This window comes from Variovorax paradoxus, assembly GCF_022009635.1.
In the GTDB taxonomy this organism is placed as follows: domain Bacteria; phylum Pseudomonadota; class Gammaproteobacteria; order Burkholderiales; family Burkholderiaceae_C; genus Variovorax.
The window spans coordinates 883,597-1,343,806 of the sequence record NZ_CP091716.1; the positions used below are offsets into that span (position 1 = coordinate 883,597).

Annotated in this window: 377 protein-coding genes, 5 tRNA genes and 2 pseudogenes (2 of these 384 running past the window's edge); 235 read left to right on the forward strand and 149 right to left on the reverse strand. The window is 68.8% G+C overall.

Annotation, left to right across the window (positions count from 1 at the left end):
- The 3 genes in view from L3V85_RS04385 to L3V85_RS04395 are tightly spaced (at most 58 nt apart) and all read left to right on the forward strand, a layout consistent with a single transcriptional unit that may run on beyond the window.
- Positions 1-247, forward strand: the end of a protein-coding gene (locus tag L3V85_RS04385; protein ID WP_237678185.1) for a S8 family peptidase. Its footprint begins 1,415 nt before the window's first position; only the last 247 of its 1,662 coding nucleotides appear in the window; its start codon lies off the left edge, out of view; it ends in the stop codon at positions 245-247.
- Between the two features lie 5 nt (positions 248-252).
- Positions 253-495 carry a hypothetical protein gene (locus tag L3V85_RS04390; protein ID WP_237678186.1) on the forward strand — a complete coding sequence of 81 codons (243 nt, stop codon included), beginning with the start codon at positions 253-255 and terminating at the stop codon, positions 493-495.
- 58 nt (positions 496-553) lie between these two features.
- Positions 554-1,468, forward strand: coding sequence for a DNA/RNA non-specific endonuclease (locus L3V85_RS04395; protein ID WP_237678187.1), 915 nt, complete (start codon positions 554-556; stop codon positions 1,466-1,468).
- Positions 1,469-1,479: 11 nt separating this feature from the next.
- On the opposite strand, the gene L3V85_RS04400 is transcribed toward L3V85_RS04395, so the two are convergent.
- The 6 genes from L3V85_RS04400 to L3V85_RS04425 form a co-directional block, all read right to left on the reverse strand.
- On the reverse strand, positions 1,480-1,737 hold the full coding sequence (locus L3V85_RS04400) for an acyl-CoA-binding protein (protein WP_007835415.1): 258 nt from the start codon (positions 1,735-1,737) through the stop codon (positions 1,480-1,482).
- 80 nt (positions 1,738-1,817) lie between these two features.
- Positions 1,818-2,660, reverse strand: coding sequence for a hypothetical protein (locus tag L3V85_RS04405; RefSeq protein ID WP_237678188.1), 843 nt, complete (start codon positions 2,658-2,660; stop codon positions 1,818-1,820).
- 6 nt (positions 2,661-2,666) lie between these two features.
- Positions 2,667-3,392 (reverse strand): TetR/AcrR family transcriptional regulator, encoded by a 726-nt coding sequence (locus tag L3V85_RS04410; protein WP_237678189.1) that lies wholly within the window; start codon positions 3,390-3,392, stop codon positions 2,667-2,669.
- 140 nt (positions 3,393-3,532) lie between these two features.
- Positions 3,533-4,000 (reverse strand): phasin family protein, encoded by a 468-nt coding sequence (locus L3V85_RS04415; RefSeq protein ID WP_237678190.1) that lies wholly within the window; start codon positions 3,998-4,000, stop codon positions 3,533-3,535.
- Positions 4,001-4,091: 91 nt separating this feature from the next.
- The gene (locus tag L3V85_RS04420) at positions 4,092-4,541 is read right to left on the reverse strand and encodes an acyl-CoA thioesterase (protein WP_237678191.1); all 450 of its coding nucleotides are present in this window, start codon (positions 4,539-4,541) and stop codon (positions 4,092-4,094) included.
- A gap of 60 nt (positions 4,542-4,601) precedes the next feature.
- Complete coding sequence (locus tag L3V85_RS04425) at positions 4,602-5,498, reverse strand: LysR family transcriptional regulator (RefSeq protein WP_237678192.1); 897 nt, start codon at positions 5,496-5,498, stop codon at positions 4,602-4,604.
- Between the two features lie 120 nt (positions 5,499-5,618).
- Between L3V85_RS04425 and gtdA the strand changes: the two genes are divergently transcribed.
- From gtdA to L3V85_RS04455, 6 genes are all read left to right on the forward strand, one after another.
- Entirely contained in the window at positions 5,619-6,680 is a 1,062-nt protein-coding gene (gene gtdA / locus L3V85_RS04430) for a gentisate 1,2-dioxygenase (RefSeq protein WP_237678193.1), read from the forward strand.
- A gap of 63 nt (positions 6,681-6,743) precedes the next feature.
- Entirely contained in the window at positions 6,744-7,448 is a 705-nt protein-coding gene (locus L3V85_RS04435; RefSeq protein ID WP_237678194.1) for a fumarylacetoacetate hydrolase family protein, read from the forward strand.
- Positions 7,449-7,478: 30 nt separating this feature from the next.
- Positions 7,479-8,702, forward strand: coding sequence for a 3-hydroxybenzoate 6-monooxygenase (locus L3V85_RS04440; RefSeq protein ID WP_237678195.1), 1,224 nt, complete (start codon positions 7,479-7,481; stop codon positions 8,700-8,702).
- Positions 8,703-8,755: 53 nt separating this feature from the next.
- On the forward strand, positions 8,756-9,742 hold the full coding sequence (locus L3V85_RS04445; protein ID WP_237678196.1) for a Bug family tripartite tricarboxylate transporter substrate binding protein: 987 nt from the start codon (positions 8,756-8,758) through the stop codon (positions 9,740-9,742).
- Between the two features lie 83 nt (positions 9,743-9,825).
- On the forward strand, positions 9,826-10,803 hold the full coding sequence (locus tag L3V85_RS04450) for a Bug family tripartite tricarboxylate transporter substrate binding protein (protein WP_237678197.1): 978 nt from the start codon (positions 9,826-9,828) through the stop codon (positions 10,801-10,803).
- Positions 10,803-12,152 (forward strand): FAD-dependent oxidoreductase, encoded by a 1,350-nt coding sequence (locus L3V85_RS04455; protein WP_237678198.1) that lies wholly within the window; start codon positions 10,803-10,805, stop codon positions 12,150-12,152. The genes L3V85_RS04450 and L3V85_RS04455 overlap by 1 nt, the downstream gene beginning before the upstream one ends.
- Before the next feature lie 28 nt (positions 12,153-12,180).
- Here L3V85_RS04455 and L3V85_RS04460 read toward each other — a convergent pair whose 3' ends face one another.
- Positions 12,181-12,741 carry a DsbC family protein gene (locus L3V85_RS04460; protein WP_237678199.1) on the reverse strand — a complete coding sequence of 187 codons (561 nt, stop codon included), beginning with the start codon at positions 12,739-12,741 and terminating at the stop codon, positions 12,181-12,183.
- Positions 12,738-14,999, reverse strand: coding sequence for an aminotransferase class V-fold PLP-dependent enzyme (locus L3V85_RS04465; RefSeq protein WP_237678200.1), 2,262 nt, complete (start codon positions 14,997-14,999; stop codon positions 12,738-12,740). The genes L3V85_RS04460 and L3V85_RS04465 overlap by 4 nt, the downstream gene beginning before the upstream one ends.
- A gap of 86 nt (positions 15,000-15,085) precedes the next feature.
- On the opposite strand from L3V85_RS04465, the gene L3V85_RS04470 reads away from it, so the two are divergent.
- The 3 genes from L3V85_RS04470 to L3V85_RS04480 all read left to right on the forward strand — a co-directional run bounded on the left by L3V85_RS04470 (position 15,086) and on the right by L3V85_RS04480 (position 17,324).
- The gene (locus tag L3V85_RS04470; RefSeq protein ID WP_237678201.1) at positions 15,086-15,562 is read left to right on the forward strand and encodes an Lrp/AsnC family transcriptional regulator; all 477 of its coding nucleotides are present in this window, start codon (positions 15,086-15,088) and stop codon (positions 15,560-15,562) included.
- A 53-nt stretch (positions 15,563-15,615) separates the two neighbouring features.
- Positions 15,616-16,305, forward strand: a complete 690-nt coding sequence (locus L3V85_RS04475; protein ID WP_237678202.1) for a hypothetical protein — start codon at positions 15,616-15,618, stop codon at positions 16,303-16,305.
- A gap of 119 nt (positions 16,306-16,424) precedes the next feature.
- Positions 16,425-17,324: an acyl-CoA thioesterase gene (locus L3V85_RS04480; protein ID WP_237678203.1), complete on the forward strand. Its 900-nt coding sequence runs from the start codon at positions 16,425-16,427 to the stop codon at positions 17,322-17,324.
- Here the strand turns inward: L3V85_RS04480 and L3V85_RS04485 are convergent.
- Positions 17,299-18,018: a GntR family transcriptional regulator gene (locus L3V85_RS04485; protein WP_237678204.1), complete on the reverse strand. Its 720-nt coding sequence runs from the start codon at positions 18,016-18,018 to the stop codon at positions 17,299-17,301. The genes L3V85_RS04480 and L3V85_RS04485 overlap by 26 nt on opposite strands.
- Positions 18,019-18,164: 146 nt before the next feature.
- On the opposite strand from L3V85_RS04485, the gene L3V85_RS04490 reads away from it, so the two are divergent.
- The 13 genes from L3V85_RS04490 to L3V85_RS04550 all read left to right on the forward strand — a co-directional run bounded on the left by L3V85_RS04490 (position 18,165) and on the right by L3V85_RS04550 (position 30,768).
- Positions 18,165-18,944, forward strand: a complete 780-nt coding sequence (locus L3V85_RS04490) for an SDR family NAD(P)-dependent oxidoreductase (RefSeq protein ID WP_237678205.1) — start codon at positions 18,165-18,167, stop codon at positions 18,942-18,944.
- A 43-nt stretch (positions 18,945-18,987) separates the two neighbouring features.
- Positions 18,988-20,205 carry an ABC transporter substrate-binding protein gene (locus L3V85_RS04495; protein WP_237678206.1) on the forward strand — a complete coding sequence of 406 codons (1,218 nt, stop codon included), beginning with the start codon at positions 18,988-18,990 and terminating at the stop codon, positions 20,203-20,205.
- Between the two features lie 13 nt (positions 20,206-20,218).
- Complete coding sequence (locus tag L3V85_RS04500; RefSeq protein WP_237678207.1) at positions 20,219-21,121, forward strand: branched-chain amino acid ABC transporter permease; 903 nt, start codon at positions 20,219-20,221, stop codon at positions 21,119-21,121.
- Positions 21,118-22,101, forward strand: coding sequence for a branched-chain amino acid ABC transporter permease (locus L3V85_RS04505; RefSeq protein ID WP_237678208.1), 984 nt, complete (start codon positions 21,118-21,120; stop codon positions 22,099-22,101). The genes L3V85_RS04500 and L3V85_RS04505 overlap by 4 nt, the downstream gene beginning before the upstream one ends.
- The gene (locus tag L3V85_RS04510; protein WP_237678209.1) at positions 22,098-22,862 is read left to right on the forward strand and encodes an ABC transporter ATP-binding protein; all 765 of its coding nucleotides are present in this window, start codon (positions 22,098-22,100) and stop codon (positions 22,860-22,862) included. The genes L3V85_RS04505 and L3V85_RS04510 overlap by 4 nt, the downstream gene beginning before the upstream one ends.
- Entirely contained in the window at positions 22,855-23,574 is a 720-nt protein-coding gene (locus L3V85_RS04515) for an ABC transporter ATP-binding protein (RefSeq protein WP_237678210.1), read from the forward strand. Before L3V85_RS04510 ends, L3V85_RS04515 begins: the two co-directional genes overlap by 8 nt.
- Before the next feature lie 24 nt (positions 23,575-23,598).
- The gene (locus L3V85_RS04520) at positions 23,599-24,348 is read left to right on the forward strand and encodes an SDR family NAD(P)-dependent oxidoreductase (RefSeq protein ID WP_237678211.1); all 750 of its coding nucleotides are present in this window, start codon (positions 23,599-23,601) and stop codon (positions 24,346-24,348) included.
- A gap of 24 nt (positions 24,349-24,372) precedes the next feature.
- A complete protein-coding gene (locus L3V85_RS04525) occupies positions 24,373-25,116 on the forward strand; it encodes an SDR family NAD(P)-dependent oxidoreductase (RefSeq protein ID WP_237678212.1) in 744 nt (247 codons plus the stop codon).
- Positions 25,116-26,840, forward strand: coding sequence for an FAD-dependent oxidoreductase (locus L3V85_RS04530; RefSeq protein WP_237678213.1), 1,725 nt, complete (start codon positions 25,116-25,118; stop codon positions 26,838-26,840). Before L3V85_RS04525 ends, L3V85_RS04530 begins: the two co-directional genes overlap by 1 nt.
- Positions 26,841-26,859: 19 nt before the next feature.
- The gene (locus tag L3V85_RS04535; protein WP_237678214.1) at positions 26,860-27,468 is read left to right on the forward strand and encodes a glutathione S-transferase; all 609 of its coding nucleotides are present in this window, start codon (positions 26,860-26,862) and stop codon (positions 27,466-27,468) included.
- A gap of 343 nt (positions 27,469-27,811) precedes the next feature.
- Entirely contained in the window at positions 27,812-28,264 is a 453-nt protein-coding gene (locus L3V85_RS04540; RefSeq protein ID WP_237678215.1) for a lysozyme inhibitor LprI family protein, read from the forward strand.
- A 74-nt stretch (positions 28,265-28,338) separates the two neighbouring features.
- Positions 28,339-29,052, forward strand: a complete 714-nt coding sequence (locus L3V85_RS04545) for an SDR family oxidoreductase (RefSeq protein ID WP_237678216.1) — start codon at positions 28,339-28,341, stop codon at positions 29,050-29,052.
- 252 nt (positions 29,053-29,304) lie between these two features.
- Positions 29,305-30,768 (forward strand): SulP family inorganic anion transporter, encoded by a 1,464-nt coding sequence (locus tag L3V85_RS04550; protein WP_237678217.1) that lies wholly within the window; start codon positions 29,305-29,307, stop codon positions 30,766-30,768.
- A gap of 63 nt (positions 30,769-30,831) precedes the next feature.
- Here the strand turns inward: L3V85_RS04550 and L3V85_RS04555 are convergent, their stop codons facing one another.
- On the reverse strand, positions 30,832-31,782 hold the full coding sequence (locus L3V85_RS04555; protein ID WP_237678218.1) for an AraC family transcriptional regulator: 951 nt from the start codon (positions 31,780-31,782) through the stop codon (positions 30,832-30,834).
- A gap of 76 nt (positions 31,783-31,858) precedes the next feature.
- Here L3V85_RS04555 and L3V85_RS04560 point away from each other — a divergent pair, with 76 nt between their 5' ends.
- The gene (locus L3V85_RS04560) at positions 31,859-33,067 is read left to right on the forward strand and encodes a multidrug effflux MFS transporter (RefSeq protein ID WP_237678219.1); all 1,209 of its coding nucleotides are present in this window, start codon (positions 31,859-31,861) and stop codon (positions 33,065-33,067) included.
- 7 nt (positions 33,068-33,074) lie between these two features.
- Here L3V85_RS04560 and L3V85_RS04565 read toward each other — a convergent pair whose 3' ends face one another.
- From L3V85_RS04565 to atpE, 6 genes are all read right to left on the reverse strand, one after another.
- Positions 33,075-33,794: an ABC transporter ATP-binding protein gene (locus L3V85_RS04565; protein WP_237678220.1), complete on the reverse strand. Its 720-nt coding sequence runs from the start codon at positions 33,792-33,794 to the stop codon at positions 33,075-33,077.
- Positions 33,791-34,546 (reverse strand): ABC transporter ATP-binding protein, encoded by a 756-nt coding sequence (locus tag L3V85_RS04570; protein ID WP_237678221.1) that lies wholly within the window; start codon positions 34,544-34,546, stop codon positions 33,791-33,793. Before L3V85_RS04570 ends, L3V85_RS04565 begins: the two co-directional genes overlap by 4 nt.
- The gene (locus L3V85_RS04575; RefSeq protein WP_237678222.1) at positions 34,543-35,532 is read right to left on the reverse strand and encodes a branched-chain amino acid ABC transporter permease; all 990 of its coding nucleotides are present in this window, start codon (positions 35,530-35,532) and stop codon (positions 34,543-34,545) included. Before L3V85_RS04575 ends, L3V85_RS04570 begins: the two co-directional genes overlap by 4 nt.
- Complete coding sequence (locus L3V85_RS04580) at positions 35,529-36,449, reverse strand: branched-chain amino acid ABC transporter permease (protein WP_237678223.1); 921 nt, start codon at positions 36,447-36,449, stop codon at positions 35,529-35,531. The genes L3V85_RS04575 and L3V85_RS04580 overlap by 4 nt, the downstream gene beginning before the upstream one ends.
- Before the next feature lie 130 nt (positions 36,450-36,579).
- Positions 36,580-37,785 carry an ABC transporter substrate-binding protein gene (locus L3V85_RS04585; RefSeq protein ID WP_237678224.1) on the reverse strand — a complete coding sequence of 402 codons (1,206 nt, stop codon included), beginning with the start codon at positions 37,783-37,785 and terminating at the stop codon, positions 36,580-36,582.
- 164 nt (positions 37,786-37,949) lie between these two features.
- Positions 37,950-38,189 carry a F0F1 ATP synthase subunit C gene (gene atpE, locus L3V85_RS04590; RefSeq protein WP_012745530.1) on the reverse strand — a complete coding sequence of 80 codons (240 nt, stop codon included), beginning with the start codon at positions 38,187-38,189 and terminating at the stop codon, positions 37,950-37,952.
- A gap of 207 nt (positions 38,190-38,396) precedes the next feature.
- Between atpE and L3V85_RS04595 the strand changes: the two genes are divergently transcribed.
- Both L3V85_RS04595 and L3V85_RS04600 read left to right on the forward strand, forming a co-directional pair.
- Positions 38,397-40,424 carry a sensor histidine kinase gene (locus L3V85_RS04595; protein WP_237678225.1) on the forward strand — a complete coding sequence of 676 codons (2,028 nt, stop codon included), beginning with the start codon at positions 38,397-38,399 and terminating at the stop codon, positions 40,422-40,424.
- Positions 40,421-41,134, forward strand: a complete 714-nt coding sequence (locus L3V85_RS04600; protein WP_237678226.1) for a response regulator transcription factor — start codon at positions 40,421-40,423, stop codon at positions 41,132-41,134. The genes L3V85_RS04595 and L3V85_RS04600 overlap by 4 nt, the downstream gene beginning before the upstream one ends.
- Before the next feature lie 28 nt (positions 41,135-41,162).
- On the opposite strand, the gene L3V85_RS04605 is transcribed toward L3V85_RS04600, so the two are convergent.
- The 6 genes from L3V85_RS04605 to L3V85_RS04630 all read right to left on the reverse strand — a co-directional run bounded on the left by L3V85_RS04605 (position 41,163) and on the right by L3V85_RS04630 (position 51,489).
- Positions 41,163-45,875 (reverse strand): Ig-like domain-containing protein, encoded by a 4,713-nt coding sequence (locus L3V85_RS04605; protein WP_237678227.1) that lies wholly within the window; start codon positions 45,873-45,875, stop codon positions 41,163-41,165.
- A gap of 126 nt (positions 45,876-46,001) precedes the next feature.
- Positions 46,002-46,856, reverse strand: coding sequence for a class I fructose-bisphosphate aldolase (locus tag L3V85_RS04610; RefSeq protein WP_237678228.1), 855 nt, complete (start codon positions 46,854-46,856; stop codon positions 46,002-46,004).
- Positions 46,857-46,896: 40 nt separating this feature from the next.
- Positions 46,897-47,901: an aldo/keto reductase gene (locus tag L3V85_RS04615; protein WP_237678229.1), complete on the reverse strand. Its 1,005-nt coding sequence runs from the start codon at positions 47,899-47,901 to the stop codon at positions 46,897-46,899.
- Positions 47,898-48,926, reverse strand: a complete 1,029-nt coding sequence (locus L3V85_RS04620; RefSeq protein ID WP_237678230.1) for an ABC transporter permease — start codon at positions 48,924-48,926, stop codon at positions 47,898-47,900. The genes L3V85_RS04615 and L3V85_RS04620 overlap by 4 nt, the downstream gene beginning before the upstream one ends.
- Positions 48,923-50,446, reverse strand: a complete 1,524-nt coding sequence (locus L3V85_RS04625) for a sugar ABC transporter ATP-binding protein (RefSeq protein ID WP_237678231.1) — start codon at positions 50,444-50,446, stop codon at positions 48,923-48,925. The genes L3V85_RS04620 and L3V85_RS04625 overlap by 4 nt, the downstream gene beginning before the upstream one ends.
- On the reverse strand, positions 50,443-51,489 hold the full coding sequence (locus L3V85_RS04630; RefSeq protein ID WP_237678232.1) for a substrate-binding domain-containing protein: 1,047 nt from the start codon (positions 51,487-51,489) through the stop codon (positions 50,443-50,445). Before L3V85_RS04630 ends, L3V85_RS04625 begins: the two co-directional genes overlap by 4 nt.
- 180 nt (positions 51,490-51,669) lie before the next feature.
- Between L3V85_RS04630 and L3V85_RS04635 the strand changes: the two genes are divergently transcribed.
- The 3 genes from L3V85_RS04635 to L3V85_RS04645 are packed head-to-tail and all read left to right on the forward strand — an operon-like array spanning position 51,670 to position 55,675.
- Positions 51,670-53,157: an FGGY family carbohydrate kinase gene (locus tag L3V85_RS04635; protein ID WP_237678233.1), complete on the forward strand. Its 1,488-nt coding sequence runs from the start codon at positions 51,670-51,672 to the stop codon at positions 53,155-53,157.
- A complete protein-coding gene (locus L3V85_RS04640) occupies positions 53,154-54,923 on the forward strand; it encodes a glycerol-3-phosphate dehydrogenase/oxidase (RefSeq protein ID WP_237678234.1) in 1,770 nt (589 codons plus the stop codon). The genes L3V85_RS04635 and L3V85_RS04640 overlap by 4 nt, the downstream gene beginning before the upstream one ends.
- On the forward strand, positions 54,920-55,675 hold the full coding sequence (locus tag L3V85_RS04645; protein ID WP_237678235.1) for a GntR family transcriptional regulator: 756 nt from the start codon (positions 54,920-54,922) through the stop codon (positions 55,673-55,675). Before L3V85_RS04640 ends, L3V85_RS04645 begins: the two co-directional genes overlap by 4 nt.
- 24 nt (positions 55,676-55,699) lie before the next feature.
- Here L3V85_RS04645 and uvrA read toward each other — a convergent pair whose 3' ends face one another.
- Together uvrA and L3V85_RS04655 are read right to left on the reverse strand one after the other, a co-directional pair.
- Positions 55,700-58,798 (reverse strand): excinuclease ABC subunit UvrA, encoded by a 3,099-nt coding sequence (uvrA, locus tag L3V85_RS04650; protein ID WP_237678236.1) that lies wholly within the window; start codon positions 58,796-58,798, stop codon positions 55,700-55,702.
- A 49-nt stretch (positions 58,799-58,847) separates the two neighbouring features.
- On the reverse strand, positions 58,848-60,227 hold the full coding sequence (locus tag L3V85_RS04655) for a chloride channel protein (RefSeq protein ID WP_237678237.1): 1,380 nt from the start codon (positions 60,225-60,227) through the stop codon (positions 58,848-58,850).
- Positions 60,228-60,334: 107 nt separating this feature from the next.
- Here L3V85_RS04655 and ssb point away from each other — a divergent pair, with 107 nt between their 5' ends.
- Positions 60,335-60,898, forward strand: coding sequence for a single-stranded DNA-binding protein (gene ssb, locus L3V85_RS04660; RefSeq protein WP_237678238.1), 564 nt, complete (start codon positions 60,335-60,337; stop codon positions 60,896-60,898).
- 75 nt (positions 60,899-60,973) lie between these two features.
- On the opposite strand, the gene L3V85_RS04665 is transcribed toward ssb, so the two are convergent.
- Together L3V85_RS04665 and L3V85_RS04670 are read right to left on the reverse strand one after the other, a co-directional pair.
- A complete protein-coding gene (locus L3V85_RS04665) occupies positions 60,974-61,393 on the reverse strand; it encodes a GFA family protein (RefSeq protein ID WP_237678239.1) in 420 nt (139 codons plus the stop codon).
- A 22-nt stretch (positions 61,394-61,415) separates the two neighbouring features.
- A complete protein-coding gene (locus tag L3V85_RS04670; RefSeq protein WP_237678240.1) occupies positions 61,416-62,129 on the reverse strand; it encodes a YebC/PmpR family DNA-binding transcriptional regulator in 714 nt (237 codons plus the stop codon).
- 169 nt (positions 62,130-62,298) lie between these two features.
- Between L3V85_RS04670 and L3V85_RS04675 the strand changes: the two genes are divergently transcribed.
- From L3V85_RS04675 to L3V85_RS04715, 9 genes are all read left to right on the forward strand, one after another.
- On the forward strand, positions 62,299-62,922 hold the full coding sequence (locus L3V85_RS04675) for an FMN-binding negative transcriptional regulator (protein ID WP_237678241.1): 624 nt from the start codon (positions 62,299-62,301) through the stop codon (positions 62,920-62,922).
- A gap of 91 nt (positions 62,923-63,013) precedes the next feature.
- Positions 63,014-63,748, forward strand: coding sequence for a helix-turn-helix domain-containing protein (locus tag L3V85_RS04680; protein ID WP_237678242.1), 735 nt, complete (start codon positions 63,014-63,016; stop codon positions 63,746-63,748).
- Positions 63,749-63,750: 2 nt separating this feature from the next.
- Positions 63,751-64,221 carry a hypothetical protein gene (locus L3V85_RS04685; protein ID WP_237678243.1) on the forward strand — a complete coding sequence of 157 codons (471 nt, stop codon included), beginning with the start codon at positions 63,751-63,753 and terminating at the stop codon, positions 64,219-64,221.
- Positions 64,222-64,276: 55 nt separating this feature from the next.
- Entirely contained in the window at positions 64,277-65,851 is a 1,575-nt protein-coding gene (locus L3V85_RS04690) for an ABC transporter substrate-binding protein (protein ID WP_237678244.1), read from the forward strand.
- A gap of 10 nt (positions 65,852-65,861) precedes the next feature.
- Complete coding sequence (locus L3V85_RS04695; RefSeq protein WP_237678245.1) at positions 65,862-66,884, forward strand: ABC transporter permease; 1,023 nt, start codon at positions 65,862-65,864, stop codon at positions 66,882-66,884.
- A complete protein-coding gene (gene nikC, locus L3V85_RS04700; protein WP_237678246.1) occupies positions 66,881-67,777 on the forward strand; it encodes a nickel transporter permease in 897 nt (298 codons plus the stop codon). Before L3V85_RS04695 ends, nikC begins: the two co-directional genes overlap by 4 nt.
- Positions 67,770-68,618 carry an ABC transporter ATP-binding protein gene (locus L3V85_RS04705; RefSeq protein WP_237678247.1) on the forward strand — a complete coding sequence of 283 codons (849 nt, stop codon included), beginning with the start codon at positions 67,770-67,772 and terminating at the stop codon, positions 68,616-68,618. The genes nikC and L3V85_RS04705 overlap by 8 nt, the downstream gene beginning before the upstream one ends.
- The gene (locus tag L3V85_RS04710) at positions 68,608-69,417 is read left to right on the forward strand and encodes an ABC transporter ATP-binding protein (RefSeq protein WP_237678248.1); all 810 of its coding nucleotides are present in this window, start codon (positions 68,608-68,610) and stop codon (positions 69,415-69,417) included. Before L3V85_RS04705 ends, L3V85_RS04710 begins: the two co-directional genes overlap by 11 nt.
- A gap of 13 nt (positions 69,418-69,430) precedes the next feature.
- The gene (locus L3V85_RS04715; protein WP_237678249.1) at positions 69,431-71,164 is read left to right on the forward strand and encodes a M14 family zinc carboxypeptidase; all 1,734 of its coding nucleotides are present in this window, start codon (positions 69,431-69,433) and stop codon (positions 71,162-71,164) included.
- Here the strand turns inward: L3V85_RS04715 and L3V85_RS04720 are convergent.
- A complete protein-coding gene (locus tag L3V85_RS04720; RefSeq protein ID WP_237678250.1) occupies positions 71,148-72,065 on the reverse strand; it encodes a LysR family transcriptional regulator in 918 nt (305 codons plus the stop codon). The genes L3V85_RS04715 and L3V85_RS04720 overlap by 17 nt on opposite strands.
- A gap of 103 nt (positions 72,066-72,168) precedes the next feature.
- Here L3V85_RS04720 and L3V85_RS04725 point away from each other — a divergent pair, with 103 nt between their 5' ends.
- The 7 genes from L3V85_RS04725 to L3V85_RS04755 all read left to right on the forward strand — a co-directional run bounded on the left by L3V85_RS04725 (position 72,169) and on the right by L3V85_RS04755 (position 80,134).
- Positions 72,169-73,581, forward strand: coding sequence for an aspartate aminotransferase family protein (locus tag L3V85_RS04725; protein ID WP_237678251.1), 1,413 nt, complete (start codon positions 72,169-72,171; stop codon positions 73,579-73,581).
- The gene (locus tag L3V85_RS04730; RefSeq protein ID WP_237678252.1) at positions 73,578-75,920 is read left to right on the forward strand and encodes a LamG domain-containing protein; all 2,343 of its coding nucleotides are present in this window, start codon (positions 73,578-73,580) and stop codon (positions 75,918-75,920) included. Before L3V85_RS04725 ends, L3V85_RS04730 begins: the two co-directional genes overlap by 4 nt.
- Positions 75,917-77,212: an MFS transporter gene (locus L3V85_RS04735; RefSeq protein WP_237678253.1), complete on the forward strand. Its 1,296-nt coding sequence runs from the start codon at positions 75,917-75,919 to the stop codon at positions 77,210-77,212. The genes L3V85_RS04730 and L3V85_RS04735 overlap by 4 nt, the downstream gene beginning before the upstream one ends.
- A 73-nt stretch (positions 77,213-77,285) precedes the next feature.
- A complete protein-coding gene (locus L3V85_RS04740) occupies positions 77,286-78,128 on the forward strand; it encodes an isocitrate lyase/PEP mutase family protein (RefSeq protein WP_237678254.1) in 843 nt (280 codons plus the stop codon).
- Between the two features lie 69 nt (positions 78,129-78,197).
- On the forward strand, positions 78,198-78,917 hold the full coding sequence (locus L3V85_RS04745; RefSeq protein ID WP_237678255.1) for an energy-coupling factor ABC transporter ATP-binding protein: 720 nt from the start codon (positions 78,198-78,200) through the stop codon (positions 78,915-78,917).
- Positions 78,910-79,503 (forward strand): energy-coupling factor transporter transmembrane component T family protein, encoded by a 594-nt coding sequence (locus L3V85_RS04750; protein ID WP_237678256.1) that lies wholly within the window; start codon positions 78,910-78,912, stop codon positions 79,501-79,503. The genes L3V85_RS04745 and L3V85_RS04750 overlap by 8 nt, the downstream gene beginning before the upstream one ends.
- A 40-nt stretch (positions 79,504-79,543) precedes the next feature.
- Positions 79,544-80,134, forward strand: a complete 591-nt coding sequence (locus L3V85_RS04755) for a biotin transporter BioY (RefSeq protein WP_237678257.1) — start codon at positions 79,544-79,546, stop codon at positions 80,132-80,134.
- Between the two features lie 6 nt (positions 80,135-80,140).
- Here L3V85_RS04755 and L3V85_RS04760 read toward each other — a convergent pair whose 3' ends face one another.
- On the reverse strand, positions 80,141-80,632 hold the full coding sequence (locus tag L3V85_RS04760; RefSeq protein ID WP_237678258.1) for a DUF6314 family protein: 492 nt from the start codon (positions 80,630-80,632) through the stop codon (positions 80,141-80,143).
- Between the two features lie 185 nt (positions 80,633-80,817).
- Between L3V85_RS04760 and L3V85_RS04765 the strand changes: the two genes are divergently transcribed.
- Together L3V85_RS04765 and L3V85_RS04770 are read left to right on the forward strand one after the other, a co-directional pair.
- On the forward strand, positions 80,818-81,198 hold the full coding sequence (locus L3V85_RS04765; protein ID WP_237678259.1) for a helicase SNF2: 381 nt from the start codon (positions 80,818-80,820) through the stop codon (positions 81,196-81,198).
- Positions 81,199-81,325: 127 nt separating this feature from the next.
- Positions 81,326-81,928 (forward strand): isochorismatase family protein, encoded by a 603-nt coding sequence (locus L3V85_RS04770; RefSeq protein WP_237678260.1) that lies wholly within the window; start codon positions 81,326-81,328, stop codon positions 81,926-81,928.
- Positions 81,929-81,938: 10 nt separating this feature from the next.
- Here the strand turns inward: L3V85_RS04770 and L3V85_RS04775 are convergent, their stop codons facing one another.
- On the reverse strand, positions 81,939-82,598 hold the full coding sequence (locus L3V85_RS04775; RefSeq protein ID WP_237678261.1) for a hypothetical protein: 660 nt from the start codon (positions 82,596-82,598) through the stop codon (positions 81,939-81,941).
- 216 nt (positions 82,599-82,814) lie between these two features.
- Between L3V85_RS04775 and L3V85_RS04780 the strand changes: the two genes are divergently transcribed.
- The 5 genes from L3V85_RS04780 to L3V85_RS04800 are packed head-to-tail and all read left to right on the forward strand — an operon-like array spanning position 82,815 to position 88,606.
- Positions 82,815-83,420 (forward strand): DUF6891 domain-containing protein, encoded by a 606-nt coding sequence (locus tag L3V85_RS04780; RefSeq protein WP_237678262.1) that lies wholly within the window; start codon positions 82,815-82,817, stop codon positions 83,418-83,420.
- Positions 83,417-85,219: a VanW family protein gene (locus L3V85_RS04785; protein WP_237678263.1), complete on the forward strand. Its 1,803-nt coding sequence runs from the start codon at positions 83,417-83,419 to the stop codon at positions 85,217-85,219. Before L3V85_RS04780 ends, L3V85_RS04785 begins: the two co-directional genes overlap by 4 nt.
- Positions 85,220-85,232: 13 nt before the next feature.
- A complete protein-coding gene (locus tag L3V85_RS04790; protein WP_237678264.1) occupies positions 85,233-85,832 on the forward strand; it encodes a hypothetical protein in 600 nt (199 codons plus the stop codon).
- 48 nt (positions 85,833-85,880) lie between these two features.
- On the forward strand, positions 85,881-87,563 hold the full coding sequence (locus tag L3V85_RS04795; protein ID WP_237678265.1) for an FxLYD domain-containing protein: 1,683 nt from the start codon (positions 85,881-85,883) through the stop codon (positions 87,561-87,563).
- 44 nt (positions 87,564-87,607) lie between these two features.
- The gene (locus L3V85_RS04800) at positions 87,608-88,606 is read left to right on the forward strand and encodes an LLM class flavin-dependent oxidoreductase (protein WP_237678266.1); all 999 of its coding nucleotides are present in this window, start codon (positions 87,608-87,610) and stop codon (positions 88,604-88,606) included.
- A 13-nt stretch (positions 88,607-88,619) separates the two neighbouring features.
- Here L3V85_RS04800 and L3V85_RS04805 read toward each other — a convergent pair whose 3' ends face one another.
- A complete protein-coding gene (locus L3V85_RS04805) occupies positions 88,620-90,347 on the reverse strand; it encodes a long-chain-fatty-acid--CoA ligase (RefSeq protein ID WP_237678267.1) in 1,728 nt (575 codons plus the stop codon).
- Positions 90,348-90,491: 144 nt separating this feature from the next.
- Between L3V85_RS04805 and mnmA the strand changes: the two genes are divergently transcribed.
- Positions 90,492-91,601: a tRNA 2-thiouridine(34) synthase MnmA gene (gene mnmA / locus L3V85_RS04810; RefSeq protein ID WP_237678268.1), complete on the forward strand. Its 1,110-nt coding sequence runs from the start codon at positions 90,492-90,494 to the stop codon at positions 91,599-91,601.
- Between the two features lies 1 nt (position 91,602).
- On the opposite strand, the gene L3V85_RS04815 is transcribed toward mnmA, so the two are convergent.
- The 3 genes from L3V85_RS04815 to L3V85_RS04825 all read right to left on the reverse strand — a co-directional run bounded on the left by L3V85_RS04815 (position 91,603) and on the right by L3V85_RS04825 (position 93,343).
- Positions 91,603-92,094 carry an NUDIX hydrolase gene (locus L3V85_RS04815; RefSeq protein WP_237678269.1) on the reverse strand — a complete coding sequence of 164 codons (492 nt, stop codon included), beginning with the start codon at positions 92,092-92,094 and terminating at the stop codon, positions 91,603-91,605.
- Positions 92,095-92,124: 30 nt separating this feature from the next.
- Positions 92,125-92,550, reverse strand: a complete 426-nt coding sequence (locus tag L3V85_RS04820) for a DUF4019 domain-containing protein (protein ID WP_237678270.1) — start codon at positions 92,548-92,550, stop codon at positions 92,125-92,127.
- Positions 92,551-92,626: 76 nt separating this feature from the next.
- Positions 92,627-93,343 carry a response regulator transcription factor gene (locus tag L3V85_RS04825; RefSeq protein ID WP_237678271.1) on the reverse strand — a complete coding sequence of 239 codons (717 nt, stop codon included), beginning with the start codon at positions 93,341-93,343 and terminating at the stop codon, positions 92,627-92,629.
- A gap of 443 nt (positions 93,344-93,786) precedes the next feature.
- On the opposite strand from L3V85_RS04825, the gene L3V85_RS04830 reads away from it, so the two are divergent.
- The 10 genes from L3V85_RS04830 (at position 93,787) to L3V85_RS04875 (ending at position 105,285) form a co-directional block, all read left to right on the forward strand.
- A complete protein-coding gene (locus L3V85_RS04830; protein ID WP_237678272.1) occupies positions 93,787-94,917 on the forward strand; it encodes a Re/Si-specific NAD(P)(+) transhydrogenase subunit alpha in 1,131 nt (376 codons plus the stop codon).
- 30 nt (positions 94,918-94,947) lie between these two features.
- Positions 94,948-95,286 carry an NAD(P) transhydrogenase subunit alpha gene (locus L3V85_RS04835; RefSeq protein WP_237678273.1) on the forward strand — a complete coding sequence of 113 codons (339 nt, stop codon included), beginning with the start codon at positions 94,948-94,950 and terminating at the stop codon, positions 95,284-95,286.
- Positions 95,283-96,782, forward strand: coding sequence for an NAD(P)(+) transhydrogenase (Re/Si-specific) subunit beta (locus L3V85_RS04840; RefSeq protein WP_237678274.1), 1,500 nt, complete (start codon positions 95,283-95,285; stop codon positions 96,780-96,782). Before L3V85_RS04835 ends, L3V85_RS04840 begins: the two co-directional genes overlap by 4 nt.
- 99 nt (positions 96,783-96,881) lie before the next feature.
- A complete protein-coding gene (locus L3V85_RS04845) occupies positions 96,882-98,561 on the forward strand; it encodes a long-chain-fatty-acid--CoA ligase (protein WP_237678275.1) in 1,680 nt (559 codons plus the stop codon).
- 51 nt (positions 98,562-98,612) lie between these two features.
- Complete coding sequence (locus L3V85_RS04850) at positions 98,613-99,617, forward strand: ABC transporter permease subunit (protein WP_237678276.1); 1,005 nt, start codon at positions 98,613-98,615, stop codon at positions 99,615-99,617.
- A gap of 4 nt (positions 99,618-99,621) precedes the next feature.
- Positions 99,622-100,527, forward strand: a complete 906-nt coding sequence (locus tag L3V85_RS04855; RefSeq protein ID WP_237678277.1) for an ABC transporter permease subunit — start codon at positions 99,622-99,624, stop codon at positions 100,525-100,527.
- A gap of 131 nt (positions 100,528-100,658) precedes the next feature.
- Positions 100,659-101,687: an ABC transporter ATP-binding protein gene (locus L3V85_RS04860; RefSeq protein WP_237678278.1), complete on the forward strand. Its 1,029-nt coding sequence runs from the start codon at positions 100,659-100,661 to the stop codon at positions 101,685-101,687.
- On the forward strand, positions 101,684-102,718 hold the full coding sequence (locus tag L3V85_RS04865) for a dipeptide ABC transporter ATP-binding protein (protein WP_237678279.1): 1,035 nt from the start codon (positions 101,684-101,686) through the stop codon (positions 102,716-102,718). Before L3V85_RS04860 ends, L3V85_RS04865 begins: the two co-directional genes overlap by 4 nt.
- A 36-nt stretch (positions 102,719-102,754) precedes the next feature.
- Positions 102,755-104,386 (forward strand): ABC transporter substrate-binding protein, encoded by a 1,632-nt coding sequence (locus L3V85_RS04870; protein WP_237678280.1) that lies wholly within the window; start codon positions 102,755-102,757, stop codon positions 104,384-104,386.
- A 161-nt stretch (positions 104,387-104,547) separates the two neighbouring features.
- Positions 104,548-105,285 (forward strand): 5'-methylthioadenosine/adenosylhomocysteine nucleosidase, encoded by a 738-nt coding sequence (locus L3V85_RS04875; RefSeq protein WP_237680491.1) that lies wholly within the window; start codon positions 104,548-104,550, stop codon positions 105,283-105,285.
- Here L3V85_RS04875 and L3V85_RS04880 read toward each other — a convergent pair.
- Together L3V85_RS04880 and corA are read right to left on the reverse strand one after the other, a co-directional pair.
- On the reverse strand, positions 105,278-106,036 hold the full coding sequence (locus L3V85_RS04880) for a YoaK family protein (protein ID WP_237678281.1): 759 nt from the start codon (positions 106,034-106,036) through the stop codon (positions 105,278-105,280). The genes L3V85_RS04875 and L3V85_RS04880 overlap by 8 nt on opposite strands.
- Before the next feature lie 65 nt (positions 106,037-106,101).
- Complete coding sequence (gene corA, locus L3V85_RS04885; protein ID WP_081270766.1) at positions 106,102-107,088, reverse strand: magnesium/cobalt transporter CorA; 987 nt, start codon at positions 107,086-107,088, stop codon at positions 106,102-106,104.
- A 227-nt stretch (positions 107,089-107,315) separates the two neighbouring features.
- Between corA and L3V85_RS04890 the strand changes: the two genes are divergently transcribed.
- From L3V85_RS04890 to hprK, 4 genes are all read left to right on the forward strand, one after another.
- Positions 107,316-109,445, forward strand: coding sequence for an ATP-dependent helicase (locus L3V85_RS04890; protein ID WP_237678282.1), 2,130 nt, complete (start codon positions 107,316-107,318; stop codon positions 109,443-109,445).
- A 332-nt stretch (positions 109,446-109,777) separates the two neighbouring features.
- Positions 109,778-110,107 carry a ribosome hibernation-promoting factor, HPF/YfiA family gene (hpf, locus tag L3V85_RS04895; protein ID WP_237678283.1) on the forward strand — a complete coding sequence of 110 codons (330 nt, stop codon included), beginning with the start codon at positions 109,778-109,780 and terminating at the stop codon, positions 110,105-110,107.
- 189 nt (positions 110,108-110,296) lie between these two features.
- Positions 110,297-110,764, forward strand: coding sequence for a PTS sugar transporter subunit IIA (locus L3V85_RS04900; protein WP_237678284.1), 468 nt, complete (start codon positions 110,297-110,299; stop codon positions 110,762-110,764).
- 95 nt (positions 110,765-110,859) lie between these two features.
- Positions 110,860-111,819, forward strand: coding sequence for an HPr(Ser) kinase/phosphatase (hprK, locus tag L3V85_RS04905; RefSeq protein ID WP_237678285.1), 960 nt, complete (start codon positions 110,860-110,862; stop codon positions 111,817-111,819).
- Positions 111,820-111,867: 48 nt separating this feature from the next.
- Here hprK and fur read toward each other — a convergent pair whose 3' ends face one another.
- On the reverse strand, positions 111,868-112,287 hold the full coding sequence (gene fur / locus L3V85_RS04910; RefSeq protein WP_237678286.1) for a ferric iron uptake transcriptional regulator: 420 nt from the start codon (positions 112,285-112,287) through the stop codon (positions 111,868-111,870).
- An 89-nt stretch (positions 112,288-112,376) separates the two neighbouring features.
- On the opposite strand from fur, the gene L3V85_RS04915 reads away from it, so the two are divergent.
- From L3V85_RS04915 to L3V85_RS04930, 4 genes are all read left to right on the forward strand, one after another.
- The gene (locus tag L3V85_RS04915; protein WP_237678287.1) at positions 112,377-112,943 is read left to right on the forward strand and encodes an outer membrane protein assembly factor BamE; all 567 of its coding nucleotides are present in this window, start codon (positions 112,377-112,379) and stop codon (positions 112,941-112,943) included.
- Between the two features lie 115 nt (positions 112,944-113,058).
- Complete coding sequence (gene dapB / locus L3V85_RS04920) at positions 113,059-113,907, forward strand: 4-hydroxy-tetrahydrodipicolinate reductase (RefSeq protein WP_237678288.1); 849 nt, start codon at positions 113,059-113,061, stop codon at positions 113,905-113,907.
- An 18-nt stretch (positions 113,908-113,925) separates the two neighbouring features.
- Entirely contained in the window at positions 113,926-114,621 is a 696-nt protein-coding gene (locus tag L3V85_RS04925) for a MotA/TolQ/ExbB proton channel family protein (RefSeq protein ID WP_237678289.1), read from the forward strand.
- A 31-nt stretch (positions 114,622-114,652) separates the two neighbouring features.
- Positions 114,653-115,123, forward strand: a complete 471-nt coding sequence (locus L3V85_RS04930; RefSeq protein WP_237678290.1) for an ExbD/TolR family protein — start codon at positions 114,653-114,655, stop codon at positions 115,121-115,123.
- Positions 115,124-115,247: 124 nt separating this feature from the next.
- Here L3V85_RS04930 and L3V85_RS04935 read toward each other — a convergent pair whose 3' ends face one another.
- From L3V85_RS04935 to L3V85_RS04970, 8 genes are all read right to left on the reverse strand, one after another.
- On the reverse strand, positions 115,248-117,731 hold the full coding sequence (locus L3V85_RS04935) for a glycogen/starch/alpha-glucan phosphorylase (RefSeq protein ID WP_237678291.1): 2,484 nt from the start codon (positions 117,729-117,731) through the stop codon (positions 115,248-115,250).
- 38 nt (positions 117,732-117,769) lie between these two features.
- Positions 117,770-119,260, reverse strand: coding sequence for a glycogen synthase GlgA (glgA, locus tag L3V85_RS04940; RefSeq protein WP_237678292.1), 1,491 nt, complete (start codon positions 119,258-119,260; stop codon positions 117,770-117,772).
- A 22-nt stretch (positions 119,261-119,282) separates the two neighbouring features.
- A complete protein-coding gene (gene glgC / locus L3V85_RS04945; protein WP_237678293.1) occupies positions 119,283-120,596 on the reverse strand; it encodes a glucose-1-phosphate adenylyltransferase in 1,314 nt (437 codons plus the stop codon).
- Positions 120,597-120,684: 88 nt separating this feature from the next.
- A complete protein-coding gene (gene glgX / locus L3V85_RS04950) occupies positions 120,685-122,787 on the reverse strand; it encodes a glycogen debranching protein GlgX (RefSeq protein ID WP_237678294.1) in 2,103 nt (700 codons plus the stop codon).
- A gap of 598 nt (positions 122,788-123,385) precedes the next feature.
- Entirely contained in the window at positions 123,386-125,560 is a 2,175-nt protein-coding gene (gene glgB / locus L3V85_RS04955) for a 1,4-alpha-glucan branching protein GlgB (protein ID WP_237678295.1), read from the reverse strand.
- Between the two features lie 5 nt (positions 125,561-125,565).
- The gene (locus L3V85_RS04960) at positions 125,566-127,254 is read right to left on the reverse strand and encodes an alpha-glucosidase (protein WP_237678296.1); all 1,689 of its coding nucleotides are present in this window, start codon (positions 127,252-127,254) and stop codon (positions 125,566-125,568) included.
- A 97-nt stretch (positions 127,255-127,351) separates the two neighbouring features.
- On the reverse strand, positions 127,352-128,422 hold the full coding sequence (locus tag L3V85_RS04965; RefSeq protein ID WP_237678297.1) for an NAD/NADP octopine/nopaline dehydrogenase family protein: 1,071 nt from the start codon (positions 128,420-128,422) through the stop codon (positions 127,352-127,354).
- The gene (locus tag L3V85_RS04970) at positions 128,415-129,389 is read right to left on the reverse strand and encodes a Bug family tripartite tricarboxylate transporter substrate binding protein (protein ID WP_237678298.1); all 975 of its coding nucleotides are present in this window, start codon (positions 129,387-129,389) and stop codon (positions 128,415-128,417) included. Before L3V85_RS04970 ends, L3V85_RS04965 begins: the two co-directional genes overlap by 8 nt.
- A gap of 148 nt (positions 129,390-129,537) precedes the next feature.
- Here L3V85_RS04970 and leuS point away from each other — a divergent pair, with 148 nt between their 5' ends.
- The 8 genes from leuS (at position 129,538) to gshB (ending at position 140,908) form a co-directional block, all read left to right on the forward strand.
- Positions 129,538-132,168: a leucine--tRNA ligase gene (leuS, locus tag L3V85_RS04975; protein ID WP_237678299.1), complete on the forward strand. Its 2,631-nt coding sequence runs from the start codon at positions 129,538-129,540 to the stop codon at positions 132,166-132,168.
- Between the two features lie 15 nt (positions 132,169-132,183).
- Positions 132,184-132,720: an LPS assembly lipoprotein LptE gene (lptE, locus tag L3V85_RS04980; protein WP_237678300.1), complete on the forward strand. Its 537-nt coding sequence runs from the start codon at positions 132,184-132,186 to the stop codon at positions 132,718-132,720.
- A gap of 7 nt (positions 132,721-132,727) precedes the next feature.
- The gene (gene holA, locus L3V85_RS04985) at positions 132,728-133,801 is read left to right on the forward strand and encodes a DNA polymerase III subunit delta (RefSeq protein WP_237678301.1); all 1,074 of its coding nucleotides are present in this window, start codon (positions 132,728-132,730) and stop codon (positions 133,799-133,801) included.
- Between the two features lie 70 nt (positions 133,802-133,871).
- Positions 133,872-135,164: a glutamate-5-semialdehyde dehydrogenase gene (locus L3V85_RS04990; protein ID WP_237678302.1), complete on the forward strand. Its 1,293-nt coding sequence runs from the start codon at positions 133,872-133,874 to the stop codon at positions 135,162-135,164.
- A 123-nt stretch (positions 135,165-135,287) separates the two neighbouring features.
- Positions 135,288-136,616, forward strand: coding sequence for a glutamate--cysteine ligase (gene gshA / locus L3V85_RS04995; protein WP_237678303.1), 1,329 nt, complete (start codon positions 135,288-135,290; stop codon positions 136,614-136,616).
- A 165-nt stretch (positions 136,617-136,781) separates the two neighbouring features.
- Positions 136,782-138,650, forward strand: a complete 1,869-nt coding sequence (locus L3V85_RS05000; protein WP_237678304.1) for a potassium transporter Kup — start codon at positions 136,782-136,784, stop codon at positions 138,648-138,650.
- 21 nt (positions 138,651-138,671) lie between these two features.
- Complete coding sequence (locus L3V85_RS05005; RefSeq protein WP_237678305.1) at positions 138,672-139,949, forward strand: benzoate/H(+) symporter BenE family transporter; 1,278 nt, start codon at positions 138,672-138,674, stop codon at positions 139,947-139,949.
- Positions 139,949-140,908 (forward strand): glutathione synthase, encoded by a 960-nt coding sequence (gene gshB, locus L3V85_RS05010; RefSeq protein ID WP_237678306.1) that lies wholly within the window; start codon positions 139,949-139,951, stop codon positions 140,906-140,908. Before L3V85_RS05005 ends, gshB begins: the two co-directional genes overlap by 1 nt.
- Positions 140,909-140,921: 13 nt before the next feature.
- Here gshB and L3V85_RS05015 read toward each other — a convergent pair whose 3' ends face one another.
- From L3V85_RS05015 to L3V85_RS05030, 4 genes are all read right to left on the reverse strand, one after another.
- Positions 140,922-143,138: a TonB-dependent receptor gene (locus L3V85_RS05015; protein WP_237678307.1), complete on the reverse strand. Its 2,217-nt coding sequence runs from the start codon at positions 143,136-143,138 to the stop codon at positions 140,922-140,924.
- 116 nt (positions 143,139-143,254) lie between these two features.
- On the reverse strand, positions 143,255-144,022 hold the full coding sequence (locus tag L3V85_RS05020) for a class II glutamine amidotransferase (protein ID WP_081270080.1): 768 nt from the start codon (positions 144,020-144,022) through the stop codon (positions 143,255-143,257).
- A gap of 39 nt (positions 144,023-144,061) precedes the next feature.
- The gene (locus tag L3V85_RS05025) at positions 144,062-145,207 is read right to left on the reverse strand and encodes an ABC transporter substrate-binding protein (protein WP_237678308.1); all 1,146 of its coding nucleotides are present in this window, start codon (positions 145,205-145,207) and stop codon (positions 144,062-144,064) included.
- 77 nt (positions 145,208-145,284) lie between these two features.
- Positions 145,285-146,787: a DHA2 family efflux MFS transporter permease subunit gene (locus tag L3V85_RS05030; RefSeq protein WP_237678309.1), complete on the reverse strand. Its 1,503-nt coding sequence runs from the start codon at positions 146,785-146,787 to the stop codon at positions 145,285-145,287.
- A 146-nt stretch (positions 146,788-146,933) separates the two neighbouring features.
- On the opposite strand from L3V85_RS05030, the gene L3V85_RS05035 reads away from it, so the two are divergent.
- The gene (locus L3V85_RS05035; protein ID WP_237678310.1) at positions 146,934-148,244 is read left to right on the forward strand and encodes a zinc-binding metallopeptidase family protein; all 1,311 of its coding nucleotides are present in this window, start codon (positions 146,934-146,936) and stop codon (positions 148,242-148,244) included.
- Here L3V85_RS05035 and L3V85_RS05040 read toward each other — a convergent pair.
- On the reverse strand, positions 148,235-148,474 hold the full coding sequence (locus L3V85_RS05040; protein ID WP_237678311.1) for a cysteine-rich CWC family protein: 240 nt from the start codon (positions 148,472-148,474) through the stop codon (positions 148,235-148,237). The genes L3V85_RS05035 and L3V85_RS05040 overlap by 10 nt on opposite strands.
- Positions 148,474-149,739, reverse strand: coding sequence for a 6-phosphofructokinase (locus L3V85_RS05045; RefSeq protein WP_237678312.1), 1,266 nt, complete (start codon positions 149,737-149,739; stop codon positions 148,474-148,476). The genes L3V85_RS05040 and L3V85_RS05045 overlap by 1 nt, the downstream gene beginning before the upstream one ends.
- Before the next feature lie 401 nt (positions 149,740-150,140).
- Here L3V85_RS05045 and L3V85_RS05055 point away from each other — a divergent pair, with 401 nt between their 5' ends.
- Complete coding sequence (locus L3V85_RS05055; RefSeq protein WP_337250112.1) at positions 150,141-150,587, forward strand: pilin; 447 nt, start codon at positions 150,141-150,143, stop codon at positions 150,585-150,587.
- Between the two features lie 121 nt (positions 150,588-150,708).
- Positions 150,709-151,185 carry a tetratricopeptide repeat protein gene (locus L3V85_RS05060; RefSeq protein WP_237678313.1) on the forward strand — a complete coding sequence of 159 codons (477 nt, stop codon included), beginning with the start codon at positions 150,709-150,711 and terminating at the stop codon, positions 151,183-151,185.
- Positions 151,186-151,389: 204 nt separating this feature from the next.
- Here the strand turns inward: L3V85_RS05060 and L3V85_RS05065 are convergent, their stop codons facing one another.
- The 3 genes from L3V85_RS05065 to L3V85_RS05075 form a co-directional block, all read right to left on the reverse strand.
- On the reverse strand, positions 151,390-152,193 hold the full coding sequence (locus L3V85_RS05065) for an enoyl-CoA hydratase-related protein (RefSeq protein WP_237678314.1): 804 nt from the start codon (positions 152,191-152,193) through the stop codon (positions 151,390-151,392).
- Positions 152,194-152,198: 5 nt separating this feature from the next.
- On the reverse strand, positions 152,199-153,377 hold the full coding sequence (locus L3V85_RS05070) for an acetyl-CoA C-acetyltransferase (protein ID WP_237678315.1): 1,179 nt from the start codon (positions 153,375-153,377) through the stop codon (positions 152,199-152,201).
- Between the two features lie 135 nt (positions 153,378-153,512).
- The gene (locus tag L3V85_RS05075; RefSeq protein ID WP_237678316.1) at positions 153,513-153,845 is read right to left on the reverse strand and encodes a DUF2917 domain-containing protein; all 333 of its coding nucleotides are present in this window, start codon (positions 153,843-153,845) and stop codon (positions 153,513-153,515) included.
- 82 nt (positions 153,846-153,927) lie between these two features.
- On the opposite strand from L3V85_RS05075, the gene L3V85_RS05080 reads away from it, so the two are divergent.
- On the forward strand, positions 153,928-154,854 hold the full coding sequence (locus L3V85_RS05080) for a LysR substrate-binding domain-containing protein (protein ID WP_237678317.1): 927 nt from the start codon (positions 153,928-153,930) through the stop codon (positions 154,852-154,854).
- Between the two features lie 7 nt (positions 154,855-154,861).
- Here L3V85_RS05080 and L3V85_RS05085 read toward each other — a convergent pair whose 3' ends face one another.
- A complete protein-coding gene (locus L3V85_RS05085) occupies positions 154,862-155,440 on the reverse strand; it encodes a fasciclin domain-containing protein (protein WP_237678318.1) in 579 nt (192 codons plus the stop codon).
- On the opposite strand from L3V85_RS05085, the gene L3V85_RS05090 reads away from it, so the two are divergent.
- Both L3V85_RS05090 and L3V85_RS05095 read left to right on the forward strand, forming a co-directional pair.
- On the forward strand, positions 155,427-155,741 hold the full coding sequence (locus L3V85_RS05090) for a hypothetical protein (RefSeq protein ID WP_237678319.1): 315 nt from the start codon (positions 155,427-155,429) through the stop codon (positions 155,739-155,741). The two genes, L3V85_RS05085 and L3V85_RS05090, sit on opposite strands and share 14 nt — an antisense overlap.
- Before the next feature lie 114 nt (positions 155,742-155,855).
- Positions 155,856-156,071, forward strand: a complete 216-nt coding sequence (locus L3V85_RS05095; RefSeq protein ID WP_237678320.1) for a hypothetical protein — start codon at positions 155,856-155,858, stop codon at positions 156,069-156,071.
- Here L3V85_RS05095 and L3V85_RS05100 read toward each other — a convergent pair.
- Both L3V85_RS05100 and L3V85_RS05105 read right to left on the reverse strand, forming a co-directional pair.
- Entirely contained in the window at positions 156,050-157,369 is a 1,320-nt protein-coding gene (locus L3V85_RS05100) for an MFS transporter (protein WP_237678321.1), read from the reverse strand. The two genes, L3V85_RS05095 and L3V85_RS05100, sit on opposite strands and share 22 nt — an antisense overlap.
- Before the next feature lie 138 nt (positions 157,370-157,507).
- Complete coding sequence (locus L3V85_RS05105; protein WP_237678322.1) at positions 157,508-159,682, reverse strand: malate synthase G; 2,175 nt, start codon at positions 159,680-159,682, stop codon at positions 157,508-157,510.
- A 205-nt stretch (positions 159,683-159,887) separates the two neighbouring features.
- On the opposite strand from L3V85_RS05105, the gene hisC reads away from it, so the two are divergent.
- Both hisC and L3V85_RS05115 read left to right on the forward strand, forming a co-directional pair.
- Entirely contained in the window at positions 159,888-160,865 is a 978-nt protein-coding gene (gene hisC, locus L3V85_RS05110) for a histidinol-phosphate transaminase (RefSeq protein WP_237678323.1), read from the forward strand.
- A gap of 56 nt (positions 160,866-160,921) precedes the next feature.
- Entirely contained in the window at positions 160,922-161,893 is a 972-nt protein-coding gene (locus tag L3V85_RS05115; RefSeq protein ID WP_237678324.1) for a Bug family tripartite tricarboxylate transporter substrate binding protein, read from the forward strand.
- A 46-nt stretch (positions 161,894-161,939) separates the two neighbouring features.
- Here L3V85_RS05115 and L3V85_RS05120 read toward each other — a convergent pair whose 3' ends face one another.
- Positions 161,940-162,680: an IclR family transcriptional regulator gene (locus L3V85_RS05120; RefSeq protein ID WP_237678325.1), complete on the reverse strand. Its 741-nt coding sequence runs from the start codon at positions 162,678-162,680 to the stop codon at positions 161,940-161,942.
- A gap of 126 nt (positions 162,681-162,806) precedes the next feature.
- Here L3V85_RS05120 and L3V85_RS05125 point away from each other — a divergent pair, with 126 nt between their 5' ends.
- The 5 genes from L3V85_RS05125 to L3V85_RS05145 all read left to right on the forward strand — a co-directional run bounded on the left by L3V85_RS05125 (position 162,807) and on the right by L3V85_RS05145 (position 167,409).
- On the forward strand, positions 162,807-163,745 hold the full coding sequence (locus tag L3V85_RS05125; protein WP_237678326.1) for a hydroxymethylglutaryl-CoA lyase: 939 nt from the start codon (positions 162,807-162,809) through the stop codon (positions 163,743-163,745).
- Positions 163,738-164,928: a CaiB/BaiF CoA transferase family protein gene (locus L3V85_RS05130; protein ID WP_237678327.1), complete on the forward strand. Its 1,191-nt coding sequence runs from the start codon at positions 163,738-163,740 to the stop codon at positions 164,926-164,928. The genes L3V85_RS05125 and L3V85_RS05130 overlap by 8 nt, the downstream gene beginning before the upstream one ends.
- 4 nt (positions 164,929-164,932) lie before the next feature.
- Positions 164,933-165,913 (forward strand): Bug family tripartite tricarboxylate transporter substrate binding protein, encoded by a 981-nt coding sequence (locus tag L3V85_RS05135; protein ID WP_237678328.1) that lies wholly within the window; start codon positions 164,933-164,935, stop codon positions 165,911-165,913.
- 51 nt (positions 165,914-165,964) lie between these two features.
- Complete coding sequence (locus L3V85_RS05140) at positions 165,965-166,891, forward strand: LysR family transcriptional regulator (RefSeq protein WP_237678329.1); 927 nt, start codon at positions 165,965-165,967, stop codon at positions 166,889-166,891.
- A gap of 65 nt (positions 166,892-166,956) precedes the next feature.
- Complete coding sequence (locus L3V85_RS05145) at positions 166,957-167,409, forward strand: DUF2214 family protein (RefSeq protein WP_237678330.1); 453 nt, start codon at positions 166,957-166,959, stop codon at positions 167,407-167,409.
- A gap of 62 nt (positions 167,410-167,471) precedes the next feature.
- Here the strand turns inward: L3V85_RS05145 and L3V85_RS05150 are convergent, their stop codons facing one another.
- Positions 167,472-167,804: a hypothetical protein gene (locus L3V85_RS05150; RefSeq protein WP_237678331.1), complete on the reverse strand. Its 333-nt coding sequence runs from the start codon at positions 167,802-167,804 to the stop codon at positions 167,472-167,474.
- A gap of 130 nt (positions 167,805-167,934) precedes the next feature.
- Between L3V85_RS05150 and argS the strand changes: the two genes are divergently transcribed.
- From argS to L3V85_RS05185, 7 genes are all read left to right on the forward strand, one after another.
- Complete coding sequence (gene argS / locus L3V85_RS05155) at positions 167,935-169,620, forward strand: arginine--tRNA ligase (protein ID WP_237678332.1); 1,686 nt, start codon at positions 167,935-167,937, stop codon at positions 169,618-169,620.
- Between the two features lie 11 nt (positions 169,621-169,631).
- Entirely contained in the window at positions 169,632-170,396 is a 765-nt protein-coding gene (locus L3V85_RS05160) for an SPOR domain-containing protein (protein ID WP_237678333.1), read from the forward strand.
- Positions 170,397-170,548: 152 nt separating this feature from the next.
- Positions 170,549-171,196 (forward strand): thiol:disulfide interchange protein DsbA/DsbL, encoded by a 648-nt coding sequence (locus tag L3V85_RS05165; RefSeq protein ID WP_237678334.1) that lies wholly within the window; start codon positions 170,549-170,551, stop codon positions 171,194-171,196.
- Positions 171,197-171,321: 125 nt separating this feature from the next.
- Complete coding sequence (gene lptA, locus L3V85_RS05170; protein ID WP_237678335.1) at positions 171,322-172,032, forward strand: lipopolysaccharide transport periplasmic protein LptA; 711 nt, start codon at positions 171,322-171,324, stop codon at positions 172,030-172,032.
- Positions 172,029-172,823: an LPS export ABC transporter ATP-binding protein gene (lptB, locus tag L3V85_RS05175; protein ID WP_237678336.1), complete on the forward strand. Its 795-nt coding sequence runs from the start codon at positions 172,029-172,031 to the stop codon at positions 172,821-172,823. Before lptA ends, lptB begins: the two co-directional genes overlap by 4 nt.
- Before the next feature lie 17 nt (positions 172,824-172,840).
- The gene (gene rpoN / locus L3V85_RS05180) at positions 172,841-174,442 is read left to right on the forward strand and encodes an RNA polymerase factor sigma-54 (protein WP_237678337.1); all 1,602 of its coding nucleotides are present in this window, start codon (positions 172,841-172,843) and stop codon (positions 174,440-174,442) included.
- Between the two features lie 20 nt (positions 174,443-174,462).
- On the forward strand, positions 174,463-176,142 hold the full coding sequence (locus tag L3V85_RS05185; RefSeq protein WP_414080185.1) for a phospholipase D family protein: 1,680 nt from the start codon (positions 174,463-174,465) through the stop codon (positions 176,140-176,142).
- 19 nt (positions 176,143-176,161) lie between these two features.
- On the opposite strand, the gene L3V85_RS05190 is transcribed toward L3V85_RS05185, so the two are convergent.
- Positions 176,162-176,806, reverse strand: coding sequence for a LysE family translocator (locus L3V85_RS05190; protein ID WP_237678338.1), 645 nt, complete (start codon positions 176,804-176,806; stop codon positions 176,162-176,164).
- Between the two features lie 145 nt (positions 176,807-176,951).
- Here L3V85_RS05190 and L3V85_RS05195 point away from each other — a divergent pair, with 145 nt between their 5' ends.
- Entirely contained in the window at positions 176,952-177,212 is a 261-nt protein-coding gene (locus tag L3V85_RS05195) for a hypothetical protein (protein ID WP_237678339.1), read from the forward strand.
- 33 nt (positions 177,213-177,245) lie between these two features.
- Here the strand turns inward: L3V85_RS05195 and L3V85_RS05200 are convergent, their stop codons facing one another.
- The 4 genes from L3V85_RS05200 to L3V85_RS05215 form a co-directional block, all read right to left on the reverse strand.
- A complete protein-coding gene (locus L3V85_RS05200; protein WP_237678340.1) occupies positions 177,246-177,881 on the reverse strand; it encodes a YceI family protein in 636 nt (211 codons plus the stop codon).
- 58 nt (positions 177,882-177,939) lie between these two features.
- On the reverse strand, positions 177,940-178,521 hold the full coding sequence (locus tag L3V85_RS05205; protein WP_237678341.1) for a YceI family protein: 582 nt from the start codon (positions 178,519-178,521) through the stop codon (positions 177,940-177,942).
- Positions 178,518-179,111, reverse strand: a complete 594-nt coding sequence (locus L3V85_RS05210; protein ID WP_237678342.1) for a cytochrome b — start codon at positions 179,109-179,111, stop codon at positions 178,518-178,520. Before L3V85_RS05210 ends, L3V85_RS05205 begins: the two co-directional genes overlap by 4 nt.
- Positions 179,112-179,210: 99 nt before the next feature.
- Positions 179,211-181,004: an ATP-binding response regulator gene (locus L3V85_RS05215; RefSeq protein WP_237678343.1), complete on the reverse strand. Its 1,794-nt coding sequence runs from the start codon at positions 181,002-181,004 to the stop codon at positions 179,211-179,213.
- 82 nt (positions 181,005-181,086) lie between these two features.
- Here L3V85_RS05215 and L3V85_RS05220 point away from each other — a divergent pair, with 82 nt between their 5' ends.
- Positions 181,087-182,316: a THUMP domain-containing class I SAM-dependent RNA methyltransferase gene (locus L3V85_RS05220; protein ID WP_237678344.1), complete on the forward strand. Its 1,230-nt coding sequence runs from the start codon at positions 181,087-181,089 to the stop codon at positions 182,314-182,316.
- Here the strand turns inward: L3V85_RS05220 and L3V85_RS05225 are convergent.
- Positions 182,302-182,805: a surface-adhesin E family protein gene (locus L3V85_RS05225; protein WP_237678345.1), complete on the reverse strand. Its 504-nt coding sequence runs from the start codon at positions 182,803-182,805 to the stop codon at positions 182,302-182,304. The genes L3V85_RS05220 and L3V85_RS05225 overlap by 15 nt on opposite strands.
- A gap of 118 nt (positions 182,806-182,923) precedes the next feature.
- On the opposite strand from L3V85_RS05225, the gene L3V85_RS05230 reads away from it, so the two are divergent.
- Positions 182,924-183,352, forward strand: a complete 429-nt coding sequence (locus L3V85_RS05230; RefSeq protein WP_237678346.1) for a putative toxin-antitoxin system toxin component, PIN family — start codon at positions 182,924-182,926, stop codon at positions 183,350-183,352.
- A gap of 176 nt (positions 183,353-183,528) precedes the next feature.
- On the opposite strand, the gene L3V85_RS05235 is transcribed toward L3V85_RS05230, so the two are convergent.
- Both L3V85_RS05235 and L3V85_RS05240 read right to left on the reverse strand, forming a co-directional pair.
- Positions 183,529-184,446, reverse strand: a complete 918-nt coding sequence (locus tag L3V85_RS05235) for a hypothetical protein (protein ID WP_237678347.1) — start codon at positions 184,444-184,446, stop codon at positions 183,529-183,531.
- Positions 184,443-186,140 carry an FMN-binding glutamate synthase family protein gene (locus tag L3V85_RS05240; protein WP_237678348.1) on the reverse strand — a complete coding sequence of 566 codons (1,698 nt, stop codon included), beginning with the start codon at positions 186,138-186,140 and terminating at the stop codon, positions 184,443-184,445. Before L3V85_RS05240 ends, L3V85_RS05235 begins: the two co-directional genes overlap by 4 nt.
- Positions 186,141-186,195: 55 nt before the next feature.
- Here L3V85_RS05240 and L3V85_RS05245 point away from each other — a divergent pair, with 55 nt between their 5' ends.
- Complete coding sequence (locus L3V85_RS05245; protein WP_237678349.1) at positions 186,196-186,981, forward strand: UPF0149 family protein; 786 nt, start codon at positions 186,196-186,198, stop codon at positions 186,979-186,981.
- A 46-nt stretch (positions 186,982-187,027) separates the two neighbouring features.
- Entirely contained in the window at positions 187,028-188,215 is a 1,188-nt protein-coding gene (locus tag L3V85_RS05250; protein ID WP_237680494.1) for an MFS transporter, read from the forward strand.
- On the opposite strand, the gene L3V85_RS05255 is transcribed toward L3V85_RS05250, so the two are convergent.
- The 4 genes from L3V85_RS05255 to L3V85_RS05270 form a co-directional block, all read right to left on the reverse strand.
- Positions 188,205-188,525 carry a GNAT family N-acetyltransferase gene (locus tag L3V85_RS05255; RefSeq protein ID WP_237678350.1) on the reverse strand — a complete coding sequence of 107 codons (321 nt, stop codon included), beginning with the start codon at positions 188,523-188,525 and terminating at the stop codon, positions 188,205-188,207. The genes L3V85_RS05250 and L3V85_RS05255 overlap by 11 nt on opposite strands.
- Positions 188,522-189,016, reverse strand: a complete 495-nt coding sequence (locus L3V85_RS05260; protein WP_237678351.1) for a nuclear transport factor 2 family protein — start codon at positions 189,014-189,016, stop codon at positions 188,522-188,524. Before L3V85_RS05260 ends, L3V85_RS05255 begins: the two co-directional genes overlap by 4 nt.
- A 65-nt stretch (positions 189,017-189,081) precedes the next feature.
- The gene (locus L3V85_RS05265) at positions 189,082-189,591 is read right to left on the reverse strand and encodes a CinA family protein (protein WP_237678352.1); all 510 of its coding nucleotides are present in this window, start codon (positions 189,589-189,591) and stop codon (positions 189,082-189,084) included.
- A gap of 50 nt (positions 189,592-189,641) precedes the next feature.
- Positions 189,642-190,169, reverse strand: coding sequence for a phosphatidylglycerophosphatase A family protein (locus L3V85_RS05270; protein WP_237680495.1), 528 nt, complete (start codon positions 190,167-190,169; stop codon positions 189,642-189,644).
- 184 nt (positions 190,170-190,353) lie between these two features.
- Here L3V85_RS05270 and L3V85_RS05275 point away from each other — a divergent pair, with 184 nt between their 5' ends.
- Positions 190,354-191,805 carry an MFS transporter gene (locus tag L3V85_RS05275; protein ID WP_237678353.1) on the forward strand — a complete coding sequence of 484 codons (1,452 nt, stop codon included), beginning with the start codon at positions 190,354-190,356 and terminating at the stop codon, positions 191,803-191,805.
- 7 nt (positions 191,806-191,812) lie between these two features.
- Here L3V85_RS05275 and L3V85_RS05280 read toward each other — a convergent pair whose 3' ends face one another.
- On the reverse strand, positions 191,813-193,525 hold the full coding sequence (locus L3V85_RS05280; protein WP_237678354.1) for an FAD-dependent oxidoreductase: 1,713 nt from the start codon (positions 193,523-193,525) through the stop codon (positions 191,813-191,815).
- Positions 193,526-193,553: 28 nt separating this feature from the next.
- Positions 193,554-194,573 (reverse strand): Bug family tripartite tricarboxylate transporter substrate binding protein, encoded by a 1,020-nt coding sequence (locus L3V85_RS05285; protein WP_237678355.1) that lies wholly within the window; start codon positions 194,571-194,573, stop codon positions 193,554-193,556.
- A gap of 98 nt (positions 194,574-194,671) precedes the next feature.
- Here L3V85_RS05285 and L3V85_RS05290 point away from each other — a divergent pair, with 98 nt between their 5' ends.
- On the forward strand, positions 194,672-195,568 hold the full coding sequence (locus L3V85_RS05290) for a LysR family transcriptional regulator (protein WP_237678356.1): 897 nt from the start codon (positions 194,672-194,674) through the stop codon (positions 195,566-195,568).
- A 64-nt stretch (positions 195,569-195,632) separates the two neighbouring features.
- Positions 195,633-196,313, forward strand: coding sequence for a DUF3053 domain-containing protein (locus tag L3V85_RS05295; RefSeq protein WP_237678357.1), 681 nt, complete (start codon positions 195,633-195,635; stop codon positions 196,311-196,313).
- 21 nt (positions 196,314-196,334) lie between these two features.
- On the opposite strand, the gene thiL is transcribed toward L3V85_RS05295, so the two are convergent.
- Genes thiL through phnF form a run of 4 tightly spaced genes read right to left on the reverse strand, consistent with a single transcriptional unit; the run spans position 196,335 to position 199,345 of the window.
- The gene (gene thiL, locus L3V85_RS05300) at positions 196,335-197,291 is read right to left on the reverse strand and encodes a thiamine-phosphate kinase (RefSeq protein ID WP_237678358.1); all 957 of its coding nucleotides are present in this window, start codon (positions 197,289-197,291) and stop codon (positions 196,335-196,337) included.
- Positions 197,273-197,866: a phosphonate metabolism protein/1,5-bisphosphokinase (PRPP-forming) PhnN gene (phnN, locus tag L3V85_RS05305; protein ID WP_237678359.1), complete on the reverse strand. Its 594-nt coding sequence runs from the start codon at positions 197,864-197,866 to the stop codon at positions 197,273-197,275. Before phnN ends, thiL begins: the two co-directional genes overlap by 19 nt.
- The gene (locus tag L3V85_RS05310) at positions 197,863-198,597 is read right to left on the reverse strand and encodes a DUF1045 domain-containing protein (RefSeq protein ID WP_237678360.1); all 735 of its coding nucleotides are present in this window, start codon (positions 198,595-198,597) and stop codon (positions 197,863-197,865) included. The genes phnN and L3V85_RS05310 overlap by 4 nt, the downstream gene beginning before the upstream one ends.
- Complete coding sequence (gene phnF / locus L3V85_RS05315; RefSeq protein WP_237678361.1) at positions 198,590-199,345, reverse strand: phosphonate metabolism transcriptional regulator PhnF; 756 nt, start codon at positions 199,343-199,345, stop codon at positions 198,590-198,592. Before phnF ends, L3V85_RS05310 begins: the two co-directional genes overlap by 8 nt.
- A gap of 77 nt (positions 199,346-199,422) precedes the next feature.
- Here phnF and phnG point away from each other — a divergent pair, with 77 nt between their 5' ends.
- The 11 genes from phnG to L3V85_RS05370 all read left to right on the forward strand — a co-directional run bounded on the left by phnG (position 199,423) and on the right by L3V85_RS05370 (position 208,550).
- Positions 199,423-199,926 carry a phosphonate C-P lyase system protein PhnG gene (phnG, locus tag L3V85_RS05320; RefSeq protein ID WP_237678362.1) on the forward strand — a complete coding sequence of 168 codons (504 nt, stop codon included), beginning with the start codon at positions 199,423-199,425 and terminating at the stop codon, positions 199,924-199,926.
- The gene (gene phnH, locus L3V85_RS05325) at positions 199,923-200,552 is read left to right on the forward strand and encodes a phosphonate C-P lyase system protein PhnH (protein ID WP_237678363.1); all 630 of its coding nucleotides are present in this window, start codon (positions 199,923-199,925) and stop codon (positions 200,550-200,552) included. The genes phnG and phnH overlap by 4 nt, the downstream gene beginning before the upstream one ends.
- Position 200,553: 1 nt before the next feature.
- Positions 200,554-201,651 (forward strand): carbon-phosphorus lyase complex subunit PhnI, encoded by a 1,098-nt coding sequence (locus tag L3V85_RS05330; protein ID WP_237678364.1) that lies wholly within the window; start codon positions 200,554-200,556, stop codon positions 201,649-201,651.
- Positions 201,648-202,520, forward strand: a complete 873-nt coding sequence (locus L3V85_RS05335) for an alpha-D-ribose 1-methylphosphonate 5-phosphate C-P-lyase PhnJ (RefSeq protein WP_237678365.1) — start codon at positions 201,648-201,650, stop codon at positions 202,518-202,520. The genes L3V85_RS05330 and L3V85_RS05335 overlap by 4 nt, the downstream gene beginning before the upstream one ends.
- Complete coding sequence (gene phnK / locus L3V85_RS05340; protein ID WP_237678366.1) at positions 202,517-203,305, forward strand: phosphonate C-P lyase system protein PhnK; 789 nt, start codon at positions 202,517-202,519, stop codon at positions 203,303-203,305. The genes L3V85_RS05335 and phnK overlap by 4 nt, the downstream gene beginning before the upstream one ends.
- Complete coding sequence (gene phnL, locus L3V85_RS05345; protein ID WP_237678367.1) at positions 203,302-204,015, forward strand: phosphonate C-P lyase system protein PhnL; 714 nt, start codon at positions 203,302-203,304, stop codon at positions 204,013-204,015. Before phnK ends, phnL begins: the two co-directional genes overlap by 4 nt.
- On the forward strand, positions 204,012-205,166 hold the full coding sequence (locus L3V85_RS05350) for an alpha-D-ribose 1-methylphosphonate 5-triphosphate diphosphatase (protein WP_237678368.1): 1,155 nt from the start codon (positions 204,012-204,014) through the stop codon (positions 205,164-205,166). Before phnL ends, L3V85_RS05350 begins: the two co-directional genes overlap by 4 nt.
- Positions 205,167-205,271: 105 nt before the next feature.
- On the forward strand, positions 205,272-206,129 hold the full coding sequence (gene phnC / locus L3V85_RS05355; RefSeq protein WP_237678369.1) for a phosphonate ABC transporter ATP-binding protein: 858 nt from the start codon (positions 205,272-205,274) through the stop codon (positions 206,127-206,129).
- Between the two features lie 55 nt (positions 206,130-206,184).
- The gene (gene phnD, locus L3V85_RS05360; RefSeq protein ID WP_237678370.1) at positions 206,185-207,135 is read left to right on the forward strand and encodes a phosphonate ABC transporter substrate-binding protein; all 951 of its coding nucleotides are present in this window, start codon (positions 206,185-206,187) and stop codon (positions 207,133-207,135) included.
- Between the two features lie 31 nt (positions 207,136-207,166).
- Entirely contained in the window at positions 207,167-207,970 is an 804-nt protein-coding gene (gene phnE, locus L3V85_RS05365; protein ID WP_237678371.1) for a phosphonate ABC transporter, permease protein PhnE, read from the forward strand.
- 10 nt (positions 207,971-207,980) lie between these two features.
- On the forward strand, positions 207,981-208,550 hold the full coding sequence (locus L3V85_RS05370) for a phosphonate degradation HD-domain oxygenase (RefSeq protein ID WP_237678372.1): 570 nt from the start codon (positions 207,981-207,983) through the stop codon (positions 208,548-208,550).
- 19 nt (positions 208,551-208,569) lie between these two features.
- On the opposite strand, the gene L3V85_RS05375 is transcribed toward L3V85_RS05370, so the two are convergent.
- From L3V85_RS05375 to apaG, 4 genes are all read right to left on the reverse strand, one after another.
- Positions 208,570-209,694, reverse strand: coding sequence for a YbdK family carboxylate-amine ligase (locus tag L3V85_RS05375; RefSeq protein WP_237680496.1), 1,125 nt, complete (start codon positions 209,692-209,694; stop codon positions 208,570-208,572).
- A gap of 92 nt (positions 209,695-209,786) precedes the next feature.
- A complete protein-coding gene (locus L3V85_RS05380) occupies positions 209,787-211,058 on the reverse strand; it encodes a cation:proton antiporter (RefSeq protein WP_237678373.1) in 1,272 nt (423 codons plus the stop codon).
- Positions 211,055-213,028, reverse strand: a complete 1,974-nt coding sequence (locus L3V85_RS05385) for a site-specific recombinase (RefSeq protein ID WP_237678374.1) — start codon at positions 213,026-213,028, stop codon at positions 211,055-211,057. Before L3V85_RS05385 ends, L3V85_RS05380 begins: the two co-directional genes overlap by 4 nt.
- Before the next feature lie 42 nt (positions 213,029-213,070).
- Positions 213,071-213,466: a Co2+/Mg2+ efflux protein ApaG gene (apaG, locus tag L3V85_RS05390; RefSeq protein ID WP_237678375.1), complete on the reverse strand. Its 396-nt coding sequence runs from the start codon at positions 213,464-213,466 to the stop codon at positions 213,071-213,073.
- Between the two features lie 60 nt (positions 213,467-213,526).
- On the opposite strand from apaG, the gene rpe reads away from it, so the two are divergent.
- On the forward strand, positions 213,527-214,222 hold the full coding sequence (gene rpe / locus L3V85_RS05395; protein ID WP_237678376.1) for a ribulose-phosphate 3-epimerase: 696 nt from the start codon (positions 213,527-213,529) through the stop codon (positions 214,220-214,222).
- Here rpe and L3V85_RS05400 read toward each other — a convergent pair.
- On the reverse strand, positions 214,212-214,466 hold the full coding sequence (locus tag L3V85_RS05400; RefSeq protein WP_237678377.1) for a hypothetical protein: 255 nt from the start codon (positions 214,464-214,466) through the stop codon (positions 214,212-214,214). The two genes, rpe and L3V85_RS05400, sit on opposite strands and share 11 nt — an antisense overlap.
- Before the next feature lie 160 nt (positions 214,467-214,626).
- Here L3V85_RS05400 and L3V85_RS05405 point away from each other — a divergent pair, with 160 nt between their 5' ends.
- From L3V85_RS05405 to ligD, 3 genes are all read left to right on the forward strand, one after another.
- Positions 214,627-215,631, forward strand: coding sequence for a succinylglutamate desuccinylase/aspartoacylase family protein (locus L3V85_RS05405; protein ID WP_237678378.1), 1,005 nt, complete (start codon positions 214,627-214,629; stop codon positions 215,629-215,631).
- A gap of 75 nt (positions 215,632-215,706) precedes the next feature.
- Positions 215,707-216,678, forward strand: a complete 972-nt coding sequence (locus L3V85_RS05410; protein ID WP_237678379.1) for a Ku protein — start codon at positions 215,707-215,709, stop codon at positions 216,676-216,678.
- A gap of 15 nt (positions 216,679-216,693) precedes the next feature.
- Positions 216,694-219,231 carry a DNA ligase D gene (ligD, locus tag L3V85_RS05415; protein ID WP_237678380.1) on the forward strand — a complete coding sequence of 846 codons (2,538 nt, stop codon included), beginning with the start codon at positions 216,694-216,696 and terminating at the stop codon, positions 219,229-219,231.
- Positions 219,232-219,363: 132 nt separating this feature from the next.
- Here the strand turns inward: ligD and L3V85_RS05420 are convergent, their stop codons facing one another.
- On the reverse strand, positions 219,364-220,185 hold the full coding sequence (locus tag L3V85_RS05420; RefSeq protein ID WP_237678381.1) for a transglutaminase-like domain-containing protein: 822 nt from the start codon (positions 220,183-220,185) through the stop codon (positions 219,364-219,366).
- Positions 220,186-220,470: 285 nt separating this feature from the next.
- Between L3V85_RS05420 and L3V85_RS05425 the strand changes: the two genes are divergently transcribed.
- Together L3V85_RS05425 and katE are read left to right on the forward strand one after the other, a co-directional pair.
- Positions 220,471-220,620, forward strand: a complete 150-nt coding sequence (locus tag L3V85_RS05425; RefSeq protein ID WP_172839840.1) for a hypothetical protein — start codon at positions 220,471-220,473, stop codon at positions 220,618-220,620.
- A gap of 35 nt (positions 220,621-220,655) precedes the next feature.
- Positions 220,656-222,851, forward strand: a complete 2,196-nt coding sequence (gene katE / locus L3V85_RS05430; protein WP_237678382.1) for a catalase HPII — start codon at positions 220,656-220,658, stop codon at positions 222,849-222,851.
- Between the two features lie 16 nt (positions 222,852-222,867).
- Here the strand turns inward: katE and L3V85_RS05435 are convergent, their stop codons facing one another.
- Genes L3V85_RS05435 through L3V85_RS05445 form a run of 3 tightly spaced genes read right to left on the reverse strand, consistent with a single transcriptional unit; the run spans position 222,868 to position 227,908 of the window.
- Positions 222,868-224,187, reverse strand: coding sequence for a DUF3396 domain-containing protein (locus tag L3V85_RS05435; RefSeq protein WP_237678383.1), 1,320 nt, complete (start codon positions 224,185-224,187; stop codon positions 222,868-222,870).
- Positions 224,187-225,254, reverse strand: coding sequence for a hypothetical protein (locus L3V85_RS05440; protein ID WP_237678384.1), 1,068 nt, complete (start codon positions 225,252-225,254; stop codon positions 224,187-224,189). The genes L3V85_RS05435 and L3V85_RS05440 overlap by 1 nt, the downstream gene beginning before the upstream one ends.
- Entirely contained in the window at positions 225,254-227,908 is a 2,655-nt protein-coding gene (locus L3V85_RS05445) for a type VI secretion system Vgr family protein (RefSeq protein WP_237678385.1), read from the reverse strand. The genes L3V85_RS05440 and L3V85_RS05445 overlap by 1 nt, the downstream gene beginning before the upstream one ends.
- Positions 227,909-228,298: 390 nt before the next feature.
- On the opposite strand from L3V85_RS05445, the gene L3V85_RS05450 reads away from it, so the two are divergent.
- The 3 genes from L3V85_RS05450 (at position 228,299) to L3V85_RS05460 (ending at position 237,717) form a co-directional block, all read left to right on the forward strand.
- Positions 228,299-230,419, forward strand: a complete 2,121-nt coding sequence (locus L3V85_RS05450) for a CHAT domain-containing protein (protein WP_237678386.1) — start codon at positions 228,299-228,301, stop codon at positions 230,417-230,419.
- Positions 230,420-230,566: 147 nt separating this feature from the next.
- Positions 230,567-232,276 carry a ShlB/FhaC/HecB family hemolysin secretion/activation protein gene (locus tag L3V85_RS05455; RefSeq protein WP_237678387.1) on the forward strand — a complete coding sequence of 570 codons (1,710 nt, stop codon included), beginning with the start codon at positions 230,567-230,569 and terminating at the stop codon, positions 232,274-232,276.
- A gap of 2 nt (positions 232,277-232,278) precedes the next feature.
- Positions 232,279-237,717: a filamentous hemagglutinin N-terminal domain-containing protein gene (locus L3V85_RS05460; protein WP_237678388.1), complete on the forward strand. Its 5,439-nt coding sequence runs from the start codon at positions 232,279-232,281 to the stop codon at positions 237,715-237,717.
- A gap of 9 nt (positions 237,718-237,726) precedes the next feature.
- Here the strand turns inward: L3V85_RS05460 and L3V85_RS05465 are convergent, their stop codons facing one another.
- Positions 237,727-238,359, reverse strand: a complete 633-nt coding sequence (locus L3V85_RS05465) for an isochorismatase family protein (protein WP_237678389.1) — start codon at positions 238,357-238,359, stop codon at positions 237,727-237,729.
- 100 nt (positions 238,360-238,459) lie between these two features.
- Here L3V85_RS05465 and L3V85_RS05470 point away from each other — a divergent pair, with 100 nt between their 5' ends.
- Entirely contained in the window at positions 238,460-239,437 is a 978-nt protein-coding gene (locus L3V85_RS05470) for a GlxA family transcriptional regulator (protein ID WP_237678390.1), read from the forward strand.
- 13 nt (positions 239,438-239,450) lie between these two features.
- Here the strand turns inward: L3V85_RS05470 and L3V85_RS05475 are convergent, their stop codons facing one another.
- The 3 genes from L3V85_RS05475 to L3V85_RS05485 all read right to left on the reverse strand — a co-directional run bounded on the left by L3V85_RS05475 (position 239,451) and on the right by L3V85_RS05485 (position 244,613).
- Entirely contained in the window at positions 239,451-241,433 is a 1,983-nt protein-coding gene (locus L3V85_RS05475) for a hybrid sensor histidine kinase/response regulator (protein ID WP_237678391.1), read from the reverse strand.
- Positions 241,430-242,434, reverse strand: coding sequence for an ABC transporter substrate binding protein (locus L3V85_RS05480; RefSeq protein WP_237678392.1), 1,005 nt, complete (start codon positions 242,432-242,434; stop codon positions 241,430-241,432). The genes L3V85_RS05475 and L3V85_RS05480 overlap by 4 nt, the downstream gene beginning before the upstream one ends.
- 286 nt (positions 242,435-242,720) lie before the next feature.
- The gene (locus tag L3V85_RS05485) at positions 242,721-244,613 is read right to left on the reverse strand and encodes an ATP-binding response regulator (RefSeq protein WP_237678393.1); all 1,893 of its coding nucleotides are present in this window, start codon (positions 244,611-244,613) and stop codon (positions 242,721-242,723) included.
- Positions 244,614-244,775: 162 nt separating this feature from the next.
- Between L3V85_RS05485 and phnD (L3V85_RS05490) the strand changes: the two genes are divergently transcribed.
- From phnD (L3V85_RS05490) to L3V85_RS05645, 32 genes are all read left to right on the forward strand, one after another.
- Complete coding sequence (gene phnD / locus L3V85_RS05490) at positions 244,776-245,813, forward strand: phosphate/phosphite/phosphonate ABC transporter substrate-binding protein (RefSeq protein WP_237678394.1); 1,038 nt, start codon at positions 244,776-244,778, stop codon at positions 245,811-245,813.
- Positions 245,813-246,877, forward strand: coding sequence for a phosphate/phosphite/phosphonate ABC transporter substrate-binding protein (locus tag L3V85_RS05495; protein ID WP_237678395.1), 1,065 nt, complete (start codon positions 245,813-245,815; stop codon positions 246,875-246,877). Before phnD (L3V85_RS05490) ends, L3V85_RS05495 begins: the two co-directional genes overlap by 1 nt.
- A gap of 130 nt (positions 246,878-247,007) precedes the next feature.
- Positions 247,008-248,339, forward strand: a complete 1,332-nt coding sequence (gene tssK / locus L3V85_RS05500; RefSeq protein WP_237678396.1) for a type VI secretion system baseplate subunit TssK — start codon at positions 247,008-247,010, stop codon at positions 248,337-248,339.
- Positions 248,336-249,664, forward strand: a complete 1,329-nt coding sequence (locus L3V85_RS05505) for a DotU family type VI secretion system protein (protein ID WP_237678397.1) — start codon at positions 248,336-248,338, stop codon at positions 249,662-249,664. Before tssK ends, L3V85_RS05505 begins: the two co-directional genes overlap by 4 nt.
- Positions 249,661-253,263: a type VI secretion system membrane subunit TssM gene (gene tssM, locus L3V85_RS05510; protein ID WP_237678398.1), complete on the forward strand. Its 3,603-nt coding sequence runs from the start codon at positions 249,661-249,663 to the stop codon at positions 253,261-253,263. The genes L3V85_RS05505 and tssM overlap by 4 nt, the downstream gene beginning before the upstream one ends.
- Positions 253,260-253,898, forward strand: coding sequence for a type VI secretion system-associated protein TagF (gene tagF / locus L3V85_RS05515; protein WP_237678399.1), 639 nt, complete (start codon positions 253,260-253,262; stop codon positions 253,896-253,898). The genes tssM and tagF overlap by 4 nt, the downstream gene beginning before the upstream one ends.
- 603 nt (positions 253,899-254,501) lie before the next feature.
- Positions 254,502-256,430, forward strand: coding sequence for a serine/threonine-protein kinase (locus tag L3V85_RS05520; protein WP_237678400.1), 1,929 nt, complete (start codon positions 254,502-254,504; stop codon positions 256,428-256,430).
- A gap of 60 nt (positions 256,431-256,490) precedes the next feature.
- Positions 256,491-258,092 carry a murein transglycosylase A gene (locus L3V85_RS05525; protein WP_237678401.1) on the forward strand — a complete coding sequence of 534 codons (1,602 nt, stop codon included), beginning with the start codon at positions 256,491-256,493 and terminating at the stop codon, positions 258,090-258,092.
- A 24-nt stretch (positions 258,093-258,116) separates the two neighbouring features.
- Positions 258,117-258,866 (forward strand): hypothetical protein, encoded by a 750-nt coding sequence (locus tag L3V85_RS05530; protein WP_237678402.1) that lies wholly within the window; start codon positions 258,117-258,119, stop codon positions 258,864-258,866.
- Positions 258,867-258,893: 27 nt separating this feature from the next.
- Positions 258,894-260,057, forward strand: coding sequence for a hypothetical protein (locus tag L3V85_RS05535; RefSeq protein ID WP_237678403.1), 1,164 nt, complete (start codon positions 258,894-258,896; stop codon positions 260,055-260,057).
- A gap of 155 nt (positions 260,058-260,212) precedes the next feature.
- The gene (locus L3V85_RS05540; protein ID WP_237678404.1) at positions 260,213-262,198 is read left to right on the forward strand and encodes a caspase family protein; all 1,986 of its coding nucleotides are present in this window, start codon (positions 260,213-260,215) and stop codon (positions 262,196-262,198) included.
- A 49-nt stretch (positions 262,199-262,247) separates the two neighbouring features.
- Complete coding sequence (locus tag L3V85_RS05545; RefSeq protein WP_237678405.1) at positions 262,248-262,805, forward strand: type VI secretion system tube protein Hcp; 558 nt, start codon at positions 262,248-262,250, stop codon at positions 262,803-262,805.
- Positions 262,806-262,833: 28 nt separating this feature from the next.
- Positions 262,834-263,658, forward strand: coding sequence for a type VI secretion system accessory protein TagJ (locus L3V85_RS05550; RefSeq protein WP_237678406.1), 825 nt, complete (start codon positions 262,834-262,836; stop codon positions 263,656-263,658).
- A complete protein-coding gene (gene tssE / locus L3V85_RS05555; RefSeq protein ID WP_237678407.1) occupies positions 263,651-264,166 on the forward strand; it encodes a type VI secretion system baseplate subunit TssE in 516 nt (171 codons plus the stop codon). The genes L3V85_RS05550 and tssE overlap by 8 nt, the downstream gene beginning before the upstream one ends.
- 8 nt (positions 264,167-264,174) lie before the next feature.
- Positions 264,175-266,067: a type VI secretion system baseplate subunit TssF gene (gene tssF, locus L3V85_RS05560; protein ID WP_237678408.1), complete on the forward strand. Its 1,893-nt coding sequence runs from the start codon at positions 264,175-264,177 to the stop codon at positions 266,065-266,067.
- Positions 266,064-267,089 (forward strand): type VI secretion system baseplate subunit TssG, encoded by a 1,026-nt coding sequence (gene tssG / locus L3V85_RS05565; RefSeq protein WP_237678409.1) that lies wholly within the window; start codon positions 266,064-266,066, stop codon positions 267,087-267,089. Before tssF ends, tssG begins: the two co-directional genes overlap by 4 nt.
- A gap of 39 nt (positions 267,090-267,128) precedes the next feature.
- Positions 267,129-269,858 (forward strand): type VI secretion system ATPase TssH, encoded by a 2,730-nt coding sequence (tssH, locus tag L3V85_RS05570; protein WP_237678410.1) that lies wholly within the window; start codon positions 267,129-267,131, stop codon positions 269,856-269,858.
- A gap of 25 nt (positions 269,859-269,883) precedes the next feature.
- Positions 269,884-272,259, forward strand: a complete 2,376-nt coding sequence (locus L3V85_RS05575) for a type VI secretion system Vgr family protein (RefSeq protein WP_237678411.1) — start codon at positions 269,884-269,886, stop codon at positions 272,257-272,259.
- A gap of 8 nt (positions 272,260-272,267) precedes the next feature.
- On the forward strand, positions 272,268-274,904 hold the full coding sequence (locus L3V85_RS05580) for a DUF2169 family type VI secretion system accessory protein (RefSeq protein WP_237678412.1): 2,637 nt from the start codon (positions 272,268-272,270) through the stop codon (positions 274,902-274,904).
- 2 nt (positions 274,905-274,906) lie between these two features.
- Positions 274,907-275,962 carry a pentapeptide repeat-containing protein gene (locus L3V85_RS05585; protein WP_237678413.1) on the forward strand — a complete coding sequence of 352 codons (1,056 nt, stop codon included), beginning with the start codon at positions 274,907-274,909 and terminating at the stop codon, positions 275,960-275,962.
- A gap of 13 nt (positions 275,963-275,975) precedes the next feature.
- Positions 275,976-276,608: a DUF3540 domain-containing protein gene (locus tag L3V85_RS05590; protein WP_237678414.1), complete on the forward strand. Its 633-nt coding sequence runs from the start codon at positions 275,976-275,978 to the stop codon at positions 276,606-276,608.
- 13 nt (positions 276,609-276,621) lie between these two features.
- Positions 276,622-277,017 carry a DUF4150 domain-containing protein gene (locus tag L3V85_RS05595; RefSeq protein WP_237678415.1) on the forward strand — a complete coding sequence of 132 codons (396 nt, stop codon included), beginning with the start codon at positions 276,622-276,624 and terminating at the stop codon, positions 277,015-277,017.
- 15 nt (positions 277,018-277,032) lie between these two features.
- The gene (locus L3V85_RS05600) at positions 277,033-279,411 is read left to right on the forward strand and encodes a type VI secretion system Vgr family protein (RefSeq protein ID WP_237678416.1); all 2,379 of its coding nucleotides are present in this window, start codon (positions 277,033-277,035) and stop codon (positions 279,409-279,411) included.
- 21 nt (positions 279,412-279,432) lie between these two features.
- The gene (locus tag L3V85_RS05605) at positions 279,433-279,915 is read left to right on the forward strand and encodes a DUF6484 domain-containing protein (RefSeq protein WP_237678417.1); all 483 of its coding nucleotides are present in this window, start codon (positions 279,433-279,435) and stop codon (positions 279,913-279,915) included.
- Between the two features lie 25 nt (positions 279,916-279,940).
- Positions 279,941-281,053 (forward strand): DUF2169 family type VI secretion system accessory protein, encoded by a 1,113-nt coding sequence (locus tag L3V85_RS05610; RefSeq protein ID WP_237678418.1) that lies wholly within the window; start codon positions 279,941-279,943, stop codon positions 281,051-281,053.
- Positions 281,050-282,087 carry a hypothetical protein gene (locus tag L3V85_RS05615; protein WP_237678419.1) on the forward strand — a complete coding sequence of 346 codons (1,038 nt, stop codon included), beginning with the start codon at positions 281,050-281,052 and terminating at the stop codon, positions 282,085-282,087. Before L3V85_RS05610 ends, L3V85_RS05615 begins: the two co-directional genes overlap by 4 nt.
- 3 nt (positions 282,088-282,090) lie before the next feature.
- Positions 282,091-283,221: a PAAR-like domain-containing protein gene (locus tag L3V85_RS05620; RefSeq protein ID WP_237678420.1), complete on the forward strand. Its 1,131-nt coding sequence runs from the start codon at positions 282,091-282,093 to the stop codon at positions 283,219-283,221.
- Between the two features lie 16 nt (positions 283,222-283,237).
- Positions 283,238-284,122, forward strand: coding sequence for a hypothetical protein (locus tag L3V85_RS05625; protein ID WP_237678421.1), 885 nt, complete (start codon positions 283,238-283,240; stop codon positions 284,120-284,122).
- A 12-nt stretch (positions 284,123-284,134) separates the two neighbouring features.
- The gene (locus L3V85_RS05630) at positions 284,135-285,427 is read left to right on the forward strand and encodes a TIGR02270 family protein (RefSeq protein WP_237678422.1); all 1,293 of its coding nucleotides are present in this window, start codon (positions 284,135-284,137) and stop codon (positions 285,425-285,427) included.
- A gap of 16 nt (positions 285,428-285,443) precedes the next feature.
- Positions 285,444-285,590 carry a hypothetical protein gene (locus L3V85_RS05635; RefSeq protein ID WP_237678423.1) on the forward strand — a complete coding sequence of 49 codons (147 nt, stop codon included), beginning with the start codon at positions 285,444-285,446 and terminating at the stop codon, positions 285,588-285,590.
- 83 nt (positions 285,591-285,673) lie between these two features.
- Complete coding sequence (gene tagH, locus L3V85_RS05640; protein ID WP_237678424.1) at positions 285,674-287,353, forward strand: type VI secretion system-associated FHA domain protein TagH; 1,680 nt, start codon at positions 285,674-285,676, stop codon at positions 287,351-287,353.
- 52 nt (positions 287,354-287,405) lie between these two features.
- Positions 287,406-288,209, forward strand: a complete 804-nt coding sequence (locus L3V85_RS05645) for a PP2C family protein-serine/threonine phosphatase (RefSeq protein ID WP_237678425.1) — start codon at positions 287,406-287,408, stop codon at positions 288,207-288,209.
- 31 nt (positions 288,210-288,240) lie between these two features.
- On the opposite strand, the gene L3V85_RS05650 is transcribed toward L3V85_RS05645, so the two are convergent.
- The 5 genes from L3V85_RS05650 to tssA all read right to left on the reverse strand — a co-directional run bounded on the left by L3V85_RS05650 (position 288,241) and on the right by tssA (position 292,978).
- Positions 288,241-289,110, reverse strand: a complete 870-nt coding sequence (locus L3V85_RS05650) for a hypothetical protein (RefSeq protein ID WP_237678426.1) — start codon at positions 289,108-289,110, stop codon at positions 288,241-288,243.
- A 94-nt stretch (positions 289,111-289,204) separates the two neighbouring features.
- Positions 289,205-289,678, reverse strand: a complete 474-nt coding sequence (locus L3V85_RS05655) for an Hcp family type VI secretion system effector (RefSeq protein ID WP_237678427.1) — start codon at positions 289,676-289,678, stop codon at positions 289,205-289,207.
- Between the two features lie 150 nt (positions 289,679-289,828).
- The gene (gene tssC / locus L3V85_RS05660; protein WP_237678428.1) at positions 289,829-291,322 is read right to left on the reverse strand and encodes a type VI secretion system contractile sheath large subunit; all 1,494 of its coding nucleotides are present in this window, start codon (positions 291,320-291,322) and stop codon (positions 289,829-289,831) included.
- A 41-nt stretch (positions 291,323-291,363) separates the two neighbouring features.
- A complete protein-coding gene (gene tssB / locus L3V85_RS05665; RefSeq protein WP_081268468.1) occupies positions 291,364-291,879 on the reverse strand; it encodes a type VI secretion system contractile sheath small subunit in 516 nt (171 codons plus the stop codon).
- Between the two features lie 58 nt (positions 291,880-291,937).
- The gene (gene tssA / locus L3V85_RS05670; protein WP_237678429.1) at positions 291,938-292,978 is read right to left on the reverse strand and encodes a type VI secretion system protein TssA; all 1,041 of its coding nucleotides are present in this window, start codon (positions 292,976-292,978) and stop codon (positions 291,938-291,940) included.
- Positions 292,979-293,049: 71 nt separating this feature from the next.
- Between tssA and tssJ the strand changes: the two genes are divergently transcribed.
- Positions 293,050-293,562 carry a type VI secretion system lipoprotein TssJ gene (tssJ, locus tag L3V85_RS05675; protein ID WP_237678430.1) on the forward strand — a complete coding sequence of 171 codons (513 nt, stop codon included), beginning with the start codon at positions 293,050-293,052 and terminating at the stop codon, positions 293,560-293,562.
- Between the two features lie 18 nt (positions 293,563-293,580).
- Here the strand turns inward: tssJ and L3V85_RS05680 are convergent, their stop codons facing one another.
- Together L3V85_RS05680 and L3V85_RS05685 are read right to left on the reverse strand one after the other, a co-directional pair.
- Positions 293,581-294,693, reverse strand: coding sequence for a type VI secretion system protein (locus L3V85_RS05680; RefSeq protein ID WP_237678431.1), 1,113 nt, complete (start codon positions 294,691-294,693; stop codon positions 293,581-293,583).
- Positions 294,690-296,033: a DotU family type IV/VI secretion system protein gene (locus L3V85_RS05685; RefSeq protein WP_237678432.1), complete on the reverse strand. Its 1,344-nt coding sequence runs from the start codon at positions 296,031-296,033 to the stop codon at positions 294,690-294,692. Before L3V85_RS05685 ends, L3V85_RS05680 begins: the two co-directional genes overlap by 4 nt.
- Before the next feature lie 240 nt (positions 296,034-296,273).
- Here L3V85_RS05685 and L3V85_RS05690 point away from each other — a divergent pair, with 240 nt between their 5' ends.
- Complete coding sequence (locus L3V85_RS05690) at positions 296,274-296,951, forward strand: response regulator transcription factor (RefSeq protein ID WP_237678433.1); 678 nt, start codon at positions 296,274-296,276, stop codon at positions 296,949-296,951.
- 11 nt (positions 296,952-296,962) lie between these two features.
- On the opposite strand, the gene L3V85_RS05695 is transcribed toward L3V85_RS05690, so the two are convergent.
- The 7 genes from L3V85_RS05695 to L3V85_RS05725 are packed head-to-tail and all read right to left on the reverse strand — an operon-like array spanning position 296,963 to position 302,735.
- Complete coding sequence (locus L3V85_RS05695; RefSeq protein ID WP_237678434.1) at positions 296,963-298,270, reverse strand: MSMEG_0569 family flavin-dependent oxidoreductase; 1,308 nt, start codon at positions 298,268-298,270, stop codon at positions 296,963-296,965.
- 37 nt (positions 298,271-298,307) lie between these two features.
- A complete protein-coding gene (locus L3V85_RS05700; protein ID WP_237678435.1) occupies positions 298,308-298,592 on the reverse strand; it encodes an MSMEG_0570 family nitrogen starvation response protein in 285 nt (94 codons plus the stop codon).
- The gene (locus tag L3V85_RS05705; protein ID WP_237678436.1) at positions 298,583-299,590 is read right to left on the reverse strand and encodes a sll0787 family AIR synthase-like protein; all 1,008 of its coding nucleotides are present in this window, start codon (positions 299,588-299,590) and stop codon (positions 298,583-298,585) included. The genes L3V85_RS05700 and L3V85_RS05705 overlap by 10 nt, the downstream gene beginning before the upstream one ends.
- Positions 299,587-300,147: an MSMEG_0567/Sll0786 family nitrogen starvation N-acetyltransferase gene (locus L3V85_RS05710; RefSeq protein WP_237678437.1), complete on the reverse strand. Its 561-nt coding sequence runs from the start codon at positions 300,145-300,147 to the stop codon at positions 299,587-299,589. The genes L3V85_RS05705 and L3V85_RS05710 overlap by 4 nt, the downstream gene beginning before the upstream one ends.
- Before the next feature lie 2 nt (positions 300,148-300,149).
- The gene (locus L3V85_RS05715; protein WP_237680497.1) at positions 300,150-301,232 is read right to left on the reverse strand and encodes an MSMEG_0568 family radical SAM protein; all 1,083 of its coding nucleotides are present in this window, start codon (positions 301,230-301,232) and stop codon (positions 300,150-300,152) included.
- A complete protein-coding gene (locus L3V85_RS05720) occupies positions 301,195-302,238 on the reverse strand; it encodes a Nit6803 family nitrilase (RefSeq protein ID WP_237678438.1) in 1,044 nt (347 codons plus the stop codon). Before L3V85_RS05720 ends, L3V85_RS05715 begins: the two co-directional genes overlap by 38 nt.
- Before the next feature lie 14 nt (positions 302,239-302,252).
- A complete protein-coding gene (locus L3V85_RS05725; RefSeq protein WP_081268458.1) occupies positions 302,253-302,735 on the reverse strand; it encodes an MSMEG_0572/Sll0783 family nitrogen starvation response protein in 483 nt (160 codons plus the stop codon).
- 354 nt (positions 302,736-303,089) lie between these two features.
- Here L3V85_RS05725 and L3V85_RS05730 point away from each other — a divergent pair, with 354 nt between their 5' ends.
- Complete coding sequence (locus L3V85_RS05730; RefSeq protein ID WP_237678439.1) at positions 303,090-304,481, forward strand: PLP-dependent aminotransferase family protein; 1,392 nt, start codon at positions 303,090-303,092, stop codon at positions 304,479-304,481.
- A gap of 27 nt (positions 304,482-304,508) precedes the next feature.
- Here L3V85_RS05730 and L3V85_RS05735 read toward each other — a convergent pair whose 3' ends face one another.
- Both L3V85_RS05735 and L3V85_RS05740 read right to left on the reverse strand, forming a co-directional pair.
- Positions 304,509-305,063 carry an Rrf2 family transcriptional regulator gene (locus L3V85_RS05735; protein ID WP_237678440.1) on the reverse strand — a complete coding sequence of 185 codons (555 nt, stop codon included), beginning with the start codon at positions 305,061-305,063 and terminating at the stop codon, positions 304,509-304,511.
- A 134-nt stretch (positions 305,064-305,197) separates the two neighbouring features.
- A complete protein-coding gene (locus L3V85_RS05740; protein WP_237678441.1) occupies positions 305,198-306,115 on the reverse strand; it encodes a bestrophin family protein in 918 nt (305 codons plus the stop codon).
- Positions 306,116-306,213: 98 nt separating this feature from the next.
- Between L3V85_RS05740 and L3V85_RS05745 the strand changes: the two genes are divergently transcribed.
- Positions 306,214-306,639, forward strand: a complete 426-nt coding sequence (locus L3V85_RS05745; RefSeq protein ID WP_237678442.1) for a hypothetical protein — start codon at positions 306,214-306,216, stop codon at positions 306,637-306,639.
- A gap of 309 nt (positions 306,640-306,948) precedes the next feature.
- A complete protein-coding gene (locus L3V85_RS05750; protein WP_237678443.1) occupies positions 306,949-307,650 on the forward strand; it encodes a phosphoglycolate phosphatase in 702 nt (233 codons plus the stop codon).
- A 14-nt stretch (positions 307,651-307,664) separates the two neighbouring features.
- On the opposite strand, the gene L3V85_RS05755 is transcribed toward L3V85_RS05750, so the two are convergent.
- The gene (locus L3V85_RS05755) at positions 307,665-308,267 is read right to left on the reverse strand and encodes a chalcone isomerase family protein (protein ID WP_237678444.1); all 603 of its coding nucleotides are present in this window, start codon (positions 308,265-308,267) and stop codon (positions 307,665-307,667) included.
- 348 nt (positions 308,268-308,615) lie between these two features.
- Between L3V85_RS05755 and trpE the strand changes: the two genes are divergently transcribed.
- The 30 genes from trpE (at position 308,616) to L3V85_RS05905 (ending at position 337,801) form a co-directional block, all read left to right on the forward strand.
- The gene (trpE, locus tag L3V85_RS05760) at positions 308,616-310,118 is read left to right on the forward strand and encodes an anthranilate synthase component I (RefSeq protein WP_237678445.1); all 1,503 of its coding nucleotides are present in this window, start codon (positions 308,616-308,618) and stop codon (positions 310,116-310,118) included.
- 2 nt (positions 310,119-310,120) lie between these two features.
- Positions 310,121-310,513 carry a GxxExxY protein gene (locus L3V85_RS05765; RefSeq protein ID WP_237678446.1) on the forward strand — a complete coding sequence of 131 codons (393 nt, stop codon included), beginning with the start codon at positions 310,121-310,123 and terminating at the stop codon, positions 310,511-310,513.
- The gene (locus L3V85_RS05770) at positions 310,510-311,094 is read left to right on the forward strand and encodes an aminodeoxychorismate/anthranilate synthase component II (protein ID WP_081268451.1); all 585 of its coding nucleotides are present in this window, start codon (positions 310,510-310,512) and stop codon (positions 311,092-311,094) included. The genes L3V85_RS05765 and L3V85_RS05770 overlap by 4 nt, the downstream gene beginning before the upstream one ends.
- Before the next feature lie 5 nt (positions 311,095-311,099).
- A complete protein-coding gene (gene ltaE / locus L3V85_RS05775; protein WP_237678447.1) occupies positions 311,100-312,158 on the forward strand; it encodes a low-specificity L-threonine aldolase in 1,059 nt (352 codons plus the stop codon).
- Between the two features lie 17 nt (positions 312,159-312,175).
- Positions 312,176-312,835, forward strand: a complete 660-nt coding sequence (locus L3V85_RS05780) for a LysE family translocator (protein WP_237678448.1) — start codon at positions 312,176-312,178, stop codon at positions 312,833-312,835.
- 21 nt (positions 312,836-312,856) lie between these two features.
- Positions 312,857-313,879, forward strand: coding sequence for an anthranilate phosphoribosyltransferase (trpD, locus tag L3V85_RS05785; RefSeq protein WP_237678449.1), 1,023 nt, complete (start codon positions 312,857-312,859; stop codon positions 313,877-313,879).
- Positions 313,880-313,910: 31 nt separating this feature from the next.
- Positions 313,911-314,711 (forward strand): indole-3-glycerol phosphate synthase TrpC, encoded by an 801-nt coding sequence (gene trpC, locus L3V85_RS05790; RefSeq protein WP_237678450.1) that lies wholly within the window; start codon positions 313,911-313,913, stop codon positions 314,709-314,711.
- Entirely contained in the window at positions 314,708-315,415 is a 708-nt protein-coding gene (locus L3V85_RS05795) for a uracil-DNA glycosylase (RefSeq protein ID WP_237678451.1), read from the forward strand. Before trpC ends, L3V85_RS05795 begins: the two co-directional genes overlap by 4 nt.
- 109 nt (positions 315,416-315,524) lie before the next feature.
- Positions 315,525-315,610, forward strand: a tRNA-Tyr gene (locus L3V85_RS05800).
- Positions 315,611-315,676: 66 nt separating this feature from the next.
- Positions 315,677-315,750 (forward strand) — tRNA-Gly (locus L3V85_RS05805).
- A 51-nt stretch (positions 315,751-315,801) separates the two neighbouring features.
- A tRNA-Thr gene (locus tag L3V85_RS05810) sits at positions 315,802-315,876 on the forward strand.
- 73 nt (positions 315,877-315,949) lie between these two features.
- Complete coding sequence (gene tuf, locus L3V85_RS05815; RefSeq protein WP_012745744.1) at positions 315,950-317,143, forward strand: elongation factor Tu; 1,194 nt, start codon at positions 315,950-315,952, stop codon at positions 317,141-317,143.
- Positions 317,144-317,164: 21 nt separating this feature from the next.
- Positions 317,165-317,240, forward strand: a tRNA-Trp gene (locus L3V85_RS05820).
- Between the two features lie 101 nt (positions 317,241-317,341).
- On the forward strand, positions 317,342-317,725 hold the full coding sequence (gene secE / locus L3V85_RS05825) for a preprotein translocase subunit SecE (RefSeq protein WP_081269555.1): 384 nt from the start codon (positions 317,342-317,344) through the stop codon (positions 317,723-317,725).
- A complete protein-coding gene (nusG, locus tag L3V85_RS05830) occupies positions 317,726-318,337 on the forward strand; it encodes a transcription termination/antitermination protein NusG (RefSeq protein WP_081269556.1) in 612 nt (203 codons plus the stop codon).
- A 144-nt stretch (positions 318,338-318,481) separates the two neighbouring features.
- Entirely contained in the window at positions 318,482-318,913 is a 432-nt protein-coding gene (gene rplK, locus L3V85_RS05835; protein WP_007831051.1) for a 50S ribosomal protein L11, read from the forward strand.
- Positions 318,914-319,612 (forward strand): 50S ribosomal protein L1, encoded by a 699-nt coding sequence (gene rplA, locus L3V85_RS05840; RefSeq protein WP_081269557.1) that lies wholly within the window; start codon positions 318,914-318,916, stop codon positions 319,610-319,612. It begins immediately after the preceding gene.
- 246 nt (positions 319,613-319,858) lie between these two features.
- Positions 319,859-320,398, forward strand: coding sequence for a 50S ribosomal protein L10 (gene rplJ, locus L3V85_RS05845; protein ID WP_237678452.1), 540 nt, complete (start codon positions 319,859-319,861; stop codon positions 320,396-320,398).
- A 41-nt stretch (positions 320,399-320,439) separates the two neighbouring features.
- Positions 320,440-320,814 carry a 50S ribosomal protein L7/L12 gene (gene rplL, locus L3V85_RS05850; RefSeq protein ID WP_237678453.1) on the forward strand — a complete coding sequence of 125 codons (375 nt, stop codon included), beginning with the start codon at positions 320,440-320,442 and terminating at the stop codon, positions 320,812-320,814.
- Positions 320,815-321,064: 250 nt separating this feature from the next.
- On the forward strand, positions 321,065-325,189 hold the full coding sequence (gene rpoB / locus L3V85_RS05855; RefSeq protein ID WP_237678454.1) for a DNA-directed RNA polymerase subunit beta: 4,125 nt from the start codon (positions 321,065-321,067) through the stop codon (positions 325,187-325,189).
- A gap of 21 nt (positions 325,190-325,210) precedes the next feature.
- Positions 325,211-329,446, forward strand: coding sequence for a DNA-directed RNA polymerase subunit beta' (gene rpoC / locus L3V85_RS05860; RefSeq protein WP_237678455.1), 4,236 nt, complete (start codon positions 325,211-325,213; stop codon positions 329,444-329,446).
- A gap of 102 nt (positions 329,447-329,548) precedes the next feature.
- On the forward strand, positions 329,549-330,139 hold the full coding sequence (locus L3V85_RS05865) for a lema family protein (RefSeq protein ID WP_237678456.1): 591 nt from the start codon (positions 329,549-329,551) through the stop codon (positions 330,137-330,139).
- 116 nt (positions 330,140-330,255) lie between these two features.
- Complete coding sequence (gene rsmB / locus L3V85_RS05870) at positions 330,256-331,587, forward strand: 16S rRNA (cytosine(967)-C(5))-methyltransferase RsmB (RefSeq protein WP_237680498.1); 1,332 nt, start codon at positions 330,256-330,258, stop codon at positions 331,585-331,587.
- A gap of 55 nt (positions 331,588-331,642) precedes the next feature.
- On the forward strand, positions 331,643-332,209 hold the full coding sequence (locus L3V85_RS05875; RefSeq protein WP_237680499.1) for a DUF4390 domain-containing protein: 567 nt from the start codon (positions 331,643-331,645) through the stop codon (positions 332,207-332,209).
- Positions 332,206-334,536, forward strand: a complete 2,331-nt coding sequence (locus tag L3V85_RS05880; protein ID WP_237678457.1) for a sensor histidine kinase — start codon at positions 332,206-332,208, stop codon at positions 334,534-334,536. The genes L3V85_RS05875 and L3V85_RS05880 overlap by 4 nt, the downstream gene beginning before the upstream one ends.
- A gap of 89 nt (positions 334,537-334,625) precedes the next feature.
- Positions 334,626-335,327 carry a response regulator gene (locus L3V85_RS05885; protein WP_237678458.1) on the forward strand — a complete coding sequence of 234 codons (702 nt, stop codon included), beginning with the start codon at positions 334,626-334,628 and terminating at the stop codon, positions 335,325-335,327.
- 25 nt (positions 335,328-335,352) lie between these two features.
- Positions 335,353-335,428 (forward strand) — tRNA-Phe (locus L3V85_RS05890).
- A 102-nt stretch (positions 335,429-335,530) separates the two neighbouring features.
- Entirely contained in the window at positions 335,531-336,433 is a 903-nt protein-coding gene (locus L3V85_RS05895; RefSeq protein WP_237678459.1) for a phytanoyl-CoA dioxygenase family protein, read from the forward strand.
- 128 nt (positions 336,434-336,561) lie between these two features.
- Complete coding sequence (locus tag L3V85_RS05900) at positions 336,562-336,747, forward strand: hypothetical protein (protein WP_237678460.1); 186 nt, start codon at positions 336,562-336,564, stop codon at positions 336,745-336,747.
- Between the two features lie 19 nt (positions 336,748-336,766).
- On the forward strand, positions 336,767-337,801 hold the full coding sequence (locus L3V85_RS05905; RefSeq protein WP_237678461.1) for a lysylphosphatidylglycerol synthase domain-containing protein: 1,035 nt from the start codon (positions 336,767-336,769) through the stop codon (positions 337,799-337,801).
- Here L3V85_RS05905 and L3V85_RS05910 read toward each other — a convergent pair.
- From L3V85_RS05910 to L3V85_RS05920, 3 genes are all read right to left on the reverse strand, one after another.
- Positions 337,764-338,174, reverse strand: coding sequence for a PaaI family thioesterase (locus L3V85_RS05910; RefSeq protein WP_237678462.1), 411 nt, complete (start codon positions 338,172-338,174; stop codon positions 337,764-337,766). The two genes, L3V85_RS05905 and L3V85_RS05910, sit on opposite strands and share 38 nt — an antisense overlap.
- Before the next feature lie 76 nt (positions 338,175-338,250).
- A complete protein-coding gene (locus L3V85_RS05915; RefSeq protein WP_237678463.1) occupies positions 338,251-340,542 on the reverse strand; it encodes a sensor histidine kinase in 2,292 nt (763 codons plus the stop codon).
- A 10-nt stretch (positions 340,543-340,552) separates the two neighbouring features.
- Positions 340,553-341,407 (reverse strand): response regulator transcription factor, encoded by an 855-nt coding sequence (locus tag L3V85_RS05920; protein WP_237678464.1) that lies wholly within the window; start codon positions 341,405-341,407, stop codon positions 340,553-340,555.
- A gap of 230 nt (positions 341,408-341,637) precedes the next feature.
- On the opposite strand from L3V85_RS05920, the gene L3V85_RS05925 reads away from it, so the two are divergent.
- Genes L3V85_RS05925 through L3V85_RS05935 form a run of 3 tightly spaced genes read left to right on the forward strand, consistent with a single transcriptional unit; the run spans position 341,638 to position 354,334 of the window.
- Positions 341,638-349,737, forward strand: coding sequence for an SdrD B-like domain-containing protein (locus L3V85_RS05925; protein WP_237678465.1), 8,100 nt, complete (start codon positions 341,638-341,640; stop codon positions 349,735-349,737).
- A 38-nt stretch (positions 349,738-349,775) separates the two neighbouring features.
- Positions 349,776-354,017: an OmpA family protein gene (locus L3V85_RS05930; protein ID WP_237678466.1), complete on the forward strand. Its 4,242-nt coding sequence runs from the start codon at positions 349,776-349,778 to the stop codon at positions 354,015-354,017.
- A gap of 14 nt (positions 354,018-354,031) precedes the next feature.
- Positions 354,032-354,334: a hypothetical protein gene (locus tag L3V85_RS05935; RefSeq protein ID WP_237678467.1), complete on the forward strand. Its 303-nt coding sequence runs from the start codon at positions 354,032-354,034 to the stop codon at positions 354,332-354,334.
- A gap of 10 nt (positions 354,335-354,344) precedes the next feature.
- Here the strand turns inward: L3V85_RS05935 and L3V85_RS05940 are convergent, their stop codons facing one another.
- The 3 genes from L3V85_RS05940 to L3V85_RS05950 are packed head-to-tail and all read right to left on the reverse strand — an operon-like array spanning position 354,345 to position 356,502.
- Positions 354,345-355,049, reverse strand: a complete 705-nt coding sequence (locus L3V85_RS05940) for an aspartate/glutamate racemase family protein (RefSeq protein WP_237678468.1) — start codon at positions 355,047-355,049, stop codon at positions 354,345-354,347.
- Positions 355,050-355,093: 44 nt separating this feature from the next.
- Positions 355,094-355,888: an ABC transporter permease gene (locus L3V85_RS05945; RefSeq protein ID WP_237678469.1), complete on the reverse strand. Its 795-nt coding sequence runs from the start codon at positions 355,886-355,888 to the stop codon at positions 355,094-355,096.
- Positions 355,885-356,502, reverse strand: a complete 618-nt coding sequence (locus tag L3V85_RS05950) for an ABC transporter ATP-binding protein (RefSeq protein WP_237678470.1) — start codon at positions 356,500-356,502, stop codon at positions 355,885-355,887. The genes L3V85_RS05945 and L3V85_RS05950 overlap by 4 nt, the downstream gene beginning before the upstream one ends.
- A gap of 352 nt (positions 356,503-356,854) precedes the next feature.
- Between L3V85_RS05950 and L3V85_RS05955 the strand changes: the two are divergent.
- Positions 356,855-358,581: pseudogene (locus tag L3V85_RS05955) on the forward strand (IS1634 family transposase).
- Positions 358,582-358,618: 37 nt separating this feature from the next.
- Here L3V85_RS05955 and L3V85_RS05960 read toward each other — a convergent pair.
- On the reverse strand, positions 358,619-360,934 hold the full coding sequence (locus tag L3V85_RS05960) for a TonB-dependent receptor (protein ID WP_237678471.1): 2,316 nt from the start codon (positions 360,932-360,934) through the stop codon (positions 358,619-358,621).
- A gap of 300 nt (positions 360,935-361,234) precedes the next feature.
- On the opposite strand from L3V85_RS05960, the gene L3V85_RS05965 reads away from it, so the two are divergent.
- The 12 genes from L3V85_RS05965 to L3V85_RS06020 all read left to right on the forward strand — a co-directional run bounded on the left by L3V85_RS05965 (position 361,235) and on the right by L3V85_RS06020 (position 396,593).
- Positions 361,235-361,744 (forward strand): sigma-70 family RNA polymerase sigma factor, encoded by a 510-nt coding sequence (locus L3V85_RS05965; protein WP_237678472.1) that lies wholly within the window; start codon positions 361,235-361,237, stop codon positions 361,742-361,744.
- The gene (locus L3V85_RS05970) at positions 361,734-362,747 is read left to right on the forward strand and encodes a FecR domain-containing protein (RefSeq protein WP_237678473.1); all 1,014 of its coding nucleotides are present in this window, start codon (positions 361,734-361,736) and stop codon (positions 362,745-362,747) included. The genes L3V85_RS05965 and L3V85_RS05970 overlap by 11 nt, the downstream gene beginning before the upstream one ends.
- Positions 362,748-362,884: 137 nt before the next feature.
- On the forward strand, positions 362,885-365,320 hold the full coding sequence (locus L3V85_RS05975) for a TonB-dependent siderophore receptor (protein ID WP_237678474.1): 2,436 nt from the start codon (positions 362,885-362,887) through the stop codon (positions 365,318-365,320).
- A 14-nt stretch (positions 365,321-365,334) separates the two neighbouring features.
- Positions 365,335-366,087: a DUF4198 domain-containing protein gene (locus L3V85_RS05980; protein WP_237678475.1), complete on the forward strand. Its 753-nt coding sequence runs from the start codon at positions 365,335-365,337 to the stop codon at positions 366,085-366,087.
- Between the two features lie 119 nt (positions 366,088-366,206).
- Positions 366,207-366,734, forward strand: coding sequence for a sigma-70 family RNA polymerase sigma factor (locus tag L3V85_RS05985; RefSeq protein ID WP_237680500.1), 528 nt, complete (start codon positions 366,207-366,209; stop codon positions 366,732-366,734).
- Entirely contained in the window at positions 366,731-367,717 is a 987-nt protein-coding gene (locus tag L3V85_RS05990; RefSeq protein WP_237678476.1) for a FecR domain-containing protein, read from the forward strand. The genes L3V85_RS05985 and L3V85_RS05990 overlap by 4 nt, the downstream gene beginning before the upstream one ends.
- Before the next feature lie 109 nt (positions 367,718-367,826).
- Positions 367,827-370,358 (forward strand): TonB-dependent siderophore receptor, encoded by a 2,532-nt coding sequence (locus L3V85_RS05995; RefSeq protein ID WP_237678477.1) that lies wholly within the window; start codon positions 367,827-367,829, stop codon positions 370,356-370,358.
- A 321-nt stretch (positions 370,359-370,679) separates the two neighbouring features.
- Positions 370,680-390,521, forward strand: a complete 19,842-nt coding sequence (locus tag L3V85_RS06000) for an Ig-like domain-containing protein (RefSeq protein WP_237678478.1) — start codon at positions 370,680-370,682, stop codon at positions 390,519-390,521.
- Positions 390,522-390,526: 5 nt separating this feature from the next.
- A complete protein-coding gene (locus L3V85_RS06005; protein ID WP_237678479.1) occupies positions 390,527-391,951 on the forward strand; it encodes a TolC family outer membrane protein in 1,425 nt (474 codons plus the stop codon).
- Positions 391,948-394,074, forward strand: a complete 2,127-nt coding sequence (locus L3V85_RS06010) for a type I secretion system permease/ATPase (RefSeq protein ID WP_237678480.1) — start codon at positions 391,948-391,950, stop codon at positions 394,072-394,074. Before L3V85_RS06005 ends, L3V85_RS06010 begins: the two co-directional genes overlap by 4 nt.
- A 4-nt stretch (positions 394,075-394,078) precedes the next feature.
- On the forward strand, positions 394,079-395,317 hold the full coding sequence (locus tag L3V85_RS06015) for an HlyD family type I secretion periplasmic adaptor subunit (protein WP_237678481.1): 1,239 nt from the start codon (positions 394,079-394,081) through the stop codon (positions 395,315-395,317).
- 7 nt (positions 395,318-395,324) lie between these two features.
- Positions 395,325-396,593: a tetratricopeptide repeat protein gene (locus L3V85_RS06020; protein WP_237678482.1), complete on the forward strand. Its 1,269-nt coding sequence runs from the start codon at positions 395,325-395,327 to the stop codon at positions 396,591-396,593.
- Positions 396,594-396,614: 21 nt separating this feature from the next.
- Here L3V85_RS06020 and L3V85_RS06025 read toward each other — a convergent pair whose 3' ends face one another.
- From L3V85_RS06025 to L3V85_RS06065, 9 genes are all read right to left on the reverse strand, one after another.
- A complete protein-coding gene (locus tag L3V85_RS06025) occupies positions 396,615-398,003 on the reverse strand; it encodes a coniferyl aldehyde dehydrogenase (RefSeq protein ID WP_414080188.1) in 1,389 nt (462 codons plus the stop codon).
- A 159-nt stretch (positions 398,004-398,162) separates the two neighbouring features.
- Entirely contained in the window at positions 398,163-398,843 is a 681-nt protein-coding gene (locus tag L3V85_RS06030) for a DUF2894 domain-containing protein (RefSeq protein ID WP_237678483.1), read from the reverse strand.
- A complete protein-coding gene (locus L3V85_RS06035) occupies positions 398,836-399,495 on the reverse strand; it encodes an OmpA family protein (protein ID WP_237678484.1) in 660 nt (219 codons plus the stop codon). The genes L3V85_RS06030 and L3V85_RS06035 overlap by 8 nt, the downstream gene beginning before the upstream one ends.
- Complete coding sequence (locus L3V85_RS06040) at positions 399,495-402,149, reverse strand: DUF802 domain-containing protein (protein WP_237678485.1); 2,655 nt, start codon at positions 402,147-402,149, stop codon at positions 399,495-399,497. The genes L3V85_RS06035 and L3V85_RS06040 overlap by 1 nt, the downstream gene beginning before the upstream one ends.
- A gap of 1 nt (position 402,150) precedes the next feature.
- Positions 402,151-402,870, reverse strand: coding sequence for a DUF3348 domain-containing protein (locus L3V85_RS06045; RefSeq protein WP_237678486.1), 720 nt, complete (start codon positions 402,868-402,870; stop codon positions 402,151-402,153).
- Between the two features lie 87 nt (positions 402,871-402,957).
- Entirely contained in the window at positions 402,958-403,815 is an 858-nt protein-coding gene (gene nadE / locus L3V85_RS06050) for an ammonia-dependent NAD(+) synthetase (RefSeq protein WP_237678487.1), read from the reverse strand.
- Between the two features lie 25 nt (positions 403,816-403,840).
- Positions 403,841-405,007, reverse strand: a complete 1,167-nt coding sequence (locus L3V85_RS06055) for a phospholipase A (RefSeq protein ID WP_237678488.1) — start codon at positions 405,005-405,007, stop codon at positions 403,841-403,843.
- On the reverse strand, positions 405,004-405,483 hold the full coding sequence (locus L3V85_RS06060) for a hypothetical protein (protein ID WP_237678489.1): 480 nt from the start codon (positions 405,481-405,483) through the stop codon (positions 405,004-405,006). The genes L3V85_RS06055 and L3V85_RS06060 overlap by 4 nt, the downstream gene beginning before the upstream one ends.
- On the reverse strand, positions 405,480-407,582 hold the full coding sequence (locus L3V85_RS06065) for an ATP-dependent helicase (protein ID WP_237678490.1): 2,103 nt from the start codon (positions 407,580-407,582) through the stop codon (positions 405,480-405,482). The genes L3V85_RS06060 and L3V85_RS06065 overlap by 4 nt, the downstream gene beginning before the upstream one ends.
- Positions 407,583-407,727: 145 nt before the next feature.
- Between L3V85_RS06065 and L3V85_RS06070 the strand changes: the two genes are divergently transcribed.
- Entirely contained in the window at positions 407,728-408,753 is a 1,026-nt protein-coding gene (locus L3V85_RS06070) for an AEC family transporter (protein WP_237678491.1), read from the forward strand.
- A gap of 14 nt (positions 408,754-408,767) precedes the next feature.
- On the opposite strand, the gene L3V85_RS06075 is transcribed toward L3V85_RS06070, so the two are convergent.
- Positions 408,768-409,457 (reverse strand): hypothetical protein, encoded by a 690-nt coding sequence (locus tag L3V85_RS06075; protein ID WP_237678492.1) that lies wholly within the window; start codon positions 409,455-409,457, stop codon positions 408,768-408,770.
- 269 nt (positions 409,458-409,726) lie between these two features.
- On the opposite strand from L3V85_RS06075, the gene L3V85_RS06080 reads away from it, so the two are divergent.
- Positions 409,727-409,936, forward strand: coding sequence for a hypothetical protein (locus L3V85_RS06080; RefSeq protein WP_081268301.1), 210 nt, complete (start codon positions 409,727-409,729; stop codon positions 409,934-409,936).
- A gap of 17 nt (positions 409,937-409,953) precedes the next feature.
- On the opposite strand, the gene L3V85_RS06085 is transcribed toward L3V85_RS06080, so the two are convergent.
- The 3 genes from L3V85_RS06085 to hemE form a co-directional block, all read right to left on the reverse strand.
- Positions 409,954-410,865: a hypothetical protein gene (locus L3V85_RS06085; RefSeq protein WP_237678493.1), complete on the reverse strand. Its 912-nt coding sequence runs from the start codon at positions 410,863-410,865 to the stop codon at positions 409,954-409,956.
- Between the two features lie 49 nt (positions 410,866-410,914).
- Positions 410,915-412,990 carry a replication restart helicase PriA gene (gene priA, locus L3V85_RS06090; RefSeq protein WP_237680502.1) on the reverse strand — a complete coding sequence of 692 codons (2,076 nt, stop codon included), beginning with the start codon at positions 412,988-412,990 and terminating at the stop codon, positions 410,915-410,917.
- Positions 412,991-413,464: 474 nt separating this feature from the next.
- Positions 413,465-414,574 carry a uroporphyrinogen decarboxylase gene (gene hemE, locus L3V85_RS06095; protein WP_237678494.1) on the reverse strand — a complete coding sequence of 370 codons (1,110 nt, stop codon included), beginning with the start codon at positions 414,572-414,574 and terminating at the stop codon, positions 413,465-413,467.
- Between the two features lie 140 nt (positions 414,575-414,714).
- On the opposite strand from hemE, the pseudogene L3V85_RS06100 reads away from it, so the two are divergent.
- From L3V85_RS06100 to L3V85_RS06145, 10 genes and pseudogenes are all read left to right on the forward strand, one after another.
- A pseudogene (locus tag L3V85_RS06100) lies at positions 414,715-416,307 on the forward strand (GMC family oxidoreductase); the annotation flags it as partial.
- An 85-nt stretch (positions 416,308-416,392) separates the two neighbouring features.
- Positions 416,393-417,202: an SDR family NAD(P)-dependent oxidoreductase gene (locus tag L3V85_RS06105; protein WP_237678496.1), complete on the forward strand. Its 810-nt coding sequence runs from the start codon at positions 416,393-416,395 to the stop codon at positions 417,200-417,202.
- 10 nt (positions 417,203-417,212) lie between these two features.
- Positions 417,213-418,019, forward strand: a complete 807-nt coding sequence (locus tag L3V85_RS06110) for a MoaF C-terminal domain-containing protein (protein WP_237678497.1) — start codon at positions 417,213-417,215, stop codon at positions 418,017-418,019.
- Between the two features lie 41 nt (positions 418,020-418,060).
- The gene (locus L3V85_RS06115; RefSeq protein WP_237678498.1) at positions 418,061-418,450 is read left to right on the forward strand and encodes a nuclear transport factor 2 family protein; all 390 of its coding nucleotides are present in this window, start codon (positions 418,061-418,063) and stop codon (positions 418,448-418,450) included.
- A gap of 46 nt (positions 418,451-418,496) precedes the next feature.
- On the forward strand, positions 418,497-419,999 hold the full coding sequence (locus L3V85_RS06120; protein WP_237678499.1) for an aldehyde dehydrogenase family protein: 1,503 nt from the start codon (positions 418,497-418,499) through the stop codon (positions 419,997-419,999).
- A gap of 39 nt (positions 420,000-420,038) precedes the next feature.
- A complete protein-coding gene (locus L3V85_RS06125) occupies positions 420,039-421,307 on the forward strand; it encodes an ABC transporter substrate-binding protein (RefSeq protein WP_337250113.1) in 1,269 nt (422 codons plus the stop codon).
- 12 nt (positions 421,308-421,319) lie between these two features.
- Positions 421,320-422,189, forward strand: coding sequence for a branched-chain amino acid ABC transporter permease (locus tag L3V85_RS06130; protein WP_237678500.1), 870 nt, complete (start codon positions 421,320-421,322; stop codon positions 422,187-422,189).
- A gap of 29 nt (positions 422,190-422,218) precedes the next feature.
- Entirely contained in the window at positions 422,219-423,259 is a 1,041-nt protein-coding gene (locus L3V85_RS06135) for a branched-chain amino acid ABC transporter permease (protein ID WP_337250120.1), read from the forward strand.
- Positions 423,256-423,963, forward strand: a complete 708-nt coding sequence (locus tag L3V85_RS06140; protein ID WP_237678501.1) for an ABC transporter ATP-binding protein — start codon at positions 423,256-423,258, stop codon at positions 423,961-423,963. Before L3V85_RS06135 ends, L3V85_RS06140 begins: the two co-directional genes overlap by 4 nt.
- A 7-nt stretch (positions 423,964-423,970) precedes the next feature.
- Entirely contained in the window at positions 423,971-424,681 is a 711-nt protein-coding gene (locus tag L3V85_RS06145) for an ABC transporter ATP-binding protein (protein ID WP_337250121.1), read from the forward strand.
- 20 nt (positions 424,682-424,701) lie between these two features.
- Here the strand turns inward: L3V85_RS06145 and L3V85_RS06150 are convergent, their stop codons facing one another.
- From L3V85_RS06150 to L3V85_RS06195, 10 genes are all read right to left on the reverse strand, one after another.
- A complete protein-coding gene (locus L3V85_RS06150; RefSeq protein ID WP_237678503.1) occupies positions 424,702-425,004 on the reverse strand; it encodes a hypothetical protein in 303 nt (100 codons plus the stop codon).
- A 107-nt stretch (positions 425,005-425,111) separates the two neighbouring features.
- Entirely contained in the window at positions 425,112-426,611 is a 1,500-nt protein-coding gene (locus L3V85_RS06155; protein WP_237678274.1) for an NAD(P)(+) transhydrogenase (Re/Si-specific) subunit beta, read from the reverse strand.
- Positions 426,608-426,943: an NAD(P) transhydrogenase subunit alpha gene (locus L3V85_RS06160; protein WP_237678504.1), complete on the reverse strand. Its 336-nt coding sequence runs from the start codon at positions 426,941-426,943 to the stop codon at positions 426,608-426,610. The genes L3V85_RS06155 and L3V85_RS06160 overlap by 4 nt, the downstream gene beginning before the upstream one ends.
- A 30-nt stretch (positions 426,944-426,973) precedes the next feature.
- The gene (locus L3V85_RS06165; RefSeq protein WP_237678505.1) at positions 426,974-428,104 is read right to left on the reverse strand and encodes a Re/Si-specific NAD(P)(+) transhydrogenase subunit alpha; all 1,131 of its coding nucleotides are present in this window, start codon (positions 428,102-428,104) and stop codon (positions 426,974-426,976) included.
- A gap of 151 nt (positions 428,105-428,255) precedes the next feature.
- A complete protein-coding gene (locus L3V85_RS06170) occupies positions 428,256-429,239 on the reverse strand; it encodes a helix-turn-helix domain-containing protein (protein WP_237678506.1) in 984 nt (327 codons plus the stop codon).
- A 160-nt stretch (positions 429,240-429,399) separates the two neighbouring features.
- Positions 429,400-430,740: an MFS transporter gene (locus L3V85_RS06175; protein WP_237678507.1), complete on the reverse strand. Its 1,341-nt coding sequence runs from the start codon at positions 430,738-430,740 to the stop codon at positions 429,400-429,402.
- 84 nt (positions 430,741-430,824) lie between these two features.
- Positions 430,825-431,430, reverse strand: a complete 606-nt coding sequence (locus L3V85_RS06180; RefSeq protein WP_237678508.1) for a class I SAM-dependent methyltransferase — start codon at positions 431,428-431,430, stop codon at positions 430,825-430,827.
- A gap of 17 nt (positions 431,431-431,447) precedes the next feature.
- Positions 431,448-432,140: a thioredoxin family protein gene (locus L3V85_RS06185; RefSeq protein ID WP_237678509.1), complete on the reverse strand. Its 693-nt coding sequence runs from the start codon at positions 432,138-432,140 to the stop codon at positions 431,448-431,450.
- A gap of 97 nt (positions 432,141-432,237) precedes the next feature.
- The gene (locus tag L3V85_RS06190) at positions 432,238-434,469 is read right to left on the reverse strand and encodes a protein-disulfide reductase DsbD family protein (protein WP_237678510.1); all 2,232 of its coding nucleotides are present in this window, start codon (positions 434,467-434,469) and stop codon (positions 432,238-432,240) included.
- A 43-nt stretch (positions 434,470-434,512) separates the two neighbouring features.
- Positions 434,513-435,286: an alanyl-tRNA editing protein gene (locus tag L3V85_RS06195; protein WP_237678511.1), complete on the reverse strand. Its 774-nt coding sequence runs from the start codon at positions 435,284-435,286 to the stop codon at positions 434,513-434,515.
- Between the two features lie 208 nt (positions 435,287-435,494).
- Between L3V85_RS06195 and L3V85_RS06200 the strand changes: the two genes are divergently transcribed.
- Positions 435,495-436,820, forward strand: coding sequence for an IS1182 family transposase (locus L3V85_RS06200; RefSeq protein WP_237674909.1), 1,326 nt, complete (start codon positions 435,495-435,497; stop codon positions 436,818-436,820).
- 202 nt (positions 436,821-437,022) lie between these two features.
- On the forward strand, positions 437,023-438,342 hold the full coding sequence (locus L3V85_RS06205) for a PQQ-dependent sugar dehydrogenase (RefSeq protein WP_237680504.1): 1,320 nt from the start codon (positions 437,023-437,025) through the stop codon (positions 438,340-438,342).
- Positions 438,343-438,358: 16 nt separating this feature from the next.
- Here L3V85_RS06205 and L3V85_RS06210 read toward each other — a convergent pair whose 3' ends face one another.
- A complete protein-coding gene (locus L3V85_RS06210) occupies positions 438,359-439,399 on the reverse strand; it encodes a LacI family DNA-binding transcriptional regulator (protein WP_237678512.1) in 1,041 nt (346 codons plus the stop codon).
- Positions 439,400-439,547: 148 nt separating this feature from the next.
- Between L3V85_RS06210 and L3V85_RS06215 the strand changes: the two genes are divergently transcribed.
- The 3 genes from L3V85_RS06215 to L3V85_RS06225 are packed head-to-tail and all read left to right on the forward strand — an operon-like array spanning position 439,548 to position 443,078.
- Complete coding sequence (locus L3V85_RS06215) at positions 439,548-440,888, forward strand: uracil-xanthine permease family protein (RefSeq protein WP_237678513.1); 1,341 nt, start codon at positions 439,548-439,550, stop codon at positions 440,886-440,888.
- Between the two features lie 52 nt (positions 440,889-440,940).
- A complete protein-coding gene (locus L3V85_RS06220) occupies positions 440,941-442,368 on the forward strand; it encodes an amidohydrolase family protein (RefSeq protein ID WP_237678514.1) in 1,428 nt (475 codons plus the stop codon).
- The gene (locus L3V85_RS06225) at positions 442,365-443,078 is read left to right on the forward strand and encodes a sulfite exporter TauE/SafE family protein (protein ID WP_237678515.1); all 714 of its coding nucleotides are present in this window, start codon (positions 442,365-442,367) and stop codon (positions 443,076-443,078) included. The genes L3V85_RS06220 and L3V85_RS06225 overlap by 4 nt, the downstream gene beginning before the upstream one ends.
- On the opposite strand, the gene L3V85_RS06230 is transcribed toward L3V85_RS06225, so the two are convergent.
- Positions 443,070-443,648, reverse strand: a complete 579-nt coding sequence (locus L3V85_RS06230; protein ID WP_237678516.1) for a GNAT family N-acetyltransferase — start codon at positions 443,646-443,648, stop codon at positions 443,070-443,072. The two genes, L3V85_RS06225 and L3V85_RS06230, sit on opposite strands and share 9 nt — an antisense overlap.
- A gap of 74 nt (positions 443,649-443,722) precedes the next feature.
- Here L3V85_RS06230 and L3V85_RS06235 point away from each other — a divergent pair, with 74 nt between their 5' ends.
- A complete protein-coding gene (locus L3V85_RS06235; RefSeq protein ID WP_237678517.1) occupies positions 443,723-444,148 on the forward strand; it encodes a MarR family winged helix-turn-helix transcriptional regulator in 426 nt (141 codons plus the stop codon).
- A gap of 5 nt (positions 444,149-444,153) precedes the next feature.
- A complete protein-coding gene (locus L3V85_RS06240) occupies positions 444,154-445,923 on the forward strand; it encodes a chloride channel protein (RefSeq protein WP_237680505.1) in 1,770 nt (589 codons plus the stop codon).
- A gap of 1 nt (position 445,924) precedes the next feature.
- Here the strand turns inward: L3V85_RS06240 and L3V85_RS06245 are convergent, their stop codons facing one another.
- Positions 445,925-446,935 carry a zinc-binding alcohol dehydrogenase family protein gene (locus L3V85_RS06245; protein ID WP_237678518.1) on the reverse strand — a complete coding sequence of 337 codons (1,011 nt, stop codon included), beginning with the start codon at positions 446,933-446,935 and terminating at the stop codon, positions 445,925-445,927.
- A gap of 85 nt (positions 446,936-447,020) precedes the next feature.
- On the opposite strand from L3V85_RS06245, the gene L3V85_RS06250 reads away from it, so the two are divergent.
- Positions 447,021-447,929: a LysR family transcriptional regulator gene (locus tag L3V85_RS06250; protein WP_237678519.1), complete on the forward strand. Its 909-nt coding sequence runs from the start codon at positions 447,021-447,023 to the stop codon at positions 447,927-447,929.
- Between the two features lie 92 nt (positions 447,930-448,021).
- Here the strand turns inward: L3V85_RS06250 and L3V85_RS06255 are convergent, their stop codons facing one another.
- From L3V85_RS06255 to pgaA, 5 genes are all read right to left on the reverse strand, one after another.
- Positions 448,022-448,819, reverse strand: a complete 798-nt coding sequence (locus L3V85_RS06255) for an SDR family oxidoreductase (protein ID WP_237678520.1) — start codon at positions 448,817-448,819, stop codon at positions 448,022-448,024.
- Between the two features lie 108 nt (positions 448,820-448,927).
- On the reverse strand, positions 448,928-449,512 hold the full coding sequence (gene pgaD / locus L3V85_RS06260) for a poly-beta-1,6-N-acetyl-D-glucosamine biosynthesis protein PgaD (protein WP_237678521.1): 585 nt from the start codon (positions 449,510-449,512) through the stop codon (positions 448,928-448,930).
- Positions 449,502-450,779, reverse strand: coding sequence for a poly-beta-1,6-N-acetyl-D-glucosamine synthase (gene pgaC / locus L3V85_RS06265; RefSeq protein WP_237678522.1), 1,278 nt, complete (start codon positions 450,777-450,779; stop codon positions 449,502-449,504). Before pgaC ends, pgaD begins: the two co-directional genes overlap by 11 nt.
- Positions 450,776-452,845: a poly-beta-1,6-N-acetyl-D-glucosamine N-deacetylase PgaB gene (pgaB, locus tag L3V85_RS06270; RefSeq protein ID WP_237678523.1), complete on the reverse strand. Its 2,070-nt coding sequence runs from the start codon at positions 452,843-452,845 to the stop codon at positions 450,776-450,778. The genes pgaC and pgaB overlap by 4 nt, the downstream gene beginning before the upstream one ends.
- Positions 452,845-455,475, reverse strand: a complete 2,631-nt coding sequence (gene pgaA / locus L3V85_RS06275; protein ID WP_272934772.1) for a poly-beta-1,6 N-acetyl-D-glucosamine export porin PgaA — start codon at positions 455,473-455,475, stop codon at positions 452,845-452,847. Before pgaA ends, pgaB begins: the two co-directional genes overlap by 1 nt.
- A gap of 263 nt (positions 455,476-455,738) precedes the next feature.
- Here pgaA and L3V85_RS06280 point away from each other — a divergent pair, with 263 nt between their 5' ends.
- On the forward strand, positions 455,739-456,569 hold the full coding sequence (locus L3V85_RS06280; protein WP_237678525.1) for a creatininase family protein: 831 nt from the start codon (positions 455,739-455,741) through the stop codon (positions 456,567-456,569).
- A gap of 13 nt (positions 456,570-456,582) precedes the next feature.
- Here L3V85_RS06280 and L3V85_RS06285 read toward each other — a convergent pair whose 3' ends face one another.
- The 5 genes in view from L3V85_RS06285 to L3V85_RS06305 are tightly spaced (at most 21 nt apart) and all read right to left on the reverse strand, a layout consistent with a single transcriptional unit that may run on beyond the window.
- Complete coding sequence (locus tag L3V85_RS06285) at positions 456,583-457,554, reverse strand: threonine dehydratase (protein WP_237678526.1); 972 nt, start codon at positions 457,552-457,554, stop codon at positions 456,583-456,585.
- A 21-nt stretch (positions 457,555-457,575) separates the two neighbouring features.
- Complete coding sequence (locus L3V85_RS06290; RefSeq protein WP_237678527.1) at positions 457,576-458,208, reverse strand: LysE family translocator; 633 nt, start codon at positions 458,206-458,208, stop codon at positions 457,576-457,578.
- A 5-nt stretch (positions 458,209-458,213) separates the two neighbouring features.
- Positions 458,214-458,906, reverse strand: coding sequence for a VOC family protein (locus tag L3V85_RS06295; protein WP_237678528.1), 693 nt, complete (start codon positions 458,904-458,906; stop codon positions 458,214-458,216).
- A gap of 15 nt (positions 458,907-458,921) precedes the next feature.
- Positions 458,922-459,845, reverse strand: a complete 924-nt coding sequence (locus L3V85_RS06300) for a PhzF family phenazine biosynthesis protein (protein ID WP_237678529.1) — start codon at positions 459,843-459,845, stop codon at positions 458,922-458,924.
- 5 nt (positions 459,846-459,850) lie between these two features.
- Positions 459,851-460,210, reverse strand: partial view of a glutathione S-transferase gene (locus L3V85_RS06305; RefSeq protein WP_237678530.1) — the 3' portion only. It continues 282 nt past the right edge of the window; 360 of the gene's 642 nt are visible here — the last part of the coding sequence; the start codon falls outside the window, past its right edge — the gene reads right to left on this strand; it ends in the stop codon at positions 459,851-459,853.

Below are 460,210 nucleotides of genomic sequence, written 5' to 3' on the forward strand. Positions count from 1 at the left end.
TTTCATCGGCCCCGGCGTGGCCGTACTGTCGACCTTTCCGGGCGAAAAGTACGCAATGATGTCCGGCACGTCGATGGCCACGCCGTACTCGTCGGGCATGGCAGCCCGTCTGTTGTCAGGGAACTCGAAGCTGCTTAACATGCCCAAAGGCCCTGAAAGGGCCGACGCCATCATCGAAATGCTGTCGCAGGCAGCGCAAAAGGTGGGTTGGCCAGCCGAGTACGAAGGTTTTGGAGTTCTGAAGTGACAAGCGTGGTGTTGACCTACACAGGCAGTCCCGGCAAGAAATTGCTGGCGGAAGCGCGGCTGCGCCGCTGCGTGCCGGGTGTGGTGCTGACACCGAAGACCAGCACGCTGCTAGAAGCCCAGCTCGACGATGAGCAGCTCGCGGCACTCGCAAAGAACCCTGAGTGGGCCGTCTCCCAGCCCACCTTCGCGGAAATCCGCAAGCCTGTCTTCAACCTGAAAAACGCTCGCGCCAAGCTCGCGAAGTAGCCGCAAGGCACCCCCCGGCCGCTGGTGGCCGGGGCGTTTTTCAGGAGGGAGATTCTTCATGTCCGATGCAGACATCCAGGTCGTGAGCGATTCCTGGGCTGGAATCCAGCGCGTCGCCACAACGCCCAAACCCGCGGAATTCTTCAGAGGCCGGGAGGGCTACCTACCGGGCTTCTTCGGGGAAGCCAACCACGTGGACCTGCCGCTCATCAGCGATGCGATCTCCATGGACGACATCGCCAGGCTCGAGGACGGCTCCTTCGAGCTCAAGTACCAGCACTTCAGCACGGTGCAATGCATTTCCCGGCGCGTGCCGCTTTATTCCGCGTGCAACGTCGACGGCTCGAAGTCGAAGAACGTGCCGCGTCACGACACCTGGAACTACGACGGCCGCATCAAGAAGGAATACCAGATGCTGCGGGAGGCCTACGGCCCCGGGCAGGACAGGAAGTTTTCACGCGGCCACATGACGCGCAGGCAGGACCCGAACTGGGGCTCGCTGGCAACGGCGCAGAAGGCGAACGTCGACACCTTCTTCGCCACCAACGCCTGCCCCCAGTGGCAGCCGTTCAACGACGGGCTCTGGGGCGACCTCGAGGACTACATCCTCGGCAACGCCCAGGGCGACGACAAGCGCATCAGCGTCTTCACCGGCCCCATCCTCCGCTCGGACGATCCGGAGCGGTTCGGCATACGGATACCCAGGGATTTCTGGAAGGTCGTCGCCTTCATCAGCGAGACCACGGGCGAACTGAGCGCCATCGCCTACCTGATGAGCCAGGGCACCTATCTCGATTCCGGCGTGGCGCAGGACCTGGAAGACTTCGGCACTTCGCAGCGTCCGCTGGCGTTCATCGAGTCGGAGACCGGCCTTCGGTTCGAAAGCCTCGAAGGACGCGACGTGCTGGACGGCGCGGACCTCGCGTTCGTCCAGCCCATCCGGCGCTTCACCGACACGAAGCTGCCGGCTTGAACCGAGGGCGATCAGCCGCGCAGCGACTCGATCAGGTCGATGTACTTCTGCTTGGCTTCATCGGCGCTCGCGCCTTTCTGGGCGGTCCAGGCGTCCCACTTGGCGCGCGCGACGATGTCGCTGAAGCTCGGCTTCTTGGCGGTGTTGTCGCCTTCGGTGGCCTGCTTGAACAGGCCGTAGATCTTCAGCAGCGTCGGGTTGTCGGGGCGCTCGGCGAGCAGCTTGGAGTTGGCCTGGGCGGCTTCGAATTGGGCGTTGAGATCGGACATGGGCGTGGTCTGGTCGAAAAGCTGAAAACGCGCATCTTAAATCGCGTGGTACTTGCAAGTACCTTGGCAGGCAGGGGAAATCAGTCCCGCAGCCCCGCGCGCGCCAGTTCCACGTCCAGCCGCTCGCGGGCATCGGCCGGCTTCAACGCAGCCGCTTTCTCGAACCACTGCGTCGCCTCGCGCATGCGCGACTCGCCGTGCAGCATCAGCAGCGCGCGGGCGTATTCCATCATTCCGGCGGCCGAGTCGGGGTGAAGCTCCAGGCCGCGTTCGAACAGCTCGATCGAGGTTTCGGCCCGCACGCCGTAGGTCATGCGTCCGACCAGGGCACCCACCTTGTCGATCACCTCGGCGTGGAATGCCGCCAGCGCGACGTGCGCGTCGGCGTGCTTCGGCTGAAGCTCGATCACGTTCTCTAGCGCGCCCTTGAGCTTGCTGCCCAGCCCTTGCGCCAGCGCGCGCGCCACGCTGATGCCCTGGCTGTAGCGGCCAAGCGCATAGGCCTGCCAGTAAAGGGCCTGGCAGTTGCCGGGATCGGCCAGCGCCTGCGCGCCGGCGCGCTCGATCACCTGGCGGAACATGGTGAGCCGCACGGCCTCGCGCGGCTCCAGGTAGTTGGCATAGATGGCGGTGGCCTGGTTGGCCAGCACCATGCCCTCGGCGCCGTGCAGAAGGCCGACCGTTGCGGCGCGTTCGAATTCGCCGCTGTGGTACAGCGCCCAGCCCTCGGCCAGCGGCGTGCCCTCGGCGGGCGGCGGCATGTGGTCGTGGCCGGCGTGCAGGCGCGGCCAGTGCGACAGCACGCTGCGCGCGTCGTAGCGGGGCGTGTCGGCGTAGGGCAGGGGCGTCCACGGTTCCGCGGTGGCGGCGGCCGTGGTGCCGGCGGACATCAGCGAGAGCGGTTTGAAATCGGAGTGGGGCATGGTTGTCTAGGCCGCCATATCGACTGGGGACGTCACGTTGCCGGGTTTGCCTGGGGCGTTGCCGCCGGTGGCGGCATCTTCCGCGCCGTAGGCGTTGCTCAATGTCAGCAGATGCCGTCTTTGCTCGGCGCCGAGGTACGGCGCCAGCAGGTGCAGCGTGTGCTGGCCGCCGCGCATCAGCGCGCCCTGGGCATGCGCCGGCTCCAGCGCTTCGCGCGGGTTGCGCACGTACTCGTAGCTGAGCCAGTAGGTCAGCACCACCACCATGCTGTGCGCGAGGGTGCCGACCTCGCGCGCATCGATCTCCAGGTGGCCGGCGCGGCTCAGGCCGGCGATCAGCTGGCGGATGGCGCGGGCCTTGTTCTCCAGCACCAGCTGGAACTGGGTTTCCAGGTGGCGGTTCTTGCTCAGCAGGTCGTTGAGGTCGCGGTACAGGAAGCGGTAGCGCCAGATCAGCTCGAACAGGCTGTGCATGAAGAACCAGGCGTCCTCCACGTCGTGCACGCCTTCGCTCGCGTGCAGCAGCTCGTTGAGCTCGGCTTCGTAGCCTTCGTAGAGCTTGTTGATCAGCTCTTCCTTGGCCGGGTAGTGGTAGTACAGGTTGCCCGGACTGATGTTGAGCTCGCCCGCCACCAATGTGGTCGAGACGTTCGGCTCCCCGAAGCGGTTGAACAGGTCCAATGCGGCTTCGAGGATGCGTTGCGCTGTGCGGCGTGGCGCCTTCTTTGCCATGTCTCGGTGCCCCCGGTTGTCTCTTGAAGGCACTCTAGCGCATGTGCACCGCACCATGAATGGCGCGGGCCATGATTTGCGGGGCTGTTTTCTTGTGCGGTGCCGCAATATCGGCCGGCAGGTCGAGGCCCGCGCGAGGGTCAGCCGGCCTTGCTGCGGCGCAAGGTGGTCTTCTTGGCGGCGGGCGCCGCCGTCTTGCGGGCCGCAGCCTTGCGCGGAGCCGCGGCCGACTGCTTCTTCAGCTGGGCCTCGAGCGCATCGACGCGCGCCTGCAGCGCGGCCATGTCGGCGGCCGATGGAGCGCCGAGCTTCTCGAGCGCGCGCGCCACGCGCTCTTCGAAGATGTTCTCCAGCTTGCCCCACTGGCCGGCGGCCTTGGTGCCGAACTCGCTCGCGAAGCCGGCCATGCGCTGCTGGGCCTGGGCCAGCGTTTCCTCTGCGGCCTGCTGGGTCTTCTTCTGCATGCCGGCGCCGTCCTTGACCAGCGCCTCGAAGGCCTTGCTGCCTTCCTGCTGCATCTTGGCGAAGGCACCGAGCCCGGCCAGCCAGATCTGCTGGGCGGAGTCCTTGATGCGGTCGGCGGCTTTGTTGTCGTCCTGGGAGGCCATGCGAGGTGTTCCTTGAAAGGGGTCGAATCGATCGCAGGACTCTAGCCGCCCGCGGCCCCCGCAATTAGAGCTTTCCGTCTAGAGCGCGGCTTCAGGCTGTCGTGCCGGCGGCGCGGCTGGCGTCCAGGTGGGCCTTGGCGCGCTCGGCCAGCGCCATCTCGCCAGGGGTGCCGGGCACGAAGCTCTCGACCGGCAGCGGCCGCCCGTGCGAGTCGACCGACACGAAGACGATCAGGCATTCGGTGGTCTTCTCCATCACGCCGCCCTTCATGTCGCCGCTGCGCACCTCGACCGCGATGTTCATGCTTGTGTTGCCGGTGTAGGCAAGGCGGGCCTCCACCTCGACCAGGTCGCCGATCATGATCGGCCGGTGGAAGCGGATGCTGCCGATGAAGGCGGTGACGCAGTAGCGCTTGGCCCAGCTGGTCGCGCAGGCGTAGCCGGCCTCGTCGATCCACTTCATGACCGTGCCGCCGTGGACCTTGCCGCCGAAGTTGACGGTGTTCGGCTCGGCAAGAAAACGCAGGGTGATCGAAGACATGATTCGCCTTTTCTGAAGTGGCTGGGGTGGGGTTGTTCGATTATGCGAGCGCGTTTCGGTTCAGGCGCCGCTGAACAGCTGGGCCAGCGTGCGCCGCAGCCAGGCGTTGCCGGGGTCGGCGTGGAAGCGCTCGTGCCAGTGCTGCTTCACCGCGTAGTCGGGCAGGGCGAAGGGCGGCTCCAGCAGCTTCACCGGCTCCTGCGTGGCCAGCACCCTGCCCAGGATGCGCGGCACCACCACCAGCAGTTCGGTGTGCGCCACGATGCGCGCCACGCTCAGGAAGCTCGACAGCCGCACCACCACGTTGCGCTTGAGCCCCAGCCGCGCGAGCGTGGTGTCGACGATGGCATGCCCCGTACCGGACGTGGACACCACCGCGTGCGCCTCCGCCTCGAAACGCTTGCGCGTGAGCCGCGCGCCGATGCGCGGATGGTTCTGCGCCGCCAGGCACACGAAGTTCTGCATGAACAGCGTCTGCTGGTAGAAGCCCGCGTCCAGCTGCGGCATGAAGCCCACGGCCAGGTCGACCTCGCCGTCCTGCAGGCGGCGGCCGCTGAGGGTGGAGATGATCTCGGTCTCGATGTGCACCCCCGGCGCCGCGTGTCGCAGGTGGTCGAGCAGGCCGGGCAGCAGCACCACCTCGCTGATGTCGGTCATGCAGATGCGAAAGCGCCGCTGCGCCTGCGCGGGGTCGAAGCTGCTGCGGTTGCCCTGTGCCTGCGCCAGCTGCGCCAGCGCCTCGCGCAGGTTCGGGTAGATGCGCTCGGCATGCGGCGTGGGCTGCATGCCCTGGGCGGTGCGGGTGAACAGGCGGTCGTCGAAGTGCGCGCGCAGCTTGTTCAGCGCGGTGCTGGCGGCGGCCTGCGCCATGCCCAGCCGCTCGGCGGCCTTGGAGACGTTGCCGGTCTTGTAGACCTCGTCGAACACGGCGAGCCATTCGAGATCGAGCTTGGACATGGGTGTTTCTCTGGAGCGAAAGGCGCCATTATCGAAATTTCGAATTCCGTGTATTGGCTACCGGGCTTGAGGAAATAGTGGTGCGGCTCAACAATGCCCGGCCACGGAGACACCCACGCCATGAAACCCGTTCCCACCAACGCGGCCGAGCGCCGCGACTACTACGCCCGCATCGGCCCGCTGCACCTCACGCCGCTGTGGGAATCGCTGCACGCCCTCGTGCCGCGCGAACCGCAGACGCCCTGCGTGCCCGCGCTCTGGCGCTACGACGAGATCCGCCCGCTGCTGATGGAGTCGGCCGACCTCATCACCGCCGAAGAAGCCGTGCGCCGCGTGCTGGTGCTCGAGAACCCGGCGCTGCCCGGCAATTCGTCGATCACGCAGTCGCTCTATGCCGGCCTGCAGCTCATCATGCCGGGCGAGGTGGCGCCTTCGCACCGCCACGTGCAGTCGGCGCTGCGCTTCATCGTCGACGGCAAGGGCGCCTACACCACGGTGGGCGGCGAGCGCACCACCATGTACCCCGGCGACTTCATCATCACGCCATCTTGGGCCTGGCACGACCACGGCAACGAGGGCATCGGCGGCACGGTGGAGCCGGTGGTCTGGCTCGACGGCCTCGACATCCCGATGCTGCGCTTCTTCGACGCCGGCTTCGCCGAGAACGACGATTCCAAGGTCCAGCATGTGTCGCGCCCCGAGGGCAACAGCCTCGCGCGCTTCGGCCACAACATGGTGCCGGTGCGGCACGACCATGCATCGGCCACCTCGCCGATCTTCAACTACCCCTATGCGCGCAGCCGCGAAGCACTGGCCCTGTTGCAGAAGCAGGAAGCGCCCGACGCCTGGCTGGGCCACAAGCTGCGCTACGTCAACCCGCTGACAGGCGGCTCGCCGATGCCGACCATCTCGACCAACCTGCAGCTGCTGCCCAAGGGCTTCGCGGGCAAGACCCACCGCGCCACGGACGGCGCCGTCTACAGCGTGGTCGAAGGCCGCGGCACGGCCGAGATCGCCGGCCAGCGCTTCGCGTTCGGTCCGCGCGACACCTTCGTGGTGCCTTCGTGGGCGCCGTTGAAGCTGTCGTCGCCGAACGAAGACGCCGTGCTCTTCAGCTTCTCGGACCGCCCCGTGCAGCAGGCCATGGGCATCCTGCGCGAAGCCTTCCTTCAAGACGCCTGAAGCCCGGCGTCCGTTCCTTTTTTCTCTTTGATCGTGTGCCGCCCCGCGCGGCAGGAGCCCCCCATGTCTTTCGTTTTCACGCCTCCTTCCATCGTCGGCCTGCCCATCGCGGATTCCGACAAGCTGTTCCCGGTGCGCCGCGTCTACTGCGTCGGCCGCAACTACGCGGCCCATGCGCGCGAGATGGGCTTCGACCCCGACCGCGAACCGCCGTTCTTCTTCTGCAAGCCCAATGACGACGCCTCGGTGGTGCCCGTGGCCGAAGGCCAAACGGTCGGCATTCCGTACCCGCCGCTCACGAGCAACTATCACTACGAAGCCGAGCTGGTCGTGGCCATCGGCAAGGGCGGCAAGGACATCAAGGTCGAAGACGCCGCCAGCCACATCCACAGCTATGCCGTGGGCCTGGACATGACCCGCCGCGACCTGCAGATGAAGATGCGCGAGCAGGGCCGCCCGTGGGAAATCGGCAAGGCCTTCGACTTCTCCGCGCCCATCGCGCCGCTGCGCACGCTGGCCGACGTGGGCGAAATCAACGGCGGCGCCATCACGCTCGAAGTCGACGGCCAGGTGCGCCAGAGCAGCGACATCACGCACCTGATCTGGTCGGTGAACGAGGTCATCGCCAACCTGTCGACGCTCTTCGCGCTGCAGCCCGGCGACCTGATCTTCACCGGCACGCCCGAAGGCGTGGGCGCGGTGAAGGCCGGCCAGACCATCAAGGTGAGCATCGAGCGCCTGCCCTCGCTCACGGTCCGCATCGACTGAGCCTTTTTCCCGATCGCACAGGCCCGCGCCATGACCCTTTCGAAGAATCCCCCCTCCGTGCTGCTGGTCGGCGGCGGCATCGGCGGCATGGCCGCGGCGCTGGCACTGGCGCGCCTTGGCGTGTCCATCGACCTGCTGGAGCAGAGCGCCACCATCGGCGAGATCGGCGCCGGCCTGCAGCTCGGGCCCAATGCCTTCGCGGCGCTCGACGCGCTGGGCGTGGGCGAGGCGGTGCGCCGGGGCTCGGTGTTCACCGACCGGCTGGTGATGATGGACGCCGTCGACTGCGGCGAAGTGGCCTCGGTGCCGGTGGGCGAAGCCTTCCGCGCGCGCTTTCGCAATCCGTATGCGGTGAGCCATCGCGCCGACCTGCACGGCGCCATCCATGAAGCGGTGAAGCAGCATCCGCTGATCCGCTTCCACACCTCCGCGCAGGTCGAGTCGATCGACACCGGCGCCCAGAGCGTGACGGCCGTCACCACCGACGGCCGCCGCTTCAAGGCCGATGCCATCGTCGGCTGCGACGGCGTGAAGTCGGTGGTGCGCGCCAGGCTCATCGGCGACGCGCCGCGCGTGTCGGGCCACGTGGTCTACCGCGCGGTAGTGCCCGCCGCCGACATGCCGGCCGACCTGTGCTGGAACGCGCCGGTGGTCTGGGCCGGCCCCAACTGCCACCTGGTGCACTACCCGCTGCGCCACGGCGAGCAATACAACCTGGTCGTCACCTTCCACAGCCGCGAGCGGGAAGAGTGGGGCGTGACCGACGGCAGCAAGGAAGAAGTGCTGTCGTACTTCGAGGGCGTGCATGCGCGCCCGCGCCAGCTGCTCGACCGCCCGACCTCGTGGCGCCGCTGGAGCACCGCCGACCGCGACCCCGTGGAACGCTGGAGCGACGGCCCTGCCACGCTGCTGGGCGACGCGGCGCATCCCATGATGCAGTACCTCGCGCAGGGCGCCTGCATGGCGCTCGAAGACGCGGTGACGCTGGGCGAAGCCGTGAAGGCCTGCGATTTCGACATGGTCGCCGCGTTCAAGTTGTACGAAGCAGCGCGCGTTGCCCGCACGGCGCGCGTGGTGCTGTCGGTGCGCGAGATGGGCCGCATCTATCACGCCAAGGGCGTGGAGCGGCTGGTGCGCAACAGCCTCTGGACCGGCCGCACGCCCGAACGCTTCTACGATGCGGTCGAGTGGCTGTACGCATGGCGGCCCGAGCATTGCCTGGACGATGCGCCCCCGGCGCTTTCGCCGCGCTGAAACCTGTTCCCTTCATCATCACTATTCGAGGCCAAAGGCCCAGGAGACAAAGCATGAATTTCTCGCGCGCACTGCTGACCGGCGCCCTTGCCGTGACCGTCGCCACAGCCGCCACCGGCGCGCTGGCACAGGCCGGCGATTTTCCGAACAAGCCCGTGACGCTGGTCACGCCCTTCGCGGCCGGCAGCGGCCCCGACGCGGTGCTGCGCCTGGTGTCCGACAAGCTCGCGCGCCTGTGGGGCCAGCGCGTGCTGATCGACAACAAGCCTGGCGGCGGCGGCTTCATCGCCATCGACCAGGCACGCCGCGCCGCGCCCGACGGCTACACGCTGCTGCAGCTGGACAGCGAGCACATCGCCGCGCTGCCGCACCTGTACAAGTCGAAGAACTTCGTGACGCTGCAGCACTTCGACCCGGTGGCTTCGCTGTTTCGCACGCCCTTCTTCGTGGCCGTGGGCACCGACTCGAAGTGGAAGAACATGGGCGACCTGATCGCCGCCGCCAAGGCCGACCCGGATGCCATCGTCTATGGCTCGTGGGGCGTCGGCAGCCCGGGCCACCTGGGCGCGCAGCAGCTCGAAGCGCTCTCCGGCATCCGCATGCGCCACGCGCCGTACCGCGAGGTGTCGCAGCTTTATTCCAACGTGGGAACCGGCGAGGTGCCGTGGGCCTTCGCCAGCATTCCGTCGAGCCAGGGCATCTACAAGGCCGGCAAGCTGCGCTACCTGGCCGTGGCCGCGCCCCGCCGCATTCCGCAGATGCCCGACGTGCCGACCATGGCCGAGGCCGGCGGCCCGGCCTCGCTGGAAGTCAATTCCTTCGTGTCGCTGCTCGCGCCCAAGGGCGTGTCGGCGGCCGTGAAGGCGAAGATCAACGCCGACGTGGCCAAGGTCATCGCCGATCCAGAAATCCGTGCCCGCTTCGACACCTTCGCCTTCGAGCCGCTGGCCTGGTCGCCCGAGGAAATCGAGCGCAATGCCGAGGCCAAGTCGAAGGTGTACGGCGAGCTGGTGCGCAGGGGCAACATCAGCCTCGATTAGCAAGCCCGCGTCTTGCCCGGTGTTCCCCCAGGCAGTTAAGCTGGCCCTCTTTGCCTTTTGATAACTTTTTCACACTTTTCTCCATGTCCGTCACCAAGAGAGCCCTCCTGATCGCCTGCGGCCTGGCCGCCGCCTCCGTGCTGCCGATGACCGCCAGCGCACAGAACGCCGCCTGGCCGAACAAGCCGATCCGCCTGCTCGTGGGCTTCCCCGGCGGCTCCACGCCCGACATCGCCGCGCGCACCATCGCCGAGCCGCTGTCGAAGGCGCTGGGCCAGCCGATCGTGGTGGACAACAAGGCCGGCGCGTCGGGCAACATCGCCGCCGACCAGGTCGCCAAGGCCACCGACGACCACACGCTGGGCATCGTCATCAACGGCAACCTCACGTCGTCGAAGATGCTGTACGCCAAGCTGCCGTACGACCCGGTCAAGGACTTCACCTACCTGTCGCTGATCGCGACCGCGCCGCTGGTGCTGGTGGCGCAGAACAACCTGCCCTCGGGCGCCGCCTTCTTCGAGGAAGGCCGCAAAGCCGGCGACAAGTGGAACTACGGCTCGGTGGGCATCGGCTCGGTCGGCCACCTGGGCATGGAACTGCTCAAGACCCGCGTGCCCGGCTTCAAGCCAGAGCACGTGCCCTACCAGGGCAATCCGCAGGTCATCACCGCCATGCTGGGCGACCAGGTGCAGATGGGCCTGATCCCGCCGGGCGTGGCCATGCCGCAGATCAAGGCCGGCAAGCTCAAGGCCATCGGCCTGACCGGCGGCCGCAGCGCGCTGGTGCCCGAGATCCCGCCGCTGTCGGACGCCGGCGTGAAGGACTTCAACCTCGAAGTGTGGGTGGCGCTGCTCGGCCCGGCCAACCTGTCGAAGACCGCGCAGGCGCGCATCAGCCGCGAGCTCGAAGTGGTCATGAAGGACCCGGACGTGCGCCGCAAGCTCTTCGAGCAAGGCTGGCAGGCCGTGGGCACCTCGCCGGACGGCATGCGCACGCGCGTGAACGAAGAGGCGGCCATCATGACCAAGATCATCAGCGCCCGCGGCATCAAGCTCCAGTAATGCCAGTCCAGACCCTGCACGAACCGGCGCGCGAGCTGCCGGTGTTCGGCACATACGACGTGGTGGTGGTCGGCGGCGGCCCCGCCGGCATCGCCGCTGCCGTGAGCGCCGCGCGCCACGGCGCGAATACGCTGCTGGTCGAGCGCTACGGCTTCCTCGGCGGCATGGGCACCGCGGGCGGCGTCACCAACTTCGCGGGCCTGTACGGCAAGCGCAAGGGCGAGATGACGCAGCTGGTGCACGGCGTGGTCGACGAACTCATCGACCGCATCGCCGGGCTCAACGGCATGAACCAGCCGCAGAACGGCATGGGCGGGCGCATCTGCGTGCGCTCGTACGACACCTCGGCGTACAAGCTCGCGGCCGACCAACTGCTCGAAGCGGCGGGCGTGAAGCTGCTGTTCCATGCATACGCTGCCGCGGTGGTTCGCGACGGCAGCCGCATCGCGGCGCTGGTGGTCGAGACCAAGTCGGGCCGCCAGGCCATCCGCGCCAACGCCTTCATCGATGCCAGCGGCGACGCCGACGTGGCCGCCTTCGCGGGCGTTCCCTTCGAGGTGGGCGACGGCCACGGCAGCGGGCTCTTTCCGACCACCATGTTCCGCATCGGCCAGGTCGACGCGCCGGCCGCGCTGGAAGCGGTGGGCGAGTTCAAGGCCATCAACGACTTCATGGCCCGCGCCGAGCAGCAGAAGCCTGGCGTCTACAAGTTCCCGCGCGAAGGCGCCATCCTGCGGCCCAACAAGGACCCGCGCGAATGGCGCGCCAACGTCACGCAGATCCGCAACGCCCAGGGCCGCGCGATGAACGGCGTCGACGCACGCGAACTCACCGAAGGCGAACTCGAAGGCCGCCGCCAGATCAGCGAATACTTCAAGTTCCTGAAGGCCGAGGTGCCGGGCTTCGCGCAATCGGCCATCGTGGAGATCGCGCCGCAGGTCGGCATCCGCGAGACGCGGCGCATCCGGGGCCTGTACGCGCTCGAGCGCGAGGACATCCTGTCCTCGGCCAAGTTCGACGACAACATCGGCCTCAATGCCTGGCCGATGGAAATGCACGCCGACGGGCGCATCGAGTGGGCCTTCCCGCGCGACGAAGACAACGCCTACAACCACCTGCCTTGGCGCATGCTGGTGCCGCAGACGGTCGACAACCTGCTGGTGGCCGGCCGCTGCGCGTCGATGACGCACGAAGGCCAGTCGGCCGCGCGCGCCAGCGGCGGCTGCTTCGTCATGGGGCAGGCGGCGGGCACGGCGGCGGCGTCGCTGGGCGGAGATGCGTTCGCCGGCGTGGACGTGCCGGCGCTGCAGCGCAAGCTGGCGGCCGACGGCGCGGACCTCGACCGCTGAGCGTTGTCGCTGCTCGGCAGCAGGGCGTTTATCGCCGCTCGGCAGCGGCGAGCAGCGTCTCGATCCATGCGGCGGGAATCGCGCCCGGCACGAAGGTGCCGTCGCTGAAGATCAGCGCCGGCGTTCCGTTGATCTTCAGCTTCCGGCCCAGCGCGGCGTTGCGTTGCAGTGCCGCCGCATCGCAGGCGCCCATGGCTTGCGTGGGAGCCACGCCGGCCTGCATCCAGTCTTCCCAGCGTTTCGCGCTGTCCTTGCCGCACCAGATGTCGCGCGCCTTGCGCGCCGAATCGTCGCCGAGTACCGGGTAGGGAAAGATGTAGACGGTGACGTTGCCGATGGCCTTCAGGTCGCGGTCGACGCGCTTGCAGTGGCCGCAATTCGGATCGGAGAACACCGCGATGCGGCGCTGGCCGGCGCCGTGCACGATCCGGATCGCGTCCTGCAAGGGCAGCTTGTCGACGGTGAAGTCGCGGAGTTTCTCGAAGCGTCCTTCGACGGGGTCCTTGCGGTTTTCGGCCACCGCGGCGGCTGCGGCGCTCAGCACGCCGAGCGAGCAACCGGCCAGGAGAAGTGTGCGTCGCGGATTCATGGACGGATCGCCTTTTCCGATTGCGCGGCGTGTGGCCACAGCGCCAGGCCGCCGGCAAGGCTCCAGGCCTGCGCGCGGCCAAGGCGGCGCAGCGCCCTGGCTGCCTGTGCGCTGCGGTTGCCGCTGCGGCAGAAGAACAGCACCGGTGTTTCCTCCGGCAGTGCCAGCCAGCCGGGCAGTGCGTTGAGCAACCCCGACAGCGGCACGGCCCGCAGGCGAGCGTCGGGTGCCGATCCGGGTGGCTGCCCGAGCCGTTGCTCATAGGGTTCGCGCACGTCGACCAGCAGCATGTCGGGTTGCTGCAAGCGCAGGGCCGCGAAGGCCTCCTGCGTCAGCTCCGGCGTCGTCTCGGCGGTGCTGCGATCCACCCGGGCGCCGCAGGCCATGGTCCGGTATTCGGTGAGGCCCAGGTCGCGTTCCAGCGTTTCCTTGGCACTGGCGAAGCCGGCCGCGTCCAGGCTGCCGCGCAGAACGCCGTCCAGCAGCGGCTGGGCCGCGCTCTCGATGTCCAGCGTGGTGGCGAAACGGTCGTCGTAGTCGTGGCCGGGCAGCATCAGCGTGCTCGGCGCGAGCGCCTGCGCCAGCACGCGGAGCGAGGGGCCGAATGCCGACGGCGCGCTTTGCGCGAAGTCGCTGCGCCCCAAGGCGCCCGGCATGACCGTGTCGCCGACGAAGGCCAGGCACAAGCCGTCGGTGTCGTGCAGCAGGTAGGCGGTGGAGTCCGCGGTGTGGCCGGGCGCGGCCAATCGGGTGAGGCGCAGCGCCCCCAGCACGATCTGCTGCGTGCCCAGAGGCCAGCCGAGCGCGTCCACGGCGCCCGGCTCGACCTGCTGCGCGGGCACGGCCGCGCGGAGCTCGGGGCCCGAGGATGCATGGTCGCCGTGGCTGTGGGTGTCGAGCACCGCGGCCAGCGTGTAGCCGTGGCAGCGCAGCCATTGCGTCAGTTGCCCTGTCAGCTCGGGCAGCGGATCGATGACGACGCAGCGCCTGCTGGCCGCATCGGCCAGCAGGTAGCAGCAGGCACCGTCCACCACGAAGCGGGTCAGCCGATCGGGCGGCAACGCTGAAACTTGCGGCACGGAGCCCAGGCAGCTTGCGCGCAACGATTCGCCGCAGGCCCGGATGCGGGCGCAGGCCTCGTCGATGAAGTCGCTGTCGGCGGCCGGGCCGAAAGACAGGCGCACCGCCGAGGCCGCCTGCCATCCGGGCAGCCCCATGGCTTCCAGCACATGGCTCGGCTGCGCCTTGGCGGCGCTGCAGGCGGAGCCGCCGCTCACGCGCATGTCGGCGGCATCGAACAGGTCCAGCAGCAGCTTAGAACTCAAGCCCGGCACCGAGAAATTGAGCGTCGTCGGCAGCGACAGCGCCGGCGGTGCGTTGAACACCAGGCCCGCAAAGGCGTCCCGCAGCGCCGCCGAAAGGCGCTCGCGGTAGCCGTGCAGCGTGTCGTGGTCCCTGAAGGTCCGGCCTTCTTCCAGCGCCGCCAGCACGGCGCCGAGGGCGGCGATGCCCGACATGTTCTCGGTGCCGGAGCGCAGGGCGTCTTCCTGGCCGCCGCCGGCCATCAGCGGCGTGAAGGGCGCGCCCTGCCGCACATAGAGCAGGCCGATGCCCTTGGGGGCGTAGAGCTTGTGGCCCGAGAACGGGGCGTAGTCGATCGGCAGTTCGCCCAGCCGCAAGGGCAGCTTGCCGAGCGCCTGCACGCTGTCCACCATCCACAGCGCGGGGCTGTGCGCGAGCGCCGCGGCGATGCCGTCGAGGTCGCTCACGACGCCGGTCTCGTTGTTCGCCGCCATCGTGCAGACCAGTCCGGCGCGCGGCGCATGGACACGCAGCCAGTCCAGGTCATGGCGGCCATCGCGACCGACGGGGATGGCCAGCACCCGCAGGTCCAGCCCCAGCAGCGCATTCCAGTGCTTCAGCGCCTCGGGCACGGCCTTGTGTTCGGTCGCGCCGTAGAGCAGGAGGTCCGGCCCCGCGTCGCCGGCCCGGCGCCGGGCGCGCAGCGCGCTCAAGGCGGAAAGCACGGCGGTCTGGATTCCCTCGGTCGCGCCGCTGAGGAACAGCAATTGCCCGGTGGGCGCACCCGTCACCCGCCGGGCGCGCACGCGCACGGCGTCCATCAGCGCGCGGGCTTTCAGGCCGGTGCTGTGGATGCTGCTGGGGTTGCCGAAGTCGCCTGCCATGGCCTCCAGCGCAGCGGTGCGCGCCTGGGCGAGAACGGGGGTGGTGGCGTTGGCGTCTAGATAGATTTCCATGCGCAAATTCTGCGCAGTCGCATGTAGAAGGAGCTTGCGTACTAGACTCGGAATCAGTAAATAAATAGAACGAAATTCTATTTTTCATGAAGAAGATAAAAATTGATTCCATAGACCGAAAGCTCCTGGAACTGCTGCAAACGAATGCCGAACGGCAGGTCGCCGATCTCGCCGCGCAGGTCGGGCTGTCGCAAACGCCTTGCTGGCGGCGCATCCAGCGCCTGAAGGAGGCCGGGGTGATCACCAGGAGCGTGACGCTGCTGGACCCGCAGAAGGTGAACGTGGGCGTGACGGTGTTCGTCGCCGTGCGCACCAGCACGCACACGCAGGCCTGGTTCGACCGGTTCAAGGCCGCGGTGGACGTCATTCCCGAGGTCGTCGAGTTCTACCGCATGAGCGGAGAGATCGACTACCTGCTGCGCGTGGTCGTCCCGGACATCGGCGCCTACGACAAGGTCTACAAGCGCCTGATCGCCGACACGCACCTGTCGGACGTCAGTTCCAGCTTTGCGATGGAGGAGATCAAGTTCACCACCGCATTGCCGCTTTCCTATGCGGAGTAGGCCAGTGGCGCGCTAGAGTCCGGGGCTTGATGAACTCGAACCCCGGACGAACCGTGCACTTCCCTTCGCTGTCGACACCCGCGCGCCGCACCCTCCTGGCGCTGTCTTGCGCCGCCATCGGCCTCTCGCTGGCCGGCTGCGCCAGTACCCCCGAAGGCGAGCCCGTGCACGGCAAGGACCGGCTGCTGAGCTTCTTCGCGGCCAAGGACGGCCGCAAGGTGGCCATCGCGGGCGAGAACTACCACTACGTGTTCGACGGCGACCCTTCCGTGGCGGCGCTGCTGCGCTGGGACGGGCGCACCAAGGTCACGCCCGCGCTGCTGGGCGAGTTCAAGGTGGCGCGCAACCAGAGCTTCGAGGGCCAGTACGTGCTGATGGCTTTCGACGCCGACCTGACGCCCGAAGACCGCGCCTTCCTGATCCAGACCGGCTTCGCCAAGGCCGACGCAAAGTACGGCGACCGCACCGGGCCGGCGCTGCGCTACTTCGGCACCGTCTACGGCAAGCGCTATGCGGCGGTGCCGCTGAAGTCGGCCGACACGGTCGACTTCTCCAGGCGCCAGTACCTGAGCTACGTCGAGCAGGAAACGCTCAGCGCCCCCTTCAGCAAGGCCGCGCCTTCGCCGCTGGTGTATGCCGACGACGGCTCGCTGCTCTTGGCCGGCGTGCCGGTGCGCGTGGTGCAGGGCGGCACGGACTACGGCTGCCGCGCCCGGCTCATGGGCATGTGCTTCTACAAGTAAGCACCAGCAGAAGCGGCGCAGGCTGCTGACCGGCCCGCGACAGCCGCCGGGCCCCGGCTTTGCTATGGTGGAGGGTTGCTTCCAGCCCGCTTCGACAGCCTCCAGCGCTTTTCCCCCCGATGACCACCGATCCCGCCACCGCCTCCCGCCTCGTCGACGAACTCGTCGCGCTCATGCAGCTAGAACCCCTGGGCGGCGACCGCTTCCGGGCCCAGAGCGAAGACATCGGCACGCCAGCCGTCTTCGGCGGCCAGGTGCTCGGCCAGTCGCTCATGGCCGCCAGCCTCACGGTCGGCGCCGAGCGCCCGGTGCATTCGATGCACGCCTACTTCCTGCTGCCCGGCGAGCATGCGCCCATCGAATACAGCGTCGACCGCGTGCGCGACGGCCGCAGCTTCACCACCCGCCATGTGGTGGCGCGCCAGCAGGAGCGCATCATTTTCGAGATGTCGGCCTCGTTCCAGACCGTGGACGAGGGCGTCGAGCACCAGTTCGACATGCCCGCCGTGGCCGGCCCCGAAGGCCTGATCAGCGAGCTCGACCAGCGCATCGCCCTCGGCGACCGCCTGCCCGAGCCCTGGCGCACCAAGGCGATCCAGCCGCACGGCATTGAATACCGCCGCGTCGACCCCGAGGACCTGATGGCGCCGCTGCCGCGCCCGACCTCGGCGCAGAGCGCCATCTGGATGCGCGCCATCGCGCCGCTGCCCGACGACCCGATGGTGCACCGCGCGCTGCTGGCCTATGCCTCCGACCACGGCCTGCTGCGCGCCGCGATGCTGCCGCACGGCCTGAGCTTCATGAGCGGCCAGGTGCGCCCCGCCAGCCTGGACCACGCGATGTGGTTCCACCGCGATTTCCGCATGGACGACTGGCTGCTGTACGTGCTCGACTCGCCCAGCGCCGGCGGCGCGCGCGGCCTGTGCCGCGGCAGCCTCTATGCGCGCGACGGCCGGCTCGTGGCCTCGGCCGCGCAGGAAGGCATGCTGCGCATCAGGAAGCAGCCGGCTCGTTCATGAGCGTGGGCGGCAGCCCGTCGCGGCTGCGCTCGTCCAGCAGCCGCTGGTAGTTGTCGCGCAGCAGGATGCCGGCGTAGTACACATGCTCGCGCATCAACTGCTCCGCGCGCGCCGCGTCGCCTGAAATCACCGCCTGCACGATGCGGTGGTGGTCGTCGTGCGAACGCAGGATCACGCCGTGGTCGTGCCACAGCATGATGCGGTCCGACGCGAACGGCACCGCCTGCGCCTGCGCGCCGAAGCGCACGATCCACTGGTTGCCCGCGCCGTGCATCAGCGCGTTGTGCAGCCGCACGTTCATCTGCTGGTAGGGCGCGAGGTCTTCGACCAGCAGCTGCCCCTTCGCAAGTATTTCGTCGCCTTCGCGCAGGCACTCCTGCAACAGCGCGGCGGTCGGCTTGTCCACGCCCAGCGCGGCGAAGCGCCGGCAGGCCAGCCCTTCCAGCACCGAGCGCACCTCGTAGGCCGCCAGGATGTCCTCGAGCGCGAACGAGCGCACCAGGTAACCCTTCTTCGGCTGGTGGTCGATCAGCCCCTCCATCGCCAGCGCGGCCAGCGCGGCGCGCACCGGCGTGCGCGACACCTTGAGGGTTTCGGCGATCGGCACTTCTTCCACGCGCATGCCCGGCTGCAGCCGGCCGTGAAGGATCCAGGTGCGCAGCGTCTCTGTGACTTGTTGGGAGAGTGTGTCCATGTCAGGTATACATGATGCCAGTGAAAGTCAGAAATAAGGCGTGATATCAGGGAAAACGAGGACTGCAAAAAGTGTTCATGTATACACAATGCGGCCCTCGATCAACTTTCATGCCGCCTCGGCGCGGCCCGGAGACCTTGCAGCCCATGGCGGAACATCATGCACAACCTCACGGCCGGCTGGCCCTCGTGACCGGCGGCGGCCGTGGCATCGGCGAGGCCGTGTGCCGCCGTCTCGCGGCCAGCGGCTTTCGCGTCGTGGTGGCCGATATCGACGGCGACAACGCGCGCAACGTGGCGCAATCGATGGGCGAGGGCCATCACTTCCGCCAGTTCGACGTGAGCCAGGAAGCCGCCGTCGAAGCGGCGTTCGACGACATCGAGAACAGCATCGGCCCGGTCGCCGCGATGGTCTGCGTGGCCGGCATCCTGCTGATGCCGGGCGGCGAGCGCTCGCCCATCAAGGACACCACGCTCGAGGACTGGGAACGCACCTTCGCCGTCAACGCGCGCAGCGTGTTCCTCTGCGGCCGCGCCTACCTGCGCCGGCGCGAGGCACTGCCGGTGGCGCACGGCCGCATCGTCACTTTCGGCTCGGTGGCGGCGCAACTGGGCGGCTACCGCTCCAGCGCGACCTACATCGGCGCCAAGTCGGCAGTGCTGGGCCTGACGAAGGCGATGGCGCGCGAATCGGCGCACCTGGGCGTCACGGTCAATTCGGTGGCGCCGGGCCTCATCGACACCGACATGCTGCGCGGCACCGTGCGCAGCAGCGGCGCGCTCGACGCGGCGGCCGCCAACATCCCGCTCGGTCGCATCGGCACGGTGGACGACGTGGCCGGCGCGGTCGACTACCTGGTCTCGGAGCAGGCGGCGTACATCACGGGCAACGTGATCGACGTCAACGGCGGCTACCGCATGCAGTAAGCGGGCAGCGCCTTTCACTCACTCACACCAACGGAGACAGCTCATGAAAAAGAACTTCCTGATTTCGGCACTGGCCCTGGGCGTGGCGCTCTGCGCAACGGCGCCCGCCGCGCTCGCGCAGGCCGAACCCGGCCTGACCGACAAGACCATCAAGATCGGCATGTTCTCGCCGATGTCGGGCGCGTCGATGAACTACGGCTTCGACGTCATCAACGCCGCGAAGATGTACTACGACAAGATCAACAAGGAAGGCGGCGTGAACGGCCGCAAGATCGAGCTCGTGGTGGAAGACGACCGCTGCAACGCCAACGACCTGCTGGCCGCGGTGAAGAAGCTCACCGAGCAGGACCAGGTGTTCCTGCTCAACGGCGGCTCCTGCTCGGCCGCCGTGGTGGGCGCGCGCGAATACGTCGAGCGCGCGAAGATCCCGCTGGTCATGCTCAACGCCTCGGGCGACGGCGCGCTGTATCCGCCGTCCAAGTACATCTACGGCGCGTTCTCCATCTCTCAGCACGCGGTGGGCGGCTCGATGGTGCAGTTCGCGAGCGAGCACCTCAAGGCGAAGAAGATCGGCTACATCAACCACGACGACGCCTACGGCGGCTGGAACCTGGAGTCGGCCCAGGCGCAGGCCAAGGCGCTCGGCGGCATCGACCTGCAGGTGCAGTCGGTCAACCCGAACATCACCGACGTCACGGCGCCCATGCTCAAGATCAAGGCCGCCAACCCCGACGTGCTGCTGCTCACCACCTATGCGCGGCCGGTGAGCCTGATCGTCAAGCGCGCCTTCGAGCTGGGCTTCAACAAGCCCATCGTGCTGGCCGTGAACTCCACCGCCGACCTCAAGCAGTTGGTGGAGAACGTCGGCAACAAGGATGCGTTCAAGAACGTGTACATCCAGGAAGTGCTGGCCGACGTGCCCGGCGGCCCCAAGCTGAAGTGGGTGTACGACATGTACAAGGCCGCCTACCCCGACCTGGCTTCCAAGCCCGGCCACCCGCAGGCCTACATGCCCTACGGCATTCCGCCCGCGATGGCCGTGGTCAATGCGCTGAAGGCCGCCGGCCCCAACCCGACGCGCGAGAAGGTGCTCGCGGCGCTGTCGACCATGAAGTTCGACTCCGGCGTGATGGCCGGCCCGATCGAATTCGGCCCCGACGACCGCGCGGCGCAGGAGTCGGCCATCTACATCAAGTTCGACGGCAGCAACATGGCCCTGGTGCCCGGCAGCTACAAGAGCGTGTGGAAGTACAAGCCCTGAGGGCCGACGCGACATGAGCCTTTCCGACATCTGGCTGTTCGTCCAGCAAGGCGTGCTGTCCGGCATCGTCACCGGCAGCGTCTATGCGCTGCTGGCGGTGGCGATCGTCATGGTCTTCAAGACCACCGACGTGCCGAACTTCTCGCAGGGCGAGATCTTCATGGCCGGCGGCTACGCCGCGCTCTTCCCGCTGGTGGTGTGGGGCTGGCCCTATTGGGGCGCGGTGCTCGCGAGCATCGCGGTCACCGCACTGCTGGCGGCGCTGTTCCAGCGCGTGGTGATGCAGCGCGTGACCGCATCGCGCGGCGTGGGCGTGCAGCTCGTCATTGCCACGCTCGGCTTTGCGTACCTGCTCAAAGGGCTGGTGCGCAAGACCGGCCTGGGCGACACGCCGCGCTCGCTGCCATCGCTGGTACCGCAAGACCCGATCATGATCGGCCAGGCCTCGCTCACGCTGCTCGACCTGGCCATCTTCGGCTCGGCCGTGGTGGTGATGGTGCTGCTGTACCTGATGTTCACGCGCACCCGCACCGGCCAGGCCATGCGCGCGGTGGGCATGAACCCGCGCGGCGCGCAGATCGTGGGCGTCAAGCTCGGCAGCATCCGCATGAAGATCTGGGCGCTCACGGGCGTCATCTCGGCCATCTCGGCACTGCTCATCACGCCAAAGATCCTCATCACGCCCGACATCGGCCACATCGCGATCCTGGCCTACGCGGCCGCCATCGTGGGCGGCTTCACCAGCCTGCCGGGCGCGGTGGTCGGCGGCTTCATCATCGGCATCGTCGAGAACCTGGTGGGGCTTTTCATTTCGTCCAACGCCATCGTGGTGGCGCCCTTCGTGGCGATCATGGTGGTGCTGCTGGTGCGTCCGCAAGGGCTGCTCGGCGGCAAGCCTCAGGTGAAGAAGGTATGAGCGCTTCGACAGTTTCGTCCCCGTGGTGGGACCGCGCGGTGCTGCTCGGTATGGCCGTGGTGCTCGCGGTCTTGCCCTTCACCACCAGCGGCTACGTGCTGTACGTGGTCAACCTGCTGATGGTGTTCTCGGTGCTGGCGCTGGGCATGCACCTGGTCATCGGCGAGACGGGCCAGTTCGCGCTGTCGCACGCGGCCTTCTTCGGCATCGGCATCTACACGGCCGGGCTCATCAACAACCAGTGGCAGCCGCCGTTCTTCGTGTCGATCCTGGCGGGCGCGCTGCTCTCGGCCGCGCTGGGCTGGGTCATCGGCCTGCTGGCGCTGCGCATGCGCGACATCTACCTGGCGCTGGCCACCTTCGCCTTCGGCGAGGCCATGCAGTGGGTGTTTTTGAACTGGGAGTCGGTGACCAACGGCTCCAACGGCCTGCAGATGAAGCCGGCCTCGCTCGGCGGCTACCAGCTCATGAACGACCTGCAGGCTTATCCCTTCGTGATCGCCATCGCGGCGCTGATGCTGTGGCTCACGGTGACGCTGTCGCGCTCGCGGCTGGGCTCGTCGTTCCGCGCGGTGCGCGAGAGCGACGTGGCGGCGGTGGCGATGGGCGTGAACACGCGCACGGTGAAGGTCACGGCCTTCGTGCTGTCGGCCGCCTTCGCGGGCGTGGCGGGCGGCATGTACACGCTGTTCACCTCGTTCATCCATCCGGAGAGCCTGGGCTTCCAGACCACCATCCTGATCCTCACGATGGTGGTGGTGGGCGGCCTCGGCTCGGTGCGCGGCGCGGTGGCCGGCGCCATCGTGTTCGGGCTGGCGTCGGAGCTGCTGCGGCAGGCCCCGTCGTACCAGGAAATCATCTACGGCGGCATCCTCATGCTCTTCATGATGTTCCTGCCCAAGGGCATGGCGTCGCTGTTCGCGGCACGCCGCAAGTCGCAGCGGGCGGCTTCCGTCAAGGTCGTGGAGAAGCACGCATGAGCGCCACGGCATTCCTCGACGTGCGCGACATCAGCGTGGTGTTCGGCGGCCTCAAGGCGGTGAACGGCCTCTCGTTCGAGGTGGAGCAGGGCCGCATCCATGCGCTCATCGGGCCGAACGGCGCGGGCAAGTCGACCACCTTCAACTGCATCTCGCGCTTCTACACGCCCAGCAGCGGCAGCGTGACCTTCGAAGGCCGTGAGCTGACCAGCGTGTCGCCGCACCGCATGGCCTCGCTCGGCATTGCGCGCACCTTCCAGAACCTGGAGCTGTTCGCAGAGCTGTCGGTGCTGGAGAACGTGCTGCTCGGCACGCACTCGCGCGGCGCCGCCACGCTGGGCCGGCTGCTGCGCCGTCCCGACCGCGAAACCGAAGACTTCGCGATGCATCTGCTGGAGCGCGTCGGCCTGGCCGACGAACGCCACCAGCCGGCGCGCGACCTCGACTTCGGCCGTCAGAAGCTGCTGGAGCTGGCGCGCGCGCTGGCCATCCGCCCCAAGCTGCTGCTGCTCGACGAGCCCGCGGCCGGCCTGCGCAACCGCGAGATCGAAAGCCTCGACCGGCTGCTCAAGGAACTGGTGGCGCGCGACGGCATCACCGTGCTGCTGGTCGAGCATGTGATGCAGTTGGTGATGTCGATCTCGGACCGCATCACCGTCATGGCCTTCGGCGAAAAGATCGCGGAAGGCACGCCTTCGGAAATCGGCAGCAATGCGCGCGTGATCGAAGCCTATCTTGGGAAGGGAGCCGCGCATGGCTGAAGCATTGTTGTCCCTGCGCGCCATCTCGGCCGCCTATGGCCGCATCCAGGCGCTGTGCGACGTGTCGGTCGACGTGCCCGAAGGCGAGATCGTCGCGCTGCTCGGCAGCAACGGCGCGGGCAAGACCACCACGCTGAACTGCATCTCGAACCTGGTGGACTGCACCGAGGGCGAAGTGCGGCTCGACGGCGAGCGCATCGACCGGCTCGGCTCCGACGCGCTGGTCAGGCGCGGCATCGTGCAGGTGCCCGAAGGCCGCCAGGTGTTCCGCGACATGAGCGTGCGCGAGAACCTCGACCTGGGTGCCTACCTGCGGCGCGACCGCGCGGGCATTCGCAACGACCTGGAGTCGGTCTACACGATGTTCCCGCGCCTGAAGGAGCGGCATGGCCAGATGGCGGCCACGCTCTCGGGTGGCGAGCAGCAGATGCTGGCCATCGGCCGCGCGGTGATGGCGCGCCCGCGCGTGATGCTGTTCGACGAGCCGTCGATGGGCTTGTCGCCGCTGCTGGTGGAGCAGATGTTCGAGATCATCGAGCGGCTGCACCGCGAACAGAAGATCACGATCTTGCTGGTGGAGCAGAACGTGCAGCTCGCGCTGGCGGTGTCGAGCTACGGCTACATCCTGGAGAACGGCGAGATCTCATTGCACGGCCCGGCCGCGCAGCTTGCGAACGATGAAGCGGTGCGCCGCGCCTACCTCGGCGTCTGACGCCGCTTCCCCGAAAGAAAGTTCATGCTCCTCAAAGACAAACTCTCGCTCGTCACCGGTGCCGCGCGCGGCCTGGGCGAAGCCATCGCGCACCGCATGGCGGCCGAAGGCGCGCACGTGCTGGTGGTGGACCGCGACCTCGACGTCGCGCAAAAGGTGGCCGCGTCGATCCGCGAAGCCGGTGGCCGCGCCGATGCCGAAAGCGTCGACGTGAGCGACGCGGCGGCGGTCGACGCGCTTGCGGTGCGCGTCGCGGCGTCGCATGGCGACATCGATGTGCTGGTCAACAACGCGGGCATCTCGGCGCGCTCGAAGTTCGACGAGCCCGGCGCGCGCGAAGCCTGGGACCGCGTGATGTCGGTCAACCTGCAGGGCGTGTTCAACGTCACGCAGGCCTTTGTGCCGGCGCTCAAGCGCACGCAGGGGAACATCGTCAACCTGTCGTCCATCGTGGCTTTCGGCGCGGGCATCTCGTCGGCCGGCTACGTGGTGGCCAAGGGCGGCGTGCGTTCGCTCACGCAGGTGCTGGCGCGCGACCTGGCGCCTTTCAACGTGCGCGTGAATGCGGTGGCGCCGGGCCTGATGGTCACCGACATGACGGCCGGCCAGCGCGAGACCGAACACGGCACCGACTGGTATATGAGCCGCGTGCCCATCAAGCGGCACGGCGAGGCCGACGAGATCGCGGGGCCGGTGGTCTTTCTTGCGTCCCCGATGGCTAGCTATGTCAACGGCGTGGTGCTGCCGGTCGACGGCGGCTACCTGGCGGTCTGACAACCGATCTTCAACGGAACAAACATGAACAACAGCAGTGAAGAGAAGCGGCTCGTCCTCGTGACGGGCGGCGCCAGCGGCATGGGCCGCGCCATCGTCGAGCGCATGGCGCAGGGCGGCTGGCGCGTGGTCATGGCCGACTACAACGGCGAGCTTGCCGAGCGCGAGACGCAGGTGCTGCGCTCCGCCGGCCTCGATGTGGAGTGCCGCGCCATCGACCTGACCGACGAGGCCGCCGTGCGCGCGATGGTGCAGCAGCTGCCGCCGCTCACCGCGCTGGTCAACAACGCAGGCATCTTCGACGAGCGTGCTTTCCTCGACGTGACTTCGGCGGACTTTCGCCGCATGTACGAAGTGAACCTGCTGGCCGTGGCCACGCTCACGCAGGAGGCCGCGCGCAAGATGGCGAGCGGCGCGCGCATCGTCAACATCGCATCGCGCGCCTACCTGGGTGCGAAGAACCATGCGCACTACGTGGCCTCGAAGGCCGCGCTGGTGGGCTACACCCGCGCCAGCGCGATGGAGCTGGCGGCGCGCGGCATCATGGTCAACGCCATCGCGCCGGGGTTGATCGACACGCCGTTGCTGCGCGCGCTCTCGCCCGAACGCCTGGCTGCGCAGCTCGCGCTGCAGCCCACGGGCGCCGCCGGCAAGCCCGAGGACATCGCGAATGCGGTGGCCTTCTTCGCATCGCCATCGACCTGCTTCGTGACCGGCCAGGTGTTGTTCGTGGACGGCGGCAAGTCGCTCGGCGGCTCGGGGTCCTGATGGCACAGCAGCAACAACAGGAAAAAACCGAGTACGACGTCGTCGTCATCGGCAGCGGCGCGGGCGGCCTTTCCGCCGCGCTCACCGCCAGGCTCGAAGGCCTCGATGTGCTGGTGGTCGAGAAGACCGACCGCATCGGCGGATCGACCGCCATCTCGGGCGGCGCCGTGTGGGTGCCGCTCAACGACCAGGCCGAGGCGGCGGGCCACCCCGACACGCGCGGCAAGGCCTGGACCTACCTGCAGAACACCGTGGGCGCGGCCGGCGACGAAGAACTGCGCCACGCATTCCTCGATGCCGGCCCGCTCGCGCTGCGCTACCTGCGCGAGCGCACCGACGTGCAACTGGCCGCGCGCACCTATTCGCCCGACTACTACCCCGACCGCGAAGGCGCCGCGATGGGCGGGCGCTCGCTCGATCCCATCGAATTCGACGGCCGGCTGCTCGGGCCGCACTTCAAGACGCTGCGCGACCCGCTGCCCGAGTTCTGCGTGCTCGGCGGCATGATGGTCAACATGACCGACGTGAAGCACCTGCTCGGGGTCTGGCGTTCGTTCGCGTCGTGGAAGCATGGTGTGAAGCTGGTGCTGCGCTACTTCGGCGACCGTCTCGGCGGCCACCACCGCGGCACGCGGCTGCTGCTGGGCAATGCGCTCGCGGCGCGGCTCTTTCACAGTGTGCTGAAGACGGGCATTCCGTTCTGGCTGAATACCCCGGCACTGGGGTTGGAGAAGGATGCGACAGGCGCGGTCACCGGCGTGCGCCTGCGCCGCGACGGCAAGGAACTGACCGTGCGCGCGCGGCGCGGCGTGGTCATCGCCACCGGCGGCTTTCCGTGGAATGCCGCCATGCGCGGCCAGCACTATCCGGCGCCCACCGGGCCGTATTCGATGTCGCCTCAAGACAATGCCGGCGAAGGCATCGCGATGGCGCAGCAGGCCGGCGGTGTGCTCGGCACGGGACACACGGGGCCGGCGCTGTGGGCGCCTGTCTCGTTGCTCACGCGGCCCGACGGCAGCGTGCTGCGCTATCCGCACCTGGTGTGGGACCGCGCGAAGCCCGGCCTCATTGCGGTCGATGCGCGCGGCGAGCGCTTCGTCAACGAATCGACCTCGTACCACGAGTTCGTGCGCGGCATGTACCGCGCGAACGCCAAGGCCGCGAGCATTCCCGCTCTGCTGGTGTGCGACAGCGCCTTCATGGAGAAGTGGGGCCTGGGCCTTGCGTTGCCCGGCGGCCGTCCGCGCGAGCATCTGGTGCGCGCCGGTTATCTCTATCGTGCAGACACGCTCGAAGCGCTCGCGCAGCAGGCGGGCGTGGACCCGGCCGGGCTGGCGCGCAGCGTCGCGAAGTTCAACCCGCTGGCGGCGCAAGGGCAGGACCCGGTGTTCGGCAAGGGCGGCGATGCCTACAACCGCTACCTGGGCGACCCGGACCATCAACCCAACGCCTGCCTGGCGCCGGTGAAGCAGGCGCCGTTCTATGCGGTGAAGGTGTACCCCGGCGACATCGGCACCGCGCTGGGCATTCGTGCCGACGGCAACGCCCGTGCGCTGGATGCGCAGGGCGAGCCCATCGCCGGCCTGTACGTGGCCGGCAACGACATGCACTCCGTGATGGGCGGCGAGTACCCTGCGCCGGGCATCACGCTCGGACCCGCGCTAACCTTCGGCTGGGTGGCTGGCATGCACCTGGCACGCGGCGCCGCCGCCGAACACCATTGAAAGACAACCGCACCTCGTCATGAAAATCTTCTTTTCTCCCGCATCCCCGTTCGTTCGCAAGTGCATGGTCGTGGCGCACGAGCTCGGCATTGCCGATCGCATCGAGAAGCTGCCGAGCGCGGCCGGCCCGGTGAAGCGCGACGCCACCATCATCCCGAAGAACCCGCTCGGCCAGGTGCCGACTTTCCTCACCGACGACGGCCAGGTGCTGTTCGACAGCCGCGTGATCTGCGAATACCTGAACGCCGTGCAGTCGGGCAAGCTGTTCCCGGCGGAAGGCGCGGACCGCTGGGCGCGCCTGACGGAGTTGTCGCTGGCCGATGGCATGACGGGGGCGGCGCTGCTCGCGCGCTATGAAAACGTGCTGCGTCCCGAGGCCTTGCGCTGGGCAGACTGGACCGACGGCCAGTTGTCGAAGGTGCGCACCGGCCTCGAATGGCTCGAGACGGCCGCGCCTTCCTTCGGCGATCGCGTCGACATCGGCACCATCGCCTTCGGCTGCGCGCTGGGGTACATGGACTTCCGCTTCCCGGATGTGAACTGGCGCGCGGAGGCGCCGAACAGCGCGAAGTGGTTCGAGGTGTTCAACCAGCGTGCTTCGATGCAGGCTACTTTGCCGACTGCCTGAGCTGTTATTTGAGGCGCGGCTGTTCGGGGCTCGCTCACGCCGACGGGGTACCTTGCTCCGCGAATGTCCTCCGGCCTTCGGGCTATCGCACCTCCCCCTTTGTTTCGCTGCGCAAGGCACCCCGCCAGCGTGAGCGTTCAGCGCACTTGTTGATCGACCCGCGCAAGAGCAGTGCTCGTTGTGCTTGGTCACTGGATGCCACGTCATGAGGCGCTGGTAGAACGCGGACCTTCAAGGCACAACAAGGGGTTTGAGTGGCCATAACGGAAGCGCAGCCGGACGCTCAGTTGGTGGATCGCCTTCACATGCCTGCGCGACCAGCGGCGCAGGGGCGGCCCGCACGATGAAGCACATATTCGTTTCCCTGCTGGCAGCGTTCGCGGTCTCGGGTGCATTCGCAGCTTCTCCTGCGAAATATGAACCCGATCCCCAGGAGGTAATCACCGCCTTGGCGCAACGCTCCGGGATCTCCGAGGACGAATTGCGCGGTCTTCTGTCTCGCTGCGAGGCGAGTCAATCCGCGATGAATATCTGCGCATATCGCGATGCCGTTGCGGCCGACTTGAAACTGAAGCACGCGCTAGCCAGCAAGGTGCAGCAGTTGCCGGCCTGCAAGGAGAGCCTCGAAGCCAGGATCGCCCGGTGGGAAAAAAAGCGCGACCAAGGCTGCGAGCGCAGCGCGGCGAAGGACTATGGCGGAGGATCAATGGCGCAGATGGCACGGTCCATGTGCGTCGAGCACGAGATCGTCCAGATGACAAAACAGGTCGAGCGTCAGCGCACCTGCGAGAAGTGATCCGGGCCCGTGCTTGGCAGGGGAACCCGATCCTTGGCTAAATGCAGGCTTCGCATGACCCAAGGAACCTTCGCATGTCTTCTGAAGCACAGAAAAAAGTAGCCATCGTCACCGCCGGTGGCAGCGGCATGGGCGCTGCCGCGGCCCGCAAGCTCGCGGACGATGGTTTTCGCGTCGCCATTCTTTCGTCGTCGGGCAAGGGCGAAGCGCTGGCTGCCGAGCTGGGCGGCATCGGCGTGACGGGCTCGAACCAGTCGAACGACGACATCAAGCGCCTGGTGGACAAGGTCACCGACCAGTGGGGCCGCGTCGATGTGCTGGTCAACAGCGCCGGCCACGGTCCGCGCGCGCCCATCCTGGACATCACCGACGAAGACTGGCATCGCGGCATGGACGTCTACCTGCTGAGCGCGGTGCGGCCCGCCCGCCTTGTCGCACCGCTGATGGTGGCGCAGGGCGGCGGCAGCATCATCAACATCTCGACCTTCGCCGCATTCGAGCCCGACCCGGTGTTTCCGACCTCGGGCGTGTTCCGCGCGGGCCTCGCGGCCTTCACCAAGCTCTTCGCCGACAAGTACGCCGCGCAGAACGTGCGCATGAACAACGTGCTGCCGGGCTTCATCGACAGCCTGCCCGAGAAGGCCGAGTTCCGCTCGCGCATTCCGATGGGCCGCTACGGCAAGAGCAGCGAGATCGCGGCCGTCATCGGCTTCCTGGCGTCTGAAGGCGGCGGCTACATCACGGGGCAGAACCTGCGGGTGGACGGCGGCATCACGCGCTCGGTGTAACGGCCGCCGAGGGTGGGCTGCCTACAATCGCAACCCATGTGTCCAAGGATGCCCCGCTTTCCCATCCGCCGCCGGCAGTCAGGCTGCTCGCGGCCGACGCCTCCTTGAAGGCTGCGCAGTGACGCGCGGCGGCCTCTGCGGCCGCCACGAAACCCCGGGGAGCCGCAAGCAAGCCGGCTTCCTTTTCGCCTCCTGCCCGTGGCCCGCATCGCCCCCTCGGCCGATGCGGGCAGCCTTCTATTTCTTCTTCTCATGTCTTCTTCCCCGCACAGCCGCCTGCGCGCCGAATGGTGCCCGAGCATTCCCCGCGAACTGATGGCGGGCGCCGTCGCCACCTTCGCGCTCATTCCCGAGGTCATCGCTTTCTCTTTCGTGGCCGGCGTCGATCCGGCCGTGGGTCTGTTCGCCTCTTTCGTCATCGGCATCGTCATCGCCTTCACGGGTGGACGCCCGGCGATGGTGTCGGCCGCCGCCGGTTCGGTGGCGCTGGTGGCCGCGCCGCTGGTGCATGCGCACGGCCTGCCGTACCTGCTGGCGGCGGGCGTGCTCGCGGGCCTGATGCAGATCGTGTTCGGGCTGCTGCGGCTCGGGGTGCTGATGCGCTTCGTGTCGTCGTCGGTGCGCACGGGGTTCGTCAATGCGCTGGCGATCCTGATCTTCGCGGCGCAGATGCCGCACTTCATCGGCGCCAACATGGCGACCTGGGCCATGGTGGGCCTCGGGCTGGCCGTCATCTACCTGCTGCCGCGCATCACCACCGCCGTGCCGTCGCCGCTGGTGTGCATCGTGGTCGTGACGCTGGTGGGCCACTGGCTGGACCTGCCGCTCAAGACGGTGGCCGACCTGGGGCAACTGCCCGGCGCGCTGCCGGCCTTCGCGCTGCCCGATGTGCCGCTGACGCTGGAGACGCTGCGCATCATCGCGCTGCCTGCCTTCGCCATTGCGATGGTCGGCCTGCTCGAATCGATGATGACCGCCAGCGTGGTCGACGAACTGACCGACACGCCGAGTTCGAAGAACCGCGAATGCAGCGGCCTGGGCGTGGCCAACGTGGCGGCCAGCTTCTTCGGCGGCATCGCCGGCTGCGGAATGATCGGCCAGACGGTGAGCAACGTGCGCTACGGTGGGCGCGGACGCCTGTCGACGCTGTTCGCGGGTGCCTTCCTGCTGATCCTCATGGTGGCGCTCAAGCCCTGGGTGTCGCAGGTGCCGGTGGCGGCGCTGGTGGCGATCATGGTGATGGTCTCGGCCTCCACCTTCGACTGGGGCTCGCTGCGCGCGCTGGTGCGCCACCCGCGCATGTCCAGCGCGGTGATGCTCGCGACGGTGGCCGTCACCGTCGCCACCGACAACCTGGCCGCGGGCGTGGCCACCGGCGTGATGCTCAGCGGTGTGTTCTTCACCTTCAAGGTCGCGCGCCTGCTGCATGTGGATGCGCAGCCGGGCGAGGAGGGCGCGGCGCGGGTCTATCGCGTGCGGGGCCAGGTGTTCTTCGCGTCGGCCGACATGCTGGTCGATGCCTTCGACGTGCGCGAGATCGACGGCGCGCCGGTACGCATCGATGTGTCGGCAGCGCATTTCTGGGACGTGACGGCGGTGGCCGCGCTCAGGAAGGTGGTCGAGCGGCTGCGCAAGCATGGCAGCACGGTGGAGGTCACCGGCATGAACCAGGCCAGCCGGGATCTGGTGCTGCAGCTCGACGCGGCACCCGAATAAGGGTGCATGTTCGCCTTCTGACTTCGGCGCGCCGGCCATGGCCGTGCCGGCGGCAGGAACACCCTAGAGCCCGGCCGAGCGCTCGCTGCGGCTGAGCGTACGAAAGCGCCCCGGGCTTTCGCCCACCATGCGCCGGAAGGCCGCGCTGAAGGCGGTCTCCGACTGGTAGCCGATGCGCTCCGCGATGCGTGCGATCGCCTCGTCGCTGTGCCGCAGCGCATTGCGCGCGACCGTCATGCGCCAGCCGCCCAGGTAGTCCAGCGGCGTGGTTCCCGTCAGTGTCTTGAAGCGCACGGCGAAGGCCGTGCGCGACATGCCCGCCGATTGCGCGAGCCGCTCCACGGTCCATGGTTGCGCGATGTCGCCGTGCATGCGCGACAGTGCTTCGCCGATGCGCGCATCCGTCATTGCGCCGAGCCAGCCTTCGGGCTGCGGCGCGTTCGCCAGGTGCACGCGCAATGCCTGCACGAGAACCAGCGCGGCAAGGTGCGTCTGCGCGATCGAAGCGCCCGGCCGCGGCTCGGCCGTTTCCCAACCCAGCAGGTCGAGCAGGCCCCGCAGCGGCGTGGCGCCGGGGTCGCTCGCGCGCAGGTGAATCAGCGGCGGCAGATGGCGCAGCAGCAGTTCGCCCGCCTCGCCGGTGAGCGCGAACCGGCCGCTGGCCAGCACCACGAGCGGGCCGTCTTGCGCGCCCTGGCCGTCGTAGCGCAGCACGCCGTCGGGTCCGCGATGGTCGCGGTTGAGTTGCGTGCCGTCCCGCAGCGGCCCGGGCGGGTCGCTCGACGCCGAGAAGGGCAAGCCGTTGGTCAGCAGAAAGAAGTCGCCGGCCTCCAGCACGACGGGCACGGCCGCGCCGTCGACATGCAACTGGAAGCGGCCGGTGAGCACGCAGCCCAGCTTGATGTGCGAGGCGTACTGCGAATAGCGGAAAGCCCAGCGCCCGCGCGCCTCGAAGCGCGACGAGAGCGTGCTGCTCACTGTGAGCATCGACAGCACATCGGACAGCGGGTCCATGATTTCCGTACGAATGAATAAGAAAAGCGGCCTCTCGATTATTCAATCATTCAGGCCGAAGCGCGACCATTGGCGCATGTCCTCTTCGAACGCTCAAGTTTCCCGCTACGCCATCGTGCTGGGCCTGCTCACCACGATCGGTCCTTTCGCCATCGACATGTACCTGCCGGCGCTGCCCGCCATCGGCCACGCTCTGGGGGCAGATCCGCATGCGATGCAGGCCAGCCTGATGGCCTTCTTCATCGCGGTCGGTGCCGGCCAGTTGGTGGCGGGGCCGCTGTCGGACATGTTCGGGCGCCGCAGGCCGATGGTCGCGGGCCTCGTGCTGTTCATGCTCGCGAGCATCGGCTGCGCGCTGGCGCCGGACGTCGGCGTGCTGATCGCGCTGCGCTTCCTCCAGGGGCTCGGCGCCTGTGCCTGCATGGTGACGCCGCGCGCCGTGGTGCGCGACCTGTACACCGGCCCCGAAGCGGCACGCATGATGTCGCTGCTGCTCATGGTCTATAGCGTGTCGCCGATCCTCGCGCCGCTGGTCGGCAGCTTCGTGGCCGAGTCGGTGGGCTGGCGCGCGGTGTTCGGCGTGGTCGCGGCGCTGGGGCTCGCGGGCCTGGCGATGCTGATGGCCTTCCTGCCCGAGACGCGGCCCGCCGCCGCACGCCTGTCGAGCAACTTCCGCAGTGCGATGGCCGGCTACGGCTTGCTGCTGCGCGACCGCCGCTTCATGGCGCTGGCTTTCATGGCCTCTTTCACCGTATCGGCCTTTTTCGTCTATGTGGCCAATTCGCCCTTCGTGATGAGCGCGCATTACGGCGTGTCGCCGAGGCAGTACGCGCTGCTGTTCGCGCTCAATGCGGTGTCGCTGCTCGCGCTGTCCCAGGCCAACGGCTGGCTGGTTACCCGATTCGGCATCCGGCGCGTGCTGCGCACCGCGGTGATGGTGCAGGCCGGCTCCATAGGCTTGCTGCTGGTGCTGACGCTCGCGGGCATCGACCGGCTTGCGGTGATGGTGGTGCTGCTGATGATCGGCTATGGCGTCAACGGCCTGATCGTGCCCGCGACCTTCGTGCTGGCGATGGAGGGGCATGCATCGCTCGCGGGCACCGCGTCGGCGCTGATCGGCACGATGAACTTCGCCGGCGGCGCGTTGATGGTGGCGTTGGTCGCGCCCTTCGCCAATGGGAAGCCATTGCCGATGGTGGCTGGCATCGCGGCCTGCGCGGCGGTGGTGTTCGTGCTGGCGATGCGTTCGCCGGGTGTACGGCACCCGGCCGCGGTGGCGGCGTGAGCCTCCTCTAGACGCCCAGGTAGCGCGTCCAGAGCGACCGGTCGGCATCCAGCGCCGCCGAGTCGCCCTGCCACACCACGCGCCCGCGTTCCAGGATCACATGGCGGTTGGCCAGCGGCAGCAGGCGCTGCACGTACTTGTCGACCACCAGGATCGCTTCGCCCTCGGCCTTGAGCGTGGCGATGCAATGCCAGATTTCCTCGCGGATCACCGGTGCGAGGCCTTCGGTGGCTTCGTCGAGGATCAGCAGGCGCGGGTGCGTTGAGAGAGCCCGCGCGATGGCCAGCATCTGCTGCTCGCCGCCGGAGAGCTGGTTGCCCGCGTTGGCCTTGCGCTCCGACAGGCGCGGAAAGAGGCCGTAGAGCGCCTGCACCGTCCAGCGTGGCGCGCTGCCGGGGCGCGGCCGCGCGAAGGCTCGCAGGTGCTCGTCGACGCTGAGGTTCGGGAACACATGCCGCCCCTCGGGCACGATGGCCACGCCGCGCCGTGCGATGGCGTCGGGCTTGTGGCCGCCGATGGCCGCGCCGTCGAAGCGCACGTCGCCGCGCATCGGCGCCAGCGTGCCGGTCAGCACCTTCAGCAGCGTGCTCTTGCCCATGCCGTTGCGGCCGAGCAGCGCGAGCACTTCGCCGGGGCGGATCTCGATGTCGATGCCGAACAGCACCTGGCTCGCGCCGTAGCCGGCCTCGATGGCCTTCGCTTCGAGCAATGTCGTGGCCGTGTTCATGAGTGGCCTTCCGCTTCGGTGCCGAGGTAGACGGCCTGCACATCGGGGTGGCCCCGCACTTCGTCGGCCGTGCCGCTCATCAGCACCTTGCCCTGCACCAGCACCGTGAGCCGGTTGGCCAGGCGGAACACGGCGTCCATGTCGTGCTCGATCAGCAGGATGGCCATCGACGCGCGCAGCGATTCGATCAGCTCGACCATGCGCGCGGATTCGTCGGGGCCCATGCCGGCCATCGGCTCGTCGAGCAGCAGCAGCTTGGGTTCGGCCGCGAGCGCGAGCGCCACGTCGAGCGCGCGCTGAGCGCCGTGCGGCAGCGTGCCCGCGATGCGGTCGCGTTCGCCGCCCAGCCCCACGCGGTCGGCCAGTGCCACTGCGCGGTCGATCAGGTCATGCTCCTTCGCGCGCGGCGCCATGAAGCGCAGGCTGCTGCCCGCATGGGCCTGCGCGGCGAGCATGAGGTTGTCGTGCACCGTTTCCTTGGCGAACACGCGCGTCACCTGGAAGCAGCGCGACATGCCGGCGGCCACGCGCTGGTGGTCTTTCAGCGAGGTGATGTCTTTCTCGTCGAGCAGCAGGCGGCCGGCGTCGGCCTTCAGCAGCCCGGTGATGAGGTTCACCAGCGTGGTCTTGCCCGCGCCGTTCGGCCCGATGAGCGCATGCACTTCGCCGCGCTCCACCGTGAGGTTCACATGGTCGGTCGCCAGCAGGCCGCCGAAGCGCTTGACCAACCCTTCGATTCTGAAAAGGCTCATGGTGTCGTCTTGCTCCCTTGCCCCTCAGGGGAGAGGGTCGGGGTGAGAGGCAAGCGGCGCCTGTACAACGCGGCCAAACCTTTGGGCGCCCACAACGCAACGGCGATCAGCAGCAACCCGAGCGGCATGTGCCAATGCTCCGTGTGCTGCTTGAGCACTTCCTCGAGCACCAGCCACACGACAGCCCCCACGGGCCCGCCCCAGCTGCGCCCCAGCCCGCCGATGACCACCATCACCAGCAGCGTGGCCGACTGCGTCCAGTGCATCGTCGCCGGGCTCACGAAACCGTTGCCGCCGGCCAGCAGCGCGCCCGCCAGCCCCGCGATGGCACCGGCAATCGCGAACGCCACCAGCTGCAGCCGGAACACCGGATAGCCCAGCGCCCGCATGCGCGTCTCGTTGTCGCGGATGCCCATCAGCGCATGGCCGAAGCGCGATCGGGTCGCGCGGTGCAGCCACCACAGCGCGAGCGCGACGATCGCCAGCACCACCCAGTAGAAGTTCGATTCGTTGCCCAAGTCGAGGCCGGGCAGCAGCGTGGGGCGCGACATCAGCGTGTAGCCGTCGTCGCCGCCATAGCGGCGCAGCGACACCACCACGAAGTACAGCATCTGCGCGAAGGCCAGCGTGGTCATGATGAAGTACACGCCGCGCGTGCGCAGCGCCACCGTGCCGATCAGCGCCGCGACCAGGCCGGCCACGAGCGCGGCCGCCGGCCACATGATCCAGCCCGACATCACGCCCGCGTCGCTGAGCGCCACCACCGTGTACGCGCCCATGCCGATGAAGCCCGCATGCCCGAGCGCGACCATGCCGCCGAAGCCGAGGATGAAATTGAGGCTCGCGGCAGCCAGCGCCACGATGAGCACGCGCCGCACGAAGCCGATGTAGAACTCGAGCCCGAATAGAGGCGCGATCAGTGGGAACGCCGCGAGCAGCACAAGGAGCAGCCCGAGGCCGATGTAGCGTGAGGGTGAGGTCTTCATGCGCGTGCCGAGAAGAGCCCGGAGGGCCGGAAGATGAGCACCACCACCATCAGCGCGTACATCGCGACCTCGGCGAACAGCGGCCCCAGGTCGGCCGCCGTGGCCGGCGGCAAGGTGGCGCGCAGCAGCATCGGCACGAAGGCCCGCCCCACGGTATCGACCACGCCCACCAGCAGTGCGGCCACGAAGGCGCCGCGCACCGAACCGATGCCGCCGATCACCAGCACCACCAGCGCCGGGATCAATATGGCTTCGCCCATGCCGACCTGCACCGCGACGATGGGGCCCATCAGCGCGCCGGCCAGCGCCGCCAGCGCGGCACCCAGCAGGAACACGCCGTTGAAGATGCGGCCCACGCGCACGCCCATCAGCTCGGCCATCGGCCGGTCGGACGCGCCCGCGCGCACCCGCATGCCGATGCGCGTGTGGTTCACCAGCAGGTACAGCGCCAGCGCCACCAGCAGGCCGCCCGCCAGGATCACCAGGCGGTAGGCCGGGTAGGGCAGCCCGTCCATGAGCTGCACCGGACCCGAGAGCGCGGCCGGCGTCGGCGCCATCACCGGCGACGGGCCCCAGGCCATCGTCACGATGTCGTCGGCCACCAGGATCACGCCGAAGGTGGCGAGCACCTGCGCCAGATGGTCGCGCGTGTAGAGGCGACGCATCAGCAGCACCTCGAGCAGCAGCGCCACCACCACCGTGACCGCCACCGCGATGACGATGGCGGCGGCGAACGAGCCGGTGCGCGTGTGCGCCTCGGCCGCCACGTAGGCGCCCGCCATGAACAGCGAGCCGTGCGCCAGGTTCAGCACGTCCATGATGCCGAACACCAGCGTGAGCCCGGCCGCCAGCAGGAACAGCATCAGCCCGTAGCCGAGGCCGTTGAGCAGCTGCTCGAGAACAAGAATTCCACTCATAGGATCAACAGGGTTGCCCGCATTTCATTCGGTGAACACCGAGGAACCGGCTTCGCCGGGCCTCAGGTGTTGCCCCCGGCAGGGGGAAGGCGAAGCGGACACGAAGTGCCGCGCAGCCTGGGGGCGAGCCTTATTTCAGCGGGCACTTGTCGGCGTAGCTGTCGCCGTAGTTGGTCAAGACCGTGTTGATCAGCTTGTTCGTGACCTTGCCCTGCGCATCCTTGCCGATCACGCGCAGGTAGAAGTTCTCGATGGGGTAGTGGTTGTTGGCGTACTTGAAGCTGCCGCGCGTCGAGGCGTAGTTGGCTTTCTTCAGTGCGGCGATGACGGCTTCGCGGTTCTGCGCGTTGCCGCCGGATTGCTTCACGGCCGCGTCCATCGCGAGGATGGCGTCATAGGCCTGCGCCGCGTACACCGACGGATAGCGGCCGTTGTATTCCTTGCGGAACGCGGCCACGAAGGCCTTGTTGGCGGGGTTGTCGAGGTCGTGCGCCCAGTGCGATGTGTTGAACAGGCCGAGCATCGGCTCGCCCACGGCGCCGATCACGTCTTCGTCGGCAGAGAAGCCGCTGGTCACCAGCGTGATGTCCTTCGACAGGCCCGCGCCCACGAACTGCTTGATGAAGTTGATGCCCATCGCGCCGGGCAGGAAGAAGTAGATGGAGTCGGGCTTGGCCGCGCGCAGCTGCGCGAGCTCGGCGGCGTAGTCGATCTGGCCGAGCTTGGTGTAGAGCTCGTCGGCCACCTGGCCCTTGAACTGGCGCTTGAAGCCGCCCAGCGCGTCCTTGCCGGCCGGGTAGTTGGGCGCGATCAGCACGATCTTCTTGAACGCGCGGTCTTGCGCGAACTTGCCCGCGGCTTCGTGGAACTGGTCGTTCTGGTAGGCGGTGCCGAAGAAGTAGGCGTTGCACTGCGCACCCGCGAACTGGCTGGGGCCCGCGTTGGCCGACAGGTACGGCACCTTGGCGTTGAACAGCGTCGGGCCCACGGCCAGCGCCACGTTGGAGCCGATGGGACCGCTGAAGAGGTCGATCTTGTCGCGCTGGATCATGCGGTCGACCAGCTGCTTGGCCTGGTCGGGGCTGCCGGCCATGTCGGCCTGCACGAACTCCACGTCCTGTCCGCCGAGCTTTCCGCCCAGCTGCTTGATGCCCAGCGCGAAGCCGTCGCGCGCTTCGGCGCCCAGCGCCGCGAACGGCCCCGAGATGTCGAGGGCCAGGCCCACCTTGACGGGCGCGGCCACGGCCTGCACGGCGGTGCCAAGGGCGGCGCCGCAGAGCAGCAGCGACAGCAGGGTGCGCGGCAGCGCGGGCGACTTCGGGGACAGATGGCTCATGGGTTCTCCGGCGTGGAAGGATGAAACGACGCACCGGCGCCGCGTTGGCGGCAGCGGAGGCATCGAACCGTTGATAGCTAAATACTTTAGCCATAAACAATTCGGTGTCAACGGTACTAGCACGAATGGTGCCAGTGCGCCGTGTCCCTTCGCCTTGCTTCCCTTCAGCCGAAGGGGTTGGCCGTGGCGAACCACAGGCCGATGCCGGTGGCGATGATGAAGGCGCCGTCGGTCACGCCGGCCACCAGGAAGAACTTGGTCTGCAGCGTGTCGACCAGCTCGGGCTGGCGCGCGGTGCTTTCCAGGAACTTCTGCCCGACCAGCCCGATGCCCAGGCAGGAGCCGAGGGCCGCGACGCCGATCAGCAAGGCGACTGCGAGGGGAAGGATGTTGAAGCCGGTCATGGTGTTTTCTCCTGGTTGGTTGATGGATCGATGGGTCGATGGAGGTACTTTCCCAGAGCGGGTGCGCGCGGTCCATGACGTCGCAGGTCATGGTCCCGGTGTGAGAATCGCCGGCTTGTCGTTCATGCCGGAGGCAGAGCCATTCCCCCGATCGATCCCGCCCGCTTTGCCGACTGGCTGCGCCGCCTGCCGCTCGCGTCGTGGCTGTTGTTGTTGCTGCTGCTCGGCATGTGGGCTGCGCCCGCCTTTCCCGCGCATGCCGCGCGCGTGGACGACGGCGACGGCCTCGCGCAGCCGTTCAGCCTCGCGTCTTCGCTCGAGGTGCTGCGCGGTCCGCGCGACGCGCTGCCCGAGCAGGAGGTGCTGTCGGGTCGACGCGATGCCGACTTCACCCCGGCCGACCCGGACGCCGGCCCGCTGGCATGCGCGCAGGGCACCGTGTGCTGGGTCCGCTTCTCGCTGGCCCGCACCGACCTGGCGCCCGACGACTGGCTGCTGCGCGTGCGCACGGTGCGCCCGGGCTCGGTGGAGCTGTACGAACCGAAGGAAGCCGGCGCTTACGAACAAAGCCTCACCGGCCGGCAGTTCCCGCTGAACTGGCGCTTCGCGACCACCGATCTGTTCTTTCCGCTGAACCTGCCGACATCGCCGACCACCTACTACCTGCGGCTGGACGACACGCCCAGCGCCGACGGCTTTTCGCTGTTCCAGAGCGGCGGCTTCGAGCGCCAGCAGCGCCAGTACGGCGCCTACCTCAACATCAGCATGGGCGTGGCCTTCGCGCTGCTGGTGATCAACCTGGTGTTCTGGCGCTGGCTGCGCGACACACTGTTCCTGCACTTCGCGTTCGTCATGTGCGCGGCCGTGCTGCTGCATGCGTGGCAGACCGTTCCGTCGACCTGGGAGCCGCAGCGGCTTGGCGACCTCGGCCTGCGCGCGGCGCTGCAGGGGCTGATGCAGGCGGCCATCGTGCTGTTCGTCGCGCGCCTGTTCGAGCTGAGAAGGCACATGCCGGGTGCATGGTGCACCGCGCAGGCCTTTGCGGTGCTCAACCTGCTGATAGGCGCCACCGCATGGGCCGGGCATCACGAGCCGCTGGAATTCTGGGTGGCCGTCATCGATCTTGCGGGGCTGGGCGGATCGGTGCTGGTGGCGGGCTGGTTGCTGTTCGTGCGGCGGCAGTGGCAGTTCGCGTGGCCGGCGGTGCTCACGCTGTTCCTGGCCTTTTCCAGCGGGCTCGGCCGGCTGCAGTGGCTGGGGTGGGTCGATGTCGGGCCCGACGAAGGGCTGGGCGTGACCTGGGCCGCGGTGCGTCTGGCCTACATGCTGCTGCTCGCCATCGTGGTGGCCGACCGCACCCGCCAGGCCGAGATGCTGTTGCGCGCCGCGCGCGGCCGCGCGCTCGAAGACGCCCTGCGCGCCGAGCGCCAGCTCGAAGACAAGGTGCATGAGCGCACCCAGGCGCTGGGCCGCAGCAATGCGCAGCTCGCGGCCGAGATCGAGGGCCGCCGGCTCGCCGAGGCCAGCCTGCAGCGCGCGCTGGCCTCGGAGCGCGAGGCCATGCAGCAGCAGCGCCAGTTCGTGTCGCTGGTGTCGCATGAATTCCGCACGCCGCTCGCGGTGATCGACGCCACCGCGCAGTCGATCGCGTTGCCGGGCGTGGAGATCCAGCCCCGCCTGGCCAAGATCCGGCGCGCGGTGCAGCGGCTCACGCTGCTGGTGGTCAACTGCCTGGCCGACGACCGCTTTCATGCCGAGGGCGCGGCGCTGAAGGTGGAGCGCGTCGACCTGCGCGCGCTGGTCGAGCGGCTCGTGCAGGCCTTCGGGCCGACCGACCGCGCGCGCATCCGCTTCTCGCTGCCCGCGTGCGAGGCCTGGACCGACGGCGACGCCGCGCTGCTGGAGATCGCGCTGCACAACCTTGTGCAAAATGCCGTGCACTATTCACCCGCCGAGTGCGACGTGCGCGTCAGCCTCGCACTGGTCGAAGGCGGCATGGCCCGCGTGGATGTCGAGGACTTCGGCAGCGGCATTCCGCCGGATGAGCAAGCCAGGATTTTCGAGAGATTTTTCCGTGGAACGAGTTCGAGAAAAGCGAGCGGCACCGGCCTGGGGCTGTTCCTGTGCAGCGAGATCGCGCGCGCGCACGGCGGTTCTGCCGTGCTGCTGCGCTCGGGGCCGCAAGGCAGCGTCTTCCGTGTCGAGGTGCCCATGAGCGGGGCGCGTTCCACATGAAGCCGCTGCGCGTCTACCTGGTCGAGGACGACGAAGACCTGCGCGAAGAGATGGTGCTGCTGCTCAGCCGAACCGGCCTCGAAGTGCAGGGCGTGGCCGACGCCCCGGCCTTCTACAAGGCCCATGCGCTCGCGCCCTGCGACGTGGCGGTGCTCGACATCGCGCTGAACGGCGAGGACGGCCTGTCCATCGCGTCGAACCTGCGTGCCACCGGGCCCATCGGCATCGTGATGGCGTCCGCCCGCGGCGCGGTGCATGACCGACTCGAGGCCCTGCACGAAGGCGCCGACGCCTACATGGTCAAGCCGATCCACATCGAGGAGCTGGTCGCGACCGTCCGCACGCTGGGCAGCCGCGTGCGCGCGATGATGCCGGCGCATGCCGAGCGGCCCGCGGCGGTGAGCGCGCCGCCGCCTCCCGCGCCGCCGCGCTGGCAGCTGACCGAAGGCGACTGGGTGCTGTGCGACCCGGCCGGGCGTGCGCTGAAGCTCACCACCACCGAGCGCGCCTTCCTCGCCTGCCTGCTGCGCGAAGACGGCAAGGTCGTGAGCCGCGAAGAACTGTTCATCGGCATGGACGTCGCACCGCACGACACCGACCCGAAGCGGCTGGACGTCATCGTCAGCCGCCTTCGCCGCAAGGCCATGCAGGCCGGCCTGCGGCTGCCGCTGCACGCGGTGCGCGGCGCCGGCTTCCAGTTCATCCGGTAGCCGGCGCGCGCCGCGCGGCCGCGGCCCGTCAGGGCATCTGAGTCCAGTTCTGGTTGTTGCCGCCGTTGCAGGTCCAGGTGATCAGCGCCGTGTCCTGCGCCGTCGCGCTGTTCGGGATGTCCAGGCACGAGCCCGATGCACGGTTGCGGATGGTCGAGCCGATCACGTTCCACTGCGTCGTGTTGCCGGCCGAGCAGGCCAGTTGCACCACGGGCGCGTTGGTCGTCGCCGTGCCGTTCTGCGCCAGGCACAGGCCGCTGTGCTCGGCCACGAACTGTACGTAGCCGCCCGTGAGGGTGGTGATGGTGAACTTCTCGTTGTTGGCGTTGCCGCAGGGCCATTGCACCGCGGTCGTACCGCTGGTGTTGAGCGCGCCCTTGATGTTCACGCACATCGTCGGGTTCAGGTCCGAGCGGATGCGCGTGACGACGGCCGGGGCCGTGTCGAGCGAACGCACGTACTCGCGCAGCGCCACCACGTCGTTCGGCGGCAGGCTCGACGCGTTGCCGTGCCCGCTGGCCAGCACGTCCTGCAGCGTCGCGGCCTGGCCGTTGTGGAAGAACGCGGTGGTGTTCCAGGTGCCCGACAGCGTCGGCGTGTCGAAGCCCACGCCCGCCAGCGGCTGGTTGCTGCCCTTGCCCGACGAGGCCTGGATGGTGCCCACGTCGTGCCGCAGTCCGTCGCGGAAGGTGCCGCCGCTGTGGCAGGTCGCGCACTGGGCCGTGGTGTTGAACAGCGTCTGTCCGCGCACCGCGTCCGCGCTCAGGCTGCCGTCCGCGTTGCGCGCGGGGCTGCGCATGAACTTGCTCAGCGAGTTCAGGTAGGCCGCCATGTCGTCGAGCTGCGCGTTCTTGCCGGCCTTGGGCGCGCCCAGCGGGTCGGAGGTGGCCGCGAAGTCGGCGTTGCTCAGGAAGCCGGTGCCGCCGAACTCGTTGCGGATGTCGTTCTCGAAGTCCTGCACCTCGTCGAAGTTGGCCGTCCAGTGCAGCTTGCCGTGGCCGGTGCCGCGCCGGCCCTGCAGGCTGATGGTGCGGCGCAGGCCCTCGCCGCGCTGGGTGAAGTCCCACACCATGCCGTCGTCGCCGCCGTCCGCGTGGCAGCTCGCGCAGGACAGGTAGTTGTCCTTGCTCATGCGGCGGTCCGACGCGTTGTAGAACACCTGCTTGCCGCGAAGCGCCGCGGCCGCCAGCGGCTCCACCGCCACCGTCTGCACGTTCTGCAGGAAGCTCGGGGCATTGGTCTCCGACGACAGCACGGAGGCCACGTCGTGCACCGACACCGAGCGCGCCAGGAAGTTGTTGACGAACAGCCGCTTGCGCGCCGCGTCCAGGTACAGGCCGTGCGGCGCGCTGCTGGCGTTGATCTCGCCGCGGATCGAGCGGCTGTAGGTGTCGACGATGGCCACGCGGTTGCCTTCCATCTGCGCGACGAAGATGTAGTCGCCGGCCGGAGAGAACAGCGCGGCGCGCGCCGGTGCCCGGTCGTCGAAGTCGATCTGCTCGTCGAACTTGTGCGCCGCCGCCTGCAGGTCGACCTGCGACAGGATGGAGCGCACCGTCTGGTCGTGCACGAGGTTCGTGCCGTCGCGGAATTTGCCGCGCACGATGTTGTCCTTCTTCGAAGGCAGCACGGCGCGCGTGCCGTCGGGCGAGATCACCACCTGCGCGGTGTAGTTGGCCACGCCGCGCGCGCGGCTCTCGGTGTCGACCGTGGTGGTGTCCACCGGCAGCGCGATGGCGCCCATGCCGCTCATGCTCTGCAGGTTCACCTTGTGCAGCTGGTTCCCCGTCATCTTCGACTTGAAGCGCGTGACGTAGGCCACCTGCGAATCGGCCGCGACCGCGATGCCACGCAGGTCGCCCTCCAACGCCACCGCGCCCGTGGTGTTGCCGTTGGCCGGGTCGAAGCTCATCAGCACCGACCTGCTCTCCAGCGTCAGCAGGCCCCGGCCGCCGTCGGGCGTGAAGACCACGCCGTAGGGGCCGCTGCCGTAGGCCAGCGCCACGGTGGCGGAGACGGTGCCGTCGGCCGGGTTGAGCGCCACCAGCTTGTCTTCGCCGTGCACCGGCACCCAGATGCGGCCGTCGGGGCCCACGGCCAGCGTCTTCGGCTCGTCGCCCACGCGCGTCTCCCAGCGCTTGGCCAGGGTCTGCGCGTCGATGGCGGCCACCGTGCCGCTGTCGGGGTTCACCGAGTACACCGAGTTGGCGTCGCCCGCGATGTTGGTGGTGTGCGTGGGCGCGCGCGCGGTGACCGGCGCGATCACCGTCAGGTTGTAGGTGTAGTAGGTCTCGCGGCCCTGGGCGTCGCGCACCGTCAGCGTCACGGTGTAGTGGCCGGGCGTCGTGTAGGTGTAGGTGTAGTTCGGCTGGTTCGAGAAGCTCGTCTGCGTGCCGTTGCCGAAGTTCCAGCGGTACTGCGCGCCGCTCGCGCCCAGCGTGGCGGGGTTGAACACCAGCTGGCCGTTGACCAGCTTCGGTCCGCCGCCGATGCCGGGGTCGCCGATGACGGCCTGGCCGCGCAGCGTGGCCACGTCGGCGTCGCTCAGCACGCGGCCGTACACCCGCACTTCCGCCAGCGTGCCCTTGAAGAGCGCGGCGTTGCCCTGGATCTGCCCCAGCAGCTGGAACTTGTTCGCGAGGCCCTTGGTGCCGGTGAGCCCGGCGGAGGTGGTCTTCACGCCGTCGACGTACACGGCCTGCGCGCCGGAGGCGGCGTCGCGCGTCAACACCACGTGGTGCCAGTTGCCGTCGTTCACCGCGGCCGAGGAGGCGGTGCCCGCGTCGTTGCCGACCGACAGCTTGATGCGCCCGCTGCCGTCGAGCCAACCCCAGAACACGTCGTCCGCGCCGCCCGACTGGTCGCGCCCGAAGATGCCGGGCGCGGTCCACGAGTTGGCCGCGCCGGCCTGCGTGGTCTTCATGTAGAAGCTCAGCGAGGCGGTGCCGCCGAGCACGGTGGCCACGCTGTCGTTCTTCAGCGGCACGCCGGCCGTGCGGTTCGCGAAGTTCAGGCCGATGCTCTCGAAGGCGTCGCCGGTGGCCGGCGTGCCGTTGTTGGCGCCGATCTGGTCCGACAGGCTGCCCGCCAGCGTCCAGTGGTGCATGAGGCTGATGTCGCTTGCGTTGCCGGTGTGGAACACCGACTTGTAGTCCGCCGCGATGGCGTTGCCCGCATAGTCCTTCACGCCGTTGGCGGGCAGGAACACTTCATAGCTGGTGCCCGGCTGCAGCGGCTGGTCGGGCGAGAAGTTGATGATGCCCAGCTGCACGCTGTAGGTGCCCGCCAGCGTGTTGCCGCCCACCGGCCGCACGATGAAGGTGTTGGCGTTCACGCTCTCGGGCCGGATGTTGTCGGTCATGCCCAGGCCGATGCGCGAGGTCAGCGCCTGCTGCTTCGCGCCGCTGGCGGGCGAGACCTGCTTCACCTCGGGCTTGGTGGTGTCGGGGTCCACCGAATGCACGATGAAGCCGCTGCCCGAGCCGTGGTCGTTGCCCACGAAGACGAGGTTGCCGAACATCGCGACCTGCCCGTTGTCGGAGTGCGAGAAGTTCGGGTCGTCCTCGCGCAGGATGCTGCCGCGGCCCACTTCCACGTGGTTGAGCGGGTTGCTCACGTCGACCTTGTGGATGCGGGTCTGCGCGCCCTGGATGACGTAGTTGTCCTGCGTGGCGCAGTACAGCTGCTCGTCGATGACCAGCCGGTTGTCTTCCGCCACGAAGCGCGAGCGGTCGCTCAGGTCGTAGCTGTACATCTTGGCGCCGCTGTTGCGCGTGGAGACGTGCAGGTTCCTGCCGTCGAAGCAGGTCGCGTAATAGAAGGGCGTGGTGCCCACGATCGAATCGAGCACCTTGGGGTTGAGCGGGTCCGAGATGTCCAGGCTCGCGAAGCCGCCGTTGCTTTCCATCGCGGTCAGCACCATGTGGTTGCCCATGGTGAAGATCGGGCCGATGCGAAAGCCGCCGAGTTCGCCGGTCGGCACCGGGTTGGGCTTGCCCGCGCCGCGGTTCGCGATGACGGCGTTCGCGGGATCCGTGGCGTCGACGATGAACACGCCGCGGCCCGCCGAGGCCACGTACAGGTAGGGCGCCTGCCACCACAGCTGCCAGGCGACGTTCTCGTAGTCGCCGCCGCTGACGCCGGGCAGCGCCAGCTTCTTGATCTGCTTGACGTCGTTGATGTCGGTGAAGTCCCAGAACTCGACGCCGTTGATGCTGGGCAGCACCACGTAGGTCTTGCCGGCGATCTTCGCGGTGCCGAAGGAATGGGTCTCGCGGAACTCCTTGGTGCGCCCCTCGGGCTCGTAGATCTTCTTCACGAGCTGGATCTGGCGCGGGTTCGACACGTCGTACAGCAGGAAACCGCCCGGGCCCAGGCCGCTGTCCGGCGCGAAGGAGGTGAGGAAGTAGCCGTTGATCATGATGCCTGCGTTCATGCCGTAGTCCTTGCGGCCCGGGTAGGTGGCGGGCACCTCGCGCGATTCGTAGGCATTGCTGTGCGCCGGATCGAGCGGATGCGCGGCGCTGGTGATCATCGACACCGGCTTGAACAGCTCCGCCGAGGTGTAGGTGAGGTTGCCCAGGCCCGGCCCCTGCAGCGGGAGCGGGTCGGCCACGGCCGCGGAAACCGCCGCCGCCATGTTGTTCAGGGTCGTCACCGGACTGACCCCGGTGAGTGCGGCGTGCGTCAGCAGCGTGACGAACGGCAGCAGGAACGCCATCAAGTAATACCGGATTCTCATCGTCGCCTCCAGGTTGTTGTGTCGGTCACTTGCAAAAATGCGCGCGCAGGCGCACCCCCGGCCGGCGACTCGCGCCGCCGGCCGTACAGCCTCTCCCTCTCTTTTTTTCTCGGGGCGTCGCCGTCGCTACTTCTTCGCGCCGCCCGATTCGTAGATGTCCCATGCCTCCTTGGCGCTGGCGCCGCGGTGGATCATGGCCATCAGCGCATCCACCACCGCCGACGGGTTGGCATGCTGGTACACGTTGCGTCCGTACACCATGCCGACCGCGCCCTGGTCCATCAGCACGCGCGAGCGCTCGAACACCTGCTGCAGGTCTTCGCGCCCGCCGCCGCGCACGAGCACGGGGCAGCGCGCGGCCTGCACCACGCGGTGGAAGTCGGCGGGGTCGGCGGTGGGGTCGGCCTTGACGATGTCGGCGCCCATGTCGCGCGCCAGGCGCACCAGCGTGACGATCTTCTCGGCGTCGCCGTCCACCGCGTAGCGGCTGCCGGCCGAAGGCGCCTGCATCACCAGCGGCTCGATCATCAGCGGCATGCCGTAGCGGTCGCAGTCGGCGCGCACGCGGGCGATGTTCTGCACGCACTGGCGGAACAGGTCGGGTTCGTCCGGCAGCATGAAGAGATTGACCACCACGCAGGCCGCGTCGCGCTGCACCGCCGGCAGCACCGGGTCGTGCTCGTTCTGCAGCACGGCCCACATCACGCGGTGGCGCGTGGCGTTGTAGGGGTTGCCCATGTCGATGCGCATCACGAGGGCCGGCTTGTCGCGGCCCGGGCGGTCCTGCAGCAGGTCGGACTGGCCGTAGTTGAGCTGGATCGCGTCGGGGCGCGCGGCCAGCAGGCGGTCCATCACCGAGGGCATGTCTTCCAGGCCTTCGAGGAAGCTGGGCTCGTTGCACACGCCGTGGTCCAGCGCGATGTCCAGGCAGCGCCCGTTGTTCAGCAGCCGGTTCAGGCGTGCGGTCTTGTCCTTCGACATACGAAAGAGATCCTTGTGTTGAGATGGGATGGAAGGGGCCTCAGGCCAGTGCGGCCAGGTGCCGGGCCGCGGCGGCGTCGATGAGTGCCAGCGCGTCGCCTCCGAGGTGCACGGAGCCAGCGGCCGCGTTCTCGACGGCCTGCTTGCTCACGCGGGCGCCGCATAGCGCCACGGAAACGCTGCCGCGCGCCAGCGTCCACGCGATCATCATCTGGCCGAAGGAGCATTCGAGTTGCCCGCGCAGCGGCTCCAGCTCTTCGAAGAAGGCCTTGAGCTTCGCGCGGTTCTGCGCGCTGAAGCGCGGGTTGCTCGCGCGCTGGTCGTCGCCGGTGAACTGGCGTTCGGGGTCGATGGGGCCGGCCAGCAGGCCGAGCGCCAGCGACGAATAGCCCAGCACCGCCACGCCGTGCTCGGTGCACAGCGGCACCAGCGTCTCTTCGATCTCGCGGTCGAGCAGGCTGTAGCGCTCCTGCGCCGCATCGACCGGGCCATGCCGCAGGTACTCCGCCAGCGTCTCGGGGCTCACGTTGCTCACGCCGATGGCGCGGATCTTTCCCTGCTTCTTCAGTTCGAGGAGCGCGTCCATGGTCTCGGCCACGGGCGTGGTGGCGTCCTGCCAGTGCGTGATGTACAGGTCGATGTAGTCTGTCTGCAGGCGCTTCAGGCTCTCTTCGCATTCATGGAAGATCGATTCGCGCCCGAGGTAGCGGTACACCGGGTGGCCGTCTTCTTCGAAGAAGTGCGTTCCCTTCTGGGTGTGCCACACCAGCCCGCACTTGGTGGCGATCACGGCCTCCTGGCGGCGGCCTTTCAGCGCGGCGCCGACGATGCTCTCGGAGCGCCCCAGGCCGTAGGCCGGCGCGGTGTCGATCAGGTTCACGCCCGCGTCCAGCGAGGCCTGGATGGCCAGCACGGCGGCCGCGTTGTCCCCGCCGCCCCACATCCAGCCGCCCATGGCCCAGGTGCCCAGGCCGATGGCCGAGCACTCGATGCCCGAGGGGCCGAGCTTTGTCTTCTTCATCGATGCGTTCTTGTTGCTGCTCATCGCTTGGTCTTCCTCGTGTTCATGATGTGGTCGATGGTCACGGCCGCGAGCAGGATCAGGCCCTTGATCACGTCCTGCCAGTAGGGCGACACGTCGAGCAGGATCAGCGAGCTGGTCACCACCGACAGCAGCGCCAGGCCCAGCACCGCGCCAAGCACCGTGCCCGATCCGCCCTTGAGGCTGGCCCCGCCGATCACCGCCGCGGCTATCACGTTGAGCTCCATGCCCATGCCGAAGGTGGGCGTGGCCGCGCCGAAGCGCGCGGTGTAGATCACGCCGGCCAGGCCCGCCGATGCCGAGCACAGCACCGTGACCCAGAACTTCACGTGCCCCACGCGAATGCCCGAGTACAGCGCGGCCTTCTCGTTGCTGCCGGTGTAGAACACGCGGCGCAGCAGGGTGGAGCGGCGCAGCACGAAGTCGCTCACCACCACGATCAGCAGGAAGATCAGGATGACCGCCGGAATGCCGAACAGCGTGCCCTGGCCGATGAACTTGAACTCCGCCGGCAGCGAGAACAGCGACTGCGGCGTGCCCTGCGTGAGCGCCAGGCACAGCCCGCGCACGATCACCATGAAAGCCAGCGAGGCAATGAAGTGATTGAGCCCGATGCGCGTGACGCAGCCGCCGATCATGGCGCCGATCAGCGCGCTCGCGCCGATGGCCACCAAACCCGCCGTCCACGGATCGAAGCCCATGAGAAAGAGCTTGCCCGTGACCACCATCGCGAAGCAAACCACCGAGCCCACCGACAGGTCGATGCCGCCGACGATCAGCAGGATGGTCATGCCCACCACCACGATGCCTTCGATGGAGAACGACAGCAGCATCGCGCGCACGTTGTCCCACGTGAGGAAGTAGGGCGACGCGAAGCTCATGCCCACGCACAGCGCGGCGATGATGAGCAGCAAGCCCATCTCGCGCATGCTGCCGAGCTTGCTGGCGGGTTTGACGGGGCCTCCCCCCGACTGGTGTGGCTGGAGGCCCGGTGCGGCCCCCGCGTCGAGTTGTGCCGGGTAGTTCATGCTGTCGCTTCCTCTTCGCAAAGTCCGGAGGCCAGCCGCAGCAGCGCCTCTTCCGTCATTTCGTTGTCTTGCACTTCGCCGGCCAGCCGGCCGTCGCGTATCACCAGCGCGCGGTCGCACAGCCCGATGATCTCGGGCAGCTCCGAGGAGATCACCACCACGCCCACGCCCTGGCTGGCCAGCTCGCGCAGGATGTGGTGGATCTCCGACTTGGCGCCCACGTCCACGCCGCGCGTGGGTTCGTCCATCAGCAGCACCGAGGGGTTGGTGGCCAGCAGCTTGGCGATGGCCACCTTCTGCTGGTTGCCGCCCGACAGGCTTGCCACATCGATGTCGACCCCGTCGGACTTGAGCTTGAGCTTGCCGCCCAGGTCGAGCGCCAGCTTGCGTTCGGCCGCGCGCTGCAGCAGGCCGAAGCGCGAGCTCACGCGCCTGAGCGCCATCGACGCGATGTTCTGCGCGATGGGCAGGTCGAGGTACACGCCCGCCGCCTTGCGGTCTTCGCTGAGGTAGGCGATGCCTTCGCGCAGCGCGTCGCTGTACTTGCGGATCGCCAGCGTCCTGCCGCGCAGGCGCACCGCGCCGCGCGTGGCGGTGCGCAGGCCGCACACGGTCTCGGCGAGTTCGCTGCGCCCGGCGCCCATGAGGCCCGCGATTCCGAGGATCTCGCCGCGCCTGAGCGTGAAAGAGACGCCGTGCACGCGCTCGCCGTCTGCGATGTCGCTCACTTCGAGCACCGGCTCGCCGTGCGCCGCGTCGCCGTGCTTCGGCGGGTAGTAGTTGCCCAGGTCGCGCCCGACCATGCGGCGCACCAGCGCGTCGGCGTCGAGTTCGGCCAGCGGCCCGCAGTGCACGTTGCGCCCGTCGCGCAGCACCGTCACGCGCGAGCAGTGCGCGAATATCTCGGCCATGCGGTGGCTGATGTAGATGATGCCGATGCCCTGCGCCTTCAGGTCGTGCAGCACCTTGAAGAGCGCGGCCGATTCGTTGTCGGTCAGCGCGGCGGTGGGCTCGTCGAGGATCAGCACCTTGCAGTCCAGCGTGAGCGCCTTGGCGATCTCGATGAGCTGCTGCGTGGAAATGCTCAGGTCCTTCACCAGCGCGGCGGGGTCCACGTCCTGCCCCAGCCGCTGCAGCACGCGGGCCGCGCGTTCGTTGAGGCTCGCGTAGTTCATCCACGCATGCTTGCCGGCGTTGATCTCCGGCATGAAGATGTTCTCGGCCACCGTGGCGTCGCCGCACAGGGCGATCTCCTGGTGAACCAGGCCGATGCCCAGGCGCATGGCATGCGCCGGGCCGTCGATGACCACCTTGCGGCCGTCGAGCGAGGTCTCGCCCTCGTCCGGCTGGTGAATGCCATCGATGATGTTCATCAGCGTGGACTTGCCCGCGCCGTTCTCGCCGCACAGGGCGTGGATCTCGCCGGCGTGCAGCGTGAAGTCCACGCCCGTGAGCGCGCGCGAAGCGCCGAAGCGCTTGCTGATTCCCTTCAGTTCGAGCAACGCGCTCACTGCGTTCACTCGCCGATTCCCTTGGTGCCGCGGCGGGCGAGGTACTTGTCCCAGTAGAAGTCGTCGGCGTTGGCCTTGCTGACCACCGCCAGGCCGTTGTCCAGGAAGGGCACTGCCATCGGGTTGGCGCCGTTGCGCTTGGCGTCGTTCATCGGGTCGATGAGCGTCGGGTTCTTGGCCAGGAACAGCATCATCATGCCCATGTAGCCCTGCATGCCCTGGTTCGGGTTGATGGAGCCGAACACGTCGCCCGACTTGATCATGTCCAGGATCTTGGCGTTCACGTCGCAGCACATCACCTTGATGTTCTTCTTGGTCTCGACCTTGGCCTGCGCCGCGCCCAGCGCCGAGTTGGCCTCGGGCATGAACAGGGCGCCCAGGTTCGGGTTGGCCTGCGCCAGGCTCAGCACCGCCTGGTAGGCCTTGTTCGGGTCCTGGTTGCTGGCGGCGCGGCCGACCAGCTTCATGCCCGGGTGCTTGGTCTTCATGCGGTTGATGAAGGCGGCGATGCGGCGGTCGTGGTTGTCCTGGCCGGGGTTCTCCAGCACCGCGTATTCGCCCTTGCCGCCCATCGAAGCCGCGATGGCGTCGGCCGCCTGCGTGCCTTCGCGGTCGTTGTCCGAGGTGATGAACGAGGTGCGCTTGGAGTTGGGCGAGTCGGCCGCGAAGGTGACGACCGGGATGCCCATCGCCGCCGCGCGGTTGATGGGTTCGATGAACGGGTCGGGGTTCATCGGATGCAGCAGGATGCCCGCCGGCTTGCGCGCCAGCTCCTGCTCGAAGGACGCGAGCTGCTTGTTCACGTCGTACTCCGGCGTGCCGGTGTAGCGCGTCTTCACGCCCAGCGTGCGGCCGAGCTGCTTCATCATTTCGTAGACCGGAAACCAGTACTCCACGCCCGACACCATCACGTTCATCACGTAGACGTCGCTGGCGTTGCCGCGCAGGCCGGCGCCCGCCGCCGGTGCCGCTTGCTGCTGTTGCGCGAATGCGCTCGCGCCCGCCAGGCCGATACCGGCGGCCGCGGCGGACTTCAGGAAATTACGCCTCATTTTTGTCTCCTCACGTTGTGTGGCACAGCTTGCCGATGCTGCTTTTCAAGGCAGCCCTCTGATCCTCGTTGTCACGACAGTTGTTATGACAGGCTAGAATGTACGCGCTGGCCGTTTGACGGGATAACTAGGGGAAACGCTACTGGCAACGGGCTTTTGTTCCGCCGAAGCTGTTATGACATGAAGCCAAAAATACTGATCGGCATCGACATGGGGTCGAGCAGCCTGAAAGCCCTGGCCCTCGAAGCCGGGAGCGGCCGCTGCGTCGCCCTGTCCCGCATGCCACTGCCGCACGACCGGCTGCCCGGAGGGGGATGCGAAGTGGGGGCGGCCGCCATCCGCTCGGCCTTGACCCACGTGCTGCGCGACGTCGCCCACCAGCTCGGAGATCGCGCGGCCGAGGTCCGCGCCATCGGTTGCACCGGCCACGGCGCTGGGCTCTATGCGCTCGACGCGCGCAACGAACTCGTCGGCGGCAGGGCCGTCGCCTCGACCGACCAGCGGGCCGACGCGCGTGCGCGTTCGCTGTCGCTGAGCCACGGCGATGCGCTGTTCGCCGACGTCGGCTGCAGGCCCTGGCCGGGCCAGCCCACGGTGATCGCGGCCGAGTTGCTGGGCACTGACGCCGTGCAGCGCGGCGCGGTGCGCCGTCTGCTGTTCGCCAAGGACTACCTCGGCTTCCTGCTGACCGGCGAGATCGCGACCGATGCGAGCGACGCCAGCACCGCCGGGCTGGTGTCGATTGCCACCGGCACGTGGTCGCAGGCGGCCTTCGACGCCTCGGGCATCGCGGACCTCGGCCCACGCGCCTTCGGTCCGCTGGTGCCGAGCGGCGAGGCGGTCGGCCGGCTGCTGCCTTCCGAAGCCGCGCTGTGCGGCCTGCCCGCCGGCATTCCGGTGGCGATGGGCGCCATCGACCTGCTCGCATCGATGACGGCGATCTGCGCCGAAGGCCGCGAGCGGGCGGTGTCGGTGTTCGGCACCTGGTGCGTGAACGCGGTCATCGGTCCGGTGATCGAGCCCAAGCCCGGCGTGGCGGCGGTCGTCAACTTCGGGCGCGGGGACAGGCGGCTCTACATGGAGAACAGCCCCTCGTCGATGGCCAACATCGCATGGCTGGCCGGCGTGCTGGGCCTGGCCGATTCGCGCGCCGTGGTCGACCTGGCAATGTCTGTGCCGCTGGGCGCGGGCGGACTGCGCTTCCTGCCGTTCGTGAACGGCGGCGGCGGCGTGACGGCGGGCTTCGTCGGCCTGAAGAGCCACCACACGCGCGGCGACATGGCGCGTGCCGTGGTTGACGCGGTGGCCGCGCTGCATGCGCGGCACACGGCGCGGCTCGCGGCCTGCGGGCTGCCGGTGTCTGCATCGACCGTGCTCGGCGGCGGCGCGAGCGACACGCGACTCGTGCGCCTGCTCGCGGGCTTTCTCGGCCACCCGGTGGAGCGCTGCGCCGACGATGAAACGGGCGCGCGCGGCGCCGCCATCTACGCCGCCATGTCGCAGGGCATCGACCGCGCGGAGCAGGGCAGCGCCTTGCTCGCGCCCTGCGACACCGTCGAACCCGATGCCGCGCAGGCGCGCGCCCATGCCGGCTTCATGGCCGGCTTCAACGAACTGATCGACACCATGTCTCCTGTGTTTTCCCATCTGGCGGGAGGCGAGAAATGAGCGCCTGGCAACTGCCTTTCGTGCGTCCGGCCTCGCTGGCGGACCGTCATTTCTCGACCGTGATCGTCGGCGCCGGCATCAACGGCGTGGGCGTGTTCCGCGACCTGTGCCTGCAGCGCGTCGACTGCCTCATCGTCGACAAGGGCGACTTCAGCGCCGGCGCCAGCAGCGCGCCTTCGCGCATGATCCACGGCGGCCTGCGCTACCTGGAGAACGGCAGCTTCTCGCTGGTGGCGGAGGCCACGCGCGAGCGCAACCTGCTGCTGCGCAACGCGCCGCACCTGGTGCAGCCGCTGAAGACGGTGGTGCCGCTGTCGAGCTTCTTCGGCGGCCTCATGAGCAGCGCGCTCAAGTTCTTCGGCCGCACGCCGCCGCAGCGCACGCGCGGCCTGCTGGCCGTGGCGGCGGGCCTGCGCCTGTACGACCTGCTGGGCCGCCGCCAGCGCGTGATGCCCAACCACCGCATCAGCCGCGTGCCGCAGAACGACCGCAACCTGTTCCGCGCCGCGGTGCGCTGGACCGCCACTTTCTTCGACGCATGGATCAGCCATCCCGAATGGCTGGTGCTCGAGCTCATCGGCGACGCCTGCCGCGACCAGCCGCGCTCGGCCGCCGCCAACTACTGCCGCGTGATGGGCTGCGCGGGCAATATCCTCACGCTGCGCGACGAGATCACCGGCGCACTGGTGCGCGTGACGGCCGACACCGTGGTGAACGCCAGCGGCGCATGGCTGGACCGCAGCACCGCCGTGCTCGGCGGCGCGGGCTCGCGCGTGATGGGCACCAAGGGCTCGCATCTGGTGCTCGACCACCCCGCGCTGCGCGATGCGCTCGAAGGCCGCATGGCCTACTTCGAGGCGGTGGACGGGCGCGTGTGCATCGTCTATCCCTTCCTCGACCGCGTGCTGGTGGGCTCGACCGACATCCCGGTGGAAGACCCCGACCAGATCGCCACCGAGCCGGCCGAGGTCGACTACCTGCTCGAGGTGCTGACCGAGGTGTTCCCGAACCTCGCGTTCGGCCGCGGCGACGTGGTGTACACGTACGTCGGCGTGCGTCCGCTGGCGCGCTCCGACGCCGACAAGCCGGGCCAGATCTCGCGCGACCATTCGGTGGTGGTCGACCTGCCGAGCGCGACGCGCGACATTCCCATCGTCGGCCTGGTCGGCGGCAAATGGACCACCTTCCGCGCGCTGGCCGAAGAGGCAACCAACGAAGTGCTGAAGCAGCTGGGCCGCCCGCGCACCGCGTCGACCGAGCTGATGGCCATCGGCGGCGGCGCGGAACTGCCGGCCGATGCGCAGGCCACGGAACGCTTTGTCGACCGCATGGTGACGGCGTCGGGCATGGACCGGGTGCGTGCGCGTGCATTGCTGCGCCGCTACGGCTCCAAGGCGCTGCCGTTGGCACAGCGGCTCGGTGCTTCCGGCGACGTGCCGCTGCGGCATGCGCCCGATTACTCCGTGGCCGAAATCTCGTATCTCTGCCTCGAGACCGGCGTGGCGCACCTCGACGACCTGGTGATCCGCCGCACGCTGCTGGCGATTCGCGGCCTCGTCACCGACGCCGCGCTGGCCGAAATGGCGGGCATCGCCGCCGAGGCGTTGGGCTGGGACGCGGCCCAGGAACGCAGGGAACTGCAGGCCTGCGCGCGGGCGCTGCGCGAGCGCCACGGTGTGCGGCTTTCGCCCGTGGCCACCGAAGCGCCCGCATCTTTCGATGCATCATTGACGACTCCTCAGGCCCTGGGCCAACCCTCGACGTGAACTCTCCGACCGAAATCTCGACCGTGCTCGACCGTGGCTCCGAATCGCCCCTGTGGGCCCAGTTCCGCGACGCGCTGCGCCTGCAGATCCTGCAGGGCGTGCTGCCCATCGGCGCCAAGCTGCCGTCCGAAGCCGAGTTGGGCGAGCAGTTCGGCATCTCGCGCATCGTGGTGCGCGAGGCGCTGGCCGACCTGGTGCGCAACAACCTCATCTACAAGATCAAGGGCCGCGGGGCCTTCGTGTCGGCGCGCGAGCGGGATGAAGATTTCGTCTCCACCGTGCTCGGCTTTTCCGACGAGATGGAGCGCAAGGGCCGCTCGGTGCGCACGCAGATCCTCACGCAGGAGCTGCGCGCGCCCACCGAGCAGGAGGCCGCCTCGCTCGGGCTGACCGACGACACGCAGGTGGTGGCGCTCAAGCGCCTGCGCAGCGTGGACGGCGAACTGCGCCTCCTGGTGGAAACCGTGGTGCCCGCCGACCTGGCGCCGGGCCTGCACCGCACGCGCCTGGACGACCGCTCGCTGTACGACGTGCTGCGCCGCCAGTACGGCCTGCGCCTGGTGCGCGCCGAACGCTGGATCGACGCGGTGCTGCCCGACGCCGACACCTGCCAGTTGCTGAACCTGCCCACGCCGGAGCCGCTGCTGCGCATCGAGTCGATCGCCTACGGCGCCAACGGCAGGCCGCTGGAGCACTACCGCGCGCTGCACCGCTGCAAGACCAGCCGCCTGCACGTGCAGACGACGACCTGAGCGTCTTTCCGGGCCCGGAGGCGGCTACAGCAGCCGCTTCAGATACCGCCCCGTGTGGCTCGCCTCGTTCGCCGCGATGTCTTCCGGCGTGCCTTCGCCCACCACCGTGCCGCCGCCGGCGCCGCCTTCGGGGCCCATGTCGATCAGCCAGTCGGCCGTCTTGATGACGTCGAGGTTGTGCTCGATCACGACGATGGTGTTGCCCGCGTCGCGCAGCTGGTGCAGCACCTTCAGCAGCAGCTCGATGTCGGCGAAGTGCAGGCCGGTGGTCGGCTCGTCGAGGATGTACAGCGTGCGGCCGGTGTCGCGCTTGCTGAGTTCCAGCGCGAGCTTCACGCGCTGCGCCTCGCCGCCCGACAGCGTGGTGGCCGACTGGCCGAGCTTGATGTAGCTCAGGCCCACGTCCAGCAGGGTGCGCAGCTTGCGCTCGATGGTCGGCACGGCCTTGAGGAACTCGTGCGCGGTCTCGACCGTCATCTCCAGGATCTGCGCGATGTTCTTGCCCTTGTAGAGCACCTCGAGCGTCTCGCGGTTGTAGCGCTGGCCGTGGCAGACCTCGCAGGGCACGTACACGTCGGGCAGGAAGTGCATCTCGACCTTCACCACGCCGTCGCCCTGGCAGGCCTCGCAGCGCCCGCCGGCCACGTTGAAGCTGAAGCGGCCCGGGCCGTAGCCGCGCTCGCGCGCGGTGTTGGTCTCGGCCATCAGCTCGCGGATGGGCGTGAACAGGCCCGTGTAGGTGGCCGGGTTGCTGCGCGGCGTGCGGCCGATGGGGCTCTGGTCGACGTTGATGACCTTGTCGAAATACTCGATGCCTTCCACCGATTCGTGCGCGGCCGGTTCTTCATGCGCGCGGTACAGCGTGCGCGCCACGGCGGTGTAGAGCGTGTCGTTCACCAGCGTCGACTTGCCCGAGCCGGAGACGCCCGTCACGCAGGTCAGGAGGCCGACCGGGAAGGCCACGCTCACGTTCTTCAGGTTGTTGCCGGTGGCGCCGACCACGCGGATCTCCTGCAGGTCGGTCTGCGTGGCCAGGTGGGCGGCCTCGCGCGCGGCGCGGCGCTCGGCGGCGGGGCTCTGCGGAAAGCGCGAGGGCTTCTTGCCTTCGTTGAAGGCGGGCTTGCTCACCACCGGCAGCCATGCGGTGCGGTGCCTGGGCACCTCGATCTTGCGCGTGCCCGACAGGTACTGGCCGGTGAGCGAGTCGGGGTTGGCCGACACCTCGGCATAGGTGCCCTGCGCCATCACGCGGCCGCCGTGCACGCCGGCGCCGGGGCCCATGTCGATCACGTGGTCGGCGGCGTGGATCATGTCCTCGTCGTGCTCGACCACGATCACGCTGTTGCCGATGTCGCGCAGATGCTTCAGCGTGCCGATGAGGCGGTCGTTGTCGCGCTGGTGCAGGCCGATGCTGGGCTCGTCGAGCACGTACATCACGCCGGTGAGGCCCGAGCCGATCTGCGACGCGAGGCGGATGCGCTGCGCCTCGCCGCCCGAGAGCGTCTCGGCGCTGCGGTCCAGGCTCAGGTAGTTCAGGCCCACGTCGTTCAGGAATTTCAGGCGCAGGCCGATTTCGCGCACCACCTTGTCGGCGATGTCGGCCTTGGCGCCGCGCAGCTTGAGCGTCTGGAACCAGGCCAGGGAGTCGCGCAAGGTGAGGTGGCTGAGCTCGAAGATCGCCATGCGCGGCGGCTCGCCGCCGTCGGCGGGACGTGCCGATTCATCGACCAGGAACACGTTGCGCGCTTCGCGCCGCAGCCGCGAGCCGCCGCAGTCGGGGCAGGGCTGCAGGTTGCGAAAGCGCGCGAGGTCTTCGCGCACCATCACCGAATCGGTCTCGCGGTAGCGCCGCGCCATGTTCGGGATGATCCCTTCGAAGGGATGCTTCTTCGTGAGCTTCTTGCCCGCGAAGTTGCCCGACTCCATGGTGTAGTTGAACTTGATCTCTTCGGCCGCCGAGCCGTGCAGCAGCACCTGCTGCACCGATGCGGGCAGCGACTCGAAGGGCGCGTCGACGTCGAACTTGTAGTGCTTGGCGACGCTCTCGATCATGCTGAAGTAGTAGCCGTTGCGGCGGTCCCAGCCCTTGATGGCGCCGCTGGCCAGCGACAGCGACGGGAAGGCCACCACGCGCGCCGGGTCGAACACCTCGCGGTGGCCCAGGCCGTCGCAGCTGGGGCAGGCGCCCACCGGCGAGTTGAACGAGAACAGGCGCGGCTCCAGCTCCGACAGCGAGTAGTGGCAGATCGGGCAGGCGAACTTGGCGTTGAACAGGTGTTCCTTGTCGGGCGCGCCCTCGGCGCCCAGCTCGAGCGCGATGGCGCGGCCCTCGGCCATCCGCAGCGCCGCCTCGAAGCTCTCGGCCAGGCGCTGCTGCATGTCGGGGCGCGCGCGCAGGCGGTCGATGACGATGTCGATGTCGTGCTTCTCGGTCTTCTTGAGCTTGGGCAGGTCGTTGTATTCGTAGGTCTGCCCATCGACGCGAAAGCGCACGTAGCCTGCGGCCTGCATCTCGGCGAACAGCTCGACGAACTCGCCCTTCTTCTCGCGGGCCACGGGCGCCAGGATCATCAGGCGCGGCTCGTCGGGGATGGCGAGCACGGCGTCCACCATCTGCGACACCGTCTGCGCCTGCAGCGGCAGGTGATGGTCGGGGCAGTAGGGCGTGCCGGCGCGCGCGTACAGCAGGCGCAGGTAGTCGTGGATCTCGGTCACCGTGCCCACGGTGGAGCGCGGGTTGTGGCTGGTGGCCTTCTGCTCGATGCTGATGGCGGGCGACAGGCCCTCGATCACGTCGACATCGGGCTTGTCCATGAGCTGCAGGAATTGCCGCGCATAGGCCGAGAGGCTCTCGACGTAGCGCCGCTGCCCTTCGGCATACAGCGTGTCGAAGGCCAGGCTCGACTTGCCCGAGCCCGACAGGCCGGTGATGACCACCAGCTTGTTGCGCGGAATGTCGAGGTCGACGTTCTTCAGGTTGTGGGTGCGCGCGCCGCGGATGCTGATGCGCTGCTGCGCCAGCACCGCGCCGAGGTAGGCGTCGCGTTCGCGTTCCGCGTCGCGGGCGCGTTCTGCTGCTTCAGCGGCTTCTGCCGCGGCTAGTTCAGTGGCTTTGGAATTCAAAGGGGGCGATCGTCCGAGGGCAACCGGACATGATAGACCGCCGGAGAATTCATGGCGAGCGGGCGGGTTCCGGCGGCCTGGGCGCGGGGGCTTCCGGCGGCGGGTGCACCGGTTCGGCGGCTCCGATGGCCCGCCCGACCATGTATTCGGCCAGGGTGTCGTACAGCGGGCGGCTGATCATGCGGGAGACCAGGCTGGCCAGCATGGCCGCGGCCATCAGGCTCAGAACCATCGAATGGCCGTCGACCATTTCCATCACGATGATGAAGGCGGTGAGCGGCGCCTGCGTCACCGCCGCCAGGAAGGCGGCCATGCCCAGGGCGATGAGCGCCGGGCCGAGTTCGCTGCTGCCCAGTTGCGACACCGCGTCTCCGATGCCCGCGCCGATGGACAGCGCCGGCGCGAAGATGCCGCCCGGCACACCGCACCAGGCCGTGAGCCAGGTGGCGACGAACTTGAGCACCGTATAGAGCGGCGTCAACTCGTCGTGGCCCTGCAGCATCTGCTTGACCGCCTCGGAGCCCGCGCCGAAGGTGACGCCGCCCGTGACCAGCCCGATGACGGCCACCGCCAGCCCGCCCGCTGCCGCGAAGCGCACCGGGAAACGCGCCCGCCAGCGGTTGAAGCGCCCCGGCGCGCCGGTGAGCGAGGCGGTCAGCAGTCGCGCGAACAGCCCGCCGGCCGCGCCGCTGAGCAGCGTGACCAGCAGCCCGGGGCCGAGCGCGTCCCAGCCCAGCCGGGGCACGCGGATCACGCCGAAGTAGCTGGTGTTGCCGAAAGCCGAGACCGCCACCAGGCCGGCCAGCACGATGGCCGTGATGATCAGCCCGCTGGAGCGGGCCTCGAGCCGGCCCGACAGCTCCTCGATGGCGAACACCACGCCCGCCAGCGGCGCGTTGAAGGCCGCCGCGATACCGGCCGCGCCCCCGGCCACCAAGAGCGCGCGGCCGTCGATGGTGGTGTTGGGCGAGAGCCAGCGCCGCGCATGCTGCATCACCCCGGCCGCGACCTGTACCGAAGGCCCCTCCCGCCCGATCGACAACCCGGCCGCGAAGCCCGCCGCGCCCAGGCCGATCTTGGCGACCGTGAGCCGCAGCGACGCGAAGAAGAAGCGGCGCTCTTCCGGCAGGGCGGGGTGCAGCGCCGCCTTGATCTGCGGAATGCCCGAGCCGCCCGCGCCGGGGAAGAAACGCAGCGTGAACCACACGATGCCCGCCGTGAGCAGCGGCGTCGTCAGCAGCACGGCCCAGGGCCAGGCGCGGTAGAAGCGGTGGAACTGGCCGAAGACCCAGTCGCTGGCGAGCGTGAAGCCCACCACGAAAAGCCCGGCCGCGATGGCGTAGCCCAGCACGATCGCCCGGTCGAGCCAGACGCGGCCGCTGGAAAGTTCGGCGCGCAGGTGCTCGAGGAAGTCGGGTTCGCGGTTCATCGGAACGGCCATTCTGGCACCGATACGGAATCCGGCCGGTCGCCTTCGGGCACAATGGAGGGTTCCTCTCAACCTTCTCCTTCATCTACTTATCAGGGGCAGTGCATATGGCATCGGTCAATAAAGTCATCGTCGTCGGCAACCTGGGGCGCGACCCCGAAATGCGGACCTTCCCGAGCGGCGATCAGGTCGCGAACGTCACAGTGGCCACCACCGATCGCTGGAAAGACAAGCAAAGCGGCGAAATGCGCGAAGCCACCGAGTGGCACCGCATCGTCTTCAACGGCCGCCTGGCCGAAATCGCCGGCCAGTACCTGCGCAAGGGCTCGCAGGTGTACGTCGAAGGCAGCCTGCGCACGCGCAAGTGGACCGACAAGGACGGCATCGAAAAGTACACCACCGAAATCCGCGCCGACCAGATGCAGATGCTCGGCAGCCGTCAGGGCCAGGGCGGCCCGTCGGGCGGTCCCGAGGACGACGGCGGTTACTCGCAAGGCGGCGGTGGCGGCGGCTACTCGCAGGGCGGCAATGGCGGTGGCGGCGGCGGCGGCGGCGGATACGCACCCCGCGCACCCGCGGCGGCACCGCGTGCTCCGGCACCGGCTCCGCGCCAGGCACCGGCCAAGTCGTCGTCGGGCTTCGACGACATGGACGACGATATTCCCTTCTGATTCGTCCCCGACGCGGTTTCGTTGTCGCAAGGCCTCTGCTCTCTCCGGGCAGGGGCCTTTTTCTTTGCCCGCCGGTCAGGTCGGGTCGCCGCGCGGCCTGGTGTCCACGACATGGCCTTCGTACTGCGGCAGGTCGTCCGTGATGGTGAACCAGGGCGCCTTCGAGCCTACGAAGATGTGCGCGGTCGGCCGGATGGAGGGCGCGTCGACCAACGTGCCCAGCGTGACGTGCACGAACCGCCCGTCGCGCACCACCGAGCAGAGCAGCGAGCCGCACCTGACGCAGTGCATGTCGCCCGCATCTTTATCGCCGTAGATCATCAACGCGTCTTCGCCTTGCGTGATGGCGAACTTGCCGCGCTCGATGCCCGCGAAGGGCTTGAAGGCAGAGCCGGTGGCGCGCCGGCAGTCGCTGCAGTGGCAGTTCAGCGCGTAGCCGAACTCATCGGCCACCGCATAGTGGACGGCGCCACAGAGGCATCTTCCGGCAAGCATCCGGAGCAGGAAAAAAGCGGCCTCAGCCCGCCAGCCCCACGAACACGTTCTGCACGTCGTCGTTCGCGTCGATGGCGGCCAGGAAAGTCTCGACCTCTTCCAGGTCTTCCGCGCTCAGGCTCGCCGGGTCGACCGGGTTCTTGGGCTTGTAGCCCAGCTTGGCCGACAGCACGGTGAAGCCCTGGGCCGGCAGCGCGCGGCTCACCAGGTCCAGGTCGGTGGGGTCGGTCAGGAAGATCGACGAATTGCCTTCGCCGGCCGGTTCGAAATCTTGCGCGCCGGCTTCGATGGCGGCCACTTCGGGGTCGGCGTCGGGCTTGGCGGGTTCGGCCTCGATCATGCCGACGTGGTCGAAGTCCCACGACACCGAGCCCGAGGTGCCCAGTTGGCCCTTGCGGAACAGCACGCGCATTTCGGGCGCGGTGCGGTTCACGTTGTCGGTCAGGCATTCGACCATCACCGGCACGCGGTGCGGCGCGAAGCCTTCATAGATCACATGCTCGAAATGCACCGCCTCGCCCGTGAGGCCGGCGCCTTTCTTGATGGCGCGGTCGAGCGTGTCCTTGGGCATCGAGACCTTGCGGGCCTGCTCCACCACGAGGCGAAGGCGCGAGTTGCCGGCCGGGTCGGCGCCGTTGCGCGCGGCCATCATGATTTCCTTGGCGAGTTTGCCGAACAACCGGCCCTTGGCATTGGCTGCCAGGTCCTTGTGTTTCGCTTTCCATTGGGCGCCCATGGCTGATTCCTTCTCGAGTGTGTGTTCGCGGCCGTGTCTGGCTCTCCGCAGAAGGGCTGGATGACCGGTTGGGGCAGCTACTGTAGCCGGAGCGTGCACGGGTGGGAACCGAGGCGCCGATGACCTGGGCGCGACAGCGGCCGCAAGGGCGGGCGGAGATACTTTTCGCATGCACACACAGCCTCTCTTCGCGATCGAGGAGCGCGCGGAACTCCTGCGGCTCATGCGCGCCTATCCGCTGGCCACCTTGTTCACCGTCTCGGACGGCACGGCGCAGGCGAACCTGCTGCCGCTCGAGGTATGCGACATCGGCCCCTTCGGCACGCTGCGGGGCCATGTCGCCAGGAGCCATTCGCTGTGGGGCAGCATGCCGGACGGCGGCGGCGCGACCGTCGTCTTCCAGGGGCCGAACGCCTACATCTCGCCGCGCTGGTACGTGAACGGGCAGCGCAGCGGCCGGGTGGCACCGAGCTGGAACTACGTGGCCGTGCAGGCGCAGGGCACGCTGCGCTTCATCGACGATCCGGCCTGGGTGGTGTCGCACCTGGCCGCGCTCACCGCATCGCAGGAAGAAGGGCGCGACCCTGCATGGTCCCTGGGCGACGCTGCGCCCGAGTTCGTCGACGGCGCCGCGCAGCGGCTCGGCGGCTTCGAGATCGAGATACGCACGCTGGCCGGCAAGCGCTTCCTGTCGCAGCAGCGCACGGAAGCCGACCGGCGCAGCCTGATCGAGCACCTGGGGCGCGAGGCATCGCCCTCGGCGCGTGCGCTGGCGGCGTTGATCCGGCCCTGAAGGCCGGTCGTGCCGCGCCGCACGAATCGCTAAAAAGAGGTGCTAAAAAAGTAAAATAATTTTACTGAGACTGCTACACTTTTTCATAAAAATGAAAAAATCGCAGCCTCCCAAAGAGCCGCCGACGGCAAGCGCCGCACCGGACGGCCGCGAAACCGGGGTTCTCGCCGACATCGGCGAGGCCCTGCGGGCGCGCCGCCGGCTGCTGCACCTGAGCCTGGCGGAAGTGGCCGAGCGCAGCGAGCTCAGCATCGGCTACATCTCGCTGCTGGAGCGCAATCTGGCCTCGCCCTCGCTCACCGCGCTGATGCGCATCGGCCAGGTGCTGGGCCTGGAGCTGGACTACTTCTTCCAGGCGCGCAACGCCGCTGGCCATCACTTTCCGCAGAGCGCGCGCTCGCCGTTCCAGCTTCAGTCGGGCGGCATGACCTTCGACCGCATCAGCGGGCAGTTTCCGGGCAGCGTCGTCAACGGCCTGGTGGTGACGATTCCCGCCAAGCACAAGTCCACGCCCATCACCCATCCCGGGGAAGAGCTGGTCTACATCCTCAGCGGCAGCCTGCGCTACACGCTCGGCGGCCGCAAGGTGCAGCTGGACGAGGGCGACTCCGTGCACCTGCCGTCCACCACGCCGCACTGCTGGGAGAACCCCTTCGCCCAGCCCGCCAAGGCGCTGTGGGTCGGTACCGCGCCGCTGTTCAAGACCGACGGCGACGACCCCCATGCCTCGGACGACCTCCAGAGCCACGGCTCCCCGGCCAGGGTGTCCGGGCCGCCCGCCAAGGCCAAGGCAAGAACCCGACCCTCCAGGAAGAAAGACGCGTGAGCATGAACGCCCATTCCGTTCCCGAACACGAAGCCGCCTTCGCCGCCGTGAGCGACCTGCTCCAGCGGCGCATCGGCCACAAGCTGCTCACCGTGAGCCGGGTGCTGCCCGATGAAGCCAGCGTCGAGCGCATCTTCACCACCCAGCCCGAGGCCTATCCTGTGCACGGCAAGAAGCCGCGCGACCACACCGAGTGGACCGCCCTCATGGAGCGCGGCGAATGCTTCGTGGCCAGCCGGCCCGAGGACTTCGGCCCGCACTTCTCCGACCTGCCGGCCATCGTGCGCAACGGCCTCGGCGCGGTCATCAACATCCCGGTGCTCGACGGCTCCCGCATGCTGGGCACCCTGAACCTGCTGGACGCAGCCGGCGCCTACACCGGCCCGGTACTCGACGCCTGCATCGAGGCGCGCGCGCTGGCCGCCGAGGGCTTTGCCCTCTACGAGCAATGGCTCGCGCGGCGCGCAGCCTGATTCCACGGTCCTTTTTTCCTTCCTTGCCCCTTCTCATCCTCTCCAGGAGCGAATCTTGAATCCTCGAATTTGCGCGGCAGTCGCAGGCATCTTCCTCTCGTTGTCCGCGTGGGCCGCCACGCCCAAGGACACGCTGGTGGTGGTCAAGAACATCGACGACATCGTGAGCCTCGATCCGGCCGAGGCCTTCGAGTTCTCCAGCGGCGAGGTGGTGACCAACATCTACGAACGGCTGGTGCAGTACGACGCGAAAGATCCGACGCTGCTCAAGCCCGGCCTGGCCTCGGCCTGGAAGCCGGCCGCCGACGGCAAGAGCATCGAGTTCACGCTGCGCAAGGGCGCCGCGTTCGAGAGCGGCAATCCGGTGCGTCCGGACGACGTTGTGTTCTCCTTCAAGCGCGTGCTGAAGCTGAACAAGGCGCCGGCCTTCATCCTGAGCCAGCTGGGCTGGACCGCCGACAACATCGACCAGATGGCGCGCAAGGGCGCCGCGCCCGACACGCTGGTGCTGGGCTGGAGCGGCGACTTCGGCCCCGCCTACGTGCTGAGCGTGCTGGCCGCGCGGCCGGGCGCCATCGTCGACGAGAAGCTGGTGCTGGCCAACGAGAAGGCGGGCGACCTGGGCAACCAGTGGCTGAACCGCAATTCCGCCGGCAGCGGCCCCTACAAGCTGAAGCTCTACAAGCCCAAGGAAGTGCTGTTGCTCGAGGCGAACAAGAAGGCCGCCAACCCGCCCAAGACCGGCAACGTGCTGATCAAGAGCGTGGCCGAGTCCGCCACGCAGCGCCTGCTGATCGAGTCCGGAGACGCCGACATCGCCCGCGACCTCGCCTCCGACCAGCTCGACGCGCTGAAGACCCGCACCGACGTGCGCATCGAGGAATTCCCCGCGGCCGCCGTGCACTTCATCGCGCTCAACCTCAAGAACGAGAAGCTGCGCAACCCGGCCATCTGGGAAGCCATGCGCTACCTGGTGGACTACGACGGCATCTCCACGCAGCTGCTCAAGGGCCAGATGCGCACGCACCAGGCCTTCCTGCCGGTGGGCTTCGCGGGCGCGCTGACCACCAACCCCTACAAGGCCGACCCGGAGCGCGCCAAGGCCATCCTCGCCAAGGCGGGCATCAAGGGCCTGGAAATCGACATGGACCTGATCAACGCGCAGCGCTTCATGGACATGGCGCAGTCGATGCAGGCCACCATGGCCAAGGCGGGCATCAAGCTGAACCTGCTGCCCGGCACCGGCGCCCAGGTGCTCACGCGCTACCGCGCCCGCAAACACGAGGCCATCCTGCTGTACTGGGGCCCCGACTTCTTCGATCCGCATTCGAACGCCAAGTCGTTCGCGTACAACGTGGACAACAGCGACAGCGCCTACCAGAGCACCACGACGTGGCGCAACTCCTGGCTCGTTCCGGAGCTGTCGGCCAGGACCATGGCGGCGCTGAAGGAGGTCGACCCCGTCAAGCGCGCCGCGGCCTACCAGGACCTGCAGCGCGAAGTGCAGGCCAGGTCGCCGTTCATCATCACCTTCCAGGAACAGAACCGGGTCGCCTTGCGCAGCAACGTCAAGGGCTACGTGCAGGGCACGGTGGCCGACCTGATCAAGTACGACGCGGTCACCAAGTAGCGGCACGGCCATGCGCAAGCTCGTCGCTCCGGCCGCGCTGCTGCGGTCCGGCCTGTCCTTTGCCCTGATGTTGCTGGTGCTGCTGCTGGTCACCTTCCTGATCGGCAAGGCGGCGCCCATCGATCCCGTGCTGCAGGTGGTCGGCGACCGCGCCTCGCCCGAGGCCTACCAGGAAGCCCGCCAGCGCATGGGCCTGGACCAGCCGATCGCCACGCAGTTCGTGCGCTACGTGGCCGACGCGGCAAAGGGCGATCTGGGTCGCTCGACCACGACGGGCCGCGCGGTTCTGGAAGACCTGCGCCAATATTTCCCGGCCACGCTGGAGTTGGCCACGCTGGGCATCTTGCTGGGCGTGGTGTTCGGCGTGCCGCTGGGCATGCTGGCGGCGCACCAGCACAACCGGTGGATCGACCAGCTGCTGCGGCTGGTCGGGCTGCTGGGCTACTCGGTGCCGGTGTTCTGGCTCGGGCTGGTCGGCCTGCTGATCTTCTACGCCAGGCTGGGCTGGGTCGGCGGGCCGGGGCGGCTGGACGACATCTACCAGTACACGGTCGACAGCTGGAGCAACCTGGTGCTGGTCGACACGCTGCGCGCCGGCAACGGCGAAGCCTTCCGCAACGGCCTGTCGCACCTGGTGCTGCCGGCCGCGCTGCTGGGCTATTTCTCGCTGGCCTACATCTCGCGCATGACGCGGGCCTTCTTCCTCGAGGAGCTGGGCAAGGAATACGTGCTCACGGCGCGCGTCAAGGGCGCGTCGGAGCTGCAGGTGCTGGTGCGCCACGTGCTGCCCAACGTGGCCGCGCCGCTGGTCACGGTGATCGCGCTGTCGTATGCGGTGCTGCTCGAAGGCGCGGTGCTGACCGAGACGGTGTTCTCCTGGCCCGGCATCGGGCTGTACGTGACCAACGCGCTCTTCAGCGCCGACGTGGCCGCCGTGCTCGGTGGCACCTTGCTGGTGGGCCTGTGCTTCGTGGTGCTCAACACCGCGTCCGACGTGCTCGGCTATCTGATGGACCCGAGGGCCAGGTCATGATGCTTCGACAGGATTGGTGGCTCAGCGAGGCGCCCGCGTCGGCCTTCCAGGCGCGCTGCGGGCGCTGGTATCGCATGGGGCTGCGCACGGTGCGCAGCCCGGCCATGGTGTTCGGCCTGGTCATCCTGGCCGCGATGGTGCTGGCGGCGCTGTTCGCGCCGTGGCTGGCGCCCTTCGATCCCAACGCGCAGAACGTGCAGCAGCGGCTGCTGCCGCCGGGCGCCGCGCACTGGCTGGGCACCGACCAGCTCGGGCGCGACCTGCTCAGCCGCGTCATCTACGGCACGCGGCCCACGCTGCTGATCGTGTCGCTGGTGGCGCTGCTGTCGGCGCCGCTGGGGCTGCTGCTGGGCATGTGCGCGGGCTACTTCGGCGGCTGGATCGACACGCTGCTGATGCGCGTCACCGACATCTTCATGGCCTTCCCGCGGCTGGTGCTGGCGCTGGCGCTCGTGGCGGTGCTGGGGCCGGGCATCGTGAACGCGGTGATCGCCATCGCCATCACCGCATGGCCGGCCTATGCGCGCATCGCCCGCACCGAGACGCGCACCGTGCGCGGCAGCGACTTCATCCAGGCGGCCAGGGTGCAGGGGCTGCGCCCCGCGCGCATCCTGTTCGGCCACCTGCTGCCGATCTGCCTGCCCTCCACCGTGGTGCGCGTCACGCTGGACATGGCGGGCATCATCCTCACGGCCGCCGGCCTGGGCTTCCTGGGCCTGGGCGCGCAGCCGCCGATGTCCGAGTGGGGCGCCATGATCTCCACCGGCCGGCAGTACATCTTCGACCAGTGGTGGGTGGCGGCCGTGCCCGGCGTGGCCATCCTGCTGGGCAGCCTGGCCTTCAACCTCGTGGGCGACGGCTTGCGCGACGTACTGGACCCGAAGAATGGCTGAGCTCCTCATCGAAGATCTCACGGTGACCTACCCGACCGCCAGCGGGCCGGTCGACGTGGTGAAGTCGCTGTCGCTGCGGATGGGCGCCGAGCGCATCGGCATCGTGGGCGAGTCGGGCTCGGGCAAGTCGATGACCGCGCGCGCCATCCTGGGCCTGGTGCGTTCGCCCGGCCGCGCCACGGCAAGCCGCATGGCCTACGACGGCGCCGACCTGCTGCGGCAGACGCCTTCGGGCTGGCGCGCGATTCGCGGGCGCCGCATCGGCATGGTGCTGCAGGACCCGAAGTTCTCGCTCAACCCGGTGCTGCGCGTCGGCAGGCAGATCGCCGAGGCGGGCCTGCTGCACGGCGTGTTCAAGCCCGCACAGGCGCGCGACCGGGTGCTGGAGATGCTGCGGACCGTGGGCGTGGACAACCCCGAGCGCGTGCACGACGCCTATCCGCACCAGCTGTCCGGCGGCATCGGCCAGCGCGTGATGATCGCCGCGATGATGATCGCCGAGCCCGGCCTGCTCATCGCCGACGAGCCCACCTCCGCGCTCGACGTGATGGTGCGCGGCCAGGTGCTGGAGATGATGGATCGCGAGATCCGCAAGCGCGGCATGGGCCTGCTCATGATCAGCCACGACCTGAAGATGGTGGCGCACTTCTGCGACCGCGTGCTGGTCATGTACCGCGGCCAGGTGGTGGAGTCGTGCGCCGCGAAGGACCTGTTCCGCTCGCAGCATCCCTACACGCGCGGCCTGCTCAACTGCATGCCCACCGGCCAGAACCCCGGCCAGCCGCTGCCCACCATCGACAGGCAGCTCATCCAGGAAACGGTGGACCGCCATGCAAAGTGACACCCGGGTCGATGCCGCCGGCGAGACGGTCATCCGCTGCCAGGGCCTGGACGTGTTCTACGGCCACGGCGCGCAGCGCCATCACGCGGTGAAGCAGGCTTCGTTCGAGGTGCTCAGGGGCGAGTCCTTCGGCATCGTCGGCGGCTCGGGCAGCGGCAAGTCGACCATCCTGCGCGTGCTGGCGGGGCTCGACGGCGACTGGCAGGGCGATGTCGACGTGCTGGGCCACCGTCGCGCGGCCGGCGTGGCGCCCGGGCGCGCCTATCGGCTGAAGGTGCAGATGATCTTCCAGGACCCGTTCGGCTCCCTGCACCCGCGCCACACCATCGACCGCTGCCTGAGCGAGGCCATGCGCTTTCACGGCTTCGACCGCATCGAGCAGCGCGTGGTGTCGGCGCTCGACCGCGTCGGGCTGGGCAAGAGCTTCCGCTTCAGGTTTCCGCACCAGCTCAGCGGGGGACAGCGCCAGCGCGTGGCCATCGCGCGCGCGCTGGTGCTGGAGCCCGAAGTGCTGCTGCTCGACGAGCCGACCTCGGCGCTCGACGCTTCCATCCAGGCCGAGGTGCTGAACCTGCTGATGGAAGTGCGCCGCGACCTGGGCACCACTTTCCTGTTCGTGAGCCACGACCTCGGCGTGATCGCCCACATGTGCGACCGCGTCGCGGTGATGCGCCAGGGCGTCGTCGTCGAGACGCTGGCCGCGGCGCGCATCACCGCCGGGCAGGTGGCGCACCCGTACACCCGCGAGCTGCTGGCGAACTGCTACGCCGCGCAGCCGCTCGATCCTGTTGTCGCATGAACGGAGTTCTTTCATGACTGCCACGCCAGACACCCTGTACCGCACGCCCTTCGAATCCGGCAACGGCAACCGGACCGCCACCTGGGCCGAATGCATCGCCTTCTACGAGCAGCTGGCCGCGCGGTTCCCGGGCGTGCTGCAGTGGCGTCGGATCGGCGTGTCGGACACCGGCGTGCCGATGCATGCCGGCGTGGTCACGGCCGACGGCGTGTTCGACCGCGAGACCCTGCAGCGGCAGCGCCGCCCGGTGTTCTTCAACAACAACGGCATCCACCCCGGCGAGCCCGAGGGCATCGACGCCTGCATGGCGCTGGTGCGCGACTTCTGCCTCCAGCCCGAGCGGCTGGCGGCGCTGGGCGACACGGTGTTCCTGTTCATTCCGGTCTACAACGTGGACGGCTGCATCGACCGCCAGAACACCTCGCGCGTGAACCAGCTCGGGCCCGAGTCCTTCGGCTTTCGCGGCAACGGCCGGCACCTGGACCTGAACCGCGACTTCATCAAGTGCGACAGCCTCGCCGCGCAGGTGTTCAACAGATTCTTCACCGCGTGGGACCCGGACGTGATGGTCGACACCCACACCTCCAATGGCGCGGACTACGCCTGCACCATGACGCTGATCCCGACGCAGCCCGACAAGCTGGGCGGGGGGCTGGGCGACTTCCTGCGCGAGCGCATGCTGCCCGCGATCTACGGCGGCATGGACCGGCGCGGCTGGCCCACCTGCCCGTACGTGAACCTGCTGGCCGAGACGCCGGACGACGGCATCGAGGACTTTCTCGACCTGCCGCGTTTTTCCACCGGCTACGCAGCGCTGCATCACACCATCGGCTTCATGCCCGAGACCCACATGCTCAAGCCCTTCGCCGACCGCGTGGCGTCGATGCGCACGCTGGTCGAGGTGGTGCTGGAGTTCACCCTGGCGAATGCCGCGCGCATCCAGTCGCTGCGCCGAGACGCCCGGGCCGCCGCCGCGAAGCAGGCACGCTGGCCGCTGACATGGCGCAACGACCACGACCGGCCGGCCAGCCTGCGCTTCAGGGGCTACCAGGCCGTGCGCACGCCCAGCAAACTGGGCAACTACGAACGCCTGGCCTACGACCGCAACCAGCCGTGGGAGAAGGACATCGTCCACTTCGACCGCTGCGTGGAAGACATCGCGGTCACCGCGCCCCGTGGCTACCTGGTGCCCCAGGCCTGGCGCGAAGTCATCGAGCGCCTGCAATGGAACGGCGTCGCGATGCAGCCCCTCGAAGCCGACCAGCTCTTCGACGCGGCCCGCGTGTACCGCGTGCAGGACGTGGCCTCGCGCCCCAACGCCTACGAAGGCCACATGTTCCATGACCGGGTGACGCTTGCATCGCACACGGAGCCCTTCCAGGCGCGCGCGGGCGACATGTGGGTGCCGCTGGACCAGCCCGGTGCCCGCTACGCGGTCGAGACGCTGGAGCCCGAGGCCCACGACAGCTTCTTTCGCTGGGGCTTCTTCAACAGCGTGCTCGAGAAGAAGGAAGCCTTCTCCGCCTACGTGTTCGAGGACACGGCGCTGCGGATGCTGCGGGACGAACCAGAGCTCAGCCGCCGCTTCGAGGAATGGAAGGCCGCGAACCCCGGCAAGCTGTCCGACCAGGGCGCCGTGCTGGGCTTCCTGTTCGCGCATGGCAAGCGCCATGCGGAGGCGGGGTGGCGGCGGTATCCGGTGGTGGCGCTGATGCAGTCCGTGCCGCTGCTCACTGCGCGACCCTGAACCCCGGCAGCGCGTGCATGCGCGCGCGCAAGGCTTCCACGAACGCGGTGACGCGCGCCGGCCGGTACAGCCCCGGCGGCAGCGCGACATGCACGCCGATCGGCTCCAGCCACCAGTTCGGCAGCACGCGCTTGAGGCGGCCGGCCTGCATGTCGTCGTGGCACATCCACGGCGCCGCCGCGCCGATGCCCGCGCCGTTGAGCACCGCGCGATAGCTCGCCAGCAGGCTGTCGGTGCGGATGGGCGTGTCCAGCGCCACGATGCGTGAACGCCCGCCGCGGTCGATCAGGCGCACATTGCCCGTCACGTAGGGCACCAGTCCCACGCACGGCAGCTGCGGCAGCCGCGCCAGCGTGACCGGGCCGGTGCGCTTGAGCAGCTCCGGCGTGGCGATGAGCACGCGCTCCATGCGCCCGAGCGGGCGGCACACCAGCCCGGGGTCGCGAACCTCGCCCACGCACACCCAGCATTCGGCGCCCGAGGCCGCGAGATCGACCACGCGGTCGGTCAGCGTGAGCTCGACCCGCAACTGCGGATGCGCGGCGCGCAGGTCGGTCACCGCGTCGGTCAGGAAGCCGGTGCCGTAGCCCGAGGGGCCGATGACGCGCAGCGTGCCTTCGGGCCGGCTCTGTCCGCCCAGCAGCCGCTGCGACAGGCCCGACCAGCGGTCGGTGAGGTCGTGCGCCTCCGCCAGCAGCGAGCGGCCCTCGTCGGTGAGCGAGAAGTTGGCGGTGTTGCGGATGGCCAGCTTGCAGCCCAGCAGGCGCTCCAGCTCCAGCAGGCGGCGGCTTACCGTGGGCTGCGTGGTGCCCAGCAGGCGCGCAGCCTTGCTGAGCGATCCGCTCTCGCCGATCTTGATGAAAGTGTCCAGCAGGTCGAGCCGGTCGTGGGTGTTCTTCATGCGCCATACGTATAGCACTTCATCGTTCCATACGTCTACCCATGTCGGCGGCCTCTGCCTATCGTCGGGCCCGTTCAAGACACATGCGAATGGATATTCCCCGATGAGCGCCACGATCGAAGACACCGCCCGCACCGTGGGCGACACGCCCAAGGGCGGCTCCGTGCTCGGCTTCTATGCCGCCAAGGGCACGCCCCGGCCGCCGCGCATCGCGCGCGGCGAAGGCATCTACCTGTGGGACGCGGGCGGGCGCCGCTTCCTCGACGCCACCGCCGGCGCGGTGGTCGCCAACATCGGCCACGGCAACCCGCGCGTGCTGGCGGCCATGCAGGCGCAGGCCGCGCAAGTCACCTTTGCCTATCCGCGCTTCTTCGAGAGCGAGCACAGCATCGAGCTGGCGGACCGCGTGTGCGCGCTGGCGGGCGAGGGCTTCGACCGGGCCTTCTTCGTTTCCGGCGGCTCGGAGGCCAACGAGTCGGCCATCAAGCTGGCGCGGCAGTACGCGGTGGTCTCGGGCCAGCCGCGCCGCGCCAAGGTCATCTCGCGCAACCCCAGCTACCACGGCTCCACGCTCGGCGCGCTGGCCGTCACGGGCGACGCGCACACGCAGGCCATCTACGGCCCGATGGTGCGCGAGATGCCGAAGGTGCAGGCGCCGCTGTCGTACCGCGTGCCCGATGGCCACACCGCCGAGTCGCACGCCGTGGCCTGCGCCGACGAACTCGAGGCCGCCATCGTGCGCGAGGGGCCCGACACCGTGCTGGCCTTCATCCTGGAGCCCATCGGCGGGCTGTCGACCGGCGCGGTGGTGTCGCCGGCGGCTTACTTCGAGCGCGTGCGGCAGATCTGCGACCGCCACGGCGTGCTGCTGATCTACGACGAGATCATGAGCGGCGCAGGCCGCACCGGCGCCTTTCTGGCCGCGCACCACTGGGCCGGCGCGCGGCCCGACCTGGTCACGCTGGCCAAGGGCCTGGCGGCGGGCTACACGCCGCTGGGCGCGCTGCTGGCGCCCGACCGCATCGTCGACGCTGTCGCGGGCAGCGGCGGCTTCGTGCATGGCCACACCTACTTCACCAATCCGCTGTCGTGCGCGGTGGCCAACGCGGTGGTCGGCGAGGTGATCCGGCAGGACCTGGTGAGCCGCGCGCGCGACATGGGCGAGCTGCTGATGGCCCGCCTGCGCGAAGTGGCCGAGCGCTCCCCCATCGTGGGCGACGTGCGCGGCAAAGGGCTCTTCACCGCCATCGAGATCGTGGCCGACAAGGCGACGAAGCGGCAATTGCCGGCCAGCTTCAATGCGCCGGCGCGCCTCACCGAGCACGGGCTGAAGCACGGCATCGCGCTGTACAACCGGCGCGCGAACCTGGGGGCGTTCGGCGACTTCCAGATGATCACGCCGCCGCTGACCATCACGCCCGCCGAGATCGACGAGCTGGCCGACCTGCTGGCGCTTTCGCTGCGCGGCCTGGCCGACGAGATCGCGGCCAAGGGCCTGGCCACCTCGGCGCAATGACGCAAGCCGCGATGCCGCAACCGATTCCGCCGCACCGCGCGCTGCAAGTGCCCGGCGTGCATGGCTACACCGACCGCAAGAGCGTGGCCGCCGGCGAGGTGGTGCGCTTTCACCTGAGCAGCGACGTGCCCTATGCGCTGTCGGTGTGCCAGCTCGGCCCCGATGTCGAAGGCCGCACGGCCGACACCGTGCTGCACGCCTTCGCGCCTTCGGCCGCGCGCGCGCATCCGATCCACCCCGGCTCCTACGTGCAGGTGGCGCGCGGGCTCGACCAGCCGCTGCGCGCGCTCACGCTGGAATGCTGGGTGCAGCCGTGGAGCATCGGCGCGCGGCAGAGCGTGATCGGGCAGTACGACCTGCCGGGCGCGTGTGGCTACGGCCTTTTCATCGACGAAGCCGGGCGCGCGGTGTTTTACCTGGGCGACGGCGGCGCGTTCCGCGCGCAGGGCCAGCTCGCGGGGGGCACGCTGCGGCCCAAGCGCTGGCACCACCTGGTCGCCACGTGGGACGGCGAAGAGACCGTGCTGTGGATCGACGGCGAAGCGGTCGCGCGCGGCCGGTGGACCGGCCCGCTGCAGCCGGGCCGCGCCCCGCTGCGCCTGGGCGGCAGCGGCATCGACGGCCTGGCGGATGCGTTCCTGGAGGGCGACATCGTCATGCCCGCGATCTATTCGCACGCATTGCAGCCGGCCGAGGTGCGGGCGCGTTTCGCCGACCGCGGCCTGCACACGCCGCGCGGGCGCACGGTGCTGGCCTGCTGGCCGCTGCGCGAGGAGCGCGGCGACACCGTGGCCGACGCCAGCGGCCACCAGCGCACCGGACGCATCGTCAACCACGGCACCTGGATGATCGTCGGCCCGGCCTTCGAGCCGCGGCGTGTGAACGAGTTCTCCGACGAAGGCTACGACCCGCTGGCCGATCCCACGCGCGGCCACGGCCTGCGGCTGGCGAGCGACGACCTGTACGACTGCCGCTGGCCCGAGAGCCATGCCTTTCGCATTCCGCCGGATGCGAAGTCCGGCGTGTACGTGGGCCGCGTGCGCTACCTGCTGGACGGCGAACCCGCCGAGTACGACATCGCCTTCATCGTGCGCCGCGCCGCGCACCGGGCTCCCGCGCCGGTGCTGGTGCTGTGCGCCACCAACAGCTGGCTGGCCTATGCCAGCACGCCTTTCGCGAAAAACACGGCCAGCGACCCGGTGTGGCCGCGGCGCTCCACCGGCCTGGAGAACAGCCACCCCGAGGCGCCGGCCTACAGCAGCTACACCTACCACCGGGGCGGCCAGCCGACCTACCAGGTGGGGCTGCGCATGCCCTGGCCCAACGCCAGCCCCAACGCCCTCTACGACCCGGCCGACGCGGGCTTCTGCCAGTGGACCCGGCTGGAGCGCCGGCTGCACGTGTGGCTGGACCAGGCAGGCTACGACCACGACGTGGTGAGCGACCTCGACCTGCACCGCGACCCGGGCCTGCTGAAGGCCTACAGGACCGTGATCGTCAACGGCCACAGCGAGTACTGGTCGCTGCCCGCCTGCGACGGGCTCGACGACTACCTGTGCGGCGGCGGCACGGCCATCGTGCTGTCGGGCAACACCATGTACCTGCGCGTGAGCTACAACGAAGAGGGCACGGTGATGGAGCAGCGCAAGGTGCTCGGCGCGAACGACGAGGACAGCGAGGAGGCCGCCAGGGTGCGTCCGCCCGCCGGCCCGTACGGCGAGCAGTACCACTCGCAGGACTGGGCGCGCGGCGGCCACTTCAGGCAGGCCGGGCGCTCGTGCGCCGAGCTCATCGGGCTGGAGTCGGCGGGCTGGGCCTTCGCCGACGGTGGCGACTTCGGCGTCTACCACGCCACGCAGCCGGAGCACTTCCTGTTCACGCAGCCGCATGCGCTGGGGCTGAGCGAGGGCGCGACCTTCGGCCACGGGCCGGGCGGCGGCCTGCCGCGCGCCATCGGCCACGAGTGGGACCTGAGCGTGGCGACGCTGCGCCGCATGACGCATGCGCTGCCGGAAGGCCAGCAGCTGCCCGAGCCGCAGCGCGGCATCGAGGTCATCGCGCAGGGGCGGCGCCACCGGCCGGGCCGGCTCGACGCCTATCTCGACTACTTCTCGAACGTGACCGAGTCGCTGGACGGGCTCTCGGCCGAGATGATCTATTGGGAACGCCCCCGGGGCGGCCGCGTGTTCAACGCCGGCGCCGTGGGCGCGAGCTGGGTGCTCGGCGTCGATCCCTGTTTCGAAGGGGTGCTGCGCAACGTGCTGCATCACTTCGGCGTTCGCCCCGCAACGGGCGCGGACCTTGCAGTTCAACCATCCCTGGAGCACGAAGCACCATGAGCACACTCGCCCCACGCGCCGCCGAGCTTTCCGACCCCGCCGAGCCTGCCTCCCGGCAGAGCACGCTGCGGGTCATCACCGCCATCTCCATCGGCAATGCCCTGGAATGGTTCGAGATCGTGATCTACGGCTTTCTCGCCGTGACCATCTCCAAGCTGTTCTTTCCCGCCGAGAACGACACCGTGTCGCTGCTCATCACGCTGGGCACCTTCGGCGTGACCTTCGTGATGCGCCCGGTCGGCTCGCTGGTGCTCGGTGCCTATGCCGACGCCAGGGGGCGCAAGAACGCGCTGACGCTGTCGATGGCGCTCATGCTGCTCGGCACGCTGCTGATCGCGGTGTCGCCGACCTTCGCGCAGATCGGGCTGTGGGCGCCGGGGCTCGTGATCCTCGCGCGGCTGCTGCAGGGCTTCGCGGCCGGCGGCGAGTTCGGCAGCGCCACCGCGCTGCTGGCCGAGCAGGACCCGCGCCGGCGCGGCTTCTTCTCGAGCTGGCAGTTCGCGAGCCAGGGCATCACCACCTTCCTGGCGGCGGGCTTCGGCATGGGGCTCAACGCGCTGCTCACGCCCGAGCAGCTGCTGTCCTGGGGCTGGCGCATTCCGTTCTTCTTCGGCCTGCTGATCGGGCCGGCGGGCCTGTACATCCGCCGCCACCTGGACGAAGGCATGGAGTTCAAGCGCGCGGCCCAGGAAGCCACGCCGGTGCGCACCACGCTGGTGGACCAGCGCGGGCGCACGCTGGCGGCGATGGGGCTCATCATCCTCGCGACCATCGTGGCCTACACGGGCCTGTTCATGCCGACCTTCGCGGTGCGCCAGCTGGGCCTGCCGCCGTCGATGGCCTTCGCCGGCACCTTCTGGTTCGGCGTGCTGCAGTTCGCGCTGGTGCCGCTGTTCGGCAGCATGTCGGACCGGGTGGGGCGCGTGGTCATCATGCGCGGCGCCGCGCTGGTCATGCTGGTGATGATCGTGCCGCTGTTCTACCTGCTGGTGAACCATCCGTCGGTGCCGGCGCTGATGCTGGCGCTCACCGCCATGGGCGTGGTGGCCTCGGCCTACTGGGGCCCCATTTCCGCGGCCATGTCGGAGCTGTTCCCGGCGGCCACGCGGGGCACCGGCCTGTCGGTCAGCTACAGCTTCGGCGTGGCGATCTTCGGCGGCTTCGCGCCCTTCATCAGCGCCTGGCTCATCACCGCCACGGGCAGCAAGATCGCGCCGGCCTTCTACGTGGGCTTCGGCGTGCTGGTGAGCCTGGCAGCGCTGCGAGCGGCCCGCCGGTACGGCGTGAAATAGCAGTTTTCTCCAAGTCGCGGCGGCGCGCCGTGCCTACGCTGCGGTCATCCCACGACTTTCCGAACGGATGACCATGCGAGCCAGCGACGACCGACGACAACAGAAGACCGAAGCCTTTCACCGGCTCCATGCGGGGCCCGCCCCGCTGGTTCTCGTGAACGCCTGGGACGCCGCCAGCGCCCGCATCGTCGAGCGGGCCGGCGCGAAGGCCATCGGCACCACCAGCGCCGGCATGGCCTGGTCGCTCGGGTATGCGGACGGCGAGCGCATGCCCGCGAATGAACTGATCGCGGCCTGCGCGCGCATCTGCCGGGTGGCTTCCGTGCCGGTCAGCGTGGACATCGAGCGCGGCTTCGACGACAGCGCGCGGGCGGTGTGCGAGGTGGCCGGCGCGCTCATCGGCATGGGCGCGGCCGGCATCAACATCGAGGACGGCACGCGGCCGGGCACGCGCGAACTGGCGACGCCGGAAGTACTGTGCGAGCGCATCGCCGCGATACGCAAGCTCGATGCGCGCTTTTTCATCAACGCGCGCACCAACGCCTACTTCGTGCCCTGGGACGACCCGGCGGCGCGCTTCGACGAGGCGCTGCGCCGCGCGCGGCTCTACGCGGCGGCGGGCGCGGACGGCATCTTCGTGCCCGGCATGTCCAGCCCCGACGAGATCGCGAAGCTGGCCGACGCCGTGCGCCTGCCCTTGAACGTGTACGCGGGCCATGCGGGCGCGCCACCTGTCGATGCGCTTGCGCGAGCCGGCGCGCGGCGCATCAGCCTGGGCTGCGGCCCGTTGCAATCGGCGCTGGGGCTCGTGGGCCGCATCGCCGGCGAAGCCTTCGCGCAAGGCCGCTTCGACGCGATGGGCGAGGGCATGCTGTCGGTCGGCGAGATCAACGGGCTCTTTCCCGCGACCTCCTGAGGCGCCTGCCGCCGGGGCGGCTTCGGGTACAGTGGGCGCCCCTTGCCGCAGCCGACCCCGCCCGAAACCATGTCCACGCACAGCATCCGCCTCGAAGCGGTGACGCTGGTGCGCGGCAGCCAGCGCGTCTTCGAAGGGCTGACGCTCGGCCTGCAGGAAGCGCGCATCGGGCTGATCGGCGACAACGGGGCCGGCAAGAGCAGCCTGTTCCGCCTCATCAGTGGGCTCGACCAGCCGCAGCAGGGGCGCGTGACCGTGCATGGCCTGGACACGCAGGCCGACCGCAAGCAGCTGTCGAAACACGTCGGGCTGATGTTCCAGAATCCCGACGACCAGATCATCTTTCCCACCGTGGCCGAGGAACTGGCCTTCAGCCTCACCGCGCGCGGCGAAACCCGCCAGGCGGCGCGACAGCAGGCGCGCGAGTTCCTGGCGCGGCGCGGGCTGGAAGCCTGGGCAGCGCGCGCTGTCGGCGAGCTGAGCCAGGGGCAGCGCCAGCAGGTGTGCCTGCTGGCCTTGCAGATCAGCGAGCCCGCCACGCTGCTGCTGGACGAGCCCTTCGCCAGCCTCGACCTGCTGAGCCAGGCTCGGCTGGCCGCGCAGCTCGAAGACACCGACCACCAGATCGTCGTGTCCACGCACCTGCTCGAACACGTTTACGACTTCGAGCGCGTGCTGTGGCTGGAGCAAGGCAAGGTGCGCGCCGACGGGCCGGGCCGCGAGGTGTGCGAAGCCTACGCGGAGAACGTGCGCGAGCGCGCCGCGCTGGAGCGGGGGCGCCGTGCGTAGCCTCTATTCGGAACAGCCGACGTGGATGCATGCGATTGCGGCGTGGGCCAAGCTCGCGGTGCTGTCGGTGTGCGGCACGCTGCTGGTGCTGGTCGAGCGGCCTTTGACGCTGGCCGTGGCCTGCGTCGTGGTGCTGGGCATCTTCGCGTCGCTCGGGCCGCCTGCGTGGCGCCGCGTGCGCATGCTGCTCGGCGTGGCCATCGCCGGGGCCTTGATCGTCGGCTTCCACTGGGCCATGGGCACGACGCCATTGGGTGTGGCCAGCGCGCTGCGGCTCGCGAGCGCGGCCACGCTCGCGCTGATGCTGACGCTGACCACGCGCTTCGAAGACCTGCTGGCGGTGCTCGAAGCGGTGCTGCATCCGCTGCAGCGCATTGGCGTGCCCACAGAGCGGATCGCGCTCGGCCTTGGCCTGATGCTGCGCTTCGCCGAAAATTTCTATGTGCAGTGGCAGCGTCTGGACGACGCCTACCGCGTCCGCGCGGGCCACGGCGGCGGCCTGCGGTTGCTGGCGCCCCTGACCATCCGCACCCTGCAGACCGCCGAGCGCGTGGCCGACGCGCTGGCCGCACGACTCGGCCGCTGACTGAGCTTCTTCTCTCTTCTTTCGATTGCGATTGACCGCCATGACCACCACCGGCTCCCTCACTTCGTCCCGTTCCCTGTCGTACATCGCGTTGTTCGCGGCGCTGATGGCGGTGTTCGGCCTGATCCCGAAGATCGACCTGCCGTTCGGCGTGCCGATCACGCTGCAGTCGCTGGGCGTGATGCTCGCGGGCTGCCTGCTGGGGCCGCGCCGCGGCTTCCTGGCCATCGCGCTGTTTTTGCTGGCCGTGGCGCTCGGGCTGCCGCTGCTGCCGGGCGGACGCGGCGGGCTGAGCGTGTTCGTGGCGCCCGCCGGTGGCTTTCTCTTCGGCTGGATGTTCGGCGCCTTCGCCTGCGGCCTCTTGATGCGCCTGGCGATGCGGCGCATGGCCGGTGCCACGGGCCTGCCATTGCTGGCGGCCGCCTTCCTGTCGTCGGTGGTCGGCGGCATCGGCGTGGTCTACGCCTTCGGCATCGTCGGGCTTTCGCTGATCGCCCACATGTCGCTGTCGCAGGCGGCGCTGGCGATGCTGGTCTTCATTCCCGGCGACCTCATCAAGTGCGGCATCTGCGCGATGCTGGTGCAGACGGTGATGCGCGGCATGCCGGGCTGGCGGCTCGACCGCGACTGATCTTCCTCAACCGGTCCGCGCGTCTTTCCGGGTGAAGACGGTGGCCGAGAGGTAGTCCTTGCGCGGGCCGCGCACCGTGTGCCGGATCTCGAACGAGCCGTCGGGCAGGAAGCGGTAGCTGCTGTCGTAGGTGTCGGGCGTGCACAGGTGCGTGGCCGAGCCGGTCAGCGCCTCGCCGTCGCGCAAGATGCCGATGGCGTGGAACAGGCGCGGCGGGGTTTCGGCGAAATGCACCACGAAGCCGCCGGGGGAGCGCTCGAAGAGGTATTCGCGGTGCCCGTCGAATTCCTTGCCGTCGGCCAGCCGGATGCGGCCTTCCTCGCGGTACTTGAGCATGTGCGGCGCGACAGGGGTGAACACGGCCATGCCGGTCATGGACGCCTGGCCCTCGATGGTTCGCGCCAGCGTCCACGCGCCTGCCAGCGCGTCGAAGACGGTGTCCGGGTTGCCCCACGGAGCCAGGGGCGCAAAAGAGGAAGACGAGGACTGCACGCTCATCCGGACACTCTACGACAAGCCGCTTTGCCCTTTTCTGAGCCGTGATTGTTTCCGCCGTGTGAACACCGCGGTTCCAATCGCTAAGGGTTTTTACTTAGATAACGGCGCACAATTCTTCCCATGGACCAGCCCTTCAGCTGATCCAGACCAAGAAACAAGAACCGAACCAATTGAAGGACATCCAAATGACCGCCTCGAAGCTCCTCTCCGCCATCTCCATCGCCCTGCTGGCCGCCGCCGGTGCCGCCCACGCCGAAACCTACGAAGGCGTGCATCAACTGACCTCGGCCGCCAGCCGCGCCGAAGTCGCCAGCCAGGCCGTCGTGGCCGCGCACAGCGCCAACCCCTACGCCACCGGCGCCAACTCCGGCCCGGCCCAGGTGATCGTGTCGAACACCAGCCGCGCCGCCCTCCGCGCTGAAGCCGTTGCCGCCGCGCACAGCGCCGACCCGTACGCCGAAGGCGCTTCGTCGGGCGTGGCTCCCGTGGTGGCCAGCACCGTGGACCGCGCCGCAGTGCGTGCAGCAGCCCGCGCCGCAGCTCGCGGTGACGCCCTGCCGCTGTAATCGACCGCAGCATGCCCGCTTCGGTGGGCATCTTTCGATAAAAGGCCGGACCATGCTTTTGCATGGTCCGGCCTTTTCGCATGCGGCGCTCATTGCCGGCTCATACGGCGTCCGTATCATGGTCTGCATGCAAATCCAACTTCCAGACCTCGATCCTCGTCAAACGGCGCTCATCTCCATCGATCTGCAGAACAGCAACGTGGCCAGGCAGCTCGCGCCGCATTCCGCCGCCGAGGTGGTGCAGCGCGGCAAGCGCATCGCCGACAGCCTGCGCGAAGCTGGGGGCACCGTGGTCTGGGTGCGCGTGGACGTGACCGCGCTGCTGAGCCTGCCGGCGGATGCCTCCATCAGCCGCCCTGCCGGTTCGCCCGTGCCGCCGCCCGAGTTCTCCGAACTGGTGCCCGAACTCGAGGTGCAGGCCGCCGACGTGCGGATCACCAAGCGCCAGTGGGGCGCCTTCTACGGCACCGACCTCGACCAGCAACTGCGCCGCCGTGGCATCAAGACGCTGCTGATGAGCGGCATCGCGACCAACTTCGGCGTCGAGTCGACAGCGCGTGCTGCCTTCGACCGCGGCTATGAACTGGTGTTCGTGGAAGACGCGATGACCTCATTGGCTGCCGAGCCGCACGACTTCGCGAACAAGCAGGTGTTTCCGCGCATGGGCCGCGTGCGTTCGACCGACGTCGTGCTGGCCGCCATCGCGGCGGCCGCCGGCCAGCAGCGCTGATTGATTCAGCTCAACGCGGGGGCAATAGCCGCAGCGGCGCGACGATGAAGGGCTCGCCGTCCGTGTCGTGGACCGTGACGAACCACAGCGCCGTGCCCCCATTCTTGTCGGGCCGCGCGCAGAGCGTGCCCATGTAGAGCAGCCGCGCCGCCTGCATGCTTTCGCATTGCATGACGGCCTCGTCGCAGCAGGTGTCGGGCATCGAGGCTTCGCCGCGCTTCATCAGCCGCAGCGTGAGGCGCGCCGGCGCCGTCGTGCGTTCGCCCTTGCCGGCAGCAGGCACCGTCGCGCGCAGCCGCAGCTCAAGCGGCTCGCCGGGGCGCAGGCCCTCGCCGCGCTCCAGCCGGATGTCCGCCAACGCCACGCGCACGCGCCGCCGCTCGCGCAGCGTGGTGTAGACGAACACCACGGTCAACACCGAGAACATCGCGAACACGGGCAGGCCGACCGGCATCCAGAGCCATTGCCAGCCGCCGGCCAGCGCCCAGGTCATTGCCTGGAAGCCGAAGACCGCGAAGAAAACCAGCACCGCGAGAGCAACCAGCCAGCCGGCCCAATCGGCGAGCGACTTCGGTGCGTGTTCGCTCGCCTGCGGCGCGCCCGAGGTCCATTCGGCCGGAAGCCGCTCGTCGATGGGCGGCAGGTCGAGGGCGGGCGGGTGTTGGAGCATGGAAGGCGCCGAGGATAGCGGCCGACTCCGCCAAAAGGCGCATTGCCTTGCCGCTGGGCATCCCGCATGATGGCGCGGCGCGGAAGGGCAGGCCGCAAGACCTCATGCTTTCGCATTAACGCGCCATCGTGGTGCAGTCGGGCGAAAATACGACACGCTCCTGGCAGGAAAAAGAAAGCACGATCCGTCGCCGCCGCGAAGCGGCAACCCTTACGCATGGCCCTTACTCTCGACCCCGAAGACACGCGCGGACGCATCCACGATCTCGTGTGGTGCGGCTTCTATCCCGATGCCGACGTCGAATGGATGATCACCGACGAGTACCTCGACCCCGACGAGCTCACGGCCGAAGACCGTGCATGGGTCAAGGCCGAGGCCGAGAGCGCATGCGCCGCCAAGCGCGCCGCCGAGGCGGGTTGGCCCGCGCAGACCGAATACGAGCGGCTCGAAGCCGTGTTCGCGCAGTTGCGCGGCGAGAAAATCATTGCGCTGCACCGCGCCGGCAACACGCTGGCCGACGGGCATGACGACGTGCGCGAGCAATGGCGCGCCGCGGGCCGACTGGCGTCGGGCATTCGCGGCTGCTGCTTCTATCACTCGCAGGACCTCGACACGGCGGTGCGCACCGGCCGCCTGCACCTGGCGTTCAGCGGCGGCATGATCCCCGAGATCGAACAGCGCGAGGCCAACACCGTCGTCGTGGGCCGCCGCATCGTCGAACTGCTGCGCGCGGCCGGCTTCGGCGCGCATTGGAGCGGAGACATCAACGAGCGCATCGAAGCCGACCTCGGCCAATGGCGCAAGCGAGGCCCCTCCGCGTGAGCGTGCAGGCCTGGCAGCCGCCGCGCCGCGTCGACGCGATCGATTTCTGGCTGCGCTCGCGGCTGCTGGCCGCGGCCCATGCAGTGCGCGAAGCACTGCGGCCCTCTGCCCGGCGCTGGCACTGCGGCAGTCACGCGCTGGCCGATGCGCCCGTCATTGCGCAACATCGCACGTCCCTCTGGTCCGACGGCCGCGCCGACGAATTCCCGCTGGTGGCCGGCAAGGTTCAGAACCTGCGCGTGGCGCGCCGGGCCTTCGATGCGATCGAGGTGCCGGCCGGCGAGCTGCTGAGCTTCTGGCGCCAGCTCGGGCGGCCGAGTGCCTGGCGCGGCTTCGTGGTCGGGCGCGAAGTGCGCGGCGGTTGCGTGGTGCCGACCCTGGCCGGCGGGCTCTGCCAGCTGTCGAACGCGCTGGCCACGGTCGCCGCGCGCGCGGGTTTCGAGCTGGTCGAGCGGCATGGGCACACGGCGCGCATCGAGCAGTCGGGCGACACCGACGGCGATGCGATCGACGCGACGGTGTTCTGGAACTACGTCGACCTCAAGCTGCGCGCCAGGCATGCATGGCGGCTGGAAGTGGAACTGACGGATAGCGAGCTGGTACTGCGCATCCGCGCGCGCTCGCCGCTCACGGCCGCCGCCGTGCCGCTCGTGCTGCGGCGCGCGAACGATGTGGACCCGCCTGCCGCATTGCCCCTGGCGCGCGGCTGCCTGAGCTGCGACCAGGCCGCGTGCTTTCGCCATCGCCCCCGCATCGGCATCGAGCCGCAAGGGCGCACCGCCGTGCTGGTGGACGGCTGGACGCCCGAGTTCGCGCGCTACCTGAGCGCCGCGCATCCACATGCCGAACGCATGCAGCCGGTGCCGCTGCGGCTCGCGTTCTGGCGCAGGCCGTCGACCGGCTGGCATCGCGAGGCCCTTGCCGAAGGCATGCCGCCCGCGCAATCGCCGTGGGCCGCGAGCCTGCGACGGGCGCTGTGGCAACGGCTCTGGGCGCGGCACGCGGGCCGGCGGCAGGCGAGCCTGATCGACGGCCAGCGCTGGCTGGCGCTCGCATTCGCCGCGCGGCTGAAGCCGGCGCACACGCATGTGGTGGTCGAGCAATCGCTGCTGCCGCATCTGCAGCGCATCGGCGCGCTGGACGGGCGCCGCGTCACCGTGCTGGCCGGTGCGTTGCCGATGGCCGAGATCGAACGCCGCCTCGATGCCGCCGCACACCGATGGCCCGGCGACGAGACGCTGCGCGATTTCCGCGCCGACCCGGCACTGGCGCGTGCCGAGACGCAGGCCTTCGCGCGTGCGGCAACCGTCGTCACGCCGCATGCCGAGGTGGCTGCGCATGTCGAACGGCTTGCCCCGCAGGCCGCGGTGCAGCGGCTCGACTGGGTGCTGCCCGAGGCCAAGGCCGCCGCCTGCGTGCGAGCCGGCCCACCGCTCGTCGTGTTCGCCGCGAGCGCATTGGCACGCAAGGGCGCGCGCGAACTCGCCGCCGCGCTGCAAGGCTGGCCGTGCCGCCTGCGGGTGCTGGGCACGCAGTCGAGCGACGAACGGCTCTGGCAGGGCATTGCGCAGGTCGAACACATGCACTGGCGCGGCGATGCGCTGGCCGGCGCCAGCGTGGTCGTGCTGCCGGCGCACGTCGAGCATGCGCCGCGCGCCGCCTTGCGGGCGGTGGCGGCCGGCGTGCCGGTGGTGGCCTCGGCCGCCTGCGGCCTCGCGGCCTTGCCCGGCGTGCAAGAGGTCGCGCCGGGCGACGTGGAATCGCTGCGCGCGGCCTTGCGGGCCGCCTGCAGCCCCTGAACGGAGAACACACTTGGCATCGATCGAACAGGCCCGCGCGGCCCTGGCTCCGCATGGCGCGCTGGCGCCGCAGTCCGCGGCCGAACACTGGCGCGGCGACATCGCGCTGCCGCCCGCCATCGAGGTCTTCTACGCGCAGGTCGGCCCGCTCGGCAACTGGATCAACGACCGCGTGGGCCATGCGGGCCTGTCGATCCCGACCGCCGGCAACGACTTCAGCATTCCGCCGCTGGCGCGCCTGTGGCAGCTGCAGGCCGGCTACCGCTGGCACGGAATCACCGGCGAGCGCCTGGCCGAATGGCCCGATCACTGGCTGGTGGTGGCCGACCAGGGCGCGGACCCGTTCATCTTCGACCTGCGCACCGGCGCGATACAGTTCGCCTTCCACGGCGCGGGCGCGTGGCAGGACGACGAGCCGATCTTTGCCGACATCCTCGAGATGGCCGCCTGCCTGGGCACCATGGGCCAAGTGTGGGAAGAGGCGGGCGACGACATCTTCCTGGACGACGACTCCGTCAATCCGCTGTACCGCGCGCGGCTGGTCGAACGGCTGACGCCGCTGCTCGGCGATGCCGGGGCGGCAGGTAGCCTGGCGGATGCGTTCGACTGGTAGCGGCGCCGCGCAAGCAGGTAATCAAGAAAAAGAACACGGAAGCACTTCATGACCATCGACCTTCAGACGCTCAAGTGCGGCGAATGCGGCAGCAGCGTGCTCAAGCGCACGGGCCTGAACGAATACACCTGCGAGCACTGCGGCTCGGTCACGCTGGTCGAGGACAACGTGTCCGACCGGCTGGAGCGCGTGCTCGACCAGGTGAAGAACGAGGCCGGCCGGCGGCTCGCGGCCGAAGAGGCGCTGAAGCAGAAGCTGATGCTGCGCAAGATCGGCATCGGCGTGATTGCGGTGCTCGGCGTGGTGCTGGTGGGGCGCATCGTGGGGCTGCTCCTGGGCTCGGGCAAGCCATCGCCCGATGCGCGGCCTGCCTCGGTGGCCGCGGCCGTGGTCGACCGCACCATTCCCCCGGACGGACTGAAGCTCGGCGAGCCGCGCCAGGTGCTGGTGGGTGTCGGCAGTTCGGCCATGCCCAAGCTGCTGGTGGTGGCGCGCAACGAAACCGGCAAGCCGCTGTCGCGCGCCGGCGTGCGCGCCGTGTACTACGACGGCGATTCGCGGCTCGACGAGCGCAGCGAGATGCTGCCGGTGTCGGTGCTGCAGCCCGGCGAAAGCGCGCCCGCGCTCATCGACATGCCCAGCGGCAAGAACGTCACGCGGCAGGAACTGCGCGTGCAGAAGCTGGCAGAGCCCTACAACGCGACCGAGGGGCCGCGCATGACCTTCTCGCGCGCGCGGCTGGTGCAGCAGGGCGAGCGCGTGCGGCTGGTGGGCCGCATCGCCAACGCGCGCACCGACGGCGTGGTGGTCGGCGGCATCGAAGTGCTGGCCACGCTGTACGACGACGCGGGCCAGGTCATCGGCATCGGCCACGGCTACGGGCAGGCCAACGAGATCCAGCCGGGCGCGCAGACCTCGGTGGACGTCAGCATCGCGCGCTTCGGTCGCGCGGCGGCCATCGCGGCGTGGGACTACCGCATCGGCTACAGCGTCGTCGAGGCCTCGGGCGCGCGCACGCCGGTGCTGAGCGCCGACCGAGTGATTCGCGCCACCGGCGGCCCGGAGAACTTCAATCCCGAGCTGCGCCTGGGCACCGACGACCTGCTGGCCGGCGACAGCGAGCGCTTCGACGCGAAGCAGCTGGAGCTGCTGCCGCTGATCGACGGGCGCAACAACATCCAGCAGCGCCTGTTCCTGACCGAGCTGGTCAACCGCAGCGCCGACGCGATCGTGCTGGCGCCGGGCGGCGTGATCTCGCGCTTCAGCGGCAGCAAGGCGCGCGGCACGACCAACATCTCGGGCCTGGCCTACCTGTATCCCGGCGAGCGTTTTCCCATCTTTCTCGAGCCGGAAGACATGGAGAAGCTGACCGAGACCCGCATCGAATGGAAGCCGATGCGCCGCGCCGCCATGCCCGGCCCGCGCAAGCCGCTGGAAGTGCGGGTGACGGGCACCAAGGCCCAGACCGGCAGCGTGCTGCTGAACTTCAGCCAGCGCTTCACCTACAAGAGCGTGGAGGTGACGGGCAGCGTGAAGAACCCGGGCAACGGCATCGTCGGCAAGGTGCGGCTGTGGGTGAGCCTGCGCGACCACGGCGGGCAGCTCACGGGCTTCAAGCTGGTGGAAAACCTGCCGGCCATCGCGCCGGGCGAGAGCGTGCCGTTCCAGGTGAACGTGGAGCAGAACGGCCGCGACTTCGCGAGCGTGACCACGCTATACCAAACCGAATAGCCCCTCGCGCCACGGCGGTGGGCGGTTCGCGCCATGATCGCGCCATGATTCCGTTATCGATCCTCGACCTATCCCCGATCACCGAGGGAAGCGACGCCGCGCAGTCGTTCCGTAACTCGCTTTCGCTGGCGCAGCATGGCGAGAAGCTCGGCTACACGCGCTACTGGCTGGCCGAGCACCACGGCATGCCGGGCATCGCGAGCGCGGCCACTGCGGTGTTGCTGTCGCACGTGGGCGCGGGCACTTCGACCATCCGCATCGGCGCCGGCGGCGTGATGCTGCCGAACCATTCGCCGCTGGTGATCGCCGAGCAGTTCGGCACGCTCGAATCGCTGTACCCAGGGCGCGTCGACCTCGGCCTGGGCCGCGCGCCCGGCTCCGACCAGCGCACCGCGCGCGCGCTGCGCCGCAACCTCGAATCGGATTCGGACCAGTTCCCGCAGGACGTGATCGAGCTGATGGACTTCATGTCGAAGAACCCGCAGCAGGCGGTGCGCGCGGTGCCCGGCGCGGGGCTCGAGGTGCCGGTGTGGATCCTCGGCTCCAGCACCTTCGGCGCGCAGCTCGCTGCGCACCTGGGGCTGCCCTATGCCTTCGCCTCGCACTTCGCGCCGCAGCAGATCATGCAGGCCATCCAGATCTATCGCGAGACCTTCAAGCCTTCGGCGCAACTGCAGAAGCCGTACGTGATGCTGGGCTTCAACGTGTTCGCGGCCGACACCGACGAGGAAGCCGAATTCCGCGCCACCTCGTGGCAGCAGGCCTTCGTGAACCTGCGCAGCGGCCGGCCCGGCCGCCTGCCGCCGCCGGTGGAAAACTACCGCCAGAAGGTGGGGCCGGCGGAGAACGCCTTGCTCGACTCCGTGCTGTCGTGCTCAGCCGTCGGCTCGGTCGAGACGGTGAAGAAGGGTGTCGAAGCCTTCGTGGCGCGCACCGGCGCCGACGAACTCATGATCACCTCGCAGGTGTTCGACCACGCCGCGCGGCTGCGCTCCTACGAGCTGCTCGCCGCGGCCTTCGGCCAGACGGCGAAGCAGCAGTAGTCGCGCCAGGGGCTCAGGCCCTCTTGCGGGCTTCCTCGTCCACGAGGTCTTTCTTCGAGAGCTTGCCCACGGCGGTCTTGGGCAGCTCGGCGCGGATTTCGAGCGCGCCGATCATCTCGTGCTTGCCCAGCCGGTCTTTCAGAAAGGCCTTGAGCGCATCGAGCGTCAGCTCGCCCGCTCCTTCCTTCAGCTTCACGAAGGCCTTGGGCGACTGGCCGCGGTATTCGTCGGGAATGCCGATCACGCAGACCTCGGCCACGGCCGGGTGCTCGTACACCGCCTCTTCGAGCACGCGCGGATAGACGTTGTAGCCGCCGCACAGCAGCATGTCCTTGGTGCGGTCGACGATGTAGAAGTAGCCGTCGGCGTCCATTTTCGCGACGTCGCCGCTGCGGAAGTAGCCGTCGGGCGTCATCGACTCGGCGGTGGCCTTGGGGTTGTTCCAGTAGCCCTTCATCACGTTCGGGCCCTTGATGCAGAGTTCGCCCGCTTCGCCGAACGCGGTGACGTCCTTCGACGGGTCATCCAGGCTCACCAGCTTGATGCGCACCTGCGGCAGCGGCATGCCGCACGAGCCCGCCTTGCGCACGCCGCGCGCGGGCGTGAAGGTGCCCACGGGCGAGGTCTCGGTCATGCCCCAGCCTTCGTTGAGATGGCAGCCGGTGAGCGCGAAGAAGCGCTGCTCCACCTCCACCGGCAGCGGCGCGCCGCCCGAGCCGCAGAACTTGAGCGAGCGCAGGTCCATCTCCTTCGCCTTGGGGTGCGAGAGGATGGCGGTGTACATCGTCGGCACGCCGGGGAACACGCTGATCCTGCTGGCCGCGAGCTCGTTCATCACCGCATCCACGTCGAAGCGCGTGTGCAGCACCAGCGCCGCGCCCAGGCGCACGCCGAGCAGCATGGCGGCGCTGAGCGCGAAGATGTGGAACAGCGGCAGCACGACCAGGAAGCGCTCGCTGCCTTCGTCGAGGATCGGCGGGTCGCCCTTGGTCGACTCGTAGTACTGCGCCGAGGCCGACGTGAGGTTGGCGTGCGTGAGCATCGCGCCCTTGGGCAGGCCGGTGGTGCCGCCGGTGTACTGCAGCACGACGATTTCTTCGGTCAGGTCACCGAGCGGATGCGTCTGGTGCGTGCCTTCGCTCTTGAGCAGGTCGGTGAAGCGCAGGTGGCGGTCGTCGGTGGGCACGGGCGCGATCTGGCCGGCGCCCTGCAATTGGGCCTGCACCTTGTCGCCCGCAGCGCCGTAGTCGCCGAGGCTGCCGACCACCAGCTTGCGCAGGCGCGAGCTGTCGAGCAGCCGAGCCATCTGCGGATACAGGTTGACGAGGTCCAGGGTGATGAGGATGTCGGTGCGGCTGTCCTCGATCTTGTGGGCCAGCACGCGCTCGGCGTCGAGCGGCGAGTAGTTCACCACGGTGCCGCCGGCCTTCAGCACGGCGAAGAAGGCGATCGGGTAGTGGGGCGTGTTCGGCAGGTACAGGCCCACGTGCACGCCGGGCTTCACGCCCAGGTCCTGCAGGCCCTTGGCGGCCCGCTCGACCGCGGCGCCGAGCTGGCGGTAGGTGATGACCTGGCCCATGAACTCCACGGCCGAATGCTCGGGCCAGCGTGCAACGGCTTCGTCGAGCATCTGCTGCACCGGCTTGACCGGCAGCTCCGCGTCCCAGCGCATGCCGGGCGGGTAGTGGTGCGTCCAGGGGGTGTCGTTGCCGGCCTGGGCGGCGGGGGAGGGGGTGGCCATGCGTCTTGTCTCCGCGGTGTTTTCGGCACTTTAGCGCCGGCCTTTCGCATCGTGGCGCGGCAGCTGACAAGCCGGCGACACGGGTTTTCCCGATTTCCCACACGCCGAAAGCCGCTACCGCAAGGCTGGGACAATGGCGGGCTTATGGCAAAGCAACGGATCGTGGTGGGACTGAGCGGCGGGGTGGACTCCGCCGTCACGGCGCACCTGCTCAAGCAGCAGGGGCACGAGGTGGTCGGCATCTTCATGAAAAACTGGGAAGACGATGACGACAGCGAATACTGCTCGTCGAACATCGACTTCGTGGACGCGGCCAGCGTGGCCGACGTACTGGGCATCGAGATTGAGCACGTCAACTTCGCGGCCGACTACAAGGACCGCGTGTTCGCCGAGTTCCTGCGCGAATACAAGGCCGGCCGCACGCCGAACCCCGATGTGCTGTGCAACGCCGAGATCAAGTTCAAGGCCTTTCTCGACCACGCCATGCGGCTGGGCGCCGAAAAAATAGCCACCGGGCACTACGCACGCGTGCGCCGCAACGACGCCACGGGCAAGCACGAGCTGCTCAAGGGGCTCGATCCGTCGAAGGACCAGAGCTACTTTCTGCACCGCCTGAATCAGGCGCAGCTGTCGAAGACGCTGTTCCCGGTCGGCGAGCTGCACAAGACCGAGGTGCGCCGCATCGCCGAGGAAATCGGCCTGCCCAACGCGAAGAAGAAGGACTCGACGGGCATCTGCTTCATCGGCGAACGGCCGTTCCGCGATTTCCTCAACCGCTACATCTCGAAGGAGCCGGGCCCGATCAAGGACGACCGCGGCCGCAAGCTGGGCGAGCACCAGGGGCTGAGCTTCTACACGCTGGGGCAGCGGCAGGGTCTGGGCATCGGCGGCGTGAAGGAAAAGGGCGCGCAGCGCGGCTCGGGCGACCATTCGCCGTGGTTCGTGGCACGCAAGGACGTCGAGAAGAACACGCTGTGGGTGGTGCAGGGGCACGACCATCCGTGGCTGCTGTCGTCGGAACTGAAGGCGGACGATGCGAGCTGGGTCTCTGGCGAAGCGCCTGCCGCCGGGAGCTACGGCTCGAAGGCGCGCTACCGGCAGGCCGACGCGGCCTGCGAAATGGGCGCTGGTGAAGGTGGCAACCAGGCGGCGTTCAGCCTGCGCTTCGGCGAGCCGCAGTGGGCGGTGACGCCGGGCCAGTCCGCGGTGCTGTACGACGGTGAACGCTGCCTGGGCGGCGGCGTGATCGTCTGATTCACGGAACCGAGTACACCGATTCGTCGACCTGCACGATTTCGAGCGGGTAGCGCTTGCCGGCGAGGTAGTCCTCGACGCACTGCAGTAGCAGCGGGCTGCGATGCCGCGCCACGCTGGCGCGGATTTCTTCCGGCGTCATCCAGAGGGTGCGCACGATGCCGTCGTCCAGCGCGCGACCTTCCTCGAAGGCGCCCAGCGTGCCGGTGAAGCAGAAGCGCATGTAGGTCACGTCTTCGCCGCGCTCGGCCAGCGGGCGCGAACGCGCCATGTAGACGCCGACGAGCGCCGTGGGCGTGAAGTGGTGGGCGGTTTCCTCGAGTGTTTCGCGCACGCAGCCTTCCGCGGGTGATTCGCCGGGGTCGAGATGCCCGGCGGGCGTGTTCAGCCGCAGGCCGTCGCCGGATTGCTCCTCGACCAGCAGGAAGCGTCCGTCGCGTTCGATCACCGCGGCCACGGTGACATTGGGTTTCCAGCGTGTTGAAGCAGCCATTCGCGGTTCGTCTTTTTTGTATCTACTAAGCTAGCGCAGCACGTAGCCGCTGAAGCGCCATATGCGGTCGCGGTCGAGGTGAAAGCTCACGAGTTCGCGCAGCGTGCTGTCGGGCCTGTTGGAAAAGCGCGTCTCGTATTCGATGCTGACGTATTGGCCGGCGGTGTCGTCGTCGGGATCGGTCACGACCTGGCGGTTGACCGCGACCCATGTGCGCATGCGCGGCGTGCCGAACGGCGCCCGGCTGCTGGCGACCTGGTTGATGAAATCGGCGCGCTGCACGCGCTTGCGGGTGGCCGCCGTGGCGCCGTCCCAGAGTTCGCCGGCCTTGCCCTGGTCGATCATCTGGATCGCCTGCATCCCGCCCCGCACCATGTCGCCGGCCTCGACCTCCTGCGCGGCGGCCGGCCCGATCCAGCTCCAGAGCAGCGTGGCGGCCAGCAGCAGCCTGATCATGGGTTTCATTCGTCTCGTTTCGGTACGTCCAAAGACCGTTGGAGACTTTAGCGTGGCAGAGATTCCCACCAACTTTTCAGCGCATGTTGCCGACCTTGAGCATGGTGTTCTCGTCGATCGTCTCCAGCCGGTAGCCCAGTCCGTAGATGGCCAGCAGCAGGAAGCCATTGGCGGGGCGCAGGTCAAGCTTGGTTCGCAGGCGCGAGACGTGCGTGTCGAGCGAACGCGACAGCGCCTCGATGCCCAGCCCCCACACGGCTTCGTGCAGGTGCTCGCGCGACAGCAGCCGCCCGAGGTTCTGGAACAGGAACAGCGCCAGTTCGTACTCGCGGTTCTTCAGTTCGACCGGGGTGCCCCGGACTTTCAGCGTTCGTGAAGGCGGGTAGAAGTGATAGGGCCCGAACACCATTTCGGCCTCTTGGCGGCCGGGGTAGGAGCGGCGGAACAGCGCGTTGACGCGGGCTTCGAGTTCGCCCGCCCGTATGGGCCTGGCCATGAAGTCGTCGGCGCCGGCGTTGAGCCCCTCGACCATGTCGTCCTCGTCGCGACGGTCTGTCACGAAGAGGATGGGAAGCCGGCTCTTCAGCTCGAGCCGGATGGTCTTCACCACGTCGGGGCCCGCCATGTCGGGCAGATGCCAGTCGAGTATGAGCAGATCGAAGGTTTGCCGGCGCAATGACTGCAGCAGCGTCCTTCCTGCGGTGAACGTGTGGCACTCGTGCCCCAGCGCCACCATGGTTTGGTTGATCAGCCTGCGTTGGTCCGGGCCGTCGTCGAGTACAGCAATACGCATTCCATCCCTCTTTTTCCTCCCTTCGCCGGCCTCCATGAGCCGGCGATAGGAGTCAAAGTCTATCCACCCGCAACTGGCGCGAGAAAATCGAGATGCAACTAATGCACGCTATTCCGATTTTTCTAAATCAATCTAATAACATTTAGCTACTGTTGAATGCAAATGCCGATTTATTAAATCAACGGTTCTATTGACTTGTTAGTCGACTTGTTAATTCCCGGCGGTTTGCCGCAGGCCTTTGGGGCTGCTCAGGCCAGCCCGAGGGCTTGCGCACAGGGCTATCGAATACCCGAATTTGCTATCAATTGAATAGCTGCTATGCCAGCAGGCACAGGCCTTCCAAAAGAAAGCAGGAAGGGAATTTACGCGACATCGGACGCCTGTAATCTTGCTGTAAGCTCTGCCCGCATTCCGTGTGCCCCCCTTGCTCTGAGGAGATCTCTATGCTGATAGGCGTGCCTGCCGAGACCGTGGCTGGCGAAACCCGAGTGGCCGTAACACCCGAGACGGTGAAGAAACTGTCGGCCTCCGGGCACACGGTGCACGTGCAGTCGGGGGCCGGCATTGCGGCCAGCGTGACCGATGCGGCGTACCAGGCGGCGGGCGCGCAGATCACCGACCAGGCAGGCGCCTTCGGTGCCGACATGGTCCTGAAGGTGCGCACGCCCACCGACGCCGAGACCGCGCTGCTCAAGCCCGGCGCCGTCGTCATCGGCATGCTCAACCCCTTCGATGCCGCCGGCCTGCAGCGCCTGGCCTCGGCCGGCGTCACCGCCTTCGCGCTCGAAGCGGCGCCGCGCACCACGCGCGCCCAGAGCATGGACGTGCTGTCCTCGCAAGCCAACATCGCCGGCTACAAGGCCGTGATGATCGCGGCCGACAAATACCAGCGCTTCTTCCCCATGCTCATGACCGCTGCCGGCACCGTGAAGGCCGCGCGCGTCGTCATCCTGGGCGTGGGCGTGGCCGGGCTGCAGGCCATTGCCACGGCCAAGCGCCTGGGCGCCGTCATCGAGGCGTCCGACGTGCGCCCCAGCGTCAAGGAGCAGATCGAATCGCTGGGCGGCAAGTTCATCGAAGTCTCGTACGACACCGATGAAGAAAAGGAAGCCGCCGTCGGCGTCGGCGGCTACGCCAAGCCCATGCCCGCGAGCTGGCTGGCGCGCCAGCAGGTCGAAGTGGCCAAGCGCGTGGCGCTGGCCGACATCGTCATCAGCACCGCGCTCATCCCCGGGCGCGCCGCGCCGACGCTGATCACCGAGGACATGGTCAAGGCCATGAAGCCGGGCTCGGTCATCGTCGACATCGCCGCCGGCAAGGGCGCCGATGGCATCGGCGGCAACTGCCCGCTGTCGGAGGCCGACAAGACGGTGGTCAAGCACGGCGTGACCATCGTGGGCGAGACCAATCTTGCCGCGCTCGTGGCGGCCGATGCCTCGGCGCTGTATGCGCGCAACGTGCTCGACTTCCTCAAGCTCATCGTCACCAAGGAGGGGGCGCTGAAGATCGACCTGGAAGACGACATCGTCGCTGCCTGCCGCATGACGCAGGACGGCCAGGTCACCCGCAAGTAGACACAGCGATCACGCGAGGAGAAGAACCCCATGGATCCCGTATCCCATACCGTCATCAACCTGATCATCTTCGTGCTGGCCATCTACGTGGGCTACCACGTGGTGTGGACCGTCACGCCCGCGCTGCACACGCCGCTGATGGCGGTGACCAACGCCATCTCGGCCATCGTGATCGTGGGCGCCATGCTGGCGGCCGCGCTGACCACCACGCCGCTGGGCAAGACCATGGGCGTGCTGGCCGTGGCGCTGGCCGCGGTGAACGTCTTCGGCGGCTTCCTGGTCACGCGCCGGATGCTGGAGATGTTCAAGAAGAAAGAAAAGAAGACTGCCCCAGGTACAGCCAAGGCTGAAGAGGGGGCCGCCAAGTGAGCATGAACCTCGTCACGCTGCTGTACCTCGTTGCCAGCGTCTGCTTCATCCAGGCCCTGAAGGGCCTGTCCCACCCCACCACCTCGATCCGCGGCAACATCTTCGGCATGACCGGCATGGCCATTGCCGTGCTGACCACCATCGCGCTGATCCACGGGCTGACGGGTTCGCTGGGCGTGAGCTTCGCCACCGGCATCGGCTGGGTGCTGGCGGCCGTGGTCGTGGGCGGCGGCCTGGGCGCCTTCATGGCCAACAAGGTCGAGATGACCAAGATGCCCGAGCTGGTGGCCTTCATGCACAGCATGATCGGCCTGGCGGCGGTGTTCATCGGCGTGGCCGCGGTGGCCGAGCCCTGGGCCTTCGGCATCACCGCCGCGCCCGTGGCCGCGCTCATCGGCGCGCAGACGCCCGATGGCGCCGTGGTGCTGGACGGCTTCGTGCGCTATGCCATTCCCTACGGCAACCGCCTGGAGCTGTTCCTGGGCGCGGCCATTGGCGCCATCACCTTCAGCGGCTCGGTCATCGCCTTCGGCAAGCTGTCGGGCAAGTACAAGTTCCGCCTGTTCCAGGGCGCGCCGGTGCAGTTCAAGGGCCAGCACATGCTGAACTTGGTGCTGGGCCTGCTGACCATCGCGCTGGGCCTGCTGTTCGTGGCCACCGAGAGCTGGGGCGCGTTCTTCGCGATGCTGGCGCTGGCCTTCGTGATGGGCGTGCTGATCATCATCCCGATCGGCGGGGCGGACATGCCGGTGGTGGTGTCGATGCTCAACAGCTACTCGGGCTGGGCGGCCGCGGGCATCGGCTTCAGCCTGAACAATGCGATGCTGATCGTGGCGGGCTCGCTGGTGGGCTCCTCGGGCGCGATCCTGAGCTACATCATGTGCAAGGCGATGAACCGCTCGTTCTTCAACGTGATCCTGGGCGGCTTCGGCGGCGAGGCGGCCACGGCCGGCGGCGCCGCGAAGGAGCAGCGCCCCGTCAAGACCGGTAGCGCCGACGACGCGGCCTTCGTGCTGGGCAATGCCGAGACGGTGGTCATCGTTCCGGGCTACGGCCTGGCGGTGGCGCGCGCACAGCATGCGGTCAAGGAACTGGCGCAGAAGCTCACCGACAAGGGCATCACCGTGAAGTACGCGATCCACCCGGTGGCCGGCCGCATGCCGGGCCACATGAACGTGCTGCTGGCCGAGGCCGAGGTGCCTTACGACCAGGTGTTCGAGATGGAAGACATCAACGGCGAGTTCGGCCAGGCCGACGTGGCGATCATCCTGGGCGCCAACGACGTGGTGAACCCCGCCGCCCACACCAAGGGCAGCCCCATCTACGGCATGCCGATCCTGGAGGCCTACAAGGCCAAGACCGTCATCGTCAACAAGCGATCCATGGCCGCCGGCTATGCGGGCCTGGACAACGAGCTGTTCTACATGGACAAGACCATGATGGTCTTTGGGGATGCTAAAAAAGTAGTGGAAGATATGGGCAAGGCCATCGAATAGGCCCAAGGTTCTTGCCGCGCCGAGCGGCAGTTCCTCGCGGCGCCACCTCGTGCGCCGTTTTCGTTTTCAACAGTTCGACCCCCGGAGGAGACAAATCCAATGACCGACCGTCCCTGGCTCAGCAGCTACCCGCAGGGTGTGCCCGCAGATATCGATGCATCGCACTACCCCTCGCTGGTCGCGCTCATGGAAGAGAGCTTCTCCAAGTACGCCGACCGCACGGCCTACAGCTTCATGGGCAAGGACATCAGCTACGGCGAGACCGACAAGCAGAGCAAGGCCTTCGCGGCCTACCTGCAGGGCCTGGGCCTGGTGAAGGGCGATCGCGTCGCCGCGATGATGCCCAACTGCCCGCAGTACCCGATCGCGGTCGCGGCCATCCTGCGCGCCGGCCTGATCCTGGTCAACGTGAACCCGCTGTACACGCCGCGCGAACTCGAGCACCAGCTCAAGGACTCGGGCGCCAAGGCCATCATCATCATGGAGAACTTCGGCACCACGCTGCAGCAGTGCATTGCGTCCACGCCGATCAAGCACATCGTGCTGGCCTCCATGGGCGACCGCCTCGGCTTCCTGAAGGGCGCGCTGGTCAACTACGTGGTGCGCAACGTCAAGAAGCTGGTGCCCCACTTCAGCCTGCCCGGCGCGGTGCGCTTCAACGACGCGCTCGACAAGGGCGCGAGCGGCTCGGTCAAGCCCGTGGCCATCGGCCCCGACGACGTGGCCGTGCTGCAGTACACCGGCGGCACCACCGGCGTGTCCAAGGGCGCGGTGCTGCTGCATCGCAACGTGATCGCCAACGTGCTGCAGTCCGAAGCCTGGAACGAGCCGGCCATGGCCAAGGTGCCGGCCAACGAGCAGCCCACCGGGGTGTGCGCGCTGCCGCTCTATCACATCTTCGCGTTCACGGTCGGCATGATGCTGAGCATGCGCACGGGCGGCAAGCTGATCCTGATCCCGAACCCGCGCGACATTCCCGCCGTGCTGAAGGAACTGTCGAAGCACACCATCCACAGCTTCCCGGCCGTCAACACGCTGTTCAACGGGCTGGCGAACCACCCCGACTTCAACACCGTCAACTGGAAGAACCTCAAGATCTCGGTCGGCGGCGGCATGGCCGTGCAGGCCGCGGTCGCCAAGCTCTGGCTCGAGAAGACCGGCTGCCCGATCTGCGAGGGCTACGGCCTGTCGGAGACCTCGCCGTCGACCACCTGCAACCCGACCAACAGCACCGCCTACACCGGCACCATCGGCCTGCCGCTGCCGGGCACCTGGCTCAAGCTGCTCGACGACGAAGGCAATGAAGTGCCGCTGGGCGAGCGCGGCGAAATCGCCATCAAGGGCCCGCAGGTGATGGCCGGCTACTGGCAGCGTCCCGACGAGACCGCCAAGGTCATGACGCCCGACGGCTACTTCAAGAGCGGCGACATCGGCGTGGTCGACGAGCGCGGCTACTTCAAGGTGGTCGACCGCAAGAAGGACATGATCCTGGTGTCGGGCTTCAACGTGTACCCGAACGAGGTGGAAGACGTGGTCGCGCTGATTCCGGGCGTGCTCGAATGCGCGGCGGTCGGCGTGCCCGACGAGAAGACCGGCGAGGCCGTGAAGCTCGTGATCGTGAAGAAAGATCCGTCGCTCACCGAAGCGCAGGTGCGCGAATATTGCCGGGCAAATCTAACGGGTTACAAGCAGCCGCGAATCGTAGAGTTTCGTACCGAGATGCCGAAGACGCCGGTCGGAAAGATTCTTCGCCGCGAGTTGCGAGACTCCAAAAAGTAAGGGTTCGGCCCGGGTAGGGCCACGGCATCGATCTTGCATATTCGCGGGTCGATGTTTCGATTCATTCTGACCCGTGTGAGCCTGTTGGTGCCGACCTTCATCGGCATGACACTGCTCGCCTTTTTTCTCATCCGGCTCGTACCCGGCGACCCCATCGAGACGATGGCCGGCGAGCGTGGCATCGACCCCGCGCGCCACGCCGAACTGCGCACCGCCTACGGTTTCGACAAGCCGGTGATCGTGCAGTACGGCATCTACATCGGCCGCGTGCTGCACGGCGACCTGGGCAAGTCGATCATCACGCAGGACACGGTGATGAGCGAGTTCCTCGCGCTCTTCCCGGCCACCGTCGAACTCGCGGTCTGCGCCATTCTTTTCGCGCTGCTGCTGGGCCTGCCGGCCGGAATCCTGGCGGCGGTGCGGCGCAATTCCATCTTCGACCACGGCGTGATGGCCACGTCGCTCACCGGCTACTCGATGCCCATCTTCTGGTGGGGGCTGCTGCTGATCCTGTTCTTTTCGGTGCAGCTCGGATGGACGCCTGTGTCGGGGCGCATCGCGGTGCAGTACTACATCGAGCCCGAGACCGGCTTCCTGCTGATCGACTCGCTGCGCGCCGGCGACACCGGCGCGTTCTGGTCGGCGCTGCATCACCTGATATTGCCGGCCGTCGTGCTCGGCACCGTGCCGCTCGCGGTCATCGCGCGCATGACGCGCTCGGCCATGCTCGAGGTGCTCGGCGAAGACTACATCCGCACCGCGCGCGCCAAGGGCCTCTCGCGCCTTCGCGTGGTCGGGCTGCATGCGCTGCGCAATGCGCTCATTCCGGTGGTCACGGTGATCGGCCTTCAGGTGGGCGTGCTGTTCACCGGCGCGATCCTCACCGAGACCATCTTCTCGTGGCCGGGCGTCGGCAAGTGGCTCATCGAGGCCATCGGCCGGCGCGACTACCCGGTGCTGCAAGGCGGCATGCTGCTGCTCGGGGGCATCGTGATGCTGGTGAACCTGCTTGTCGACGTGGCCTATGGCGTCATCAACCCGCGCATCCGGCGCTGAGCTCATGGCCTCGACTCAAACAGTTTCCGCCGGTGCAAAAAGCACCGCCCCTCCCGGCCCCTTGCGCGAGTTCTGGGCGGCCTTCTCGGCCAACCGTGGCGCGGTCATCGGGCTCGTCACCATCATCCTGCTGATGCTGGTCGCGATGTTCGCGCCGTGGATCGCGCCGCATGCGCCGAACGAAACCAACAGCGCCGTCTTCCTGCAGCCGCCGGCGTGGCAGCAGGGCGGCTCCACGAGCTACCTGCTGGGCACCGACGCGATCGGGCGCGACATTCTTTCGCGGCTCATGTACGGCGCACGGCTGTCGCTGTCCATCGGCGTGGCGGTGGTGGCGCTGTCGGTGGTGGTGGGCGTGGTGCTCGGGCTGATCGCGGGCTTCTTTCGCGGCGTGCTCGAGATCGCGATCATGCGGCTGATGGACATCGTGCTCACGCTGCCCAGCCTGCTGCTCGCCATCGTGATCGTCGCCATTCTCGGGCCGGGGCTGGTCAATGCAATGCTCGCGGTGGCCATCGTGGTGCTGCCGCACTACGTGCGCATCACGCGCGCCGCCGTCATCGCCGAGGTCTCGCGCGACTACGTGACCGCAGCGCGCGTGAGCGGCGCCGGCACGCTGCGCCTGATGTTCCGCGAGGTGCTGCCCAACTGCGCCGCGCCGCTCATCGTGCAGGCTTCGCTCGGCATCTCCACGGCCATCCTCGACGCGGCGGCGCTCGGCTTCCTCGGCCTCGGCGCGCAACCGCCTTCACCCGAGTGGGGAACCATGCTGGCCGACGCGCGCGAGTTCGTGCTGCGCGCCTGGTGGGTCGTCACCTTCCCAGGGCTGGCGATCCTCATGGCCGTGCTGGCTTTCAATCTTCTGGGTGACGGCCTGCGCGATGCACTCGACCCCAAGCTCAAGCGCTAGCATGAAGCACACCCCCAGGCTTGCCCACTTCGTGTGGCCTCCTACCCCCTTGCAGGGGGCAACACCAGCGGCCCGGCAAAGCCGGTTCCGCGGTGTTCCTGGAACAGGCCTTTCGGGACGGAGCCACTGATATGCCTTTGCTTGATATCAAGGACCTGCACGTCGAGTTCCCCACGCAGGGCGGCGTGCTGCACGCAGTCGACGGCGTCAGCCTCACGCTCGAAGAAGGCGAGGTGCTCGGCATCGTCGGCGAATCGGGCTCGGGCAAGAGCGTCACCATGATGGCGCTGATGGGCCTCGTCGGATTTCCCGGCCGGGTGCGCGCGGAGCACATGCGCTTTGCGGGCAAGGAGCTGCTCGGCATCTCCGACAAGGCGCGCCGCTCGCTGGTCGGCAAGGAGGTCGCGATGATCTTCCAGGAGCCGACCACCAGCCTCAACCCCTGCTTCACCATCGGTTTCCAGCTGATGGAAACATTGCGGCTGCACCTGAAGCTCGACAAGCGCGAGGCGAAGCGCCGCGCGACCGAGCTGCTCGAGCAGGTGGGCATTCCCGCCGCGTCCTCGCGCCTGGGCAGCTATCCGCACCAGCTCTCGGGCGGCATGAACCAGCGCGTGATGATCGCGATGGCCATCGCCTGCAACCCGCGCCTGCTGATCGCCGATGAGCCGACCACCGCGCTCGACGTCACCATCCAGGCGCAGATCCTCGACCTGCTGCGCGACCTGCAGAAAGAGCGCGGCATGGCGCTGGTGCTCATCACGCACAACATGGGCGTGGTGAGCGAGATGGCGCAGCGCATCGCCGTGATGTACGCGGGCCAGGTGATGGAGCACCAGCGCGTCGACCACCTCTTCGCATCGCCGCAGCACCCGTACACGGAAGCGTTGCTCGCGGCATTGCCCGAACGCGTCGCGCCCGAGGGTCGGCTCGCCACCATCAGCGGCATGGTGCCCGGCGTGCACGACCGGCCGGCGGGTTGCCTGTTCGCGCCGCGTTGCAGCTACGTGACCGAGCGCGCCTGCCATGTGCGCCCGGCGCTGCGCGAATGGCAGGGCGCGGAGGTGCGATGCCACTTTCCGCTCGGCGAACCGGGGCGCAAGGCGGCCATCGAAAGCGATCCGCCGCGGCGGCGTGCGACCGACAAGGTGCTGCCATGAGCGAGGCATCGACCGGTGTGGTCGTCGAGGCGACCAACCTGCAACGCACCTACGACATCCGCCGCGGGCTGTTCCGTGCGCCGTCGCATCTGCGCGCGGTGGGCGACATCTCGTTTCGCATCGAACGCGGCCGCACGCTGGCCGTGGTCGGCGAGTCGGGCTGCGGCAAGTCGACGCTGGCGCGCATGGTCGCGCTGATCGAGAAGCCGACGGCGGGCCAGCTCACGCTGGTCGGCACCGATGCCGTCGATACGCCGGCCGAGCGCAAGCGCGAGCTGCGCCAGGCCGTGCAGTTGGTGTTCCAGAACCCGTACGGCTCGCTCAATCCGCGCAAGAAGATCTCGGCGGTGCTCGAAGATCCGCTGGCCATCAACACCACCATGGGCAAGCAGGAGCGCGCCGCCAAAGCCCGCGAGATGCTGGCACGCGTGGGCCTGCGGCCCGAGTACGCCAACCGCTATCCGCACATGTTTTCCGGCGGCCAGCGCCAGCGCATCGCCATTGCGCGCGCGCTGATGCTGAACCCGCGTTTGCTGGTGGCCGACGAGCCGGTGTCGGCGCTCGATGTGTCGATCCAGGCGCAGGTGCTGAACCTGCTGGCCGACCTGCAGGCCGAATTGGGGCTGGCGTATCTCTTCATCTCGCACGACCTTGGCGTGGTGCGACACATCGCGCACGACGTGCTCGTGATGTACCTCGGCCATGCGGTGGAGCAGGGCCCGAAGTCGCGCATCTTCTCGCGACCGCTGCATCCCTACACGCAGGCGCTGCTGGCCTCGACGCCGGGGCTCAGCAGCCAGCGCATCGTGCTCAAGGGCGAGCTGCCGTCGCCGCTGAACCCTCCCGCCGGTTGCGTGTTCAGCACGCGCTGCCCGCACGTGGCCGAGCGCTGCCGCCAGGAGCGCCCGCTGCCGCGCATGCTCGACGAGCGGCTGGTGGCCTGCCACTACTCGGAGAAGTTTCTCGACGGCGCGCCGCTCGTGCGCGCCGATGTTCCGTCGGCCGCCATCGCGATGGCGACGAATCTCTAGCAACCTGCTTTTTCAACCGTGTCCCAAGGAGTCCAAATGAAGACCCAGTCCACCGTTTCGCGCCGCTCACGAAGCCTGGCGCTCCTGGCACCGACAGCGATTGCGGCCCTTACCCTGGCCTGCGGCGCCGTGTCAGCCAAGACGCTGGTGTATTGCTCGGAAGGCAGCCCGGAGAATTTCTATCCGGGCATGAACACCACCGGCACCTCGTTCGACGTGACCACGCAGGTCTACAACACCATCGTCGAGTTCGAGCGCGGCGGCACCAAGGTCGTGCCGGGCCTGGCCGAGAAGTGGGACATCTCCGCCGACGGCACGGTCTACACCTTCCATCTGCGCAAGGGCGTGAAGTGGCACACCACGAGCAAGAGCTTCAAGCCCACGCGCGACTTCAACGCCGACGACTTCATCTTCATGCTCGAGCGGCAGTGGAAGGAGAGCGACCCCTTCTTCAAGGTCACGAGCCAGAACCACTCCTACTTCAACGACATGGGCATGCCCAAGCTGCTGAAGACTGTGGACCGCATCGACGACTACACGGTGAAGATCGTGCTCAACCAGCCCGAGGCGCCGTTCCTCGCGAACCTGGCGATGCAGTACGCGGGCATCCAGTCGAAGGAATACGCCATTGCCATGCTGAAGGCCGGCACGCCCGAGAAGGTCGACCAGGACCCGATCGGCACCGGGCCCTTCTACCTCGTGCAGTACCAGAAGGACGCGGTCATCCGCTTCAAGGCCTTCCCGCAGTACTGGGGCGGCAAGGCCAAGATCGACGACCTGGTGTTCGCGATCACGCCCGATGCCTCGGTGCGCTGGGCCAAGCTGCAAAAGGGCGAGTGCCACGTCATGCCGTACCCGAACCCGGCCGACCTCGACGCGATCCGCAAGGACCCGAACGTGCAGGTGCTGGAGCAGCCCGGCCTGAACGTGGGCTACCTCTCGTACAACACCACGAAGAAGCCCTTCGACGACGTGCGCGTGCGCAAGGCCATCAACATGGCGATCAACAAGAAGGCCATCATCGACGGCGTGTACCTCACGACCGGCGTGGCCGCGAAGAACCCGATTCCGCCGACCATGTGGTCCTACAACGACGCGGTGAAGGACGACCCCTACGATCCCGAAGCCGCGAAGAAGCTGCTGGCGCAGGCCGGCTACCCCGACGGCTTCTCGACCGACCTGTGGGCCATGCCGGTGCAGCGCCCGTACAACCCGAACGCCAAGCGCATCGCCGAGCTGATGCAGGCCGACCTGGCCAAGATCAACGTCAAGGCCGAGATCAAGAGCTTCGAGTGGGGCGAGTACCGCAAGCGCCTGCAGGCCGGCGAGCACCAGATGGGCATGCTGGGCTGGACCGGCGACAACGGCGATCCGGACAACTTCCTCTACACGCTGCTGGGCTGCGCCTCGGCCAAGTCGGCCAGCGGCAGCAACATCTCGAAGTTCTGCTACCAGCCTTATGAAGACCTCGTGGTGAAGGCCAAGAGCACCGTGAAGCAGGCCGACCGCGATGCGCTCTACAAGAAGGCGCAGGTGATCTTCAAGGAGCAGGCGCCGTGGTTCACCATCGCGCATGCGGTGCAGCTGAAGCCGGTGCGCAAGGAGGTCGTAGACTTCAAGCTCAGCCCCTTCGGGCGCCACACGTTCTACGGCGTGGATATCAAGTAACCCCCCAGGCTGCGCGCACTTCGTGTCGCTTCGCCTTCCCCCCTGCCGGGGGCAACACCTGCGGCCCGGCGGAGCCGGTTCCGCGGTGTTTCTGGAATAGAGAGAGTTTCGTTTTGAGTTCTGTCGTGTTGCCCTCCAGGCCTATCGCCATCGTTGCGGCCATGCACGAGGAACTGAGTGCGCTGCTTGCGCAAATGCCCGACGAGCAGCGTGTGCGCGTGGCGGGGCGCGACTTCTGGGTGGGGCACCTGCACGGCCAGCCGGTGGTGGCGGTGCTGTCGCGCATCGGCAAGGTCGCGGCGGCTGTCACGGCCACGGTGCTGCTCGAGCGCTTCGGCGCGCGGGCCATCGTGTTCACCGGTGTCGCGGGCGGGCTCGCGCAGGGCGTGAACGTGGGCGACGTGGTGGTGGCGACCGAGCTGCTGCAGCACGACATGGACGCCTCGCCGCTCTTTCCGAAGCACGAGATTCCATTGATGGGCTTGTCGCGCTTTGCCGCGGACCCGGACATCGGCCATGCGCTGGCGGCCGTCGTCGCCGATGTGCTGCGCGATCCGGTGGCGCTGATCGGGCAGGAAGGCGTCGACGAGTTCGGCCTTCAGGCGCCGAAGGTGCATCGCGGCCTGCTGATCAGCGGCGACCGCTTTGTCTCGACAACCGCCGAGAGCGCCGCGCTGCAGCGCGAGTTGCCCGACGCGCTCGCGGTCGAGATGGAAGGCGCGTCGGTGGCGCAGGTGTGCCACGACTACGGCGTGCCCTTCGCCGCGATGCGCACGATTTCCGATCGCGCCGACGACGCGGCGCATGGCGACTTCGCGCGCTTCGTTGCCGTGGTCGCGAGCCGCTACAGCCTGGCGCTGGTCGGCGCGTGGCTGGCCGGGCTGCCCGCCATCAACTGACGGAAGAAGACGCGCGACGCCGCGGAATATCGCGCAGCAGCGGCGGTATCGACAGCGCGAGCAGCAGTGCCGCCAGCGGCACGACGCAGACGAAGCCCACGTACTTGAAGCCGAGCGCGCCCACCGCGCCGCCGAGCACGAACATGCCGACCAGGCCGCCCGCGCGGCGCATGCGGGCGCGGTCGTGTCGCACGGCCAACGCGGCAGGCCTGGCGCGGCCGTTCCAGTAGAGCATCTTGCCGATCTCGATGCCCATGTCGGTGATGTTGCCGGTCATGTGGGTGGTGCGGATGCTGCCGCCCGAGGTCTTCGAGGCCACCGCGTTCTGCAGGCCCATGATGAAGGACAGCAGCAGCACGGTGAGAGGCACGGCGAACGGCGTGGCCCATGTCAGCGTGATGGCGCCCATGAGCCCGAACGGAAACATCAGCGCGGCCTCGAGCACCAGGGGCAGCGCATAGACGCCGTGCATGCGGTGCTGCCGTCCCCAGTTCACGAGCATGGCGCAGACCGCTGCGCCGGTGAGGAACGCCAGGATCGCGCCCAGCGCGTTCAGCAGCAGCGTGACGTTGCCCAGCACCATGCCGTCCGCGAGCTGCGACGCGAAACCGGTCATGTGCGAGGTGTACATGTGCAGCACGAGGAACCCGCCCGCATTGACCGCGCCGGCATTGAAGGCCAGCAGCAGGCCCAGCGCGGTGTTGGTCGACGGCGCGCGGTGGCGGTTGGTGAGGAAGCGAAGTCTGCGCACTGTGGCTCTCCGGTCAGCGCCTGGCTGACAGCCACTCTAGCACCGGGGCCTGCCCCGGTGCCCGCTCACTTGAGCCAGCCGCGCCGGCGGAAGTACCACATCGGCACCAGCGCGCTGGCCGCCATCAGCACGATGGCGTAGGGGTAGCCCATGGCCCAGTCGAGTTCGGGCATGAACTTGAAGTTCATGCCGTAGATGCTGGCGATCAGCGTGGGCGGCAGCAGCGCCACGCTGGCCACCGAGAAGATCTTGATGGTCTTGTTCTGGTTGATGTTGATGAAACCGACGGTCGCATCCATCAGGAAGTTGATCTTGTCGAACAGGAAGGCCGTGTGGTTGTCCAGCGACTCGATGTCGCGCAGGATCTGGCGGGCTTCCTCGAACTGCTCGGCGTTGAGCATCTTGCTGCGCATCATGAAGCTGACCGCGCGGCGCGTGTCCATGACGTTGCGTCGGATGCGGCCGTTCAAGTCTTCCTGCCGCGCGATGGCGCCGAGCACCTCGCCGGCCAGCTCGTCGCTCACGTTGCCCGACAGCACCTTCTTGCCGGCCACTTCGAGTTCGTCGTAGATGTTCTCGAGCGTGTCGGCCGAGTATTCGGCGTCCGCGTCGAACAGCTTGAGCATCACTTCCTTGGCGTCTTCGATCAGGCCCGGCGCGCGGCGCGCGCGCATGCGCAGCAGGCGGAACACCGGCACGTCTTCGTCGTGGATCGAGAACAGCACGCCGCGGCTGCGCAGGTCGGTGTTGTGCTGGTTGAGGATGAAGGCGACGCGCACCGTGCGCGGGTTCTCGTCGTCGTCGATCAGGAAGTCGGAGCGGATGTGCAGCTCGCCGTTGTCTTCCTCGTAGAAGCGGGCGGACTCCTCGATGTCCTCGTCCATCGCGTCTTCGGGGATGGACAGGCCGTAGTACTGCTTGATCCAGCGCTTTTCTTCGAGCGTGGGCGATTCGAGGTCGACCCAGATCGGCTGGAATTTGGAAAGCTCTTCGAGCGCCTCGATCTCTTCCTGGACGAGGCGGCCGTTGGCGAGCGTAAAGATGTTGAGCATTGGGCTCACTCCCGGGGGTGACTGGACGATGGGCGAGGGAGGGGCGCTTTCAATTCCCGGGCCCGACGCGAGCGATCAGTTCAAGCCGTCAGAAAGGGAGTTGAAAGCTGCCGAGACGGGGCGGTTTCCATGGGAAGAGTCTCCGGTTGCAGCGAGGCGCGATTATGTCACCGGCCACATGGCGGCAAGGCAGCCGGACTGGACGGGCATACAGTAAAGTGGCGGCCATGCAGACCGCTGCGCTCCCCGTTTTTTCCACCGCCCCGAAGACCCAGGCCGAGCGCCTGGCGGCCGCGCTGGCATCGCTCAATGAAGCGCAGCGTGCCGCGGTGGAGCACGGGGTCGGCGCGGCTGTCGGGGCAGGCGCGCAGGCCGACCAGCGGCCGCTGCTCGTCATTGCCGGTGCCGGCTCCGGCAAGACCAGCACACTGGCGCATCGCGTGGCGCACCTGATTGCCGGCGGCGTCGATCCGCAGCGCCTGCTGCTGCTGACCTTCTCGCGCCGCGCCGCGCAGGAAATGGGGCGACGCGCCGGCCAGGTGCTGACGAAGGTGCTGGGCCTGAAATCGGAGGCGCCGCCTTCGCTGCCGTGGGCAGGCACTTTCCACGGCATCGGCGCGCGGCTGCTGCGCGAATACGCCGCGCAGATCGGGCTGGACGAGAACTTCACGATCCACGACCGCGGCGACGCCGAAGACCTGATGGGACTGGCGCGCCACGAGCTGGGCCTGTCTTCCACCGTCAACCGCTTCCCGCGCAAGGGCACCTGCCTGTCGATCTATTCGCGCTGCGTGAACACGCGCGCGCCGCTGGCCGAGGTGCTGCGGGAGTCGTTTCCGTGGTGCGGCGAATGGGAGGCCGAACTCAAGACGCTGTTCGGCGCCTACGTCGAGGCCAAGCACCGGCAGAACGTGCTCGACTACGACGATTTGCTGCTCTACTGGGCCGGCATGGTCGCCGAGCCCGAACTGGCCGCGCACGTCGGCGCGCGCTTCGATCATGTGCTGGTCGACGAATACCAGGACACCAACCTGCTGCAGGCCTCGATCCTGCTGGCGCTCAAGCCCGACGGGCGGGGCGTGACGGTGGTGGGGGACGACGCGCAGTCGATCTATTCGTTCAGGGGCGCCACGGTGCGCAACATCCTGGACTTTCCGTCGCAGTTCACGCAGGACGCGCGCGTGGTCACGCTGGAGCGCAATTACCGCTCGACCCAGCCGATCCTCGACGTGTCGAACCGCGTCATCGCGCAGGCGGCCGAGCGGCACGCCAAGACGCTGTGGACCGACAAGCCCTCGGCCGGCAAGCCGCTGCTGGTGCTCGTGCCCGACGAGGCCGGGCAGGCGCGCTGGGTGGCCGACAAGGTGCTGGCGCACCGCGAGGGCGGGCTGGCGCTGAAGTCGCAGGCGGTGCTGTTCCGTACCTCGACGCACAGCGCGGCGCTCGAACTCGAGCTGGCGCGGCGCAACATCCCGTTCGTGAAGTTCGGCGGGCTCAAGTTTCTGGAGGCCTCGCATGTGAAGGACCTGCTCGCGGTGCTGCGCTTCGCGCAGAACCCGCGCGGCCGCATGGCGGGCTTTCGCGTGACGCAGCTGATCCCGGGCATCGGACCCGTCACCGGAACGCGGCTGCTCGACGCGATGGACCAGGCCGCCGACCCGGTGGCCGCCGTGCGCGACTTCGTGCCGCCCTCCGCGGCGCGCGCGCAGTGGGCCGACTTCGCCACGGCCTACGAGGCGCTGCGCTCGCCTGCGCTCGAATGGCCGGCCGACGTGGAGGTGGCGATGGCGTGGTATCAGCCGCACCTGGAGCGCCTGTACGAAGACACCTCGGGCGTGCGGCGTGCCGATGTCGAGCAGCTCGCGCGGCTGGCCGCCGGCTACGGCTCGCGGGAACGCTTCCTTACCGAACTGACGCTCGACCCGCCCGAGGCCACCAGCGACCGCCCGGGGCCGCCGCTGCTCGACGAGGACTACCTCATTCTTTCGACCATCCATTCGGCCAAGGGGCAGGAGTGGAACTCGGTGCACGTGCTCAACGTGGTCGACGGCTGCCTGCCGGCCGACGTGGCGCAGAGCGCGCACGAACTCGAGGAAGAACGCCGCCTGCTCTACGTGGCGATGACCCGCGCGCGCGACCACCTGCATCTGCTGGTGCCGCAGCGCTTCTATGTCACGCAGCAGGCGGTGCGCGGCGACCGGCATCTGTACGCCAACCGCACGCGCTTCATCACGGATGCCGACCTCGCGGGCTTCGAGCAGCAGACCTGGCCGCCTCCGCCGGAGCGCCCGCCGGCCGTACCCCCACCGACTGCCGTGATCGACCTGCGCAACCGCATGCGCGCCGCCTGGCGCTGAGCCCGTTCACTGGCCCTTGCGGTGGCAGGGTCTCGGGGTCTTTCCTGCTGAAACACTTTTGATCGAAACGCGGCGGCGCCTGTCCCGTGCGTGGGCACTGCTATCGATTCGCTAGCGTGACGACAGAGGCACGCGATACGGCCGCCGCTTGGGGCAACCCTGGTATTGCAATACCGTGACAGCTTGGGCATAGTGAATCGACCTTCCCAGCTTTCTTCTTCTCCCCCTCAGTCTCTTTCTTCTCCCCCGATTCCCCAGACAACTGTTTCGCCGGCCAAGCTCCATTCCGGAGTGCGGTCATTTCCCCAACCGTCAATTCCAGGAGGTCATTCATGAATTTGACGATCAGCGGTCATCACCTCGACGTCACACCTGCCTTGCGCACCTACGTCACGAGCAAGCTGGACCGGATCACGCGACATTTCGACCAGGTAGTCGATGTCAAGGTGATCCTCACGGTGGAAAAGCAGAAGGAAAAGGAACGCCGCCAAAGGGCGGAATGCAACATCCACGTCAAAGGCAATGACATGTTCGCGGAGTCGAGCCACGCTGATCTCTACGCTGCGGTCGATGAACTGGTCGACAAGCTCGACCGCCAGGTGGTTCGCCACAAGGACCGGCTGCAGGACCATCATCACGCGACACCCAAGCGCCTGATGTGAACGACGAGCCCTCCGGCTCACCCACAGGCCGCCTCCGGGCGGCCTTTTGTTTTCCGACTATTGCGCTAGGGCATTGCGCGCTCCCAGAGGGCGGGCGAGGCCTCCGGACAACATGTAGACAGAAAGTAAATAGGGGGACTGGGGGTTTTTACCAAGCGGGTGCATAATCGCCCCCGCTCTGCACCCACCATGAATCGCCTCGCGTCCATCCTGCCGCCCGCTCAAGTGCTCGTGAGCGTTGACGCTACTAGCAAGAAACGTGCTTTCGAAGAAGCAGGTCTGCTGTTCGAAAGCCTTCACGGTCTGGGACGCGCCCTGATCACCGACAGCCTGTTTGCGCGCGAGCGCCTCGGCTCCACCGGTCTGGGCCACGGTGTCGCCATTCCGCATGGCCGCATCAAGGGCCTGAAGGCGCCGATGGCCGCCGTGTTCCAGCTGGCCAACCCGATCGGCTTCGACGCCCCCGACGAACAGCCTGTCGCTTTGCTGATCTTCCTGCTGGTGCCCGAAGCGGCCACGCAGAAGCACCTCGAAATCCTCTCTGAAATCGCCGAGCTGCTGAGCGACTCCAGCCTGCGCGAACAGATCAAGTCCAGCACCGACGCCGCCGCCCTGCACGGCCTCATTGCCGGCTGGCACTCCACCCAGGTCGCCTGAGCGCATGCGTCGGCACGCGCGGCTGCTGATAAGCTGCGCGGCTCTCTCCGTCACTCCAACGCAATGCTGGCGCCGCCGCGCCGGCTCCTGAACGCATGAAGCCGACCGTCATCAGCGCCGATGCCATGTTCGAGGAGTTCCGCGGGTCGCTCCGCTGGGAATGGCTCGCCGGGCTCGGGGCGTCAGAGCGCCAGTTCGACCCCGAAGTCATCAGCCGCGCGCAGTCGGCCGCCGACCTGGTCGGCTACCTCAATTACATCCATCCGTACCGCGTGCAGATCCTGGGCGCGCGCGAAGTGGCCTACCTGACGCGCGGCAGCCAGGAAGACTGCGCCCGCCGCATCGCCCGCATCGTCACGCTGGAGCCGCCGATGCTGGTGCTGGCCGACGGCCAGGCCGCGCCCGACGAACTGCTGTCGATCTGCGAGCGCGCCCAGTTGCCGCTCTTTGCCACGCGCGAATCCTCGGCCTTCGTGATCGACCTGCTGCGCGCCTATCTGTCCAAGCACTTCGCCGAGCGCACCTCGATGCACGGCGTGTTCATGGACATCCTGGGCATGGGCGTGATGATCACGGGCGAGTCGGGCCTGGGCAAGAGCGAGCTGGGCCTGGAGCTGATCTCGCGCGGCAACGGCCTCGTGGCCGACGACGCGGTCGACCTGTACCGCATCAACCAGAACACCATCGAAGGGCGCTGCCCCGACCTGCTGCTGAACCTGCTGGAAGTGCGCGGCATTGGCCTCTTGGACATCCGCGCGATCTTCGGCGAGACGGCGGTGCGCCGGAAGATGCGCCTGAAGCTCATCGTGCATCTGGTGCGGCGCGACAGCTTCGAGCGCGACTACGAGCGCATGCCCTCGGCGCCGCTCACGCAGGACGTGCTGGGCATTCCGGTGCGCAAGGTCATCATCCAGGTGGTGGCGGGGCGGAACATCGCCGTGCTGGTCGAGGCGGCGGTGCGCAACTCCATCCTGCAGCTGCGGGGCATCGACACCTATGCCGATTTCGTGGCGCGCCACCACAAGGCGATGGAAAACGCCCGCGACAGCGACTGAAAGCAAAAAAGGGGCTTGCGCCCCTTTTCTCTTTCTTCCTGTTGCCGTTCAGCGCTTCTTGACGCAATCCCCGCAAAGACCGTACAGCGACATGGCGTGATCCTGCAGGATCCAGCCCTTGTCCTTGGCGATCATCTGCTGGCGGCGCTCGATCTCGGCGTCGTAGAACTCCTCGACCTTGCCGCACGAAGTGCAGATCAGGTGGTCGTGGTGCGTGCCTTCGTTGAGTTCGTAGACGGCCTTGCCGCTTTCGAAGTGGCTGCGCTCGAGGATGCCGGCCTGCTCGAACTGGGTCAGCACCCGGTAGACAGTGGCCAGGCCGATGTCCGAATGCTCGTTGAGAAGCACGCGAAACACGTCTTCAGCGGTCATGTGCCGCTGGGTGCCGGTCTGGAAGATCTCTAGGATCTTCAAGCGTGGCAAGGTGGCCTTGAGGCCGGTATTCTTGAGTTCGTCGATGTTGGCCATGTTGATTCCTGCGCCCTGGGCTGCGGCAAAGGCCCTGAAAAGGGCAGCCGCTACAATGGCCGATCATATCGCTACCCCCTCCTCCTCCCATGCCTGCCATTCTCCAACGCCGTCCCTGGCTGCTGGTCGCCGCCATTGCCGCGACGCTCGGCCTCGGTGCCTGCAGCGGTTTCAGCGAGCGCACGCGTGTCGCCCTGACGGCCGTCACTCCTTACAAAGTCGAAGTGGTGCAGGGCAATTTCGTCTCGAAGGAACAGGTCGCGGCGCTCAAGCCCGGCATGTCGCGCCAGCAGGTGCGTGAAATCCTCGGCACCTCGCTGCTGAGCGACGTCTTCCACAACAACCGCTGGGATTACGTCTTCACCATCCGCCGCCAGGGCGTGGAACCGCAGGAACGCCACTTGACCGTGTTCTTCAACGGCGAACTCATGGACCGCTTCGAAGGCGACGAGATGCCGAGCGAGCAGGATTTCGTCGCCACGCTGGATACCCGCAAGAAATCCAGCAAGGTGCCCACGCTCGAGGCGTCGGAGGACGACCTGAAGAAATTCGCCCCCTCCAAGGACGAGAAAAAGGCCGACAGCGCCACCTCGTCGCCGTCGGCCAGCCTGCCGCCGCTGCCGGCCGCGTACCCTCCGCTCGAAGCCGCGCGCTGAGCGCGCTTCGGCAACGAGCCGAAGCAAAAGAAAACAGCGGGCGGCGCCCGCCGAGTCAGGCGGCGTCCGTCCCGAGTCCATGCATGCCATTGGCCATTTCGAAGACTGAATCCGCGTGACCGAATCCATTTCCACTTCTTCTTCCAGCAATTCCGCCTCCGCGCCGCGCCGCGTCGCCATCGCCGGGGCATCGGGCCGCATGGGCCACATGCTCATCGAGGCCGTGCGCAACGCGCCCGACCTGCGCCTGGCCGGTGCCCTCGACATCGCGGGCAGCCCGGCGCTCGGCACCGATGCCGGCGCCTTCCTGGGCTTCAATAGCGGCGTGTCCATCGTGTCGGACCTGCGCGCGGGCCTGAAGGACGCGCAGGTGCTCATCGACTTCACCCGCCCCGAAGGCACGCTCGCGCACCTCGCGGTGTGCCGCGAGCTGGGCGTGCAGGCCGTCATCGGCACCACCGGCTTCAGCGACGCGCAGAAGGCCGAGATCGCCGAGATCGCCAAGGACATCGCCATCATGATGGCGCCCAACATGAGCGTGGGCGTCAATGTCACGCTCAAGCTGCTCGAGATGGCCGCCAAGGCCATGTCGACCGGCTACGACATCGAGATCATCGAGGCGCACCACCGCCACAAGGTCGACGCGCCCTCGGGCACCGCGCTCAAGATGGGCGAAGTCATCGCCCAAGCGCTGGGCCGCGACCTCAAGAACTGCGCCGTGTACGCCCGCGAAGGCATCACCGGCGAGCGCGACCCGTCCACCATCGGCTTCTCGGCCATCCGCGGCGGCGACATCGTGGGCGACCACACCGTGCTGTTCGCGGGCACCGGCGAGCGCATCGAAATCACCCACAAGTCGTCGAGCCGCGTCACCTACGCCCAGGGCAGCCTGCGCGCGGTGCGCTTCCTGGCCGAACAGCGCTCTGGCCTGTTCGACATGTACGACGTGCTGGGCCTGCGCTAAAAAACCAAAGGACCGCCGATGAGCGTGCTCGAACTGCTGACCCATGGCGACGGCGTCAGCCGTTCGGTGGCCGCGCTGCTGCTGGCGATGTCGATCGCGAGCTGGGTCGTGATCCTCTGGAAGGCCTGGCTGCTGCGCGGCGGCACGCGCGACGTGCTGCGCAGCATCGCCGCCTTCTGGCAGTCGGCCACGCTGGCCGACGCCGAGGAGAAGCTCCGGGCCTTCGACCGCGCGGCGCTGGTGCTGCCGGCCGTGTCGGCCATCCGCGGCGTGGCCGCCGGCGCCCCCGAGGGCACGCTGGGCGCCGCGGTCGACCGCAACCAGCGCCTGACCCGCGTCCTGCGCGACGCGCTGCACGGCGCGCTGCGCCGTCTGCAGGCCGGCCAGATCCTGCTCGCGACCGTGGGCGCCACCGCGCCTTTCGTGGGGCTGCTGGGCACGGTCTGGGGCATCTACCGGGCGCTGTCGGGCATCGCGGGGCAAACGGGCGGCTTCACCATCGACAAGGTGGCGGGGCCAGTCGGCGAGGCGCTGGTCATGACGGCCTTCGGCCTGGCCGTGGCCATTCCGGCCGTGCTGGCCTACAACGTGTTCGGCCGCGTCATCGGCCGCGTCGAAGCCGAGCTCGAGGGCTTCGCTCACGACCTGCTGGGCAGTTTCGGCGAGCCGCCGAAGCCCGCCGCGCCGCCACCCGCGCGGCCGATGCCGGTCTGACCTGCAAACAACCCAAGCACGAGGCACCACCATGGCCTTCGGTCGCACATCCCTGGGCAGCAGCGCCGCCGGCGGAGGCCGCGCAATGGGCGGGGGCGCGCAGCGCCCGCTGTCCGACATCAACGTGACGCCGCTGGTCGACGTGATGCTGGTGCTGCTGGTGATCTTCATCATCACCGCGCCGCTGATGGCCAGCTCGATCAAGCTCGACCTGCCGCAGACCGACGCGGGCCAGCCCAACGACACGCCCAAGTTCGTGAGCGTGTCCGTCGACGCCTCCGGCAAGGTCTTCTTCAACGACCAGGCTGTGACCGACGAGGAACTGGCGGACCGCTTCCAGAAGGCCGCGGCCGACAGCAAGGACACCGAGGTGCAGCTGCGCGCCGATCAGACCGTGCCCTACGGCAAGGTGGTGGTGCTGATGGGCATCGCGAACAAGGCCGGGTTGAGCCGCATCGGGTTCGTGACCGATGCGGAGCCGGCGCAGCAGAAGCCGCGCTGACTTGTCTTGCTCCTTCCCCCGCTGGGGGAAGGCTGGGATGGGGGCGGGCAGGGCGCCTCCATTGAGCGCTGCCTGCCCCCACCCCGACCCTCCCCCGGGAGGGGAGGGAGAAATGCAAGGGCGCTCAGCCTAGAACTACAGGCTTCGTATGCCAGATCTCATGCGCGTACTGCGCAATCGTGCGGTCCGATGAAAACGCGCCCATGCCCGCCACGTTCAGAACAGCCATCCGCGTCCACGCATCCGAGTCGCGATACAGCGCATCCACCTCGGCCTGCTTCGCCACGTAGCTCGCGTAGTCCGCCAGCAGCAGGTAGTGGTCGCCCCAGTTCACCAGCGCGTCGTAGATGCCCTGGTAGCGCGCCGGCTCGCCCGGCGAGAACGCGCCGTCTCGGATCGCGTCGAGCACGCGCTTGAGTTCGGCGTCGCCTTCGTAGATGTCGCGCGGCTGGTAGCCGCGCGCGCGGATGTCGGCCACCTCGGGCGCGGTGTTGCCGAAGATGAAGATGTTCTCCGGCCCCACGTTCTCGCGCATTTCCACGTTGGCGCCGTCCAGCGTGCCGATGGTCAGCGCGCCGTTCAGCGCGAACTTCATGTTGCCGGTGCCCGAGGCCTCCGTGCCCGCGGTGGAGATCTGCTCCGACAGGTCGGCCGCCGGCATGATGATCTCGGCCAGGCTCACGCTGTAGTTCGGCAGGAACACCACCTTCAGCAGCTTGCCCACGCGCGCGTCGGCGTTGACGATGCTGGCCACGTCGTTGATGAGCCGGATCACCAGCTTGGCCATCACATAGGCCGAAGCCGCCTTGCCGGCGAACACGACCACGCGCGGCACGATGTCCACGGCGCCGCCCGCCGCCTGCGCGTCGAGGATGCGGTGATAGCGCGCCACCACGTGCAGCACGTTGAGCAACTGCCGCTTGTACTCGTGGATGCGCTTGACCTGCACGTCGAACATCGCGTCGGTGTCCAGGTCGATCTTCAGGTGCTGCTCGACCCAGTTGGCCAGCCGCAGCTTGTTCTCGCGCTTGGCATGGCGGAAGGCGCGCACGAAGGCCGGCTGCACGGCCATCGGCTTCAGGGCCTCCAGCTGCGACAGGTCGCGCCGCCAGCCCTTGCCGATGCGCTGGTCCAGCAGCGCCGCCAGCGGCGGGTTGGCCTGCGCCAGCCAGCGGCGCGGCGTGACGCCGTTGGTCTTGTTGTTGAAGCGCTCGGGAAAAAGCTTCGCGAAGTCCGAGAAGATCGACTGCTTCATCAGCTCCGAGTGCAGCCCCGACACCCCGTTGACCGAGTGGCTCGCCAGCACCGCCACGTAGGCCATGCGCACGCGCCGTTCGCCGGCCTCGTCGACCAGCGACAGCCTGCGCATCAGCTCCACGTCGTTGCCCAGCTTCTGCGTCACGGTGGCCAGGAAGCGCGCGTTGATGTCGTAGATGATCTGCAGGTGGCGCGGCAGGATGCGCCCCAGCATCTCGACCGGCCAGGTCTCCAGCGCCTCGTGCATCAGCGTGTGGTTGGTGTAGCTGAACACCTTCTGCGTGTGCGCCCAGGCCTCGTCCCACGGCATGCCGTGCTGGTCCAGCAGCAGGCGCATGAGCTCTGGCACGGCGAGCACCGGATGGGTGTCGTTCAGGTGGATGCTGACCTTCTCGGAGAGCTGGTCGAAGGTCTTGTGGTTGCGCAGGTAGCGGCGCAGCAGGTCCTGCACGCTGGCGCTGCAGAAGAAGTACTCCTGATGCAGCCGCAGTTCGCGCCCGGAGGGCGTGGAGTCGTCGGGGTAGAGCACGCGCGAGACGTTCTCCGACTGGTTCTTGCTCTCCACCGCGCCCATGTAGTTGCCGCGGTTGAAGGCCGAGAGGTCGATCTCCTCGGTGGCACGCGCCGACCACAGCCGCAGCGTGTTGGTGGCCTGCGTGCCGTAGCCCGGGATGATGGTGTCGTAGGCCACGGCCAGCACGTCGTGCGTGTCGACCCAGTCGACCGCGCCGGGCGGCACGTTGGCGCCTTCGCGCTTTTGCACGTGGCCGCCGAAGCGCACGCGGTAGTTCACCTCGGGCCGCTGGAACTCCCACGGGTTGCCGCGCGTGAGCCAGTAGTCGGGCGTCTCCACCTGCTGGCCGTCGACGATGCGCTGGCGGAACATGCCGTATTCGTAGCGGATGCCGTAGCCCATGCCCGGCACGCCGAGGGTGGCCATCGAATCGAGAAAGCAGGCCGCGAGCCGGCCCAGGCCGCCGTTGCCCAGGGCCGCGTCGGGCTCGCGCTCGGCCAGCGCGTCCATGTCGACGCCGAAGTCGGCCAGCGCCTCGCGCACGGTGTCGTACAGGTCCACGGCCAGCAGCGCGTTGGTGAAGGTGCGCCCGATGAGGAACTCCATCGACAGGTAGTAGACGCGCTTGAGGTCCTGCGCGTAGTTGGCGCGCGTGGTCATCATCCAGCGCTCGACCAGCTGGTCGCGCACCGCCTGCGAGGTGGCGTTGAGCCAGTCGTCCTGGCTGGCGGCGACCGGGTCCTTGCCGACCGCGTAGATCAGCTTGTTGGCCACCGCGCGCTTGAAGGCCGCGACGTCGCGGTCGGGGTGGTCGTAGGCGAAGTCCTTGATCGTCATGGCTTGTTTCCGTGAAAGTTTGAAGGGCGTCGCGGCGGTCAGGCCGCGGCGGCGGCAAGGGCCTGCCGGTAGACGTCGATGTAGCGGGCGGCGGCGGTGGCCCAGTCGGCGGGGCGGCGCATGGCATTGCCGCGCACTCGCCGCCAGTCGGGCGCGCGCTGGTAGAGCGCGAAGGCGCGGCGCACGGCGCGCTGGTAGTCGGCCACCTCGAAGCGATCGAACACGAAGCCGGTGGCCTCGCCGCCGGCCAGGTCCTCGAGCGTGCTGTCGACCACCGTGTCGGCCAGTCCGCCGACGCGGCGCACCAGCGGCAGGCTGCCGTACTTCAGGCCGTACATCTGCGTGAGGCCGCAAGGCTCGAAGAGCGAAGGCACCAGCGTCACGTCGCCGGCGCCGAAGAGCTGGTGCGCGAGCGTCTCGTCGTAGCCGATGGTCACGCTGACCGATTGCGGCGCGGCCGCGGCGCGCTGCCTGAAGGCGTCTTCGAGCCAGCCCTCGCCGCTGCCCAGCAGCGCGAGCTGGCCGCCCTGCGCGAGCAGCGCATCGAGGCCGTCGAGCACCAACCCCAGGCCCTTCTGCTCGGTGAGACGGCTCACCAGGATGAACAGCGGCGTGTCCGGCCGCTCGGCCAGCCCCAGCTGGTGCTGCAGCACCGACTTGCAGCGCGCCTTGCCGGCCATGTGGCGGCCTTCGGGCGTGTGATAGCCCTGCACCAGCGCCGGGTCGGTCGCCGGGTTCCAGACTTGGTCGTCCACCGCGTTCAGGATGCCGCTGAGCACGCCGCTGCGCTGGCGCAGCAGGCCGTCGAGCCCGCAGCCCTGCTCAGGCGTCTGGATCTCCAGCGCGTAGGTCGGGCTCACGGTGGTGAGCCGGTCGGCGTAGCACAGGCCGCCCTTCATGAACGAGACCTGGCCGTGGTACTCCACGCCGTTCATCTGGAACGCGGGACCGGGCAGGCCGAGTTCCGCGAAGTTCCAAGGCGCGAAGAGGCCCTGGTAGGCCAGGTTGTGCACGGTGAACACGCTGCCCACGCGCGACGCGCCCGGCTGGCCGGCTTCGCGCGCGAAATGCAGGTAGGCCGGCGCGAGCGCGGCATGCCAGTCGTGCGCATGCACCACCTCGGGCTGCCAGGATGGATCGAGCCCCTGCGCGAGCCGCGCCGCCGCCCAGCCCAGCAGCGCGAAGCGCCGGTGGTTGTCGCCGTAGGGCTGGCGCGAATTGTCTTCATACGGGTTGCCGGGCCGGTCGTAGAGCGCCGGCGCATCGATCACATAGGCCGGAATGCCCGGCGTGCCATCGACCGCCACATGCCCCAGCCGCAGCGCGAAGCGCTCGCCCCAGGGCGCGTCGAACTCGGCCACGGGCGCGAGTTCGCGCACGCCCCGGGTGATCGCCGGAAAGCCCGGCAGCAGCACGCGCGCGTCCTGGCCCTCGGCCATGAGCGCCAGGGGGAGGGCGCCGGCGATGTCCGCCAGTCCGCCCGTCTTCAGCAGGGGAAAGAGTTCGGCGCTGACTTGCAGGATTCGCATCGTGGCTATCTGTATCTGTCCATCAGTCGGCCGCGAGCCGCTTGAGCATTTCGCGCGTGACCAGCACCACGCCGTTCTCGGTGCGCTCGAAGCGCGCGGCGTCGGCCTCGGCGTCCTCGCCGATCACCATGTCCTCGGGAATCACGCAGGCGCGGTCGATCACCACCTTGCTCAGGCGGCAGCCGCGGCCCACTTCCACGTCGGGCAGCAGCACCGCCTGCGAGATGGTGCAGAACGAGTGGATGCGCACGCCCGAGAACAGCACCGAGTCGCTCACCGACGACCCCGACACGATGCAGCCGCCCGAGACGATGGTGTTGGTCGTGAGGCCGGGCTTGCCATCGCGCCCGAACACGAACTTGGCCGGCGGCAACTGGCGCTGGTAGGTCCAGATGGGCCAGTTGGTGTCGTAGATGTCGAGCTCCGGGGTGATCGAGGCCAGATCGAGATTGGCGGCCCAGAAGGCATCGATCGTGCCCACGTCGCGCCAGTAGGTCGGGCTGTCGCCACCGCGCATGGCGCGGGTCACGCACGACATGCCGAACGGATGCGCCAGCGCGCGGCCCTCGGCCACGGCGCGCGGAATGATGTCCTTGCCGAAGTCGTGGTCGGAGTCCGGGTCCTTGCTGTCTTCCTCCAGCAGGCGGTAGAGGTAGTCGGAATCGAACACGTAGATGCCCATGCTGGCCAGCGCCACGTCGGGCTTGCCGGGCATGGCCGGCGGGTCGGCGGGCTTTTCCAGGAAGGCCGTGACCTTGCGGTCGCCGTCCACGTGCATCACGCCGAAGGCGGTGGCCTCCATGCGCGGCACCTCGATGCAGCCGACGGTGCAGCCCATGCCGTGTTCGGCATGGTCCTTCAGCATGATCGAGTAGTCCATCTTGTAGATATGGTCGCCGGCCAGCACCACGACGTAGTCGTGCGGCGTGGAGCGGGTCTGGATGATGTCCAGGTTCTGGAACACCGCGTCGGCCGTGCCGCGGTACCAGTGCTCGTCGCCCACGCGCTGCTGCGCGGGCAGCACGTCGACCATCTCGTTGAGCTCGGCCCGCAGGAAGCTCCAGCCGCGCTGCAGGTGTCGCATGAGCGAATGCGACTTGTACTGCGTGACCACCGCCATGCGCCGGATGCCGGAGTTCAGGCAGTTCGACAGCGCGAAATCGATGATGCGGAACTTGCCGCCGAAGTACACCGCCGGCTTGGCGCGCCGGTCGGTCAGCTGCTTGAGGCGGGAGCCGCGCCCGCCGGCCAGCACCAGGGCGATGGTGCGGCGCACCAGTTGATGGGCCTGCAGCTCGTGCTGCTGCTGCGGTGCTTTGGGTGCGAGGTTGTCCATCCTGAAGTCTCCGTTCGTTCGTTTGCTGGAATCCGTCCGCCGTCAGAGTTTCTGCATCGAGACTAGCACCGCGCCCCGCGGCTGGCTTCTACGTTCTTGCAATCCCGAGGCTCGAGGAAGGCACTGGCACCGTGCCGTCCAGCGGTCGGGTCACGTTCCCCGGGTCGTGCCCGGGGTCGCTCGACAGGCACAGGCGCCAGGCGCCTGCGGGCAGCCTGAACTGCACCGTGTCCGGCCCCGCGTTCACCATCACCAGCCATGCGCCTTGCTTTCTTTCGCCTGCGTCATCCGTTGCATCGCTCCCGGCAAAGAGGATTGCAAGGGCCGTGCCCGTCTGCCAGTCGGCGGGCGCCATCGGCTCGCCGTTGGGGCGCAGCCAGCGGATGCCTGGCGGGGTACCCTCGGGCGGCTCGGCCGGCCACCAGCGCGCGCTGCGCAGCGCCGGGGCTTCGCGCCGCAGCGCCGCCAGCCGCCCCACGAAGGCGCTCATGCGGGCCGCGTCGCTCGAGGGATCGGACGCCGCACCGATCCAGGCGAGCCAGGTGGTCTCGTTGTCCTGGCAGTAGGCGTTGTTGTTGCCTTGCTGGGTGTGGCCCAGCTCGTCGCCGGCCAGCAGCATCGGCGTGCCCTGGGACAGCATCAGCGTGGCCAACAGCGCGCGCCGCAGCCGCTCGCGCCGCGCCAGCACGGCGGGGTCGTCGCTCGGCCCCTCGACGCCGCAGTTGTTGCTCATGTTGTGGCCGTGGCCGTCGCGGTTGTCTTCGCCGTTGGCGAGGTTGTGGCGCTCGTTGTAGCTGACCAGGTCGCGCAGCGTGAAGCCGTCGTGCGCGGTGACGAAGTTGACGCTGGCCGTGGGCGCGCGGCCGTCGTGCGCGAACTGCGTGCTCGACGCCGTGAAGCGGTGCGCGAAGTCGCCGAGGCCGGCCTTGTCCGCCTGGTCCTGCCGCAGCCAGAAGCCGCGCTGGGTGTCGCGGTAGCGGTCGTTCCACTCGAGCCAGCCCGGCGGGAATTCGCCCAGGCGATAACCGCCCGGGCCAAGGTCCCAGGGCTCGGCGATAAGCAGCGTGCGCGACAGCACCGGGTCTTGCGCGATGGCCGCGAAGAAGGGCGCGCGCGGGTCGAAGGCGTTGCTGCCGGCATCGCGGCCGAGCACCGGGGCCAGGTCGAAGCGGAAGCCGTCCACGCCCATCTCGCAGGCCCAGAAGCGCAGGCTGTCCATCACGAGCCGCAGCACGCGCGGCTCCGTCAGGTCGAGGCAGTTGCCGGTGCCGGCCCAGTTCTCGTAGAGCGCTCGGTCGTCCGGGCGCAGGCGGTAGTACAGCGCGTTGTCGATGCCGCGCAGCGAGAGCGTGGGGCCGAACTCGTCGGTCTCGGCGCTGTGGTTGTAGACCACGTCGATCACCAGTTCCATGCCGCGCGCGTGGATGGCGTCGGCCATCGCCCGGAACTCGCCGGCGGGCGTGGTGCCGGGGCGGCCGCTCCAGTAGCGGGGCTCGGGCGCGAACCAGCCGATGGTCGTGTAGCCCCAGTAGTTGCTCAGGCCCATGCGCAGCAGGCGCTGTTCGTCGGCGCGGTACTGCACGGGCATGAGGCTCAGGGTGGTCACGCCCAGGCGCTGGAGGTGGTCGAGCATGGCGGGTTCGGCCAATCCCGCATAGCTGCCTCGCAGGGGGGCGGGGATGGCTGGGTGGAGCTTTGTCTGGCCTTTGACGTGCAGTTCGTAGAGGACGCGGTCGGTTGCTGGTATGCGGGCGTGGCCTGCTGATGGGCGTTCGTTTGCTGCTGTTATCCGGGCCTTGAGGGCTGCGGCTGCGTTGTCTCGGGTGTCTCTCTTGTCCGGGTTCGCGGGGTCGTGACCCAGGAAGATGTCGCTGCCGTCGTACGTGCCGACGATCTCGCGGGCGTAGGGGTCGAGCAGGAGCTTGGCGGGGTTGAAGCGCTTTCCCTCTTTGGGGGACCAGGGGCCGTGGACTCGGTAGCCGTAGACGAGGCCCGGCTTGCCGCTGGGGAGATGGCCGTGCCAGATGCCGTCCGTCTGTTGCGGCAGCCTCAGGCGCTGTTGCTCGTTCTTGCCTGTGGTGTCGAAGATGCAGAGGTCTACGGCTTCTGCTGTGGGTGCGGCCAGTGCGAAGTTGACGCCTTGTTGCATGGGCGTTGCGCCCAGGGGGAAGGGCTTGCCTGGGCTCAGCATGGTTTTTGCCTTGCGAAGGGATTGCTTTCCGGGGCCGGGTCTCGCCCCGGCAGGCGACCTACTTTTCTTTGCTTCGCCAAAGAAACGTAGGCAAAAGAAAGGCGACCCCACTGTCTGCGACCCCTTCGCTGCGCTACGGGGCAACCTGCGGTGCTCGCGTTTCGCGGGGTCTCGCAGAACTCGCTTCGCTCAAACAGCTGCGAGCCCTGATCCGCGAAACGCTCCGCTCCTCGGCGCAGCCAGAGGGGAGGGGAGCCCACTCGGGCCTTTGCTTCGCTCGGCGCGGGGCTGCAGCAGGCGCTGCGCGCCTGCTGCAGCATTGGGGGCCGAGCGCAGCGATGGCGCGTTCGGTTCCCAACTCCCTTCTGGCTGCGCCGAGGAGCCCAGACGTAGGCGGGATCAGGGCCGCAGCTGTTTGAGCGAAGCGAGTTCTGCGGACCCCCGCCGGAGTCGAGCACCGCAGGTTGCCCGTAGCGAAGCGAAGGGACGCAGACAGCAGGGTCGCCTTTCTTTTGCCTACGTTTCTTTGGCGAAGCAAAGAAAAGTAGGTCGGCCGCCGGGCCGAGACCCGGCCCCGGGAAAGAAACACCCAAAAACATCAAACCAACACCCACATCAAAGTAGCCAAAGGCGGCAAGCTGACAGACAAGGAGTCCGCCTTCCCATGCCAAGCAACAGCCGAGCTTTCGACAACGCCGTTGCCAACCCCGCTCCCCCCATAAACAACCCCATCCGTATTGATGATCTCCCGATAAGAACCAGCACAGGGAACCCCCAGCCGGTACCCATGCCGAGGCACAGGCGTGAAGTTGCAGACAGCGACAACAAACGCCCCGTCACGCGAACGTCGGACAAAAGCAAAAACCGACTGATCCGAATCGTCATGCACGATCCACTCGAACCCGTCCCCGTCATGGTCGAGCTCATGCAGCGCCGGAAAGTGCCGGTACACGTTGTTCAGGTCGCGCACCAGCCTCCGCACGCCTTGATGCGCCGCATGCTCCAGCAGATGCCAGTCCAGGCTGCGGTCCGCGTTCCACTCTGCGTACTGCGCGAACTCGCCCCCCATGAACAACAACTTCTTTCCCGGATACGCCCACAGATAGCCATACAGGTTGCGCAGCCCGGCAAACTTCTGCCATTCGTCGCCCGGCATGCGCCCGATCAGCGAGCCCTTGCCGTGCACCACCTCGTCGTGCGACAGCGGCAGCACGAAGTTCTCGCTGTGCGCGTACATCAGGCCGAAGGTGATCTTCTGGTGGTGGTGCTTGCGGTAGACCGGGTCGGTGCCGGCATAGGCCAGGGTGTCGTTCATCCAGCCCATGTTCCACTTGTAATGAAAGCCTAGGCCGCCGTCTTCAGGCGGGCGTGTCACGCCGGGGAAACTGGTCGATTCCTCGGCCAGCGTCACCGCGCCGGGCCGCTCGACGCCCACCACGCGGTTCATGCGCCGCAAGAAGTCGATCGCTTCGAGGTTCTCCCGCCCGCCGAGCGAGTTGGGTACCCACTCGCCCGGCTTGCGGCTGTAGTCGCGGTAGAGCATCGAGGCCACCGCGTCCACGCGCAGGCCGTCCACGCCGTAGCGCTCCAGCCAGTAGAGCGCGTTGCCGACGAGGTAGTTGCGCACCTCGGTGCGCGCGTAGTTGAAGATCAGCGTCTGCCAGTCGTTGTGGAAGCCCTCGCGCGGGTCGGCGTACTCATAGAGCGCGGTGCCGTCGAAGCGGCCGAGGCCGTGCGCGTCGGTCGGAAAGTGCGCGGGCACCCAGTCCAGGATCACGCCCAGCCCCGCCGCGTGCGCGGCCTCCACGAAATGCCGGAAGTCGCCCGGCGTGCCGAAGCGCGAGGTGGGCGCGTAAAGCCCGATCGGCTGGTAGCCCCAGGAGCCGTCGAACGGATGCTCGCTGATGGGCAGCAGCTCGATGTGCGTGAAGCCCATGTCGCGCGCATAGGGCACCAGGGTGTCGGCCAACTCGCGGTAGTCGAGCCACTCGTGGCCGTTGTTCTTGCGGCGCCATGAGCCCAGGTGCACTTCGTAGATGCTGACCGGCGCGTGGCGCCCGTTGGCCTCGGCGCGGCCCTCGGGCATCTTCACGGCGGCCGGCAGCGGCTGCACCACGCAAGCGGTGTCGGGGCGCAGCTGCGCCGAGAAGGCAAACGGGTCGGCCTTGCGCAGCACTTCGCCGTGCGCCGACAGAATCTCGAACTCGTAGGCATCGCCCACCGCCACGTGCGGCGCGAAGATCTCCCACACGCCGCACTCGCGGCGCAGCCGCATCATGTGGCGCCGGCCGTCCCAGTTGTTGAAGTTGCCGACCACCGACACGCGCCGCGCATTCGGCGCCCACACCGCGAAGGCCACGCCCTTGACGCCGTTCATCTCGCGCAGGTGGGCGCCCAGCCGCTCCCAGGGCCGCAGGTGCGTGCCCTCGGCCAGCAGCCAGACGTCGGTGTCTCCCAGCACGAACGGAAAGCGGTAGGGGTCCTCGAGCCGCGAGGTGTGGGCGTCCCAGTCGATCTGGAACGAATAGCCCATGCGGGCCTCGGCCGCCGGCACCAGGCCGCTGAAGATGTCCGACTCGCCGAGCCGCGAGAGGATCGACAGCGGCCAGCCGGTGCGCGAATGCACCACCGCCACGCGCTGCGCGCCCGGCAGCAGCGCGCGCACTTCCAGGCCCTCGGCAGTCTCGTGCGGACCCAGCACGGCGAAGGGGTCGCCGTGTTCGGCGCGCATGAGCGCGCGGATTTCGGATTCGGACAACGGCTTCAGGGGCATGGCGGTCAGCTCGTTCCTTCTTCGTCGGCAAGCATGCCGATGAAGACGCCGTAAGGCGCCAGCACCAGCATGCGCTCATCGTTCACTGTCTGCACGACGGCAGTCGGCGCGAGCGGTTGTCCGACGAGAGGCTGCAATGACCGCCATCGTTCGGGCAAGGGCATCGACACCGGCGCGCTTCCCAGGTTGAAGACCGCGTGCAGCGATTGGTTCCCGTCGCGTCGCTCGAAATGCAGCAGGGGCTCGGGCGCGTCGATGAAGGCGATGCCACCGGTGCGCAGCAGCGGCTGCGCGCGGCGCCAGCGCAGCAGGGCGCGGCTGAAGGCGAGCATCGAGTCCGGGTCTTCGGCTTGCCGCGCAACGGCCAGCGGCAGGTGCGGGCCGTACACCGGCAGCCAGGGCGTGCCGGTGGTGAAGCCGCCGTGCGGGGCGTCGGCGGTCCAGGGCATCGGCGTGCGGCAGCCGTCGCGGCCCTTGAACTCGGGCCAGAACGCGCGGCCATAGGGGTCCTGCAGCAGCTCGAACGGCACCTCGGCTTCGGGCAGGCCGAGTTCCTCGCCCTGGTAGATGCTGGCGCTGCCGCGCAGCGTGAGCAGCAGCATCAGCCAGAGGCGGTCGCGGCGCGTGTCGGCGGGTGCGCCGTTGCTCCAGCGCGTGGCGACGCGCGGCACGTCGTGGTTCGACACCGCCCAGCAGCCCCAGCCGCCGGTGGGCGCCAGCGCGCCGTCGAGCGCCTCGACCTGGTGGCGCAGGTGCGCCGGGCTGTGGTCGGCCGTGAGCAGGCTGAAGCTGTAGGCCAGGTGCAGGCGCTTGCCGCTCTCGGTGTATTGCGCCATGACGGGCGGCGCGTTCTCGTCGCCGACCTCGCCCAGCGCCACCGCGCCGTAGCCGTCGAGCAGCCGGCGCAGGCTCTCGAGAAAAGCCAGGTTCTCGTGCTGGCTCTTGTCGTAAAGATGCTGCTGCATCGCATACGGGTTGTCGGCGCGCACCGTGCTCACTTCGTCGATCGACGCGAGCGAGGCCGGCGGGTTGTCGCGCAGCAGCGCGTCGTGGAACTGGTGGTTGCAGGCGTCGAAGCGGAAGCCGTCGACGCCGCGCTCGCACCAGAAGCGCACCTCGCCCAGCAAGGCTTCCTGCACCTCGGCGCAATGGAAGTTCAGGTCGGGCTGCTCGGCGAGGAAGCTGTGCAGGTAGTACTGCCGCCGCCGCGAGTCCCATTGCCAGGCCGAGCCGCCGAACACCGACAGCCAGTTGGTGGGCGGCGTGCCGTCGGGCCTGGGGTCGGCCCACACGTACCAGTCGGCCTTGGGGTTGTCGCGCGAGCTGCGGCTTTCGGCGAACCAGGCGTGCCGGTCGGAGGTGTGCGAGAGCACCTGGTCAATGATGAGCTTCAGGCCCAGCGCATGCATGCGCGCGAGCATGGCGTCGAAGTCGGCCAGCGTGCCGAACAGCGGATCGACCGCGCGGTAGTCGGACACGTCGTAGCCGAAGTCCTTCATCGGCGAGCGGAAGAAGGGCGAGACCCAGACCGCATCGACGCCGAGCGCCGCCACGTGCTCGAGCCGGGCCGTGATGCCGGGCAGGTCGCCGATGCCGTCGCCGTTGCTGTCGCTGAAGCTGCGCGGGTAGATCTGGTAGATCACCGCGCCGCGCCACCATTCGCTGTTGCTGCTGCCATTGTTGCTGCTGCCCATGCCGGTCCCTGTGGTCGGAAAATCATTGTGGCATGCGAGATCCGGGCCAGTGATACGCGCCGCGGCGGCGTCGGTACGCGGCCTCCGGCCGCCGCCTTCACAGGCGCGCGAGCAAACCCGCGACGCTCTCGCGGGCCAGGCCCAGCGGTTCGAGCAGGTCGTTCTCGCGGCGGTAATCGATGCCGTTGACCAGCGAGGCCGCGTCCACGATGGTGCGGGTCGCGGGCGTCGGCACGCCGGCGATGGCGCCCAGCGCTTCGACGAAAGCCAGGCCGTAGGGCATGTCTTCGCTCACATAGCGGGTGTCGACCTGCGTGGGCCCCGGCGGGCCGCCGCGCTTGGCGTGCAGTTCGGCGGCAATGTCCTCGAGCTTTTCCGCCGTGGTGCCGAAGGAGCGCGCGAAATGCGCCTCGATGGGGCCGACCTCTATGCCGAAAGCTTTCGCCACGGCGCGGCGCTCCCGGTCCAGCGCCTCGATGGCGCGCGACACGCCCGGCGTCATGCAGTGGTACTGCGGCCAGTTCTCGGCGCGCTCGATGCGCGTCCAGTTGAAGACCGCGAGCGGCCCGTGGGACTGCGGGTTGACGTTGGCCAGGGCGCTGGCGAGCGCGCTTTCCTGCGGGAAGAAGCCGTCGCCGAAAAGCTCGGCGCACAGCGCAACGGCTTCGCCGACCCTAGCGCCGGGCAGGGCGGACACGCCCACCGCCTTGCGCCGCGTCATCACCCGGACCTGCGTTCCGGACTCCCGGCGCGCCGTCAGCACGGTGGTGCCGAAACTGGCCACGGTGATCTGCCGGCCGGCGCGGTGGGCAGCTTCATGAAGATAGAGCGAGGACAGCGAGGCCATCGAACTCACGATCACGGTCTGGCCGTCGCGCAGGAAGGGCAGCAGCGCGTCCATCACCCGCCTGTGGCCGTTGACGGGCAGGGCGAGCAGTAGCACATCCGACGCCGCGCAAAGGCCGGCCGGGTCGTCGGCAACCTCGACGTTCACCGAAAACGACTGGATGCCGCCGGCCTCCAGCGCCTGCGTTCGCAGGGCCTGGGCGCCCTGGCCGCCCGGGGACCACACGGTGACACCGTGCCCTGCCTGCCGCAGCCAGGCCGCGCTGGCCAGCGCGATCGCCCCGGTGCCGGCGATGCCGACGCGGTATGCCGATTTATTCAACCTTGATCCCGCCTTGCTTGATGACCTTGGCCCAGCGCTGGCTGTCTTCCGCGACGACCTTGCCCAATGCGGCTGGGCCGCCGCAGGTGTTGACCGCGCCCAGCTGGGCGAAGCGCTGCTTTGTCTCAGGCAGGTTGCACACCTCCACCAGCGCCGCCGACAGCTTTTCGATGGCCGCCGCCGGCATCCGCGCCGGCGCCATCACGCCGACCCAGACCGGCACTTCCATGCCCGGCAGACCGGTGGCCTCGCCAATGGTGGGCGCCGAGCCCATGCTGGGCAGGGACACGCGAGAGAAGGTGCCCAGCACGCGCGCCTTGCCGCTGGCGACCATGGGCTCGATGGAGGCCACGCTGGTCACGATGGTCGCCACCTGTCCGCCCAGCAGGTCGGTCATGGCGGGCGCCGCGCCCCGGTAGGGCACATGCAGCAGGTTCACGCCGCTCGCCTGGGCCAGCAGCGCCCCGGTCAGGTGCGAAACGGTGCCGTTGCCGGTCGAGGCGTAGGTCACCAGGCCGGGCCGGGCCTTGGCGTCGCGGAGCACATCGGCCACGGTCTTGTAGGGGCTTTCGGTGCGCACCGACAGCGTCATGGGCGTGTCGGCCACCAGCGCCACCGGCACCAGCTCGTGCACCGGGTCGTAGGGCAGCCTGGCCTGCAGATGGGGCGCGATGGTGACCGCGCCGCCCGTGGCCAGCAGCACCGTGGCGCCGTCGGTCGCCTTGGCCACCGCGTCGGCGGCCACGATGCCGCCGGCGCCGGCCTTGTTGTCGATGATGACCGGCTGGCCCAGCTTGTCGGTGAGCTTGGCGCCCAGGTAGCGGGCGATCACGTCCTGCGCGCCGCCGGTGGCGAAGGGCACGACGAGGCGCAGGGGCTTGTCGTTGTGCTGTGCCCACAGCGGCGTGGTGGCGAGTCCGGCGGCGGCCGCGAGGGCCAGGGCGAGGTGTTTCAGGCGCAATTTCATGGTGCTCCGGGCGGTTCGAAAGCGGGCGTTACCCGCGCAACACGCAGGTTACGTGCCCCAAGTCTAGAGTCCGCGGGCCGGGGCTTTCGCCCGGGCGCGATAATCCCGCGTTCCCGGCCGCTCCGAGCCGGGCTCTTGCCGAACCGCCATGAATCCCAGCTACAAACCCAGCGACGTCGAGTCCGCTGCCCAGGCGCAATGGAGCGCCGCCGATGCCTACCGCGTCACCGAGGACGCGAGCCGCAAGAAGTACTACGCCTGCTCGATGCTGCCGTATCCCAGCGGCAAGCTGCACATGGGCCACGTGCGCAACTACACGATCAACGACATGCTCACGCGCTACCTGCGCATGAGCGGCTACAACGTGCTGATGCCCATGGGCTGGGACGCCTTCGGCCTGCCGGCCGAGAACGCGGCGCTGAAGAACGGCGTGCCGCCGGCCAAGTGGACCTACGAGAACATCGCCTACATGAAGGGCCAGCTCCAGGCCATGGGCCTGGCCATCGACTGGAGCCGCGAGATCGCCACCTGCGACCCCAGCTACTACAAGTGGAACCAGTGGCTGTTCCTGAAGATGCTCGAAAAGGGCATTGCCTACCGCAAGACCCAGGTCGTGAACTGGGACCCGGTCGACCAGACCGTGCTGGCCAACGAGCAGGTGATCGACGGCAAGGGCTGGCGTACCGGCGCCACGGTCGAGCGCCGCGAGATCCCCGGCTACTACCTGAAGATCAGCGACTACGCCGAAGAACTGCTCGAGCACACCCAGCACAAGCTGCCGGGCTGGCCCGAGCGCGTCAAGCTGATGCAGGAGAACTGGATCGGCAAGAGCGAGGGCCTGCGCTTCGCTTTCACGCATGACATCAAAGACGCCAGCGGCAAGCCGATCCAGGACGGCCGCATGTACGTGTTCACCACGCGCGCCGACACCATCATGGGCGTGACCTTCTGCGCCGTGGCCCCCGAGCATCCGCTGGCCGCGCACGCCGCCACGCTCGACCCCAAGGTCGCTGCCTTCATCGAAGAGTGCAAGAACGGCGGCACCACCGAGGCCGAGCTGGCCACCCAGGAGAAGAAGGGTGTGCCCACGGGCCTCACGGTAACGCACCCGATCACCGACGAGCAGGTGCCGGTGTGGGTCGGCAACTACGTGCTGATCGGCTACGGCGACGGCGCCGTGATGGGCGTGCCCGCGCACGACGAGCGCGACTTCGCCTTCGCCAACAAGTACGGCATCGAGATCATCCAGGTGGTGCTGGTCGACGACGAGCCGCACTTCGACTATCACAAGTGGCAGGACTGGTACGGTGACAAGCAGCGCGGCGTGACCATCAACTCCGACAACTTCAGCGGCATGACCTACAAGGAGGCCGTGGCCGCCGTGGCGCATGCGCTGGGCCAGAAGGGCCTGGGCGAGCTGCAGACCACCTGGCGCCTGCGTGACTGGGGCGTGAGCCGCCAGCGCTACTGGGGCACGCCGATCCCGATCATCCACTGCGAAGAGCACGGCGCGGTGCCGGTCCCCGAGAAGGACCTGCCCGTGGTGCTGCCGACCGACTGCGTGCCGGACGGCTCGGGCAACCCGCTGCACAAGCACGAAGGCTTCCACGCCGGCGTGGTCTGCCCGGTCTGCGGCAAGCCCGCGCGGCGCGAGACCGACACCATGGACACCTTCGTGGACAGCTCGTGGTACTTCATGCGGTACTGCGACCCGAAGAACGACGAGGCCATGGTGGCCGGCGGCGCCGACTACTGGATGCCGATGGACCAGTACATCGGCGGCATCGAGCACGCCATTCTTCACCTGCTGTACGCGCGCTTCTGGACCAAGGTGATGCGCGACCTCGGCCTGCTGAAGGCCGACGAGCCCTTCAGCAAGCTGCTGACGCAGGGCATGGTGCTCAACCACATCTTCTACAAGCGCAACGAGAAGGGCGGCAAGGACTACTTCCCGCCCACCGAGGTCACGACCGTGCTCGACGCGCAGGGCCGCATCGTCGGCGGCACCACCGCCGACGGCACGAAGGTCGAGTACGGCGGCGTCGGCAAGATGGGCAAGAGCGAGCGCAACGGCGTCGACCCGCAGGACCTGATCGAGAAGTACGGCGCCGACACCGCGCGCCTGTACACCATGTTCACCGCGCCGCCCGAGGCCACGCTCGAGTGGAACGACGCGGCCGTCGAGGGCAGCTACCGCTTCCTGCGCCGGGTGTGGAACTTTGGTGCCGCGCAGGCGGACGTGGCACCGGTGGCGGCCGCCGGCCAGGCCTTCGGCAAGGGCGCCCAGGCGCTGCGTCGCGAGGTGCACACCGTGCTGCGCCAGGTCGACTACGACTACCAGCGCATGCAATACAACACCGTGGTGTCGGGCGCGATGAAACTGCTCAACGCGCTGGAAGGCTTCAAGCCCGACGGCAGCGCGGGCGACGCCGCCGCGGTGCGCGAGGGCTTCGGCATCCTGCTGCGCTGCCTGTACCCGGCCACGCCGCACATCGCGCAGCAACTGTGGAACGAACTCGGCTACGACAAGGACCTGGGCGGGCTGCTCGACGCCCCGTGGCCCACGGTCGACGTCGGTGCGCTGGTGCAGGACGAGATCGAACTCATGCTGCAGGTCAACGGCAAGCTGCGCGGCAAGCTCAGCGTGCCGGCCGGTGCCTCGAAGGACGAGATCGAGAAGCTCGCGCTGGCCTGCGACGATTTCGTCGCCTTCGCGGAAGGCGCGCAGCCCAAGCGCGTGATCGTGGTTCCCGGCCGTCTGGTCAACGTGGTTCTCTGAACGAACGACTCAAGCATGAACAATCGCAATGTCTCGCTGCCGCGCCGCGGCCTTCTCCTCGGACTGGCGGTGGCCGGTGCCTCGCTGGGCCTGGCCGGGTGCGGCTTCGAGCTGCGCAAGGCGCCGGTCTTTGCGTTCAAGTCACTGTCGGTGGAAGGGTCCGAGGCCCTTCTCAAGTCGGCCATGATCAACCAGATCCGGCGCGAGCTGCGGGCGACCGGCTCCGTGACCGTGCTGCCGGCGGAAGACGCGTCCAAGGCCGACGTGATCCTCGAAATCCTGGGCGAAGACCGCAACCGCATCGTGATCTCGACCAATTCGGCGGGCCTGGTGCGCGAGCTTCAGCTGCAGCTGCGCATCCGCTTCCGGCTGCGTACGCCGGGCGGCAAGGACCTGCTGCCCGCCTCCGAGGTCTCGCAGACGCGCGACCTGAGCTTCAACGAAACCAACGCGCTCGCCAAGGAAGGCGAAGCCGACCTGCTGTTCCGCGACATGCAGTCGGACATCGCGCAGCAGTTGATGCGCCGTATCGCCGCGGTCAAGTCGCTGTAATCCGTCGATGCAACTCGCCAGCGCCTCGCTCGGGGCCCATCTGCAGAAGGGCCTGAAGCCGCTCTACACGATCCACGGCGACGAGCCGCTGCTCGCGCAGGAAGCGGCCGACGCCATTCGCACGGCCGCGCGCGCGCAGGGCTACACCGAGCGCAGCTCGTACACGGTGGCCGGCGCGCATTTCGACTGGAGCGCGGTGCTCGCGGCTGGCGGCTCGCTTTCGCTGTTCGCCGACAAGCAGATCGTGGAGATCCGCATTCCCTCGGGCAAGCCCGGCAAGGACGGCAGCGCGGCGCTGCAGCAGCTGGCCGAATCGGCACCCGGCAACGACAGCACGCTCACGCTGGTGATGCTGCCCCGGCTGGACAAGGCCACGCGCACCGGCGCCTGGTTCTCGGCGCTGGAGAACAATGGCGCGAGCATCCAGGTCGACCCGATCGAGCGCAATGCGCTGCCGCAGTGGATCGCCCAGCGCCTGGGCCAGCAGGGCCAGCGCGTGATGCCGGGCGACGAAGGCCAGCGCACGCTGCAGTTCTTTGCCGACCGCGTCGAAGGCAACCTGCTCGCGGCGCACCAGGAAATCCAGAAGCTCGCGCTGCTGCATCCGGCGGGCGAACTCAGCTGGGAGCAGGTGGAAGGCGCGGTCAACAACGTGGCGCGCTACGACGTGTTCAAGCTTTCAGAGGCCGTGTTGGCCGGCAATCCGCAGCGGGTGGCGCGCATGCTCGACGGCCTGCAGGCCGAGGGCGAGGCCGAAGTGCTGGTGCATTACACGATTGCCGAGGACATCCGCGCACTCAAGCGCGTGAAGGACGCGATGGCCTCGGGCCGTCCGCTGCCGATGGCGCTGCGCGAAAACCGCATCTGGGGCCCGCGCGAGCGTGCCTTCGAGCGTGTGCTGCCGCGCCTGGACGACCGCATGCTGACCCGCCTGCTGCGCGCCGCCCATGTGGTGGACGGCATCGTGAAGGGCCTGAAGCAGCCCGACTGGCCCGCCAGCGGCTGGCAGGCGTTGCAGCGGCTGGCGCTGATGCTGTGCCGCGCCTGCAGCAGCGCGGCGGCCGCGCCAAGACGCGCCTGATCCGTGGTGGCTTCGGCCATCAAAAGGCCCGCCGTATCCTGGTCGAGGGGCGGCATGGGAAAATGAGTGCATGAACGCGTTCAACGTCAGCGAGCACATGCAGACCTTGGGTCTGCAAGCCAAAGCCGCTGCATTCCTCATGGCCCGTGCGGATGCAGCTACCAAAAACATAGCATTGAAGGCGCTGGCCCGGCGTCTGCGCGAAGCCGGCCCGGTGCTGGCCACGGCCAACCAGAAGGACCTGGAGCGCGCCACAGCCGCCGGCCTGTCGGCGCCGATGGTCGACCGCCTCAAGCTCACGCCCAAGGTCATCGAGACCGTCGCCCTGGGCTGCGAGCAGCTCGCCGGCATGGCCGACGTGATCGGCGAGATCATCGGCATGAAGCAGCAGCCCAGCGGCATCCGCGTGGGCCAGATGCGCGTGCCGATCGGCGTCTTCGGCATGATCTACGAGAGCCGGCCCAACGTGACCATCGAGGCCGCGAGCCTGGCCATCAAGAGCGGCAACGCGGCCATCCTGCGCGGCGGCTCGGAAGCCATTGAATCGAACAAGGCACTGGCGCTGCTGGTGTCGGAGGCGCTGGCCGAGGCCGGCCTGCCGGTCGATGCGGTGCAGCTGGTGCAGACCACCGACCGCGAAGCCGTCGGCCAGCTGATCGCCATGCCGGAGTTCGTGGACGTGATCATTCCGCGCGGCGGCAAGGGCCTGATCGAGCGCATCAGCCGCGATGCCAAGGTGCCGGTCATCAAGCACCTGGACGGCAATTGCCACGTGTACGTGGACGACACGGCGGAGTTCGACATGGCGCTGCGCATCGTCGACAACGCCAAGACCCAGAAGTACAGCCCCTGCAACGCCGCCGAAGGCCTGCTGGTGTCGGCCACGGTCGCCGAAGACTTCCTGCCCGAGATTGCCGCCATCTTCGCCGCCAAGGGCGTGGAAATGCGCTGCGACCCGGAAGCCGCCCGCATCCTGCGCGCCGACGGCGCCATCGACCCGCAGGCCAAGGTGGTCGATGCCGTGGAGTCCGACTGGTCCGAGGAATACCTGGCCGCCGTGATCAGCATCAAGGTGGTGGCCGGCGTGGACGAGGCCATCGCCCACATCAACCGCTACTCGAGCCATCACACCGACGCCATCGTCACGCGCGACCATGTGCATGCGCAGCGCTTCCTGCGCGAGGTCGATTCGGCCAGCGTCATGGTCAATGCGAGCACCCGCTTCGCGGACGGGTTCGAGTTCGGGCTGGGTGCCGAAATCGGCATCAGCACCGACAAGTTCCATGCCCGCGGACCGGTCGGCATCGAAGGACTGACCTCGCTCAAGTACGTTGTGCTCGGGCAGGGCGAAGTCCGGAGTTGAGAAGCCGTGGAGAGCGGATTGGCTGAACCAAGTCCGCTTTCTCCAGTCTTGTCATTGGGGCGGCCATCCCCAAATCCTACAATTCCGCTCCACCTTTAAGCACAAAACCAACAAGGCCGCCGCATGGTTCCGCATCTCGTCACCGCCCTGACCGGCCCGATCAACGAACTGGAGCAGCGGGTCCTGGACTCGATGCCCGCCATCGAGCGCTGGTTCAGGCTCGAATGGATGGAACACACGCCGCCGTTCTACAGCGCCGTGGACATCCGCAACGCCGGTTTCAAGCTTGCGCCGGTCGACACCAACCTGTTCCCCGGCGGCTGGAACAACCTCACCAAGGAAATGCTGCCGCTGGCCGTCCAGGCGGCGCAGGCAGCCATCGAGAAGATCTGCCCGGAGGCGCGCAACCTGCTCGTCATTCCGGAAAATCACTCGAAAAACACCTTTTACCTCGCCAACGTCGCGCAACTGGTGCGCATTTTCCATATGGCGGGGCTCAACGTGCGCATCGGGTCGATCGACCCGGCCATCAAGTCGCCCAAGAAGATCGAGTTGCCCGGCGGCGACGTCGTCACGCTGGAGCCGGTGGTTCGCACCAAGCGCCGGCTGGGGCTGAAGAACTTCGATCCCTGCACAATTCTGCTCAACAACGAGCTTTCCGCGGGAACGCCCGGCATCCTCGAAGACCTGCACGAGCAATACCTGCTGCCCCCGCTGCACGCGGGCTGGTCGGTGCGCCGCAAGAGCAACCACCTGCACAGCTATGAAGAGCTGTCCAAGCGCTTCGGCAAGCTGCTGGGCATCGACCCCTGGCTCATCAACCCGATCTATGCGCGTGCCGAGGGCGTCGACGTGGCAGAGGGCCGCGGCATCGACGTGCTGACCAGCCACGTGGACGCGGTGCTGACCAAGGTGCGCCGCAAGTACAAGGAATACGGCATCAACGAGAAGCCGTTCGTGGTCGTCAAGGGCGGCCACAGCGACAGCGGCAGCCCGGGCGTGGTGACGGTGCGCGACGTGAAAGACGTCGAGGCGCTGATCGGCAAGCAGCGCGGCGCCTCTGCCGCCAAGGCTGCCAACAGCCGCGAGGCGCGCGAGTTGCGCGACCTGCGCGAACCCACCGAGCTGATCGTCCAGGAAGGCGTGCTTACCAACGAGCGCGTGCACAACGGCGTGGCCGAACCGGTCGTCTACATGATGGACCGCTACGTGGTCGGCGGCTTCTACCGCGTGCATGCCGAGCAGGCGCCCGACGAGAACCTGAAGCTGCCGGGCGCGAGCTTCGTGCCGCTGGCTTTCTCCGAAAGCGCGCACCTGCCGCAGCCGGGCGCCAAGCCCGGTGCCAGCGCGCCGAACCGCTTCTACATGTACGGCGTGGTCGGCCGGCTGGCCATGGTGGCCGCCAGCTACGAGATGGAAGCCACCAACCCGGACGCCGAAATCTACGAATGATTGTGGGGGCCGGCTTGCGGCGGCGGCGGGCGGCGGCAAAATAGCGGCCCCACATCAACGGAACCCAAAGGGCGGAGGGGATGCATGGCGCCGGAGCGGCTGCCATGGATCCTTCGCGTGTCTGACGCGTCGATTGAAGCAGCCAGCCCTTTTCCCATCGACCTCGTGTCAGCCCCCAAAACCATCTCCGCCGGCCTGATCGTCGGCGCCATCGGCGTCGTTTACGGCGACATCGGCACCAGCGTCCTGTATGCCGTCAAGGAAGTGTTCGGCCACGGCCATGTGCCGTTCACGGTCGAAAACGTCTACGGCATCCTGTCGATGTTCTTCTGGACGCTCACCGTCATCGTCTCCATCAAGTACGTGGTGCTGGTGCTGCGCGCCGACAACGAAGGCGAGGGCGGGCTGGTCGCGATGCTCGCGCTGGCCTCGCGCGCGGTGGCCGACAAACCCAGGCTGCGCCACCTGCTGCTGGTGGTCGGCATCTTCGGCACTTCCCTCTTCTACGGCGACGGGGTCATCACGCCGGCCATCTCGGTGCTGTCGGCGGTCGAGGGCCTGGAGGTGGTGTCGCCGCACTTCACGCACTACGTCATTCCGCTCACGCTGGTCGTTCTGTTCTGCCTGTTCGTGGTGCAAAAGCGCGGCACGGCGGGCATCGGCAAGTTCTTCGGGCCGGTCACGCTGGTGTGGTTCCTGTCGATCGCGGTGCTCGGCGTGTCGCAGATCGTGCACCACCCCGAAATCCTGAAGGCGCTGAACCCGTTCTATGCGCTGAAGTTCATCTGGGACAACCCCGGCACCAGCTTCATCCTGCTGGGCGCCACCGTGCTGTGCGTGACCGGGGCCGAGGCGCTGTACGCCGACCTGGGCCACTTCGGCAAAAGCCCGATCCGCATCGCGTGGTTCTCGGTCGTGATGCCGGCGCTCACGCTCAACTACTTCGGCCAAGGCGCGCTCCTGCTGGAGAACCCTGAAGCGGTGAAGAACCCGTTCTTCATGATGGCGCCCGAATGGGCGCTCATTCCGCTGGTGCTGCTGGCCACGCTGGCCACGGTGATCGCGTCGCAGGCGCTCATCACCGGCGCCTTCAGCGTCACGCGCCAAGTCATCCAGCTGGGCTACCTGCCGCGCCTGAACATCGAGCACACCAGCGTGCGCACGGCCGGCCAGATCTACATTCCGCTGGTCAACTGGGGCCTGTTCGTGGCCATCGTTCTGGCGGTGGTCATGTTCCGCTCGTCGAGCAGCCTGGCCGCGGCCTACGGCATCGCCGTGACCACCGACATGCTGATCACCACGGTGCTGACCTTCTTCGTGATCCGCTATGCATGGAAGCTGCCGCTGCTGCTGTGCATCGGATCGACGGCGGTGTTCTTCTTCGTCGACTTCATGTTCTTCGCCTCGAACCTGCTCAAGCTGTTCGAGGGCGGCTGGTTCCCGCTGATGATCGGCGGCTTCGTCTTCACGCTGATGATCACGTGGAAGGAAGGCCGCCGCCTGATGGGCGAGGCGCAGCATGCCGACGCTATCGACCTGAAGTCCTTCCTCGACTCGGTGTTCGTGAGCCCGCCGGTGCGCGTGGACGGCACGGCGGTGTTCCTCACGGCCGAGCCGGGCGTGGTGCCCAACGCGCTGCTGCACAACCTCAAGCACAACAAGGTGCTGCACGAGCAGAACATGTTCGTCACCGTGCGCAACCACGAGGTGCCCTGGATCCCGATGGACAAGCGCATCGAGATCGAGGCGCTGGGCCACCACTGCTGGCAGATCACCGTGCACTACGGCTTCAAGAACGACATCGACCTGCCGCGCGCGCTCGAGCATGCACGCATGCGCGGCTGCCAACTGGAAGCGATGACGACCAGCTACTTCCTGTCGCGCGACGTCGTGATCCCCACGCTGGGCAGCGGCATGGCGCCGTGGCGCGAGAAGCTGTTCGCGCAGATGCACCACAACGCGAGCGGCGCGGCGGCTTTCCTCGGGCTGCCGAACAACGCAGTGGTGGAGCTGGGGTCCAAGATCGAGATCTGACCCCGGCGGCACAATCGCCCGATGTCGTTCTTCAAAGACCTGAGCCTGTCGGCCTTCACCGCGGGCTTCGTCGCGGTGCTCGTGGGTTTCACGAGTTCGGTGGCCATCGTGTTCCAGGCCGCGCAGGCCTTCGGCGCCACGCCGGAGCTGGCGGCCTCGTGGATGTGGGCGCTGGGCATCGGCATGGGGCTGGCCTCCGCGCTGCCCTCGCTGTGGTGGAAGAAGCCCGTGATGATCGCCTGGAGCACGCCCGGCGCCGCCGTGCTGGCTGTCGCCGGCATGGGCTACGGCATGGGCGAGGCGGTGGGCGCGTTCATCGTCTGCGCGGTGCTGATCGTGCTGGCGGGGGCCACCGGCTGGTTCGAGCGGGTGATGAACAGGATTCCGATGGCGATCGCCTCCGCGCTGCTCGCGGGCGTGCTCGCGCGCTTCGGCCTGTCGGCCTTCATCGCGGCGCAGACCGCGCTGCCTCTGGTGCTGCTGATGCTCGGCACCTACCTCGTCGGCAAGCGCCTGCTGCCGCGCTATGCGGTGCCGCTCACGCTGCTGGTCGCCATCGTGTACGCGGCGGCGCGCGGGCAACTGGCGTGGTCGGCAGTGCATTTCTCGTTCACCTGGCCGGTGTTCACGATGCCGGTCTTCAGCTGGCAGGCGATCGTGAGCCTGGCGCTGCCGCTGTTCGTCGTAACGATGGCCTCGCAGAACCTGCCGGGCGTGGCCGCCATCCGCGCTTCGGGTTATGGCGATCTGCCGGTCAGCAAGCTCATCACCATCAGCGGGCTGACGACGCTGGTGCTCGCGCCCTTCGGCGCCTTCGCGCTGAACCTGAGCGCCATCACCGCCGCCATCTGCATGGGCCGCGAGGCGCATGAAGACCCGGCGCGGCGCTACACGGCGGCGGTGAGCTGCGGCGCGATCTACGTGGTGATCGGGCTGTTCGGCGCTGCGGTCACCGGGCTGCTCACGGCGTTTCCGAAGGAACTGGTCGCGGCCATCGCCGGGCTGGCGCTGCTGGGCACCATCGGCGGCGGGCTCGCGGCGGCAGTGCGCGACGAGTCGCACCGCGAGGCGGCGTTGATCACCTTCCTGGTCACGCTCTCCGGCGTCACGCTGGCGGGCATCGGCTCGGCGTTCTGGGGCGTGGTGGCCGGGGCGGTGGCGCTGGCCGTGCAGCACGTCGGGCGCGCATCGCCCCCGGAAAAGGCCCCTGCCGGCAAGGACATCGCCGCTTCCGGCAACATCGCGCCCGATACCCAAGTGCAAGTGGCCGCCGCTCCCGGCGCCGGAAAGAACGCCTGATGAAAAACATCCTCTTCGTCGCCGACCCGCTCGATCATTTCAAGATCTACAAGGACACGACCTTCTCGATGATGCGCGAGGCCCAGCGCCGCGGTCATCGCATCGCGGCCTGCCTGCCGCAGGACATCCAGTGGAAGTCGGGCGGCTTCGTCACCGCCACGGTGCAGCAGATCACGCTGACGGGCGACGCCAAGGACTGGTATCGCGTCGACATCACCGAGTCGAAGGCGCTGAAGGACTTCGACGCGGTGCTGATGCGCAAGGACCCGCCCTTCGACGCCGAGTACATCTACGCCACGCACCTGCTGGAGCAGGCCGAGCGCGAAGGCGGCCGGGTGGTCAACTCGCCGCGCGCGCTGCGCGACCATCCGGAAAAGCTCGCGATCATGGAGTTTCCGCAGTTCGTCACGCCCACGCTGGTCACGCGCAGCGCGCAGGCGGTGCGCGACTTCCATGCGGAGCACGGCGACATCATCCTCAAGCCGCTCGACGGCATGGGCGGCATGGGCATCTTCCGCGTGAAGCAGGATGCGCTGAACCTGGGCTCCATCGTCGAGACGCTCAACAAGGACGGCGCCGAAACCATCATGGTGCAGCGCTTCGTGCCCGAGGTCGTTCAGGGCGACAAGCGCATCCTGATCATCGCGGGCGAGCCGGCGCCCTTCGTGCTGGCGCGCATTCCGCAAGGCACCGAGGTGCGCGGCAATCTCGCGGCCGGCGGCAAGGGCGTGGCCCAGCCGCTGACGGCGCGCAACCGCGAGATCGCCGAGACCATCGGCCGCGTGCTCGCGCCGCGCGGGCTGCTGCTGATCGGGCTCGACGTGATCGGCGACTCGGTCACCGAGATCAACGTGACCAGCCCGACCTGCTTCCAGGAAATCACCGAGCAGACCGGCTTCGACGTGCCGGCCATGTTCATCGACGCGCTGGAAGCGACCCTGCGGGCGCAGGGCCGCTGACTCAGGCCGATCCTCAGAAGTCGATGGTGCCGCTCAGCGAGAAGGTGCGCGGCGCGCCCAGCACCAGGTAGTTGCTGCCCTGCGTGCCGCCCACCGAGGCCCAGTACGATTTGTTGAACAGGTTGTCGATGCGCGCGCGCAGCGTGAGCGCACGGCCGTTGCCCAGGTCGACCAGGTAGCGCGCGCCGATGTCGAAGCGCGTCCACGACGGCACCGACTGGGTGTTGGTGGCGTTGGCGTATTGCTTCGAGGTGTAGAGCACGCGGGCGTTCAGCGACAGATTGCGCAGGCCCGGCACGTCCCATTCGGCGCCCAGGTTGGCTTGTTGCTTGGCCACGCCGATGGCGGTGAGGCCGTCGGTGGCGCCGCCTTGGGTGTTCTTCTGCTTGGCGTCGAGCAGCGTCAGGCCACCGAGCAGGCGCAGGCCCTTGGTCGGCTGGCCGAACACCGAGAACTCCAGGCCCTGGTTGCGCTGCTTGCCGTACAGGCCGTAGGTCTGGCCCGAGTAGTAATACGTCGGCTGGTCGGTGGTGAAGAACGCGGCGCTGGCGCCGAGCGTGCCGCCGTCGTACTTGACGCCGACTTCCTTCTGCTTGGCCTGGTAGGGCGCGAAGATTTCGCCGGCATTGGTGACGGGGCGGTTGTTCACCGTGGTGCCCGCCACGTTGCCCTTGACCAGGCCTTCGATGTAGTTGGCGTAGGCCGAGACTGTCGGCGTGATCTTGAACACGACGCCGGCCACCGGCGTGGTCTTGCTCTTGTCGTAGTAGCTGGTTTGCTTGAGCGTGTTGTAGGCGTAGCTGGTCTGCTCGATGGTCTGGCGGCGCGCGCCGAGCGTGACGAGCAGGCGGTCGTCCATGAAGGCCATGGTGTCGGCGATGGCCACGCTCGCGGTGTCGATGCGGTCGGTCAGGCGCGGGTTGTCCAGCGTGTTGCCCACGAACGCGCCGTTGGCGATCGGGTTGGGCGACGCGTACGGCGTGTAGATGTTGTTGCGCACGCTCTGCGCCGAGATGGCGTAGGCGTTGTCGCGATCGTTGCTGTACTTGGCGGCCGAGGCCACCAGCGTGTGCTTTACCGGGCCGGTGGTGAAGTTGCCGCGCACGCCGATCTCGCCGGTGCCGATGCGGTCTTCGCGGGTGTTGCTGAAGCGCGTGTTGCTGGTGTTGCCGAAGGCGTCGGTGAGCGTCGGGTTCGACAGCACGTTGTCTTCGCTGCTGCGGCGCACGCCGCCGGCGGCCCAGGCCGTGATGTTGTCGGTGATGTCGACTTCGCCGCGGAAGGTGGCGAACTTGTCCTTTTCCTTGGAGTAGGTCCAGGGCTGGGCGAAGTTGGTGCGGGCGTCGGGCGCGCGCGGGATCGGCAGCGTGGAAGAGGGCGTCAGGCTCGGGCGGCCGTCCTTCAGGTCGTAGTCCTGATAGCCGAAGTCGGCCGACAGGCGCACGTTGCGGTTGTGCCAGTCGAGCCCGATGCCGAAGGCGCTGAGCTGCTGGCTTTCCTTGTTCACGCCGGTGCCGCCTTCGCGGCGCACCGCGTTCACGCGCACGCCCAGGCTGTCGTCGGGGCCGAAGCGGCGTGCCAGGTCGAGGTTGACGAAGCCCTGGCCGCCGCTTTGCACGCCGAAGCCGACACGCGTGAGCGGCTCGTTGGGCGCGCGCTTGGGCAGCAGGTTGATCGCACCGCCGATGCCGCTGCCGCCGGGGGCCGCGCCGTTCAGGAAGGTGTTGGCGCCGCGGAACACTTCCACGCGCTCGAAGAATTCGGAGGCGATGTACTGGCGCGGCAGCATGCCGTAGAGGCCGTTGTACGAGACGTCGTCCGAGTACACGGGGAAGCCGCGCACCACGTACAGCTCCTGGAAGTTGCCGAAGCCGCGGGCCTGGCGCACCGACGGGTCGTTCAGCAGCACGTCGGCCACGCTCTTGGCCTGCTGGTCCTGGATCAGCTCGTTGGTGTAGTTGGTGCTGGAGAAGGGCGTGCTCATCATGTCCTGGTTGCCCAGGATGCCGACGCGCCCGCCGCGCGCCACCTGGCCGCCGGCGTAGGGCTTGGTCAGGCCTTCGGCCGATGCGTCGGCGCTGGCTTCCACGTTCACCGTGGCCAGGGTGCCGCTCGATGCCGCTCCGGCGGCCGGTTCGGCCGTGGTGTTCTGGGCCAGTGCCGCCACGGCATTGAGCGTGAGCAGCGTTGCGACCACGGTTGGCCGAAGGTAGAAATGAGGTGCGGGCATGGGCGGTTCGAAAAGATGCAAATGAGAACCGTTATTGTTCTCTCTCTTGCACCCGCCCACCGATACTTTATTGCACTGTTGCGAAAATGTGTCAGTAAAAAGATTGCAATGCCGGCCTAGTACCCCGAAAGCCGCCCATCCACGAACACATGAAGCTCGCCCGGCGCGAACTGGGTCCAGGTTTCGTTGGTCGTGAGCGGGGCCGTCACCACCACCGCCACGCGGTCGCTGGGCGTGGTGTGCTGAGCGAAGTCGATCGCCAGGTCTTCGTCGGAGAGTTGCGCGGTGACGAAGGGGTGCTGGCGCTCCACGTACCAAAGGTTGGTGGAGGCATGGGCCCACAGCGCCTGTCCGTTGGACAGCATGAAATTGAAGGTGCCGTGGCTCGCCAGTTGCGGTGCCAGTTCGCGCAGCGTGAGCGTCAGTTCTTCGATGCTCGGCACGCCCGCGTGCGACTTGGCCAGCTCCTGCATGATCCAGCAGAAGGCGTGCTCGCTGTCGGTGTTGCCCACCGGGTGGAAGTTGCCGTGCAGGCGCGGGCGGAATTCCTTCAAATCGCCGTTATGGGCGAACACCCAGTAGCGCCCCCACAGCTCGCGCACGAACGGGTGGCAGTTCTGCAGGTTGACCTCGCCCTGCGTCGCCTTGCGGATGTGCGCGATGACGTTGCGGCTCTGGATGGGATAGCGCCGGATCAGCTCCGCCACCGGCGATTCGCACGCCGGCTGGTGGTCCACGAAGTGGCGCAGCCCGCGGTCCTCGAAGAACGCGATGCCCCAGCCGTCGGCATGGTGATCGGTGCGGCCACCGCGCTGCGCGAACCCCGTGAAGCTGAAGGTCACGTCGGTCGGCGTGTTGCAGTTCATCCCTAGCAATTGACACATGCCCGCAATTAGACCGCGATTCGCGCGGCCGGGCGCCCGCTAGCGCAGGAACTTGCCTTCCTTGGTCACCCGCACCATCTCGATGAAGCGCGAGCCGGTGTTGCTGGCGCCGGTGAAGTCGATTTCCATGTTGTTTACCCGCAGCTTCATCGCCTTGAGCGTAGCGTGCAGCTTGGCGCGCGTCAGGTCGCGCCCGGTGCGGCGCAGCGCCTCGATCATCACCAGCGCGTTCACGTAGCCTTCGTAGCTCAGATAGCCCACGTCGACCTTGGCGCGCTCGGCCTGCTGCCGATACTCTCTTGCGCCGGCGTCCACTTCGCTCCACGGGTAGGGCACGATCTGCGAAATGGCGAGCCCGCTGGTCTTGTCGCCCACCAGCTTCGCGGTGACGTCGCCCGGCACGATCGACATGCCGTAGAACATCTGCCGCCCGCCCGCGGCCCAGGCGCTCTTCATCACCTCGCCGCCGATGCCGCCGCCCAGGTACATGATCACCGCCTGCGCCTTGCTGTCCGCCAGCGCCTTGCCCGAGGCCTCGTTGGCCGAGCCGTCGCCCTTCACCGGCACGGCGGCCACGGGCTTGAGCTGCAGCGTGGAGAGCGCGGCCTCGACCAGCTTCGCCACCTCGGCGCCGCCGGGGTTGTCGAGATAGGCCACCGCGATCCGCGAGACGCCGATGGTCGTCAGGTGCTGCACCAGCGCCTGCGCCTCGCGCGCGAAGGTGGCGCGCACGAAGTAGCCGGAGCCCGCCACCTTCTCGCGCGCCGAATCGGACACCGCGTAGCCGCCGACCATCGGCGCGCCGCTCTGGTTCAGCACCTTGGCCGCCGCGGCGGTGGTGCCCGAGCCCACGCAGCCGAAGAAAGCGAAGGCGTGGTGTTCGCCGAGCAGCTTCTCGTAGTTGGCCACCGCCTTCTCGGGCACCAGCTCGTCGTCGAGCGACACCAGCCGGATCTTGCGGCCCGACAGGCCGCCCTGCGCATTCACAGCGTCGAAAGCCAGCCCCGCGCCGGCCACCACCACCTTGATCGGCGCCCCGAGCGGACCGCTCAGGATGCCGGTGTGGCCGAGCACGATTTCTGTGTCCGTCACGCCACTCTCGGCGGCACGGGCCGAAGACATGAAGCCGAGCGCGGGCGCGGCCACGGCGGCCGCCGAGGCGGCAATGAAGTTTCTGCGGTGCATTGGGATGGGGCTCGCTGGCGATATCGATACAACTGATAACAATTGAAAGCGAAAGCCCCGCCTTCCGCCGCCGGGGTTTACCCCGTCTTGTGCGCCGTCTCGGCCGGCCCCTGCCGCAGCTGCCAGGCCGCGCAAATGGCCAGCGCGCAGAGCCCCGCCAGCATCGCGAACACCTCGTCGAAGGCCGCCAGCCGCGCCGGGCTGCTCATCGGGTTGGCCAGCGAATCGCCGTGCGCCGCCAGCCGCCACTCGAGCACGATGGCGCACAGGCTCACGCCGGCCGCGCCGCCCAGCATGCGCACGAAGTTGATGGCGCTTGCGCCTTGCGGAATCAGCGGCTTGGCCAGTGGCCGCATCGAGCCCAGGTTGAGCGAGGGCAGGATGAAGCCCAGCCCGATGCGCCCGATGATCGCGAACGCCACCAGCAGCCACAGCGCGCTGTCCAGCCGCAGCACCATCATCAGCGCGAACGACGAAGCCAGCAGCGCGAGGCCGATGGTCACCAGCACCCAGGTCGGATGCCTGTCGGCCAGCCGGCCCACGCCGGCGATGGTCACTGCCAGCACGATGCCCGCCGGCAGCAGGATGGTGCCCACGTGCGAGGCCGACAGATGCAGCCCCACCTGCATGTACACCGGCAGCAGGTAGGTCGAGCCGAACAGCGCCGTGCCGTAGATGAATGCCACCACGCTGCCCATCGCGAACTGCCGGTATTGGAACAGCGCCAGGTTCATCAGCGGCGTGCCGCCCGAGGCAGCCAGCCGCCGCTGCCACCACACGAAGGCGCCGAATGCCACCAGCGCGCCGGCCAGCAGCAAAGCGGCCTGCAGGGGCGAATCGCCGCGCAGCGCCACCAGTCCGTTCAGCAGGCACAGCGTGCCGATGGTGCCCAGCGCCAGCCCGCGTCCGTCGAGCCCGCCGCCGCGCACGGCCGCCACGCCGCCGGGCGCCGTGGTCGGCACGAACTTGTAGGCCAGCCAGAGCGAGGCCAGGCAGAACGGCACCACCATGAAGAAGATCGAGCGCCAGCCGAACAGGTCGACCAGCACCCCGCCGATGCTCGGCCCGATGGCCGGCGCCAGCACCACGCCCATGCCGAAGATGCCGCTGGCGCGCCCCTGCTCGTGCGGCTCGAAGGCGCGCAGGATGATGATGGCCGGAATCGGCTGCACCACGCCCGCCGCCAGCCCTTCGGCCACGCGCGCGAACAGCACCAGCGAGAAGTCGTTGGCCACCCCGCCCACGATGCCGCCCACCAGCAGCAACAGCATGGTGCCCACGTAGGTGCGCCGGTAGCCGTAGCGCGACAGCAGCCAGGGCGTGGTGAGCATCGACACCGTCATCGCCACCATGAAGCCCGAGCTCACCCACTGCGCCCGCTCCTGGCCGAGCGAAAAGTGATGGCTCATGCCGGGAATCGCCACGTTGACGATGGTCGAGGACATGATCGACGCCATCGTCCCCACCATGACCGACAGCAGCAGGTACCAGCGGTAGCGTTCGCCATAGCGCTGGCGCATCGAGCCGATGGAAGGCGGGGCCGGCGCGACGGCGGCTTCTGGTGTCTGTGGGGATGTCATGGGGCGGCGGAATGTCTCGGGGTCCGTCGTCCTACAAGCATATCGGTCTTTGCGCGATGAAGCGCATGCCCGCGGGTCGCACAATGGTCCGGCTGTCCCCTCCGCGTCTTCCAAGAGACGTCTTCCAGAAGATCAAGACAACGAACATGGACTCTCATCCCGAAGCCCAGGATCCGCAAGCCACCGAGCCCGAAGGCGCGCCCACGCTCGCCACCGAACTCGCCGCGCCCACCGTCAGCCGTGCCTACCGCTGCCAGTGCGGCCGCCCTGTGTTCCTGCGCAACAGCGAATGCCTTGCCTGCCACACGCCGCTGGGCTACGTGATCGATCGCCTCGGCGTCGTGCCGCTCGCGCCGGCCGAAGGCGAGGGCGCGCAGCCCGACACCTTCACCGTGTTCGGCGACCCGCACGGGCTGACCTACCGCCGCTGCGCCAACCTCATGACGCCCGCCGCCTGCAACTGGATGGTGCCGGCCGCGCGCGAGGGCGAGGAGCCGCCCGCTGACCCGCACGGCCTGGCGCCCGGCTACTGCCTGGCGTGCAGCGTCACCCGCACCATTCCCGATCTTTCAGTGGAGAGCAACGGCGAACTCTGGCGCAAGCTCGAAACCGCCAAGCGCCGGCTCATCTCGCAGTTGCTCGCGCTCGGCCTGCCGGTGGTGAGCCGCCATGCCGACCCGGTGCACGGCCTGACCTTCGACTTCCTCAGCAACATGCCGGGCGGCCCGCACGTCATGACGGGCCACCAGCACGGCGTGATCACCCTCAACGCCGAAGAGGCCGAGGACGCGGTGCGCGAGCGCATCCGCGCCGAGATGCGCGAGCCCTACCGCACCCTGCTCGGCCACTTCCGCCACGAGATCGGCCACTACTACTGGGACCTGCTGGTGCAGCCCACGCCGTGGATCGACGACTTCCGCGCGCTCTTCGGCGACGACCGCGCCGACTACGCCGCCGCGCTGCAGACCCACTACGAGCAAGGCCCGCCGCCCGACTGGACTGACCGCTTCGTCAGCAGCTATGCCAGCACGCACCCATGGGAAGACTGGGCCGAGACCTGGGCCCACTACCTGCACATGGCCGACACCGCGGACACCGCGATGAGCTTCGGCGTGGACGCCGCCAATGTCGAACTCACGAGCGACCTCTTCACCCTCGACGACCTGTGGCAGCCGGACCACCCCGACGCCGGCCAGTTCCTGGACTTCATCAACGGCTGGGTGCTGCTCACCAACGTGCTCAACGAGCTGTCGCGCAGCATGGGCCAGCCCGACTACTACCCCTTCGTGCTGCCGCGCGCGGCGGTGGGCAAGCTGCAGTTCATCCACCGCGTGATCACGCAGCAGCGGCCGGGGGACGCGCCGTCGATGGTGGTGTCGGGCGACGTGGCGGCGCAGGAGGCGGTGCAGCCCCAGGCGCAGCCGCAAGCGCAATCGCAGGACGCCGCTCAGTCCTGACGCCGCGGCGCGGCGCCTGTTCCACCCGTGGCGCAGCGCACGCAGATGCATGCCAGCCCGCGCATCTCTTCCGGCAGGTTGGTCAGCGGCGCATTGCTGAAGTCGACCTGCATGCACCAGCAAGGTGGTTGCGACTGACCCGTCTCGCGTTCTATTTCCATCGCGCAGCGGTTCGGCTCGCCGCACAGCGGGCAGCGTGTGGCGTCGATGACTGCCGTACCCGTTGCCATCATGCGATCTCGAAGGCCGGCAGCTTCTTCGCGACGGCCAGGTTGCGCAGCGTCGCGTACACCGGCAGGCCGCCGCTGTAGGGGGGATAGTCCTCGCCCTCGATCAGCGGCAGCAGGTAGCGGCGGCATTTCTCGGTGATGCCGTAGCCGTCGTCCGAAATGAAATCGCGCGGCATCGGCTTCTCGACGTTCGCGACCGCCTCCAGCGGCGCGCTGCCGATGCGGTACGCATACGGTACGTCGGACGTGCGCTCGATGGTCGGCATCACCGCATTGCGGCCTTCGAGCGCAAGCTCCACCGCGCGCTGGCCCAGCTCATAGGCCTGCTTCACGTCGGTGGCCGAGGCGATGTGCCGCGCCGCGCGCTGCAGGTAGTCGGCCACGGCCCAGTGGAACTTGTGGCCCAGCGCGTCCTTGACCATCTGCGCCACCACCGGCGCCGCGCCGCCCAGCTGCGCATGGCCGAACGCATCGCGCGTGCCCTGTTCGGCGAGGAAGGTGCCGTCGGGGTGATGGCAGCCTTCGGACACCACCACCGAGCAGTAGCCGTGCTGTTTCACCAGTTCGTCGACACGCGCGAGGAAGCGCGCCTTGTCGAACTCGATCTCCGGGAACAGCACCACCACCGGAATGCCCTGGTCCGCGGCGAGCCCGCCGGCCGCGGCGATCCATCCGGCATGCCGCCCCATCACTTCGAGCACGAACACCTTGGTGGAAGTGGCCGCCATCGAGCGCACGTCGAACGAGGCTTCGATGGTCGACACCGCCACGTATTTCGCGACCGAGCCGAAACCCGGGCAGCAGTCGGTCAGCGGCAGGTCGTTGTCGATGGTCTTGGGCACGTGGATGGCCTGCAGCGCATAGCCCATCGACTGCGACAGCTGGCTCACCTTGAAGCAGGTGTCGGCCGAATCGCCGCCGCCGTTGTAGAAGAAGTAGCCGATGCCGTGCGCCTTGAACACCTCGATCAGCCGCTCGTACTCGCGGCGGTTCTTCTCCAGCGACTTGAGCTTGTAGCGGCAGGAGCCGAACGCGCCCGATGGCGTGGTGCGCAGCGCGGCAATGGCCTCGGCCGGTTCGGCGCCGGTGTCGATCAGCTCCTCGGTCAGCGCGCCGATGATGCCGTTGCGCCCGGCGTAGAGCTTGCCGATGCGGTCGGGGTGCCGGCGCGCCGTTTCGATCACGCCGCAGGCCGACGCGTTGATGACCGAGGTGACACCGCCGGACTGGGCGTAGAAGGCGTGGGTCACGGTGCTGTTGCTCATAGGGTGAGTTCCTCGGTCAGTGAAGCAGCGGCGCAGCGCACGCAGTTGCTAGCCAAGCCGCACGTTACGCGTTCGCGCAGCAATTCGCGTCGCCGAAGATTGGCCAGCACGCGGGTACAGCGATAGTGGAGCGCATGCCCTGATTCTGCGGCAGCGGCAAGTCAAAAGCCAAATCGGATGGCAGCGCGTATAGGAACGCGCCAGAGAGTATGGGTTTGGCACACCATGGCGCAGCCGCTTTGGTGGCATGGCACACCTCCGTTGCGCGCCACAAATGTTAATTTCCAAATCAAATGCTATTGATTTGTTAATTTTACTCAAATTCAGGGCAGGCCTGTGTGTTGCTAGATGTAATTGAGCTTCGATGGGTCTGAGGCTCAATTTACATAAAGGTAATTTACATGAACCGTTCAACGATGCGCATTGCGCAAAATGGCTTCACTTTGATCGAATTGATGATCGTCGTGGCAATCATTGGTATTCTTGCTGCTGTTGCGCTGCCTGCCTATCAAGACTACACAGCGAAGTCGCAAATCGCGGCTTCGCTGGCAGAAATCACGCCTGGCAAGGTGATGGTCGAAACAAAAATTACTGATGGCGAAGCCGTAAGCACTGCCACCGCGATTGGCCTCCAAACCGCTACAAAACGTTGTACTGCAATTACCCCCACGTTTACTGTTGCGAATAAGGGTGCTGGCACTATTTCGTGTTCAATGATTGGAGGCACACAAGTGAATGGTAAAACAATCACTTGGACGCGATCGGCGGATGACGCTACCACCAATCCAGGCTCGTGGGCGTGCACGACTACCGTCGATGCGAAGCTTAAGCCAAAGGAATGCTCTTGAACTGAAATACTGCTCGCATAAAACGGCCATTTGGCCGTTTTATGATTTAAGAATAGGTCTGTATTCGCTTGGAGAATTTTCCTGTGGTCTAGAATAATGAAAATCGAGGGAGCGAGTTTTCATGAATAGTGTGCCGATCAGCATTACTGCATCGGTCGTCGTTACCGAGCGCAGTCGACGTACTTGGTGGCGGCGAATTGGGGATGGAACGGTGACCCGTTTGGTCAATGACGCAAGGGGCAGGGCCATGGTCAACTTGGCAGAGGTTGCGCCGCTCATTTGCGTTCCGCTCAATCGAGAAGATCTCGATTTTCTTGTGAAGGCCGATGCGGGTAGTGCCGACGCGCAGAACGACATCGGACAATTGTTTTCGAACGCTGGCAAGCCGAAGATTGCCCTCTACTGGCTTGAGCAGGCTGCACGTCAAGGCCACGCGGACGCCATGCAATGGTTGGGCCGATGCTACATCGGCGGCGAAGGCGTTCCAAAAAACAAAAATATCGGCTTCATGTGGATTGCCAAGGCGGCCGCGCACGGCCATGTCATCGCACAGGCTCAAATGCAAGACTCGTTCACATTTCGCCTGCAGCAGGTCTGACGCTGCATTAGCCGAAAACTCAAGCCAGTTCGCGCTATATGGCGCCACGATCTCGCGGCGCGGCTTGAACGCGAACCAATGGGCCCCTATTCTGCTCACTCCTTCTGAGAAGGCGTGACCTTATCCATGAAGTGGCGGCAGTTATCGCTGTTGGTTTCGTGGTCAGCACTGAAGGTGTCGAACAGCGTGCGTTCGATGGTGCTGTCAGCGGCTCCCGAAGACCGGCGCGCGCTTCTGCAGGAAGGCGCTCACGCCTTCGCGAAAGCTTGGCCGGTCGATCAGCTCGCGCTGGCGTTCGCTCTCGTAGTGCAGCTGTTCCCCCAGCGAGTGGCGCTCCGAGGCCTCGAAGGCTTCGCGCGCCTCGACCACCGCATGGGCCGGCAGCCGGGCAACGCGCTGCGCGATGCCCGTGGCTTCTTCCTGCAGCTTCGCGTCGTCCACGCAGGACCAGATCAGCCCCCACTGCACCGCGCGCTCCGCATCCACGCGTTCGTCGAGCAGCGCCATGCCCATGGCGCGCGCACGGCCGGCGCGGCGCGGAATGGCCCAGGTGCAGCCCAGGTCGGGCACGATGCCGAGCTTGGGCAGGAAGGGCAGGTAGAAGTAGGCGCTGCGCGCTGCAATAGTCACGTCGGCCGCCATCGCCAGGCCCACCCCCGCGCCGGCCGCCGGGCCGTTGACGGCAGCCACCACCGGCACCGGCAGGGTGCGCAGCGTTTCGATCAGCGGGTTGCTCAGCGACTGCATCCATTCGGCGGTCTGCGTGCCGAGCGACTTGCCGGTTTCGCCGGGGGCCATCGCGCTCAGGTCGGCACCCACGCAGAAAGCCTTGCCGGCGCCGGTGAGGATCACGGCGCGCACCGCGCGGTCGTCGCGGATGCGCTCCAGCGCGTCGCGCAGTTCGACCTGCAGCTCGCGCGCGATCGGGTTCAGCTTGGCCGGCAGATTCAGCGTGAGCGTGGCGATGCCGTCGTTCAGCTCGTAAAGGATGAAGGATTGGTCGCTCATCTTCTTCAAAGCCTTTCCACGATGGTCACGTTAGCCATGCCGCCGCCTTCGCACATGGTCTGCAGGCCGTAGCGCTTGCCGCGCTTGGCCAGCGCGTGGATCAGCGTGGTCATGAGCTTGGTGCCCGAGGCGCCCAGCGGATGGCCCAGCGCGATGGCGCCGCCGTTCACGTTCAGCCGCGCCGGGTCGGCGTCGAGCGCCTGCAGCCATGCGATGGGCACGGGCGCGAAGGCTTCGTTCACTTCGTAAAGGTCGATGTCGGCGATCTTCATGCCGGCCTTCTTCAGCGCGCGCTGCGTCGCGGGCAGCGGGGCTTCGAGCATCACGACCGGGTCGTGCCCCATCACGCTCATGTGGTGGATGCGCGCCAGCGGCTTCACGCCCAGCGCCTTCAGGCCGCGCTCGTTCACCACCAGCACGCCGCTCGCGCCGTCGCAGATCTGGCTCGCGGTGGCGGCGGTGCAGCGCCCGCCCTCGGCGATCAGCTTCACGCCCGCGATGCCCTCGAGCGTCGCGTCGAAGCGGATGCCTTCGTCCACCGTGTGCGCTTCGCCGCTGCGCGTGCCGTCGGCCAGCAGCACGTCGACGGGCACGATCTCGTCGTTGAACGCTCCCACGCGGGTCGCGGCAATCGCGCGGTGATGGCTTTCGAGCGCATAGCGGTCGAGCGCGCTTTTCTCGATGCCGTAGTTCCTGGCGATCATTTCCGCGCCGGTGAACTGGCTGAACTCCACGCCGGGGTAGCGCGCCTTCATCGCGGGGCTCATGTAGGTGCCCAGCCCCGCCTTCGCGGGCAGCACGTTGGGCGTGAACATCGGCACGCGCGTCATGCTCTCGACGCCGCCCGCGATCACCGCGTCCATGCTGCCCGACATCACGGCCTGCGCCGCGAAGTGCAGCGCCTGCTGCGACGAGCCGCACTGCCGGTCGACCGAGGTGCCCGGCACCGACTCGGGCAGTTTCGACGCCAGCACCGCGTTGCGCGCGATGTTGGTGGCCTGCTCGCCGACCTGGCTCACGCAGCCGAGGATCACGTCCTCCACCGCCGCCGGGTCGATGCCGCTGCGCGCCACCAGCGCGTTTATCACCTGCGCCGCCAGGTCCGCCGGATGCCAGCCCGCGAGCTTGCCGCCGCGCCGACCGCCGGCCGTGCGCGCCGCGGCCACGATGTATGCCTCTGCCATGTTCATGTCCTTCGTTCAGGAAGCCTGTGAAATGCCGGACGCCCCAAAGCAAAAAAGCCGCCCGTCGGACAGCGGCGGCAATCGGGATGCGTCGGGGCTCATGGGCATCGATGGTTCGACGCCCATGGTGCACGGTCAAGCCGGGGACAACCCGTGTGGCAGGAGTCGCCAAGGCGACCGCGCGCCGGCGCGCTTGGCGAGGGGGATCGCGGCCGGCTGCGCATCCGACACGGTGATGCAAGACGACTCCAGCGCCGACACCAGCACGCGCCGGTGCTCGGCGCTCTGGAAGCGCTCGCCGGGCGCCAGCACGATGTCGCGCGCATCGCGGTCCACCGTGACCCAGACCGAGCCGCTGCGGCATTCGATGCCCACGCCGGCGCCGTCGGGCACGGCAAAGACGGAGCGGGTCGACAGGCTGACGTGAAAGCGCGGGGTGGCGCCCGATTGGCGGGGAAGTGTGCTCATGGCAAGCTCCATTGCATTCGTGATACGAATGAATATAGTGAGCCGCCCGTGCCTTTACACGCGGTCATTCGGAACTCGTTGCATGCATCCAGAGAATGCGAAAGCCCCTGCCGGCGAGCTGCCGCCCCTCGAATTGCTGCGCACCTTCGAGGCCGCGGCGCGGCGCCTGAGCTTCACGCTGGCGGCCGGCGAACTGCACCTGACGCAATCGGCGGTGAGCCGGCAGATCCAGCAGCTGGAGGCCAGCCTCGGCGTGCTGCTGTTCGAGCGCCGCCACCGCGCGCTGTCGCTCACGGAGGCCGGCGGCGTCATGCAGCGCGCCGTCACCGACAGCCTGGAGCGGCTGCGCGACGCCACGGCGCGCGTGCGCGCCAGCTCGGCGCCGCGCCAGGTGGCGATCACCACCACGCCGGGCTTCGCATCGCTCTGGCTCATTCCGAGGCTCGCGCGCTTCACCGGCACCCATCCGCAGGTCGACGTGCGCGTGTCGGCCACGCTGGACGTGCTCGACCTGGAGAGCAGCCGCATCGACATCGCCGTGCGCTTCGCGCCATTCAGCCGCGGCGTGGGGCCGGCGCTGTTCGAGGAGTCGGTGGTGCCGCTGTGCGCGCCCAGGCTCGCCGAGGCCTTGCATGCGCCGTCGGACCTGTCGGGTCTCACGCTGCTCACGGTCGACTACGCCGATCCGAGCGAGACCGCGACGACCGACTGGGAGCCTTGGCTGCGCGTGATGGGGCTGGCCGACCTGCGCATGAAGAGCACGCTGCGCTTCACCCACTACGCGGACGCGGTGGCTGCGGCGGTGGCGGGGCAGGGCGTGGTGATCGGCCGGATGCCGCTGCTGCGCGAACTCGTGAGAGACGGCCGCCTGGTGGCGCCGCTGGGAGAAGGCGTCGTGTCGCGCCGCGCCTACTTCATCGAAATGTCGAAGCGCGCCGCGGGCAACCGCGACGCGCAGGATTTCGCGCAATGGCTGCGCGACGAGGCCGAAGCCGCGCAGCGCGCCTGACCGAGGATCAACCCGGCAGCAGCACCTTGTTGATCACGTGGATCACGCCGTTCGACTGGTACACGTTGGCGATGGTGACCATCGCGGTGCCGCCCTTGGCGTCTGTCACCCACACGTTGCCGCCGTTCATCGTGGCAACCAGCGTGCCGCCGCTGGCGGTCTTCAGCACGGCCCTGCCGCCGCCGGCGTTGATCGCGCTCATCAGCGCGGGGCCGTCCATGCGGCCGGGCACCACGTGGTACGTGAGCACCTTGGTCAGCGTGGGCTTGTTCTCGGGCTTGAGCAGCGTGTCGACGGTGCCGGCCGGCAGCGCGGCGAAGGCCTCGTTGGTGGGCGCGAACACGGTGAACGGTCCGGGGCTCTTCAGCGTGTCGACCAGGCCGGCGGCCTTGACCGCGGCGACCAGCGTCGTGTGGTCCTTCGAGTTCACGGCGTTGTCGACGATGTCCTTCGTCGGGTACATCGCGGCGCCGCCGACCATCGGGTTCGACGACATCCCGCTGCTGCCACTGCCGCTCATGCCCATGCCGCCAGCGCAAGCGCCGAGCAGGACCGAAACGCCGACTGCAATCATGAGTTTTTTCATTGAAGGCTCCTGGAAAGAATGGTTCTTGAGGTGTCTGTGGAAACCGCCAACAGCTCGGGGGCGCGATGCGCTTGGATCGAATACGGGGCCGCTTCGCTTTTGGATTCGCGCCCGGTTTCAGATTTGTCTGCGCCGCGTAGGCTTTGCGCCACAGCCGCGCATGCAAGCCTTGCGGTTCGTGCAGGCGCTCGCCAGAATCCGCCCTTCGTTTTTCGGCAACAGTTTCTTTTTCACCGCGCCCGGTGACGACCAACCTCCCGGGCGACAACACCCTTCAATGAAGCTTTTCCTGAACACCTGACCCGCACACCGACCGCCCCGGCCGGACGTGCATCCATGCACCCGCCGAGGCCCATCGACAAAGGCCCCGCGCAGCCATTCGCCGGGGCTTTTTTGTTTTTCGGAGTGTGCGCACATGAGTGCTCAACGAAAGGCCCGTGACGACGACAAGCGTCTGGGCCGGTTCTACTTTTCGGTGCCGGCATCGGCACCTCGCAACCCCGTGGTGGCCGCGATGGCGCGCGGCGAATCCAACCAGAAGGCCGGGCGCCACCTGCGCACGCATCGCGCGGAACGGCGCGCGCAGAAAGTGGCCTTGAAGAAGGCCGACTACCGCTTCACGGAGGACTGACCGCCATGCGAACGCGGCAGCACGAGAAACGCGAGCGTTCCCACGGCCAGCATGCCGGCCACCGTGAGGAACACCGCGCGGAACGGCTCCGCGCCGTGCGTCACCGCCCATGACGCGGCCACGCCGGTGGTCCACTGCATCAGCGACACGCCGAGGAACATCGCCATGTTCAGCAGCGCCATCGCGCGCCCGGTCATCTCCGCCGGATAGGCGTTCTTGGTGTACGCGTACTGCAGCACGCTGTAGCCCGAGAGCAGGCCGTAGATGATCGGCAGGCCGATGTCGATGGCCGCCGAATGCGTCAGCGCCATCGCGCCGAACATCAGCGCGCCGGCGACGGCGCAGCCCATCATCCAGCGGCCGCGCCGCGCGCCGCCCGGGTCCATGCGGCCGAACAGCGCGGGGCTGATCATGCCGGCCACCGTCATCACCAGCGCCACGTTGCCGCTGGCCACCAGCGACAGGCCGTGCCGCTCGTGCAGCACCGGGCCCAGCCACAGGCCGCGCAGCGTGATGAAGGCCGCGTAGGACACGCAGGCAAAGCACAGCAGCCCCAGCGTGTGGGGCATGGCGAACAGCGGCAGCAGTTCGCGCACCGCCTTGCGCAGCGACTGGCGCTCCGCCGGCGCCGGCTGCATGCCGTCATGCACCACCGTGCGCGCAGGTTCGCGCACGCGCCAGAAGATGACCAGCCAAGAGAGCACCGCGAACCCGGCCAGCGCCGCGTAGCCTGCACGCCAGGAGGCGGCCTCGATCAGCAGCGCCAGCGGCGTGCCGGTGAACAGGATGCCCATGCCGGCCATGCTCATCACCAGCCCCGACATCGCGGTGAAACGCGCCGCATCGAAATGCCGCGCGATGAACACCGTGCAGGCCAGGAACGCGGGCGCGCAGCCGACGCCGATCAGCGCCTGCCCCAGCAGCAGTGCGTGGAAGCTCGGCGCCATCGTGCACAGCACGGCGCCCGCGATGGCCAGCGGAAAGGCGCTCAGCACCGTGCGGCGCACCCCGAACATGTCAATCGACACGCCCATGCCGAGCTGCATCACGCCGAAAGTGAAATGGAAGGTGCCGGCCCACATGCCGAGCTGCTGCGGCGTGAGCCCGAAGTTCTGCGAGAGCGGCGTGGCCATCATCGCGCCGACGGTGCGGAAGGCCTGGCTCAGGGCGAAGGCCGTGGCCAGGGCGACCAGCATCGCCGTGGTGGAAGCGGACCAGTGGGAGAAACGGGAAAGGCGTGAGCGCGGCGCGGCGTCGCCGGTGCGCTCCGCGGGCTTGGGTGCCGCGTTCGGATTCATGAGGGGGAAAGGCCGGGAAGGATGAGGCGGCCTGAATGCTAATGGATCGCCGCAGCGGCGCCCGCGCCTCGCCACAAATGAAAAAGCCGGGCTGCGGGAGCCCGGCTTTCACTGTTGTTCAGTCGCGGGTGCGAAGACTCAGGCTTCGCCCTTGACCTTCAGCCGCCACGCATGCAACAGCGGCTCGGTGTAGCCGCTGGGCTGCTCGATGCCCTTGAACACCAGGTCCTGCGCGGCCTTGTACGCGGCCGAGGTCGCGAAGTTGCCGGCCATCGGCTGGTAGAGCGCATCGCCCGCGTTCTGCTCGTCGACCACCTTGGCCATGCGCTGGAAGGTCTCGTCGACCTGCGCCTTGGTCACCACGCCGTGCAGCAGCCAGTTGGCGATGTGCTGGCTGGAGATGCGCAGCGTGGCGCGGTCTTCCATCAGGCCGACGTTGTGGATGTCGGGCACCTTCGAGCAGCCCACGCCCTGGTCGATCCAGCGCACCACGTAGCCCAGGATGCCCTGCACGTTGTTGTCGATTTCCTGCTGGCGCTCTTCGGCGGTCCACTTGGCTTCGGCCGCGATCGGCACCTGCAGCAGCGCGTTGAGGATGTTGTCGCGCTCCGCGTCGGCGTCGATCTTTTCCAGCTCCTGCTGCACCGCGGTCACGCTGACCTGGTGGTAGTGCAGCGCGTGCAGCGTGGCGGCGGTGGGCGAGGGCACCCAGGCGGTGTTGGCGCCGGCCTTGGGGTGCGCGATCTTCTGCTCGAGCATCGCGGCCATCAGGTCGGGCATGGCCCACATGCCCTTGCCGATCTGCGCCTTGCCGCGCAGGCCGCACGACAGGCCGACCAGCACGTTGTTCTTCTCGTAGGCGCCGATCCACGCGCTGGACTTCATGTCGCCCTTGCGGATCATCGGGCCGCCCTGCATGGCGGTGTGCATCTCGTCGCCGGTGCGGTCGAGGAAGCCGGTGTTGATGAAGGCCACGCGCGCGGCGGCCTCGGCGATGCAGGCCTTCAGGTTGACGCTGGTGCGGCGCTCCTCGTCCATGATGCCGAGCTTGACGGTGTTGGCGGGCAGGCCCAGCAGCTGCTCGACGCGGCCGAACAGCTCGCTGGCGAAGGCCACTTCGGCCGGGCCGTGCATTTTCGGCTTCACGATGTAGATGCTGCCGGTGCGCGAGTTGCCCTTGCGCTTCAGGTCGATGGTGGCGATGGTGGTGGTCACCACGGCGTCGAGGATGCCCTCGGGGATCTCCTTGCCGCCCGCGTACAGGATGGCCGGGTTGGTCATCAGGTGGCCCACGTTGCGCAGGAACATGAGCGAGCGGCCGTGCAGCTTCACGGGCTGGCCGTCGGCGCCGGTGTATTCGCGATCGGGGTTCAGGCCGCGCGTGAAGGTCTTGCCGCCCTTGGCGACTTCTTCCGTCAGCGTGCCTTCGACGATGCCCAGCCAGTTCGAGTACGCGACCACCTTGTCGGCCGCGTCGACCACGGCCACCGAGTCTTCCAGGTCGAGGATGGTCGAGAGCGCGGCTTCGAGCACCAGGTCGCTCACGCCGGCGGCGTCGCTCTTGCCGATGGGCGTGGAGCGGTCGATGCGGATGTCCAGGTGGATGCCGTTGTGCTTGAGCAGCACCGACGATGGCGCGGCGGCATCGCCCTGGTAGCCGATGAACTGCGATGCGTCGGCCAGGCCGGTGCTGCTGCTCTGCAGCGCGACGACCAGCTTGCCGTCCTTCACGCTGTAGCCGGTGGCCTGCTTGTGCGAGCCGTTGGCCAGCGGCGCGGCCTGGTCGAGCACGTTGCGCGCGAACTCGATGACCTTGGCGCCGCGCGCGGGGTTGTAGCCCTTGCCTTTTTCGGCCCCGCCGGTTTCGGGAATGGCGTCGGTGCCGTAGAGCGCGTCGTACAGCGAACCCCAGCGTGCGTTGGCGGCGTTCAGCGCGTAGCGTGCATTGAGGATCGGCACCACCAGCTGCGGGCCGGCCTGCAGCGCGAGTTCGGAGTCGACGTTGGCCGTGGTGGCCTTCGCGCCCTGGGGTTGCGGCAGCAGGTAGCCGATCTTCTCGAGGAAGGCGCGGTACGCCGGCATGTCGGCGATCGGGCCGGGGTTCTTCTTGTGCCAGGCGTCGAGTTCGCTCTGCAGGCGGTCGCGCTCGGCGAGCAGGGCGATGTTCTTCGGCGCGAGGTCGCTGACGATGGCGTCGAAGCCCTTCCAGAAGACGTCGCTGGCCACGCCGCTGGCGGGCAGGACCTTGTCCTCGATGAAGCGGTGGAGCTCGGTCGCGACCTGGAGTCCGTGGGCGGTGGTGCGGGCGGTCATGGGGGTTCTCCTTGAGAAAGATGCAATCCTGGGATGAACTTTATTCGATACTTTGCTGGTGAGTAAGAGCCGCAAGCGGGATTTATCTGTGACAAAAGTGAAGGTAATTGGGCGGCGGCAATGCAAGGCGCAAAGGGTAGGCACTGATAAGAGCGCGCCTACCGGCGGATATATTTAACTTCTTAAATAAATCCCCACCCGCTCCATGATCCTCCTGGCCTCCAACGAAAACCCCCTCGGCATGCCCGAATCGGCCCGTCGGGCCGCCGCCGCAGCGCTCGAGGGCGCGGGCAACTACCCCGACAGCAACGGCACGGCGCTGAAGAACGCCCTGGCCGCGCGGCTCGACGTGCCGGCCGACTGGCTCACGCTGGGCAGCGGATCGAGCGAGATCCTCGAGCTCGCGGCGCAGGTGAGCCTGAAGCCGGGCGAAGGCGTCGTCTATTCGCAGTACGGGTTCATCGTCTACGGGGCAGCCACGGCGCATGCCCATGCACGCGCCACCGTCGTGCCCGCGCGCGAGTACGGCCATGACCTGGACGCCATGCGCGCCGCCATCGGCGACGACACGAAGCTGGTTTTCGTGGCCAACCCCAACAACCCGACCGGCACCTTCATCGACGCCGCGCCGCTGCTGGCCTTCCTGCAGTCGGTGCCCGCGCACGTGACGGTGCTGCTGGACGAGGCCTACACCGAGTACCTCTCGCCCGCGCAGCGCTACGACAGCATCGAATGGGTGCGGCGCCTGCCCAACCTGATCGTGGCGCGCACCTTCTCCAAGGCCTTCGGCCTGGCCGGGCTGCGCATCGGCTACGGCGTGTCGCAGCCGGCGCTCACCGCGCGCATGAACGCGCACCGCCCGCGCTTCAACGTGACGACGCCGGCCCAGGCCGCCGCGGTGGCCGCGCTGGGCGACGCGGACTTCCTGGCCCGCACCTACGAACTCAACACGGCCGGGCGCGACCAGCTCGCAGCCGGCTTCAAGGAACTGGGGCTGGCCTTCGTTCCTTCTTCCGGCAACTTCCTGATGGTGCAGGTCGGCGACGCGCAGGCCGTGCATGCGCGCCTGCTGACGGCCGGCATCGAGGTCTCGCTGCTCGGCCCTTACGGCCTGCCGCAATGGCTGCGCGTCAGCATCGGATTGCCCGAGCAGAACCGCGCGGTGCTCGCCGCGCTGCGCTGACTCGGGGCGCGTCTTTCCCTGATTCTTTCTTCACCACGACCCGAGGAGACAAGACCATGAAACGCCGTCAGTTCGCAGCGCGTGCCGCTGCCGCCCTTGCCGCCACGGCCGCCGCGCCGCTGGTGTTCGCGCAGCAGGACCGCACCGTGCGGATCCTGGTCGGCTTTCCGCCGGGCGGCTCGGTGGACGTGGTGGCGCGGGTGCTGGCCGAGAAGATGCGCGTGTCGCTGGGCCAGAACGTGATCATCGACAACAAGCCCGGCGCGGCCGGCCGGCTCGCGCTGGGCGAACTGCGGCGCGCGGCGCCGGACGGCCACACGCTGGCCTTCTCGCCGAGCGGCGCGATGGTGATCCACCCCTGGCTCTACCCCAACCTCGGCTACGACCCGGCAAAGGACTTCACCCCGATCGCGCTCGGCAGCACCTTCGACTTCGCGGTGACGGCGGGCCCCGGCGCGCCGCCCGGCGACCTGAAGACGGTGCTGGCATGGATGAAGGCCAACCCCGCCAAGGCCAACTACGCCACTTCGGGCGCGGGCACCGTGCCGCACTTCGCCGGCCAGTTGATCGCCCAGGCGGCCGGCGTGCCGATGACGCACGTGGCCTACCGCGGCGGCGCCCCGGCCGCGCAGGACCTGATCGGCGGGCAGGTGCCGCTGATGGTCGACACCGCCTCGGAAACCATCGAGCACCACCGAGCGGGCAAGGTGCGCATCCTCGCGGTGACGGGCGAGCAGCGCAGCCGCGCGCTGCCCGACGTGCCGACGCTGAAGGAGGCGGGCATCAACGTGACGGCCGATGCATTCTTCGGGCTCTATGGGCCGCCGGGCATGCAGCCCGAGCTGGTGGCGCGCATCGACAAGTCGGTGGCCGACGCGCTGCGCATGCCCGACGTGCAGGAAAAGATCTATTCGCTGGGGCTCGTGCCCGCGCATGCGGGGCCGGCCGAGCTCGCGGCCATACAGGCGGCGCATCTGAAGCGCTGGGAAATGCCGATCAAGAACTCGGGCTTCAAGGCAGAGTCCTGAGGCTCCCGCGTTTCTCCCTCCTCCGGAAGGGGAAGGAGCAAGACCGTCAGACCTGGCCGCTCAGTTCCCGCGCCGCGGCGCGCACCGGCTCGATGTAGCGCTCGTCGTACCGATGCGTCGGCATCGTCAGCGTGACGGCCGCGGCCAGGCTGCCGTCCGCATGGAACACCGGCGCCGAGATGCCGGCCAGTTCCGCCGTTCGGTCGCCCACCAGCGCGCACCAGCCTTGCGCGCGAATGTCCTCGTACAGCTTGCGTTCCTCGGCGCCGCGCGGCAGTTCGCTCTCCGGGCCGAAGGCGATGAGCACGCGCGCGCCCGCGCCCCGGTCGTTGGGCAGCAGGTCGCCCACGCGCACGTGGTCGCGCACCACGTGCGACGAATCGATGCGGAACTGGCACAGCCGCACCCAGCTGTCGCCCTGGTCCTGCCGCACGTGATAGGCCGCACTCTCGCCCGTGGCCGCGACCAGCGCGCGCAGCACCGGCAGCACGATGCGGTCGAGCGACAGCGACGCCGCATAGAGCCCGTGCAGCCGCGCGATCTCCATGCCCAGCGCATAGCGGCCGTCTTCCTGGCGGCGGATCAGCCGCGCATGCTCGAGCGACGCCAGCAGCCGCAGCACGGTGCTCTTGTAGAGCTGCGTGCGCTCGGCGAACTGCGCGAGCGACAGCGCCTCGTCGCCCGGCTGGAAGGCCGAGAGCAGGCTCAGCGCGCGGTCGACCGCGGCGGCGCCGCCGGGTGCGGCATTGAGGTCGGAGACGGATTCAGTCTGGGCTTTGCGTGGCATGGGCGGGAATGGCTCGGCTTGACAGCCGGGGCGAATCGGCGGTCTAATTCTGTTTAACGGAATATAGTTCTGTAAGATAGAACAGTCAAGCGGCTTCAAGCAATTCCAGCACAGGAGACAGATTCGATGACACCCCCCGACGTCCTCATCAGCGAGGTCGGCCCGCGCGACGGCCTGCAGTCGGTCAAGGCCACCATGCCCACCGACGACAAGCTGCGCTGGATCGACGCGCTCTACGCCGCCGGCGTGCGCGAGATCGAGGTCGCTTCCTTCGTGCCCGCGAAGCTGCTGCCGCAGATGGCCGATGCCGCCGAGGTGGTGCGCCACGCCGTCACGCTGCCCGGCCTGGTGGTGATGGCGCTGGTGCCCAATCGCAAGGGCGCGCAGGCCGCGCTCGAGGCCGGCGTGCACAAGCTCACCATGCCGGTGTCGGCCAGCGTGGCGCATTCGCTGGCCAACGTGCGCAAGACGCCGACGGAAATGGTGGAAGAAGTGCGCGCCATCGCCGAGCTGCGCAACGCCATCGCGCCGCGCGTGAAGCTCGAGGCGGGCATCTCCACCGCCTTCGGCTGCACCCTGCAGGGCCTGGTGCCGGAAGACGACGTGATCCGCCTGGCCGCGCAGTGCGTGGAGGCCGGCGCGGACGAGTCGGGCCTGTCCGACACCGTGGGCTATGCCAACCCCGCGCAGGTGCGCCGGCTGTTCAGGCGCCTGCGCGCGGAAATCGGCGTGCACGCGGGCGCCGCCCACATGCACAACACGCGCGGCCTCGGCATCGCCAACTGCCTGGCGGCCTGGGACGAGGGCGTGCGCACCTTCGACGCATCGCTCGGCGGCCTCGGCGGCTGCCCCTATGCGCCCGGCGCCTCGGGCAACGCGGTGACCGAGGACCTGGTCTTCATGTTCGAGGCCATGGGCGTGCGCACCGGCATCGACATCCAGAAACTCATCGCGGCGCGCGCGCCGCTCATGGCCGGCCTGCCGGGCGAGCCGGTCTACGGCATGACGCCGGAAGCCGGATTGCCCAAGGGCTTCGTCCAGGAACACATCGAACAACATGTCTGAAGCCAATCCCCTGCCGTACGCCGGCGTCCGCGTCGTCGAGTTCACCCACATGGTCATGGGCCCGACCTGCGGGCTGCTGCTGGCCGACCTCGGCGCCGAGGTCATCAAGGTCGAGCCCATCGAGGGCGACAACACCCGCCGCCTGCTGGGCTCGGGCTCGGGCTTCTTCCCGACCTTCAACCGCAACAAGAAGAGCATCGCGCTCGACCTGAAGAAGCCCGAGGGCGTGGAGGCCGCGCTGCGCCTGATCGCCACCGCCGACATCGTGAGCGAAAACTTCAAGCCCGGCACCATGAAGAAGCTGGGGCTCGACTACGACACGTTGGCCAAGCTCAACCCGCGCCTCATCTACGTGAGCCACAAGGGCTTCCTGCCCGGCCCTTACGACCACCGCACCGCGCTCGACGAGGTGGTGCAGATGATGGGCGGCCTGGCCTACATGACCGGCCGCGCCGGCGACCCGCTGCGCGCGGGCACCAGCGTGAACGACATCATGGGCGGCATGTTCGGCGCCATCGGCGCGATGGCCGCGCTGCGCCAGCGCGACATCACCGGCAAGGGCTGCGAGGTGCAGTCGGCGCTGTTCGAGAACAACGTGTTCCTGGTGGCGCAGCACATGATGCAGTTCGCCGCCACCGGCAAGGCGGCCGACCCGATGCCCAGCCGCATCTCTGCCTGGGCCGTGTACGACGTGTTCACCGTGAAGGACGGCGAACAGATCTTCCTTGCGGCCGTGAGCGACAAGCAGTGGGCCATCTTCTGCAAGGCCTTCGGCCTGGAAGACATGCTGGCCGATCCGCGCCTGAAGACCAACAACGACCGCGTGCTGGCGCGCGAATGGATGATGCCCATCCTGCGCTCGCACCTGGCGAACCGCAGCGCCGCCGAGCTGGCCGCCGTGTTCGAGCAGAACGAGCTGCCCTTCGCGCCCATCACCAAGCCGCAGGCGCTGTTCGACGACCCGCACCTGAACGCCACCGGCGGCCTCGCGCCGGTGCGCATGAACGACGGCAGCACGGCCAAGGTGCCGCTGATGCCGTTCACGCTGGACGGCGAACGCCCCGGCATCCGGCTGCAGCCGCCGCGCATCGGCGAGCACAGCCGCGAACTCCTCAAGGAAGTGGGCTACAGCGACGAACAGATCGCCGCGCTCGCGACACACAACATCACCCTCGGAGACTGAACCCATGCAATCGATCACACGGCGCGCACTGCTCGCCTGCGCCGCGGCCGCGGCATGCCTGCCCGCCGCATCCGCCCTGGCCGACACGGCCTGGCCCGACAAGCCGGTGCGCCTCGTCGTGCCCTACACGCCCGGCGGCGCCACCGACATCGTGGCGCGGCTGATCGCGCAGAAGGTCATGGACGACACCAAGTGGACCTTCATCGTGGACAACCGCGCGGGCGGCAACGGCAACATCGGCATGGACGTGGTGGCCAAGGCCAAGCCCGACGGCTACACCATCGGCCTGGGCCAGACCGCGAACCTCGCGATCAACCCGACGCTGTTTCCCAAGATGCCCTACGACGCGCTGAAAGACCTGGTGCCGGTGGCCGTCGTGGCTTCGCAGCCGGTGGTGCTGGTGGTGCGCACGGAGGCGCCGTACAAGTCGCTGGCCGAACTGGTCGCCGCCGCCAAGGCCAAGCCCGGCGAGATCAAGCAGGCGCTCGCGGGCACAGGCACGCTGGGCCACATGGCCGGCGAGGTGCTGGCCAAGCGCGCCGGCTTCAAGGTGCTCAACGTGCCGTACAAGGGCGCGGCGCCCGCCATCACCGACCTGCTCGGCGGCCAGACCGACTACATGTTCGCAACGCCGCAGGGCGCGCTCTCGATGGTCAAGGGCGGCAAGCTGCGCGCGCTGGCCGTCACTTCGGCCAAGCGCCTGCCGGTGATGCCCGACGTGCCGACGGTGGGCGAGAGCTACCAGGGCTTCGAGGCGGTGGACTGGAAGGCCATCGTCGTGCCCACCGGCACGCCCGCCGACATCGTGAAGAAGCTCAATGCCGCCATCGGCAAGGCACTGGCCAAGCCGGCGACCATCTCGCAGCTGCTGGCCGAGGGCAGCACGCCCGGCGGCGGCAGTCCGGAGCAGGCGGCGCAGTACATCAAGGCCGAGCATGCGCGCTGGGGCGCGGCGGTGCGCGAGGCGGGCGTGCGGCCCGAATAAGGCCGCGCCCTTCGTGCGGCGGGGGGGACGGGGGATATAGTTCCGCCCGCCATGGACCGCCTCAAGCAGCTCGAATCCTTCGTTTCCGTCGCGACCCGGGGCGGCCTCACCGCCGCGGCCAAGGCCGAGGGCGTGGCCCCGGCCATCATGGGCCGCCGGCTCGACGCATTGGAGGAGCGGCTGGGCGTCAAGCTGCTGGTGCGCACCACGCGCCGCATCACCCTCACGCACGAGGGCAGCGCCTTCCTCGAAGATTGCCAGCGCCTCCTGACCGAGTTCGCCAATGCCGAGGCCAGCGTGAGTGCCGGCGGCGTCAAGGCGAGCGGCCATCTGCGGGTGACGGCGCCGGCCGGCTTCGGCCGCCGCCACGTCGCGCCGCTGGTGCCGCGCTTTCATGCGCTGCACCCGGAAGTGACGATTTCGCTGAACCTCAGCGACCGCGTGGTCGACGTCACCGGCGAGAGCTTCGATTGCGCGGTGCGCGTGGGCGACCTGCCCGACTCGTCGCTGGTGAGCGTGCGCCTGGCCGACAACCGCCGCCGCTGCGTGGCGACGCCCGACTTCGTGCGCCGCCACGGCAAGCCGAAGCATCCGGGCGAGCTTTCGCGCTTTGCCTGCCTCACGCTGTCGAGCGACGCCTCGCAGACGCGCGGCTGGGCCTTTCGCATTACCACCGAGGCCGGCGTGCAGGAGCTGATCCACCTGCGCCCGAGCGGCCCGCTCGATTGCTCCGACGGCCAGGTGCTGCACGACTGGTGCCTGGCCGGCCACGGCATCGCCTGGCGCAGCACCTGGGAGGTCGAGGCCGAGATCGACGCCGGGCTGCTCGTGCCGCTGCTCGACGAGTTCGCCGCGCCGCCCAACGGCATTTACGCGGTCTTCGCGGGCGCCAAGCACCTGCCGCTGCGGGTGCGACTGTGGCTTGATTTCCTCAAGGAGCAATACGGGAACCCGGAATTCTGGGGAGGCAGGGCGTAGGTGGCCTTCGCGGCGGCACAATCTCTGCGCAATTGCAACCCACTGCATAGAGAAGAAAGCCATCGATGACCCTCGAAGCCATCCTCGCCTACCTGCACATATTGGCCATCCTGACGATGGTCGTGTTCATCTCCAGCGAAGCGGCGCTGTGCCGGGTGCAGTGGCTCAACGCGGCGGTGGTCGAGCGGCTGGCCCGGGTCGACATGGTCTACGGCATCGCGGCCATCGCGGTGCTCGCCACCGGCATCGCGCGCACCTGGTGGGGCGTGAAGGGCACCGCCTGGTACTGGACCAACCCGCTGCTGCACGTGAAGCTGGGGCTCTTCATCATCGTCGGCGTGCTTTCGATCTTCCCGACGCTCACCTACTTCCGCTGGCGCAAGACGCTGCGCGCCACCGGCAAGCTGCCGGACGAGGCCGACATCAAGAAGACGCGCAAGCTGGTGATGGTGCAGGCGCACCTGATCGCGCTGATTCCGCTGGTGGCGGTGTTCCTGGCGCGCGGCTTCGGCAAATAAGAAGAAAAGCCGGGACGAAAAAAAGCCCGCGCTCGGCGGGCTTCTTCGGCGTCAGTGGCGCATCAGCCCTTGGCTGCGTCCGCTTCGCACTTCTTCATGAAGCTGGTCTTGGCGGCACCGGCCAGGGCCTTGCCGTTCTTGTCGACGGCCTTGGTCGCGCAGGCGGGTGCAGCGGCGGCCTTGGTGTCCTTTTCGCACTTCTTGACGAAGCTTGTCTTGGCGGCGCCTGCCAGGGGCTTGCCGTTCTTGTCGATGGCCTTGGCATCGCAGCTGGCGCCGGCGGCCGGTGCGGCCATGGCAGCGGGAGCGGCTGCCGGTGCGGCGGCCTTGTCTTGCGCGTAGGCGCCGAAGGAGAGACAGGCGCCCAGGGCTACCAGGGAAAGGAACTTCTTCATGGTGATATGTCCTCGCAAGGTTGGTTGTGACAGGTGCCCCGCCCCGGGGCCGACCATCCTAACGGGCCAAGTTCATGATTGGATGACCATCGTCAACAGCGTCCGGGTTTGCCCCCGGTAAAATTCACAGATGCTATTGGTCAAACAGGAGCTGCTCGCGGCGCTCGCGAACACGCTCGAATCCCTCTCGCCCGGCGCTGGCTCCAAAGCCGCGTTCGAGTCGCCCAAGGTGGCCGCCCATGGCGATTTCGCCAGCACGGCAGCCATGCAGCTCGCCAAGCCGCTCGCGCGCAAGCCGCGCGATCTGGCCGAGCAGCTCAGCGCCGCCTTGCTCGCAACCCCCGCTTTCGGCCAGTGGGTCGAGGCGATCGAGATCGCCGGCCCCGGCTTCCTCAACATCCGCCTGAAGACGGCGGCCAAGCAGCAGATCGTGCGCGAGGTGCTCTCGGCCGGCGAAAGCTTCGGCCAGCAGCCCGCCACCGGCGAGAAGGTGCTGGTCGAGTTCGTCTCCGCCAACCCGACCGGCCCGCTGCACGTCGGCCACGGCCGCCAGGCCGCGCTGGGCGACGCCATCTGCAACCTGCGCGCCTCGCAGGGCGAGAGCGTGTGGCGCGAGTACTACTACAACGACGCCGGCGTGCAGATCCAGACGCTGGCCAACAGCACCCAGCTGCGCGCCCGCGGCTTCAAGCCCGGCGACGCCGAATGGCCCAGCGGCGAAAAGGCTCCGGCCTACAACGGCGACTACATCGCCGACATCGCCGAAGACTTCAAGGCCAAGAAGACCGTCAAGTCGGAAGACCGCGAAGTCACCGCCACCGGCGACATCGCGGACATCGAAGCCATCCGCGAATTCGCCGTGGCCTACCTGCGCCGCGAACAGGACCTGGACCTGCAGGCCTTCCGCGTGCACTTCGACCAGTACTACCTGGAGTCGAGCCTGTACACCAGCGGCCGCGTCGAGGCCGCCGTGCAGAAGCTCGTGGCCGCCGGCAAGACCTACGAGCAGGACGGCGCGCTGTGGCTGAAGTCGACCGACTACGGCGACGACAAAGACCGCGTGATGAAGAAGCAGGACGGCACGTACACGTACTTCGTGCCCGACGTGGCGTATCACATCGCCAAGTGGGAGCGCGGCTTCCACAAGGTCATCAACATCCAGGGCACCGACCACCACGGCACCATCGCGCGCGTGCGCGCCGGCCTGCAGGCGGCCGGCGAAGGCATCCCAGAGGGCTACCCCGACTACGTGCTGCACACCATGGTGCGCGTGGTCAAGGGCGGCGAAGAGGTCAAGATCAGCAAGCGCGCCGGCAGCTACGTCACCCTGCGCGACCTGATCGAGTGGACCAGCACGGACGCCGTGCGCTTCTTCCTGCTGAGCCGCAAGCCGGACACCGAGTACACCTTCGACGTCGACCTCGCGGTCACCAAGAACAACGACAACCCGGTGTACTACGTGCAGTACGCGCATGCGCGCATCTGCTCGGTGCTCGCCGGCTGGGGCGGCGATCGCGCCACGCTGGCGGGCGTCGACCTGTCGCCGCTGGAAAGCCCGGCCGCCCAGGCGCTGATGCTGCTGCTGGCCAAGTACCCGGCCATGCTCACCGCCGCCGCCCGCGATTTCGCCCCGCACGACGTCACCTTCTACCTGCGCGAGCTGGCCGCCAGCTACCACAGCTATTACGACGCCGAACGCATCCTGGTCGACGACGAAAAGGTCAAGCTGGCCCGCCTGGCGCTGGTCGCCGCGACCGCGCAGGTGCTGCACAATGGCCTCGCGATTCTCGGCGTCAGTGCGCCGAGCAAGATGTGAACTCCCTCACCATGAAGAAGACAACCAGACAACGCGGCAACATCGTCATCGGCCTGATCATCGGGCTGGTGCTCGGCCTTGGCGTCGCGCTGGGCATCGCGGTCTACGTGACCAAGGTGCCGATTCCTTTCGTGACCAAGACGCAGCGCGGCGGCGCCGAACAGGACGAAGCCGAAGCCCGCAAGAACCGCGACTGGGACCCGAACGCACCGCTGGCCGGCAAGGCCGGTGCCGCCAAGCCGGCGCCCGCCGCGACCGGCCCGGTCAACCCCGTCACCGGCGAGCCGGCGACCACCGCCGTCGCTCCCGCCACCGCCGGGCCGACCACCGCGCCGCCGGTGCCCGTGGTGGTGCCCCCCACGGCCGTCAAGCCGCGCACCGCGCCCGTGCCGGCCGAGGCCAACGCGCTGCCGCCGTCGAACGACCCGCTGGGCGACCTGGCTCGCGCCCGCTCGGGCGGCGGCTCCGGCAGCACGACCACCGCGTCGGCCGCGCCCAGCAGCAACAGCGGCGCCGCCAGCAGCAACTCGGGCGCCGATCCGTTCATGTACTTCGTGCAGGCCGGCGCCTTCCGCACCACCGACGACGCCGAGGCGCAGCGCGCCAAGCTGTCGCTGATGGGCGTCGAGGCCAAGGTCACCGAGCGCGAACAGGCGGGCCGCACCGTCTACCGCGTGCGCGCCGGCCCGTTCAACAAGAAGGAAGACGCCGACCGCCTGAAGGAACGCCTGGACGGCGGCGGCCTCGATTCGGCGCTCGTGCGCGTGCAGCGCTGATGCCGCCGCGGCAATCGATTGCCACCAATAGCCCTTAAGCTTCGCCGCGCGGCGTTTGCCGCCACCATTCATCGCCTTGGGCGCGCCGCGGGCGGGGGAACTCCCCGCCGCGTGCCGGCTCAGTCTGCCGTACCAACTGGAGAACCCTTTCAATGAAACGTCGTGACTTTTCGCTGGCTGCCACCTCGCTCGGGCTGCTGTCCCTGGCCGCCAACCCGGCCCACGCCCAGGCGCGCGTGCCCAAGGCCGGCTCGGAGTACCTGGTGCTCGACAAGCGCGTGCCCGTCGATGCCCCGGCCGGCAAGGTCGAGGTGGTCGAGTTCTTCTCGTACAACTGCCCCCATTGCAACGACTTCGAACCGACGCTCGAAGCCTGGGTCAAGTCGGCACCGAAGGAAGTGGCCTTCCGCCGCATTCCGGTGCCTTTCGTGGGCAACGACGTCGAAGCCAAGCAGCGCCTGTACTACGCGCTCGAAGCCATGGGCAAGGTCGACGAATACCAGCCGAAGGTGTTCAACGCGATCCACGCGCAGCGCCAGAACGTGAACGGCGACGCCAACATCATTGCCTGGGCCGCGGCCAACGGCCTCGACGGCGCCAAGTTCAAGGAAGTCTTCACCTCGTTCGGCGTGGCCAGCAAGGCCAAGCGCGCTTCGCAGATGACCGACGCCTACAAGGTGGCGGGCGTGCCGGCCATGGCCGTCGCCGGCCGCTGGTACGTGGACGGCGAAACCGCCGGCAGCATGAGCAAGGTGCTGCAGGTCGTGAACTATCTGGTCGGCGAAGCCAAGAAGGGCTGACCCCAGGCTTCGCGACACTTCGTGTTGCTGCGCCCATCACCGGCCCGCTTCGGCGGGCTTTTTCATCTGCGCGTGCGGGCTGACGCAATCAGCCGCATACAATGCCGAGCAAGTTTCGTGCCTCTATGACATTGCATTCTTACTCCACCACCCCCTTCCTGCGCCGCGTCGGCCGCCTGGCTGCCGCCGCGCTGTTGCTGGCCGGCCTTGCCTCGGGCGCCCTGGCCGAGACCGCCGACCGCAGCAAGCCGATGAACATCGAGTCGGACGCCATGCGTTACGACGACCTCAAGCAGACCAGCGTGTTCACGGGCAACGTGCTGGTAACAAAAGGCACGATCATCATCCGCGGCGCCCGGCTCGATGTGCGCCAGGACGCCGAGGGCTACCAGTACGGGGTGGTCACCGCGGCGCCCGGCAAGCGGGCTTACTACAAGCAGAAGCGCAACGCCCCTGACGAGTGGATCGAGGGCGAGTCCGAAGTCATCGAGTACGACAGCCGCGCCGACAACGTCAAGTTCATCCGCAACGCGGAAATGCGCCGCCTGCTCGGTTCCACGCCGAACGACGTGAGCACCGGCGCCCTGATCGTCTACGACCAGAGCAACGACACCTACACGGTCAACGGTTCCACCGTGCCGCCGAACACCGCGGTCAACGCGTCGTCCCCGAGCGGCCGCGTCAAGACCATCCTGACACCCAAGGCCGCCACGGCACCCGCGCCCGGCGCTCCGGCCGGGGCCAAGCCCGCGGCGCCGGCCGCGCCCACGCCGGCACCCGGCGCGGGCCTGCGTTCGACCACCACGCTCGGTGGCGATGGAGATACCCGCAAGTGATCGAAACCGCTGGAACCCAGGAAGCCAACGGCGCACCGGGCAGCCGCCTGGTCGCGCGCGGCCTGAAGAAGAGCTACGGCAGCCGCACGGTCGTGAAGGACGTCTCGCTCGACGTGCAGAAGGGTGAAGTCGTCGGGCTGCTCGGCCCCAACGGCGCCGGCAAGACCACCTCGTTCTACATGATCGTCGGGCTGGTGCGCGCCGACGCCGGCGACATCACCATCGACGGCGAGCCCATCGCGCACATGCCCATCCACCGCCGCGCGCGCATGGGCCTGAGCTACCTGCCGCAGGAAGCCTCGATCTTCCGCAAGCTCACGGTCGAGGAAAACGTGCGCGCCGTGCTCGAATTGCAGCAGGAGCCCGACGCGAGCGGCAAGCTCATGCCGCTGTCGAAGCAGCACATGGAAGAGCGCCTGTCCGAGCTGCTGGCCGACCTGCGCGTCGACCACCTGCGCGATTCGCCCGCGCTGGCGCTGTCGGGCGGCGAGCGCCGCCGCGTCGAGATCGCGCGCGCGCTGGCCACCCAGCCGCGCTTCATCCTGCTGGACGAGCCCTTTGCCGGCATCGACCCGATCGCCGTCATCGAAATCCAGCGGATCATCAGCTTCCTGAAGGAACGCGGCATCGGCGTGCTCATCACCGACCACAACGTGCGCGAAACGCTGGGCATCTGCGATCACGCCTTCATCATCAGCGACGGGCATGTGCTGGCACAAGGCACGCCTTCGGAGATCGTCGACAACGCCGAGGTACGCAGGGTGTACCTGGGCGAACACTTCCGCATGTAAGGGCGGGGGCGTTCTCCATGAAGCAGGGGCTGTCCCTTCGCGTCTCGCAGCATCTGGCACTCACGCCGCAGCTGCAGCAGTCGATCCGGCTGCTTCAACTTTCCACGCTCGAACTGAGCCAGGAAGTGGAGCAGATGCTCGACGAGAACCCGTTCCTCGAGCGCACCGCGGAAGAAGCGGCGCGCGAGGAATTCGGGCTCGATGCCGTCGACACGCCGGTCCAGCGCGATGAGGTGGCCGAAGCCGGCGAGGGCGACTTCACCCCGCCGTCGGCCAGCACCTCCACCGCCTCGACCGAGACCAGTACCACCGCGGCCGATTCCGACGGCCCCGCCGCCGAGATCGCCGAGCGCGAGCCCGACTGGGAAGGCGACGGCACCGTCGACATGGCGCCCGACGACAGCGAGTGGGGCAGCGATGCCCCCGCTCGCCAGAACAACCTGGGCGACGACGAGCGCGCCGATGCCACCGAGCTCGCGCGCAGCCAGGAATCGCTGCAGTCGTTCCTGCACCGCCAAGCGCTGAGCCTGCGCCTGAGCGAAAACGACAGCGCCGCGCTGCGCTTCCTGATCGAGTCGCTGAACGACGACGGCTACCTCGAAGACTCGCTGCCCGCGCTGGCCTCGGGCCTGGCCGGCGACGACAACGACCAGTTCGACGACCTCGTGCACCACTTCCAGGTGGCGCTCGGCCTGCTGCAGAGCCTGGAGCCGGTGGGCGTGGGCGCGCGCGACCTGGGCGAATGCCTGAGCATCCAGCTGCGCGCGCTGGCCGCCGAGGACGAAGATGGCGAAGAAGAAGACCGCGCGCAGGTCTACAAGACCGCCATCGCCATCTGCAAGCAGCCGATGGAGCTGCTCGCGCGGCGCGACTTCAAGCGCCTGGCCACGCTCACCCGCAGCAACGAAGAGCTGGTGCGCCTGGCGCTGCAGGTCATCGCGCGGCTGGAGCCCAAGCCGGGACGGCGTTTCGTCGATGTCGAACGCAACATCGTCATTCCCGACGTGATCGTCACCAAGACCGGCCGCGGCACCAACGTCAAGTTCCGCGTCATGCTGAATCCCGAAGTCATGCCACGCCTGCGAGTGCACGACATCTATGCCGGCGCGCTCAAGTCGCACAAGGGCGAGGGCAGCCAGGCGCTGTCGCAGCGGCTTCAGGAGGCGCGCTGGTTCATCAAGAACATCCAGCAGCGCTTCGACACCATCCTGCGCGTGAGCAACGCCATCGTCGAGCGCCAGAAGAGCTACTTCGTGCACGGCGAGCTGGCCATGCGCCCGCTGGTGCTGCGCGAGATCGCCGACGAACTGGGCCTGCACGAATCCACCATTTCGCGCGTGACCACCGCCAAGTACATGGCCACGCCGTTCGGCACGGTCGAGCTGAAGTATTTCTTCGGCTCGGCGCTGGGCACCGAGACCGGCGGCAATGCGTCGAGCACCGCGGTGCGCGCGCTGATCAAGCAGTTCGTGAGTTCGGAGAGCATCAAGAAGCCGCTGTCGGACAGCCAGATTTCCGAGATGCTGAAGGAGCAGGGCATTGAGTGCGCACGCCGCACCGTGGCCAAGTACCGCGAGGCGCTGCGTATCGCGCCCGCCAATCTGCGCAAGGCACTGTAGCTCGGCTACACCCCCAGGCTATGCGCACTTCGTGTCGCTTCGCCAACCCCCTTGCAGGGGGCAACACCGGCGGCCCGGCAGAGCCGGTTCCGCGGTGTTCGCCGCCTGGCCGTGAATGGCGAGCGAGTCTGGCCTTGGTGTTCGCTCTGGCCGTGTTGCTCGTCACCGGCTGCGCCACCCTGCCCGACGAGGCGCCGCGCCCACCCACCAGGGCCATGGCGGTGTCGGCCGACACCGCGCTCGGCAAGCTCGCGCTGGCCGCGCAGCCCGACCCCGACCTGAGCGGTTTTCGCCTGATGCCCGGCGGCGACTTCGCCTTCGACACCCGCATCGAACTGGCGCGCCGCGCACAGCGCACGCTGGACGTGCAGTACTACCAGATCGAGAGCGACGAGACCGGCCGTTACCTGCTGCGCACCCTGCGCGACGCCGCCCTGCGCGGCGTGCGGGTGCGCGTGCTGATGGACGACCTCTACACCTCCGGCGAAGACGAACTGCTGCTCGGCTTCGCCGCCACGCCGAATGTCGAGCTGCGCCTGTTCAATCCTTTCCCGGCCGGGCGCGGCAGCCTGGTCAGGCGCTTCGCTGCGTCGCTGTTCGACTTCAGCCGGGTCAACCGCCGCATGCACAACAAGCTGTTCATCGCCGACGGCGCGATGGCGGTGGCGGGCGGGCGCAACATCGGCAACCAGTACTTCACGCGCACGGCGGGCGAGAATTTTCTGGACCTCGACACCTTCGTGACCGGCGCGCTGGTTCCCCGGCTCGGCAGCCTGTTCGACCAGTACTGGAACAGCACCTACGTGCGCCCCGTGCAGTCGGTGGTGACGAGCAGCATCGCGCACGAGGAACTGCGGCGCCGTTTCGATGCAGCCACCGGCCCCGATACCACGCCGCCACCGCCGCCGCCCGCACCGAACGACCTGCTCGGCTACAGCCCGATCGCCGACGACCTGAACGCCGGCAGGCTGGGCCTGATCTGGACCCTGGCCGAGGCCTACGCCGACTCGCCCGACCGCGTGATCGGCAAGACCGCCTCGTACGGCGGCGTGCCGCTGCTCGACGTCGACAGCGTGCGCTACAACGTGGTCGAGCAGATGCGCCGCGCGCGCGCCGAAGTGACCATCGTCTCGCCCTACCTGATTCCGGGCGCCACGGGGCTGGAGGTGATGCGCGAGATCCGCGGGCGCGGCGTGAAGATCAGCGTGGTCACCAATTCGCTGGCCGCCACCGACGAACCGCTGGTGCACACCGCCTACCGCCGCTACCGGCCCGACATGCTCAAGCTCGGCGCCGACCTGTATGAGCTGAGCTCCACGCGCACCCGGCGCAGTGTGCGGCTCGGCCTTTTCGGCACCACGGTCGGGCGGCTGCATGCCAAGTCGGCGGTGATCGACCGGCGCACGCTGTTCGTGGGGTCGATGAATTTCGATCCGCGCTCGGAATCGCAGAACACCGAGATCGGGCTGATCATCCACAGCCCCGAGATGGCGCAACAGATGCTCAAGCTGCTCGACGTGCTCAAGCAGCAGGGCGCCTACCGGCTGCGCTTTGCCGAGGGCAGCAACGACAGCCGCATCGAATGGGTCAGCGACGACGCCGGCAAGATCACGGTGCTGCACGAGGAGCCCGATTCGGGCTTCTGGGACCGCACCATGCTCGAACTGCTGGCGCCGCTGACACCCGAGAGCCTGCTGTAGCGGCCCGACGGGTATTCGGTCAGTGGCCGCCGCGCAGGGCCGACCAGACCAGCCGAACGCCCAGCAGCCCCATCACGCCACCGGCCGCGCGGTCGATCCACGCCTTGTAGCGCAGGTAGGCCGAGCGCGGCGCCGCCGACGAGAGCGCCAGCGCGACGATGGTGTACCAGCCGGTCTCGATGCAGAAGATCACGGCCGGCACCGACAGCGCCAGTACCAGCGGCACCTCGCGCGGCAGGAAGGCCGCGAAGATGCTGGCGTAGACCACCGCCGTCTTCGGGTTGCTGACCTGGGTGGCCAGGCCCAGCAAGAAGGTGCGGCCGCCGCGGCCCTGCCGGACGGTAGAGCTACCCACTTCAGGTGTAACAGCCAGTGGCTGGCGCGCACCGCGCCAGATGCGAAAACCCAGGTACACGAGGTAGGCGCCGCCGAAGCCCTTGATTGCCAGATAGAGCCCCGGCACCGCCAGGAACGCCGCCTGCAGGCCGGCCAGCGCGGCAATGGCGAAGACCAGTCCGCCCGCGCCCATGCCCAGCGCCGCCGCCAGCCCGTCGCCGCGGGAGGCCACGGCCGTGCGCGCCACCATGACGAAACTGGGGCCCGGGCTCATCGCGCCCACGGCCATCGCGCCGGCGATACCCAGCAAGGAAAGGGTGTTGTCCATCGGGCATGCCTCTTCGGGAAAATTTGAAATGGTTGAATAACGTGCACAAATTCACGCTGATCAAGGATTGAAAAGTAAACTATAAGTAGTACTCGAATTACTTTTTCGTTTACATTTTGTGTACCGACTTCCGCGGTGCACAAAGATGAAAAATCTCTACCTCCTGATCATTTGGGCGTTGATCTTGTCGTTTTTGCTGAGCTTCTTCTACTGGAGCGATGCACCGCTGGCCGAACAACTGTTGTTCGGTGCGGTGATGACTGTCGCGATGGGCGCCTGGATGCTGGTATTGCTGAATCTTCCGCGTGCAGTGATGGCGGCCCGCAACTGGCTGAAATCCCCCAAGAACGATAGCGAGGAGCCGCTGGCCGCGAGCAGCAGCCCCCGCAAGACCATCGTCAGGTAGGCCGGCAGGGCCAGCCAGTGGCGCCGGAAGCGCCTACGGCTGGACGTTGACCGCCTCCACCTGCACCAGCAGCTTCACCTTGTTCTCGAAGCCGAAGTTCAGTCCCCAGGTAATTCCCCAGTCGCTGCGTTCCACCGTGGTCTCGAAGTCGCCGCCGCACACCTGGCGGTTGATCAGCGGGCTCAGGTAGCAGTTGAAGCGCACCGCCTTCAGCGTCACCGGTTTCGTCTGCCCCATCAGCGTGAGCGTGCCCGGCACGTCGACCACCTTGTCCCCGCTGAAATCGATGCGCTCGGCCACGAAGCGGCCGGTCGGGAATTCCGCCACGTTGAAGAAGTCCTTGCTCTGCACATGACGGTTGAGCAGGTCGACGCCGGTGTTGATGGAGCTGATGTCCATCGTGATGTCGACCTTGCCGCTGGTGCCGGTGCCGTCGATCTGCACCGAGCCGTCCTTGGTGCTGAAGCGCCCCCGGTTGGTGGTGGTGCCGTAGTGGCCCATCTCGTACATCACGAAGGTGTGCGTCGGGTCGACCACGTAGTTCGCATTCTTCTTCGGCCCGCCGGCGGGCTTCACTGCCACCGGCGGCGCCGTGTATTCCTGCGCCGTGGCTGCGGTGGAAAAGGCCGCGGCCGACAACAGGGCGGCAAGGATGAGCGTCGTCTTCATGGCGGAGGCTGGGTGTGTCATGAACGTGGGAGTGTGAGCAGCGCGGCCCGGTGATTCTTCAAAGCGGCCCGAGGCCCGCGATGGTGAGCTTGAAGCGCACCTGCACTTCGTTGGCGACCATCGAGGTGTCGGTCCATTCGCCGTCGCCGATCTTGTAGTCGAGCCGCTGGATCGTAAGGCTTCCGGTCGCGACCGCCTGGTTGCCGCCGGCGGGGGCGATGCCGACCGGCACCGTCACCGATTTCGCCGTGCCCTTGATGGTGAGCTTGCCCGTCATCTCGAACTTGCCGTCGCCCAGCGCCTTGATCGCGCTCGACTGGAAGGTGGCCTGCGGAAAGTGCGCGGCGTCGAACCACGGCGCCTTGGGCAGTTCGGCGTCGCTCATCGGAATGCCGAAACCGGCGCTGGCGGTGTCGATGCGCAGCACGACGCTCCCGCCCTCGGGCTTCTTCGGGTCGAACGCGACCTGGGCGTCGAACTTCTTGAACGTGCCTTCCACCGGCACGCCCATCTGCTTGCTGACGAACACGATCTGGCTCTTGTCGGCGATCAGCTTCGCGGCCGGCGGCTCGGTGGCGGCCATGCCCGGCGCGAGCATTGCCAGCAAGGCGAGGGGAATGAAAAGATAGCGGCGCTTCATCCGGCGGATTCCTTGCGTGGCGCGGGCCACATGCGTTTCAACAGACCGTCGCGGTCGATCCAGTGGTGCTTGAGCGCCGCCGCCACATGCAGCAGCGTGACGCCCGCCAGCGTGAAGGCGCAGCCCTTGTGCAGCGGCTGCAGCACCGCTTCGGCAAAGGGTTGGTCGACCGGCATGAAATCGGGCAGCGGCAGCGCGCCGAACCACACCACCGGCACGCCCATCGACGAGCTGTAGGCCCAACCCGAGAGCGGCACCGCGAAGAACAGCAGGTACATCAGCGCGTGGCCCGTGCGGTAGGCCGCGAGCTGCCACGCCGGCGTCGCGGCCGGCAGTGGCGGCGGCCGGTGTCCGAGCCGCCACGCCAGCCGCAGCGCCGACAGCAGCAGGATGGTGACGCCGGCCCACTTGTGCCAGCTGTAGAGCTTCAGGCGCAGGGGCGAGAACGGCAGCCCGGTCATGTAGAGACCGACGCCGAGCGAGGCCGCGATGAGGGCCGCGAGCAGCCAGTGCAGGGCGATGGCGACGCCGCCATAGCGCAGGTTGCGCGGATCGGCGGCAGGGGAAGGAAGAGAAGTGTCGGCGGACATCGGGGCAGGACCGGCGGCCTGTGCGCGGAGCATATATCGGAAGCAGTGACACCGTTGCACGGCCCGTGCCAGCGGCGCCAGGGGCCGCGTGGGACTGCTTCAGCCCCGCGGCAACGCCTTCAGCAGCACGCCGTGCAGCTCGTCCGGCTGCACCGGCTTGCGCAGTGCGTGCCAGCCGCGCTCCAGCGCCAGCCGCTGGGTGGCCTCGTTGATGTCGGCCGAGATCAGCACGATGGTGAGCGAGGGCTTCTGCCGCTGCAGCCGCTCGGCCAGCGCGATGCCGTCGAGCGCGCCGGGCAGGCGGATGTCGCACAGCGCCGCGTCGAGCGCGTGCAGGTCGGCCAGCGCCAGCGCCTCGGCCGCGCTGGCGTAGACGCGCGGGGCCACGCCCCATTGCCGCAGCAGCGCCAGCAGGCTGTCGGCCACCACCGCGTTGTCTTCCACCACCAGCACGGCCAGCCCGGACGGCAGCGCGTGCGACGCGCCGGTGCCGGCCTGCGGCAGGGGCCGAATGCGCGCCACCGCCGCGCCCTCCGGCGCCGCCGGCAGCTCGAAGCTGAACACCGAGCCCCGGCCCGGCGCGGAGCGCAGCGCCACCTCGATGCCCAGCTGCGCCGCCAGCCGCCGCACGATCGCCAGGCCCAGCCCGTGGCCGCGCTGCAGGTTGCGCTCCACGTTGCCGATCTGCTCGAAGTCGTTGAACACCCGCTCCTGCGCGTCCGCCGGAATGCCGATGCCGCTGTCGCGCACCTCGATGCGCCAGGCGCGGCCGGACTCGCGCTCGCGTGTCCGCACCGCCAGCAGCACGCGCCCGCGCGGCGTGAACTTGACCGCGTTGTCCACCAGGTTGGCCAGCACGCGGCGCAGCGACACCGTGTCGGTCCAGGCGACCGCATTGGTCGGGCAGCGCACGCCCACGCGGCCATTGCCCGCCTGCCGCGCCAGTTCCTGCAGCAGCGGGGCCAGCGCCACCGCCTCGGGCCTGAGCGGATCGACCGCGGCCTCGATTCGGCCGATTTCGAGCAACTGATTGGTCAGCCCCTCGAGCGCCTGTTGCGCGCGCGCGAGCGAGGCCACGGTGTGCTGCACCGCGTGCGTGTCGGCGCCGCTTTCCAGTTGCTGGCGCAGCACCTCGGCCTGCAGGCCGATGGCCATCACCGGCTGGCGCAGGTCGTGGTTGGCGGCCGAGAAAAAGCGCAGCCGCTCGGCCTGCGCCTGCTCGGACGCGCGCAGCCCGGCCAGCGCCTGCTCGCGCAGCGTGCGCTCGTTGAGCCGCAGGCCGATGTTTTCCTCGAGCTGGCGGGAGCGCTCGGCCACCAGCTTCCACATCATCGCGGTCAGGCCGATGCCGATGACGGCCACCGCCACCATCTCCGGCGCGCCCATCCACAGGCCCGTGACGATCACCGGCGCCAGCAGCAGCGTGATCGCCAGTTGCGTGGCCGGCGTGTAGAACGACACAGAGAAGGCCGACGACAGCGTCATGCCCATGAGGATCAGGCCCAGCAGCAGTTGCTGGTCGGCGCGCGCGGGATTGAACAGCAGCACCCCCGCCAGCCCGTGCGCCAGCTCCCAGATGCCGGTGCGCAGCGTGTGCAGGCGCTGCGCCGCGCGCAGCGTGACCGGGGTGAAGGGCTCCGGCAGGCGCTGCGGGAAGAAGCCGCGCAGCGCCGTCACCATGGTGATCAGCACAATCCACACCAGCGCGCGCGCCAGCGAGTACTGCCAGGCGAAAAGCGCCGCCACGCCGCAGTTGAGCAGGTACTGCACCAGCAGCACCGGGCCGATGGGCCGCACCGACAGCCGCAGCACCTCGCATTCGATCGCGAAACGGTCGCTTCCGGCGGCGGCCGGCGCGACGGGTGCTGTCGGTGGGACGAGGATGGGGTTCATCGGCGAATCGACTATATAGAGAAGGGCCGTGACAAGGCGACAATGGAGTCCCCTAGTCGGGCTTCCCGATGGCCAACTTTCAGTGAACGATCTTTCCTTTTTCCTGCCTTGCGCCGCCGGCGTCGAGGAATTCCTTGCCCAGGAGGTGCACGCCCTGACCGGCCGAGCCGGGCAAGACCTGCTCACGCTGCGCGGCGGCGTGCGGGTGCGCGCCGACTGGCGCGACGCCCTCAAGCTCAACCTGCACAGCCGGCTCGCGCAGCGCGTGCTGGTCGAACTGGCCCATGCGCCCTACCGCAGCGAGAACGACCTCTACGCCATCGCCAACGGCGTGGCCTGGGAGATCTGGTTCACGCCGAAGCAGACCTTCAAGATCGAGACCACGGCCCAGCACAGCCCGCTGCAGAGCCTGAACTTCGCCACCCTGCGCATCAAGGACGCCATTGCCGACCGCTTCCGCGCCAAGGCCAACGGCGTGCGCCCGAGCATCGAGACCCAGTGGCCCGACTGCCGCGTGTTCGCCCACCTGACCACCGACACCTGCACGCTGTACATCGACACCTCTGGCGAGCCGCTGTTCAAGCGCGGCTGGCGCCAGGACAAGGGCGATGCCCCGCTGAAGGAAACCCTGGCCGCCGCCATGCTGGCCGCCAGCGGCTGGTGGAACCCCGAAACCGGCGAAGTGTCGGCCCAGCCGCTGTACGACCCCTGCTGCGGCAGCGGCACCATCGCCATCGAGGCGGCGCAGATCGCGCGCGGCATCCCGGCCGGGTCGCTGCGGCGCTTCGGCTTCGAGAAGCTGCTGCCGTTCCAGGCGCATGTGTGGACCGCCATCAAGAAAGAGGCCGAGGCCGGCGTGGCGGACAACGGCGTCGCCATCTTCGGCTCCGATGTGTCGCACCGCATGGTCGACTTTGCCGAGCGCAACGCCGAACGCGCGGGCGTGGCGCAGGCCGTCGAGTTCCGCGGCGGCGACGCCCTGCAGCGCATGCCGCCGGTCGAGGCCGGCGTCATCATGCTCAACCCGCCGTACGGCGAGCGCATCGAGGTGGGCGGCGTGGCCGGCACCGGCCGCTCGGGCGCCCGCGAATCGGCACAGACCGAGCAGGGCGACGGCGGGGAGTTCTTTCCCCAGCTCGCCGCCCACTGGAAGAAAAACTACGCCGGCTGGACTGCCTGGGTGCTCACGCCCGATTTGAAGCTCCCCAAGCAGATGCGCCTGAAGGAATCGCGCCGCGTGCCGATGTGGAACGGCCCGATCGAATGCCGGCTGTTCCGCTTCGACATGGTCGCGGGCTCAGCGCGGAAGTGAATCTCCGGCGCCCTCGGGCCTGGGCGCTTCCTTGGGCTGCTGTTGCTGCTGCTGATCTTTCGGCGGCTCCTTCGGCCGCACCGCGCAGGCGGCATTGACAGTGCGCGCGGCCAGCTCGCGCGGCGCGCCGGGCAGGGTCACCGGGCGCACATCGCCTTCCTCGAAATGCTTCACCAGCACCGGGTCGCCCACGAAATTGGGCTCTGCGAAGTAGCTTGCGCTCACATAGCGGGCACTGCGGGCGTCGCAATCGACGTTGGCAAGGGCCTGGAACGAGCGGAACCGGACGCCGTCGCGGTTGATGCGGTCCGCCTGCATGTTCATGCGCAGCGCCACGATGCGGTGCGTGCCGTCCACCTCGATGCTGGTCGGATCGACCTGCACATAGCTGCTGGTGGCGTCCCCGGGCGTGCCCGTGAGGGTCAGCCACTCGGCCCGGACACCCGCCGAGGCGAGCAGGACAAGGCAAAGCAGCGGTATTCGTTTCATGAAGAAGGGCGTGTCGAAGGGAGGGCGTATGCCGGGCGGAATTCTCGCGTACCGAGCCGACGCGGGCCTGACGCCGACCCCGCATGGTGCAACATCGGCCTTATTCCCTGAACATTCCATGACGTTGACAGAACCCGGCCCCGTCGTCATCGACACCAACATCGCACTCGACCTGCTGGTCTTCGAAGACCCTGCCTGGGGCCCCCTGACCGAGCGGCTGGCCGCGGGCCAACTGCGCTGGCTGGCCACGGCCGCCATGCGCGTCGAACTCGAGCGCGTGCTGGGCTACCCGCTGATCGCCAGGCGCATGGCGCAACGGGAACTGCAGGTGCCGACGGTGCTGGCCGATTTCGACGCGCGCGTGCGCATGGTGGAGGGCGTGCCGCCGCGCGCGCCCTGCGTGTGCAGCGACCCCGACGACCAGGTGTTCATCGACCTGGCCGTGGCGCACGGCGCCCTGCTGCTGAGCAAGGACAAGGCGGTGCTGTCGATGAAGAAGCGGCTGGCCCTGCGCGGCGTGGCGGTGCAGGCGGCGTTCGCGGCCTAGCGGCTTCTGTCCGTAAGCCTGCTAATCCCCCTCAGGCAGTGGTATGAAATGAGCTGGGCCCGGTGCTTCGATGACGTGTCCGACGCTTATGTTCTTTCTCTCGCTATACAGGCTCTTTGCGCCATCGCTGGCGGCTGGCTCGGCTACCGACTGTCTCGTGGCAAGCGCCGCAGCGGCTAGTTCTGCAGTACAGCCGGGGCCGCCAGGTGCCACCGCCCCAGCAGCCGCGCCACAGCCCGCACGCGCTGCGTATCTCGCCCCCAGCGCCGGCTGGCCGGCAGCTTCTGCGCCCACTTCATGCGGCGCGCCGCGTTCGCGATGCGCTCGCGCACTTCATCGCTCACGCCGGCCAGCGCCGCATGCCAGTGCTGCCCCGCGGCCTGGGGCGCTGCTGCTTCGAGCATCATGGCCGTCGAGTGCAGGTAGCTCAGCCAGTCGCGCGCCTGGCATTCCGCCAGCGTCATGACTTCGGCCGGGTCGTCCTCGAAGTCGATGTAGCCGATCACCCCGTCGGGGCATTGCACGAGGTTGCGGTCGAAGGCCTGGCTCAGGTGCTGGCCGCGCACATGCACTGCGGCGATGGCGGCCAGGCCCTCGCGCCACACCGCCAACAGCGCTGCGGGGCCGGCGGCGGCGGCCTGGTCGAGGCGCTCCTGCAGCACCACGGTCGCGCGGCCGCTTTCGCCGAGGTCGGAGATCAGCAGGCCGTCCGCCTGCTGGGCCAGCACGGCCGGCACGCGCAGGCCGGCCGCCGCCAGCGTCTTCAGGCGCCGGGCCTCGGTCGCGATGGCTGCTTCGCCGCCGGGGTTGGGCACCGGCTTGATGATGTCCAGCCGCGCCATGCGGGCCACGGCGGCCATCACGCGGTAGCCCCATTTGCCGTGCCGCGGGCCGGCCTTCTTGAGCCACACGCGTTCGCTGCCGAAGCGGTGGCTGGCCACGTTCTTTTCCTGTCGGGGCAGGGTGATGCGCAAAAACTCGGCGTAGTCGCCGGGAGCCGGCGTGCGCGCAAGCGCATCGAGGGGCGCGGGCGCCGAAGCTGCGCCCTTGCGCGATTGCAGGCGCGCGTTCGCGCCTCGTTTCAGTGGATTCATGCGGCCATTGCGAAGCCCGTCACCAGCCCTTGCGGGCCCTGCGTCACGGGCTGGAAACTCTCTGCACTGGCCAGCGGCCAGTAAGTGCGAAAAACATTGTGCTGCGCGTCGAGCGGGCCGAGCAGGGCGCCGGGCTGCACCTGCATCACCAGGTTGCTCAACAGGCGCACTTCGGTGTCGGAAATGCGGCGCACGATGTGGTGCGCGGTGATCTGCTGCGGATGGTCGAGGCCGGCGGCCTGCACCAGTTCCTGCAGCGCATGCAGCGTGCTGCGGTGGAAGTTACGCACGCGGTCGGCCTTGGTCGGCACCACCAGCGCCTGCTGGCGCACCGGGTCCTGCGTGGTCACGCCCGTGGGGCAGTGGCCGGTATGGCAGCTCTGTGCCTGGATGCAGCCCAGCGCCATCATGAAGCCGCGCGCCGCGTTGCACCAGTCGGCGCCCAGCGCCATCATGCGGGCCACGTCGAAGGCGGTGATCACCTTGGCGGCGCAGCCGATCTTGATGCGGTGCCGCAGGTTGACGCCCACCAGCGTGTTGTGCACCAGCAGCAGGCCCTCCTGCAGCGGTGCGCCCACGTGGTCGCTGAACTCGACCGGCGCAGCGCCGGTGCCGCCCTCGGCGCCGTCGACGACGATGAAGTCGGGCGTGATGCCGGTGGCCTGCATCGCCTTGACGATGCCGAACCATTCCCACGGGTGGCCCAGGCAGAACTTGAAGCCGGTCGGCTTGCCGCCCGAGAGTTCGCGCAGCCTGGCGACGAAATGCATCATTTCGGTCGGCGTGGAAAACGCGCTGTGCGAGGAGGGCGAGATGCAGTCCACGCCCACCGGCACGCCGCGCGCCGCCGCGATCTCGGGCGTGACCTTGGGCGCCGGCAGCACGCCGCCGTGCCCGGGCTTGGCGCCCTGGCTCAGCTTGATCTCGATCATCTTCACCTGCGGGTCGCGTGCATTGGCGGTGAAGCGTTCTTCGCTGAAGGTGCCGTCGTCGTTGCGGCAGCCGAAGTAGCCCGAGCCGATTTCCCAGATCAGGTCGCCGCCGTGCACACGGTGGTGCTGCGAAATCGAGCCCTCGCCGGTGTCGTGCGCGAAACCGCCCATCTTGGCGCCCTGGTTGAGCGCGAGGATGGCGTTGGCCGAGAGCGCGCCGAAGCTCATGGCCGAGATGTTGAACACGCTGGCGCTGTACGGCTGGGTACAAACCTGGGCCAGGTTCGCGTCGGCCGGCTGCTGCGTGCCGCCGATCACGATGCGGAAATCGTGGTTCGCGAGCTTGGTGGGCTGCATCGAGTGGTTGATCCACTCGTAGCCGGCGGCGGTCACGTCGAGCTGCGTGCCGAAGGGGCGGTTGTCGGGGTCTCCCTTGGCGCGCTGGTACACCAGCGAGCGCTGGGCGCGCGAGAAGGGCGCGGCTTCCGAGTCGCTCTCGATGAAGTACTGCCGCATCTCTGGCCGGATGAATTCCAGCAGAAAGCGCAGGTGGCCGATGACCGGGTAGTTGCGCAGGATGGCGTGGCGGGTCTGGCGCAGGTCGTGTATGCCGGTACCGGAAAGTACCGCAAAGACGGCCACGCCGATCCAGGCGAGCCACAGATGCGGCGAGACCAGCACGAAGGCAAGGCACGCCACCAGACCGACCACGCACAGGGCGAAGGCGCTGTAGCGCGTCGGAAACGGAATAATCGTGGGCATAGAAATAGTGTCGACCGGAGCCTGCTGCATCATAGAGGGCTGTCCCGACCTTGCCATGACGACCATTCCCGACCCCACACCGGCCGCTTCGGCCACCCCCGCACCCCTCGGCCCCGACGATTTCGACGCCCTCGACCAGGCGCTCGACGCCATGCGCGAACACGACGAGGAAATTCCCCAGTGGGAGTTCTGCGAGGGCTTCATGGCCGCGCTGATCTGCACCCGCCGCCCCATCATGCCTTCCGAGTACTGGCCCGTGCTGCTGGGCGACAGCTTCTCGTCGGCCAAGCACATGGAGTTCGTCTGGAACTGGAAGCGCCGCTGGATCGAGATCGAGGAAGGCCTCGACGCCCCCGTCGAGACGCTCGACGACGAGCGCAGCTGGCAGCCCGAGGTGCTCGACACCCGCGGCGCCATCGCCTCGCTGCCCGAGGAAGAACGCGCCGAAGTCGCCGGCGAGGCCATTCCCTCGTTCGCCCAGGTTTGGGCGCTGGGCTTCATGTACGCGGTCGAGAACTGGCCCGAAGACTGGGCCGCGCCGCGCGACAAGGATGCCGCGCAGATGCTGAACGACGCGCTCGACAACATCGTCGCCCTGACCGAGGACGACAACGCCAAGCCCACGGTCTCGATGTACAGCGAAGACGGCCCGCCCAGCGTGAGCCAGCAGCGGCTGGACGATTTCGGCGCCGCCATCTGGGCCGTTTACGACCTGCGCCAGCTCTGGAAGAGCTTGGGCCCGAAGGCCGAGACGATCCGCAAGGAAGCCACGCCGGGCCGCAACGACCCGTGCCCCTGCGGCAGCGGAAAAAAATACAAGAAGTGCCACGGTGCCACCTGACAGCGGCACTGGCAAAGCACCCCTGACGCCCCGCGCGGCATGGGCCATGGTCCTGGCGCTGTGCGCCGGGGTCGCGCTGAGCCAGGCGTTCCGCACGGTCGGCGCCATCATGGCGAGTCCGCTGCAGGCCGACTTCAGGCTGTCGGCCCAGGCCCTCGGGATTTTCTCGGGGGCTTTTCATTTTGCGTTCGGTGCGATGCAGCTGTTCATGGGCATCGGCATCGACCTGCACGGCGTGCGGCGCACGGTGCTGGTGGCGTTCCCCATCGCCATCGCGGGCGCGCTGTTGTCGGCGGTAGCGCCCAACTACCTCGTGCTGGTGGCGGGGCAGGCGCTGATCGGCGTCGGCTGCGCGCCGGCCTTCCTGGTGTGCACCGTGTTCATCGCGCGGCACTTTCCGGCGGCGCGCTTCGCCACCGTGTCGGGCATGGTGCTGGCCATCGGCGGGCTGGGCATGCTGGCCACCGGCACGCCGCTGGCGTGGCTGGTGCAGGCCTATTCATGGCGCGCGGGCTTCCTGGTGCTGGCCGTGGCGGCCGCGCTGGCCTGGCTCGCCATCTGGTATTGGGTGCACGAGCCCGCTGCGGCCGTGCCGCAGGTGAAGGAATCGATCCCCGAGGCCATCCGCCAGTTCGGCGCGCTGTTCGCGATGCCGCACACGCTCGGCATCGTGGTGCTGGGCGCGGTTACTTATGCGGCCTTCATCTCGCTGCGCGGCCTGTGGCTGGGCCCGCTCATGATGGGGCGGCACGGCTATTCGCTGGTGGAAAGCGGCAACGTCGCGGTGGCGGTGTCGGTGATCTCGCTGTTCGGCGCGCCGCTGTTCGGCCGGCTCGACCGCGACGGTGCGGGCCGCCGCCGCTGGATCGTGATCTGCGGGCTCGGCTATGCGGGGCTCTTCGCGCTCATCGCGGTGCTGCACTCGGCCTGGCTCGACATCGCGGGCATGGTGCTGATCGGCGTGCTCTCGGGTTTCATCGTCTGGCAGTACGCCGACGTGCGCGGCGCCTACCCCGCCACGCTCACTGGCCGTGCGATGGCCGTGTTCACGATGGCGATGTTCCTCGGCGTCGCGCTCATGCAGTGGGGCACCGGGGTCGCCGCATCGGTGGCGTCGGCGCACGGCGGCGACCCGCTGACGGCCGTGCTGGCGACCATCGCCGTGCTGCTGGTGATCGGCATCGCGGCCTTCGCGTGGCTGCCCGCGCCGAAGGCCGGCGAAATCAGATCTTGAAAGCGCGCTGGATGTCCGGCCGCACGAGGTCTGCGTATTCGCGGTGCTTGCGGATGTAGCCCGCGATGAACTGGCACACCGGAATCACATGCAACCCCTTCGCGCGCGCCTCGTCAAGCACGTGCCGCGCAATGCCGGAGCCCACGCCCTTGCCTTCATGCTCGGGCAGCACCTCGGTGTGGGTGAACATGATGGCGTCGGTCAGCAGGTTGTATTCGGCATAGGCCGCGAGCTTGCCGTCCAGCGCGGCTTCGTAGCGGTGCTGCGCTTCGTTGTTCGAGAAGACGAGGGCGGTGGCGTTGTCGGTCATGGTTGGCGGGCCAGGTAGGTTGCGAGATTGGCGGCGGCGGTGGCGCGCACCTTCTTGCGCAGCGCGGGCGTCCAGCCCAGCAGCAGGCCCGGCGCGCCGAGCGCCTGGCGCGACCAGGTCCAGAACGGGAAGCTGTCTCGGTGCGTGGCGATCAGGCCGTCGGGCGTGAAGGTGAAGCGCGCGTCGATGCTGTTGTCGACGATGCGGCCGGTGGCGCTGAAGCGGTAGTGCGCGTCCCAGTGGGCGCTGCCGCTGCGCTCGTCGGCCTGCACGTCGCGCCAGGTCAGGCGCCACACGTCGGCGCCCTTGGCCTGCGTGGCGCTCGCCAGCATGCGCCACATGCCGCCCACCTGGCGCCGCCCGCGCAGCGAGAAAGCCTCGTCGTCGAACGCGGCATCGGGCGCGTAGCAGGCCTCCATGGTCGGCGCGTCGAGCTTGGCGAACGCGCTGTAGAAGCGCTCGATGGTCTGGGCATTGGTGGCTGCGGTCATGAGGCCTCTTGTCTGGGATGTTGCGGGCCGCGAAATCATAGCCAGCCGGGCGGCCGGGGCCGCCGCTAAGGCGCGGACAGCAGCTCGACCAGCGTCTGCAGCGCGTAGTGCACCGTGGCCGCGCGCACCGTGGCGCGGTCGCCGTCGAAGCGGCGGCGCTCGGTGCGCACCTGGCCGTCGACCGACCAGCCGAACCACACCGTGCCCACCGGCTTGTCCGGCGTGCCGCCGGTCGGGCCCGCCACGCCGGTCACGGCCAGCGCCACGCGCGACGGCGCCGAGTGCGCGATGGCGCCCACGGCCATGGCACGCGCCACCGGCTCGCTGACCGCGCCGTTGGCGGCGATCAGCGCGGCGTCCACGCCCAGGATCTCGGTCTTGGCCTCGTTCGAATACGTGATGAAGCCGCGCTCGAACCATGCGCTGGAGCCCGCAAGCTCGGTGCAGGCCGCGCCGATCAGGCCGCCCGTGCAGCTTTCGGCGGTGGCCAGCATCCAGCCCTTTTTCTGCAGCAGGCCGGCCGCGGCCACGACCAGCGCGGGGGTGTCGAGGTCCGCGAGCGTTGTTGTCGCCATCGTTGTTGCTGTCGTCGTGGTCGAAGAAGAGTCCATCGCTTTCACCATGCTTACCAGGCGCGCCACAGCGCAATGACCAGCAGCGTGCAGAAGGCCGCCACCAGGTCGTCGAGGATGATGCCGAAGCCCGCGCGCCACCAGCGCACCTGTGCCGCATCGCGCTGCTTGAACAGCGCATCGGCCCAGGCCACCGGGCCGGGCTTGGCGGCGTCGAAATAGCGGAACAGCGCAAAGGCCACGGCCTGCGCCAGCAGCCCGGCCGGCGTCACCAGCCAGAGCACGATCCAGAAGGCGACCACCTCGTCCCACACCACGGCGCCGGGGTCGGCGACGTTCATGTCGCGCGCGGTCACGGTGCAGGCCCACCAGCCCACCGGCAGCGCCGCCAGGATGATCCAGCCGATGGTCGCGGGCGTGAACCACAGCTGCATCACCGCGAAGGCCACCCAGGCCCACAGCGTGCCCACGGTGCCGGGCGCGAAGCGCGGCAGGCCCGAGCCGAAGCCCAGCGCGATGAAGTGCGCGGGGTGGGAGAGCATGAAGCGCAGCGTGGCGCGGCGCATCGAGGGCACGGGCATGGCGCCGGACGGGGAGGCGGTGAAAGAAGAAGAGGAAGAAGCGGTTTGCATCAGGGGCAGGAGTGTCGCGCATCTGCGGCGCGGCCTTCGCGCCGACGATTTTATTTATCAAAGCAATAGCTTGTTTAATTGAGATGCGCGGCCTACCATCCAGGCTTCTTCCAGACCCTCGCATCCTTTTTCCATGTCTTCCTCTTCAGCCGCCTTGCGTCCTCCTCCGCCTACCGCCGGATGGGGCGAACTCTTCAGCGGCCGCAACGGCTGGCGCGCGCTCGCGCTGACCGGCGGTGTCGCGCTGCATGCCATCAATGTCCACATCGTGACCACCGTGCTGCCGTCGGTGGTGCGCGAGATCGGCGGCCTCGACTGGTACGCCTGGAGCACCACGCTTTTCGTGGTCGGCTCGATCCTGGGCGCCACGCTGTCGGTGCGGCTGCTGGCGGTGCTCGGCCCGCGCGGCGCATGCCTTGCGGCGCTGGCGGTGTTCAGCGCCGGCTCCATCGGCTGCGCGCTGGCGCCGGCCATGCCGTGGATGCTCGCGGGCCGCACGGTGCAGGGGCTCGGCGGCGGCTTGCTCGCGGCGCTGAGCTACGGGCTGATCCAGCTGGTGTTCGAGCAGCGGCTGTGGCCGCGCGCGGTGGCGCTGGTGTCGGGCATGTGGGGCGTCGCCACGCTGTGCGGGCCGGCCGTGGGCGGCCTCTTCGCGCAGGCCGGGCACTGGCGCTGGGCCTTCTGGTTCCTGCTGCCGGTGGCGGCCGCGCAGGCCGTGCTGGTGCTGGTGCAGCTGCGGCCCTCGGCCGGCGTGACGCACACGCGGCCCGCCACCATGCCGCGCGTGCCGGGTCCGCAGATCGGGCTGCTCGCCGCCTCGGTGCTGGTGATCGCGGCCAGCGGGTTGCTGTCCGACCTGCTCTGGCAGGCCGTCGGCGTGCTGTTGGGTCTGGCCATCGGCTTTGCCGCCACACGCATCGACCGCGATGCCGTGGTGCGCGTGCTGCCGACTGGCGCGTATTCGATGCGCGCGCCGCTCGGCGCCATTTACGCCAGCGTGGCGCTGCTGCTGATCGGCACCACCACCGAAATCTTCGTGCCGTATTTCCTGCAACTGCTGCACGGCCACTCGCCGCTCGCGGCGGGCTACCTCACGGCGGCGATGGCCGGCGGGTGGAGCGCGGGCTCGCTGCTGTCCTCGGGCCGCAGCGGCGCCGGGGCCGACCGCATGCTGCGCGCAGGACCGGTGATCTGCACGCTGGGGCTGATGGCGCTGGCGTGGCTGCTGCCGTCGCCGGGCGTGTTCGGCGCGGGCCTGGAGACCCTGGTCGTCGCGGTTGCGCTGGCGGCCGTGGGCCTCGGCGTGGGCATCGGCTGGCCGCACCTGCTGACGCGCGTGATGTCGCTGGCGCCCAAGGGCGAGGAAGGCCTGGCCTCGGCCTCGATCACCACGGTGCAGCTCTACGGCATGGCCGTGGGCGCTGCGGTGGCGGGGCTTGTGGCGAATGCGGCGGGGCTCACCACGCCGGGCGGCGTGGAGGGCGCGCGCTCGGCGTCGGTCTGGCTGTTCGCGAGCTTCGCGCTCGCACCGGCGCTGGCCGTGTGGCTGGCCTACCGGGCCGTGGCTGCCAGGCGCGGCTGGTGAACGACTCTCAGGCGACCACGCCTTCCCAGGCCAGGGCCCGACGGCGCGACAGTATCCGGCGGCCCTCGCCGCGCAGCATGCCCACCAAGTCGTAGACCTCGGCCGGCAGGTGCGCACCGCGCCAGGCCACGTGCTGATCGGCGCGGCACAACACCAGGCGGTGGGTGTAGGCGCGAGGAACTTCTTCGGTCTCGATGTCCAGCACGGTGAGCGGCATGCTGTAGGCCGCCGCGGCGCGCTCCAGCGGCCGCACGTCGACGCTGCGGTCGAAGCGCAGCATCGTGTAGCCCGGCCCGAAGGCGTCGTACAGCGAGCGGCCGTCGGACAACCAGAAGTGCGGCGCGCGGCAGCCCGGCACGGTGGAGGGCGTGAACTCGCCCATCGAATAGGCCGGCGCCGTGTGCTCGCCGTCGGCGACGATGATCGGCGAGCCGCTGTAGAAGTAGCCGAAGTTCAGCCCGGCGCAGCAGAACTGCTGCACGTTCAGGTCGTAGGCCTCGCTGCCGATCTCGGCGCGCAGCGCGTCGCCGGCGCGGCCCGGCTCCTCGATGTTCGGCGGCACCGCGCGGCGCGCGCGGATCATCTTCTGCGCATGGTCCATCGCGAAGCGCGAGACCTGCTCGGTGATCGGCAGGCGTTCGGCCTCGTAGGCGTCGAGCATGGCTTCGTCGCCCCAGCCCTGCACCACGGCGCCCAGCAGCCACGAAAGGTTCAGCGCGTCGGCGATGCCGGCGTTCATGCCGTAGCCCGCGTACGGCACCCACAGGTGGGCCGCGTCGCCGGCCAGGAACACGCGCCCTTCGCGGAAGCGGTTGGACACGAGGCGGCGGCCGACCCAGTCTTCCTTGCTGATGATCTCGTACTCGAAGTCGGGCCCCACGCCGAGGATGGCGCGCAGCGAGGCGTCGCGGTCGACCGAATCGAACTCGGGCTCTTCGGCGTTCAGGTGGTTGTGCACCAGCCAGGTCTCCTGGCCGTCGATGGCGAACATCGTGCCGCAGCGGCGCGGGTTCATCGCGTAGTAAGACCACGCCGGCTTGCCGGGCAGCATGGCGCGCAGCCGCGGCGCGCGGATGAAGGTCGACTGCACGCGCTGGATCACCGCCGTGCCCTCGAGCTTGGCGCCGATCTGCTTGCGCACGCCCGAAGCGCCGCCGTCGCAGCCCACCATGTAGCGGCAGCGGATGGAGCGGGTGACGCCGCTGTCCATGTCGGTGGCGATCGCGGTCACGCCGTCGTGGTCCTGCGTGAAGCCCGCGAACTGCGTGCGGTTCAGCAGCTGCACGCCCGGCAGCGCCGCCGTGTGCTTCAGCAGGATGGGCTCCAGGTAGATCTGGTTGATGCGGTGCGGCGGCTCCGGCGTGGGCCACCAGCCGTCGGGGCCCGAGGTGTCTGTGTAGCGGTCGCGCCGGCACGGGATCGGAATGCGCGTGAGTTCGGTGCCGGTCACGGTGGTGCGGAACACCACGTCGTTCGGATAGTCGGCCGGCAGCCCCGCATCGCGCAGCTTCCGGGCCACGCCCAGGCGGCGGAACTGCTCCATCGTGCGCGAGGCCACGTGGTTGCACTTCACGTTCGGCGGTTCGGCGAAGCGGCGGGTCTCGCAGATGACCACGGAGACGCCGCGCGAGGCGAGGTCCATGGCCAGCGTGAGCCCCACGGGGCCCGCGCCGACGATCATCACGTCGGCTGTCAGAGCTGCTGCGGTGTGGTCGGTCATGTTCACTGGAAAAGAAAAGGCTTGTGTGTCAGTCGAGCCGGATGTGGGCGGTCTGGATCACCTTGGCCCACTTCTTCGTCTCGGATTGGATGTACGCCTCGAAGGCCTCGCTCGAGGCCGGCGCGGGCTCGGCGCCCAGGTTGCGCATCGAGGCCTTGATCTGCTCGTCGCCCAGGGCGGCGTTGATCTCGGCGTTGAGCCGCGCCACGATGGGCGCGGGCGTGCCGGCCGGCGCCACCACGCCGAACCAGCCGGTCGAGTCGTAGCCGGGCAGCCCGGCCTCGGCCACCGTGGGCACGTCGGGCAGCATGGGCACGCGCTGCGCGCTCGTCACCGCGAAGGCGACCAGCTTGCCGGCCTTGATCTGCTGCAGCGAAGCCGGCAGGTCGACCAGCGCGAGCGGAATCTGCCCCGCGATGGCGTCGAGCGCCGCCGGGCCCGAGCCGCGGTAGGGCACCTCGACCAGCTTCACGTCGGCCATCTGCGCGAAGAGGGCCGCCGACAGGTGCATGGCCGTGCCGTTACCGCCGTGCCCGATCGACAGCGTGCCCGGCCTGGCCTTGGCCAGCGCGATGAGTTCGCGCAGCGTGCGCGCCTGGATGGAAGGGTGTCCCACGATCACGAAAGGCGTGGCCGCGACCATCGCCACCGGCTTGAAGTCCTTCACCGGGTCGAAGGGCATCTGCGGATAGAGGCTCACGTTGGCGGTCAGCGCGCCGGCCGCGCCCAGGCCCAGCGTGTAGCCGTCGGCCGGTGTCTTGGCCACCAGCGACAGGCCGACATTGCCGCCCGCGCCGGGACGGTTGTCGACCACCACCGGCTGGCCCAGCTTCTCGTTCAGGCGCGGCACCAGCATGCGTATCACCGCGTCGGCGCTGCCGCCGGGCGGAAAGGTCACGACCATGCGGATCGGCTTGTTGGGAAAGTCTCCGGTGACAGACGTTGCCGGCGCTTGCGCGAAGGCCGCACTGCCCAGCAGGCCGCAGGCGGCCGTCAGCATCAACTGCCGACGTAGCGCACTGGGCCCGCGGGCGAGAGGTGCTGTCATCGAAATTCCTTGGGTGCGATGGGTGTCCGGCATGGATTGAACGATGGCAGGATTCATCGGTAAATCAAGAAATTTCGAATCAAATATCATCTTTGCTGATGAATGCGAACTTCAGTCCTACGATTCGTCAACTGCGTGCATTCCTCGCTGTTTACCAGCTGCGCAAGCTCAGCACGGCGGCTCAGCGGCTGTTCGTCACGCAGTCGGCGGTGAGCATGCTGATCCGCCAACTCGAGGACGGGCTGGACACGCGCCTGTTCGACCGCACCACCCGTTCGCTCAAGCCGACCGCGGCGGCCGAGCAGATGATGGTCACGGTCGAGCGCATCCTGCGCGACGTCGATTCGCTCTCGGCCGACTTCCGCGAACTGGCCGCGCTGGAGCGCGGTCGCGTCACGCTGGCCATCACGCCCACGCTCGCCGGCTTCCTGCTGCCCGACGCGATCCGCGCGTTCGCCGAAAAGCATCCGGGCGTGCGCGTGCTGGTGAACGACTGCGCGCCCGACCAGTTCATCTCGCGCATCATCGGCGAGCATGTGGACTTCGGCATCGGCACGCCCGAGCGTCCCGGCGCCGAGGTGGAAGTGCAACGCTTCATGCGCGACCACCTGGCGCTGGTCTGCCGCATCGACCATCCGCTGGCCAAGGCCCGCGTGGTGCGCTGGAGCGACCTGGGCGGCCACCCCGTCATCACGGTGCGGCCGGGCTACGGCGTGCGCCCGCTGATCGACGGCACCGCGGCCGACGCGGGCGTGGCGCTCGACGTGGTGAACGAGGTGTCGTTCCTGTCGACCGCCATCTGGATGACCGCCGCCGGAATGGGCGCGTCGATCATGCCCTCGGCCTTCGCGCGCGCCGAAGCCGATCCGTCGCTGGTCATCAAGATCCTGAGCGCGCCGCGCGTGGCGCGCGATATTTCCATCGTCACCAAGCGCGGCCACTCGCTCTCGGCAGCGGCGCGCGCCTTCATCGAGGCATTGAAGCGCTCCCTATAATTTTTTTCCGATAACAACAGAGAGGGCCTTGCCCGTGAGAACTTTCATTCGACGTCTCGGGGCCATGTCGCTCCTGCTCGCCTTCAGCTTCGCACTGGTGGCCTGTGGCAACAAGGAGGCCGAACAGCGCAAGGCCTTCATCTCGTTCCTGCAGACCCGCGTGCTCGACAAGCCCGGCCTGCGCGTGCCGGTGCCCACGGCGGAAGAAAAAGCCTCGTTCGGCGACTACGCGCAGCACTATGCGGTGATCACCGATTTCAACGAAGGCATGAACCAGTCGGTGAGCAAGCCGATGGGCGAAGTCATGGCCAAGGGCGCGCTGCGCTCCGTTGCCGACCTGGCCTCGCGCCGCGACGACCTCAAGGCCGCGAAGGACGGCCTCAACGGCCTGCGCACCGCGCTCGACCGGCAGACCGCCAAGGCCGACGCCGCGCATGCGCAGCTCAAGCAGCCCGACGACCTGAAGCAGGTCTACGACAAGGCATACGAAAAAACCGTGACAGTGCCCGCCGCCACCTTCAGGGAAGTGTTCCCGGCGCTGGACAACGTGTTCGACAGCGCGCTGGCCGTCGGTGCGTTCATCGACCAGAACAAGTCGAAGATCCAGGTCGTGGGTTCGAGCGTCACCGTGACCGACGCCGCGGTGCAGGCCGAACTCAACAAGATGCTGCAGCAGCTCAACGGCCAGTCGAGCGCCATCAACGCCGCGCAGCAGAAGATGCTGGCGATGGTGCGCGGCTCCTGAGCGGAACTGCGCACCCCCGCGTCAGACGAAGTGGTCGAACGAGCCGAAGCGCTGCGACACCGGCGCGCCGGCCGCATCGACGATGCGCAGGCCGGCGTCGGCCTCGATGCGACCGATGCGCGCCACGGGCGTCGCGCTGCTGAGGCCCGCTTGCTCGACCGCGGCGCGCGCTGAAGGCGGTGCGGTGAAGACCAGTTCGTAGTCGTCGCCGCCCGAGAGCGCGCAGGTGCGCAGGATGGCGGTGCTCAGGCCCGGCGCCTCGGCGGCGATCAGGGCCGTGGCCGCATCGGCGTCCAGCGTGGCGCCGACATTGCTCGACGCGAGGATGTGGCCCAGGTCGCCGATCAACCCGTCGCTCACGTCCACCGCCGAAGACGCGATGCCGCGCAGCGCCTGCCCCAGCGCCACGCGCGGCGTGGGTTGTTCCATGCGTGCGCGCGCCGACTCGAAGGCCTCGGCCGACAGCGACACCGTACCGCGGAACACCTCCAGCGCCAGGCGTGCGTCGCCCAGCGTGCCGCTGACCCAGACGTCGTCGCCGGCCCGCGCGCCGGAGCGCAGCAGCGCCGCGCCGGCAGGCACTTCGCCGAACACCGTGATGCAGATGTTGAGCGGGCCGCGCGTGGTGTCGCCGCCCACCAGCTCGCAGCCGTGCGCGTCGGCCAGCGCGAACAGGCCGCGCGAGAAGCCTTCGAGCCAGGGCTCGTCGACACCGGGCAGCGCCAGCGCCAGCGTGAAGGCCAGCGGCTTCGCGCCGCAGGCGGCCAGGTCGCTGAGGTTCACCGCCAGCGCCTTGTGGCCCAGCCGCGCCGGATCGACGGTCGAGAGAAAGTGCCGGCCCTCGACCAGCATGTCGGAGGACACCGCGAGCTGCATGCCCGCGGCGGGCGCGAGCAAGGCGCAGTCGTCGCCCACGCCGAGCGGGGAGCGCGTGGCGGGGCGCTTGAAGTAGCGTGTGATCAGGTCGAATTCACCCATGGAGCGAGCATAAGCGGTGCGCGGCCCGTGTCGATCTGCAGCGCGCGGACCAGTTGGGCGCCCGCGTCCGCGAGGGTGTGCTCGTTGTGGATCTCGATGGCGGCCAGCCCCGGCGGTATGCGGAAATCGAGCGCGCGGCGCACGCGCGCCTCCACCATCTCGGCCGACTCCCGCCCCCGCGCCATCAGCCGGCGGCGCAGCGTGTCGACGCTGGCCGTGACGTGGACGACCGTCATGTCGGGAAAGCGTCGCGCGGCCTCGGGCAGGTAGGCGCGCGATCCGTTGACGACCACGACGCCGCCCGCGCGCGGCGGCGACAGCTCGGCATGGCGCACGCCGTAGCAGAGCCCGTTGGCCTCCCAGTCGAGCCCGAAGGCGCCGGCTTCGCGCAGTTGCAGGAAGCCCGGCACGTCGATGCTGTCGTGCTGTTCGCCGTCGGCCGTCGCGGGGCGCGTGATGGTGCGGCGCGCGAAAGTCACGCCCGCCTCCTGCGGCAGGTGGTTCCTCAGCCAGTCGAGCAGGCTGTCCTTGCCGGCACCCGAAGGGCCGGCGACGTACACCAGGCGGCCGCTCACAGGCCCAGCTCCATCTGCGCGAGGCACACGAAGTCGGCGCCCGGCGAGGGTTCGGCGAAAAGGCTGATGGCCTCGAAGCGCGGCGGGGGCAACGCCAGCAACGGCGCGAAGTGCCGTTGCGCCGCCGCCTCCAGTGCCGCCACAACTGCAGGCTCGACGCCGCGCAGCGAGCCGGTCAGCGACATGTGGAAGCGGAACCGGTCCAGCACGAAGGGGTAGCCCCAGCGCAGCAGCAGCGCGTCTTCCTCGGGCGTGAGCCCGGCCGCGCGGCGCCGTTGGAGCTCGGCGGGCGAGAGCGGCTCGGCAAAGGCGTGCAGCCCTGTCACGCAGGCATCGGCCACCGCGCGCAAGGCGGTGCTCGGCCCGGCGGGCACGAGCGCCAGGAAATCGTCGAGCAGCGCGACCTTCAGCGCCGGCATGTCGAAAGGCTTCCAGGCCTGGCAGAGCATGCGCAGGCCGGCGCGCAGGCCCGATGCCTCGATCTGCGGGCGCAGCGTGAAGGGGGCGGTGAGCGTCGCATGCCAGCCGTAGCGCCGGGGCGCGGCCATGAGCCTGCGCAGCTGCTCGGGCGGCACGCCGTCGATGTCGGACTGCGGCCATGTGCGCCCGCTCGCCGCGCAGCGGCCCAGCCAGCGGCTGCCGGCTTCCCACCAGTCGCTTTCGACCGGCGGCGCGAAGTAGGCCGCATAGCGGTGCGCCCGGCCGGGCTCCGCGGCGTGGCGTTCATTCATCGTGGGTCACCGTCAGCGTGATGCGGTCGCCGGCGAACCAGGTGCGCGCGTATTCGATGGGCACGGCGGCGGTGTCGACGTTGACGCTCTCGACGAAGAGCACCGGCCGGCTCACCGGCTGGCGCAGGTGGGCGGCCACCGTGGGCTCGGGCATCTGCGCGGTGATGCGGCTGTCGCGCCGCGTGTAGTCGTCGACGCCGTGGGCCGCGAAGCCGGCGGTGATGGAGCCGGTCTCGCGCACCACCGCTTCGAGCCCGGCGAAGCGCGGCAGCGGAAAGAGGCGCTCGCTGAAGTGCAGCGGCTGGCCTTCGGCATCGCCGACGACGTTCAGGCACAGCAGCGAGCTGCGCGCCGGCACGTCCAGCACGCGGGCCTGCGCGGCCGTGGCGCGCACCGTGCTGGCGGCCACCACGTGCAGCGCGCCGCGAAGACCGGCCAGCGCCATGCGCTGGTGATGGCGCGGGCGCTTGACCAGCGCCAGGTCCATGGCGAACTCCTCGACGTAGGTGCCGCTGCCCTGCGTGACGCGCAGCAGGCCCTGGCTCGTGAGGTCGGCCAGCGAGCGGCGGATGGTGTGTCGATTGACGCCGAACTGCTCTGCCAGTGCGTGCTCGGAGGGCAGCCGCTGCCCCGGGGGATAGACGCCGCGCGCGATGGCGTCGGCGATGTCGGCGGCGATGCGGGTCCAGAAACTGTCGCGTGGGGAACGGGCCGGAAGCGATGCGGGAGAGCTTGTTGTGCTTGTCATGAACTTGTCTTGGGCGCTATCTAAGCTCGCGCCGGTTGTCGAATTTGTCTATACAACTTTCTCAGAGTATCACTTCGATGTTTCATGCTTTTGACACGGAACCGGCCGGGCGTCCACTCGACCGCGCGCAGTGGATGGCGACGCTGGCGCGCGCCCCGCTCGAGCTGCTGGAGCCGGCGCTGGGCGCCCATGCGCAGAGCGCGCCGCACTGGCTGCGCGCACCCGAGACCGGGCTGATGATGGTGCAGGGTCGCGCCGGTGGTTCGGGCGAGCGCTTCAACCTCGGCGAAGTCACGGTCACCCGCTGCGCGTTGCGGCTGGGCGAGGTGGGCGCGCCGGTCGGCGTTGCCTACGTGATGGGCCGTTCGCACCGGCATGCACAACTGGCGGCCGTGGCAGACGCGCTGCTGCAAGACCCGGCGCAACAGGCATCGCTGGACGCGCAAGTGCTGGCGCCGGTGCGCCGCCATCTCGAACTGCAGCGCGCCCGGCGCCATGCCCGCGCGCAGAGCAGCAAGGTCGAGTTCTTCACCGTCGCGCGCGAAGCCGGCGGCACCGACGGCGAGGAAGACACCGAATGACCGCGCACGATCTCTCCGCCCTCGGCGCCGGTTTTTCCGACGCGGCGCTCGGCAGCCAATCGGTGTTCCGCGCGGCGCTGCATGCGCTGTCGCATCCCGGCCGCGTGGTCGAGCTGCCGCACGATGCGCAGACGCCGTCGCGCGGCCACGCCGCATCGGCCGCATTGCTGCTTGCGCTGCTCGACCCCGACTGCACGCTCTGGCTGTCGCCTTCCCTTGCCGGCAGCGACGCGGCCGCATGGCTGCGCTTTCACACCGGCTGCGTGCTGGTCGATGCGCCCGAGGCCGCGCAGTTCGCATGGGTGGCCCAGGGCGACGAATGCCCGCCGCTCGAACGCTTCGCCCAGGGCAGCGACGCCTACCCCGACCAGTCGGCCACCTGCGTGCTTGACGTGGCCGCGCTGGGCGAGGGCGGTGCCGGTGCATGGACGTTGCGGGGCCCTGGCATCCGCGACAGCGCGTCGATCGCCGTGCAAGGCCTGCCGAGCGATGCGGACGCAGCGGCATTCACGTCGCAATGGGCCGCCAACCACGCCGCCTTCCCGCGCGGCATCGATGTGTTCCTGGCCGCGCCCAAGCAGATCGTCGGCTTGCCGCGCACCACGCGCATCGAACAGGAGGCTTGAGATGTATGTCGCAGTCAAGGGCGGTGAAGCCGCCATCCTCAGCAGCTACCGGCTGCTGGCCGAACAACGCCGCGGCGACGCGGACACGCCCGAGCTGTCGGTGCGGCAGATCCGCGAGCAGCTCAAGCTGGCCGTCGACCGCGTGATGACCGAAGGCTCGGTGTACGACCCCGAGCTGGCCGCGCTCGCCATCAAGCAGGCGGCCGGCGACGTGGTCGAAGCCATCTTCCTGCTGCGTGCCTACCGGGCCACGCTGCCGCGCCTGGGCACCAGCGTGGCGCTCGACACCGCGCGCATGCAGCTGGACCGCCGCATTTCCGCCACCTTCAAGGACCTGCCCGGCGGCCAGGTGCTGGGCCCGACCTACGACTACACCCAGCGCCTGCTCGACTTCACGCTGCTCGCGAACGGCCAGCACGGCCAGCAGGAAGACACCGCGCCGGTCGCGCCGCCGCAGGGCGAGGCGCCCACCTTCACGCCGCGCGTGGTCGACCTGCTGAACCACGAAGGCCTGATAGAGACCCACGATGTGCCGCCCGGCGACCCGGCCCCCGTGGACCTCACGCGCACGCCGCTGCGCTTTCCCGCCGACCGCGCGACGCGCCTGCAGAACCTGGCGCGCGGCGACGAAGGCTTCCTGCTGGCCATGGCCTATTCGACGCAGCGCGGCTATTCGCACAGCCATCCCTTCGTCGGCGAGATCCGCGTGGGCACCGTGGAGCTGGAGATCGCACCGGAAGAGCTCGAATTCACCATCTCCATCGGCGACATGGCGCTCACCGAATGCCAGATGGTCAACCAGTTCGCCGGCAGCAAGACCGAGCCGCCCAAGTTCACGCGCGGCTACGGCCTGGCCTTCGGCCACAGCGAGCGCAAGGCGATGGCCATGAGCCTGGTCGACCGCGCGCTGCGCGCCGAGGAGCTGGGCGAGCCCGTCGAGGCGCCGGCGCAGATGCAGGAGTTCGTGCTCTCGCACAGCGACAGCCTGGAGGCCTCGGGCTTCGTGCAGCACCTGAAGCTGCCGCATTACGTCGATTTCCAGTCCGAACTCGAGCTCGTGCGAAAGATGCGCGCCAACGGCGCGGGAGACCCGCAATGACCACCGCCACCACCTACAACTTCGCCTACCTCGACGAGCGCACCAAGCGCATGATCCGCCGCGCCATCCTCAAGGCGGTGGCCATCCCCGGCTACCAGGTGCCCTTCGGCTCGCGCGAGATGCCGCTGCCCTACGGCTGGGGCACCGGCGGCATCCAGGTCACGGCCGCGGTCATCGGGCCGAAGGACGTGCTCAAGGTCATCGACCAGGGCTCGGACGACACCGTCAACGCGGTCAACATCCGCCGCTTCTTCCAGCGCACCACGGGCGTGGAAACCACCACGCGCACCGGCGACGCCACGCTGATCCAGACGCGCCACCGCATTCCCGAAGCACCGCTGGCCGAAGGCCAGGTGCTGGTCTACCAGGTGCCCGTGCCAGAGCCGATGCAGCGCCTGGAGCCGCGCGAGACCGCCACCCGCACGCTGCACGCGCTGGCCGAGTACGGCCTGATGCACGTGAAGCTCTACGAGGACATCGCGCGCTACGGCCACATCGCCACCACCTACGACTACCCGGTGCTGGTCAACGGCCGCTACGTGATGTCGCCGTCGCCGATCCCGAAGTTCGACAACCCGAAGCTGCACATGAACGCCGCGCTGCAACTCTTCGGCGCCGGCCGCGAGAAGCGCATCTACGCCGTGCCGCCCTACACGCCGGTCGAGAGCCTGGCCTTCGACGACCATCCCTTCGAAGTGCAGCGCTGGGACGAGCCCTGCGCGCTGTGCGGCGCGACCGACAGCTTCCTCGACGAAATCATCACCGACGACCGCGGCACCCGCATGCACGTGTGCTCGGACTCCGACCACTGCCAGTCGCGCCAGCAGGCCGCGACGCCCCGGCCCGAAACCGAACAGGCGCTTGCATGAATCCGCTGAACTCCCCATCCCCCCTGCTGCGGGTGCGCGGCGTCGGCAAGCGCTACGGCGAACGCGTGGCGCTGCACGGCGCATCGTTCGACCTGTGGCCCGGCGAGGTGCTGGCCGTGGTCGGCGAATCGGGCTCCGGCAAGTCGACGCTGCTCAACGCCATTGCCGCGCGCGACCGGCCCGACAGCGGCAGCGTCGAGTTCCAGGTGCGCGGCGGCGGCCTGCAGGAAGTTTTCGCCATGACCGAGGCCCAGCAGCGCCTGCTGGCCCGCACCGACTGGGGCTTCGTGCACCAGAACCCGGCCGACGGCCTGCGCATGGACGTGTCCGCCGGCGCCAACGTGGGCGAGCGGCTCATGGGCCTGGGCGAGCGCCACTACGGCCGTCTGCGCGCCACCGCCGCCGAATGGCTGCAGCGCGTGGAGATCGACCCAGCGCGCATCGACGACGCGCCGCGCACCTTCTCCGGCGGCATGCGGCAGCGCCTGCAGATCGCGCGCAACCTGGTGACGCAGCCGCGCCTGGTCTTCATGGACGAGCCCACCTCGGGCCTGGACGTGTCGGTGCAGGCGCGCCTGCTCGACCTGCTGCGCCAGCTCACGCGGCAGATGCAGCTGGCGGCCATCGTCGTCACGCACGACCTGGCGGTGGCGCGCCTGCTCGCGCACCGCATGCTCGTGATGCAGAACGGCCACGTGGTCGAGGCCGGCCTCACCGACCAGGTGCTGGACGACCCGCAACACGCCTACACGCAACTGCTCGTTTCCTCGGTACTGCAACCATGACGCTTCCAATGCTTCAACTCCAGGGCGTGGCCAAGCGCTTCACGCTGCATCACCAGAACCAGCTCGAGCTTTCGGTGTTCGACGAGGTCGACCTGAGCGTGTCCGCCGGCGAGTGCGTGGTGCTCGACGGCGCCTCCGGCCTCGGCAAGAGCACGCTGCTCAAGCTGGTCTATGCCAACTACCGCGCGAGCGCCGGCCGCATCACCGTGCAGTCGGCCACCGGCCCGGTCGACGTGACCGAGGTAACGCCGCGCGAGCTGGTGCAGCTGCGCCGCGACACCATCGGCTACGTCAGCCAGTTCCTGCGCGTGATCCCGCGCGTGGCCGCGCTCGACGTGGTGGCCGAGCCGCTGGCCGAAGACGCCGGCGACGACCCCGCCGGCATCGAGGCCGCGCGCGAGGAAGCACGCCGCTGGCTCACGCGCCTGCGCATCCCCGAACGGCTCTGGCACCTGCCGCCAGCCACCTTCTCGGGCGGCGAACAGCAGCGCATCAACATCGCCCGCAACATGATCAAGCCCAAGCCGCTGCTGCTGCTGGACGAGCCCACCGCCTCGCTCGACGCGGCGAACACCGACACCGTCATCGCGCTCATCCGCGAAGCCACGGCACGCGGCGCCGCCACGGTCGGCATCTTCCACGACGCGGAAGTGGGCGCGGCGGTGGCAACGCGGCGGGTCAACGTCGGCGAATTCAGGAGCCAGCCATGAGCGCGACGACGGTGTTCTCCAACGCCCGCATGGTGCTGGCGGACGAAGTGGTCTCCGGCGCGCTGTCGGTGGCCGGCGGTCGCATCGCCTCCATCGACAGCGGTCCCACCGCCGAGGGCGCCATCGACCTCGACGGCGACTTTCTGCTGCCCGGCCTGGTCGAAGTGCACACCGACAACTTCGAGCGCCACCTGATGCCGCGCCCCAAGGTGCATTGGGCACCGCTGCCCGCATTGCTGGCGCACGACGCGGAGATGGCCGCCGCCGGCATCACCACGGTGTTCGACGCGCTCGGCGTGGGCGAGGCCGACCCCGAGAGCCTGCGCGGCAGCACCTGGGGCTCCACGCTGGCCGCGCTCGATGCCTGCGCGGCGCAAGGCCTGCTGCGCGCCGACCATCACCTGCACGTGCGCTGCGAGCTGCCGGCGCCCAACACCGTCGAGCTGTTCGAGCCGTTTCGCGGCCACCCGCGGCTGTCGATGATCTCGCTGATGGACCACACGCCGGGCCAGCGCCAGTGGGAGAACATCGAACTCGCACGCATCTACTACACCGGCAAGAAGGGCTGGAGCGACAGCAAGTTCGAGCAGCGCGTGGCGCAGGCCGGCATGCTGCAGGCCGAATACGCGCAGCCGCACCGCCGGCATTTCGTCGACTACTGCCGCACCCACGACATCGCGCTGGCGAGCCATGACGACACCACGGTGGCGCATGTCGAGCAGGCCCATGCCGAAGGCGCCAGCATGTCCGAGTTCCCGACCACGCTGGATGCCGCGCGCGCGGCGCGAAGACTGGGTCTGTCGAACATCATGGGCGGGCCGAACGTGATGCGCGGCGGATCGCACTCCGGCAACGTGGCCGCATCCGAACTGGCGCGCCACGGCCTGCTCGACATCCTGTCGTCCGACTACGTGCCGGGCAGCCTGCTGGGCGCGGTGGTGCGGCTGGTGGACGAAGAGATCGTCACCTTGCCGCAGGCCGTGGCCATGGTCACGCGCACGCCGGCGCGCGCCGCGCGCCTGCTCGACCGCGGCGCGCTGGAGAGCGGCTTGCGCGCGGACCTGGTGCAGGTGCGTGTGTGCACGCTGTCCGACGGAGCAAGGCATCCGGTGGTGCGCGGCGTCTGGCGCGAAGGCCGCCGGGTGCTCTGACCCGGGCCGGCACAACCAGGCTGACATTCCGTCGTCGCCGAAGTGTCTCCGCCTCGTCACACGAGCTGCCGAAACTGCATTTGTCTAGACGACTTCAGGCCCGCCATGAACACCCTCCTGCGCATCCGTCAGCTCAACAAGCACTTCGCCAACGGCCGGCATGCGTTGCGCGACATCAACATCGACGTGGCGCGCGGCGACATGGTCGCGCTCATCGGCGCGTCGGGCTCCGGCAAGTCGACCCTGCTGCGGCACATCGCCGGGCTGGTCGCGGCCGACGGCAGCTCGGAGTCGCTGGTGGAAATCGACGGCCGCTGCGTGCAGAAGGGCGGCCGCATCGACCGCGACATCCGCAAGGTGCGCTCGCAGGTCGGCTTCGTGTTCCAGCAATTCAATCTCGTGGCCAGGCTGCCGGTGCTGGTCAATGTGCTCGTGGGTTCGCTGCATCGCATGCCGTGGTGGCGCAGCTGGATGCGCCTCTTCACCGCACAGGAGCGTGCGCTGGCGCTGGAAGCGCTCGCTCGCGTGGGCATTGCCGACTGCTACGCGCAACGCGCCTCCACCCTGTCGGGCGGCCAGCAGCAGCGCGCCGCCATCGCGCGCACGCTGGTGCAGGGCGCCAAGGTGGTGCTGGCCGACGAGCCCATCGCCTCGCTCGATCCGGAGTCGTCGCGCAAGGTCATGGAGATCCTGGCGCGCATCAACCGCGAAGACGGCTGCACCGTCATCGTCTCGCTGCATCAGGTCGACATCGCGATGAAGTACTGCCCGCGCGTGGTGGCGCTCAACCAGGGCCAGGTCGTGTTCGACGGCCCGTCGTCCGCGCTCACGCCCGAGCTGCTGCGCGAGCTGTACGGCGTGCAGGCCGAAGAGCTGTTGCGGCCGGAGGGCACCGCCGTCGTGCCCGCGCCCGCGCAGCCGGTCGCCGGGCCCTGGGCGCAGCTTCCGGTGCAGGTCGCCTGAGCCGCACTTCTTTCGTCCCTGTTTTTCCTTCCGTCATTCCACCTCGGAGTCATCCATGATCAAGAAACTTCTCGCCGCCCTGGCCATCGGCCTGGGCATGACCGCCGCCGCACAGGCGCAGGACGCCATCAACTTCGGCATCATCTCCACGGAGGCGACGCAGAACCTCAAGGGCGACTGGCAGCCGCTGATCGACGACATGAGCAAGCAGACCGGCCTGAAGGTCACGGCCTTCTTCGCGCCCGACTACGCCGGCATCATCGAAGCCATGCGCTTCAACAAGGTGCAGCTCGGCTGGTTCGGCAACAAGTCGGCCATGGAAGCCGTGGACCGCGCCAGCGGCGAAGTGTTCGCGCAGATGGTCAATGCCGACGGCACGCAGGGCTACTACTCGCACCTGATCGTGAACCGCGAGAGCCCGCTCAACACGCTCGACGACGTGCTCAAGAACGCGAAGAACCTGAGCTTCGGCAACGGCGACCCGAACTCCACCTCGGGCTACCTCGTGCCCGGCTTCTACGTCTTCGCGCAGAACAAGGTGGACGCCAAGACCATCTTCAAGATCACGCGCAGCGCCAACCACGAGACCAACGCGCTGGCCGTGGCCAACAAGCAGGTCGACGTGGCCACCAACAACAGCGAGAACCTGGAGAAGGTCAAGGAGCGCTTCCCCGAGAAGTTCAAGGACATCAAGATCGTCTGGACCTCGCCGCTGATTCCGCTCGACCCGCTGGTCATGCGCAAGGACCTGCCCGAGGCGACCAAGGCGAAGCTGCGCAACTTCTTCTTCAACTACGCCAAGACCGATGCGCGCGAGAAGGAAATCGTCATGAAGATTTCCAAGCTCTCGGGCTTCAAGGAATCGAGCGACAAGCAGCTCCTGCCGATCCGCCAGATCGACCTGTTCGGCCAGCGCACCAAGATCGAAGCCGACACCGTGCTGAGCGACGCCGACAAGAAGGCGAAGCTCGCCGACATCGACAAGAAGCTGGCCGCGCTGAACTGAGCACCCGCCGCCCGCACGCCGATCGCCTGACATGCAACCCACGGTTCAGATTCCCCGCATGCCGCCAGCCTCGGCGGCCCCCAAGCGCAACCTCGCGTGGCAGCTGTCGTGGGCCGCACTGCTGATCGTCCTGGCCGCCTCCTGGAACGGCGCCGACATGCGGCCGCTCGACCTGTGGCGCGACAGCGGCAACATGGCGACCTACGCCGCCGAGTTCTTTCCGCCGAACTTCACGCACTGGCGCATGTACCTGCAGGAGATGGTGGTCACGCTGCAGATCGCCCTGTGGGGCACGGTGCTGGCGGTCGTCACCGCGGTGCCGCTGGCGCTGCTGGCTTCGGCCAACATCGTGCCGTGGTGGGTCTACCAGCCGATGCGCCGGCTGATGGACAGCTGCCGCGCCATCAACGAGATGGTGTTCGCGATGCTGTTCGTGGTGGCCGTGGGCCTGGGGCCTTTCGCCGGCGTGCTGGCTCTGTGGGTGCACACCACCGGCGTGCTGGCCAAGCTCTTCGCGGAGGCCGTGGAGGCCATCGATCCCCAGCCGGTGGAAGGCATCCGCTCCACCGGCGCCAGCGCCCTGCACGAGATCGTGTACGGCGTGCTGCCGCAGGTGATGCCGCTCTGGATTTCCTACGCGCTGTACCGCTTCGAGTCGAACGTGCGCTCGGCCTCGGTGGTGGGCATGGTGGGCGCGGGCGGCATCGGCGTGGTGTTGTGGGAAATCATCCGCGGCTTCCAGTACGCCGAGACCTGCGCGGTGATGCTCATCATCGTTGTCAGCGTCAGCGTGATCGACCTGGTGTCGGCGCGCATCCGCAAGCTGCTGATCTAGGAGCGTTCCCGTGGCATTGACGCTCGACGAAATCGCGAGCCTGCTGGCCGGACCCGGCCAGCGGCAATACGGCCGCGAAGCCGTGAGCCAGCTGGATCACGCGCTGCAGTGCGCGGCGCTGGCGGAAGAAGCCGGCGAGAGCACGCAGACCGTGGTGGCGGCGCTGTTGCACGACCTGGGACATCTGCTCGCCCCCGGCAACGAGCAGCAGGAAAAGACCGATGCACCGCGGGCGCGCGACGACCTGCATCAGTACATTGCGCTGCCTTTCCTGCATGGCGTGTTTCCGTCTGGCGTGCTGGAACCGATCCGCCTGCATGTCGAGGCCAAGCGCTGCCTGTGCGCCTTGGATGCGGGTTACTGGGACACCCTGTCCCCGGCCTCGAAGCACAGCCTGGTGCTGCAGGGCGGCCCCTGCACGCAGGAAGAAGCCGAAGCCTTCATGCGCGCGCCGTTCGCCGAAGAGTCGCTGCGCGTGCGCCGCTACGACGATCTGGCCAAGGTGAAGGACAAGGCGACACCGCCGCTTGCCCACTATCTGCGGAAGATGGCGCAGGTCGCGCTTCAGCAGCCGGGGTGACTGCTCAAGGGAGGCTGCCTCAGGCCTCGCCCCTGAACCGCAGCGCAGCCTGCCGCACCACCTCCGCCAGCAGCCGCTCCTTGCCCTGCTTCTCGCGCAGCCACCGCGCATCGTTGCGATTGGCTTCCACGCTGGTGCGCAGTTCACCCAGCGCCTGCGTCGCGTTGAGCGCCTCGCTGTGCCATTCGAGCTGCGTCATCGTCATCAGGATGTGGTCGCGCAGCGGCATGTGCTGGCCGCTGGCCGGGTCGACGTACACCGCGTCGAGGCCGAAGCGGCAGGCCTGGAAGCGGTTGTAGGTGTAGACGAGGTAGTCGTCTTCCGTGGGTTCGAAGGGCTGCTCCTGCAGGAACCATGCGGCCAGCGACTGCACATAGCCCGCGAGCGCGGCGGCGCGCTCGACGGTGAGCGGCGTGTCGAACACGCGGATCTCGATGGTGCCGAACTCGGGCTTGGGGCGGATGTCCCAGTAGAAGTCTTTCATGCTGCGCACGACGCCGGTGCGGGTCATGCGCTCGAAATACGCCTCGAATTCCTTCCAGCTCAGCGTGAAGGGCGCGCGGCCGGACAGCGGGAAAGCGAACACCGAATTCAGCCGGGCGGAGTCGAACTGCGTGTCCTGCCCCTGCACGAAGGGCGAAGACGCCGACAGCGCGATGAAGTGCGGTATGTAGCGCGACATGCGGTGCAGCATCAAGAGGGCCGCGTCGGCATCGGGGCAGCCGATGTGCACATGCTGGCCGAAGATGGTGAACTGCTTGCTCAGGTAGCCGTACAGCTCCGACAACTCGCGAAAGCGCGGCTTGTCGTAGATGCGCCGTTCGTGCCACTGCTGGAACGTGTGCGTGCCGCCGCCCACCACCGCGATGTTGAGCTTGTCGGCGTTGCGGATCAGCGCCTCGCGGATGGGCGAGAGCTGCGTGATCACGTCCTGTGCCGAATGGCAGATGTCGGTCGAGATCTCGATCATGCTCGAGGTCATCTCGGGCACCACGCTGCCGGGCAGCGGGGTCTGGGCCATCAGGCGCAGCATGTCTTCGGCGTAGGGCGCGAGGTCGTAGTCGTGCGTGTTCACGAGCTGCAGTTCCAGCTCCACGCCCAGCGACAGCGCCTCCGACTTGTTGAAGGGCTCCAGCTTGACCATGCGGCTCTCGGGGTCCGCAGGCAGCGGGGCGGAGCGCACGTCGTCGCTGTCCGGATCGACTGGGGTGGCTGCGGTGTTGCTGTTGCTGCTGCTCATCGCTGCGTGTCCTCGGTGGTGCTGAAGGCCTGGGGCGCCCAGGGCACCGAACTTTCTCCGACCGCGTGGATGGCCACGGTGGCGAGCACCGCGCCCACCACTTCCATCAACAGGATCGAGGGCAGGGCCACCTGCGTGATCATGGTGCCCAGCAGGGGCGAGGCGGTGGCGAAATTGGAGGCGATGAGCAGCGCGATCGACGACAGCGGCGACATCGCGCAGCCGACCCAGAAGGCCTGCTTCCAGCTCGCGCCGCTGCCGGGGTTGGCAATGGCCACGCCCGCGATCTTGGTCAGCAGGCGCACGCCGATCACGGCCACCACCACGCTGGCCACCGGCAGGGTCCAGTCGGCCTGCGCGGCCACGATCGACACCAGCACGAACATCAGCATGGTCAGCAGCGACGCCGCCGTGCCGAGCTGGCGTTGCCAGGCCCAGGGCTTGGGATTGAGCGTCTTGAGCAGCACGCCGCCGATCAGCGCGGCCAGCGGCGCAGAGCCGCCGATGTGCGCGGTGAGCGCGGCGCCCGCCGCGATGATGGCTAGAAGCAAGATCGAGGTGTTCTCGCTGGTCGGGCTCATCACCCGCAGCGCCGAGCGCAGCGCCAGCGCCATGATGCCGCCCACCACGAACGACAGGCCCAGCACCACGGCCACCGGATAGAGCTGCTGCAGCACGGTTTGCGGCGCGCGTTCGATCAGCCCGGCCTGCGCATAGCCCAGCGCCAGTGCGTAGAAGGTGTTGAGCGTGGCCAGCGTCATGGCGCGCTCGGTCACCGGGCCGGCGGCGCGGGTGTCGATGATCACGCGGCTGAGCACCGCCGGCGAGGCCACGATGGCCATCAGCGCGATCGGGTTGGCCACCGGCTCGGGCAGGCCCAGCAGCGTCAGGATCCAGTACACGCCGAAGTAGGTGAGCGTGGCTTCGAGCAGGCTCTGCACCAACACCATCGGGTTGTGGCGGAACCAGCGCAGCGGCAGCCGCCCGCCCGCCTCGAACAGCACCACGGCCGCGCCCAGCTCCAGCAAAAAGAGGCTGATGCCGCGCAGCGGCCAGATCGCGCCCTCGAAGCCGGCAAAGCCCACCACAGCCCCCACCAGCGAATAGCCGATCACCTTGGGCAGCCCCAGGTAGCGCTGCACCAGGTGGCCGGAGGCTGCGGCCGCCGCCAGCAGCAGCGACCACAGCACGGTGGGCAGGCCGGCCGAGGGGCGCACCCATTCGGACCAGAAGCCCAGCAGATCGTTGAGGAAGCTCGTCAGGTTCATGCAGGTAGGAAGAAGCTCACCGGCCGGCTGCGCCAGCGTGCCCAGATCGCGCTGCGGATGCGCGCGCGGTCACTGAGGCTCACGCTGTGCGCGCGCAGCGCCAGCCGGAAAGCGAAATAGAAACTCACGCTCACATTGAGCGCGCCGATCACCGGGATGGCCGCCACCGCCCACCACAGCGCGGGCTGCTGCAGCACCGCCAGGCCCGTGGACGCCGCGGCCGCGGCGATTTGCCCGGCCGACAGTGTCACGTGGCGCACATCCAGCCCGAGCCCGAAGAAACCCGCGAACGCGGGCAGGAGGCCGAGCATGAGGCCGAGCGAGATGTTGGAGGCGAAGCCCGAGATGTGTGTGCGCATGAAGTCGGCCCAGCGGCGAGCCCGTGCGGCACCCAGAAAAGCGCCGATGCGAGGGTTGTAACGCATGGCGGAGTCCAGTCTGTGCAGGACAAAGGCGTTTTCTGTCCATCCGGCGATGATGCTGGCCGAAAACAGCAGGATGCCGGTGAATGCCGCATAAAGCGCGGTCGGCCCGGCCAGCGACAGCGAATTCAGCGTGGCCGAGGCATGCGCCGCGTCGAGCAGCGGCCGGCCCAGCGCCAGCTGGATCAGCAGCGCCACCGCCGCCATCGCCGGCACCACCACCAGCACGTTGCCCAGCACCGCCGCCACCTGCGAGCGCACCAGGTTGGCCACCTCGTCGACGAAGCCGTCCACCGCCCCGTCCGACTTGATGTCGCGCAGCCGCGCCGCCAGCGCCGGCGCCGTCATGGCGGGCTGCTTGGTGGCCAGCGTCAGGTGCAGCAGCTGGATGGCGACGAAGCTCGCCGCGTACATGAGGCCCGCTGCCAGCCCGCTCCAGAAGGCCGACAGGCCCAGCGCGTAGATGCCGAACTTCAGCAGCACCGTGATGGAGGTGAGCGCGCCGCCGCCGGCGGCCTTCTTCACCATCCGCGCATAGCTGGCGCGGTCGCGGGTGATGTAGTGCTCGCCGGTCTCGGCGCTGCGCTCGGTCACCTTGGCGGCCAGCATCGACGAATTGGAGGCGATCAGCGCGCGGATGCTGTTGCGCTCGCCGCCCGCCAGCACCAGCCGGCCGACCAGCCGAGCCACGCTGGGCCCGGCGCTGGGCGACATCAGGCAGTCGAGCAGTTCGCGGATGCGCAGCACGCGCTCGCGCAACTGGCGCAGCCGGAACACCAGACCCACCGAGATGCCGTTGTCCTCCAGGTGCGTGTAGACCGACGAAGTCACGGCGCGGCAGGCGTCGAGCCGGTCGCGAAACACCACGAAGGCGGCCTGCAGCGCCTGGTCGTCGCGCGGCTGCGCGAACATCTGCTCGCGCAGGCCGTCCAGGTCGGCCATCAGCGCGTGGAACGGGCGCCCCGCGCCGAGCTCGGGGCTCATGCGCAGCCGCAGCTCGGGCGAAAAGCCGGTGGCCACCACCTGGCTGGCGCAGTAGGTCACGGCGTCCATCACCGTGTGGCGCCAGCGCGGGGCGCCGTCCTCGTCGATGGCGGCGTCGGCCAGCAGCGCGCCGATGCGCGCGAGCTGCGTCTCGTCGAGCAGCGCGATCCAGCCGGCGTCGAACACGCCGGGCAGCACCATGCGGAACAGGTCCGACGCGTCGGTAGTCTCGGGCGTGCCCGGCAGGATCTTGCGGCGCAGCCGCTCGCTCAGCTCGCTGGCGAAGGCGGTGCGCGGCGCGAAGCCGTAGTCGGCCAGCAGCGTGGTCAGGTCGACCGACTGCGTGAAGGCGCGCCACCAGGCGCGCAGGCGCTCGCGCAGCTCCGGCCGCGCCTCGATGGCGTCCAGCAGCAGCTGCACGCGGCCCATGGCCGCCTGGGGCGAGGCGCGGTCGCCGCGCAGCCAGTCGAAGATATTGATGAGCCAGATGTGGCGCTGCGCCACATCGGCCGTCGGGTCGAGGCCGGCAAGCAGCCCCTGCAAGTCGCGCGATGCGGCAGCCATGTCGGGGGGCGGGGGAGAAAAGGGGAAGAGGGTGCGCCGTGCTCAGTGCAGTACGCGGGAGACAGGGGCGCCGCCGATGTCGGCTTCGAGCACGAACATGGGAATCGGAACGTCGAAGCGCTCGCCTTCCTCGCTCACCACGAAAAAACTGCCGTGCATCGTGCCGCTGGGCGCCTGCAGGCGGCAGCCGCTCGTGTAACGGAAGGATTCGCCGGGCGCCAGCAGCGGCTGCTGGCCGATCACGCCCAGGCCCTTGACTTCCTGGGCATGGCCCGAGGCGTCGTTGATCAGCCAGTGGCGCGCGATCAGCTGGGCGGCCACCGAACCCGTGTTCGTGACCGTCACCGTGTAGGAAAAGGTGTAGATGTTGTCCTTGGCGGACGACTGGTCGGCCAGGAAGCGCGGTTCGACCTGTACGCTGAAGGGGCTGTGTGACATGGGGCGCATGGTAACGGAGGCCTTTGGTCGGACTTCCGCCGGCTGCGAGAATCCAGGGTTATGAGCACCCCGTTCCGCATCGCGCCATCCATCCTGTCCGCCGACTTCGCGCACCTCGGCAAAGAACTGACCGACGTGATCGCGGCCGGCGCCGACTGGATCCACTTCGACGTGATGGACAACCATTACGTGCCGAACCTGACCTTCGGCCCGATGATCTGCCAGGCGCTCAAGCCCTATGCCAAGACCGCCGACGGCACCCCGGTGCCGATCGACGTGCACCTGATGATCCAGCCGGTCGACGCGCTGGCCGCCTCCTTCGCGCAGGCGGGCGCCGACTACATCAGCTTCCACCCCGACGCCTCGCCCCACGTGCACCGCAGCATCCAGGCCATCAAGGCCGCCGGCTGCAAGGCCGGGCTGGTGTTCAACCCGGGCCTGGGCCTGGAGGCGCTGGACTGGGCCATCGACGACATCGACCTGATCCTGATCATGAGCGTGAACCCCGGCTTCGGCGGCCAGAGCTTCATCGACTCGGCCCTGCGCAAGATCGAGATGGCGCGCAAGCGCATCGAGCAGAGCGGCCGCGACATTCGCCTCGAAGTGGACGGCGGCATCAAGGTCGACAACATTGCGCGCGTGGCCTCCGCCGGCGCCGACACCTTCGTGGCGGGCAGCGCGATCTTCAATGCCAAGGACTACGGCGCCGTCATCGGCGACATGCGCAAGCAGCTGGCCGGCGTGGTCAGCGGCTGATCTTCCCGCTCTTGTAGACGCGGTTGGCTTCCAGCCCGCGGTCGGTATCGACCAGGCCGCGCTCCACGTCTTCATGGGCCTGGCGGCCCACTTCGGGCGGATGGCCGTCCCGGGTCTGCTGGCTGTCCGAGGACTGATCGTGCTCGTGCGGCAGGCGCGGCGCTTTTTCACCGTCCTGCGCCACCTTGGTCTTGCCGCCTTCCGCGTCCTGCTTCTGCGGCGCGGCCTTGCTGCTCTTGTTCATGTGAGCTCCTTCGCTTGGATGAAGTCCGAGCCTGGGCCGCGCCCGTGTCCGGCCTGGTAGGACAGGCAAGGCAGCCCCTGTAGGCGGCCATGGCCCGCATCCTGCTATGAAATGAGTAGCGCCTTTGCGCGCAGGGAAAGGGCTCCGCAATAATCCCCGGATGTCCTCCGATCCATTCGACGGCGCAGCCACCGACAGCCTGCGCATCCATGCCTTCGCCTCGCTGAATCCCGGTCCCCGCCTGCTCGTGCTGGGCGGTGTGCATGGCGACGAAATCTCCGGCACGCTGGGCATCGAGCGCATCCTGGCCGAGCTGGAGGCCGGCACGCTGCGCCTGCAGCGCGGCGAACTGACCCTGGTGCCGGTCGCCAACCCGCTCGCGCGCCGGCGCCTGCAGCGCGAGGGCGAGCGCAACCTGAATCGCCTGTTCCGGCCCACCGAAGCGCCCGCCGACTACGAAGCCCGCGTGACCAATGCGCTGGCTCCGCTGATCGCGCGCCACGAGGTGTTGCTCGACCTGCATTCCTTCCAGAGCGAGGGCGAGGCCTTCGCCATGATCGGCCCGCGCGACAACACCGGCACGCTGGAGCCCTTTGCCCGCTCCTTCGAGGAAGGCCAGCTCGCGCTGCACATCGGCACGCCCATCGTGGTGGAAGGCTGGCTCGACATCTACGCCGCGGGCCTCGCGCAGCGCGCGGGCGGCACGCCGGCCGACGAAGCCGCCATCGATTTCGGCCGGGGCACCAACGAATACATCCGCAGCCGCGGCGGCTACGGCGTCACGCTCGAATGCGGCCAGCACCTGGACCCGCAGGCGCCCGAGGTGGCTTGGCGCGCCATTCGCCGCACGCTCGCGCTGCTGGGCATGGCCGCGCTGCCGCCGGGGCTGTCCGCCGGCCCGGCGCAGCCACCCCGGCTGCTGCGGCTGGCCAGCGTGACCGACCGCCTGCACGAGGACGACAGCTTCGTGCGCGACTGGGCCACCTTCGACGAAGTGGCGCGCGGCGAACCCATCGGCATGCGGCACGACGGCACCCTGCTGAGCGCACCCGAAGACGGCTTCATCGTGTTCCCCAACGCGCTGGCGCTGCCGGGCGCCGAATGGTTCTACTTCGCGCGGCCCAGCGAGCGCCAACTGGGCCCGGTGGCCGGCGCCGTGGCCTGACGGCGGCTGGGGCCGCGCTCCTACATCGCCCGCACGGGCGGGCGGCGCACATTCCAAGCCTGAAGGAGTGTGCCCATGCCAGTCTCTAAGAAAGCCCCCGCGCCGCGCGTCCTGTGGAAGGGCGCGATCAGCTTCGGCCTGGTCCACATTCCGGTCGCGCTGTATTCGGCCACCACCGACCACGGCATCGACTTCGACTGGCTCGACAAGCGCACCATGGACCCGGTCGGCTACAAGCGCATCAACAAGAAGACCGGCAAGGAAATAGCGCGCGAGCAGATCGTCAAGGGCATCGAGTACGAAGACGGCGAGTACGTCGTGCTCAGCGACAAGGAAATTGCCGCCGCCTACCCCAAGACCACGCAGACCATCGAGATCGAGACCTTCGTGCCGGCCGACGGCATTCCCTTCGTCTACCTCGAGCGGCCTTATTACGTGGCCCCCATCAATCGCGGCGCCAAGGTTTACGCGCTGCTGCGCGAGACCCTGCAACGCAGCGGGCGCGTGGGCGTGGCGCGCGTCGTCATCCAGACCAAGCAGCATCTTGCAGTGCTGGTGCCCGCGGGCCCCGGCCTGGTGCTCAACCTGCTGCGCTGGGGCGCCGACATCCGCCCCTGGACCGACCTGCCGCTGCCCTCCGAAGACGCGAAGAAGGCCGGCCTGAGCGAGCGCGAACTCAAGATGGCCAAGGAACTGGTCGACGACATGAGCACCGACTGGGACCCCGACGAATTCAAGGACGAGTTCAAGGACGAGATCCTCCGGCTGGTCGACAAGAAGGTGAAAGCCGGCCAGACCGAGACCGTCACTCAGCCCGAGCCCGAGGAATCGCAATCCACCGAGGGCCGCGGCGCCAAGATCATCGACCTGACCGAGCTGCTGCAGCGCAGCCTGCGTGGCAAGGGCGGCAAGACGGCCAAGGCCGCGGCCGCCGATGAGGAAGACGAAGAAGATGAGGCACCTCCTCCCAAGGCCGCGGCGAAGAAGCGCAAGCCGGCCGCCAAGGCCGCGCGCAAGGCGCCGGTGCGCCACCGCAAGGCAGCCTGACGGAGCACGGCGGTCATGGGCACGACGGCATCGACGGCGCGCAAGGCACTCGCGCGCTACCACGGCAAGCGCGACTTCTCGCGCACGCCCGAGCCCAAGACCGGCGGCCGGGCGGGCAAGGGCGTGCTGTCCTTCGTGATCCAGAAGCACCACGCGAGCCATCTGCACTACGACTTCCGGCTCGAACTCGACGGCACGCTCAAGAGCTGGGCCGTGCCGAAGGGGCCGTGCCTCGATCCGGCCGTCAAGCGCATGGCGGTGCATGTCGAGGACCATCCGATTTCCTATGCCGGCTTCGAAGGCACCATCCCGCCGAAGCAGTACGGCGCGGGCACCGTCATCGTCTGGGACCGGGGCGACTGGCTGCCCGATGGCGACGCGCGCAAGTCGCTCGCGGCGGGCAAGCTCAAGTTCGAACTGCGCGGCGAGAAGCTGCACGGCCACTGGACGCTGGTGCGCATGCACGGCAAGGGCGATGAGTCGCACGAGCCCTGGCTGCTCATCAAGGAGCGCGACGCCGAGGCGCGCGCGCTCGACGACTACGACGTACTCGAAGAGCAGCCCGCGAGCGTGCTGAGCGGGCGCGGCGTGGACGATGTGGCGCAGCCTGCCAAAAAGATGCCGGCCAAGGCGCCCGCAAAGGTACAAGCAAAGGCACCGAAGAAGGTCGCGCTCCCCGCCACCCTGCAGCCCCAGCTTGCCACCCTGGCGGCGTCTCCGCCCGCATCGCCCGGCGACTGGCTCTACGAGCTCAAGTTCGACGGCTACCGCCTGCTCGCGCGCATCGACAAAGGCAAGGTCCGCTGCTTCACCCGCAACGGGCACGACTGGACCGCGAAGCTGCCCGCGCTCGCCGAGGCGCTCGCGAAACTGTCCACCGGCGCGGCATGGCTCGACGGCGAGATCACCGTCGAAGGCGAGAACGGCGCGCCCGACTTCCAGGCGCTGCAGAACGCCTTCGACCGCGGCGCGACCTCGGCCATCGTCTACTGGCTGTTCGACGCGCCCTTTCTAGACGGCGAAGACCTGCGCGAACTGCCGGTCGAGGAGCGCCGCGCGCGGCTCGCGAAGCTGCTCGGCAAGAAGCCGCCCGCGCCGCTGCGCCTGAGCGAGGCCTTCGATGCCGCGCCGCGCGACCTGCTCGCGTCGTCCGCGCGCATCGGCTTCGAGGGCATCGTCTGCAAGCGCAAGGGCTCGCCCTATGTGCCGCGCCGCTCGCCCGACTGGATCAAGCTCAAGAACCAGCAGCGCCAGGAGTTCGTGATCGGCGGCTACACCGCGCCCAAGGGCGCGCGCGCCGGCTTCGGTGCCTTGCTGCTGGGCGTGCACGACGAGGCCACCGGCCGGCTGCGCTACTGCGGCAACGTCGGCACCGGCTTCGACGCGAAGCGCCTGGCCGACATCAAGGCCAGGCTCGACAGGCTGGCGACCGACGACTGCCCGTTCTCGCCGCAACCGCGCGGCGTCAAGGCGCAGTGGGTCAAGCCGTCGCTCGTGGCCGAGGTCTCGTTCGGCGAATGGACGCGCGAAGACCGGGTGCGCCAGGCGGTGTTCCAGGGCCTGCGCGCCGACAAGCCCGCGCGCGACATCCGGCGCGAGCGGCCGAAGGAAGCTGGCGAGATCGAAGCCGACGCTTCATCGCCAGCGAAGAAGAAAGGAAAACCCGCGCCCATGGCCCAGAAGATCACCCATGCCGACCGCGTGATCGACAAGCACAGCGGCATCACCAAGGGCCAGCTCGCGGCCTACTACGACAGCGTGGCCACGCTCATGCTGCCGCACCTGCGCGGGCGGCCGGTGTCGCTGGTGCGCGCGCCCGAGGGCGTGGGCGGCGAGCTGTTCTTCCAGAAGCACGTGCAGAACCGCGAGATCCCCGGCGTGCGCCTGCTCGACCCCGCGCTCGACCCCGGCCACGAGCCGCTGCTGCAGATCGACACCCGGACGGGCCTTCTGGGCGCCGCGCAGATGAACGTGATCGAGCTTCACACCTGGAACGCCACCTCGCGCGCCATCGGCAAGCCCGACCGCATGACCTTCGACCTCGACCCCGGCGAAGGCGTCGCCTGGCCCCGGATCCAGGAGGCGGCCATGCTGGTGCGCACCCTGCTCGACGAACTGGGCCTGCCTTCGTTCCTGAAGACCAGCGGCGGCAAGGGGCTGCACGTGGTGGTGCCGCTGCGGCGCCAGTACGACTGGGACGCCGTCAAGGGCTTCTCGCAGGCCGTGGTGGCGCATCTGGCCGAGACCATTCCATCGCGCTTCGTGGCCAAGAGCGGTCCGCGCAACCGCGTGGGCAAGGTCTTCGTCGACTACCTGCGCAACGGTTTCGGCGCGACCACGGTGAGCGCATGGTCGGCGCGCTCGCGGCCGGGGCTCGGCGTTTCCGTGCCGCTCGCGTGGGAAGAACTGCCCGTGGTGACGGCGGCCGACCAGTGGAATGTCGGCAACGCGGCCGAGCGCTTCGCAATCGGCAACAAGCCGTGGGCCGCCATGGAGCGCAGCCGCAAGGGCTTGGCCGCGGCGATGAAGCTGCTCGGCTACAGCAGCAAATAAGGTATTTCTCCCTCCCCTTCCGGGGGAGGGCCGGGGTGGGGGCACGACGGCGTTCAAAACGGCGCGGCGCTCAATAGAAGGCCTGCCCCCATCCCAACCTTCCCCCAGCGGGGGAAGGAGCAAGACAAAGGCCTACTGCAGCACTTCTTCCGTCGTCACATCGAAACGCTGCAGCGTGTTCGCACCGAACACCATCGTGATCGGCACGTCCGCCGCGTCGCGTCCGCGCGCGATCACCACGCGCCCGATGCGCGGCGTGTTGTGCCGCGCATCGAAGGTGTGCCAGCGGTTGCCCAGGTACACCTCGAACCAGGCGCTGAAGTCCATGGGATAGCGCACCGGCGGAATGCCGATGTCGCCCAGATAGCCCGTCACGTAGCGGGCGGGAATGTTCATGCAGCGGCACAGCGTGATCGCCAGGTGCGCGAAGTCGCGGCACACGCCCGTGCGCTCGCGAAAACCCTCCAGCGCGGTGCGCGTGGCGCGCGCGTTCTGGTAGTCGAAGCGCAGGTGCCGGTGCACGAAGTCGCAGATGGCCTGCACGCGCGACCAGCCCGGCGTCACGCTGGAGAAGTTGGCCCATGCGAAGGCCAGCAGCTCGCTGTCGACCTCGCAGTAGCGGCTGGGCAGCACGAAGGGCAGCGTCTCCACCGGCAGGTCGGCGGCGCTGTGCTCGGCCGCGCCGAAGTCGACGGCGTCGGGCCAGCCGGTGTCGTACACCGTCGCATGGTTGCGCAGCCGCACGCTGCTCACGCCCATCGGCACGTGCACCCGCGCGCACTGGTTGCCGAAGGCGTCCGCGTAGTGGTCGGTCGGCAGCGGCGGGCTGATGGTGAGGTGCTCGCCGCCGCCCTGCAAGTCGCCGGCGCGCGACGGATGCACCTGCAGCATGTAGATCAACGCCGTGGGGGCGGTGACGCCGAGTTCGATGTCGAAACCGATCCTGATCTGCATGGAGTTCTTTCTTCCCTGGGGTGACACGGGCCAAGAGGTGGCAAGCACGATGGGTGCCACCTTCGGCCCATGCTATGCGACGCGGGTTGCAAGGCCACGCATCCAGGATGCGCGACCCCGCGTAGGCCGCCGCGATGCGCTGTCGGCGCGCTCCTACCGCGTGCGCACTTGTTCTCCCACAGAGTAGGGCGGGGCGCCACTACGGGTCGCGGCGCGCGCCAAACATAACCTTGTGCTCCGTTCGCACCCTGTCTACGCCCCAGTACTTGTTCCTTGGAGGGAATCATGGAGTTTTCAACGCTGTTCGACTCGCTCACCGGTGCCTGGGGAGACGAGATCCTCGTGTGGGCCGTCGCCGCGGTGGCCGGATGCATCTGCCTCATCGCCCTGGTGAACGTGCTCGACATGTTCCTGGACAACAACGAAATGGGCTGAGCGCCCTCCCCATGAAAGATTCCAGCAAATCCCCGATGACGCCACAGAACAAGGCCGCGGCCGGCCGCCGCGCGAGCGCCAGCAAGGCGGGCGACGGCAGCAACGCCAAGCAGCAGCAGCTCGAAGGCTTCACCGTCGAGCATCCGCCGACCCTCACGACCAACCAGGGCCTGCAGATTCCCGACAACCACAACTCGCTGAAGGCGGGCGTGCGCGGGCCCACGCTGCTCGAAGATTTCATCCTGCGCGAGAAGATCACCCACTTCGACCACGAGCGAATCCCCGAGCGCGCGGTGCATGCGCGCGGTTCGGCCGCGCATGGCTACTTCCAGGTCTACAAGTCGATGTCGCAGTTCACCTGCGCCGACTTTCTCCAGGACCCCGACCAGAAGACGCCCGTTTTCGTGCGCTTCTCGACCGTGGCCGGCTCGCGCGGCTCCGCCGACACGGTGCGCGACGTGCGCGGCTTCGCCGTCAAGTTCTACACCCGCGAAGGCAACTACGACCTCGTGGGCAACAACATCCCGGTGTTCTTCATCCAGGACGCGATGAAGTTCCCCGACCTCATCCACGCCGTCAAGCCCGAGCCGCACCACGAGATGCCGCAGGCCGCGAGCGCGCACGACACCTTCTGGGACTTCGCCTCGCTCATGCCCGAGAGCACCCACATGCTGATGTGGGCCATGAGCGACCGCGCCATTCCGCGCAGCCTTCGCATGATGGAAGGCTTCGGCGTGCACACCTTTCGCTTCATCAACAGCCGCGGCGAGAGCCACTTCGTCAAGTTCCACTGGAAGCCCAAGCTCGGCATCCACGGCCTGGTGTGGGACGAGGCTCAGAAGATCGCCGGCAAGGACGCAGACTTCCACCGCCGCGACCTGTGGGAGGCCATCGAGAACGGCGACTTCCCCGAATGGGAACTCGGCGTGCAGATGATTCCGCAGGACAAGGAACACTCGCTGGGCTTCGACCTGCTCGACCCCACCAAGCTCATTCCCGAAGAGATGGTGCCGGTGCAGAAGATCGGCAAGCTGGTGCTCAACCGCAACCCCGACAACTTCTTCGCCGAGACCGAGCAGGTGGCCTTCCACCCGGGCCACGTGGTGCCGGGCATCGACTTCAGCAACGACCCGCTGCTGCAAGGGCGCCTGTTCTCGTACACCGACACGCAGATCTCGCGGCTGGGCGGCGCCAACTTCCACGAGCTGCCGATCAACAAGGCCGTGTGCCCGTTCCACAACATGCAGCGCGACGGCATGCACCGCCAGACCATCGCGCGCGGCCAGGTGGCCTACGAGCCCAACACGCTGGGCAGCGGCGCCGAGTTTCGCGTGGACGGCGGCAGCCACGGCTTCCAGTCGTTCCCCGAAGAGATCGATCCGCCGAAGGTGCGCCGCCGCAGTGCCTCCTTCGACGATCACTTCACGCAGGCGCGGCTGTTCTTCAACAGCCAGAGCGCGGCCGAGAAGGAACACATCATCGCGGCCTTCCGCTTCGAGCTGTCGAAGCTCGAAGTGCCCGCCATCCGCCAGCGCATGGTCGACAACCTCGCGCACGTGGACGAGAAACTCGCGCGCCGCGTGGCCGAGCCGCTGGGCATCGGCGAGCCCGACGCCAAGGCGGCGGCAGGCCGCGCGGGCTTTCGCGAACACCGCATGACGCTGCCCATCGACGAGTCGCCCGCGCTCAGCATGGCCGACACCGGCGACGGCACCATCCGCACGCGCAAGATCGCGATCCTGGTGGCCGACGGCGTCGACTCGGCTTCGCTCAAGCCGATCCGCGACGCGCTCGAACAGGCCGGCGCCCAATGCAAGATCGTGGGCCCGAGGCTGGGCACCGTGGCCAGCGCGTCGAAGCGGCAGATCGATGTCGACATGACCTTCGCCAACACCCCGTCGGTCATGTTCGACGCGGTGCTGGTGCCCGCGGGCAGCGAAAGCGCCGCGGCCATGGCCGGCATCGGCGACGCGGTGCACTTCGTGCTCGAGGCCTACAAGCACTGCAAGGCGATCTGCACCGTGGGCGAAGGCGTGCGGCTGCTGTCGACACTCGGCATCGCCGCCGACCTGCCGCAGGCCGATGCGCCCGCCGGCGTGGTGGTGGCGGCAACGCCCGTCACCAACATGGGCGACACCACGGCCGCCACGCAGGTGGCGAACGACTTCATTGCGGCGATTGCCAAGCACCGGCACTGGGACCGGGCGAACATCGACGCGGTGCCTGCGTGACGGGCGGTGACTGTCGTCAGGCCGGCTTGTCTGGATCGTTCAGGCGTTGCCAGTACGTATCGCCGAACGAGCTGCCCTTGATGATCGGCATGACCTCGCCTTTCTCGAAGTAGCGCCGGCTGTCCGATTGCGCCAGGGTGAACCACCAGCCGGCCTGCGGGCAGGGTTCGCCGCCCGGGACATAAGACAACCTGGCCGAGGGGTCTCGACCTTCATCAGGCGATGGCTTGCGGCGCTGCTCGGCGCTGGGCCAGTCGCTGTCTTCGTCGAAGCGGCGCATCCAGCGCAGCGACGTGTCATACCCGAACCGTGGATTGGGATCGCCATCCCAGGCGTCCAGGGTGTTGAGGTTCAGGTCGTCGCAACGGATCGGGCGGATCAGGCGATTGGCCTTGACCAGCACGTCGGGCACGCCGTCTTCCACCGGGTAGAGATCGAGGTCGCCCAGCTCGATCCAGAGACCGTTCGCGCCGTCAGGGTTGAGTGCGTTCCTCGGGTAAGGCACGGCCGTGATTTTGATGCGCGGGTCAGCCAGTTCGACACGGATCTGGTGTTCGGGCTTGCCCAGCTTGCGTTGCCAGACCGGCGAAAGCATGAAGCACCATGTCGGCGGCCGAAGGCCCGCGCCAAGCCGAGACGGGTTCACGTATCCATCGTTGCTGGCATCGTGATAGTGAAACCCCATGCTCGACGGATGATCAATGTCCAGGCCGTAGAAATAGTCGGCACATATGCGTTCCAGCACATCGGCCTCGTAGGCCCCCATCACGCCGAGGCCACCGTTTCCCACCTCATATCCCATGTACGCCTGTTCGGGCCGAAGCGAACTGATGCAATCGCGCACGAAGTCGCTCCACCTGGTTTCATTGCCGTCCTGATACCAGTCGTAGCAGAAGATCAGTTTGAGCGTGCTGTAGCACTGCTGGGGCACGTGATCCACACGGGCGGCATAGGACCATAGCGGTGAAGCATCGGGCGACTCCATGTCCGTCGCCATCAAATAGTAAGTCTCAAACTCCTCTTGATGGTGCTCCGCTTCAGCCCGCAGATCTTTCGGAAACCGAGCATCCCCTGCATCGAGCCACACCTGCGTGCGTGACTTGAACACCTTCTTGATGGGCTCATCGACGAGTCGACCGAAGCGCTCCCAGATGTCGATGAACTTGTTCGCCACCGACATGTAATCCTGAGGCTGGTGATAGATGTAGAAGGTCACGTACGGGCAGATGCCCAGTGCCCGACCCGGATAGCCGTAAAACCACTGTGGAGCGATCTTGCTCTCACGGATGAATTTCTCGATCTCCTCGGGCTCGAGGAACAATTCCGCTGTGCTCATCAAATACCTCGTTTCCTGCTATGCCGCGACTTGCCACTGGAGTGCTCCGACTTCTGCGGCTTGGATTCTTCTTTCTTGTCATGCTCGGCTGGTTTGTCGGACTCCTTGTGACCATGAACTGCAATGTCCTCCGGGTATCGGAACAGTGACAGCCGCCCGCCGGAGCTGACAGGCTTGTTCTGGAACCGAATTGGTGCCCTTTCAGTCTTGACCTTTGCAGCCCGATCAAGCATCCGCTGATAAGCATCCAACTGCTTCGCCTCAATCCGATCCCCCGGAAACTTGATCTCCACGATGGCGAAGATATTGCCCTTGTCCGGCTTCTGGTGCCGATACTCCTGAATCACCAAGTCGGCCGAGATGCCGCCTTTGCGGTACTGGTAGGGCGAAGGATAGAAAGGATTGATCGTGCCCAGTCGCTTGAGCCGGGTTACTCCCTCCACAGGATGATCGTCATAGCTCGGCGGTGGCCCGAAAGCCTCCTCACATTTCAGCGGGCTGGCCCAATCCAGACACTCATCCACGAACTCGAAAAGCAGGTTGACCGCCAGCTGCTTGAGCTTGATGACGAAGAACTCCTCAAGCTCCACATCGGTCAGTTGCTCGACCGACATCGCCAACAGTTCCTCAATGATTTTTCGCTTGGCATGAGGCAGGTCCTTGATCGACACACCTTTCTTTCGCCGAAGACTCAGAACGGGCATCCGGTCGGCCGCCACGCACACCTTCGAGATGGCGTCGCGAAACGGAATCTTCTGCTCGATGGCCGCGTTGATGGTGGTCTCGCCCGCGCCGCGTCCCGTCGCCTTGCGGGTGTTCTGCCCCTGCGGATCGGCTGCGGCCAGCGCCAGCAGGATGGCGACTTCCTCACGGTCTTCGATCTTCCGGGCGATCTCGTCCTTGATGCTCTGGATGACCTTGCGCACCTCTTCCTTGGCCTTCTCGATGTCCGTCCCGTATTTCTTGACGCCGTCATACAGTTCCTCGGCCAGTTCCCCGAGTTCATGGATCGTGATGGCAAGGGCGACCAGTTCGAGTACGCCCCAGACAACGACTGGTATGGGCATTACGCGCTCCCGGCTTCTTCAGCGCCGCCCTGTGCCGGCGCGGCCCGCGATATCTGCAAATTCCGGAAAGCGACCTCGCGGGCCTTGGCATTCAATCTGGACTCCCAGCTCTCGGTGATCCGTTCGCTCTCGCGCGTGATCTGCTTGTAGCCTTTCAGTCCAATCGATACATCGCTGTTGACCCGCCGGGTCTGCCCCGCCTTGGAGGTGTCGCCGCTTTCCAGCATCTCGCGGTGAAGGTCGTGAATCTCGTATGCGTAGTGCTCGAAGGGGCGGTTGTCGGTCTTGAAGAGCTGGTAGTCGGCTTTGCAGGGCCCGTGATCCAGGTTGGGGAAGAGCGCATCCATGGGTGGCACCGGCAGGCTTTTCGGGCCGACCAGGCTGTGCGTGGCCGCATGCTCACGCCGCTGGCCATCGGTGCCGTGCTCGATTCCCGACGAGTTCCAGCGGCTGAAGCTCGAGCCGCCGTTGATGAGCACTTCTTCCCTGGCCGTGATGGCGATCCGGTCGGCCTCCAGCTTGATGTTCAGCCTGGCCAGCACGTTGATGCAGTGCTTGAGCGCCGAGATGTCGATATCCGCCGCCGCGGCGGCCATGCGGATGCCTTTGTCCAGAGCCACCATGCGCACGGCGCTCCTGGCGGATACGAGAAAACTCTTGCCCGCGCTGACGCTGGTATGGGCGCCGCTGGTGAGTGCGTTGTGCCCGTCGCTGACGATGTGCGTGGAGCCTTCGGCGGCAGTCTGGATGCCCGCGGGGCTGGCAAGGACCAGATGTGGCGCCTGGAGTTCGGGGAACACGCCTTGTGCCGGGTCGCCGCCGCTGCCCCTGATCTCGTCGTGTTGAGCCTTCAGTTCCATGGCAACCGTGTCCTGGTCGCCCGCTTCGTGCGCCTTGGCCTCCCTGGCGGCCTTGGAAAGGCGCTCGTGCAGGGCCTGCCCATCGGCAAGCCGGGCGACGGTCTCGCCCATGTCGATGATGTGCGCCTGTGCGTTCCCCCGCGCCTCGGTGGTGATGAGCAGTCCCTCGCTGGCCCGTATCGCGCCATGCCCGTCCGTGCGGAGTTCGAAGCCCTGGCCCCGGTCTTCCTTGCGTCCCGCTGTGTCTTCGATGCGCGCTATGTGCCCCAGGCCCAGGCTCGAACTCTGGTGGTCGCTCCTGAGCTGCGCCTGCACCTTGCCGTTGGTGTCGTCGAGCGCCAGATGATTGCTCCGGCCTCCGCCCGGTTCGCGGCTGCGGATGCCCGAGAGATGCGCCTGGCCGGGCAACTGCCATGCAGGCATCTCGTCGGCGTTGTGCACCCGTCCCGTGATGATCGGGAAGTCCGGATCGCCATTGAGGAAATCGACGATCACTTCCTGCCCGATGCGCGGCAGCGCGGCCGCGCCGAAGGCGGCGCCGGCCCAGGATGTCGACACGCGCACCCAGCAGCTGGCATGTTCGTCGTGCCGGCCGAGGCGGTCCCAGTGGAACCGCACCTTCACGCGTCCGTAGCGGTCGGTCCAGATCTCCTCGCCTGCCGGCCCGACCACCAACGCGGTCTGGGGGCCGTCCGTGCGCGGCTTGGGCGTGGTTCGCGGCGGACGCCATGCGCAGCTCGTGGGCAGCGCGTCGAAGGCGAAGCGCTGGAAAGAGCCTTCCGCATGGCCCGTGCCCTCGCTGGCTTCCAGGTTCTCCCGCAGGTGGTAGCTCACGCCGAGCAGCAGGTATTGCCGGTTCTGGTCGGCCCTCGGATGCCCGGTGAGCCGCATCGTGTGGCCCGGAGCCAGCTCGCGCAGGTTGGAGCGGCCTCTCGCGCGGCTGCGACCGCTCAGTTGTTCCTCGTTGCGGATGCGCGCACAGGTCTCGCCGTCGTCATGCCGCACATGGTTGCCGGGCCACTCGTACAGCTCGTGGTCGTCATGTTCATGGCCGGGAGATGCCCGGCGCATGAAGGACAGATCGGCTCCCGGGTGCTCGAAATCGAAGTGGCTGCGATAGTGCCGGCCCGAGCGCACTTCCTCGACGAGTTCCCATTCATGGATGCGCTCGCCGGGCTCCGGGCCTCCGGTCATGCCGGATTGTTCGTGCGGGTGGTAGCGCACGGTCTCGCCGCCGGGCAAGGGGCCGTGCGAGCCGGCGATGTCGTCGGCGAAGACCAGCACATGCCGATCGGCTTCGTGCCGGAAGTGGAAATGGATGCCCTCGTGTTCGCATAGGCGGGCAATGAAGGAGCAGTCGTCTTCGCCGTATTGAACGCAGTAGTTCCAGGCCCTGTAGCTGTGCCGGAGCTTCTGCTCCATCGGGTAGCCGTAGCGTGCGAGCACCGCCGTGATGATCTCGGGGACGGTCCGTTCCTGGAACACCCTGAAGTCCGAGCGCCGGGTTGCAAGCCACAGCCAGGGGCGCAACCGCATCTTGTAGAAGGACCGGCGGGCATCTTCTTGCGCAAGGCCGAAGCTGGTGACGATGCCGCCCAGGTATCGCCTGCCGGTCTCCGTTTGCATCGAAACGGTCGCGCCCTTTCCGAGCAACGCTCGGGCGTCGATGGCGTTGCTGTTGGCCAGCAGATCGAGGTCGAGCGCATGGACCTGGCTGAGCGCTTCGCGTCCAACCAGGCGGTGAAACTTCAGCGCATCGCCCAACGGGGTCGTGATTTCGACGCGCCGTTTCATGCGAATGCGCGGGCGCTCGCAAGCGCCCGACGATGGTTTGACATGGAGCTCCCTGATACGGCCTGCTATTGACGTGCGGGCTCGGTTGCTCGGATTATGGAAATCCATGTGTCGATGCCGAGACGCCTTTGATGCCTCTTGCGGGATGCGTGACCAAATGCGCATGACTGGCGCTTTGGCCGTCTGTTATTTCTTTAGCCGTAGACCGTATTGCGAATAGGCGCGGCACAGACCCGCTCCTAGACTCCGCCCCGAGGCCTGAACGGCGCCCACTTCCGAGGCGCCGGCCGCCCGCTTGCAGCGGGTGCATGGGCCCGACGCGGGGGTCCAATGGCTTGGTTTTCCAGATGGGGATGGGAGCGTCCCGCATGTCGTCGTGCGGGCTTTGCGATGGCGCTGGGCCTTGCGGGCGTGCTCGCAGCGGGCTTCGGTTCCCCGGCATCGGCGCAGCAACAACAGCAGCAACAGCAACGCGCCCCGGCCCCGACCAACGCCGAAGCCGCCGCCGACCGCATGGAGCAGTCCCGCCTCGACGACACCGACACCCTGCTCGCGCTGACCCGCGACGGCGCGGTGCTCTACGGGCAGGACAACGTCAAGCTCTCGGGTTACCAGTACTGCAGCCAGGCCGTGGCATTGGCCGAGGCCGGCGAGTTCCGCCAGAGCGTGCGCGCCGCGAGCAAGGCGCTGCACCTGGCCAACGCCACCAACGACCCCAACCTGATGGCCATGGCCAACCGCGACCTGGCCATCGTCTACAGCTACTCGGGCCAGCTCGAGAAGGCCGAGGAGTTCGCGCGCGAGGCGCTGCGCCACCCGGCGCGCGACCCGAAGCTGGTGGTCGGCCCGGTGCATAAGGTGATCGGCGACGTGCGCACGCGCCGCGGCGATTTCTCCGGCGCGGTGCTCAGCTATGACGAGGCACTGGCCAACAGCTCGTCGCGCTATGCGCCGCTGGTGCAGGCCTCGCTGGTCAATGCGCTGATCGAGTCGGGCGATGCCGCGCGGGCGCGCGAGGTGCTCGGCACCATGGCGCCGCCGAAGGACGCGCCGCTCACCGCGCAACTCGACCGCACGCGCGCCCGTCTGCTGCTGGCCGAGAACAAGCCGGCCGAGGCGCGCGATGCCTACCGCGCGCTCACCGCGCGCCAGGTCGGCGCCGACACCGAGTACTACCGCCTCTGGGCGTGGGACGGCGTGGCCCGCAGCGAACTGGCGCTGGGCCGGAAACAGGCCGCCGCCGAGGCCGTGGGCCGCGCGCTCGGCGACGTCGACAAGGTGCGTGCGAAGTTCCGCAGCGAAGAATTCAAGATGGGCCTGTTCTCGGACCTGCAGACGGTGTTCGAGCGCGGCGTGGCCGTCTACAGCGACGCAGGGGACGCGCGCCAGGCCTTCGAGGTGAGCGAGCACAGCCGCTCGCGCGCGCTGCTCGATGCCGTGCGCGGCCGCGCGAAGATCAACGAGCAGGCCGCCAGCACCATCGACCTGCCCGCGCTGCAGGCCACGCTGGCGCCCGACGAGCGCGTGGTGCAGTTCCACTCGCTGCCCGACCGGCTGGTGGTGTGGGTGGTGAGCGCGAACAGCATTACCGAGAAGACCGTGGCCGTGAAGCGCGACGAGCTGAACGAGCTGGTCGAGACCTTCCGCAACTCCATCGTGCGCGGCCGCCGCACCGCCATCACCAACGCCGACAAGCTCGGCGCCGCGCTGCTCGGGCCGCTGGGCCTGGCGCCGGGGCAGCGGCTGATCGTGGTGCCGCACGGGCCGCTGCACTACCTGCCGTTCCAGGCGCTGCGGCTGGACGGCCGCTACGTCATCGAGACGCACCCGGTGGCGGTGGCGCCGTCGATCAGCATCGCGGTGCAGCTCGCGCAGCGCACGCCGCGCGTGAACGCATCGCTCACCGCCTTCGGCAATCCGCGCATCGAGGACAAGTACGACCTGCCCGGCGCCGAGACCGAGGTGAAGCAGCTCGCTCAGCTGTTCCCGCGCAATACGCTGTACATGGGCGCCGCCGCCACCAAGACGCAGTTCCGCGAGGTGGCCGCGCGCTCGCCGCTGATGCACGTGGCCGCGCATGCGGAGGCGGACGCGGTCGATCCGCTGTATTCGCGCATCCTGCTGGCCAACGAGGGCGGCAAGCAGAACTTCCTGGAGGCGCACGAGATCCTCGGCATGCCGATGGACAGCACCGCGCTGGTCACGCTGTCGGCCTGCGAGTCGGGGCTGGGGCGCATCGCGCAGGGCGACGAGGTGCTGGGCTTCACGCGCTCGTTCCTCTCGGCCGGCAGCTCGAGCCTGATCGCGTCTTTGTGGCCGGTGTCCGACGACGCCACGGCCGTGCTCATGAGCACGCTCTACGGCGAGCTTGCCAAGGGCCGCGACATACAGAAGGCGATGCAGGCGGGGCAGCTTGCCGTGTTGAAGGACCCCAAGATGTCCCATCCCTTCTTCTGGGCGCCGTTCAACCTGATCGGCAACTGGCGTCTTACGGTGGGGGGGGCGACATGAAGCCTTGGTTCCTGTTCGATGTTCTTTGTTCGGGGCGCGCTCACGCCGACGGGGTACCTTGCTCCGCGAATGTCCCCCGCCCTTCGGGCTCCTCCTTTATTTCGCTGCGCAAGGCACTCCGCCGTCGCGAGCGTTCAGAGCACTGAGATGCAAGCCCGCCACTCCCTGACCCCTACGGCCTTCGCAGCCGCGACGCTGGTGAGCGCGGCGCTGCTGCTGGCAACCCAACGCACGCACGCAGCAGAGGCCGTACCCGACACGCTGCTCTCCACACAAGACCCCTGCGGCACTTGCGATCGGCCCCTGGCACAAGCACCAGGCACGGTCGCACCGCAAAGCCTGCCCGCACCGCCGAAACCCGCCGGCGCATCGTTCAGGCTCAACGACCTGCGCCTCAACGGCGTCAAGGCGCTGAGCAACGAAGAGCTGCAAACCATCACCTCGCCCTACATCGGCCGTGAGGTCACGCTTTCCGACCTGGAAGAACTCGCCAAGGCCATCACCGCCCGCTACAAGGAACGCGGCTACTTCCTCGCGCAAGCCGTGGTGCCCGTGCAGACCGTGCGCGACGGCATCGTCGAGATCAGCGTCATCGAAGGGCGCCTGGGCAAGGTCGACGTCGTCGTCGCGCCCGATGCGCCCATCGCCGAAGCACGCGTGCGCGGCTTCCTTGCGCCGCTGCAGCCTGGCGAAGCCGTCAGCGCGCCGGCCTACGAACGCGCGATGCTGCTGCTGTCCGACCAGCCCGGCATCAAGGTCTCGTCGGGCCTGCAGGAAGGCACGCAGGCCGGTACCACCGACCTGTCGGTCGAGGTGGCGCCCGCGCCGCGCTGGGCCTTCACGGCCGAGGGCGACAACTACGGCACCAAGGAATCGGGCCGCTACCGCGTGGGCGGCACCGCGCGCTGGCTCAGCCCCTTCGGCATCGGCGACAACCTGGACATGCGCCTGATGGTGTCCGACAGCAACGCGCTGCAGTTCGGCCGCATCGCCTACGAGGCGCCCATCGGCACCAGCGGGCTGCGCGCGGGCGTGGGTCTGTCGCGCGTGAGCTACGAGCTGGGCGGGCAGTTCGTCGACCTCGACGCGCGCGGCCGCGCCGACGTGCTCGACTTCTCGCTGAGCTACCCGGTGATCCGCCAGCGCCAGCAGAACCTGTTCCTGCGCCTGGGCGTGGACGTGAAGGACCTGACCGACGAGCTGCGCGCGGCCGACTTCACGTCGAAGAAGCGCGTCAACGGCCTGAGCCTGGGCTGGACCTGGGAGCGCCGCGACGAGCTGCTGGGCGGCGGCTACTGGGCCAGCTCGGGCACGCTGTACCACGGCAACCTGTCGATCCGCGATCCGGAGAGCCGTGACTTCGACCGCGGCATCACCGGTCACCACACCGAGGGCGGCTTCACCAAGCTGAGCTTCCAGTTCTCGCGCCTGCAGGCCATCGTGCCGCGCCATTCGCTGTACCTGTCGCTGGGCGGCCAGTGGGCCAGCAAGAACCTCGACGCTTCGGAAAAACTCGCGCTCGGCGGCGCGCGCGCCGTGCGTGCCTACCCCTCGGGCGAACTGCTGGTGGACCAGGGCCTGATCGGCACCGTGGAGTGGCGCTGGTCGTTCAACGAGGAACTCACGCCCTTCGTCTTCTACGACGCCGCGCACGGAAAGATCGTGCGCAACCCGACGCCCTACGACGGCATCAACAGCCACAGCCTGCGCGGCTACGGCGTGGGCCTGAGCTGGTCGCGCCCGGGCAATTTCTCGATCAACGCGACGCTGGCCTGGCGCGCCGGCACGCCGCCCGCGCTGACGGACGGCGGCGGGCGCAACCCGCGCCTGTACGTGCAGCTCATCAAGGCGTTCTGACCATGAAGCAACGCAACCGGTTTTCTCAACGGCGGCTTCAGTTGCGCCCGCTCGCGCTGTCGCTCGTCTGCGCGGGTGTGGGCGCGGGCGCCGCGCCGGCCATGGCCCAGGTGTTGCCCTCGGGCTTCACGCCCATTGCCGGCGGCGTCACGATGACGCAGGGCGTCGGCACGATGAACATCGTGCAGCCGCTGCAGCGCGGCATCGTCAACTGGCAGAGCTTCTCGATCGGCGCGGGCGGCCTGGTCAGCATCTCGCAGCCGAGCACCTCGGCCGTGCTGCTGAACCGCGTGGTGGGCGACGGCATGAGCATCCAGGCCTCGCGCATCGACGGCGCGCTGCGCACCACGCTCGCGGGCAACCCGAACCTGCCGGGCGGCAGCGTGTTCCTCATCAACCCGAGCGGCATCGTCTTCGGCAAGGGCGCATCGGTGAACGTGGGCGGGCTGGTGGCGTCCACGCTCGACATCGCCAACAGCAACTTCATGCCCGCCGGCTCGGAGGACAAGGCCATCGGCAGGAACGAGCAGCTGCTCTTCTTCGGCCCCGAGGGCAGCATGGCCCAGGTGAAGGTGGAGGGCGGCGCGTCGATCACCACAACCTCGCCCGGCGGCACGGTGGCGCTGCTGGGCGGCGTGGTGCGCAACGAGGGCGAGATCAACGTCGCGCGCGGCTCGGTGGGTCTGGTGTCGGCCAGCAAGGTGACGCTGAACCTCGACTTCGACGGCGACGGCCTCACCACCTTCAACATTCCGGCCGACGGCCAGACCAAGTTCAAGCTCGCCGACCTGCAGGCCGCCGACCCCACGGCGGTGGCGCAGTTGGCGAACAGCGGCAAGGTCGCGGCCGACGGCGGGCGCGTGGTGCTGATGGCGGCGGCGAACGTCGACGCGCGCCAGCTGGTGGTGAGCCAGACCGGCGTGATCCAGGCGCGCTCGCTGTCCACCCGCAACGGCGAGATCGTGCTCGACGCCAGCCGTGCGCCCGGCGGCAACAACGAGGTGCGGATAGGCGGCACCATCGACGCCGGCACCGGCGCGAGCGAGGCGGGTGCCTCGGGCAGCACAGGCGGCTCGGTGACGCTGCGCGGCGACTACATCCGGCTGGCCAGCGGCGCCAGCGTGGACGCCAGCGGCACCGGCGGTGGCGGCACGGTTTCCGTGCAGGCTTCGCGCGCGGTGAGCATGGCGCCCGACGCCGCCATCTCCGCCAACGCCACGGGCGCCAACGGCACCGGCGGCAGCATCGGCATCGACGCTTCTTCCACGCACATCTCAGGCAGCCTTTCCGCGCGCGGCGCGGGCAGCGGCAACGGCGGCGCCATCGCCACCTCGGGCGACCAGCTCGAAGTGACCGACACCGCGCGCATCGACGCGGCGGGCGGCACGGGCGGCGCCAACGGCAGCTGGACGGCGCTGGCGCGCGGCACGCTGAACGTGGACGGCAACGCGGCCGCCTATGACCCCAACGGCTACGCCGACCTGGGCAACGGCACGCACGTCAGCGCATCGGCCATCGGCGCCACGCTGGGCCGCGCGACCGACGTCAACCTGCGCACGGCGCTCTCCGAGGGCAGCTCCGACGTGGTGTTCCAGGACGGCGTGCAGGTCCTGAAGTCCGAAGGCCGCGACGCGCGCCTCACGGTGGATTCGGCCAACGGCATCGCCATGAACAGCGGCGCGTCGATCCAGTCGACCGCCGGCGCGCTCGCGGTCAACTTCGACGCCAATGCCGACGCCAACGAGATCGGCGGCGCCATCCGCATGGACAACGCGAGCATCGCCACCAACGGCGGCAGCATCCGCTTCTACGGCCAGGGCAATGCCGACACCGGCCGCGCGGTCGGTGGCATGTCCGTCGACGACGGCGGCAACAGCAGCGGCGTGGCCGGGATCACGCTCACCGACAGTTCGCTCTCGACCTGCGCCACCGGCGCGGGCGGATGCGGAGGCAGCGGCGTCATCGTGCTGCGCGGGCAGGGCGCGAGCCGGCAGGCCAACGGCACGGCCGACTACTACGTCAGCTCCGACGGCGTGGAGGTGCGCGGCAGCAGCCTGAGCACCGGCGCCGGCGGCATCGCCATCGACGGCCAGAGCGGCATCGGCGCCAACGGCGTGCTGCTGGCCGGCACCGAAGGCGGTGCGACGCAGCTGCGCACCGGCAGCGGCGACGTCAGCGTGATCGGCAGCTCGCGCAGCTGGACGACCGACGACCCGGGCGCCGTGTACGGCAGCACAGTGACGCCCTACGGGCCCGACGGCAGCATGTCGGCGCCTGACGTGACGGTGGCCGTCACGGCCGGTGTGACGCTGCGCGGCGCGGTCATCGACGCCGGCGGGCGCGTGGGCATCGACGGCACCGGCGCCAACCTGCAGGGCCTTGCTGCGAGCGACGCCTTCATGACTTCCGCTCAGGCCGCCAACAACGGCACCGGCGTCGGCTACGGCGCGGGCGACGGCGTGGCCATCAACGGCGGCAGCATCACGGCCGGCAAGGGGCGCGACATTTCCATCGCGGGCACCGCGGGCGGCCAGGGCTTCAGCGTGCGCAACGGGGGCGTGACGCAAGGGCAGGCGCCCTCGGCGGTCAGCATTTCGATGGAGGCCGGCGAGACGGTGCGCGCCGAGGGCGGCAGCGTGTCGATCGACGGCCGAGGCGGCGACGTGACCGTGGCGCGCGTGCTCAGCCGCGGCGACCTTCCGCCCGGCGCGACCAACGCGCTGATCGACACCTCCAGCACCACCGGCGCCGGCGGCACGGTCACCGTCACCGGGCGCAACGTGCTGGTGAGCGACGTGTACAGCGACCTGACCACCATCGACGCGGGCGGCGCCGGGCAGGCCGGCACCATCGACATCCGGGGCAGCAACGCCATCGCCATCGACGCATCGGCGAGCCTGCGCGCGGATGCGAATTCGGCCAGCGGCAACGGCGGCACGGTGCGCGTGATCGCGGGCGACACGCTGCGCGGCTATGGCAGCCTGTCGGCGCGCGGCGGCAGTGCGGGCGGCAACGGCGGCACCATCGAGACCTCGGCGCCGCACTTCGAGCTGCTGGGCCTGCGCGTCGACGCCTCGGCGCCGATGGGCACCGCCGGCTCATGGGTGATCGACCCGTACGACGTGACCATCGCGCACGGCACCGCCTCGGGCAGCCTCACGGGCAACCCCTTCGATCCGCTGGCCAATTCGACCGTGCAGGACGGCGACATCAACGCCGCGCTGGACGGCGGCACCAGCGTGACCATCACCACCGGCACCGGCGGCAACCCGGCGGCCGGCAACATCACTTTCGCGGCCGGCGCGTCCATCGTGCGCAGCAAGGGCGCCGCGCCGCTGACCTTCGAGCTCGACGCGGCGCACAGCATCGGCACCAGCGGCGGCGCGAGCATCCAGTCGAACTCGGGCGCGCTCGACGTGGTGTTCAACGCGGGCGTGGGCGGGCAGGGCGGCGCCATCAACTACAACGGCGTCATCAACACCAACGGCGGCAACGTGACGATGAACGCCGATGCCGGCGCCAGCAGCACGCCGGCCATCACGATGAACGGCACCAGCATCGACACCCGCACCACCGCGCTGGGCGACGCCGGACCCGGCGGCTCGGTGCGGATCAGCGGCAGGCGCACGCTGCCGGCCTCCATCTTCAACACGCAGGCCACGGTCGACCTCACGGGCATCAGCATCCAGAGCAGCACCGGCGACGTGTCGATCTCGGGCGTGGGCCAGCACGGCGACGGCGTGCGCATCCAGGGCGGCTCGACGCCCAGCCAGATCCTCACGACCAGCGGCGACATCGACATCCTCGGCGTGGGCGCGAGCTACACCTACAGCCAGTCGCAACTGGCGGTGCAGAGCGTGGAGATCAACGGCGCCACGCTGCGCAGCGTGGACGGCAACATCGGCATCCGCGGCCTCGTCACGCCCGGTCCGCAGGACGCATCGTCGGGCGGCGTGCTGCTGGCGGGCAACGCGCTGGTGACGACGCTGGGCGTGGGCAACATCGACATCGCCGGCGAGTCGCAGGCCAACGGCACGGGCGTGAACATCGTCAAGGGCGCGCAGGTGATCGGCAACCGCGACGTGGTGCTGCGCGCGAGCAACGACGGCACGAGCGACGCCATCGCCATCGGCGGCAACGTGCATGCGAGCGGGGTGCTCAACCTGCGCCCCGGCGGCGTGGACGCGGCCAGCGGCAACGCGGTGGACCGCACGGCCAACCCGGTCACGCTGGGCGGCACGGCGGCCACCGGCTTCGCGCTGTCGGCCGACGAGTTCGGCCGGCTCGACGCGCCCACCATCGTGGTGGGCAGCAACGCGCATGCGGCGGACATCGACGTGGTGGGACCGCTGTCTCTGTCCTCGGCGCTCACGCTGCAGAACGAGGGCGGCGGCAACATCAACCTCGGCGGCGCGCTCACCGCGCCGAAGATCGGCCTGCTCTCGCGCGGCAGCATCACGCAGACCGCCGCCGCGCCCATCACGGCCGGCACGCTCATGGCGCGCTCCACCGGCGGCAGCGTGCTGCTCGACCAGGCCGCAAACAACGTCAGCGCGGCCACCGTGGGTGGCGGCGCGGCGGGCGCCTTCCGCTATGTCGATGTCGACACGGTGCAGCTGGGGTCGGTGTCCGTCACCGGCTTCGATGCGGCTGGCAATGCGCCGCAGGTGGCGTCGGCCACCTCGATGGCTGCGGACACCGTGTTCGTTCGCACGCTCAGCGGCGACCTGCTGTTGGGCACCAACGTGAGCAGCACCAACGGCACCGACCTGGTGGCGGGTTCACGCCTGCAGAACCTGGGCGGCTACACCATCACCGGCGCGCCCTGGCGCGTGTGGGCCGACACCTGGGTGGGCGAGACGCGCGGCGGCCTGCAGGGCTCGGGCATCTACCCCAACCTGTACCACTGCGCCTACTCGGGCCTGTGCGCGGTGAGCATTCCCGCCGGGGCCAACCATTTCATCTATGCGCAGCAGCCGGTGGCCACGGTGGTCATCGGCGACGCGAGCCGGCCCTTCGGCTTTCCGAACCCGCTGTTCAGCTACGGCATTGGCGGGCTGATCCTGGGCGACACCGGGCGCGGCTTCGCCGGCACCATGAGTTCGCCGGCGTTGCCGGGCAGCCTGCCGGGCCTGTACCCGATCAACGGCACGTTCACGTCGGCGGAAGGCTATGCGGTCAACGTGGTGCCGGGCAACCTGCTCGTCACCGCGGCGCCCAACCTGCAGCTGCCCGACGTGGTGCGCGAGCTGCCCAGCACCTGGCTGTACGACCGCAACATGGGCCCGCCGCCGATCTGCTTCGCAACCGGCCCGCTCGACGGCGACCGCGCCGCGCAGGGCGGCGACGTGCTGGCGCGCGAATGGTCGCGCGTGCGTTCGCGGCCCAACCTCTCGAGCTGCGTCGACACCGACAAGCGCAACGGCTGCTCGGACTTCTGAGGCCGCCGCTCAGAGGCCGCGCGCGCGGCGGTTGGACATGACGACGTTGTCCTTCGCCAGCGGCTGGCCCTCGCGCAGCGCGGAGATCCACGCGGCGGTGGTGGTCACGGCCGCGAAGTTGCTGTGGAACACCACGCTGAAGACGCGGTGGATCTCCTCGGCGCTCGCCTTGCCCGCCGCGTTCTCGTAGGGCAGGGCGCCGCTGGCGTCCGACAGGAACTCGACCGCCAGGCCGCGGTGCAGGGCTTCGTACACGGTGGAGGCGTCGCAGTTCTGCGTCATGTAGCCGGCCACGCTGAGCGTGTCGATGCCGTTGCGGGCGATCCAGTCGGCGAAGTCGGTGCCGGCGAACACGCTGGGCAGGCTCTTGGTCACGAGGTGGTCGTGCGGGCGCTTCGCGACCTCCGGGTGCAGCTGGCCGTTGTGGTTGTCGGCCTGGAACACCGGCGCGCCCTTGGGTGCATGGTGGCGTACCACCACCACGGGCGTGCCGGCGGCGCGGGCGGCGTCCATGGCGGCGGTCACGTTGGGCAGCGTGTCCTGCACGGGCGGGTACTCGATGGGCAGGCCGCCGCCTTCGAAGTATTCGTTCTGCACGTCGATCACGACGAGGGCGCGGCGCGGGGCGGTGGTGGCGGTCATTGAGGCTCCTTGGGTGGCTGTGCTTGGGATGGCCCGATTCTTCGTGCCCGGCCCGCTTCCGGAAAGTGGCCCGAAAGCCATTCGTCGATAAGATCGGGCCATGCCCAGCACCGCCGCCGAAACCATCGCCGTCGTCGCGTTCGACGGCATCAGCCCCTTCCACCTGTCCGTGCCCTGCATGGTCTTCGGCGAAGACCGCACCGAAACCGGCGCGCCGCGTTTCCGGCTGCGGGTGTGCGCGCCGGAGCCCGGCGCGCTGCGCACCAACGCGGGCTTCACGCTGGGCGTGGAACACGGGCTGGAAGCCATCCGCCATGCGCGCATCGTGGTGGTGCCGTCATGGCGCGACGACTGCGCGGCGGCACCGCCCGCGCTGATCCGCGCGCTGCAGGCGGCGCACCGGCGCGGCGCCACGGTGGTGGGGCTGTGCCTGGGCGCCTTCGTGCTGGCCGAGGCGGGCCTGCTCGACGGGCGGCCCGCCACCACGCACTGGAAGCTGGCGCCGGCCTTCGCAAGGCAGTATCCGAAGGTGCGGCTGCAGCCCGAGGTGCTGTACGTGGACGACGGCAGCGTGCTCACTTCCGCCGGCACGGCCGCTGGCATCGACTGCTGCCTGCACCTGCTGCGCGTGCGCCACGGCGCCGAGACTGCCAACCGCGCCGCGCGCCGCATGGTGGTGGCGCCGCACCGGCAGGGCGGCCAGGCGCAGTACATCGAGCAGCCGGTGCCCGCCACCGGCGAGCGCGACCGGCTCGCGCCGCTGCTGGAGTGGCTCGGCAAACATCTCGACAAGCCGCACGAGCTCGACGACCTCGCGCGCCGCGCGCTCATGAGCCGGCGCAACTTCACGCGGCGCTTTCGCGAATCCACCGGCACCACGGTGGGCCAGTGGGTGCAGAACCAGCGCCTGGCGCTCGCGCAGCGGCTGCTGGAGACCACCGACGAGCCGGTCGAGCGCGTGGCCACCGGCGCGGGCTTCGGCTCGGCGGTGTCGCTGCGCAAGCATTTCCTGTCGGCGTTCAAGGTGTCGCCGATGGCGTACCGCCGGCAGTTCTCGCAGGGCGAAGCAGCCGCCTGAGCTGTGCCCCGGCTCAGCTCGCGTGCACCTGCCGCCGCGTGGTGAGCAGGGCGCGCAGCTTGGCCGGCGCCACCGGCTTGGTCAGCAGCATCACGCCGCCCTGGCGCAGCCGCTGCAGCACCTCGGGCCCGGTCGCGCCCGACACCAGCACCGCGAGCGCATCGGGCTGCAGGCGCTTGGCGGCGTCGAGCACGTCCACGCCGTCGTCGTCGCCGGCCAGCTGCAGGTCGCACAGCACCGCGTCGTAGTGCACGTCGCCGCCGCCCAGCCGTGCGATGGCCTCGGCGCCGGTGGTCACGCACTCGGCCTGGCAACCCCACTGCGCCAGCAGCGTGCGGCTGCCGTCGAGGATGGCCGGGTCGTCGTCCACCACCAGGCAGCGCAGGCCGGCCAGCGGCGTGGGCGCGAACTGCGGCGGCTCGGGCTGCACCGCGTCGGCGGCGCGCGCGGCGGGCAGGGTGAAGGCGAAGGTGCTGCCGGCCTGCAGCGCCGAGCGCACGGTGATGCGCGTGCCCAGCAGCGTGGCGATGCGCGCGCAGATCGCCAGGCCCAGCCCGAAGCCTCGGCGGCGGTCGCGCTCGGTGTTGGCCACCTGGTAGAACTCTTCGAAGATGCGGCCCTGGTGGATGGGCGCGATGCCCACGCCGTTGTCGCGCACCTCGATGCGAACGCCCGCCGCGCAGCGCCGCGCGGCCACCAGCACGGTGCCGCCGTCGGGCGCATGGCGCAGCGCGTTGCTCACCAGGTTGCCGACGATGCGCCGCAGCATCGCCGCGTCGGTGCGCACCGCCAGGCCCCGGTCGCTCCAGTGCAGGCGCACGCGCGCCTCGGCCGCGGTGGCGGCATGCTGCGCATCGATCTGGTCGAACAGCGCGGCCAGCGAGACCTTGGTGATCGCGGGTGTCAGCACCTGCGCGTCGAGCCGCGAAATCTCGAGCAGGTCGTCCAGCAGCACGCCCATGAACTCGGTGCTCTCCTGCAGCCGCAGCACGGCCGGGCGCTGCGCCGGCGTGGCGCCCGGCAGCAGGCCGTCGATGAACAGGCCCATGGCATGCAGCGGCTGGCGCAGGTCGTGGCTCGCCGCGGCCAGGAAGCGCGCGCGCGACAGCGCCGCCTGTTCGGCCTCGGCCATGCGCTGCAGCGCCACGGCGGTGGCCTCGCGCACGCGCTCCTCGCTGACTTGGCGGTTGTGCTGCAGCCGTTCGGCCAGGCGGTCGATGTCGTGCGCCAGCACCGCCAGCTCGTGCGTGCCGCGCGTGCCGCCCTCGACCACGCCGCAGCGCACCTCAAACTGCCCGGCCTCCAGCGCGGCCACGGTGCGCGACACCCGCCGCAGCGGCCGCGCCACCGTGCGCGCCATGTGGCGCACCGAGGCCCAGGCCGCGATCAGCGCCACCATCGCGATGCCGATGCCGGCAATGAGCGAGCGGCTGCGCTCGCGCGTGTAGGCGGTGGTGTCGCGGAAGGTCTGCACCAGCCCGATGGGCGTGTCGCCCGCCGCGGTGGAGCCCGCGGGCGCGAAGGCGCTGGCGCGCGAGGCCTCGCGCAGCGTGACCGGCGAGGTGAACATGCGCAGCCGCGCGAGCGAGTTGGTCTTGGGCCCGGCCGTGACGAACACGCCCGCGCTGTTGCTGATTTCCACCCGCGTCACCTGCCCGCCTCGCAGCGCGGCGTTGGCCACGTTCTGCAGCGCGGGCACGTCGCCCGCGTACAGGCTCAGGTCGGACATGGCGGCCACCTGCCGCGCCACGGCCTGGCCTTCGGCGTCGAAGGCGGCCTCCAGCGTCTGCAGCCGGCTGTGCGTGAACCAGCCGGTGAGCGCCAGCGCCACCGCCGCGCAGGGCACCACGCCGAGGCGGAACAGGTCGTTCTGCAGGTTGCCGCGCACGATGAGGGTGTGCGGCGGCGGCAAGGCGGCGGGCACCGCTTCCGGCGCGGCGTCGTCCACCACCACGGCCTGCGGCGTGCCTTCGGAGGGCCTCGCGGCGGTGCTCATCGGGGCGCCGCGATTCGCTCGGTCAGCTCCCGTTCCTCCGGCAGACGCAGGCCGAGTCCGCGTGCCACGGTGGCGTTGATGCGCACGCTGGCGGGCGTTGCCGCTTCCACCAGCGGGCCGTTGTTGTTGTTTCCGTTCGCGTTCGCGGCCGCCACCTTCTGGCCGAGCAGCCTTGCCTGATGCGCGAGCTGCGAGGGCGTCGACACCGCGGCCGCGAGGCCTCCCGAGCGCACCAGCCCTTCGCTGGTGCCGAACACCGGAAGGCCCGCGCCCGCGCCCGCGCGCAGCACCGACAGCGTGGCCGCCTGGTTGTCTCCGATCAGGTCGGGCAGCACCATCAGCGCGTCGCTCTGCGGCACCACGGTGCGCAGCGCGGCGGCCAGCGAGCGGGCGTCGGGCGCGTATTCGACGCGCACGTCCCACGCCGGGTTGGCCACTTGCGCTGCGCGCTGAAGCTCGCGCACCAGCGGCTCCGATTCGGGCGTGGCCACCACGCCCACGCGGTGCTTCTGCGGCAGCACCGCGCTCATCAGCGCGAGCTGGTCGGTCATGGCCGGGTCGCGCAGCAGCACGCCCACGCGGCGGTCGCCGCGCCGCAAGGCGGCAGGGCTCGCGGCCTTGAGCGTCTCGTAGTCGAGCCGGCTCAGCATCGCGAGCACCAGCGGCTCCTGGCCCGGCCGGTCGATGGCCGCACGCGCGGCGGCGGGGCCGATGGCCATCGTCAGCGGGGCGTCGGCCGATGCGCCGCGCAGGCCGCGGGTGCGCACGCCGGCGTTGGCGGCGCGCTCGGGGTCTGTGCCGGCGTCCAGCGACAGTTGCGGTTCCGCTGTGGAAGAAGGAGGCGCGGCCCCGCTGGACGGCAGCCGCACCAGGTCGAAGCGGCTGCCGGGTTCCTGGTCGGCGCGCAACTGCTGCACGAACTCCGAGGACGCCGGAATGTCGTCGCCCATCAGCACGGTGAGGCTCGAGGCGGCCGCGAGCCCTGTCGCCGATGCGAGCACGAGCGCCAGCCCGGCTTGGATCGACCCGCGCCCACGCGGCTTTCCGTGGCGTCCTGGACGTCCTCGGAACAGCGCAAAGATGTGGGGCACGACAGCGAACATGGACTGCATCCGCAGCAAGGGGCGATGATCCAATGTAAGGACGGCCCCTGCTTCTTGCGATAAGGCGGAGGGCTTATGTCAGGGCCCGCGGCGGCCTGCCCGTGTGACGAATTTCACTGTGCGGCAGCCGCACGGCCTATGTCCGATGGACTACCCGGACACCTACCCCGGGCTTGCCGTCACGTCAGACGTCCGCCAGCAGCGCCGCCGCGGCCGCGCGCTGCGCCTGGATGGCCTGGCGCAGCACGCGCGGCGACACCGGCTTGTAAAGCACCGTGATGCCCGCGTTCGCCACCTCGCGCAGCCGGTCGGGCTTGGTCTCGCCCGTCACCAGCAGCCGAGCGGTGCCGGGGCCGATACCGTGCGGGTGGCGCTCCAGCGCGGCGATCACGTCCAGCCCGTTGTCGCCGCCCTGCAGCAGCAGGTCGCTGATGACCACGTCGGGCGGCTGCGCCCAGCCGTCGGCCAGCGCCAGCGCCTCGGCGCGGGTCTGCGCGGGCAGCACCTCGGCGCCCCAGTTGGCGAGCACCACGGCCAGGCCTTCGAGGATGGTGCGCTCGTCGTCGATCACCAGGATGCGCACGTTGGCCAGGCTTTCTTCCTCCTCGATGCCGGCCAGGGCGGCCGACAGGGCCGGCGCCGGCAGCGCGGCCGGCGCCGAGCGCACCAGCACCCGCACGCAGGTGCCCTTGTGCAGCTTCGAGCTGAGCTCGACGCGCGTGTTCAGCAGGTCGGCCAGCCGCTGCACCGTGGCCAGGCCCAGCCCCATGCCGCGCGCGCCGCGCGCCGCCTGCCGGCCGGTGGGCTCGACCTGGTAGAACTCCTCGAACACCCGCGCCTGGTGCTGCGGCGCGATGCCCACGCCGGTGTCGACCACGTCGATGCGCACGCCCTTGCCGCGCCGCCGCGCGCCGATGAGCACGCCGCCCTCGATGGTGTGGCGCAGCGAGTTCGACACCAGGTTGTTCAGGATGCGCGAGAGCATCACGTAGTCGCAGCGCACCCAGACATCTGTCTTGCGCACCACCAGCCGCAGCCCCTGCTGCTCGGCCACCGGGCGGAAGTTGCGGCTGATCTCGTCGAACAGCCGGTCCAGCGGAAAGTCGGCCCACTGCGGCTGCAGCACGCCGGCGTCGAGCTGCGACAGGTTCAGCAGCTCCGAGAACAGCCGGTCCAGCGAATCCACGCACTCGCGGATGTGGCCGATGCGCTGCAGCTTCAGCGGGTCGGTCTCGCCGTTGGCCAGCCCGTCGGAGAACAGCGTGAGCGCATGCAGCGGCTGGCGCAGGTCGTGGCTGGCGGCGGCCAGCAGGCGGGTCTTGGCCTGGCTCGCCACTTCCAGCTGCTGGTTCTTGCGCGCCAGCTCGGCGGTGGCCTCGTTGATGCGGCTTTGCAGCAGCCGGTGGCTTTCTGCCAGCGCGCGCGCGGCCTGGTTGAAGCCGTGCTGCAGGTGGCGCACCTCCGACGTGCCCTCGACCACCACGCTCGCGTCCTCGCCCGCGCCCAGCCGGTCGACCGCCTTGCCCAGCGCGCGGATCGGCTCGCTGATGCGCCGGGCCGCCCACCAGCCGGCCAGGCCCACGCCCACCAGGCTGAAGGCCAGCACCAGCGTCACGTTGAGCCAGACCGAGCGCCGCGCGCTCTGCACCGCGCCCAGGCTGATCTCGACCATCACCTTGCCGTTGTGGCGGCCGTCGTCGCCGACGATGGGCACCACCACCTGCAGGCCCTCGCCGCGCGCGCGGTCGGTGGTCTCGGAGTTGGCGACGATCTCGCCGTCCTCGGTCCAGATCTGCACCTGCTGCACATGCGGCTGGTAGGTGCCCGACTGGGCGGTGCGCTGCAGCGCGCGGCGGTCCATGCGCGCCAGCGGGGCCTGCGCCACCGTGGCCACCTGCAGCGCCACCGTCTGCGCATTGGCCCGCATCAGCTCGGTGAGGTTGCCCAGGTGCTGGCGCGTCAGCACCGCGATGGCCGCCAGCGTGGCCAGGGCCGCCGGCACCAGCGCCAGCAGGATCAGCTGCTGCGCGAAAGTGAGGCGGGCCAACCCGCGAAGGACGCGGAAGTTCCAGTTCATGAGGGCTTCGGACGCATGGGGGTCCGAGCTTAGGGGCGACGGAGCGAACAGGGAAGCAGGAAAAACATCACGAAAGTTGCTCGCAATTGCTATTTAATGGCGTCCGCACAGCCCGAGTCAGACCCGCCGCGCGTCGGCGCATCCATGCCATCCGGTCAAAAAATGCTGGTTTCATTGCGCCTTACTGCCCTGTTTCCAGTTGCCCTGCGCGCAGCGGCCATGGCCCTGCTTGCAAGCCTCGTGCCGCTGCTGGCCTGCGCCCAGGGCACCGCGCGCGAGCCGCCCATGCGCTTCGGCATCCTGCCGCTGGGCGGTGCCTTCGAGTCGCGCAGCGACTGGGACCCGCTCCTGGCCGAACTCAGCCGCGCCATCGACCGGCCGGTGAGCGTGCTGTCCGTCAATTCGTACGAGGCGCTGGAGCAGGCCATCCAGCGCGACGAGGTCGACATGGCCTTCCTGTCCGGCAAGATGGCGCTGGACGCCGTGACCCAGCGCCGCATGAAGGTGGTGGCGCAGGTGGTGCGCCACGACGGCCTGCCCGGCTACCGCGCGCTGCTGCTGTCGCGCAAGGCGCCGCCCTTCAATTCGCTGAAAGACCTGCTGGCACAGCCCGAGCGCTGGCGGCTGGCGCGCGGCGAGAAGCAGTCGGTGTCGGGCTTCATCGTGCCGCAGCTGCAGCTCTTCCTGCCGAACCACATCGCGATGGAGACGCGATTCCTCAGCGAGATCGTCGGCACCCACCAGGCCACCGCGCTGGCCGTGGCCAACAGCGAGGCCGACGTGGCCACCAACAACACGGCCGACTTCGAGCGCTTCAAGCAGCGCTTTCCGGCCGAGGCAGACCGGCTGCAGGTGCTGTGGCAGTCGGACCTGATTCCGCATGCGCAGATCGTGATGCGGCGCGAATACCCGCCCGAGCTGCGCAAGCGCGTGCAGGTGTTCCTGACCAGCTATGGCCGCGCCAAGGGCCCGCGCGGCGACACCGAGCGGCTGGTGCTCAAGTCGCTGCACGACCTGGCCGGCTTCGTGCCGGCCGACAACAGCTCGCTGCAGCCCGCCGCCAAGCTGGCCTGGCAACTGGCCCGGCAGAACGCCATGACCGCGCAGTGGGTGAACGACGCCGCGCGCGAGGCCCGGCTGCAGCGCATCGACGGCGGCTACGCCGAGCAGGTCGGCGTGCTCAAGGACGTGTCGCCCTGATGTCCCGCCCGGCCTCGCGCTTCCTTGCCGCGACGCTGCTGTTCGCCGCGTCGGCCGCGCTGCTGGCCATGCCTTCCGCGGCGACGGCGCAGGGCGCCGCCGCGGCGCCGCCGGCTCCCGGCAAGGGCGTGCCCGGCGTGGTGCGCGAGGTGCGCTTCGGCGTGCTGCCGCTGGGCGGCACCGTCGAGTCGCGGGCGCTGTGGACGCCGCTGATCGCCGACATGAGCCGCGCGCTCGGCCTGCCCGTGAGCGCTTATTCCGTGCCCTCGTACGAGGAACTCGACCGCGCCATCGGCCGCGACGAGATCGACATGGCCTTCCTGTCGGCCAAGATGGCGCTCGACGCCGTGATGCAGCGGCGCATGAAGGTGGTGGCGCAGATCGCCAAGCAGCCCGGCATTCCGCAGCACCGCGCGGTGCTGCTGATGCGCAAGGCCGGGCCCTTCAACACGCTGGCCGGCCTGCTCGCCGAGCCGCAGCGCTGGCGGCTCGCGCGCGGCGACAGCCGCTCTGTCACCGGCTTCATCGTGCCGCAGAGCCAGTTCTTCTTGCCGAACAACATCGAGATGGAAACCCGCTTCCTCGGCGAGTTCGTCGGCACCCACCAGGCCACCGCGCTGGCCGTGGCCAACGGCGACGCCGACGTGGCCACCAACAACACCACCGACTTCGAGCGCTTCAGGCAGCAGTTCCCGGTCGAGGCCGAGCGGCTGCAGGTGGTGTGGGAATCCGAGCCGCCGCCGGGCGCGCCGATGGTGGTGCGGCGCGGCTACCCGCCAGAGTTCCAGGCGCGCCTTCAAGCCTTCCTCACCGGCTACGGCAAGGCCAAGGGACCGCGCGGCGATGCCGAGCGCGAGGTGCTGAAGAACCTGCGCGCGGCCTACGGCTACGTCGGGGCCGACGACACCGCGCTGCTGCCGGAAGCCCTGCTGGAGTACCAACTGGGCAAGCAGCGCGCCAAGGCCGCGTCGTGGGTCAACGAGGCCGCGCGCCAGCAGCGGCTGCAGCGCATCGAGAAGATCTATGCGGAGCAGGTCGAGACCTTGCGCGCGCCGGATCGCTGAGACAGGCCCTAGTCCCTTCGCCGTACCACCAAACCCCCGAGCCTAGGCCTTAAGGCGGATTTGCCCGCCGCTTCCCGCGCCTGAAACTCCGTGCTTCTTTTCCGGCACCCTTGCCGTTGACGGAGCGCGGATGAGTTGGCGAACAAAAGTGGTGTGGAGCGAGGGGATGCTGCTGCAGCCTCAGCACCTGCAGCAAAGCGAGCGCCATGCCGACCATGCGCGGCATGTGCTGCTGCGCACGACCACGCCCTATGCCTGGGGCTTTGCCGAACTGGAGATCGACGCGGCCGCGCTCACGCTCGGCAAGCTCGCGCTGGTGCGTGCGGTGGGCGTGTTCGGCGACGGCACCGTGTTCGACATGCCGGCGGTCGATCCGCTGCCGGAGCCCATCGACATCCCTTCGGGCATGCGCGACGAGGCCGTGGTGCTCGCGCTGCCGCTGCGCCGCGCCGGCGCGCGCGAGGCCGACGCCGAAGACTACGAGGAGCTGGTGCGCCACCGCGTGCTCGAGTCGGAGGTGCCCGACTCCAACACCGCCGGCGAGCGCACCGCCATGCTGCAGCTGGGCCAGCTCCACACGCGGCTGATGCGCGCCGGCGAGGCCACCGACGCCTGGACCACGCTGGGCATCGCGCGCGTGCTCGAGCGCCGCGTCGACAACCAGGTGCTGCTCGATCGCGCGATGCTGCCGCCGCTGCTCGACGTGGCGGGCCATGCGGTGATCCGCGCCTGGCTCGACGAGCTGCTGGGCCTGCTGCGCCAGCGCGGCGAGGCGCTGGCCGGCCGCATGACGCAGGGCGGCACCGGCGGCGTGGCCGAGATCGCCGACTTCATGCTGCTGCAGGCCGTCAACCGCAACGAGGCGGTGTTCGCGCACCTGGCGAAGAGCGCAATGCTGCATCCGCGGAAGTTCTTCGAGCAGGCGCTCGGGCTGGCCGGAGAGCTGGCGAGCTTTCGCGACTCGCGCCGCGTGGCGCGCTTCGGCCCCTACATCCACGACGACCTGGCGATGAGCTTCCGCCCGGTCATGGACGACCTGCGCCGCAGCCTGTCGATGGTGCTGGAGCAGTCGGCCATCCGCATCGACCTGCACGACCGCAAGCACGGCGTGCGAGTGGCGGTGGTCACCGACGTGGAGCTGCAGCGCAACGCCACCTTCGTGCTCGCGGTCAACGCGCACATGCCCAGCGAGGCGCTGCGCGCGCGCTTTCCGACGCAGGTCAAGATCGGCCCGGTCGAGCGCATCCGCGACCTGGTGAACCTCGCGCTGCCTGGCGTCACGCTCACGCCGATGCCGGTCGCGCCGCGCCAGATTCCGTTCCACGCGGGCGCCAACTACTTCGAACTCGAAACACGCAACAGCGACCTGTGGCGGCAGCTCGAGCAGTCGGGCGGCATCGCGATGCACATCGCGGGCGACTTCCCCGGCCTCGATCTCGCTTTCTGGGCAATACGCGCATGACCAATCCAGACCCCTTCGCGGCGTTCGAATCCGAGCGCACGGTCATCAAGCCCAAGCCGCGCACGCCCGGCGGCGCACCGAGCGCGCCGGCACCGGCGCCGTTCTTCGGCGGCGCGGACCCGACGCCCGCGGCCGAGGTCGGCGAGCTGGGGCTGCTCAATCCGCTGGTGTCGGCCGCCGGCAAGCTGCTGGTGCTGATCGGCAAACTGCGCAACCTCGCACAGCCGCCCAGCGTGCCGGCGCTGCGCGCTTCCACCGCCGACGCGGTGAACCAGTTCGACGCCAATGCGCGCCGCGCCGGCGTGAGCAACGAGTCGGTGCTGGCGGCGCGCTACGTGCTGTGCACAGCGCTCGACGAGGCCGTGGCCAACACGCCCTGGGGCGTGCAGGCCGGCTGGAACAAGCAGAGCCTGCTGGTGCAGTTCCACAACGAGACCTGGGGCGGCGAGAAGGTGTTCCAGCTGCTGGCCAAGCTCGCGCAGGACGTGCCCACGCACCGCCAGCTGCTGGAGCTGATCTACAGCGTGCTCGCGCTCGGCTTCGAGGGCCGCTACCGCGTGGTCGACAACGGCCGCGCGCAGCTCGACTCGGTGCGCCAGCGCCTGGCCGACCTGATCGCGAAAGACCGCCCGCCGGTCGAGCCCGAGCTTTCGCCGCACTGGCGCGGGCAGGGCGCGGGCACGGTGCGGCTGCGCGAGTCGCTGCCGCTGTGGGTGTTCGCGGCGGGCTTCGCGCTGCTGCTGGCGCTGGCATGGTTCGCGCTGCGGCTCACGCTCAACTACCGTTCCGACACCACCTATGCCGCGGTGTCCAGCCTGCGCGCGCCCAACATCCAGATCGCGCCGCCGGCCTTGCCCGCGAAGACGCCACGCCTGGCGCGCTTCCTGGAGCCCGAGATCAAGCAGGGCCTGGTCACGGTGACCGACGAGGCCGACCGCAGCGTGGTGCGGCTGCGCGGCGACTCCTTCTTCGGCTCCGGCAGCGCCGAGCCGATGGCGCAGTCGCTGCCGGTGCTGCGCCGCATCGGCCAGGCGCTGGCCGAGGTGAAGGGCGAGGTGCTGATCACCGGCCACTCCGACAACCAGCCGATCCGCTCGCTGCGCTATCCGTCCAACTGGCACCTGTCGGCCGCGCGTGCCGACGCGGTGAAGGGCGCGCTTTCCACGCTGGTCGACCCCGCGCGCATGCGCTCGGACGGCAAGGCCGACGCCGAGCCCGTGGCCGCCAACGACACGCCGGCCAACCGCGCGCGCAACCGGCGCGTCGACATCGTGCTGCTGACCGAGCCCGAACGCGTGGCCGCCAACGCCGGAGCGGCGAAATGATCAAGAAAATCTTCGGCTTCCTGTTCAGCCCGCTGCTGCTCACGCTGCTGGCGCTCATCGTCGTCGCGCTGCTGGTCTGGTGGATCGGCCCGCTGGTGAAGATCGGCGCTCTCGCGCCGCTGGAGAGCGAACTCACCCGGGCCATCGTCATCGGCGTGATCGTGCTGGCCGTGCTGCTGCGCGCGCTGTACCGCCGCTGGCGCGCGCGCCGCGCGAGCCGCCACCTGACGGACGGCCTCATGAAGGCGCCCGCCGCGCGCGCCGACGCGCCTGTCGACGGCGAACAGAAAATCCTCGACACCCGCTTCAGCGAAGCCGTCGCCACGCTCAAGCAGATGCGGCTGCACGCCGCGGGCAAGAAGCCGGGCTGGCGCGACTGGCTCTCCATCTCGGGCGGCAGCTATCTGTACGACCTGCCGTGGTACGTGTTCATCGGCGCGCCGGGCGCGGGCAAGACCACCGCGCTGGTGAACTCGGGCCTGAGCTTTCCGCTGGCCGAGAAGTTCGGCCCCGGCGCCATCCGCGGCGTGGGCGGCACGCGCAACTGCGACTGGTGGTTCACAGACGAGGCGGTGCTCATCGACACCGCCGGGCGCTACACCACGCAGGACAGCCACCAGTCGGAAGACAAGAGCGCATGGGAAGGCTTCCTGGGCCTGCTGAAGAAGGCGCGCCCGCGCCGGCCGCTGAACGGCGTGTTCCTGACCGTGAGCGTGGCCGACCTGCTGAGCCAGGGGCCGGAGGCGCGCAGCCAGCTCGCTGCGTCGATCCGCGCGCGGCTGCTGGAGCTCGACAGCAAGCTCACCACGCGGCTGCCGGTGTACGTGCTCGTCACCAAGAGCGACCTGCTCTACGGCTTCACCGACTACTTCGACGACCTGGGCAAGGAGCAGCGCGCGCAGGTCTTCGGCTTCACGCTGCCGGCGGAAGAGAACCTGCAGGTCGAGGAGAAGGGGCTTTCCACCGCCTTCAACCGCGAATTCGCGCTGCTGCACAACCGCGTGAACGACGGCCTCATCGCGCGCATGCAGCGCGAGACCGACGGCACGCGCCGCGCGGCGATCTTCGGTTTTCCGGCGCAGTTCGGCTCCATCGGATCGCTGCTGTCCGACCTGCTGGAGCAGGTGTTCACCGGCTCCCGTTTTGCACAGCCGCCGTGGGTGCGCGGCGTGTACTTCACCAGCGGCACGCAGGAGGGCAGCCCGATCGACCGCGTGATGGGCAGCCTGGCGCGCAGCTTCGGCATCGAGCGCGCGATGCTCGCGCCGCAGAAGAGCAGCGGGCGCAGCTACTTCCTCACATCGCTGCTGCGCGAGGTGGTGTTCCCCGAGCAGCGCCTGGCCGGCGCCGACGTGAAGCTGGAGCGCCGCCGCCACACGCTGCGCGTGATCGGCGTGACGGCGATGACGCTCGTCACCGTCGGCCTGCTCGCTGCGTGGGGCTACAGCACGCTGCAGAACATGAACTACCTGAAGTCGGTCGAGGCCCGCGTGGAGCCCGCCCGGCAGAACCTGGCGGCGCTGCCCGCGCGGGTGCAGAACCTGGTGGAAGTCGCGCCCGTGCTTCAGGGCCTGCGCGACATCTGGAAGACGCCCGAGAACCGCGCGGGCGACGAGCCGCTGTCGATGACGCTGGGCCTCTACCAGGGCGACAAGCTCGACGCCGCCGCCATGCTCACGCACCAGCGCGCGCTCAACGACGCCTTCCTGCCGCAGATCGCCAAGCGCATCGAGGACCAGCTGCGCACCGCGCAGAAGGACAACCTCGAGTACACCTACGAGGCGCTCAAGAGCTACCTGATGCTCTACCAGCCCGAGCACTTCGACGCCGAGGCGCTGAAGGCCTGGATCACGCTCGACTGGTCGCGCAACCTCGACCGGGGCATTCCCGAAGACCAGCGCAAGCAGCTCGAAGACCAGCTCGACGTGCTCATCGCGCAAGGGCCGCCGCGCTCGCCGCTGAAGATGGACGAGAACCTGGTGCGCAGCGTGCGCGCCGTGCTCGCGAGCTACCCGCTGGAGCAGCGCGTGTTCAGCCGCCTCAAGCGCCAGCGCGCCACCAAGGACATCCCGGCCTTCAGCGTGGCGGCGGCCACCGGCCCCTCGGGTCCGCTGGTGTTCGAGCGCATCAGCGGCAAGCCGCTGACCGAGGGCGTGCCGGGCATGTTCACCTACGACGGCTATCACAAGCGCTTCCAGAACGAAGTGACGGTGCTCACCGGCCTGCTCGCCAACGAAGACCCGTGGGTGCTGGGGCAGGACCGCAACACCGCCGACCGCCTGCGCGACGTGGCCGCGCTCGGCGCGCTGACCGACCGCGTGCGCCGCCTCTACCTCGAGGAATACGTCAAGCAATGGGAAGCGCTGCTCTCCGACGTGCGCCTGATCCGCGCCAACGGGCTGGACAAGAACATCGAGACCGCGCGCATCCTCTCGGGCGTGGGCTCGCCGCTTTCCAACTTCCTGCGCGCCGTGGTCAAGGAAACCACGCTGATCCCGCAGGGCGACGCCGGCAAGGACGTGGTGAGCAAGGCCACTGAAACCGTGCGCAACACGCGCAAGGGCCTGGAGGACCTGTTCGGCGGCGACCCCGGCAGGCAGGTGCCAGCGGGCAAGCGCATCGAGAGCATCGTGGACGACCGCTTCGAGCCGCTGCGCCGCCTCGTCACCGCCGGCGGGCCCAACCAGCCCGCGCCCATCGACGATGCGCTCAAGCTCTTCAACGAGGTGTACGTGTACCTCACGGCCGTCGACACGGCGGTGAAGGGCCGCACCTCGCCGCCGCCCGGCGACGTGGCAGGCAAGCTCAAGTCCGACGCCGGCCGGCTGCCGGAGCCGGTGCGCTCGATGGTCGAGAACCTGAGCCAGTCCGGCGCCGCGCAGGCGCAGACGGCCGAGCGCGGCAACCTGAGCCAGGACCTGCGCCCCGTGGCCGAGTTCTGCGCGCGCGCCATCGCGGGCCGCTATCCGTTCGTGGGCAACAGCAAGCGCGACGTGCTGCCCGAAGACTTCGGCCAGATGTTCGGCCCCGGCGGCCTGATGGACGACTTCTTCCAGAAGCGCCTGGCCGCACTCGTCGACACCAGCACCCGGCCCTGGCGCTACAAGCCCGTGGCCGAGCGCGGCGCGATCACCACGCAGGCGCTCGCGCAGTTCGAGCGCGCGGCGCGCATCAAGGACATCTTCTTCCGCGGCGGCGGCAGGGGCCCGTCGATGCGGCTGGACTTCAAGCCGGTGGAGATGGACGCGGGCATCACCCAGTTCATCCTCGACGTCGACGGCCAGCTCGTGAAATACGCGCACGGCCCGGTGGTGCCAATGGCGGTGCAGTGGCCGGGGCCCAAGGGCAGCAACCAGGTGCGCATCCAGGTGAGCCCGCCTTCGACCACGGGCAGTTCGGGCGAAGCCGTCGATGGGCCGTGGGCCTTGTTCCGAGCGCTCGACGACGGACAGCTCGAAGCGGGCGATGCGCCGGAGAAGTTCTTCATCACCTTCCAGATCGGCGCGCGCAAGACGCGGTTCGAGGTGACGACCAACAGCGTGCAGCACCCGATCCGCTTGCGCGAACTGCGCGAGTTCTCTTGTCCGGAGGGGTTGTGAGCGCGGCGTTCTTTCCCCTCCTTGCCTCGGCGGCGCTGCCGGGGTGGTTCGGCAAGTTGCCGGGGATGGGGGACTTCGCGCATCGGCGCTTGCCCGAGGCGTTTCGCTCTGTTTGGGACCAGTGGCTGCAGCGCGGGTTGGCGCGCTTGAAGGACCGGCATGCCGACTGGATCGAGCGGTATCTGGAGGCGCCGATCTGGTGCTTTGCGCTCGGGCCTCGGGTTGTCGGCGAGCGTGGATGGATCGGGGTGCTGATGCCTTCGGTGGATGGTGTGGGGCGGTACTTTCCTTTCACGCTGGCCGTGGAGCTGGATGGGGACCATCGGACGGAGCTTCGGGGGGAGGCGCTGGCTGCCGCGCTGGAGTGGTGGGCGTTGGCTGTGCGGGCTGCGTTGGAAGGGCTTGAGGGGGATCTGGATGCGGTGCGGTTCGATGCCGTGCTGCAGAGGCTCTTTCCTGCTGGCGGCGAGGCTGGACGCGAGCTGCTTGTGGAGGTGCTCGAGCTGCCTGTGGCGGGGGCTTCTCTTTGGCTTGGCGATCCTGCTGATGAGGCTGGGGTCCGGATGGTTGGTGAGGGCCTGCCTTTGGATGAGAAGTTCGATGTGCTTTTCCTCGGCTTTGCGGGGGAGGAGTGAGATGACGGCCTCTTCTTGTCTTGCTTCCCGGGGCCGGGTCTCGGCCCGGCGGCCGACCTACTTTTCTTTGCTTCGCCAAAGAAACGTAGGCAAAAGAAAGGCGACCCTGCTGTCTGCGTCCCTTCGCTGCGCTACGGGCAACCTGCGGTGCTCACGTTTCGCGGGGTCTCGCAGAACTCGCTTCGCTCAAACAGCTGCGAGCCCTGATCCGCGAAACGCTCCGCTCCTCGGCGCAGCCAGAAGGGATTGGAAACCGAACGTGCCATCGCTTCGCTCGGCGCGAACGGCACAACCGCGCAGCGGCTGTGCCGCGTGGGGGCCAAGCGCAGCGATGGCCCGTGTTGTCTCCACCCCCCTCTGGCTGCGCCGAGGAGCACAGCGTTTCGCGGATCAGGGCTCGCCCTTGTCTGAGCGAAGCGAGTTTGGGCGAGACCCCGCGAAACGCGAGCACCGCAGGTTGCCCCGTAGCGCAGCGAAGGGGTCGCAGACAGTGGGGTCGCCTTTCTTTTGCCTACGTTTCTTTGGCGAAGCAAAGAAAAGTAGGTCGCCCGCCGGGGCGAGACCCGGCCCCGGAAAGAAAACCCTCGACAAAGGAGCCAGTCAATGACCGACTCCAACGACGACCGCACCCGCGTAGTCCCCAAGCCAGGCCAGCCGCCAACAACAACCGGCGACATGGCCGCCACAGTCATCACCGCAGGCGCAACCCCGGTCACCAGCCCCGCCACGGGGAGCACCGACGCCGGCCTGCTCCCCGTAGGCAGCCGCCTGGCAGAGTTCGAAATCACCCGAGTCATAGGCCAAGGCGGCTTCGGCGTCGTCTACGAAGCCTGGGACCACACCCTCGAACGCGTGGTGGCGATCAAGGAATACCTCCCCACCTCGCTCTCCACCAGACAGCAGGACGGCACCGTCGTCCCCCTGTCCGAACGGCACAGGGAAACCTTCGACCTCGGCATGCGCAGCTTCATCAACGAAGCCCGCCTGCTCGCGCAGTTCGACCATCCGTCGCTGCTCAAGGTCTACCGCTTCTGGCAGGAAAAGGGCACCACCTACATGGTCATGCCCTTCTACAAGGGCGACACGCTCAGGGAAGCGCTGGTGGCCATTCCCGCCGGGGTCGACGAGGCATGGCTGATCCGCATCATGGACGGCGTCACCCAGGCGCTGGCGGTGATGCACAACGCCAATTGCTATCACCGCGACATCGCGCCCGACAACATCATCCTGCTCGAAGGCTCCGGCCGGCCGGTGGTGCTCGACTTCGGCGCCGCGCGCCGCGTGATCACCGACAAGACGCAGGCGATCACCGTCATCCTCAAGCCGGGCTACGCACCCATCGAGCAGTACGCGGAGATGCCCGACATGTCGCAGGGCGCCTGGACCGACGTCTATGCGCTCGCGGCGGTGATGCACGTGGCGGTGTGCGGACGGGCGCCGCCGCCATCGGTGGCGCGGCTGCTGTCCGACAGCTACGTGCCGCTGGCGGGCAACGACATCCTGCGCCAGCGCTACAGCCCGCGGCTGCTGGAGGCCATCGACGCGGGCCTGGGCGTGCGGCCCGAGCAGCGGCCGCAGTCGATGGCGGAACTGCGCGCGGCGCTCGATCTCGACGCGGGAGGGCACACCATCGCGCCCGTGCCGCGCACGCAGCCGCCGCGCGTTCAGCAAGGTGGTGGCAATGGCGCGGATGCGGCGACTGTCATCGTCGGCAGCGCGAAGTCCACCGGCAAGACGACGGGCAATGCGAAGGCGCCGGCATCTCCTGCGCCTGCGGCTGCGTCTGGCGGCGGCAAGACCGTCGTCGCCATCGCCTCGGTGGTCGCCCTCGCGGCCGTGGCTGGCGGCGGCTGGTGGTTCCTGCAGGGCCGCACGGGCGGCACGCAAGCCGACATGAACAACAACAACGAAAAGCAGCAGGTCGCCGTCGCCCCGACACCCGCGCCGCTTCCCGACACCAAGGTCGCCGAGGCTCCGCCGCCCCCCGCGCCACCACCGCCGCCGCCCCCGCCGGCTCCGCGCACGCCGCTCGATTCGCTGCAGTCGCTCGCCGCCGGCGCGGCGCCGGGCTTCGACGTGACCGCCACGCCGAAGAAGGCCGAGGTCACCGTCGGCAAGGACCGTCTCGCGTTCGAGGTTCGCAGCAAGCGCGAAGGCTTCGTCTACGTGTTCCTGCTGTCCAGCGGCGGCGAGATGTTCCTGCTGTTCCCGAACCTGCTCGACAAGTACAACAAGATCACCGCCGGCGGTTCGCTCTCGCTGCCTCGCGCCTCCTGGCCGATGGACGCGGGCGGGCCGCCCGGCACCGACCAGTTCGCGGTGCTCGTGAGCGAGCACGAGCGCGACTTCAGCGCCGCCGGCGTGCAGAACGACGGCGTGTTTCCCGTGTTCCCGCTGCCCGTGCTGGCCGCCCTCGAGGCCACGCGCGGCAGCGGTCCTTCGCCGCTGTTGGGCAAGCCGGTGTGCGCGCCCGCCGGTGCGCCGTGCAACGACGTCTATGGCGTCGCGAATTTCAAAATCGTCGAGAAGTAATCGTCTGTGGAGCGCCGGCCCTCCGCGCGAGGGCGCCCCTTTCCGGACCAGGAGACCTTCATGCACAAGCCATCGCCGCCCCGCCCGACCCCGGGCTTCACCGCCACGCTGCTGCGCTGGAGCGCCGCCGCCGCCATCGCCTCGCTGGCCGGGTGCGCCGCGCCGCCGCCGGCCGCAGACACCGCGGCGCCCGCCGCGCCAGACACCGCCGCCTCGCGCCAGCCGCCGCCGACCGGTGCCAGCGTGGCCGGCCAGGCGCGTACCTTCTCGACCCAGCTCGCCACCTACACCTCGGTCGGCTTCGACTCGGTGCCGGGCTGGTCGCGCGACGACTTCTCCGAAAGCTGGCCCGCCTTCCTCGGCAGCTGCAAGGTGCTGACAGGTCGCGGCGCCGAATGGAAGGAGGTGTGCGAGCGCGCGCTCAAGGTCGACGGCAGGAACAACAACGCCATTCGCGGCTTCTTCGAGGGCGAGTTCTCGGCCTACCAGATCCGCGACGACGACCGCCGCCCCGACGGCGTGGTCACCGGCTACTTCGAGCCCGAGATCGCGGGCAGCCGACAGTACGGCGCGCCCTTCATCTACCCGGTCTACGGCCAGCCGGAGGACATGCTGTTCGCCGACGCGCGCAAGCTGCCCGCGGGCAACGGCACGGTGGCCGCGCGGGTGGACGGCCGCAACGTGGTCGTGCAGACCGGCCTGAGCACGCGCGACATGGGCGCGCCGGGCCTCTACGCGCTGGACCTGTCGGGCGTCTCGCGCGACACCATCGACCGCCGCGTGCGTCTGCGCATCGAGGGCAAGCAGCTGCTGCCGTACTACACGCGCGAAGAAATAGAGACCAAGGGCGCGCCCAACGCCAAGGTGCTGGCCTTCGTGAGCAGCGCCACCGCGCTCTACGAGATGCAGATCCAGGGCTCGGGCCGCATCAAGCTGCCCAGCGGCGAGCTGATCCGCGTGGCCTACGCCGAGCAGAACGGCCAGCCCTTCCGCCCGACGCTGGCGCAGGCCGCCAACGGCAAGCCGCGCAGCCCGGTGAAGGTGCGCGGCTCGTCCATCGAACTGCAGCTGGACGACGGCGACGATGACGACGTGGGCGCGGTCGACAGCAGCACCATCCGCACGCGCGGCTTCACGCTCGCGCGGCCGGTCGCCAGCGGCGCGGTGGTGGTGCCGGGGCGGCGCGCGGCCGGCGCCGTGGCGGGTTCGGGCATCAAGGACCCGAGCTACGTGTTCTTCAAGGAGGCCACCTCTCCGGTCGGCGGGCCGGTGGGCGCGTTCGGCGTGCCGCTGTCGGCGGGGCGCTCGATCGCTGTCGATCCGCGCAGCACGCCGCTGGGCTATCCGGTGTTCGTTTCCACGCGCACGCCGGGCAGCGGCGCGCCGATGCAGCGCCTGACCATCGCGCAGGACACCGGCGGCGCCATTCGCGGCGCGGTGCGCGCCGACTACTTCTTCGGCAACGGCCAGCAGGCCGCGACCAACGCGCGCCGCATGAAGGAGCGCGGCCAGCTGTGGATCCTGCTGCCGCGCGGCCTGGCCGTGGCGCAGGCCGCGACGGGCACGTCTTCTGCGTCGGCCATCCGCACGCGCGGCGGGCCGGTGGGCGCGAACCTGCCGCAGTGCCTGGTGCCCACCGAAGGCAGCTGCGTGGATGACTGACCGGCCGGGCGTGCCGAACTTTCCATGCAGGAAACCCTGTCGTCTTCAGAGAGCAGTGAACTCGTCCGCCTCTGGCGGCGCCGGCAGACGCTGTGCCCGGACGACATGGGCGCGATGTACCGCATCGTGGGCGAGGCGCTCGCTGCCTGCAACCCGCCCGAGCTGCAGGTGCTGGGCGATGGCAGGCAGGAGCTGGTGGCGCAGTTCATCTACGTCAAGGTGCTGCGGCTCGACGCCGACCCTGGCGATTCGCAAGAGCGCGCGGGCCACAGCGCGCCTTCGACCGCGTTCGCGCTGTGCGCTTACTTCCGCCGCTACCTGATCGACTGCACGCGCGCCAGCGCCTTTCGCCGCAAGCTCTCCATCGGCGACCAGATCACCGAGGCGCAGCTGGAAGACGAAGTGGGCGCGGGCGAAGACCTCGAAGGCTGCCTCGCCGAACACGGCCTGAGCGCGCAGGCGGTGCAGGCGGCAGCGCGCGCCTTCATCGCCGGGCTGCCCGAGCCCGAGCGCATCCTGCTGTGCGAGGGCTTCGGCAAGGAGGCCGACGGCGGGCTCTCGGGCATCGCCTCGCGCCATGCCATCGCCTCGTACCACTACCGCGCGGGCCGGCTGGGCCTGGTGCACAAGCGCGAGAGCATGACCGCCGACTATGCGAAGACCCGGCTCGGCGGCTGGCTGCAGCAGACGCTGGGCATCGCCATCGAGCCCGGCAACATGGACGCGATCCTGCAGGTTTTCAAAATCCTCGGTGCTGAAGCGTCTTACGCCTGAAGACATAGCCATTCAGGAAAAGACGCCATGCCCACCGAACTCTGGCCCCCGCTCAGCGTGATCCGCAACGCGCTCGAAACCGGCTCCGCCGTGCCCGAGGACGGCGCGGACGAAGAGCCCGGCCTCGCGGTCGTGGCCATGCCGGGTTCTGCGCCCGCAGGCAAGGCCGAACCCGCGCGCGCGCCCGTTCCTTCCGACCTGCTGCTGCCGCTGGCCGAACTGGCACGCCGCCGCGAGGCGGTCGCGCTGCGCGCCTTCCCGGCCCGCTGGGCGCCGGGGCGGCTCGTCAGCGTGGTGCACGAGGGCCGGCTGCTCGGCGTGCTGCTCGACCGCTGCATCCACGGTGAGCTCTGGCAGGGCTGGATGGCCGCCGGCGAGGCCGACTGGGCTTCTGCATTCGACGTGCTGCTGGAGCCCGAGGACGAGCCTTTCGAGCCGATGTTCGGCGTGATCCAGACATGGAACGTGCTCACGCTCGAACCCAGCCCGCAACTGTGCGCGCGCGTGCTCGGCGAGGTGTCGGCCACGCGGCTCGCGGCGATCCGCGCGGTGCACGACGAGTGGGCCGCGCATGCGTCGCCGGCCATCGCGCCGGAGCCGGGGCGCATCGCATTGCGCAGCGTGGGGGAGGGCGCATTCCAGGTGCTGTCGGGCACGCCGCTCGGAACGCAGGACCCGCGCGCCGACTACCAGGCGCTGTATCGCAACGCAGGTTTGCAGCTGGGCCGCGCGCTGGCGCCGCCTGTGAACGAAGCCGCCGCTTCGTCGCCTTCGTCATCGCGTGCGCGGCCGCAGGAGCGGCCCGAAGGCGGCTGGTGGGGCAGCATCCGGCGCTGGGTCGGCGCCGAAGGCTGGGCGCGGCCGGCCGTCGCGGTGCTGGCGCTGTGCGTGGTGATCCAGTACCTCGGGCTGCCCGGCGCACGCGATGCGGCGGAAGACGACGAGGTGCGCTTCCGCGCGGTGCCGACGGAGCCCGCGCCGGCGCGCGCGGACCTGATCGTGCGATGGAAAGAGGGCGTGCGCATGGACGAGGCCGACAGGCTGCTGCAGTCGATCTCGGCCGACGTGGTGGGTGGGCCTGGTGGCAATGGTGCGTGGCGGCTGCGCGTGCCGGAGCCGGTGGATGCGCTGGCGGTGCTGGCGGCGTCGCCGCTGGTGGAGTCGGCCGGGCCGGCGCAAGGTTCGCCATGACGCGCGGCATGCGTTCGTATTTCTCCCTCCCCCGCTGGGGGAGGGCAGGGGTGGGGGCAAGCGGCGTATCCAGTGGGCGCTCCGCCCGCCCCCATCCCAACCTTCCCCCAAAGGGGGAAGGAGCAAGGCAACTCCGCCTCCTGCAGGCATTGCTCGTGCTCTGGTTGCTCGCCTGCGGCAGCCTCGCCTTCGCCACGCAGCGCGCCTTGCTCGTCGGCGTCTCCGAACTCGTCAACCAGCCGCAGGCCCTGTGGCTGCAGGCGCCGCGCAACGACGTGACACTCATGCGCGACGCGCTGCTCAAACAGGGCTTCGGCGCGGCCGACATCACCGTGCTGGCGGACGGCGTGAGCGGCGCCGCGCTGCCAGAGGCGCAGGCCATCCACGATGCCCTCGCGCGGCTGCTCGCGCAGTCCAGAAGCGGCGACTTCGTGCTGCTGTATTTCTCCGGCCACGGCACCCGCCTGCGCGACGTCGCCAAGCGCTACCAGGAGCCCGACGGCCTCTCCGAGAACTTCCTCGCGCGCGACGTGCGCGGTGCGCTCGGCAGCGACAACGTGCTCGCCGGCGACTTGCGCGACGCCGACTTCGACGACTGGATCCAGGCCTTCCTCGCGAAGAACGTCTTCATCGCCTCGGTGTTCGACACCTGTTCGGCCAACTCGATGACGCGCGGCGTCGCCGACGCACCGCCCACCGCCGAAGGCCCGGCCGACGACGAGGTGCGCTGGCGCGGCCTGCGCGCCACGCAGCTCGCGGGGGGCGGTGCGCCCGCGCGTTCCGGCATGGCCGCGCCTCCCGCGGCGGAGGCGGTGCCGCGCGCCCGCTATGTCGCCTTCTTCGCGTCGGAGAGCCACCAGATCACGCCCGAGCTGCGCCTGCCCCGCAAGACGCGCAATGCGCGGCCGCAGGGCCTGCTGACCTGGGCCGTGGTGGAGGCGCTGTCGCGCAAGCCCGCCACCTGGCGCGAGCTGTTCGACGGGGTACTCGCGCTCTATCCGCCGGTCATCGACGAACTCGCGCAGCGCTTTCCCACGCGCGAGCTGCCGTCGCCGGTGGCCGAAGGCAACCTCGATGCGCCGCTGTTCGCCAACAGCGGCGCGCCGGCTTCCACGCGGCCCGTGTGGCGCGCGCAGCGCACCGGTGACAGCCTGGCCGTGAAGGCCGGCCTGCTCGACGGCCTGGCCGCGCGGCAGGAGGTGCGTGTGCTCGCGACGCTGGAAGACGGCACCGTGCGCGCCGCGCCCGCCGCGCTCGCGCAGGCCGGCTCCGGCAGTGCGGGGCTGGCCGTGCCAGCGGCATTGAAGGATGTGTCGGCCGCAGCTTTCTGGAGCGTCACGCCGATGGGCGAGCCGTCCGAGATTGCCTTGCGCGTGCGCGCCGACAGGCCCTTGCCCGCTGGCCTGAGCCTGGACTACCCCGCCGCCATCCGCGCGGCCGACGAGGCATCGCCCGCCGACGTGCGCTGGACCGACCTCGGCCCCGCGGGCCAGCGCCTCGAATTGCTGGCGCCGCTGTTCGGTGCCACGCTCTCCACCGTGGTGCTGCCCGACACCGACGCGTTGCGCCGCCGGCTGCAGGCGCTGGCTCAGCTCAAGTGGCTCGGGCAACTGCAGGGCTATGGCAAGGATGGCCGGCTCGACGGCTTCGATGCCGTGCTCGAAGTCTGGAGCGGCGATCGGCTGCTGCGCAGCGTGCCGCTCGCGCAGTCGTCCGGCGCCATGCCCGCGCTGCGCCCCGGCGAACGCCTGCGCCTGAACGTGCGCAACACCAGCGGCCGTTCGCTCGATCTCGTCGTTGCCGGCATCGACGGCGGCGGCAACCTGCAGCCGGTCTATCCCGACAACGCCGGCGAGACCAACCGCTTCAAGCGCGGCACGCCGGAGCAGCCCTCGGCGCGCCGCTTCGACCTGCCCTGGCTCGACGTGCCCGGCGACGCGCGCCTGCTCGTCATGGCCGTGCCCGCCGCGCCCTACAGCGCGCCGCGCCTGTTCGGCGCGGGCTTCGCGCAGGCCGAGGTGTCGGAAGTGCGCGTGCGCGGCGGCCAGCCGCCCGCGGGCAGCGCCGAACGCGAGCGCCAGGTGTTCGCGGCCCTGCTGCGAAGGAGCGGCGGCGCGCCCGACAACGCAGCCCGGCCATGACGCCCATGACGCCGGTTCGGATTTTTCAAAGCAAGCACCCGGAGGTGACATGGCATTGGTAGAAGACGGCTCCTGGAGCCCTGAAGACGCCCGGCGGTTCTACGAACTGATCGGCACCGGCTCGGCCGACACCGACCTGGTCATGATGATCGAGAACAAGGGCGCGCCGGTCGAAGGCGAACTCGAGCGCTCCTTCGACGACGGCAAGGCGCGCCTGAGCATCGGCGGCTACTACTGGTCGGTGCAGGTGCCCGAGTCCTCGGCGCAGAACCAGGTGGTGCCCAACAACCTGATCGTCGCGCGCCGCAGCGACGCGGCCACCGCCACCATCGCCAGCCTGCTGCGCGCGCAGGAGAAGGACCTGAAGGTCGTCATCAGCGTCTTCAAGGCCGGCGGCGACCAGCGCTCGACCGAGGCGCAGGCCACCTTCGAGCTGGCGCTGGAGAACGCGCGCATCTGCCGGCTGGTGCTCAACTCCGGCGGGCAATGGGGCGTGCCCTCGGAGCTGATCTCCATCAGCTACCGCACGGCCAAGGTCAAGACAGCGCCGCAGAAGTCCACCGGCGCGCGCGGCGCGGTGCGCGAATGCCAGTTCACGCGCGCCTGAGCGCAACAGCCACACAGGAGCCGTACTCATGACGACGACCGCCGCCGAATTTCTCAAGGCCGCCGACCCCGCCGCCGCCCTCAAGGCCTTGAGCGACGATGTGCGCGCCAAGCCTTCCGACAGCAGGCACCGCGTGTTCATGGCCCAGCTGCTGTGCGTGCTGGGCCAGTGGGAGCGCGCGCTGAACCAGCTCACCGTGGCCGCCGAACTCGATGCGCTGGCCGTGCCCATGAAGCAGATGTACGGCGACGCGGTGCGCTGCGAGGGCCTGCGCGCGGACGTGTTCGCGGGCAAGCGCACGCCGATGATCTTCGGCCAGCCCGACGAATGGCTGGCGCTGCTCATCGAGTCGCTGCTGCGGCAGGGCCGCGGCGAGAGCGAGCTGGCCGAAGACCTGCGCCAGCGCGCCTTCGATGGCGCGCCCGCCATCGGCGGCACCATCGACGGCACACCCTTCGAATGGCTGGCCGACGCCGACATGCGCCTGGGCCCGGTGCTCGAGGCCTTCGTCAACGGCAAGTACTACTGGGTTCCGTATGCGCGGCTCGCGCACATCAAGATCGATCCGCCCGAAGACCTGCGCGACTGCGTGTGGATGCCCGCGCACCTGCAGTTCGAGAACGGCGGCGAAACGCTCGCGCTGATTCCCACGCGCTACGAAGGCACCGAGCAGACCGGCGACGGCGAGCTGCTTCTCGCGCGCAAGACCGAATGGCGCGAGCTGCGGCCCGAGGTGTGGGCCGGGCATGGCCAGCGCGTGCTGAGCAGCAGCGACGGCAGCGAGCATGCGCTGATGGACGTGCGCGAGATCCTCTTCGCGCCCGTTGCCGAGCCGGGCGAAGCCGATGGCTGAACTCACCGCGCAGGAGCGGTTGCAGCCCTCGCTGCTCGACCGGCTCATCGACCATGCACCCGACGAGAAGCGCGAGAGCGACGAGAAGCGCACCCTCACCAAGCAGGCGCTGCGCCAGGCCGTGCTGCGCGACCTGGGCTGGCTCTTCAATGCCACCGGCCACGGCCTCGCGATGGACGACAAGCAGTACCCGAACGTCGCGCGCTCGGTCATCAACTACGGATTGCCTATGCTGTCTGGCCAGTTCACCTCGTCGGTGCAGCGTGTCAGCATGGAACAGGCTTTGAAGAACGCAATCCTGCAGTTCGAGCCGCGCATTCTGTCCCGCACCCTCGAAGTAGAACTCGTCATGGAAGGACCCGCACTGGACTCCCACAACAGCATCGGCCTGCAGATCCGCGGCATGCTGTGGGCGCAGCCGGTGCCGCTCGAGTTCCTGATGCGAAGCCGCGTAGACCTCGAAGAGGGCCGCATCGAGATCGTGGACATGGCGCAAAACCCAAGGTAAGTCCGCCCATGGACCCTCGGCTGCTGAGCCTGTACGAACAGGAGCTGCGCTACTTCCGCGAGAGCGCCTCGGAGTTCGCGCGCGCGTTCCCGAAGATCGCGCACCGCCTGGGCATCGAGGGGCAGGAAGTGGCCGACCCGTACGTGGAGCGGCTCATCGAGGCCACGGCATTTTTATCGGCGCGCGTGGGCCTGAAGCTCGATGCCGAGTACCCGCGCTTCACCGGCCACCTGCTCGACATCGTCTATCCGCACTTCCTCGCGCCGACTCCGGCGATGGTGGTCGTGTGCATCGCGCCCGACCCCGACGACGCGAACCTCGCGGCCGGGCCCACGCTGCCGCGCGGCAGCGGACTGCGTGCACGGCAAGCCGTGGGCCAGAACACGCATTGCGAGTTCCGCACCGCGAGCGCACTGCGGGTGTGGCCAGTGGAAGTGCAACGCGCGCAGTACTTCACCTATGCGCCCGACCTGCCGCTGAACACGCATCCGCAGTCGCGCGCCATTCGCGGCGGCCTGCGCATAGGGCTGCGCGCGACGGCCGGGCTGAACTTCAGCCAGATCGCGCTCGACGACCTGGTGCTGCACTTCGGCGGCGCGGAAGACGTGGCCTGGCAACTGCATGAGTGCGCGCTGGGCCAGCCGGTGGGCGTGCTGGTGCGGCCGCTGTCGCCGTCCGGCGCATTGCATGGCGCGGCGCAGAGCCTGCCGGCCAGCGCCATCGGCGCCGTGGGCTTCGAGGAAGACGAAGCGCTGCTGCCCGCCACGGCCACCGGCTTCTCGGGCTTTCGGCTGCTGCAGGAGTACTTCGCGTTTCCTCAGCGCTTCCAGTTCGCGCGCATCGGCGGCCTCAAGAGCGTGCTCGCGGCCATGCCAGTGGCCGACGTGGAGATCGTGCTGCTGTTCTCGCGCGGCGACGCGGCGCTGGAGAAGCTGGTGAGCGCCGACAACGTGCAGCTGCACTGCGTGCCGGCCGTCAACCTGTTCACCAAGCGGCTCGACCGCGTGCCCATGACCGAAGGCGTGAGCCAGTTCCACCTGGTGCCCGACCGCACGCGGCCGCAGGACTTCGAGGTGCACACCGTCACCGAGGTCATCGGCCACGGCACGCCCGGCACCGACGCGGCGGCGGCCGAGCAGCCGTTCCGGCCGTTCTACTCGGCCTTCCACGGCAGCCGGCTCAGCCACCCCGCCTACTTCACGACCACGCGCGAGCCGCGCATGCTGTCGGTGCGCCAACGCACCGAAGGCAACCGCAGCAGCCACATCGGCTCCGAGGTCTACATGCAGATCGTCGATCCGCAGCAGGCGCCGTACGCGGCCTCGCTGCGGCAGCTCGCGGTGACGGCGCTGTGCACCAACCGCGACCTGCCCCTCTTGATGCCGCTGGGCCGCGACAACGACTTCGACTGCGTCGACTCCTTCCCGGTGCAGCGCGTGCGCATGGTGCGCGGCCCTTCGCGGCCGGTGTCGCCGGTGGTGAGCCAGGGGCTGGGCTGGCGCGTGGTCGATCACCTCGCGCTCAACTACCTGTCGCTGTCCGACAGCACGCCGGAGCAGGGCGCGGCCGCGCTGCGCGAAACGCTGATGCTCTACGCGGTGCATGCCGACGAGATGCGCCAGGGCCAGGTGCGCGGCCTGCTGTCGGTCAAGAGCAAGCCCGTGGCGCGGCGGCTGCCGATGAAGGGGCCGATCGCCTTCGGGCGCGGGCTTGAAGTGACGCTGGAGGTCGACAAGGACGCCTTCCACGGCCACAGCGCGTTCCTCTTCGGCGCCGTGCTCGCGCGCTTTCTCGCGCGGCATGTCGAGGTCAATCATTTCGTCGAGACCGTGCTGCGCATCGCGGGCAGGGGCGAGACCATGCGCTGGAGGCCGCTGTGCGGGACGCGCCAGATTCTGTGAACGTGCGCGTCGATGCCGCGCTGCGCGAGTGGTCGGCCGAGCCGTGGGCCTTCGACTACTTCGCCGTGATGCGCCGGCTGGAATCGGTGGCCAGGACCACGCCGCGCTGGGGCCGCGCGCTGCTGCCGGGCGCCGAGCCGGTGCGCGTGGGGCAGGAGCCGTCGCTGTCGTTCGCGCCCGCGAGCTTCAGCCGCTTCGAGCCCGCCACGGCGCATTCGCCGCCGCGCCTGCGCCAGCAGTTCTTCGGCTACATCGGACCCAACGGGCCGCTGCCGGTGCACCTGAGCGACTTCATCCGCGAGCGCAGCCTGAACCATGGCGACCCGACGTGGCTGGCGTTCCTCGACAGTTTCTCGCACCGCTTCTCGCTGCACTTCTATCGCGCCTGGGCGCAGTCGCGGCCCGCCGTGGCGCTGGACCGGCCGGGCGAAGACCGCTTCCGGCTGCAGGTGGGCGCGCTGGTGGGCATCGGCACGCCGGGGCGCGTGGCGCGCGACCAGATCCACGACGACGCGCGGCTGCACTTCTCGGGCTGGCTCGCGCGGCGCGTGCACAACGCGGAGAGCGTGGAGTCGGTGCTGTGCAGCTACTTCGGCGTGCCTGTGAAGCTGGAGCGCTGGGTCGGCCACTGGATGAGCCTGCCGGCCGCGGAACTCACGCGGCTGGGGCGCGGCGAGAGCTCGCGCTCGATGGGCATGGGCGCGATGCTGGGCACCCGCGCCTGGGACCGCCAGCACCGCGTGCGCCTGCACCTGGGGCCGCTCACGCTCGAGCAGTACCGCATGTTCCTGCCGACCGGTGACGCGCGCGCGGTGCTCCAGCGCTGGATGCTGCAGCTGCTCGGCGGCGAACTCGAATGGGACGCCGAACTGGTGCTCCAGAAACAGCAGGTGCCCGCCACGCGCCTGGGCGAGGCGAAGGGCAACGGCCCGCGCCTGGGCTGGGTCTCGTGGCTGGGGCAGCGCACGCGCGCGAGGGACGCGGCGGACGTGCGCATCGGCAGCCAGGGCGTCTTTCAATAAATCCATCGTCATTCGTTCAGAACAGATACGGAGTCCTCCATGAGTGAAATCAGCCGCACCGCACTTTTCGGCAAGCTCAATTCGCTGGCCTACAAGGCCATCGAGGGCGCGACCGTGTTCTGCAAGATGCGGGGCAATCCATACGTGGAGCTGGAGCACTGGTTCGCCCAGCTGCTGCAGGCGCAGGACTCCGACCTGCACCGCGTGATCCAGCACTACGGCCTGGACGTGTCGGTCATCGCCAAGGACATGACCGCCGCGCTCGACCGCCTGCCGCGCGGCGCCACCGCCATCAGCGACTTCTCGCCGCACATCGAGAACGCCATCGAGCGCGCCTGGACCTATGCCACGCTGCAGTTCGGCGAGGCGCAGGTTCGCACCGGCTACATCCTGGTCGGCATGCTGAAGACGCAGAGCCTGCGCAATCCGCTGTTCGGGCTGTCGAAGCAGTTCGAGAAGGTGAAGGTCGAGGACCTGGCCGACAACTTCGCGAAGATCTGCGATGCCTCGCCCGAGGCGCAGATGCGCGCGCAGGACGGCACCGGCATGGGCAGCGGCGCGCCGGGCGAGGACGCCGGCGCGATGGCGCCGGCCGCCATGGGCAAAGGCGACGCGCTGAAGAAGTTCGCGGTCGACCTCACCGAGAAGGCGAAGAAGGGCGAGATGGACCCGGTGACGGGCCGCGACGAGGAGATCCGCCAGATCGTCGACATCCTCATGCGCCGCCGCCAGAACAACCCGCTGCTCACCGGCGAGGCCGGCGTCGGCAAGACGGCGGTGGTCGAAGGCTTCGCGCAGCGCCTGGCGCGCGGCGACGTGCCGCCGCAGCTGAAGGACGTGAAGCTGCTCACGCTCGACATCGGCCTGCTGCAGGCAGGCGCGAGCATGAAGGGCGAGTTCGAGCAGCGCCTGCGCCAGGTGATCGACGAGGTGCAGAGTTCGCCCACGCCCATCATTCTTTTCATCGACGAGATCCACACGCTGGTGGGCGCGGGCGGCGCGGCCGGCACCGGCGACGCGGCCAACCTGCTCAAGCCTGCACTGGCGCGCGGCAACCTGCGCACCATCGGCGCGACCACCTGGGCCGAGTACAAGAAATACATCGAGAAAGACCCGGCGCTCACCCGCCGCTTCCAGGTGGTGCAGGTGCCCGAGCCCGACGAGCAGAAGGCGATCCTGATGCTGCGCGGCGTGGCCAGCGTGCTGGAGAAGCATCACCGCGTGCAGCTGCTCGACGAGGCCATCGAGGCGGCCGTGAAGCTGAGCCACCGCTACATTCCCGCGCGCCAGTTGCCCGACAAGGCCGTGAGCCTGCTCGACACCGCCTGCGCGCGCGTGGCCGTGTCGCAGCACGCGACGCCGCCCGAGGTGGAAGACTGCATGCGCCGCATCGAAGGGCTGACGGTGGAGCAGGAGATCATCGGCCGCGAGGAAGCTATCGGCATCGACGTAACCAAGCGCGCCGCTCAGGTGGCCGCGCTGCTGGCCGAGTCGAAGGTGCAGCTCGATGCGCTGAATGCGCGGTGGCAAGAAGAGAAGGGGCTGGTCGATCGGCTGCTGGAGTTGCGTGCCAAGCTGCGGGCGGGCAACAAGCCGGTGGATTCAGTCAAGGCCGACGGCGATGCCAAGGCCGACGTGCCCCCACCCCAACCCTCCCCCAGTGGGGGAGGGAGTGAGGACCGGGCTGCGCTGCTTGCGGAGCTGCACGAACTGCAGGCGAAGATCCACGCGGTGCAGGGCGAGTCGCCGCTCATCTTGCCGTCGGTCGACGAGCAGGCCGTGGCTTCGGTGGTGGCCGACTGGACCGGCATTCCCGTCGGACGCATGGTGAAGAACGAGGTGGAGGCTGTGCTCAAGCTCGCCGACACGCTCAACCAGCGCGTGATCGGCCAGAAGCACGGGCTGGAGATGATCGCGCGGCGCATCCAGACCTCGCGCGCGCGGCTGGACAACCCGCAGAAGCCCATCGGCGTGTTCATGCTCTGCGGCACCTCGGGCGTCGGCAAGACCGAGACCGCGCTCGCGCTGGCCGAGGCGCTGTACGGCGGCGAGCAGAACATCATCACCATCAACATGAGCGAGTTCCAGGAGGCGCACACCGTCTCCACGCTCAAGGGCGCGCCTCCGGGCTACGTGGGCTACGGCGAAGGCGGCATCCTCACCGAGGCGGTGCGCCGCCGGCCCTACAGCGTGGTGCTGCTCGACGAGGTGGAGAAGGCCCACCCCGATGTGCACGAGATCTTCTTCCAGGTGTTCGACAAAGGCTGGATGGAAGACGGCGAGGGCCGGATGATCGACTTCAAGAACACCATCATCCTGCTGACCACCAACGCCGGCAGCGAGCTGGTGATGAGCATGTGCCGCGACCCCGAGCTGCTGCCCGACTCGAATGCGCTGGCCGACGCCCTGAAGGCGCCGCTCATGAAGGTGTTCCCGCCCGCGCTGCTGGGCCGCATCGTCACCATTCCCTACTACCCGCTGTCGCCGGACATGATGAAGAAGATCGTGCGGCTGCAGCTGGGCCGCATCAAGAAGCGCGTGGAAGCCAACCACGGCGTGCCCTTCGACTACAGCGACGCGGTGGTCGACCAGGTGGTCGCGCGCTGCCAGGACCCGGAGTCGGGCGGGCGGGTGATCGACGCGATCCTCACCAACACCGTGCTGCCGACGATCTCCGTCGAATACCTGCAGCGCCTGGCCTCCGGCGGCGAGATCCGCCGCGTGGCATTGGACGTGAAGGACGCCGACTTCACCTACGCCTTCGACTGACACGCCTGCAGGACAAGAGAAAAAGATGGCCGACAACGAGTTCCGCATCGACAGCGATTCCCCCGCCAAGGACGACCTGATGTTCTGGCGCATCGTGGGGCACGAGGCGCTGGCGCGCCCGTCGGCTTACGAGCTCACGGTGCTGTCGAAGAACAAGGCCATCGACGCCAAGGACATCCTCGGGCGGGCATTCGACGTGGTCATCGAGTTCAAGGACGCCGATGGCGGCACGCACGAGCGCCACTGCCAGGGCCATGCGGTGCGCTTCGTGCGCGCGGGCCACGTCGGGCGGCACTACGAATACCGCATCACGCTGCGCTCGTGGTTCTGGCTGCTCACCAAGCGCACCAACTCGCGCATCCTGCAGGAAAAGAAAGTTCTCGAAGTGCTCGACGCCGTGTTCGAGGACAGCCCCATCAAGCGCTTCAAGAAGACCAGGGCCGACAACGTCATCGGCACCCACAACCCCCGCCGGTACTGCGTGCAGCACCAGGAAAGCGACTACGGATTCCTCTCGCGCCTGCTCGAGGACGAAGGCATCTACTACTGGTTCGACGCGCACGGCGCGCCCGGCACCATGCACCTGTCGGACGCCAGCGACATCGCCCACGAGAAGCTGCCGGCCAACGACACGCTGCACCACATGGCCACCGATGCCTCCGAGGCGCGCTTCAACGAAGTGTCGCGCTGGGTCAGCGGCCGGCAGTTCGGCACCGGCAAGCATGCGTCGCGCGACAGCGATTTCAAGGCCATCAAGAAAAAGCTCGGCGCCGACGCCGACGCATCCGGCGAGCACGAGCTGGCCTCGCTCGAAATGTTCGAGTTCCCCGGCGGCTACTTCACCGGCGACGAGGGAGAAAGCCGCGCCAAGCTGCGCGGCGACGAACTCCGCGCGCGCCGCGACCGCCACTGGGCGCTGACGCCGTGGCCCGATGTCGCCGCGGGGCGGGGCTTCAAGTTCGAGGGCGATCCCGACGGCACACGCAACGGCGAGTACATCATCGCGGCCTGCACCTTCGTCGCGAGCCATCGCGGCTACGAAGGCGTGAGCGCAAGCGCGGCGTCCGCGGCGCGGCCGGTGCAGGCGGCGCTGGCCGAGGTGCTGCGCGACGACGCCGTCAACGCCGACACGCTGCAGGTGCTCGAAGACCTGATCGCGGCCACGCCCGCGCTGGCGGCCGGGCAGCCCGGCACCAGTGCCTTCCTGCTCACCGTGATGCCGGCCGACCGGCCGTTCCGCGCGCCGCGCCTCACGCCGCGCGTCACCATGCCGGGGCCGCAGACCGCCATCGTGGTCGGCCCCAAGGGCGACGAACTGCACGTGGACGACCACGGCCGCGTGAAGGTGCACTTCCACTGGGACCGCTACGACGAGAGCGACGAGAAGTCGACCTGCTGGGTGCGCGTGTCGCAGCCGTGGGCGGGCAAGGGCTGGGGCGGCTACTTCGCGCCGCGCATCGGGCAGGAGGTGATCGTCGACTTCCTGAACGGCGACCCCGACCGGCCGATCATCATGGGGCGGGTCTACAACGACGACCAGCCGATTCCCTTCAAGTCGCACACCCAGAGCGGCTTTCGCACGCGTTCGACGCCGAAGGGGAACGCCGCCAATTTCAACGAGTTCAGGTTCGAGGACGACAAGGGCAAGGAGCAGGTCTACCTGCATGCCGAGCGCAACCTGGACGTCGAGGTGGAGGCCGACGAGACGCGCAACGTGGGCCACGACCGCACCAAGACCGTGGGCCACGACGAGAAGGTGAAGATCAAGAACGATCGCACGGAAGAGGTGACCGGCAACGAGACGATCACCATCCACGGCAAGCGCGAGCTGACCGTGGACAAGGACCAGTACGTGACCATCAAGACCAACCACTCCGAGGAAGTGACGGGGTGGAAATCGACATGGGTGACAGGCAACCACCGGCTCTCGACGAGCGCGAACCACGACCAGACGGTCCAGGGCAACGAGACCATCGACGTCAGCGGCACGCGCTCCGACACCGTGGTGGGCGCGGTCACCCAGAAGGTGGGGCCGTTCACGCAGACGGTGACCGGAGCGATGACGGTGACGGCCGCCGGGCCGATCACATTCAATGCGCCGGCCGGCTTCACGGTGGTCGCGCCCGGCGGGACGAAGATCATCGACATGTCGCTGGAGCAGTTCGGCGGCAAGATCTTCGAGGGCTACGGCATCAAGATCACGGCCAACCTGGCGAACATGGCGCTGGACAACGCCAAGTTCGCGCTCAACGGCGTGAACCTCGCGTCCACCGGCATGAAGCTGGACAAGGCCATGTTCAATCTTGCAGACAAGGACTGCGAGATCAAGAAGTCCGAAGCGCTCATCGGCGCGTTCCCGGGGGTCGCGCTGACCCTGGCGGCAGTGAAGATCTTTCTCTAGCGGGCCACATGAAAGTCATCAAGCCGATGCCCGTCTCGCTGCTGACCCGGTGCTTCGAGTTCCGGGGCAAGTGCTGGCTGGGCGTGTCGACGCTGGTGCTGGTCGATCTTGCCGCGGCGCCGCGGCTGTGGCCGGAGAAGGCGCTCTGGCAGTTCTGGGCCACCCGGCCCGAGGCCGAGATGCCGCTGGACGACGCCATGGTGCGCACGCGGGCGCAGTTCCTCGTGGCGGGCGCAGCCTTCCCGCACGGCACGGATGGGCGAAGCTGCGCCGTCGCCGCCCAGGTCGGCACGCTGCGCAAGACGCTGGTCGTGCATGGCGACCGGTTCTGGGACGGTGACCGGCCCGGCGCCGCCGCCGAGTTCGCGCGCATGCCGCTGCGCTGGGACCGCGCCTTCGGCGGTCCGGCGTTCGCGGCCAATCCGCTGGGGAAGGGGGCAGCGCCGGTCGAGCTGGGCGGTGCGCGCTTTCATCCGCTGCCGAACATCGAGCGGCCGGAAGCCGTGCTCTCGTCGCGCCAGCAGCAGCCGGCGCCTGCCGGCTTCGGGCCGATCGAGCAGACGTGGCCGCAGCGCGCGCAGTGGCGCGGCACCTATGACGACGCGTGGCTGCGCAAGGAGTTTCCGGCGATCGCGTCGGACACCGACTGGCGCTTCTTCAACGCGGCGCCCGAAGACCAGCAGCAGGCAGAGGCCTTCCGGGGCGACGAGTCCTATGCCTTCCACAACATGCATCCGGAGCACGCCCTGCTCGAAGGCCGCCTGCCGGGCCTGCGGGCACGCAGCTTCGTCACGCATCGCGTGGGCGGCCAGGAGAAGTTCAAGGAAGTGCCCAGCCGCCTGAACACGCTGTGGTTCTTTCCGGAAGACGGGAAGATCATCCTCGCGTTCCAGGGCATGCACGAGATCTTCGAGGACGACGGTGCCGACGTGGTCCATCTGCTGGCCGGGATCGAATACCTCGCGGCGCCGCGCGACGCGCTGCACTACCTGGAAGTGCGCGACAAGCGCCTCGAGAAGGAAGAGGGCGCCATCGAGTCACTGCGCGAGGACGACCTGCTGCCGGCCGATCTGGCCGTGCCGCTGTTCGATGTCGACCCCGCGCCGGGACGCATGCTGGAGCGCGGCGCCAGGCGCGCGCGCGAAGAGCGCATCGCCGCGAACGAGATCGTCAGGTCGCACGGGCTCGACCCCGCCGTGCATGCGCCGCCGGTCGACGGGGCGCCCCTGCCGCGCATCCGCACGATCGACGACCTGCTGCGCGTGCGCAAGGAGCTGCTCGCGCAGGCGCAGGCGATGCAGGCGCAGGCCGAGGCCGGCAAGGCGGCGTCGATCGCCGGCGTGCAGGCGCAGTTCGAGCAGTCGGGCATGTCTTTCGCGCCGATCCGCCAAGAGATGCAGGGGCTTGCCATGCGCGGCCCGCCGCGGCCCTACGTGGACGGACTGCTCGCCCACATGAAGACGCTCATCGCCCAGGCCGAAGGCATGCCCGGCGCCGCCGACGAACTCAAGCAGATGAGCACCGACGAGCGGCAGATCGCCACCTGGCGGGCCGGCGAGAAAAGCCAGCTGGCGGGCTACCGCATGGCCGCCCACTACCAGCCGCCTGCCGACGAGCTCGGCAAGGACGCCGCGCATGCGCTGCGCCAGCGCGTGCTCGAGCACCACGCGAAGGGCGGTGCGTTCGAGGGGTGGGACCTGACGGGCGCCAACCTCTCGGGCATGAGCCTGGAAGGCGCGAACCTGCGCGGCGCGCTGATGGAGCGCGCCAACCTGACCGGCACGCGCCTGGACCGTGCAGACCTCGGCGACGCGGTGCTCGCGCACGCCACGTTGCGGCTCACCCAGCTGGCGGGCGCCAGGCTGTCGCGCGCGAACCTGGGCGCGAGCCGCATCGAGAAGAGCGACTTCAGCGAGGCGGACCTGAGCGATGCCGTGTTCACCCGGGCACGCATCGAGGAAACCAGCTGGCGCGGCGCGCGCATCGACGGCGTCATGCTGGAGGAAGCGGTGATCGGCGCGATCGACTTCACCGGCGCGCAGGCGGCGAGCATCCTGCTGCTGCGCCAGCGCGATCTCAGGGCCTGCTGCTTCGCCGGCGTGCGCTTCAAGGAATGCGTGTTCCTGGAATGCGATGTCTCCGGCGTTGATTTCACGCACGCGCACATCGACAAGTGCGCGTTCGTCTCGGTGCAGGCTCGCGGCACTTCGTTCCGGGGGCTGCGCATCGCCTCCGGTTGCTTCGTGAAGGGCTGCGCCCTCGACGGCGCGGACTTCTCGCAAGCCGATCTTCCGGCGATGAATTTTCGCGGCGTGGCGGCCGCCGGCGCGGTGTTTCGCGGCGCCTGCCTGCGCGGCAGCGACTTCAGCGAGAGCGATCTCGCGCGTGCCGACTTCGGTGGCGCCGATGCGCGCCAGGCCCGCTTCGTGCGCGCAGGGCTGCAGCAGGCCAGGCTGGGCGCAGCGAACCTGGCCGACGCGGTCTTCCAGCATGCGCGCCTGGATGGCACGGACTATCGCCGGGCCAACCTCTTCCAGAGCGATTTCGCGCGCGTGCGCATCGGCGCGGGCGCCGACTTCGCCGAGGCCATCACCACGCGCATGCGGACCTATCCGCGCCACGCGCATCCCACGGGGAGCGCATGAACATGGACAGGAACGAGGTCCTGCGTCGCGTCCAGCTCGCCGAGCCCGTCCTGGAGGCGGACCTCTCGGGCATGGACTTCACGGGCGAGGACCTGTCCGCCACCGTGTTCGACGGCTGCCGCTTCGACGATGCGCGGCTGGCCGGCGCCGACCTGTGCGAGAGCGTGTTCATCCGCTGCAGCTTCGCGCGCACTTCGATGGAGCGCAGCCGCATGACGGGTGCGTCGTTCGCGGAATGCACCGTGCAGCGCGCGGTGATGGCCGACGTCGACATGAAGAGCGTGGCCTTCTTCCAATGCACCGTCGAGGGCCTGGCGATGAACGCGAGCCGGCTGGCGTCGGTGAGCTTCGTCAAGTCGAAGCTGGACGGGCTGTTGTTCAGGCAGGGCCGGCTCTCGCAGGTGACGATGGTCGATTGCGAAACGGGCGTGCTCGATTTCGCCAAGGCCTCGCTCGACAGCTGCGTGCTGATGGGCTGCGACCTCAAGCGCGCCGCCTTCTCGGGGACGGAGTTCTCGACGGTGGTGTTTCTCAAGTCCGACCTGTCGGGTCATTCGTTCGCGGGCCAGCGCTTCGCGACCTGCCAGTTCATGGAAGCCGACCTGCGCGGCTGCGATTTCTCGCGGGCCCAGCTCGCGAAAGGCAATTTCCAGAAGGCACGGTTGGCCGGTGCCAGCTTCGAGGGCGCCGAGGCGGCCAATGCCATCTTCATGGACGCGGACCTGGCGGGCGCGCGCTTCGACCGTGCCAATCTCGTGCAGGCGATCTTCATCGGCGCGCGGGCGGCGGACAGCAGCTTCGCTTCGGCGAACCTGCATCAGAGCAACTGGACCGGCGCTGCGCTGCCGGGTGCCAGGCTGGACGGATGCGAGCTGACCTACGCCGACTTCTCGCACGCGGACCTGCGCCGCGCGGACCTGCGCGGCGCCTCGATGTTCCGCAGCAACCTGCATGAAGCGAAAGACGAAGGCGCCCTCTACACCGACCGTGCGCGCGCGCTCGAGTCCGATCCTGTGCTGCTGGCCTCCGAGCGTTGGCAGCCCGCCCCCTTGTCATGAAGGAGCCGAAACCATGAGTACCCGCGAAGACCACCTGCTGCAGCTGTGCGGAGTGCCGATCAACCAGGCCGGCGTGGTGCGTCACATCGCGGCCGGCGGCCTCGCGACGGTCGTTCTGCCGCAGGGCGAGATCGAGGCGCGCCAGGCGGCGAGCTGCCTGCTGGCGCCGCGGGCGGGCGACAGGGTGTGGCTGTCGGGCGATCTCGAGCAGGGCGTCTACGTGACCGCGATCCTCGAGCGCGCCGGCCCGGGCCCGGAGAACATCAGGCTGCCCGCGGGCAGCAGCATCGAGGTGCCCGCCGGCGCGCTGGCGCTGCGTGCCGGGACGCTGAACCTGCAGGGCACCACGCTCGCGGTGCAGGCCGACTCGGCCGCGCTCTGCGTGGGCGCCGTCACGGCCGTGGGGCGGGAGGCGGCCTGGTCCTTCGGCCGGGTCAGGATCGTCAGCGACCTGATCGAGTCCTTCGCCGACCGGCTGCTGCAGTTCGCCCGCTGGAGCCAGCGCACCGTGGAAGGCATCGACCAGGTGCGCAGCGGGCAGATCGACTACCGGGCCGAGCAGCTGATGCAGCTGCAGGCACAGAACCTGGTCGCCAACGCGTCGAACCTCGCCAAGGTCGACGGCGACCAGATCCACCTCGGTTGAACGGGAGCCGCGCATGTTCGCCAACTGCCAGTTGATGGGGACCGACATGGCTTTCCCCGACGTCTGCCTGACGCCCAGCCCCGCGGGACCGGTGCCCATTCCCTATCCGAACATCGCGATGGGGCCGATGGCGATACCGAATGTGCCGACCATCCTCTTCATGGGCGCGCCCGCGCACAACATGGGCACCACGATCCCCATGAGCAACGGCGACAACCCGGGCGTCGCCACCGGCGTGGCGTCGGGCATGGTGATGGGGCCGTGCCGCCACCTGACGGGCGCCTTCACGGTGCTGCTCAAGGGGATGCCCGCCACCCGCCTGACCAGCATGTCGCTGCAGAACTCCACCAACGCGCCGGGTTGCCGCATCGTGCCCAGCCAGACCAAGGTGCTGCTGCTGGCCGGCTGACGCACCGCTCATCCCATGGCCGACCACGAATTTCGCATCGACAGCGACTCGCCCGTCAACGGCGAGCTGATGTTCTGGCGCATCGCGGGCCATGAGGCGCTGGCACGCGCGTCGAGTTATGAGCTCACGGTGCTGTCGAAGAGCCGCACGCTCGACGCCAGGGACATCCTGGGGCGCGCCTTCGACGTGAGCATCGAGTTCGAGGATGCCGACGGCGCCAGGCACGTGCGCCATTGCCAGGGCCATGCGGTGCGCTTCATGCGCGCGGGGCATGTGGGCCGCTACTTCGAATACCGCATCGCGCTGCGCTCGTGGTTCTGGCTGCTCACCAAGCGCATCAACTCGCGCATCCTGCAGGACAAGAAGGTGCTGGAGGTGCTGGACGCGGTGTTCGAGGACAGCCCCATCAAGCGCTTCAAGAAGACCAGGGCCGACAACGTCATCGGCACGCACGAGCCGCGCCGCTACTGCGTGCAGCACCAGGAAAGCGACTACCAGTTCCTTTCGCGGCTGTTGGAAGACGAAGGCATCTACTACTGGTTCGACGCGCACGACGCGCCCGGCACCATGCACCTGTCGGACGCCAGCGACCTCGCGCACGACAAGCTGCCCGCAGCCTCCACGCTGAACTTCATGCCCGCCGGCGCCACCGAGCCGCGCGACAACGAGATCTCGCGCTGGATCAGCGAGCGGCAGTTCGACACCGGCAAGTACGCCTCGCGCGACAGCAACTTCAAGTCCATCAAGAAGAAGCTCGAGGCCACCGGCGGCGAGCCCGACAAGTGCGAGCTGTCCGAGTTCGAAGCCTTCGAATTCGCAGGCGGCTACTTCTCGGGCGGCGACGCCGACGACAAGGGAAAGCTGCGCGGCGAGGAGATCGGCGCGCGCCGCCAGCGCCACTTCGCGCTCACGCGCTGGCCCGACGTCGCGGCCGGGCGCAGCTTCACCTTCAAGGGCGACCCCGATGCGGCGCGCGACGGCGACTACGTGATCGCGGCCTGCACCTTCGTGGCCAGCCATTCCGGCTACGAGGGCGTGCCGGAGGTCGGCGACCCGGTCCCGCTGGACGTGCTGCTGCGCGAGGCGCTCGAAGACGACGCCGTGTGCGCCGACACGCTGCCCGTGCTGCGCGAGCTGGTGGCGCAGACCCCCGCGCTGCGCGCCGGGCGCAACGGCGACAGCGCCTTCCTGCTCACCGTGATGCCGATCGACGTGCCCTTCCGTCCGCCGCGCCTCACGCCCCGCGTGCGCATGCCCGGCCCGCAGTCGGCCATCGTGGTGGGGCCGGACGGCGAGGAGATACACGCCGACGACTTCGGCCGCGTGAAGGTGCACTTCCACTGGGACCGCTACGACAAGAGCAACGAGAAGTCGACCTGCTGGGTGCGCGTGTCGCAGCCGTGGGCGGGCAAGGGCTGGGGCGGCTACTTCATTCCGCGCATCGGGCAGGAGGTGATCGTCGACTTCCTGAACGGCGACCCCGACCGTCCGCTGGTCATCGGCCGCGTCTACAACGACGACCAGCCCATTCCTTTCGGAAGCCACACGCAGAGCGGTTTTCGCACGCGCTCCACGCCCAAGGGCAGCGCGGCCAACTGCAACGAGTTCCGCTTCGAGGACAAGAAGGGCTCGGAGCAGGTGTACCTGCATGCCGAGAAGAACCAGGACATCGAGGTCGAGAACGACGAGACCCACTGGGTGGGCCACGACCGCAAGAAGACCGTCGACCACGACGAGACGGTGCACGTGAAGCACGACCGCACCGAGACCGTCGGCAACAACGAGAAGATCACCATCGGCGTGAACCGCACGGAATCGGTGGGCAACAACGAGACCATCTCGATCGGCGTGAACCGCACCGAGACCGTGGGAAGCAACGAGACCATCACCATCGGCAGCAACCGCACGATCACCGTGGGCGCGAGCGAGACGGCCACGGTGGCGCTGCAGCGCACCCATACGGTGGGGGTGAACGAGACCATCACCGTGGGCGCGGCGCAGGAGATCACCGTGGGGGCCGTGCAGGCCGTGACCGTGGGCGCGAGCCAGACCATCAGCGTGGGCGCCAACCAGTCGAGCAGCATCGGCGCCAACCGGTCGGTGGACGTGGGGGCGAACCTCACGACGAACGTGGGCAGCGACGAGGCGCGCAGCGTGGGCAAGGGCCGCTCCACCAGCGTGGGCAAGGACGATTCGCTGAGCGTGGGCAAGAACCTCGTCATCAGCGCGGGCGACTCCATCTCCATCACCACAGGCAGCGCGAGCATCACGATGAAGAAGGACGGGACCATCGTCATCAAGGGCAAGGACATCACGATCGACGCCTCCGGAAAGATCAATGCGAAGGCAAGCAGCGACATCGTGATGAAGGGCTCGAAGATTCTGCAGAACTGATTCCATGCGAGGAGTACGACCATGAGCGGCAGGGACTTGATCGAGGCGAAGCTGGCCCAGGCACTGGACACGGGTGCGTGGCACGGCATGGTGATCGGCGAGCTGGTGGGCATCGCCGATGAAGGGCGCACGCCGCTCGTCGTGTTCGAGGGGCAGCCCGGCACGGCCGCGCTGCCAGCGCGCAGCGTCGTCGACCTGCACGGCGCGCACGTGGGCCGGGCGGTGAGCCTCATGTTCGAGCGCGCCGACCCGGCGCGTCCGCTCGTGATGGGTGTCGTGCGCGGCGACGGCGCATGGCCGGCGGAAGGCAGGCCGGCGCAGGTCGAGATCGACGCCGACGGCGAGCGCCTGCTCGTGAGCGCGCGCGAGCAGATGGTGCTGCGCTGCGGCAAGGCCAGCATCACACTGACGCGCACGGGCAAGGTGCTGATCCAGGGCAGCTATCTGCTGAGCCGCTCCACGGGCACGAACCGCATCAAGGGCGGCGCCGTGCAGATCAACTGAGCGCGCGGGACTGCCGGGAGCCGCCATGGAAGTCGTGAACGCCACCGGGATGACCGCCGGCTACACCATGGGCATGGAGCCTTCGGGGCGGGAGTTGCTGGTCGTCGTGGTGAAGGGCACCTTCGCGATACCCGGCGACGGCGCCGTGGCGCCGCGCCATGCGATGCAGCTGCCGCTCATCGCCGCCGACACCTTCACCGGCGATCCGGGCTATTCGGCGCCGGCGCAGGAGGTGGACTATGCACCGCGCAAGCCGCGCTGCGACATCCTGCTCACCGGCACGGCCCATGCGCCGCACGGCGAACCGGCGCAGCGCGTGCCGGTGGGGGTGCGCGTAGGCGCGTGGAAGAAGATGTTCTCGGTGGTCGGTGCCCGGCACTGGAGCGCGGGGCTGTCGGGTGTGCGCGCCTCGCCGCCTGACGCGTTCGTCACTCGGGCCATCAGCTACGACGTCGCGTTCGGCGGCGTAGACGAGCGCCATGAAGACCCCGCCCGCCACGGCGCCTACATGGCCAACCCGGTCGGTTGCGGCTGGCATTGCAGCCTGCAGTCCTCGCTGCTCGACGGCACGCCGCTGCCGTGCACCGAGGCTTTCGAGCAGCCGGTGGAGGCGCCCGACGGTATCTATGCGCCGATGGCCTTCGGGCCCGTGGGCCGGGGCTGGTCGTCGCGCCTGCCCCATGCCGGCACCTACGACCAGGACTGGATCGATCACACCTTTCCCTTCCTGCCCGCGGATTTCGACGACGCCTACTACCAGGCCGCGCCGCCCGACCAGCAGGTGGGCTTCCTGCGCGGCGGCGAAGAGGTCGTGCTCGGCAACCTGACGGCCGAGGGGCAACTGCGCTTCTCGCTGCCCGTGATCGACGTGCCCGTCACCTTCTTCCGCCGCAAGGGGGGCCACGACACGGTGCAGGGCACGCTCGACACGCTGGTCATCGACACCGACCGCATGTTGCTCACCATGGCCTGGCGCGCCACGATGCCATTGAAGAAGAGCATCTTCGAGATGTCGAACGTGCTGGCCGGGCGCATGTCTTCTGGCTGGTGGCGTGCCCGCGCGCTCGGCAAGCAGTGGCATCCTTCGCTGGGCGAACTGGTGCGCGGGCAGCGCCGCGAGACGGAGCCGCAGCCATGACGGCGCCCGCGATCACGGTGTGCCGCACCGGGCTCGTCACGGGTGTCGGTCTCGACGCGGCCTCCACCTGCGCCGCCATCCGGGGCGCGGTGGACAACTTCCAGCAGACCCGGTTCCGCGACCGCGACGGCGAATGGCTCATGGGCTGCGAAGTGCCGTTCCCGCAGCCGTGGCGCGGCGAGAAGCGCCTGCTCAAGATGGCCGCGCGTGCGATCGCCGAGTGCCTGGCCGGTTTCGACGGTGACAGTTGCGAAGCCACTCCGCTGCTGCTGTGCCTGGCCGAAACAGGCCGGCCCGGGCGGATCGTGGAAGACGACGAGCGCTTCTTCGAGGCACTCGAAAACGAAATCGGCGTGCGCTTCCATCCGGATTCCGCCGTGATCGCGCGCGGGCGCGTGTCGGCGGCCGTCGCGTTGCTGCGGGCGCGCCAGCTGATCGGCGAGGGGCGGGCGACACGGGTCGCAATCGCCGCGAGCGACAGCCTGCTCGATGGCGCGGCGCTGGCGGACTGCGAGGAGCGCGACCGCCTGCTCACGAGCGGGAACTCGGATGGGTTCATTCCGGGAGAGGGCGCCGCCGCGCTGCTGGTCGAGGCCATGGGCGTGCACGGCGACGGACAACTCGTGTGCCGCGGGCTGGGCTTCGCGGTGGAGCAGGCGCACGTCGACTCAGAGGAGCCGTTGCGCGCCGACGGGCTCACCGCGGCCATCCGCCAGTCGCTGCAGGACGCCGGCTGCGGCGAGGGCATCCTGCAGTTCAAGATCATCGATGCCTCGGGAGGGCAGTACGCGTTCAAGGAGGCCAGCCTGGCGTTCGGGCGCATCGACCGCACCAAGCGCACCGAGTTCGACGTGTGGCATCCGGCGGACTGCATCGGCGAGGTGGGCGCGGCCATCGGGCTGGTGATGATCGCGGTGCTCAAGGCGGCTTGCGAGAAAGCGTACGCCAAGGGCGAGCACGTGCTGCTGCACCTGGGCAACGAGGACGGGCGGCGCGCGTCGATGATCTTCTCGTGGCGCGGCGCGCAAGGCTGACGCATGGCCAACCAGGTGTTCGCCAACGGCCGCGAGATCGCCTGCAAGGCGGGGGCGGGAAAAACCATCTGCGCCATGCCCGACGTGTGCATGACGCCGCCCGAAAACCCGGCCACGCCGCCCGGCGTGCCGGTTCCCTACCCGAACACCGGCCTGGCTTCCGACACCACCGACGGCAGCCGCAGCGTTCAGATCTCGGGCCAGGAAATCATGCTGAAGAACAAGTCCTACTTCAAGACATCGTCGGGCGACGAGGCCGGCTGCGCGGCGAAGAAGGGTGTGGTGTCGAGCAAGAACAAGGGCAAGGTGTATTTCATCGACTGGTCGATGGACGTGAAGTTCGAAGGCGAGAACGCCGTTCGTCACCTCGACAAGACCACCAACAACCACGGCAGTCCGACGGCCAACGAAGCGGTGCCCTGGCCGTTCGTCGACTCGATGGCCGACGGCGACATCAAGAAGCTGTGCGACGGCGACAAGGCGCGCGAGGCTACGGCCTGCCAGGACTACAAGCCCGCCAAGCCCGACGGCAAGGACGTCTGCGCCGAGACGGGGCTGGGCGGCGACTTCGGCTCGATCAAGGGCGACCTGGCCGGCGCCGCCAAGAAGGCCAGCGAGAACCCGTGCGCCGCCGCGCGCCGCTGCCGGCTCGTGCCCTACAAGGCCTCGCCGCCCGTGGAGGACGGCATCGGCGGCTGCTGCAAGGCGCAGACGGGTGACCACATCGTGCCGAAGAGTTCGTTCTTCCAGGACCGCTACGGCGGCAACCCCATGAAAGGCTGGGAAGCCTACGACATGAACAAGGCGCCGTGCATGTGCACCGAGGGCGGCAGCTGCTCGGGCACGCACGGCCTGCGCCACACGCACCACAAGACCACGTCGGCCGTGGCCAACGGCAGCCCGAATACGTTCGACAAGGAGGTCACGCATTGCGCCAAGGGCGCCAAGGCCGTGGCCCCGCATTGCAGCCAGGAATGCCTGGAGGCCCAGCTCAAGGAAGGCCACAAGGGACTGGGCGATCCGTCCAAGCCGGTGAAGCATTCGTCCACCGGCAAGACCGACATCTCTCACTACGCGTCGCTGCAGTCGACGGTCAACGAAACGGCGGGCAAGCTGGGAGCGGCGCTGCCATGAACACGAGGAGCTTCACATGCCGGACAAGGTTTCCAATTCGCGCGAGTTCGTCAGGGGCGCGGCCCGCATGGCGGACCTCGTGTACGTCATCAGTCAGATGAAGACGCTCATCGAGCAGGACATCGCGCATGTCAGCCTGGTCGGCCTCTACAAGGGCAACTGGGGCGACGCCTTCAACACGACCTGGAACGCCACGGCCATCGCGGTGGCGAAGTCGCCGGCGGAGAAGGTCGTGCTCGTCGGCGAGGACGGCGAGGTCGGCACCTACGTGGGCGGCCGGCGCGAAGACGAGACCATCGATCCGCGGCCCGTCATGATCCGCCATGCGCGCGAGATCGGCGGCGAGGTCTTCGTCTGCGGCAGCAAGCGCCAGGTGTTCCGGCGCGTCGGCGAAGCGCAGTGGGTGGACATCAGCGCGCCGCGCGCCGGCCAGACGGAGGTGTTCGGTTTCGAGGCGATCGACGGCTACGGCTGGAACGAGATCTACGCGGCCGGCTGGGGCGGCGAGATCTGGCGCTACGACGGCGCCGCGTGGACCCGGTGCGGCAGTCCCACCAACGTGATCCTGTCGGCCGTCTGCTGTGCGGGCGACGGACTGGTGTACGTCGCTGGGCAGGGTGGGGTGCTGGTCAAGGGACGCGGCGATGCGTGGACGCCCGTGGCATGGGAAGACGAGGTCGACGCCGATCTGTGGGACCTGTGCTGGTTCCGAGACAGGCTTTACGTGGCCACCATGTCGGGGCTCTACACGCTCGACGCCGACCGCCTGGTACCGGTCGACTTCGGTGCGATGGGGCCTGTGAGCTGCTACAACCTCTCGGTGGCGCAGGGCGTGATGTGGTCGGTCGGCAAGGCCGACGTGGCGTCGTTCGACGGCACCGCCTGGCGCAAGTACGACTGACGGAGCCGTCGCATGCACACGGCCGCCGCCATTCCGCGCTACGCCGCCGTGCCCGTCGGGCTGGTCGTGATGCGGCACGCCGAGGAGTCGGCGCTGCTGTGCAATCAGCGCTTCTTCCTGGCCGGCTCCGCACACGCCCGGCTGCACCACCTGCGCCGCCTGGACGACCGGCTCGCGGCGCACCTCGACGGCCTGGCCGTCGCGGGCGAAGCCGGCCGCCAGGCCTGCGACGCGGCGCTGGGCAACGCAGGGCGCGGCGAGGTGTTTGCCGCCACGGTGCTGGCCGTCGTCAACCACGACCTGCCCCGGCTCGATCGCCTGCTGGCGCTGGCCGAGGCGCTGCCGGCAGTGCGCGAGGCCAGCGCGCTGGCCGTCGGCTGGGCGGCGGCGCATTCGTTGCGCGGCATCGCGAAAGAGCTGCTCGACTCGCCGATGGCGTTCCGCCGAAGCATCGCCATCGCTGCCTGCGATGCTCACATGGTCGACCCCGGCGTGGCGCTGGCGGGCGCCATGGCCGACAGCGACGCGATGCTTCGCGCACAGGCGCTGCGTGCCGCTGGCGAGTGCGGCCGGACCGACCTCGCCGGCGCATGCCTGGAGGCCATTGCCGACCCCGACCCCGCATGCCGATTCTGGGCCGCCCGCTCGGCCGTGCTGCTGGGCGAACGCCACCGGCCCGTGCGTGCGCTGCACGATGCCGCGCTGATGCCGGGAACGCACCAGAGCCTGCAGGCGCTGTCCTTGCTGTTCAAGCTCGCGACGGCCGAGCAGGCCGCGCCGCTGCTGGCCGACATGCGCGACAAGCCAGCGCGCCTGCGCGACGCGGTGCGCGGCGCGGGTGCCGTGGGCGATCCGCGCGTCGTGCCGTGGCTCCTCTCGTTGATGGACGATCCCGCACTGGCACGTGTCGCGGGCGAAGCCTTCAGCACCATCACGGGACTGGACCTGGCCTGGCTCGACCTCGAATGCAGGCCGCCGCAGGACTTCGAGTCCGGCCCCGACGACGATCCCGCGCACGACGATGTCGCGATGGACGAGGACGACGGCCTGCCCTGGCCCGATCCCGCGAAGCTGGGCGACTGGTGGCGCGCGAACGCCGAACGGTTCCAGCCCGGACAGCGCTACTTCATGGGCGCGCCGCCCGCATGGGCGCATTGCATGGCCGTGCTCGGCAGCGGCTTCCAGCGGCAGCGCATCGCGGCGGCGGAGCATTTGTGCCTGCTGCGGCCCGGCAGCAAGCTCTTTCCCACGCAAGCGCCCGCGTGGCGCCAGTCGCGCTGGCTGGCGCAGACGCAGGATGACTGACACCGGGGCATCGCGCATGGCCGCGAAATTCATCCTTGCCGCGCTGGCCGTCGCTTTGTTCGCGGCGGCGCTCCTGCGCCCAGGTCCCGCCGCACGCACATGGCTGCTCACCGCCGCCATCTTCACCGCCGTAGCCGCCTGGCTTCAATGGCATACCTCTTAAGGCGAGATTGCCAACATGCCAGTCGAAATGAATACTCCCCGCGAGAAGATTCTTCGCTCGTGCCGAGCCACAGGGGCCGATTCATGATCCATATCTCTGTCATCACCCGGCAAGGCGCTCCGGCTGGCCAGCCCATCGCGGCGGACTTCGGCCCCAGCGGCGGCACCATCGGCCGGGCCGACACCAACACGCTGGTGCTCGACGATCCCGACCGCACCGTATCGCGCGTGCATGCGCAGGTGCTGTGCCGCGACGGGCAGTATTTCGTCATCGACCGGGGCAGCAATCCGATGCAGTGCAACGGCGTGTCGCTGGGTTCGGGCAAGGAGGCCGCGCTGACCGACGGCGCACGGCTGGTGGTCGGCAGCTTCGAACTCGCGGTGCGCGCGACGGCCGCGGCCGCGCCGCAGCCGCCGCTGGCCATTCCCGACACGCTGCTGGGCGGTGGGCCTGCCCTCACGCCTGCTGCGGCGCAGGCGAGCGACGACCCCTTCGCCGACCTGCTCGCGGGCCTTGGCGGGCCTCCCGCGCCGGCACCCGCCGCAGCCGCTCCGAAAGCCGCGGCGCCCGCAGCGCCTGCATCGCCCGAGTCGCTGCTCTTCCCCGACCCGATGGCCACCGGCTCGCGCAATGCACAGGCCGCGCAGATCGATCCCTTCGCGGACCTGCTGGGCCCCGCGCCGTCTTCCGCGCCCGCCCCCGGCCTGGGCGCGCTCGATGATTTCTCGGACCTCGGCGCGCCGCCCGCGCATGGCAAGGCGGCGGGCATCGACGAACTCTTCGGTGGCATGCACGGCGGTGGCGGCGGCATCGGCGGCGACCCGCTCGCGCTGTCGCCGCTGGCCGATCCGCTGTTGCAGCCCAACACCGCGTCGGACGCCGATCCTCTGGCCGCATTGCAGCGCGCCGCGCCCGCCACGCCGGCATCGCGCGCGGACCATCTGCCGATCGACCAGTTCGGCTTCACGCCGCCCAAGGCGATCGAGAGCCCGGCACCGGCGCAGCAGCCCGTCGCGAACTTCGACGACATGACCGGCCAGCCGATCCGCATCAGCGGCCCCGAAGGCTCCGGCAAGCCCTTCGAGCCGCCCGTGGCGCCCGTGGTCCAGGCCGCGCCGCCGGCGCCGCGCGCTGCCGCTTCCACCGCGCCGTCGTTCGGCCGCGTCGCCGGTGAAGACGAGCTGCTCGCCGCCTTCCTGCGCGGCCTGGCCAGCACGCACCAGCCACCCGACATGCTCACGCCCGGCCTCATGGAGCGCATCGGCTCGATGCTGCGCAGCGCGACCGAAGGCACGCTGCAGCTGCTGCTCACGCGCCAGGAGTTCAAGCGCGAGGTGCGCGCCGAGGTCACGATGATCGCGGCGCAGGCCAACAACCCGCTGAAGTTCTCGCCCACGGTGGAGGTCGCGCTCGCGCACCTGCTGGGGCCCGGCGTGCGCGGCTTCATGCCGCCCGAGGCCGCGATGCGCGACGCCTTCGATGACTTGCGCGCCCATCAGTTCGGCGTGATGGTGGGCATGCGCGCGGCGCTGGCGCATGTCATCGCGCGCTTCGAGCCGGCCGAGCTGGAAAAGAAGATCAGCGCGAAGACCGCGCTCGACGCGCTCTTCAGCGCCAACCGCAAGGCCAAGCTCTGGGACCAGTTCGTGTCGCTGTACGGCGGCATCGCGAGCGAGGCGGAGGACGACTTCCACAGCCTCTTCGGCAAGGCCTTCCTGCAGGCCTACGAAGAGCAGATGGCGCGCCTGAAGTCCGACGCCTGAAGAAGAACAAGAAAACCATCACGACAACCGCAGCATTCGCGAGGCACCCCGCTTGGAAATCGAAATCGTCACGCTCTCCCGGCAAGGCGGCCGCAACTACAACGAGGACGTGCACGGCCACTGGCACGACGAACGCCATGTCGCCTGCCTGGTGGCCGATGGCGCGGGCGGCCACGGCGGCGGCGACGTGGCGGCGGCCACCGCGCGCGGCAGCATGCTCGCCGGCTTCGCGGCCGCGCCGGGGCTGGACGAGCCCACGCTGCGCGCGCTGGTGACGCAGGCCAACCTCGACGTGGTGGCGCGCCAGGCCGAGGGCGGCAAGCTCGCGGGCATGCGCTCGACCATCGTGTTCGCGGCCATCGACCTGGAAGACCACGCGCTCGCCTGGGCGCACAGCGGCGACAGCCGGGCCTACCTGTTCCGCGGCGGCGCCATCGTGGCGCGCACCACCGACCACAGCCTGGTGCAGCAGATGGTGGCCGGCGGCATGCTCGACGAAGAGGGCGCGCGGCTGCATCCGCAGCGCAACATGCTGCTGTCGGCGCTGGGCTCGATCGAGGAGGCGCCCGACATCGCGGTGTCGGACCGCATGCGCCTGCTGCCGGGCGACGTGCTGCTGCTGTGCAGCGACGGCGTGTGGGAGCCGCTGGGCGACGAGCGCCTGATCGACACCCTGCATGCCTCGCGCACGCCCAGCCAGTGGACCGAGCTGATCGACGCGCAGGTCAAGGCCCATGCGAAGCCGGGCTACGACAACTACACGGCGCTCACGCTGTGGGTGATCGAGGAGGATGCGGACGCCACGCGGCTGATGGAGCCCGTGGCGATGCCGGCACCGGCGGACGACGCCTCCTGATGATGATGAGGAGGAGGAGGAGGCGCCGCCTTCAGATCTGGTTGGCGGTCAGTGGACCGCCGCGGTTCGAGCTGCCCTTCATCGAACTGCCGGGCCCCTTGAAGTTCTCGACGGTGCCCACGTTCGAGGTCAACGGCGACCAGTCGATGCGCAGTTCGCCGCTCTTGCCGAAGGTGCACGCACCGCTGTTCTGCCGGCCGCTCATCGGCGTGCCCTGGCCCATGGGGCGGGCATACGTCCAGCTGACGGAGCTCTTGTCGTCGAACAGGTAGTAGTAGGTCTGGCCTTCCTGCTGCACCGCCCACCAGCCGCGCGCCCAGGCCGGCGTGGGCTCGGCGGGTGCGTTGACCGGCAGCTTGGCGAACATGGGCGCGAGGATCGCGTCGACCTCGCTGTCGCTCGCGTTCCTGAGGAACAGCGAAAGCGCCGACTCGAAGCCCGCGAGCTGCGCGGCCTGCGACTGCTTGTAGGGGTTGACGGTGTATTCGGCGCCGGTGTTCTTCATGCCGAAGTTCACCCAGTCGATGTGGATGTGATCTTCATGACGCGTGTCGGCGGTGTAGTTGCCGGCCTCGAGCTTGCGCCCACCGTAGCCCGTGCCGTCGGCGCCGCGCACCCAGAAGTGAACCGGCCCACGCGTGCGCGCGTTGCGCACCGTGAAGATGAATGCCGACCATTGCATGGCGTCGAGGTTCTTCGCGAGGCCGGCCATGATGCGCCGCCCGATCTTCGCGTCGTTGTCGTTCTTGTAGTTGAGCATGATGTCCAGCGCGATGCCGGACGTGTGCCGCGATGCCGGCTGGTTGCCGATACCGGTCTGCGTGTCGACCTGCGGAAACTCGGCTTTGAGCACTTTCTTGAGCGTCTCGATGGCGGGGGAGGGTTTGTCGGGCGCGGCCATGCTGTCTTCTCCTTGCGTGGGTGTTGTGTCGCTTGCGGTCGGAACCCGGAAAGCGCGTGGCCGGCGCCTGCCGCGCCGGCCATGGGGAGAGCGCTCAGCGCGTCTCGGTGGTGCGGGTGTCCCAGCCGAACTTGATGTCGCCGCCCATCGTGCCGTCGGCCTTCTGCGGCTTGTAGGCGATCTCGATGTCGCCGTACGAGACGGCCACGCTCTCGTGCACTTCGCCGCCTTGCGCGGCGCTCACGTTGAAGTCGGCGATGCGAACTTCCTTGAAGGTGATCGTCATGAAGGTCTGCTGGCCTTCGCCCGACTTGGCCATCACCAGCGTGGCCTTGTCGAAGTGCTTGCCGTTGGCGCAGGCCTTGGCGAGCGTGGGCGAGGCGCTGTCGAACTTCTTGGTCAGGGTGACCATGCCAGGCGATCCCTTGCCGACCGACGAGCCGCCGCCGACCGTGCAGGTGGCGTTGTGCACGTTCCAGCTCCAGCTCATGAGCTCGATCTCTTCCTTGTGGTCCTTGTGCACGGCCTCGCCCTTGACGCCGTCGATCTTGAAATGGCAGTCGATCATTTTGGTACTCCAGAGTGGCCTTCTTGCGATGCGGCCGGGTTGTGAAAGAAACAGGGTGCCTTGCGAGTCGCCTCGTCCGGCTGCTTCTAGAACGAAGAGGCCGCGCGGGTTTCAAAGGAATCGCGCGTGCCCCTCGGCAAAAAATTCGGCTTACTTGCCGCCCTTGGCCGACGGCAGCTTCGACACCAGCCGCAGCGAGACCGTGAGGCCTTCGAGCTGGTAGTGCGGGCGCAGGAAGAACTTGGAGGTGTAGTAGCCGGGGTTGCCCTCGACCTCTTCCACCACCACCTCGGCGGCCGCCAGCGGCTTCTGCGCCTTGGTGGTCTCCGACGAGTTGACGGGGTCGCCGTCCACGTAGTTCATGATCCATTTGTTGAGCCAGCGCTGCATCTCCTCGCGCTCCTTGAAGCTGCCGACCTTGTCGCGCACGATGCACTTCAGGTAGTGCGCGAAGCGGTTGCAGGCAAACAGGTAAGGCAGGCGCGCGGCCAGGTTGGCGTTGGCGGTGGCGTCGGGGTCGTCGTACTCCGCCGGCTTGTGCAGCGACTGCGCGCCGATGAAGGCCGCGAAGTCGGAGTTCTTGCGGTGAATGAGCGACAGCAGCCCGGCCTTCGACAGCTCGGCCTCGCGCCGGTCGCTGATGGCGATCTCGGTCGGGCACTTCTGGTCGACGCCGCCGTCGTCGCTCGGGAAGGTGTGCAGCGGCAGGTTCTCCACCGCGCCGCCCGATTCGATGCCGCGAATGCGCGAACCCCAGCCGTAGAGCTTGTACGAACGGTTGATGTTGGTGGCCATGGCGTAGGCCGCGTTGGCCCAGGCGTACTTGCCGTGGTCGGCGCCGGCCGTGTCTTCCTCGAAGTCGAACTCCTCCACCGGGTTGGTGTTGGCGCCGTAGGGCGTGCGCGCCAGGAAGCGCGGCATGCACAGGCCGAGGTACTTGGCGTCGTCCGATTCGCGCAGGCTGCGCCAGCCGGCGTATTCGGGCGTGAGGAAGATCTTGGTCAGGTCGCGCGGGTTGGCCAGCTCCTGCCACGACTCCATCTGCATCAGGTTCGGGCTCGCGCCGGTGATGAAGGGGGCGTGCGCGGAGGCCGCGATCTTGGCCATCTCGCCGAGCAGTTCCACGTCGGGCGGGCTCTGGTCGAAGTGGTAGTCGCCCACCAGCGCGCCGAAGGGCTCGCCGCCGAACTGGCCGTATTCCTGCTCGTAGATCTTCTTGAACATCGGGCTCTGGTCCCAGGCCGCGCCCTTGAACTTCTTGAGGTTCTTGGCCAGCTCCTGCTTGGAGATGTCCATCACGCGGATCTTCAGGTGCTCGTCGGTCTCGGTGTTGTTCACCATGTAGTGCAGGCCGCGCCACGCACTCTCGAGCTTCTGGTAGTCGGGGTGGTGAATGATCCTGTTCACCTGGTCGGTGAGCTTGGCGTCGATCGCGGCGATCATGGCCTGGATCGACTTGGTCACGTCCTTGCCGATGACGGTGCTGTTGCTCAGCGCCTGCTGCGCCAGCGTGAGCACGGCGGCCTCGACGGCGCTCTTGGCTTCGTCGCTGCGCGGCTTGAATTCCTTTTGCAGCAGCGACGAAAAATCGCTGCCCGCGTACGCGACATCTTTCAGCGCGCTCTGTTCGAGTGCTTCGGCCATGGTGGGTTCTCCTCGTTAACCGGTCTGTGTGTGAGTCAGGGTCAGGCGGCGGGCGTGCTGCCGTCTTCGGGCTTCTTGCTCGCGGCCAGCGTCTGCAGCAGGGCCGGGTCTTCGAGCACCTTGGCCAGCAGGTCTTCGGCGCCGCCCTTGCCGTCCATGTAGGTCACGAGGTTCGACAGCTGCGTGCGGGCCTCGAGCAGCTTGTTCAGCGCGCCCACCTTGCGGGCCACGGCGGCGGGCGAGAAATCTTCCATGTTCTCGAAGGTGAGCTCGACCTTCAGGTCGCCTTCGCCGGTGAGCGAGTTCTCCACCGCGAACGCGGCGCGAGGCTTCATGGCCTTCATGCGCGAGTCGAAGTTGTCGACGTCGATCTCCAGGAACTTGCGGTCCGCCACCGGCGCGAGCGGGTCGGCGGGCTTGCCCGACAGGTCGGCCAGCACGCCCATCACGAAGGGCAGCTGCACCTTCTTCTCGGCGCCGTACAGCTCTACGTCGTACTCGATCTGGACCCGGGGCGCCCGGTTGCGGGCGATGAATTTCTGACTGCTCTTGGCCATGGAAGATGCTCCTTGCGGGTGTGGATGGGACAGGTGTCTGGCGCGATGAGGCGTTGGCCTATTCGGAAGGGCGTCGGCCCGTGACCGTCTCGATGGTGTCCATCGCGTTGGGCGCGAGGTTGGCCATGATCTCGAGGAAGCTCACGCCGATGAGCTTCTTGGCACGCTCGATCAGGAGCGGCGCGGGGTTGCCGGGCTCGGCCTGCTCGAGGTAGCGGATCACGCGGTCGAGCATCTGCACCGCGTCCTGGCGGTTCTGGATCTCGCCGCGCGCGGCTGCGGGGCGCGTGCCCGATGCGCTTGCATCCTGCGTGCCTGCGTCGGCATCGTCGCTTGCGGCTTCCGCTGCATCGGCCGGCGCGCCGCTGGCGGCGGCGCAGGCCTTGTGCAGCACGCGGCCGATGCCGCGCAGCGCGTCGAAGTCGACCGCGTCGGCTCGCCCGGTGCGATCGACGATGAGCCTGTGCAGGCGCTCGATCAGCGCGGGCACTTCGACGGCGGCCTGGATGGCCTCGGGCCGCTCGGCCTGGATGGCTTCGAGGCCGCCCTGCACCTGCGCCATGGAATACGTGGCCTCGCCGCCGACGGCGGTGAGCGCGTTGTGCGCGATGGCGATGTCGCGCACGCGGATCGGCCCGATGCCGCGCGCCATGCCGACCTGCGCGTCGTACAGGTCGCGCAGGCCCATGCCTTCGTCGGTCAATGGCGCGAGCGCGTTCAGGCGCATCGTCGGATCGTTGTCGTCGTCCGCATCGAGCTTTGGATGTATGCCGTCCCAGAAACCGTCGAGCAGGTCGCCCAGCAGGCGCAGCCCGGCCGCGAAGCCGGTGACGCCCTGCATGCGCGTGGCCGCGCGCAGCAGCAGCACCGCGGCGCGCACGTCCTTGCTGCGGCGAAGAATGGCGTCGGACTGCTCGGCTACTTCGCGCCACTCGGGCTCGACGGCGGGGATCACCGTGTCGCCGAACTGCTGCTCGGGCTTGCCTTGCGCGGCCGCGACGAGCGCGGTGAAGTCCGCGTCGTACTCCAGGTCGTCGCCGCATGGCGATGCTTCGCCGATGGGCGTGAGCAGTGCGGAGGCAAGTTCGTTGTTCAGCATGTTGCCTGTTGAAGTTGGCTGGTGATAATCAAAGATGCGTCTTGACCGGTCAATGCAACGAAGGGAATAGCATGCGCACGCTGGGTACACACCATTCGTCCTATGAGGACTTCATCGGCGAGATGCCGCGGCGACGCATCGCCGTTCTTGGCCTTGCTGCAGCGGGTCTTTCGCTCATTGGCTGCGCGAGCAAGCCGGTGGTGACGACCGTCGCGGTCTCGCTCACGGCGGGCCCCGACGCCAACCCCGACGCGCGCGGACGCGCATCGCCGCTCACGGTGCGCGTGTATGCGCTGAAGTCGCCCGGCCCCTTCGAAGGCGCCGACTTCTTCTCGCTTTTCGAGAAAGACCAGGCCACGCTCGGCGCCGAACTCGTGCAGCGCGAAGAAGTGCTGCTGCGGCCCGGCGAAAGCAGGAAGCTCGACTTCAACCTGCCGCCCGACGCCAAGGCCATCGGCGTGATGGCGGCGTTTCGCGACCTCGATCGCGCGCGCTGGCGCGAGGTGCGCCCGGTCACGACCGGCAAGGCGCAATCGCTCGATGTGCTGCTGGGCGCGCGGCAGATGCGCATCGACGCGAAGTAGCGCCGGCGGCTTGCCTCTTCAAGCGGTAGTGCTGGCCGGCGACGGGCGACCCGGCCTCACCAGCGGTTGATCGGCCGGCAGGAAGCGGCCGAACAGGTCGTCCACGAAGGCTGCCGGGGCACCGTTCGATGCCGCGGCCGTCAGGTAGAGGCCGCGCCAGCGCGGCGCGCGCGTGCCCTTGCCATGGTTCTCGAACAGCACTTGCGCGAAGGTGCGCAGCCCCGGCTGAAGCGCGCGCACCGCTTCCACGAATTCATGCACCGCGAGCCGGTCCGCGGCGCCGGCCTGCTCGCGCAGCAGGCTCATGCGCAGCGCATGCAGGTGTTGTGCGAGCGGATCGAACACCGCATCGAGCCTTTCGGCCGCCGGCGTGGCGATGACGGGAGACGGATCGGTCAGCCGGTGGCCCACCGCCTGCGACAGCGCTTCAGGCGGCAAGGCCCGGTGCAGCACCGCATAGCCGGGGAGTTGCTCCAGCCCGGTCACGACGAGGTAGGCGGGCATCTGCAGGCGAAGGGTGTCGCTGGTCTCGTCGAGCAGGCGGCGCATGCGCGCGGCCAGGGCCGCCAGATCGCTCTCGTCCGCATGCAGCAGGTCGCGCGCGGCCACGCATGCGACCATGCCGTTGAGCGGAAGGCGGTGGCGCCGCTCGGCCAGCGCGAGCAGCGATTGCAGCCACAGGCCGCGCTGCGCCGGAGTGCCCGCCGCGTCGCCGACCGCATCGGGCGGCACTTCGATGGCCACCGTCGCGGCGGTCAGCCACCAGTGCCAGCATGCGTCGGCCTTGGCGCCATCCGCTTCGCGCGCGGGCATGCGTTCGCCGTGCCCCGCCGCGAGCAGGCCGGGCAGGTTGGCCGCGGCATCGCCGAAGAAAAGGAACCATGGAACGGGCGCGCGCGAGCGGCCGCGCTTCATGGCCTGCTGCGCCTGCGCCATGCCGTCCCCGAGCGACGCGGCGGCCATGTCGGCGCTGCCGGCTTGCGTGCCGAGCGCTTCGATGCGCCGCGCCAGCGCGCGGCGCCGTGCGCCGCGGCCGGCATCGCGCACCACGCCGTACAGCAGCGCGAAGCCGGTGAGGCACAGCACCAGCAGCAGCCAGAAGCGATGGTTGTGCGAGAGCATGAGGGTCATCGCGACACCGTCTCGAGAAACACGAAGTCGGCGATCAGCCGGTCGCTGTTCTTGCTGGCCGCGACCGTCTCGCGCAGCCGCAGCAGGTAGTCGGACGCGAGTTCGAAGGGCGGCCGGTCGGCGGTTTCGGTGAACGGCGTAGGCGCCGACAGCACGGTGATCAGCACGCTGCCGAAGGGCGGGCTCACGAGCCAGCTCGACGGGATCTCTCGGCCCAGCGTCAACGTCTCGCCCGCGCGCAGCTGCGTGGGTGCCTGCCCCGCGTTGAGGTGCATGACCGAGCCGTCGGCCGTGTAGTAGTCGACCCAGATGTAGCTGTCGTGGCGCGGCGCCACCACCTGCACGCGCACCGGGTCGCCTTCGCGCAGCTTGCCTTCGAGCGCGGAGGGGGAGTCGATGTCCAGGCCGTAGGCCCGCTCGCGGTTGCGCGCCTGGTAGGGCTTGAGGATGGCGAACACCTCGCAGTGCGGCCACACGCGCAGGCCGATGTCGAAGCGCGGCGACTTCACGCCGGGCATCGCGCTCACCTCGCGCTCGACCCGAGGCAGGTCGCCGGGCACCGAGACGAAGCCGGACACGCGCGTGCGGCCTTCCGCGTCCACGGTGGCCGAGAGATCGGCGCAGGCGAAGGTCTGCAGGTGCTGGTCGATGCGCTGGCTCAGCGCCGACACGGCCGCGGGCGGCCCGGTGGACCACAGCCACAGCAGGTAGAGCAGCGGCAGCAGCAGCGCGAGCGCGGCGCCGGTGCGCAGCAGCGTGCGGTCGCGCCGGCGGGTGTCGTTGGGGCCGCGCGGGTCGGGCACGCTGTAGGGCTGCGGCGTGATGCGGTCGTGCGCCAGGCTGTCGGCCGCGAGCGGGCGCAGCTGAAGCTGGCGGCCGTGCAGGTCTTTCAGCTTGCCGAGTTCGCCCTGGTCGCCGTCCTCGAAGTAGTACTGGCCCTTGAAGCCGAGCACCAGCGCATGCCAGTAGACCTCGCGCACGTCGTCGTCCTGCGCACCCAGGGCCGACAGGTGGTGGAAGAACTCGCTGTGCGCGTTGTTGGAGTTGAAGAGCTGCGCCTGCAGCGGCGCGGGGCTGTTGCCGGCACCCGCGGCGGCGCTTGCTTCCGGATGGCGCGCGAGGATTTCGTCGATCCACGCCACCATCGCGAACACGGCCGGCTCGACCTGCGGCGCGGGCGTGCCCGAAGCCTCGGCGGCGGCGCGGGCGGTGTCGAGCAGTTGCAGCGCCTTGTGCTGCGCCGCCGCAAGCGTGGGCAACGGACGGCCGGCGGCGACCGATGCGTCCAGGGCGAGGCCGTACGCAATGAAGCCGGAGAAGCAGTCGAGCAGGCGGGCCATGACGGTGCCCGCTCAGGCGTGCATTGCGAAGGATGCCTTGTACCGGCGTGTGCAGCGATGGCGCATGACCGTGTCCCCGGTTCCTTCGAGTGGGCTTTCATTGTTTCAAAGGGGGAGCAGGGGGCGCCATACCGCTTGGGGCCTATGCCGTTGGTGGGGCGGCGGCCTTGCTGCGCGGGGCAATCACCGGTATCTTCTGCACCCGGTAGTTCAATGCGTGCTGGGACACGGGGAAAAGACATGAAAATCCTGATCGCCGACGACCACCGGCTCGTCATCGAGGCGGTCAAAGCCAAGTTGTCGGAGCTGGAGCCCGGCATCGAGTTCGTGCTGGCGATGAGCGTCGACGAACTGCTTGCGGGCGCCACCGACGACCTCGACCTGGCCCTGATCGACCTCAACATGCCCGGCGCCGACGGCCAGGCGCACATCGACGTGATCCGCCAGCGTCATCCGGCCGTGCCGGTGATGGTGCTGTCGGGTTACGAAGACCCGGCCATCATGCGCAGCGCGCTCGAGCGCGGCGTGCTGGGCTTCATTCCCAAGGCTTATTCACCCGATGTGATGCTCTCGGCCGTGCGGCTGGTGCTGGCCGGCGGCGTGTACGTGCCGCCGATGATGCTCACGGCGCTGCCGCCGGGCATCGTGGCCGGCGTGGTGCCGCAGGCCGCCGAGGCGCTGTCGTCGCGCGGCGGCAGCCAGACGCTGGAGCACCTGCGCAACGTGCTCACCGAGCGGCAGGTCGAGGTGCTGCAGCTGCTGTCGCAGGGCAAGCCCAACAAGCTGATCGGGCGCAGCCTGGGCATCAGCGAAGGCACGGTGAAGATCCATCTGGCCGCGATCTTCCGCGCGCTGAACGTGCGCAACCGCACCGAGGCGGTGGTGGCGGCGCAGGCGCTGACCGAAGCGCAGGCCTGAGCGGGCGGCTTTCAGGCCGCGCGAAGCACGGGAGCCGGCGCGGCTTCGTCGCCGCGCCGTGAAGCCTTGCGTTCGGCGATGGCCTGCGCCAGGAACTCCGCGTCCCGCGCCACCCCCGAAAAGCGCCCCGACCCCCAGGTGTGCAGCCACGGCAGGCCCAGGAAGTACAGTCCCGGCTCGTTCGTCACGCCGCGCAGGTGCACTGGGGCGCCTCGCCCGTTGAACACCGGCGCATCGACCCACGCGAAGTCCGGCGAGAAGCCGATGCACCACACCACGCTGGCGATGCCCGCTGCCGCGAGGTCGAGCCGGGTGCGCTCTTCGCCCGGCACCCACACCGGCGTGTAGACCGAAGGCGGCGGCGCCTCGATGCCCTTGGCCGCGATGTGTCTGTCGATGGATGCGTTGATGCGGTTGTAGGTCTCGTCGGCCTGGTCGAGGTTGTCGCGCAGGTTGGGCTGCAGCTCGAAGCTGCCGTTGTCGAAGCCGCTCAGCAGGCCGTACAGCTCCATGCCTTCGAGCGCGAAGCGCCGCAGGTCGATGTCGCGCCCGCCGTCGCGGCCGGTCACGTAGTGGTTGGTGTTGTCGCGCACGCCTTCGCGCAGCGGATGCTCGGTGACGGGCATGTCGTAGTACTTCATGTCGGCGAGCCAGTCGACCACCTCGCGGCCACGGTAGAAGCGCGCGCAGCGCGGTGCGTTGCCTGTGGCCAGGTGCACCTTGCGGCCGGCCAGGTGCAGGTCTTCGGCGATCTGCGCGCCCGACTGGCCGCAGCCCACCACCAGCACCGCGCCTTCGGGCAGCTGCGCCGGGTTGCGGTACTGCGCGGAGTGGAACTGCGCCACGCCCGCCGGCAGCTTCTCCGCCAGGCGCGGCACGACGGGGCGGTGGTAGCCGCCCGAAGCCACCACCACCTGGTCGGCGGTGTAGAGGCCGGCATCGGTCTGCACGCTGAAGCGCTCGCGTTCGCCGTCGCGCGCCACCCGCGAGACGCGCTCCACCGTCACGCCTTCAATGGCCGGCGCCTTCACATGATCGACGAAGCCGGCGAGCCATTCGTTGATCTGGTCCTTGACCATGAAGCCGTGCGGATCGCCGCCGGTGTAGCCCCAGCCCGGCAGCTGGCATTGCCAGTTGGGCGTGACGAGGCAGAACGAATCCCAGCGCTGCGTGCGCCAGGTGTGCACCAGGCTGCGCTTCTCGATCACCAGGTGGTCGATGCCGCGCTGCTGCAGGCCGTGGCTCAGCGACAGGCCGGCCTGGCCGCCGCCAACGATGACGACGCTGTAGTGGCTGCGTCCGCCGTGGGGGTGTGACATGGGATGCTTCTTTCTCTGGATAGGGGGAACGAACGCGTCAGTCGATGGCGACGACGGTGACGTGGGCATCGGCGGTGCCTGCGAAGCGCGCGGCGGTCTGCTCGATCTGCGCGAGCTGGTCCATCGCCTGCGAGCAGGCGAAGCCGTACTTCGCGCGCACGCGCTCGGAGGCCGCTTCCAGGGCTTCGCGCGTGCGCTGCATGAAGTCGCCGAGGGCATAGCGCTCGCCGGGCGAGAGGTGTTCCCGCACCACGCTCGAAGGCGAGTAGCAGCGGGTTTCGCTGGCGTCGGGCCAGCGCACGTGGAAGTGGGTCACGGGCATGCGATGGCCTCCGGCCGAAGACTGGGAGGCTGGATGAATGCATCGCTGCCGAAGTCCCACAGCAGCGCCTCTTCGCCCCCGGCGCGCAGGCGCACCTGCCGCGTGGCATCGACCTCGCCGATCACGCCGCAGGCGATGTCGCGCGACGCGAAGCGCGCCAGCACCGAAGCCACCTGAGCGGGCGCCACGCTGAGCACGAAGCCGTAGCTCGGGAACGACGACAGCCAACGCAGCAGCTGCACGCCGTCGGGCCGGGGCAATGCATCGAGGTCGATGCGCGCGCCCACGCCGGAGCATTCGAGCAGCATCATGGCCGTGCCCACGGCGCCGGCCATGCTGATGTCCTTGCCGGCGCCGCACAGGCCGTCTTCGGCGATGGCCGGCAGCAGTTCGAGGTCGGCGCGCAGCCGCGCGGCGGGCGCATGGGTCGAGGCGTTCCAGTAAGGAAAAGGCTCCTCGTAGGCGCCGCGCAGGTCGGCCGCCATCACCAGCAGGTGCCCGGGTTTGGCGTCGAAGCTGGTCAGCAGCCGGCGCGCGTGGCCGAGGATGGCCACAGCCAGTTGCGGCCGCTCGCTGCGGTTGTTGCTGTGCCCGCCGACGATGGGCACGCCGTAGCGCACGGCGGCCTCGGCCATGCCGCGCAGCACATCGTCGGCGGGGCTCATGCCGGTGCTCCACAGCGCGTCGACCACGGCGGTGGGGCGCCCGCCCATGGCGTAGATGTCGCTCACGTTGACCATCACGCCGCAGTAGCCCGCGAACCACGGCATGCGCACGATGAAGTCTTCGACCAGGCCTTCAATGGCGAAGAGCAGATAGCCGCCGTGGCCGTCCGGAATGGCGGCGCAGTCGTCGCCGATGGGCACGGCCTGCGCGAGCGCGGCGTGGCCGCCGGGCAGCGAGCGGCCGAGCGCGGAGACCACGTCGCTGATGTCGCGCTTGTGGGCGAAGCCGCGCGTGGCGCGCAGGGCTTCGGCGATGTCGTGGACGCTCGTCATGCCAGCACCTTGGCGCGCGTGACGAAGCCGCTCACCGGGTCGTGGCAGGGCGGATACCAGTCCAGGTCGGCCCGCATGCGCGCATGCGGGCGGCCGTGCACGTTCGTCTCTTCGAGCATGGTCCAGCCGAGCTTGTTGAACAACGGCACGTTCTGCATCTGCACCTGCGCGAGGAAGGTCTCGCAGCCCAGTGCATGGGCGCGCGACACGGCCAGCCGTATCAGCGTCGCGCCCAGGTGCCCCTGGCTGCGGAACGCGGGGTGCACGGCCAGCCGCGAACCCCACCATTCGCCGTCAGCTTCACCGCGATGGATGCGCACCGTGCCCACCACTTGCTCGGGCATGCCGCCGTTGCACGACATGGCCACCAGCAGCCGCGCATGCTCGTCGACGGCGTCCCGGTCATCGCGCGCGAAGATGCCCTGCTCGATGCAGAACACCGCGCGGCGCAGCGCCATGGCCTCGTCGCGCTCCCATTGCTGGGCGGCTTCGCGCACCAGGTATTCGACGGGCGCGTAGTGGTCCGCCATTTCGCAGAGATCGTCGATGCACAGCATGGTCAGCCTTCGCTTTCCTTTTCGTATATGGAGAGCGACGAGCAGGCGCCGCACTTGCCGCAGCCGGCCTTGATGTCGGCCGAGCGCAGGCCCGCGGCCACCACGCGCTCGCCCAGCGGCGCGAGCAGCGACTTCATGAATTCGGGCGTGGGGGCGGGGTGGTCTTCCAGCGGCGTGCCGCTGATCGGCACGAAAGGCACGACGAAGGGATACACGCCGCGCGCCAGCAGCTGGTCGCAGGTGTCCAGGATGGCCTCGCGTGTGTCGCCCAGCCCGGCCAGGATGTACGTGCTGACCTGCCCGCGCCCGAACACGGCCACCGCCGCCTCGAAGGCGCTCATGTAGCGCGACACCGGCACACCGGCCTTGCCCGGCATGATGCGTTCGCGCACCTCGGGCGTGACCACTTCCAGGTGCATGCCCAGTGTGTCGATGCCCGCGGCCTTCATGCGGTGGAACCACTGGTCGTCGTCGGGCGGCTCGCACTGGCCCTGGATGGGAATGTCGACCGCGGCCTTGATGGCGAAGGCGCTCTCGCACAGCACGGCCGCGCCGCGGTCGGTGGCGTTGGGCGTGCCGGTGGTCATGACCATGTGCTTCACGCCGTCGAGCAGCACGGCGGCGCGCGCCACCTCGGCGAGCTGCTCCGGCGTCTTGCGCGCGACGGTGCGGCCGGCCGCGAGCGATTGGCCGATCGCGCAGAACTTGCAGCTCTTCTTGCGGCTTTCGTAGCGGATGCAGGTCTGCAGCACGGTGGTGGCGAGCACGTCGCTGCCGTGCAGCGTGGCGATGTGCGAGTAGGGCACACCGTCGAAGGTCTGCATGGCGTAGAAGCGCGGCTGCTTCGGAAAGCTGATGCTCGCGATGGGAATGCTGCCGCGCATCACGCGGCTCATGCCGCTGGCGTCGGGTGCTTCGGCGGTGAAGGGCGAGTGCCACGCGGTCGAGGTGTGGACGGGCACCATGATCGTGTGGCCGTCGACCGTCACGGCCTTGTGGTCCGAAGGGCCCGCGCCGCCGCGGCGGCTCGCGACGCCGGCCGATGGGTCAACCAGCCGCAACCCGAAGGACTGGAGCTCGGTCATCAATTGCCGGCTGTGCGGCAGTGTCGTCGTGGTCATGTTCGGGGCTCCTGGAGGCGAAGGGTTGCGTGAGATGCATGGGCACGGTGGTCTGCGCCGGCCGGTCGTTGATGGCGAGCGACAGCAGCTCGGGCCGCGCGTAGTGGCCGACCGAATCCATCATTCGCTTGCGCTTGGCGATCAGCGCCATGTCGAGGTCGGCCACCACCATGCCTTCGCCTTCGGTGAGCGGCGGCGCGAGATGCTTGCCCTCGGGCGAGACGATGGCCGTGTGGCAGCCGCCGCGCAGCGCCTTCTGCAGATTGGCATCGGGCGTGACCGAGCGGATCTGCTCGTCGGTGAGCCAGCCGGTGGCGTTGACCACGAAGCAGCCCGACTCGAGCGCGTGGTGGCGGATGGTCACTTCCATCTGCTCCGCGAAGATCGGGCCGACCAGCGAGCCGGGGAACTGCGCGCAGTGGATCTGCTCGTGCTGCGCCATCAGCGCGTAGCGCGCGAGCGGGTTGTAGTGCTCCCAGCAGGCCAGCGCGCCGACGCGGCCGACTGCCGTGTCGACCACCTTCAGGCCCGCGCCGTCGCCCATGCCCCAGACCATGCGCTCGTGGTACGTGGGCGTGATCTTGCGGCGCTTGAGCGCCAGCGTGCCGTCGGCATCGAACACCAGCTGCGTGTTGTAGAGGCTGCCGTGGTCGCGCTCGTTCACGCCGAGCACCACCACCATGTTGCGCGCGCGGGCCCGCTCGGCCACCGCCTGCGTGACCGGGCCGGGCACGACCACCGCCCGCTCCGCCAGCCGCAGGTGCGGCGCGCCCTGCAGCACCGGCGGCAGCACGAAGCTGAAGTAGGGGTAGTAGGGCACGAAGGTCTCGGGAAAGACCGCGAGCTGCGCGCCCCTGGCGGCGGCCGCGTCGATGGCGCCGCACACGCGCTCCAGCGTGCCTTCGGGCCGCTCGAAGTCGGGTGCGATCTGTATCGCCGCCGCTCGCACGGTGGTGGGTGTGGATGCCATCGCCGCGCCTTCGCTCACAGTGTCCAGGTGTCCAGGATGACCGCGCCGGCCTTCTTGTGCAGCAGCACGAGGTCGAGCACGTCGAGCGGGTTGATCGGCGTGATGCCCTCGATCAGCGCGCCTTCGCCGTGGCCGTAAAGCGCCTGCAGCGCGAAGCGGCAGGCATACACCTTGCCGCCTTCTTCCATGAACTTGACGATCTGCTTGTTGAAGTTCTGGTGGCCAGGGAAGGCTTCGTCGCCCAGCGTGGGAAAGCCGCGCTGCACGCCCAGCGTCACGCCGGGGCCGTACAGAAGCACCGAGGTCTCGTAGCCCTTGCGGCGCAGCCGCGTCGCCTGCAGCAGGTTGACGAAGCCGATGGAGCCTTCGAAGGCCACGGTGTGGAAGGTGACGAGCGCCTTCTCGCCAGGCTCGGCCTTGACGTCTTCGAACACCTTCTCTTCGTAGTCGACGAGGTACTCGCCTTTCTCGTTGCGGGGGCGGGTGACTTTGGGCATGGGGGACTCCGGTTGGGTGGTTGGACACGCAGGTCTTGCGTGCCTTCCTCTTCGCAGGCGATGTGCCAGCGCGCACGCAGGCTCGTGCAATCAAGTCGCGATCAACGCGCAGCGGCGCGGGCCGCGCAGTGCAAAAAATTTTTCGAGTGCACGCAAAGGCCGGCCGGCGGGCGGACCGAGCGGCCTGCCTTGCACCGGGAAGACGCATGCGCCGTGCGATCAATGCACCCGATCAATGGGGTTGATCGCACCTGATCGAAGCATCCGGGCCCTCTGGGGCGGGCGCGGATCCTGCGTGTCGATCGGTGGCTGGATGCAATCAATGGATGCAATCAACTTCGCCGGAGCCCACCGATGACTACCATCACCGCCCACTGGCGCAGGCAGCTGCGCAACAGCGCCCGACCTGCCTATCTGCAGCTGGCCGAGCTGATCGCCGACGACATCAAGACCGGCCGCCTCGGCGTGCGCGACCGGCTGCCCACGCTGCGCGAACTGGCGAACGACCTGGAGCTGAACTACACGACGGTGGCGCGCGGCTATGCCGAGGCGCGCAAGCGCGGGCTGATCGATTCGCGCGCGGGCACGGGCACCTTCATCCGCTCGGGCAGCCCGAGCCTGCGGCTGCGCGGCGGCAGCGGCGCGGAGATGACGATGAACATGCCGCCCGAGCCCGACGACGAGCACCTGATGGCGCGGCTGCACGACAGCGCGAGCCGGGCCTTCGCGCAGGCCGACTTTCACGACCTGCTGCGCTACCAGGACTTCGGCGGCACCGCGCACGACCGTGCCGCCGCCATGCACTGGCTGCGGCCCTTCGTGCCCGATGCGAGCGTCGACCGCATCCTGGTGTGCCCCGGCATCCACGGCGTGCTCACCGCGCTGTTCTCGCAGCTGGCAAGGCCGGGCGAGCTGGTGTGCGTGGAGTCGCTCACGTACCCCGGCGTGAAGGCCATCGCGGCGCAGCTGGGCGTGCAGTTGCATGCGCTGCAGATGGACGACGACGGCCCCATCGCCGATGCCTTCGAACATGCCTGCAAGACGCTCAAGCCCAAGGCGCTGTACTGCAACCCCACGCTGCTGAATCCGACCTCCGCCACGGTGTCGCGCGCCCGGCGCGAGGCACTGGCGGACGTGGCGCTGCGCTACGCGGTGCCGATCATCGAGGACGACGCCTACGGCATGCTGCCGCGCCAGGTGCCCGCGTCGCTCGCCACGCTGGCGCCTGGGCTCACCTACTACGTGAGCGGATTTTCGAAATGCTTCGGTGCGGGGCTGCGCAGCGCGTACGTGTGCTCGCCGACGGTGGTGCAGTCGCAGCGGCTGGCCGGCGCCATGCGCGCGACCACGGTGATGGCATCACCCATCACCAATGCGCTGACCACGCTGTGGGTGGAGGACGGCACCACGGAAGAAATGCTGCAGGCGGTGCGCGCGGAGTCGATGGCGCGGCAGGTGCTGGCCACGCGCTATCTGGGCGCGAGCGGCCTGCAGGCGCATCCCGAGGGCTTTCATGCGTGGCTGCCGCTCACTCCGGGCTGGAGCCCGGTGGAGTTCGCGTCGTACCTGCGCACGCAGAACGTGGGCGTGGTCGCGAGCGCGGCCTTCTCTACCGACGGCGATCCGCCCGACGCGGTGCGCATCTGCCTGGGCGGGCCGATGTCGCGCGAGCAGTGCGATCAGGCGCTGCGGCTCATCGCGGACACGCTGGCGCATCCGCTGCATCCGCATGCCACGCTGCGCTGACCGCCGCAGGCGCGGCGGCGTGTGCCGTCAGCGCTTGGCGAACACGCCGCTCCATGCGAACACGGAGTTGGGCGCGTTCACGTGCCGCAGGCTGGGCACGGGGCGCGGCTGGGGCTCTTTCTTGCGCGGGGCTTCTTCTTCGACGCGCACGCCCTTGGCGAGCTGGTCGTCGACCAGGCTCTGCAGGGTCACGGAGTCGAGGAACTCCATCACGTGGTGGTTGGCGGATGCCCAGAGCGCTTCGGTGGAGTAGCAGCCGGAATCGCCGGCTGCATTCGTGGTGGCCTTGCCGTGCGGCGGTGCGCCTTCGGCCTCGGGCGCGGCCTGGCCGTCGACCGAGAACAGGATGTCCGCAACGGTGATCTCCGAGGCCTTGCGCATCAGCGTGTAGCCGCCGCCGGGACCGCGGGTCGCCTTCACCAGCGCATGCTGGCGCAGCTTGCTGAAGAGTGCCTCCAGCGACGAGCGTGCAATGTGTTGGCGCTTGGCGATCGACGCCAGGGCCACGGGGCCGGCCTGCTCGCGCAGTGCGACATCGATCATGGCCGTCACGGCGAAGCCGCCCTTCGTCGTCAGACGCATGGAGTGTTCCTCATGGATGTGTCTGGAATACAGACATTGAATGAATGGCTGTCTTGCGCGTGCGCGGAAGACAGCGCCGGAACGTAGGTGTCCGAAAGCCCCGAAAAAGTTTCCGGAATGCTTCTTAAGCTTCTTCAGGTTTGGATGTAACCAACGGTTCGCGCGTCGGTGTTTTCCGGCGATCGAGGCTCGCCCATCATCTCGCGCAGGGTGGATTCGATCATGCGGGACATCGCGTCCAGGGCCAGGTCGTTGGGCTGGGTGCCGAAGGGCTCTTCGATCTCCGCGCCCAGCGCCTCGAGCGCGAAGAAGGTGTACGCGATAAACGCGACCACCACCGGCGTCATCGCGCCGATGGCATCGACGAGGCCGAAGGGCAGCAGCACGCAATAGAGATAAATCGTGCGGTGGATGATGACGGAATAGGTGAAGGGAATCGGCGTGCCAGCGATGCGCTCGCAGCCGCCCAGCGCCTCCGTCAGCCGCCCCAGCGGAACTTCCATGGCCTGCGCGAGCATCGGGTCGAGCCGGCCGCTCTTGCGCTGGTCGCGCAGCCATTCGCCGACCATGAGCAGCAGCACGGCCGGCTTGAAGCGCGCCGTGCGCAGGCGCTCGCAGTCTTCGGGTGGCAACAGGCGGGCGAGATCGGCGGAAGGATCGGTGCCGCGCAGCTGATGGCGCAGTGCATGCACGAAGGCGATGAGGCGCGCGGCCGCAGTGCCGGCGTGCGACGGCGAGTCGCCGAGCGTCAGGGCCTGGCGCACCAGCGAGCGTGTTTCGTTGAGCAGGGTGCCCCACAGGGTGCGGGCTTCCCAATACCGCGAATAGCTCGTGCTGTTCCTGAAGCCCAGGAAGATGGCGAGCGTGAGGCCGATGAGCGAGAAGGGCACGAAGTTGAGCGGCACCTTCCATTGGAAGAGCCGCCCGTGCAGCACCGTCACCAGCACCGCGAAGGCGGTGGTCCACAACAGCTGCGGAACGATGTCCGGCAGAACCGAGCCGCGCCACACGAAGAGCATGCGCAGCCAGTGAGGGCGGGGTCGGACGATCATCGGTCGGCCATTATCCCCGCGCGCTGGCGCCAGGGCCCCCCGGACCACAGAATGGGGCTCTCATCCACAGCCTTGAGGCATTCGCCGATCCACACACCATGTTGACCTACGCAATCCAGAGAGTTGGCTACGACTACAAGCAGACGGACCCGCAAGGGGAGACGAACCTGATCGCCTTCATGGCCGCCATCGACGCCTTCCCATGGGCCGAGCAGCTCGCGCAATGGGACGAGCAGCAGGACGGCCCGCTGCCGACGCTGGTGTTGCAGAACGAATCCGACCAGCGTGAGCTGTGGATCTCGGCGCTGGGCGAAGGCCGCAACCTCAGCTACCAGTTGCAGTCGATGTCGATGCAGATGCGCAAGGGCTTCTTCGGCAAGGCGAAGCTGGAGCAGGACGTGACGGTCGTGGACGAGAGCAGCCGCGGCGAGGTCGATCGTCTCTGCGAACTTTTCTGCGACGGGCAGTACGAGGTTTTCGACCGCGAGGTGGCAAGACTCGCCGCGCGAGACAGCGGCGACTGAGACGGCGAGGCCCCCCGCGCACTACTTCTTATCTATTCTTCTTATTCAATTAGTAGTAGTAGATAAGGGTAAACCCCCGCTGTGGACAGTGCGCTTTTTTCCATGGCTGACAACGACTTGTCATATCGGTGTCACTGTGTGCACCCGTGCTTTCGGGCTGTATGGGAACGGGAACAACTCGAGAGCCGACGTTCCCGCTGTGGATAACCGGCGCCTTGTGCCGAAACTGTCCCCAGGGTTTTCCCGGAGGGATGGCTCTGATATGTTTTGACCGCCATTCCCTTCCATTCGCAACTCCATCGGCTTGCCTTGAACTCCATCAGCCTTCACCCCCATCGGTTCGACGCCGCCATCGTCGACCTCGACGGCACCATGGTCGACACGCTCGGCGACTTCGCCGCATCGCTGAACCGCATGCTTGCCGATCTCTCCCTGCCCGCTGTCGAGCCGGCCGCGATCGAACGCATGGTGGGCAAGGGGTCGGAGCACCTGATTCATTCCGCGCTCGTGCACGTGATGGCGCCGACCGAAGGCAATGCCGCAGATGCCAGGGCGCGCGCCTTGTTCGACCGCGCCTGGGAGCGCTATCAGCATCACTATCTGGCAGTGAACGGCCAGCATTCGGCGGTGTACGCGGGCGTGATCGACGGCCTGAAGGCGCTGCGCGCGCAGGGCCTGCGGCTGGCGTGCCTCACGAACAAGCCGACGTCGTTCGCGAAGCCGCTGCTGGCCGAGAAGGGGCTCGACGGTTTCTTCGAGCTGGTGTTCGGCGGCGACGCCTTCGAGCGCAAGAAGCCCGACCCGCTGCCGCTGCTGAAGACCTGCGAGGCACTGGGCACGACGCCCGCGCGCACGCTGATGGTGGGCGATTCGAGCAACGACGCGCGTGCCGCGCGCGCCGCCGGCTGCCCCGTGGTGCTCGTGACCTACGGCTACAACCACGGCGAACCGGTGCGCGCGGTGGACGCCGACGGCTTCGTGGATTCGCTGGCCGAGCTGGCGGCCGCCTGAGCCGCGGCTCTTGGCTACTGCTTCCCGAGCAGCGCGTCCTTCAGCTTCCAGTCCGCCGGGTTCGGCCCCAGCCAGATGCGCAGCAGCGCGTTGAAGAACGCCGGCTCCTTCACCGGATCGGGCTGCGGCACGCCGCGCACCGTGATCACCGTGCCCGTGCCTGGCACCCAGTCGATGTTGAAGGTGTCGCCTGTTTTCAACTGCTTCTGGTCCGCGAACATCTGGCCCATGCGCAGCAGGCCCGGAATGAGGTTGACCATTTCGCTCTTGGGCGAGTTCTCTTCCACGCCCTTGGTGAAGAGCTTGCCGAGTTCGTTGGCGTCGATGTCGCGCAGCATCGTGATGGCCACGCGCTTGGGGCCGGGCGTGGCCAGTGCTTCTTCCGGCGTCGACACTTTCTTGCCCACGTACAGCCCCGCCGTGTAGACCTTGAAGATGGCCTTGTAGCGAATGCCCGCGCCGTTGAGCTGCAGCGGGCTGCCGTGCAGGTCCATGCGGTCTTCGAGCTTGACGCCCGCCACGTCGACTTGCGCTGCCTGGACGCCGAGCGCGGCGCTTGCGAGGCAGGCCGCCAGGGCGAGCCGGGAGAACACTGTCGGGAGCGAAAAGGCTGGCACGGGATGTCTCCTCGTTATTTTGCGAACGGTCGTGCGAATGTATCTTTTCGTTTTATGAGCAACCTCCGGGGGAACCCTGAAGCCGCCTGGAACGGCTGTTGTTGTGCGAACCGGCGTTTTCGTGGGCTAAACTCGCCGTTCCATGTTCGTTCATCACATCAATCAAACAGGTGAAGGCAGCCGGGGAGCCTGGCCCTGGCGTAGCCATACATCGCTGACTGTTTGATTGCACGGCGCACGCCGTGCGCCCGCGGTTCCGGATCGACACATACTCGACGACGCCGGACCACCCGTGAATGACCTTGCCCCGGCCAAAGAAGCGCCGGCTGGCAATTGGAGAACGAACCCGTGATCACCGAACTTGAATTCAAGAGCCTCAGCGCCCAGGGCTACAACCGCATTCCGCTGATGGCCGAGGCCTTCGCCGACCTCGAGACGCCCCTTTCCCTTTATCTCAAGCTGGCCCATTCGCAGGGCGGCGGCAAGCACAGCTTCCTGCTCGAATCCGTGGTGGGCGGCGAGCGCTTCGGGCGCTACAGCTTCATCGGCTTGCCGGCAAAGACGTTGCTGCGCGCCAGCGGCTTCGGCGCCGATGCCGTCACCGAGGTGGTGACTGACGGTCAGGTCGTCGAGACCGCCAAGGGCAACCCGCTCGACTTCATTGCCGAATACCAGAAGCGCTTCAAGGTGGCGCTGCGTCCGGGCCTTCCGCGCTTCTGCGGCGGCCTTGCGGGCTACTTCGGCTACGACACCGTGCGCCACATCGAGCGCAAGCTCGAGAAGAGCTGCCCGCCCGACACGCTCGGCTGCCCCGACATCCTGCTGTTGCAGTGCGAGGAGCTCGCCGTCATCGACAACCTGTCGGGCAAGCTCTACCTCATCGTCTACGCCGATCCGAAGCAGCCCGAGGCCTACGCCACGGGCAAGCGCCGCCTTCGCGAACTGAAGGAAAAGCTCAAGTACTCGGTGAGCGCACCGATCGTGAAGCCCACGCAGCCGCATCCGCCCGAGCGCAGCTTTGCCAAGGCCGACTACCTCGCGGCCGTGGAGCGCGCCAAGGAAATGATCGCCGCCGGCGACTTCATGCAGGTGCAGGTGGGCCAGCGCATCAGCAAGCGCTACACCGAGTCGCCGCTGTCGCTGTACCGGGCGCTGCGTTCGCTCAATCCGTCGCCCTACATGTACTACTACCACCTGGGCGACTTCCATGTGGTGGGCGCGTCGCCCGAGATCCTGGTGCGCCAGGAGAACACGGGCGAGGGCGAGCAGAAGATCACCATCCGCCCGCTGGCCGGCACGCGTCCGCGCGGCGCCTCGATCGAGCTCGACAAGGCGGCCGAGGTGGAACTCATCAACGACCCGAAGGAGCGCGCCGAGCACGTGATGCTGATCGACCTCGCGCGCAACGACATCGGCCGCATCGCCAAGACCGGCACGGTGAAAGTGACGGAAGCCTTCGCGGTGGAGCGCTACAGCCACGTGATGCATATCGTGAGCAACGTCGAAGGCACGCTGAAGGACGGCATGACCGCCATCGACGTGCTCAAGGCCACGTTCCCGGCCGGCACGCTGACCGGCGCGCCCAAGGTGCATGCGATGGAGCTCATCGACCAGCTGGAGCCCACCAAGCGCGGTCTCTACGGCGGCGCCTGCGGCTACATCAGCTATGCGGGCGACATGGACGTGGCCATCGCGATTCGCACCGGCATCGTGAAAGACCAGATGCTGCACGTGCAGGCCGCGGCCGGCGTGGTGGCCGACTCGGTGCCCGAACTCGAGTGGAAAGAAACAGAAGCCAAGGCGCGCGCACTCCTGCGTGCCGCCGAACTGGTCGAGGAAGGCCTGGAGTAAGCATGAGCACAGCACCCGATATTCAGAACGATTTCTCGCACGAGATCATCGGCGCCGCCGTCGAAGTGCAGCGCGTGCTCGGCACGGGGCTCGATGAAGCGGCCTACGCTGCCGCGCTGGCCATCGAGCTGGCCGAGCGCGAGATCGGCTTCACGCGCGACGTGGCGATGTCGGCCAGCTACAAGGGCCGCTCGCTGGGCGAGGTGTACCGCGCGGGCTTCGTGATCGAGCAGTCGGTCATCGTCGAGCTCAAGGCGGTCGACGTGCTGACCGACCTGCATCGCGCGCAAGTGCTGGCCGCGCTGCGGCTGTCGGGCCTCAAGCTGGGCCTCCTGATCAACTTCAATGTGTTCCCCGTCGTCAAGGGCGTGCACCGGATTGTGAGCAAGCCATGAAACTGCTGATGATCGACAACTACGACAGCTTCACCTACAACATCGTCCAGTACTTCGGCGAGTTGGGTGCGGACGTGCAGGTGCATCGCAACGACGAGATCACCGTGGCGCAGATCGGCGAGCTCATCGCCTCGGGCGTGACGCGGCTGGTGGTGTCGCCGGGACCGTGTTCGCCGGCGGAGGCGGGCGTGTCGGTGGCGGCCATCGAGGCCTTCGCGGGCAAGCTGCCCATTCTTGGCGTGTGCCTGGGGCACCAGGCCATCGGCGCGGCCTTCGGCGGCAAGATCGTGCGTGCGCAGCAGTTGATGCACGGCAAGACCAGCGAGATCACGACCACGCAGGAAGGCGTGTTCGCGGGGCTGCCGCAGAAATTCGTGGTCAACCGCTACCACTCGCTGTCGATCGAGCGCGAGAGCTGCCCCAAGGCGCTGGCTGTCACCGCATGGACCGACGACGGCGAGATCATGGGCGTGCGGCACACCGGCTTCGCGCACGACGTGCGCATCGAAGGCGTGCAGTTCCATCCTGAATCGATCCTCACCGAACATGGCCACGCCATGCTCAAGAACTTTCTGGACTAGCCACCATGACCGACCGCACCCACCTCGTCGACCTGCGCAGCGACACCGTCACCCAACCCACGCTCGCTATGCGGGAGGCCATGATGGCGGCGCCGCTGGGCGACGACGTCTTCGGCACCGACCCGAGCGTGAACGCGCTGCAGGAAAAGATCGCCGCCATGCTCGGCTTCGAGGCCGCGCTGTTCGTGCCGACCGGCACGCAGAGCAACCTCTGCGCGATTCTTTCGCATTGCGGCCGGGGCGACGAATACATCGTCGGCCAGCAGGCGCATTGCTACCGCTGGGAAGGTGGCGGCGCGGCGGTGTTCGGCAGCGTGCAGCCGCAGCCGCTCGATCATGCGGCCGACGGCACCTTGCCGCTCGCCCAGATCGAGGCGGCCATCAAGCCCGACGACGCGCACTTCGCGCGCACGCGGCTGCTGGCGCTGGAGAACACGCTGGGCGGCAAGCTGCTGCCCTTCGAGTACGTGCAGGCCGCGACCGACCTTGCCAAGCGCAAGGGGCTGCAGCGGCACCTGGACGGGGCGCGCCTCTTCAACGCAGCGACTGCGCAGGCTGCGTCCAGCAAGAACAGCGACATCCGCGCGGAAGCCCGTCGCATCGCGCAGTGTTTCGACAGCGTGTCGGTGTGCTTCAGCAAGGGCCTGGGCGCACCCATCGGCTCGGCGCTGGTGGGCTCGCGCGAGTTCATCGCGCGGGCGCACCGCATCCGCAAGATGGCGGGCGGCGGCATGCGTCAGGCCGGGTTGCTGGCGGCAGCGGCATCGCATGCGCTCGATCATCACATCGACCGCCTGGCCGACGACCATGCGCTGGCGCAGCGGCTCGCACAGGGGCTCGAAGGCATCGAGGGTCTGAAGGTCGAGGCGCCGCACACCAACATCGTGTTCGTCGATCTCACCGGCGCCGCGCAGGCGCGCTCCACCGAACTGCTCGCGAGCCTCAACCAGCAGGGCATCCTGGCGACGGGGCTCTACAGGTTGCGTTTCGTGACGCACCTCGATGTCGATGCCGCGGGCGTCGACCGCGCGGTCACCGCGATCCGCGGATTCTTCAACGCCTGAGCCGCAAGGAGAGCGTGATGCCTGATCTTCCTCATCTGCTCGCCTTCATCGCCGCCGGCTGGCTGCTCAACCTGACGCCGGGGCCCGACGTGCTGTACGTCGTGAGCAACTCGCTGCGCTCCGGCGTGCGCGCCGGCATCATGGCAGGGCTGGGCATCACCACGGGCTGCTTCGTCCACATCTTCGCCGCGGCCGTGGGCGTCGGTACCCTGATGGCGACGTCGGCCACGGCATTCACGGTGCTCAAGTACATCGGCGCGGCGTACCTGCTGTACCTCGGCGTGCGCATGGTGCTGTCGCGCGCGAAGCCGCCGGCTGACCTGCAGGCCGAGGCCGCGGCGGCCGGTGAGCGCAGCCTGAAGGCGATCTTCCTTGGCGGCTTCTGGACCAACGTGCTCAACCCCAAGGTCGCGCTGTTCTTCCTGGCCTTCGTGCCGCAATTCATCGCGCCCGGTGCCGGCAACACGGCGCTCTGCTTCGTGCTGCTGGGCGTGCTGTTCAACGTCAACGCCATTCCGGTGAACGTCGGCTGGGCCGTCGCGGCGGGCTGGATGGCCCGCCGCAGCGCAGTGCAGAAAGGCATGCACTGGCTCGACCGCGCAGCCGGCGTGCTGTTCATCGGCTTCGGCCTCAAGCTCGCTTTCACCGATGCGCCCGCCGTTCGCGTCGGCCGCTGATTCATTTCGAGGAGACTTTCCATGATCACCCCCCAGGAAGCGCTGCAGCGCACCATCGAACACCGCGAAGTCTTCCACGACGAGATGCTGCACATCGTGCGCCTCATCATGAGCGGCGAGTGCTCGCCCGTGATGATGGCCGCGCTGATCACCGGCCTGCGCGTGAAGAAGGAAACCATCGGCGAGATCACCGCCGCGGCGCAGGTGATGCGCGAGGTGTCGACCAAGGTGCCTGTGACGGACACGACGAACCTCGTCGACATCGTCGGCACCGGCGGCGATGGTTCGCACACCTTCAACATCTCGACCTGCTCGATGTTCGTGGCTGCCGCCGCGGGCGCCAAGGTGAGCAAGCACGGCGGACGCAGCGTCTCGAGCAAGTCGGGCAGTGCCGACGTGCTGGAGTCGCTGGGCGTGAACATCAACCTGAAGCCCGAGCAGATCGCGCGCTCCATCGAGGAGTGCGGAATCGGTTTCATGTTCGCGCCGAACCACCATCCAGCGATGAAGAACGTCGCGCCGGTGCGCAAGGAGCTCGGCATCAAGACGATCTTCAACATCCTCGGGCCGCTGACCAACCCGGCCGGTGCGCCGAACATCCTGATGGGCGTGTTCCACCCCGACCTCGTGGGCATCCAGGTGCGCGCGCTGCAGCGCCTGGGCACGGAGCATGCGATGGTGGTCTACGGCCGCGACGGCATGGACGAGATCTCGCTCGGCGCGGCCACCATGGTGGGCGAACTGAAGGACGGCGAGATCCGCGAATACGAACTGCACCCCGAGGACTTCGGCTTCGCGATGTCGAGCAACCGCGCGCTGCGCGTGGAAACGCCGGAGCAGTCGAAGGCCATGCTGCTGGGGGTGCTCGACAATCAGGCCGGGCCCGCGCTCGACATCGTGCTGCTGAACGCCGGCGCCGCGCTGTATGCGGCCAACGTGGTCGATTCAGTGGCGGCGGGCGTCGAGCGTTCGCGCGCCGCCATTGCGTCGGGTGCCGCCAAGGCCAAGCTCGCGGAGCTGGTCAAGGCATCCGCCACCGTCTGAACACAGAGAAACCGGGAGCACCAGAAACCCTATGTCCGACATCCTCGACAAGATCGTTGCCGTCAAGCACCAGGAGGTTGCCGCGGCCCGCAAGCGCGCTTCGCTCGAAGCGGTGCGCTTCGACGCAGAGAGCCGCGTGCTGACGCGTGATTTCGAAGCCGCACTGCGCGCCAAGATCGCCGCGGGCCACGCGGCGGTGATCGCCGAAGTCAAGAAGGCCAGCCCGAGCAAAGGCGTGCTGCGCGCGGATTTCATTCCGGCCGACATCGCGCAGAGCTATGCCGAGGGCGATGGCACGGTCAGCGCGGCCTGTCTTTCGGTGCTGACCGACAAGCAGTTCTTCCAGGGCGGCGTCGACTACCTCAAGCAGGCGCGTGCATCGTGCGACCTGCCGGTGCTGCGCAAGGATTTCATCGTCGACGACTACCAGGTGTACGAATCGCGCGCGATGGGCGCCGATGCGATCCTGCTGATTGCCGCATGCCTTGACGATGCGCAGATGAAGGACTACGAAGCCATTGCGCGCGGGCTGGGCATGGCGGTGCTGGTGGAGGTGCACGACGCGGCCGAACTCGATCGCGCGCTGAAGCTCAAGACGGCGTTGATCGGCGTCAACAACCGCAATCTGCGCAACTTCGAGGTGTCGATTCAGGCGACCATCGATCTGCTGCCCAGGCTGCCGGCTGACCGCTTGCCGGTGACGGAGTCGGGCATCGGTACGCGCGAAGACGTGGCCACGCTGCGCGCGGCAGGCGTCAACGCCTTCCTGGTCGGCGAGGCCTTCATGCGTGCCAAGGAACCCGGCGAGGCCCTCGCTGCGTTGTTCCAATGAGCAGGCCCGACCAGCTGTCGAGCAGCGATCCCGCCGACTGGCCCGTGGCGCCAGGCTGGCAGCCGCTGGTCGATGATTTCTTTGCCAGTGCGGTGGGGCAGAAGCTGCAGGGCTTTTTGCGCGAACGGCTCGATGCCGGCGCGGTGATCTTCCCGCCGCAGCCGTTGCGGGCGCTGGAACTTACGCCGCCTGAAGACGTGCGCGTGGTCATCCTGGGGCAGGACCCGTATCACGGACGTGGGCAGGCCGAGGGACTGGCGTTTTCGGTGGCGCCCGGCGTCGCGCTGCCGCCATCGCTGCGCAATATCTTCAAGGAGCTACAGCGCGACCTGGGTACGGCGCCGCCTCCGTTCCCGAGCCCGGGTGGCAGCCTGGTGAAATGGGCCACGCATGGTGTGCTGTTGCTCAACACCTGCCTGACGGTCGAAGAGGCGCAGCCGGCCAGCCATTCAGGGCGTGGCTGGGAGGTGCTGACGGATGCCGTCATTCGTCATGTTTCAGGCGGTGCCAAACCTGTTGTTTTTATGCTCTGGGGCTCGCACGCGCAAAGTAAGCGGGCGTTGATCGACGTTGGGCGACATAAGGTGCTGATGTCGAATCATCCGTCGCCTCTTTCGGCCCTGAGGCCACCCGTGCCGTTCATCGGCTGCGGTCATTTCGGTGAAGCACGTGCCTGGCGTGAGGCGCAGCAGTCGGCGGGGTGAAAACTTAGGCGATAATCGCAGGCTCACGCCTTGAGCGGTTTTCCTGCATCTTCGTTGATGCATGGATTTCCGAGTAGTCACAAAACCGTGCTATATTTCGAGGTTCGCCGGAGAGGTGGCCGAGTGGTTAATGGCAGCAGACTGTAAATCTGCCCTCTTACGAGTACGCTGGTTCGAATCCAGCCCTCTCCACCAGCGATGAATTTGGTTTCTAAGAGCGATTGGATCTAGCGCTTTGGGTGCCTTGAAAGTGCCCCCGATGCGGGAGTAGTTCAATGGTAGAACCCCAGCCTTCCAAGCTGATGACGCGGGTTCGATTCCCGTCTCCCGCTCCAGAGATCCGGTTCGTTGTTGAGGCGATGTGAATTCGTAACTTAGTTACAAAAGCCCTTTTGGCTCAGTGGTAGAGCACTCCCTTGGTAAGGGAGAGGTCGCGGGTCCGATTCCCGCAAAGGGCACCAATTTCTGGGGGTTGCAACGGCAGCTTTGCAACCCATCTGCATACGTTGAAAACGTTTTTTTCGGAGTCGAAAAATGGCAAAAGGTAAATTCACCCGCACCAAGCCTCACGTCAACGTGGGCACGATCGGTCACGTCGACCACGGCAAGACCACGCTGACGGCTGCGATCGCCACGGTGCTGTCGGCCAAGTTCGGCGGCGAAGCCAAGGCCTACGACCAGATCGACGCTGCGCCTGAAGAAAAGGCACGCGGCATCACGATCAACACCGCGCACGTCGAGTACGAAACGGCCAACCGCCACTACGCACACGTCGACTGCCCCGGCCACGCCGACTACGTGAAGAACATGATCACCGGCGCTGCCCAGATGGATGGCGCCATTCTGGTGTGCTCGGCCGCTGACGGCCCGATGCCCCAGACCCGTGAACACATCCTGCTGGCTCGCCAGGTGGGCGTGGGCTACATCATCGTTTTCCTGAACAAGTGCGACATGGTCGACGACGCCGAACTGCTCGAGCTCGTCGAAATGGAAGTGCGCGAGCTGCTCGACAAGTACGAGTTCCCTGGCGACGACACCCCCATCATCCACGGCTCGGCCAAGCTCGCCCTGGAAGGTGACAAGGGCAAGCTGGGCGAAGAAGCCATCATGAAGCTGGCTGAAGCGCTGGACACGTACATCCCGACGCCCGAGCGCGCCGTGGACGGCACGTTCCTGATGCCCGTGGAAGACGTGTTCTCGATCTCGGGTCGCGGCACCGTGGTGACTGGCGCCGTCGAGCGTGGCGTGATCAAGGTCGGTGAAGAAATCGAAATCGTGGGCATCCGCCCGACGGTCAAGACCACCTGCACCGGCGTGGAAATGTTCCGCAAGCTGTTGGACCAAGGTCAGGCCGGCGACAACGTGGGCGTGCTGCTGCGCGGCACGAAGCGCGAAGAAGTCGAACGCGGCCAAGTGCTGTGCAAGCCCGGCTCGATCAAGCCGCACACGCACTTCACCGCCGAGGTGTACGTCCTGTCGAAGGACGAAGGCGGCCGTCACACGCCGTTCTTCAACAACTACCGTCCGCAGTTCTACTTCCGCACGACGGACGTGACCGGCGCGATCGAGCTGCCCAAGGACAAGGAAATGGTCATGCCCGGCGACAACGTCAGCATCACCGTCAAGCTGATCAACCCGATCGCGATGGAAGAAGGCCTGCGCTTCGCCATCCGTGAAGGCGGTCGCACCGTGGGTTCGGGCGTCGTGGCCAAGATCCTCGACATCTAAGCCAAGCGCAAAGAGTACCGGAGGGGTATAGCTCAATTGGCAGAGCGTCGGTCTCCAAAACCGAAGGTTGTAGGTTCGATTCCTACTGCCCCTGCCACTTAGGTGGCACCCCTAAAGCCCATCGTGACCCGGTGGGCTTCGGCGTCTCAAGAGACGCATTGAATTGAAGGTCGAAAGGCCACAGGAAATCAGCCAACCATGGCCACTTCTCAAATCGAAACCGTGAGCACCGGCGCCGACAAGGCCAAACTGGCCGTGGCCGTCGTGCTGGCAGTGGGCGCCATCGTGGCGTTCTATCTGCTGTCGCGCCAAGGCTCGGTCGTGCAATGGGCTGCGCTGCTGGTCGGCCTGGCCGCGGCCGTGGCGGCTTTCGGCAGTTCCGAGAGTGGTCGTCAGTTGTGGGCTTTTGGTCGCGATTCGTGGCGCGAGGTCAAGAAGGTCGTGTGGCCGACCCGCAAGGAAGCGATGCAGATGACGGCCTATGTGTTCGCCTTCGTGGCGATCATGTCCGTCTTCCTCTGGCTCACCGACAAGACGCTCGAATGGGTGTTTTTCGACCTCATTCTGGGCTGGAGAAAATAAATGACCGACGACGCAGTTGAAACCACGCCGAGCACGCCGGAAGAAGAAAACACTTCCGTGCTGGCTCCCGCCGCCAACCCAGATCTGCGTTGGTACGTGGTGCATGCCTATTCGGGCATGGAGAAGGCCGTCGAGCGCAACATCACCGAGCGCATCAACCGCGCCGGCATGCAGGACAAGTTCGGCCGCATCCTGGTTCCGACCGAAGAAGTGGTCGAAATCAAGAACGGCCAGAAGCGCACCACCGAGCGTCGCTTCTTCCCGGGCTACGTGCTGGTCGAAATGATCATGGACGACGAGAGCTGGCACCTGGTGAAGCACACCAACAAGGTGACGGGCTTCGTGGGTGGTGCCAAGAACCGTCCGGCTCCGATCTCGCAAAAAGAGGTCGAAGACATCGTCAGCCAGATGCAACAGGGCACCGAGAAGCCGCGCCACAAGGTCGAATTCACCGTCGGCGAATTCGTGCGCGTCAAGGAAGGCCCGTTCACCGACTTCAACGGCACGGTCGAGGAAGTCAACTACGAGAAGAGCAAGGTCAGCGTGTCGGTCATGATTTTCGGCCGCGCCACCCCTGTGGAACTCGAATTCAGCCAGGTCGAGAAGACCTGACGACCCCACCGGCCTTTGTGCCGGTGTCATTGTTTCCGGCTGCGCGTTGTCCGACTCGGCGCGCGGCCTTGATCTCGAAGAGTCGTTTAACCCCGGGGAGCCTTGGTCGCAAGCCAAGGCGATATCACCCGCAAGGAGCAAAGCATGGCGAAAAAAATCGTCGGCTTCATCAAGCTGCAAGTCCCAGCTGGTAAGGCCAACCCGTCCCCACCGATCGGTCCCGCACTCGGTCAGCGTGGTCTGAACATCATGGAGTTCTGCAAGGCGTTCAACGCGCAGACCCAAGGCGTCGAGCCGGGTCTGCCGCTGCCGGTGGTCATCACCGCGTTCGCTGACAAGAGCTTCACCTTCATCATCAAGACGCCCCCGGCGATCACCTTGATCAAGAAGGCCATCAAGCTCGAAAAGGGTTCGGCCCGCCCGCACACCGACAAGGTCGGCAAGATCACGCGCGCCCAGCTCGAAGAAATCGCCAAGGCCAAGATGAAGGACCTGACTGCCGCCGACCTCGACGCAGCAGTTCGTACCATTGCCGGCTCGGCCCGCTCGATGGGCGTGAATGTGGAGGGCGTGTAAATGTCCAAGATCACCAAGAAGCAAAAGTCGCTCGAAGGCAAGGTCGACAGCAACAAGCTGTACCCGCTGGCTGACGCGATCACCATCGTCAAGGACGCTGCCACCGCCAAGTTCGACGAATCGATCGACGTGGCTGTTCAGCTCGGCATCGATGCGAAGAAGTCGGACCAGGTCGTGCGTGGCGCCGTCGTGCTGCCCAACGGCACCGGCAAGACCAAGCGCGTCGCCGTGTTCGCCCAAGGCGCCAAGGCTGAAGAAGCCAAGGCCGCCGGCGCCGACATCGTCGGCATGGACGACCTGGCTGCCATGGTCAAGGCTGGCGACATGCCTTTCGACGTTGTGATCGCCGCCCCCGATGCCATGCGCGTCGTCGGTACGCTCGGTCAGATCCTCGGCCCGCGCGGCCTGATGCCCAACCCCAAGGTTGGCACGGTGACCCCGGACGTCGCCACGGCCGTGAAGAACGCCAAGGCTGGCCAGGTTCAGTTCCGCGTCGACAAGGCCGGCATCGTGCACGGCACGATCGGCCGTCGCTCGTTCGACAACGACAAGCTGCAAGGCAACCTCGCCGCGCTGATCGACGCTCTGGTCAAGGCCAAGCCGGCGACCAGCAAGGGCGTGTACCTGCGCAAGGTGGCCGTGTCGTCGACCATGGGTCTGGGTGTCCGCGTGGACACGCAAACCATCTCGGCGAGCTAAAGAGATTTGCTCCGCCTCGCAAGGGTGGAGCGGATGTGGTGGGTCGTGGCAGCTTTGGTTGCCGCGGGCCATCCAAGACCGCTGGTGTGCAGGGTGCTGCACTTAAACGCCGGACCTTCCTGTCCGGTATCCAGCGCAGATGGCGATCCCGCTGCAAGGAATTTGTTTTTTGTTCCGAAACAGTTGGTCGCTGCATGAAGCGCGATCCGAGGCCCCGGCCGAAGGTCGCATTAAAAGGAGTAGACCTTGAGTCTGAATCGCAGTGAGAAAGAAGCGGTCATCAGTGATGTGACCAGCCTCGCCGCAAAAGCTCAAACGCTCGTGATGGCGGAATACCGTGGCATCACGGTGGCCGATATGACCAAACTGCGCAACGAAGCGCGCAGCAAGGGTGTGAGCCTGAATGTTCTGAAGAACACGCTGGCCCGCCGTGCTGTCGCTGGTAGCCCGTTTGAGATTGTTGGCGACCAGATGACCGGTCCGCTGATCTACGGCTTCTCCGAAGACGCTGTGGCCGCCGCCAAGGTGGTGGCCGATTTCGCGAAGACCAACGACAAGCTGGTCATTCGCGGCGGCGCCTTCGGTGGCAAGGCCCTGGACGTCGACGGCGTGAAGCAACTGGCCAACATCCCTTCGAAGGAAGTGCTGCTGGCGCAATTGCTGGGCTTGATGCAATCCCCGATCTCTCGTACCGCCCGCGTGCTCGCGGCGCTGGCCGAGAAGCGCGGTGGTGGCGAAGCTGCTGAACCCGTCGCCGATGCACCGGCAGAAGCGCAGGCCGCTTGAGCCTTCGTTTGAATATTCAACCCAATTGTTAGGAAACAAAAATGGCATTCGATAAAGACGCATTTCTGACCGCGCTCGACAGCATGACGGTCCTGGAACTCAACGACCTGGTCAAGGCCATCGAAGAGAAGTTCGGCGTGAGCGCCGCTGCAATGGCCGCTCCCGCAGCTGGCGGCGGCGCCGCCGCTCCGGCCGCTGAAGAGAAGACCGAATTCAACGTCGTGCTGGTCGATGCCGGCGCGAACAAGGTTTCGGCGATCAAGGCAGTGCGCGAAATCACCGGCCTGGGCCTCAAGGAAGCCAAGGACCTGGTGGAAGCCGCTCCCAAGGCTGTCAAGGAAGGCCTGTCGAAGGCTGACGCTGAAGCCGCCAAGAAGAAGCTGGAAGATGCCGGCGCCAAGGTGGAACTGAAGTAATTCAGACCCCCTAGAGGGCTGGAGGTGCCTGAAAAGGCCCTCCAGCCTTTGCCGCTTTCAGAGCGCACCCGAAAGCCGCCGCATCGACGCGGTTTTCGAGTGTCTTCTGACCCCGACTGCAGAAGACCCCTTGGTTCGGGCGATGTGCAACGCATCGCTGTCCGCCAACGGCTGGTAGTGGCCAGCCGCCAAGCAGTGGTGCCTCGGCACTGCTGACAAGTCGCTGAAGATCTCAAGCACCGGAGCTCTCATGGCCCAATCGTCCGCGTACAGTTACACCGAACGCAAGCGCATCCGAAAAAGTTTCGGCAATCGCGACAGCGTCGTAGAAATCCCTTACCTGCTGCAGATGCAGAAAGACGCGTACACCGCGTTCCTGCAAGCCGGCATTCCCCCGAAGCAACGCACCGTCGAAGGCCTGCAGGCCGCGTTCGACGCCGCCTTCCCGATCGTCTCGCACAACGGTTTTGTCGAGATGAAGTTCCTCGAGTACAACCTCGCGAAACCCGCTTTCGACGTGCGCGAATGCCAGACCCGCGGTCTGACCTTCGCCTCGGCCGTGCGCGCCAAGGTCCAGCTGATCATCTATGACCGCGAGTCGTCGACCTCGCAGTCGAAGGTGGTCAAGGAAGTGAAGGAACAAGAGGTCTACATGGGCGAAGTGCCGCTCATGACGGACAAGGGTTCGTTCATCATCAACGGCACGGAACGCGTGATCGTTTCGCAGCTGCACCGTTCGCCGGGCGTGTTCTTCGAACACGACAAGGGCAAGACGCACAGCTCGGGCAAGCTGCTGTTCTCGGCCCGCGTGATTCCCTACCGCGGTTCGTGGCTCGACTTCGAATTCGATCCGAAGGACATGCTGTACTTCCGCGTGGACCGTCGCCGCAAGATGCCGGTCACGATCCTGCTGAAGGCCATCGGCCTGAACCCGGAATCGATCCTCGCGAACTTCTTCGTGAACGACAACTTCCGCCTGATGGACAGCGGCGCGCAAATGGAGTTCGTCTCCGAGCGCCTGCGCGGCGAAGTCGCGCGCTTCGACATCACCGACAAGTCGGGCAAGGTCGTGGTCGCCAAGGACAAGCGCGTCACCGCGCGCCACACGCGTGAACTCGAGCAGGGCGGCACCACGCACATCAGCGTGCCGGAAGACTTCCTGGTCGGCCGTGTCATCGCCCGCAACATCGTCGACGCCGACTCGGGCGAAATCCTGGCCAAGGCCAACGACGAGCTGACCGAAGCGCTGCTGAAGAAGCTGCGCACCGCCGGCGTTCAAGACGTTCAGGTGATCTACACCAACGAACTGGACCAGGGCGCGTACATCTCGCAAACGCTGCGCATCGACGAAACCGTCGACGAGTTCGCGGCGCGCGTGGCCATCTACCGCATGATGCGCCCCGGCGAGCCGCCGACGGAAGACGCAGTGCAAGCGCTGTTCCAGCGCCTGTTCTACAACCCGGACACGTACGACCTGTCGCGCGTCGGCCGCATGAAGTTCAACGCCAAGGTCGGCCGCGACGAATCGACCGGCCCGATGGTGCTGACCAACGAAGACATCCTGGCCGTGGTCAAGATCCTCGTTGACCTGCGCAACGGCAACGGCGAAGTCGACGACATCGACCACCTGGGCAACCGCCGCGTGCGTTGCGTCGGCGAACTGGCCGAGAACCAGTACCGCACCGGCCTGGCTCGTATCGAGAAGGCCGTGAAGGAACGTCTGGGCCAGGCGGAGCAAGAGCCGCTGATGCCGCACGACCTGATCAACAGCAAGCCGATCTCGGCCGCGCTGAAGGAATTCTTCGGCGCATCGCAGCTGTCGCAGTTCATGGACCAGACGAACCCGCTGTCCGAAATCACCCACAAGCGCCGCGTGTCGGCCCTTGGCCCGGGCGGTCTGACGCGCGAACGTGCAGGCTTCGAAGTGCGCGACGTGCACGTGACCCACTACGGCCGCGTGTGCCCGATCGAAACGCCTGAAGGCCCGAACATCGGTCTGATCAACTCGCTGGCCCTGTACGCCCGCCTGAACGAATACGGCTTCATCGAGACGCCGTACCGTCGCGTGGTCGACAGCAAGGTCACCAACGAGATCGACTACCTGTCGGCCATCGAAGAAGGCAAGTACGTCATCGCCCAGGCCAACGCGGCCCTGGACAAGGACGGCGTACTGACCGGCGACCTGGTCTCCGCGCGTGAAGCCGGCGAATCGATCCTGGTCGGCGCCGAACGCATCCAGTACATGGACGTGTCGCCCGCGCAGATCGTGTCGGTGGCCGCCTCGCTCGTGCCGTTCCTGGAGCACGACGATGCGAACCGCGCATTGATGGGCGCCAACATGCAGCGTCAGGCCGTGCCTGTGCTGCGCCCCGAAAAGCCGATGGTCGGTACCGGTATCGAGCGCGTCTCCGCGGTCGACTCGGGCACCGTGGTCACGGCCACCCGCGGCGGTATCGTCGACTACGTCGATGCGACCCGTGTCGTGGTGCGCGTGAACGACGCCGAAGCGGCTGCCGGTGAAGTCGGTGTGGACATCTACAACCTGATCAAGTATCAGCGTTCGAACCAGAACACCAACATCCACCAGCGCCCCATCGTCAAGCGCGGCGACAAGATCGCCAAGGGCGACGTGGTGGCCGACGGCGCATCGACCGACCTCGGCGAACTGGCTCTGGGCCAGAACATGCTGATCGCGTTCATGCCCTGGAATGGCTACAACTTCGAAGACTCGATCCTGATCTCGGAACGCGTCGTCGCCGAAGACCGCTACACCTCGATCCACATCGAGGAACTGGTGGTGATGGCTCGCGACACGAAGCTGGGCGCCGAAGAAATCACGCGCGACATCCCGAACCTGGCCGAGCAGCAGCTCAACCGCCTCGACGAATCCGGCATCATTTATGTCGGCGCCGAAGTGCAGCCGGGCGACACGCTGGTGGGCAAGGTCACGCCGAAGGGCGAGACCACGCTGACGCCTGAAGAGAAGCTGCTTCGCGCCATCTTCGGCGAGAAGGCTTCCGACGTGAAGGACACCTCGCTGCGTGTGGATCAGGGCTCGCAAGGCACCGTGATCGACGTGCAGGTGTTCACCCGCGAAGGCATCACGCGCGACAAGCGCGCCCAGCAGATCATCGACGACGAGCTCAAGCGCTTCCGCCTCGACCTGAACGACCAGCTTCGCATCGTCGAAGCCGACGCGTTCGACCGTATCGAGAAGCTGCTGACCGGCAAGGTCGCCAACGGCGGCCCGAACAAGCTGGCCAAGGGCACCAAGCTCGACAAGGCCTACCTGTCGTCGGTCGAGAAGTTCCACTGGTTCGACATCCGCCCGGCGGAAGACGAAGTGGCAACGCAGCTCGAGTCGATCAAGAACTCGCTGGAGCAGACGCGCCACAGCTTCGACCTCGCGTTCGAAGAAAAGCGCAAGAAGCTCACGCAGGGCGACGAGCTGCCCGCGGGCGTGCTCAAGATGGTCAAGGTCTACCTGGCCGTCAAGCGCCGTCTGCAACCCGGCGATAAGATGGCCGGCCGCCACGGCAACAAGGGTGTGGTGTCGAAGATCGTTCCGGTCGAAGACATGCCCCACATGGCCGACGGCACGCCGTGCGACATCTGCCTGAACCCGCTGGGCGTGCCCTCGCGGATGAACGTGGGCCAGGTTCTCGAAGTGCATCTGGGCTGGGCCGGCAAGGGCATCGGCCAGCGCATCGGCGACCTGCTGCAGCAAGAGGCCAAGGTGGCAGAGCTGCGCAAGTTCATGGAGCAGCTGTACAACGGCTCGGGCCGTCCGGAAGAACTCGAACAGCTGAGCGACACCGAACTGCTCGCCATGGCGGCCAACCTGCAAAGCGGCGCCACGTTCGCGACGCCGGTGTTCGACGGCGCCTCGGAAGAAGAAATCCGCGGCATGCTGAAGCTCGCCTACCCGGACGACATCGCCAAGCTCAAGGGCCTGACCGAAACGCGCACGCAGGCGTACCTGTTCGACGGCCGCACCGGCGACCAGTTCGAGCGTCCCGTCACCGTCGGCTACATGCACTTCCTGAAGCTGCATCACCTGGTCGACGACAAGATGCACGCGCGCTCGACCGGCCCGTACTCGCTCGTCACGCAGCAACCGCTGGGCGGCAAGGCGCAGTTCGGCGGCCAGCGTTTCGGTGAAATGGAAGTGTGGGCGCTGGAAGCTTACGGCGCCGCCTACGTCCTGCAGGAAATGCTGACCGTGAAGTCCGACGACGTGCAAGGCCGTACCAAGGTGTACGAAAGCATCGTCAAGGGCGAGCACTCGATCGAAGCCGGCATGCCGGAATCGTTCAACGTGCTGGTCAAGGAAATTCGTTCGCTGGGGCTCGACATCGAGCTCGAGCGTTCTTAATTTGAAAAGGGAAAGAGTCTTATGAAATCGCTACTCGACCTGTTCAAGCAATTCACGCCCGATGAGCATTTCGATGCCATCAAGATCGGCATGGCTTCGCCCGAGAAGATCCGTTCGTGGTCTTTCGGCGAGGTGAAGAAGCCCGAGACGATCAACTACCGCACGTTCAAGCCCGAGCGCGACGGCCTGTTCTGCGCCAAGATCTTCGGCCCCATCAAGGACTACGAGTGCCTGTGCGGCAAGTACAAGCGCTTGAAGCACCGCGGCGTGATCTGCGAGAAGTGCGGCGTTGAAGTCACGCAGACCAAGGTGCGTCGCGAGCGCATGGGTCACATCGACCTGGCCGCGCCCTGCGCCCACATCTGGTTCCTGAAGTCGCTGCCGTCGCGCCTGGGCCTCGTGCTCGACATGACGCTGCGCGACATCGAACGCGTGCTGTACTTCGAAGCCTACGTGATCACCGACCCCGGCATGACCCCGCTGAAGAAGTTCGGCATCATGTCCGAGGACGACTACGACGCGAAGCGCAAGGAATACGGCGACGAATTCATCGCCAAGATGGGCGCCGAAGGCATCAAGGACCTGCTCGAAGGCATCGAACTCGACAGCGAGATCGAACGCCTGCGCGGCGACCTGACCGGCTCCGAAGTCAAGGTCAAGAAGAACTCCAAGCGCCTGAAGGTGCTGGAAGCCTTCCGCAAGTCGGGCATCAAGCCCGAGTGGATGGTGCTCGACGTGCTGCCCGTGCTGCCGCCGGACCTGCGTCCGCTGGTGCCGCTGGACGGCGGCCGCTTCGCGACTTCCGACCTGAACGACCTGTATCGCCGCGTCATCAACCGCAATTCGCGTCTGCGCCGCCTGCTGGAGCTGAAGGCCCCGGAAATCATCGCGCGCAACGAAAAGCGGATGCTGCAGGAAGCTGTCGACTCGCTGCTGGACAACGGCCGCCGTGGCAAGGCCATGACGGGCGCCAACAAGCGCGCGCTGAAGTCGCTGGCGGACATGATCAAGGGCAAGAGCGGCCGCTTCCGCCAGAATCTGCTGGGCAAGCGCGTCGACTACTCGGGCCGTTCGGTCATCGTGGTGGGCCCGACGCTCAAGCTGCACCAGTGCGGCCTGCCGAAGCTGATGGCGCTCGAGCTGTTCAAGCCTTTCATCTTCTCGCGCCTCGAAGCCATGGGCATCGCGACCACGATCAAGGCTGCCAAGAAGGAAGTCGAATCGGGTACGCCGGTGGTCTGGGACATCCTGGAAGAGGTCATCAAGGAGCACCCGGTCATGCTGAACCGCGCTCCTACGCTGCACCGCCTGGGCATTCAGGCCTTCGAACCGATCCTGATCGAAGGCAAGGCCATCCAGCTGCACCCGCTCGTCTGCGCGGCATTCAACGCCGACTTCGACGGCGACCAGATGGCCGTCCACGTGCCGCTGTCGGTGGAAGCGCAGATGGAAGCCCGCACGCTGATGCTGGCCTCCAACAACGTGCTGTTCCCGGCTTCGGGCGAACCGTCGATCGTTCCTTCGCAGGACGTAGTGCTGGGTCTGTACTACACGACCCGCGACCGCATCAACGGCAAGGGCGAGGGCCTGATCTTCTCCGACATCGGTGAAGTGCAGCGCGCGCTCGACGCCAACGAAGTCGAGCTGACCGCCCGCGTGGCGGTGCGCATCACGGAGTACACCAAGAACAAGGAAACCGGCGAATTCACGCCGTCGACCTCGCTCGTGGACACCACCGTGGGCCGCGCGCTGCTGTCCGAGATCCTGCCGAAGGGCCTGCCGTTCTCGAACATCAACAAGGCGCTGAAGAAGAAGGAAATCTCCAAGCTCATCAACGTCTCGTTCCGCAAGTGCGGCCTGAAAGAGACCGTCGTGTTCGCCGACAAGCTGCTGCAAAACGGCTTCCGCCTGGCAACCAAGGCCGGTATCTCGATCGCCATCGACGACATGCTGGTGCCCGCTGAAAAGCACGGCATCATCGATCGCTCCGCCAAGGAAGTGAAGGAGATCGAGCAGCAGTATGTGTCGGGTCTGGTGACCTCCGGCGAACGCTACAACAAGGTGGTGGACATCTGGGGCAAGGCCGGCGACGAAGTGTCGAAGGTCATGATGGCCAAGCTGTCGAAGCAGAAGGTCATCGACCGCCATGGCAAGGAAGTCGAGCAGGAGTCCTTCAACTCGATCTACATGATGGCCGACTCGGGCGCCCGCGGTTCCGCGGCCCAGATTCGCCAGGTGGCCGGTATGCGGGGCCTGATGGCCAAGCCGGACGGCTCGATCATCGAGACGCCCATTACCGCGAACTTCCGCGAAGGCCTGAACGTGCTGGAGTACTTCATCTCCACCCACGGTGCCCGTAAGGGTCTGGCCGACACGGCGCTGAAGACGGCGAACTCGGGTTACCTGACCCGTCGTCTGGTCGACGTGACGCAAGACCTGGTCGTGACCGAGCAGGACTGCGGCACGCACGGCGGCTACCTGATGCGCGCCATCGTCGAAGGCGGTGAAGTCATCGAATCGCTGCGCGACCGTATCCTCGGCCGTTCGGCTGCCGACGACGTGCTGCACCCGGAAAACCGCTCGGTGCTGCTGAAGGCAGGCGAGATGTTCGACGAAGACAACATCGAAGCACTGGAAGCCCAGGGCGTCGACGAAGTCAAGGTCCGCACCGCGCTGACCTGCGAAACCCGCTTCGGCATCTGCGCGACCTGCTACGGCCGCGACCTGGGCCGCGGCGGCCTGATCAACATCGGCGAAGCCGTCGGTGTGATCGCCGCGCAGTCCATCGGTGAACCGGGCACGCAGCTGACGATGCGTACCTTCCACATCGGTGGTGCCGCTTCGCGCGCTGCCATCGCCTCGAGCGTGGAAGCCAAGTCGAACGGTTCGATCGGTTTCAACGCCACGATGCGCTACGTGACCAACAGCAAGGGCGAGCTGGTCGTGATTTCGCGTTCGGGCGAGATCGTCATCCATGACGAGCACGGTCGCGAGCGCGAACGTCACAAGGTGCCGTACGGCGCCACGCTGACGGTCAAGGCAGACCAGCAGATCAAGGCCGGCCACGTGCTCGCCAACTGGGACCCGCTGACCCGCCCGATCATTACCGAGTTCGCCGGCAAGACGCAGTTCGAAAACGTCGAGGAAGGCCTCACGGTTGCGAAGCAGGTGGACGAAGTGACCGGTCTGTCGACCCTGGTCGTGATCGACCCGAAGCGCCGCGGCGCTGCCAAGGTCGTTCGCCCGCAGGTGAAGCTGATCGACGCACAAGGCCAGGAAGTGAAGATTCCGGGCACCGATCACTCGGTGACCATCGGCTTCCCGATCGGTGCGCTGGTCCAGATCCGCGACGGCCAGGACGTGGGCCCCGGCGAAGTGCTGGCGCGTATTCCGGTCGAAGGCCAGAAGACCCGCGACATTACCGGCGGTCTGCCGCGCGTTGCCGAGCTGTTCGAAGCCCGCTCGCCGAAGGACAAGGGCATGCTGGCCGAAATGACCGGCACGGTGTCGTTCGGTAAGGAGACCAAGGGCAAGATCCGCCTGCAGATCACCGATCCGGAAGGCACGGTCTGGGAAGACCTCGTGCCGAAGGAAAAGAACATCCTGGTGCACGAAGGCCAGGTGGTGAACAAGGGCGAATCCGTGGTCGACGGCCCGGCTGACCCGCAGGACATCCTGCGCCTGCTGGGTTCGGAAGAACTGGCGCGCTACATCGTGGACGAAGTGCAGGACGTGTACCGCCTGCAGGGTGTGAAGATCAACGACAAGCACATCGAGGTGATCGTTCGCCAGATGCTGCGCCGCGTCGTGGTCGACAACATCGGCGAGACCGGCTACATCTCCGGCGAACAGGTCGAACGCAGCGAAATGCTCAACACCAACGACGCCCTGCGCGCCGAAGGCAAGATCCCCGCGACGTTCACCAACCTGCTGCTGGGTATCACGAAGGCATCGCTGTCGACCGACTCGTTCATCTCCGCCGCTTCGTTCCAGGAAACGACGCGCGTGCTGACCGAAGCCGCGATCATGGGCAAGCGCGACGAGCTGCGCGGCCTGAAGGAAAACGTCATCGTCGGCCGCCTGATTCCCGCGGGCACCGGCATGGCGTACCACCAGGCACGCAAGGTCAAGGACGCCATGGACGAGGCCGAGCGCCGCGCCATCGCCGAATCGGAAGCCGCCGAACTGGCCGGCTCCGGTGACAGCGATGCGGCAACCAGCACGGTCGACGCCAGCGAAGGCGCCGCGACCGAATAACTGGTTAGCATCACCGGCCATGACCGGTACCCCACGCCCCCCGACCGCCCCCGGTTGGGGGGCGTTTTTCTTTGTGCCCTGGATGAAGAGGTTTTGTCGTCGATGAGTCTGTTGCCCGAATCGCTGGCCAGCTGGATCGTGATCGCAGTGCTGCTGTTCTGGTTTGTCGGCGCCTACAACCGGCTGGTGCGCCTGCGCGCCGCCGTGCTGCAGAGCTACGGCACGCTCGATGCGGCGCTGCGCAAGCAGCTCGATTTCGTGCAGGCCAGCATCACCGCCGCGCCGCCCGCGGAGGCGCCGGCGAACGAGCTGCTGTCGTCGATTGCGCCGCTGCAGGCCTCGACCACGCAACTGGCCATCCTGCTGGGCGCGACCCGGCTGCGACCGCTCGATGCCGGCGGCATGGCCGCGCTGGCGACGGCGCTGCAGGTGTGGATCGGCGCGTGGCAGCGCCAGCACCCGGACGCGGTGACGATGTTCGAGGCCGACGGCACGCTCGCGCGGCCGGCGCAGCAACCGGCGCTGCCCGGCGCCCCCGAACCGATCGCCTGGCCCGAGCCCTCGGCGGCGGCGGAGATCGCGCGCAACCAGTTCAATCTTGCGGTGAAGCTCTACAACGCCGCGATCTCGCAGTTCCCGGCCGTGCTGGTGGCATGGGCCGTGCGTCTGCGTCCGGCCGCGCCGCTGCTCTGACGCGGTCATTTTTTCTTTCCATTGCACGGCGTCCGGCCTTTCGCCCGCCCGTTACCATCGCCCCCAACTTGGCCGAACTACCTTCCGATCTCCCCAGCAACGGCGCCCCGCAGCCGCTGCAACCGCCGCTCTGGCGCCAACTGCAATTGACCGCGGTGGCGCTGGCGTCGATTCGCGCCGGCACCTCGGGCTCCGTCGCCTTCGAAGCCGTCGAACCCGCGCTGCGGCCCGGCGTGCAGGCGCTCGGCTTCCAGGTGCTGCGCTGGCTCGGCCGCGCCGAGGCGCTGCGCCGCCATCTGGCCAAGCGCACGCCGCCGCCATTGCCCGACGCCTTGCTGTGCACCGCGCTGGCGCTTGCGTGGGACGGCACGCGCGCACCCTACGAACCGTTCACGCTGGTCGACCAGGCCGTCGAGGCCGCCAAGCGCAACCCGGCCACGCGGGCGCAGGCCAGCTTCATCAACGCCTGTCTTCGGCGCTTCCTGCGCGAGCGCGACGAACTTGTGGCCGTGACCGATTCCGAGCCGGTCGCGCAATGGAACCATCCGCGCTGGTGGATCGAACGCCTCAAGCGCGACCATCCCCGCGACTGGCAGCGCGTGCTCGCCGCCGACAACGCACAGGCGCCGATGACGCTGCGCGTCAATGCACGCAAGTCGACCGCCGCTTCCTATCTGGTGGAGCTTGAGGCCGCCGGCCTCTCGGCTACGCGCGTGGGCCCCAGCGGTCTTCAACTGGCCCGTGCCCGGCCCGTGCAGCAACTGCCCGGTTTTGCCGAAGGCGCCAGTTCGGTGCAGGACGCCGCCGCGCAAATGGCCGCGCCCCTGTTGCTCGAAGGCCTGTTGCCGGCCGCTCCCGGCGGCGTGCCGCTGCGGGTGCTCGATGCCTGCGCCGCCCCCGGCGGCAAGACCGCGCATCTGCTCGAGCTGGCCGGCCCCGACGCCATCGACGTCACAGCGCTCGAAGTCGACGCGGTGCGCAGCCGGCGCATCGACGAGACCCTGGCGCGCATCGGCCTGAAGGCCCGTGTGCTGGTGGCCGATGCCGCGCGCCCCGCCGACTGGTGGGACCGCACGCCGTTCGACGCGATCCTGCTCGACGCGCCATGCACCGCATCGGGCATCGTGCGCCGCCATCCCGATGTCCGCTGGCTGCGCCGCGAGAGCGACACCGCCCAGCTCTCTGCCCAGCAGGCCGCGTTGCTGGCCGCGCTCTGGCCGCTCGTGCGGACCGGCGGGCGGCTTCTTTACTGCACCTGTTCCGTCTTCCGGGAAGAGGGTTCGCAACAAATTGATGCGTTTCTTGTACACAACACCGACGCACGATTGCTGCCATCGCCCGGCCATTTGCTGCCCCAAAGCGGGTCGAATGCCCGTGGCGTCCCGGACAATCCCTCTGGTGATCACGACGGCTTCTTCTACGCCCTGCTTGAAAAGCGCCCGCACTGAGCCGCGGCGCGGGCCGCTCCTGTTGGCCGTGCTGCTGTGGGCCTGGGTCGTGTGGATGGCGTGGCTGCCGGTGCCGGCCGCCGCCCAGGGGCGCCCCGGCGCGTCCATCAGCCAGATGCGGCTGGAGCAGGCCGACGACGGCGTCTACCTGAGCGCGTCCGTGCAGTTCGAGCTGCCCTCGCTGGTCGAGGAGGTGCTCGACAAGGGCATCGCCATCTATTTCGTGGCCGAGGCTGAGCTCTTCCAGGAGCGCTGGTACTGGACCGACCGCAAGGTCGCGCAGGTCCAGCGTCACATGCGGCTGGCCTACCAGCCGCTCACCCGGCGCTGGCGACTCAATGTTTCGCCGGTGCCGATCACCGGTGCCGCCGGCCTCGGCATTTCGCTGAACCAGAACTTCGACACCCTGAGCGATGCGCTCGACGCCATCAAGCGCGTCGGGCGGATGCGGCTGGGCGACGTGGCCGAGATCGGCGACGACCCGCTGCACCAGGTGACTTTCCGCTTCCGCCTCGACACTTCGCAACTGCCGCGCCCGTTCCAGATCGGCGTGGTCGGGCAGGCTGACTGGAATATTGCCGCCGAGCGCACAGCGCGGCTGGCGGTGGAGAAGCAGAAGTGAGCACCTCTCCGCGCAGCGGCTCAGCGGCCACGCCCGCCGCGAGCCGGGCGCGTGCGATGCGCTGGGCCATCGGCGTGGGTGCCGCGCTGGTCACGGCCATCGGGCTGGTGCTGATGTTCCTGCTCGCGCAGGCCACCAACAATCGCGCGCTGTACGAGCGCTACTACGTGCGCCTGTTCGGCATCAACGTCGTGGTGGCGGTGCTGCTGGTGCTGGTGATCGGCTGGGTCGCGTTCCGGTTGCTGCGGCGGTTGCGGCAGGGCAAGTTCGGTAGCCGGCTGCTCATCAAGCTGGCAGCCATCTTCGCGCTGGTGGGCGTGGTGCCGGGGGCGCTGGTCTATGTGGTGTCTTACCAATTCGTCGCGCGCTCGATCGAGAGCTGGTTCGACGTCAAGGTCGAGGGCGCGCTGGACGCCGGCCTGAACCTCGGCCGCGCCACGCTCGACTCGCTGTCCGACGACCTCGCCGCCAAGACGCGCAGCGCCAGCGGCCAGCTCGCGCAAGTGCCCGATGCCAGCGCGGGCCTGGTCCTGGAGCGCATCCGCGACCAGCTCGAGGCGACCGACGTGATTCTCTGGACCGGCTCGGGCCAGCTGGTGGCCAGCGCCGGCTCCTCGCGTTTCCAGCTCAACCCCGACCGGCCAACCGCGCAGCAGTTCCGACAGGTGCGGCCCGAGCGCGCCGTCGCGCACATCGAAGGCCTGGACGAAACCGCCATGCCCGGCGCAGCGCCGCCGGTCGCGAGCGTGCGCGCGCTTGCCATGGTGCAGCGACCCGGCTTCGACTTCGACACCGCGCCGCGCTATCTGCAGGTCACGCGGCCGCTGCCGCCCGCCGTGGTGGCCAACGCGCTGGCGGTGCAGGAGGCCAACCGCGAATACCAAGAGCGGGCGCTTGCACGCGAGGGCCTGCGCCGCATGTACATCGGCACGCTGACGCTGAGCCTGTTCCTTGCCGTGTTCGGTGCCGTGCTGCTGGCCGTGCTGTTCGGCAACCAGCTCGCCAGGCCGTTGCTGGTGCTGGCCGACGGCGTGCGCCAGGTGGCCGCCGGCGACCTGCGGCCCACCGCTGTGCTGCAAGGCAAGGACGAGCTGGGTGGCCTTACGCGCTCCTTTGCCGTCATGACCCAGCAGCTGGCCGACGCGCGCGGCGCCGTCGAAAAGACCATGGGCCAGCTCGACGCCGCCCGCGCCAACCTGCAGACCATCCTGGACAACCTCACTTCGGGCGTGATCGTGCTCGACGCCAAGGGCACGGTGCTGTCGACCAACCCCGGCGCCACCCGCGTGCTGCGCGCGCCGCTCGCGGCCTACGAGGGACAGTCGCTGGTCGACGTGCCGGGCCTTGCTGAATTCGGCGCCAAGGTGCAGCAGCAGTTCGACGAGTTCCTGGTCGAGCGCATGCAGCACGGCCTCGACCACTGGCAGCACGCCTTTGAGCTGCATGCCTCGGGGCAGGACATGCCGCAGCAGGACGGCGCCATCAACATCGTCGCCCGCGGCGCCGAACTGCCTGGCGCGGCGCGGCTGCTGGTGTTCGATGACATCTCCGAGATCGTCTCGGCTCAGCGCGCGCAAGCCTGGGGCGAGGTGGCGCGCCGCCTCGCGCACGAGATCAAGAACCCGCTGACCCCGATCCAGCTGTCCGCCGAGCGGCTCGAGATGAAACTGTCGGGCAAGGTGCAGCCACCCGAGCAGGCCGTGCTCGTGAAGTCGGTGAAGACCATCGTCGACCAGGTCGATGCGATGAAGCGACTGGTCAACGAATTCCGCGACTACGCGCGGCTGCCCGCGGCCGACCTCAAGCCGGTCGACCTGAACGCGCTGCTTGTCGATGTGCTCCAGCTCTACAACGCCGAGAGCCTGCCCATCGTGCTGCGCTCCGAGCTCGACGAGCGCTGCCCGCCGATCCGCGGCGATGCCCAGCAGATCCGGCAGGTGATTCACAACCTGTTGCAGAACGCCCAGGACGCCGCCGAGGCCGCGGCCAGCGGCACCGGCAAGCGGGGCGAGGTCGTCATTCGTACGCGGCTGGGCGATTCGGGGCGGCGCGTGCGGCTCACCGTGCAGGACAGCGGCCCCGGTTTCGCGGAAAACATTCTGAAGAGGGCCTTCGAGCCCTATGTCACGACGAAAACAAAAGGTACCGGTTTGGGCCTGGCCGTCGTGAAGAAAATCGCGGATGAGCACGGCGCGCGCATCGAGCTTTCCAACCGCGTTGTCGATGGGGCTGTAGCAGGGGCACAAGTCTCGCTATCATTCGCGCTGGCAAGCGAGCCGCGGGCAGCGGTCGCTCACACCGAAGATTCGAAATCTTCCGCCGCCTGAGCGCTTACGATTCCGTCGCCCAGGCGATGGCCGGGCCGGCGGACCTTACACACCATTGCAGATACCAGCGCACACAACAAGCAGCACTCATGGCAAACATTCTCGTGGTCGATGACGAGCTGGGCATCCGGGACCTGCTCTTCGAAATTCTCAATGACGAAGGCCACAACGTGGAGCTCGCGGAAAACGCCGCCGAAGCGCGCGCGGCCCGCCAGCGCGCGCGGCCGGACCTCGTCCTGCTCGACATCTGGATGCCCGACACCGACGGCGTCACGCTGCTCAAGGAGTGGTCCACCGCCGGCCTGCTGAGCATGCCCGTCATCATGATGAGCGGCCACGCCACCATCGACACCGCGGTCGACGCCACGCGCATCGGCGCATTCGCCTTCCTCGAAAAGCCCATCACGCTGCAGAAGCTGCTCAAGGCCGTCGAGCAAGGGTTGGCGCGCGAGAGCGCACGCCGCGCTGCCGCGGGCGTCGTCCCCGCTCCGGCCGGTGTGGCGCAGGCCACGGCCATCACCACCACCGGCGACAGCCTGCTGATGGCATCGCTCGCTTCCGTGCCGGTGGCCGACATCGGCCCCCAGTCGACTCAGAGCTTCGACCTCGACCGCCCGCTGCGCGATGCGCGCGACGGTTTCGAGAAGGCATACTTCGAGTTCCACCTCGCGATGGAGAACGGGTCGATGACCCGCGTGGCCGAGAAAACCGGCCTCGAGCGCACTCATCTGTACAGAAAACTCAAACAACTTGGTGTTGATTTGTCGAGAGGGCGCAGAAGCGCTGTATAATTTAAGGCTGCACACAAATGCAGATGGCCCGGTAGCTCAGTTGGTAGAGCAGCGGATTGAAAATCCGCGTGTCGGTGGTTCGATTCCGCCCCAGGCCACCAATTTCAAAGCCCTTGGTTCCTCACAGGACCAAGGGCTTTTTTCATTTCTCAAGCAGGCGCTCAACCGGGGATACTGAAACAACAGCTGGCCATAATCGAACGATGGACGGCAGGATCACAAAAAAATGGCGGGAAGACGGCTACGTCGTTCTTCCGAGGTTCTATTCAGACGAAGAGATCGATGCAGCGGAAGCGGCCTTGACGCGTGCATGGCGCGACCCCTTGTCGAGGGTCGTCGTGGACGACCTTAACGTCGACCAGCGGTTACGCATTCGGGATGTCGACCCCGCTGCGCGCGAAGCGCATCGCTTCAAGGTCAACGACCTGTATCTCGAATATCCAGAAGTGCGCCGGCTCGCACTGAATGCGAAGCTGACGCCCACCTTGAAGGCCTTGCTCGAGAACACACCGGTGCTATGCAACTCGCTCAGCTATGCACACGGAAGCGGCCAGGGCGATCACGTCGATTCGCTTTACATGACGCCGCGGTCGCATGGGCATTTGCTGGCCATCTGGGTCGCTCTCGAAGACTGCGACATGGATGCCGGGCCTTTGCGCTACTACCCCGGCAGCCACGCCATCGAGCAATACGTCTTCTCGAATGGCGGAACGCACGCGGTCAACGAAGAGATGCCGGCCTGGTCCGCCTACATGGATGAGCAGGTTCGGCAGCGTGGGCTGAAGCCGGAGATCTTCGCTGCGAAGCGTGGCGACGTTTTCATCTGGAATGCCTATCTCCTGCATGGCGGCAGTCCGATTCTTTCGCCCGGAAAGACCCGCAAGAGCATCGTCTTCCACTATTTTTCGGAAGAGGACAGCCGTGCTCTTGGCTTGCAACTGGTGCCTGACTCTGGGGGCTACTGGATGCATAGGGCTCACCAGCCTGTGCCCGGCAAAGGCGAGTCGGAGGCGCCGCCGCTGTCTCTTCGTCAAGAGCTCGAAATTCGGGTTCGGCGAAAACTGCATCGACTGGTGGGCGCGAGGCGCAGGCCTGTTCAGGGTTGATTTGCAGTCCGCGCCGCGCTCAGCACGGCACCGGTATGGCAAATGTCCTGCACCCGTCATCGTCGATGGACGGCGATCCGGAGGTGCCGGACCTCGGCAGACTCGGCTAATCCACCGAGGAGATGCCCATGCCTACGCCCAAGCCCGCGCACCACGAAGAACCCGAAGTCACCCAGGAAGAATCCGTCCCCAGCGACGGCCGTGACGCCGAAGGCGAGCGGTTGATGAAGGACGTGCGCAACAGCAAGCTCCACGACAAGGGCCTCGCCGAGCACAAGACCCCCGAGAAAAGCGACAAGCCCGCCAAGCCCTGAGCCGCCAGGCACTGTCGTCATGAACACCCACGCGGCCGCCATCGCCGATACCCCGGCGCACGCAGGCAGCCGCATCAGTTCGATCTGGCAACGCTGCCGTCGTTGGGCATTGCCGCTGTTCGGCATCGCCGTGCTGGGCCTGCTCCTGTCCCATGCGCACAAGATCGACTGGGCCGGCGCGTGGCAAGCATTGCAGCGCTACTCGCCCTTGTTGCTGCTTTCCGTGCTCGGCCTTGCGACCGCGAGCCACATGCTCTACGGCTGCTTCGACCTGATCGGCAAGCGCCATCTGCAACATCGCCTCCCGTACTGGCGCACATGGGCGATCGCGGTGACGAGCTATGCCTTCAATCTCAACCTCGGCTCGCTGGTCGGCGGCATCGCGATGCGTGCGCGGCTCTATGCGCGTGCGGGTCTCGACGACGCCACGGTCGCGCAGATCGTGGGGCTGAGTCTCGCGACCAACTGGCTGGGCTATGGCCTGCTCGCGGGCGGGCTGTTCGCGGCGGGCGCCATCGTGCCGCCGAGCCAGGCTCACGTCGGCGCAGGCACGCTGCGACTGCTCGGCGTGGCGATGATCCTGCTGGCATTGGCGTACGTCGCCGCCTGTGCATTCGCACGCGGGCGCGAATGGCGTTTCAGGGGCCGCCGCCTGCAGTTGCCCGCCGCGCGTCTGGCCGTGGTGCAGCTCGCGCTCTCCACCACCAACTGGGCGTTGATGGGCGCGGCCATGTACCTGCTGCTCGGGCAGAAGGTGCCTTACGCGACCACGATGGGCGTGCTGCTCGCGGCGTCCATCGTCGGCGTGCTGACGCCGATTCCCGCAGGCCTCGGCGTGCTTGAAGCCGTGTATCTCGCGCTGCTCTCCGGAACGGTGAAGCAGGGCGCGTTGATGGGGGCGGTGCTCGCCTACCGCGCGCTCTACTATCTGCTGCCACTGGCCGGCGGGCTGGCGCTCTACCTGTTCCTCGAACGCTATGCGTCGAGCCACTCGGCCGAAGAAACCTCGGGGGACATCACCCCGCCCCTTCCAACACCAGTTGCGTCTGCGTGACGACGGCGCACAGCTTGCCGTCCGCATTGGTGACCGAGGTCTGCCAGACCATGGTCGTGCGTCCCCGATGCAACGCCACGCTGGTGCCGGTGACGATGCTGCCGACACGCGCGCCGGCGATGAACTTGGTGCTCGAATCGGTGGTGGTGGTGCGCTTGCCTTGCGTCAGGTTGACGATGGTGCCGACGGCACCCAGCGTGTCTGCAAAAGCCATGTAGGCGCCGCCATGCAGGATGCCGCCGGCGGTGCACAGGTCGGGCCGCACTTCCATCTGCGCGACCACGCGGTCGGGTTCGAGTGCCGTGAGGCGCACGCCCATCAGGCCGGGGAACAGCGTGTCCAGCAGTTTCTGGAGAGCGGCGATGTCTTGCATGAGGGCTCCTGGAAATGATGTCCTTCCATACTAAACAGAGGCTTCGCCGCATGCAAAGAGTGCCCGCGCCGCATGTTCACAGCTTCGGCGTGGCGCGTGCCAGCAGGCGGATGTGTTCGAAGTCCAGCCGGTCGAGCGCCTGCCGCACTGCGTCGACCAGCGCCGCGTGACGCGAATCGGCCGCGGCCAGCCGATCGGTCCATTCGTGCAGATCGGTCCAGCGGCCGTCGCGCGCGAGCACCTCGAGTTCGGCGCGCGCCGCGGCGGGCAGCGGCGCGATGGCCGGCACAGGTGTCGGCGGCCGGCGCAGCCGCAGGCGCGGCGACTGGAGCGGCGGCGATGACGGTGCTTGTGGGGCGACGGATCGCGGCTCCTCCGGCGCGTCCTTCACGATCACCGAGAAACGCACACGCGTGCCCAGGTTCGGATGGCTCATGAGCAGCAGGCGTCCGCCCATGCGCTGCACGATGCGCCGCGCGATGACCAGCCCCAGCCCATTGCCGCTCGCGCTCGGCGCGTTCTCTGCAAAGGCCTGGCGGATGCGCGCCTGCTCCTTCAGGTCGATGCCGGCGCCGCTGTCCCACACCTCGAACTGAAGCCGCCACGACTCCGCGCGCGGCCGCGCACGCACGCGCAGGCCGATCTTGCCGCCATGCGTGAACTTCGCGGCGTTCGACAGCAGGTTGAGCAGCAGCTGGTGAAAGCGCTTGCTGTCGATCAGCACCGCACGCGGCAGCGCGCCTTGCACTTCGAGCTCGAATGCGTTGTTGCGCCGCTGTGCGAGCGTGTCGGCGTACTGCGCGATGTCGTCGAGCAGCGCCTGCAGCCTCGCGGGCCGTGGCTCGAAGGAGAACGGCAGCAGCTCGCCCTTCGCGTAGTCGAGCAGGTCGTCGATCAGCGAGAGCTGATAGGCCGCGCTGCGCTCGATGGCCTGCAGCCGATCGGGTGGCTGCGGCATTTCGTCGCGCAGCAGCCGCACGTGGCCGATGATGGTCGCGAGCGGTGCGCGCAGGTCATGGGTCACATAGGCCATGAGCCGTGTCTGCTCGCGCGCCTGGTGCTCGGCCTGCTCCAGCGCGGCGTTCAGCGCATGGGTCTTGCGCGCCACTTCGTCGCGCAGGCGTTGCTGTTCTTCGGCCTGCCAGAGCACCAGCGTGCGCTGCGCGAGGTGCTGCTGGCGTGACAGATGGTGCGTCCATGACGAGAGCGCGACCAAGCCCATCAGCATGCCGGGAAAGCCCAGTGCATAGGCGTCGAAGCCGGGCAGCATGTGCGTGGGCAACGAAAGCTCGGTCAGCCGCAGGCACACGCCGACCATGATGATGGTCATCACCGGGAACGCCAGCTTGCCGCCCGGTCCCGCGCGCCGCATGTAGATGAAGCTGCTTGCCGTGAGCGAGAACACCAGCAGCAGAACGGTCAGGTTGCCCAGGCGCGCGAAGGGCGCGTACGGCCCCAGCAGCGTGCCAAGCACCGCGACGACCTGGCTGGTGGCCAGCACCGCGATGACGGGCAGCCCCGGCGGGCGCACCGGGCCGCGGCGCGACAGCACGTGCAGGTACAGCAGCAGGCTCAGCACGCTGCAGCCGGCCACCACGCCTGCCGCGCGGTAGCTCCAGTCGGTGCTGTCCGGCCACAGCACGAGCCGCGCATGGCCTCGGTAGGTGGCCTCGTACAACGCCACCAGCATGAAGCCCAGGCTCTGGGAAGCCATCAGCGGTTTGCGCGAGATGAGCCACAGCGTGAGCGAGTACACGGCAAGCACCAGCATGCCGCCGATCAGCAGCCCGTCGAGCAGCGCATGGCTGCTCTCTGCTTCGCGCCAGCTGTCGGCCGTGTGCAGTTCGGGCGCGAACTTGAGGCTGCTGTGGCTCTGCACGCGCACCAGCAGGCGCGCTTGCTCGCCGGGCCGCAGGTCGAGCGACAGCGTCGGCACGCGGTCGCGGTCGCCGCGCAGAGGCACCGACACGCCGGCCCGCTCGAGCGTCCATGCGGCCTTGCCGGTCGGGGCGCCGATGCGGCGTTGCACATGAAAGTCGACGTGCTGCAGCCATGTAGTGTTCAGCACCAGGCGCAGCGGCTGCACCGTGCCGGTGTCGTTCACGACCGCCAGGCGCAGCCAGAAGGCCGAGTTCGTGAAGCCCTGCCGCATCTGCGCGTGGGTGCCGGGCCGAAAGCGGGTCGAGGCCTCCGCGTCTTCGCGCGAGAGCAGGCCGTCCGGGTCTTCGAGCAGCTCCACCACCTCGTCGAGCACCAGCGGCAGTTCGGGCGCCTCGCCCAGCCTCAGCGTGGCGGCGTCCGCCGGGCCCGCGAGCCAGGAGGCCGCGCACAGCAGCAGGGCGGCCGCGATGCCGCGGATCGCCACCACGGCCGGCGCCTCAGGCAGACGGCGCCGGCAGAGTCGATGGCGCCGCCACAGGCATGAACGGCGGCATCGGCCGGGCGGCTCGTGCGTTGCGATAGGAAGAAGGCGTGAGCCCGAAGCGCTCGCGGAACGCGGTCGAGAAATTGGCCGCGCCGGAGAAGCCCACCGCATGCGCCACTTCTTCCATGTTGAGCGCGGAGTTCAGCAGCAGGCGCTGGGCTTCCACCAGCCGCATCTCGCGCACGAACTCGTACACCGTGCGCCCGGTCTGCTCGCGGAATGCGCGCGTCAGCCGCTTCTCGTGCGTGCCCACGCGTGCCGCCAGCTCGGGCAGCGCGGGCACGCTTGCCAGATCCGACAGAACCAGCCGTTCGGTCGCCTGCGCGATCACGCGGTCGGCGTTGTCCGAGCGCGCGTTCTCCAGCACGCTCTCGGCCTGCGCCATGCACTCCTGCGCATGGCTGCTGCTGCTGGCCAGCGCCAGGTGCACCGCCACGCGCGCCAGCACTTCGGCCGGGTCGAAGGGCTTGAGGATGTAGTCGACCGCGCCTTCGCGCAGGCCGGTGATGCGCTCGTCCACCGCGCTCGACGAAGTCAGGAAGATCACCGGGATGCGCGCGGTGGCGCTGTCGGCCTTCAGCAGCCTGCAGGTGGTGAAGCCGTCGGTCGAGCCCATGCGCACGTCCAGCAGCACCAGGTCGGGCTGCAGGGCGGTGACGCGGCGGTAGCCCTGCAGCGCGTCGAACGCGAGGCTGATGCGGTGGCCCGCGCCGCGCAGCGCGCCCAGCAGCAACTGCAGCTCCTCGATGTTGTCATCGATGACGAGGATGTGCGCGCGCCGCGGTGGGGTGGTCGACCAGTAAGACATGCCGCCGAGCGTATGGGAGCAGGCCTGAAATGCCGTGTGACTAAGTTCACGTTACGTTGCATTCGTAAACAATTGTCATCCAGGGCAAACCTTTTGTCCTGAATCCCAAAAGTGGCTCCCGGTGAGGACTTCGAGACTCCCGCACTTTCCGGAGCACCCCGCCGCATCCAGCGGCGCCCTGCAAGAAAGGGGTCGGTGCCCGGTCCATCAGAGCCATCACGAGGGACGGGATGTTCAGCACCCCATCGAATCTGCCGGACGCGTCGGCGCGACGCGACCTGTTTTCCAACCCCGCCCAGGCGCCTTCGGGCCGCTGGCGGCGCGGACTGGCACGCCTTGCCGCACCGCTCGCGGGGCTGCTGCTCGCGGCGGCGGCGCATGCGGCGCCGCAGGTGTCGGGCCTGGTGCATGTGCCGGACATCCTCCCGGCCGGCGGCACGGTCACCAGCACGGTCACCATTGCCGACACCGACAGCCTGCCGATCGACGCGCCCGGCGCCTCGTTCACCTACACCATCCCCGCGAACGCCATCTACATGGGCATGGCGGCGGTCCCGTCGGGCACTTGCACCTCCAGCGTGCCCGAGGGTTCGGCCGGATTCGGCACGCTGACCTGCTCGGGCATCACGCTCGCGGCGAACCAGCAGCTGGACTTCAAGGTGCTGCTGCGCACGCTCACGCAGGGCACGCTGAGCGTGACCGCGGCGCCCGTCGGCGGCGGCGCCAGCGAGACCAAGGCCATCACCGTGAACCAGGGCGCCGACGTGGCGGTGAGCATCAACGCGCCGGCCACCGCGCCCAGCGGCTCGACGGTGCCGATCGTCTTCACGGTCACCAACAACGGCCCCGACACCAGCACCGGCTCGACGCTGACCTATCCCATCCCCACGGGCCTGACGGTCTCAAGCACTGGCCTGCCCTCGGGCTGCTCGATCAGCGGCAGCCTGCTGACCTGCAACGTGCCGGCCACGCCGGCCACCGCCGGCAGCAACACGCGCACCTTCAGCATCAACGGCGTGGTCACCGCGGGCGCGGGTTCCACCATCACGCACCAGCCGGCCGTGGCGCCGGCGGGCGCGGTGGGCGACGGCGTTTCCACCAACAACAGCGCCACCGCCAACACCACCGTGACCGCAGGCTACGTGCTGGCGCTTGCCAAGAGCCATGACGGCGGCCAGGTGCTGGTCGGCCAGCGCTTCAACTTCAGGCTGAGCCCCAGCTTCAGCGGCAGCCCGCCCACCGGCGTGACGCTGACCGACACCATTCCCGCCAACTTCGCCATCCAGACGCCCATTCCCCCGGTCGCCGGCTGGACCTGCTCCGTCAGCGGCCAGACGCTGAGCTGCACGCGCAGCAACATCGGCGGCAACAACGGCGCCAGCGTGGCGCTGGGCGACATCGTGGTGCCGGTCATCGCCATGACCGCGGGCACCGGCGTGGTCAACCAGGCCACGGTGAGCGCGACCGGCCCCATCGCCAATTCCGCCACCGGCAGCGTGCCGGCCGACGTGGCGGTTTCCGCCGCCGACTTCCGCGCCGACAAGCGCCGCAGCTGGCCGCAGAACAACGTGCCGCTGGGCCAGGCCTTCGACTACCAGGTCGGCAGCACCAACCTGGGCAGCACCCGCCTGCTGGCCGGCAGCACCATCCAGCTGGTGGACGACGTGCCCGCCGGCGTGCAGATCAACAGCGTCACGCAGCGCGACGGCTACACCTGCACCGTGACCAAGGGCGGCGCCACCGTGGTGCCCACGCCCGTCGTGCCCGTGCCCGGCCCCGCCACGGTGACCTGCACGCGCACGCTCACGGCCGACATCGGCGTGGACACCTCGGGCGGCAACACCGCGCGCAACGGCGGCTACATCATCGTGAACGCCACCATCCCGGCGCTGCCGCCGGGCGGCGGCCAGGTGGTCAACAGCATGTGCGTGAACGTGGCGCTGCCCGCGGCCGCGCCCACGCTCGGCGCCGACCCCGACGCCAACACCGGCAACGACTGCACGAGCCTGGGCACCGGCGTGAACGACAACGCCACCGCCGCCGACGTGCGGGTGCTCAAGCGCGTGGTGGGCATCGGCAACAGTGCCGGCAACCGCCAGATCGCGGGCCAGGACATCACCTGGCAGATCGAAGTGGTCAACGACGGCCCCTCCGAGGCGCAGAACGTCGCTGTCACCGACACCTTCGCTCAGGTGATGGGCGCCGGCACCGTCTCGCAGACGGCCAACGGCGGCACCTTCGCGGGCACCTGCGCGCTGCCGGCCAACGGCGGCGGCTTCGGCAGCACCTCGCTCACCGGCTGCACGCTGTCGACCCTGCCGGTCTGCCGCGCCAGCACCGACCCCGCCAGCGCCTTGCCGCTGTGCCCGGTCATCCAGGTCGTCGCCAAGCATTATGGCGACGGTGCCTCGGCCACCGATCACGGCTTCTCGATCGACAACACGGCACGCGCCGTGGCGGCCACGCCGGCCGACCCGAACCTGGCCAACAACGACGGCAGCACCACCGCCTACCTGGTCGCGCGCAGCGACGTGGTGGTCACCAAGTCGGCCAGCCCGGCCTCGGTGCCGGTCGGCCAGCTGCTCACCTACACGCTCACCGCGCGCAACCAGAGCCTGGCGCAGGGCAGCCTCAGCCGCGCCTACGACGTGCACGTGGTCGACACGCTGCCGGCCGGGCTGATGTTCATCTCGGCCACCGCCTCGGGCGGCGGCAGTTGCAGCACGCAGCCGAGCACCACGCAGCCCACGGGCACCGGCACCACCAACAACCAGCTCGAGTGCGCCTGGACCTCGCTCGACCGCAACGTGCAGCAGACCGTCACGGTGCGCGTGCGCCCGCTGTACGTGCTCAACGGCACCACGGTGACCAACAACGTGCACGTCTCCACGGCAACGCCGGAGCTCAGCACGGCCAACAACGACGCCTCGGTGCCGGCCACGATCACCGCGCCGGTGTACGACCTGGTGGTCACCAAGCGCGACGACGTCGACCCGGTGAATGTGGGCGACGACGTGGGCTACACCATCACGGTGTCGAACAACAGCGCGTCGACCGCGGAAGACGTGCGCATGGTCGACATCCTGCCGCTGCCCGGCCCGAACGGCGAGGCGCCGCCCACGCTGGTGTCGGTGAGCATCCCGACAGGCGCTCCCGCGGGCACCAGCTTCGCGCTGGCCAGCGGCGCGGCCATCGGCTCGGCCGGCGGGCAGATCGTGTTCACCATCCCGACGCTGGGCGGCAGCGGCGCCACGTCCACCGGCGAAACCAATTCGCTGCAGTTCCGCGTGGTGCTGCGCGGCGTGTCGCGCGGCACCTTCCAGAACAACGCCAAGGTCGATTTCTTCGACGCCGCGCGCAACGTCTACGACGCGGTGCAGGGCAACAACACGGTGGCCGAGAACACCACCTTCCGCTTCAAGGCCGACGTGGAAGTGGTCTCGAAGGTGGCCGTGGTCAAGGGCACCAACACGCCGCTGGCGAACGCATCGTCGGGCCAGCCCTTCGACTGGTTCGTGCAACTGCGCAACAACGGTCCCGACAGCGCCGAGACCACCAGCTTCACCGACACGCTGCCCGCGGCCCTGGTGCTGGACGGCACGCCCGTGTTCACCGTGACCGGCGGCGTCTTCACGCCCGTCGCGCCCACCTGCACCGGCGCCTCCGGCAGCACGACGGTGAGCTGCGCGATCACCTCGATGCCCGCCAACGGCACCGCCACCGTGCGCATTCCGGTGCGCTTCGCGAGCGGCAACCCGCCGGCCAACGGCACCGAGATCGTCAACCGCGCGCACATCGTCACCACCGGCTCGGGCGACACCAACGGCGGCGCCGATCCCAACGCCGGCAACAACTTCAACGAAGGCCGCGTCACGGTGCAGAACAGCGCGCTGTCCGGCCGCGTCTATGAAGACCTCAACGGCAACGGCCTGATCGACAGCGGCGAGCCCGGCATCGCCGGCGTCACCATGCGCCTGACCGGCACCGACAGCATGGGCAACGCCATCTCGCTGACCACCACCACGGACAGCAACGGCAACTGGGGCTTCACCGTGCCCGCCGGCACCTACAGCGTGACCGAGGACCAGCCCGCCGCGTACCTGCCGGGCATCACCCGCGCGGGCACCGTCAGCGGCGCGGGAAGCGCGCAAGGCACCGTGCCCACCACCGGCGCGGGCGTCACCAGCGGCCCGAACGGCTCCAACGCCAACCGCATCGACAACATCGTGCTCGGCACGGGCGGCAGCTCGTCCGCCAACAACTTCGGCGAAGTGCGCGCGTCGAGCCTGGCGGGCCGCGTCTACCAGGACGCCGACTACAGCGGCACATCGACCACGGGCGACCCCGGCATCGCGGGCGTGACCGTCACGCTCGCCGGCACCGACATGTTCGGCAACCCGGTGTCGAAGACCACCACCACGGCCACCGGCACGGGCAACTATCTCTTCGACAACCTGCTGCCCGGCCTCTACAAGCTGACCGAAACGCAGCCCGCGGGCTTCGCCGACGGCAGCGACGCGGCCGGCACCGCCGGCGGCACCGTGGGCAACGACGTGGTGAGCGACATCGCGCTGCGCTCCAACGCCGCCGCCACCGGCTACGACTTCGGCGAGTTGCTCACCCGCATCGGCGTGCGCGTGTTCGTCGACGCCAACAACGACGGCATTCCGCAGGCGGGCGACACCGGCATCCCGAACGTCGAGCTGCGCCTGACGGGCACCGACGCCGCGGGCAACCCGGTGAACATCCTCGCGGTGGCCACGGGCACCACCGGCAGCTACGAGTTCCGCAACGTGCCGCCCTCGGGCGCCGGCGGCTACACCATCACCGAGACGCAGCCGGCCAACTACGCGCCGGGCAAGGCCAACAACAACGGGCTGCCCGGCACGCCGCAGGCCGGCGGCAACGCCATCACCGGCGTGACCGTCTCGGGCACCAACGTGCCGCTGACGCAGGGCGACTACTACTTCGGCGAGCTGCTGCCCGGCGGCATCTCGGGCCGCGTGTACTACGACCGCGACGGCAGCGGCGTGCAGAACGCGCCGGGCGAGCCGGGCATCGCGGGCGTGACCATCACGCTCACGGGCACCGACATCAACGGCCAGAGCGTCACGCGCACCACCACCACCGACGCCAGCGGCGACTACAGCTTCCCGAACCTCGCGCCGGGCAGCTACACCGTGACCGAGACGCGGCCGCAGGGCTACGAGCCCGGCATCACCCGCGCCGGCAACGTCAGCGGCACGGGCAGCACCGCGGGCACCGTGCCCACCGGCGGCGCCGGCGTGAGCAACGGGCCCAACGGCTCGACCGCCAACGCGATCCAGAACATCGTGCTCGGCGCGGTGGGCGCGGGCTCGGCCGGCAACAACTTCTCGGCCGTCAGGCCCGCCAGCCTGGCCGGCTACGTGTACGCCGACGTGGCGCCGTCGAACGGCGTGCGCGACAGCGGCGAGCCCGGCATCGCCGGCACCACGGTGCGCGTCACCGGCACCGACTTCCTGGGCAACGCCGTGGACCGCACGGTGCAGACCGGTGCCGACGGCGGCTACCTGTTCGACAAGCTCGTGCCCGGCACCTACCAGATCGACGAGACGCAGCCCGCCGGCGTGGCCGACGGCCCCGAGTCGCTCGGCACCGTGAACGGCGCGCCGCGCGGCGTGGCCAATCCGGGCAACGTGAACGACCGTTTCGGCGGCATCGCGCTGGTGTCGGAAGACGTGGGCATCGACTACAACTTCGGCGAGCGCGGCGGCCAGATCGCGGGCTGGGTGTACGTCGACAACAACAACGACGGCATCCGCCAGGCCGGCGAGCCCGGCATCCCCGGCGTCACGCTCACGCTGACCGGCCGCTCGGCCAGCGGCCTGGCGGTGAACGCCACCGTGGTCACCGACGCCACCGGCCGCTATGTCTTCACCGGCCTGCTGCCGGCCGACGCCGCCGGCTACACCATCCGCGAGACGCAGCCCGTGACCTATGCCGACGGCCTGGACGCCGTGGGCACGCTCGACGGCGTGCCCAGCGGCACGCTGGGCAACGACGTCATCAGCGCCATCGCCTACCGCGGCGGCAACGGCGACAACTACAACTTCGGCGAACGCGGCGCCTCGCTGGCGGGCACCGTCTACAACGACGCCAACCGCAACGGCACACGCGAGCCGCAGGACCTGCCGATCCCGGGCGTGACCATCACGCTCACCGGCACCGACGCCGCGGGCCAGCCGGTGACGCGCACCGCCGTCACCGACGCCAACGGCCGCTACGAGCTGCCCGGCCTGCCGCTGCCCGGCAGCGGCGGCTACACCATCACCGAGACGCAGCCGGCCGGCTACGAGGAAGGCATCGCCGTGCCCGGCACCCTGGGCGGCACCGCGCAGGGCCCGAACCAGATCCGCGTGAACATCACCGGGCTGGACGCGCACGGCACCGGCTACGACTTCACCGAGCACAGCAGCCAGCCCGCCTCGCTCACCGGCAACGTGTGGTTCGACCTGAACCACAACCGCAGCCGCGATTCGGGCGAGGGCGGCGGCGAAGGCTGGACCGTGGAGCTGCTGCGCTGCGCCGACGGCGGCAACGCCTGCGCCGAGAACGCGGCCACCGTGCTCTACAGCGTGACCACCGGCGCCGACGGCGGCTACCGCTTCGGCGACCTCGTGCCGGGCGAATACCGCGTGCGCTTCCGCTCGCCGGACGGCCGCTACGTCGGCGGCGTGTGGCCGACCGACGCATCGCAGAACGGCGCGGGCGGCCCGTACCCCACGCCTTCGCCGAGCGATCCGCGCTTCACCATCAAGGTGCGAGTGAACCCGGGCGCCAACGTGCAGAAGCAGGACCTGCCGTACGACCCGGGCGGCGTGGTGTACGACAGCGTCAGCGGCACGCCCGTGCCCGGCGCGGTGGTGCGCCTGGTGGGCCCGCCCGGGTTCGATCCGGCGCAGCACCTGTTCGACGGCCGCGACAGCTACACGACCGGTCCGTCGGGCTACTACGACTTCTTCGTGCTGCCGGGCGCGCCGGCCGGCGAGTACCGCCTGGTGGTCACGCCGCCGGGCAACTACCTGCCCTCGTCGATCTATCCGGCCGCCGCCGGCGCGCTGGGCACGCAGTCGTGCTCGGCCCCGGCCAACGGCCCGGCGCCCGCGCAGACCAACCCCTGCGTGGTGAGCCCCGGCGCGGCCCTGGTGCCGGGCGCGGGTTACTACATGGTGTTCCAGATGCCGGGCGGCGGCGGCCAGCACGTGGTGGCCAACAACATTCCGCTGGACCCGTCGGACGCCACGCTCATCGAGTTGCGCAAGACGACCTCGAAGCTCACCGTGAAGAAGGGCGAGCTGCTGCCGTACCGCATCACGGCGCGCAACACGCGCGGCAACCCCGTGCCGGGCGTGGCCGTGGTCGACACGCTGCCGCCGGGCTTTCGCTACGTGCCGGGCTCGCTCACGGTGCGCACGCTGCCCGGCGGCGTGGCGCTGCCGGTGGTGCCGCAGCTCAACGGCCGCCAGCTGGTGGTGCCCGGCCAGAACTTCGCGCCCAACGAGACCAAGGAATACCTGATGGTCGCGGGCGTGGGGGTCGGCGTGGGCGAGGGCGAGTTCGTCAACCAGGTCGTCGCCACGCAGGGCGTGGGCGGCCGCACGCTGTCGAACCTGGCCACCGCCACCGTGCGGGTGGTGCCCGACGCGCTGTTCGACTGCACCGACGTGATCGGCAAGGTCTACGACGACAGGAACGCCAACGGCTACCAGGACGAGGGCGAGCCCGGCATCGCGAACGTGCGCATCGCCACCGTCAACGGCGTGCTGGTGACCACCGACGCCGAGGGCCGCTACCACATCGCCTGCGCCGCCATTCCGAAGGAAGGCACCGGCAGCAACCTGGTGCTGAAGCTCGACGAGCGCACGCTGCCATCGGGCTACCGCACCACCAGCGAGAACCCGGCGGCCGAGCGCGCCACGCGCGGCAAGGTGCTGAAGATCAACTTCGGCGCCACCGTGCACCGCGTGGTGCGGCTCGCGCTGCAGGGCGCGGCCTTCGAGGACGGCGCCGCCGCGCTGCGCCCCGGCTTCGTGCCCGAGCTCGACCGCACGGTGAGCGTGCTGGCGGAGAAGACCTCGGTGCTGCGGCTGGCCTACCGCGCCGCGCCCGGCGAGCCCGCATCGCTGGGCCGCCAGCGCACCGACGCGGTGAAGGCCGCGGTGCTCGCGCGCTGGAAGCAGCTGGGCGAGCAGCGCGCCCGCGCCGACGGCAACGCGCCGCCGCTGTTCAACCTCGACGTCGAGGTCGAACTCGTGCCCGCCGCCACGCAGGAGGGCAGCAAGCCATGACCCGCCCCTTCGCACAGAACCCGAGCCAGCGAGCCGACATGAAAAGAAAGCTACCCAAGCGCATCGCCCTCGCGGGCGCCGTCACCGCCGCCTGCATGGGCATGGGGCTCGCGGCCGCGCAGGAGTCGGCCGTGCGTGGCCGCATGCACGACCAGGCCGCGCCGGACCCGCGCGCCGTGGACATCGACGGCACGCGCCTCCTGCCGCGCAGCAGCGAGCGCGAGCTGCCCAAGGCCACCTTCGTGCTGGGCGACGCGAGCGCGCCAGTGGCGGCGGCCGGCCCGACGCCGCCGCCCGTGCCGGGCGCCGAGCGCAGCGACACCGGCACGCCGCATTTCGAATCGGGCGCCGACGGGCTCGCGCCGGCCGACCGCGCGCGGCTCGACCGCATCGCCGAACAGGTGAAGGGCCGCGACGGCCTGCGCTTCGAGATCGTCGGCCACACCGACACCCAGGCGCTGAGCGCGAAGTCGCGCGAGCGCTTCGCCGACAACCATGCGCTGGGGCTGGCGCGCGCGCAGCAGGTGGCGCGCTACCTCACGCAGCGCCTGGGCCTGCCCGAAGGCGCGGCGGCCGCCACATCGCGCGGCCCCGACGTGCCCGTGGCCACGCCCGCCACCGACCCGGCCAACTGGGCCGCCAACCGCCGCGTCGAGGTACGCGTGTACTGGCGCGACGCGCCCGTGGCCGTGGCGCCCGCGCCGGCGGTGGCCGACCCCGGCGTGTGCCGCACCTTCACCGCCTTTGGCACCGACGACGCGCCGCTGCGCCTGAGCGTGGACGGCCAGCTGCTCACGGCCGACGGCAAGGCCACTGCCGGCGACGGCACCACCAGCGCCGACCGCCAGCGCTGCGTCGACGTGCAGCTCGAGCGCAACCAGCTGCGCCTGCAGTACGACAACCTCTCGCAGCCGCGCCGCCTGAGCGCCAGCGCCTGGCCCACCACCGTGGTGGCCGGCGACACCGTGCGCTTCGCCGGCTACAGCAACTACCTGCTGTTCACCTCGAAGGCCGAGCTGCGCGTGTTCACCGCCAACGACGTGATGCAGCGCCGCCTGCTGGCCACCGTGCCATTGGACGCCGGCCTGCGCGGCGAATGGCAGGTGCCTGACGGCCTGCTCGACCGCCTCACCGACGGCGCCGCCGACGCGGGCACCAAGCTCTACTACCGCGTGCGCGTGTACGACCGCCAGGGCCGCTTCGACGAGACCGACGACCTGTCGCTCTTGCTGGCCAAACGCCACGTGCCCGAGAAGGGCACGCCGCCCGACCCCGCGCGCGAGCTGCTGCGCGGCTACGGCATGAACAACATCGCCATCGCCAACATTCCGCTCGCGGCCGGCACCGTCACCGCCAGCGGCGCGGCCATCCGCCCCGGCGAGACGGTGCGCGCGCTGGGCTTCGCGGTGCCGGTGGACGAGAGCGGGCGCTTCGTGTTCCAGCAGCTGGTGCCGCGCCGCGTGCAGACCGGCGAGATCGCCGTCACCGACGCGCAGGGCGCCACGCGCGCCTACCGCCGCGACTTCGAGCTGCCCGCGAGCGACTGGTTCTTCGTCGGGCAGGCCGACCTCACGGTGGGCAGCAACAGCGTGAGCGGCCCGGCCGCGATCATGACCAACGACAAGAACCGCTACGGCGGTGGCGGCTGGAGCGAAGGCCGCATCGCCGGCTATGCCAAGGGCCAGCTCAACGACCGCTGGACGCTGACGGCCAGCGTCGACACCGAGGAACGGCCGCTGAAGGAGCTGTTCCGCAACCTCGACCGCAAGGACCCGACCTCGCTGTTCCGCCGCTTCGACCCAGAGGATTCGTGGACCACCTTCGGCGACGACTCCACGTCGATCCAGGACGCGCCCACGCAGGGCCGCTTCTACCTGCGCGTGGACGACGGCCGCTCGCAGGCGATGTGGGGCAACTTCAAGCTCAACTTCGGCGACACCGAACTCACCCGCGTGAGCCGCGGCCTCTACGGCTTCCATGGCCGCTACCTGGGCGACGAGTCGACCTCGTTCGGCGAAGCGCGGCTGAAGGTCGACGCCTTCGCGGCCGAGCCCGGCACGCTGGCCGCGCGCGAGGAATTCCGCGGCACCGGCGGCTCGCTCTACTACCTGCGCAACCAGGACATCACGCGCGGCGCCGAGCGCGTGACGCTGGAGATCCGCGACCGCGACTCGGGCCTGGTGCTCAAGCGCACGCAGCTCGTGCCCAGCTCCGACTACGAGATCGACTACCTGCAGGGCCGCGTGCTGCTGTCGGCGCCGCTGCCCAGCCTGTCGGACGACGGCTCGCTGGTGCGCGCCGGCGGCTTCACCGGCATGCCGACCTACTTGGTGGTGGACTACGAATACACGCCCATCGCCACCTCGCTGAATTCGCTGGCCATCGGCGGGCGCGTGTCGTGGTGGGCCAACGACCACGTGGGCGTGGGCGTGACCGCTTCGCGGCAGGACCAGATCGGCGCCGACCAGCGCCTGGCCGGCGTGGACCTGACGCTGCGCAAGACCGAGAACACCTACTTCAAGGGCGAGTTCGCGCGCAGCAAGGGCCCGGGCACCGGCCAGCTCGACTCGATGGACGGCGGCTTCAACTTCAGCGGCCGCAACGGCGCCGTGGGTTCGCTGCTGGGCAGCGGGCCGACCGGCAATGCCAACGCCTGGCGCCTCGAAGGCCAGGCCGACCTGGCGGACTTCGACATCCGCGGCGGCGGCCGGGTGAGCGCCTATGCGCAGTCGCGCGACGCCGGCTTCTCCGCGCCGGGCCAGTACGCGAGCAACGCCACGCGCCAGGTGGGCGCGGCCGCCACCGTGCCTTTCGGCGAGAAGGGCGAGAACGGCGAACTGCGGCTGAAGGCGGACCGCCGCGACGAGCGCGACGGCTACAACAGCAGCGTGCTGGACGCGCAGTACGCGCTGCGCCTGTCGCCCGAGTGGAAGCTCGGCCTGGGCATCCGCTACGACGACAAGACCGGCGACGCCATCATCACCAGCCCCTCGCTGCCCACCACGCAGGCCGTGTCGGGCGAGCGCGCCGATGCCGCCGTGCAGCTCGAATACACCGGCAGCGACCGCTGGAGCGCTTACGGCTTCGCGCAGAAGACGCTGCGGCGCACCGGCACGCGGCTGGAGAACGACCGCCTGGGCTTCGGCGGGCGCTACCGCGTCAACGACAAGCTGGCGCTGCGCGGCGAACTCTCCACCGGCGACGGCGGCCTCGCCGGCAAGGCCGGCGTCGACTACCAGTACGACGACCGCTCCAGCCTCTACATGACCTACGTGGCCGACACCGGCCGCACCGACGAGAACCTGATCGGCCGCGGCGGCACGCTGGTGACCGGCGTGCGCTCGCGCGTGGGCGACGGCCTGACCATGTTCACCGAGCACCGCCAGGCCACCGGCACGCAGCCGGGCCTCACGCATGCCTACGGCGTGCAGTACGCGCCCGACACGCGCTGGACCTTCGGCGTGAACTTCGAGAACGGCTGGGTCGGCGCCGAGACGCTGGGCGCCACGCGGCGCGAGGCCATCGCCTTCACCACCGGCTATTCGAGCGAGCGCCTGAAGTACAGCGGCGGCCTCGAATACCGCAAGGACCGCACCACGTCCGAGACCCGCACCAGCTGGCTGCTGAAGAACTCCTTCACCTGGAAGGTGGACGACGACTCGCGCTGGCTCGGCAAGTTCAACTGGGCCGACAGCGACAGCAGCACCGGCGTGCTGGCCGCGGCCAAGTACACCGAGGCCATGATCGGCTATGCGCTGCGCCCCGCGTTCAACGACCGGCTGAACCTGCTGTTCAAGTACACCTACCTGTACGACCTGTCGTCGCCGGGGCAGGTGGTGTCGAGCGGTGTCGATTCGAGCCTGGGCACGGTGTCGACCACCGGCATCGACTACCAGCAGCGCAGCCATGTGTTCGCCATCGACGCCACCTGGGACCTCAACGAGCGCTGGACGCTGGGCGGCAAGTACGCCTGGCGGCGCGGCGACCTGCGCGCGAGCCGCGACAGCTCGGCGCCGTGGTTCAAGAGCTCGGCCGAGCTCGCGGTGCTGCGCGTCGACTGGAAGCTGGTGCGCAACTGGGACTGGATGGTCGAGTGGCGCTCGCTGCGCGCCCGGGAGCTGCAGGACCGCAAGAACGGCTGGGTCACGGCGGCGTACTACCACGTCAACGAGAACCTGAAGGTGGGCGTGGGCTACAACTTCACCGACTACTCGGACAACCTCACCGACATGAGCTACCGCAGCAAGGGCTGGTTCCTGAACGTGCTGGGCAAGTTCTGAGAGGCCCGGCGCGCATGCATGAGCAGAACGACATTCCTTTCACGGTGCCGCTGGTCGACATCGCGCAGGCGCTGGCGTTGTCGCGCTACCCCGGCGACCACCGGGACCGCTACCAGCTGTACGAGGAATGGGCGCGCGACTTCCAGGCCGACTTCGAGGCCCGGGCGGCGGCCGGGCGCAAGCCAGGCCAGACCTACATGAGGGACGTCACCGCCTTCGCGCTGCGGCGCGCCGCGGCCTACGGTTTCGAGGCGCGCAGCGAAGACTTCGGCGAACGGCTGTGCAGCGAGGCGCGGCTGATCGCCGGCGTGCGCTGACGGACCCGCGTCAGCCCGCCGTCGCGCGGCGCAATGCCGCGTGCGCGAGCAGGCGTGTCGAGTCGAGCGTGGGCAGCGCGGAGTTGCCGTCGTTCAGCACCAGCGGAAGCTCGGTGCAGCCCAGCGCCACCGCATCGCAGCCGTGCGCTTTCAGTTCTTCGATCATCCGCTGGAGCACCGCCGTCGACTCGGGGCGGAACACGCCGCACACCAGCTCGTCCATGATGATGCGGCCGACTTCGGCGCGCTCCGCGGCGTCGAGCCGCACGGCGACCAGGCCGGCATCGGACAGCGCCCGCGGATAGACCTCGCTGTCGACCAGCCAGCGCGTGCCCAGCACGCCCACGCGGCGGAAGCCGCGCGACGCAGCCTCCGCCGCGACCACTTCGGCGATGTGCAGCCAGGGCAGCGGCGACTGCGGCAGCACGCGGTGCATCGCCTGGTGGATGGTGTTGTCGGGGCAGATCAGGAAGTCGGCGCCGGCCGCCGCGAGCTTGCGCGCGGAAGACAGCATCAGTTGCGCGACGCCGTCGATGTCGCCGCTGTCGAGGCAGTCGACATAGCTGGCGAGCGAATGCGTGTGCACCGAAACCTCCGGGTGCGCATGCGGCTGCCCAAGGTAGCGGGCGCCTTCCACGCACAGCGTGCGGTAGCAAAGCGCCGCGCCTTCGGCCGAGCAGCCGACCACGCCGATGTGCAATGTGTCGATGGTCATCTTGTCTCCGTAAGAAATCAGGGAAGTCAGTCGCGTGGCCAGCCTCAGCTCAGGCGGTCGGAGCGCAGCCGCTGCCGGTCGTCGGTCATCGAGCGCGCCGCCAGGTAGACCGAGCCCGCCGCCGCGAGGCCGCCCGCGCCGGTCAGCAGGAACAGCAGCAGGATCTGGTACTTGGCGGCCTCCACCGGGTCCATGCCGGCCAGCAACTGGCCGGTCATGATGCCGGGCAGCGTGATGACGCCGGCGGCCGACATCTGGTTGATGATCGGGATCATCCCGCGCCGGATCGACGCGCGCGTGAGCTCCGACAGCGCCTCGTGGATGGTCGCGCCGAGCGACAGTTGCGCCTCGATGCGCGCGCGCCCGGTGGTCACGCCTTCGAAGAAGCTGTCCAGGCCCAGGCTCGCGGAATTGAGCACGCTGCCCAGCACGATGCCCATGAGCGGGATCGCGTAGCGCGGGTCGTACCAGGGCTGCGGGCGGATCGCGGTCATGAGCGCCAGCACCACGGTCGCCACGCTCGATATGCCCACGGCGGCCGCGCCGATGCGGAAGTTGCCGCCGCGCGCCAGCCGGTACGACGGGCGCACCGCCACTTCGCGGGCCGCCGCCAGGATCATCAGCACCACGATGGTGAGCGTGACCGCCGGCGACGCCGCGCTGAACACGAAGCGCAGCACCAGCCCCACCAGCAGCAGCTGCACCACCATGCGCGCCGCCGCCCACAGCACCTGGCGGTGCAGCCGCAGGTGCAGCGCCAGCGAGGCGCCGGCGTTCAGCAGCACCAGCAGCGTGGCCAGCATCAGGTCGGTGGCGTCCAGGTGGATGGTGGCGTTCATGCGGCGCTCCTCAGCTGGCCGTCGGCCATCTCGAAGCGGCGCTGGCCGATGCGCGCGGCCTGCTCGCGCGAGTGCGTGACCATCAGGATCGTCAGCCCCTGCGCCAGCCGGCGGCCCAGCATGGCTTCGACGACGAGCGTCGATTCGGTGTCCAGCGACGCGGTGGGCTCGTCGAGCAGCAGCACCGCGGGCTCGCGCGCGAGCGAGCGCAGCAGCGCCAGGCGCTGGCGCTCGCCGGTGGAAAGGCGGGGAATCTCGGTGTCGAGCAGGCCGGTGGAAAGGCCGATTTCTTCCATCCAGGCGCCGAGCCGGGCATGGGTATCGTCGGGGAAATGCGCGGCCACGGTGGGCGCCCACCATGCGGGCTCCGCCGCCTGGTAGACGACGCGCTGGCGCCATCGGGGTCCGCTCAGCGAGCCGCGGTCGACGCCGTCGAGCGCGACGGTGCCTTCACCGGGGTCGAGGTCGGCCACCAGCCGCAGGAACACGCTCTTGCCGGAGCCCGATTTGCCGAGGATGCAGATGCATTCGCCGCGCGCGGCGCTCAGGTCGATGGCGCCGGCGCCGCGTGTGCGGAGGTTCCTGATCTGCAGGAAGGGGGAGTTCTTTTCCATCGTGCGGTCGTCCGGCCCGTCCATGGCCGGCTTTCGCCGCCGAGTATGAACGCTGCGGATGCAACGGACGCGACCGGCACGAGGAAAGAGGAGGGCGCCCGCGGGCACCCTCCCTGCTGCGTCAGAACGAGAACGAAGCGGTCAGCGAGGCCGAGCGGCCCGCGCCCACGGTCGCGTAGTGCGACGCATAGGCCTCCCGAGTTCGACACCAAACCGCCGTTTTCCGATGTTTTCGCGGACCGGTGCCATATGAATCAAGCACTTAGCTGAGGCGTTTTGATTTTTATGTAGTGGCAATGTTTTATTGCTGATGTGTTGGCAATTGCCCGTATTTTTTTGCTACACTTCTTCTATGTTCATCAAGCTCACCCGCTCAGGCGGCCACACCTACGCCCAGTTGGTGGAGTCCTTCCGAGACGAACACGGCAAACCCCGCCAGCGCACGCTGGCCACCATCGGGCGGGTGGACGAAACAGATGGACAAGTCGACTCACTGCTGGGCGGTCTGCTTCGCGCCAAGGGTCGCTCACTGAGTGAGACATCCGTTCCCCAGGTGCGTTTTGAATCCGCACTGGCCCTGGGCGATGTCTGGGCGCTGGATCAACTCTGGCACGAGTTGGGTTTCGATGGCTTGGCTGCTGTCTTTCGCCGCGCACGCTTTACCAACCCCATCGAGCATGCCCTGCGGGTGATGGTCTTTAACCGGCTGTGCGACCCCGACTCCAAGCTCGGGGTGCTGCGCTGGCTGCAAACCGTCAGCATGCCGGGTATCGATGCAGAGGCACTCACCCACCAGCAACTGCTGCGCAGCATGGATGCGCTCATGGACCACCAGGACGCGGTGGATGAATGCGTGGCGGGCCTTTGCGCCCGCTGATTGATGAGGATCTGTCGGTGGTGTTCTACGACCTGACCACCATCCGCGCCCAAGGACTGAGCCAGCAAGAGGGTGACGTGCGCCGCTATGGGATGTCCAAGGAAGGCATGGTGGTGCGCCAATTCATGCTCGGCGTGGTGCAAACAGCCGACGGCATGCCTATCTATCACGAGGTGTTTGCGGGCAACACAGCCGAGGCACCGACGTTGGAGCCGACCTTGAAGAAGGTGATGGCGCGTTACCCGCACATCCGCCGCCTGGTGGTGGTGGCTGACCGTGGGCTGCTTTCGCTGGACAACATAGAGGCCTTGTCCGAGTTGCGCTTGTCGGGTGGGGCCAGCGGATCAACCGATCAAGCGCTGGAGTTCATCCTGGCAGTGCCGGGGCGGCGCTATGGCGAGTTCGCAGACATACTGGAGCCGATCAACGCCCGAGCCCGAGCCCGCGCATCAGAGCAAGAAACGACAGAAGAGACTATCGATGAGGCGCAATGGCAGGGTCTTCGTCTGGTGGCGGCCCATAACCCGCAGCAGGCGGCCGAGCAGACTGCCAGTCGTCAGGCGCGCATTGACCAATTGCGCCAGCGCGCCGACCAGCTGGTGGGCAAGCTCGATTCGCAAGATGCAGGCAAGGCACACCGGGGTAGAAAGCTGTCTGATGCGGGTGTGACGGCACGCTTCTTCCATGAGGTGAGCGAGGCGCACCTCAAGCGCATCATCAAGGTCGATTTGCATGCCGATCTGTTCACGTATGACATCGACCAGGCAGCTCTGGCCCGCGCCCAGGCGATGGATGGCAAGCTGCTGCTGGTGACCAACGTGGCGGACTTGACACCCAAAGAGGTGGTGCAGCGCTACAAGGCACTGGCAGACATCGAACGGGGATTTCGGGTGCTGAAGTCGGAGATCGAGATTGCGCCGGTGTTCCACCGCCTGCCCGAGCGCATCAAGGCGCATGCGAGCATTTGCATGCTGGCCCTGATCCTGTACCGCGTGATGCGCCAGCGCCTGAAGATGAGTGGCAGCGATTTGTCACCGGAGGCTGCCCTGGCGGACTTGCGGCGAATTCAGCGCCACCGTGTGAGCATCAACAATGCCGCGCCCATTGCGGGCGTCTCTTCCATCGTCCAACGCCAGACCGATGTGCTGGCCGCACTGAAGATCAAAAAACCCCAGCAAGACACCCAATTGAGCCTGCTGTAGTGGCAGCCGAGAGTCTTGGCCCATACAAATCAAGCACTTAGCGCGGTTGGTGTCGAACTCGGGAGGCCTTGTCGAAGTAGTACTTGTTGGTCAGGTTCTGGACGTTCAGCTGCAGGCTGAGGTTCTTGTTGACCACGTAGCTCACCATCGCGTCGTACTTGATGTACGACGGGATCCACTTCGTGTTGTTGACGTTGCCGTACTGCTTGCCGACGTAGGTGGCGCCGCCGCCGATCGTGAGGCCGGGCATCACGGTATAGGTGGTCCACAGCGTCGCGCTGTCCTTCGGCGTGTTCGGGAACGCGTTGCCGTTGAACGGCGAGGCGATGTACGTCGTGCCCGACAGCGTGTAGCCGTTGTCCGTGATCTTCGCGTTCAGGTGCGTGTAGCCGCCGAACACCTGCCAGTCGCGGGTGATGCTGCCGGCCACGCCGAACTCGATGCCTTCCACGCGCTTCTTGCCGACGTTCTGCGTCGAGCCGTCGGCCGCGGTGGTGCGGGCATTGTTCATGTCGGTGCGGAAGATCGCCGAGGTCAGCACCAGGCGGCGGTCGAGCACTTCCCACTTGGTGCCGAGTTCGATGCTGCGGCTTTCCTGCGGCTTCAGGTTGCGGATGGCCGCGCTGATGCCGTCGGCGCCGTCACCGGCGTCGGTGCCGGGGGGCGTCGACGAGGTGCCGTAGGACACGTAGATGCTGCCGTTGGGCGCCGGCTTGTAGACCGCGCCGACCTGGTAGTTCAGGAACGAGGCCTTGTTCTCCAGCTCGATGCCCGGGACCATGCGGCCGGCGGCCACGGCCACGCTGGTCGAGCCGCTCAGGGCGCTGCTGGGCACCGAGGCCGTGGTCGCGAACGGCGCGATGTAGGCGGGCGTGACCGCGCGGGTCTTGTAGTCGTCCCAGCGCAGGCCGAGGTTCAGCGACCACTGCGGATTGAACTCGATGGTGTCGAAGGCGTAGACCGAGTTGGTGGTGGTCTTGACTTCGGTCACGGCCGGCGAATTGGTGATGGCGCCGGTCCACGGGTCGTACGGCGTCGGGCTGAGCGCCGAGGTGCAGTTGAAGTTGCTGCGGATGCCCGAGCCCACGGCGCAGTTCAGGCCGCTGACGCCCGAGCGCGGGTACGACTCGAAGCCGGTCTTGGCGTCCTGCAGGAACAGGTAGCTGCCCTTGGTGGTGGATTCCTTGCCCAGCTCGATGCCGGTGGTGAAGCTGTGCTTGATGCCGGCGGTCTCGAACTTGCCCGTCAGGCTGGTCTGGTTGACCAGCGATTCGGTGTCCGACACGCGGTTGTTGGGCCGGCGCCAGACGCTGCCGTTGACCAGGAAGTTGCCGCGGCTGTCGTCGGGCTGGGTCCAGATGTAGTCGTTGGTCGAGGTGCTCGAGCGCGTGACGTTGCGCAGCACCAGGCCGCCGCCGAAGTCGTGCTTCACGTCGATGGTGCCGGCGTCGACCTTGGTGCGCTGGTAGTCGCGGCCGACCACGCCGTAGTAGGTGCCGCGCGGCACGGCGATGGGCTGGCCGTCGCCGTTGCGGTTCAGGTACACGCCCGAGGAGAACGGGTTGTTGTAGGGGATGCCCGAGTCGGGCAGGTCGTTGGTCTCGTAGTGGTAGTAGCTCAGCGTGACCTGCGTCGGCGAGTTCATGCCGAAGGTCACGCTCGGCGCCACGCCCCAGCGCTTGACGTTGACCGGGCCGCGCCCTGCGATGTCCGACTTGAAGTTCATCAGGTTCAGACGCGCCGCGACGCTGTCGGAGATCTTGCGGTTGATGTCCAGCGTCTCGCGCTGGTAGGAATCGGTGCCCAGGCCGATGGTGCCGCTGAAGAAGTTCTCCGCTTGCGGCGCCTTGCTGATGATGTTCACCGAGCCGCCGGCCGAGCCGCGGCCGCCGAACGCGGAGCTGGGGCCCTTCACGACCTCGACCGACTCCACGTTGAAGATTTCGCGCGTCTGCGCCGCGCCGTCGCGCACGCCGTCCACGTAGGTGTCGCTCTGCGAGTCGAAGCCGCGGATGAAGGGGCGGTCGCCCACGGGGTTGCCGCCTTCGCCGGCGCCGAAGGTGATGCCGGGCGTGGTGCGCAGGGCGTCGACCAGCGTGGTCGCGCCGGTCTGGCGGATCACTTCCTGCGGGATCACCGTGATCGACTTGGGCGTGTCCAAGAGCGGCGCCGTGAACTTGGGCGAGGCCGATTTCTCGACCTTGTAGTCGGTCGAGGCTTCGACGCGGACTTCGTTGAGCGTGCTCTGGGCATGCGCGGACACCGAGCCGATGGCGACCAGGGTGGCGGTGGTGGCCATGCGGCCAGAAAGGTAACGCGCAGGCGAGTGCTTGCGGCTTTTGACGTAGGTCATATTCCTCCGGGAGTTTTTTGCGAACCGTGTCTCTTCTTGGCCGCCCGGACGAACGCCGGGCTGGCTGTACGCGGGGTTCTCACTGCGGTGGAACATGCGTCACGGCTGTGAGAATAGTAATGACTCGCAATACGATGTAGCCTCGAACTTTACCTTTCGTTCGCAAAATAGGCGGAACTTTGTCGCTCTCATGCGACATCTGGCTGTCACACGGCGATGGCCGATGGTTCTGCTTCTATAACCATCTGCTTACAATGAGAATTATTCGTATCAGGCGCATGAACTGCCTTGCGAGCCCTCATGCCCACCTCCGAAGCCTCCGTTCGCCTCGTGAACACGCTGTACAGCGACCATCACCCGTGGCTGCTGGACATGCTGCGCCGCAAGCTCGGCAACCTGGACAACGCCGCCGACCTGGCGCAGGACACCTTCGTGCGCATCCTGTCGTCCAACGAGGCCGGCCCGCTGCGCGAGCCGCGCGCCTACCTGACCACGGTGGCGAGCCGCATTGCCGCCCAGTACTTCCGCCGGCTGGCGCTGGAGCGCACGTATCTGGAGGCGATCGCCCATCTGCCCGAAGCCAGCGCGCCGTCGCCCGAAACCCGGCTGCTGGTGGTCGAGGCGCTGGCCGCCGTGAGCCGCGTGCTCGACGGCCTGAAGCCGCACGTGCGCGAGATCTTCCTGATGGCGCAGCTCGACGGCCTGACCTATTCGCAGATCGCGCAGCAGCTCGGCGTGACGATCAACGTCGTGCAGAAAGCCATGCTGAAGGCCTACCGCCACTGCTACGACGCCGTCTATGGCGACTGAATCCAGAGACCGGCCGGCCCGCGTGCTGTTCCGGCCCGCGGCCGACGCGCCACGGCCGATCGATTCGGCCGTCGTCGACCAGGCGGTGGCCTGGCTGGTGAAGATCCAGTCCGGCGGCGCCTCGGCGGCCGACAGCGCGGCCTGCGACATCTGGCGCCAGGCGCACCCCGACCACGAGCGCGCCTGGCTGCGCCTGTGCGGACTCGGCCGCGACCTGCGCGAGGGCACGCAGGGCGTGGCGCCGCAGATCGCCCGCTCGGCCCTGCGCGGCGCCGACCGCCAGCAGCGCCGCTGGGCGCTCAAGTCCATCGCGGGGCTCGGGGTCGGCGCCTGGGGTGCCTGGGCGCTGCGCCACGACATCGCCGCGCTCGGCGCCGATCACCGCACCGGCGTGGGCGAACGCCGCGCGGTGGTGCTGTCCGACGGCACCCGGCTCGTGCTCAACACCCGCAGCGCCGTCGACGTGCGCTTCGACGCCTCGGCGCGCACCTTGCGCCTGCTCGGCGGCGAGATCATGGTGACCACCGGCAAGGACCCGGCGCGGCGCCCCTTCATCGTGCTCGGCCGCGACGGCCGCATGGTGCCGGTCGGCACCCGCTTCGTGGTGCGTGCATTCGACGAAGCGGCCAGCGAACTGACCGTGCTCGAAGGCGAGGTCGACCTGAGCGCGGGCGAGCAGTCGCAGGTCACGCGCGTGCCGGCGGGCAGCCGCGTGCGCTTCGGCCCCGCCAGCGTCGGCGCACTGAACCGCGCCGACGAGCGCGCGGCCGCCTGGACCGACGGCACCCTGGTGGTCGAGCGCATGCGGCTGGCCGACTTCCTGGGCGAACTGGGGCGCTACCGCGGCGGCGTGCTGCGCTGCGACCCCGAGGTCGGCGGCCTGCTCGTGAGCGGCGCCTTTCCGCTGGCCGACACCGACGCCGTGCTGGCCATGCTGGAAGAAACGCTGCCCGTGCGGCTGCGTTCCATGAGCCGCTACTGGGTGACGGTCGCGGCGCGATAAGCCCGCCGGCCCGCCTGCGAATTTTTTTCACCGAAACCGGCAGGTTTCCGGATCTCGCGCATCAACGGAAGAAGGCACCGCAAAGACAGGCGGCGCCGTGCCTTTCCATCCGAACGATCACAGAGAGTCTTATCACCATGGCATTCCCCGCACGGCCCGGACGACGTTTCCGGCCTTCTCCATTGGCGCTCGTCGCCCGCGCCAGTTGCCTCGCAGCCGCATTGGCCGCGGGCGCTCCAGCCGCCTGGGCCCAGCAGGGCGCGCCGGTGGCGGGCGCGAGCCGCGCCTATGCCATCGACGCGGGCTCGCTCGACAGCGTGCTGGGCCGCTTCGGCCGCGAGGCGAACGTGATGATCGCCATCGACCCGGCGCTGACGCAGGGCCTGCAAAGCCCCGGCCTGCAGGGCAGCTTCACCGTGCCCGGCGCGCTGGACAAACTGCTCGCGGGCAGCGGACTCGAAGCCGTCGCCGGTGCCGGCGGCGGCTGGCGGCTGCGCCGCGGCGCGGTTGCCACGGGCGCCGAAAGCCGCGCCGGCACTTCGCCGCAGCATGCCGACACGGCCGGCGCCACGCTCGCGCCCGTGGTCGTCAGCGCGCAGCGCGAGAAGCTCTACGACGTGCAGGACGTCAACGCCGGCGCGCTCGGCGTGCGTTCGCTGCAGGACCTGCCGTTCGCCGTGGGCTCCTACACCGTCGACACCATCGAGGCCCAGCGCGCGCGCACCGCGCTCGACGTGCTGCGCAACGATCCGTCGGTCACGCCGACCTCGGGCTTCTCGTCGTTCGACGGCGTGGCCGTGCGCGGCTTTGCCGCCAACTCCTTCAACAACGTGCGGCGCGACGGCCTGCTGGCCAACATCTACAGCGACGTCCCGCTGGAGAACAAGGAGCGCGTCGACGTGCTCAAGGGCCTGTCGGGCTTTCTTTACGGCGTGGGCGAGCCCAGCGGCATCGTCAACTACGTGATCAAGCGGCCCACGCGCGAGCGCTTCGCGAGCGTGACGGCCGAGGTGCGCAGCTATGGCGGGCGCTACGCATCGGTCGACGCGGGCGGCCCGCTGGACGCGACCGGCACAGTGGGCTACCGCTTCAATGCGGCCACCGAGAAGGTCGGCGACTTCACGCACTTCGGCGACCTCAAGCGCGACTTCCTGGCCGGCGCGGTCGACATCAAGATCAACCGCGACGCGCTGCTGCAGCTGGACTTCGACTGGCAGAAGAAGTCGCTGGCCGCCAGCGGCATGATCGGTCCGCGCAACGACGGCACCGTGGTGTCCGCGCGGAGCTTCGACCCGCGCACGCTGGTCGGCCAACCCTGGGGCCAATACAAGACCGACGCCTGGAACATCGGCGCGCGCCTGGACTACACGCTCAACAGCCAGTGGGACCTGACCGCGCAACTGGGCTTCAGCCGCAGCAAGCGCAATGCGCTCTTCTTCAATGCGTCGCAGGTGGCGCCGAACGGCGACGTGCTCAAGGGCAACACGCGCTACGAAGGCGAGCCGTATCCCACCGCCGCCGGCCAGCTGTTCGCGACCGGGCGCTTCAGCACCGGCTCGATCGGGCACGAGGCGGTCATCGGCTACTCGTATTCGCGGCTGGGCTCGCCCGACGGCGACTACCTGCGCTTTCCGCAGTTCATCGGCAACATCTACAGGCCGCTGCCGTACCTCCAGCCGAACCTGCCCGACGACACGCATCTGCCGTCGAGCACCGCGCGCCAGAGCAGCGTGTTCGTGAGCGACACCCTGAGCTTCACGCCCCAGTGGCAACTGCTGCTGGGCGCGCGCTACATCGACTACAGCAGCGACATCGGCAGCAAGTACGACGGCACGCCCAGGTACAGCACGCGCGTCACCGTGCCCACGCTCAGCCTTATGTACAAGCCGAGCGAGCGCACCACCGTCTACGCCACCTACGGCGAAGGCTTCGAGCAGGGCGCCTACGGGCCGAGCTATGCCGACAACGCGCTGCAGAAGCTCGGCCCCATCAAGAGCCGGCAGTACGAGATCGGCGTCAAGAGCCGCGTGCGCGACGGCCTCATGCTCACCGCCGCCGTGTTCGACATGGACAAGCCGCTGCAGGCCGTGACCCCGTCCGACAACATCTTTCGCCAGCAGGGGCGCCAGCGCCATCGCGGCGTGGAGTTCACGGCCAACGGCGAGATCACGCCGCAGCTGAGCGGCATCGCCGGCGTGGCCTGGCTCGACGCCGAACAGCGCGACACCGGCGACGCCGCGCTGGAAGGCCGCCGGCCCAGCAACGTGGCGCGCTTCCAGGCCAACGTGTTCCTCGACTACCGGCTGTCGTCGGTGCCGGGGCTGTCGTTCAACACCGGCATCTACCACGTGGGCAACCGCCCGCTGGACCGCGCCAACACCATGATCGTGCCGGCCTTCACCCGCTGGGACCTGGGCACGGCCTACGCGACGAGGCTGGCGGGCGTGCCATCGGTGATCCGCCTGTCGATCGAGAACGCCGCCAACCGGCGCTACTGGAGCTCGGTCAACTACGGCGGTGTGACGCAGGGCAACCCGCGCATCGTGCGCCTGGCGATGACGATGAACTTCTGATGGCGCAGGCACGCATGACGAACACACCATTCCTCGCAGCCACGCGGCTGGCCCGCGCGGCCTGCCTCCTGCTGCTGGCGGGCCTCGGCGGCGCTCCAGTCTTCGCGCACGGCGTGTGGGTCGCGCAGCGCGCCAGCGAACTGGCGCTGGTGCTCGGCGAAGGCGCGCTCGACGAAAGCTACGAGCCGCGGCAGGTGCGCGAAGTGAAAGCCTTCACGGCGGCCGGCGCGCCCGCGCAGGTCGTGCTGCAGCCGCGCCAGCGCAACCTCGTGGTCGAGCCGGCGGCCGATGCCGCCGTGCTCTCGATGGCGGTGGAAGACGGCTTCTGGTCGCAGGGCGCCGACGGCAAGTGGGTGAGCGGCTCGCGCGCGCAGGTGCCCGATGCGCGCAAGGCCGGCCACTACATGAAGTACGGCACCACGCTGCTCAAGCCCGTGGCCATGCCGTTCAAGCCGCTCGGCGCGGCGCTCGAGATCGTGCCGCTGGCCGATCCGATGGCGCTGCGCCGGGGCCAGCGGCTGCCGATCCGCGTGCTGTCGAACGGGCAGCCCGTGGCGGGGGCCGCGGTGATCGGCGACTTCATCGGCAACGTCGCCGCCCCGCGCGTGAAGACCGACCGCGCCGGGCGCGCGACGGTCGTGCTGGGCAGCGACGGACTCAACGTGCTGGCCGTGTCCCTGGTGAAGCCGCGCGCCGACCGGCGCGAAGCCGACGAAGACGGGCTCGAGGCCACGCTCGCGTTCGCACTGCCGCGCAAGGGCGACTGAGCCCCCACTCCCCCCACTGGAGAAGGGGTGGCAGTAGGGCGAGGCGCGCCCCTGGCGATACAATGAGAAAGATTCTTATTTGTACCCAGAGCCGCGCATTGAACCCCGAACAGGCATCGATGGTTGCCGGCGAACCTGCCTTGCAGCAGCAGGTTCACGCCCTCTACAGCGACCATCACGGGTGGCTTTTCGGCTGGCTGCGCGGCAGGCTGGGCAACAGCTTCGATGCCGCCGACATCGCCCACGACACCTTCATGCGCGTCCTGGTCGGGCTGCGCGCCGATGCCATTCCCACGCTGCGCGAACCGCGCGCCTACCTGACCACCGTCGCCAAGCGGCTGGTGATCAACCACGGCCAGCGCCAGTCTCTGGAGCGCGCCTACCTCGCCTCGCTCGCGCTGCTGCCCGAGGCCACCGTGCCGTCCGTCGAGGAGCGCGCGATCCTGCTGGAGACGCTGCACGAGCTCGATGCCCTGCTCGACGAGTTGCCCGCCCGCGCGCGCACCGCGTTCCTGCTGTCGCAGCTCGAAGGGCTGTCCTACGACGACATCGCCGCCCGGCTGCAGGTCAGCGTGCGCACCGTCACGCGCTACATGGCGCAGGGCTTCGCGCAATGCCTGCGGCTGATGCTGGCGCAGCAGCCATGAGCGCCGGCACCGTCGATCCGCGCCTGGTGGACGAGGCCGCCCAGTGGCTCGCGCGCATGCATGCCGGCCATTTCACCGAGGCCGACGCGCGGCGCTGCGAACAGTGGCGCAACCAGAGCGCCGACCACCAGCGCGTATGGCGCAGCGCCGAACAGCTCAGCCGCAAGTTCGGCGCCGTGCCGCCCGCCGTGGGCATGCCGGTGCTCGACCGCCGGCGCGCCGCCGCCAACCGCCGCGCGCTGCTGCGGACCTTCGCCGTGCTGCTGGGCGCGCCCGCGGCCGCCTGGGTCGGCTATCGCGCGGTGCCCTGGCAGACGCTGGGCGCCGAATACCGCACCGCCACCGGCGAGCGCCGCGACATCGCGCTGGCCGACGGCAGCCGCATCTCGCTCAACACCGCCACCGCCATCGACGTCGTGTTCGACGCCGCCCGGCGCACCGTGCGCCAGCGCGCCGGCGAGATCCTGGTCGACACCGCGCCCGATCCGAACCCCGGCGGCAGCCGCCCCTTCGTCGTCGAGACCTCGGAAGGCCGGCTGCGCGCGCTGGGCACGCGCTTCGTCGTGCGCCGCGACGCCGGAGATACGAGCGGCGGCGAAGGGCGCAGCCAGCTCGAAGTGCTCGCGGGCGCGGTCGAGGTGCGGCCGGCTCGCGCCGCGTCGGCACCCGTCGTCGTGCCCGCCGGCCAGCGCGTGAGCTTCACCGCCGACGCCGTCGGCACGCTGTCCCCCGTCGGCCCGGGTGCCGGCGCCTGGGCGCGCGGCGTGCTGTACGCCGAAGAAATGCCGCTGGGCGAGTTGCTCGCCGAAATCGCCCGCTACCGCAGCGGCGTGCTGCGCTGCGACCCGGCGGTGGCCGGCCTGCGCGTGTCGGGCGCGTTCCAGCTGACCGACACCGACCGCATCCTCTCCGTGCTCGCGCAGACCCTGCCCGTGCGGGTCGATGCGCGCACCCGCTACTGGGTCACCGTCAGCGCCCGTTGAACCGGGCCGTGAAAAAAACCTGCCGGCGCGTGTCCGGTTCCGGCGCCTTGCCTGTCATGTCGATTGAAACCCCTTCCATCGACCCGATTCGCGACAAGGACCACGCGCCATGATTTCCCGGCTTCCTCTTTCTTCCACCCCCCGGCGCAGCCGCACCGCGCGGGCCGTGCAGGGCGCGCTGTGCGCCCTCGGCATGGGTGCGGCGGGGCTCGCGCCGCTGCAGCAGGCACTGGCCGCCGACGCCACCGCCGCGCCTGCCCAAGCGCGCAAGAGCTACAAGGTGCCCGCCGGCCCGCTCGGCCCGGCGCTGCTGGACTTCGCCGGGCAGGCCGGCGTCAACCTGAGCCTGGACTTGGCGAAGACGCGCGGGCTCGGCACGCCCGGCCTGTCCGGTGCCTTCTCGGTCGAGGAAGGCTTCAGCCGCCTGCTGGCCGGCAGCGGCCTGCGCACCCGGCGCCTGGCGGGCGGCGACTTCACGCTCGATGCCGCGCCGGTCCCGGCGCCTGCCCCAACGCCATCTCCCGCGGCATCGGCCACGGAAGCGCCGCACTCCGGCGCCGAACTCGCCGCCGTCACCGTGACCGCGCGCACGCAGAGCGACCTGATGGCCCCCACGCGCCAGGTGACGGTGCTCGAGCGCGAAGAACTCGACAGCCTGCGCCAGGGCTCCGACAGCGTCGCCACGCTGCTGAGCAAGGTCGTGCCGGGCATGGCCGACTCGAGCCACACCATCACCGACTTCGGCCAGACCCTGCGCGGGCGCAACATGCTGGTGCTGGTCGACGGCATCCCGCTCAACACCAACCGCGATTCCTCGCGCAACCTGGCCAACATCAACCCGGCCGATGTCGACCAGATCGAAGTGCTGCGCGGCAGCAGCGCCATCTACGGCAGCGGCGCAGCCGGCGGCATCGTGTCGATCCGCACGCGCCAGCCCAGCGGCGAAGCGCGCGCGGAGACCACCATCACCGGCGTGTCGCCGCTCTCGCGCATCGGTTCCGCCGGGCTGGGCGGGGAAGTGCAGCACTACATCTCGGGCGGCGGCCAGGTCTTCGACTACGCCGTGAGCCTGGGCGCGCGGCGCGTCGGCGGCTCGTACGACGCGCGCGGCGACCGCATCGCGCCCGAGCCCAGCCAGGGCGACCTGTTCGACTCGAACATCTACAGCGCCTCCGCCAAGATCGGCTATCGCATCGACGCCGACCAGCGGCTGCAGTTCTCCGCCAGCCGCTACGACGCGAAGCAGGACACCGACTACGCCCCCGACCCGTCCGTGGCCCGGCTGCCGGCGGGCAGCGTCGCCGCGCGGCCGCTCAAGGGCCTGCAGCTCGACAAGCAGAACCGCGTGACCAACAGCCTGCTCGGCCTCGACTACAGCCACCGCGACATCGCCGGCAGCACGCTGGCCGCGCAGCTCTACTACCGCGACTTCTTCACCCGCTTCGCGCCCTTCGATGCGCGCGGCGTCGTGGCCCGCGGCTCCAACGTCGACCAGGTGATGCAGAACTCGCGCGTGTTCGGCGGCCGCCTCACGGTCAAGACGCCGTTCGGCGCCGACAGGAAGACGCAGCTCACCTGGGGCGCGGACTTCAACCAGGAGCGCACCGACATGCCGCTCGACGTGTTCGAGCCGAAACTCTACGACCTCAGCCGCGGCCTGAGCTTCAGCCGGACCGGCACGCTGATCTTCATGCCGCCCATCACCACGCGCACCCTGGGCGGCTTCGCGCAGCTGCAGCATCGCTTCAACGACAACTGGTCGGTCGAAGGCGGCGCGCGCTACGACAAGGCCAGCGCAAGCTTCGACAGCTTCACGCCGCTCTCGCAACTGCGCGCGCGCAATCCCGCGCAAGTGCCCGGGGGCTCGGTGGACTACGGCGCATGGACCTACAACGCGGGCGTGGTCTACAACCCGACTTCGCGCCACGACATCTACGCCTCTTACAGCCAGGGCTTCGAGCTGCCCGACATCGGCCTGCAGGTGCGCAACGCGACGCCGAGCTTCAACATCCGCGGCTCCGACCTGCAGCCGGTGAAGACCGACACCGTCGAGCTGGGCTGGCGCGGCCGCTTCGACAACGCGGCCGCCAACTTGAGCGTGTTCCAGTCGCAGTCCGCGCTGGGGGCGGTCCAGAGCTCGTTCAACGGCCTGATCATGACGCGCACCAAGGAGCGCATCCACGGCATCGAAGGCGCCATCGACTACGCCGGCGGCAACGACCGCTGGAGCGCGGGCGGCTCCTTCACCTGGATGAAGGGGCGCGAACTGCCGCAGGGCGGCACCCGCTACCAGGACATGTGGGGCTACCGCATTCCGCCGCTCAAGCTCACCGCGTATGTCGAATACAAGCCGCGCGGCACATGGAGCCACCGCCTGCAGATGACTTCTTACGCGTCGAAGGACTACCGGCTCGGCGGCGTCGACGGCTTCGGGCGCCGCGACACCAGCGGCTACACCACGGTCGACCTCGTCAGCCGCTGGAAGATCGACGAGAAGAACAACCTCGTGCTGGGCATCGAGAACCTGTTCAACCGCCGCTACTTCCCGCTCTACAGCCAGCTCCTGCGCAACAGCAACAACACCAGCCGCCTGCCGGCCGCGGGCGCGGTGCTGAAGGTGAGCTATACGCACCGCTGGTAGGAATTTCAGGGCGCTATTGCGCTCGCCGAATTGAAAAGCCGGATGCCTCGAATGGCTCCGGCTTTTTTATTTTCAAAATGCGACTGGTGCGATTTCCCATGGAATTCGTTGATTTGGCTCGTTGCCGAACATGCGGCCGGGCTTAATGTTTATTACAAAAACGCTCGAAAAAATCGTTACTTTCCCCTTATTCATTGCGTTTTAAGCGTGTTCCTGTGGTCTTAGGCCTACATTGCAAAACCTGTCAGGGTTGTTAGATTTCGTTTTCTTTGGCGCCCTCGGGAGCCTGGGGAATTAAATAATCTGACGATGGGAGCGTGAATGGTCTCGTTGGAAGTAATTGAAAAGCGCGGTGGTGCGGTCAACAAAATTCCGGCCTCCAACGAAATTTCCCTGACAGAGGCATCGGTCGTCCGAATAGAGCTGCCGCGCAGCCAGGTGCGGTCGATGCGCCGCGCCGGCGACGATCTGCTCATCACCACCGCCTCGGGCGAGGTCGTCACCATCCACGGTTTCTTCGCCCCCTACGCCGGCCGCGAGAAAAGCGACCTGGTGCTGCTCGACGAAGACGGCGGCAAATGGTTCGCCAACCTGGGCGACGCGCAGCAGGGCGAACTCGCCGTGGGCTATTCGGGCATCGATTCGGTCGAACCGCTGCTGCTGCAACAGGGCTTCGACCTGTCGGCGCTGCCCTGGGTCATCGGCGGCGGGCTGGCCGCGGCGGCGGCGGTCTCCGGCAGCGGCGGCGGTGGCGACGGCCCCGGCGCGCTGCAATTCCCGCCGCCGGGCCAGGGCGACACCACGTCGCCCGCGCAGCCCACGGTACGGCCCACCAACGGCCGCGCCATCACCGGCATGGCCGAGCCCGGCTCGCTGGTCACCGTCACCGACGGCAATGGCCGCGTGATCGGCAGCGCCACCGCCGGTGCCGACGGCAGCTACACCATCACCCCGACCACGCCGCCGCCCGACGGCACCGTGCTGCACGTGGTGGCCACGGACCCAGCCGGCAACGCCAGCCCGCCGGCCACAGCCACGGTCGACGCCACGCCGCCCGCGCAGCCCACGGTGAAGCCGACCGACGGCGGCCACATCACCGGCACGGCCGAGGCCGGCTCGGTGGTCACGGTGACCGACGGCAACGGCCACGTCATCGGCAGCGCCACCGCGGGCGCCGACGGCACCTACACCATCACCCCCGCCACCCCGCCGGCGGACGGCACGGTGCTGCACGTCACCGCGACCGACGCGGCCGGCAACACCAGCGCCGAGGCCACCACCGCGGTCGACCGCACGCCGCCCGCGGCGCCGGTGCTCAACCCGACCGACGGCAACCCGATCACCGGCACGGCCGAGGCCGGCTCGGTGGTCACCTTGACCGCCGGCGGCGTGGTGATCGGCAGCGTCACCGCCGGGCCCGACGGCGTCTTCAGCTTCACGCCGGCCACGCCGCCGGCGCAGGGCACGGTGATCGTCGCCGTGGCCACCGACGCCGCAGGCAACGCCAGCGCGCCGGCCTCGACCACCATCGACGCCATCTCGCCCACGCCCACCGTCGAGCCGACCAACGGCAGCGTCGTCACCGGCACGGCCGAGCCGGGCGCGGTGGTCACGGTGACCGACGGCAACGGCCACGTCATCGGCAGCGCCACCGTGGCGCCCAACGGCACCTACAGCATCACGCCGGTCAGCGCGCCGCCGAACGGCACCGTGCTGCACGTCACCGCCACCGACCCGGCCGGCAACACCAGCGCCGAGGCCACCGTCACGGTCGACAGCGTGCCGCCTGCCGCGCCCACGGTGCAGCTGACCGACGGCAGCCCCATCACCGGCACGGCCGAGCCCGGCTCGCTGGTCAAGGTGACCGACGGCAACGGCCATGTCATCGGCAGCGCCACCGCGGCGCCCGACGGCAGCTACACCATCGTGCCGGCCACCGTGCCGCCCAACGGCACGGTGCTGCACGTCACGGCCACCGACGCGTCGGGCAACACCGGCCCCGAGGCCACCGTCACCGTCGACAGCGTGGCGCCGGGCGCGCCCACGGTGAACCCCACGAGCGGCAGCCCCATCACCGGCACGGCCGAGCCCGGCTCGCTGGTCACGGTGACCGACGGCAACGGCCACGTGATCGGCAGCGCCACCGCCCAGCCCGGCGGCACCTACAGCATCGTGCCGGCCACCGTGCCGCCCAACGGCACGGTGCTGCACGTCACGGCCACCGACCCGACCGGCAACACCAGCGCCGAGACCACCGCCACGGTGGACAGCGTGGCGCCGGTGATCGCCGTGACCATCGTGAACGACGCCAACAACGACGGCTTCATCAACGCCGCGGAGAAGGGCCCCGACGTGACCGTCAGGGTCACGCTGGTGTCCGGCGCGGCGGTGGGCGACGTGATCGACGTCACCGACGGCAGCCATGTGGTGAGCGTCACGCTGGTCGCCGCCGACCTGGCCAACGGCTACATCAACGTGAGCTTCGCCAACCCGGCCGAGGGCGCCACGATCAACGTGAGCGCCACCAGCCGCGACCTGGCGGGCAACGTCTCGGCGCCGCCGGCCACCGACAGCGCCACCGTCGACACCACGCTGGCCGCGCCCGTGCTCACGGTGGGGCCCATCACGCCCGACAACGTGATCAACGCCGCCGAGGCCGGCACCACGGTGACAGTGAGCGGCACCGCCACCGGCACGCAGGCCGGCAACGTGGTCACGCTGGTGATCAACGGCGTGAGCTACAGCGGCACCGTCGACGCCGGCGGCAACTGGCACATCGACGTGGCCGGCAGCGACCTGGTGGCCGACGCGGACCACACGGTGGACGCCAGCGTGCTCACCACCGACGCGGCCGGCAACACCGCCACCGGCACCGCCACCCACGCCTACGGCGTGAGCACGTCCCCGCCCGCCATCGCCATCGGTTCGCCGGTGGCCGGCGACGACCTGGTCAACGCGTCGGAAGACCATGCGCTGGTGGTCAGCGGCACCACGCAGAACGTGCAGAACGGCCAGACCGTCACCATCACCTTCAGCGACGGCACCCACACGGTGACGGCCACGGCCGTGGTCGCGGGCAATGCCTGGACCGCCAACGCCGTCGACATCAGCGGCCTGACCAACGGCCCGGTGACCATCCAGGCGCAGGTGCAGGACTTGGCGCTCAACACCGCCACCGACACCCACACCGTGACGCTGGACAACGTGGCGCCGACGCAGGCCGCCGCGATCGTCAGCTACACCGACGACGTGGGCGCCGACCAGGGCAATCTCCCGGGCGGCACCGTCACCGACGACGCCACGCCGGTGCTCAACGGCACGCTGAGCGCGGCGCTGGGCACGGGCGAGGTGGTGCGCATCTACGACGGCGCCGTGCTGGTAGGCACCGCGACCGTGAGCGGCACGACGTGGACCTTCGCCACGCCGGCGCTGGCCAACGGCAGCACGCACACCTACACGGCGGTGGTGGTCGATGCGGCCGGCAACCTGGGCACGGCCTCGGCCGGCTTCACGCTGACCATCGACACGACGGCGCCGACGCAGACCGCGAGCATCGGCGGTTACGTCGACAACGTCGGCACGGTGCAGGGCACCTTCGGCAGCGGCACGAGCACGGACGACACCACGCCCACGCTGACCGGCACGCTCAGCGCGCCGCTTGGCACGGGCGACGTGATCCGCATCTACGACGGCACCACGCTGGTCGGCACGGCCACCGTCACAGGAAGCACCTGGACCTTCACGCCGCCGGCACTGGCCGACGGCAGTACGCACAGCTACACGGCCGTGGTGGCCGACACGGCGGGCAACCTGGGCACGCCGTCGAGTGCCATCGTCATCAACGTCGACACGACGGCGCCCACGCAGACCGCGAGCATCGGCGGCTTCGTCGACAACGTCGGCATCGTGCAGGGCACCTTCGGCAGCGGCACGACTACGGACGACACCACGCCCACGCTGACCGGCACGCTCAGCGCGCCTCTGGGCGCGGGCGACGTGATCCGCATCTACGACGGCACGACGCTGGTCGGCACGGCCACCGTCACGGGAAGCACCTGGAGCTTCACGCCGCCGGCGCTGGCCGACGGCAGCACGCACACCTACACGGCGGTGGTCGCCGATGCGGCAGGCAACGAAGGCACGCCCTCGACCGGCATCGTCATCGCCATCGACACCACCGCGCCGACGCAGACCGCCACCATCGGCGGCTACACCGACGATGTCGGCACCAACCAGGGCAGCTTCGGCAGCGGCACGAGCACCGACGACACCACGCCCACGCTCACCGGCACGCTGAGCGCCGCGCTGGGCACGGGCGACACGGTTCGCATCTACGACGGCACTACCTTCGTCGGCACCGCCACGGTCACCGGCACCGCATGGACCTTCACGCCGCCCGCGCTGGCCGATGGCAGCAGCCACAGCTACACCGCGGTGGTGACCGATGCGGCCGGCAACCAGGGCACCGCATCCCCGGCGCTCGTGCTGACGGTCGACACCACCGCGCCGACGCAGACCGCCACCATCGGCGGCTACATCGACGACGTGGGCATGGTGCAAGGCAGCTTCGGCAGCGGCACCACCGACGACCCCACGCCCACGCTCACCGGCACGCTCAGCGCTGCTCTCGGCACGGGCGATGTGGTGCGCATCTACGACGGCACCACGCTGATCGGCACGGCGACGGTGACCGGCACGACATGGACCTTCTCGCCGCCAACGCTCGCCGAAGGCGTGCCCCACTCGTACACGGCGGTGGTCGCCGATGCGGCCGGCAACCAGGGCGCTGCGTCGCCCGCGCTCACCCTCGCGCTGGACACCACGGCTCCCACGGAAACAGCCGCGATCCTGAGCTACACCGACAACGCAGGCGCTCAAACCGGCGACTTCGGCAGCGGCACGACCACCGACGACACCACGCCGGTGCTCAACGGCACGCTGAGCGCCGCGCTGAACGCGGGCGACGTGGTGCGCATCTACGAAGGCACCACGCTGATCGGCACCGCGACGGTGACCGGCACGACCTGGACCTTCGCGACGCCGGGCCTGCTGAACGGCAGCACGCACACCTACACGGCGGTGGTCGCCGACGCGGCCGGCAACGAAGGCGCGCCGTCCGCGGACTTCACGCTCAACGTGCTGACCACCGGGCCGTCTCAGCTCGCGACGGTGGTCTCGTACACCGACGACGTCGGCACCAACCAGGGCAACTTCGGCAGCGGCGTGCCCACCGACGACACCACACCGGTGCTCAACGGCACGCTGAACGCATCGTTGTCTGCGGGCGAGGTCGTGCGCATCTACGACGGCACCACGCTGGTCGGCACCGCGACCGTGACCGGCACGACGTGGACCTTCGCGCTGCCCGCGCTGGCCAGCGGCAGCACGCACAGCTACACGGCGGTGGTCGCCGACGCGGCCGGCAACGAAAGCACGCCGTCGCCGGCCTTCACGCTCGCGGTGGACACCGCGCCGCCGACGCTGACGGCAGGTATCGCGGGCTACACCGACGACGTGGGCGTCAACCAGGGCAGCTTCGGTAGCGGCACCAGCACCGACGACACCACGCCGGTGCTCACCGGCACGCTCAGCGCACCGCTGGCCGCGGGCGACGTGGTGCGCATCTACGAAGGCACCACGCTGGTGGGCACGGCCACGGTCAGCGGCACGACGTGGAGCTTCGCCACGCCCACGCTGGCCAGCGGCAGCACGCACACCTACACGGCGGTGGTCGCCGACGCGGCGGGCAATGAAGGCACGCCCTCGGCCGGCTTCACGCTCACCATCGACACCACGCCGCCCATGCAGACCGCGGGCATCGGCAGCGTCACCGACGACGTCGGCACGGTGCAGGGCAACCTGCCCAGCGGCAGCACCACCGACGACACCACGCCCACGCTCAACGGCACGCTGAGCGCCGCGCTGGCGGCCGGCGACACAGTGCGCATCTACGACGGCGCCACCTTCATCGGCACCGCCACCGTGACGGGTACGACGTGGAGCTTCACGACCTCCGCGCTGGCCAACGGCAGCTCGCACAGCTTCACGGCGGTGGTGGCCGACGCCGCCGGCAACCTCGGCACGGCGTCGCCGGCCTTCGCGCTCACGGTGGACACGACCGTGCCGTCGCAGACCGCCGCCATCGTGAACTACGCGGACGACGCGGGCACCGTGCAGGGCAGCTTCGGCAGCGGCACGACCACGGACGACACCACGCCGACGCTGAACGGCACGCTGAGCGCGCCGCTGGGCACGGGCGAGGTGGTGCGCATCTACGACGGCACCACGCTGGTCGGCACCGCGACGGTGAGCGGCTCGAGCTGGAGCTTCACGCCGCCGGCGCTGGCCGATGGCACCACCCACAGCTACACGGCCGTGGTGGCCGATACGGCCGGCAACCAGGGCACCGCCTCGCCGGCCTTCACCATCACCATCGACACCACGCCCCCCACGCAGACGGCCAGCGTCGGCGGCTACGTCGACAACGTCGGCACGGTGCAGGGCACCTTCGGCAGCGGCACCAGCACCGACGACACGACGCCTACGCTCACCGGCACGTTGAGCGCTGCTCTAGGCGCGGGCGACGTGATCCGCATCTACGACGGCACGACGCTGGTGGGCACCGCGACGGTGACCGGCACGACGTGGAGCTTCACGCCGCCGGCACTCGCGGACGGCAGCACGCACACGTACACCGCGGTGGTCGCCGATGCGGCGGGCAACGAAGGCACGCCCTCGGCCAGCATCGTCATCGCCATCGACACCACCGCGCCGGCGCAGACCGCGATGATCGCCAGCTACACCGACAACGTCGGCGCCAACCAGGGCGACTTCCCCGGCGGTGTCCCGACCGACGACACCACGCCGGTGCTCAACGGCACGCTGAGCGCGGCGCTGGCCGCGGGCGACACGGTGCGCATCTACGACGGCACCACCTTCGTCGGCACCGCGACGGTGACCGGCACGACATGGACCTTCTCGCCGCCCGCGCTGGCCGGCGGCAGCACCCACACCTACACGGCGGTGGTGGCCGACGCGGCCGGCAACGAGGGCACGCCCTCGGCCGGCTTCGCGCTCACGGTGGACACTTCGGCACCCACGCAGACGATCGCCATCTCGAGCTACGCCGACGACGCGGGCAGCATCACGGGCAACTTCGGCAGCGGCGTGCCCACGGACGACACCACGCCGGTGCTCAACGGCACGCTCGGCGCACCGCTGGCCGCGGGCGAGGTGGTGCGCATCTACGAGGGCACCACGCTGGTGGGCACCGCCACCGTCACGGGCAACACCTGGACATTCGCCACGCCTACCCTGGCCGACGGCAGCATCCACACCTACACGGCGGTGGTGGCCGACGCGGCCGGCAACCTGGGCACGGCCTCCGGCGGCTTCACCGTGGTGGTGGACACCACGCCGCCGGCGCAGACCGCGCTCATCGCCAGCTACGCCGACGACGTGGGCACCAACCAGGGCAACTTCGGCAGCGGCACGAGCACCGACGACATCATGCCGGTGCTCAACGGCACGCTCAGCGGGCCGATCGGCACCGGCGACACGGTGCGCATCTACGACGGCGGCACCTTCGTCGGCACGGCCACCGTCACCGGCAGCACCTGGACATTCGCGACCGCAGCGCTGGCCGACGGCAGCACCCACAGCTTCACGGCGGTGGTGACCGACGCGGCCGGCAACCAGGGCACGGCCTCGCCGGCCTTCACGCTCACCGTGGACCTCACGCCGCCGGCGCAGACCGCGGCCATCGCCAGCTACACGGACGACGCTGGCATCGTCCAGGGCAGTTTCGGCAGCGGCACCGTCACCGACGACACCACGCCGGTACTCAACGGCACGCTGAGCGCCGCGCTCGGCGCGGGCGAGGTGGTGCGCATCTACGAGGGCAGCACGCTGGTGGGCACCGCCACCGTGACCGGCACCACCTGGACCTTCGCGACGCCTGCGCTGGCCAACGGAAGCACCCACACCTACACGGCGGTGGTGGCCGACGCGGCCGGCAACGAGGGCGCGGTCTCGGCCGGCCTCACGCTCACCGTGGACACCACGGCGCCGGCGCAGACCGCCAGTTTCACCGGCTACACCGACGACGTCGGCACGCTGCAGGGCAGCTTCGGCAGCGGCGTGCCCACCGACGACACCACGCCGGTGCTCAACGGCACGCTGAGCGCGCCGCTCGGCGCGGGCGACACGGTGCGCATCTACGACGGCAGCACCTTCGTCGGCACCGCGACCGTGAACGGCACCACCTGGAGCTTCGCCACGCCGGTACTGGCGGACGGCAGCAGCCACGGCTACACGGCGGTGGTGGCCGACGCGGCGGGCAACCTGGGCACGGCGTCCGCCGCGCTCGTGCTCACGGTCGACACCACGCCGCCGGCGCAGACCGCCACCATCGGCGGCTACACCGACAACGTCGGCACCATCCAGGGCAGCTTCGGCACGGGAACGAGCACCGACGACACCACGCCCACGCTGACCGGCACGCTGAGCGCTGCTCTTGGCACGGGCGACACGGTGCGCATCTACGACGGCGCCACGCTGGTGGGCACCGCGACGGTGACCGGCACGACGTGGAGCTTCACGCCGCCGGCACTGGCCAACGGCAGCACGCACAGCTACACGGCGGTGGTGACCGACACCGCGGGCAACGAGGGCACGCCTTCGGCGCCGCTCGCGCTCACCGTCGACACCACGGCGCCCACCGCGAGCGCGAGCTTCACCGGCTACACCGACAACGTCGGCGCCAACCAAGGCGATTTCCCCGGCGGCGTACCCACCGACGACACCACGCCGGTGCTCAACGGCACGCTGAGCGCGGCGCTCGGCGCGGGCGAGGTCGTACGCATCTACGACGGCACCACGCTGGTGGGCACGGCCACCGTGACCGGCACCACCTGGACCTTCGCCACGCCTGCGCTCGCCAACGGAAGCACCCACACCTACACGGCGGTGGTGGCCGACGCCGCGGGCAACGAGGGCAGCGCGTCGGCAGGCCTGGTGATCACGGTGGACACCACCGCGCCGACGCAGACGGCCACCATCGGCGGCTACATCGACGATGTCGGCACCAACCAGGGCAGCTTCGGCAGCGGCACCAGCACGGACGACACCACGCCCACGCTCACCGGCACGCTGAGCGCGGCTCTAGGCTCGGGCGACACGGTGCGCATCTACGACGGCACCACCTTCGTCGGCACCGCGACCGTGAACGGCACCGCGTGGAGCTTCGCCACGCCGGTGCTGGCGGACGGCAGCACGCACACCTACACGGCGGTGGTGGCCGACGCGGCCGGCAACGAGGGCACGCCTTCGGCCGGCATCGTCATCGCCATCGACACCACGCCGCCGGCGCAGACCGCGGCCATCGCCACCTACACCGACAACGCCGGCACCAACCAGGGCGACTTCGCCAGCGGCACCACCACGGACGACACCACGCCGGTGCTCAATGGCACATTGAGCGCGGCACTGGGCACGGGCGACGTGGTGCGCATCTACGACGGCACCACGCTGGTGGGCACCGCGACCGTGAGCGGCACCACCTGGACCTTCGCGCCGCCGGCGCTGGCCAACGGCAGCACGCACACGTACACCGCCGTGGTGACGGACGCGGCGGGCAACGAGGGCGCAGCTTCCGCGGGCTTCACGCTGACCATCGACACGACGGCGCCGACGCAGACAGCGAGCATCGGCGGCTACGTCGACGACGTGGGCACGGTGCAGGGCAGCTTCGGCAGCGGCACTAGCACCGACGACACCACGCCGACGCTGACCGGCACGCTCAGCGCCGCGCTCGGCACGGGCGACGTGGTGCGCATCTACGACGGCACGACGCTGGTCGGCACCGCGACGGTCACCGGTACGACGTGGAGCTTCACCCCACCTGCACTCGCGGACGGCAGCACGCACACGTACACCGCGGTGGTGGCCGATGCCGCTGGCAACGAAGGCACCCCTTCGACCGGCATCGCGATCACCGTCGACACCACGGCACCGACGCAGACCGCGAGCATCGGCGGCTTCGTCGACAACGTCGGCACGGTGCAGGGCACCTTCGGCAGCGGCACGAGCACGGACGACACCACGCCGACGCTCACCGGCACGCTGAGTGCCGCGCTCGGCACGGGCGACACGGTGCGCATCTACGACGGCACCACCTTCGTCGGCACCGCGACGGTCACCGGCACCACATGGAGCTTCACACCGACTGCACTCGCGGACGGCAGCACGCACAGCTACACGGCCGTGGTCGCCGACACGGCGGGCAACCTGGGCACGCCGTCGAGTGCCATCGTCATCAACGTCGACACGACCGCGCCGACGCAGACGGCCACCATCGGCGGCTTCGTCGACAACGTCGGCATCGTGCAGGGCACCTTCGGCAGCGGCACGAGCACCGACGACACGACGCCTACGCTCACCGGCACGTTGAGCGCTGCTCTAGGCACGGGCGACGTGATCCGGATCTACGACGGCACGACGCTGGTCGGCACCGCGACGGTGACCGGCACTACCTGGAGCTTCACCCCGCCGGCGCTGGCGGACGGCAGCACGCACACCTACACGGCGGTGGTCGCCGATGCGGCAGGCAACGAAGGCACGCCCTCGGCCGGCATCGTCATTGCCGTCGACACCACTGCGCCGACGCAGACCGCCACCATCAGCGGCTACATCGACGACGTGGGCACGGTGCAAGGCACCTTCGGCAGCGGCACCACCGACGACCCGACGCCTACGCTGACCGGCACGCTCAGTGCCGCGCTGGGCACGGGCGACACGGTTCGCATCTACGACGGCACCACCTTCGTCGGCACCGCCACGGTCACGGGAAGCACCTGGACCTTCTCGCCGCCGGCGCTCGCCGAAGGCGTGACGCATTCGTACACGGCGGTGGTCGCCGATGCGGCCGGCAATCAGGGCGCCGCATCGCCCGCGCTCACCCTCACGCTGGACACCACGGCACCCGCTGAAACAGCCGCGATCCTCAGCTACACCGACAACGCGGGCGCGCAAACCGGCGACTTCGGCAGCGGCACGACCACCGACGACACCACGCCGGTGCTCAACGGCACGCTGAGCGCGGCACTGAACGCGGGCGAGGTGGTGCGCATCTATGAAGGCACCACGCTGATCGGCACCGCGACGGTGACCGGCACGACCTGGACCTTCGCGACCCCGGGCCTGCTGAACGGCAGCACGCACACCTACACGGCGGTGGTCGCCGACGCGGCCGGCAACGAAGGCGCGCCGTCCACGGACTTCACGCTCAGCGTGCTGACCACCGGGCCGTCTCAGCTCGCGACGGTGGTCTCGTACACCGACGACATCGGCACCAACCAGGGCAGCTTCGGCAGCGGCGTGCCCACGGACGACACCACGCCGGTGCTCAACGGCACGCTCAGCGCGGGCCTGAGCACGGGCGAGTTCGTGCGCATCTACGACGGCACCACGCTGGTCGGCACGGCCACCGTGACCGGCACGACGTGGACCTTCGCGCTGCCCGCGCTGGCCAGCGGCAGCACGCACAGCTACACGGCGGTGGTGACCGACGCGGCCGGCAACGAAAGCACGCCGTCGCCGGCCTTCGCGCTGGCCGTGGACACCACCGCGCCCGCGCAGACGGCGGCCATCGGCGGCTACACCGACGATGTCGGCACGCTGCAGGGCAGCTTCGGCAGCGGCACCAGCACCGACGACACCACGCCGGTGCTCACCGGCACGCTCAGCGCACCGCTGGCCGCGGGCGACGTGGTGCGCATCTACGAGGGCACAACGCTGGTGGGCACGGCCACGGTCAGCGGCACGACGTGGAGCTTCGCTACGCCCACGCTGGCCAGCGGCAGCACACACACGTATACGGCAGTGGTGGCCGACGCGGCCGGCAACCAGAGCGCGGCGTCGACGGGCTTCACCATCACCATCGACACCACGCCGCCCGCGCAGACGGCCACCGTCGGCGGCTACATCGACGACGTGGGCACGGTGCAGGGCAACTTCGGCAGCGGCACGAGCACGGACGACACCGCGCCGACGCTGACCGGCACGCTGAGCGCGGCGCTGGCCACGGGCGACACGGTGCGCATCTACGACGGCGCCACCTTCATCGGCACGGCCACGGTCACGGGCAGCACCTGGACCTTCACGCCGCCGGCCCTGGCCGACGGCAGCACCCACAGCTTCACGGCCGTGGTGGCCGACGCGGCCGGCAACGAAGGCACGGCCTCCGCGCCGCTGGTGCTCGCCATCGACACCACGCCGCCCGCGCAGACGGCCACCATCGGCGGCTACACCGACGACGTCGGCACGCTGCAGGGCAGCTTCGGCAGCGGCACGAGCACCGACGACACCACGCCGACGCTGACCGGCACGTTGAGTGCCGCGCTGGGCACGGGCGACACGGTACGCATCTACGACGGCGCCACGCTGGTGGGCACCGCGACCGTCACCGGCACGACCTGGAGCTTCACCCCGCCGGCGCTGGCCGATGGCAGCACGCACAGCTACACGGCCGTGGTCGCCGATGCGGCGGGCAACGAAAGCGGGGCATCGCCGGCCTTCACGCTCACGGTGGACACCACGCCACCCGCGCAGACGGCGACCATCGGCGGCTACACCGACAACGTCGGCACCATCCAGGGCGGCTTTGGCAGCGGCACGAGCACCGACGACACCACGCCCACGCTCACCGGTACGCTGAGCGCGGCACTGGGCACGGGCGACGTGGTGCGCATCTACGACGGTGCCACGCTGGTCGGCACGGCCACGGTCACAGGCACGACCTGGAGCTTCACGCCGCCGGCGCTGACCAACGGCAGCACGCACACGTACACGGCGGTGGTCAGCGATGCCGCGGGCAACCAGGGCACGGCCTCGCCGGCGCTCGTGCTCACGGTCGACACCACGCCGCCGGCGCAGACCGCCACCATCGGCGGCTATACCGACGACGTCGGCACCCTCCAGGGCAGCTTCGGCACGGGAACGAGCACGGACGACACCACGCCGACGCTGACCGGCACGCTGAGCGCCGCGCTGGGCACGGGCGACGTGGTGCGCATCTACGACGGCGCCACGCTGGTGGGCACCGCCACCGTCACGGGCACCGCCTGGAGCTTCACGCCACCGGCACTGGCCAACGGCAGCACGCACAGCTACACGGCCGTGGTGGCCGACGCGGCCGGCAACGAAGGCACCGCCTCCACGGCCCTCGTGCTCACGGTCGACACGACCGCGCCGCTGCAGAGCGCCACCATCGGCGGCTACGTCGACGACGTCGGCACCATCCAGGGCAGCTTCGGCAGCGGCACGAGCACCGACGACACCACGCCGACGCTGACCGGCACGCTCAGCGCGGCGCTCGGCACGGGCGACGTGGTGCGCATCTACGACGGCGCCACGCTGGTCGGCACGGCCACGGTCACAGGCACGAGCTGGACCTTCACCCCGCCGGCCCTGACCGACGGCAGCACCCACAGCTACACGGCCGTGGTGGCCGACGCGGCGGGCAACGAGGGCACGGCCTCCACGGCCCTCGTGCTCACCGTCGACACCACAGCGCCCACGGTGGCCGCCACCATCGGCGGCTACACGGACAACGTCGGCGCCATCCAGGGCAGCTTCGGCAGCGGCAGCAGCACCGACGACACCACGCCCACGCTCACCGGCACGCTGGGCGCGGCGCTGGGCACGGGCGACACGGTGCGCATCTACGACGGCACCACGCTGGTGGGCACCGCGACCGTGACCGGCACCACCTGGAGCTTCACGCCGCCGGCCCTGGCCGACGGCACCACGCACACCTACACGGCGGCAGTCGCCGACGCGGCCGGCAACGAAGGCCCGCGCTCGGCCGGCCTCTCGCTCACGGTGGACATCACGCCGCCGGCGCAGACGGCCACCATCGGCGGCTACACCGACGACGTGGGCATCCTGCAGGGCAGCTTCGGCAGCGGCACCAGCACCGACGACACCATGCCGGTGCTCACCGGCACGCTCAGCGCAGCGCTGGCCACGGGCGACACGGTGCGCATCTACGACGGCGCCACCTTCCTCGGCACCGCCACCGTCACCGGCACCACCTGGAGCTTCGCGACCGCGGCGCTGCCCAACGGCAGCACGCACAACTTCACAGCGGTGGTGGCCGATGCGGCGGGCAACCTGGGCACGGCCTCGGCCGGCTTCACGCTCACCATCGACACCACGCCGCCCGCGCAGACCACGGCGATCGCCAGCTTCACCGACGACGCGGGCGTCCTGCAGGGCAACTTCGGCGGCGGCACCGTCACCGACGACACCACGCCGGTGCTCAACGGCACGCTCAGCGCGGCACTGGCGGCGGGCGACACGGTGCGCATCTACGACGGCGCCACCTACATCGGCAACGCCACGGTCAGCGGCACCACCTGGAGCTTCGCGACCGCCGCGCTGGCGAACGGCAGCACGCACAACTTCACCGCGGTGGTGGCCGACGCGGCCGGCAACCTGGGCACGGCCTCGGGCGGCTTCTCGCTCACCATCGACACCACGCCGCCCGCGCAGACCGCGGTCATCGCCAACTTCACCGACAACGTCGGCACCCTCCAAGGCAACTTCGGCAGCGGCACGGTCACCGACGACACCACGCCGGTGCTCAACGGCACGCTGAGCGCGGCGCTGGCGGCGGGCGACACGGTGCGCATCTACGACGGCGCCACCTACATCGGCAACGCCACCGTCAGCGGCACCACATGGACCTTCGCGCCCAGCGCGCTGGCCGGCGGCAGCAGCCACAGCTACACCGCGGTGGTGGCCGACGCGGCCGGCAACCTGGGAACCGCCTCGGCCGCCTTCACGCTCACGGTGGACATCACGCCGCCGGCGCAGACCGCCACCATCGGCGGCTACACCGACGACGTGGGCATCCTGCAGGGCAGCTTCGGCAGCGGCACCAGCACCGACGACACCACGCCGGTGCTCACCGGCACGCTCAGCGCCGCGCTGGCCGCTGGCGACACGGTGCGCATCTACGACGGCGCGACCCTCGTCGGCACCGCCACGGTGACCGGCACCACCTGGAGCTTCGCGACGCCGACGCTGGCCAACGGCAGCACGCACACGTACACGGCCGTGGTGGCCGACGCGGCCGGCAACGAGGGCACGGCCTCCGCGCCGCTGGCGCTCACGGTCGACACCACGCCGCCGACCCTGACCGCCGCGATCACCGCCTACCTGGACGACGTGGGCACCAACCAGGGCAGCTTCGGCAGCGGCACCCCCACCGACGACACCACGCCTGTGCTCAGCGGCACGCTCAGCGCCGCGCTGTCGGCCGGCGACACGGTGCGCATCTACGAGGGCGCCACCTTCCTCGGCAACGCGACGGTCACCGGCGCCACCTGGACCTTCGCGACGCCGACGCTGGCCAACGGCAGCACGCATACGTACACGGCGGTGGTGGCCGACGCGGCCGGCAACCTGGGCACGGCCTCGGCGGGCTTCTCTCTCACCATCGACACCACGCCGCCGGTGCAGACGGCGCTGATCGCCACCTTCACCGACAACGTCGGCATCTTCCAGGGCAACCTCGGCAGCGGCACCATCACCGACGACACCACGCCGGTGCTCAACGGCACGCTGAGCGCGGCGCTCGGCGCGGGCGACACGGTGCGCATCTACGACGGCGCCACGCTCATCGGCACCGCCACCGTCACCGGCACCACCTGGACCTTCGCCACGCCGGTGCTGGCCAACGGCAGCACCCACACCTACACGGCGGTGGTGGCCGACGCGGCCGGCAACCAGGGCACGGCCTCGGCCGCCTTCTCGCTCACCATCGACACCACGCCGCCCGCGCAGACCACGCTCATCGCGAGCTTCAGCGACGACGTGGGCATCAACGTCGGCAACTTCGGCAGCGGCGTGCCCACCGACGACACCACGCCGGTGCTCAACGGCACGCTCAGCGCGGCGCTGGCGGCCGGCGACACGGTGCGCATCTACGACGGCGCCACCTACATCGGCAACGCCACCGTCAGCGGCACCGGCTGGACCTTCGCCACGCCGGTGCTGGCCAACGGCAGCACGCACGTCTACACCGCGGTGGTGACGGACGCGGCGGGCAACCAGGCGGCGGCCTCGGCGGGCTTCACCATCACGGTGGACACCACGCCGCCGACGGCGCCCATCAAGATCGTCTCGATCGCCGACGACACCGGCGTCAGCGCGACCGACTTCCTCACCAACGACACCTCGCTTACCGTGAACGGCACCGTGGGCACGCTGGGCGCGGGCGAGAAAGCGCAGATCAGCATCAACGGCACCGCCTGGGTCGATCTCGTGGTGACGGGCGGCACGTGGTCCTTCGTCGATGCGCGCGTGCTCACCGGCGGCACCTACACCTACCAGGTGCGCGTGGTGGACGCGGCCGGCAACATCGGCGCGACCGGCTCGCAGGCCGTGGTGGTGGACCTGACGCCGCCCTCGCAGGTCGCGGCCGTGGCGAGCTTCCTCGACAACGTCGGCCCGGTGACCGGCACGCTGCTGAACGGCGCCATCACCGACGACACCACGCCGGTGCTCAACGGCACCATCACCGCCGGCGTCGCGGCCGGCGACAGGCTGCGCATCTACCAGGACGGCGTGCTGGTGCAGACCCTGGTGCTCACCGCCGGCCAGACCAGCTGGACCTACGCGCCGCCGGTGCTGGGCTTCGGGCTGCACGCCTACACGGTGACGCTGGTCGACGCGGCCGGCAACGAGACCCTGCCGGGCACGCCCTTCACGCTCACGGTGGACGCGCTGGCCACGCTCACCGCGCTGGCCACCGACACCGGCGTGACGGTGGCGGGCGGCTACTCCGACAGCTCCGCGCTGAACACCGACTTCGTCACGCGCGACAACACGCCGCTGCTGAGCGGCACCATCGCGCGGCCGCTGGACGCCAACGAGGCGGTGCGCATCAGCCTGGACGGCGGCCTGACCTGGGTCACGGTGCAGAGCACGGCCGGCGCCACCACCTGGAGCTACGAGCCGCCGGCCTATGCCGCCTCGGCCACGGTGGCCGCGCAGGTGCGCATCGACAACACGGCCAACGGCACGCACGGCACGGCCAGCACGGTGACCTACACCGTCGACCTGCTCGCGCCGGTGCTCGGCCTCTCGGCGCCCGGCCTGGCCAACGCCGCCACCATCGATTCCGACGGCGACCGCACCATCGCCCCGGGCACGGCGGTCTTCAGCAGCGCGGTGAGCGGCACGGCCGAAGTGGGCACCACGGTGGCGCTCATCAACGACGTGAACCACGACGGCATCTACACCGAAGGCGTGGACGTGGTGCTGGGCACGGCGGTGGTCGGCGCCGGCGGCACCTGGACGATCTCGGTCGCGCTCGGCGCCTCCGCGGACTCCTACCGCCTGGGCTACGTGGTGTGGGATGCGGCGGGCAACCAGAGCCGCATGAGCGGCACCACGCAACTGGACGTGGTGCCGGTGCTAGACCACCTGTCCGCTGCCGCCAGCGCGCACGGCACCAGCAATACCACCGGCTACGGCGGCGCGATGGCCATCAACGCGCTGGGCAACTGGAGCTTCGCGGGCGACCAGGCCATCTACAACGGCACCTCGCGCACTTCCTACAGCACCACCGACCTGGCGGTGCAGCTGCTCTCGGGCGGCGGCTCGACCGCGTATTCCTTCTTCGACTACAACCTGGACGGCATCCTCGACGCCATCGGCACCGACAACAACGCCGGCGGCACCAACAGCACGCCGCTGTGGACCGGGCTGCTGGGCCTGGGCTACACACCCGGCGCGGTGGGCACCGGCCTGACCGGCGTGTCCTACGGCGGCGTGGCGGTGATCGACATGGACGGCGACGGCTTCGCGGACGCCATCGTCGGCGACGGCGCGGCCGACTCGGCCTCGTTCCTGAAGAACACGGCAGGCGTGTTCAGCCCCTACGGCAACAGCACCGGCATCGGCCTGACCGCGGCGGGCATCGCCAACCTGCAGACCGGCCGCGAGGTCTCGGGCGTGGACCTGAACAACGACGGGCGCGTGGACCTCGCGCTGCACAGCACGACCACCACCACGCTGGGCAACAACAACGACTACACGCTGACCCTGCTGACCAACAACGGCAAGAGCAGCCTCAACGGCGCCAACTGGACCGAGTCGCAGGCCATCAACGACGTGTTCGGCACCAACGCGAACACGCTGAACTCCTCCGACCCGGTCTCGCTCACCTGGGCCGATTTCAACAACGACGGCTGGCTGGACCTGTACATCAACAACACCCGGGCCGGCGCCGCGAGCAGGGTCTACCTGAACAACGCGGGCACGCTGTCGACCACCGGCATCGCGGTGGCCAACGACACGCTGTCCGGCGATGCCTCGGTGGCGGTCGACTGGAACGGCGACGGGCGCATGGACGCCATCGAGCTGGACTACGCCACCGGCGTGGCCAACCTCTACACCAACAGCGGCAACATAGCGGCGGGCGCCTGGGCCACGCGGCAACTCGCCAGCGTGGGCGCCAACAGCGTGAACAGCATCGCGGCGGCCGACTACGACTGGGACGGCGACATCGACCTGCTGGTGGGCATGAACGGCAACACCGCCACGCAGCTGATCGCCAACACCAACCAGGTCAAGGACGGCACCTCGCTGCACCTGCGCATCCTCAACGCGCAGGGCAACAACGTCTACTTCGGCAACACGGTGCAGGTGTTCAACGCGCAGGGCACGCTGGTGTCCACGCAGATCCTGAATCCGCAGTCGGGCAACTGGGGCAACGACAGCTCGGGCATCGTCAACGTGTTCGGGCTGGACCCCACGCAGACCTACACGGTGAAGCTGCTGGCCAACAGCAACGGCGCGTCGTCCACGTTCAGCTGGAGCGTGGCGCCCGGCGACGCCACCAGCGCCCAGGTGCTGACCACCACCGACACCTCCACGCTGCTGCCCAACGTGATGACCGGCACCGGCTACAACGACACCTACGTGGTGGGCAACGTGGCGGGCGGCAGCACGATCTACAACGGCGGCGGGGGCTGGAGCACGCCGCTGCTGCCGGGCGAGACAAAGACATGGTCGGCCACCGGCGGCATGGACATCGTGGACTTCCGCAATGCCCCGCTCGGCGTGGGCGTGGACCTGACGACCAACCTGGTCACGGGCTGGGGCATCCTGGGCACGGTGAACAACGTGGAAGGCGTGCGCGGCAGCGCGCTCGCCGACACCTTCGTGGGCAGCCTGCAGGACAACATGTTCGAGGGCCGCGGCGGCAACGACAGCTACTACCTGGGGCTGAACGCGGGCAACGACCGGCTGGTCTACAACCTGATCAACAGCGCCGACAAGGCCACCGGCGGCAACGGCAGCGACGTGGCCTACGGCTTCACGCTCGGCAGCATGGCCAATGCCGCCAGCGTGGACGCCGACCTCATCGACCTGGGCGGGCTGCTGTCGGGCTACACCGGCACCGCGCACGTCTACCGCGACGCGGCCACCGGCAACTACGTGCTCGACCCGTCCTCCGCGGGGCTGCTGAACTACATCCACGTGACCAACTCCGGCGGCAACACCGTGATCTCGGTGGACCTGGCCGGCACCGGCAACTTCACCACGCCGCTGCTCACGCTCACCGGCGTGACCACCTCGCTGGAGACGCTGCTGGGCAACGGCCAGCTGCTGATCGGCGGCACGGGCAGCACCGGCATCCAGTCGTTCGCCCTGGCCCAGGAGCAGGACACGGCACAGCCGCTGGCCGCCGAAAAGACGGCGGCGCTAGCCGACACCGGCCACACCGTCGACCTGGCGGCCAACGGCCAGCAGGGGCACGAGACGCTGCTGTACAAGCTGCTGTCCGCCGCCAGCGCCACCGGCGGCAACGGCTTCGACGAAGTCAACGGCTTCAAGGTCGCAAGCTTCGAGTCGAACGCCGATGCCGACCGCATCGACCTCTCTTCGCTGCTGACCGACTACGCCGCCCACACCGGCGACCCGATCGGCAACTACCTGCAGCTGACACAGTCCAACGGCGGCACCGTGCTGAGCATCGACCGCGACGGCGCGGGCGGCGCGCATGCGATGACGCCGCTGCTCACGCTGAACGGCGTGAGCGTCGACCTCGCCACGCTGCTGGCCAACCATCAGCTGGTGGTGGTCTGAGAAGGGTGAAGGCGCGTACCACGCTCCCTGCGCTTGCGTGGCTGGCCCTGGCCGCCGCGGCGGGCCCGGTCCATGCGGACGACGACGGCGGCCTGAAGCTGGCGCGCCGGCTCGCGCCGAGTTCGCTGGCCAGGGAACTCGAGCTGAAGCCGGGGCGGCCGCTGCCGCAGGCGCAGGCCAGCACGCAGCCGTTGACGCTGAACGAGGCGGTGCGCCAGTCGGTGGCGCGCCATCCGTCGATCTCCGATGCGATCTCCACGCTGGCGCAGCAGGCCGGCGGGGTCGACGTGGCGCGCGCGGGCTACTACCCGCAGGTGCGCGTGGGCGTGGGCGGCGGCACCAGCAACGCGCCAGCGTCGCAGGGCGGCAGCACCGGCACCGTGGCCTCGGCCTCGGTCTCGCAGATGCTCTACGACTTCGGCAAGGTCGGCGGCGCGGTGGCGCAGTCGCAGGCCCTGGTGCAGCGCCAGCAGGCGGCCATCCTCAAGCAGATCGACGCGGTGGCGCAGCAGGCGGCCGAGGCCGTGGTGATGGCGCACCGCTACCAGTCGCTGCTGGCCATCGCGCAGGACCAGGTGCAGGCTGTGCAGGCGGTGCTCGAGACCGCGCGGCTGCGCGCCAACGCGGGGCTCAGCACCAAGGCCGACCCGATCCAGGCCGAGTCGCGCGTGGACAGCGCGCGCGCCAATCTTCTGCAGGTGAAGTCGCAGCTGGCGCAGTGGCGCGAGCGCCTGGGCACGCTGCTGGGCCCCGGCGTGGTGCCGCCCGAGCTGGCGCCGTTGCCCGACGATCTGGCGCGCGCCCTGAGCGTGGACGCGCAGCCCGACGCCAGCCTGCTGCCCGATGTGCTCGCGGCCGAGGCCGAGCGCCGCGCCGCCTCGGCCCAGCTGGAGGTGGCGCGCGCCAACCGCTATCCCACGCTCACCGTGGACGCCGCCGTCAACAAGGCCATGGGCGGCATCAACCCCGCCACGCTGGAGCGCAACGGCACCTACCACACGGTCATGCTGAACCTCACCAGCGTGATCTACCAAGGCGGCGCGCTCGACGCGCAGGTGCGCGCGGCCACCGCCGCCGAGGACGCCGCGCGCATGCGCATCGAGACCGCGCGGCTCAACGCCGGCGACCAGGCGCGCAACTACCGCGAGCAGGTCGTCGGCGCGCAGGCGCGCCTGGGCGTGCTGGCCGACCGGCGGCGCAGCATCGTGGAGGCGCGCGACCTGTACCGCGAGCAGTACACGCTGGGCACGCGCTCCATCCTCGACCTGCTCAACGCCGAGCAGGAGATCTACCAGGCCGCCGCCGAGCAGGAGGCCGTGGTGCACGACCTCTGGGCCAGCCGCGTCGGCTACATCGGCGCCACGGGCCAGGCCCGCGCGTTCTACGGGCTGGACAACACCACCGTCCAGGGCATGGAGCTGCTGCCATGAACGCCAGGGAACTTCCCCGCCAGTACACCAGCTGGCTCGACGCCATGGTCTTCGTGGCGCGCCATTACGGCATCGGCGCCTCCGAGGAGAGCGCGCGCGTCACGCTGGCCTGGGAGCGCGGCGCGCCGCTGGACACGCTGCTCGACCACATGGCGCGCCAGCTCGGCCTGTCGCTGCGGCTGGATGCCTTTTCCGATGCGCAGTTGGACCCCTGGCGGCTGCCGCTGGCGGTGGAGTTCGACGACGGCGAGGTCGGCGTGGTGCGCACCAGCGACGGCAAGGGCCGGCTGGGCGTGCTGCTGGGCGGCGATCACGGGCTGGAGACGGCGGTGGCGGCCGACGAACTGCGCCGCCGGGTGCGGCGCGTGGCCATCCTGCGGCCGCAGACCTCGGTGCCCGACGCGCGGGTGGACGACTACATCCGGCCCTACCAGGCCAACTGGTTCTGGTCGATCGCGCTGCGCGACTGGCGCCGCTACGGCGACATCGTGCTGGCCTCCGTCTTCGCCAACGTGCTGGCCCTCTCCAGCATGGTGTTCTCGATGCAGATCTACGACCGCGTGGTGCCCGCGCAGTCGGAGTCCACGCTGTGGGTGCTGTTCGGCGGCGTGATGCTCGCGGTGGCCTTCGAGTTCCTGTTGCGCATGTCGCGCACGCACATCTCGGACGTGATCGGCAAGCGCGCCGACCTGAAGGTGTCCGACCTGGTGTTCGGCCATGCGCTGCGCGTGCGCAACGACGCGCGCTCCAGGTCCACCGGCTCCTTCATCGCGCAGGTGCGCGAGGTGGAGCAGGTGCGCGAGCTGCTCACCTCCACCACCATCGGCGCGGTGGCCGACCTGCCGTTCTTCCTGCTCTTCGTCGTGGTGCTGTGGATGGTGGCGGGGCCGCTGGCCTGGGTGGCGCTGGCGGCGGTGCCGCTGCTGGTGATTCCGGGGCTGCTGGTGCAGAAGCCGCTGGCGCGGCTGGCCAACGAGGGCATGCGCGAATCGGCGCTGCGCAATGCGCTGCTGGTGGAGGCGGTGGAGGGCATCGAGGACATCAAGCTCATGCGCGCCGAGCCGCGCTTCCAGAACCAGTGGAACCATGCCAACGACGTGGCGGCCAGCGTGAGCATGCGCCAGCGCTTCCTCACCGGGCTGCTCATGACCTGGACGCAGGAAGTGCAGGGCATCGTCTACGCGGTGGTGCTGCTGGCGGGCTGCTTCCTCGTGATGAAGGGCGAGATGACCACGGGCGCGCTGGTGGGCTCGTCGATCCTGGCCTCGCGCATGATCTCGCCGCTGGCGCAGCTGTCGGGCGTGTTCGCGCGCTGGCAGCAGGCCAAGGTGGCGCGCACCGGGCTCGACCAGCTGATGCAGCGGCCGGTGGACCAGCCCGAGCACGCGCGCCGCGTGCACGTGCCGGCGCTGCACGGAAACTACGCGCTGACCAACGCGGAGTTCCGCTACGGCAAGGACGACAAGGCCCCGGCGCTGTCGGTGGCGCAGCTGCAGGTCAAGGCCGGCGAGAAGGTCGCGCTGCTCGGGCGCATGGGCGCGGGCAAGTCCACGCTGCTGCAGCTCATGGCCGGGCTGCACGCGCCGCAGCGCGGGCACGTGTCGCTCGACGCGCTCGACCTGCGGCTGATCGACCCGGCCGACCTGCGGCGCGACATGGGCCTGCTCACGCAGAACGCACGGCTGTTCCACGGCTCGATCCGCGAGAACGTCACCCTGGGCATGCCGATGGCTACCGACACGCAGGTGCTCGAGGCCATCGCGATGGCCGGCGCGCTGCCTTTCGTGCATTCGCGCGCCGAGGGGCTGGACGACCTGATCCACGAGGGCGGGCTGGGCCTGTCGGGCGGGCAGCGGCAGGCGCTGCTGCTGGCGCGCACGCTGATCCGCCAGCCGTCGATCGTGCTGTTGGACGAACCCACCGCGCATTTCGACGAGGTGACCGAGCGCCAGGTGATCGACGCGGTGGGCCGATGGCTCGCGCCGCGCACGCTGGTGGTGGCGACGCACCGCATGCCGGTGCTGCAGTGGGTGGACCGCATCGTGGTGCTCGAGGGCGGCCGCATCGTGATGGACGGATCGAAGGACCAGATCCTCGGAAAGCTCGCCAATGGCCATGCCTGACGCCATGCCCGACATCCCCCTCGGGCCGCCGCCCGCAACCCGGCAGGAGGGGGAGAAGAAGTCGAAGGAAGCCAAGGCCGCGCAGGGCCGCTACGCGCCCGTGGAGCCGCCGCTGCCGGGTGCCTCGCTGGTGGTGTGGATCGTGGCCGCGATGCTGGCGGCGCTGCTCGCGTGGGCGTGGTTCTTCAAGCTCGACGAGGTGTCCACCGGCACCGGCAAGGTGGTGCCGTCGTCGCGCGAGCAGATGATTCAGTCGCTCGAAGGCGGCATCCTGGTCGACCTGAAGGTGCGCGAGGGCGACATCGTGAGCGCGGGCCAGGTGCTTGCGCAGCTGGACCGCACCAAGACCGAATCGACCGTGCAGGAAAGCGCCTCGCGCGTGCGCGCCGCGCTGGCCATGTCGGCGCGCCTGACGGCCGAGGTCAACGGTACGCCGCTGGTGTTTCCGGACGAGGTGCGCGGCGAGCCCGGCCTGGTGCGCACCGAGACCGCGCTCTACCAGTCGCGCCGCGAGCAGCTCGCCAGCAGCCTGGCCGGCGTGAATCAGGCGCTGGTGCTGATGCGGCGCGAACTCGCGCTCACGGAGCCGCTGGTGTCGCGCGGCGCCGCGAGCGACGTGGAGGTGCTGCGCCTGAAGCGCCAGATCAACGAGGCCGAGACCAAGGCCGCCGACCTCAGGAGCCAGTACTACGTGAAGGCGCGCGAAGACCTCGCCAAGGCCAACGCCGAGATAGAGGCGCAGCGCTCGGTGACGCGCGGGCGTTCCGATTCGCTCACGCGGCTGACCTTCGCGTCGCCCGTGCGCGGCATCGTGAAAGACATCGTCGTGACCACCGTGGGCGGCGTGCTGCCGCCGGGCGGCAAGCTCATGGAGATCGTGCCGCTGGACGAGAAGCTGCTGGTGGAGGCACGCATCTCGCCGCGCGACGTGGCCTTCATCCACCCGGGGCAGGACGCGACGGTGAAGGTCACGGCCTACGACTACGCCATCTACGGCGGCCTGCCCGGCAAGGTGACGACCATCTCCCCCGACACCATCCAGGACGACGTGAAGCGCGACGTGTACTACTACCGCGTGTACATCCGCACCGACGCCGACCACCTGAAGAACAGGAGCGGGCGCAGCTTCCCCATCGTGCCCGGCATGATCGCCACGGTGGACATCCACACCGGCAGCAAGACCGTGCTGGACTACCTCATCAAGCCGCTGAACAAGGCGAGCGAGGCGCTGCGCGAGAGGTGAGCGTGCTATGAACCGCAGACCGCCCATCCCCAACCGCGGCCCGGCGCCGTCGCGGCAATTGCTCACCGCGCTGGGCGACCGCTTCCGCGCGGCCTTCGCGCAGGGAGACTTCGCGCAGGCACTCGGGTTCGCGACGCAGGCCTGGCACGCCACGCGCAGCCCGCAGCCGCTGGCCGACATGGCGCTGTGCCAGCTGCGGCTCGATCGGCCGCAGCAGGCCTACGACACCTACCGCCGCGCCGTGGAGCAGCTGAAGACGGCCAACACCTTCGACGGCCTGACGGAGGCGGCGGGGCAGCTGGGCAAGCGCGACGAGGTTCGCGAGTACGGCACGGTGTCGCTGCGGCTCAAGATGCAGGAAGCCGCACGGGAAAGGCCGGCCGCCGTGTCGGCCGCGGCCACGTCGGTGCCGCCGCCGCCCTTCGACCCCGGAAGGCCCGAGCGCAACGTCATCGCCTTCAGCCTGTTCGGCGCCGATCCGCGCTATTGCGAGATGGCGGTGCTCAACGTGCGCGCCGCGCGGGAGCTGTTTCCCGCATGGGCCTGCCGCTTCTACCTCGACGGCTCGGTGCCCGCGGCGGTGCGGCACCGGCTGGGACTGGAGGGCGCGGGCATCATCGACGTGCAGGCGCTCGGCGGCCACGACCTGCCGGGCACCATGTGGCGCTTCCTGGCACTCGACGACGGGGAGATCGACCGCGTGCAGTTCCGCGACGCCGACTCGCTGCTGTCCACGCGCGACCGCGCGGCGGTGCAGGCGTGGTGCGACTCGGGCCGCTGGTTCCATGTCATGCGCGACTACCACACGCACAGCGAGCTGATGCTCGCCGGCATGTGGGGCGCCTGCCGCGGCGTGTTCACGGACGTGGCGACCGACATGCGCGCCTACCTGCGCAGCCGGCCCTTCTCGTCGCGCTACGCCGACCAGCATTTCCTGCGGCATCGTGTCTGGCAGGTCGCGCAGGGCAGCCTGTGCATGCACGACGAATGGTTCGGCCTGCCCGGCAGCCAGCCGTTTCCGCCGCATCCGCCGATGGCGGTGGACGCGCGCTACGCCCACGTGGGCGCCAACATCGGCGCGCCGTCGATGCATGTGGCGCATGCCGCGCCAGACGGCACGCCGGTGCACTGGACGCTGTACGACGATGCCGGGCAGCCGGTGTGCGGCTACGACGCCATGGTGCGCGACGGCGGCTTCCACGTCGGCATTCCCGCGCCCTATGCGGCGCAGATCGGGGCCGGGCGCTGGAAGGTCGTCACGCGGCCGGCCGGTTGACGGCGGCCGGCCGGCCCTGGCTCAGCGCACCAGCAGCTTCATCATCCGCGCGAAGGTCTTGCCGTAGGGCGGCCTGAACAGGCCCGCGCCGTTGAACGCCGACTGCCGGAAGATCGGCTTCAGCTTGGAGAAAGTCTCGAAGCCGTATTCCCCGTGGTACGCGCCCATGCCGCTCGCGCCGACGCCGCCGAAGGGCAGGTCGTCCTGCGCGATGTGCAGCAGCGTGTCGTTGATCGACACGCCGCCCGACACCGTCTGGCTCATCACGCGGTCGATGGTCGCGCCGTTCTTCTCGAACAGGTAGAGCGCGAGCGGGCGCGGATGCGCGTTGACGTAGGCGATGGCTTCGTCGATGCCGCCATAGGGCAGCACCGGCAGCAGCGGGCCGAAGATTTCCTCGCGCATCACGCGCATGCCGTCGTTCACGCCGGTCAGCAGCACCGGCGGAAAGCGGCGCGTGGCGGCGTCGGGCGCGGTGTCCGACAGCGGCACCGCCGAGGCGCCTTCCTGCTGCGCGGCGGCCGCCAGCTCCTGCAGCCGCGCGAAGTGGCGCGGGCTCACGATGCTGGTGTAGTCGGTGTTGCCGCTGCCCAGGTCGGGGTACATCGACGCGAACACGCGCCGCGCGCTCTCGGCGAAGCGCTGCTGCTGGCCCTCGGGCACCAGCACGTAGTCGGGCGCGATGCAGGTCTGGCCCGCGTTCAGCGTCTTGCCCACGAGGATGCGTTCCACCGCCTTATCGAAGTTGGCATCGGGCCCGATGATCGCGGGCGACTTGCCGCCCAGCTCCAGCGTCACCGGCGTGAGGTTGTCGCTCGCCGCGCGCATCACGTGGTGGCCCACGGCCGTGGAGCCGGTGAAGAGCAGGTGGTCGAAGGGCAGGGCGGAGAACTCGCGCGCGGCCTCGGCGTCGCCGTTGACCACGGCGATCTCGTCGGGCGCGAAGGCCTTGCTCACCAGCGCCGCGAACAGCTCGGCGAAGCGCGGCGTGTATTCCGACTGCTTCACCATCACGCGGTTGCCCGCCGCCAGCGCGGCGGTCATCGGCCCCACGGCCAGGTACAGCGGGTAGTTCCACGGCACCACGATGCCGACCACGCCCAGCGGCTGCGGCATGATCTTCGACGACGCGGGCTTGAACCACAGGCCGGTCGAGCGGCGGCGCACCCGCATCCAGTGCCTGCCGTGGCGCAGCGCGTGCGCGATGCCCTCGAGCGCGGGGAACACCTCGGCCAGTTCGGTTTCCTGGAACGCGCGGTTGTGGAAATCGGCGCTGATGGCGGCGGCGATCTGTTCGCGGTTGTCCTTCACCAGCGCGCGCAGCCGCCGCAGGCGGTCGGCGCGTTCGGGCCACGGCTGTGTCTGGCCGCGCAGGCTGGCGGCGCGCATGGCGTCGAAGGTCTGTCGCATGTCTTGTGTCATGGGTCCTCGCGAGGGTTCTGCCCGGGGTGAATGCACCGGCCCGCGATCTTGCACCTTGGCGCCGCGTCGGTCACGTCTTTCCGCCCGGCACTGTGCCCGAGACTGCCGCCGGATCGCAGCCCCCTGCGCGACTCGCCCGCGCCGGCTTCAGCCGGCCTTGCCGGCGCGCGTCGTCTTCCGGGCGGCGCCTTCGCCGCGCGCGGTGCCGGTGGCGGCCGGCGCGCTGGCGTTGTGCTTCGCCTGCTCGACCCACGACAGCGTGTCGACGTAAGACATGAAGTGGTTCAGGTACTCCGGCGACAGGTCGCGCATCAGCGTGAGCGCGCGGTGAACCAGGTGATGCGAGTTGAGCGGCCCCGCGTTCTCCGGCACCTTGGCCAGCGACTGCGTGAGCCGCAGGTCGGCGCTGAGCTTCGACCAGGTGCTGCGGAAATAGCGCAGCGTCTTCAGTTCGGGGGCGTGCGACTGGCCGGGCGTGGCGTCCGCGGGCACCGCGGGCATGCCGGCGGGAAGGGGCGAGTTGTGAGCGGCGTGATCCACCAGCTCCGCGAGCGCGCTGCGTTCGCATGGCTGCTGCTGTTGTGCTTCCTGCGGCTCGTCTGCCGCCGCGGCTGCATGGGCGGCTTCCATGTCCTTGCCGTACGCGGCAAGCAGCGTGGCCACCCTGTCGTCGAGCAGGCGCCGGGCTTCGCCTTCGTGCGTGTCCGCGCGCCGGGCCAGTGCCTCGATGAAGCGGAAGCGCACCGGGTCGAAGCGGTGGTCGCCGCGCGCGATCCACGCCTCGACCATCGCCACGTTGCCGGCCACGACTTCCTCCTGGCTACTCACGGCGCTTCGCGTTGGCGGTGCCGGTGGAAGAGGGGCGCGGCGTCGGCGCCATTTCCACGCGCCGGTTCTTCGAGCGCCCCTCGGCGTCGGCGTTCGACGCCACCGCCTGCTCGGAGCCGAAGGCCGCGGCGAACACCGAGGAGGAGGGCATGCCTTCCTCGATCAGCGCGCGCGTCACCGTGAGCGCGCGCTGGGCCGACAGCTCCCAGTTGTCGGCGAAGCGGCGCGCGTCGCCGCGCATCTGCCGGTCGTCGGTGAAGCCGCTGACCATCAGGATCTCGTCGCGGCTGCCCAAGTAGGCAGCCAATGGCGCCGAGAGGCTCTTGAGCAGTTGCCGCCCCTCGGGCTGCAGGTCGGCGGAATTGAAGGCGAACAGCACATTGCCGCTGATGCCGATGCGGCCGTTGTTCAGTGTCACGCGGCCGGCCGCGAGCGGGCCCGCGAGCGCCTGCTCGAGCGCCTCGCGGCGCTGGGCTTCCGCGCGCCGCTGCTGCACCTCAGTCTCCAGTTTGGACGCAAGCTCCATCTGCATGCCCAGCGCGCACACCAGGATCAGCACGAACGCGCCAAGCAGCCCCGACATCAGGTCGCCGAAGACGGCCCACACCGGCACGCCCGGCTCCAGGCCGCTTTCGTCGATGTCCTCGCGCATCACGCCTCGCTGCCCACCGCGGCCTGGCGGCTCGCAAGCTGCTGCAGGTCTTCGACGATCTGCTTCTGCGACATGATGCTCAGGTCGATGACCTCGCGCGCCTGCGCCACGTAGTAGGCCAATTGCTCGTCGCTGCGCGCGATCGACTTGCCCAGCGCGGCCTCGATGCGCTGCAACTGCGCGCCCATCTTGTCGTTCGACTGGCTGAACATCTGCACCGCCAGGCCGAAGGCTTCGCCCATGCTCGCCACCTCGGCGGCGCCGCCGGTGATCTGCGCGGCAATGCCGGTCATCTTGCCGGTCTCGGCCTCGACCTGTTCGGTGAAGCGGCCGCCCACGCGCTCGAGCACCTCGGCAGAAGCAGCCACCAGCGAATCGACCGCCGCGCGCTGCTCGATGGAGGCATGGTTCACCGCGTCGAGCAGCGTGGAAAGCGTCTCGAGGATGCGGCTGCGTTCTTCCAGCATCGCGTTGTCGCGCGCCATGCTGTCGGACAGCTTCTGGCGCAGCTCCGCGACCACTTCGGCCGCCGCGCGCGGCGCCTCGGAGGCGGCCTGCAGCAGCTGGGCGATTTCGGCGACGGTGGCCTTGGCATGCGCGTCGGCTTGCGACGACATCTCGCGCGCGGTCTGCGCCACCTGCTCGAGCAACTGGTGCTGCTGGCTTGCTGATTGAGCGCCGGCCTGTTGCCATTCGTCCTTCAGCGTGTCGGCCATCGTCGCGAGCGATCCGGTCCAGGCGGAAAGGCGCTGCTCGTCGCGTGACGAAATCTGCGAGATGGCATCGAGCAGCTGTTGTTGCTGGCCGGTGGTGTGCGCGCCGGCTTGCTGCCACTCTTCCTTGAGCGCCGCCGCCATCGATGCGAGCGATCCGGTCCATGCGGAGAGGCGCTGTTCGTCGCGCGACGAAATCTGCGAGATGGCATCGAGCAGCAGCTGCTGCTGGCCCGTCGCATGCACGCCGGCCTGTTGCCACTCTTCCCTGAGCGCCGCAGCCATGTCCGCGAGCGATTGGGTCCACGCGGCGAGCTTCTGCTCGTCGCGCGACGACACCTGCGAGATCGTGTCGAGCAGGTGCTGCTGCTGGCCTGCCGCGTAAGTGCCGGCCTGCTTCCATTCTTCCCTGAGCGCGGCCGCCATCGCCGCGAGCGATTGGGTCCATGCGGCGAGCTTCTGTTCGTCGCGCGTCGACACCTGCGAGATCGTGTCGAGCAGGTGCTGCTGCTGGCCCGCCGCGTACGCGCCGGCCTGCTGCCATTCGTCTTTCAGCCCAGCGGCCATGGCTGCCAGCGATTGCGTCCACACGGCCAGCCGCTGTTCGTCGCGCGATGCGATGTCGGTCTGCAGCTCGGCATGGGCCTCGCCCACGGTGCGCAGCAGCGAGGCCGAATGCTGTTCGAAAGTGGCGGCGGCGGCGGTCAGCGCCTGTTGCGAATCGGCCGAGAGCTTCTCGCTCACGCGCTGGTGTTCGGCGAGCGCGCCGTTCCAGGTGTTCGACACGCTGCCCACGGTGCGCTCGAGCTGCGCGGCAACGTTGTCGACCAGTGCGGCCGAGCGCTGCGCGAAGGTCTCGGCGAAGCGGTCGTGCGAGCCGCGTACTTCGCCGGAGAGGGCTTCGCTGGTCTGCCGGTGCTCGGCCAGCGCGGTCTGCCAGGTGTCGGCGACGCCGGCCGTGGTGGCCGCGAACCGGCTCGACAGGCCTTCGAGCTGCTGCTGCACGGTCTGCGAGAGCGTGCCGTGCAGCGCGGCGGTCTCGCGCGCGATGGCGGCCATGGTGGCCTCGACCACCGGCTGGATCGCCGCGCCGGCGATGCGCGCGCTCTCGGTCAGGCTCTGGCGCAGCGACTGGTCGACCGACGTGGCAAGGCCCGCGTACACCGCCTCGGCCTTGCCGTGGAAGCTGTCCTGGCTGCTGATGAGGCGATCGTTCTGCGCCTGGCTCTGCTGCGCCAGCGCGGCCATCATGGCCTGCAGCTGGCCGACCAGCTCGGGCATGGCCAGCGCCTGCTGCTGCAGCAGCTTGAACGATTCTTCGCGCTGGTGGACCTGCGAGAACACGCGCAGCGTGGTCGCGATCCTGCTGTCGAGCAGTTGGCCGGCCTGCAGCCGCTCGCGCCGGCACAGCGCCGACATGAGGCCCAGCATGGCCGATGCGGCCACGCCGGCCACCGAGGTGCCGAAGGCCAGCCCCAGGCCCTTCACCGGCGCCGAGAGCGAGGAGCGCACGGCCTGCAGGTCGGTCGCGCTGTCGAGCGCAAGGCCGGTGCCGTTGAGCGTGACCACCATGCCCAGGAAGGTGCCGAGCATGCCCAGCAGCACGAGAAAGCCGGCCAGGTACGGTGTGAGGGCGGGGCCGGGCAGGCCGACGCGCTCGCCCTCGATGCGCAGGCGCACCGCGTTCTGCAGCGAGGCGGGCAGGCTTGCGAGCCAGGCGCCGAGGCTGGGGGGCGCTTCGGAGAGTTCGGCCACGGCGCGCGACAGGGTGTCGGTGGCCTGCTGGAAACGGCGCAGCTCCAGCGCGCCCATCAGGTAGAAGGCGGCGACGAGCGCGGTGACGGCCAGCGCCAGCGGGTTCGCGCCGACGTAGCCGACGGCGACCCAGCCCACGACGGCCAAGCCCGCTGCGAACACAGCGTGAGGAAGAAATCTGGTCATGTCAGCCTGGTTGCTTCATGCGAAGGGCCTCGAGCAGCCCTTCGACCGGTTGAAATCGAAAGTCCAGTTCGGCGAGCAGCACGTCCTGGAGGTCTTTGTGGAACACGTCCTGCCATGCGGGCGCGGGGCGGGGGGCGCTGCCGGGGTGCTCCGTCTGATCGGTTTGTTCGCTCTGTTCGGCCTGGGCTTCCAGCGCAGCCTGCCGCAGGCGCTTGAAGCGCTTTTCGAGCAGCGAGGGCACGCTCGACATCAGGCTGCGCTCCTGCGCGGCCAGCACCTGCTCCATCACCACGTCCACCGCCGCCAGTTTGGCCATGGCCTGCGAGCGGCCTGCCAGCGTGGTCCGCAGGCGGCTGCGCAGCGGGCCGATGGCGACTTCCATCGCCTGTTGCCGGGCGAGGTAGCGCTGGCGCAGCGGGGCGAAGTCGGTGGCGTCCGCGGGGGCGGCGCTGTCCGACGCGATGGCCTTGGTCAGCGCGGCGCGCACGCGGGCGCACTCGGCTTCCTCGGCGCTCGCGGAGGCTTTTGCACTGGAAAGAGAGCTCGCCGGGCCGGCGTTCAACGCCGCGGACAGCGAGATGTCGTCGGTCCAGCCGAACCACTGGCTCAGCCGCTCGGCGGTGGTCTGCCGGGGTTGCCCGACGTCGCTGTCGGTCAGCCTGGAAAGCAAGCGCACGAGCGGCGAACCGGTGAAACCTGTGCGCCGTGACGCTTGCACCATTACCGTCAAATCGAAAAACCTAGCAGTCTACACCGGGCCCCTCCGGGCCCCTGCACGCGCGGCCCGGCCACAGAGTGGTCGCCAGCTTCAGCCGAGCGCGGCGGGTGCCGGCGGCTCGACGGGCAGGGCGCGCTTGTGGGCGCTCTTGCGGTGGGTGGACAGGATGATCCGGCGTGCCTCGGCCGACACCGGCTTGCCTTCGAGGAAATCGTCGATCTGCTCGTAGGTCACGCCGAAGGCATCTTCGTCGGGCTTGCCCGGCACCAGCGACTCGAGGTCGGCGGTGGGCACCTTGTAGACCAGCGCGTCGGGTGCGCCCAGCAACTGCGCCACCGCGCGCACGCGGCGCTTGTTCAGGCCGGTGAGCGGCGTGATGTCGGCCGCGCCGTCGCCGAACTTGGTGAAGAAGCCCATCAGCGCCTCGGCCGCGTGGTCGGTGCCGATGACGATGCCGTCGTGCGCGCCGGCCACAGCGAACTGCGCCACCATGCGCTCGCGCGCCTTGATGTTGCCGAGCACGAAGTCTTCATGCGCCGCGTCGCGGAACTTCAGGTCGCCGGCCTTCAGCGCGGCGAGCATGCCGTCGGCCGCGGGGCGGATGTCGACGGTGATGGTGCGGTCGGGCCTGATGACGGCGAGCGAGGCCTGCGCCTCGGCTTCGTCCTTCTGGACGCCGTAGGGCAGGCGCATGGCGATGAAGCTGGCGTCGCGGCCTTCGGCGCGCAGCTTCTCGACGGCGCGCTGCGCCAGGCAGCCTGCGGTCAGCGAATCGACGCCGCCGCTGATGCCCAGCACCAGCGTCTTCAGGCCGGTCTGCTTCAGGTAGCTGGCGAGAAAGTCGACGCGGCGCTCCAGCTCGCTGGCGGCGTCGAAGACGGGCGCGACATGCAGCGCCGCGATGATCTCGCGCTGCGTGTCGTCGACGGGGGTGAGGTCTGCGCTCATTGGTTTTGTCTGCGTATGAAAGAGGTCAGAAGTCCACAAGACTGAGGCCGATGCTCAGCACCGTGCGCTTGCGGTTGTAGTCCACCAGCGTGTCGCCGTAGCCCGAGAACAGTTGCGTGTGGAAACGCAGGTTGCTCTTGGTCGGATCGCCGATGGCCTTGAGCCACTCGAGGCGGATCGAGCCGCGGCCGCTGTCGCGCAGGTTGTTGCGCACGGTCACGGCCAGCTGGTTGTCGCGGTTCAGGTTCCAGCGGCCTGTGACTTCGGCACGGCCGATGTAGTCGGCGATGTCGGGGTTGTCGTCGTTGGCGGCGCTCTCGGAGATGCGCTTCCAGATGCGGCCGGTGATGGTGAAGCGGTCGTCCAGCTCGGCGCCGCCCATCAGGTAGACGCGGTTCCAGCTGCGCGACAGCGGCAGGCTCTGGCCGTTCGACTGGTGCACGATGCCCAGGCCCGAATAGCGCCAGCGCCAGCCGCCGGGCAGCTGGAAGTCGGTCGGGTAGACATACATCAGCTCGGGTTCGTGGTCGGTGGTGCGGAACGGCCGCGAGATGGCGCCGTTGAACAGCTGCCAGGTCGACTGCTGCGTATAGGCGAACCACAGCGAGTCTTTCTTCACCGGGTCGCCCTGCGTGAGCAGGCCCTGCGCGAGCTTGGTGCGCACCGACAGGCCGATGCGCATCTCGTTGGCCTGGTAGGCGACGGGCTCGCCGGTGTGGTCGGGCGAAGGCGAGGTGGGCGTCTGCGGCTTCTTGGTGGCGGCCGAGATCGACACGTTGAGCGGCCGGTAGCCGCGAAAACCGAAGGTGCCGCAGTCGGTGGCGTTCTCCAGTTCCCAGAAGCGCGACAGCGCCGAATACTGGCGGTCGCGGCAGCCTTCGGTGGTGGCGACCGAGACCACGCGCGTGGCCGGGATCGTGCCGTCCACCGGCGGCTGCGTGCTCGCGAGCACCGGCGGCGCCACGGGCACCGACACCGGCGGCAGCGTCTGCTGCTGCGCCCAGCGGTCGAAGCAGGCCAGCCGCGCCTCGTTGTTGGCGCCCAGCGCGGCGCATTGCTGCCAGGTGAGCTGCGAATCGGCCAGCGGGCTCGCGGGCTTGTCGACGGCTTGCGCCTGCGCGCCGGCGGCGCCGCCCAGGCAGGCGGCCAGGGCCGCGAGCGTGCGCAGCCGGGTGTGTGGTCGTGTCGTCATTGCTTTCCTTCCTCCTTGGCGGCGGTCTTGGCGAGCACGAACGGGTGCGTGCTCTCGTCCGAGGCGTCGCGCCACGTTCCCCTGAATTCGCGGCCGCAGGAGCCCTTCTGCAGCTTGCCGGACCAGACGCCGCTGATGGCGCGCCCGTCCTGCGACTCGTCGATGGAGAGCGCGCCCTCGTCGTCCACGTCGCCGGCCAGTTGGGCGACGCGCGCCTTGTCCGGGCTGGCGCCGTTGCGCGTGATGGTGCCGCGCACGCCGTCGTAGTCGGGGTGCTTGCCCAGTTGCACCACGGCCACCGCGGGCAGGCCGTCGAAGCGTGCCTCCCAGCGGCCGTAGAGCGACTGCAGCGGCAGGTCGCGCGCGTCGGTGGGGCAGTCGGGGTTGCCGCGCCCGATGACGCAGCCCGACAGCGCGAGCACGGCGCCGGCCATCAGCACGGTGGGCAGCGCGGTCTTGAATTTCGTCGTCTTCATGATGATGAGGCCGCGGCCGCCTTGGCCGCGCTGTCCTGTGCCTTGCGCGCGAACTCGGCGCGCAGCGCCTTGAGCTTTTCGCGCGGGTCTTCCCGGGTGGTGGCCTTGTCCAGGCCCATCTCGGCGATGAAGCGGCTGGGCACGCAGGGCACCATCTCGCGGCCCTGCTTGCGCTTCTTGGTCCAGCTCACCGCCAGGCTGCGCTGCGCGCGCGTGATGCCCACGTACATGAGGCGGCGCTCTTCCTGCAGCCTTTGCAGCGTGTCTTCGCTGACCTTCTGCTGGCGGCCGTTGTCGTCGTCGAGCTTGAAGGGCAGGAGGCCCTCGCTCACGCCGATGAGCATGACGTGCGGCCATTCGAGGCCCTTGGAGGCATGCAGCGTCGAGAGCGTGACCACGTCCTGGTCCTGCTGGCGCTCGCTGATGGTGGAGAGCAGCGAGATGGTCTGCGCCACTTCGAGCAGGCTCTTGCGCTCGGTCTCGATGGGGTTGTCCGCGCCCGAGGTGTCGTCGATGGTGCCGCCGGCGCGCTGCGACATCCAGTCGACGAACTCCAGCACGTTGGTCCAGCGCGAGGCCGCGGCCGATTCGCTGTCCTCGCCGTCGTAGAGGTGCTTCTCGTAGTCGATTTCCTTGAGCCAGTCGAGCATGAAGGTGCGCGAGTCTTCCGCGCCCATGGTGCGGCGCGCGCGGTATTCCAGGTCGTTGATGTAGCGGCCGAATTCGTGGATGCCTTCCAGCGTGCGCTTGGGCATCACGCTGGGCAGCGACGGGCTGAATAGCGCCTCGAACAGGCTCAGCTTGTACTGGCTGGCAAAGCTGCCCAGGCTGGCCAGCGTGGTGTGGCCGATGCCGCGCTTGGGCGTGGTGATGGCGCGCAGGAACGCGGGGTCGTCGTCGTTGTTGACCCACAGGCGGAACCAGCCGCACAGGTCCTTGATCTCGGCGCGGTCGAAGAAGCTCTGGCCGCCCGACACCTTGTACGGAATCTGCGCCTTGCGCAGCGCCTGCTCGAACACGCGCGCCTGGTGGTTGGCGCGGTAAAGGATGGCGAAGTCGCGGAACTCCTTGTACTGCTTGCCCTGCGTGGTGGCGTCGCCCGCGCGCAGGCTGACGATGCGCGCCACGGCGCGCTCGGCCTCGTGCAGCTCGCTGTCGGCATCGACGATGCGCACCGGCTCGCCTTCGCCGAGTTCGGAGAACAGCGTCTTGGGAAACAGTTTGGGGTTGGGGCCGATCACGTTGTTGGCCGCGCGCAGGATGGCGCTGGTGGAGCGGTAGTTCTGCTCCAGCTTGATGACCTTGAGCGTCGGGAAGTCGACCGGCAGCTTGCGCAGGTTGTCCAGCGTGGCGCCGCGCCAGCCGTAGATAGACTGGTCGTCGTCGCCCACCGCGGTGAAGTGGCCGCGCTCGCCGGCCAGGGCCTTGAGCACTTCGTACTGGGTGGCGTTGGTGTCCTGGTATTCGTCCACCAGGATGTGGCCGAGCGCGGCCTGCCACTTGGCGCGCACCTCGGGGAATTCGTACAGCAGCTTCAGCGGCATGCCGATCAGGTCGTCGAAGTCGACGCTCTGGTAGGCCTGCAGCCGCTCTTCGTAGTGGGCCATGATGCGCGCGGTGATGCGCTCGTTGTCGTCCACCGCGGCCGCCTCCGCCTGCTTGGCGTTCAGGCCCATGTTCTTCCACTTGCTGATGGTCCACTGCCAGATGCGCGCGGTGGCGATGTCGGTGGTGCCGCCGGCGTCCTTCAGGATCTTGGTGACGTCGTCGGAGTCCAGGATGCTGAAGGCCTTCTTCAGGCCCAGCACCGCGCCGTCCTCGCGCATCATGCGCACGCCCAGCGCGTGGAAGGTGCAGACCACGACCTTGCGCGCGTCCTTGCCGATCAGGTCCTTGGCGCGCTCGCGCATTTCCGCGGCCGCCTTGTTGGTGAAGGTGATGGCCGCGATCCGCTGGGGTTCGAGCCCCGACTGGATCAGGCGCCCGATCTTGTGAGTGATCACCCGCGTCTTGCCCGAGCCTGCGCCGGCGAGCACCAGGCAGGGACCGTACATGTAGTTGACCGCTTCGAGTTGCGCGGGATTGAGACCGTGAGACATGGAGGAGAGAAGGAACCGGAAAACGCCCTGGGGAAGGGCGTGCGCAAAGCGGGCAATGATACGGGGACGGCCTTTCCCGCCGTTGTAGGCCGGCGCCCCCGGGAAGCCCCCTGCGGCTCCCGGGGCGGGCGACGACAATGGGCCGGTGCTGCCTGTATTTCTTGTTACTTTCCCTTTCTTCGCGTTAATCGCCGCCGGCTACGGCGCCGCCCGCGCCCGAATCCTGCCGCTGGACGCGATTCCCGGCCTCAACGCCTTCGTGCTGTATTTCGCGCTGCCCTGCATGCTGCTGCGCTTCGGCGCGGGCACGCCCATCGGGCAGTTGCTGGACGGCAGCGTGGCGCTGGTCTGGGGCCTGGGGGCGCTGGTCGTGGTGGCGGGGGTGGTGATGTTCACGCGCAACGCGCGCGTCGGCTGGAACGACGGCGCCTTCGGCGCGTTGGTGGCCGCATTCCCGAACACCGGCTTCATGGGCGTGCCGCTGCTGGTGGCGATCCTGGGGGCGCAGGCGGCCGGGCCGATGATCATCGCGATCGCGTTCGACATGGTCGTCACCTCGTCGCTGTGCATCGGGCTGTCGCGGCTCGACGGGGTGGGTGCGGGCGCCGCGGGCGGCGGCGCGGCGCAGGCGGCGCGCAAGGCGCTGCGCGGCATCCTGGTCAACCCGATGCCGTGGTCGATCCTGCTGGGCGTGCTGCTGTCGGCCGCGCGCTGGCAGCTGCCGGGGCCGCTGGAGCGCACCGTGGCGATGCTGGCCGACGCCGCGTCGCCGGTGGCGCTTTTCACCATCGGCGCGGTGCTGGCCCGCTCGGCCCTGCTGGCGCGCGAGCACGATGCCAGCGCGGCGGTGGCCGAGGCGCTCTTGGGCACCGGCGTGCAGCCCGCGCCCCGGGCGCCCTGGAGCGACGTGCTGCCGGTGGTGGCGGTGAAGCTGCTGGTGCACCCGCTGCTCATTTGGGGGCTGGGGCTGGGCGCCATCGCGCTGGGGCTGCCGCTGGCGCCCGCCGCGCTGGTGGTGATGGTGCTGGTGGCGGCGCTGCCCAGCGCCAGCAACGTGTCGATGCTGGCCGAGCGCTTCGGCGCAGACAACGGCCGCATCGCACGCATCATCCTGTGGACGACGGTGGTGGCGTTCTTCAGCTTTCCGCTGGCGGTGGGCCTGCTGCACTGAGCCGGCGGCACTGACTACGGCGTCAGCACGCCGAGCTTGTACGGGTCGGCGTCGGGCAGGCGCTCGCACTTGGAGAAATCGCGGCCCTGCGTGCCGTCGCAGTAATAGGTGTTGTAGATGCGCCCGAACAGCGACGGGCTGGCCGTGAAGAGCACGCCGTGCTCGGGCTGCCAGTTGTCCTTGGGCGGCGGGCCGCCGGCGTCCACCGGCGCGGCCGATGCCACGGTGGTGGCCGTGGCCGCCGTGGTTGCCACGGCAGGGGTCACGGGGGTGGGGGCGGGCGTGAAGTCGGCCAGGGTCTTGTGGGCTTCGTCGCCGCGCCAGCGCACCGCGAGTTCGGCCGCCGTGGGCCGCACCGCCACCGGCAGCATGATGCCGTTGACCTGCAGGCCGTAGCCGAAGCGGTGGGTCTTGCCCGCCAGGAAAGCGTAGGCGCAGGCGGCCATGCACTGGCCCCGCACCTCGGTCTGCACGCCGCTGCTGCGGATGGCGTCGGCAAAGGCGCCGGCTGCTTCGGCGGTGCCGCCGAAAGAATCTTCGAAGACCACGGTGTGGACCGCGCCGCCGCCCAGGTGCTCGGTGAATTCCTTGATCGCGCTGCCGTCGAGCGTGCCCGACACCACCAGCCGGTTGCCCTGCAGTTCCAGTTCGGCAGCGGATGCCGTGGATGCGCCGATGGCGCAGGCAAGGGATACCAAGGACAAAACCCAACCAGAGACAGATGGCGGTTTCACGGCGACCCCTTGCAGTGAGCGAGCTATTTTTGAACGCGGATCCCGCGCGGAGTTCGCGCGTTTACTCTGTAACAGCTTGAGCAGCGGCGAGGCTTTCCGTCAATCTTTTTTTCACAAATTTTCGGGTAAGCCAGGGGTGGCCGTAAGGCATAGCGGCGGCTACCGCTTCAGTTGAATGCTTGAGTTTGCAAAACCGCTGCTACAGTGGTCGCAAGTCAAAGATGTGAATGGGGCGCGCAATGGCAATACTGGTTCGCATCCTGTTGTGGTTTGTCTGGCTCGCCAGCGTCGGCTGGTTCTGGCATGCCGGCAAGTTCGGCACGGCCACCGCCATTGCGCTGGCCGCGCTGAGCCTGGTGGTGTTTGCCTGGCCCGTCAGCATCGCAAGGCGCCGGCATGACGAGCTGCGCTACGTCGACATGGGCAAGGAGCCCACGGGCTACCACTGAGAATCGCGGTTCTCGCTTCAGGACGCCGTGCCCAGGCGTTCGAACTCGTGGCGCTTCATGGCGAGATAGTCGCTTTTGTCCACCTCGTGCAGCTGCTGCGCGTATTGCTCGGTCGCGTCGAACCACGCGCCCAGGCGCTGGTCGAGCTGCGCGGGCGCCGGGGCGTCCAGGTAGCTGTCGATCGCCAGGTAGTAGCGCATGGTGTTGCGTTCCACCACGCCGCGCACGCCGCCGATGTAGCCGCCCCCCTGGCCCTGCTTCGTGAAGCCCACCTTGTCGCTGCCCAGCGTGGCCAGGTAGCTCTTCATCGCGAAGCGCGCGGCGGTGCCGTAGGCGTAGGCATAGCTCAGGTGGATGGCGGTCTTGCCGTTGTCGGCCGGCGCGGCCTCCAGCACGATGCTGTAGTCGTGCGTGGAAAGCGGGCCGTCGGCCGCGCTCAGGCGCACGTTCAGGTAGCCGGCGTCGGTCCTGGCGAGGCTGTAGTCGAAGTCGATCTTCTGCGTGTCCGACAGCGGCTGGTCGAATTTGCGGCCCACGGCCAGCTCGAGCGCGCCGCCGCCGTTCTTCACGGCGCAACTCTTGGTGTTCAGGTGCAGCATCAGCACCTGGCACCACGCGGCCGGCGTGCGCAGCGCGCCGCTCACCGTGTTGAAGGGGTGGTCGACCAGCGCGTAGACATCGCCGCTCAGCCGGTCGGAGGCCTCGTTCGATTCGATGGTCAGCGGCCGCTTGAAGGCGTTGCGCGCCAGCTGCGGCGCCAGCGCCTGAAGCTTGCCGCGCAGGGCGCTCGCGTCGCCGGCCGGCGCGGCCTGCTGCGCGGGTGCCACCACGGGCGCCAATGCCAGGGTTGCCGCCAGCAGCAGGGGCAACAGCGGCAGGCGGCGGGCCGTGGTCGTCATGTTCGTCGAGTGGGCGGAATGGGTGTTCATGCAAGGCACCTTGGCGGTGCGTGCCGGCCGGCCTTGCAGGACAAATCGCTCAGATGCTGTGCGGATCCACGTCGACCAGCCAGCGGATCACGCCTTTTCCCTCGGGCGTGCGGCGCAGTTCGTGCAGCAGCGGCTGCCAGCCCGCCAGGAGGCGCTGCAGCGCCGCGCGCGAGGGGCTCTCGATCAGCATCTGCGCACGCTCCACGTTGGCCACGCGCTGGATCGCCAGCGGCACCGCCGGATAGCGCGTGACCAGGTCGGCGCCCGGCAGCGCCTCGGCCTGGTCGGCGGCGATGTTCAGGAAAGCCTGCGCCACCGACTGCTCGCGCGCATCGGCCCGCAGCAGCGCCTGGAACGCGAACGGCGGCATGCCGGCGGCGCGGCGCTCGTCGAGCTGCTGCCTGGCGAACACCGCGTAGTCGTGCTGGCGCAGCGCCATGAACAGCGGGTGCTGCGCATGGTGCGTCTGGATCCACATCTCGGCCGTCGCGCCCTGCGAGGCCAGGTAGGCGGCGTCGCGGCCCGCGCGGCCGGCCGACTGCATCAGCAGGCTGAACAGCCGCTCCGGCGCGCGGAAGTCGCTGGAGAACAGTGCGCCGTCGGGGTTCACCGCGGCCACCAGCGTGATGCGGCGGAAATCGTGGCCCTTGGCGATCATCTGCGTGCCGACCAGCACGTCGACCTCGCCCGAGTGCACCGCCGCGAGCTGCGATTCGAGCGCCCCCTGCTTCCTGGTGCTGTCGGCGTCGATGCGCGCGATGCGCACCGCGCCGCCGTCGGGCCGCTTCACCGCGGCGAACAGCTCCGCCAGGTGCTCTTCGAGCCGCTCGGTGCCCCGGCCCACGGGCGCGATGTCGGGGTTGCCGCAGGCCGGGCAGGCGCGCGGCACGCGCTCCGTGAAGCCGCAGTGGTGGCAGCGCAGCGTGCGGTCGATCTTGTGGAACACCCGGTAGGCGCTGCAGTGCGGGCATTCGCTTTTCCAGCCGCAGTCGCCGCAGGCCAGCACCGGCGCATAGCCGCGCCGGTTCAGGAAAATCATGCTTTGCTCGCCGCGCGCGATGCGCTGGCCGATGGCGTCGAGCAGCGCGCCCGAAATCACCGTCTTCGGCGGCTGCAGGTTCATGTCGACCAGCCGCACGGCCGGCAGTTCGCCCGCGCCGATGCGCGAGGGCATGGCCAGCCGCACATAGCGCCCGCCCGGGTCGTCGCCCTCGGCGGGCCGGCTCTGGTGCCAGCTCTCGAACGAGGGCGTGGCCGAGCCGAGGATCACCTTGGCGCCTTCGCGCTGGCCGCGCCACACCGCGAGGTCGCGCGCCGAGTAGCGCGCGCCTTCCTGCTGCTTGTAGCTGGGGTCGTGCTCCTCGTCGACCACGATCAGCTTGAGCCCTGGAATCGACGCGAACACCGCCATGCGCGTGCCCAGCACGATGCGCGCCCCGCCGCTGTGCGCCGCCAGCCAGCTCGCCAGCCGCTGCGGGTTGGTCATGCCGCTGTGCAGCGACACCACCGCCTCTTCGCCGAAGCGGGCCTTGAAGCGGGCTTCGAGCTGCGGCGTGAGGTTGATCTCGGGCACCATCACCAGCGCCTGCGCTTCGGGCTCGCGCGCCAGCAGGTCGGCTACGCAGCGCAGGTAGACCTCGGTCTTGCCGCTGCCGGTGCTGCCGACCAGCAGGAAGGTGCCGCTCGCGGCCTCGATGCGCTCGAGCGCGGCGGTCTGCTCGGCGCTCAGCGCGATCAGGTTCGCCGACTCGGCCGTTTCCGCCACCGGCCCGGCCGTGGTCTTGCGCTTGAGCCGGCGCGCGAGCTGCGTGGTCGTCAGGTCGCGCAGCTGCGGCGGCAGCGCGGCCAACGCGATCTCGCCGATCGAGCGCTGGTAGTAGCGCCCGGCAAAAGCCACGAGGTCGCGCCAGGCCTCGCCCAGCGGCGCCAGCGCGTCGAGCGCGGCGCCCACGGGCTTGAGCGCCATGTCGGGCTCGGCGCCTTCCAGCGAAACCGGCTCGTTCCACACCACGCCCAGCACCTCGCGCTTGCCCAGCGGCACCCGCACCAGCGTGCCGGGCGGCAGCGGGCCGGCGCTGGCGTAGCTCAGCAGGTCGCCCAGCGCGGCATGCGCGGGCGTCTGCACCGCGATGTCGAGCCGCCAGGGCAGGGTCGGGGGGCTACCGTTCGTCGGTTGGCTGGTCCCGTCGAGGGAGTGGGCGGCGGTGGCGATGGAAGGCCTTCTTGGCACGGTTTGTTAATGCAGCTTTGAAAAAATCCGCTTAAGTCGTTGATTTTTCAGAGCTTTGGAAGCCATCCAGAGTTTCTGTGGATAACTTTGTTGACAAGCAGGCTCGTTACGTCGGCGAGCCTTGAAAATCAAGGCTCTCGCTGGATTGCCCGGAAAAAAAGCAAAATTCAAATCCTATATAAATCAACAACTTAGCGTCGCTATCTCTTTGAGAGCAAGGAAGGCGCCCCTCCGGACAATCTTGCGCACTGCAGCACGTGTTTTGTGCATAAGTCAGACCCATATGCCGTTTTTGCGCTTGACAAACCGCAACGGACCGAGTTTTGGGGTGGGCGGCGCGCACGCCGGGCCACCCCTCGCGCCGCAGGCTCAGCCGCGCAGCGCGCGCGACCTGGCGTGCACCGCCTGAACCAGCGCAGCCACGTGCTCCGGCGGCGTGAACTGGCTGATGCCGTGGCCCAGGTTGAAGATGTGCGTCGGGCCCTGGGTGGCGCGGTCGGCGTGGGGCTTGCCGAAGGCGTCCAGCACCTTCGCCACCTCGGCCTCGATCCGGTCGGGCGGCGCGAACAGCACGTTCGGGTCGATGTTGCCCTGCAGCGCCTTGGCCTTGCCGTCGGTGCCTTCGGCGACCTGCTTGCGCGCCGAGGCCAGGTTCACGGTCCAGTCCACGCCCAGCACCTGGCAGTCGAGTTCGCGCATGGCGTCGAGCCACAGGCCGCCGCCCTTGGTGAACACGATGCGCGGCACGGGCTGTCCGTCGGCGCCGGTGCGCTTCAGGCCCGCCAGCACGCGCGCCGTGTAGGCGAGGCTGAATTCCTGGAACGCGCCGTCGGCCAGCACGCCGCCCCAGCTGTCGAACACCATCACGGCCTGCGCGCCGGCGTCGATCTGGGCATTGAGGTAGGCGGCCACCGATTCGGCGTTGACCGCGAGGATGCGGTGCATCAGGTCGGGGCGGCTGTACAGCATGCTCTTGACGAGGCGGTAGTCGCTGGAGCCCGCGCCTTCCACCATGTAGCAGGCCAGCGTCCACGGGCTGCCCGAGAAGCCGATCAGCGGCACCCGGCCATTCAGCGCCTTGCGGATCGAGGCCACGGCGTCGAACACATAGCGCAGCTTCTGCATGTCGGGCACTTCGAGCGCGGCCACCGCCGCTTCGTCGCGCACCGGGCGCGCGAAGCGCGGGCCTTCGCCGGCCTCGAAGGACAGGCCCAGGCCCATGGCGTCGGGCACGGTCAGGATGTCGGAGAACAGGATGGCCGCGTCGAGCGCATAGCGCTCCAGCGGCTGCAGCGTGACCTCGGTGGCGTAGCCGGTGTTGGTGGCCAGCCCCATGAAGCTGCCCGCCTTCGCGCGGGTGGCCACGTATTCCGGCAGGTAGCGGCCGGCCTGGCGCATCAGCCAGACGGGCGTGTGATCGGTGGCCTGGCGCCAGCAGGCCCGCAGGAATGTGTCGTTTTGCAATGGGGCGAAAGGCATTCCCCCATTGTCGCAGGGCACCCCGGCACCGACCGGCACATTGACCGACAGCGCATTTTGAGTTGCACCAACCCGCCCCGGTGATCCATGGCGCGCCGCAGCGCCGAGCATCCGCCCGGAACAACAAATCCGGACAGAACATGGCGCAACAGGTTTTCGATTTCGTGGTGGTGGGAGCCGGCTCGGCCGGCTGCGTGCTGGCGCACCGGCTGGTGCAGGCGGGGCGCAGCGTGCTGCTGCTGGAGGCCGGCCCGCCCGACAACGACCGCTTCATCCACATGCCCGCCACCTTCGTGCGGGTGATCGGCACCGAGCGCACCTGGGCCTACGAAAGCGAGCCGCAACCCGCGGCAGGCGGCCGCAAGATGTTCGTGCCGCAGGGCCGCACGCTGGGCGGCGGCAGCTCGGTCAACGCCATGGTCTACATCCGCGGCACGCCGGCCGACTACGACGGCTGGCAGGCGCAGGGCTGCGAAGGCTGGGGCTGGCGCGATGTGCTGCCGTGGTTCCGCAAGGCCGAGTCGAACGCGCGCTTCGCCTGCGACCTGCACGGCACCCACGGGCCGCTGAAGGTGAGCGACACGCGCTTCCGGCACCCGCTGAGCCTGGCCTTCCTGCGTGCCGCGCAGCAGAGCGGCCTGGCCTACAACGACGACTTCAACGGCGCCGAACAGGCGGGCGTGGGCTTCTATCAAACGACCACCTTCGAGGGCCGGCGCGCGAGCACCGCGGCCACCTACCTCGCGGCCGTGCGCGGCAACCCGAAGCTCACGGTGGTCACCGGCGCCCACGTGATGCGTGTGTTGACGCAGGACGGCGCCGCCAGCGGCGTGGTCTACCGCACGGGCGCGGGCGGCACCGGCGAAGACATCGTGGCCACGGCGCGCCAGGAAGTGATCCTCTCGGCCGGCGCGCTGGCATCGCCCAAGCTGCTGATGCTCTCGGGCATCGGCCCTGGCGCCCAGTTGCAGCCGCTCGGCATCCCGGTGGCGCGCGACCTGCCCGGCGTGGGCGAGAACTTCCAGGACCACCTGGAGGTGTCGGTCTACGGCCGCACGCGCGAGCCGATCAGCCTGCTGGGCAACGACCGCGGCCTCACGGCGCTCAAGCACGGCCTGCAATGGACGCTCTTCAACACCGGCCTGCTTACCTCGAACGTGGTGGAGAGCGGCGGCTTCGTCGACACCACCGGCGAGGGCCGGCCCGACCTGCAGTTCCACGTGCTGCCGGTGCTGGTGGGCGATGTCGACCGCGAGCCGCTGGCCGGCCACGGCATCTCGATCAACCCCTGCTTCCTGCGACCTAAGTCGCGCGGCAGCGTGCGGCTGCGCAGCGCCGACCCGATGGCGCCGATCCTGTTCGACGGCGGCTACCTGCAGGCGCCGGAAGACTTGGCCACGCTGGTGCGCGGCGTGAAGCTCGCGCGCCGCATCCTGCGTGCGCCGGCGTTGCGCGAGCTGGTGTCGGAAGAGCTTGCGCCTTCCGCCGCCGAGGACCTGGCCGACGATGCCATCGAGGCCTACGTGCGCCAGCGCGCCAAGACCGTCTACCACCCGAGCGGCACCTGCCGCATGGGCAGCGACGGCATGGCCGTGGTCGATGCGCGCATGCGCGTGCACGGCATGAAGAAGCTGCGCGTGTGCGACGCCTCGGTGATGCCCTCGCTGGTCAGCGGCAACACCAACGCGCCCACTGTGATGCTGGCCGAGCGCTGCGCCGACTTTGCGCTGTCGGGCAATTGACTCTGCGCCTTCGGTCAATCGCAAACGCGCGCCCAAACCTAGAGTCGACTCCGACGAGAACAAGGAGACAGAGCGAATGAGTTCCACAGGAAATTCCATGGCCGGCAAGGTCGCGTTCATCACGGGCGGCGGCACCGGCATCGGCGCGGCGGTGGCCGCGCAGTTCGCCGCGGCGGGCGGGCGTGTCGTGCTGATGGGGCGGCGCCTCGCGCAGCTCGAGGCCGTTGCATCGAAGCTCGGCGGCCTCGCTGTAGCGGGCGATGCCGCCAGCACCGAAGACGTGCGGCGCGCGCTGGCCCAGGCCCGCGAGAAGTTCGGCCGCGTCGACGTGCTCGTCGCCAACGCGGGCGGCCACGGCGTGGGCGATGCGCTCTCCACCGACGACGCATCGTGGGCGCTCTCGACGCGCCTGAACCTCGACACCGCCTTCGTCTGCGCGCGCGAACTGCTGCCGGAGCTGATCGAGCGGCGCGGCAACATCGTCGTGCTGTCTTCGCTCGCGGGCCACTTCGCGGGGCCGGGCGTGGTCGGCTACGTGACGATGAAGCATGCGCTCATCGGCCTCGTGCGTTCGCTGGCGCGCGACTACGGCAGGCAGGGCGTGCGCGTGAACGCCGTGTGCCCCGGCTGGGTGCGCACCGAGATGGCCGACGAGCAGATGCAGGTGCTCGTCGACAAGTACCGGCTGGCCGATGCCGACGCTGCCTACGACCTCGTCACGCGCGACGTGCCCATGGGCCGCGCCGCCAGCCCCGAGGACGTGGCGAACGCCGTGATGTTCCTCGCCTCGCCGCTGGCCGCGATGGTCTCCGGCAGCTCGCTGATGGTCGATGGCGGCGCCTCCGCCGTGGACCTTCCCACCATCGCCTTCGCGCACGAAGCCTGAGAAGAAAGCCATGAGCACCGATACCACCACCAAGCCCGCCGACTGGAAGACCTACGACCAGTTCGCGCTCGGCATCGCCACCAACCGCCTGCCGCCCACCGACGCGCTCGCGGGCCAGACGCTGGTGCTGGCCTTGCCCGACTTTCGCCTCACGCTGAAGCCGCGCACGCAGCACACGATCGATTGGCAGGAAGAGTGCGCACGCGGCGGACAGGCGCAGGGCGACTGGTACGAGGCCATCGAAGTCGCGCCCGACACCTTCTTCCTCGACATCACCCAGGGCAGCCGCCCCACCGAGGCACTGACCGTGGTGCTCAACACGCGCACGCGCCGCGTGCTCGCCATCCGCTGCCGCATCGTGAGCGCCGAGGAAGCTGCTGGCCAGCCGCGCGTGCCGCAGGACTTCTGGCCCGGCACGCTCGAAGGCGGCGCTGCCGCATCGGGCACTGAGCCGCACGCCACCCGCGACCTCATCGGCCTGCGCACCTGGCAGACCTACAGCCCCAACCACACCTACGAGCACACCTACCTGAGCTCGGAGCGCTACGCCTGGCAGTGCCTGGTCGGTGTGCAGCGCGGCCACGGCGACGTGGATCTTGCGAGCTACTGGAAGTTCGACGACGGGCAATACGTCTTCACCTTCCGCGAGTTCCTGATTCCGGTCGCGTCGGTGTTCTTCTTCGACTTCACGCAGGGCCGATCGACCGGCAAGTTCCTCGGCGTCACCGGTGCCGGCGAAGTCGCCAACAACCCCGCCGGCGCCTTCATGCGCAAGGCCGCGCAGACCTTCTATCCGCCCGAGTTCGGGCCGGTCTGATCTCTTTCCCTTTTTCGCTGTCACACCAGGAGCTTCACTTCATGCGCACGCCCCATCAGATCGTCGCCGACCACTACGCCGCCTCCGACCGCCAGGACCTCGACGCCATGTTCGCCGACGTGGCCGAGGACGTGCAGTGGACCGAGATGGCCGGCTTTCCCTGCGCCGGCACGCATGTCGGCCCGGCGCGGGTCATCGAGAAGGTCTTCAAGGCACTGGGCGCCGAGTGGGAGGGCTACCGCTTCGTGCTGGAGCGGCTGGTCGATGGCGGCGACACCGTGGTCGGCATCGGCGACTACCACGGCCGCAACCGCGCCACCGGCAAGACCATGCACGCGCGCGTCACCCATGTGTGGCAGGTGCAGGGCGGCAAGGTGCGGCGCTTCGAGCAGTTCACCGACACGCTGCTCGTGGCGCGGGCCATGCAGTGACGGCACTTCTTTCTTCTTCCTCAACGCATCGCCCCGGAGCCTCTTCATGAATCTGCGAGACCTGTCGATCGAACACCTCGGCCAGGTGGGCCTGCTGGCGCAGCGCCGGCGCGGCAACCACATCGACGGCCGCGAGGAGGCGCCCGTGAGCGGCAGCTACCTGCCCGTGGTCGACCCCGCCACCGAGATGACCGTGGCCGAGGCGCCCGACAGCGACGCGGCCGACGTGAACGCGGCAGTCGCCAGCGCGCGCCGCACCTTCGAGAGCGCCGCGTGGCGCCTGCTGCGCCCGGCAGACCGCGAGCGCATGCTCTACACGCTGTCGACGCTGATCGAATCGCACGCCGACGAACTCAGCGCGCTCGAGACCCTGCAAAGCGGCAAGCTGCGCGGCATCGCGCGCATGGTCGACGTGGGCGCCGGCGCCGAGTTCGTGCGCTACATGGCGGGCTGGGCCACCAAGCTCGAAGGCCAGACGCTGGACAACTCCATCGGCATCCCGGGCCCGCAGTGGGTGACCTACACCCGGCGCGAGCCGGTGGGCGTGGTGGGCGCCATCGTGCCGTGGAACTTTCCGCTCGCCATCGCGCTGTGGAAGGTCGCGCCCGCGCTCGCGGCCGGCTGCACCGTGGTGCTCAAGCCTTCGGAGGAAACACCGCTCACCGCGCTGCGGCTGGCCGATCTGGCCATCGAGGCGGGCTTTCCGCCGGGCGCGCTCAACGTGGTGTGCGGGCGTGGTGCGACTGCCGGCGCGGCGCTCGCCGCCCATCCGGACATCCGCAAGATCAGCTTCACCGGATCGACCGGCGTGGGCCGGCTGATCGGCCATGCCGCCGTCGACAACATGGCGCGCTTCACGTTGGAGCTGGGCGGCAAGTCGCCCTTGATCGTGCTGGACGACGCCGACCCGGCCGCGGCGGCGCAGGGCGCGGCCAACGGCATCTTCTTTCACCAGGGGCAGGTGTGCACCGCAGGCTCGCGCGTTTACGTGCAGCGCGGCATCTTCGACAAGGTGGTGTCGCAGCTGGCGCTGGTGGCCGAGGGGCTGCGCATCGGCTCGGGCTTCGATCCGCAGGCCCAGTTCGGCCCGCTGGTGTCGCGCCGCCACATGGACCGCGTGATGGCGCACATCGACGGCGCGGTGGCCGAGGGCGCGACGCTGGTCACCGGCGGCGGCCGCGCATTCGACGGCGGCTGCTTCGTGAAGCCCACCGTCTTCGTCGACGCGAAGCCCTCGATGCGCATCGTGCGCGAGGAAGTGTTCGGCCCGGTCGCGACGGTGGTGCCCTTCGACGACGTCGAGGATGCGATCCGCCTGGCCAACGACAGCGCCTACGGCCTGGCCGCGAGCGTGTGGTCGAACAACCTCTCAGCCGTGCATCGCATCGTGCCGCGCCTGCAGGCGGGCGTGGTCTGGGTCAACGCGCACAACGTGCTCGACAACGCGCTGCCGCTGGGCGGCGTGAAGCAGTCGGGCTACGGGCGCGACCTGGGGCGCGCGGCGGTCGAGAGCTTCACCGAGCTCAAGAGCGTGTGCATGGCGGTGTAGCCGCCGCGGTTCCGGTCACAAGAAAAGGAGACATCCATCATGAAGAAGATCCAGAAGAAGATTGCGCTGACCTTCGCGGTCGGCGCTGTGGGCATCGCGGGCGCGGGCGGCGCATGGGCGCAGTCGGGCCCGGACTGCGGCCTGAACACCGGCAAGCCCGCCACGGGCGAGCCCATTCCCATCGGCGCGGTGGTCGGCAAGACCGGCCCCGACGACTTCAGCGCCTCGGGCCAGGCGGCGGCCGCGTACTTCAAGTGCGTGAACGCCAACGGCGGCATCAACGGACGCCCGATCGACTACATCGTGGTCGACGACCAGTGGAACCCCGAGACCGCCGCGCAGGTAGCGTCCAAGCTCGTGAAGGACCGCAAGGTGGTCGCGCTCGCGGGCAGCACCAGCTTCGTGGAGTGCGGCGCCAACGCCAAGATGTACGCCGACGAGGGCGTGATGGTCATCGCCGGCACGGGCGTGCCGCGCGAATGCTTCAACGCGCGCAACTACGTGCCGGTGAACGCGGGGCCGCGCGTGTCGGCCACCATCGCCGCCATGTACGCCGCGCAGAAGTACAAGGCGAAGAAGATGGTCTGCATCATTCCGAACATCCCCAGCCTGGGCAACTGGGCCTGCGAAGGCCCGAAGGAGTGGGGCAGGAAGAACGGCGTGGAGGTCGAGACCATCGCCATCGACCCCGGCTCGGCCGATGCCACTTCGACCATGCTGCAGGCGGCGGCCAAGAAGCCCGACACCATCATCATGAACGTGCCCAAGGGCATCCTGGTGCCCATGCTGGCCGCGGCCGAGCAGCAGAACATCGGCAAGAAGATCCACTTCGTGTCGGCCGCGCCGGCCTACAACACCGACGTGCCCAAGGCCATCGGCCCCTACTGGAAGGGCAACTTCGACGTCAACCTCGAATTCAACCCGCTCGAATCGGCCGGCCCCGACAACAAGAACTGGCTCGCGGTGATGGACAAGTACGGCGCCAAGAGCGACCCGCGCGACACTTTCTCGCAAGGCGGCTACGTGGCCGCGCGCATCGTGACGCAGGCGCTGCTGAAGATGGACCCGAAGAAGATCGACCGCGCGGGCGTGACCGACGCGCTGCGCAAGGTCAGCGACTTCAAGAGCGACATCCTCTGCAAGCCCTTCTACGTGGGCAACGGCAACCGCCACAACGCCAACAACAGCGGCCCGGTGGCCAGCCCCGACGGCAACGGCTGGCGCTTCGCGCCCGGCGGATGCCTGACGGCGGACGACCCGGAGCTGGTCGACATCCGCGCCGACGAGCAGAAGATGGGCCTGAAGTAAGCGCGCCGGGCCATGGAGGATTACCTGCCTTTCGTCATCTCGGGCCTGGGCCTGGGCGCGGTGTACGCGCTCTCCGGCGTGGGGCTGGTGGTGCTCTACCGCTCGTCGGGCGTGCTGAACTTCGCATTCGGTGCCATCGGCGCGATCGGCGCCTACGTGGCCTGGTCGATGCTCGAAGCCGACTGGCCGCAGGCCCTTGCGTGGTCCGCGGCCATCGTCACCTCGATGCTGCTGTCGCTGGCCTACGGTCGGTTGCTGGCGCCAAGGCTTTCGCATCGCGACCCGACCATCCGCAGCATCGCGACGCTGGGCTTCGCGCTGGTGGTGGTCGGCTTCACCGAGTGGTACTGGGGCGAGCAGCCGCGCCGGCTGGTGCTGCCGACCGACGCGGGCGCCATCGACTTCGTGCTCGGCGAGGTCGAGGTTCGGCTCACCCACACGCGCGCGCTGGGGCTCACGCTGGCCGTGCTGATGATGGGCGGCGTCGGCCTGCTGCTGTCGAAGACGCGCGTGGGCCTGAAGATGCGCGCACTGGCCAACGACCGCGACCTGAGCGCGCTGCTGGGCATCCGCGTGCTGGGCGTGGACACGGTGGCCTGGGTGCTCAGCGGCGCCTTCGCCGGCGTATGCGGCCTGCTGCTGGCGAACATCGTGCGGCTGCAGGCCACGCTGCTGACCTTCCTGGTGATTCCCGCATTCGCGGCGGCCATCATCGGACGGCTGCATTCGCTGCCGGCCACGGTGGCGGGCGGCATCGCCATCGGCGTGCTGGAGGCGCTGGCGATCACGGTGCCGGGCTTCGCCTCGTTCCGCACGGCCACGCCGTTCCTGATCGCGCTGGCGATGATCGTGTTCTACCGCACGGGGACTCGGCAGGCATGAGCAGCGCTTACTCGACCATTGCGGAAGCGATGCCGGTGCAGGAGGTGCTGCCCGCCTCGCTCGCCGAAGCCTCGCGCCGCGCGCGCATCTCGCTGGCGGTGATGGTGGGCAGCGTGCTGCTCATCGGCCTCGTGGTGCCGTGGCTGGCCAACGCTTACTGGATCAAGACGCTCACCTCGTCGCTCGCGCTGTCGATCGCGGCGGCCGGCGTGGCGCTGCTCTACGGGCAGCTCGGGCTGGTGTCGCTGTGCCAGTACGCGCTGCTCGGCGCGGGCGGCTGGATCGCACTGCGCGCGGGGCACGGGCTGGGCTGGCCCTTCGAGCTGTCGGTGCTCGCGGGCGGGCTGCTGTCGTGCGTGGTGGGCATGCTCGCGGGGCTGCCGGCGCTGCGGCTCAAGGGGCTGTACCTGGCGCTCGTCACGATGATGATGGCGGGTGGCTTCCAGGTGGTGATCAACGTCACCGGCTTTCCCGATGGCGGCGCGGGCTGGCTGGGCCGCGTGTTCGGCAGCGAGCGGCTGATGATGCCCCGGCCCGCGCTGGCGCTCACCGATGCGGCGTACTTCCGCTACGTGGCCGTGTGGCTGGCGGTGGTGCTGGTGCTGATCGAGCTGCACCGGCGCACGCGCGCCGGGCGTTCGTGGGCACTGATCCGGCGCGGTGAGGCCGCGGCAGTGGCGGCCGGCGTGAACATCCTGCGCTACCAGACCTGGGCCTTCGGCCTGGCCGGCTTCTGCGCTGGCGTGGCGGGTGCATTGCTCGCGGGCGGCGTGGGCCAGCTCGACGGGCGCGCATTCACGGCGGGCGATTCGGTGATGCTGTTCGCGCTCACCGTGGTGGGCGGCGTCTATCACTGGGCCGGTGCGTTGATCGCGGGGCTGCTGCTGCGGGCGGTGCCGGCGTTGCTGACGGACTTCGGCGTCAATGGCTATCTGGCGATGATCTTCTTCGGCCTTGCCTTGCTGCATGCGCTCATCACCGCGCCGAGCGGCATCGCAGGGCAACTGGCGGGTTTGGTCGAATCGGTCCGCAAACGGCTCCCGGGCGCGGGCAAGGACGCCACGCCATGATCCGCATCAGCGATCTCACCGTCGCCTTCGGCGGCGTCAAGGCCATCGATGCGCTCACGGCCGAGCTCGACGCGCCGGTGTGCGGCCTCATCGGCCCCAACGGCGCGGGCAAGACCACGCTGGTCAACGTGCTCAGCGGCCTGGTGCTGCCGCGCAGCGGCACGGTCGCGGTGGATGGCGCCGACCTGCTGGGCCTCAAGCCCATCGAGCGCGTGCGTTTCGGCCTGCGCCGCTCGTTCCAGACCGAGCAGGTGGTGGAAGACCTGAGCGTGTGGGACAACGTGCGCGCCTTGCTCGACCATGTGCCGCATGCGCGTGGCGATGCGGTGGCGCAGGTCGCGCGCGCGCTGGCGCACACCGGCCTGCTCGACGTTGCCACGGTGCTTGGCCACCGGCTCAACCTGTTCCAGCGCCGCATGCTGGAGATCGCCAAGTCGCTGGTCGGCGCGCCCAAGCTTCTGCTGCTCGACGAGCCCGGCGCTGGCCTCACCGAGCAGGAAGCCGGCGCGCTGCGCCGCGTGATCGGCTCGGTGCATGCCTTCTGCGGCGCGCAGGTGCTGCTGATCGACCACGACGTCGACCTGATCGCCGCCACCTGCACGCAGACCCTGGTGCTCGACTTCGGCCGCCGCCTCGCGCTGGGCCCGACGCGCGAAGTGCTCGACGACCCGGCCGTGCGCAAGGCCTACCTCGGAACGGAATGACGAACACATCATGTTGAGCGTGAACGATCTGCGCCTGCAGCGCGGCGGCAAGGCCGTGCTGCACGGCATCGACCTGCAGGTGCCTCCCGGCGAAGTGACGGCGCTGCTGGGCGCCAACGGCGCGGGCAAGTCGAGCACCGTGATGGCCATCGGCGGCGCGCTGCCATTGACCGGCGGGCGCATCGAGGTCGAGGGACATGCGCTGCACGGCCAGCGGCCCGAGCGCGTGCGTGCGCTGGGCGTGGCGGTGGTGCCGGAAGGGCATCGCGTGCTGGGCGATCTATCGGTGCTCGACAACCTGCGCGCCGCCGCCACCGCGTTGCCTGCGGCGCGCGTGGCCGATGCGGTGGAACAGGTGCTCGCGGTGTTTCCGGAACTGCGCGTGAAGCTCGCGCTGCCCGCGCGTTCGCTCTCGGGCGGGCAGAAGCAGATGGTCTGCATCGCGCAGGCGCTGATCGGCAAGCCGCGCTACCTGGCCATCGACGAGCTTTCGCTGGGGCTCGCGCCCACGGTGGTCAAGCGGCTGGTGGAGGTGGTGCAGCAGGTCGCGCGCGAAGGCGTGGGCGTGCTTCTGATCGAGCAGTTCACCACGGTCGCGCTCGCGGTGTCGAGCCGCGCCTATGTGCTGGAACGCGGGCGCATGGCCTTCGCGGGTTCGTCGCAAGAGCTGCGCAGCCGGCCCGAGATACTGCACAGCAGCTATCTCGCGGCGGTTTGAACGGCGCCTGGAGGCGCGGCTTACTTGGGCGTGGCGCCGGGCTTGGGCACGACGTGCGGCTTGGCTTCGCGCGCCTCGGCGCGGGCCTCGCCGGCCTTCTCCGCCTTGCTGGCCGCCGGCACGGCCGAGCCTTCGCCACGCGCGGTGCCGCCGTCCTTGATGCGCACTGCGCCGGGTTGCTTGTTGTTCTTCTTCGCTTCGGCGGCGGCCTGCGGCTTGCTGTCGAAGTCGGCCTCGGCTTCCGCGCTGTGGGCGTGCGGCTGCTGCGCGAAGGCGATGGAGAAGAAGGCGAGGGTGCCGAGGGCGAGCAGGGTGCGTTTCACGAAGAGGTCCTTTCTGGAGTTGGTGAAACCGACTCTAGAAAGACAGCCTGCGCGGCAAGCCGACAACGAAATTACGCTTTCGTCATGCGGCCGTGCGAGCGTGCCACCTATTCGATCGCCTTCCCCATGTCCTCGACCACCTTCTTGGCATCTCCGAAGACCATCATGGTCTTGTCCATGTAGAACAGCTCGTTGTCCAGGCCCGCATAGCCGGCGGCCATGGATCGCTTGTTGACGATGACGGTCTTGGCCTTGTAGGCCTCCAGGATGGGCATGCCGTAGATGGGGCTGCCCTTGGTGTGGGCGGCGGGGTTCACCACGTCGTTGGCGCCCAGGATGATCGCCACGTCGGCCTGGCCGAACTCGCCGTTGATGTCCTCCATCTCGAACACCTGGTCGTAAGGCACCTCGGCCTCGGCCAGCAGCACGTTCATGTGGCCCGGCATGCGGCCGGCCACCGGGTGGATCGCGTACTTCACGGTGATGCCCTTGTCGGTCAGCTTCTGCGCCAGTTCCTTGACCGCATGCTGCGCGCGGGCCACCGCCAGGCCGTAGCCCGGCACGATCACCACCGTCTCGGCGTTGCCCAGCACGAAGGCCGCGTCGTCGGCGCTGCCGGTCTTGACGGGGCGCTGCTCCTTCGCGGCGCCGCCGGCCGTGGCCGCCTCGCCGCCGAAGCCGCCCAGGATCACGTTGAAAAACGAGCGGTTCATCGCCTTGCACATGATGTAGCTCAGGATCGCGCCCGAGGAGCCCACCAGCGAGCCCGCCACGATCAGCATCGCATTGTTCAGGCTGAAGCCGATGCCCGCGGCCGCCCAGCCCGAGTAGCTGTTGAGCATCGACACCACCACCGGCATGTCCGCCCCGCCGATCGGGATGATGATCAGCACGCCCATCACGAAGGCCAGCGCCAGCATCGCGAAGAACGCGCCCCAGCTCTCGGTGGCCACGAACAGCAGGCCCAGCGCGATGGTCAGCAGGCCCAGCACCAGGTTGAGCATGTGCTGGCCCTTGAACTGCACCGGCGCGCCCTGGAACAGGCGGAACTTGTACTTGCCCGACAGCTTGCCGAAGGCGATGACCGAGCCGCTGAAGGTGATGGCGCCGATGGCCGCGCCCAGGAACAGCTCCAGGCGGTTGCCGTAGGGGATGGCGTAGCGCACGAAGCCGTCCAGCACCACGGCGCCATCGGGCGTCTGCGCGCCGATGAGCGCGGCCACGGGCGCGGCGGTGATGCCGAAGGCCCAGGGCTCGGCCACCGCGGCCACGCCGATGAACACCGCCGCCAGGCCGATCATGCTGTGCATGAAGGCCACCAGCTCGGGCATCTTGGTCATCTCGACCTTGTTGGCCATGAAGGCGCCCAGGCCGCCGCCCACGACCACGGCCGCCAGCACCCAGCCGATGCCGGTGGCGAAGCTCACGCCCAGCGAACCCGTCAGCCCGTGGATCAGCGCGATGGTGGTCAGCACGGCAATGGCCATGCCGGTCATGCCGAAGATGTTGCCGCGGATCGAGGTGGTGGGGTGGGACAGGCCCTTCAGGGCCTGGATGAAGCAGACGCTGGCAACGAGGTACAGCAGCGTGACGAGGTTCATGCTCACTTGGCGGCCCCCTCTTCAGCCTTGGGTGCGGCAGTCGTCTTCTTCTCTTTCTTCTTGAACATCTCCAGCATGCGCCGGGTGACCAGGAAGCCGCCGAAGACGTTCACCGCGGCCAGCGCCACGGCCAGCACGCCCATGGTCTTGCCCAGCGGCGTGGTGGTCAGCGCGGCCGCCAGCATGGCGCCCACGATCACGATGGCCGAGATGGCGTTGGTCACCGCCATCAGCGGCGTGTGCAGCGCGGGCGTGACGGTCCACACCACGTGGTAGCCCACGTAGATGGCCAGCACGAAGATGATCAGGTTGATGACGGTATGGGATACGGGATCCATGGGGTTCTTCTCCTCGCGTGATCGCTGTGTCTACTTGCGGGTGACCTGGCCGTCCTGCGTCATGCGGCAGGCTGCGACGATGTCGTCTTCCAGGTCGATCTTCAGCGCCCCCTCCTTGGTGACGATGAGCTTGAGGAAGTCGAGCACGTTGCGCGCATACAGCGCCGAGGCATCGGCCGCCACCAGCGCGGCAAGGTTGGTCTCGCCCACGATGGTCACGCCGTGCTTGACCACCGTCCTGTCGGCCTCCGACAGCGGGCAGTTGCCGCCGATGCCATCGGCGCCCTTGCCGGCGGCGATGTCGACGATGACCGAGCCCGGCTTCATGGCCTTGACCATGTCCTCGGTGATCAGCGTCGGCGCGGCGCGCCCGGGGATGAGCGCGGTGCTGATGACGATGTCGGCCAGCGCCACGCGCTTGGCCACTTCGACCTGCTGGCGCGCCAGCCAGCTCGCGGGCATGGGCTTGGCGTAGCCGCCGACGCCGACGGCGGCTTCCTTTTCTTCATCGGTGTCGTACGAGACTTCGATGAACTTGCCGCCCAGCGACTCGATCTGCTCCTTGACGCTGGGGCGCACGTCGGACGCCTCGATGACGGCGCCCAGGCGCTTGGCCGTGGCAATGGCCTGCAGCCCGGCCACGCCCACGCCCAGGATGACGACGCGCGCGGCCTTCACGGTGCCGGCAGCGGTCATGAGCATGGGGAAGAAGCGCTGGTATTTGTCGGCCGCGATCATCACGGCCTTGTAGCCGGCGATGTTGGCTTGCGAGGACAGCACGTCCATGCTCTGGGCGCGCGTGGTGCGCGGGGCCGCTTCGAGCGCGAAGGCCACGACGCCGGCCGAGGCCAGGCGCTGCAGGCCGGCGGCATCGAAGGGGTTGAGCATGCCGATGACGACGGCGCCGGATTTGAGCAGCGCGGTCTCGGTGTCGGTGGGCGTGCGCACCTTCAGGACCATGTCGGTACCGAAGGCGCCTGCCTGGTCGGTGATCTGCGCGCCCGCCGCCTGGTACGCCGCATCGGTCACGCTGGCCGCAATGCCGGCTCCCGACTGCACGTGCACCGTGTGCCCGGAGGCCGACAGTTTCTTCACCGTCTCGGGTGTTACGGCCACTCGGGTTTCGCCAGCCACGGTCTCGGCAGGCACGCCTATCAGCATAGAGATCTCCTCAGGACCCGCGAGCGATCGGCCGCCAGAGGTATGCAGGGGCTCGTGCTTCGGAACCTGGAAGGTACGAAAAGATGCGCCGCCGCACAAAGACGGGATTGATCTGGACCTATAGGGAAATCTGATGCCGGGTGGCCACAACCTAGTGCGTCAGCATCGCCGAACCGGCCAAGCTCTGCGCTTCACGCCTCTGGAACTCGCGCGGCGACACGCCGTACTGCGCCTTGAACACGCGGCAGAAATGCGCGCTGCTGTTGAAGCCCCAGGCAAAGGCGATCTCCGACACCGAGGCGCGCCGGCCCACCGCGTTGCGCAGCGCCTCGCTGCAGCGCTCCAGCCGCATCTGCCAGATGAAGCGGTCGAGCGTCTGGTCTTCGTCTTCGAACACGCGGTGCAGGTAGCGCTTGGAACAGCGCAGCTGCTGCGCGATGAGGTCCAGCGACAGGGCCGGGTCAGCGAGGTGCGCATGCACGAACTGCTTCACGCGCGCCTTGAGCACGCCCGGCACCGGGTGCGCGCCGAACTGCTCGTCGGAGTGCGTGGCCAGCGTGGATGCGAGCAGGCCCAGCACGGTGTCGCTGACCGAGCGGCCGACCGCGTTGGGCAGCGACGGCAGCTGGTCGGCCAGTGAAGTGAGGAACGATCCGAGCACCGCATACAGCCCCTGCATGGCCGGCGTGTGCGCTTCGCAGGTGTGCAGGTCGGGGATCTTCATGCCCTTGAACTGCTGGCGCGGAATGGTGATGGCCAGCAGGCGCGAGCGCTCGGGGTTGGTGATGGCGTAGGGCACGCGCGGGTCGTACAGGCTCCAGTCGCCGGGGTGCAGGTGGAACTCGCGGTCGCGCTGCGAGATGTGGCCGTGGCCTTCGAGCTGCAGCACCAGCTTGTAGTGCTGGTCGAGCGCGATCTCGTTGCGGGTGTCGGGCCGCGCCACGCGGTGCGAGGGCGCCTCGATCATGAACATGCCCAGCGGGCCCAGCTCGTAGGCATCCATGCGCGCATCGAAGGTGCCGGTGTCCAGGCACTGCACGCGCAGCGCGCCGAAGTACGAGGTGTTGATCCGGCCCCAGCAGGCCTGCCGGTCGGCGGGGTGTTCGAGCAGCGTGCTGAAGTGGTGTGCGTTCATGCCTAGGGTTCCGTGGAGGGCGCCCGCAAGCGCTTCCGCAGGATAGGCACGCGGGGGCGCGACATCATCGGTGTTTCCACCCGGGGCACCGTGGGTGCTGCGCTCCCGGTCAACGCAGGGTGCGCGCAGGGTCAATGCGCGCCGCGCACGGCGTGGCGGCTCAGACCGCCGGCACGCGCCGCGCGTCCGCCGGATTCACGTTGCGCCGGTACAGCACCAGCGTGGCGATCAGCCCGCATATCGCGGCGGCCGTCATCCACAGCCCCGGCGCGCCCTTGTCGCCGGTCATCTCGATCAGCCCGGTCGCGATGGCCGGCGTGAAGCCGCCGAACACGGCCGTCGCCAGGCTGTAGGCCAGCGAGAAGCCGGCGGTGCGCACGTTGACGGGCATCACCTCGGTGAGCGCGACCACCATCGCGCCGTTGTAGCTGGCGTAGAGGAACGACAGCCACAGCTCGACTTCGAGCATGCGCGTGAAGCTCGGCGCGCCGACCAGCCACTTGAGCGACGGGTAGGCGGTGAGGATGGTCAGCACCGTGAACAGGATCAGCAGCGGCTTGCGGCCCACGCGGTCCGACAGCGCGCCCATGATCGGCAGCCAGATGAAGTTGGAGATGGCCACGCACAGCGTGACGACCAGCGCGTCGGTGGTGCTCAGGTGCAGCACGGCCTTGCCGAAGGTGGGCGTGTAGACGGTGATCAGGTAGAACGACACGGTGGTCATCGACACCAGCATCATCCCGGCGACCACCAGGCCCCAGTTGGTGACCATCGAGCGGAAGATTTCGCGCGCGTCGGGCCGGTGCTTGCGCGCCATGAACTCCTCGGTCTCCTGCAGCGAGCGGCGGATGATGAACAGCACCGGCACGATCAGGCAGCCCACGAAGAAGGGCACGCGCCAGTAGAAGTCGCCGATCTCCTGCGAGGTGAAGGTCACGTTGAGCCAGTAGCCCAGGGCTGCCGCCACGACGATGGCCACCTGCTGGCTGGCCGACTGCCAGCTCACGTAGAAGCCCTTGTGGCCCGGCGTGGCCATTTCCGACAGGTACACCGACACGCCGCCCAGTTCCACGCCGGCCGAGAAGCCTTGCAGCAGCCGGCCGATGAGCACCAGCAGCGGCGCCACCAGGCCGATGGTGGCGTAAGAAGGCACGCAGGCAATGAGCAGCGTGCCGGTGGCCATCAGCGCGAGCGTGACGATCAGGCCCTTGCGGCGGCCCACGCGGTCGACGTATGCGCCGAGAAAGATCGCGCCCAGCGGCCGCATCAGGAAGCCGGCGCCGAAGGTCATGAAGGTCAGCATCAGCGAGGCGAACTCGTCGCCGGCCGGGAAGAACGCCTTCGAGATCTGCGTGGCGTAGAAGCCGAACAGGAAGAAGTCGAACATCTCCATGAAGTTGCCGCCGGTCACACGCAGGACGGTGGCGAATTTCGAGGAGGGTGCGGGCGAAGCGTGCGCGGCGGCAGTGCCCTTTTGCGCGGTGGAAGGCGCGGGATTCATCTCGTTGTCCCCTGTGGCATGTGTGTCTGCCGAGGGTAGGCCGGGCTTCCCGACCGCTGCCTGACTGCGCGGGTCAGGTAGCTGTCACGCGGGGCGCTGGAGGACCAGAAAACTCCAGCGAACGTCGCAGCGGTCGAGCATGTCTTCGCGCTCGCCCAGGAAGCGCTGGCGCAGGCCATGCCGGCTCGCCAGTTCGGCGGTTTCCTGTGCCGATACGTCGAACATGCGCCGGCCTTCCGGCACGGGGCCGTGGCGCAGCGACATCGCGACCTGGCCGCCTTCGGCCACCAGTGCGGCCAAGGCCTGCATGGCGGCGGCGCGTTCGGCGGCATCGAGGTGCATCCAGACGGCGGTGAGCAGGATCAGGTCGTGGCGCACGCCCAGTGCCCGCGTGCGGTGCAGGCCGGGCAGGTGGTCGTCGATCCACTCGATGGGCAGCGCGGCATGGCGGCGCATGCCCTCGGCGCGCAGCTCGGGTGTGGGCTCGACCGCCACCACACGGTGCCCCAGCGCGGCGAGCGCGGCGGCGTCGCGGCCGGAACCGGCGCCGATGTCGAGCACCCGGGCCGGCACCGCGGGGAACAGGTGCAGCACCTCGCGGTGGACGTCCTCGAAACGCAGGCTCTCGTACTGCTGCGCCAGTGCCGCGGCATTGGCGCCGTAGCCGGCCGTTCCTTGGACTTCGCTCATCCGGGGGGCGTGCGGCGTCAGGTCTTGTATTTGATCGAACAGCCGTACGGCCGCGTGCTGGCGGCCGATATGGGCTTGCCGCCGAAGGCCTCGCCCAGCGCTTGGTTGACGTAGTTGGTCGCGGTCTTGATGTCGTCCGGACGCGCCGACGCGATGCTGTCGATGCCGCCCGCGTACACCAGCGTGCCCTTGGGGTCGATGATGAAGATGTGCGGCGTGGTGCGCGCGCCGTAGACCTGGCCGATGAGGCCGTCTTCGTCCATCAGCACGGCGGTGGGGGCCGCCTTCTGCGACTTCATCCAGGCGTCGAGCGCGGCGGGCTGCAGGTAGTCGCTGGCGGCACGCTCGGTGGAATTGATGGCCAGCCACACCACGCCCTTGTCGGTGGCGGCCTTTTGCGTGGCGGGCATGTTGCCGCTGCCGTAGTGCTTGCGCACGAAGGGGCAGCCGGGGTTGGTCCACTCGAGCACCACGAACTTGCCCGCGAAGTCGGACAGCTTGTGCTTGGCGCCGGTGGTGTCGACGGCGACGAAATCGGGTGCCTGCTGGCCCACTGCGGGGGCGGCGACGGCATTGGAACCCATGAGGAAGGTGGCGCCCAGCGCCACGGCGGCGGCGACGACGGCGCGGCGGGAGGCCCGGGTCAGGGCGGCGCGGGCGTGGCGCGCGGCGCGAAGGGATCGCGAGTCTGTGGTTGCCGAAAGGGACATGGCCAGCTTGAACTCCAAAACAAAATTCCAAACAACAACTGCAGCTTAGAACGGTTTCTTCAAGTGCATGTGACAACCCATGTCACAGCGGTGGTCATCAAAGCGCGGCGATGGCGGCGCGCACTTCGTCCTTGCCCAGGATCTCGGTCAGCACCACCGGCGGCTTGCCCGGCGCCTGCAGCACATACACCGGCACGCCGCTGCGGCCGAGCGCGGTGAGGGCGGCGGTGATGGCCGGGTCGCGCCGGGTCCAGTCGGCGCGCAGCATGGCGACCTGCTTGGCGTCGAAGTCGGCCAGCACCTGCGCGTCGGACAGGGTGCTCTTCTTGTTGTACTGGCAGGTCACGCACCAGGCGGCGGTGAAGTCGATGAACACTGGCCGGCCCGCACCCGACAGCTCGGCCACGCGCTCGGCTGACCATGGCTGCCAGCGCTGCGGCTGGCCCGCTTCGGCCGCCGAAGCCAGTCTGGCGGGCTCCACGACTTGCAACACATTGCGGCCGATGGCGGCGGTCAGCACCGCGGTGAAGGCGATCATCACGGCCGCGATCACGATGCGCGTGCGCCCCTGCAGCGTGAGCGCCCAGACGATGGCGGCCATGCACACCAGCAGTGCCAGCAGCGTGCCGGCGCCGTCGATACCGCTTTGCTGGCCCAGCACCCAGACCAGCCAGGCCACGGTGGCGAACATCGGGAACGCGAGCAGGCGGCGCAGCGTGTGCATCCACGGCCCCGGCTTGGGGAGCAGCCGCGCCACGGCCGGCACGAAGCTGGCGGCCAGATAAGGCAGCGCCAGGCCGAAGCCCAGCGCCGCGAACAGCAGCAGCGCCTGGCCGGCCGGCAGGCTGATGGCGAAGCCCAGCGACGCGCCCATGAAGGGCGCGGTGCAGGGCGAGGCGATCACCACGGCCAGCACACCGGAGAGGAAGTCGTTGGCCAGCGGATGCTTGGCCTGGGCGCTGCAGATCGACGACGGCGCGGCGCGGCCGAACTCGAACACGCCCGCCAGGTTCAGGCCGATCAGCGTGAACAGCGCCGCCAGCGCCGCGACCACGGCCGGCGACTGCAGCTGGAAGCCCCAGCCCAGCCCGGCGCCCGCCGCGCGCAGCGCCAGCATGGCGCCGCCCAGCGCGAGGAACGACAGCATCACGCCGCCGGTGTAGGCCAGCCCGGCCTTGCGGTGCGCGCTGTCGTTGCCCGCCTGCCGCGCGAAACCCAGCACCTTGATCGCGAGGATCGGGAACACGCAGGGCATCAGGTTGAGTAGCAGGCCGCCGAGCAGGGCGCCCAGCAGGGCCGCCATGAAGGTGGTGGAAGAGGGGGCGGGCAGTTCGGCGCCGCCGGCCTTGGCTGCAGCATTGGCCGCGTTGGCGGTCAGCGCGGCCTGCAGCGCCGACGACACCTCGGCTCGCTGCGCCACGGCGGCGGCGGGCCAGGCGCCCGTGACCGGCGATTCGGCGCGCCATGCGATCGGCTGGCCGGCCTGCCGGTCGGACGGGGCCAGCGCCACAACCAGCGGCATCACATTAGGGCTGGCGCTGCGCTGGTCGGCCAGCGGGATGGTTGCGGTCCAGGTGCCGCCTTGCCAGGATTGGGTCCAGTCCTTGCCGGAGACGGCCGCGGTGCGGATCACCTCGGGGGTCTCGGGGAAGAATTCCAGCGTCTTGCCCTGCGCGGCGGCGGGCAGGCCGTCCAGGCGCACTTTCAGGCTGTGGCCGTCGACCTGCACGGCGCCGGCTTGTGCCAGCGGCTGCGGCTGCCCGGCCTGCGCGGTGTCGAACTCCGCCTTGTGCAGCGCCGTGGAGCCCTGCAGCGGCAGGGACAGCGAGAAAGAGCCTTCCTCGGGAATGCACTCCTTGCGGCAGACCAGCCAGGAGGCCTTGAGCTGAATGTCCATGGCCGGCGTGCCGCCGCCCAGCGCCATCGGCGGCTTGTAGAGCGACGACACCTCCAGCGGCACCGGCAGCAGCACGGTGTTTTCGTAGCCGTAGTTGGCGAGGCTGCCGACCGGGATCTTCTCCGGCACCGGCCATGCGATCTCGCCGGTCGACACGCCGGCCGGCAGCGTCCACGTCATTTCGGTGGGCAGGCCCGAATCGCCGGCGTTCTTCCAGTAGGTGTGCCACTCGGGCTGGTGCGTGATCTGCAGGCCGACCCACACCGGGCTGCCGGGCGCCACGCCGTCGGGCGCGTGGGCGATCAGTTCGGCCCGCACATGCGGGGTCGTCACCACGGCGCCGGGCTTGGAGGCCAGTTGCGCGGCAGCCGGCATGCTGGCTGCGGCGGCTGCTATCAGAAGCGTAGCGAAATGGATGCGCGAAAAAATCATGCCGTGGGTCGGAGCGTTCTGCGGGGGTGAAGTTCCGGGCGTTTCAGGCGGCCGATGCCGCCGAAGGAGCCCAGCCCAGCACCACCCGGCGGGTGTTGGCGCTCTTCTTCTCGATCTTGGTGACGATCACCGCGCCGATTTCGGCGGTGTTTGCAACATGCGTGCCGCCGCAGGGCTGGAAGTCGATCTGGGCGTCGCCCTCGCCGCTGCCGCCGATGCGGATGGTGCGCACCGTGCCCGTGCCGCGCGGCGGCTGCACGCTCATGCTCTTGACCAGCGCCGGGTTGGCGTCGAGCTCCTCGTCGGTGATCGCGCCCACGGTCAGCGGATGGGCCGCCTCGACCAGTCTTGCAAGGCCGGCCGTGAGCGTTTCCTTGTCGAGCGCGTCGGTCATGTGGAAGTCGATGCGCGCGTAGTCGGGCGTGATGGAACAGCCGTTCACCGGCACCGGCACCAAGTGGCACAACAGGTGGGAGGCGGTGTGGAAACGCATCAGCCGGTGGCGGCGTTCCCAGTCGAGGCGGGCGGTGACGGTGTCGCCGGCTTTCAGCGCGGCCAGCAGGTCGGCCTGCCCCTCGGCCGGCACGTGGACGAATTCGTTCGTCGGCTGGCCTTCTTCGTTCTTGGCCTTGCGGGTGTCGGCGATGGCCAGTTCGCGGCCGTCGGCCAGCGCCAGCACGCCGGTGTCGCCGGCCTGGCCGCCGCCCAGCGGATAGAACACCGTGCGGTCCAGCACGATGCCGGTGTCGTCGATACGCAGGATGCGGGCTTCACAGGTGCGCAGGTAGGCGTCGGCGCGGAACAGGTCGTCGGTCATCCGGCGATGGTAGCGGCGATGCGCCAATGAGGTGCGCCCACGCCATAAAGCGCCCACGACCGACAAAGGCCGCGCCGGCCACCGGGCGATGATGCGTCCGCCATGCGGCACCGGCCGCTCGAGGATCACGCATGAAGAAGGCTCCGCAGCTAGGAGCGTGCGCGGCAGAAGGCGTGACGAGTGCGCGAAGGCTTGATAGATTTGGCGCATGCCCGTGAGCTACCTGCCCTATGAACCGCAGCAGCAAAGACTGCTTCCCGACGCCCTTCAAGACTGGCTGCCCGAAGGGCATCTGGCGTACTTCATCAGCGACAGCGTCGACAGCCTGGATCTGAGCGCCTTCCACGCCCGGTATGCCAAGGGCGGGCCGCGCAACCAGCCGTTCCACCCGGCCATGATGGTCAAGGTGCTGATTTACGGTTACGCCACCGGCACCTTCAGCTCGCGCAAGCTGGCGGCCAAGCTGCACGAGGACGTTGCCCTGCGGGTGCTGGCCGCGGAGAACTACCCGGCGCACCGCACGCTCTCGGACTTCCGGGCGCTGCACCTGCAGGAGCTGGCGGCGCTGTTCGTGCAGGTGGTGCGCCTGGCGCGTGAGTGCGGCCTGGTCAAGCTCGGCACGGTGGCGGTGGACGGCACCAAGCTCAAGGCGAATGCGAGCCGCCACAAGGCCATGAGCTATGACCGGATGGTCAAGGCCGAGGGCGAGCTCAAGGCGCAGATCGACGGCCTGCTCAACCGAGCGCGTGCCGCCGACGATCTGGAGAAGAACGAACCCGACCTGGACGTTCCCGGGGAGATCAAGCGCCGGGAGGACCGGCTCAAGGCGATCACTGAGGCCAAGCTGCGCCTGGAGCAGCGCCAGCGCGAGGCCGATGCGGCCCGCGGGCGCAGCGCCGACGACGAACGCAAACCCCGCGACAAGGACGGCAAGCCCAAGGGCGGGCGCTACAAGCGCGACTTCGGTGTTCCCAAGGACAGCGCCCAGGAGAGCTTCACCGACACGGACAGTCGGATCATGAAGCGCTCGGGCGGGGGCTACGACTATGGCTACAACGCCCACACGGCGGTGGACGAGAGCGCGCAGCTCGTGGTGGCAGCGGAACTCAGCAACAACGCCGCCGACAGCGACCGCCTGCCGGTGCTGTTGGCCGCGGTGAAGGCCAACCTGGGCGAGGATGCCCGACAGGTGCTGGCGGATGCGGGCTTCCGCTCGGAGGCCGTGTTCGAGCAGCTCAAGGACAGCCCGAGCGAGCTGATCGTGGCGCTGGGCCGAGAGGGCAAGCAGGCGCTGGACATCGACGCCGAACAATACCCGCGCACCGCAGCGATGGATGCCAGGCTGAAGACGCCCCAAGGCCGAGCGGCCTACCGCAAGAGGAAGTGGATCGTGGAGGCGCCCAACGGGTGGATCAAGAGCGTGCTGGGCTTCAGGCAGTTCAGCCTGCGGGGATTGAAGAAGGTCCAGGCCGAGTTCAAGCTCGTGTGTCTGGCGCTGAACCTGCGGCGCATGAGCGCATTGATGGCCAGATGAGGCCCGTGGCCGGGGGTGAATCCGCGCGCCGCTCGCCTGCGGCAGGCCGAGTAGGCGCCCTTGTGGTCGTTCGAGAACAGCCAACGCGCCGCGCGAGTGCTTGCGAGGCGCGCACAACTCAACGTGGGGTCACAGCGGCGCAGAAAAACTTCTGCCGCGCGGACTCCTAGTCCCCACCCGCACCGCTCTATCCGCCGCGGCCATCGTGGCCGTCGGCGCCACGCTTTTCCTCGCCGGCTGCGGCGATTCGGCCAAGCTGGCACCGGAACTCACGGTCGGCCCCCGCCCGCAGCTGACCGAGCCCCACAAGACGCTGATTCCCACGGTGAACGTCGCTCCCGCCATCGGCTGGACCGACGCCGCCATGCCCATTCCGGCGGAGGGCCTGAAGGTCACGGCGCTGGCGCGCGGGCTCGACCATCCGCGCTGGGTCTACACCCTGCCCAACGGCGACATCCTGGTGGCCGAGAGCAACAAGCCGCCCAAGCCCGGCGGCGGCGCCAGCGACGGCGGCGACGGCCTGGTCGCGAAGATGCGCAACTGGGTCATGGGCAAGGTCATGGGCCGCGCCGGTGCGGGCGTGCCCAGCGCCAACCGCATCACCCTGCTGCGCGACGCCGATGGCGACGGCGTGGCCGAGGTGAAGCAGGTCTTCATGACCAACCTGATGTCGCCCTACGGCATGGTGCTGGTCGGCAACGAACTCTTCATCGCCAACGCCGACGCGCTGGTGAAGGTGCCCTACACCGAAGGCCAGACCTCCATCAGCGCCAACCCCACGCTGGTGACGCCGCTGCCCGCGGGCATCAACCACCACTGGACCAAGAACGTCATTGCCAATGCCGACGGCAGCAAGCTCTACGTCACGGTCGGCTCCAACAGCAACATCGGCGAGAACGGCCTCGAGGCCGAAGAGGGCCGCGCCGCTATCTGGGAGGTCGACACCAGGACAGGCGAGAAGCGCATGTTCGCCAGCGGCCTGCGCAACCCCAACGGCATGGGCTGGGACCCCGACACCCAGGTGCTGTGGACCGTGGTGAACGAGCGCGACGAGATCGGCAGCGACCTCGTGCCCGACTACCTCACCTCTGTGAAGGACGGCGCCTTCTACGGCTGGCCCTGGAGCTACTACGGGGGCATCGTCGATGCGCGCGTCACGCCGCAGAACCCCGCCATGACGGCCAAGGCCATCGCGCCCGACTACGCACTGGGCGCGCACGTCGCGCCGCTGGGCATGACCTTCTCGCGCCCGGGCGGCATGCCGGAGCAGTTCGCCAGCGGCGTCTTCATCGGCGAGCACGGCTCGTGGAACCGCAAGCCCAAGTCGGGGTACAAGGTGGTGTTCGTGCCCTTCATCGGCGGCAAGCCGAGCGGCCCGCCGGTCGACGTGCTCACCGGTTTCCTCTCGGCCGACGAGAAGGCGCAGGGCCGCCCCGTGGGCGTGGCGCTGGACAAGGGCGGCGCGCTGATCGTGGCGGACGACGTGGGCAACGCCGTGTGGCGGGTGTCCAAGGCGAAGTAGCCGCCGCGCTTGCCGGCTACCGCGGGCGTGCCGACGACAGGCGCGGCACCAGTTGCGCCGCCGGCCCGTCGACCCGGCGCCTGCTCGTGTCCCCGCGCAGGTGGTCGAACAGCAACGCGATGGCTTGCTGCGCCACCTCGTCCAGATGCAGGTCCACGGCCGTGAGCGGCGGCACGCAGGTGCGGGCCCGCACGCCGTCGTAGCGCGTGGCGATCATCACGTCTTCGGGAATGCGCCGGCCCGATTCGAGGACTGCCGCCACCGCGCCCGTGGCAAAGGCGTCCACCGGCACGCAGAAGGCATCGATGTCGGGGTGCTCGGCCAGCAGCGTGAGCGCGGCTTCGCGGCCGCCGCTCTCGCCCTTCACCTCGTCGACCAGCGACATCAGCGGCGCCTGCCCGTGCGCGGCGGCGAACGCCAGGTAGGCCGCCTGGCCTTCCACATAGGAGTTGCGCCGGGCCGAGCCGAGGATCATGGCGATCTTTCGCGCGCCCTGCGCCTGCAGGTGTTCGAGCAGCAGCCGCGTGGTGTGCCCCGAGTGAATGTCGACATACGGCGGCAGTGCCGGCGCGTCGGCGGCTTCTTCGGCCGGCTTGCCGATGGCCACCACCGGCAGGCCGCGCCGCAGCAGGTAGGCCATGTTCGGATCGCCGGCCGAGGGCTCGATGACGAGCGCGCCGTCCACGTCCAGCAGATCCATCGGCACCCGTCCGGTTTCCATGGGCGGCGCCAGCACCAGCGCCAGGCGGCGGTCGAGCGCCGCCGCGGCCGCCACCGCCGCCACCTCCATCAGAAAGCCGAGCCGCGACGGGCCGCCCGCCACCGCGAACGGCATCGACGACAGCAGCACGATCATGTGCGCCTCGCCGGTGCGCAGCCTCTGCGCATTGCGATTGGGCCGGTAGCCCAGCGTCAGCGCCGCCTTCTCGACGCGCGCGCGGGTTTCCGCATCGACCTGGCCCCGGGCGTTGAGCGCATGGGAGACAGTGGTCGGCGACACGCCCGCTTCCCGCGCCACGTCCTTGATGGTGACCCGCGGCGGTGGATTGGGGCTCATCCCGTTGACCTTTTCAAAATCCGGTGATTCAATTCCCAAATCGTTTTGGGGCTGGCTGTTCCGAAATGTACTTCACCCGCTTCGGCGGCTTTTTTTACCAGTGCGCCCAAATCGATTTGGGCGCAAGTCCGGTCAAAGGATTCGAATCATGTCCCGTGCTTGCGACGCCCCCGCCGTCGACGCAGTACTGCCCGTTTCGCAACTGCTCCTGTTCGGCCTGCAGCATGTGCTGGTGATGGCGGCCGTGCCCATCACGTCTGTCTTCCTGGTGGCCAAGGCGCTGGGCCTGGAGCCCGCGCTCACGGTGAACCTGATCAGCGCCACCTTCCTGCTGTGCGGCGTGGGCACGCTGCTGCAGTCGTTCGGCCCGTGGAAGTTCGGCGCGCGCCTGCCCTTCGTGATGGTGCCGGGCGGCGCGCCGATCGTGATGTTCGTGACCATCGCCCAGCAGCGCGACCTGCAGACCGCCTCGGGCGCGGTGATCCTCACGGCGCTGTTCTACTTTCTGGTGCTGCCGGTGTTCGCGCGCTGCCTGCGCTACTTTCCGAAGATCGTCATCGGCACCTTGCTGCTGCTGGTGTCCATCAACCTCGTGAAGGTGTACGGCGGCATCATCGCGGGCAAAGCCGGCTCGCCCGCCTTTGCCGACCCGGTGAACATCGGCCTGGCGCTCGCGACCATCGGCTTCACCGTGCTGTTCGCGCGCTTGTTCAAGGGCACGCTCGGCCAGCTCTCGGTGCTGTTGGGGCTGCTGGCCGGCACGGTGCTGGCGGCCGTGTGCGGGCTGATGGACTTCAGCGCCGTGGCGGCCGGACCTTTCTGGAGCGCCCCCACGCTGCTGCCCTTCGGCATGCCGCGCTTCGACCTGGTGGCGGCCGTGCCGCTGCTGATCTTCAGCGTCATCTCGATGGTCGAGGCCACCGGGCAGACCGTGGCGGTGGCCGAAGTGGTGGGCCGCAAGATCGACGCGCGCGACGTGGTGCCGCGCACCATCCGCGGCGACGCGCTGGTGTCGCTGGCGGGCGGGCTGTTCGGCACCTCGATGATCGTCACCAGCGGCGAGAACATCGGCATCGTGCGCGCCACCAACGTGCGTTCGCGCTACGTCACCGCGACGGCCGGTGTGATCCTGATCCTCATCGCGCTGTCGGCGCCGCTGGGCCGGCTGGCCAGCGCCATTCCTTCCGCCGTGGTCGGCGGCACCGCGATGGTTGTGTTCGCGATCATCGGCACCATGGGCATCGACATGCTGCGCAAGGTCGACCTGCACGAGCGCGGCAACATGTTCGTGCTGGCCGGCGCGCTGACCATGGGGCTGCTGCCCATCGTCGTGCCCGGCCTGTACAGCCGCTTCCCGGACACGCTGCAGCTCGTGCTGGGCAATGGCCTGGCCATGGGCTCGCTCACCGCGGTGGTGCTCAACATGGTCTTCAACCGCCTGCCCGCCGAAGGCGCCGAGAACTCCGCGATCGCACCGGCGCCGCATTGACGCGCCGCTTCTTTCTTCTTTCTTTCCGTTCCCGCCTTTCTCTTTTTTGACCATGTCTTCTGAACTCGATGCCGCGCTCTTCGCGGCCGACGAGCTGCTGCTCGTTCCCGACCACCTGATGCTGCGCGACGGCCCCGCGAGCGGCCACGCCGTGCTGATGGCGGGCGGCCGGTTCCGCGACGTCGGGGCCGCCGATGCGCTCATCGCCCGACACTCGCATCTCACGCCGCTGCATCTGCCCGGCAAGCTGCTGATGCCGGGAATGATCGACGCGCATCACCACCTCACGCAGTCCTTCGGCAAGTCGCTGGCCTATGGCGAGCCTTCGGAGATCTTCCGGCGCGTGTGGGTGCCGCTCGAATCGAGCCTGGACGACGAGTTCGTCTACATGGCGTCCAAGCTCGCGGCGCTCGAGTCGCTGCGCGGCGGCTTCACCACCGTGTGCGACGCGGGCACGCGCGCGCCGGGCGACATCGGCGCCGTCGCGTCCGCCGTGCAGGAGGCCGGACTGCGCTGCGTGCTGGGCCTGATCTGCAACGACGGTGGCAACGACAGCACCGCCGCCGACCGGCAAGCCATCCAGTCGCACGCCGCACGCTTCCTGCGGCAGTGGTCGGACGCGGAGCTGGTGCATCCCTCGCTCGCCATCTCGGTGCCCGAGGCGGCCTCCGACGAAATGCTGGCCGCCGTGTCGGCCCTGTGCGCCGAGGCGCGCGCCATCTTCCAGACGCATGTCAACGAACACCTCGCATCGGTCGAGCGATCGGTGGTGCAGCGCGGCAAGCGGCCGCTCGAACTGCTGGCGCAACTGGGCGCGCTGGGCCCGCAAGTGCTCATCGCGCACGGCACGCTGGTCACGCCGTCCGAGCTCGTGCTGCTGCGCGACACCGACACCGCCGTGAGCTACAACCCTGTCGCCAGCCAGTGGAAGGGCAACGCCGTGGCACCCGCCAACCTGATGGCCGCGATGGGCATCCGCTTCGGCCTCGGCACCGATGCCACGCGCAGCGACGCCTTCCGCCTGATGGACGCTGCCGAAGCCGCGCAGAAGCTGGCCTTCGGCATGGCCATCGGCGACGCATCGAGCGGCGGCGGCTGGACCTGGTTCGACCACGCCACGCACGAAGGCGCGCGCGCCGTGGGCCTGGACCACCTGACCGGAGAGATTGCCGTGGGCAAGGCGGCCGACTTCCTCATCGTCGATGTCGACACGCCAGAGATGTGCACCTCCGTCGACCTCACATGGGACCTCGTGCGCCTGGGCAACCGCGACCAGATCACGGCCGTGTTCGTCGCCGGGCGCCTGCGCCTGTGGGAAGGCTGGCCGCCCGACTGGGACGCGCGGGCGCTGCAGCAGCGGCTCGCGCGCGTCGCCCATGCGGCGATGGACCGCGCGCCCATCGTGCGCCTGCACCCCACGGCGGCCGAACACCGCCGCCTGACCATGGCTCGCGCCGGCGGCACACGGAATCCGCAGTGAGCGCGCAACACCTCTTCCTGGTTTCCATCGCCGTGCTCATTGCTGCCTTCGTGCAGGGCGCGACCGGTGTCGGCTTTGCGCTGATCGCCGCGCCGGTGATCGGCATCGTGCGCCCCGACCTGCTGCCCGTGTGCGTGCTGGTGCTGATGCTGCCGCTGAACTTCTATGTGATGTGGCGCGAGCGCGGCGCCATCGACCGTGTCGGCGCGAGCTGGATCACCGGCGGTCGCATGCTCGGCACCATCGGCGGCCTCTGGGTGCTGGCGGCGCTGAGCGCGAGCCACCTGTCGCTGTTCGTGGGCGTGTCGACCATCGCGGCGGCGCTGGTCACCTTGATGATGCCGGCCTTCTCGCCGGGACGCAGCGCCTTCGTGGCGGCGGGGCTCGTCACCGGCGTCACCGAGACCGCGACCGGCATCGGCGGCCCGCCGCTGGCGCTGGTCTACCAGCACCAGCCGGCGCCCTCCATGCGTTCGACCATCGCGTTGTGCTTCCTGGTCGGTGAGCTTGTGTCGCTGGTCACGCTGATGGTGGCCGGGCGCATCGACGGCTCGCAACTTCAGGCGGCGGCCCAGTTGCTGCCCGCGCTGGTCGTGGGCGCGGTGCTCAGCCGCGTGGTGCATCGCCGCATCAACGGCCGCGTCCTGCGCGTCTTCGTGCAGGTCTTCGCGATCGTGTCGGGCGCGGCGCTGCTGCTGCATTCATTCTGAGGCGCCGCGCGAGGCCTGCCATGCCGCGCGGCCGATCCGGTAGAGCCGGTGACGCCGCAGGGCGTGGCCTTCGGGCACCAGCGGATGGTCGAACGCGCCGGCCACGTCTTCATGCATGCCGATGCGTTCCATCACCGCGCTCGAGCGGGTGTTGTTCCAGGTGGTGAACGCCACGATCTCGGCGAGCCCGAGCCGTTCGAAGCCGACCTGCAGCGCACCGCGCGCCGCCTCGCTCGCGAAGCCCTGGCCCCACCACTGGCGGCCGAAGCGCCAGCCGATCTCCACGCACGGCGAGAAAGGCAGGTCGACCGCCGGCGAGTTCAGCCCGGTGAAGCCCATGAACGCGCCCGACGCCTTGTGCTCCACGGCCCAGAAGCCCCAGCCGTTCTCGGCGAAGCGCGCCTCGATGCGCCGGACCAGCGCATCGCTGTCGGCGCGCGTGGGCAGCGGCAGCAGGAATTCCATCACCTGTGGGTCGCAAGCCAGTGCGAAGAACGGCTCGAGATCGCTCTCGCGCCATTGGCGCAGGCGCAGCCGGGGAGTGTCGGATTCGATGATGTCTGCAGTCATGCGGCCGATTGTGTCGCAAGGCATATACATCACGTCGTGATATATTTGCGGCCGTTCCCTTCTCTCCCGCTGCCATGGCCACTTCCGCGCGCAAGCTCGCCAAGAAAGACTTCGAGGCGCTCTCCCAGTTCCGCTACCAGATGCGCCGCTTCGAGCGCTTTTCCGAGCGCGCCGCGCAGGCCGAGGGCCTGACGCCGCAGCAGTACCTGGTGCTGCTGCACATCAAGGGCGTGCCCGGCCGCGACTGGGCCTCGGTGGGCGAGATCGCCGAGCGCCTGCAGCTGCAGCCGCACGGCGCGGTCGCGCTCGTCACCCGCTGCGAGGCGCTCGAACTCGTGCAGCGCCGCCCCAGCGAAACCGACCGCCGCCAGGTCGAGGTGCACCTGCTGGCCAAGGGCGAGAAGCTGCTGCTGCGGCTGGCCGAGCTGCACCGCGCGGAACTGCGCTCGCTCAAGGGCGTGTTCGACGTGCCGCAGATCGATCTTCCGGACACCGTGTGAGCATCATGAGCACCAAGGCTTCTTCTTCCCATCCGCCGCGCGGCGACTTCGCGCTCAACACGCGGCTCATGCGCATCGCCGTCATGGCCGCCGTCATCGGCGCCATCAGCACCATGGCCGCGCGCGTGCTGCTCGACCTGATCCGCTTCTTCACCAACCTGTTCTTCTTCCAGACCCTGTCGCTGGCCGACCGTTCGCCGGCCGCGAATACGCTGGGTGCCTGGGTCATCGCGGTGCCGGTGATCGGCGGGCTGATCGTGGGGCTGGTCGCGCGCTACGGCTCCGACAAGATCCGCGGCCACGGCATTCCGGAGGCCATCGAGGCCATCCTGTTCGGCAAGAGCAGGATGTCGCCGAAGGTGGCGTTGCTCAAGCCGCTGTCGTCGGGCATCGTCATCGGCAGCGGCGGTCCGTTCGGCGCCGAGGGGCCGATCATCATGACCGGCGGCGCCATCGGCTCGCTGATCGCGCAGCACTTTCACCTCACCGCGGCCGAGCGCAAGGCGCTGCTGGTGGCGGGCGCCACGGCCGGCATGACGGCCGTGTTCGGAACGCCGGTGGCCGCGGTGCTGCTGGCCGTCGAGCTGCTGCTGTTCGAGCTGCGGCCGCGCAGCCTGCTGCCGGTGGCCGTGGCCTGCGCGGTCGCGGGCTTCACCCGTCCGCTGCTCATGGACGCGGGCCCGCTGTTCCCGCTGCAGACGGCCGTGCCCGGCCCGCTCGCCATGCTGTCGTGCGTGATCGCGGGCGTGCTGTGCGGCGCGCTGTCGGCGTCGCTTTCCATTTCGCTCTACAAGGTGGAAGACTGGTTCGGCAAGCTGCCGCTGCACTGGATGTGGTGGCCGGCCATCGGCGGACTCGCGGTAGGCATCGGCGGCTGGCTGCAGCCGCGTGCGCTGGGCGTGGGCTACGACGTGATCGGCGACCTGCTGCACAACCATCTCGCGCTCGGCGTGGTGCTGGCGCTGCTGGCGGTCAAGGCCGTCATCTGGGTCATCGCGCTGGGCTCGGGCACATCAGGCGGCGTGCTCGCGCCGCTGCTGATGATGGGCGCCGGCCTGGGCGTGGTGCTGTCGCACCTGCTGCCGGGCAACGACCCCATGCTGTGGCCGCTGGTCTGCATGGCGGCCACGCTGGGCGGCGTGATGCGCGCGCCGCTCACCGCCACCATCTTCGCCTTCGGGCTCACGCACGACAGCAATGCGCTGCTGCCGCTGCTCGCCACCTCGGCCGTGGCCTACGGCTTCACGGTGCTGACCATGCGCCGCTCGATCCTCACCGAGAAGATCGCGCGCCGCGGCTATCACATCTACCGCGAGTACGGCATCGATCCGCTGGAGCGGCATTCGGTGGAAGAGGTGATGACGCGCGAGGTGCGCAGCATCGACGCCGCGCTGCCGGTGACGCGGGCGCTGGCCGACTACTTCGGCGAAGGCCAGGCGCACCGTGCGTTCCCGGTGCTGCGCAATGGCGCGGTGATCGGCGTGGCCGACCGCGCGATGCTGGCGGCTGTCGGCACGCGCGACCCCATCGCCACGGTGGGCGATGCCTGCGCCGACGTGCCGCTGTACTTCGCGCTGCCGGGCGAGAACTGCCGCGCGGTCGCCACGCGGCTCGCGCGCCACCGGCTCGAGCGCATGCCGGTGGTGAAGGACGCGCAGTCGCTGGTGCTGGCCGGCATCGTGTCGCGCAGCGACCTCATCAAGCCCTCGCTCGCGCACTTCGACGAGGAAGAAAAGCGCGAGCGCATGCGCGGGCTGCCGTGGCAGTCGAGCTAGCCTAGAAGCCCGCCAGCACCACCTTGCCCTGCGCCTTGCCGCTCTCGATGAGCGCATGCGCCTTTTTCAGGTTCGCGGCGTTGATGGTGCCGAAGCTCGCGTTGGCCGTGGTGCGGATGCGGCCCGCATCGACCAGCGCCGCCACTTCTGCCAGCAGCGCGCCTTGCTCGGCGATGTCGGGCGTCTCGAAGCGCGAGCGCGTGAACATCATTTCCCAGTGCAGCGAGATGCACTTGGTCTTCAGCGGCATCGCGTCGAGCACCTTCATGTCGTCGATCACCGCGAGCTGGCCCTGGGGCTTGAGGCTTTCGATGATCTGCGCGTAGTGCTGCTCGGTCTGCGTGAGGCTGGCGACCATGTCGACTTCGCCGATGCCTGCGGCCTTGAGCTCGGCCGCGAGCGGCTTCGAATGATCGATGACGGTGTGCGCGCCGAGCGCCAGGCACCACTCGCGCGTTTCGGCGCGCGAGGCGGTGGCCACCACGCGCAGCCTGGTGAGCTGGCGCGCGAGCTGGATCAGGATGGAGCCGACGCCGCCCGCGCCGCCGGTGATCAGCAGCGTCTGGCCTTCGCCGCCGTCCTTGGGCACGCGCAGGCGGTCGAACAGCAGCTCATAGGCGGTGATGGTGGTCAGCGGCAGCGCGGCGGCCTGGGCGTCGTCGAGGCTCTTGGGGGCGAGCGCGGCGATGCGCTCGTCCACTGCATGCAGCTCGGCGTTGGCGCCGGGGCGGATGATCGAACCCGCGTAGTACACGCGATCGCCGATCTTGAAGTTCCGCACGCCGCTGCCGACGGCCTCGACCGTGCCCACGGCGTCCCAGCCCAGCACCTTGGCCTGGCCGGCTTCGGGCGCCGCGTTCTTGCGGACCTTGGTGTCCACCGGGTTGACCGACACCGCCTTCACGCGCACCAGCAGGTCGCGCGGGCCGGCCGCAGGCGCCGGCAGTTCGATGTCCTGCAGCGATTCGGGGTTGTCGATGGGAAGGGGCTGGTAGTAGCCGACGGCTTTCATGGCGGGAGCCTTTCAGTAACGATGACTGAACTGTAGGATTGCAAGGCCTGTTTGATAAGACGGCATCGAACAGCAACACTTTCAAATGAAGATTGAAAATATCTCCGACCTGCAGGTGCTGGTGCACACCGCGCGCGGCGGCACGCTCACAGCTGCGGCGCATGCGCTGGGCATCACGCCGGCGGCGGCCAGCGCCACGCTCAAGCGGCTGGAGGCCCAGCTCGGCGCCCGGCTGTTCGAGCGGTCGACCCGCGCGATGCGCCTGACGCCGCAGGGCCAGACGCTGCTCGACTACGCGGTGCGTGCCTTCGAGCTGCTGGACGAGGGCGAGTCGCTGGTCACCGCGGATCGCGGCGAGCTGGTGGGCACGCTGCGGGTGGCTTCGCCGTCGGACCTCACGCGCAGCACGCTGCTGCCGTGGTTCGACGAATTCCTCGCGCTGCATCCCGGCGTGCAGCTGTCGCTGTCGGTGGGGGACCGGCCGCTGGACGTGATGCGGGACGAGGTCGACGTGGCGCTGCGCTATGGCGCGCTGGCCGACTCGCGGCTGGTGGCACGGGCCTTTGCGCTGACCAATCCGCTGTTGACCGCTTCGCCTGCTTATCTGCTGCGCCATCCTGCGCCGAAGGTGCCGCAGGATCTGGCGCATCACAACTGCCTGATCTTCAACCGCTCGGGGCGACGGCATCGCGTCTGGCGCTTCGGCCAGAACGGGCAGTGGACGGAGGTGCGGGTGAATGGCAACCGCAGCGTGGACGATGCTTCGCTCGCGCGGGAATGGACCGTGGCGGGCCATGGGATTTCGCTGAAGTCCGCGCTGGATGTGCGGGAGGACATTCGCGAAGGGCGGCTCGTGCGGCTCTTGCCTGATTGGGAGACCGAGCCCTATCCGTTGCATGCGCTGTTGCCCAGTGGGCGGTTCGTGCCGGCTCGGGTTCGGGCGTTTGTCGATTTTCTTGCCTTGAAGTTCGAGGCTTTGTTGGCTCTTGCCTGAGCTTTGCTTCCCGGGGCCGGGTCTCGCCCCGGCGGGCGACCTACTTTTCTTTGCTTCGCTCGGCCCTTTGTTTCGCGCCTCTTTCTTTTCTTTCAGATCATGGGGGTGACTGCGCCGTCCATCGCGACGATGGCGCCGGTCACGTAGCTTGCCTTCGGCGACGCGAGGAACACGACGGTGTTGGCGATTTCCTCCGGCGTCGCGATTCGGCCCAGCGGCAGCCTGGCCTTGGCGCGTGCCAGCGCTTCGTCGGTGCCGATGCCCTGCACCTTCGCGTCGGCCTTCATGCCTTCCTGCAGCCGCTCGGTCAGCGTGAGGCCGGGGTTCACGGCGTTCACGCGCACGCCTTTGCCTGCATAGGCGGCGGCCATGCCGGCGCTCACCAGCATGAGTGCGGCATTGGCGGCGCCGCCGGCCATGTGCACGGGGTTGGCGACTTTGCCGCCCTGGCCGATGACGTTGACGATGGCGCCGCGCCCGCGCTGGCCCATGCGCTTGACGACGGGATGGATCATGTGGACGTAGGTGAAGTACTTGGCGTCCATCGCGTCGTGCCACGAGGCGGCGGTCAGGTCGTCGGGTGGGGTGCGGCGGGCGGCGCCGGCCGAGTTGACGAGCACGTCGACGGGGCCGAAGGCTTTCTCGGCGGCGTCGAGCGCGGCCTCGGCGCTGGCGGGGTCCTTGAGGTCGGCGGCGTGCAGCGACACGCGGCCTTCGGCCTGCGGGAATGCCTCGGCCAGCGTCTTCCGGCCCTGCTGCAGGTTCTGGAGGTCGCGCGAGACGAGGCTCACGCGCGCGCCTTCACGCAGGAAGCCCAGCGCGCAGGCCAGGCCGATGCCCTTGCTGCCGCCGGTGATGAGTACGTGCTGGTCCTGGAGCTGGAGATCCATGAAAGGGGTCCTTGGTGGATGAGGGGTGGCGGCGATTGAAGCACCGCCGCTAAACCCCTGCACCGACGCGGCCGTATGGCCGCCCGGCGCCCCCGTCATCGGCCTGCGTCAGCGCCGGGCCGCGGCGCGTTGCAGCGGCTCGGGCTCCAGCGCGCCCGGCGCGGTGTCGGTGGCGTCGCGCAGGTGGCCGTCATGGTCGTGGTGCACCAGCAGTTGCCGAGTGCGCTGCCAGGTCGACAGGCGCGCGGGCGGCACCTCGATGTACGAGGCCAGCGCGAACAGCGACGACTGCTCCTGGTCGGGCGGCGCTTCGCGCTTTTGCTGATGGCGGCGCCACGGCGCCATCACCAGCATCGACACCAGGATCACGCCGATCACCAGCGCGTACAGGCCCAGCAGATGCAGCACCTCGGGCTGCGAGCGCGCGCCCAGCACGTAGGGCCAGGCGTACCAGATGGCGCAGAACCAGATGGCGATGGTCACGGCCGGGCGCAGCACGCGCAGCCACAGGTACATGGCCATCGTGCGCTGCGGCGAGCGGCCGTTGCCGAAGGCGCTCAGCGAGATGCGCGCGGCGTCGATGATCGGCTCCTCCACCTCGGGCTGGCCCCAGGAGCGGCGTCGGCTCGGCGGCGGCGTGTCGTCGTGCATCTCGGGAAAGCGGCTGTGCGCCGTCGTCTTCTCATGGGGCATCGGAAACTCCTCGGTCAGGGCTCGTCCACACCGCGCGCTTGCCGCGGCGGCGTATCAGGGCTTTGGGAAGGGCGATGACGGTGGTCGCCATCGTGATGGTCCAGAACGCGATCGGATACCAGATCGTTCCGGCGAAATAGCGCATCAGGTCGCGGTCGTAGCGGCGGTCGATCCACAGGCTCAGCAGCATCTGCAGGATGCAGGTCATGGCCAGCAGCGTGCCCTGCCAGTGCGGCAGCAGCGCGGAGTGCCAGGCCGACTCGATCGGCAAAAACGGCCGCACCAGGCTGACGACCAGCACCGCCGCCATCGCATAGGCCCACACCACGCTGGTCATGTACTCGGCATACACCAGCCACATGCGCCAGTTGCGCAGCCGGAGGATGCGCGTGGTGTTGCGCAGCATGGTCTGGATGCCGCCGATGGCCCAGCGCTGGCGCTGCTTCCACAGACCGCGCAAGGTCTCGGGCATCAGGATCCAGCACAGCGCGCGCGGCTCGAAGCGCAGCTTCCAGCCGCCGAGCTGCAGCTTCCAGCTCATGTCGATGTCCTCGGTGAGCACGTCGGGGCTCCAGAAGCCCACGTCGATCACCGCGCGGCGGCGGAACATCGCGATCACGCCCGACACGGTGAACAGCGTGCCCACCAGCTGCTGCGAGCGCTTGATGAGGCCGATGATCGAAGAGAACTCGCCCACCTGCATGCGCCCGAGCAGCGTGGTGCGGGTGCGGATGCGCGGGTTGCCCGTGACGGCGCCGATGCGCTCGGACGCCAGCATGGGCCGCAGCATCCAGGCGATGGCATCCTCGTCGACCAGCGCGTCGCCGTCGATGCCCAGGATGTACTCGCCGCGCGCGAGCTGGCAGGCGGTGTTGAGCCCGACGGCCTTGCCCTGGTTGCTGGCGTTGTGGATCACGCGCAGGCGGCCGTACTCCTTCGTCATGTCGTCGAGCAGCTCGCCGGTGCCGTCGGTGCTGCCGTCGTTCACGGCGATCACTTCGTAGTTCGGGTAGCGCGAGCGCATGAGCTGCTCGATCACTTCGCGCAAGTGCGGCACCTCGTTGAAGCAGGGCACCACCACCGTCACCAAGGGGCGCGAGGGCAGCAGGTCGAGCGGATTGACGTCGACGTCGCGCTTGCGCTCGAACACCCACGCATGCGAGAGCCCGCCCGCCATCCACACATAGGCCATGAAGAACGGGTAGTAGAAGACGAAGCCGAACAGCAGCGACGGCAGCGTCTGCGCAAGGAAATGGCTGGTGGTCATGGGGCCCGCTCTCCTTGCGGCGGCGTGGTCTCGGCCGCCGACGCGCCCAGGGCGCGCGGCAGCATCGTGCGCACCGAGATGGCGCGGCGCACCACGTCGAGCGAGGGCTGGTTGTTCAGGAAGTCGTCGGGGTAGTAGCCCAGGTGGCGCACGCCGGCGCGCTGCAGCAGCGTCCATTGGCGCGCCAGCTCCGCGTCGGCCACGGGCTTGCCGGTGCGCCAGTCGCGCGCCTGCAGTTCGAACACGGTGCCGTCGAGGCCGCGCGGCGTGTCGGCCGCGCGCCGCGCCAGGCGGCCGAGCCAGGCGTCGGCATCGGCTTCCTGTTCCATGCGCGGCATCGCCATCAGCGCGACGTAGTCGTAGGCGGCGAGCGAGGCTTCGTAGTTCTGCGCGAACCACTGCTCGGCCTGGGGCTCGAGCACCGGCCGCGCATAGAGGTTGCGCGCGGTTTCCAGCGCGGGGCGCCAGGCGCCCAGGCGCGCGGCCAGCTCATGCGTGAAGTCGATCAGGTAGCGCGTCTTTGCGGCGGTCCAGCGCGCCATCAGCGCCGGGTCGGCGCGGATCGCGGCCACATCGGGCGGCAGGCCCCACTTCGCATAGGTGGCGAGCGCGGAGGGGCTGGCGTCTTCGTCGTCCGAGAGCGTCGCGTCGTCGTGGAACAGCACGCCCTCGAAGAAGGTGTAGCGGCCCAGGTCTTCGTAGATGTCGCCGACCAGCGTGCGCACCGCGGGGTCGAAGGGCGTGAGGCGGTGGTAGCGGTCGGCCGGCATCTTGCCGCCCTGCGCCATCACCGTGTGCGTGGCCAGCGGGTTCGACGCCGGCAGCCGGAACGCGGTGACCGGCATCCATGCGTACACCTTCACGCCGGTGCGGGTGCGCAGCTGCCAGGCGGCGCGGCCGAACAGGTCGGCGCGCATCGGCAGGTGGCGGTTGGGGAAGTACAGCGCGTTGGCCACGCCGTCGCCGTCGGGGTCGGCGTAGGCCTGCAGGAACACCGAGCGCGGGCGCACGGCGGCCACCCGGTCGATCAGCGCCGACAGGTTGCGCTCCTGCTGGGCCGGGTCGGGGTCGTACACGTAGTCGAGGTCGACGTGCATCACGCGGTTCACCTGCCGCACTTCGCCACCCACCGGGTTGCGCAGCAGCTGCGCGTATTCGGGCGCTTTGTTGTCGTAGGCGGCCAGCGCGCGGCGGATGCGGGTGAGCGGCACGTCGGGGCTGTTGGCGCCGTCGTCGAGCGTGAATGTGATGGGCATGCCGGCGCGCGCCGAGGCTTCCAGCGCGGCCGTGTTGTAGGCGCCGTAGGGCCACACGGTGGCGCGCACCCTGGCGCCGGTGCGCGCCTCGATGATCTCGCGGCTGCGGCGCAGGTCGGCCTCGACGCGGCGCACGTAGGCGTCGTCGTCTTCGTAGCGGCCGGTCTTGGGGTCGTAGCGGTGCGTGGCCGCGGCCGGCAGCATGTTGCCCTGCGGATTGGCGAGGATGCCGGTGTGCATCGCGTCGGTGTGGCTCGCGAATTCGGCCAGGCCGGAGCGAGCCATCTCGGCGACCTCGGGCCACAGCAGGAAGTTCTCGCGCGGCGCGGGCTTGTCGCCCCAGTGCACCAGCTGGCCTTCGGGCACGTCGAGCCAGCTCGTCACCAGCGCGAACAGCGCGGGGTAGTTGTAGCGCTTGAGCAGCGGAAACACCTTGGTGTAGGCGCTGCGGTAGCCGTCGTCGAAGGTCAGCAGCACGGGCCGTGCGGGCAGCGGCTTGCCGCCGGCGCGCGCGTCGACGATCTGCTGCAGGCTCACCGGGTGGTAGCCGCTGAACTGCAGCCAGGCGAACACCTCGGCCAGGGTGCTGTCGTCGATGGCCGTTTCGTCCGGCGACTGCTCGAAGCTGGCGCGCACGCCGGTGCGCACGTCGTGGAAGGAGAGCACGCGAAAGCTCAGCCCGTCGTCGGGGTCCGCGGGCGGCAGCGGCTGCGCGAAGGCGGGCAGCGCCAGTGCCGATGCCGCGGCGAGCACCAGCCACAGCATGGCCGCGCGCAGGAAGGTCATGGGGTTGTCGTCGGTCGTTCGCATCACTGCAGGGGCATCGAGAGGTTCAGGAAGACGCCGCGCTGTCGCTCGCGCACGCCGTCGTAGGGATGGCTGGAAATGCTCAGGCCGTAGCGCAGCGTGAACCTGGGGCCGAGGTCCCAGCGGTGCTCGTAGCGCAGGCTCCACAGCGGGCCGCTGCCGAAGCCGGCCTGGCGGTAGTTGCCGCCCGTGAGCTCCACGGCCTGGAAGAACTGGCGGTCGTCGCGCTTCCAGTTGAGCCACTGCGCGCGCACCGCGAGTTGCGCGGTGCTGTCGCTCGACGGGTTGAAGTAGGGCGTGTCGATGTCGCGGCCGCGGCTAGTGCCGGCGCCCAGGCGCGTTTCGAGCTGGAAGCGCGGCGTGCTCACCCAGCGTTCGCGCCAGCCGAGCTCCAGGCCGTTGTGCAGGTTGCCGTCGCTGAAGTCCAGGCGCTGCCATTGCAGGTCGAAGCGGCGCGACTCGTTCACCACGTAGCCCACGCTCGCGCCGGTCTCGTGCGCGCCGATGCCGGCGACGCGGGCTTTCCACGGCAGCTCCTTGCTGTCGCCGTCGTAGGTGGCCGAAAAGCGCCAGGCATCGCCCGCGCGGTAGTCCACGCGGCCCGCCACGCTGTTGCGGTAGGGACCGCTGTTCGCATGCTGCAGCACGCCTTCGGCCATCCAGCGGCCCTGCTGCCAGCTCAGGCCCAGGCCGCCGCGCGCCCAGTTGGCGTTGCCGATGTCGGTGGTGCCGCGGCCCAGCGTCTGGTCGTAGAACACGCGCCATTGGTCGTCGATGAGGCCGGAGCTGAGCCGGCTGTCGATGCGCCATTCGCGGTTGGCGATGGCCGCGCCGCCCGACGAGGCCTCTGCGTCGACGTCGAGCCGCGGCCCGGTGGCGGCGCGGCGCTTGCGCTCCACGTCGCGCACCTCGGCGGCCTCGGGCACGTCGGCCGCGAGCGACTCGGCGCGTTCGCGGGCCTGGCGGAACTCGCCGGCGTCGAGCAGTGCTTCGACATGGCCGGCGCGCGCGCTGATGTCGTAGGGCTGGTCGGCCGCCTGCGCCTCGAAGCGCGCGACGGCAGCCTCGGGATGCTCGCGCAGCCGCTCGGTCTGGCCCGCGCCATAGGCATAGCCGGCATTCAGCGGCGCATTGCCGGTCAGCGTCGAGAAGCTCTGCTGCGCGAGCGTCGCGCGGTCGGTGTAGAGCTGCAGCAGGCCGCGCATGCCGCTCACGTCGGTGTACTGGCCGTTGGGCCGGCCGGCTTCGGGCGTGAGGCGCATCAGCGCGGGCGTTGCTTCTTCGAGCCGCTTCAGCAGGGCCTCGGCGTCCTCGAAGCGGCCGGTGTCCAGGTAGGCGTAGACCAGGCCGAAGTAGATGTCGTCGGGCATCGGCAGGTCGGCGCCGCCCTTGGCCACGGCCGCTTCGTACAGCGGCACGGCGTCGATCGAGCGGCGCTCCTGCGCGAAGGCGCGGGCCGCGGCGCCGAGGCCCCAGAAGGGCAGGTCGACACCGGCCGCGCGCAGCGATTCGTAGAGCGCGATGGCGTCGGCGGGGCGGCCGCGCTCCACCAGCGCGAGCAGGCGGTCGGACAGCAGCCGCACGCGCAACTGGCGCCATGCGTCGGCGTCCTCAGGCGTGGCTTGGGCGGCCGATGCGTCGAGCCGGGCGAGTGCGGCTTCCTGGTCGGACAACACGCGGTCGAGTGCCGTCACGCGCGCCGCGCCCAGGCGCTGATCGCGTTCCTGGATGGCCCAGTGCAGCCGCTGTGCCAGCGCCTGCTGTTGCAGCGTGGACAAGGCCAGCGGCGAAAAGCTGCCGGGGTGGGCGCGCTCCGCGGTTTCGGCGTCGTCGAAGGCGGTCGACGCGGCGCCGCTGTCCGCGAGCAGGAAGTCGGTTTCGCGGCGCAGGTCGCGGCGGTCGGGCCGCAGCGCGCCGGCCTCGGTGTAGGCGGCGAGCGCCTGCAGCGGCTGCTTCTCGGCGCGAGCCACGGCGCCGCGCAGTTCGAGCAAGGCGACGCGGTCTTCGACCTGCCGGGTCGGTTGCCGAGCGAGCGTGTCGTAGACGGCTTTTGCGCCGGCGATGTCGCCGCTGTCGAGCCGCCAGAAGGCTTCGTGGATGCGCGGTTCGCGCGCGTCCGGCTGCCGGGCGCGCCAGAGGGCGATGACTTCGCCCTGCAGCGCCAGGTCGTGCGTGCGGCGCGCGGCCAGCGCGAGAGGGCCCAGGGCGTAGTCGTTCAGCGCGGCGAGCGGAACCTGGCGGGCGATCGCGACGGCTTCGGCGAACTGGCTGTCGGCTGCTGCGATAGCAACGGCATCGGACACCACGCGCCGTCGTTCGGCGTCGCCGAGCGGCGCGGCGAGCCAGCCCTTCAACTGCTGCAATGCCTGCGCGGCACCGATGCGGTTCGCCCGACGCGCGACGATCAATGCGTCGTGCTGCTGCGCGTCATAGGCTGCCGATGGGTTCGACGCGGGTTCGACGGCCGCGACGGGTGGATTCGCGAAGGCCGCGGATGAAGCACCCAGGGCCAGCGCGCAAACGATCGGTGGAAAACCTCGTGATGCATGTTCGAGGTGACGAGACAAGGCGCAGGCCAGCGCCGACGGACGCCCACCCAAGACCGTGCCTCCAGTTTTTTTCTGGATGAACACTCTGCTCCCTTTGATAGCGCCTTTTGCGCGGCCTGAGGCCGCTGCAAAAGCCGAACTTCCGGCCCTGACAGCGTCGGGACTGGAAGCTCTATAGAAAATTGAATCTGCAAACGACTCTAGATAGAAGTGTTAACAAAAGCAAACTTAAGTGCCAAGAAATGGTTATAAATGTGATTAGATTGGCGTTTTCAGCGCTGGATTCGACAAGTTTTGTCAGACAACGACCCTTCGGAACAGCGCGCCGCCCGGCCTAAGATCGCGTGATGAATGCACCCACGGCCCCCTCGTTGCCCCGCCATTGGTCCCAGCTCACGACGCGCGATTTCGCGGCGCTGGATGCGGCTTCCACCGTCGCCGTGTTGCCGCTGGGCGCGACCGAGCAGCACGGGCCGCACCTGCCGCTGGGCGTGGACACGGTGCTGGCCGACGGCATCGTTGCCGCGTCGCTGCCGCTGCTGCCGGCCGAACTGCCGGTACTGTTTTTGCCCACGCAGCAGATCGGCCTGAGCCCGGAGCACGCGCGCTTCGCGGGCACGCTCACGCTGTCGGCGGAAACATTGATCCGCGTGTGGAACGAGATCGGCGCGGGCGTGGCGCGCGCAGGCGTGAAGAAGCTCGTGCTGTTCAATGCGCACGGCGGCCATGTGGGCGCGATGGACATCGTGGCGCGCGAGCTGCGCGCGGCGCACGGGCTCATCGTCTACAGCGTGAGCTGGTTCAACCTGCCGCTGGGCGAGGCGGGCGAGCGCTTCAGCGCGCACGAGCACCGCTTCGGCGTGCACGCGGGCGAGATCGAGACATCGATGATGCTGGCGCTGACGCCCCAGCTCGTGCGCATGGGTGAGGCGCGCGACTTCAGGTCGACGTCGCAGCAGCGTTCAGCCGACTACGCGCTGCTCGGCAACGGCAAGAGCGCCAAGCTCGGCTGGGCGATGGAGGACTACAACGCGCACGGCGCCGCCGGCAATGCCGCGGCGGCCACGGCCGAGAGTGGCCAGGCGGTCATCGATGCGGCTGCGCGGCAACTGGCGCTGCTGCTGGCCGAGGTGTCGCGGCTGCCGCTGAGCACGGCCAACACGGGGCCGCTGCCGTAGCTGGCCCCGCGGCTCAGGAGGCGGCGCGCGCCAGCACCCCGGCGAACATGTCGGAGTCGACATTGCCGCCGCTCACGCTGATGCCGACCGTCTTGCCGCGCCAGCGTTCCTGCTGCTGGAGCGCGGCTGCCAATGCGGCTGCACCGGCGCCTTCGGCGACGTTGTGCGTGTCGCTGAAAAGAATGCGCATGGCCTCGGCGATCTCGTCGTCGCTCACGCCGATCACGTCGTCGGCCTCGCGCAGGATCACTTCCACCGACTCGGGCACCGGCGTGCGGCAGGCCATGCCGTCGGCCAGCCGCGTGGTCACCGGCGACTCGACCGGCTTGCCCGCGCGGAAGGAGTCGCGGTAGGCCGTGGCGTGCGCGGACACGACGCCGATGAGCTTGGTCTTCGCGCCGCAATGCGCGCGTGCCGCTGCCGCGGCGGCAAAGCCGGAACCCAGCCCGATGGGCACGAACAGCACGTCAGGCGGCGCCGATGCCAGCGCGTCGAAGAATTCCACGTAGGCCGTCGACACGCCGCGCACCAGCTCGCGGTGGAACGAAGGCACGCGGTGCAGCGCGTCGCGCTCGGCCAGCATCGCCGCGTGTTCGGCGGCAGCCTGGAAATCGTCGCCGTGCTCCACCAGCGTGACGCCGAGCGCGCGCATCGCCGCGTTCTTCTCGAGCGAATTGCCGTGCGGCACCACGATGGTCGCGGCCAGGCCGTGCCGCCGCGCTGCGAAGCCGACCGACTGGCCGTGGTTGCCGCGCGTGGCGCTGATGGCATGCCGCACCCCGGGCTGCTCGCGCGCCAGCGTTTCGAAGTAGGTCAGGCCGCCGCGGATCTTGAAGGCGCCGGCCGGCGTGTGGTTCTCGTGCTTGGCCCACACGGTGGCGCCCAGGCGCTGCGCGAGCAGCGGCCATGCGTATTGCGGCGTGGGCGGCATGGCCGAGCGCACGGTGCGCTGCGCGGCTTCGATCTCTTCACGGGTGAATCTCATCGGCGGTCCTTGCTTGATTGCTTACTTGCGTTCGGTCAGCGCCACGCGCACCGCCAGCGCGGCCAGCACGCTGCCCATCACGTAGCGCTGCGCGCGCAGCCAGCCCGCGCTTTGCGACAGCACGGCCGTGATGCTGGCGGCGCCGACGATCATCACCGTGTTGACCGCCGCGCTGGTGGCGATCTGCGCGGCGCCCAGCTGCATGCTTTGCAGCAGCACCGAGCCGCGCTCGGGGTGGATGAACTGCGGAAAGAACGAGAGGTAGAACATCGCCACCTTCGGGTTCAGCAGGTTCGTGAGGAAGCCCATGCGGAACAGCTTGGCGGGCGGATCGGCCGGCAGCGCGCGCGCCTCGAAGGGCGCGGTGCCGCCGGGCTTGACGGCCTGCCAGGCGAGCCACAGCAGATACGCGGCGCCGGCGATGCGGATGGCGTCGAAAGCGATCGGCACGGCCAGCAGCAGCGCCGTGAGGCCGAGCGCCGCGGCGAACAGATGCACCAGGAAGGCCATCAGCACGCCGCCCAGCGAGACCAGTCCGGCGCGGCGGCCCTGGATCAGCGTGCGCGAGACGCAATAGATCATGTTCGGCCCCGGCGTGAGCGCCAGCAGCAGCGAGGCAAGGGCGAACCAGGCGATTTCGGCGAGGGTCAGCATGGCGGTCAGAGTCCTTTGGATTCGAGCGTGACGGGGCCGCGCGGCGTGTCGAGCTGCGCGACGAGGTTGGGCGGCCCGGCATCCACGTGCATGTCCTGCATGCCGATGGCCGACAGGGCCGCGGCAAGGGCGGGCGCGCGTGGGTGCGCGGCGCGCAAGCTGCGCAGTGCAAGGCCGGATTCGGGCATGGCGTCGGTCGGATGCACCGGCCCCCACTGGATCAGCGTGGGCAGCGCGCCGTAGAACAGCCGCTGGCCGTCGTCGCGCACGGTGATCTGCCACTCGAGCCGGCCGGCCGGCGTGTCGCGCGAGGCTTCGAGCAGCTGGCCGCGATCGATATGCGCATGCTCTTCGTGCGACAGGGCGTGGATGGCCGCATGTGCGTCGGGCACTCGGGCGACGAAATGAATCAGCCGCGGCCCCTGCCGCGCGAGGCCGGCCTGCAGCTCGGCGTCGTCCAGGTCGAACCAGCGTCGCGTGCCGGGCCGCGAGGGCTGTTTGCCAGGCTCGATCGCGATGATCTCCAGGTAGGCGGCCGGGAAGGCGTCGCTCGCGATCTTCAGCAGCCGGTTGTGCGTGCCCATCAGCGGATGGGTGCCGCCGGGCCCCGGCACCACGCCGAGCGTGCTTTCGCACCACGCCGCGCCCTCGTCGAGCGAGGCGGCGGCGATCACGAGATGGTCGAGCCGGGCTTGCATCGCGGGTGCGCCGGCTTACAGCGTGACCTGGCCGTCGATGCAGGTCACGGCGTCGCCGCCGACCCAGATCCGGCCTTCGGCGTCGCGCTCGATGTACACGCGCCCGGCGCGGCCCAGGCACTGGCCTTGCGCCGCAAGGTAGCGCTCGGGCATGTGGCCGTCGGCGATCAGCCACTCGGCCAGGCTCGCGTTGAGGCTGCCGGTGACCGGGTCTTCCTGCACGCCGATGGGCTCGGCGAAGGCGCGCACCTCGAGGTCGATCTTGGCGCCGTCGTTGTACTCGGCGGCCGGGCGGTTGCCGAAGGCGCGGGCCTCGCGGTTCGAGCGGCCGATCAGCGGCGAGACGTCGACCGCCGCGGGAACGCCCGCCACGCCGGCCTTCACGCCCAGTTCCTTGAGCGCGCGGTGGTCGGGCGTGAGCGCCAGCACGGCATCGGCGTCATTGACCAGCAGGCCGAACCAGACGGGGCCGTTGTCGAGCACCTGCGCCGCGATGATCTGCTGCGCCTTCAGGCCCAGCGCGCCGGCCACCTTGGCCAGCAGCGCGGGGCTGGGCGCGCTGCGCTTGAGCGGCGGCGCGGCAAAGGCCAGCCGCTCGCCCTCGCGGCGCAGCGGCACCAGGCCCGCGCCGCATTGCTGCACCACCATGCCGGGCGCCTTGGGCTTGCCGCCGGCCTGCAGCCAGGCATGGCAGCTGCCGATGGTCGGATGGCCGGCAAAGGGCAGCTCGCCGCCGGGCGTGAAGATGCGCACGCGGTAGTCGGCCGTCGGCTCGGTGGGCGGCAGCAGGAAGGTGGTTTCGGACAGGTTGGTCCACTGCGCGAAGCGCTGCATCGTGGCGTCGTCGAGTCCGTTGCCGTCGATCACCACCGCGAGCGGGTTGCCGCGGTAGGCGGTGGCCGTGAAGACGTCGACTTGCTTGAAGGGGCGGGATTTCATCAGGTTCATTCGAGGGTGAGATCGAGCACGCCGCGCGTGCCCGGGCGGGAGAGCAATTCCGAATACCAGCGTTCCAGGTTCGGCCAGTTCGGGCGGCGGTACTCGGCCCCCGGAAGACCGAACCAGCGGTGCGCTTCGCAGCCGACGGGAATGTCGGCCATCGTGAAGCTGTCGCCGCCGATGTAGGCGCGCCTGGCCAGATGCGCGTCGAGCATCGCGAACAGCGCCTCGCTTTCGCGCACCGATGCCTCGATGAGCGCCGGCTGGCGTTCCGAGGGCGGCGTGCGTACCCACTGGATGAAGGCGTCTCGGGTCGCGCGGTTCAGCGTGGTCTGCTGCCAGTCCATCCAGCGTTCGGCGTCGAA

Excerpts from the sequence above, each read along its gene's own strand:
- L3V85_RS06285 (WP_237678526.1), bottom strand. The coding sequence starts at position 457,554 with ATGAGATTCACCCGTGAAGAGATCGAAGCCGCGCAGCGCACCGTGCGC.
- nadE (WP_237678487.1), bottom strand. The coding sequence starts at position 403,815 with ATGAGCGCAGACCTCACCCCCGTCGACGACACGCAGCGCGAGATCATC.
- rplK (WP_007831051.1), top strand. The coding sequence starts at position 318,482 with ATGGCGAAAAAAATCGTCGGCTTCATCAAGCTGCAAGTCCCAGCTGGT.
- tssC (WP_237678428.1), bottom strand. The coding sequence starts at position 291,322 with ATGGCCGAAGCACTCGAACAGAGCGCGCTGAAAGATGTCGCGTACGCG.
- L3V85_RS05445 (WP_237678385.1), bottom strand. The coding sequence starts at position 227,908 with ATGAAACGGCGCGTCGAAATCACGACCCCGTTGGGCGATGCGCTGAAG.
- L3V85_RS05795 (WP_237678451.1), top strand. The coding sequence starts at position 314,708 with ATGAGCAGGCCCGACCAGCTGTCGAGCAGCGATCCCGCCGACTGGCCC.
- L3V85_RS04455 (WP_237678198.1), top strand. The coding sequence starts at position 10,803 with ATGCCAGTCCAGACCCTGCACGAACCGGCGCGCGAGCTGCCGGTGTTC.
- L3V85_RS05960 (WP_237678471.1), bottom strand. The coding sequence starts at position 360,934 with ATGACCTACGTCAAAAGCCGCAAGCACTCGCCTGCGCGTTACCTTTCT.
- L3V85_RS05265 (WP_237678352.1), bottom strand. The coding sequence starts at position 189,591 with ATGGCGACAACAACGCTCGCGGACCTCGACACCCCCGCGCTGGTCGTG.
- L3V85_RS05495 (WP_237678395.1), top strand. The coding sequence starts at position 245,813 with ATGTCCCGCCCGGCCTCGCGCTTCCTTGCCGCGACGCTGCTGTTCGCC.
- L3V85_RS05420 (WP_237678381.1), bottom strand. The coding sequence starts at position 220,185 with ATGCAGATCAGGATCGGTTTCGACATCGAACTCGGCGTCACCGCCCCC.
- argS (WP_237678332.1), top strand. The coding sequence starts at position 167,935 with ATGCTATTGGTCAAACAGGAGCTGCTCGCGGCGCTCGCGAACACGCTC.
- L3V85_RS04805 (WP_237678267.1), bottom strand. The coding sequence starts at position 90,347 with ATGGCCACCCCCTCCCCCGCCGCCCAGGCCGGCAACGACACCCCCTGG.
- L3V85_RS04850 (WP_237678276.1), top strand. The coding sequence starts at position 98,613 with ATGTTTCGATTCATTCTGACCCGTGTGAGCCTGTTGGTGCCGACCTTC.
- gshB (WP_237678306.1), top strand. The coding sequence starts at position 139,949 with ATGAAAAACATCCTCTTCGTCGCCGACCCGCTCGATCATTTCAAGATC.
- L3V85_RS06135 (WP_337250120.1), top strand. The coding sequence starts at position 422,219 with ATGCCGGTGCAGGAGGTGCTGCCCGCCTCGCTCGCCGAAGCCTCGCGC.
- L3V85_RS05150 (WP_237678331.1), bottom strand. The coding sequence starts at position 167,804 with ATGAAGAAGTTCCTTTCCCTGGTAGCCCTGGGCGCCTGTCTCTCCTTC.
- hpf (WP_237678283.1), top strand. The coding sequence starts at position 109,778 with ATGAATTTGACGATCAGCGGTCATCACCTCGACGTCACACCTGCCTTG.
- L3V85_RS06160 (WP_237678504.1), bottom strand. The coding sequence starts at position 426,943 with ATGGATCCCGTATCCCATACCGTCATCAACCTGATCATCTTCGTGCTG.
- phnK (WP_237678366.1), top strand. The coding sequence starts at position 202,517 with ATGAATCCGCTGAACTCCCCATCCCCCCTGCTGCGGGTGCGCGGCGTC.
- L3V85_RS05770 (WP_081268451.1), top strand. The coding sequence starts at position 310,510 with ATGAAACTGCTGATGATCGACAACTACGACAGCTTCACCTACAACATC.
- L3V85_RS06195 (WP_237678511.1), bottom strand. The coding sequence starts at position 435,286 with ATGACCGACGACCTGTTCCGCGCCGACGCCTACCTGCGCACCTGTGAA.
- L3V85_RS04565 (WP_237678220.1), bottom strand. The coding sequence starts at position 33,794 with ATGAACACGGCCACGACATTGCTCGAAGCGAAGGCCATCGAGGCCGGC.
- L3V85_RS05060 (WP_237678313.1), top strand. The coding sequence starts at position 150,709 with ATGAATAGTGTGCCGATCAGCATTACTGCATCGGTCGTCGTTACCGAG.
- L3V85_RS04935 (WP_237678291.1), bottom strand. The coding sequence starts at position 117,731 with ATGACGATCAAGGACTTCGCCTACGACCACCCCGACCGCGACGTCGCG.
- pgaD (WP_237678521.1), bottom strand. The coding sequence starts at position 449,512 with ATGCCCCATGAGAAGACGACGGCGCACAGCCGCTTTCCCGAGATGCAC.
- L3V85_RS06115 (WP_237678498.1), top strand. The coding sequence starts at position 418,061 with ATGCGCACGCCCCATCAGATCGTCGCCGACCACTACGCCGCCTCCGAC.
- rplA (WP_081269557.1), top strand. The coding sequence starts at position 318,914 with ATGTCCAAGATCACCAAGAAGCAAAAGTCGCTCGAAGGCAAGGTCGAC.
- L3V85_RS06065 (WP_237678490.1), bottom strand. The coding sequence starts at position 407,582 with ATGTCTCACGGTCTCAATCCCGCGCAACTCGAAGCGGTCAACTACATG.
- L3V85_RS04610 (WP_237678228.1), bottom strand. The coding sequence starts at position 46,856 with ATGTCGAAGGACAAGACCGCACGCCTGAACCGGCTGCTGAACAACGGG.
- L3V85_RS05895 (WP_237678459.1), top strand. The coding sequence starts at position 335,531 with ATGGACGGCAGGATCACAAAAAAATGGCGGGAAGACGGCTACGTCGTT.
- pgaC (WP_237678522.1), bottom strand. The coding sequence starts at position 450,779 with ATGACCACCAGCCATTTCCTTGCGCAGACGCTGCCGTCGCTGCTGTTC.
- L3V85_RS05200 (WP_237678340.1), bottom strand. The coding sequence starts at position 177,881 with ATGAAGACGACGCTCATCCTTGCCGCCCTGTTGTCGGCCGCGGCCTTT.
- L3V85_RS04780 (WP_237678262.1), top strand. The coding sequence starts at position 82,815 with ATGGCCCTTACTCTCGACCCCGAAGACACGCGCGGACGCATCCACGAT.
- L3V85_RS05035 (WP_237678310.1), top strand. The coding sequence starts at position 146,934 with ATGGACTCTCATCCCGAAGCCCAGGATCCGCAAGCCACCGAGCCCGAA.
- L3V85_RS04915 (WP_237678287.1), top strand. The coding sequence starts at position 112,377 with ATGCCTGCCATTCTCCAACGCCGTCCCTGGCTGCTGGTCGCCGCCATT.
- L3V85_RS05040 (WP_237678311.1), bottom strand. The coding sequence starts at position 148,474 with ATGGCAACGGGTACGGCAGTCATCGACGCCACACGCTGCCCGCTGTGC.
- L3V85_RS05620 (WP_237678420.1), top strand. The coding sequence starts at position 282,091 with ATGGCCAACCAGGTGTTCGCCAACGGCCGCGAGATCGCCTGCAAGGCG.
- L3V85_RS05435 (WP_237678383.1), bottom strand. The coding sequence starts at position 224,187 with ATGAGCACAGCGGAATTGTTCCTCGAGCCCGAGGAGATCGAGAAATTC.
- L3V85_RS05290 (WP_237678356.1), top strand. The coding sequence starts at position 194,672 with ATGAATGCGAACTTCAGTCCTACGATTCGTCAACTGCGTGCATTCCTC.
- L3V85_RS04930 (WP_237678290.1), top strand. The coding sequence starts at position 114,653 with ATGGCCTTCGGTCGCACATCCCTGGGCAGCAGCGCCGCCGGCGGAGGC.
- L3V85_RS05185 (WP_414080185.1), top strand. The coding sequence starts at position 174,463 with ATGCGCACTTCGTGTCGCTTCGCCAACCCCCTTGCAGGGGGCAACACC.
- L3V85_RS05065 (WP_237678314.1), bottom strand. The coding sequence starts at position 152,193 with ATGAGCGACCAATCCTTCATCCTTTACGAGCTGAACGACGGCATCGCC.
- rpe (WP_237678376.1), top strand. The coding sequence starts at position 213,527 with ATGAGCACCCCGTTCCGCATCGCGCCATCCATCCTGTCCGCCGACTTC.
- L3V85_RS05085 (WP_237678318.1), bottom strand. The coding sequence starts at position 155,440 with ATGAAAAAACTCATGATTGCAGTCGGCGTTTCGGTCCTGCTCGGCGCT.
- L3V85_RS05920 (WP_237678464.1), bottom strand. The coding sequence starts at position 341,407 with ATGTCTTACTGGTCGACCACCCCACCGCGGCGCGCGCACATCCTCGTC.
- L3V85_RS05580 (WP_237678412.1), top strand. The coding sequence starts at position 272,268 with ATGAAAGTCATCAAGCCGATGCCCGTCTCGCTGCTGACCCGGTGCTTC.
- L3V85_RS04630 (WP_237678232.1), bottom strand. The coding sequence starts at position 51,489 with ATGAGGCGTAATTTCCTGAAGTCCGCCGCGGCCGCCGGTATCGGCCTG.
- L3V85_RS04820 (WP_237678270.1), bottom strand. The coding sequence starts at position 92,550 with ATGATCAGGCTGCTGCTGGCCGCCACGCTGCTCTGGAGCTGGATCGGG.
- gtdA (WP_237678193.1), top strand. The coding sequence starts at position 5,619 with ATGAAACCCGTTCCCACCAACGCGGCCGAGCGCCGCGACTACTACGCC.
- L3V85_RS05710 (WP_237678437.1), bottom strand. The coding sequence starts at position 300,147 with ATGCTGTGCATCGACGATCTCTGCGAAATGGCGGACCACTACGCGCCC.
- corA (WP_081270766.1), bottom strand. The coding sequence starts at position 107,088 with ATGCTCAACATCTTTACGCTCGCCAACGGCCGCCTCGTCCAGGAAGAG.
- L3V85_RS05780 (WP_237678448.1), top strand. The coding sequence starts at position 312,176 with ATGCCTGATCTTCCTCATCTGCTCGCCTTCATCGCCGCCGGCTGGCTG.
- L3V85_RS06250 (WP_237678519.1), top strand. The coding sequence starts at position 447,021 with ATGAAGATTGAAAATATCTCCGACCTGCAGGTGCTGGTGCACACCGCG.
- L3V85_RS04670 (WP_237678240.1), bottom strand. The coding sequence starts at position 62,129 with ATGGGCGCCCAATGGAAAGCGAAACACAAGGACCTGGCAGCCAATGCC.
- L3V85_RS05195 (WP_237678339.1), top strand. The coding sequence starts at position 176,952 with ATGAAAAATCTCTACCTCCTGATCATTTGGGCGTTGATCTTGTCGTTT.
- L3V85_RS05485 (WP_237678393.1), bottom strand. The coding sequence starts at position 244,613 with ATGAACTGGAACTTCCGCGTCCTTCGCGGGTTGGCCCGCCTCACTTTC.
- L3V85_RS04655 (WP_237678237.1), bottom strand. The coding sequence starts at position 60,227 with ATGAACCGCGAACCCGACTTCCTCGAGCACCTGCGCGCCGAACTTTCC.
- L3V85_RS04705 (WP_237678247.1), top strand. The coding sequence starts at position 67,770 with ATGGCTGAGCTCCTCATCGAAGATCTCACGGTGACCTACCCGACCGCC.
- nusG (WP_081269556.1), top strand. The coding sequence starts at position 317,726 with ATGACCGACGACGCAGTTGAAACCACGCCGAGCACGCCGGAAGAAGAA.
- rpoC (WP_237678455.1), top strand. The coding sequence starts at position 325,211 with ATGAAATCGCTACTCGACCTGTTCAAGCAATTCACGCCCGATGAGCAT.
- L3V85_RS05680 (WP_237678431.1), bottom strand. The coding sequence starts at position 294,693 with ATGACCCTCATGCTCTCGCACAACCATCGCTTCTGGCTGCTGCTGGTG.
- L3V85_RS04960 (WP_237678296.1), bottom strand. The coding sequence starts at position 127,254 with ATGGGCAGCAGCAACAATGGCAGCAGCAACAGCGAATGGTGGCGCGGC.
- L3V85_RS04435 (WP_237678194.1), top strand. The coding sequence starts at position 6,744 with ATGTCTTTCGTTTTCACGCCTCCTTCCATCGTCGGCCTGCCCATCGCG.
- L3V85_RS04570 (WP_237678221.1), bottom strand. The coding sequence starts at position 34,546 with ATGAGCCTTTTCAGAATCGAAGGGTTGGTCAAGCGCTTCGGCGGCCTG.
- L3V85_RS05690 (WP_237678433.1), top strand. The coding sequence starts at position 296,274 with ATGAAAATCCTGATCGCCGACGACCACCGGCTCGTCATCGAGGCGGTC.
- L3V85_RS04890 (WP_237678282.1), top strand. The coding sequence starts at position 107,316 with ATGCAGACCGCTGCGCTCCCCGTTTTTTCCACCGCCCCGAAGACCCAG.
- L3V85_RS05400 (WP_237678377.1), bottom strand. The coding sequence starts at position 214,466 with ATGAACAAGAGCAGCAAGGCCGCGCCGCAGAAGCAGGACGCGGAAGGC.
- L3V85_RS05425 (WP_172839840.1), top strand. The coding sequence starts at position 220,471 with ATGGAGTTTTCAACGCTGTTCGACTCGCTCACCGGTGCCTGGGGAGAC.
- L3V85_RS05765 (WP_237678446.1), top strand. The coding sequence starts at position 310,121 with ATGAGCACAGCACCCGATATTCAGAACGATTTCTCGCACGAGATCATC.
- ssb (WP_237678238.1), top strand. The coding sequence starts at position 60,335 with ATGGCATCGGTCAATAAAGTCATCGTCGTCGGCAACCTGGGGCGCGAC.
- L3V85_RS04580 (WP_237678223.1), bottom strand. The coding sequence starts at position 36,449 with ATGAGTGGAATTCTTGTTCTCGAGCAGCTGCTCAACGGCCTCGGCTAC.
- L3V85_RS04665 (WP_237678239.1), bottom strand. The coding sequence starts at position 61,393 with ATGCTTGCCGGAAGATGCCTCTGTGGCGCCGTCCACTATGCGGTGGCC.
- L3V85_RS05935 (WP_237678467.1), top strand. The coding sequence starts at position 354,032 with ATGCATGAGCAGAACGACATTCCTTTCACGGTGCCGCTGGTCGACATC.
- L3V85_RS05545 (WP_237678405.1), top strand. The coding sequence starts at position 262,248 with ATGGCATTGGTAGAAGACGGCTCCTGGAGCCCTGAAGACGCCCGGCGG.
- hisC (WP_237678323.1), top strand. The coding sequence starts at position 159,888 with ATGATCCTCCTGGCCTCCAACGAAAACCCCCTCGGCATGCCCGAATCG.
- L3V85_RS05260 (WP_237678351.1), bottom strand. The coding sequence starts at position 189,016 with ATGACCGCAGCCACCAATGCCCAGACCATCGAGCGCTTCTACAGCGCG.
- L3V85_RS04745 (WP_237678255.1), top strand. The coding sequence starts at position 78,198 with ATGTCCACGCACAGCATCCGCCTCGAAGCGGTGACGCTGGTGCGCGGC.
- L3V85_RS04990 (WP_237678302.1), top strand. The coding sequence starts at position 133,872 with ATGAACGCGTTCAACGTCAGCGAGCACATGCAGACCTTGGGTCTGCAA.
- leuS (WP_237678299.1), top strand. The coding sequence starts at position 129,538 with ATGAATCCCAGCTACAAACCCAGCGACGTCGAGTCCGCTGCCCAGGCG.
- L3V85_RS06000 (WP_237678478.1), top strand. The coding sequence starts at position 370,680 with ATGGTCTCGTTGGAAGTAATTGAAAAGCGCGGTGGTGCGGTCAACAAA.
- L3V85_RS05650 (WP_237678426.1), bottom strand. The coding sequence starts at position 289,110 with ATGGCCGCGCCCGACAAACCCTCCCCCGCCATCGAGACGCTCAAGAAA.
- tssE (WP_237678407.1), top strand. The coding sequence starts at position 263,651 with ATGGCTGAACTCACCGCGCAGGAGCGGTTGCAGCCCTCGCTGCTCGAC.
- L3V85_RS04535 (WP_237678214.1), top strand. The coding sequence starts at position 26,860 with ATGAAAATCTTCTTTTCTCCCGCATCCCCGTTCGTTCGCAAGTGCATG.
- phnD (WP_237678394.1), top strand. The coding sequence starts at position 244,776 with ATGCTGGTTTCATTGCGCCTTACTGCCCTGTTTCCAGTTGCCCTGCGC.
- L3V85_RS06040 (WP_237678485.1), bottom strand. The coding sequence starts at position 402,149 with ATGACCAGATTTCTTCCTCACGCTGTGTTCGCAGCGGGCTTGGCCGTC.
- L3V85_RS04755 (WP_237678257.1), top strand. The coding sequence starts at position 79,544 with ATGACCACCACCGGCTCCCTCACTTCGTCCCGTTCCCTGTCGTACATC.
- L3V85_RS04480 (WP_237678203.1), top strand. The coding sequence starts at position 16,425 with ATGACCACCGATCCCGCCACCGCCTCCCGCCTCGTCGACGAACTCGTC.
- L3V85_RS04575 (WP_237678222.1), bottom strand. The coding sequence starts at position 35,532 with ATGAAGACCTCACCCTCACGCTACATCGGCCTCGGGCTGCTCCTTGTG.
- L3V85_RS05940 (WP_237678468.1), bottom strand. The coding sequence starts at position 355,049 with ATGACCATCGACACATTGCACATCGGCGTGGTCGGCTGCTCGGCCGAA.
- L3V85_RS06230 (WP_237678516.1), bottom strand. The coding sequence starts at position 443,648 with ATGACTGCAGACATCATCGAATCCGACACTCCCCGGCTGCGCCTGCGC.
- L3V85_RS05470 (WP_237678390.1), top strand. The coding sequence starts at position 238,460 with ATGCCCAGCACCGCCGCCGAAACCATCGCCGTCGTCGCGTTCGACGGC.
- tssJ (WP_237678430.1), top strand. The coding sequence starts at position 293,050 with ATGCGCACGCTGGGTACACACCATTCGTCCTATGAGGACTTCATCGGC.
- L3V85_RS04685 (WP_237678243.1), top strand. The coding sequence starts at position 63,751 with ATGAACGCCCATTCCGTTCCCGAACACGAAGCCGCCTTCGCCGCCGTG.
- L3V85_RS06255 (WP_237678520.1), bottom strand. The coding sequence starts at position 448,819 with ATGGATCTCCAGCTCCAGGACCAGCACGTACTCATCACCGGCGGCAGC.
- L3V85_RS05120 (WP_237678325.1), bottom strand. The coding sequence starts at position 162,680 with ATGCCACGCAAAGCCCAGACTGAATCCGTCTCCGACCTCAATGCCGCA.
- L3V85_RS05610 (WP_237678418.1), top strand. The coding sequence starts at position 279,941 with ATGGAAGTCGTGAACGCCACCGGGATGACCGCCGGCTACACCATGGGC.
- L3V85_RS05720 (WP_237678438.1), bottom strand. The coding sequence starts at position 302,238 with ATGGCATCCACACCCACCACCGTGCGAGCGGCGGCGATACAGATCGCA.
- L3V85_RS04715 (WP_237678249.1), top strand. The coding sequence starts at position 69,431 with ATGACTGCCACGCCAGACACCCTGTACCGCACGCCCTTCGAATCCGGC.
- holA (WP_237678301.1), top strand. The coding sequence starts at position 132,728 with ATGCAACTCGCCAGCGCCTCGCTCGGGGCCCATCTGCAGAAGGGCCTG.
- L3V85_RS06215 (WP_237678513.1), top strand. The coding sequence starts at position 439,548 with ATGTCCCGTGCTTGCGACGCCCCCGCCGTCGACGCAGTACTGCCCGTT.
- gshA (WP_237678303.1), top strand. The coding sequence starts at position 135,288 with ATGGTTCCGCATCTCGTCACCGCCCTGACCGGCCCGATCAACGAACTG.
- L3V85_RS04500 (WP_237678207.1), top strand. The coding sequence starts at position 20,219 with ATGAGCCTTTCCGACATCTGGCTGTTCGTCCAGCAAGGCGTGCTGTCC.
- L3V85_RS06280 (WP_237678525.1), top strand. The coding sequence starts at position 455,739 with ATGAATGCACCCACGGCCCCCTCGTTGCCCCGCCATTGGTCCCAGCTC.
- L3V85_RS04900 (WP_237678284.1), top strand. The coding sequence starts at position 110,297 with ATGAATCGCCTCGCGTCCATCCTGCCGCCCGCTCAAGTGCTCGTGAGC.
- L3V85_RS06180 (WP_237678508.1), bottom strand. The coding sequence starts at position 431,430 with ATGAGCGAAGTCCAAGGAACGGCCGGCTACGGCGCCAATGCCGCGGCA.
- rpoB (WP_237678454.1), top strand. The coding sequence starts at position 321,065 with ATGGCCCAATCGTCCGCGTACAGTTACACCGAACGCAAGCGCATCCGA.
- L3V85_RS05045 (WP_237678312.1), bottom strand. The coding sequence starts at position 149,739 with ATGAGCAACAGCACCGTGACCCACGCCTTCTACGCCCAGTCCGGCGGT.
- L3V85_RS04970 (WP_237678298.1), bottom strand. The coding sequence starts at position 129,389 with ATGAAATTGCGCCTGAAACACCTCGCCCTGGCCCTCGCGGCCGCCGCC.
- L3V85_RS05700 (WP_237678435.1), bottom strand. The coding sequence starts at position 298,592 with ATGCCCGTGACCCACTTCCACGTGCGCTGGCCCGACGCCAGCGAAACC.
- L3V85_RS05350 (WP_237678368.1), top strand. The coding sequence starts at position 204,012 with ATGAGCGCGACGACGGTGTTCTCCAACGCCCGCATGGTGCTGGCGGAC.
- L3V85_RS05310 (WP_237678360.1), bottom strand. The coding sequence starts at position 198,597 with ATGAATGAACGCCACGCCGCGGAGCCCGGCCGGGCGCACCGCTATGCG.
- L3V85_RS06105 (WP_237678496.1), top strand. The coding sequence starts at position 416,393 with ATGAGTTCCACAGGAAATTCCATGGCCGGCAAGGTCGCGTTCATCACG.
- L3V85_RS05995 (WP_237678477.1), top strand. The coding sequence starts at position 367,827 with ATGATTTCCCGGCTTCCTCTTTCTTCCACCCCCCGGCGCAGCCGCACC.
- rplL (WP_237678453.1), top strand. The coding sequence starts at position 320,440 with ATGGCATTCGATAAAGACGCATTTCTGACCGCGCTCGACAGCATGACG.
- phnG (WP_237678362.1), top strand. The coding sequence starts at position 199,423 with ATGTTTCATGCTTTTGACACGGAACCGGCCGGGCGTCCACTCGACCGC.
- secE (WP_081269555.1), top strand. The coding sequence starts at position 317,342 with ATGGCCACTTCTCAAATCGAAACCGTGAGCACCGGCGCCGACAAGGCC.
- L3V85_RS05115 (WP_237678324.1), top strand. The coding sequence starts at position 160,922 with ATGAAACGCCGTCAGTTCGCAGCGCGTGCCGCTGCCGCCCTTGCCGCC.
- L3V85_RS04870 (WP_237678280.1), top strand. The coding sequence starts at position 102,755 with ATGAAGACCCAGTCCACCGTTTCGCGCCGCTCACGAAGCCTGGCGCTC.
- L3V85_RS05740 (WP_237678441.1), bottom strand. The coding sequence starts at position 306,115 with ATGATCGTCCGACCCCGCCCTCACTGGCTGCGCATGCTCTTCGTGTGG.
- L3V85_RS05285 (WP_237678355.1), bottom strand. The coding sequence starts at position 194,573 with ATGACAGCACCTCTCGCCCGCGGGCCCAGTGCGCTACGTCGGCAGTTG.
- L3V85_RS06220 (WP_237678514.1), top strand. The coding sequence starts at position 440,941 with ATGTCTTCTGAACTCGATGCCGCGCTCTTCGCGGCCGACGAGCTGCTG.
- L3V85_RS04875 (WP_237680491.1), top strand. The coding sequence starts at position 104,548 with ATGCACGAGGAACTGAGTGCGCTGCTTGCGCAAATGCCCGACGAGCAG.
- L3V85_RS04640 (WP_237678234.1), top strand. The coding sequence starts at position 53,154 with ATGAGCGCCTGGCAACTGCCTTTCGTGCGTCCGGCCTCGCTGGCGGAC.
- L3V85_RS04740 (WP_237678254.1), top strand. The coding sequence starts at position 77,286 with ATGCGAGCCAGCGACGACCGACGACAACAGAAGACCGAAGCCTTTCAC.
- L3V85_RS05230 (WP_237678346.1), top strand. The coding sequence starts at position 182,924 with ATGACGTTGACAGAACCCGGCCCCGTCGTCATCGACACCAACATCGCA.
- tssM (WP_237678398.1), top strand. The coding sequence starts at position 249,661 with ATGATCAAGAAAATCTTCGGCTTCCTGTTCAGCCCGCTGCTGCTCACG.
- L3V85_RS05225 (WP_237678345.1), bottom strand. The coding sequence starts at position 182,805 with ATGAAACGAATACCGCTGCTTTGCCTTGTCCTGCTCGCCTCGGCGGGT.
- L3V85_RS05385 (WP_237678374.1), bottom strand. The coding sequence starts at position 213,028 with ATGGCTGCCGCATCGCGCGACTTGCAGGGGCTGCTTGCCGGCCTCGAC.
- L3V85_RS04545 (WP_237678216.1), top strand. The coding sequence starts at position 28,339 with ATGTCTTCTGAAGCACAGAAAAAAGTAGCCATCGTCACCGCCGGTGGC.
- L3V85_RS06170 (WP_237678506.1), bottom strand. The coding sequence starts at position 429,239 with ATGAACGCACACCACTTCAGCACGCTGCTCGAACACCCCGCCGACCGG.
- L3V85_RS04490 (WP_237678205.1), top strand. The coding sequence starts at position 18,165 with ATGGCGGAACATCATGCACAACCTCACGGCCGGCTGGCCCTCGTGACC.
- L3V85_RS06245 (WP_237678518.1), bottom strand. The coding sequence starts at position 446,935 with ATGAAAGCCGTCGGCTACTACCAGCCCCTTCCCATCGACAACCCCGAA.
- L3V85_RS05975 (WP_237678474.1), top strand. The coding sequence starts at position 362,885 with ATGGCATTCCCCGCACGGCCCGGACGACGTTTCCGGCCTTCTCCATTG.
- thiL (WP_237678358.1), bottom strand. The coding sequence starts at position 197,291 with ATGGGTGAATTCGACCTGATCACACGCTACTTCAAGCGCCCCGCCACG.
- glgA (WP_237678292.1), bottom strand. The coding sequence starts at position 119,260 with ATGCGAATCCTGCAAGTCAGCGCCGAACTCTTTCCCCTGCTGAAGACG.
- L3V85_RS05190 (WP_237678338.1), bottom strand. The coding sequence starts at position 176,806 with ATGGACAACACCCTTTCCTTGCTGGGTATCGCCGGCGCGATGGCCGTG.
- L3V85_RS05910 (WP_237678462.1), bottom strand. The coding sequence starts at position 338,174 with ATGCAAGACATCGCCGCTCTCCAGAAACTGCTGGACACGCTGTTCCCC.
- L3V85_RS04400 (WP_007835415.1), bottom strand. The coding sequence starts at position 1,737 with ATGTCCGATCTCAACGCCCAATTCGAAGCCGCCCAGGCCAACTCCAAG.
- tssH (WP_237678410.1), top strand. The coding sequence starts at position 267,129 with ATGAGTGAAATCAGCCGCACCGCACTTTTCGGCAAGCTCAATTCGCTG.
- L3V85_RS04420 (WP_237678191.1), bottom strand. The coding sequence starts at position 4,541 with ATGTCTTCGATCACCCTGCGTTTTCTTGCCGAGCCGAACACCGTCAAC.
- L3V85_RS04695 (WP_237678245.1), top strand. The coding sequence starts at position 65,862 with ATGCGCAAGCTCGTCGCTCCGGCCGCGCTGCTGCGGTCCGGCCTGTCC.
- L3V85_RS05655 (WP_237678427.1), bottom strand. The coding sequence starts at position 289,678 with ATGATCGACTGCCATTTCAAGATCGACGGCGTCAAGGGCGAGGCCGTG.
- L3V85_RS05885 (WP_237678458.1), top strand. The coding sequence starts at position 334,626 with ATGGCAAACATTCTCGTGGTCGATGACGAGCTGGGCATCCGGGACCTG.
- tssK (WP_237678396.1), top strand. The coding sequence starts at position 247,008 with ATGAGTTGGCGAACAAAAGTGGTGTGGAGCGAGGGGATGCTGCTGCAG.
- L3V85_RS04815 (WP_237678269.1), bottom strand. The coding sequence starts at position 92,094 with ATGGCTGCTTCAACACGCTGGAAACCCAATGTCACCGTGGCCGCGGTG.
- L3V85_RS04410 (WP_237678189.1), bottom strand. The coding sequence starts at position 3,392 with ATGGCAAAGAAGGCGCCACGCCGCACAGCGCAACGCATCCTCGAAGCC.
- L3V85_RS04560 (WP_237678219.1), top strand. The coding sequence starts at position 31,859 with ATGTCCTCTTCGAACGCTCAAGTTTCCCGCTACGCCATCGTGCTGGGC.
- L3V85_RS04775 (WP_237678261.1), bottom strand. The coding sequence starts at position 82,598 with ATGCTCCAACACCCGCCCGCCCTCGACCTGCCGCCCATCGACGAGCGG.
- L3V85_RS06295 (WP_237678528.1), bottom strand. The coding sequence starts at position 458,906 with ATGCAAGCCCGGCTCGACCATCTCGTGATCGCCGCCGCCTCGCTCGAC.
- L3V85_RS05205 (WP_237678341.1), bottom strand. The coding sequence starts at position 178,521 with ATGAAGCGCCGCTATCTTTTCATTCCCCTCGCCTTGCTGGCAATGCTC.
- glgB (WP_237678295.1), bottom strand. The coding sequence starts at position 125,560 with ATGCCCCTGAAGCCGTTGTCCGAATCCGAAATCCGCGCGCTCATGCGC.
- L3V85_RS06290 (WP_237678527.1), bottom strand. The coding sequence starts at position 458,208 with ATGCTGACCCTCGCCGAAATCGCCTGGTTCGCCCTTGCCTCGCTGCTG.
- L3V85_RS04760 (WP_237678258.1), bottom strand. The coding sequence starts at position 80,632 with ATGAGCGTGCAGTCCTCGTCTTCCTCTTTTGCGCCCCTGGCTCCGTGG.
- L3V85_RS05745 (WP_237678442.1), top strand. The coding sequence starts at position 306,214 with ATGTTGACCTACGCAATCCAGAGAGTTGGCTACGACTACAAGCAGACG.
- L3V85_RS05605 (WP_237678417.1), top strand. The coding sequence starts at position 279,433 with ATGAGCGGCAGGGACTTGATCGAGGCGAAGCTGGCCCAGGCACTGGAC.
- L3V85_RS04460 (WP_237678199.1), bottom strand. The coding sequence starts at position 12,741 with ATGAATCCGCGACGCACACTTCTCCTGGCCGGTTGCTCGCTCGGCGTG.
- L3V85_RS05245 (WP_237678349.1), top strand. The coding sequence starts at position 186,196 with ATGACGACCATTCCCGACCCCACACCGGCCGCTTCGGCCACCCCCGCA.
- L3V85_RS05695 (WP_237678434.1), bottom strand. The coding sequence starts at position 298,270 with ATGTCACACCCCCACGGCGGACGCAGCCACTACAGCGTCGTCATCGTT.
- L3V85_RS05140 (WP_237678329.1), top strand. The coding sequence starts at position 165,965 with ATGGACCGCCTCAAGCAGCTCGAATCCTTCGTTTCCGTCGCGACCCGG.
- L3V85_RS04720 (WP_237678250.1), bottom strand. The coding sequence starts at position 72,065 with ATGAAGAACACCCACGACCGGCTCGACCTGCTGGACACTTTCATCAAG.
- L3V85_RS05250 (WP_237680494.1), top strand. The coding sequence starts at position 187,028 with ATGGTCCTGGCGCTGTGCGCCGGGGTCGCGCTGAGCCAGGCGTTCCGC.
- phnH (WP_237678363.1), top strand. The coding sequence starts at position 199,923 with ATGACCGCGCACGATCTCTCCGCCCTCGGCGCCGGTTTTTCCGACGCG.
- L3V85_RS06015 (WP_237678481.1), top strand. The coding sequence starts at position 394,079 with ATGCCCGACATCCCCCTCGGGCCGCCGCCCGCAACCCGGCAGGAGGGG.
- L3V85_RS05025 (WP_237678308.1), bottom strand. The coding sequence starts at position 145,207 with ATGCACCGCAGAAACTTCATTGCCGCCTCGGCGGCCGCCGTGGCCGCG.
- L3V85_RS05950 (WP_237678470.1), bottom strand. The coding sequence starts at position 356,502 with ATGGAAAAGAACTCCCCCTTCCTGCAGATCAGGAACCTCCGCACACGC.
- L3V85_RS05945 (WP_237678469.1), bottom strand. The coding sequence starts at position 355,888 with ATGAACGCCACCATCCACCTGGACGCCACCGACCTGATGCTGGCCACG.
- L3V85_RS05715 (WP_237680497.1), bottom strand. The coding sequence starts at position 301,232 with ATGACCGAGCTCCAGTCCTTCGGGTTGCGGCTGGTTGACCCATCGGCC.
- L3V85_RS06185 (WP_237678509.1), bottom strand. The coding sequence starts at position 432,140 with ATGTCCCTTTCGGCAACCACAGACTCGCGATCCCTTCGCGCCGCGCGC.
- L3V85_RS04730 (WP_237678252.1), top strand. The coding sequence starts at position 73,578 with ATGACGCAAGCCGCGATGCCGCAACCGATTCCGCCGCACCGCGCGCTG.
- L3V85_RS04425 (WP_237678192.1), bottom strand. The coding sequence starts at position 5,498 with ATGTCCAAGCTCGATCTCGAATGGCTCGCCGTGTTCGACGAGGTCTAC.
- L3V85_RS05440 (WP_237678384.1), bottom strand. The coding sequence starts at position 225,254 with ATGCCCATACCAGTCGTTGTCTGGGGCGTACTCGAACTGGTCGCCCTT.
- L3V85_RS06045 (WP_237678486.1), bottom strand. The coding sequence starts at position 402,870 with ATGGTGCAAGCGTCACGGCGCACAGGTTTCACCGGTTCGCCGCTCGTG.
- L3V85_RS05215 (WP_237678343.1), bottom strand. The coding sequence starts at position 181,004 with ATGAACCCCATCCTCGTCCCACCGACAGCACCCGTCGCGCCGGCCGCC.
- L3V85_RS04600 (WP_237678226.1), top strand. The coding sequence starts at position 40,421 with ATGAAGCCGCTGCGCGTCTACCTGGTCGAGGACGACGAAGACCTGCGC.
- L3V85_RS05075 (WP_237678316.1), bottom strand. The coding sequence starts at position 153,845 with ATGAGCACACTTCCCCGCCAATCGGGCGCCACCCCGCGCTTTCACGTC.
- L3V85_RS06240 (WP_237680505.1), top strand. The coding sequence starts at position 444,154 with ATGAGCACCAAGGCTTCTTCTTCCCATCCGCCGCGCGGCGACTTCGCG.
- phnD (WP_237678370.1), top strand. The coding sequence starts at position 206,185 with ATGATCAAGAAACTTCTCGCCGCCCTGGCCATCGGCCTGGGCATGACC.
- L3V85_RS04855 (WP_237678277.1), top strand. The coding sequence starts at position 99,622 with ATGGCCTCGACTCAAACAGTTTCCGCCGGTGCAAAAAGCACCGCCCCT.
- L3V85_RS06010 (WP_237678480.1), top strand. The coding sequence starts at position 391,948 with ATGAACGCCAGGGAACTTCCCCGCCAGTACACCAGCTGGCTCGACGCC.
- L3V85_RS05455 (WP_237678387.1), top strand. The coding sequence starts at position 230,567 with ATGCAAGCCCGCCACTCCCTGACCCCTACGGCCTTCGCAGCCGCGACG.
- L3V85_RS04635 (WP_237678233.1), top strand. The coding sequence starts at position 51,670 with ATGAAGCCAAAAATACTGATCGGCATCGACATGGGGTCGAGCAGCCTG.
- L3V85_RS05530 (WP_237678402.1), top strand. The coding sequence starts at position 258,117 with ATGCAGGAAACCCTGTCGTCTTCAGAGAGCAGTGAACTCGTCCGCCTC.
- L3V85_RS06055 (WP_237678488.1), bottom strand. The coding sequence starts at position 405,007 with ATGACGACACGACCACACACCCGGCTGCGCACGCTCGCGGCCCTGGCC.
- atpE (WP_012745530.1), bottom strand. The coding sequence starts at position 38,189 with ATGACCGGCTTCAACATCCTTCCCCTCGCAGTCGCCTTGCTGATCGGC.
- L3V85_RS05625 (WP_237678421.1), top strand. The coding sequence starts at position 283,238 with ATGCCGGACAAGGTTTCCAATTCGCGCGAGTTCGTCAGGGGCGCGGCC.
- L3V85_RS06085 (WP_237678493.1), bottom strand. The coding sequence starts at position 410,865 with ATGAACACCCATTCCGCCCACTCGACGAACATGACGACCACGGCCCGC.
- nikC (WP_237678246.1), top strand. The coding sequence starts at position 66,881 with ATGATGCTTCGACAGGATTGGTGGCTCAGCGAGGCGCCCGCGTCGGCC.
- L3V85_RS05985 (WP_237680500.1), top strand. The coding sequence starts at position 366,207 with ATGGTTGCCGGCGAACCTGCCTTGCAGCAGCAGGTTCACGCCCTCTAC.
- L3V85_RS05520 (WP_237678400.1), top strand. The coding sequence starts at position 254,502 with ATGACCGACTCCAACGACGACCGCACCCGCGTAGTCCCCAAGCCAGGC.
- L3V85_RS04795 (WP_237678265.1), top strand. The coding sequence starts at position 85,881 with ATGACCATCGACCTTCAGACGCTCAAGTGCGGCGAATGCGGCAGCAGC.
- L3V85_RS04605 (WP_237678227.1), bottom strand. The coding sequence starts at position 45,875 with ATGAGAATCCGGTATTACTTGATGGCGTTCCTGCTGCCGTTCGTCACG.
- katE (WP_237678382.1), top strand. The coding sequence starts at position 220,656 with ATGACGCCACAGAACAAGGCCGCGGCCGGCCGCCGCGCGAGCGCCAGC.
- L3V85_RS04825 (WP_237678271.1), bottom strand. The coding sequence starts at position 93,343 with ATGCGTATTGCTGTACTCGACGACGGCCCGGACCAACGCAGGCTGATC.
- L3V85_RS04550 (WP_237678217.1), top strand. The coding sequence starts at position 29,305 with ATGTCTTCTTCCCCGCACAGCCGCCTGCGCGCCGAATGGTGCCCGAGC.
- pgaB (WP_237678523.1), bottom strand. The coding sequence starts at position 452,845 with ATGCGAACGACCGACGACAACCCCATGACCTTCCTGCGCGCGGCCATG.
- L3V85_RS06125 (WP_337250113.1), top strand. The coding sequence starts at position 420,039 with ATGAAGAAGATCCAGAAGAAGATTGCGCTGACCTTCGCGGTCGGCGCT.
- L3V85_RS04585 (WP_237678224.1), bottom strand. The coding sequence starts at position 37,785 with ATGAGCCATCTGTCCCCGAAGTCGCCCGCGCTGCCGCGCACCCTGCTG.
- L3V85_RS04395 (WP_237678187.1), top strand. The coding sequence starts at position 554 with ATGTCCGATGCAGACATCCAGGTCGTGAGCGATTCCTGGGCTGGAATC.
- L3V85_RS04725 (WP_237678251.1), top strand. The coding sequence starts at position 72,169 with ATGAGCGCCACGATCGAAGACACCGCCCGCACCGTGGGCGACACGCCC.
- L3V85_RS05965 (WP_237678472.1), top strand. The coding sequence starts at position 361,235 with ATGCCCACCTCCGAAGCCTCCGTTCGCCTCGTGAACACGCTGTACAGC.
- L3V85_RS05335 (WP_237678365.1), top strand. The coding sequence starts at position 201,648 with ATGACCACCGCCACCACCTACAACTTCGCCTACCTCGACGAGCGCACC.
- lptA (WP_237678335.1), top strand. The coding sequence starts at position 171,322 with ATGACATTGCATTCTTACTCCACCACCCCCTTCCTGCGCCGCGTCGGC.
- L3V85_RS05095 (WP_237678320.1), top strand. The coding sequence starts at position 155,856 with ATGAGTGCTCAACGAAAGGCCCGTGACGACGACAAGCGTCTGGGCCGG.
- apaG (WP_237678375.1), bottom strand. The coding sequence starts at position 213,466 with ATGTCACACAGCCCCTTCAGCGTACAGGTCGAACCGCGCTTCCTGGCC.
- L3V85_RS05380 (WP_237678373.1), bottom strand. The coding sequence starts at position 211,058 with ATGAACCTGACGAGCTTCCTCAACGATCTGCTGGGCTTCTGGTCCGAA.
- L3V85_RS06120 (WP_237678499.1), top strand. The coding sequence starts at position 418,497 with ATGAATCTGCGAGACCTGTCGATCGAACACCTCGGCCAGGTGGGCCTG.
- L3V85_RS05925 (WP_237678465.1), top strand. The coding sequence starts at position 341,638 with ATGTTCAGCACCCCATCGAATCTGCCGGACGCGTCGGCGCGACGCGAC.
- L3V85_RS05450 (WP_237678386.1), top strand. The coding sequence starts at position 228,299 with ATGGCGCTGGGCCTTGCGGGCGTGCTCGCAGCGGGCTTCGGTTCCCCG.
- L3V85_RS05005 (WP_237678305.1), top strand. The coding sequence starts at position 138,672 with ATGTCGTTCTTCAAAGACCTGAGCCTGTCGGCCTTCACCGCGGGCTTC.
- L3V85_RS05475 (WP_237678391.1), bottom strand. The coding sequence starts at position 241,433 with ATGAGCACCGCCGCGAGGCCCTCCGAAGGCACGCCGCAGGCCGTGGTG.
- L3V85_RS04735 (WP_237678253.1), top strand. The coding sequence starts at position 75,917 with ATGAGCACACTCGCCCCACGCGCCGCCGAGCTTTCCGACCCCGCCGAG.
- L3V85_RS05410 (WP_237678379.1), top strand. The coding sequence starts at position 215,707 with ATGCCAGTCTCTAAGAAAGCCCCCGCGCCGCGCGTCCTGTGGAAGGGC.
- L3V85_RS04470 (WP_237678201.1), top strand. The coding sequence starts at position 15,086 with ATGAAGAAGATAAAAATTGATTCCATAGACCGAAAGCTCCTGGAACTG.
- L3V85_RS05015 (WP_237678307.1), bottom strand. The coding sequence starts at position 143,138 with ATGCCCGCACCTCATTTCTACCTTCGGCCAACCGTGGTCGCAACGCTG.
- L3V85_RS04525 (WP_237678212.1), top strand. The coding sequence starts at position 24,373 with ATGAACAACAGCAGTGAAGAGAAGCGGCTCGTCCTCGTGACGGGCGGC.
- L3V85_RS05905 (WP_237678461.1), top strand. The coding sequence starts at position 336,767 with ATGAACACCCACGCGGCCGCCATCGCCGATACCCCGGCGCACGCAGGC.
- L3V85_RS05135 (WP_237678328.1), top strand. The coding sequence starts at position 164,933 with ATGCAATCGATCACACGGCGCGCACTGCTCGCCTGCGCCGCGGCCGCG.
- L3V85_RS05255 (WP_237678350.1), bottom strand. The coding sequence starts at position 188,525 with ATGACCGACAACGCCACCGCCCTCGTCTTCTCGAACAACGAAGCGCAG.
- ltaE (WP_237678447.1), top strand. The coding sequence starts at position 311,100 with ATGACCGACCGCACCCACCTCGTCGACCTGCGCAGCGACACCGTCACC.
- L3V85_RS06130 (WP_237678500.1), top strand. The coding sequence starts at position 421,320 with ATGGAGGATTACCTGCCTTTCGTCATCTCGGGCCTGGGCCTGGGCGCG.
- lptE (WP_237678300.1), top strand. The coding sequence starts at position 132,184 with ATGAACAATCGCAATGTCTCGCTGCCGCGCCGCGGCCTTCTCCTCGGA.
- L3V85_RS05020 (WP_081270080.1), bottom strand. The coding sequence starts at position 144,022 with ATGTGTCAATTGCTAGGGATGAACTGCAACACGCCGACCGACGTGACC.
- L3V85_RS05970 (WP_237678473.1), top strand. The coding sequence starts at position 361,734 with ATGGCGACTGAATCCAGAGACCGGCCGGCCCGCGTGCTGTTCCGGCCC.
- L3V85_RS04405 (WP_237678188.1), bottom strand. The coding sequence starts at position 2,660 with ATGCCCCACTCCGATTTCAAACCGCTCTCGCTGATGTCCGCCGGCACC.
- L3V85_RS05590 (WP_237678414.1), top strand. The coding sequence starts at position 275,976 with ATGAGTACCCGCGAAGACCACCTGCTGCAGCTGTGCGGAGTGCCGATC.
- L3V85_RS04680 (WP_237678242.1), top strand. The coding sequence starts at position 63,014 with ATGAAAAAATCGCAGCCTCCCAAAGAGCCGCCGACGGCAAGCGCCGCA.
- L3V85_RS06200 (WP_237674909.1), top strand. The coding sequence starts at position 435,495 with ATGCCCGTGAGCTACCTGCCCTATGAACCGCAGCAGCAAAGACTGCTT.
- L3V85_RS06110 (WP_237678497.1), top strand. The coding sequence starts at position 417,213 with ATGAGCACCGATACCACCACCAAGCCCGCCGACTGGAAGACCTACGAC.
- tssF (WP_237678408.1), top strand. The coding sequence starts at position 264,175 with ATGGACCCTCGGCTGCTGAGCCTGTACGAACAGGAGCTGCGCTACTTC.
- L3V85_RS04450 (WP_237678197.1), top strand. The coding sequence starts at position 9,826 with ATGTCCGTCACCAAGAGAGCCCTCCTGATCGCCTGCGGCCTGGCCGCC.
- L3V85_RS04925 (WP_237678289.1), top strand. The coding sequence starts at position 113,926 with ATGAGCGTGCTCGAACTGCTGACCCATGGCGACGGCGTCAGCCGTTCG.
- L3V85_RS04620 (WP_237678230.1), bottom strand. The coding sequence starts at position 48,926 with ATGAACTACCCGGCACAACTCGACGCGGGGGCCGCACCGGGCCTCCAG.
- L3V85_RS04865 (WP_237678279.1), top strand. The coding sequence starts at position 101,684 with ATGAGCGAGGCATCGACCGGTGTGGTCGTCGAGGCGACCAACCTGCAA.
- L3V85_RS05130 (WP_237678327.1), top strand. The coding sequence starts at position 163,738 with ATGTCTGAAGCCAATCCCCTGCCGTACGCCGGCGTCCGCGTCGTCGAG.
- L3V85_RS04530 (WP_237678213.1), top strand. The coding sequence starts at position 25,116 with ATGGCACAGCAGCAACAACAGGAAAAAACCGAGTACGACGTCGTCGTC.
- L3V85_RS05295 (WP_237678357.1), top strand. The coding sequence starts at position 195,633 with ATGTCGCTCCTGCTCGCCTTCAGCTTCGCACTGGTGGCCTGTGGCAAC.
- ligD (WP_237678380.1), top strand. The coding sequence starts at position 216,694 with ATGGGCACGACGGCATCGACGGCGCGCAAGGCACTCGCGCGCTACCAC.
- tssB (WP_081268468.1), bottom strand. The coding sequence starts at position 291,879 with ATGGCCAAGAGCAGTCAGAAATTCATCGCCCGCAACCGGGCGCCCCGG.
- L3V85_RS06300 (WP_237678529.1), bottom strand. The coding sequence starts at position 459,845 with ATGAAATCCCGCCCCTTCAAGCAAGTCGACGTCTTCACGGCCACCGCC.
- glgX (WP_237678294.1), bottom strand. The coding sequence starts at position 122,787 with ATGCTGAGCCCAGGCAAGCCCTTCCCCCTGGGCGCAACGCCCATGCAA.
- L3V85_RS05990 (WP_237678476.1), top strand. The coding sequence starts at position 366,731 with ATGAGCGCCGGCACCGTCGATCCGCGCCTGGTGGACGAGGCCGCCCAG.
- L3V85_RS05575 (WP_237678411.1), top strand. The coding sequence starts at position 269,884 with ATGGCCGACAACGAGTTCCGCATCGACAGCGATTCCCCCGCCAAGGAC.
- glgC (WP_237678293.1), bottom strand. The coding sequence starts at position 120,596 with ATGGACAACCTCGCACCCAAAGCACCGCAGCAGCAGCACGAGCTGCAG.
- L3V85_RS05090 (WP_237678319.1), top strand. The coding sequence starts at position 155,427 with ATGAGTTTTTTCATTGAAGGCTCCTGGAAAGAATGGTTCTTGAGGTGT.
- L3V85_RS04440 (WP_237678195.1), top strand. The coding sequence starts at position 7,479 with ATGACCCTTTCGAAGAATCCCCCCTCCGTGCTGCTGGTCGGCGGCGGC.
- L3V85_RS05685 (WP_237678432.1), bottom strand. The coding sequence starts at position 296,033 with ATGGCCCGCCTGCTCGACTGCTTCTCCGGCTTCATTGCGTACGGCCTC.
- L3V85_RS06035 (WP_237678484.1), bottom strand. The coding sequence starts at position 399,495 with ATGCGCGAGGACATCGACGAAAGCGGCCTGGAGCCGGGCGTGCCGGTG.
- L3V85_RS06235 (WP_237678517.1), top strand. The coding sequence starts at position 443,723 with ATGGCCACTTCCGCGCGCAAGCTCGCCAAGAAAGACTTCGAGGCGCTC.
- L3V85_RS04465 (WP_237678200.1), bottom strand. The coding sequence starts at position 14,999 with ATGGAAATCTATCTAGACGCCAACGCCACCACCCCCGTTCTCGCCCAG.
- rpoN (WP_237678337.1), top strand. The coding sequence starts at position 172,841 with ATGAAGCAGGGGCTGTCCCTTCGCGTCTCGCAGCATCTGGCACTCACG.
- trpD (WP_237678449.1), top strand. The coding sequence starts at position 312,857 with ATGATCACCCCCCAGGAAGCGCTGCAGCGCACCATCGAACACCGCGAA.
- L3V85_RS05280 (WP_237678354.1), bottom strand. The coding sequence starts at position 193,525 with ATGACCGACCACACCGCAGCAGCTCTGACAGCCGACGTGATGATCGTC.
- L3V85_RS04495 (WP_237678206.1), top strand. The coding sequence starts at position 18,988 with ATGAAAAAGAACTTCCTGATTTCGGCACTGGCCCTGGGCGTGGCGCTC.
- L3V85_RS04555 (WP_237678218.1), bottom strand. The coding sequence starts at position 31,782 with ATGGACCCGCTGTCCGATGTGCTGTCGATGCTCACAGTGAGCAGCACG.
- L3V85_RS05465 (WP_237678389.1), bottom strand. The coding sequence starts at position 238,359 with ATGACCGCCACCACCGCCCCGCGCCGCGCCCTCGTCGTGATCGACGTG.
- hprK (WP_237678285.1), top strand. The coding sequence starts at position 110,860 with ATGAAGCCGACCGTCATCAGCGCCGATGCCATGTTCGAGGAGTTCCGC.
- L3V85_RS05275 (WP_237678353.1), top strand. The coding sequence starts at position 190,354 with ATGTCTTCCTCTTCAGCCGCCTTGCGTCCTCCTCCGCCTACCGCCGGA.
- phnL (WP_237678367.1), top strand. The coding sequence starts at position 203,302 with ATGACGCTTCCAATGCTTCAACTCCAGGGCGTGGCCAAGCGCTTCACG.
- L3V85_RS05375 (WP_237680496.1), bottom strand. The coding sequence starts at position 209,694 with ATGGTCAAGCTGGAGCCCTTCAACAAGTCGGAGGCGCTGTCGCTGGGC.
- L3V85_RS05735 (WP_237678440.1), bottom strand. The coding sequence starts at position 305,063 with ATGCGTCTGACGACGAAGGGCGGCTTCGCCGTGACGGCCATGATCGAT.
- L3V85_RS05900 (WP_237678460.1), top strand. The coding sequence starts at position 336,562 with ATGCCTACGCCCAAGCCCGCGCACCACGAAGAACCCGAAGTCACCCAG.
- L3V85_RS05240 (WP_237678348.1), bottom strand. The coding sequence starts at position 186,140 with ATGCCCACGATTATTCCGTTTCCGACGCGCTACAGCGCCTTCGCCCTG.
- hemE (WP_237678494.1), bottom strand. The coding sequence starts at position 414,574 with ATGCCTTTCGCCCCATTGCAAAACGACACATTCCTGCGGGCCTGCTGG.
- L3V85_RS04515 (WP_237678210.1), top strand. The coding sequence starts at position 22,855 with ATGGCTGAAGCATTGTTGTCCCTGCGCGCCATCTCGGCCGCCTATGGC.
- L3V85_RS04505 (WP_237678208.1), top strand. The coding sequence starts at position 21,118 with ATGAGCGCTTCGACAGTTTCGTCCCCGTGGTGGGACCGCGCGGTGCTG.
- mnmA (WP_237678268.1), top strand. The coding sequence starts at position 90,492 with ATGGCAAAGCAACGGATCGTGGTGGGACTGAGCGGCGGGGTGGACTCC.
- L3V85_RS06060 (WP_237678489.1), bottom strand. The coding sequence starts at position 405,483 with ATGAAGACGACGAAATTCAAGACCGCGCTGCCCACCGTGCTGATGGCC.
- L3V85_RS04540 (WP_237678215.1), top strand. The coding sequence starts at position 27,812 with ATGAAGCACATATTCGTTTCCCTGCTGGCAGCGTTCGCGGTCTCGGGT.
- L3V85_RS04710 (WP_237678248.1), top strand. The coding sequence starts at position 68,608 with ATGCAAAGTGACACCCGGGTCGATGCCGCCGGCGAGACGGTCATCCGC.
- fur (WP_237678286.1), bottom strand. The coding sequence starts at position 112,287 with ATGGCCAACATCGACGAACTCAAGAATACCGGCCTCAAGGCCACCTTG.
- L3V85_RS05535 (WP_237678403.1), top strand. The coding sequence starts at position 258,894 with ATGCCCACCGAACTCTGGCCCCCGCTCAGCGTGATCCGCAACGCGCTC.
- L3V85_RS05725 (WP_081268458.1), bottom strand. The coding sequence starts at position 302,735 with ATGCCCAAAGTCACCCGCCCCCGCAACGAGAAAGGCGAGTACCTCGTC.
- L3V85_RS05505 (WP_237678397.1), top strand. The coding sequence starts at position 248,336 with ATGACCAATCCAGACCCCTTCGCGGCGTTCGAATCCGAGCGCACGGTC.
- L3V85_RS05980 (WP_237678475.1), top strand. The coding sequence starts at position 365,335 with ATGACGAACACACCATTCCTCGCAGCCACGCGGCTGGCCCGCGCGGCC.
- L3V85_RS05595 (WP_237678415.1), top strand. The coding sequence starts at position 276,622 with ATGTTCGCCAACTGCCAGTTGATGGGGACCGACATGGCTTTCCCCGAC.
- L3V85_RS05270 (WP_237680495.1), bottom strand. The coding sequence starts at position 190,169 with ATGCCCGTGCCCTCGATGCGCCGCGCCACGCTGCGCTTCATGCTCTCC.
- L3V85_RS05055 (WP_337250112.1), top strand. The coding sequence starts at position 150,141 with ATGAACCGTTCAACGATGCGCATTGCGCAAAATGGCTTCACTTTGATC.
- L3V85_RS05070 (WP_237678315.1), bottom strand. The coding sequence starts at position 153,377 with ATGGCAGAGGCATACATCGTGGCCGCGGCGCGCACGGCCGGCGGTCGG.
- L3V85_RS05600 (WP_237678416.1), top strand. The coding sequence starts at position 277,033 with ATGGCCGACCACGAATTTCGCATCGACAGCGACTCGCCCGTCAACGGC.
- L3V85_RS05105 (WP_237678322.1), bottom strand. The coding sequence starts at position 159,682 with ATGACCGCCCGCACCACCGCCCACGGACTCCAGGTCGCGACCGAGCTC.
- L3V85_RS05865 (WP_237678456.1), top strand. The coding sequence starts at position 329,549 with ATGAGTCTGTTGCCCGAATCGCTGGCCAGCTGGATCGTGATCGCAGTG.
- L3V85_RS05550 (WP_237678406.1), top strand. The coding sequence starts at position 262,834 with ATGACGACGACCGCCGCCGAATTTCTCAAGGCCGCCGACCCCGCCGCC.
- L3V85_RS05210 (WP_237678342.1), bottom strand. The coding sequence starts at position 179,111 with ATGTCCGCCGACACTTCTCTTCCTTCCCCTGCCGCCGATCCGCGCAAC.
- L3V85_RS05100 (WP_237678321.1), bottom strand. The coding sequence starts at position 157,369 with ATGAATCCGAACGCGGCACCCAAGCCCGCGGAGCGCACCGGCGACGCC.
- L3V85_RS05080 (WP_237678317.1), top strand. The coding sequence starts at position 153,928 with ATGCATCCAGAGAATGCGAAAGCCCCTGCCGGCGAGCTGCCGCCCCTC.
- L3V85_RS05730 (WP_237678439.1), top strand. The coding sequence starts at position 303,090 with ATGACTACCATCACCGCCCACTGGCGCAGGCAGCTGCGCAACAGCGCC.
- L3V85_RS04485 (WP_237678204.1), bottom strand. The coding sequence starts at position 18,018 with ATGGACACACTCTCCCAACAAGTCACAGAGACGCTGCGCACCTGGATC.
- L3V85_RS04445 (WP_237678196.1), top strand. The coding sequence starts at position 8,756 with ATGAATTTCTCGCGCGCACTGCTGACCGGCGCCCTTGCCGTGACCGTC.
- phnF (WP_237678361.1), bottom strand. The coding sequence starts at position 199,345 with ATGACAAGCACAACAAGCTCTCCCGCATCGCTTCCGGCCCGTTCCCCA.
- L3V85_RS05160 (WP_237678333.1), top strand. The coding sequence starts at position 169,632 with ATGAAGAAGACAACCAGACAACGCGGCAACATCGTCATCGGCCTGATC.
- L3V85_RS05330 (WP_237678364.1), top strand. The coding sequence starts at position 200,554 with ATGTATGTCGCAGTCAAGGGCGGTGAAGCCGCCATCCTCAGCAGCTAC.
- L3V85_RS04765 (WP_237678259.1), top strand. The coding sequence starts at position 80,818 with ATGACCGCCTCGAAGCTCCTCTCCGCCATCTCCATCGCCCTGCTGGCC.
- L3V85_RS05930 (WP_237678466.1), top strand. The coding sequence starts at position 349,776 with ATGAAAAGAAAGCTACCCAAGCGCATCGCCCTCGCGGGCGCCGTCACC.
- trpC (WP_237678450.1), top strand. The coding sequence starts at position 313,911 with ATGTCCGACATCCTCGACAAGATCGTTGCCGTCAAGCACCAGGAGGTT.
- L3V85_RS05235 (WP_237678347.1), bottom strand. The coding sequence starts at position 184,446 with ATGAATCCACTGAAACGAGGCGCGAACGCGCGCCTGCAATCGCGCAAG.
- L3V85_RS05145 (WP_237678330.1), top strand. The coding sequence starts at position 166,957 with ATGACCCTCGAAGCCATCCTCGCCTACCTGCACATATTGGCCATCCTG.
- L3V85_RS05705 (WP_237678436.1), bottom strand. The coding sequence starts at position 299,590 with ATGACGAGCGTCCACGACATCGCCGAAGCCCTGCGCGCCACGCGCGGC.
- L3V85_RS06020 (WP_237678482.1), top strand. The coding sequence starts at position 395,325 with ATGAACCGCAGACCGCCCATCCCCAACCGCGGCCCGGCGCCGTCGCGG.
- L3V85_RS05125 (WP_237678326.1), top strand. The coding sequence starts at position 162,807 with ATGACACCCCCCGACGTCCTCATCAGCGAGGTCGGCCCGCGCGACGGC.
- L3V85_RS04510 (WP_237678209.1), top strand. The coding sequence starts at position 22,098 with ATGAGCGCCACGGCATTCCTCGACGTGCGCGACATCAGCGTGGTGTTC.
- L3V85_RS04860 (WP_237678278.1), top strand. The coding sequence starts at position 100,659 with ATGCCTTTGCTTGATATCAAGGACCTGCACGTCGAGTTCCCCACGCAG.
- L3V85_RS05875 (WP_237680499.1), top strand. The coding sequence starts at position 331,643 with ATGGCGTGGCTGCCGGTGCCGGCCGCCGCCCAGGGGCGCCCCGGCGCG.
- L3V85_RS04845 (WP_237678275.1), top strand. The coding sequence starts at position 96,882 with ATGACCGACCGTCCCTGGCTCAGCAGCTACCCGCAGGGTGTGCCCGCA.
- L3V85_RS05630 (WP_237678422.1), top strand. The coding sequence starts at position 284,135 with ATGCACACGGCCGCCGCCATTCCGCGCTACGCCGCCGTGCCCGTCGGG.
- L3V85_RS04770 (WP_237678260.1), top strand. The coding sequence starts at position 81,326 with ATGCAAATCCAACTTCCAGACCTCGATCCTCGTCAAACGGCGCTCATC.
- L3V85_RS06165 (WP_237678505.1), bottom strand. The coding sequence starts at position 428,104 with ATGCTGATAGGCGTGCCTGCCGAGACCGTGGCTGGCGAAACCCGAGTG.
- L3V85_RS04675 (WP_237678241.1), top strand. The coding sequence starts at position 62,299 with ATGCACACACAGCCTCTCTTCGCGATCGAGGAGCGCGCGGAACTCCTG.
- L3V85_RS06190 (WP_237678510.1), bottom strand. The coding sequence starts at position 434,469 with ATGATTTTTTCGCGCATCCATTTCGCTACGCTTCTGATAGCAGCCGCC.
- L3V85_RS05585 (WP_237678413.1), top strand. The coding sequence starts at position 274,907 with ATGGACAGGAACGAGGTCCTGCGTCGCGTCCAGCTCGCCGAGCCCGTC.
- L3V85_RS05615 (WP_237678419.1), top strand. The coding sequence starts at position 281,050 with ATGACGGCGCCCGCGATCACGGTGTGCCGCACCGGGCTCGTCACGGGT.
- L3V85_RS04830 (WP_237678272.1), top strand. The coding sequence starts at position 93,787 with ATGCTGATAGGCGTGCCTGCCGAGACCGTGGCTGGCGAAACCCGAGTG.
- phnC (WP_237678369.1), top strand. The coding sequence starts at position 205,272 with ATGAACACCCTCCTGCGCATCCGTCAGCTCAACAAGCACTTCGCCAAC.
- L3V85_RS06140 (WP_237678501.1), top strand. The coding sequence starts at position 423,256 with ATGATCCGCATCAGCGATCTCACCGTCGCCTTCGGCGGCGTCAAGGCC.
- L3V85_RS04415 (WP_237678190.1), bottom strand. The coding sequence starts at position 4,000 with ATGGCCTCCCAGGACGACAACAAAGCCGCCGACCGCATCAAGGACTCC.
- L3V85_RS06025 (WP_414080188.1), bottom strand. The coding sequence starts at position 398,003 with ATGCGACAGACCTTCGACGCCATGCGCGCCGCCAGCCTGCGCGGCCAG.
- L3V85_RS04835 (WP_237678273.1), top strand. The coding sequence starts at position 94,948 with ATGGATCCCGTATCCCATACCGTCATCAACCTGATCATCTTCGTGCTG.
- tagH (WP_237678424.1), top strand. The coding sequence starts at position 285,674 with ATGATCCATATCTCTGTCATCACCCGGCAAGGCGCTCCGGCTGGCCAG.
- L3V85_RS05460 (WP_237678388.1), top strand. The coding sequence starts at position 232,279 with ATGAAGCAACGCAACCGGTTTTCTCAACGGCGGCTTCAGTTGCGCCCG.
- L3V85_RS06080 (WP_081268301.1), top strand. The coding sequence starts at position 409,727 with ATGGCAATACTGGTTCGCATCCTGTTGTGGTTTGTCTGGCTCGCCAGC.
- L3V85_RS04520 (WP_237678211.1), top strand. The coding sequence starts at position 23,599 with ATGCTCCTCAAAGACAAACTCTCGCTCGTCACCGGTGCCGCGCGCGGC.
- phnE (WP_237678371.1), top strand. The coding sequence starts at position 207,167 with ATGCAACCCACGGTTCAGATTCCCCGCATGCCGCCAGCCTCGGCGGCC.
- L3V85_RS05525 (WP_237678401.1), top strand. The coding sequence starts at position 256,491 with ATGCACAAGCCATCGCCGCCCCGCCCGACCCCGGGCTTCACCGCCACG.
- L3V85_RS04615 (WP_237678229.1), bottom strand. The coding sequence starts at position 47,901 with ATGAGCAGCAACAAGAACGCATCGATGAAGAAGACAAAGCTCGGCCCC.
- L3V85_RS04800 (WP_237678266.1), top strand. The coding sequence starts at position 87,608 with ATGATTCCGTTATCGATCCTCGACCTATCCCCGATCACCGAGGGAAGC.
- tssA (WP_237678429.1), bottom strand. The coding sequence starts at position 292,978 with ATGCTGAACAACGAACTTGCCTCCGCACTGCTCACGCCCATCGGCGAA.
- L3V85_RS05635 (WP_237678423.1), top strand. The coding sequence starts at position 285,444 with ATGGCCGCGAAATTCATCCTTGCCGCGCTGGCCGTCGCTTTGTTCGCG.
- L3V85_RS06175 (WP_237678507.1), bottom strand. The coding sequence starts at position 430,740 with ATGAATCCCGCGCCTTCCACCGCGCAAAAGGGCACTGCCGCCGCGCAC.
- tuf (WP_012745744.1), top strand. The coding sequence starts at position 315,950 with ATGGCAAAAGGTAAATTCACCCGCACCAAGCCTCACGTCAACGTGGGC.
- L3V85_RS05165 (WP_237678334.1), top strand. The coding sequence starts at position 170,549 with ATGAAACGTCGTGACTTTTCGCTGGCTGCCACCTCGCTCGGGCTGCTG.
- L3V85_RS05405 (WP_237678378.1), top strand. The coding sequence starts at position 214,627 with ATGTCCTCCGATCCATTCGACGGCGCAGCCACCGACAGCCTGCGCATC.
- L3V85_RS05030 (WP_237678309.1), bottom strand. The coding sequence starts at position 146,787 with ATGACATCCCCACAGACACCAGAAGCCGCCGTCGCGCCGGCCCCGCCT.
- L3V85_RS06210 (WP_237678512.1), bottom strand. The coding sequence starts at position 439,399 with ATGAGCCCCAATCCACCGCCGCGGGTCACCATCAAGGACGTGGCGCGG.